The organism is Streptomyces sp. NPDC002463 (genome assembly GCF_042889835.1).
Taxonomy (GTDB): Bacteria; Actinomycetota; Actinomycetes; order Streptomycetales; family Streptomycetaceae; genus Streptomyces; species Streptomyces nymphaeiformis.
Map to the genome: position 1 here is coordinate 1 of NZ_JBIARL010000008.1, position 371,498 is coordinate 371,498.

Annotated in this window: 318 protein-coding genes, 5 tRNA genes, 2 pseudogenes and 2 riboswitches; of the genes and pseudogenes, 109 read left to right on the plus strand and 216 right to left on the minus strand. The window is 72.0% G+C overall.

The window, feature by feature from the left end; all coding sequences use genetic code 11:
* Window positions 1–327: 327 nt before the first annotated feature.
* On the minus strand, window positions 328–2,013 hold the full coding sequence (locus tag ACFYX3_RS17480; protein ID WP_376594992.1) for a ribonuclease J: 1,686 nt from the start codon (window positions 2,011–2,013) through the stop codon (window positions 328–330).
* 100 nt (window positions 2,014–2,113) lie between these two features.
* Window positions 2,114–3,013: a 4-hydroxy-tetrahydrodipicolinate synthase gene (dapA, locus tag ACFYX3_RS17485; protein WP_359518695.1), complete on the minus strand. Its 900-nt coding sequence runs from the start codon at window positions 3,011–3,013 to the stop codon at window positions 2,114–2,116.
* A 336-nt stretch (window positions 3,014–3,349) separates the two neighbouring features.
* Here dapA and ACFYX3_RS17490 point away from each other — a divergent pair, with 336 nt between their 5' ends.
* Both ACFYX3_RS17490 and ACFYX3_RS17495 read left to right on the plus strand, forming a co-directional pair.
* Complete coding sequence (locus tag ACFYX3_RS17490; RefSeq protein WP_116158531.1) at window positions 3,350–3,589, plus strand: hypothetical protein; 240 nt, start codon at window positions 3,350–3,352, stop codon at window positions 3,587–3,589.
* Window positions 3,590–3,643: 54 nt separating this feature from the next.
* On the plus strand, window positions 3,644–4,204 hold the full coding sequence (locus ACFYX3_RS17495) for a hypothetical protein (RefSeq protein WP_389013963.1): 561 nt from the start codon (window positions 3,644–3,646) through the stop codon (window positions 4,202–4,204).
* On the opposite strand, the gene ACFYX3_RS17500 is transcribed toward ACFYX3_RS17495, so the two are convergent.
* The 6 genes from ACFYX3_RS17500 to eccD form a co-directional block, all read right to left on the minus strand.
* Window positions 4,194–4,646, minus strand: a complete 453-nt coding sequence (locus tag ACFYX3_RS17500) for a hypothetical protein (protein WP_389013966.1) — start codon at window positions 4,644–4,646, stop codon at window positions 4,194–4,196. The genes ACFYX3_RS17495 and ACFYX3_RS17500 overlap by 11 nt on opposite strands.
* A gap of 5 nt (window positions 4,647–4,651) precedes the next feature.
* Window positions 4,652–5,404, minus strand: coding sequence for a 4-hydroxy-tetrahydrodipicolinate reductase (gene dapB, locus ACFYX3_RS17505; RefSeq protein WP_116158534.1), 753 nt, complete (start codon window positions 5,402–5,404; stop codon window positions 4,652–4,654).
* A gap of 40 nt (window positions 5,405–5,444) precedes the next feature.
* Window positions 5,445–6,824, minus strand: a complete 1,380-nt coding sequence (locus ACFYX3_RS17510; RefSeq protein ID WP_116158535.1) for a pitrilysin family protein — start codon at window positions 6,822–6,824, stop codon at window positions 5,445–5,447.
* Window positions 6,821–9,037 (minus strand): polyribonucleotide nucleotidyltransferase, encoded by a 2,217-nt coding sequence (locus tag ACFYX3_RS17515; protein WP_376594323.1) that lies wholly within the window; start codon window positions 9,035–9,037, stop codon window positions 6,821–6,823. The genes ACFYX3_RS17510 and ACFYX3_RS17515 overlap by 4 nt, the downstream gene beginning before the upstream one ends.
* 297 nt (window positions 9,038–9,334) lie before the next feature.
* Window positions 9,335–9,625 (minus strand): 30S ribosomal protein S15, encoded by a 291-nt coding sequence (gene rpsO, locus ACFYX3_RS17520; RefSeq protein ID WP_015036567.1) that lies wholly within the window; start codon window positions 9,623–9,625, stop codon window positions 9,335–9,337.
* A gap of 194 nt (window positions 9,626–9,819) precedes the next feature.
* On the minus strand, window positions 9,820–11,292 hold the full coding sequence (gene eccD / locus ACFYX3_RS17525) for a type VII secretion integral membrane protein EccD (RefSeq protein ID WP_184931249.1): 1,473 nt from the start codon (window positions 11,290–11,292) through the stop codon (window positions 9,820–9,822).
* A 225-nt stretch (window positions 11,293–11,517) separates the two neighbouring features.
* Here eccD and eccCa point away from each other — a divergent pair, with 225 nt between their 5' ends.
* Together eccCa and ACFYX3_RS17535 are read left to right on the plus strand one after the other, a co-directional pair.
* The gene (gene eccCa / locus ACFYX3_RS17530) at window positions 11,518–15,471 is read left to right on the plus strand and encodes a type VII secretion protein EccCa (RefSeq protein ID WP_389013973.1); all 3,954 of its coding nucleotides are present in this window, start codon (window positions 11,518–11,520) and stop codon (window positions 15,469–15,471) included.
* A gap of 63 nt (window positions 15,472–15,534) precedes the next feature.
* Window positions 15,535–15,819, plus strand: coding sequence for a DUF397 domain-containing protein (locus ACFYX3_RS17535; RefSeq protein WP_376594326.1), 285 nt, complete (start codon window positions 15,535–15,537; stop codon window positions 15,817–15,819).
* A gap of 63 nt (window positions 15,820–15,882) precedes the next feature.
* On the opposite strand, the gene ACFYX3_RS17540 is transcribed toward ACFYX3_RS17535, so the two are convergent.
* The 4 genes from ACFYX3_RS17540 to eccB all read right to left on the minus strand — a co-directional run bounded on the left by ACFYX3_RS17540 (window position 15,883) and on the right by eccB (window position 19,581).
* A complete protein-coding gene (locus tag ACFYX3_RS17540) occupies window positions 15,883–16,173 on the minus strand; it encodes a WXG100 family type VII secretion target (protein ID WP_376594327.1) in 291 nt (96 codons plus the stop codon).
* Window positions 16,174–16,226: 53 nt separating this feature from the next.
* Window positions 16,227–16,577: a WXG100 family type VII secretion target gene (locus tag ACFYX3_RS17545; RefSeq protein ID WP_389013977.1), complete on the minus strand. Its 351-nt coding sequence runs from the start codon at window positions 16,575–16,577 to the stop codon at window positions 16,227–16,229.
* A 190-nt stretch (window positions 16,578–16,767) separates the two neighbouring features.
* A complete protein-coding gene (mycP, locus tag ACFYX3_RS17550; protein ID WP_389013980.1) occupies window positions 16,768–18,027 on the minus strand; it encodes a type VII secretion-associated serine protease mycosin in 1,260 nt (419 codons plus the stop codon).
* 12 nt (window positions 18,028–18,039) lie between these two features.
* Window positions 18,040–19,581 (minus strand): type VII secretion protein EccB, encoded by a 1,542-nt coding sequence (gene eccB, locus ACFYX3_RS17555; protein WP_389013983.1) that lies wholly within the window; start codon window positions 19,579–19,581, stop codon window positions 18,040–18,042.
* Between the two features lie 190 nt (window positions 19,582–19,771).
* Here eccB and eccE point away from each other — a divergent pair, with 190 nt between their 5' ends.
* The 8 genes from eccE (at window position 19,772) to ACFYX3_RS17595 (ending at window position 31,106) form a co-directional block, all read left to right on the plus strand.
* Window positions 19,772–21,076 carry a type VII secretion protein EccE gene (gene eccE, locus ACFYX3_RS17560; protein ID WP_116158544.1) on the plus strand — a complete coding sequence of 435 codons (1,305 nt, stop codon included), beginning with the start codon at window positions 19,772–19,774 and terminating at the stop codon, window positions 21,074–21,076.
* Complete coding sequence (locus tag ACFYX3_RS17565) at window positions 21,076–21,849, plus strand: hypothetical protein (protein ID WP_389013986.1); 774 nt, start codon at window positions 21,076–21,078, stop codon at window positions 21,847–21,849. Before eccE ends, ACFYX3_RS17565 begins: the two co-directional genes overlap by 1 nt.
* A 218-nt stretch (window positions 21,850–22,067) precedes the next feature.
* On the plus strand, window positions 22,068–25,208 hold the full coding sequence (locus ACFYX3_RS17570) for an SCO5717 family growth-regulating ATPase (RefSeq protein WP_389013989.1): 3,141 nt from the start codon (window positions 22,068–22,070) through the stop codon (window positions 25,206–25,208).
* Between the two features lie 192 nt (window positions 25,209–25,400).
* Window positions 25,401–27,233, plus strand: a complete 1,833-nt coding sequence (locus ACFYX3_RS17575; protein ID WP_389014561.1) for an ABC transporter substrate-binding protein — start codon at window positions 25,401–25,403, stop codon at window positions 27,231–27,233.
* Window positions 27,234–27,236: 3 nt separating this feature from the next.
* Entirely contained in the window at window positions 27,237–28,298 is a 1,062-nt protein-coding gene (locus ACFYX3_RS17580; RefSeq protein ID WP_389013992.1) for an ABC transporter permease, read from the plus strand.
* The gene (locus tag ACFYX3_RS17585) at window positions 28,295–29,179 is read left to right on the plus strand and encodes an ABC transporter permease (RefSeq protein ID WP_382663135.1); all 885 of its coding nucleotides are present in this window, start codon (window positions 28,295–28,297) and stop codon (window positions 29,177–29,179) included. Before ACFYX3_RS17580 ends, ACFYX3_RS17585 begins: the two co-directional genes overlap by 4 nt.
* Window positions 29,176–30,141, plus strand: coding sequence for an ABC transporter ATP-binding protein (locus ACFYX3_RS17590; RefSeq protein ID WP_389013995.1), 966 nt, complete (start codon window positions 29,176–29,178; stop codon window positions 30,139–30,141). The genes ACFYX3_RS17585 and ACFYX3_RS17590 overlap by 4 nt, the downstream gene beginning before the upstream one ends.
* On the plus strand, window positions 30,138–31,106 hold the full coding sequence (locus ACFYX3_RS17595; protein ID WP_389013998.1) for an ABC transporter ATP-binding protein: 969 nt from the start codon (window positions 30,138–30,140) through the stop codon (window positions 31,104–31,106). Before ACFYX3_RS17590 ends, ACFYX3_RS17595 begins: the two co-directional genes overlap by 4 nt.
* A 247-nt stretch (window positions 31,107–31,353) precedes the next feature.
* On the opposite strand, the gene ACFYX3_RS17600 is transcribed toward ACFYX3_RS17595, so the two are convergent.
* From ACFYX3_RS17600 to rimP, 9 genes are all read right to left on the minus strand, one after another.
* Window positions 31,354–32,307 carry a bifunctional riboflavin kinase/FAD synthetase gene (locus tag ACFYX3_RS17600; protein WP_116158553.1) on the minus strand — a complete coding sequence of 318 codons (954 nt, stop codon included), beginning with the start codon at window positions 32,305–32,307 and terminating at the stop codon, window positions 31,354–31,356.
* A gap of 38 nt (window positions 32,308–32,345) precedes the next feature.
* Window positions 32,346–36,071, minus strand: coding sequence for a trypsin-like peptidase domain-containing protein (locus ACFYX3_RS17605; RefSeq protein ID WP_389014003.1), 3,726 nt, complete (start codon window positions 36,069–36,071; stop codon window positions 32,346–32,348).
* 207 nt (window positions 36,072–36,278) lie between these two features.
* Window positions 36,279–37,178: a tRNA pseudouridine(55) synthase TruB gene (gene truB, locus ACFYX3_RS17610; RefSeq protein ID WP_389014006.1), complete on the minus strand. Its 900-nt coding sequence runs from the start codon at window positions 37,176–37,178 to the stop codon at window positions 36,279–36,281.
* Window positions 37,175–37,615, minus strand: a complete 441-nt coding sequence (rbfA, locus tag ACFYX3_RS17615; RefSeq protein ID WP_376594952.1) for a 30S ribosome-binding factor RbfA — start codon at window positions 37,613–37,615, stop codon at window positions 37,175–37,177. The genes truB and rbfA overlap by 4 nt, the downstream gene beginning before the upstream one ends.
* Window positions 37,616–37,645: 30 nt before the next feature.
* The gene (locus tag ACFYX3_RS17620; protein ID WP_116158557.1) at window positions 37,646–37,939 is read right to left on the minus strand and encodes a DUF503 domain-containing protein; all 294 of its coding nucleotides are present in this window, start codon (window positions 37,937–37,939) and stop codon (window positions 37,646–37,648) included.
* A gap of 142 nt (window positions 37,940–38,081) precedes the next feature.
* Entirely contained in the window at window positions 38,082–41,171 is a 3,090-nt protein-coding gene (gene infB, locus ACFYX3_RS17625; protein WP_389014010.1) for a translation initiation factor IF-2, read from the minus strand.
* A gap of 148 nt (window positions 41,172–41,319) precedes the next feature.
* Entirely contained in the window at window positions 41,320–41,601 is a 282-nt protein-coding gene (locus tag ACFYX3_RS17630; protein WP_359515628.1) for a YlxR family protein, read from the minus strand.
* 74 nt (window positions 41,602–41,675) lie between these two features.
* A complete protein-coding gene (nusA, locus tag ACFYX3_RS17635; RefSeq protein WP_376594950.1) occupies window positions 41,676–42,671 on the minus strand; it encodes a transcription termination factor NusA in 996 nt (331 codons plus the stop codon).
* Window positions 42,672–42,673: 2 nt separating this feature from the next.
* Entirely contained in the window at window positions 42,674–43,171 is a 498-nt protein-coding gene (gene rimP, locus ACFYX3_RS17640) for a ribosome maturation factor RimP (RefSeq protein ID WP_389014015.1), read from the minus strand.
* Window positions 43,172–43,339: 168 nt separating this feature from the next.
* Between rimP and ACFYX3_RS17645 the strand changes: the two genes are divergently transcribed.
* Genes ACFYX3_RS17645 through ACFYX3_RS17660 form a run of 4 tightly spaced genes read left to right on the plus strand, consistent with a single transcriptional unit; the run spans window position 43,340 to window position 46,261 of the window.
* Window positions 43,340–43,957, plus strand: a complete 618-nt coding sequence (locus ACFYX3_RS17645; protein WP_389014018.1) for a hypothetical protein — start codon at window positions 43,340–43,342, stop codon at window positions 43,955–43,957.
* The gene (locus ACFYX3_RS17650) at window positions 43,954–44,370 is read left to right on the plus strand and encodes a ferritin-like domain-containing protein (RefSeq protein WP_382663117.1); all 417 of its coding nucleotides are present in this window, start codon (window positions 43,954–43,956) and stop codon (window positions 44,368–44,370) included. The genes ACFYX3_RS17645 and ACFYX3_RS17650 overlap by 4 nt, the downstream gene beginning before the upstream one ends.
* Before the next feature lie 43 nt (window positions 44,371–44,413).
* Window positions 44,414–45,313 carry an aminoglycoside phosphotransferase family protein gene (locus ACFYX3_RS17655; RefSeq protein WP_376594947.1) on the plus strand — a complete coding sequence of 300 codons (900 nt, stop codon included), beginning with the start codon at window positions 44,414–44,416 and terminating at the stop codon, window positions 45,311–45,313.
* Window positions 45,314–45,358: 45 nt separating this feature from the next.
* Window positions 45,359–46,261 (plus strand): slipin family protein, encoded by a 903-nt coding sequence (locus tag ACFYX3_RS17660; RefSeq protein WP_389014022.1) that lies wholly within the window; start codon window positions 45,359–45,361, stop codon window positions 46,259–46,261.
* Window positions 46,262–46,565: 304 nt separating this feature from the next.
* On the opposite strand, the gene ACFYX3_RS17665 is transcribed toward ACFYX3_RS17660, so the two are convergent.
* The 8 genes from ACFYX3_RS17665 to ACFYX3_RS17700 form a co-directional block, all read right to left on the minus strand.
* Window positions 46,566–48,266, minus strand: a complete 1,701-nt coding sequence (locus tag ACFYX3_RS17665) for a proline--tRNA ligase (RefSeq protein ID WP_116158565.1) — start codon at window positions 48,264–48,266, stop codon at window positions 46,566–46,568.
* Between the two features lie 71 nt (window positions 48,267–48,337).
* Window positions 48,338–48,883, minus strand: a complete 546-nt coding sequence (locus ACFYX3_RS17670) for a GNAT family N-acetyltransferase (protein ID WP_376591887.1) — start codon at window positions 48,881–48,883, stop codon at window positions 48,338–48,340.
* Between the two features lie 43 nt (window positions 48,884–48,926).
* A complete protein-coding gene (locus ACFYX3_RS17675; RefSeq protein WP_389014027.1) occupies window positions 48,927–49,772 on the minus strand; it encodes a GNAT family N-acetyltransferase in 846 nt (281 codons plus the stop codon).
* 269 nt (window positions 49,773–50,041) lie between these two features.
* Window positions 50,042–51,199, minus strand: a complete 1,158-nt coding sequence (gene ispG, locus ACFYX3_RS17680) for a flavodoxin-dependent (E)-4-hydroxy-3-methylbut-2-enyl-diphosphate synthase (protein ID WP_352027831.1) — start codon at window positions 51,197–51,199, stop codon at window positions 50,042–50,044.
* Window positions 51,200–51,302: 103 nt separating this feature from the next.
* Complete coding sequence (locus tag ACFYX3_RS17685) at window positions 51,303–52,610, minus strand: M50 family metallopeptidase (RefSeq protein ID WP_389014030.1); 1,308 nt, start codon at window positions 52,608–52,610, stop codon at window positions 51,303–51,305.
* On the minus strand, window positions 52,607–53,857 hold the full coding sequence (gene dxr, locus ACFYX3_RS17690; protein ID WP_389014033.1) for a 1-deoxy-D-xylulose-5-phosphate reductoisomerase: 1,251 nt from the start codon (window positions 53,855–53,857) through the stop codon (window positions 52,607–52,609). Before dxr ends, ACFYX3_RS17685 begins: the two co-directional genes overlap by 4 nt.
* A gap of 34 nt (window positions 53,858–53,891) precedes the next feature.
* The gene (gene aroA, locus ACFYX3_RS17695; RefSeq protein WP_389014036.1) at window positions 53,892–55,127 is read right to left on the minus strand and encodes a 3-phosphoshikimate 1-carboxyvinyltransferase; all 1,236 of its coding nucleotides are present in this window, start codon (window positions 55,125–55,127) and stop codon (window positions 53,892–53,894) included.
* Between the two features lie 158 nt (window positions 55,128–55,285).
* Window positions 55,286–57,208, minus strand: coding sequence for an acyl-CoA dehydrogenase family protein (locus ACFYX3_RS17700; RefSeq protein ID WP_389014039.1), 1,923 nt, complete (start codon window positions 57,206–57,208; stop codon window positions 55,286–55,288).
* A 144-nt stretch (window positions 57,209–57,352) separates the two neighbouring features.
* Here ACFYX3_RS17700 and ACFYX3_RS17705 point away from each other — a divergent pair, with 144 nt between their 5' ends.
* On the plus strand, window positions 57,353–57,658 hold the full coding sequence (locus tag ACFYX3_RS17705; RefSeq protein WP_389014042.1) for a putative quinol monooxygenase: 306 nt from the start codon (window positions 57,353–57,355) through the stop codon (window positions 57,656–57,658).
* A gap of 64 nt (window positions 57,659–57,722) precedes the next feature.
* On the opposite strand, the gene ACFYX3_RS17710 is transcribed toward ACFYX3_RS17705, so the two are convergent.
* The 3 genes from ACFYX3_RS17710 to ACFYX3_RS17720 form a co-directional block, all read right to left on the minus strand.
* A complete protein-coding gene (locus tag ACFYX3_RS17710; protein WP_389014044.1) occupies window positions 57,723–59,168 on the minus strand; it encodes an aldehyde dehydrogenase family protein in 1,446 nt (481 codons plus the stop codon).
* A 152-nt stretch (window positions 59,169–59,320) separates the two neighbouring features.
* A complete protein-coding gene (locus ACFYX3_RS17715; RefSeq protein WP_389014046.1) occupies window positions 59,321–60,565 on the minus strand; it encodes a PQQ-binding-like beta-propeller repeat protein in 1,245 nt (414 codons plus the stop codon).
* Window positions 60,566–60,626: 61 nt separating this feature from the next.
* Window positions 60,627–61,607: an EamA family transporter gene (locus ACFYX3_RS17720; protein WP_389014048.1), complete on the minus strand. Its 981-nt coding sequence runs from the start codon at window positions 61,605–61,607 to the stop codon at window positions 60,627–60,629.
* A gap of 152 nt (window positions 61,608–61,759) precedes the next feature.
* On the opposite strand from ACFYX3_RS17720, the gene ACFYX3_RS17725 reads away from it, so the two are divergent.
* Window positions 61,760–61,972: a hypothetical protein gene (locus ACFYX3_RS17725; RefSeq protein WP_376591869.1), complete on the plus strand. Its 213-nt coding sequence runs from the start codon at window positions 61,760–61,762 to the stop codon at window positions 61,970–61,972.
* A 144-nt stretch (window positions 61,973–62,116) separates the two neighbouring features.
* On the opposite strand, the gene ACFYX3_RS17730 is transcribed toward ACFYX3_RS17725, so the two are convergent.
* Window positions 62,117–63,670 (minus strand): PucR family transcriptional regulator, encoded by a 1,554-nt coding sequence (locus tag ACFYX3_RS17730; protein WP_389014051.1) that lies wholly within the window; start codon window positions 63,668–63,670, stop codon window positions 62,117–62,119.
* 246 nt (window positions 63,671–63,916) lie between these two features.
* Entirely contained in the window at window positions 63,917–66,394 is a 2,478-nt protein-coding gene (locus ACFYX3_RS17735; RefSeq protein WP_389014054.1) for an ATP/GTP-binding protein, read from the minus strand.
* Between the two features lie 278 nt (window positions 66,395–66,672).
* Between ACFYX3_RS17735 and gabT the strand changes: the two genes are divergently transcribed.
* Both gabT and ACFYX3_RS17745 read left to right on the plus strand, forming a co-directional pair.
* Window positions 66,673–68,007: a 4-aminobutyrate--2-oxoglutarate transaminase gene (gene gabT / locus ACFYX3_RS17740; protein ID WP_376591864.1), complete on the plus strand. Its 1,335-nt coding sequence runs from the start codon at window positions 66,673–66,675 to the stop codon at window positions 68,005–68,007.
* 100 nt (window positions 68,008–68,107) lie between these two features.
* Complete coding sequence (locus ACFYX3_RS17745) at window positions 68,108–68,872, plus strand: phosphatase PAP2 family protein (RefSeq protein ID WP_389014057.1); 765 nt, start codon at window positions 68,108–68,110, stop codon at window positions 68,870–68,872.
* Here the strand turns inward: ACFYX3_RS17745 and ACFYX3_RS17750 are convergent.
* The 8 genes from ACFYX3_RS17750 to ACFYX3_RS17785 all read right to left on the minus strand — a co-directional run bounded on the left by ACFYX3_RS17750 (window position 68,808) and on the right by ACFYX3_RS17785 (window position 78,485).
* Window positions 68,808–70,610, minus strand: a complete 1,803-nt coding sequence (locus ACFYX3_RS17750; protein ID WP_389014060.1) for a chitinase — start codon at window positions 70,608–70,610, stop codon at window positions 68,808–68,810. The two genes, ACFYX3_RS17745 and ACFYX3_RS17750, sit on opposite strands and share 65 nt — an antisense overlap.
* A 93-nt stretch (window positions 70,611–70,703) precedes the next feature.
* The gene (locus tag ACFYX3_RS17755) at window positions 70,704–71,177 is read right to left on the minus strand and encodes a hypothetical protein (RefSeq protein ID WP_389014063.1); all 474 of its coding nucleotides are present in this window, start codon (window positions 71,175–71,177) and stop codon (window positions 70,704–70,706) included.
* A 123-nt stretch (window positions 71,178–71,300) separates the two neighbouring features.
* Window positions 71,301–72,719 carry an NAD(P)/FAD-dependent oxidoreductase gene (locus ACFYX3_RS17760; protein WP_376591856.1) on the minus strand — a complete coding sequence of 473 codons (1,419 nt, stop codon included), beginning with the start codon at window positions 72,717–72,719 and terminating at the stop codon, window positions 71,301–71,303.
* Window positions 72,720–72,755: 36 nt separating this feature from the next.
* Window positions 72,756–73,559: an ABC transporter permease gene (locus ACFYX3_RS17765; protein WP_389014067.1), complete on the minus strand. Its 804-nt coding sequence runs from the start codon at window positions 73,557–73,559 to the stop codon at window positions 72,756–72,758.
* Window positions 73,559–74,485, minus strand: a complete 927-nt coding sequence (locus tag ACFYX3_RS17770; RefSeq protein WP_389014070.1) for an ABC transporter permease — start codon at window positions 74,483–74,485, stop codon at window positions 73,559–73,561. Before ACFYX3_RS17770 ends, ACFYX3_RS17765 begins: the two co-directional genes overlap by 1 nt.
* A complete protein-coding gene (locus tag ACFYX3_RS17775) occupies window positions 74,482–75,630 on the minus strand; it encodes an ABC transporter ATP-binding protein (RefSeq protein ID WP_389014073.1) in 1,149 nt (382 codons plus the stop codon). The genes ACFYX3_RS17770 and ACFYX3_RS17775 overlap by 4 nt, the downstream gene beginning before the upstream one ends.
* Before the next feature lie 43 nt (window positions 75,631–75,673).
* Window positions 75,674–76,921, minus strand: a complete 1,248-nt coding sequence (locus ACFYX3_RS17780) for a PotD/PotF family extracellular solute-binding protein (protein ID WP_382663083.1) — start codon at window positions 76,919–76,921, stop codon at window positions 75,674–75,676.
* 49 nt (window positions 76,922–76,970) lie between these two features.
* Window positions 76,971–78,485 (minus strand): gamma-aminobutyraldehyde dehydrogenase, encoded by a 1,515-nt coding sequence (locus ACFYX3_RS17785; RefSeq protein WP_389014077.1) that lies wholly within the window; start codon window positions 78,483–78,485, stop codon window positions 76,971–76,973.
* A gap of 175 nt (window positions 78,486–78,660) precedes the next feature.
* Here ACFYX3_RS17785 and ACFYX3_RS17790 point away from each other — a divergent pair, with 175 nt between their 5' ends.
* Entirely contained in the window at window positions 78,661–79,209 is a 549-nt protein-coding gene (locus ACFYX3_RS17790) for an NADAR family protein (protein WP_389014080.1), read from the plus strand.
* A gap of 53 nt (window positions 79,210–79,262) precedes the next feature.
* Here the strand turns inward: ACFYX3_RS17790 and ACFYX3_RS17795 are convergent, their stop codons facing one another.
* On the minus strand, window positions 79,263–79,934 hold the full coding sequence (locus ACFYX3_RS17795; RefSeq protein ID WP_376591843.1) for a DUF4190 domain-containing protein: 672 nt from the start codon (window positions 79,932–79,934) through the stop codon (window positions 79,263–79,265).
* Between the two features lie 75 nt (window positions 79,935–80,009).
* Here ACFYX3_RS17795 and ACFYX3_RS17800 point away from each other — a divergent pair, with 75 nt between their 5' ends.
* From ACFYX3_RS17800 to ACFYX3_RS17825, 6 genes and pseudogenes are all read left to right on the plus strand, one after another.
* On the plus strand, window positions 80,010–81,041 hold the full coding sequence (locus ACFYX3_RS17800) for an adenosine deaminase (protein WP_382663080.1): 1,032 nt from the start codon (window positions 80,010–80,012) through the stop codon (window positions 81,039–81,041).
* A gap of 36 nt (window positions 81,042–81,077) precedes the next feature.
* Window positions 81,078–81,767 carry a glycerophosphodiester phosphodiesterase gene (locus ACFYX3_RS17805; RefSeq protein WP_389014085.1) on the plus strand — a complete coding sequence of 230 codons (690 nt, stop codon included), beginning with the start codon at window positions 81,078–81,080 and terminating at the stop codon, window positions 81,765–81,767.
* On the plus strand, window positions 81,764–82,549 hold the full coding sequence (locus ACFYX3_RS17810) for an SAM-dependent methyltransferase (RefSeq protein WP_389014088.1): 786 nt from the start codon (window positions 81,764–81,766) through the stop codon (window positions 82,547–82,549). The genes ACFYX3_RS17805 and ACFYX3_RS17810 overlap by 4 nt, the downstream gene beginning before the upstream one ends.
* Window positions 82,549–83,697, plus strand: a complete 1,149-nt coding sequence (locus tag ACFYX3_RS17815) for a sensor histidine kinase (protein WP_389014091.1) — start codon at window positions 82,549–82,551, stop codon at window positions 83,695–83,697. Before ACFYX3_RS17810 ends, ACFYX3_RS17815 begins: the two co-directional genes overlap by 1 nt.
* Window positions 83,694–84,388: pseudogene (locus ACFYX3_RS17820) on the plus strand (response regulator); the annotation flags it as partial. The gene ACFYX3_RS17815 and the pseudogene ACFYX3_RS17820, both read left to right, overlap by 4 nt.
* A 102-nt stretch (window positions 84,389–84,490) precedes the next feature.
* Complete coding sequence (locus ACFYX3_RS17825; RefSeq protein ID WP_389014564.1) at window positions 84,491–85,657, plus strand: serine hydrolase domain-containing protein; 1,167 nt, start codon at window positions 84,491–84,493, stop codon at window positions 85,655–85,657.
* Here the strand turns inward: ACFYX3_RS17825 and ACFYX3_RS17830 are convergent.
* From ACFYX3_RS17830 to ACFYX3_RS17845, 4 genes are all read right to left on the minus strand, one after another.
* On the minus strand, window positions 85,639–86,175 hold the full coding sequence (locus ACFYX3_RS17830) for a hypothetical protein (protein ID WP_389014094.1): 537 nt from the start codon (window positions 86,173–86,175) through the stop codon (window positions 85,639–85,641). The two genes, ACFYX3_RS17825 and ACFYX3_RS17830, sit on opposite strands and share 19 nt — an antisense overlap.
* Window positions 86,176–86,239: 64 nt before the next feature.
* Window positions 86,240–86,770 carry an HXXEE domain-containing protein gene (locus tag ACFYX3_RS17835; RefSeq protein WP_389014567.1) on the minus strand — a complete coding sequence of 177 codons (531 nt, stop codon included), beginning with the start codon at window positions 86,768–86,770 and terminating at the stop codon, window positions 86,240–86,242.
* Between the two features lie 11 nt (window positions 86,771–86,781).
* Window positions 86,782–87,945 carry a PotD/PotF family extracellular solute-binding protein gene (locus tag ACFYX3_RS17840; RefSeq protein WP_389014097.1) on the minus strand — a complete coding sequence of 388 codons (1,164 nt, stop codon included), beginning with the start codon at window positions 87,943–87,945 and terminating at the stop codon, window positions 86,782–86,784.
* A gap of 143 nt (window positions 87,946–88,088) precedes the next feature.
* Window positions 88,089–89,525: a gamma-aminobutyraldehyde dehydrogenase gene (locus ACFYX3_RS17845; RefSeq protein WP_389014100.1), complete on the minus strand. Its 1,437-nt coding sequence runs from the start codon at window positions 89,523–89,525 to the stop codon at window positions 88,089–88,091.
* Between the two features lie 190 nt (window positions 89,526–89,715).
* On the opposite strand from ACFYX3_RS17845, the gene ACFYX3_RS17850 reads away from it, so the two are divergent.
* The 6 genes from ACFYX3_RS17850 to ACFYX3_RS17875 all read left to right on the plus strand — a co-directional run bounded on the left by ACFYX3_RS17850 (window position 89,716) and on the right by ACFYX3_RS17875 (window position 95,945).
* A complete protein-coding gene (locus ACFYX3_RS17850) occupies window positions 89,716–90,222 on the plus strand; it encodes an Lrp/AsnC family transcriptional regulator (RefSeq protein ID WP_389014103.1) in 507 nt (168 codons plus the stop codon).
* Window positions 90,207–91,586, plus strand: coding sequence for an aspartate aminotransferase family protein (locus ACFYX3_RS17855; RefSeq protein ID WP_376591827.1), 1,380 nt, complete (start codon window positions 90,207–90,209; stop codon window positions 91,584–91,586). The genes ACFYX3_RS17850 and ACFYX3_RS17855 overlap by 16 nt, the downstream gene beginning before the upstream one ends.
* A 206-nt stretch (window positions 91,587–91,792) precedes the next feature.
* Entirely contained in the window at window positions 91,793–92,521 is a 729-nt protein-coding gene (locus tag ACFYX3_RS17860) for an ABC transporter ATP-binding protein (RefSeq protein WP_389014107.1), read from the plus strand.
* A complete protein-coding gene (locus ACFYX3_RS17865) occupies window positions 92,503–93,654 on the plus strand; it encodes a hypothetical protein (protein WP_389014110.1) in 1,152 nt (383 codons plus the stop codon). Before ACFYX3_RS17860 ends, ACFYX3_RS17865 begins: the two co-directional genes overlap by 19 nt.
* Before the next feature lie 100 nt (window positions 93,655–93,754).
* Complete coding sequence (locus tag ACFYX3_RS17870; protein WP_389014113.1) at window positions 93,755–94,891, plus strand: LOG family protein; 1,137 nt, start codon at window positions 93,755–93,757, stop codon at window positions 94,889–94,891.
* Between the two features lie 79 nt (window positions 94,892–94,970).
* The gene (locus ACFYX3_RS17875) at window positions 94,971–95,945 is read left to right on the plus strand and encodes a hypothetical protein (RefSeq protein WP_389014116.1); all 975 of its coding nucleotides are present in this window, start codon (window positions 94,971–94,973) and stop codon (window positions 95,943–95,945) included.
* A 4-nt stretch (window positions 95,946–95,949) separates the two neighbouring features.
* Here the strand turns inward: ACFYX3_RS17875 and ACFYX3_RS17880 are convergent, their stop codons facing one another.
* The 10 genes from ACFYX3_RS17880 to rpsB form a co-directional block, all read right to left on the minus strand.
* The gene (locus ACFYX3_RS17880; protein WP_389014570.1) at window positions 95,950–96,597 is read right to left on the minus strand and encodes a dihydrofolate reductase family protein; all 648 of its coding nucleotides are present in this window, start codon (window positions 96,595–96,597) and stop codon (window positions 95,950–95,952) included.
* 110 nt (window positions 96,598–96,707) lie between these two features.
* A complete protein-coding gene (locus ACFYX3_RS17885; RefSeq protein ID WP_389014119.1) occupies window positions 96,708–97,730 on the minus strand; it encodes an ABC transporter ATP-binding protein in 1,023 nt (340 codons plus the stop codon).
* The gene (locus ACFYX3_RS17890) at window positions 97,730–99,343 is read right to left on the minus strand and encodes an ABC transporter permease (RefSeq protein ID WP_389014573.1); all 1,614 of its coding nucleotides are present in this window, start codon (window positions 99,341–99,343) and stop codon (window positions 97,730–97,732) included. The genes ACFYX3_RS17885 and ACFYX3_RS17890 overlap by 1 nt, the downstream gene beginning before the upstream one ends.
* A gap of 50 nt (window positions 99,344–99,393) precedes the next feature.
* On the minus strand, window positions 99,394–100,488 hold the full coding sequence (locus tag ACFYX3_RS17895) for a thiamine ABC transporter substrate binding subunit (RefSeq protein WP_389014122.1): 1,095 nt from the start codon (window positions 100,486–100,488) through the stop codon (window positions 99,394–99,396).
* A gap of 80 nt (window positions 100,489–100,568) precedes the next feature.
* A riboswitch (TPP riboswitch) is annotated at window positions 100,569–100,678 on the minus strand.
* 29 nt (window positions 100,679–100,707) lie between these two features.
* On the minus strand, window positions 100,708–101,820 hold the full coding sequence (rlmN, locus tag ACFYX3_RS17900; RefSeq protein ID WP_181924493.1) for a 23S rRNA (adenine(2503)-C(2))-methyltransferase RlmN: 1,113 nt from the start codon (window positions 101,818–101,820) through the stop codon (window positions 100,708–100,710).
* Window positions 101,821–102,114: 294 nt separating this feature from the next.
* Window positions 102,115–103,221, minus strand: coding sequence for a phosphatidate cytidylyltransferase (locus ACFYX3_RS17905; protein ID WP_382661767.1), 1,107 nt, complete (start codon window positions 103,219–103,221; stop codon window positions 102,115–102,117).
* The gene (frr, locus tag ACFYX3_RS17910) at window positions 103,221–103,778 is read right to left on the minus strand and encodes a ribosome recycling factor (RefSeq protein ID WP_026057589.1); all 558 of its coding nucleotides are present in this window, start codon (window positions 103,776–103,778) and stop codon (window positions 103,221–103,223) included. Before frr ends, ACFYX3_RS17905 begins: the two co-directional genes overlap by 1 nt.
* A gap of 94 nt (window positions 103,779–103,872) precedes the next feature.
* Window positions 103,873–104,637: a UMP kinase gene (gene pyrH, locus ACFYX3_RS17915; RefSeq protein ID WP_150162048.1), complete on the minus strand. Its 765-nt coding sequence runs from the start codon at window positions 104,635–104,637 to the stop codon at window positions 103,873–103,875.
* 163 nt (window positions 104,638–104,800) lie between these two features.
* On the minus strand, window positions 104,801–105,637 hold the full coding sequence (tsf, locus tag ACFYX3_RS17920; RefSeq protein ID WP_389014127.1) for a translation elongation factor Ts: 837 nt from the start codon (window positions 105,635–105,637) through the stop codon (window positions 104,801–104,803).
* Between the two features lie 102 nt (window positions 105,638–105,739).
* A complete protein-coding gene (rpsB, locus tag ACFYX3_RS17925) occupies window positions 105,740–106,621 on the minus strand; it encodes a 30S ribosomal protein S2 (protein WP_352027791.1) in 882 nt (293 codons plus the stop codon).
* A 254-nt stretch (window positions 106,622–106,875) separates the two neighbouring features.
* Here rpsB and ACFYX3_RS17930 point away from each other — a divergent pair, with 254 nt between their 5' ends.
* On the plus strand, window positions 106,876–107,385 hold the full coding sequence (locus ACFYX3_RS17930) for a murein hydrolase activator EnvC family protein (RefSeq protein WP_389014131.1): 510 nt from the start codon (window positions 106,876–106,878) through the stop codon (window positions 107,383–107,385).
* 64 nt (window positions 107,386–107,449) lie between these two features.
* Here the strand turns inward: ACFYX3_RS17930 and ACFYX3_RS17935 are convergent, their stop codons facing one another.
* The 17 genes from ACFYX3_RS17935 to ACFYX3_RS18015 all read right to left on the minus strand — a co-directional run bounded on the left by ACFYX3_RS17935 (window position 107,450) and on the right by ACFYX3_RS18015 (window position 120,414).
* Window positions 107,450–108,016 carry a TetR/AcrR family transcriptional regulator gene (locus ACFYX3_RS17935; protein WP_116158614.1) on the minus strand — a complete coding sequence of 189 codons (567 nt, stop codon included), beginning with the start codon at window positions 108,014–108,016 and terminating at the stop codon, window positions 107,450–107,452.
* Window positions 108,017–108,069: 53 nt separating this feature from the next.
* Window positions 108,070–108,906, minus strand: coding sequence for an RNA polymerase sigma factor WhiG (whiG, locus tag ACFYX3_RS17940; protein WP_116158615.1), 837 nt, complete (start codon window positions 108,904–108,906; stop codon window positions 108,070–108,072).
* A 251-nt stretch (window positions 108,907–109,157) separates the two neighbouring features.
* Entirely contained in the window at window positions 109,158–110,363 is a 1,206-nt protein-coding gene (gene dprA, locus ACFYX3_RS17945; protein WP_389014134.1) for a DNA-processing protein DprA, read from the minus strand.
* The gene (locus ACFYX3_RS17950) at window positions 110,360–111,973 is read right to left on the minus strand and encodes a YifB family Mg chelatase-like AAA ATPase (protein WP_389014137.1); all 1,614 of its coding nucleotides are present in this window, start codon (window positions 111,971–111,973) and stop codon (window positions 110,360–110,362) included. The genes dprA and ACFYX3_RS17950 overlap by 4 nt, the downstream gene beginning before the upstream one ends.
* Window positions 111,973–112,338: a YraN family protein gene (locus tag ACFYX3_RS17955; RefSeq protein ID WP_376592491.1), complete on the minus strand. Its 366-nt coding sequence runs from the start codon at window positions 112,336–112,338 to the stop codon at window positions 111,973–111,975. Before ACFYX3_RS17955 ends, ACFYX3_RS17950 begins: the two co-directional genes overlap by 1 nt.
* 134 nt (window positions 112,339–112,472) lie before the next feature.
* The gene (locus tag ACFYX3_RS17960; RefSeq protein WP_005311352.1) at window positions 112,473–112,781 is read right to left on the minus strand and encodes a DUF2469 domain-containing protein; all 309 of its coding nucleotides are present in this window, start codon (window positions 112,779–112,781) and stop codon (window positions 112,473–112,475) included.
* Between the two features lie 55 nt (window positions 112,782–112,836).
* Window positions 112,837–113,421 carry an NUDIX hydrolase gene (locus tag ACFYX3_RS17965; RefSeq protein WP_382661755.1) on the minus strand — a complete coding sequence of 195 codons (585 nt, stop codon included), beginning with the start codon at window positions 113,419–113,421 and terminating at the stop codon, window positions 112,837–112,839.
* Entirely contained in the window at window positions 113,418–114,185 is a 768-nt protein-coding gene (gene lepB, locus ACFYX3_RS17970; RefSeq protein ID WP_389014143.1) for a signal peptidase I, read from the minus strand. Before lepB (ACFYX3_RS17970) ends, ACFYX3_RS17965 begins: the two co-directional genes overlap by 4 nt.
* Window positions 114,186–114,259: 74 nt before the next feature.
* Entirely contained in the window at window positions 114,260–115,195 is a 936-nt protein-coding gene (lepB, locus tag ACFYX3_RS17975; RefSeq protein ID WP_116158620.1) for a signal peptidase I, read from the minus strand.
* A complete protein-coding gene (lepB, locus tag ACFYX3_RS17980) occupies window positions 115,164–116,141 on the minus strand; it encodes a signal peptidase I (protein WP_389014146.1) in 978 nt (325 codons plus the stop codon). The genes lepB (ACFYX3_RS17975) and lepB (ACFYX3_RS17980) overlap by 32 nt, the downstream gene beginning before the upstream one ends.
* Window positions 116,134–116,925: a signal peptidase I gene (gene lepB / locus ACFYX3_RS17985; protein ID WP_376592499.1), complete on the minus strand. Its 792-nt coding sequence runs from the start codon at window positions 116,923–116,925 to the stop codon at window positions 116,134–116,136. Before lepB (ACFYX3_RS17985) ends, lepB (ACFYX3_RS17980) begins: the two co-directional genes overlap by 8 nt.
* Window positions 116,926–116,994: 69 nt before the next feature.
* Window positions 116,995–117,345, minus strand: a complete 351-nt coding sequence (rplS, locus tag ACFYX3_RS17990; protein WP_317874030.1) for a 50S ribosomal protein L19 — start codon at window positions 117,343–117,345, stop codon at window positions 116,995–116,997.
* Window positions 117,346–117,472: 127 nt separating this feature from the next.
* Entirely contained in the window at window positions 117,473–118,294 is an 822-nt protein-coding gene (gene trmD / locus ACFYX3_RS17995) for a tRNA (guanosine(37)-N1)-methyltransferase TrmD (protein WP_389014151.1), read from the minus strand.
* On the minus strand, window positions 118,291–118,869 hold the full coding sequence (gene rimM, locus ACFYX3_RS18000; RefSeq protein ID WP_376592501.1) for a ribosome maturation factor RimM: 579 nt from the start codon (window positions 118,867–118,869) through the stop codon (window positions 118,291–118,293). Before rimM ends, trmD begins: the two co-directional genes overlap by 4 nt.
* 111 nt (window positions 118,870–118,980) lie before the next feature.
* Window positions 118,981–119,220, minus strand: coding sequence for an RNA-binding protein (locus ACFYX3_RS18005; RefSeq protein ID WP_020868149.1), 240 nt, complete (start codon window positions 119,218–119,220; stop codon window positions 118,981–118,983).
* A 2-nt stretch (window positions 119,221–119,222) separates the two neighbouring features.
* Complete coding sequence (rpsP, locus tag ACFYX3_RS18010; RefSeq protein WP_015036470.1) at window positions 119,223–119,666, minus strand: 30S ribosomal protein S16; 444 nt, start codon at window positions 119,664–119,666, stop codon at window positions 119,223–119,225.
* 154 nt (window positions 119,667–119,820) lie between these two features.
* On the minus strand, window positions 119,821–120,414 hold the full coding sequence (locus tag ACFYX3_RS18015; protein ID WP_376592503.1) for a hypothetical protein: 594 nt from the start codon (window positions 120,412–120,414) through the stop codon (window positions 119,821–119,823).
* Window positions 120,415–120,787: 373 nt separating this feature from the next.
* On the opposite strand from ACFYX3_RS18015, the gene ACFYX3_RS18020 reads away from it, so the two are divergent.
* Window positions 120,788–121,513, plus strand: coding sequence for a methyltransferase domain-containing protein (locus ACFYX3_RS18020; RefSeq protein WP_389014156.1), 726 nt, complete (start codon window positions 120,788–120,790; stop codon window positions 121,511–121,513).
* Window positions 121,514–121,688: 175 nt separating this feature from the next.
* Here ACFYX3_RS18020 and ftsH read toward each other — a convergent pair whose 3' ends face one another.
* From ftsH to ACFYX3_RS18050, 6 genes are all read right to left on the minus strand, one after another.
* Window positions 121,689–123,620, minus strand: coding sequence for an ATP-dependent zinc metalloprotease FtsH (gene ftsH, locus ACFYX3_RS18025; protein ID WP_389014159.1), 1,932 nt, complete (start codon window positions 123,618–123,620; stop codon window positions 121,689–121,691).
* Between the two features lie 132 nt (window positions 123,621–123,752).
* Window positions 123,753–125,306 carry a signal recognition particle protein gene (gene ffh / locus ACFYX3_RS18030; RefSeq protein WP_382661744.1) on the minus strand — a complete coding sequence of 518 codons (1,554 nt, stop codon included), beginning with the start codon at window positions 125,304–125,306 and terminating at the stop codon, window positions 123,753–123,755.
* 133 nt (window positions 125,307–125,439) lie between these two features.
* A complete protein-coding gene (locus ACFYX3_RS18035; protein WP_389014163.1) occupies window positions 125,440–127,884 on the minus strand; it encodes a [protein-PII] uridylyltransferase in 2,445 nt (814 codons plus the stop codon).
* Window positions 127,885–127,904: 20 nt separating this feature from the next.
* On the minus strand, window positions 127,905–128,243 hold the full coding sequence (locus tag ACFYX3_RS18040) for a P-II family nitrogen regulator (RefSeq protein ID WP_116158629.1): 339 nt from the start codon (window positions 128,241–128,243) through the stop codon (window positions 127,905–127,907).
* A complete protein-coding gene (locus ACFYX3_RS18045) occupies window positions 128,240–129,583 on the minus strand; it encodes an ammonium transporter (protein WP_389014168.1) in 1,344 nt (447 codons plus the stop codon). The genes ACFYX3_RS18040 and ACFYX3_RS18045 overlap by 4 nt, the downstream gene beginning before the upstream one ends.
* A gap of 355 nt (window positions 129,584–129,938) precedes the next feature.
* Window positions 129,939–131,414 (minus strand): hypothetical protein, encoded by a 1,476-nt coding sequence (locus tag ACFYX3_RS18050; RefSeq protein WP_382661740.1) that lies wholly within the window; start codon window positions 131,412–131,414, stop codon window positions 129,939–129,941.
* A 428-nt stretch (window positions 131,415–131,842) separates the two neighbouring features.
* Between ACFYX3_RS18050 and ACFYX3_RS18055 the strand changes: the two genes are divergently transcribed.
* The gene (locus ACFYX3_RS18055; protein WP_389014171.1) at window positions 131,843–132,496 is read left to right on the plus strand and encodes a bifunctional DNA primase/polymerase; all 654 of its coding nucleotides are present in this window, start codon (window positions 131,843–131,845) and stop codon (window positions 132,494–132,496) included.
* Window positions 132,497–132,576: 80 nt separating this feature from the next.
* Here the strand turns inward: ACFYX3_RS18055 and ftsY are convergent, their stop codons facing one another.
* Window positions 132,577–133,788, minus strand: a complete 1,212-nt coding sequence (gene ftsY, locus ACFYX3_RS18060) for a signal recognition particle-docking protein FtsY (protein WP_389014174.1) — start codon at window positions 133,786–133,788, stop codon at window positions 132,577–132,579.
* A gap of 87 nt (window positions 133,789–133,875) precedes the next feature.
* Between ftsY and ACFYX3_RS18065 the strand changes: the two genes are divergently transcribed.
* Both ACFYX3_RS18065 and ACFYX3_RS18070 read left to right on the plus strand, forming a co-directional pair.
* On the plus strand, window positions 133,876–135,333 hold the full coding sequence (locus ACFYX3_RS18065; RefSeq protein WP_389014177.1) for a cytosine permease: 1,458 nt from the start codon (window positions 133,876–133,878) through the stop codon (window positions 135,331–135,333).
* Window positions 135,334–135,385: 52 nt separating this feature from the next.
* On the plus strand, window positions 135,386–136,357 hold the full coding sequence (locus ACFYX3_RS18070; RefSeq protein WP_389014180.1) for an LLM class flavin-dependent oxidoreductase: 972 nt from the start codon (window positions 135,386–135,388) through the stop codon (window positions 136,355–136,357).
* Window positions 136,358–136,426: 69 nt separating this feature from the next.
* Here ACFYX3_RS18070 and ACFYX3_RS18075 read toward each other — a convergent pair whose 3' ends face one another.
* The 4 genes from ACFYX3_RS18075 to ACFYX3_RS18090 all read right to left on the minus strand — a co-directional run bounded on the left by ACFYX3_RS18075 (window position 136,427) and on the right by ACFYX3_RS18090 (window position 142,700).
* The gene (locus ACFYX3_RS18075) at window positions 136,427–137,860 is read right to left on the minus strand and encodes a sugar porter family MFS transporter (RefSeq protein WP_389014183.1); all 1,434 of its coding nucleotides are present in this window, start codon (window positions 137,858–137,860) and stop codon (window positions 136,427–136,429) included.
* Between the two features lie 183 nt (window positions 137,861–138,043).
* The gene (smc, locus tag ACFYX3_RS18080) at window positions 138,044–141,577 is read right to left on the minus strand and encodes a chromosome segregation protein SMC (protein WP_389014186.1); all 3,534 of its coding nucleotides are present in this window, start codon (window positions 141,575–141,577) and stop codon (window positions 138,044–138,046) included.
* Between the two features lie 233 nt (window positions 141,578–141,810).
* Window positions 141,811–142,029 (minus strand): hypothetical protein, encoded by a 219-nt coding sequence (locus ACFYX3_RS18085; protein ID WP_030690660.1) that lies wholly within the window; start codon window positions 142,027–142,029, stop codon window positions 141,811–141,813.
* Window positions 142,030–142,418: 389 nt separating this feature from the next.
* Window positions 142,419–142,700, minus strand: coding sequence for an acylphosphatase (locus ACFYX3_RS18090; RefSeq protein WP_116158637.1), 282 nt, complete (start codon window positions 142,698–142,700; stop codon window positions 142,419–142,421).
* 171 nt (window positions 142,701–142,871) lie between these two features.
* On the opposite strand from ACFYX3_RS18090, the gene ACFYX3_RS18095 reads away from it, so the two are divergent.
* Entirely contained in the window at window positions 142,872–143,789 is a 918-nt protein-coding gene (locus ACFYX3_RS18095) for a CAP domain-containing protein (protein WP_389014191.1), read from the plus strand.
* An 89-nt stretch (window positions 143,790–143,878) separates the two neighbouring features.
* Here ACFYX3_RS18095 and ACFYX3_RS18100 read toward each other — a convergent pair whose 3' ends face one another.
* Both ACFYX3_RS18100 and ACFYX3_RS18105 read right to left on the minus strand, forming a co-directional pair.
* Complete coding sequence (locus ACFYX3_RS18100) at window positions 143,879–144,319, minus strand: hypothetical protein (protein ID WP_389014194.1); 441 nt, start codon at window positions 144,317–144,319, stop codon at window positions 143,879–143,881.
* Between the two features lie 299 nt (window positions 144,320–144,618).
* Window positions 144,619–145,203 carry a flavodoxin family protein gene (locus tag ACFYX3_RS18105; RefSeq protein WP_116158639.1) on the minus strand — a complete coding sequence of 195 codons (585 nt, stop codon included), beginning with the start codon at window positions 145,201–145,203 and terminating at the stop codon, window positions 144,619–144,621.
* Window positions 145,204–145,327: 124 nt separating this feature from the next.
* Between ACFYX3_RS18105 and ACFYX3_RS18110 the strand changes: the two genes are divergently transcribed.
* Entirely contained in the window at window positions 145,328–145,705 is a 378-nt protein-coding gene (locus ACFYX3_RS18110) for a winged helix-turn-helix transcriptional regulator (protein ID WP_389014198.1), read from the plus strand.
* A 19-nt stretch (window positions 145,706–145,724) separates the two neighbouring features.
* Here ACFYX3_RS18110 and mutM read toward each other — a convergent pair whose 3' ends face one another.
* The 9 genes from mutM to ACFYX3_RS18155 form a co-directional block, all read right to left on the minus strand.
* Window positions 145,725–146,585, minus strand: a complete 861-nt coding sequence (gene mutM / locus ACFYX3_RS18115) for a bifunctional DNA-formamidopyrimidine glycosylase/DNA-(apurinic or apyrimidinic site) lyase (RefSeq protein WP_389014201.1) — start codon at window positions 146,583–146,585, stop codon at window positions 145,725–145,727.
* A 177-nt stretch (window positions 146,586–146,762) separates the two neighbouring features.
* The gene (gene rnc, locus ACFYX3_RS18120; protein ID WP_376593867.1) at window positions 146,763–147,539 is read right to left on the minus strand and encodes a ribonuclease III; all 777 of its coding nucleotides are present in this window, start codon (window positions 147,537–147,539) and stop codon (window positions 146,763–146,765) included.
* A 19-nt stretch (window positions 147,540–147,558) separates the two neighbouring features.
* A complete protein-coding gene (rpmF, locus tag ACFYX3_RS18125) occupies window positions 147,559–147,732 on the minus strand; it encodes a 50S ribosomal protein L32 (RefSeq protein WP_015036448.1) in 174 nt (57 codons plus the stop codon).
* A gap of 2 nt (window positions 147,733–147,734) precedes the next feature.
* Window positions 147,735–148,397 (minus strand): DUF177 domain-containing protein, encoded by a 663-nt coding sequence (locus tag ACFYX3_RS18130; protein WP_376593881.1) that lies wholly within the window; start codon window positions 148,395–148,397, stop codon window positions 147,735–147,737.
* Window positions 148,398–148,534: 137 nt separating this feature from the next.
* Window positions 148,535–149,578, minus strand: a complete 1,044-nt coding sequence (locus tag ACFYX3_RS18135; protein WP_389014206.1) for a cell division initiation protein — start codon at window positions 149,576–149,578, stop codon at window positions 148,535–148,537.
* A 110-nt stretch (window positions 149,579–149,688) separates the two neighbouring features.
* Window positions 149,689–150,168 carry a pantetheine-phosphate adenylyltransferase gene (gene coaD / locus ACFYX3_RS18140; protein WP_382661778.1) on the minus strand — a complete coding sequence of 160 codons (480 nt, stop codon included), beginning with the start codon at window positions 150,166–150,168 and terminating at the stop codon, window positions 149,689–149,691.
* A 26-nt stretch (window positions 150,169–150,194) separates the two neighbouring features.
* Window positions 150,195–150,776 carry a 16S rRNA (guanine(966)-N(2))-methyltransferase RsmD gene (gene rsmD / locus ACFYX3_RS18145; protein ID WP_389014209.1) on the minus strand — a complete coding sequence of 194 codons (582 nt, stop codon included), beginning with the start codon at window positions 150,774–150,776 and terminating at the stop codon, window positions 150,195–150,197.
* Between the two features lie 146 nt (window positions 150,777–150,922).
* Window positions 150,923–153,130 carry an ATP-dependent DNA helicase RecG gene (gene recG, locus ACFYX3_RS18150; RefSeq protein ID WP_389014212.1) on the minus strand — a complete coding sequence of 736 codons (2,208 nt, stop codon included), beginning with the start codon at window positions 153,128–153,130 and terminating at the stop codon, window positions 150,923–150,925.
* A gap of 59 nt (window positions 153,131–153,189) precedes the next feature.
* Window positions 153,190–154,830 (minus strand): DAK2 domain-containing protein, encoded by a 1,641-nt coding sequence (locus tag ACFYX3_RS18155; RefSeq protein ID WP_389014215.1) that lies wholly within the window; start codon window positions 154,828–154,830, stop codon window positions 153,190–153,192.
* Between the two features lie 237 nt (window positions 154,831–155,067).
* Here ACFYX3_RS18155 and rpmB point away from each other — a divergent pair, with 237 nt between their 5' ends.
* Entirely contained in the window at window positions 155,068–155,253 is a 186-nt protein-coding gene (gene rpmB, locus ACFYX3_RS18160; RefSeq protein WP_003957616.1) for a 50S ribosomal protein L28, read from the plus strand.
* A 113-nt stretch (window positions 155,254–155,366) separates the two neighbouring features.
* Here rpmB and thiD read toward each other — a convergent pair whose 3' ends face one another.
* Both thiD and ACFYX3_RS18170 read right to left on the minus strand, forming a co-directional pair.
* Window positions 155,367–156,161 (minus strand): bifunctional hydroxymethylpyrimidine kinase/phosphomethylpyrimidine kinase, encoded by a 795-nt coding sequence (thiD, locus tag ACFYX3_RS18165; RefSeq protein ID WP_389014218.1) that lies wholly within the window; start codon window positions 156,159–156,161, stop codon window positions 155,367–155,369.
* Window positions 156,158–157,120, minus strand: coding sequence for a thiamine-phosphate kinase (locus ACFYX3_RS18170; RefSeq protein WP_116158650.1), 963 nt, complete (start codon window positions 157,118–157,120; stop codon window positions 156,158–156,160). Before ACFYX3_RS18170 ends, thiD begins: the two co-directional genes overlap by 4 nt.
* 233 nt (window positions 157,121–157,353) lie before the next feature.
* Here ACFYX3_RS18170 and ACFYX3_RS18175 point away from each other — a divergent pair, with 233 nt between their 5' ends.
* Together ACFYX3_RS18175 and ACFYX3_RS18180 are read left to right on the plus strand one after the other, a co-directional pair.
* Window positions 157,354–157,587: an Lrp/AsnC family transcriptional regulator gene (locus tag ACFYX3_RS18175; protein WP_017947604.1), complete on the plus strand. Its 234-nt coding sequence runs from the start codon at window positions 157,354–157,356 to the stop codon at window positions 157,585–157,587.
* A gap of 20 nt (window positions 157,588–157,607) precedes the next feature.
* Complete coding sequence (locus tag ACFYX3_RS18180) at window positions 157,608–158,090, plus strand: DUF3515 domain-containing protein (protein WP_389014223.1); 483 nt, start codon at window positions 157,608–157,610, stop codon at window positions 158,088–158,090.
* Between the two features lie 32 nt (window positions 158,091–158,122).
* On the opposite strand, the gene ACFYX3_RS18185 is transcribed toward ACFYX3_RS18180, so the two are convergent.
* From ACFYX3_RS18185 to ACFYX3_RS18195, 3 genes are all read right to left on the minus strand, one after another.
* Window positions 158,123–159,262 (minus strand): D-alanine--D-alanine ligase family protein, encoded by a 1,140-nt coding sequence (locus ACFYX3_RS18185; RefSeq protein ID WP_116158651.1) that lies wholly within the window; start codon window positions 159,260–159,262, stop codon window positions 158,123–158,125.
* Window positions 159,263–159,329: 67 nt separating this feature from the next.
* On the minus strand, window positions 159,330–160,331 hold the full coding sequence (locus tag ACFYX3_RS18190; protein WP_376593853.1) for an NAD(P)H-dependent glycerol-3-phosphate dehydrogenase: 1,002 nt from the start codon (window positions 160,329–160,331) through the stop codon (window positions 159,330–159,332).
* Window positions 160,328–161,080 carry a lysophospholipid acyltransferase family protein gene (locus tag ACFYX3_RS18195; protein ID WP_385658299.1) on the minus strand — a complete coding sequence of 251 codons (753 nt, stop codon included), beginning with the start codon at window positions 161,078–161,080 and terminating at the stop codon, window positions 160,328–160,330. The genes ACFYX3_RS18190 and ACFYX3_RS18195 overlap by 4 nt, the downstream gene beginning before the upstream one ends.
* A 126-nt stretch (window positions 161,081–161,206) precedes the next feature.
* On the opposite strand from ACFYX3_RS18195, the gene cofC reads away from it, so the two are divergent.
* Together cofC and ACFYX3_RS18205 are read left to right on the plus strand one after the other, a co-directional pair.
* A complete protein-coding gene (gene cofC, locus ACFYX3_RS18200) occupies window positions 161,207–161,872 on the plus strand; it encodes a 2-phospho-L-lactate guanylyltransferase (protein ID WP_389014228.1) in 666 nt (221 codons plus the stop codon).
* Between the two features lie 10 nt (window positions 161,873–161,882).
* A complete protein-coding gene (locus ACFYX3_RS18205) occupies window positions 161,883–162,092 on the plus strand; it encodes a hypothetical protein (RefSeq protein WP_030551092.1) in 210 nt (69 codons plus the stop codon).
* Between the two features lie 72 nt (window positions 162,093–162,164).
* Here ACFYX3_RS18205 and ACFYX3_RS18210 read toward each other — a convergent pair whose 3' ends face one another.
* The 4 genes from ACFYX3_RS18210 to leuC form a co-directional block, all read right to left on the minus strand.
* The gene (locus ACFYX3_RS18210) at window positions 162,165–162,863 is read right to left on the minus strand and encodes an HU family DNA-binding protein (RefSeq protein ID WP_376593847.1); all 699 of its coding nucleotides are present in this window, start codon (window positions 162,861–162,863) and stop codon (window positions 162,165–162,167) included.
* A gap of 143 nt (window positions 162,864–163,006) precedes the next feature.
* Window positions 163,007–163,234 (minus strand): hypothetical protein, encoded by a 228-nt coding sequence (locus ACFYX3_RS18215; RefSeq protein WP_015036430.1) that lies wholly within the window; start codon window positions 163,232–163,234, stop codon window positions 163,007–163,009.
* A 104-nt stretch (window positions 163,235–163,338) separates the two neighbouring features.
* On the minus strand, window positions 163,339–163,932 hold the full coding sequence (gene leuD, locus ACFYX3_RS18220; RefSeq protein WP_352027762.1) for a 3-isopropylmalate dehydratase small subunit: 594 nt from the start codon (window positions 163,930–163,932) through the stop codon (window positions 163,339–163,341).
* Window positions 163,933–163,938: 6 nt separating this feature from the next.
* Entirely contained in the window at window positions 163,939–165,363 is a 1,425-nt protein-coding gene (leuC, locus tag ACFYX3_RS18225) for a 3-isopropylmalate dehydratase large subunit (protein WP_382661703.1), read from the minus strand.
* Window positions 165,364–165,503: 140 nt separating this feature from the next.
* Between leuC and ndgR the strand changes: the two genes are divergently transcribed.
* Window positions 165,504–166,220 (plus strand): IclR family transcriptional regulator NdgR, encoded by a 717-nt coding sequence (ndgR, locus tag ACFYX3_RS18230; protein WP_005311436.1) that lies wholly within the window; start codon window positions 165,504–165,506, stop codon window positions 166,218–166,220.
* Window positions 166,221–166,348: 128 nt separating this feature from the next.
* Here the strand turns inward: ndgR and ACFYX3_RS18235 are convergent.
* The 9 genes from ACFYX3_RS18235 to ACFYX3_RS18275 all read right to left on the minus strand — a co-directional run bounded on the left by ACFYX3_RS18235 (window position 166,349) and on the right by ACFYX3_RS18275 (window position 170,331).
* A tRNA-Glu gene (locus ACFYX3_RS18235) sits at window positions 166,349–166,421 on the minus strand.
* 43 nt (window positions 166,422–166,464) lie between these two features.
* Window positions 166,465–166,536: transfer RNA gene (locus ACFYX3_RS18240), tRNA-Gln, on the minus strand.
* Between the two features lie 20 nt (window positions 166,537–166,556).
* Window positions 166,557–166,629: transfer RNA gene (locus tag ACFYX3_RS18245), tRNA-Glu, on the minus strand.
* A 61-nt stretch (window positions 166,630–166,690) separates the two neighbouring features.
* Window positions 166,691–166,763 (minus strand) — tRNA-Glu (locus ACFYX3_RS18250).
* A 41-nt stretch (window positions 166,764–166,804) separates the two neighbouring features.
* Window positions 166,805–166,876: transfer RNA gene (locus tag ACFYX3_RS18255), tRNA-Gln, on the minus strand.
* Between the two features lie 95 nt (window positions 166,877–166,971).
* Window positions 166,972–167,694, minus strand: a complete 723-nt coding sequence (locus tag ACFYX3_RS18260; RefSeq protein ID WP_389014234.1) for an HAD family hydrolase — start codon at window positions 167,692–167,694, stop codon at window positions 166,972–166,974.
* 60 nt (window positions 167,695–167,754) lie between these two features.
* Window positions 167,755–169,230 carry a glutamate--tRNA ligase gene (gene gltX, locus ACFYX3_RS18265; RefSeq protein ID WP_389014237.1) on the minus strand — a complete coding sequence of 492 codons (1,476 nt, stop codon included), beginning with the start codon at window positions 169,228–169,230 and terminating at the stop codon, window positions 167,755–167,757.
* Complete coding sequence (locus ACFYX3_RS18270; protein ID WP_041131422.1) at window positions 169,223–170,008, minus strand: fumarylacetoacetate hydrolase family protein; 786 nt, start codon at window positions 170,006–170,008, stop codon at window positions 169,223–169,225. Before ACFYX3_RS18270 ends, gltX begins: the two co-directional genes overlap by 8 nt.
* A gap of 119 nt (window positions 170,009–170,127) precedes the next feature.
* Entirely contained in the window at window positions 170,128–170,331 is a 204-nt protein-coding gene (locus ACFYX3_RS18275; RefSeq protein WP_352027758.1) for a hypothetical protein, read from the minus strand.
* Window positions 170,332–170,899: 568 nt separating this feature from the next.
* On the opposite strand from ACFYX3_RS18275, the gene ACFYX3_RS18280 reads away from it, so the two are divergent.
* The 8 genes from ACFYX3_RS18280 (at window position 170,900) to ACFYX3_RS18315 (ending at window position 181,469) form a co-directional block, all read left to right on the plus strand.
* A complete protein-coding gene (locus tag ACFYX3_RS18280) occupies window positions 170,900–174,712 on the plus strand; it encodes a nitrate- and nitrite sensing domain-containing protein (RefSeq protein WP_389014242.1) in 3,813 nt (1,270 codons plus the stop codon).
* A 9-nt stretch (window positions 174,713–174,721) separates the two neighbouring features.
* Entirely contained in the window at window positions 174,722–175,135 is a 414-nt protein-coding gene (locus tag ACFYX3_RS18285; protein WP_015036421.1) for a roadblock/LC7 domain-containing protein, read from the plus strand.
* 161 nt (window positions 175,136–175,296) lie between these two features.
* Window positions 175,297–175,701 (plus strand): DUF742 domain-containing protein, encoded by a 405-nt coding sequence (locus ACFYX3_RS18290; protein ID WP_017235980.1) that lies wholly within the window; start codon window positions 175,297–175,299, stop codon window positions 175,699–175,701.
* Window positions 175,682–176,263: an ATP/GTP-binding protein gene (locus ACFYX3_RS18295; RefSeq protein WP_116158662.1), complete on the plus strand. Its 582-nt coding sequence runs from the start codon at window positions 175,682–175,684 to the stop codon at window positions 176,261–176,263. The genes ACFYX3_RS18290 and ACFYX3_RS18295 overlap by 20 nt, the downstream gene beginning before the upstream one ends.
* 340 nt (window positions 176,264–176,603) lie before the next feature.
* The gene (locus tag ACFYX3_RS18300; protein ID WP_389014246.1) at window positions 176,604–179,846 is read left to right on the plus strand and encodes a nitrate- and nitrite sensing domain-containing protein; all 3,243 of its coding nucleotides are present in this window, start codon (window positions 176,604–176,606) and stop codon (window positions 179,844–179,846) included.
* A gap of 7 nt (window positions 179,847–179,853) precedes the next feature.
* A complete protein-coding gene (locus tag ACFYX3_RS18305; protein WP_053725133.1) occupies window positions 179,854–180,267 on the plus strand; it encodes a roadblock/LC7 domain-containing protein in 414 nt (137 codons plus the stop codon).
* 91 nt (window positions 180,268–180,358) lie between these two features.
* Window positions 180,359–180,907 carry a DUF742 domain-containing protein gene (locus ACFYX3_RS18310; RefSeq protein ID WP_376594859.1) on the plus strand — a complete coding sequence of 183 codons (549 nt, stop codon included), beginning with the start codon at window positions 180,359–180,361 and terminating at the stop codon, window positions 180,905–180,907.
* The gene (locus ACFYX3_RS18315) at window positions 180,888–181,469 is read left to right on the plus strand and encodes an ATP/GTP-binding protein (protein WP_073912790.1); all 582 of its coding nucleotides are present in this window, start codon (window positions 180,888–180,890) and stop codon (window positions 181,467–181,469) included. The genes ACFYX3_RS18310 and ACFYX3_RS18315 overlap by 20 nt, the downstream gene beginning before the upstream one ends.
* A gap of 74 nt (window positions 181,470–181,543) precedes the next feature.
* Here the strand turns inward: ACFYX3_RS18315 and ACFYX3_RS18320 are convergent, their stop codons facing one another.
* The 6 genes from ACFYX3_RS18320 to ACFYX3_RS18345 all read right to left on the minus strand — a co-directional run bounded on the left by ACFYX3_RS18320 (window position 181,544) and on the right by ACFYX3_RS18345 (window position 191,685).
* Window positions 181,544–182,749, minus strand: a complete 1,206-nt coding sequence (locus tag ACFYX3_RS18320; protein WP_389014250.1) for a hypothetical protein — start codon at window positions 182,747–182,749, stop codon at window positions 181,544–181,546.
* Window positions 182,750–182,829: 80 nt separating this feature from the next.
* A complete protein-coding gene (locus ACFYX3_RS18325) occupies window positions 182,830–183,024 on the minus strand; it encodes an acyl-CoA carboxylase subunit epsilon (RefSeq protein WP_116158666.1) in 195 nt (64 codons plus the stop codon).
* 14 nt (window positions 183,025–183,038) lie between these two features.
* Window positions 183,039–184,622: an acyl-CoA carboxylase subunit beta gene (locus ACFYX3_RS18330; RefSeq protein WP_389014254.1), complete on the minus strand. Its 1,584-nt coding sequence runs from the start codon at window positions 184,620–184,622 to the stop codon at window positions 183,039–183,041.
* A gap of 153 nt (window positions 184,623–184,775) precedes the next feature.
* Entirely contained in the window at window positions 184,776–187,118 is a 2,343-nt protein-coding gene (locus ACFYX3_RS18335; protein ID WP_389014580.1) for a polysaccharide lyase 8 family protein, read from the minus strand.
* 111 nt (window positions 187,119–187,229) lie between these two features.
* Window positions 187,230–191,078, minus strand: a complete 3,849-nt coding sequence (locus ACFYX3_RS18340) for an endo-alpha-N-acetylgalactosaminidase family protein (protein WP_389014257.1) — start codon at window positions 191,076–191,078, stop codon at window positions 187,230–187,232.
* A 97-nt stretch (window positions 191,079–191,175) separates the two neighbouring features.
* A complete protein-coding gene (locus ACFYX3_RS18345) occupies window positions 191,176–191,685 on the minus strand; it encodes a hypothetical protein (protein WP_376592533.1) in 510 nt (169 codons plus the stop codon).
* A 315-nt stretch (window positions 191,686–192,000) separates the two neighbouring features.
* Here ACFYX3_RS18345 and ACFYX3_RS18350 point away from each other — a divergent pair, with 315 nt between their 5' ends.
* Entirely contained in the window at window positions 192,001–192,612 is a 612-nt protein-coding gene (locus ACFYX3_RS18350) for a YceI family protein (RefSeq protein WP_352027639.1), read from the plus strand.
* Between the two features lie 80 nt (window positions 192,613–192,692).
* Here ACFYX3_RS18350 and ACFYX3_RS18355 read toward each other — a convergent pair whose 3' ends face one another.
* Both ACFYX3_RS18355 and ACFYX3_RS18360 read right to left on the minus strand, forming a co-directional pair.
* Window positions 192,693–193,847, minus strand: a complete 1,155-nt coding sequence (locus ACFYX3_RS18355) for a serine hydrolase domain-containing protein (protein WP_389014262.1) — start codon at window positions 193,845–193,847, stop codon at window positions 192,693–192,695.
* 32 nt (window positions 193,848–193,879) lie between these two features.
* A complete protein-coding gene (locus tag ACFYX3_RS18360) occupies window positions 193,880–194,332 on the minus strand; it encodes a DUF4267 domain-containing protein (protein WP_389014265.1) in 453 nt (150 codons plus the stop codon).
* 159 nt (window positions 194,333–194,491) lie between these two features.
* On the opposite strand from ACFYX3_RS18360, the gene dnaN reads away from it, so the two are divergent.
* Window positions 194,492–195,595, plus strand: a complete 1,104-nt coding sequence (gene dnaN, locus ACFYX3_RS18365) for a DNA polymerase III subunit beta (protein ID WP_389014268.1) — start codon at window positions 194,492–194,494, stop codon at window positions 195,593–195,595.
* 11 nt (window positions 195,596–195,606) lie between these two features.
* On the opposite strand, the gene ACFYX3_RS18370 is transcribed toward dnaN, so the two are convergent.
* The 8 genes from ACFYX3_RS18370 to ureA form a co-directional block, all read right to left on the minus strand.
* A complete protein-coding gene (locus ACFYX3_RS18370) occupies window positions 195,607–196,959 on the minus strand; it encodes a hypothetical protein (protein ID WP_389014271.1) in 1,353 nt (450 codons plus the stop codon).
* 43 nt (window positions 196,960–197,002) lie between these two features.
* Window positions 197,003–198,619: a citramalate synthase gene (gene cimA, locus ACFYX3_RS18375; protein ID WP_382661676.1), complete on the minus strand. Its 1,617-nt coding sequence runs from the start codon at window positions 198,617–198,619 to the stop codon at window positions 197,003–197,005.
* A 282-nt stretch (window positions 198,620–198,901) separates the two neighbouring features.
* A complete protein-coding gene (locus tag ACFYX3_RS18380; protein ID WP_389014274.1) occupies window positions 198,902–200,215 on the minus strand; it encodes an MFS transporter in 1,314 nt (437 codons plus the stop codon).
* 75 nt (window positions 200,216–200,290) lie between these two features.
* The gene (locus tag ACFYX3_RS18385; protein WP_376592602.1) at window positions 200,291–200,836 is read right to left on the minus strand and encodes a TetR/AcrR family transcriptional regulator; all 546 of its coding nucleotides are present in this window, start codon (window positions 200,834–200,836) and stop codon (window positions 200,291–200,293) included.
* Between the two features lie 102 nt (window positions 200,837–200,938).
* On the minus strand, window positions 200,939–201,370 hold the full coding sequence (locus ACFYX3_RS18390) for a hypothetical protein (protein ID WP_389014277.1): 432 nt from the start codon (window positions 201,368–201,370) through the stop codon (window positions 200,939–200,941).
* 45 nt (window positions 201,371–201,415) lie between these two features.
* Window positions 201,416–202,432 (minus strand): agmatine/peptidylarginine deiminase, encoded by a 1,017-nt coding sequence (locus tag ACFYX3_RS18395; RefSeq protein ID WP_382661671.1) that lies wholly within the window; start codon window positions 202,430–202,432, stop codon window positions 201,416–201,418.
* 10 nt (window positions 202,433–202,442) lie between these two features.
* Window positions 202,443–204,125 carry an urease subunit alpha gene (locus ACFYX3_RS18400; protein ID WP_382661670.1) on the minus strand — a complete coding sequence of 561 codons (1,683 nt, stop codon included), beginning with the start codon at window positions 204,123–204,125 and terminating at the stop codon, window positions 202,443–202,445.
* Window positions 204,125–204,823 (minus strand): urease subunit gamma, encoded by a 699-nt coding sequence (gene ureA / locus ACFYX3_RS18405; RefSeq protein ID WP_376592555.1) that lies wholly within the window; start codon window positions 204,821–204,823, stop codon window positions 204,125–204,127. The genes ACFYX3_RS18400 and ureA overlap by 1 nt, the downstream gene beginning before the upstream one ends.
* Window positions 204,824–204,971: 148 nt before the next feature.
* Here ureA and ACFYX3_RS18410 point away from each other — a divergent pair, with 148 nt between their 5' ends.
* Window positions 204,972–206,393, plus strand: a complete 1,422-nt coding sequence (locus tag ACFYX3_RS18410) for a cytosine permease (protein WP_389014282.1) — start codon at window positions 204,972–204,974, stop codon at window positions 206,391–206,393.
* On the opposite strand, the gene ACFYX3_RS18415 is transcribed toward ACFYX3_RS18410, so the two are convergent.
* The 3 genes from ACFYX3_RS18415 to ACFYX3_RS18425 form a co-directional block, all read right to left on the minus strand.
* A complete protein-coding gene (locus tag ACFYX3_RS18415; protein ID WP_389014285.1) occupies window positions 206,394–207,485 on the minus strand; it encodes a branched-chain amino acid aminotransferase in 1,092 nt (363 codons plus the stop codon).
* A gap of 259 nt (window positions 207,486–207,744) precedes the next feature.
* Complete coding sequence (locus tag ACFYX3_RS18420) at window positions 207,745–208,785, minus strand: 3-isopropylmalate dehydrogenase (protein WP_116158683.1); 1,041 nt, start codon at window positions 208,783–208,785, stop codon at window positions 207,745–207,747.
* A gap of 90 nt (window positions 208,786–208,875) precedes the next feature.
* Entirely contained in the window at window positions 208,876–209,007 is a 132-nt protein-coding gene (locus ACFYX3_RS18425; RefSeq protein ID WP_256341282.1) for a hypothetical protein, read from the minus strand.
* A gap of 285 nt (window positions 209,008–209,292) precedes the next feature.
* On the opposite strand from ACFYX3_RS18425, the gene ACFYX3_RS18430 reads away from it, so the two are divergent.
* Window positions 209,293–209,634, plus strand: a complete 342-nt coding sequence (locus ACFYX3_RS18430; RefSeq protein ID WP_382661667.1) for a PadR family transcriptional regulator — start codon at window positions 209,293–209,295, stop codon at window positions 209,632–209,634.
* Entirely contained in the window at window positions 209,631–210,365 is a 735-nt protein-coding gene (locus ACFYX3_RS18435) for a hypothetical protein (protein WP_376592564.1), read from the plus strand. The genes ACFYX3_RS18430 and ACFYX3_RS18435 overlap by 4 nt, the downstream gene beginning before the upstream one ends.
* A gap of 7 nt (window positions 210,366–210,372) precedes the next feature.
* On the opposite strand, the gene ACFYX3_RS18440 is transcribed toward ACFYX3_RS18435, so the two are convergent.
* On the minus strand, window positions 210,373–210,909 hold the full coding sequence (locus ACFYX3_RS18440) for a GNAT family N-acetyltransferase (RefSeq protein WP_389014290.1): 537 nt from the start codon (window positions 210,907–210,909) through the stop codon (window positions 210,373–210,375).
* A gap of 109 nt (window positions 210,910–211,018) precedes the next feature.
* On the opposite strand from ACFYX3_RS18440, the gene ACFYX3_RS18445 reads away from it, so the two are divergent.
* Window positions 211,019–211,894: an alpha/beta fold hydrolase gene (locus ACFYX3_RS18445; RefSeq protein ID WP_389014293.1), complete on the plus strand. Its 876-nt coding sequence runs from the start codon at window positions 211,019–211,021 to the stop codon at window positions 211,892–211,894.
* 75 nt (window positions 211,895–211,969) lie between these two features.
* Here the strand turns inward: ACFYX3_RS18445 and pruA are convergent, their stop codons facing one another.
* The gene (pruA, locus tag ACFYX3_RS18450; RefSeq protein ID WP_389014296.1) at window positions 211,970–213,610 is read right to left on the minus strand and encodes an L-glutamate gamma-semialdehyde dehydrogenase; all 1,641 of its coding nucleotides are present in this window, start codon (window positions 213,608–213,610) and stop codon (window positions 211,970–211,972) included.
* Between the two features lie 30 nt (window positions 213,611–213,640).
* The gene (locus tag ACFYX3_RS18455; RefSeq protein ID WP_376592570.1) at window positions 213,641–214,567 is read right to left on the minus strand and encodes a proline dehydrogenase family protein; all 927 of its coding nucleotides are present in this window, start codon (window positions 214,565–214,567) and stop codon (window positions 213,641–213,643) included.
* A 193-nt stretch (window positions 214,568–214,760) separates the two neighbouring features.
* Here ACFYX3_RS18455 and ACFYX3_RS18460 point away from each other — a divergent pair, with 193 nt between their 5' ends.
* On the plus strand, window positions 214,761–216,074 hold the full coding sequence (locus tag ACFYX3_RS18460) for a PucR family transcriptional regulator (protein WP_389014301.1): 1,314 nt from the start codon (window positions 214,761–214,763) through the stop codon (window positions 216,072–216,074).
* Window positions 216,075–216,083: 9 nt separating this feature from the next.
* Here ACFYX3_RS18460 and ACFYX3_RS18465 read toward each other — a convergent pair whose 3' ends face one another.
* The 8 genes from ACFYX3_RS18465 to ACFYX3_RS18500 form a co-directional block, all read right to left on the minus strand.
* Window positions 216,084–216,236: a hypothetical protein gene (locus ACFYX3_RS18465; protein WP_389014304.1), complete on the minus strand. Its 153-nt coding sequence runs from the start codon at window positions 216,234–216,236 to the stop codon at window positions 216,084–216,086.
* Between the two features lie 94 nt (window positions 216,237–216,330).
* A complete protein-coding gene (locus ACFYX3_RS18470) occupies window positions 216,331–216,912 on the minus strand; it encodes a TetR/AcrR family transcriptional regulator (RefSeq protein WP_352027655.1) in 582 nt (193 codons plus the stop codon).
* A gap of 73 nt (window positions 216,913–216,985) precedes the next feature.
* Window positions 216,986–218,575: a phosphoglycerate dehydrogenase gene (gene serA / locus ACFYX3_RS18475; RefSeq protein WP_389014307.1), complete on the minus strand. Its 1,590-nt coding sequence runs from the start codon at window positions 218,573–218,575 to the stop codon at window positions 216,986–216,988.
* A gap of 236 nt (window positions 218,576–218,811) precedes the next feature.
* Window positions 218,812–219,813, minus strand: a complete 1,002-nt coding sequence (gene ilvC, locus ACFYX3_RS18480) for a ketol-acid reductoisomerase (RefSeq protein ID WP_086830395.1) — start codon at window positions 219,811–219,813, stop codon at window positions 218,812–218,814.
* A 119-nt stretch (window positions 219,814–219,932) separates the two neighbouring features.
* Window positions 219,933–220,460 (minus strand): acetolactate synthase small subunit, encoded by a 528-nt coding sequence (gene ilvN / locus ACFYX3_RS18485; RefSeq protein WP_046905405.1) that lies wholly within the window; start codon window positions 220,458–220,460, stop codon window positions 219,933–219,935.
* Window positions 220,461–220,491: 31 nt separating this feature from the next.
* Entirely contained in the window at window positions 220,492–222,342 is a 1,851-nt protein-coding gene (locus ACFYX3_RS18490; protein ID WP_352027657.1) for an acetolactate synthase large subunit, read from the minus strand.
* A 227-nt stretch (window positions 222,343–222,569) separates the two neighbouring features.
* Entirely contained in the window at window positions 222,570–225,440 is a 2,871-nt protein-coding gene (locus ACFYX3_RS18495) for a putative bifunctional diguanylate cyclase/phosphodiesterase (RefSeq protein ID WP_389014584.1), read from the minus strand.
* A gap of 575 nt (window positions 225,441–226,015) precedes the next feature.
* The gene (locus ACFYX3_RS18500) at window positions 226,016–226,981 is read right to left on the minus strand and encodes a 2-hydroxyacid dehydrogenase (protein ID WP_389014312.1); all 966 of its coding nucleotides are present in this window, start codon (window positions 226,979–226,981) and stop codon (window positions 226,016–226,018) included.
* Between the two features lie 75 nt (window positions 226,982–227,056).
* On the opposite strand from ACFYX3_RS18500, the gene ACFYX3_RS18505 reads away from it, so the two are divergent.
* From ACFYX3_RS18505 to ACFYX3_RS18515, 3 genes are all read left to right on the plus strand, one after another.
* Complete coding sequence (locus tag ACFYX3_RS18505) at window positions 227,057–228,052, plus strand: aldo/keto reductase (RefSeq protein WP_389014315.1); 996 nt, start codon at window positions 227,057–227,059, stop codon at window positions 228,050–228,052.
* Between the two features lie 74 nt (window positions 228,053–228,126).
* Window positions 228,127–229,251, plus strand: coding sequence for a PQQ-dependent sugar dehydrogenase (locus tag ACFYX3_RS18510; protein ID WP_389014318.1), 1,125 nt, complete (start codon window positions 228,127–228,129; stop codon window positions 229,249–229,251).
* Between the two features lie 14 nt (window positions 229,252–229,265).
* Window positions 229,266–229,562, plus strand: a complete 297-nt coding sequence (locus ACFYX3_RS18515; RefSeq protein ID WP_389014587.1) for a DUF6191 domain-containing protein — start codon at window positions 229,266–229,268, stop codon at window positions 229,560–229,562.
* On the opposite strand, the gene ACFYX3_RS18520 is transcribed toward ACFYX3_RS18515, so the two are convergent.
* From ACFYX3_RS18520 to ACFYX3_RS18545, 6 genes are all read right to left on the minus strand, one after another.
* The gene (locus ACFYX3_RS18520) at window positions 229,446–232,502 is read right to left on the minus strand and encodes an AAA family ATPase (RefSeq protein WP_389014321.1); all 3,057 of its coding nucleotides are present in this window, start codon (window positions 232,500–232,502) and stop codon (window positions 229,446–229,448) included. The two genes, ACFYX3_RS18515 and ACFYX3_RS18520, sit on opposite strands and share 117 nt — an antisense overlap.
* Window positions 232,503–232,509: 7 nt before the next feature.
* Window positions 232,510–232,698, minus strand: a complete 189-nt coding sequence (locus tag ACFYX3_RS18525; protein ID WP_376592587.1) for a hypothetical protein — start codon at window positions 232,696–232,698, stop codon at window positions 232,510–232,512.
* A 161-nt stretch (window positions 232,699–232,859) separates the two neighbouring features.
* A complete protein-coding gene (locus tag ACFYX3_RS18530) occupies window positions 232,860–233,447 on the minus strand; it encodes a hypothetical protein (RefSeq protein ID WP_389014325.1) in 588 nt (195 codons plus the stop codon).
* A gap of 35 nt (window positions 233,448–233,482) precedes the next feature.
* Window positions 233,483–234,040, minus strand: coding sequence for a GNAT family N-acetyltransferase (locus ACFYX3_RS18535; protein ID WP_389014328.1), 558 nt, complete (start codon window positions 234,038–234,040; stop codon window positions 233,483–233,485).
* Window positions 234,018–236,255, minus strand: a complete 2,238-nt coding sequence (locus tag ACFYX3_RS18540; protein ID WP_389014331.1) for an MMPL family transporter — start codon at window positions 236,253–236,255, stop codon at window positions 234,018–234,020. The genes ACFYX3_RS18535 and ACFYX3_RS18540 overlap by 23 nt, the downstream gene beginning before the upstream one ends.
* Before the next feature lie 116 nt (window positions 236,256–236,371).
* The gene (locus ACFYX3_RS18545) at window positions 236,372–237,301 is read right to left on the minus strand and encodes a hypothetical protein (protein WP_389014334.1); all 930 of its coding nucleotides are present in this window, start codon (window positions 237,299–237,301) and stop codon (window positions 236,372–236,374) included.
* Between the two features lie 167 nt (window positions 237,302–237,468).
* On the opposite strand from ACFYX3_RS18545, the gene ACFYX3_RS18550 reads away from it, so the two are divergent.
* Window positions 237,469–238,005, plus strand: a complete 537-nt coding sequence (locus ACFYX3_RS18550) for a DUF6232 family protein (RefSeq protein ID WP_376592596.1) — start codon at window positions 237,469–237,471, stop codon at window positions 238,003–238,005.
* Entirely contained in the window at window positions 237,995–238,339 is a 345-nt protein-coding gene (locus ACFYX3_RS18555; RefSeq protein ID WP_376592597.1) for a hypothetical protein, read from the plus strand. The genes ACFYX3_RS18550 and ACFYX3_RS18555 overlap by 11 nt, the downstream gene beginning before the upstream one ends.
* Before the next feature lie 11 nt (window positions 238,340–238,350).
* Here ACFYX3_RS18555 and ACFYX3_RS18560 read toward each other — a convergent pair whose 3' ends face one another.
* The gene (locus ACFYX3_RS18560; RefSeq protein ID WP_389014338.1) at window positions 238,351–238,737 is read right to left on the minus strand and encodes an ATP-binding protein; all 387 of its coding nucleotides are present in this window, start codon (window positions 238,735–238,737) and stop codon (window positions 238,351–238,353) included.
* Window positions 238,738–238,850: 113 nt separating this feature from the next.
* Here ACFYX3_RS18560 and ACFYX3_RS18565 point away from each other — a divergent pair, with 113 nt between their 5' ends.
* Both ACFYX3_RS18565 and ACFYX3_RS18570 read left to right on the plus strand, forming a co-directional pair.
* A complete protein-coding gene (locus ACFYX3_RS18565; RefSeq protein ID WP_389014341.1) occupies window positions 238,851–239,678 on the plus strand; it encodes a Scr1 family TA system antitoxin-like transcriptional regulator in 828 nt (275 codons plus the stop codon).
* Window positions 239,675–239,917 (plus strand): DUF397 domain-containing protein, encoded by a 243-nt coding sequence (locus ACFYX3_RS18570; protein ID WP_389014344.1) that lies wholly within the window; start codon window positions 239,675–239,677, stop codon window positions 239,915–239,917. The genes ACFYX3_RS18565 and ACFYX3_RS18570 overlap by 4 nt, the downstream gene beginning before the upstream one ends.
* A gap of 64 nt (window positions 239,918–239,981) precedes the next feature.
* Here the strand turns inward: ACFYX3_RS18570 and ACFYX3_RS18575 are convergent, their stop codons facing one another.
* The 10 genes from ACFYX3_RS18575 to ACFYX3_RS18620 all read right to left on the minus strand — a co-directional run bounded on the left by ACFYX3_RS18575 (window position 239,982) and on the right by ACFYX3_RS18620 (window position 252,311).
* On the minus strand, window positions 239,982–241,505 hold the full coding sequence (locus ACFYX3_RS18575) for a pyridoxal phosphate-dependent decarboxylase family protein (protein WP_389014347.1): 1,524 nt from the start codon (window positions 241,503–241,505) through the stop codon (window positions 239,982–239,984).
* 262 nt (window positions 241,506–241,767) lie between these two features.
* Window positions 241,768–243,279, minus strand: coding sequence for an Asp-tRNA(Asn)/Glu-tRNA(Gln) amidotransferase subunit GatB (gene gatB / locus ACFYX3_RS18580; protein WP_376594739.1), 1,512 nt, complete (start codon window positions 243,277–243,279; stop codon window positions 241,768–241,770).
* Window positions 243,280–243,294: 15 nt separating this feature from the next.
* Window positions 243,295–243,543, minus strand: coding sequence for a hypothetical protein (locus tag ACFYX3_RS18585; protein ID WP_078908511.1), 249 nt, complete (start codon window positions 243,541–243,543; stop codon window positions 243,295–243,297).
* Entirely contained in the window at window positions 243,540–245,039 is a 1,500-nt protein-coding gene (gene gatA / locus ACFYX3_RS18590; RefSeq protein WP_376594740.1) for an Asp-tRNA(Asn)/Glu-tRNA(Gln) amidotransferase subunit GatA, read from the minus strand. Before gatA ends, ACFYX3_RS18585 begins: the two co-directional genes overlap by 4 nt.
* Window positions 245,040–245,045: 6 nt before the next feature.
* Window positions 245,046–245,342, minus strand: coding sequence for an Asp-tRNA(Asn)/Glu-tRNA(Gln) amidotransferase subunit GatC (gene gatC / locus ACFYX3_RS18595; protein ID WP_015036350.1), 297 nt, complete (start codon window positions 245,340–245,342; stop codon window positions 245,046–245,048).
* Between the two features lie 93 nt (window positions 245,343–245,435).
* Window positions 245,436–247,697 carry a putative bifunctional diguanylate cyclase/phosphodiesterase gene (locus tag ACFYX3_RS18600; RefSeq protein WP_389014351.1) on the minus strand — a complete coding sequence of 754 codons (2,262 nt, stop codon included), beginning with the start codon at window positions 247,695–247,697 and terminating at the stop codon, window positions 245,436–245,438.
* Window positions 247,698–247,867: 170 nt separating this feature from the next.
* A complete protein-coding gene (gene ligA / locus ACFYX3_RS18605) occupies window positions 247,868–250,048 on the minus strand; it encodes an NAD-dependent DNA ligase LigA (RefSeq protein WP_389014353.1) in 2,181 nt (726 codons plus the stop codon).
* 15 nt (window positions 250,049–250,063) lie between these two features.
* Window positions 250,064–251,062: a methionine synthase gene (locus tag ACFYX3_RS18610; RefSeq protein ID WP_389014356.1), complete on the minus strand. Its 999-nt coding sequence runs from the start codon at window positions 251,060–251,062 to the stop codon at window positions 250,064–250,066.
* 3 nt (window positions 251,063–251,065) lie between these two features.
* Complete coding sequence (locus ACFYX3_RS18615; protein WP_376594743.1) at window positions 251,066–251,764, minus strand: SDR family oxidoreductase; 699 nt, start codon at window positions 251,762–251,764, stop codon at window positions 251,066–251,068.
* Between the two features lie 7 nt (window positions 251,765–251,771).
* Window positions 251,772–252,311 (minus strand): TIGR00730 family Rossman fold protein, encoded by a 540-nt coding sequence (locus ACFYX3_RS18620; RefSeq protein WP_389014361.1) that lies wholly within the window; start codon window positions 252,309–252,311, stop codon window positions 251,772–251,774.
* 79 nt (window positions 252,312–252,390) lie between these two features.
* On the opposite strand from ACFYX3_RS18620, the gene ACFYX3_RS18625 reads away from it, so the two are divergent.
* Window positions 252,391–252,951, plus strand: coding sequence for an alpha/beta fold hydrolase (locus ACFYX3_RS18625; RefSeq protein WP_389014364.1), 561 nt, complete (start codon window positions 252,391–252,393; stop codon window positions 252,949–252,951).
* Here the strand turns inward: ACFYX3_RS18625 and mnmA are convergent.
* Window positions 252,948–254,060, minus strand: coding sequence for a tRNA 2-thiouridine(34) synthase MnmA (gene mnmA, locus ACFYX3_RS18630; RefSeq protein ID WP_389014367.1), 1,113 nt, complete (start codon window positions 254,058–254,060; stop codon window positions 252,948–252,950). The two genes, ACFYX3_RS18625 and mnmA, sit on opposite strands and share 4 nt — an antisense overlap.
* Window positions 254,061–254,121: 61 nt before the next feature.
* Between mnmA and ACFYX3_RS18635 the strand changes: the two genes are divergently transcribed.
* The gene (locus ACFYX3_RS18635; RefSeq protein ID WP_389014370.1) at window positions 254,122–254,796 is read left to right on the plus strand and encodes an N-acetylmuramoyl-L-alanine amidase; all 675 of its coding nucleotides are present in this window, start codon (window positions 254,122–254,124) and stop codon (window positions 254,794–254,796) included.
* A 28-nt stretch (window positions 254,797–254,824) separates the two neighbouring features.
* On the opposite strand, the gene ACFYX3_RS18640 is transcribed toward ACFYX3_RS18635, so the two are convergent.
* The 11 genes from ACFYX3_RS18640 to ACFYX3_RS18690 all read right to left on the minus strand — a co-directional run bounded on the left by ACFYX3_RS18640 (window position 254,825) and on the right by ACFYX3_RS18690 (window position 267,203).
* Window positions 254,825–255,988 carry a cysteine desulfurase family protein gene (locus tag ACFYX3_RS18640; RefSeq protein WP_184931308.1) on the minus strand — a complete coding sequence of 388 codons (1,164 nt, stop codon included), beginning with the start codon at window positions 255,986–255,988 and terminating at the stop codon, window positions 254,825–254,827.
* Between the two features lie 360 nt (window positions 255,989–256,348).
* Complete coding sequence (locus ACFYX3_RS18645; protein ID WP_389014374.1) at window positions 256,349–257,200, minus strand: thioesterase family protein; 852 nt, start codon at window positions 257,198–257,200, stop codon at window positions 256,349–256,351.
* A gap of 23 nt (window positions 257,201–257,223) precedes the next feature.
* Window positions 257,224–257,901 carry a trimeric intracellular cation channel family protein gene (locus tag ACFYX3_RS18650; protein ID WP_389014377.1) on the minus strand — a complete coding sequence of 226 codons (678 nt, stop codon included), beginning with the start codon at window positions 257,899–257,901 and terminating at the stop codon, window positions 257,224–257,226.
* A gap of 100 nt (window positions 257,902–258,001) precedes the next feature.
* Window positions 258,002–259,255 carry a dipeptide ABC transporter ATP-binding protein gene (locus ACFYX3_RS18655; RefSeq protein ID WP_389014590.1) on the minus strand — a complete coding sequence of 418 codons (1,254 nt, stop codon included), beginning with the start codon at window positions 259,253–259,255 and terminating at the stop codon, window positions 258,002–258,004.
* Window positions 259,256–259,263: 8 nt separating this feature from the next.
* The gene (locus tag ACFYX3_RS18660) at window positions 259,264–260,370 is read right to left on the minus strand and encodes an ABC transporter ATP-binding protein (protein ID WP_389014380.1); all 1,107 of its coding nucleotides are present in this window, start codon (window positions 260,368–260,370) and stop codon (window positions 259,264–259,266) included.
* Window positions 260,367–261,365 (minus strand): ABC transporter permease, encoded by a 999-nt coding sequence (locus tag ACFYX3_RS18665; RefSeq protein ID WP_116158721.1) that lies wholly within the window; start codon window positions 261,363–261,365, stop codon window positions 260,367–260,369. The genes ACFYX3_RS18660 and ACFYX3_RS18665 overlap by 4 nt, the downstream gene beginning before the upstream one ends.
* Before the next feature lie 114 nt (window positions 261,366–261,479).
* On the minus strand, window positions 261,480–263,243 hold the full coding sequence (locus ACFYX3_RS18670) for an ABC transporter substrate-binding protein (RefSeq protein ID WP_389014383.1): 1,764 nt from the start codon (window positions 263,241–263,243) through the stop codon (window positions 261,480–261,482).
* A gap of 110 nt (window positions 263,244–263,353) precedes the next feature.
* Window positions 263,354–264,382, minus strand: coding sequence for an ABC transporter permease (locus ACFYX3_RS18675; protein ID WP_376588741.1), 1,029 nt, complete (start codon window positions 264,380–264,382; stop codon window positions 263,354–263,356).
* 362 nt (window positions 264,383–264,744) lie between these two features.
* Window positions 264,745–265,533, minus strand: coding sequence for an enhanced serine sensitivity protein SseB C-terminal domain-containing protein (locus ACFYX3_RS18680; RefSeq protein WP_382663255.1), 789 nt, complete (start codon window positions 265,531–265,533; stop codon window positions 264,745–264,747).
* A 94-nt stretch (window positions 265,534–265,627) separates the two neighbouring features.
* On the minus strand, window positions 265,628–266,368 hold the full coding sequence (locus ACFYX3_RS18685) for an enhanced serine sensitivity protein SseB (protein WP_382663253.1): 741 nt from the start codon (window positions 266,366–266,368) through the stop codon (window positions 265,628–265,630).
* A 181-nt stretch (window positions 266,369–266,549) separates the two neighbouring features.
* Window positions 266,550–267,203, minus strand: coding sequence for an AAA family ATPase (locus ACFYX3_RS18690; RefSeq protein WP_382663252.1), 654 nt, complete (start codon window positions 267,201–267,203; stop codon window positions 266,550–266,552).
* A 163-nt stretch (window positions 267,204–267,366) separates the two neighbouring features.
* A riboswitch (glycine riboswitch) is annotated at window positions 267,367–267,466 on the plus strand.
* Window positions 267,467–267,653: 187 nt separating this feature from the next.
* Between ACFYX3_RS18690 and gcvT the strand changes: the two genes are divergently transcribed.
* From gcvT to ACFYX3_RS18710, 4 genes are all read left to right on the plus strand, one after another.
* Window positions 267,654–268,778 carry a glycine cleavage system aminomethyltransferase GcvT gene (gene gcvT / locus ACFYX3_RS18695; RefSeq protein WP_388774025.1) on the plus strand — a complete coding sequence of 375 codons (1,125 nt, stop codon included), beginning with the start codon at window positions 267,654–267,656 and terminating at the stop codon, window positions 268,776–268,778.
* Window positions 268,779–268,855: 77 nt separating this feature from the next.
* Window positions 268,856–269,239 (plus strand): glycine cleavage system protein GcvH, encoded by a 384-nt coding sequence (gcvH, locus tag ACFYX3_RS18700; protein WP_376588751.1) that lies wholly within the window; start codon window positions 268,856–268,858, stop codon window positions 269,237–269,239.
* Between the two features lie 20 nt (window positions 269,240–269,259).
* Window positions 269,260–270,528 (plus strand): serine hydroxymethyltransferase, encoded by a 1,269-nt coding sequence (gene glyA, locus ACFYX3_RS18705; protein ID WP_359514662.1) that lies wholly within the window; start codon window positions 269,260–269,262, stop codon window positions 270,526–270,528.
* A gap of 148 nt (window positions 270,529–270,676) precedes the next feature.
* Window positions 270,677–272,047 (plus strand): L-serine ammonia-lyase, encoded by a 1,371-nt coding sequence (locus ACFYX3_RS18710; protein WP_116158730.1) that lies wholly within the window; start codon window positions 270,677–270,679, stop codon window positions 272,045–272,047.
* 62 nt (window positions 272,048–272,109) lie between these two features.
* Here the strand turns inward: ACFYX3_RS18710 and ACFYX3_RS18715 are convergent, their stop codons facing one another.
* Window positions 272,110–272,352, minus strand: coding sequence for a hypothetical protein (locus ACFYX3_RS18715; RefSeq protein WP_389014392.1), 243 nt, complete (start codon window positions 272,350–272,352; stop codon window positions 272,110–272,112).
* A gap of 193 nt (window positions 272,353–272,545) precedes the next feature.
* Between ACFYX3_RS18715 and ACFYX3_RS18720 the strand changes: the two genes are divergently transcribed.
* Window positions 272,546–273,100, plus strand: a complete 555-nt coding sequence (locus ACFYX3_RS18720; protein WP_389014395.1) for a DUF7010 family protein — start codon at window positions 272,546–272,548, stop codon at window positions 273,098–273,100.
* 74 nt (window positions 273,101–273,174) lie between these two features.
* Here the strand turns inward: ACFYX3_RS18720 and ACFYX3_RS18725 are convergent, their stop codons facing one another.
* The gene (locus ACFYX3_RS18725) at window positions 273,175–273,390 is read right to left on the minus strand and encodes an EF-hand domain-containing protein (RefSeq protein WP_093873994.1); all 216 of its coding nucleotides are present in this window, start codon (window positions 273,388–273,390) and stop codon (window positions 273,175–273,177) included.
* A gap of 74 nt (window positions 273,391–273,464) precedes the next feature.
* Here ACFYX3_RS18725 and ACFYX3_RS18730 point away from each other — a divergent pair, with 74 nt between their 5' ends.
* Window positions 273,465–274,103, plus strand: coding sequence for a GNAT family N-acetyltransferase (locus ACFYX3_RS18730; RefSeq protein ID WP_389014398.1), 639 nt, complete (start codon window positions 273,465–273,467; stop codon window positions 274,101–274,103).
* Window positions 274,104–274,107: 4 nt separating this feature from the next.
* Here ACFYX3_RS18730 and ACFYX3_RS18735 read toward each other — a convergent pair whose 3' ends face one another.
* The 6 genes from ACFYX3_RS18735 to ACFYX3_RS18760 form a co-directional block, all read right to left on the minus strand.
* Window positions 274,108–275,289 carry a YncE family protein gene (locus ACFYX3_RS18735; RefSeq protein ID WP_389014401.1) on the minus strand — a complete coding sequence of 394 codons (1,182 nt, stop codon included), beginning with the start codon at window positions 275,287–275,289 and terminating at the stop codon, window positions 274,108–274,110.
* The gene (locus ACFYX3_RS18740; protein WP_376588763.1) at window positions 275,289–276,089 is read right to left on the minus strand and encodes a polysaccharide deacetylase family protein; all 801 of its coding nucleotides are present in this window, start codon (window positions 276,087–276,089) and stop codon (window positions 275,289–275,291) included. Before ACFYX3_RS18740 ends, ACFYX3_RS18735 begins: the two co-directional genes overlap by 1 nt.
* A gap of 397 nt (window positions 276,090–276,486) precedes the next feature.
* Window positions 276,487–277,005: an ATP-binding protein gene (locus tag ACFYX3_RS18745; protein WP_376588765.1), complete on the minus strand. Its 519-nt coding sequence runs from the start codon at window positions 277,003–277,005 to the stop codon at window positions 276,487–276,489.
* Window positions 277,006–277,068: 63 nt separating this feature from the next.
* Window positions 277,069–277,836, minus strand: coding sequence for an enoyl-CoA hydratase/isomerase family protein (locus ACFYX3_RS18750; protein ID WP_382663240.1), 768 nt, complete (start codon window positions 277,834–277,836; stop codon window positions 277,069–277,071).
* A 76-nt stretch (window positions 277,837–277,912) separates the two neighbouring features.
* Window positions 277,913–279,169 (minus strand): Ig-like domain-containing protein, encoded by a 1,257-nt coding sequence (locus ACFYX3_RS18755; protein WP_389014406.1) that lies wholly within the window; start codon window positions 279,167–279,169, stop codon window positions 277,913–277,915.
* Window positions 279,170–279,286: 117 nt separating this feature from the next.
* Complete coding sequence (locus ACFYX3_RS18760; protein WP_389014409.1) at window positions 279,287–280,546, minus strand: Ig-like domain-containing protein; 1,260 nt, start codon at window positions 280,544–280,546, stop codon at window positions 279,287–279,289.
* Window positions 280,547–280,710: 164 nt separating this feature from the next.
* Between ACFYX3_RS18760 and glgX the strand changes: the two genes are divergently transcribed.
* Window positions 280,711–282,912: a glycogen debranching protein GlgX gene (gene glgX, locus ACFYX3_RS18765; RefSeq protein WP_389014412.1), complete on the plus strand. Its 2,202-nt coding sequence runs from the start codon at window positions 280,711–280,713 to the stop codon at window positions 282,910–282,912.
* A gap of 7 nt (window positions 282,913–282,919) precedes the next feature.
* Here glgX and ACFYX3_RS18770 read toward each other — a convergent pair whose 3' ends face one another.
* From ACFYX3_RS18770 to ACFYX3_RS18785, 4 genes are read right to left on the minus strand one after another with little or no spacing between them, the layout of a single operon-like run.
* On the minus strand, window positions 282,920–283,561 hold the full coding sequence (locus tag ACFYX3_RS18770; RefSeq protein WP_389014415.1) for a response regulator: 642 nt from the start codon (window positions 283,559–283,561) through the stop codon (window positions 282,920–282,922).
* A complete protein-coding gene (locus ACFYX3_RS18775) occupies window positions 283,558–284,856 on the minus strand; it encodes a sensor histidine kinase (protein WP_389014418.1) in 1,299 nt (432 codons plus the stop codon). The genes ACFYX3_RS18770 and ACFYX3_RS18775 overlap by 4 nt, the downstream gene beginning before the upstream one ends.
* Window positions 284,857–284,871: 15 nt before the next feature.
* On the minus strand, window positions 284,872–285,621 hold the full coding sequence (locus ACFYX3_RS18780; protein WP_389014421.1) for an ABC transporter permease: 750 nt from the start codon (window positions 285,619–285,621) through the stop codon (window positions 284,872–284,874).
* Window positions 285,618–286,520 carry an ABC transporter ATP-binding protein gene (locus tag ACFYX3_RS18785; RefSeq protein WP_389014424.1) on the minus strand — a complete coding sequence of 301 codons (903 nt, stop codon included), beginning with the start codon at window positions 286,518–286,520 and terminating at the stop codon, window positions 285,618–285,620. Before ACFYX3_RS18785 ends, ACFYX3_RS18780 begins: the two co-directional genes overlap by 4 nt.
* 143 nt (window positions 286,521–286,663) lie before the next feature.
* On the opposite strand from ACFYX3_RS18785, the gene ACFYX3_RS18790 reads away from it, so the two are divergent.
* The gene (locus ACFYX3_RS18790) at window positions 286,664–288,439 is read left to right on the plus strand and encodes an ABC transporter ATP-binding protein (protein WP_389014427.1); all 1,776 of its coding nucleotides are present in this window, start codon (window positions 286,664–286,666) and stop codon (window positions 288,437–288,439) included.
* The gene (locus ACFYX3_RS18795) at window positions 288,436–290,280 is read left to right on the plus strand and encodes an ABC transporter ATP-binding protein (protein ID WP_389014430.1); all 1,845 of its coding nucleotides are present in this window, start codon (window positions 288,436–288,438) and stop codon (window positions 290,278–290,280) included. Before ACFYX3_RS18790 ends, ACFYX3_RS18795 begins: the two co-directional genes overlap by 4 nt.
* A 33-nt stretch (window positions 290,281–290,313) precedes the next feature.
* Here the strand turns inward: ACFYX3_RS18795 and ACFYX3_RS18800 are convergent, their stop codons facing one another.
* Window positions 290,314–291,798: an MFS transporter gene (locus ACFYX3_RS18800; protein WP_389014433.1), complete on the minus strand. Its 1,485-nt coding sequence runs from the start codon at window positions 291,796–291,798 to the stop codon at window positions 290,314–290,316.
* Window positions 291,799–291,924: 126 nt separating this feature from the next.
* Between ACFYX3_RS18800 and ACFYX3_RS18805 the strand changes: the two genes are divergently transcribed.
* Both ACFYX3_RS18805 and ACFYX3_RS18810 read left to right on the plus strand, forming a co-directional pair.
* Window positions 291,925–292,830: a TetR/AcrR family transcriptional regulator C-terminal domain-containing protein gene (locus tag ACFYX3_RS18805; protein ID WP_389014436.1), complete on the plus strand. Its 906-nt coding sequence runs from the start codon at window positions 291,925–291,927 to the stop codon at window positions 292,828–292,830.
* 240 nt (window positions 292,831–293,070) lie between these two features.
* A complete protein-coding gene (locus tag ACFYX3_RS18810) occupies window positions 293,071–295,101 on the plus strand; it encodes a M4 family metallopeptidase (protein WP_389014439.1) in 2,031 nt (676 codons plus the stop codon).
* A 108-nt stretch (window positions 295,102–295,209) separates the two neighbouring features.
* Here the strand turns inward: ACFYX3_RS18810 and glgP are convergent, their stop codons facing one another.
* The 3 genes from glgP to ACFYX3_RS18825 all read right to left on the minus strand — a co-directional run bounded on the left by glgP (window position 295,210) and on the right by ACFYX3_RS18825 (window position 301,714).
* Window positions 295,210–297,759, minus strand: a complete 2,550-nt coding sequence (gene glgP / locus ACFYX3_RS18815; protein WP_389014442.1) for an alpha-glucan family phosphorylase — start codon at window positions 297,757–297,759, stop codon at window positions 295,210–295,212.
* Between the two features lie 255 nt (window positions 297,760–298,014).
* The gene (locus ACFYX3_RS18820; RefSeq protein ID WP_389014446.1) at window positions 298,015–300,036 is read right to left on the minus strand and encodes a hypothetical protein; all 2,022 of its coding nucleotides are present in this window, start codon (window positions 300,034–300,036) and stop codon (window positions 298,015–298,017) included.
* Window positions 300,037–300,550: 514 nt separating this feature from the next.
* Entirely contained in the window at window positions 300,551–301,714 is a 1,164-nt protein-coding gene (locus tag ACFYX3_RS18825; protein ID WP_389014449.1) for an RNA-guided endonuclease InsQ/TnpB family protein, read from the minus strand.
* A gap of 155 nt (window positions 301,715–301,869) precedes the next feature.
* Between ACFYX3_RS18825 and ACFYX3_RS18830 the strand changes: the two genes are divergently transcribed.
* The 4 genes from ACFYX3_RS18830 (at window position 301,870) to glgB (ending at window position 309,517) form a co-directional block, all read left to right on the plus strand.
* Window positions 301,870–303,855, plus strand: a complete 1,986-nt coding sequence (locus tag ACFYX3_RS18830) for an alpha-1,4-glucan--maltose-1-phosphate maltosyltransferase (protein ID WP_389014452.1) — start codon at window positions 301,870–301,872, stop codon at window positions 303,853–303,855.
* Window positions 303,852–305,546 (plus strand): maltose alpha-D-glucosyltransferase, encoded by a 1,695-nt coding sequence (treS, locus tag ACFYX3_RS18835; protein ID WP_352027710.1) that lies wholly within the window; start codon window positions 303,852–303,854, stop codon window positions 305,544–305,546. The genes ACFYX3_RS18830 and treS overlap by 4 nt, the downstream gene beginning before the upstream one ends.
* 223 nt (window positions 305,547–305,769) lie before the next feature.
* Window positions 305,770–307,107, plus strand: a complete 1,338-nt coding sequence (locus ACFYX3_RS18840; protein WP_389014455.1) for a maltokinase — start codon at window positions 305,770–305,772, stop codon at window positions 307,105–307,107.
* Between the two features lie 178 nt (window positions 307,108–307,285).
* Entirely contained in the window at window positions 307,286–309,517 is a 2,232-nt protein-coding gene (glgB, locus tag ACFYX3_RS18845; RefSeq protein WP_389014458.1) for a 1,4-alpha-glucan branching enzyme, read from the plus strand.
* Here the strand turns inward: glgB and ACFYX3_RS18850 are convergent.
* The 4 genes from ACFYX3_RS18850 to ACFYX3_RS18865 all read right to left on the minus strand — a co-directional run bounded on the left by ACFYX3_RS18850 (window position 309,504) and on the right by ACFYX3_RS18865 (window position 313,210).
* On the minus strand, window positions 309,504–311,741 hold the full coding sequence (locus ACFYX3_RS18850; protein WP_389014461.1) for a HelD family protein: 2,238 nt from the start codon (window positions 311,739–311,741) through the stop codon (window positions 309,504–309,506). The genes glgB and ACFYX3_RS18850 overlap by 14 nt on opposite strands.
* 147 nt (window positions 311,742–311,888) lie before the next feature.
* A complete protein-coding gene (locus tag ACFYX3_RS18855; protein ID WP_116165302.1) occupies window positions 311,889–312,227 on the minus strand; it encodes a co-chaperone YbbN in 339 nt (112 codons plus the stop codon).
* Between the two features lie 5 nt (window positions 312,228–312,232).
* Window positions 312,233–312,643, minus strand: a complete 411-nt coding sequence (locus tag ACFYX3_RS18860; protein WP_389014464.1) for a MerR family transcriptional regulator — start codon at window positions 312,641–312,643, stop codon at window positions 312,233–312,235.
* 42 nt (window positions 312,644–312,685) lie between these two features.
* A complete protein-coding gene (locus ACFYX3_RS18865; RefSeq protein ID WP_376588804.1) occupies window positions 312,686–313,210 on the minus strand; it encodes an Lrp/AsnC family transcriptional regulator in 525 nt (174 codons plus the stop codon).
* Window positions 313,211–313,286: 76 nt separating this feature from the next.
* Between ACFYX3_RS18865 and ACFYX3_RS18870 the strand changes: the two genes are divergently transcribed.
* Window positions 313,287–314,189 carry an NAD-dependent epimerase/dehydratase family protein gene (locus ACFYX3_RS18870; RefSeq protein WP_389014468.1) on the plus strand — a complete coding sequence of 301 codons (903 nt, stop codon included), beginning with the start codon at window positions 313,287–313,289 and terminating at the stop codon, window positions 314,187–314,189.
* The gene (locus ACFYX3_RS18875; RefSeq protein ID WP_389014471.1) at window positions 314,186–315,073 is read left to right on the plus strand and encodes an aldo/keto reductase; all 888 of its coding nucleotides are present in this window, start codon (window positions 314,186–314,188) and stop codon (window positions 315,071–315,073) included. The genes ACFYX3_RS18870 and ACFYX3_RS18875 overlap by 4 nt, the downstream gene beginning before the upstream one ends.
* A gap of 264 nt (window positions 315,074–315,337) precedes the next feature.
* On the opposite strand, the gene ACFYX3_RS18880 is transcribed toward ACFYX3_RS18875, so the two are convergent.
* Window positions 315,338–316,690 (minus strand): cation:dicarboxylate symporter family transporter, encoded by a 1,353-nt coding sequence (locus ACFYX3_RS18880; RefSeq protein WP_389014474.1) that lies wholly within the window; start codon window positions 316,688–316,690, stop codon window positions 315,338–315,340.
* Between the two features lie 165 nt (window positions 316,691–316,855).
* Between ACFYX3_RS18880 and ACFYX3_RS18885 the strand changes: the two genes are divergently transcribed.
* The 4 genes from ACFYX3_RS18885 (at window position 316,856) to ACFYX3_RS18900 (ending at window position 320,782) form a co-directional block, all read left to right on the plus strand.
* Window positions 316,856–318,562, plus strand: a complete 1,707-nt coding sequence (locus tag ACFYX3_RS18885; protein ID WP_389014477.1) for an ATP-binding protein — start codon at window positions 316,856–316,858, stop codon at window positions 318,560–318,562.
* Entirely contained in the window at window positions 318,559–319,254 is a 696-nt protein-coding gene (locus ACFYX3_RS18890; protein ID WP_376588814.1) for a response regulator, read from the plus strand. Before ACFYX3_RS18885 ends, ACFYX3_RS18890 begins: the two co-directional genes overlap by 4 nt.
* 82 nt (window positions 319,255–319,336) lie before the next feature.
* The gene (locus tag ACFYX3_RS18895) at window positions 319,337–320,008 is read left to right on the plus strand and encodes a helix-turn-helix domain-containing protein (RefSeq protein ID WP_376588816.1); all 672 of its coding nucleotides are present in this window, start codon (window positions 319,337–319,339) and stop codon (window positions 320,006–320,008) included.
* Between the two features lie 33 nt (window positions 320,009–320,041).
* Window positions 320,042–320,782, plus strand: a complete 741-nt coding sequence (locus ACFYX3_RS18900; RefSeq protein ID WP_389014481.1) for a tyrosine-protein phosphatase — start codon at window positions 320,042–320,044, stop codon at window positions 320,780–320,782.
* Between the two features lie 67 nt (window positions 320,783–320,849).
* Here the strand turns inward: ACFYX3_RS18900 and ACFYX3_RS18905 are convergent, their stop codons facing one another.
* Both ACFYX3_RS18905 and ACFYX3_RS18910 read right to left on the minus strand, forming a co-directional pair.
* Window positions 320,850–321,503 carry a hypothetical protein gene (locus ACFYX3_RS18905; RefSeq protein WP_376588820.1) on the minus strand — a complete coding sequence of 218 codons (654 nt, stop codon included), beginning with the start codon at window positions 321,501–321,503 and terminating at the stop codon, window positions 320,850–320,852.
* A 247-nt stretch (window positions 321,504–321,750) separates the two neighbouring features.
* Window positions 321,751–322,776 (minus strand): ATP-dependent 6-phosphofructokinase, encoded by a 1,026-nt coding sequence (locus tag ACFYX3_RS18910; RefSeq protein ID WP_389014484.1) that lies wholly within the window; start codon window positions 322,774–322,776, stop codon window positions 321,751–321,753.
* Window positions 322,777–323,081: 305 nt separating this feature from the next.
* On the opposite strand from ACFYX3_RS18910, the gene pta reads away from it, so the two are divergent.
* The 3 genes from pta (at window position 323,082) to pyk (ending at window position 327,885) form a co-directional block, all read left to right on the plus strand.
* Window positions 323,082–325,163: a phosphate acetyltransferase gene (gene pta / locus ACFYX3_RS18915; RefSeq protein ID WP_389014487.1), complete on the plus strand. Its 2,082-nt coding sequence runs from the start codon at window positions 323,082–323,084 to the stop codon at window positions 325,161–325,163.
* Window positions 325,160–326,380 (plus strand): acetate kinase, encoded by a 1,221-nt coding sequence (locus tag ACFYX3_RS18920; protein ID WP_359514716.1) that lies wholly within the window; start codon window positions 325,160–325,162, stop codon window positions 326,378–326,380. Before pta ends, ACFYX3_RS18920 begins: the two co-directional genes overlap by 4 nt.
* A 74-nt stretch (window positions 326,381–326,454) precedes the next feature.
* Complete coding sequence (pyk, locus tag ACFYX3_RS18925; RefSeq protein ID WP_389014491.1) at window positions 326,455–327,885, plus strand: pyruvate kinase; 1,431 nt, start codon at window positions 326,455–326,457, stop codon at window positions 327,883–327,885.
* Window positions 327,886–327,970: 85 nt separating this feature from the next.
* Here pyk and ACFYX3_RS18930 read toward each other — a convergent pair whose 3' ends face one another.
* The 4 genes from ACFYX3_RS18930 to ACFYX3_RS18945 form a co-directional block, all read right to left on the minus strand.
* A complete protein-coding gene (locus ACFYX3_RS18930) occupies window positions 327,971–329,269 on the minus strand; it encodes a hypothetical protein (RefSeq protein ID WP_389014494.1) in 1,299 nt (432 codons plus the stop codon).
* Entirely contained in the window at window positions 329,259–329,825 is a 567-nt protein-coding gene (locus ACFYX3_RS18935) for a DUF6114 domain-containing protein (RefSeq protein ID WP_382663180.1), read from the minus strand. The genes ACFYX3_RS18930 and ACFYX3_RS18935 overlap by 11 nt, the downstream gene beginning before the upstream one ends.
* Window positions 329,826–329,942: 117 nt before the next feature.
* Window positions 329,943–330,626 (minus strand): DUF6230 family protein, encoded by a 684-nt coding sequence (locus tag ACFYX3_RS18940; protein ID WP_382663178.1) that lies wholly within the window; start codon window positions 330,624–330,626, stop codon window positions 329,943–329,945.
* Window positions 330,627–331,218: 592 nt separating this feature from the next.
* Window positions 331,219–332,184 (minus strand): tetratricopeptide repeat protein, encoded by a 966-nt coding sequence (locus tag ACFYX3_RS18945; protein ID WP_389014498.1) that lies wholly within the window; start codon window positions 332,182–332,184, stop codon window positions 331,219–331,221.
* 328 nt (window positions 332,185–332,512) lie between these two features.
* Between ACFYX3_RS18945 and ACFYX3_RS18950 the strand changes: the two genes are divergently transcribed.
* Together ACFYX3_RS18950 and ACFYX3_RS18955 are read left to right on the plus strand one after the other, a co-directional pair.
* Window positions 332,513–333,145 carry a TetR/AcrR family transcriptional regulator gene (locus ACFYX3_RS18950; RefSeq protein ID WP_389014501.1) on the plus strand — a complete coding sequence of 211 codons (633 nt, stop codon included), beginning with the start codon at window positions 332,513–332,515 and terminating at the stop codon, window positions 333,143–333,145.
* A 44-nt stretch (window positions 333,146–333,189) separates the two neighbouring features.
* On the plus strand, window positions 333,190–333,600 hold the full coding sequence (locus ACFYX3_RS18955; protein ID WP_389014504.1) for a PPOX class F420-dependent oxidoreductase: 411 nt from the start codon (window positions 333,190–333,192) through the stop codon (window positions 333,598–333,600).
* 68 nt (window positions 333,601–333,668) lie between these two features.
* On the opposite strand, the gene ACFYX3_RS18960 is transcribed toward ACFYX3_RS18955, so the two are convergent.
* From ACFYX3_RS18960 to ACFYX3_RS18975, 4 genes are all read right to left on the minus strand, one after another.
* Entirely contained in the window at window positions 333,669–335,369 is a 1,701-nt protein-coding gene (locus ACFYX3_RS18960) for a methylmalonyl-CoA mutase (RefSeq protein WP_389014507.1), read from the minus strand.
* Between the two features lie 72 nt (window positions 335,370–335,441).
* A complete protein-coding gene (locus ACFYX3_RS18965; protein ID WP_116158772.1) occupies window positions 335,442–335,774 on the minus strand; it encodes a DUF3817 domain-containing protein in 333 nt (110 codons plus the stop codon).
* 55 nt (window positions 335,775–335,829) lie between these two features.
* Window positions 335,830–336,339: a MarR family winged helix-turn-helix transcriptional regulator gene (locus ACFYX3_RS18970; protein WP_116158773.1), complete on the minus strand. Its 510-nt coding sequence runs from the start codon at window positions 336,337–336,339 to the stop codon at window positions 335,830–335,832.
* A 31-nt stretch (window positions 336,340–336,370) separates the two neighbouring features.
* Window positions 336,371–337,747, minus strand: a complete 1,377-nt coding sequence (locus ACFYX3_RS18975; protein WP_389014512.1) for an MFS transporter — start codon at window positions 337,745–337,747, stop codon at window positions 336,371–336,373.
* Window positions 337,748–337,897: 150 nt separating this feature from the next.
* Between ACFYX3_RS18975 and ACFYX3_RS18980 the strand changes: the two genes are divergently transcribed.
* The gene (locus ACFYX3_RS18980; protein ID WP_389014515.1) at window positions 337,898–338,890 is read left to right on the plus strand and encodes a DUF5937 family protein; all 993 of its coding nucleotides are present in this window, start codon (window positions 337,898–337,900) and stop codon (window positions 338,888–338,890) included.
* A 3-nt stretch (window positions 338,891–338,893) separates the two neighbouring features.
* Here ACFYX3_RS18980 and ACFYX3_RS18985 read toward each other — a convergent pair whose 3' ends face one another.
* Both ACFYX3_RS18985 and ACFYX3_RS18990 read right to left on the minus strand, forming a co-directional pair.
* Window positions 338,894–339,187 carry an MTH1187 family thiamine-binding protein gene (locus tag ACFYX3_RS18985; RefSeq protein WP_116158775.1) on the minus strand — a complete coding sequence of 98 codons (294 nt, stop codon included), beginning with the start codon at window positions 339,185–339,187 and terminating at the stop codon, window positions 338,894–338,896.
* The gene (locus tag ACFYX3_RS18990; RefSeq protein WP_389014518.1) at window positions 339,184–339,537 is read right to left on the minus strand and encodes a DUF3817 domain-containing protein; all 354 of its coding nucleotides are present in this window, start codon (window positions 339,535–339,537) and stop codon (window positions 339,184–339,186) included. Before ACFYX3_RS18990 ends, ACFYX3_RS18985 begins: the two co-directional genes overlap by 4 nt.
* Window positions 339,538–339,644: 107 nt before the next feature.
* On the opposite strand from ACFYX3_RS18990, the gene ACFYX3_RS18995 reads away from it, so the two are divergent.
* The 4 genes from ACFYX3_RS18995 to ACFYX3_RS19010 all read left to right on the plus strand — a co-directional run bounded on the left by ACFYX3_RS18995 (window position 339,645) and on the right by ACFYX3_RS19010 (window position 342,275).
* Window positions 339,645–340,283, plus strand: coding sequence for an AIM24 family protein (locus ACFYX3_RS18995; RefSeq protein ID WP_184931328.1), 639 nt, complete (start codon window positions 339,645–339,647; stop codon window positions 340,281–340,283).
* Window positions 340,283–340,933 carry an AIM24 family protein gene (locus ACFYX3_RS19000; RefSeq protein ID WP_389014521.1) on the plus strand — a complete coding sequence of 217 codons (651 nt, stop codon included), beginning with the start codon at window positions 340,283–340,285 and terminating at the stop codon, window positions 340,931–340,933. The genes ACFYX3_RS18995 and ACFYX3_RS19000 overlap by 1 nt, the downstream gene beginning before the upstream one ends.
* Entirely contained in the window at window positions 340,930–341,715 is a 786-nt protein-coding gene (locus tag ACFYX3_RS19005) for an AIM24 family protein (RefSeq protein ID WP_382663162.1), read from the plus strand. The genes ACFYX3_RS19000 and ACFYX3_RS19005 overlap by 4 nt, the downstream gene beginning before the upstream one ends.
* 83 nt (window positions 341,716–341,798) lie before the next feature.
* Window positions 341,799–342,275: a MarR family winged helix-turn-helix transcriptional regulator gene (locus tag ACFYX3_RS19010; protein ID WP_376588855.1), complete on the plus strand. Its 477-nt coding sequence runs from the start codon at window positions 341,799–341,801 to the stop codon at window positions 342,273–342,275.
* Window positions 342,276–342,338: 63 nt separating this feature from the next.
* Here the strand turns inward: ACFYX3_RS19010 and meaB are convergent, their stop codons facing one another.
* Both meaB and ACFYX3_RS19020 read right to left on the minus strand, forming a co-directional pair.
* A complete protein-coding gene (gene meaB, locus ACFYX3_RS19015; RefSeq protein ID WP_116158781.1) occupies window positions 342,339–343,295 on the minus strand; it encodes a methylmalonyl Co-A mutase-associated GTPase MeaB in 957 nt (318 codons plus the stop codon).
* 24 nt (window positions 343,296–343,319) lie between these two features.
* On the minus strand, window positions 343,320–344,522 hold the full coding sequence (locus tag ACFYX3_RS19020; RefSeq protein ID WP_389014525.1) for an acetyl-CoA C-acetyltransferase: 1,203 nt from the start codon (window positions 344,520–344,522) through the stop codon (window positions 343,320–343,322).
* A 137-nt stretch (window positions 344,523–344,659) separates the two neighbouring features.
* Here ACFYX3_RS19020 and mce point away from each other — a divergent pair, with 137 nt between their 5' ends.
* The 8 genes from mce (at window position 344,660) to rfbB (ending at window position 356,399) form a co-directional block, all read left to right on the plus strand.
* The gene (gene mce / locus ACFYX3_RS19025) at window positions 344,660–345,112 is read left to right on the plus strand and encodes a methylmalonyl-CoA epimerase (RefSeq protein WP_116158783.1); all 453 of its coding nucleotides are present in this window, start codon (window positions 344,660–344,662) and stop codon (window positions 345,110–345,112) included.
* 213 nt (window positions 345,113–345,325) lie between these two features.
* Window positions 345,326–350,170 carry a polarized growth protein Scy gene (gene scy, locus ACFYX3_RS19030; RefSeq protein WP_389014529.1) on the plus strand — a complete coding sequence of 1,615 codons (4,845 nt, stop codon included), beginning with the start codon at window positions 345,326–345,328 and terminating at the stop codon, window positions 350,168–350,170.
* Between the two features lie 114 nt (window positions 350,171–350,284).
* Entirely contained in the window at window positions 350,285–351,220 is a 936-nt protein-coding gene (locus tag ACFYX3_RS19035; RefSeq protein ID WP_116158785.1) for a cellulose-binding protein, read from the plus strand.
* Window positions 351,221–351,335: 115 nt separating this feature from the next.
* Complete coding sequence (locus ACFYX3_RS19040) at window positions 351,336–352,316, plus strand: ATP-binding cassette domain-containing protein (RefSeq protein ID WP_389014532.1); 981 nt, start codon at window positions 351,336–351,338, stop codon at window positions 352,314–352,316.
* A 3-nt stretch (window positions 352,317–352,319) separates the two neighbouring features.
* Window positions 352,320–353,099, plus strand: a complete 780-nt coding sequence (locus tag ACFYX3_RS19045; protein WP_376588865.1) for an ABC transporter permease — start codon at window positions 352,320–352,322, stop codon at window positions 353,097–353,099.
* 126 nt (window positions 353,100–353,225) lie between these two features.
* On the plus strand, window positions 353,226–354,440 hold the full coding sequence (locus ACFYX3_RS19050) for an ABC transporter ATP-binding protein (protein ID WP_389014535.1): 1,215 nt from the start codon (window positions 353,226–353,228) through the stop codon (window positions 354,438–354,440).
* Complete coding sequence (locus tag ACFYX3_RS19055) at window positions 354,437–355,273, plus strand: ABC transporter permease (protein WP_389014538.1); 837 nt, start codon at window positions 354,437–354,439, stop codon at window positions 355,271–355,273. The genes ACFYX3_RS19050 and ACFYX3_RS19055 overlap by 4 nt, the downstream gene beginning before the upstream one ends.
* Window positions 355,274–355,418: 145 nt before the next feature.
* Window positions 355,419–356,399, plus strand: a complete 981-nt coding sequence (rfbB, locus tag ACFYX3_RS19060) for a dTDP-glucose 4,6-dehydratase (RefSeq protein WP_389014541.1) — start codon at window positions 355,419–355,421, stop codon at window positions 356,397–356,399.
* A gap of 91 nt (window positions 356,400–356,490) precedes the next feature.
* On the opposite strand, the gene ACFYX3_RS19065 is transcribed toward rfbB, so the two are convergent.
* From ACFYX3_RS19065 to ACFYX3_RS19100, 8 genes and pseudogenes are all read right to left on the minus strand, one after another.
* Window positions 356,491–357,921 carry an NDP-hexose 2,3-dehydratase family protein gene (locus ACFYX3_RS19065; protein WP_389014544.1) on the minus strand — a complete coding sequence of 477 codons (1,431 nt, stop codon included), beginning with the start codon at window positions 357,919–357,921 and terminating at the stop codon, window positions 356,491–356,493.
* Window positions 357,918–358,916 (minus strand): NAD-dependent epimerase/dehydratase family protein, encoded by a 999-nt coding sequence (locus tag ACFYX3_RS19070; protein ID WP_389014547.1) that lies wholly within the window; start codon window positions 358,914–358,916, stop codon window positions 357,918–357,920. The genes ACFYX3_RS19065 and ACFYX3_RS19070 overlap by 4 nt, the downstream gene beginning before the upstream one ends.
* The gene (locus tag ACFYX3_RS19075; protein ID WP_116158793.1) at window positions 358,913–359,512 is read right to left on the minus strand and encodes a dTDP-4-dehydrorhamnose 3,5-epimerase family protein; all 600 of its coding nucleotides are present in this window, start codon (window positions 359,510–359,512) and stop codon (window positions 358,913–358,915) included. Before ACFYX3_RS19075 ends, ACFYX3_RS19070 begins: the two co-directional genes overlap by 4 nt.
* 26 nt (window positions 359,513–359,538) lie before the next feature.
* Window positions 359,539–360,660, minus strand: coding sequence for a DegT/DnrJ/EryC1/StrS family aminotransferase (locus ACFYX3_RS19080; protein WP_389014551.1), 1,122 nt, complete (start codon window positions 360,658–360,660; stop codon window positions 359,539–359,541).
* Between the two features lie 87 nt (window positions 360,661–360,747).
* The gene (gene rfbA, locus ACFYX3_RS19085; RefSeq protein WP_359514753.1) at window positions 360,748–361,671 is read right to left on the minus strand and encodes a glucose-1-phosphate thymidylyltransferase RfbA; all 924 of its coding nucleotides are present in this window, start codon (window positions 361,669–361,671) and stop codon (window positions 360,748–360,750) included.
* A gap of 99 nt (window positions 361,672–361,770) precedes the next feature.
* Entirely contained in the window at window positions 361,771–363,048 is a 1,278-nt protein-coding gene (locus ACFYX3_RS19090) for an activator-dependent family glycosyltransferase (RefSeq protein ID WP_389014555.1), read from the minus strand.
* A gap of 60 nt (window positions 363,049–363,108) precedes the next feature.
* Window positions 363,109–368,715, minus strand: a pseudogene (locus ACFYX3_RS19095) (SDR family NAD(P)-dependent oxidoreductase); the annotation flags it as partial.
* A 29-nt stretch (window positions 368,716–368,744) separates the two neighbouring features.
* Window positions 368,745–371,498, minus strand: a 2,754-nt coding sequence (locus ACFYX3_RS19100; RefSeq protein WP_389014558.1) for a type I polyketide synthase, incomplete at its 5' end; no start/stop codon positions are given.

A 371,498-nucleotide genomic window follows, 5' to 3' on the forward strand; every position in this document is an offset into this window, starting at 1 on the left:
CACGCTGTTGAGTTCTCAAGGTGCGGACGCTTCCTTCGTTCCTGTTTCCAGGCCCTCCGGGCGCTTCCTTCGTTTCCGACTCTATCAGATCTTTCTGATCCGATTTCCTCGGTGCTTTCCGGTCCCGAATTTGTTTTCTTCGAGGCCTTCCGGCGTGTTCCGACTTTATCAGATGTTCTGAGTCGGATTTCCCGCCTCCCGGTTCATCCTCCGGGCGCACTGCGGCGCCGGGGACTTCCCGATCTGGCGGAGCCGTAAACGTACTGGAGCGGGGCGCCCCGATGCAAATCGAGGGGCCCCGCTCCAGTGTCGCGCTGGTCAGGCCTGTCAGACCTCGACGACGACCGGGAGGATCATCGGTCGCCGACGGTAGGTGTCGGAGACCCACTTGCCGACGGTGCGGCGGATCAGCTGCTGGAGCTGGTGGGGTTCGACGACGCCGTCCTGGGCCGACTTGTTGAGCGCCTGGTCGATCTTCGGGAGCACCGCGTCGAAGGCGGAGTCGTCGATCCCGGAGCCGCGGGCGTGGACGTGCGGGCCGGCCGTGATCTTGCCGGTCGAGGAGTCCACGACCACGAAGACCGAGATGATGCCCTCCTCGCCGAGGATGCGGCGGTCCTTGAGGGAGGTCTCGGTGACGTCGCCGACCGAGAGGCCGTCCACGTACACGTAGCCCGCCTGGACCTTGCCGGTGATGCGGGCGCGGCCGTCGACCAGGTCGACGACGACGCCGTCCTCGGCGATGACGATGTGGTCCTTGGGGATGCCCGTCATCGCGCCGAGCTCGGCGTTGGCGCGCAGGTGGCGCCATTCGCCGTGGACCGGCATGAGGTTCTTCGGCTTGCAGATGTTGTAGAAGTACAGCAGCTCGCCGGCCGAGGCGTGGCCCGAGACGTGGACCTTGGCGTTGCCCTTGTGGACCACGTTCGCGCCCCAGCGGGTCAGGCCGTTGATCACGCGGTAGACCGCGTTCTCGTTGCCCGGGATGAGCGAGGACGCGAGGATGACCGTGTCGCCGGGGACGATGCGGATCTGGTGGTCGCGGTTGGCCATGCGGGACAGGGCCGCCATGGGCTCGCCCTGGGAACCCGTGCAGACCAGCACGACCTCGTCGTCCGGCAGGTCGTCGAGGGTCTTCACGTCCACGACGAGGCCGGCCGGGACCCGGAGGTAGCCCAGGTCTCGGGCGATGCCCATGTTGCGGACCATCGAGCGGCCGACGAAGGCGACCCGGCGGCCGTACTCGTGGGCGGCGTCGATGATCTGCTGGATGCGGTGCACGTGGCTGGCGAAGCTGGCCACGATGATGCGCTTCGGGGCGTTCGCGAAGACGTTCCGCAGGACGTTCGAGATGTCCCGCTCCGGCGGGACGAAGCCCGGGACCTCGGCGTTCGTCGAGTCGGACAGCAGGAGGTCGATGCCCTCCTCGCTGAGCCGCGCGAAGGCGTGGAGGTCGGTGAGGCGGCCGTCCATCGGGAGCTGGTCCATCTTGAAGTCGCCGGTGGCGACGGCCATGCCCGCGGGGGTGCGGATGGCGACGGCCAGGGCGTCCGGGATGGAGTGGTTGACCGCGACGAACTCGCAGTCGAAGGGGCCGAGGGCCTCGCGGTCGCCTTCCTTCACCTCGAGGGTGTAGGGACGGATGCGGTGCTCCTGGAGCTTCGCCTCGATCAGGGCGAGGGTCAGCTTGGAGCCGATGAGCGGGATGTCCGGCTTCAGCCGGAGCAGGTACGGGACGGCGCCGATGTGGTCCTCGTGGCCGTGCGTGAGGACGATGCCCTCGATGTCGTCGAGGCGGTCCCGGATGATGGTGAAGTCCGGCAGGATCAGGTCGACGCCGGGCTGCTCCTCCTCGGGGAAGAGGACGCCGCAGTCGACGATCAGCAGACGGCCGTCGAACTCGAAGACCGTCATGTTGCGGCCGATCTCGCCGAGACCGCCGAGCGGGATGACGCGCAGGCCGCCCTTGGGCAGCTTCGGCGGGGCGCCGAGTTCAGGATGCGGATGACTCAAAAGACTCTCCTCACCATGCGCGCCACGTACCGGTCGGGCACGTGGCGCGCATGACAATCGTGCACTTGCTGTTGTCAGTGTTCAGTTGTGAAGTCTGTTGTCAGAGTTCTACCCCGCCGGCGGCCAGGTCGACCTTGAGCTGCTCGGTCTCCTGTGCGGAGAGCTCGACGAGCGGCAGGCGCAGCGGGCCGGCCGGGAGGCCCTGGAGGGCGAGGGCGGCCTTGGTGGTCATGACGCCCTGGGTGCGGAACATGCCGGTGTAGACCGGGAGCAGCTTCTGGTGGATCTCGGTGGCCTTCTGGACCTCGCCGCCGAGGTGGGCCTCGAGGAGGGCGCGGAGCTCCGGGGTGACGAGGTGGCCGACGACGGAGACGAAGCCGCAGGCGCCGACGGAGAGCAGCGGCAGGTTGAGCATGTCGTCGCCGGAGTACCAGGCGAGGCCGGAGCGGGCGATGGCCCAGCTGGCGCGGCCGAGGTCGCCCTTGGCGTCCTTGTTGGCGACGATGCGCGGGTGCTCGGCGAGGCGGACGATCGTCTCGGTGTCGATCGGGACGCCGCTGCGGCCGGGGATGTCGTACAGCATGACGGGGAGGCCGGTGGCGTCGGCGATGGCCGAGAAGTGCCGGTACAGGCCCTCCTGCGGGGGCTTGTTGTAGTAGGGCGTCACGGCGAGGAGGCCGTGGGCGCCGTCACGCTCGGCGGTGCGGGCCAGTTCGATGGAGTGGTGGGTGTCGTTGGTGCCGACGCCGGCGACGACGTGGGCGCGGTCGCCGACCGCCTCCAGTACCGCTCGTACGAGGTCCGATTTCTCCGCGTCACTGGTGGTCGGGGACTCGCCGGTGGTGCCGTTGATGACGAGGCCGTCGTTGCCTGCGTCCACCAGGTGGGTGGCGAGTCGCTGGGCACCGTCGAGGTCGAGTGCGCCGTCCGCCGTGAAGGGCGTGACCATGGCGGTGAGGACCCGCCCGAAGGGGGTCTGCGGAGTGGAGATCGGAGCCATGGGTAACACGCTACTCGCTGCTCAGCGCCGGGTGTCCCTGAGGGGGACAGGAGAAAGGGAGCCCGGCGCTGCCTGCTCGGGGGTTCAGGCAGCGCCGGGTCCGTTTGATCAGCCTAGATGAACTTCGCGAAACGTCGCAATACGGACACTTCGCATCGTGTGTTCGGACATGTGTGCTCCACGGGAGCTCCACGGTCCTCCGAACCCGGTCCGCTCGCCGGGACTGCGTCCTACCGGAGGACTATATTCCGCCGCTTTGATGAAAAAGGGCACCAAAACGTCGGTTCCGTCGTCTGTACCTGTGACGCATGACGACGAAGAAGGAGAGTGGCTCTGATGTTCCGCCGGCGAGAGGCCGTACCGTTCGCGTTCGTCGCGGAGGCCGACCACTTCCGCAGTAACGTCACTCCACCGCCCCGGGAGCGCCTCAGCCCCTCGCAGATCGTGGGCCGCACCCTGCTCGGGCTGACCGTCGTGGCCGGCCTCGTCGGCTCCCTCGTCTTCGGGATGCCCTCGCTCCAGTCGGGTGACTCGGCCACTCGTCAGCAGCAGTCCGAGGCGTCCGACAACCGCTGAGGTAGCCTCACCGGGCATCGCCCCTTCGAGCGTGCTTGTGAGTGAGGACCTGTCGTGCCCCTGCCCTTCCTGACGGCCGACCGTGCGTTTGACACGACCGACCATGCCGCCCTGCCGTTCGACGACCACGATCAGTGGCGCCGTCCGTACCGGCCCGGGTCCTGGCGGGTGGGGGCGGCGGCGCTCGCGCTGCTGCTCGCCTCGTTCGTCCTGCTCGCCGCTGTGATCATCGCGTTCGCCGGAGCCTTCGGCGGCGCGTGCGTCACGCTCGGCCTCGCCGTGCTCGTCATCGCGGCCGCCCTGCGGATGCTGCGCATGGGCGCCTGGGTGAGCCGCGCCGGCGTGCGCCGCGTGGGCTTCTTCTCGACCGTCACCGTGCCCTGGTCGAAGGTGACGTCCGTCCGCACCGCCCAGCAGCCGGTGCGCTGGCTGGGATTCCCCCGCACGGTCCAGGGCCAGGCCCTGGTGCTCGACCGGCAGGGTGGTGAACAGCTGCTGCTGCTCACCACCCACAACGCCGACTTCCTGTCCCGTATCGAGGCCTTCGACCGGGCGGCCGACTCGGTCGAGGCCTGGAACGCCGAGTACGGCACGGCCACGGCCGCTACGCGCTGACCGGACGCCCCTCGTGGAGCGCGATGGCCCGCTGCATCGCCTTGCGGGCCCTCGGAGTGTCCCGGGCGTCGTGGTAGGCCACCGCGAGCCGGAACCAGCAGCGCCAGTCCTCGGGTGAGTCCTCCGCCTCGGCCTTGCGCAGGGCGAAGACCTCGTCGGCCGAGTCCCGGTCGATCCGGCCGCCCTGCGTGCGCTTCAGCTCGTCGACGGGCAGACCGCCCTCGGCCTCCAGCTCGGCGGCCAGGCGGTTGGCCCGGCGCGCGAAGCTGGTGTTCTTCCAGAGGAACCAGCCGCCGACGACGGGCAGCAGGAACGCCACCGCGCCCATGCCCATGGCGGCCGGCTCGCCCGTGAGGAGGAGCAGGACTCCCTCCATCCCGACCACGCCGAAGACGAGGACGAGGACGGTGGCCAGGAAGACGTACGTGATCTTTCCGCCCATGGCCGTCAGCCCAGGTCCAGGAAGTGCTCCAGGCCGAAGGTGAGGCCCGGAGTCGTGGTCACGCGGCGGGCACCCAGAAGGATGCCCGGCATGAAGCTGGAGTGGTGCAGGGAGTCGTGCCGGACCGTGAGGGTCTCGCCCTCGCCGCCGAGCAGCACCTCCTGGTGGGCCAGCAGGCCCCGGAGGCGTACCGCGTGCACGGGAACGCCGTCGACGTTCGCCCCGCGCGCCCCGTCGAGGGCGGTGGTCGTGGCGTCGGGCTGCGGGGCGCAGCCTGCCTTCGACCGGGCCTCGGCGATGAGCTGGGCGGTGCGGGTCGCCGTGCCGGAGGGCGCGTCGACCTTGTTGGGGTGGTGCAGTTCGACGACCTCGACCGACTCGAAGTACGGGGCCGCGATCTGCGCGAACTTCATGGTGAGGACGGCGCCGATGGAGAAGTTCGGGGCGATGAGGACGCCGGTCTCCGGGGAGGCGGCGAGCCAGCCGTTCAGCTGCGCGAGACGGTCCTCGGTCCAGCCGGTGGTGCCGACGACCGCGTGGATGCCGTGGCCCACGCAGAAGTCGAGGTTCTCCATGACCGAGTCGGGGGTGGTCAGCTCGACGACGACCTGGGCGCCCGCCTCGGTGAGCGCCTCCAGACGGTCGCCGCGGCCGAGGGCCGCGACCAGTTCCATGTCCTGGGCGGCCTCGACGGCCCTGACGGCCTCGGAGCCGATGCGGCCCTTGGCTCCGAGGACCGCCACGCGCAGCTTGCTCATTGCTCTTCCTTAGGGGGCTAGGGCCTGTCCGGCCCTGGGATCAGGAGACCGCTTGGTGGAGGCGGTCCGCCTGCTTGTCCTTCAGCGGGCCGATCACCGACAGCGAGGGCCGCTGCTCCAGTACATCGCGGGCGACCTCGCGGACCTCGTCCGGGGTGACCGCCGCGATCCGGGTCAGCATGTCGTCGACCGACATCTGGGTGCCCCAGCACAGCTCGCTCTTGCCGATGCGGTTCATCAGCGCGCCGGTGTCCTCCAGGCCGAGCACGGTCGAGCCGGAGAGCTGGCCGACGGCGCGGTTGATCTCCTCGTCCGTGAGGCCGTCGGAGGCGACCTTGTCGAGCTCGTCGCGGCAGATCTTCAGGACGTCGTGGACCTGGCTGGGCCGGCAGCCCGCGTACACCCCGAAGAGGCCGCAGTCGGCGAAGCCCGAGGTGTACGAGTACACGCTGTAGGCCAGGCCGCGCTTCTCGCGGACCTCCTGGAAGAGGCGGGAGGACATGCCGCCGCCGAGGGCGGTGTTCAGCACGCCGAGGGCCCAGCGGCGATCGTCGGTGCGGGCCAGGCCCGGCATGCCGAGGACCACGTGCGCCTGCTCGGTCTTGCGGTTCAGGAGCTCGACCCGGCCCGCCGTACGGAGGGTCCGGGAGCCCTCGCGAGGGGCGACCGGGACGGCGTCGGTACGGGTCAGGGCGCCGGCGCGTTCGAAGGCGCGGCGGACCTGGCGCACCACCGTGGCGTGGTCGACGTTGCCGGCGGCGGCGACGACCAGGTGGGTCGGGTCGTAGTGCTTCTTGTAGAAGCGGGCGATCTGGCCGCGGCTGAGCGCGTTGATCGTGTCGACGGTGCCGAGGACCGGGCGGCCCAGCGGGGTGTCGCCGAACATCGTCTGCGCGAACAGCTCGTGCACGACGTCACCGGGGTCGTCCTCGGTCATCGCGATCTCTTCGAGGATGACGCCACGCTCGGCGTCCACGTCCTCGTCGAGGATCAGCGAGTCGGTGAGCATGTCGCAGACGACGTCGATCGCCAGCGGCAGGTCGGTGTCGAGGACCCGGGCGTAGTAGCAGGTGTACTCCTTCGCCGTGAAGGCGTTCATCTCGCCGCCGACCGCGTCGATCGCGGCGGAGATGTCGAGGGCGGACCGCTTGTGGGTGCCCTTGAAGAGGAGGTGCTCCAGGTAGTGGGTCGCGCCGTTGAGCGTCGGGGTCTCGTCGCGGGAACCGACGTGCGCCCAGATGCCGAAGGTGGCGGAGCGCACGGAGGGGAGGGTCTCGGTGACGATCCGCAGGCCTCCGGGGAGGGTCGTGCGGCGGACCGTGCCGATGCCGTCCTTGCCGGGGAGAAGCGTTTGGGTACGGGCGACGGCCCGCCCCTCCGAAGAGGGGCGGGCCGTCGCGCGGGAACTACGGGACGTCACTTGGCAGCGTCGTCCTTGTCACCCTCGGCGTCCTCGTCCGCGATCACGGGGATCAGGGAGAGCTTGCCGCGCTGGTCGATCTCGGCGATCTCGACCTGGACCTTGGAGCCGATCGCGAGCACGTCCTCGACGTTCTCCACGCGCTTGCCACCGGCGAGCTTGCGGATCTGCGAGATGTGCAGCAGGCCGTCCTTGCCCGGAAGCAGGGAGACGAAGGCGCCGAAGGTGGTGGTCTTGACGACCGTCCCCAGGTAGCGCTCGCCGACCTCCGGCATGGTCGGGTTGGCGATGCCGTTGATCGTGGCGCGGGCGGCCTCGGCCTGCGAGCCCTGCTGGGCACCGATGTAGATGGTGCCGTCGTCCTCGATCGTGATCTCGGCGCCGGTGTCCTCCTGGATCTGGTTGATCATCTTGCCCTTGGGGCCGATGACCTCACCGATCTTGTCCACCGGGATCTTGACGGTGATGATGCGCGGCGCGTTCGGGGACATCTCGTCCGGAACGTCGATCGCCTCGTTCATCACGTCGAGGATGTGCAGACGCGCGTCGCGGGCCTGCTTCAGCGCGGCGGCCAGGACCGAGGCGGGGATGCCGTCGAGCTTGGTGTCGAGCTGGAGCGCGGTCACGAACTGCTTCGTGCCGGCGACCTTGAAGTCCATGTCGCCGAAGGCGTCCTCCGCACCGAGGATGTCGGTGAGGGCGACGTAGTGCGTCTGGCCGTCGATCTCCTCGGAGATCAGACCCATGGCGATACCGGCGACGGCGGCCTTGAGCGGCACACCGGCGTTCAGCAGCGACATGGTGGAGGCGCAGACCGAACCCATCGACGTCGAACCGTTGGAGCCGAGGGCCTCGGACACCTGGCGGATCGCGTAGGGGAACTCCTCGCGCGTCGGCAGCACCGGCACGATGGCGCGCTCGGCGAGCGCGCCGTGGCCGATCTCGCGGCGCTTGGGCGAGCCCACGCGGCCGGTCTCGCCGACGGAGTACGGCGGGAAGTTGTAGTTGTGCATGTAGCGCTTGCGGGTCACCGGGGAGAGGGTGTCCAGCTGCTGCTCCATGCGGAGCATGTTGAGGGTGGTGACGCCCAGGATCTGGGTCTCGCCACGCTCGAACAGCGCCGAGCCGTGCACGCGCGGGATGGCCTCGACCTCGGCCGCGAGCGTACGGATGTCCGTCAGGCCACGGCCGTCGATGCGGACCTTGTCCTTGATGACGCGCTCGCGGACCAGCTTCTTGGTCAGCGCGCGGTAGGCACCACCGATCTCCTTCTCGCGGCCCTCGAAGGCCGGGAGCAGCTTCTCGGCGGCGATCTCCTTGATGCGGTCGAGCTCGGCCTCGCGCTCCTGCTTGCCGGCGATGGTGAGCGCCTTGGTGAGCTCACCCTTGACGGCGGCGGTGAGCGCCTCCAGGACGTCGTCCTGGTAGTCCAGGAAGACCGGGAACTCGCCGGTGGGCTTGGCGGCCTTGGCGGCGAGGTCCGACTGGGCCTTGCAGAGGACCTTGATGAAGGGCTTCGCGGCCTCGAGACCGGCGGCGACGACCTCCTCGGTCGGCGCCTCGGCGCCGCCCTTGACGAGCTCGATCGTCTTCTCGGTGGCCTCGGCCTCGACCATCATGATCGCGACGTCGCCGTCCTCCAGGACGCGACCGGCGACGACCATGTCGAAGACGGCGTCCTCAAGCTCGGTGTGCGTCGGGAAGGCGACCCACTGGCCCTTGATCAGGGCGACGCGGGTGGCGCCGATGGGGCCGGAGAAGGGCAGGCCCGCCAGGATCGTCGAAGCGGAGGCGGCGTTGATCGCGACCACGTCGTACAGGTGGTCGGGGTTGAGCGCCATGATCGTCTCGACGATCTGGATCTCGTTGCGCAGGCCCTTCTTGAAGGAGGGGCGCAGCGGGCGGTCGATCAGGCGGCAGGTGAGGATCGCGTCCTCGGAGGGGCGGCCCTCCCGGCGGAAGAAGGAGCCGGGGATCTTGCCGGCCGCGTACTGCCGCTCCTCGACGTCCACCGTGAGGGGGAAGAAGTCGAGCTGGTCCTTGGGGCGCTTCGAGGCGGTGGTCGCGGAGAGGACCATCGTGTCGTCGTCCAGGTAGGCGACGGCGGAGCCGGCGGCCTGCTTGGCCAGACGGCCGGTCTCGAAGCGGATGGTGCGGGTACCGAAGGTGCCGTTGTCGATGACGGCCTCGGCGTAGTGGGTCTCGTTCTCCACTATGGGTTTCTCCTACGTGTTCGTCTTTGCGTCCTTCGGCCCGTGTGGCCGGGGACGGTGTCCGACGGGGGCGGAGAAGCTCGCCTCGGGTGCGGGCCGGTCTTCGATCGAAGCACCCGGGTGTTCGTTTCCGGGGGCCACTACCGAGGACCGGCGGCTGGCCGGCGGCTTCACGCTCGTCGTATGGGGTTGTGCGACCAGACTAAGTGCCGATGCGCACTTTGTGCACGTACAGCAAAGGGAGCGGCCCCCTGAAAGTGGGAACCGCTCCCTTCGCAGCGCTCACCGTGGAACGGATTACTTGGCGCCGCCGGCCGCACCGCGGCGGATGCCGAGGCGGTCGACCAGCGTACGGAAGCGCTGGATGTCCTTCTTGGCCAGGTACTGCAGCAGGCGGCGGCGCTGGCCGACCAGGATCAGCAGACCACGGCGGGAGTGGTGGTCGTGCTTGTGCTGCTTGAGGTGCTCGGTCAGGTCCGAGATGCGACGGGACAGCATCGCGACCTGGACCTCGGGGGAGCCGGTGTCGCCCTCCTTGGTGCCGAACTCGGCCATGATCTGCTTCTTGACAGCGGCGTCGAGAGCCACGCGGATCTCCTCATTGGTGTTCGTGCGCCCGCGAGTGCCCCTGGTCTAGGTCTCAGGGGAAGCTTCCGTGACTCGACGGGCGAAGGTCCGATGGGCGCAGCTTCCAGAGGCTTCCGAGTGATCTCGGGGGCTTTCCGGGAGCGCGTACACAAACGGCCGTCACACAGCGTACCAGCTCGCCGGAGCGGGGTCCCTCATTTGCTGGTGAGGGAGCGGACCTGGTTGAAGACGTCGAGGACGGCGAGGCACAGCGGGACCAGGGAGAGCAGGACGAAGCCCTCGGCGAGGTCGAGGAGCCGGCCCCAGAAGGGCGAGAGGCCCTTCTTCGGGATGATCAGGCCGATCGCGGTGATGACGGCGGCACCGGCGGCGACGGCCGCGGTGAGCCAGATGGTCCGGATGTCGAGGCCGCCGCGGTCCCCGTACATGAGGAGGTCCTTGACCAGGTCGACCGGCGGGTTGAGGGAGAGGCCGAGGACGAGCAGCGCGATGGCGGCGATGCCGGCGACGAGGACGCAGGCGATCTGCGAGGTGTACCGGAAGAGGCGGGCGCGCAGCAGCATCGCGAGGCCGGCGGCGAGGGCGAGGAGCTGGCCCCAGACGTTGCCGGCGAAGCCGAGGACGGCGGCGGAGCCGACGACGACGGCCGCGCAGCCGCCGACCAGGCCGAGGAGCATCTCGTGGCCGCGGCGGGCCTGGAGCGCGATGCGCTCGGCGTCGACGGGCTGCGCCTCCTCGCCCTGCTGCGGGTCGCCGGAGAACTCGTCGTCGGCGGCGCTGCGCGGGGCGGCGTAGCCGATGGGGAGGCGGGCGAAGCGGGCGGAGAGACCGGGCAGGAAGGCGACGAGGCCGATGGCGATCGGGGCGCAGGCCGCGGCGGCCTCGGTGGCGGTGCCCTCGGTGAGGATCAGCAGGAAGGTGGCGAGGGTGCCGACGCCGGCGAGGAAGGTGGCGGCCACGAAGGGGGCGTCGCCGCTGGGGGTGAGCGCGACGAGGGCCACGGAGGCGACGAGGACGGTGACGGAGCCGAGCAGGAACTGCAGGCGGCCGGGGCCCTGGCCGGGGTCGGCGGCGATGATGCCGGAGCCGGCGATGAGGAGCAGGGGCAGCGCGCCGAGGCCGAGGGCGACGGCGGTGGCCCGGTCCGCGTAGACGCGGGCGCGGACGCCGGCGAAGGCGGTGAGGAGGAAGCCGGCGGCGCCCGCGATGATCCCGGGGAGGCTGTGCATGTCGTGGCGGACCGGGTCGGCGAACCAGAGGACGAAGCCCATGAGGACGAGGAGCAGCACGCCGCCGACGAGTCCGGCGCCGCGGAGCAGTTCGTCGCTCCACAGGTGCCGGTCGCGGGTGACGGCGGAGGCGACGGCGTCGGACACGTCGTCGTAGACGGCCGGCGGGAGGGACTGGGCGAACGGGCGCAGGGAGAGCACCTCGCCGTCGAGGACCTGCTGGGCGGCGAGGGTGCGGGCGCCGTCGAGGACGGATCCGTCGCGGCGGACCAGGTGGTAGCCGGTCGGGGTGCCCGGCGCCTGGGTCTGGCCGGTGAGGCGCAGGATCTCCGGGTAGACGTCGGCGACGGCGATGTCCTCGGGGAGCGCGACGTCGATGCGGCTGTCCGGCGCCACGACGGTGACGCGGCAGAAGCCGGTCGCTGCGGTCGTACTCACGTGTGTGGACCCCCTGGTTCGCGGTTGCGCCCGTCTGGTGCGCGGTCCCGCGCCTTCTGATTCGCGGTTGCGCACGATGCGGCGCCACCCTACCGGGGACGGCCGGTGGGGGCTGCAAGTAGGATCGCCGTCCCATGGGGGAAGTCCGCGCGCTCGGCTGCCGACAGGGGTGGCGTGCGGATGCTCCCGCCACGAGCCCGCCTCCAACGAGGGATTGATGCGCCGGTGAGCCAGATCGTCGTCAAACGCCCGCCGAGGTCCCTTCCTCCGGAAGTGCCCGGTGAGGAACTGGTCCTGGAGTCTCCACCGGAACTTCCGCGGGGACAGCAGGAGTCGGCGTTGATGCAGCTCCTGCCGATGCTCGGCATGGGTTCGTCGGTCGTCTTCTTCTTCATGACGCCCTCGCCGATCATGCGGATCATGGGCACGTTGATGCTGGCGTCGACGGTCGGCATGGCCATCGCGCAGTTCTTCAGATTCCGTCGCGGTACGCAGGGGCAAATGGCCGATGTCCGCCGCGACTACCTCAAATACCTCGCGCAGACCCGGCGTACGGTCCGGCGCACGGCGCGCAGGCAGCGGGACGCGCAGCTGTATCTGCACCCCTCCCCCGAACAGCTGTGGTCGGTGGTGGCCGAGGGTTCGCGGGTGTGGGAACGCCGGGTCGGCGACCACGACTTCGGGCAGGCGCGGATCGGTCTCGGCGCGCAGCAGCTGGCGACCCCGCTGGTGGCGCCGGACACCGCTCCGGTGGACGAGCTGGAGCCGCTGTGTGCGGGTGCGATGCAGCAGTTCCTCGCGGTGCACGGCACGTTGGACGGGCTGCCGATGGCCGTCTCGATGCGGGCGTTCTACCACGTGACGGTGTCGGGCGAGCCCGAGTCGGCGCAGGCCGCGGCGCGGGCGCTCGTGGCGCAGCTGGTGACGCTGCACTCCCCCGACGACCTGATGCTCGCCGTGGTGGCGGCGCGGCCGGCTCAGGAGCGCTGGGACTGGACGAAGTGGCTGCCGCACACCCAGGTGCCGGGGCAGGTCGACGGTGCCGGTACGAAGCGGCTGTTCGGCGACGACCTCGGTGAACTGGAGAACCTGGTCCGTTCGAAGCTGGACGGGCGGCCGCGGTTCTCCCGGGACAACCAGCCGGTGCTCGACCAGCCGCACGTGGTGGTGGTCCTCGACGGCGGCATGGTGCCGCCGGACTCGCTGCTCGCGGCGGCCGAGGGCCTCCAGGGCGTGACGATCGTGGAGGTCGTCAACGGCGAGCTCGACGAGCCGCGCGGCGGCCTTTCGGTGGTGGTACGGCCGGGCCGGCTGCGCCTGGAGTCGGGCGGCGGCTTCGCGTACGAGGGGCTGCCGGACGGCATCTCGCTGCCCGCGGCCGAGGCGCTGGCCCGGCAGCTGGCACCGCTGCGGATGGGCGGCGGGGACGACGACGAGCCGCTGCTCGCCAATCTGGACTTCACGGATCTGCTGAACCTGGGCGACGCGGCCTCGGTGGACGTGACGCGGACCTGGCGGCCCCGGTCGGTGGCCGAGCGGCTCCGGGTGCCGATCGGTGTCGGCGAGGACGGCCAGCCGGTCATGCTGGACCTGAAGGAGGCGGCGCAGGAGGGCATGGGCCCGCACGGTCTGTGCGTCGGCGCGACGGGTTCCGGAAAGTCGGAGCTGCTGCGCACGCTGGTGCTCGGTCTCGCGGTGACGCACTCCTCGGAGACGCTGAACTTCGTCCTCGCGGACTTCAAGGGCGGCGCGACCTTCGCGGGCATGTCGCAGATGCCGCACGTGGCGGCGGTCATCACGAACCTCTCCGACGACCTGACGCTCGTCGACCGCATGGGCGACGCGATCCGCGGCGAGCTCCAGCGGCGGCAGGAGCTGCTGCGCTCGGCGGGCAACTACGCGAACATCCACGACTACGAGAAGGCGCGGGCCGCGGGCGCTCCGCTCGAACCGCTGGCCTCGCTGGTCCTGGTGATCGACGAGTTCTCCGAACTCCTCACCGCCAAGCCCGACTTCATCGACATGTTCATCCAGATCGGCCGCATCGGCCGCTCCCTGGGCGTGCACCTGCTGCTGGCCTCGCAGCGCCTGGAGGAGGGCAAGCTGCGCGGCCTGGACACGTACCTCTCGTACCGGATCGGCCTGCGGACCTTCTCGGCGGCGGAGTCGCGCACGGCGATCGGCGTCCCCGACGCGTACCACCTGCCGTCGGTGCCCGGCTCGGGCTATCTGAAGTTCGGTACGGACGAGATGACCCGCTTCAAGGCGGCGTACGTCTCGGGTACGTACCGGACGGGCGGGCCGCGTCTGGAGATCGGGCACATGCCGGTGGAGCGGCGGCCCGCGCTGTTCACCGCGGCGCCGGTGCCGGTCGTGTACGCGGCGCCCGACCCGGCCTATCTGACGGAGCGGCGCTCCGAGGAGGACGAGGCGCTCGCGGACACCGTGCTCGACGTGATCGTGCGGCGCCTCGAGGGCCAGGGCGTGCCGGCGCACCAGGTGTGGCTGCCGCCGCTCGACCAGGCGCCCTCGCTCGACCAGCTGCTTCCGGGGCTCGCGCAGACGGCGGACCGGGGGCTCACGGCGACGGAGTACACGCGTCAGGGCGCGCTCACGGTGCCGCTCGGCCTCATCGACAAGCCGTTCGAGCAGCGGCGCGAGGTGCTGTACCGGGACTTCTCCGGCGCGGCGGGCCACATGATGGTGGTCGGCGGTCCGCAGTCCGGCAAGTCGACGATCATGCGGACGCTGATCTCCTCGTTCGCGCTCACCCACACCCCGGCCGAGGTGCAGTTCTACTGCCTGGACTTCGGTGGCGGCGGCATGGTCTCGCTGGCCGACCTGCCGCATGTCGGCGGGGTGGCGTCCCGGCTCGACCCGGAGCGGGTGCGCCGGACGGTCGCGGAGGTCATGGGCGTCCTGAACCGGCGGGAGGAGTTCTTCCGCTCGCACTCCATCGACTCGATCGCGACGTACCGGCGCAAGCGGGCCGCGGGCGAACTGCCGGGCGAGGCCTGGGGCGACGTCTTCCTGATCGTGGACGGCTGGGGCAGCTTCCGCAACGACTACGACACGCTGGAGCCGATCGTCGCCGACATCGCGGCGCGCGGTCTGGGCTACGGCATCCACGTGGTGATCACCGCCGCCCGGTACATGGAGGTGCGGGCGGCGCTCAAGGACCAGATGCTGGGCCGGCTCGAACTGCGGCTCGGTGACGTCATGGACTCCGAGTTCGACCGGAAGGTCGCGGCGAACGTGCCGACCGGTGTGCCGGGCCGCGGCCAGGTGCCGGAGAAGCTGCACTTCATGGGGGCGCTGCCGCGGATCGACGGGGCGAGCTCCTCCGCCGACCTGGCGGAGGGCACGTCGGCGTTCGTGCAGGCCGTGAAGGCGAGCTGGACCGGGGCCCCGGCGCCCGCGGTGCGGCTGCTTCCGCGCAGGCTGCCGGCGGAGCAGCTGCCGAAGGGCTTCGAGTACCCGCAGCACGGCATCGCGATCGGCATCGACGAGACGAACCTGGAGCCGGTGTTCGTCGACTTCGAGTCGGATCCGTTCTTCCTCGTCTTCGGTGAGAGCGAGTCCGGCAAGACGGCGCTGCTGCGGCTGATCGCCAAGCAGCTGTGCGAGCGGTACTCGCCGGAGCAGGCGCGGATCGTCGTCGGCGACTACCGGCGGACGATGCTGGAGGCCGTGGCGCCCTCGCACCTCCTGGAGTACGCGCCGATGGCCTCGGCCATGCAGATGCACATGGAGGCCATCAACACGGTGATGACGAAGCGGGCGCCGAAGCCCGACATCACGCCGCAGCAGCTGCGGGACCGCAGCTGGTGGTCGGGTCCGCAGCTGTTCGTCCTGGTCGACGACTTCGAGCTGGTGGCCACCAACTCGGGGAACCCGCTGGCCGTTCTGGTGGAGAACCTGCCGTTCGCGCGGGACGTCGGCATCCGGTTCATCGTGGCGCGCAGCCAGGCGGGCGCCTCGCGTGCCATGTACGAGCCGTTCATGCAGCGGATGCGGGAGCTGGGCGCGCAGGGCGTGCTCCTCTCCGGCGATCCGCAGGAGGGCGACATCCTGGGCGGCGTCCGGGCGCGGCCGATGCCTCCGGGCCGGGGCACGTTCGTGTCGCGGAAGCGCGGGACACCGCTGGTGCAGCTGGGCTGGCTGCCCGAACAGCACTGAGCGGAGCGGTCCCTCCCACTAGTGTGGGAGGGACCGCCGTACCACCGCGAAGGGAATGCGCCGATGACCGACGTCCACGAGACCAGCACCGCGGGCGCGGACGCCGCCCTGGCCGCCGAGAAGAAGCGCCAGAAGGACGAGCTGTACGCGCTCGACATCTCCGGCGTCGAGTGGGAGGGCGCCCCGGGGACGAGCCCGGACGAGGAGCGCGTGGAGATCGCGCGGCTGCCCGAGGGTGCGGTGGCGATGCGTTCGTCCCTCGACAAGGGGACGGTGCTGCGGTACACGAAGGCCGAGTGGGACGCGTTCGTCCTGGGCGCTCGTGACGGCGAGTTCGATCTGCGGTAGCACGTACGCGTGAGGGGGTGGCCCGTCGGAACGGGCCACCCCCTCACGCGTGTCCGGGCTTGCTCACATCATGCGGAAGCGCGCCGCGTTGCCCTTGTCGGTGTCCTGGTAGCCGACGACCGACTCGTCGAGCAGCCGGGCGATCTGCGCCAGGTCCTGGTTCATGCCGGCCATGTCGCGGGTCAGGCGGTCCTGGCTCTCGCGGTAGGCGATCTTCGCTTCACCTTCCCAGTTGGAGGCGACGCGGTTGACCTCGGCCATGAGGTCGTCGAGCTTCTGCGTGAGGGTGCTGGAGGTGAGGCGGGTGTCGGCCGCCGCCTGCGTCACGGTGTCGTAATTGACCGCAGTGGTCATGGTGTTGACTCCTCGGGTGAGAGTGGCGCGGAGGACTGGTCGGGTCGGACGGCTCAGATGCCGAGGATGGCGCTCTGGCCGCCGGAGGCGCCGGCACCGGAGCTGTTGTCCATCTGACGGAAGGACCGCAGACGGTCCTCCTCCTCCTGCGAGAACCCGTCGGCGCTCATGCGCATGATCTCCTCGAGCCGGGAGAGCTCGGCGCGCATGTTGCGCAGACGCTGGTTCAGGTCGTTCTGGACCCGGTCGTACTCCTTGCTCGCAGCGCCCTGCCAGCCGGCCTGGACACGGTCCACCACGCTGTTGAGGGAGGTGATGCGGGCCTGGAGCTCGTCGGAGTAGTCCTGGATCCGGCCGGCGAGCTTGACTTGTTCGGCACTGGTTACGTTCAGGTCTTTCGACATCTTGCCCCTTCTTCCTTCGGTGGCATCGACGGACGGGCCGTCGGGCCTTCCGGTCGTGATGCGGACGGGAATCTTCTGATGCCGCCCCCGTGCTGGGTTCGCACTGCCGTGCCCCCAGCGGTCACTGTAGCCATTGACGGCGACAGTTCCAACTGCAAAGGGACGTCCCGATACTTGACCGGTACGCGGGTCATCGGGCCTCCCTTCCGCGGCGGCTGTCGCGGATCACGGTGGCGGTCCCGACGACGACGGCCACCAGGACACCCCCGATCCCCAACGCATAGGTGGCGAGCCGTTCGGAGCGCTCCTGGGGCGTCTCCGACAGCGCCAGAGCGGCCGGCTCGGGAGCCGGCGGCTTGGGCGGGCCCGGGTCGGGCACGGGCGTGGAGGCCGGCGTCCCGGGCTGGTCGGCGAGGGCCCGCACCGGGTCGATCACGCCCCAACCGACGTGGTCGTCACGGCCGTTGACTGAGCGAACCGCCGTCTGCTCGATCCGGGTGACGATCTGGGCCACGCTCCACTCCGGGTACTTGGCGCGGAGCAGGGCTGCGACGCCGGCGACGTACGGGGCGGAGAAGCTGGTGCCGTTGTCGACGCACTGGCCGCCGCCCGGGACGGTGGAGACGACGTCGACGCCGGGCGCGGCGACACCCACCATGGGGCCGGACTGGGAGAACGCGGCGCGTTCGTTGTTGCGATCCGAGGAGGCGACGGCGAGGACGCCGGGGAAGGCGGCCGGGTAGGTCTTCTTGCGGGCGCCGTCCATGCCGTCGTTGCCGGCGGAGGCGACGACGACGACGCCCTTCTCGATCGCGTGGGCCACGGCCTTGGCCATGGGCGAGTCGAGGCTCAGCGGCTGGGTGGTGTCCTGCGAGATGTTGATGACGTCGGCGCCCGCCTTGTCGACGGCGTAGGTGATCGCCAGCGCCATGGTGTCGGACTTGCCGCTGTTCTTCTCGTCGTTCTGCCGGATCGGGATGATCGTGGCCTCGGGCGCGAGGCCGACGAAGCCGGTGCCCTTGCGGGGGCGGGCGGCGATGATGCCGGCGACCTTGGTTCCGTGGCCTACCTCGTCGACGGTGCCGTCGGTCTTGCCTCGCTTCTCGTCGCCGAAGGAGGGGTTCTTCGGGTCGGGCTTGAGGTAGTCCTTGCCCGCCTTGGCGTCGACGGCTTCGCGCAGCTGCAGGTTGACGTCGTCGACGCCGGTGTCGATGACGGCGACCCGGACGCCCTTGCCCTTGGTGTCCTGCCAGAGCTCGTCGAGGAGGACCCGCTGGAGCGGCCAGGGGATGCCCTCGATCTGCTTCTTCATGGGGAAGGTGCACTCGCCGCTGCCGTCGAGGGCCGGCCCGTCGTGGCGCGGGGGCGCGGCCGCCGCGGCAGGGGCTGCGAGGAGGGCCGTGAGGGTGCCCGCGGCGAGCAGGGCGGCCGTGCGGTACGTCGTCGTCACCGGTGCCACCCCCTAGGAACCCTGCGGCTGACGCGCGCTGTTGGTGTCGAGCCGCGGGCCCTTCGACAGGAACTCCGACCATTCGATCGGGACGAGCGCCGGCACGACCTTCTCGTACCCGAGACGCTTCTGGGCGTCGCTGGGTTCCGGCCTTCCGCCGGTCTGCTTCTGCTCGCCGGCGCCGATCTCGGAGCGGGCGGAGTCACTGTCGCCGTTGGCCTGGACCGCGTACCGCAGGCCGGTGTCGGTGACGAGGAAGAGGGAGCCGTCGGGCGTCTTCTGGCGGCCCTGGAACTGCGTGTAGAGGAGGCCGGTGCCGGGGGTGACGTACGTGCTGCTGCCGCCGGCCGTGACGTCGGCGGGGTACGCGGGGCCGGCCCAGGTGCCGAGCGTGGTGTCGCCCTTCTCGCCGACGTCCTTGAGGACGCTGCAGACGGTGTCGCGGGCGCCCGCCCCGGTGCCCGCGTTGACCTGCTTGGACCTCAGCGTCGGCCAGCGGGCGCCGGCGTGGAAGAAGGTGGGGTCCGGGACGAAGGAGGAGGCGTCGACGGTGGTGGGCTCGCCGTCCATGTCGAGGCTGCCGGTATCAGGGGAGTTGATGAGCAGCCAGGCGGTGAAGGGGGTGACGGGCTGGACCTTGCCGGGAAGCACGACGTAGGACTGCGGTCCTGAGCCGGTCTGGGCGAGGAGGACCATGCCGACCCGGTTCTCGGTTTCGGTGAGGGTGCTGCCGGGGACGTTCGCGGCGGACCCGACCGTGCCCTCGATCTTCGGGAAGTCGATCTCGTCGCCGGTCTTCAGGGTGGCGAGCCAGTCGTCGGTGACGGCCTGCGGCGTGCCGAGACCGACGAGGGCGGTGAGGAGCCCGCGGCTCTCGGCCTTCACCGGGTACTTGGTGCCGGTGTGGTCGACGAGGAACTGGGCGTTCCCCTTCTGTCCCTTGACGTACAGGACCTGGCCGTTCTTCAGCTCGTGGCCGTCCTCGGTCCGCTTCACGTCGCGCTGGGCGAAGAGGAACGTCGCCTTCTGGACGCTGGCGCCCTTGCCGCCGCCGGGCTGCTCGCAGACGGCCCAGCGCTTCTTCGTGCCCGCGTCCTCCGCGGCGGGCAGCCGGTCGGGGGCGTACGGGATGCCGAGGATGGGGCCGCGCGGCGGCTTGCCCTCGTCGAGCGTCTTGTCGTCGACCTGGATGACCTGGAACTGGTCGGGGTCGAGCAGGAGCCGGGCGGAGGCGAGGTTGAGGACGGGGTGGAGCAGGGTCTTCCTGTCCTTGCCCTTGCCGGTCGCCAGGACCACGTACCGGGTGGTCGACTGCTTGCCGACGATGACCCGGGTGCCGGGGGTGTCCCAGCCCTTGGGGGCGTTCGGTTTGAACATGCCCCAGGCGCCGAATCCGGCGACGACGAGCGCGGCGACGATCAGGCCGGGGACGACCGCCTTCAGCGGCTTCGGAGCACCCTCCTCCGTGCCGGAGGGCGAGGGTTGGAGGAATGCCGCCACCGTGCGCTTCTTCGCAAAGGTGTACGCGTTGAGCTCGTCCCGCCGCGATGCCATGAGTCCCCATTCTCGTCAGGCGCGATCTTCGCGCGGGGCCCCCGGGTGGCGACACCCGGGCCCCGGCCTTCGGACCGGCCCCCTACTATGCCTGCTGTCCCGTGGGGTTCGTGGGGCGGGTAGGGTGATCCGGCCGCCAAAGCCCTGGCGGGCCAGGGTCATCGGGATGAATTGAGGGGGATTCTCCATCATGGCTTCCGCGAGGCGGAGGCGGCCCGATGCGGCCGCTGCCTCCACACCCCCGTCCACGGGCCCCGCGCCGGCGGTCTCACCGCGGCTCCAGGCACGCCCCGGACACTTCGGTTCGTTCCGATTGCAACAGCTCGTACTGATCGAGGTGGCGGCGGCTCTGCTGCTCCTCGCCTGGGCCGTCGACAAGATGCTGCTCGTGCCCGCCGGCGTGGTCGCCGTCGTGCTCGTGCTGCTCGCCGTGGTGCGCCGGCACCGGCGCTCGCTGCCCGAATGGCTCGGCACCTTCCTCGCGCTGCGCGCCCGTTCGCGCCGCGCCTCCTCGCTCACCGTGCCGGAGGGCACCGAGCCGGGGTTCGCGCCGCTCGTGGAGTGCGACCCGGCACTGCGGACCTACGCGTACAGCGACCGCGACCGGCGACCGGTCGGGATGGTCGGCGACGGCACCTTCCTGACCGCCGTCCTGCGGGTCGAGTCGGACGGCACGGCGCTGCGCCCGGACCGCGCGGCGAAGCCGCTGCCCGTGGGGATCGTCCGGGACGTGCTGAGCGTGGACGGCATCCGCCTGGAGTCGGCGCAGATCGTGCAGCACACCCAGCCGGCGCCCGCGCCGCACCTGCCCGCGCAGTCGATGGCCGCCCGCAACTACGGGCCGCTGCAGGCGCAGACGGGTTCGCCCGCGGTGCGGATCACCTGGATCGCGCTCAAGCTCGACCCCGAACTCTGCCCCGAGGCGGTCGCCGCGCGCGGCGGCGGCATGACGGGCGCCCAGAAGTGCGTGGTGCGCGCGGCGGACCAGCTGGCGAGCCGGCTCGCCGGCGCCGGGTTCCGGGCGAGCGTCCTGACGGAGCAGGAGCTGACCTCGGCGCTCGCCACGTCGAGCTGCGCCAGCCCGATGGCGATCGCGCAGGCGGGCCGGGGGCAGGCGCAGGGGCGCCGGACCCAGGAGACCGCGCGGACCTGGCGGGTGGACGACCGGCGGCACACGACGTACTGGGTGGGGCGCTGGCCCCAGTTGGGCGGCCGGGGCGGCGGCGCGGGCGCGTCGATGCCGCAGCTGGTGGCCCTGCTGACCTCGCTGCCCGCGCTCGCGACGACGTTCAGCCTGACGCTGAGCGGCGGGGACCGGCAGGAGGTGACGGTGACCGGACACGTGCGGATCACCGGGCGCAGCGACGAGGAACTGGTGGCCGCGCGGCACGAACTGGAGCGTGCGGCGCGCGGAGTGAGGACGGGCCTGGTGCGTCTCGACCGTGAACAGGTGCCGGGCGTCCTGGCGACGCTGCCGCTGGGAGGTGCGCGCTGATGTCCACCACCTCCTTCGGTACGTCACCGGTCCCCGGCTCGCCCTCGGCCCGGCGTACGGGACGGGCCGCGCGGCCCCGGTTCGGTTTCGGGCTCGTCGGGCCGCGCCGCGACCGGCACTCCGTACCCCTGGAACAGCTGGAGGCGCTGGCCCTGCCCGTCGGCGACGACGGCATGGTGATCGGCGTGGACGCCGAGGGCCGTCCGGCGGTGCTCGGCATCAACCGGCCCGTCCCGTACGACGTCACGCTCATCGGCGGTCTGTGGACCGCGCAGGTCCTCGCGCTGCGGGCGGCCGCGACGGGCGCCCGGGTGGCGGTCGAGACCGGCCGCGCACAGGCGTGGACGGCGCTCGCACAGGCCGCGGGCGGCGGGCAGCCGTGCATCACGCTGCACGACGTGGGCCGTGTACCGCCGCAGGGCGCGTCCGCGGGCAGTCCGGTGGTCGTGGTGCGCGACTGCGGCATGCGGCCGCCACGCGGCCGTGTCGTGTCGGCGCCCTGGCAGTCGGTGGTGACGCTGCTGCCCTATCTGAGCCCGGTCGCGCCCCGGCTCCTGGAGAAGTCCTCCCTGGTCGGCGTCCAGCGGGTGTCCCCCGACGAGGCCGCCCAGATCGGCCGCATCATGAGCCTGCCGCAGCACGAGCACGAGGCGCTGTCCACGCTCGCCGACGGGGTCACCCTCTGGTGCACGCCGAACGACCGCCAGTTCGTGATGACTCAGGCGACGGACGCCGAGACCGGATTGTTGGGCGGCGCGCGCCGGATGGACTGACCGGGCGCGGACTCGCTTACGTACGTCCGTTTTTGCATCGTTTTGAACGGTGGGGGTTCTCACTCTGCGGCGCGGCCGGGTCACTTGGGGCCCGGACCGGGTCGCGGAGGCCGGCGCGGAGGGGACGTCGGCCCTGCCCCGGGGCGGCCCGCGGCGTTTAGGGTGGAAGGGCCCCGCCCACAACGGCACAAGGGTGCTCGACCACACCAGGAGGCAAAGTGAACGGCGATCGCGACGAGATCCACGGGGGTTGGAATCCGCCCGCCGACGATCAGTCCGACGCGGATCCCGCCGAGATGACGGGTGAGTTCACCATCGACTACACCCCGCCCGCCTGGTACACGCAGAACGCGTCGGGCGGTACGGGAGCGGGCGGTGTCACTCCCCCGCCGCCGAGCGGAGCACCGGTCGCCGTGCCGGGCCTCCCGGCGGGCAGCGGGTTCGAGCCCGGCTGGAACATCGCACCGCCGGCCGCGCCGGTGACGCCTCCGCCCCCGGCGCCCGTTGCGCCGGTGGCTCCTGCGGCTGTGCCTGGTCAGTCGGTCGAGCCGGCCGGACCGCCGGCCGCTCCGGTTGTCCCTGCGCCTGCGGCGGTGCCTCCGGTTCCGCCGGTGGGTGTTCCGCCGGTCGGTGCTCCCGTGACAGGTGGTTCGGTGCCGGGTGCCGCTGTGCCGGGCGCGCCGGTGCCGGATGCGTCTGCGCCCGCTGCGCCCGTGCCCGGGGGCTCGCTGCCGCCCGCGGCCTCGTTCGGGGGCGGGGACGTCGAGAGCGGTGCCACCATGCGCTTCTCCCCGGCCGCGCTCCGGCGCGAGATCGCCGAGCGCACGGCGGAGAGCACGGACGGCTCCCCCGAGTCCGGCGCCGAAGAGGCGGACACCGCCGAGGACTCCCCCGCGACCCCCGCCGAGCACGCCGCCACGGGGGCGGCGGAGACCGGCACCGCCGCGGAGAGCTCGGACGACGACGCCGTGAAGGACGCCTTGGACGACGCCGCCACGGCCGCGTCGGACGCCGAGCAGCCGGACGGGGCCGAGGCCGACGCGGTCTCCGACGACGCCGCGGGTCCGGAGGACGAGCCGGCCGCGCCCGCCGCGGAGACGGAGCCGGTCGCGGAGCCGGTCGTCGAGGCCGACGCCGAGCCGGAGACCGGGGCCGCTGTCGTCGCCGACGCGGCCGTTCCCGGCGCCGGTCCCCTCCCCGCCGCGCAGCCCGCCCCCGACGCGCCGCAGGGCTTCGGCCCCGGCACGGCTCCCGCGCCTGCTCCTGCTCCCGCTCCCGGTCCGTACGACACCGCCGGGCAGCAGCCCGCCGGCGCTCCCGGGCCCTTCCCCGGCGCCCCGTACTCCGCGCCGCAGCCCGGTGCCGGGCTGCCTCCGCTGCCGCCGTCGTTCCAGCCGGCCGCCCCCGAGCCCGCGCAGCAGTGGCCCGCGCAGCCCGCCCCGGGCGCCCAGCCGGTGCCGCCCGCCGCGCCGCTGCCGCCCACCGCCGCCTGGCCCGCCCCCGAGGTGCCCGCGCCCGGCGCGCCCGGGCCCGTGCCGCCGCAGGCCCAGCCCCCGGCACCCGGTTCCTACGGCTATCCGCAGGAGCCCCAGGCCCCTGCCCCTGCCCCTGCCCCTGCCCCTGCCCCGCAGGGCGGTTACGGCTTCCCGCACCCCGGGACGCCTCCGCAGCAGGCCAGTTACGGCTACCCGCAGCAGCCCGGCGTGCCCGGCGGCGTGCCGCCGCAGGCGCAGGCCGCAGGCGGCTACGGCTACCCGCACCCCGGAGCCGTACCCCCGCAGGCCCCGCAGCCGCCGTACGACGGTCAGCCGCCGGTGGACCCGCGGACCGGTGCCGCCTGGCCCTCGCCGGTGACGCACGACCAGCGGGAGCGGTCCGTTCCGGGCGCCCCGCTCGGGTACAACGCGGCCGTCGAGCTCTCCTCCGACCGGCTGCTCCGCAACAACAAGCAGAAGCCGAAGTCCAGCCGCAACCCCGGCGCCGCCAACCGCTTCAAGATCGGCGGCAAGAAGGAGGAGGCGGAGCGGCAGCGGAAGCTGGACCTGATCCGGACGCCGGTGCTCTCCTGCTACCGGATCGCGGTCATCTCGCTCAAGGGCGGCGTCGGCAAGACCACGACGACGACCGCGCTCGGCGCGACCCTCGCCACCGAGCGGCAGGACAAGATCCTGGCGATCGACGCCAACCCGGACGCCGGCACGCTCGGCCGCCGGGTGCGCCGCGAGACCGGGGCGACCATCCGCGACCTGGTGCAGGCGATCCCGTACCTCAACTCGTACATGGACATCCGCCGGTTCACCTCGCAGGCGCCGTCCGGTCTGGAGATCCTCGCCAACGACGTGGACCCGGCCGTCTCGACGACCTTCAACGACGAGGACTACCGGCGCGCGATCGACGTCCTCGGCAAGCAGTACCCGATCATCCTGACCGACTCGGGTACGGGTCTGCTGTACAGCGCCATGCGCGGGGTCCTCGACCTCGCCGACCAGCTGATCATCATCTCCACGCCCTCCGTGGACGGCGCCTCCAGCGCCTCGACCACGCTGGACTGGCTCTCCGCGCACGGATACGCGGACCTGGTGCAGCGCTCGATCACGGTCATCTCCGGGGTCCGCGAGACCGGCAAGATGATCAAGGTCGAGGACATCGTGCAGCACTTCCAGACCCGCTGCCGCGGTGTCGTGGTCGTGCCCTTCGACGAGCACCTGGCGGCCGGCGCCGAGGTGGACCTCGACATGATGCGGCCGAAGACCCGGGAGGCGTACTTCCACCTCTCGGCGATGGTGGCCGAGGACTTCGTACGGGCGCAGCAGGCGCAGGGGCTGTGGACGGGTGACGGCCAGGGCGCGATGCCGCCGCACATGGCCCCGCCGATGCCCGGCCAGCCCATGCCCGGCCAGCCGGTGCCCGGACAGCCCATGCCGGGGCAGCCAGTGCCGGGGCAGTTCGCGCCCGGCCAGGTGCCCGGACAGCCGATGCCCGGTCAGGTTCCCGGTCAGCCGATGCCCGGTCAGATGCCCGGACAGCCGATGCCCGGGCAGTACGCGCCGGGGCAGCCCGCCCCCGGTCAGCCGTACGCTCCCCAGCCGCCGCAGCCCGGTCAGCCGTACCCGCCGCAGCCGCAGGCCGGCCAGCCCTACCCGCAGCCCGGGTACCCGCAGCCGGGGCAGCCGATGCCCGGGCCGATGCCGGGTCAGTTCGGCCCCGGTCAGCCGTACGCACCCCAGCCCGGTCAGCCGTACCCCGGTCAGCCGGGCGTCCCGCAGAACTGGCAGCAGCAGCCTCCGTCGCAGGACGAGGGCGAGCCCCAGCCGGGTGGGGCGCTGCCTCCGCAGGCGCCGCCAGCCCCTCAGCAGTAGGGCGTCACAGGATTAGACCAATGAGGCTCCGTATCGGCTCACCGATACGGAGCCTCTTGGCGTTCCCGCAGACCACAAGGGGTTTGAGGGATCGTTGACGACGGCAGACCACCGCTGATACACCTTCGCTTCACCCATCGTCAGCCCAAGATCCACGACAGAAACTCCCACGCGAGGTCACGTCCCATGGTCATGGTCACGAAGGTTCCACCCCGCCCCGCCCCCGCCCGCAGAGCCCTCCGACTGCTGCTCGCCGGCGGCCTCGCCGCCGGCTCCCTCGTCGTCGCCCCCGGCACCGTTCAGGCGGAGGACGGGAAGTCCGGCGGCACCACCCTCACGGTCGCCGTCTCGCAGAGCATCGACTCGCTGAGCCCGTTCCTCGCCCAGAAGCTCACCTCGACCAGCATCCACCGACTGGCGTACGAGTACCTCACGAACTACGACCCGAAGGACGCGCACACGATCCCGGGTCTGGCGACCGCGTGGACGTCCTCGGCGGACAAGCTGACGTGGACGTACACGATCCGCAAGGACTCGACCTGGTCCGACGGGCAGCAGGCCACCGCCGAGGACGCGGCCTGGACCTTCAACAAGATGATGACCGACCCGAACGCCGCCACCGCCAACGGCAGCTTCACGGCGAACTTCGCGCAGGTCACCGCGCCCGACCCGCAGACCCTGGTGATCCGGCTGAAGAAGCCGCAGGCGACGATGACGGCCCTCGACGTGCCGATCGTGCCGAAGCACGTCTGGGAGAAGGTCACCGACTTCTCGAAGTTCAACAACGACAAGCAGTTCCCGATCGTCGGGAACGGCCCCTTCGTCATCACCGACTTCAAGGTCGACCAGTACATCAAGCTCAAGCCGAACAAGAAGTTCTGGCGGGGCGCACCCCGGTTCGACGAGCTGGTCTTCAAGTACTACAAGGACGGCGACGCGGCCGTCGCGGCCCTGCAGAAGGGCGAGGTGTCCTTCGTACCGAACCTGACGCCCGCCCAGGCGGCGGCCCTGAGGACCCAGAAGGACATCAAGGTCAACGACGCCCCCGGCCGCCGCTTCTACGCCCTCGCCACCAACCCGGGCGCGAAGGCCCAGGACGGCAAGGCCTTCGGCAACGGCAACAAGGCGCTGCTCGACCCCGAGGTCCGCAAGGCGCTCTTCCTCGCCGTCGACCGCACCACCCTCGTCGACAAGGTCTTCCAGGGCCACGCCGTCGAGGGCGAGGGGTACATCCCGCCGCGCTTCGGCTCGTACTTCTGGAAGCCGGAGACCGCGCAGAAGCGGGCGTACGACCCGGCGCAGGCGGAGAAGGTCCTCGACACCGCCGGATACCGGAAGAACGCCGCCGGCAAGCGGCTCGGCAAGGACGGCAGGCCGCTGGAGTTCCGGATCCTCTGTCACGCCACCGACCCGAACGACAAGGCGGTCGGCAAGTACCTCCAGGAGTGGTGGGGCAAGCTCGGCATCGGCCTGAAGGTCGAGTGCCTGGACAGCGTCTCGGACCCCTGGGTCAAGGGCGACTACGACCTCGCCTTCGACGGCTGGTCGGTCAACCCCGACCCGGACTACGTCCTCTCCATCCACACCTGTGGCACGCTCCCGGCGACCCCGAAGGACTCCGGAGCCACCGACAACTTCATCTGCGACAAGCAGTTCGACGGGCTCTACGCGCAGCAGGCGGTGGAGTACGACGCCGCCAAGCGGGCGGATCTGGTGAAGCGGATGCAGTCCCGGCTGTACGACACGGGGTACATGAACGTCATGGCCTACCCGAACGCCCTGGAGGCGTACCGCACGGACCAGATCAGGTCCATCACGACCATGCCCGAGGCCGCCGGGAACCTGTGGGGCCAGGACGGCTACTGGAGCTGGTGGTCCGCCGTGCCCGCTGCGCAGGCCGAGAACTCCGACGGCGGCTCGTCCACCGGGGTGATCGTCGGCATCGTCGCGGCCGTGGTGGTCGTCGTCGGCGTCGGCGTCTTCCTCGGGATGCGCCGCCGCTCCACCGCCGACGACCGCGAGTAGTACGTGACGACGGCAAGCACCCCCGCCGACGTGGCGCGGGCCGAGAAGGCCCGCGCCACGGACGGCGCACCCCGCACCGGTTCCTCCCTCGGCTATCTCCGCCATGCGGCGGGGAAGGTCGGCGGCGCGCTCGTCTCGCTCCTCGCCGTCCTGGTCACCAGCTTCTTCCTGTTCCGGATCATCCCCGGTGACCCGGTGAAGGCGATGACCCACGGCGTGCCCACCTCGGCCGAGCAACTCGCCACACTGCGCCGCCAGTTCGGTCTCGACCTGCCACTGTGGCAGCAGTTCACCGACTACTGCGCCAAGGCGCTGAGCGGCGACCTCGGCACCTCGTTCCAGTTCCGCGCGCCCGTCGGCGACCTCATCGCGGAGAAGCTCCCCGCGACGCTGCTGCTCACCGGGGTCGCCGTGGTGATCTACTCGGCGCTCGGTCTCTGGCTGGGCACCCGCTCGGCCTGGCGGCACGGCAGGCTCGGCGACAAGCTGAACACGGGGATCGCGCTGACCCTGTGGTCGGTGCCCTCCTTCTGGCTCGGGCTGATCCTCATCATCGTCTTCTCGGTGGGCATGGGGCCGGTCCCCGGGCTCTTCCCGACCGGCGGCATGGAGTCGGGGACGGGTGAGACCGGTTTCGCGTACGTCCTGGACGTCGCCCACCACCTGGTCCTGCCCGTGGTCACGCTCGTCGCCGTCGGCTACGCGCAGACGCTGCTCGTGATGCGCTCCTCGCTCCTCGACGAGATGGGCGGCGACTACCTGACGACGGCGCGGGCGAAGGGGCTGCGGGACGACGTCGTGCGGCGCAAGCACGCCGTGCCGAACGCACTGCTTCCGACCGTCACCATGATCTTCATCAACCTGGGCCATGTGGCGGCCGGTTCGATCCTGGTGGAGACCGTGTTCTCCTGGCCGGGACTCGGCGGGCTGTTCTACCAGGCGCTCAGCGTGCCCGATCTGCCGCTCGTGCAGGGCCTGTTCGTGGTCTTCGCCGGAGCGATGATCCTGATGAACCTGATCGCCGACCTGCTCTATCCGCTGCTCGACCCCCGGGTGGGCCGATGACCTCTCTCGCATGGGAGCGCCGCAAGGGTTCGGTCGCGCGCTTCTGGACGTCGTACCGGACCCATCGCGCCGGGCTCTACGGCCTGGCCGGCCTCGTCCTGATCGCGCTGCTCGCGCTCACCGCCCCGTGGACCGTCGGCTCCGACGTCCAGTCGGTGACGGAGGCGCCGGGCACGGCCCTGGAGCCGCCGAGCGCCGAGTTCCCGCTGGGCACCGACCAGTTCGGGCGCTCGCTGCTCGGCCTGCTGATCTGGGGCGCCCGGATCTCGCTGCTCGTCGGCCTGCTCGCAGCGACCCTGTCGGTCGCCATCGGGACCCTGGTCGGCATCATCGCCGGGCACTACGGCGGCTGGTTCTCGACCGTCGTCATGCGGATCACCGACTGGTTCCTGGTGATGCCGACGCTGGTGCTCGCGATCGTCCTCGCCACCGTCATGTCCCGGTCGATGTGGACGGTGGTACTCGCCATCGGCGTGACGTCCTGGCCGACCACCGCCCGGCTCGTACGGGCGCAGACCATCGCGGTGGAGTCCCGCCCGTACATCGAACGGGCGACCGCGCTCGGCGGCGGCCACCGGCACGTCATGACCCGGCACGTCCTGCCGAACGTGATGCCGCTGGTCCTCGCGCAGACCACCCTCGGCATCTCGACCGCCATCCTCACCGAGGCCACCCTCGCCTTCCTCGGCCTCGGCGACCCGACCGTCGTGTCCTGGGGCGGGATGCTCCAGGACGCCCGGGAGGCGGGCGCCGTCTCCTCCGGGCACTGGTGGTACCTGGCCCCGCCCGGGATCGCGATCGCCCTGGTCGCGCTCGCGTTCACGCTCTGCGGCCGGGCCGTGGAGTCCGTACTGAACCCGAAGCTGGGGGTGGGGCGATGAGCCTCCTGGAGGTACGGGACCTCAAGGTGACGTACGGCTCCGGCGCGGCCGCCGTGCCCGCCGTGCGCGGGGTCGACCTGACCCTGGAGTCGGGGACCAAGCTGGGCGTGGCCGGCGAGTCGGGCTGCGGCAAGTCCACGCTCGCGCTCGCACTCCTCCGGCTCCTTCCGGCCTCGGCGCGGATCGAGGGCGAGATCCTGCTCGACGGCGACGACGTCCTCGCCATGTCGTGGGGACGCCTCCGGGCCGTGCGCTGGGCGGGCGCGTCGATCGTCTTCCAGGGCGCGATGCACTCCCTGAACGCGGTGCACCGGATCGGCGACCAGATCGCCGAGCCGCTGCTCGTGCACGGCCGGGCGACCCCGGCGGCGGCCCGCAAGCGGGTCGGCGAACTGCTCGAACACGTCGGGCTTCCGGCGGCCCGGGCCGCCGCCTATCCGCACGAGCTGTCCGGCGGGCAGCGGCAGCGCGTGATGATCGCGATGGCGCTCGCCTGCGACCCGCGCCTGATCGTCGCGGACGAACCGACGACCGCGCTCGACGTGATGATCCAGGCGCAGATCCTGCGGCTGATCGAGCGGCTCGTCGCCGAGCAGTCCATCAGCCTCCTGATGATCAGCCACGACCTGGCGGTCCTCGCCGACACCTGCGACCGGCTCGCCGTGATGTACGCGGGCCGGATCGTCGAGGAGGGGCCCGCGCGGGCGGTGTACGAGGCGGCCGAGCACCCGTACGGGCGGGCGCTGTCCTCGGCGTTCCCCCGCATCGGGGACCTCGCGTCCCGGCGGGCGCCGCGTGGTCTGCCGGGTGACCCGCCGGACCCGGCCGACCTGCCCGGCGGCTGCACCTTCCATCCGCGCTGCCCGGTGGCGGTGGACGCCTGCGCGGAGCAGGACCAGGAACTGCGGGAGGCGGGCGCGGGGCGCCGGGCCGCCTGCGTACACGTGGGGAGCACGGCATGAGCCTCCTGTCGGCGCGCGGACTGCACGTCACCTTCCCGGGGCGGCGGGGCGCGCCGCCCGCACGCGCGGTGGACGGCGTGGACCTGGACATCGGCGCCGGCGAGATCGTCGCCCTCGTCGGCGAGTCGGGCTGCGGCAAGACGACGCTGGCCCGCTCGCTGCTCGGCCTGGTCCGGCCCACGGCGGGCGCGGTGTCCTTCGACGGCCGGCCGCTCGCGTACTCCTCCGGGGCGCTCAGGGCCTACCGGAAGCGGGCGCAGCTGGTCCTCCAGGACCCGAGCGGTTCGCTGAACCCCCGGCACACCGTGTACGACGCGGTGGCGGAGGGGCTGCGGATCCACGGGGTCCACCGATCGGAACGGGACGAGCGGACGGCGGTCGCCGCGGCCCTGTCCCGGGCGGGACTCCGCCCCCCTGAGCGCTTCTTCCTGCGCTACCCGCACGAGCTGTCCGGCGGGCAGCGGCAGCGCGTGGTCATCGCGGGCGCGCTGGTCCTGGAGCCCGAACTGATCGTCGCCGACGAGCCGGTGGCGTCCCTGGACGCGTCCGTACGGGGCGAGATCCTGGCGCTGCTGCTCCGCCTCCGCGACGAACTGGGCCTGTCCGCGCTCGTGGTGACGCACGACCTGGGGCTCGCGTGGAACATCGCGGACCGGGTGGCGGTGATGTACCTGGGCCGTGTCGTGGAGACGGGTCCGGTGGAGTCCGTCCTGACGAGCCCTCAGCACCCGTACACGCGGGCGCTGTTGTCGGTGCTCCCGGAGTCGGAGGACGCTCCGGTGGTCCTGACGGGCGAACCCCCGGACCCGTCCCGCATCCCCTCCGGCTGCCGCTTCCACGCCCGCTGCCAACTCCTCGCCTCGGGCGAGGCGACGACGGTCGCGGACCGCTGCCGGGGCGAGGACCTGCCGGTCCTGGGCGGCGACGGGGAGTCGGTGGCGTGCCACTGGGTGACGCGGGGCTGAGGCGCGCCCCGCCGTTGTGGGCATGCGTTCCGCCGGGGCGGTGCCCACCCCGTTGTGGGCAGTCGTTCCGCCGGGGCGGAACGGGTGGGCACAACGGACGGCGCCCCTTGCCGGCGCCAGAGGCTCCCGATCCCGGACCCGCACCCCGTGCACAGCGCACTTGTGGTGCGGGCCAGGGCGCGGAACGCGGAGGCGCCGCTAGGGGCACCGTCCCGTGTGCCCACACGAGGCGGGGCGGACGCGCCGGTCAGGCGCGGTCGTACTCCTCCGTCAGCTCCCGGCACCGCTTCACGTCGCCCGCCATCGCCTGCAGCAGATCGTCCAGCGTGTCGAACTTCAGCATCCCCCGCACGTACGCCAGGAAGTCCACCGTCACGTGCAGCCCGTACAGGTCGAGCCCCTCGCGGTCGATCGCGTACGCCTCGACGGTCCGCTCCGTGCCGTCGAACTGCGGGTTCGTGCCGACCGAGATCGCCGCCGGCATCCGCTCCCCCGCGGCCGTCAGCCAGCCCGCGTACACGCCGTCCGCCGGGATCGCCGTGTGCGGCAGGGTCTCGACGTTGGCCGTCGGGAAGCCGAGCTCGCGGCCGCGCTGCGCGCCGCGGACGACGATGCCCTCGACCCGGTGCGGCCGGCCGAGGATCTCGGCCGCGCCGGCCATGTCGCCCTCGGCGACCAGGCGGCGGGTGAGGGTGGAGGAGAAGGGCTGACCGCCGCCGGCGGCCCCGCTGACGTACAGGTCGATGACCTCGACCTCGTAGTCGTACGTGGCGCCCAGCTCGGTCAGGAACGCGACGTTGCCCGCGGCCCGGTGCCCGAAACGGAAGTTGGGGCCCTCGATGACGGCCTTCGCGTGCAGCTTGTCGACGAGCACCTTGACGATGAAGTCGGCCGGGGACAGCTGGGAGAACTCGGCGGTGAACGGCAGCACGAGCACCGCGTCCACCCCCAGCTCCTCGATCAGCTCGGCGCGCCGGTGGTGCGGGGCGAGCAGCGGCGGGTGGCTGCCGGGGCGCACGACCTCGGAGGGGTGCGGGTCGAAGGTGACGACGACGGAGGGGACGCCCAGCTCACGGGCGCGCTCGACGGCACGCCCGATGATCAGCTGGTGCCCGCGGTGCACCCCGTCGTAGGAGCCGATGGTGACGACGCTGCGTCCCCAGTCCTGGGGGATGTCCTCCAAGCCACGCCAGCGCTGCACTGTGACCGCTCCTCGTCCGCCTGTTCGCCCTGTTCGCCTTACGCAGGTCTAAGACTGCCATGTCCACGGCCGTCGGTACGCATCGGCATGGCAGTGCCGGGACTCCGCAGCGCCTGGAGGGTCTCCGGGCCGAGCAGCGGGGCCCAGTCGGCGGGGGCTGAGACGGTCCAGGCGGCGAGGAGCGCGGCGAAGGCGGGCCGCTCGCGGACGGCTCCGGCGAGGGCCCGGTCGAGCCACCAGGCGCCCTCGGGGGTACGGACGCACAGCGCGCCGACCCGGTGGGTCAGCTCCCGGGTGCGCGGGACGGTACGCAGCTCCGCGCCCTCCGCGGCGGCCTGCAGGAGGGCCTCGAGGACGGTGAGCTGCCCGGCCTCGGCCTCGTACCGCTCGTGCTCCAGGAGTACGTCGAGCAGTTCGGCCCGCAGATGGCGGGAGGCGCCGGTGCCGGGGGCTGCGAGGACGGGGGCGAGGGCGCGCCTGAGGGCAGCGGGGCGGCCCCGGATGAGGCCTGTGACCAGCGGGAAGAGGATCGCCCTTGCCGCGGGGCCGTCCTCGAGGCGGCGGTCGACGAAGGCGGCGACGAGCGGGGCGCCTTCGGGGTGGCGGGCGGCGTAGTCGCGGACGAGGGCGGCGATCCGGCGGGCGAGGGCGGGCGTGTCGACCTCCGCGAGGGCCCGCAGGGCGGCGGCCGGGGCCTCGCCGATGCCGATCAGCCGGGCCCGGAAGGCCGTGAGGACCTCCTCGGGGTGGGTCGGGAGGGCCTCGGTGAGCGCGGCGGCGGGCACCCGGAGCTCGGCCACGGCACGGGGCAGGTGGCGGGAGCGGGTGTGCGGGTCGCGGACGAGGAGTCCGAGGGCGGGGCCGTGGAGGCTCTGGTCGCCGGGGCGGGCGAGCAGGGCGAGGGCGGCGTAGCGGAGGAGCTCGCGGTCGGCGGAGGTGGCGGCGTGCCCGGCGACCAGGTGTCCGTACGCGGATGCCGCGACGCGCCGCTCCGGGCGCCCGTCGTCGTGGGCCCAGCGGTCGACGGCCCGGCAGAGCGCGGAGGGCTCGTCCTCGGCGAGCGCGGCGAGGAGGCCGTCGGCGAGGGGGTGGGCGGTGGCGACGAGCGCCTCGCAGAGGTCGTCGACGGCGAGTCGGCGGTGGGTGTGCAGGAGCGCCTGGGCGGCGCGGGCGACGTCGGGCCGGGGGTCGCCGAACCAGCGGCACAGGAGCGGCTGGACGCCCCGGGGATCGGCGGCCAGCTTCGCGGCGACGGCGTCGAGGCTGCGGCCCCCGAGCCGCCGCAGCAGATCGATCCGCTCGTCCTCGCCGACGGGCAGCGCCAGCCAGAAGTCCGTCCCGAAGGGGACGAAGACGGGATGGTGCTCCGGGTGGGCCCCGACCTGGTCCGCGAGCAGCCGCAGGACGGGCAGGTACGGCCGCGGATCCGGCACGCGCCGCACGCTCTCCCCGAGCAATCGCGCGGCCCACCACCCCCCGTCCCCACCGTGCCCCTCCCGAGCGAACCACCCGAGCGCCTCGACGAGCCCGGTCAACCGGGGCTCGAGCCCGGCGACCCCCCGCTCCCGATGGAGCAGCAGCAGAGCCTGCAGCACGGGCCCGATCCGGTGCCGGGGCACGGGCAACGACCCGCCTTCGGCCTGCTCCCCGGCGCCCGGACCGGACCCGCCGGGCCGGTCGGCCGCGCCGGACGCCCAGGGCACACCGGCCTCCACGGCCCCGAGCGCGCCGGTGGCGCCCGGACCGACAGGGACACCCGGCCCGCCAGGCGTCACGGGCTCGGACGGTCCCGCGCTCCCGCCGGTGGCTCCCGGACCCGCAGGGGCGCCCGGTCCGGCGGGCGCCTCGGGGGCGGCGTGCCTGCCCCTGCCCCGTCTCGCGGGACCGCCGAGCGTGCCCGGTGGGGTCGCCTCGGGCACGCGGGGCTGCTCCATGGGCCGGTTTCCGTGGACCAGGGCGTGCAGGGCCGTGTCCAGGTCCAGGTGGGCCGCCTGGACCCAGTCGGCGAGTTCCTCGTGGGCGAAGCGGTAGCCGGAACCCGCCGGGACGAGGAGGCCCTCGGTGAGGACGGCCGAGGCCCAGCCCTCCCGCCAGGGGAACAGCTCCTCGAAGGAGGCCCGGTCGAGGACCCCGTGCCCGGGGCCGAGGCAGCGGCGGGCCGCCTCGTGCAGTCGGCCCGTCACGCGCGCGGCGAGCCGGCGGACGGCCGTCCCCCGGGGCAGGGGGCGCGAGCCCGCGGCGATCCTGACGGCGGTCCGCAGGCACATCAGGTCCAGGTAGGCCGTGAAGATCTCCTCGCGCCCGGGCCGCCCCGGCACCTCCCCCGGCAGCGCCGCCCGCACCTCGGCGAGCAGCCGCAGGGCCAGCGGGTGCCGGGCGTCCGCCGGGGCGAGGTCCGTCTCCCCGATCCCGTAGCCCTCGCGTACGGCACGGGCCTCCGCCTCGGAGTACGGCCCGAGGACGACCGCGGCGGGCATGGCGTCGACGGTGCCGGTCGTGGCCCGGCCCGGGACCCCCGCCGGGCGGTGCAGCGCCCCCGGGCCGTACAGCGCGCCGGCCTGTTCCCAGTGCTCCGGGCGGCAGGCCGTGACGAGCCGGGCCCCGTGGGCGCGGAGCCAGCGCTCCGTGGCCGTCGTCCAGTCGGCGAGGCGGTGGGTGAGGAGCGGAGGCATCTCCTCGGGGCCGTCGACGACGACGAGGAGCGGGCGGCCCGCGTCACGGGCGAGGGCGGCGGCCCGCTCCGGGGTGGCGGTCGTGGTGTCGCCGAGCGCCCCGGACGCGGCGACGATCCGCCCGGCCTGGTGGAGGGCGCGGCCGACGGCGTCGGCGAGCGAGCCGTCCTCGGCGCGCAGGTCGGCGCCGCGCAGCCGGACGGTGGGGGCCGGTGCGGCGCCCCGGGCGCGCCGGGCGCAGAGCGCGGCGAGGGCGGTGGTGCGGCCGGTGCCGGGGGCGCCGACGAGGGCGAGGACCGGGGCGTCGCCGGCCGTGAAGCGGGCGAACTCGCGCACGCAGTCGGGCCGTTCGACCGGCTCGGGCCAGGGGTCGGGCTCGCGTACGGGTCCGGTGGAGGTGGCGGTGAGTTCCAGGATCGCGGCGAGGTTGAGGTCGGGTCCGTAGGCGGGGACGGTGGCCGCGTTGCGCCGCAGCAGGGCGGTGAGCGGGTCGGCGGGCCGTGGCGGCACAGCGGCCGGGCCCTCGTGGTGCGGCCCGGCGGGCCGGACCGGCACGGCGTACCCGGCGGCCCGGCGGTCGCCGCGCAGGGCCGTGCCGAGGACGGCGAGGACGGTGCCGGTGACGGTGTCGAGGACGGGTCCGCCTGCGGCCTGGCCGCCGCGGCGGAGCGCCTCGGCGCCCTCGGTGCCGATGGCGAGTTCGAGGGCGTCGGCGAGGGCGTGGAAGCGGTCGGCGGCGGTGTACGTGACGGAGGCGGGGCCGAGGACGCGGGCCTCGCGCCAGCCCTGGGCGGCGATCCGCACGTATGTGCCGGGTTCGATCTCGGGCCGGGTCGCGAGCGGCAGCGGGCGGCCGCCGAGCCCTTCGGTGCGGACGAGCGCGAGGCCGCTCTCGGGCAGCGGGATGACGGCCTCGGCCTCGGCGAGGCAGCTGCGGTCGCCGGGGGCGTGCAGGACGACACGGCTGAGCCCGTCGACGGCTTCGTGGCTGGTGACGACCGTTCCGTGGTGGTCGGCGAGGAAACCGGTGCCGCGTGGCCGGCCCGCCAGATCGCAGATCCGTACCAGCGTCGCCAGGTCCCCGCGTCCCATGGTGTCGACGGTAGGCGGCCGGTGATCACCCGGAGGCGCCCGCGGGGAAACGCGCCCCCCGACACTCCCCCGTTCACTCCGAGCGCCTCCCCGATGGGGTGAATTTCGGCGGCTCGGCAGGACAGGATCGATCCGGGGGAAACCGAGGGGGGAAAGACGTGGGGGCGGGCACGCGCGCGTGCCCGCCCCCACGACGGGGTCGTCGGCTCAGCCGAAGACCGCCAGGCTCTTCGCCTTGCCCCGCTGGTCCTCGACCAGCGCGAGCAGCTTCCCCTCGGGTCCGAAGACCGCGACGGGCCCCTTCGGGTACTCCGGCATCTCCAGGCGGACGCCGTTGAGCAGCAGCTTGGCGCGCTTCTCGTCGACGTCCCAGCGCGGGAACGCCGCCGCGGCCGCGTCGGCGACCGGCATGACCGTGAGGTCCTCCTGGAGCTGGTCCAGGGTGCGGGCGCTGTCCAGCTTGTACGGGCCGACCCGGGTGCGCCGCAGCGCGGTCAGGTGGCCGCCGACGCCGAGCCCGGAGCCGAGGTCACGGGCGAGCGCCCGGATGTACGTACCGGAGGAGCAGACCACCGAGACGACCAGGTCGACGACGGGCGTGCCGTCCTCGGCCGTGGCCTCGCGGACGTCGTACACCCGGAAGGAGGAGACGGTGACCGGGCGGGCCGGGATCTCGAACTCCTCGCCGCCGCGCACGCGCGCGTACGACCGCTTGCCGTCGATCTTGATGGCGGAGACCTTCGACGGCACCTGCATGATGGCGCCGGTCAGCTCGGCGACGCCCGCGTCGATCTGCTCGCGGGTGACCTTCGAAGCGTCGACCGACGCCGTGATCTCGCCCTCGGCGTCGTCGGTGATCGTCGTCTGGCCCAGGCGGATGGTGCCCAGGTACTCCTTCTCGGTCAGCGCGAGGTGACCGAGGAGCTTGGTCGCCCGCTCCACGCCGAGGACGAGGACGCCCGTGGCCATGGGGTCGAGCGTGCCGGCGTGGCCGACGCGGCGGGTCTTGGCGATCCCCCGCATCTTGGCCACGACGTCGTGCGAAGTGAAGCCCGACGGCTTGTCGACGATGACAAGCCCGTCGGGCGTCTTTCCCGAGGTGCTCATTCGGCGGCTTCGTCCTCGCCCGGCTTCTTGTAGGGGTCGGCGTCGCCCGCGAAGGTGGCGCCCGAGGAGGCCTCCCGCACCTGGGCGTCCGAGGCCCGCGCCTTGTCGAGGAGGTCCTCGATCGTCCTGGCGTTCTCCGGGAGGGCGTCGGCCACGAAGGTCAGGGTCGGGGTGAACTTGGTCCCCGCCGCCCGGCCCACGGCCGAACGGAGGATGCCCTTGGCGCTCTCCAGACCGGCCGCCGCGCTCGCGCGGTCCTCGTCGTCGCCGTAGACCGTGTAGAAGACCGTGGCCTCCCGCAGGTCGCCGGTGACGCGGGTGTCCGTGATGGTCACGTGCGTGCCCAGGCGGGGGTCCTTGATGCCGCGCTGCAGCTTCTCGGCGACCACCTCCCGGATGAGGTCTGCCAGCTTCTTCGCCCGCGCGTTGTCGGCCACTGGTCCTTCTCCTTCTTTGCCTTGCTCAAATCAGTCTTCATCAGTGTGGAGCCTTCGGCGCACCGAAAGGAGTTCCACCTCCGGCCGTGCGGCGACGAGCCGCTCACAGCGGTCGAGCACGTCCGATACGAACCCCGCGTCCCCGGACACCAGCGCGACGCCGAGACGGGCTCTGCGATGGAGGTCCTGGTCGCCCACCTCTGCCGCGCTCACGGAGAACTTGCGCTGGAGCTCGGCGACGATGGGCCGGACGACGGAGCGTTTCTCCTTCAGCGAGTGGACGTCGCCGAGGAGCAGGTCGAAGGACAGAGTCCCCACGTACATGCGGTGCCGGATGTCCCGCCGGTTCGGGTTCGGTGGCCTGCCACGCCGTCGCTTGGCAGGGACACCAGAACCGTACACGCAACGGCCGGGGCCGATCGACGGAAATACTTCCGCCGACCGGCCCCGGACGCAGCCCTACGCGTTACGCGCGCGGCTTCTCGCGCATCTCGTACGTCGCGATGACGTCGTCGATCTTGATGTCGTTGAAGTTTCCGAGGTTGATACCACCCTCGAAGCCCTCGCGGATCTCGGTGACGTCGTCCTTGAAGCGGCGCAGACCCTCGATGTTGAGGTTCTCCGCGATGACCTTGCCGTCGCGGAGGAGGCGCGCCTTGGTGTTGCGCTTGACCTCGCCCGAGCGGATGAGGACACCGGCGATGTTGCCCAGCTTGGACGAGCGGAAGACCTCGCGGATCTCCGCCGTACCGAGCTCGACCTCTTCGTACTCCGGCTTGAGGAGGCCCTTGAGCGCCGCCTCGATCTCCTCGATCGCCTGGTAGATGACCGAGTAGTACCGGACGTCGACGCCCTCGCGCTCCGCCATCTGCGCGGCACGGCCGGCCGCACGGACGTTGTAGCCGATGACGATGGCGTCGGAGCCCATGGCCAGGTCGATGTCCGACTCGGTGACCGCACCCACACCGCGGTGCAGGACGCGGATGTCGACCTCTTCGCCGACGTCGAGCTGGAGCAGCGAGGACTCGAGGGCCTCGACCGCACCGGACGCGTCGCCCTTGATGATGAGGTTGAGTTCCTGGACGAGACCGGCCTTGAGCACCTTGTCGAGGTCCTCGAGGGACACCCGGCGGACGCGCTTGGCGAAAGCGGCGTTGCGCTCACGCGCAGCGCGCTTCTCGGCGATCTGACGGGCCGTACGGTCCTCGTCGACGACCAGGAAGTTGTCGCCGGCACCCGGGACGTTGGTGAGACCCAGGACGAGGACGGGAGTCGACGGGGTCGCCTCCTCGACGTTGTTGCCCTTGTCGTCGAGCATCGCCCGGACGCGGCCGTACGCGTCGCCGACGACCATCGTGTCGCCGATGCGCAGCGTTCCGCGCTGGACCAGGACGGTCGAGACGGCACCGCGACCGCGGTCGAGGTGGGACTCGATCGCAATACCCTGCGCGTCCTGGTTCGGGTTGGCCCGGAGGTCCAGCGAGGCGTCGGCGGTGAGGACGACGGCCTCCAGCAGGGAGTCGATGTGCAGACCCTGCTTGGCGGAGATGTCGACGAACATCGTGTCGCCGCCGTACTCCTCGGCCACCAGACCGAACTCGGTCAGCTGGCCGCGGACCTTGACCGGGTCGGCACCCTCGACGTCGATCTTGTTGACCGCGACGACGATCGGGACGCCGGCGGCCTTGGCGTGGTTGAGCGCCTCGATCGTCTGCGGCATGACGCCGTCGTTGGCCGCGACCACGAGGATCGCGATGTCGGTCGACTTCGCACCACGGGCACGCATGGCGGTGAACGCCTCGTGACCCGGGGTGTCGATGAAGGTGATGCGACGCTCTTCGTCGTTGACCTGGGTGGAGACCTGGTAGGCACCGATGTGCTGGGTGATGCCACCGGCCTCGCCCGCGACCACGTTGGTCTTGCGGATCGCGTCGAGGAGTCGGGTCTTACCGTGGTCGACGTGACCCATGACGGTCACGACCGGCGGACGGGAGACCAGGGCCTCTTCGCCGCCCTCGTCCTCGCCGAACTCGATGTCGAAGGACTCGAGCAGCTCGCGGTCCTCCTCCTCGGGGCTGACGATCTGAACGACGTAGTTCATCTCTTCGGCCAGCATGACGAGCGTGTCGTCGGAGACGGACTGCGTCGCCGTGACCATCTCGCCGAGGTTCATCATGACCGCGACGAGCGACGCCGGGTTGGCGCCGATCTTCTCGGCGAAGTCGGTGAGGGACGCACCGCGCGACAGGCGAATGGTGTCGCCGTTGCCGCGAGGCAGCATCACGCCGCCCACGGACGGGGCCTGCATGGCCTCGTACTCCTGGCGCCTCTGACGCTTCGACTTGCGACCACGACGCGCGGGACCGCCGGGACGACCGAAGGCGCCCTGCGTGCCACCACGGCCACCCGGACCACCGGGACGGCCACCGAAGCCGCCGGGACGACCGCCGAAGCCGCCGCCACCGCCGCCGGGACCACCCGGACGACCGCCGCCGCCACCGGGACCACCGGGACGGCCGGCGAAGCCGCCGCCGCCACCGCCGGGACCGGCCGGACGACCGGCGAAGCCGGGACGACCGCCGCCACCGCCGGGACCGCCCGGACGACCGCCGGGGCCACCGGGGCCACGACCGCCGGGGCCGGGACGCGGGCCGGCAGCGGGACGCTGCGGCATCATGCCCGGGTTCGGACGGTTACCGCCGGGCGCGCCGCCCGGACGGGGAGCCTGCGGACGAGGCATGCCACCGGGGGTGGGACGGGCACCGCCCTGACCCTGCGGACGCGGGGCGCCACCGGGGCCACCCTGCGGACGCGGGGCGCCCGGAGCGGCACCGGGGCCGCCGGGACGGGGAGCGCCGCCACCCGGACGGGGCGCCTGCGGGCGCGCCATTCCGGTGGAGCCACCCGAGGTGAAGGGGTTGTTGCCCGGACGGGGACCGGCCGGACGGGGACCGCCCGGACGGGGGGCCTGCTGGCCGCCGGGGCGCGGAGCGCCCTGGCCCTGCGGGCGGGGGGCACCCTGACCCGGGCGGGCGGGACGCTCGCCGGTGGGACGGGGGCCCGGGGTGGCGCCACCGGGACGCGGACCGGCGGCGGGAGCCGACGGGGGCGCGGTGAACTCCGGGGCGGCCGGAGCCGGTGTGACCGGCTTGGGCGCGGGCTTCGGGCCCGGGCGGGGGCCCGAGGCGGCCGGAGCCGGAGAGGGGGTGCTGCTCGCGGGCGCGGCCGGAGTGACCGGGGCCGGCGCCGCAGGCGCGGCGGGGGCCGGCTTGGGGGCCGGGGCGCCGGGCTTGGGGGCAGCGGGACGAGCCGCGGCGGCCGGAGACGGCGCCGCGGGGGAAGGCGCAGCCTTGCGGGGCGCGCCGGGCTTGGCAGCGGTCTTGCCGGCGTTGCCGCCGGGACCCTGCAAAGCGTCAGTCAACTTGCGCACGACCGGCGCCTCGATCGTCGAGGACGCCGAACGGACGAATTCACCGAGTTCCTGGAGCTTGGCCATGACGACCTTGCTCTCCACACCGAACTCCTTGGCGAGTTCGTATACCCGGACCTTAGCCACTTCGCTCCTTTTAGGTCCGGTTACCGCCGGACCGTTGCTACTTCATGGGCGTACTCATCGCGTACTCATCGAGTGCTCATCGCAATCTCGACCTACTTCCAACTCGCGAGGTACCTGACCGCACGGTGTTCCGTGCCGTACATCTTGTTCACTGCGGTGCCGTCTGCTCGACGTGGTGGCGGAGCGCCTCGGTGTCGAGCGGCCCCTGGACCTTGAAAGCCCTCGGGAAAGCCCGACGGCGGACCGCCAGGTCGAGACAGACCACGGCGGGGTGCAGGTACGCACCCCGGCCGGGCAGCGTACCGCGATGATCAGGAACGCACTCGTCCTTGTTCACCACGATCCGCAGCAGATCGCTCTTGGCCGCTCGCTCCCGGCATCCCACACAGGTTCGCTCAGGGCACGCGCAGGCATGCGTCCGGCCAGACACGATTAAGTCTACCTCCCCGTACCGACCCCACCCGTTTGGGGCAAGAATCGAACAGTTGTTGGCCAAAAACGGTCTCAGCCCTGCGGCTCGGCCGGCTCCGTGTCCGGACGGATGTCGATCCGCCAGCCGGTGAGGCGCGCGGCGAGGCGGGCGTTCTGACCCTCCTTGCCGATCGCCAGCGACAGCTGGTAGTCCGGCACCGTCACGCGCGCGGAGCGGGCGGCGAGGTCGACGATCTCGACCTTGGAGACCCGGGCCGGGGAGAGCGCGTTCGCCACCATCTCGGCCGGGTCGTCCGACCAGTCGACGATGTCGATCTTCTCGCCGAGCAGCTCCGCCATCACGTTGCGGACGCGGCTGCCCATGGGGCCGATGCAGGCGCCCTTGGGGTTCAGGCCCGAACGGGTGGAACGGACGGCGATCTTGGTGCGGTGACCGGCCTCACGGGCGATGGCCGCGATCTCGACCGAGCCGTCGGCGATCTCCGGCACCTCCAGGGCGAAGAGCTTCTTCACCAGGTTGGGGTGCGTGCGCGAGAGGGTGACGGACGGACCGCGGACACCCTTCGCCACGCGGACGACGTACGTGCGCAGCCGCAGACCGTGCGTGTAGTCCTCGCCCGGCACCTGCTCCTGCACCGGAAGGATGGCCTCCAGCTTGTCGTCCAGCTTGACGAGGACGTTCTTCGGGTCCTTGCCCTGCTGCACCACACCGGCGACGACATCGCCCTCGCGGCGCGCGTACTCGCCGAAGGTCACGTCGTTCTCGGCGTCCCGCAGCCGCTGCTGGATGACCTGGCGCGCGGTGCTCGCCGCGATCCGGCCGAAGTCCGACGGGGTGTCGTCGAAGTCCTTGGGCTCCTGGCCCTCCTCCAGGTCGGAGGGGTCCTCCTTCGCCCACACCGTCACGTGGCCGGTGGCCCGGTTCAGCTCCACGCGCGCGTGGCGGCGGGCGTCGGGGGTGCGGTGGTATGCGATGAGGAGGGCCGACTCGATCGCCTCGACCAGCATCTCGAAGGAGATTTCCTTCTCCTGTGCCAAGCCCTTCAGGAGCTTCACGTCGATGTCCACGGCTACGCCTCCTCTTCCTTCTTGTCCTTGCGGTTGAACTCGATCTCGACACGCGCCTTGGCGATGTCGGCGAAAGCGACCCGGCGGGCGGTGGGCTTGCGCCCCTTCACGCCCGGCACCTCCATGTCGAGGCCGTCCTCGTCCACGGCGAGGATGCGCGCGACCAGGTCCCCGCCCTCGGTGAGCTGGAGCTTCGCCAGGCGGCCGGTGGCGCGCACGTAGTGGCGGTGCTCGGTGAGGGGGCGCTCGGCGCCGGGAGAGCTGACTTCGAGGACGTACTCGCCGTCACCCATCGCGTCGGTCTCGTCGAGCTTCTCGGAGATCTCGCGGCTCAGCTCGGCGCAGACGTCCAGCTCCACGCCCTCGTCCGAATCGACGACGATCCGCAGCAGTCCGCGGCGGCCGGCCCGGGACACCTCGATCTCTTCCAGATCCAGGTCCTTCGCGGCGACGAGCGGCTCCACGAGTCCGCGCAGCCTGTCGCTCTGGGTGGTGCTCATCCGGGTGACTCCTCGGCCGCGTGTGCTGTTGTGGGTTCGTCGCGTGTCAGCACAAAGGGTATCCGGTCCGGGAGGGTGTTGCCGTCCATCGCCCCGAGGCCCGCGGGTACGCTCGCCTGCGGTGATCTCGACGATCTTCGACGACGGACGGCAGCCGAGGGAGAAGGCGTGACGACGACGGGCAGGCGTGCGGTCCTGGTGGCGGGCGCCGCGGCGGGGGCGGCCGCCCTCGCGGGCTGCACCTCCGCGCCCGGCGAGCGGCCCCGGCGGCCGAGCGCCGCCGAACGGGAGGCCGAACGGGTGGCGCGCGCCGAGGCCGCCCTGCGGCTGCGCTCGGTGACCGCGGCGCGGAGCCTGCTGGAACGTTACGACGCGACACTCGCCGCCCACCCGGCCCTGGCCTCCCGGCTGACGCCGCTGCGGGGCGCGGTGGCGGCACACGCGAAGGCGCTCGGGGAGGGCGGGACCGCGTCCCCCGCGCCCGGGGGGACGCCGGGCGCGGGCGTCACGGCCGCCAAGCCGGCGGGGGCCACGGGCCCCGCCGCCCCTGCCGCATCCGCATCCGCATCCGGCTCAGCGAATCCCGTCGCCTCCTCCGGAGCCGTACGGGTGGCGGCCGACCCCCGGGCCGCCCTCAGGGAGCTCGCCGCCGCCGAGCGGACCGCCGCCGACGGGCACGCGGCCGCGCTGCTCACCGCCGCGCCCGAATACGCCCGGCTGCTCGCCTCCGTCGCGGCGGCGGGCGCCGCGCACGCCTACCTGCTGACCGAAGGAGCCCGGGCATGAGCGCCCTCGACGCGACCCAGGCCGCGCTGGCGGCCGAGCACGCAGCGGTGTACGGGTACGGGGTCGTCGGCGGCCGGATCGGCACCGAGCGGCGGGCCGAGGCCACGGCCGCGTACGAGGCGCACCGGGCCAGGCGGGACGGGCTGCGCCGGACGATACGGGACCTCGGCGGAACGCCGGTGGCGGCGGAGGCCGCGTACGAACTGCCGTTCGCCGTCGCGGACCGGGCCGGCGCGGTGCGGCTCGCGGCGGTTCTGGAGGACCGGGTGGCCGGTGTGTACTCCGACCTCGTGCGGGCCACCGAGGGCCGCGCGCGGGGCGAGGCGGCCGCCGCGCTCCGGGAGGCGGCGGTACGCGCCGTCCGCTGGCGCGGCAGCGACGTAACCTTTCCTGGGCTCGCCGAGCGGGTGTAGTCCCGCCCTGTAGTCCCGTCCCGACCGAAGGAACAACGTACGCATGGGTTTCGAACCGCCGCAGCGACTGGCCAGGACGCTCGGTGAGACGTACGGGGACGCCGCGGCGGCCGAGTGGCTCGGGAAGCTGCCCGAGCTCGTCGGCACGGTGCTCGACCGCGCGTCGCTGGACACCGAACGGGTGATGGCCCCCGGCGGACGGAGCAGCCTGGTCGTCCTCGTCCGGCGCTCCGACGGCTCCCCCGCCGCGCTCAAGATCGCACCGCCGTTCACCCGCCCCGACCTGGAGCGGGACGCGCTGGCGCACTGGAACGGCTGGGGCGCGGTCCAGCTCCTCGACGAGGCCGGGGAGGGCGCGCTCGTCCTCGAACGGCTGCACCCCGAGGTCTCGCTGCGCTCCCTGCCGGAGGCGAAGTCGCTCCTGGAGGCGGCGGGCACCGTACGGAAGCTGTGGGTCGAACCCCCGGCGGGGCACGGTTTCGAGACGGTGGCGGAGCGGACGGCCCGGCAGGCGCGGGCGATGGAGCCGTACCGCGAGGACGCGGCGACCGCGGAGCTGACGGCGGCGGCGCTCGCCGCCCGCGAGGAGCTGGTGGCGGCCGGCGCGGAGACGGTGCTGCTGCACGGGAACTTCCGGCAGGGCAAGGTGCTCGCCGGCGACCGGACGCCCTGGCTGGCCGTCGGCCCCGAGCCGCTGGTCGGCGAGCGGGCCTACGACCTCGCGCGGCTCGTACGGGACCGGGTCGAGGACCTGGTGGCCGCGTCCTCCGGCGCCTCGGCGGCCCGGCGGCGGGTCAACAAGCTGGCGGACTCCCTGGACCTGGACCGGGAGCGGCTGCGCGGCTGGACGCTGTTCCGCGCGGTCGAGTCGGGGACGCGGGCGCTGACGGCGGGACGGCGGCAGGACGCGGAGCTGCTTCTGGAGTTCGCGAGCTGGCTGTAGGGGAATACCCTTTTTGTACCGTTCGGCTCGATGCAGGGGGCCGTGATGATCCAAGAGCTGCTGATGGCGGCGGCCGGCGCGGCCGCGGCGGCCGCGGTGTACGCGGGCGCGGCGGCGCGGGTGGTCAAGCAGTACGAGCGCGGAGTCGTCTTCCGCTTCGGGCGGCTGCGCGACGACATCCGCTCCCCCGGCTTCACGATGATCGTCCCGATCGTCGACCGCCTGCACAAGGTGAACATGCAGATCGTCACGATGCCCGTGCCCGCGCAGGAGGGCATCACCCGGGACAACGTGACGGTACGGGTCGACGCGGTCGTCTACTTCAAGGTCGTCGACGCGGCGGACGCGCTGGTGCGGGTCGAGGACTACAAGTTCGCGGTCTCCCAGATGGCGCAGACCTCGCTGCGGTCGATCATCGGCAAGAGCGACCTCGACGACCTGCTGTCCAACCGCGAGAAGCTCAACCAGGGGCTCGAGCTGATGCTCGACAGCCCGGCGATGGGCTGGGGCGTCGCGATCGACCGGGTCGAGATCAAGGACGTGTCGCTGCCGGAGACGATGAAGCGCTCCATGGCCCGGCAGGCGGAGGCGGACCGGGAGCGGCGGGCGCGCGTGATCAACGCGGACGCGGAGCTCCAGGCCTCGAAGAAGCTCGCGGAGGCGGCGGGGGTCATGTCGGACCAGCCGGCGGCGCTGCAGCTCCGGCTGCTGCAGACGGTGATGGCGGTGTCCGCGGAGAAGAACTCGACGCTGGTCCTGCCGATTCCGGTGGAACTGCTGCGGTTCCTGGAGCGGGCGACGCCGGGGGCCCCGGAACAACCGGAACCGGAGCCGGCACCGCCGCTGAGCGAGGCGTACCTGAAGGGCCGCGCGGCGGCGGCCGACGCGATCGAAGACCTGACGGGCTCCTCGGTGGACCCGGTCCCCCGGGACACCGACACGGCTTGAGCCCGCGCCCCCGTTGTGGGCATGCGTTCCGCCGGGCGAGGGGGGTCCCCCTGCTCGAGCGAAGCCGAGAGCGAGAGCTTGGGGGAGGGTGGGCACAACGGACCCGCGCCCTTGCCGGCGCCAGAAGCCCCCGCGCCTGAACCCGCACCGCAAGTGACGGCACGCACGTGGTGCGGGTCCGGGCGCGGAACGCGGAGGCCGCCCCTAGGGGCGCCGTCCCGCCCTGCGGGACGATCGCCCACACGGCGGCAGGGGCGCCGGCCCGTCGGGGGCGGGGCCCGGCAAGGGGCCTCGCGCCTTCGGGTTACGCCGTCAGGCGGGCCAGGGCCTCGGCGACCGTCAGTTCCTCGCGGTCGCCCGTACGGCGGTCCTTCAGTTCCACGACGCCCTCGCCGGCGCGGCGGCCCGCGACGAGGATCTTCGGGACGCCCATGAGCTCCGCGTCGGTGAACTTGACGCCCGGGGAGACGCCCGCGCGGTCGTCGACGAGGACGCGCAGGCCGGCCGCGGAGAGCTTCTCCGAGACCTCGAGGGCCAGCTCCGTCTGGAGCGCCTTGCCCGCCGCCACGACGTGGACGTCGGCCGGGGCGACCTCGGCGGGCCAGCACAGGCCCTTCTCGTCCGCCGTCTGCTCGGCGAGCGCCGCGACCGCGCGGGAGACGCCGATGCCGTACGAGCCCATGGTCACGCGGACCGGCTTGCCGTTCTGGCCGAGGACGTCGAGCTTGAGGGCGTCGGCGTACTTGCGGCCGAGCTGGAAGATGTGGCCGATCTCGATGGCGCGGTCCAGCTTGAGGCCGGTGCCGCACTTGGGGCACGGGTCGCCCTCCTGGACGACGACGACGTCGACGTACTCCTCGACCTCGAAGTCACGGCCCGCGACGACGTTCTTCGCGTGCATGCCGTCCTTGTTGGCACCGGTGATCCAGGAGGTGCCGGGGGCGACACGCGGGTCGGCGAGGTACTTCACCTTGCCGAGGCCCTGCGGGCCGACGTAGCCGCGGACCAGGTCGGGGCGCTCGGCGAAGTCGTTCTCGGTGACCATCTCGACGGTCGCCGGGGCGAAGTGGTCCTCGACCTTGCCCATGTCGACCTCGCGGTCGCCGGGCACGCCGACGGCGACGATCTCGCCGTCGACCTTCACCAGGAGGTTCTTGAGGGTGGCGGAGGCCGGGACGCCGAGCGAGGCGGCGAGGGTCTCGATGGTGGGGGTGTCCGGGGTGGGGATCTCCTCGGCGGCCGGGACGGCGGAGCCGTCGACGGGCTGCAGCTCGTAGGAGACGGCCTCGGTGTTCGCCGCGAAGTCGCAGTTCGGGCAGTCGGCGAAGGTGTCCTCGCCGGCCTCGGCGGGGGCGAGGAACTCCTCGGACTTCGAGCCGCCCATCGCGCCGGCCGTGGCGGCGACGATGCGGTAGTCGAGGCCGAGGCGCTCGAAGACGCGCTGGTAGGCCTGGCGGTGCAGGGCGTAGGACTGGGCGAGGCCCTCGTCCTCGGTGTCGAAGGAGTACGAGTCCTTCATGAGGAACTCGCGGCCGCGCAGGATGCCGGCGCGGGGGCGGGCCTCGTCGCGGAACTTGTTCTGGATCTGGTAGAGGATCACCGGCAGGTCCTTGTAGGACGAGCACTGGTCCTTGACCAGGAGGGTGAAGATCTCCTCGTGGGTCGGGCCGAGGAGGTAGTCGCCGCCCTTGCGGTCCTGGAGGCGGAAGAGCTCGGCGCCGTACTCGTCCCAGCGGCCGGTGGCCTCGTAGGGCTCGCGGGGCAGCAGGGCGGGCAGGGTGACCTCCTGCGCGCCGATGGCGTCCATCTCCTCGCGGACGATCCGCTCGACGTTGTTGAGGACCTTCTTGCCCAGCGGCAGCCAGCTCCAGATGCCGGCGGCGGTGCGGCGGACGTAGCCGGCGCGGACGAGGAGCTTGTGGCTGAGGACCTCGGCGTCCGCCGGGTCGTCGCGCAGCGTCTTCGCCATCAACTGGGACATGCGCTGGACCGGTGCGTTGGCCATGGTTCTCGTACTCCTGAAGGGACGGACGGTGATGGCCCCGAGGTTAGCCGGGCCGCCCCTGGCAGGAGAAATCAGTTCCGGCGCTTGAGCGGCAGCGGGGCGCCCATGACGGCGTACGGGCGGGGGGCGCTCGGGAAGTGGACCTGCCGGGCGAGGTCGACGTAGCCGAGGGCCCGGTAGAGGCCGCGGGCGGGGCTCTCGGTGTCGATCGCGGAGAGGATCGAGCGCGGCTCGGCGGCGCCGTCGGTGATGGTGGTGATCAGCTCGCGCCCGACGCCGCGGCCCTGGAAGGCGGGGTGGACGTGGAGCTCGGTGATGACGAAGGAGTCGTCGAGCCAGTCGGCGGTGCCGGTGGCGCGCAGGTACGTCTCGACGACGGTGGACCACCAGTGGCTGCGGTCGTTGGGCATCCCGTACACGAAGCCGACGAGCCGCCCGTCGGGGGTCGTGGCCCCGTAGGCGCGGGCGCCGGGGCTGAGGAGGTGGCGCAGCACGATGTGGCGGCGTACGGCGACCTCGCCGGCGTCCAGGCCGAAGGCGACCGCCTGCACGGCGAGGGCCTCGTCCACCCGGGCGGCGAGATTGACCGGACCGATCACGACCTCAGCGTCATCCATGCGGCGCACCCTACAAGCGACCGCCCGCATCCGGACAGCGCGTTCAGAACAGGACGCTCATGAAGGCGCCGGTCTCGCGGAAGCCGACGCGGCGGTACGCGGCCCTCGCCGGGGTGTTGTAGTCGTTGACGTACAGGCTGACGACGGGGGCGACGTCGGCGAGGGCGTACTGGAGGACGGCGGCCATGCCGGTCTCGGAGAGGCGCTTGCCGCGGTGCTCGGGGGCGACCCAGACGCCCTGGATCTGGCAGGCCTGGCGGGTGGCGGCGCCGATCTCGGCCTTGAAGACGACCTTGCCGTCCTCGATGCGGGCGAAGGAGCGGCCGGAGCCGACGAGTTCGGCGACGCGGGCCTGGTAGAGCAGTCCGCCGTCGTTGGCGAGCGGGGAGACGCCGACCTCCTCGGTGAACATGGCCACGCAGGCGGGCATGATCGCCTCCATCTCGTCCTTGCGGACGCGGCGGACCAGCGGATCGGGCGTGACCGTCGCGGAGGGCTCCTCGGCGACCATGAGCGGCTGATGGGCCCTGACGTCCCTCGCGGGGCCCCAGTACGGCTCCAGGAGCCGCCACAGCTCGCCGGTGGCCTCGGCGGGGCCGACGATCGAGGAGCAGCGGCGGCCGATCCTGCGGGCCCGGTCGGCGAAGGCGCGGACGGCCTCGGGGGTGGCGCAGATGGGGACGAGGTTGGCGCCGGAGTAGCAGAGCGAGCGCAGTCTGCCCTCGGTGTACCAGCCCCACATCTCGCCGCCGAGGCGCCAGGGGTCGAGCCCGGCGACCTGGACGCGGGCGGTCACGAAGGCGTTCTCGACGGGGGCGCTCTCCAGGACGGCGAGTGCGGCGCCGAGGTCGGCGGGTTCGAGGACCCGAGTGGTGGTCTCTGTCAGCACGAGGGGGCCTCACGGGACGGATCTGCTGGTCTCCGCACTGTACCCCCGTGTCCCTTTCTCGGGCTCGGGTTCGCCTCCGGGGCGCTGGAGCCGGGCTCACCGGGCCGACCGTGCTCGCCTCCCCCGTGCCTCGGGGGGCTCCACGCGCCCGGCCCTGTTCCCCCGGCGCTCCCCTCCGGCTCGCCCGCCGGTCCCGGGGGGGGCGGCCTTCGCCGCAAACGAGAAGCCCCTCCACCCGGTGGGGTGGAGGGGCTTCTCGTCGCGCGGGGTCAGCCGGCGATGGCGACCGTCGGCTCGCCGCTGGCGACGCCGTCCTTCTCCATCTGCTCGGCGATCTTGAGGGCTTCCTCGATGAGGGTCTCGACGATCTTCGACTCGGGGACGGTCTTGATGACCTCGCCCTTCACGAAGATCTGGCCCTTGCCGTTGCCGGAGGCGACGCCGAGGTCGGCCTCGCGGGCCTCGCCGGGGCCGTTGACGACGCAGCCCATGACGGCGACGCGCAGCGGGACGGTCATGCCGTCGAGGCCGGCGGTGACCTCCTCGGCGAGCTTGTAGACGTCGACCTGGGCGCGACCGCAGGACGGGCAGGAGACGATCTCCAGGCGGCGCTGGCGCAGGTTCAGCGACTCCAGGATCTGCATGCCGACCTTGATCTCCTCGGCCGGCGGCGCGGAGAGGGAGACGCGGATGGTGTCGCCGATGCCCTGGGAGAGCAGGGCGCCGAAGGCGACGGCCGACTTGATGGTGCCCTGGAAGGCCGGGCCCGCCTCGGTGACGCCGAGGTGCAGCGGGTAGTCGCACTGGGCGGCGAGCTGGCGGTAGGCCTCGACCATGATCACCGGGTCGTTGTGCTTGACCGAGATCTTGATGTCGCGGAAGTCGTGCTCCTCGAAGAGGGACGCCTCCCAGAGGGCGGACTCGACGAGCGCCTCGGGGGTGGCCTTGCCGTACTTCTTCAGGAGGCGGGCGTCGAGCGAGCCGGCGTTGACGCCGATCCGGATCGGGGTGCCGGCGTCGGAGGCCGCCTTGGCGATCTCCTTGACCTTGTCGTCGAACTGCTTGATGTTGCCGGGGTTGACGCGGACGGCCGCGCAGCCGGCGTCGATCGCGGCGAAGACGTACTTCGGCTGGAAGTGGATGTCCGCGATGACCGGGATGGAGGACTTCCGGGCGATCGTGGCGAGCGCGTCGGCGTCGTCCTGGGTCGGGCAGGCCACGCGCACGATCTGGCAGCCGGAGGCGGTCAGCTCGGCGATCTGCTGGAGCGTGGCGCCGATGTCGGAGGTGCGGGTCGTCGTCATCGACTGGACGGAGACGGGCGCGTCACCGCCGACGGCCACGCTGCCGACCTGGATCTGGCGGCTCTTGCGCCGCTCGGCGAGCCGGGTCGGAACGGTCGGGATACCGAGAGAAATCGCGGTCATCTGAAGTGCAACCTCAAGGTTGTGCGTCGGCGGGCTCAGGGTTCCGAGGTTACCGCCCCGGGGGCGGGGGGCCGGACACCACCGGGTGCGGCCCCCCTGGGAGCTACGTGATCTTCACCGGGTTGACGATGTCGGCGGCGAGCACGAGCAGGGTGAAGCAGACGAAGACACCGGCCACCACGTAGGCGGCGGGCATCAGCTTGGCCACGTCGAACGGGCCGGGGTCGGGGCGCTTGAAGATCCGGGCGACGTGACGGCGCAGGGACTCCCACAGGGCGCCCGCGATGTGACCGCCGTCGAGCGGCAGCAGCGGGAGCATGTTGAACAGGAACAGCGAGACGTTGAACATGACCAGCAGGTTCATGAACATCACGAGGATCGTCGTCTTCGGTGCCTCGACGGTCATCAGCTCGCCGGTGATCCTGGCCGCGCCGACGACACCGACCGGCGAGTCCTCGGCGCGCTCGCCGTCGCCGAAGGTGGCGTCCCAGAGGCCGGGGATCTTGCCGGGGAGGGCGATCACCGAGTGGACGCCGTTCTCCATGAGGTCGGTCATGCGCTCGGTGGTCTCGCCGAAGCTGAGGGGCGCGACCTCGGTCTTGGAGGCGAAGCCGAGGTAGCCGGCGTCGACGTACGTCACCGGCTGGACGACCTTGCCGTCCGCGTCCTTCTTCGGGACGCTGTTGGAGACCAGCGTCGGGTGCAGGTCGATGCGCTGTCCGGCCCGCTCGACGGTGACCGTGGCGGGGCCGATGGTGTGGCGGATGCGGTCGGAGAGGGTGTCCCAGTCGGACACCGGCGTGCCGTTGAAGGCGACGATCTTGTCGCCGTCCTTCAGGCCGGCCTTGAACGCCGGGGAGACGGGGTCGCCCGCCTTGCACGTGTCGCGCTTCTCGCTCTGCTTGATGACGCACTTCTGGACGCCGGCGACCTGGGTCGTCTGGCCCTCGATGCCGAGCGTCATCATCGAGCCGAAGAACAGCACCGCCGCCAGGACCAGGTTCATGAACGGTCCGGCGAACATCACGATGACGCGCTTCCACGGCTTGCGCGTGTAGAACAGCCGCGTCTCGTCGCCGGGCAGGAGCTCCTCGTACGAGGCCTCGCGGGCGTCCTCGATCATCGAGCGCCACGGCGAGGTGGAGCGGGCCTCGATCTTGCCGTCCTCGCCGGGCGGGAACATGCCGATCATGCGGATGTAGCCGCCGGCCGGGATGGCCTTGATGCCGTACTCGGTCTCGCCGCGCTTCCGCGACCAGATCGTGGGGCCGAAGCCGACCATGTACTGCGGGACGCGGATGCCGAACAGCTTGGCCGTGGAGAGGTGGCCGAGCTCGTGCCACGCGATGGAGACGAGGAGGCCGAGGGCGAACAGCACGATGCCCAGGGCGTACAGGAGCATTTCGGTCATGCGCGGGCCTCCGCTGTTGCCTTCGCTGCGAGCTCTCGGGCCCGGGCGCGTGCCCAGGTCTCCGCTTCGAGGACGTCCGACACCGTGAGCGAGGTTCCCTTGGCGGGGTTCCCGTGCTCGGTGACGACCGCAGTGACCGTATCCATGATTCCGTTGAACGGCAGGCGTCCGGCGAGAAACGCCTCGACGCACTCCTCGTTCGCGGCGTTGAAGACGGCGGGGGCGGTGCCGCCCAGCTCGCCCACGTGCCGGGCGAGGCCGACGGACGGGAAGGCCTCGGTGTCGAGCGGGAAGAACTCCCAGGTGGAGGCCTTGGTCCAGTCGAAGGCGGGGGCCGCGTCCGGGACCCGCTCGGGCCAGCCGATGCCGATGGCGATCGGGCCGCGCATGTCCGGCGGGGTGGCCTGGGCGAGCGTGGAGCCGTCCGTGAACTCGACCATCGAGTGGACGTACGACTGCGGGTGGACGACGACCTCGATGCGGTCGAACGGGATGTCGTAGAGCAGGTGGGCCTCGATGACCTCAAGGCCCTTGTTCACCAGGGTCGCGCTGTTGACCGTGATCACCGGGCCCATCGCCCAGGTGGGGTGCGCGAGCGCGTCCTCGCGGGTCACGTGGGCCAACTGCTCGCGCGTACGACCGCGGAAGGGGCCGCCGGAGGCCGTCACGACCAGCTTGCGGACGTCGGCGCGGGTGCCGGCGGCGAGTGCCTGGAACAGGGCCGCGTGCTCGGAGTCGACCGGGATGATCTGGCCCGGCTTCGCGAGCGCCTTCACCAGGGGGCCGCCGACGATCAGCGACTCCTTGTTGGCGAGGGCGAGGGTGCGGCCCGCTTCGAGGGCGGCGAGGGTGGGCGCGAGGCCGATGGAGCCGGTGATGCCGTTGAGGACGGTGTGGCACGGGGAGGCCGCCAGCCGGGTCGCGGCGTCCGGCCCCGCCAGGAGCTCGGGCAGCGGCTCGGAGCCGTACAGCGCCTTCAGGGCCGTACGCAACTCCTCGACCGCGTCCTCGCGGGCGACCGCGACCTGCTGGACCTTCAGCCGGTGCGCCTGCTCGGCGAGCAGCCCGATCCGGCTGCCGGAGGCGGCCAGGGCGGTGACCCGGAAGCGGTCGGGGTTGCGCAGCACCAGGTCGATGGCCTGGGTGCCGATGGACCCGGTCGAACCGAGGACGACGATGTCCCGGCGTCCTTCGGACACGTCGAAGGCGATGTGCGGGTCGGCGAGAGGAGAGGGGCGGTCGCTCATGCCCCCCATTCTTGCCGCAAAGACTGTGCGGTCTTCACGGGGTGCGGGTGAACGTGTCGAACACGCGGTGGAAGTCGGGGAAGGTCTTCTTCACGCAGCCGGGGTCGTCGAAGGTGATCCCGGGGGTGCGCAGGCCCGTGACCGCGAAGGACATGACGATCCGGTGGTCGCCGTGCGTGGCGATCTCGACGGGCCCGGTCGGGGTGCCGGGGTGGATCTCGATCCAGTCGGGACCGGTGTACACGGTGATCCCGAGACGGCGCAGGTTCTCGGCGCAGGCGTCGAGCCGGTCGCACTCCTTCACGCGGGTGTTCGCGACGTCCTCGATGCGGACCGGGCCGTCGGCGAAGGGCGCGATCGCGGCGAGGGTCGGCATGGTGTCGGAGATGTCGCGCATGTTGACGGTGAGTCCGCGGAGGGTGCCGGTGGAGCGGACGGTGGTGGCGGTGTCGCCGATCTCGACGTCGGCGCCCATGCGGCGCAGTACGTCGACGAAGGCCAGATCGCCCTGGAGGGCGCCGGTCCCGAGGCCGGGGACGGTGACGGAACGGCCGGGCCGGAGCGCGGCGGCGGCGAAGAAGTAGCTGGCGGTGGAGGCGTCGGGCTCGATGCCGTACGTCCGCGCGGTGTAGCCGGTGGGGGCGACCCGGTACGTACGCCCGTCCAGCCGGACCTCGGCCCCGAAGGCCCGCATCATCGCGAGCGTGATCTCGACGTACGGCTCCGAGACCAGGTCCGTGACGGTGATGTCGAGGCCCTCGGCGGTGAGCGGGCCGAGCATGAGCAGCGCGGTGAGGTACTGGGAGGACTGGCCGGCGTCGAGCGTGAGCGCCCCGCCCTTCACGCCGGTGGCGTGGACGCTGAGCGGGTGGTGGCCGTCCTTCTCCCCGTGCCGCAGATCGACCCCGAGCTCGCGCAGGGCGGTGCTGAGCGGCCCGAGGGGACGGCGGCGCATCTGCGCGGAGGCGTCGAAGCGGTACGTGCCGTGGCCGGCGGCGGCGAGGGTCGGCAGGAAACGGGCGGTGGTGGCGCCGTCCCGGCAGTACACGTCGGCGGTCTCCACGCCCGGCCCGGCGGGGCGGCCCTCGATGTGCCAGGCGTCGGGCTCGCGGCGGACGCCGTAGCCGAGGGCGCCGAGGCCCTCCGCGAACCCCTCGGTGTCGTCGGAGACGAGCGGGCGCAGGAGGGTGGTGGTGCCCTCGGCGGCGGCGGCGAGGAAGAGCGCGCGGGCGGTGACGGACTTGGAACCGGGGATGTCGATGACGGTCACGGGCCCATCCTGCCGCGCGAGGGGGGCGGGCCTCGGGGGCGTCCGGCAGGTGGACGGGGCGGGGGCGGGGCCGCGCGCGGACTGGGCGGTGCCCCGGCCCACCCCCGTGGGGCGTTCCGCCCCAGCGGAACGAATGCCCACGACGGGGGTGTGCGCCGTCAGGCGAGTCTTCGGTGGACGTTCTGGCGCGCCGAGGGGCCCGGGGTGGCGTCCGCGATCCATGGGCCGCCGTCGCTCGGGTCCACGATTCCCGCCTCCAGCCAGACGTAGCGCCCGGCCAGCACCCCGTCGACGATCCGACGGTCGAGGTCGTCGGTGTTGGACCAGAGGCTGCGGAAGAGGTCCTCGGTCCGCAGGCGCGCCTGCCGGCAGAAGGCGTCGGCCAGTTGCCGCGCCTCGGCGCCGTGGTCCGTCGTCGTGCGCAGGAGCTCCGCGCGGACGCACGCCGCGCTCATCGCGAAGAGTTCCGCCCCGATGTCGACGATCCGCCCGAGGAAGGCCTGCTTGAGCTCCATGCGCCCCTGCCAGCGGGACATCGCGTAGAAGGTGGACCGGGCGAGCTTGCGGGAGGTCCGCTCGACGTACCGGAGGTGGACGGCCAGGGCGCCGAACTCGCCGTACGAACCGGGGAGCTGCCCGGGGCCCGTGACGAGTCCCGGGAGCCAGCGGGCGTAGAAGCCGCCCGCCCGGGCGCCCGCCCGCGCCTTGTCGCCGAGGGACTTCTCGGGGTCGATGAGGTCGCCGGCGACGGAGAGGTGGGCGTCGACGGCCTCGCGGGCGATCAGCAGGTGCATGATCTCGGTGGAGCCCTCGAAGATCCGGTTGATGCGCAGGTCTCGGAGCAACTGCTCCGCGGGGACGGCCCGTTCGCCGCGGGCGGCGAGCGAGTCGGCGGTCTCGTAGCCGCGCCCGCCGCGGATCTGGACGAGTTCGTCGGCGATCAGCCAGGCCTTCTCGGAGCCGTACAGCTTGGCGAGGGCGGCCTCGATGCGGATGTCGTTGCGGTCCTCGTCGGCCAGCTGGGAGGCGAGGTCGACGACGGCCTCCAGGGCGAAGGCGGTGGCCGCGATGAAGGAGATCTTGGTGCCGACGGCCTCGTGGCGGGCGATCGGCCTGCCCCACTGCTCCCGCTCCGCCGACCATTCGCGGGCGATCTTCAGGCACCATTTGGCGGCGCCCGCGCACGCGGCGGGGAGGGAGAGCCGCCCGGTGTTGAGGGTGGTGAGGGCGATCTTGAGGCCGGCGCCCTCGGGGCCGATGCGGTGGGCGGCGGGGACCCGGACCCGGTGGAGGCGGGTGACGCCGTTCTCCAGGCCGCGCAGGCCCATGAAGGCGTTGCGGTGCTCGACGGTGATGCCGGGTGCGTCGGCCTCGACGACGAAGGCGGTGATGCCGCCGGGGTGGCCCTCGGAGGCGGGGACGCGGGCCATGACGACGAGCAGGTCGGCGACGACCCCGTTGGTGGTCCAGAGCTTCACGCCGTCGAGGACGTACGCGTCCCCGTCCGGTACGGCGGTGGTGGCCAGTCGCGCCGGGTCCGAGCCCACGTCCGGCTCGGTGAGCAGGAAGGCCGAGAGGTCGGTGCGGGCGAGCCGGGGCAGGAAGGCGTCCTTCTGCTCCTGGGTGCCGAAGAGTTTCAGCGGCTGCGGTACGCCGATCGACTGATGCGCGGAGAGCAGGGCGCCGACGGCGGGGCTGGCGGAGCCGACGAGGGCGAGGGCCCGGTTGTAGTACAGCTGGGTGAGGCCGAGCCCGCCGTACTTCGGGTCGATCTTCATCCCGAGGGCGCCGATCTCCTTGAGTCCGGTGATCGTCTCGTCCGGGATGCGGGCCTCGCGTTCGATGCGGGCGCCGTCGATCCGGGTCTCGCAGAACTCGCGGAGGACGGCGAGGAAGGCCTCGCCGCGGCGGACGTCCTCGGCGGCGGGGAGCGGGTGCGGGTGGACGAGGTCGAGGCGGAAGCGGCCGAGGAACAGCTCCTTGGCGAAGCTCGGTTTGCGCCAGTCCCGCTCGCGCGCGGCCTCGGCGACCTGCCGGGCCTCGCGCTCGGTGACCTTGGGCCGCTGGGTGGGTGCGGACATGGACACCTCCTTGGCTTCCTGTCCGTGGTACCCGATATCGGCGGGTACGGAAAGAGGAGCGGAAGAGGAGGAGAATCCTCCGGGTACGTCCTTCTGGTGAGACGGCCCGACCGCCCGGGACGGGCCGCGCGTAGGGTCCGCGGCATGTCTCAACAGCCGATCAAGCTCATCGTCCTCGTCAGCACCCTGCCCGGCCGCGGCGACGAACAGGTCGCCGCCTTCGAGGCGCTCGCACCCCTCGTACGGGCGGAGGAGGGCTGCCTGCAGTACGACCTGCACCGGGTGGCCGACGATCCCGACCGCTTCGCCCTGATCGAGCGCTGGGCCTCGGCCGAGGCCCTCGCCGCGCACGACGTCGCCCCGCACATGGTCGCGGCCGGCGCCGTGAACAAGGCCTTCCGTGCGGGCCCCGCGGAGGTCGTGCGCCTCGTCGACGCACCCGTCTCGTGAAGAAAGGCGGTCCGAGCCCCCGCACAGTGGGCTCGGACCGCCTGGTCTTGGCGGGGCGTACGCCTTAGAGGGCGAGGCCCGTCAGGACGAGCACGCGCTCGTAGGTGTAGTCGTCCATCGCGAACTTGACGCCCTCGCGGCCGACGCCGGAGCGCTTGGCGCCGCCGTACGGCATCTGGTCGGCGCGGTAGGACGGGACGTCGCCGACGATCACGCCGCCGACCTCGAGCGCGCGGTGGGCGCGGAACGCGGTCTGCAGGTCGTGGGTGAAGACACCGGCCTGGAGGCCGAAGTCCGAGTCGTTGACCGCGGCGAAGGCCTCGGCCTCGCCGTCGACCTTGGCGATGGTCAGGACCGGGCCGAAGACCTCGGCGCGGGCCAGGGTGACGTCGGCCGGGAGGTCGGTGAGGACGGTCGGGGCGTAGGTCGCGCCCTCGCGCTTGCCGCCGGCGAGGAGCTTCGCGCCGGCCGCGACGGCCTCGTCGACCCAGGACTCGACGCGCTTGGCGGCGTTCTCGTCGACGAGCGGGCCGACGTCGGTGGCGTCGTCCGCCGGGTCACCGGTGACCTGCGCCTCGACGGCGGCGACGATCTTCGGCACCAGGCGGTCGTAGACCGAGGCGTCGGCGATCACGCGCTGCACGGAGATGCAGGACTGGCCGCCCTGGTAGTTGGAGAAGGTCGCGATGCGGGTCGCGGCCCAGTCCAGGTCGGCCTCGGAGGACCAGTCCGGGAGGACGACGGCCGCGGCGTTGCCGCCGAGCTCCAGGGTGCAGTGCTTGTGCGGCACCGACTGCTGGATGGCGTAGCCGACCTTGTCGGAGCCCGTGAAGGAGATGACCGGGAGGCGCTCGTCCTGGACGAGGGCGGGCATGCGGTCGTTCGGCACGGTCAGGATCGACCAGGAGCCGGCCGGCAGGTCGGTCTCGGCCAGGATCTCGCCCAGGATCAGGGAGGAGATCGGGGTCGACGGGGCCGGCTTGAGGATGATCGGGGCACCGACGGCGATGGCCGGGGCGACCTTGTGGGCGCTGAGGTTCAGCGGGAAGTTGAACGGCGCGATGCCGAGGACGACGCCCTTGGGGATGCGGCGGGTGAGCGCGAGGCGGCCCGCGCCGCCGGCCTCGGTGTCCAGGCGCTGGGCCTCGCCGGCGTTCCAGCGGCGGGCCTCCTCGGCGGCGAAACGGAAGACGGAGACGGCGCGGCCGACCTCGCCGCGGGCCCACTTGATGGGCTTGCCGTTCTCGGCGGAGATCAGGAGGGCGATCTCCTCGGTGCGCTCGGCGAGCCGCTTCGACACGTGGTCGAGGGCGGCGGCGCGGACGTGCGCCGGGGTCGCGGCGAACTCGTCGACGACGGCGTGCGCGGCGGCGACGGCCTCCTCGACCTGGGCCTCGGTGGGCACGCTGACCTTGCCGACCAGACGTCCGTCGTACGAGTTCGTGACGTCGAAGGTGGCGTCGCCGGTGGCCTCGCGGCCGGCGAGCCAGAAGGCGTGGGTGGTCGTCATTGCGTCCCGGCCCTTTCCGTTTCGGGGGTGCGAGCGATTGCTCTGGTGACACGTTAGGGCCGGGGCGGCGGGCGCGGGCTTGTCCGGTATGGAGTAGTGGGGGTGGCGGCTCTGTCCGCTTCGGCCGAAGCGGACAGCGGGTCATGGAGCGGTCACCAACGTTCGTACGCCGAGAGGGGCCGCTCGCCGCTGCCCCAGCGCACGGCGATGACGCCGTCCTCGTACGTGAACATGTCCCCGACCTCGTCCGCGTAGCCGGCCACGTGGTCGCGGAAGGCGCGGTCGTCCTCCTCGTCGCCGGTGGCGGCGTCGAAGACGTGGAGGCTGTCCCCGTACTTCCGGTCGAAGTCGAGGGTCGTCACCCGGCCGTCCGTCACGTCGATCTCGTCGAGGTCGGCGTTGCCGAGGTCCGTCCGCCACAGCTGGTCGCCCGTGGCCAGGTCGAAAGCGACGAGCCGCTCCCAGGTGCTCTGCGAGCCTTCGTAGGAGGCGATGGCGAAGAGGCGGTCGCCTTCGACCTCGACCTCCTCGACGGAGCCGTAGTCGCCGACGTCGTCGATCCGCCCCCGGGGACGGCCGTCGGGGCCGAAGGCGAGGGTGGCCCGCATGCCGTCGCCGGACTTCTCCTCCGCGACGGACACGACGGCGGGGTCGGCGGACAGCACGGACGCGGTCGCGTCGGCGGCCACGCCCCGCCGGGCGTCGAGCGGCACGGTCCACCGCGCGCGCCCGTCGGCCGGGTCGAGACCGGCGAGCTTCGTCTCCTCGCCGCAGCGGAGGAGGGCGACGACCTGCTTCCGGGCGGTACCCACGTCGCCGGGGGTGCAGCCCTCGGGCACGGCGGTCGTCCAGCGCGGGGCGCCGGTCCGCAGGTCGAGGGCGCGCAGCCCGCCCCGGGCACCGCCGTCGCCGAGCACGACGAGTCCGCCGCCGACGGCGGCGGAGCCGTACCCGGTCTTCGTGGTGGTGTGCCACAGTTCGCGGCCGTCGGTGAGGTCGAGCGCGGCGAGGGTGGCGCAGGGCCCGTCCTTCTCGCCGTAGCCGATGAGGACGAGCGGGCCGTCGGCCCGCGCGGTGGTGGCGCAGACGTCGGCCCGGCGGGGCGGGACGTACTCCCAGCGCTTCTCGCCGGAGCGGACGTCGTAGCCGGTGACGCCGTCGAAGCGGCTGCGGGCGACGGTGTCACCGGCGAGCCAGGCGCCGTTGCCCTGTGTGGAGGCGACCCGGTCGTGGGGGGCCTCCCAGGCGGTCGTCATGGAGAACCACGGCAGGTAGCCCGAGTCCATCAGGAAGACGAACGGAATGCCGAGGACGACGCCGAGGACGACGGCGAGCGCGATCACTCCGTAGAACACCTGCTTGATCGGGTTCGGTCCTGTCCCGTCCCGGTTCGTCATACGGACCCCCCTGGCCCCTGGTGGCGCGGTGCGAAAACGCTTCAGGGTAGGGGACGGATGATCATCCGCGTCGCTCGGTCGAGACGATCAGGCAGACCCCGCCGACGACGATCGCGCCGCCGAGGAGGATCGGCCAGGTCAGGGCCTCGTTCAGGACGAGGGCGCCGAGCAGGACTGCGACGACCGGGTTCACGTACGCGTAGGTGGCCGCGAGGGAGACCGGCGCCGTCTGGAGGAGCCAGGCGTACGCGGTGAAGGCGACGAGCGAGCCGAAGACGACGAGGTACGCGAGGGCGACCCAGGAGCGGCCGGAGACGGCGCCGAGGTCGAGGCCGTGGTGTTCGCCGCGTACGAGGCCGAGGGTGAGCGCGGCGAGGCCGCCGGCCAGCATCTCGTAGACGCTCGCCGTGAACGGGTTGGCGGGCATGGGCAGCCGGGCGGAGGAGACGGAGCCGGCCGACCAGCACAGGGCCGCGACGAGGACGAGCACCACGCCGCCGATCTTCACCTCACCGCTCAGGCCCGGGACGGTGAGGACGCCGAGGCCCGCGAAGCCGAGCAGGACGCCGCCGAAGGCGCCGAGACCGGGGCGGTCGCCGAAGGCCGTACGGAGCAGGACGACCCAGACGGGGACGGCGGCGACGAGGAGCGCGGCGAGGCCGGAGGGTATGGAGGTCTCTGCGAGGACGACGAGGCCGTTGCCGCCGAGGATGAGGAGCAGGCCGACGAGGACGGCGGAGCCGAGCTCCCGGCGCGTGACCTTGAGGGCGGCGGGTCCCTGCCGCCAGGCGACGATCGCCGCGAGGAGCAGGCCGGCGGTGATGAAGCGGGCGCCGCCGGAGAGGAACGGCGGGAGGGTCTCGACGACGATCCGGATCCCGAGGTACGTGGACCCCCACACGACGTACACGATGCCGAGCGCCACCCAGACGGCGCCGGTGATCCGGCGGGCGGGGGCGGCGGGGACGCCGGCGCCTTCGGTACGGGGTTCGGGGGCGGCCGGGTGGGTCTCGGGGGCCGGGTCGACGGCGGGGCTTGTCATGAGCAGGAGAGTAAGGAGTGAAAGCCCCGATGACCAAGAAAACTGCCCGGATTCGGGCAGGAGTAACGGGATTCGGGCGACGGAGAACCTCTCCGGGGCCCTTGCGGAGGGGTGGGAGGATGTCCGGGACCGCACGACCACAGGGGGTAAGCATGATCCTTTACGTACTGATCGGCGTCCTGGTCCTGGCCGTAGCCGGCTGCGCCTCGGTGGTGTGGGCGGCACGCGGCGGACCCCGCTGGGTCCGCGCGGTGGCCACCGTGACGCTGCTGGGCGGCGAGGTGGTCCGCGACGGACAGCGCCGGAGTCGGAAGAGGGGCGGCGGGGGCGACGACGGGATCATGGGCGGCGGCGCGGACGCGTAGGGAGCGGGGCTCGTAGGGAGCCCTGGGGAGCCCTGCAGAGAACCGGTGACCCTGGGACTTTCTGGGAGCCCTGGGGGCCCTGGGGACCTTGTGAGGTCCCTGGGAGCCCGGGAGCCCGGGAGCCCTGGGGCCCTAAGGCTCCCGCTACTCCCCGCCCTCCCCCGTCGCCTTCAGCGCCAGCCACAGCTCCATCCGTACGTCCGGATCGTCCAGCGAGCGACCGAGGATCTCCTCCACCCGACGCATCCGGTAGCGCAGCGTGTGCCGGTGGACGCCGAGGTCCGCCGCGGCCGCGTCCCACTGACCGTGCCGGGAGAGCCAGGCACGCAGGGAGGCCACCAGGTCGCCGCGGCCGGTCGCGTCGTGCTCGCGGAGCGCGCGGAGCATGCCGTCGGCGAAGGCGCGGACGGCGTCGTCGGCGAGGAGCGGAAGCACCGAGCCGGCCGCCAGGTCCTCGTGCTCGACGAGCGCCCTGCCGCGGCGCCGGGCGACCGAGAGGGCCTGCTCGGCCTGCTTGTACGCGGCTGCCGCGGCGTTCGGGCCCGCCGGGGCCGACAGGCCGACGACGACACCGGCGTCCTCCGCCTCCCGCTCCGCGTAACCCTCACAGGCGGCGACGACCGCGCCGCCGTCCCCGGCGAGGACGACGAGCCGCCGGCTGCTCTCGGCGACCGTGAGCACCGACTCGCCCGCGCGGGCGGCGGCGGCCTCCAGGGCCTCGGCGAGCGCCGACAGCGGCGGCTCCCCGGCCGGCTCTCCCCCGGCGGGCTCGGCGACGAGCAGCCGGTAGGGGGCGTCGAGCAGCCCTCCGTACAGGTCGCCGGCCACCGCGCGGGCGGGCTCGGGCCGGCCCTCCAGCATCAGGCGGAGCACCGCAGCGCCGAGCCGCTGCTCGGCGGCCTGGAGCGAGCGGGAACGTTCCGTCGTGAGGGTGAGCAGGGCGATCGCCGAGTGCACGGCGTAGCGCTCGGCCGTGCCGAGGGGCGCGCCCGTGCCGACGGCGAGGGCGCCGCGGACCCGGCGCCCGGTGCCGAGCGACTGGAGCTCGACGCGGTCGTCCGTACCGCCGACGACGGCGCTGGCGGGCGCGGGCCGCTCGCGGAGCCGCTCCACGTCGGAGGTGAGGCGGGCGGCCCGGCGCGCCGCCCACTCGGGCGAGACGGCGACGACGGTGCCGGAGGCGTCGTACAGCGCGGCCCAGCCGTCGACGTGCGCGGCGAGCCGGGCGACGACGGCTTCGGGGCCCTCGGCGAGCGCCGCGCGGGTGAGCTCGCGCTGGGCCTCGAAACCGGCCGTGACGGCGCGGTACTGGTCGGCGGAGATGGCCGCCGAGACGGCCTTGCTGATGGCGAGGAACGGCGTCCGGCGCGGCACTTCGAGCAGCGGCAGATGCTCCTCGCGGGCCGCGTCGAGCAGGGCCGGCGGGATCTCCTCGTAGTTGACGCCGACGGCGAAGCCGAGCCCGACCACTCCGGCGCCGAGCAGCCGCCGCACGTAGCGGCGCATGGCGTCCAGGTCCTCCGCGTCGAGGGTGAGCGCGGTGGTGAGGAGGAGTTCGCCGCCCTCCATGTACGGGACGGGGTCGGCGAGCTCGCTGACGTGGGCCCAGCGGACGGGGGTGTCGAGGCGGTCCTCACCGGCGCGGACGATGAGCTTGAGGGCGGAGTGCTGTACGAGCGAGGCGAGGGTGGGCGGCATTGGGGACCGTCGGACCTTTGAGCGAGGACCGCGCGCGGGGGGAGCCGTGCACGGAGGCGGGGAGGCGCCGCTCAGCTGAGCGGCGCCCCCGATTGTGCCAGGGCACCCGTCGGCCCGCTCGGGCGCCGCGAGGGGTGAGACGGGTCGGCCTCGCAGGTCGACGCGACGGGTGAGGCGGTCGGCCTCGCAGGCAGACGCGACGGAGGCGCGGTCAGCCCCGAAGGCCGACGCGACGGGGTGAAGCGGTCAGCCTCGCAGGTCGACCAGCATGGGCGGCACGTGCTCGCCGCGCACATGGCTCAGGGACAGGACGGCGTGGCCGGGCGGCACGGCGTGCGCGAGGTCCGAGGCGGACCAGCGCTCCCGCTCCACCTCCCGCACGGTGACGGCCTCGGTGGTCACGGCCTTGCCGGTCACCAGTTTGCGCAGGGCGTGGATGGCGCGGGTCATGGGCTGGTCGGCGAAGACGGTGTGGTGGGCGACCTCGGTGGTCTCCACGCGCTCGGTGCCCCATGCCTCGGCGAAGGCGCGGCCGTCCCAGGTCGACAGGCCGGCCATCGCCATCCGGCAGCCGACGGCGGCGAGCAGCGGCCCGTGCAGGGACTCGGGGACCTCCGTGAGGGTACGGAGGGCCAGCACGACGGCCGCGTTCTGCGGGCGCAGCCGCTGGAGGCCCCGTACGGTTCCGGCGGTGAGAGCCCCGACCGCCTCGTCGAGCACGAGGCAGGCGAGGTGCCCGCGCCCGGCACGGTCGCGGGTGACGTGCTGGAACTGGGCGAGCAGCAGCCGGGTGAGGAGCCGCGCCGCCTCCTCGTGGCTTCCCTGCGGCAGGCTGATCCGTACGCGCATCGGGTGCTGGGCGACGGCCCGGAGGGAGAAGGGCCGCACGTCCTGGCCGCCTTCCTGGCCGCCGCCGAAGAACTCGGCGAAGAGGGGCCGGTCGAGGACGGCGAGCCGGTCGGCGAGGACGGGTCCCACGTCCGTCGCGGTGCCGATCTGGCGGATCCGCGAGTCCAGCTCGCGGCGCATGACCGGGGTCTCGTCCTCGGACAGCCGGTCGAGCAGCGCCTGGAGGGTCTCGGGGCGGGCTTCGAGCAGCTCCCGCAGGACCGGGACGGTCGGGAAGCGCCCGTACGCGGTCCGGTAAGGGCCGATGAGCTGCGCGAGGGCGGTGGCGGCGCGCCGGTGTTCCACGCCCGCCATGTCGCCGACGAGCCCCTCGGCGAGGAACGCGGCGGCCTCGTCGGGATCGGTGGACCCCGCGTACAGGTCCAGGTCGTAGGGGGAGGTCGGGTCGCCCAGCCGGACCACGACGTCGTACGCCTCCTCGGGGCCGAGGGGTGCCGCTGCCGCGCCGACGGCGACGACGGCGCACGCGCCGGTGAGCGCCTGGAGGGTGAGCGATTCGACGACGGGCGCGACGAGGGAGCGGGTCTTGCCCGCGCCCGAGGGGCCGACCACGAGGAGGGAGGTGCCGAGGAGTCCGGGGTCCAGTGCGAGGCCGGCACCGTGGTAGGCCTGCGGGGTGCGCTCGGCGGCGGTGTACCGGCCGATGCGGACCTGGCCGACGAGCAGGTCGTGGGTGGCCCGGCGGTTCGGCACGTCGCGGTCGCCGGAGGGGTGCGCGTATGCGGCGGCGCCCTCCCTCAGGACGGTGTCGACGAGGGCGGCGCGGCGGACGGCGTCGCGGTCGGTGTCCTGCCAGACGCGGCGGACGCGGGCCACGTCTACGTCGTTCATGCGTCCGGCGGCCAGTTCGCCGACGAGGACGTCGGCCGCGTGGTGCTCGCCGGCGTCCCTGAGCTCGGGCCATTGCGAGCAGGAGGCACCGGGGGCGGCGCGGACGGGGGCGGGCGTAGCCCCCGGAGCGGATCGGGCACGCAACTTCCTGAAGAGGGCAGCCCATTCACCTACGCGGGCGAACGGCCAGACGACGAGGGCCGTGATCACCGCGTAGACGGGGTAGACGACGAACGGCGAGGTCAGGACGTCGTAACCACCCGTAACCAGGGCAATCAACTGGAGGACGGGGATGGCGACGGGAAGCTTGTCCCAGCCGAGTCCGAACGCCTCGGGCCAGACGAACGCCAGAGCGATCAGGGCTCCGGCGCCCGCAAGCGCAGCACGGGCGGGCGGCCGGAAGCGGTCGAGGTAGTACCGGGCGATCCGGCCCCAGGATCCGAGGACACCGACCGCGACGGTGATCCCGAGGAAGAGCACGCCGCTGAGAACGTCACGGGCCGCCCAGCCCTGCCAGCCGCTCGGCTTGGCGGTGCCACCGATCCACCAGTCGCTGGGCGTGAAGGTCTGGAGCACCAGCCAGACGTACGGGAGAGTCCCGCGCCGATAAGCCGACCAGATGAGCAGGCCGACGGCCATCGGGATCAACATGCCGAGGACGGTCACGGGCGCCAGGCGCACGACGGCGGTCCGCGTCGGCACATGCATGAACCGCCAGACACCGAGCCCGGCCTTCGGCCGAGGGGCGTCCAACCAGTCGGCTGCGCGCCCGACGGGGGCGGCTGCCGGCCATGCCGGGCCCCCCGCGACCGGCGGGACCGACGGGACGGGCGGCACGGTTGGCAACGCCTGCGGCGGTGGGCCCGCCGGCCGCGGGACCGGCGGAATCGACGGGGGCTGCGCGATCGGCGGGACCGCCTTCGCGGGAGGCGGCACCACACCGCCGGACGTGTCGCGTGACTCGTACGTGCCGTCGGTCTCCATGAACCCCTGCCCCCTGACCAGCCAGGTCGCCGCCTCTGTGCCACCGTCAATCTAGTGGCCCCGGCGGCCCCCGGAGGGGATTCGACCACCCGTACGGCCGAAGGCCTCGCCCACTCGTCCGGGACGTGCCCCCGCCCCGGAACCGGAGCCGCCATGTCCATCCCGGACAACGACACACCCGCCACCACTCCCGATCGGCGCATGCCGGAGGCCCTCCGCCGCGCCTAGCCTGCGGAGGAAACCCGCAAGTGCGTCCAGAACCACCCCAGGAGCCCCGCATGAACGCTGTCCCGCAGGAGCGGCGCGTCGTCACCGCCATCCCCGGTCCGAAGTCGCAGGAGCTTCAGGCCCGCCGTCTCGACACGGTCGCCGGTGGCGTCGGCTCGACGCTGCCCGTCTTCACCAAGCGGGCCGGCGGCGGCATCATCGAGGACGTCGACGGCAACCTGCTGATCGACTTCGGTTCCGGCATCGCCGTGACCTCGGTCGGCGCCTCCGCCGAGGCCGTCGTGCGCCGCGCGTCCGCGCAGCTCCAGGACTTCACCCACACCTGCTTCATGGTGACGCCGTACGAGGGTTACGTGGAGGTCTGCGAGGCGCTGGCCGAGCTGACCCCTGGCGACCACGCCAAGAAGTCCGCGCTGTTCAACTCGGGCGCCGAGGCCGTCGAGAACGCGGTGAAGATCGCCCGCTCGTACACCAAGCGCCAGGCCGTCGTCGTCTTCGACCACGGCTACCACGGCCGTACCAACCTGACGATGGCGCTCACCGCCAAGAACATGCCGTACAAGCAGGGCTTCGGGCCGTTCGCGCCCGAGGTGTACCGCGTGCCGGTCGCCTACGGCTACCGCTGGCCCACCGGTGCGGAGAACGCCGGCCCCGAGGCCGCCGCCCAGGCGATCGACCAGATCACCAAGCAGATCGGCGCCGACAACGTCGCCGCGATCATCATCGAGCCGGTCCTCGGCGAGGGCGGCTTCATCGAGCCGGCCAAGGGCTTCCTGCCGGCGATCGTGAAGTTCGCCAACGACAACGGCATCGTCTTCGTCGCGGACGAGATCCAGGCCGGCTTCTGCCGTACCGGCCAGTGGTTCGCCTGCGAGGACGAGGGCATCGTCCCGGACCTCATCACCACCGCCAAGGGCATCGCGGGCGGTCTGCCGCTCGCCGCCGTCACCGGCCGCGCCGAGATCATGGACTCCGTCCACGGCGGCGGTCTGGGCGGCACCTACGGCGGCAACCCGGTGGCCTGCGCCGGTGCGCTCGGTGCCATCGAGACGATGAAGGAGCTCGACCTCAACGGCAAGGCCAAGCGCATCGAGGAGGTCATGAAGGGCCGCCTCACCGCGATGCAGGAGAAGTTCCCGGTCATCGGTGACATCCGTGGCCGCGGCGCCATGATCGCCATCGAGCTGGTGAAGGACCCGGCGACGAAGGAGCCGCACGCCGAGGCCGCCGCCGCGCTCGCCAAGTACTGCCACAACGAGGGCGTCCTGGTCCTCACCTGCGGCACCTACGGCAACGTGCTGCGCTTCCTGCCGCCGCTGGTCATCGGCGAGGACCTGCTCAACGAGGGTCTGGACGTCATCGAGGCCGCGCTCGCGACCGTCTGAGGACCGATCAGGCACACGGTGTGAAGACTCTGTGGGGGGCCGATGGCGGGACGCGTTTCCCGCTGTCGGCCCCCCGCCGCGTGACGTACGGTTTCTGCAGATGAGAGAAACACCCCGGGCGGAGCCTCCCCAGCCCCGTCCACACCGTGCCTTCGAGCACACCGCCGGCGCCTCGTGCTCCGGGACTCCTCACCGATCGGATGGCCGCCCGCCCCACACCCCCCGGGGCGCGCGGCAGCCCGATCCCCTCGGCCGCCCTGGAACCACCCCCCCTGTTCCAGGGCGGCCGGCTCTCTTCTCGGCGCTCGTCGCCCTCGCCGTCGTGACCTGGCAGGTGCTCGTCCACGGCCCCTTGACCAGGCTCGACGAGCGGGTGTCCCGGTCCCTGGTGGACGCGGTCCCCCGGCCCCTGAGCGAACTCGCCTCCGACCTCGGCAACATGACGGTCGCCCTCCCGGTCCTCGGCTGCGCGATGGCGTACGCGGTGTGGCGCGGCCGGCGTGCCGCCGCGCTGTACGCGGGCCTCGCCATGGCCGCCGTACCCCTTCTGGTGATTCCGTTGAAGGAGTGGACCGCACGTCCGGGTCCGCTCGAACCCTGGGCCCACGGTTACTACCCGTCAGGCCATACGGCCACGGCGGCGGTCGCGTACTTCGGCGCCGCCTTCCTCGTCTCGAGACGCCTGGTCCCCGTCGCCGCCGTGCTGACGGCGGTGACGGGGACCGGGCTGATCCTGCGGGGCTTCCACTGGCCGCTGGACGTGTTCGCCAGTCTCTGCCTGTCGCTGCTCGTCCTGGGCGTCAGTTCCAGGTGTACGAATCGAAGTTCTTCGAGAACGCCCACTGGTTGTACCGGTCCCAGTTGACCGACCAGGTCATCAGGCCGCGCAGGGCCGGCCAGGTGCCGTGGGTCTGGTAGGTGCCGCAGCCGGTCTTCCTGGTGAGGCAGTCGAGGGCCTTGTTCACCTCGGCCGGGGCCGTGTGGCCGTTGCCCGCCTGGGTGGAGGCGGGGAGGCCGATGGCGACCTGCTCGGGGCGCAGCGGCGGGAAGAAGCGGTCCGCGTTGCCGGCGACCGGGAAGCCCGTGAGGAGCATGTCGGTCATGGCGATGTGGAAGTCGGCGCCGCCCATCGAGTGGTACTGGTTGTCGAGGCCCATGATGGAGCCCGAGTTGTAGTCCTGGACGTGGAGCAGGGTCAGGTCGTCGCGCAGGGCGTGGATGACCGGCAGGTAGGCGCCGGCGCGCGGGTCCTGGCCGCCCCAGGGGCCGGAGCCGTAGTACTGGTAGCCGAGCTGGACGAAGAAGGTCTCCGGGGCCATGGTGAGGACGAAACCGGAGCCGTACTTGGCCTTGAGGGTCTTGACCGCCTGGATCAGGTTGACGATGACCGGGCTGGTCGGGTTCCGGAAGTCGGTGTCGCCGGTCTGGAGCGAGAGCGAGTGGCCCTCGAAGTCGATGTCGAGGCCGTCGAGGCCGTACTCGTCGATGATCTTCGAGACGGAGGAGACGAAGGTGTCGCGGGCCGCGGTGGTGGCGAGCTGCACCTGGCCGTTCTGGCCGCCGATGGAGATGAGGACCTTCTTGCCGGCGGCCTGCTTGGCCTTGATCGCCGCCTTGAACTCGGCCGGGGATTCGACGTTCGGGCACTCCGTGACCGGGCAGAGGTTGAAGCGGATGTCGCCGGAGGTCACCGAGGTCGGTTCGCCGAAGGCGAGGTCGATGACGTCCCAGGAGTCGGGGACGTCGGCCATGCGGGTGTAGCCGGAGCCGTTGGCGAAGCTGGCGTGGAGGTAGCCGACGAGGGCGTGCGCGGGCAGGCCGCCGCCCCCGCCTCCGCCGCCGGAGGTCGTCGTCGCGGTCACGGCGGCCGACTTCGGGGACTCGCCGGCGCTGTTCACGGCGGTGACCTGGAAGGTGTACGGGGTGGAGGCCGTGAGGCCGGAGGCGGTGGCCGTGGTGCCGGTGACCGTCTGGACCTTGGTGGACCCCTGGTAGACGTTGTACGAGGTGGCTCCCGTGACCGCGGTCCAGCTCAGCGGCACGGAGGTGGAGGTCGGGGAGCCGGCGGTGAGGCCGGTGGGGGCGGTCGGGAGCTGGACCTGGTCGCCGCCGGGGCCGTACAGGGAGAGGTCGTCGGCCTGGTAGGCGGGGGTGCCGTACCAGCCGTGGGTGTAGATCGTGACCGAGGTGGTCGAGGCGCCCGTGGTGAAGGTGGTGCTGAGCTTCTGCCAGTCGGGGGCGGAGGCCGTCCAGGTGGAGACGTCGGTGGTGCCGGTGCCGGAGGCGCCGAGGTAGACGTAGCTGCCGCGCACCCAGCCGCTGAGCGTGTAGCTGGAGTCGGGCTTCACGGTGACGGTCTGGGAGCACTTGGCGTTGTCGCTGCCGGCGGGGGTGGCCTGGAGCGCCTTCGTCCCGCCGTGCACGGGTGACGGGACGACGGCGCCGCTGCCCGCCGTGCAGGTCCAGCCGTCGAGGCCTGCCTCGAAGCCGCCGTTGCGGGCGAGTTCGGTGTCGGCGGCCTGGGCCGCGGGGGTGAGTGCGAGGAGCCCGCCGGCGGCGAGGGAGCCCGCCAACAGCAGGGTGAGGGGTCTGGTGCGGTCCACAACTGCCTCCGGGTGTGGGGGAATCGAGGTGGAGCGCGCCACAGCATGGTCCAGACCAATCAAGTGGTCAAGACCTCTGTTCGCGGAGACGGTCTAGTCGGACCCCTCCTCCCCCCTGGCCGATCGGCCCGCCGCCTCGTGCATCGCCAGCTCCAGGAGCGAGGCGTCGGTGAGGGTCCCGAGACCGTCGGGCGCGATCAGCCAGCGCACCCGGCCGGCGACCCGCCCCGGGTACGGGGCGACGATCCAGGCGCCGGCGCCCGCGCCGCGCACACCGGTGCCCAGCCAGCGCGCGGCCGTTCCCGGGGGGACGAAGAAGCCCATCCGGGCCTCGCCGAAGTCGGCCAGGACCGGGCCCGGCCTGTCCACGAGCCGGGTCAGCACGTCGAGCGTGGGATGACCCAGCTCCCCCGGCAGGATCAGCACGTCCCAGCGCCGGCCGGCGGGCAGCAGTGCGACCCCGTGGGGGTTGCGCTCCCACTCCCACCGGCAGGCGTCGGGATCCGGCGCGACCGAGGCCAGCCACTCCACCGCGGCCTTGGCGCCAGAAGCCCCCGTACCAGTCATCGCGACGTTCTCCTTCCGTGTGGACCGGATGTCCACACGGAGAGAGCGGGTACGGGGGCTCCTCTTACGCGGTTTCGACGACGAGCCGATGGTGACCTGCGTCACACCGAAAGTGCCGAGGGGTCAGCTGTCGAAGCCGAGGCCCAGCTTGTCCATCGTCTTCAGCCACAGGTTGCGCCGGCCGCCGTTCTCGTCGGCGCGGGCGAGCGACCACTTGGTGATGCCGATGCCGGCCCAGGCGACCGGCTCGGGCGGGAAGGGCAGCGGCTTGGAGCGGACCATCTCCAGGTCCGTGCGCTCGGTGCGCTCTCCCGCGAGCAGGTCGAGCATGACGTCCCCGCCGAAGCGGGTCGCGCCGACGCCGAGGCCGGTGAACCCGGCCGCGTACGCCACCTTCCCCTGGTGCGCCGTGCCGAAGAAGGCCGAGAAGCGCGAGCAGGTGTCGATCGCGCCGCCCCAGGCGTGGCTGAAGCGGAGCCCCTCCAGCTGCGGGAAGCAGCGGAAGAAGTGTTCGGCGAGCTTGAGGTACGTCTCCGGGCGGTGGTCCATCTCCGCCTGCACCTTGCCGCCGTAGCGGTAGATCGCGTCGTAGCCGCCCCACAGGATGCGGTGGTCGGCCGTGATCCGGAAGTAGTGGAACTGGTTCGCGGAGTCGCCGAGCCCCTGCCGGTTCTTCCAGCCGACGGAGGCGAGCTGCTCGGGGCTGAGCGGCTCGGTCATCAGGGCGTAGTCGTAGACCGGGACCGTGTACGCGCGGACGCGCCTGACCAGCGACGGGAAGACGTTGGTGCCGAGCGCGACGCGGCGGGCGACGACCTTGCCGTACGGGGTGCGGACGCCCATGCCGGCGCCGAGCGCGACCAGCTGCAGACCGGGGGTGTTCTCGTAGATCCGGACGCCCAGGTCGAGGCAGGCCCGCTTCAGGCCCCAGGCCAGCTTGGCCGGGTGGACCATGGCGACGCCGCGCTTGTCCCACATGCCGCCGAGGAAGGTCGGCGAGTCGACCTCGGCCCGCACGGCGGCCTGGTCCAGGAACTCCAGGCCGTCGGCGAGACCGAGCCGGTTCGCCTCCTCGTACCACTCGTGGAGCTCCTCCACCTGGTACGGCTCGGTGGCGACGTCGATCTCGCCGGTGCGCTCGAACTCGCAGTCGAGCCCGTAGCGGGCGACGGTCTCCTCGATGGCGTCGAGGTTGCGCTCGCCCATCCGCTCCAGCTTGGACAGCTCGCCCGGCCAGCGGGCGAGCCCGTTGCCGAAGCCGTGGGTGAGGGAGGCCGCGCAGAAGCCTCCGTTGCGGCCCGAGGCGGCCCAGCCCACCTCGCGGCCTTCGATGAGTACGACATCCCGGGAGGGGTCGCGCTCCTTGGCGAGGAGCGCGGTCCACAGTCCGCTGTATCCGCCGCCGACCACGAGGAGATCGGTCTTCTCGGTGCCGGTGAGGGCGGGCAGGGCTCCGGGCTTGCCGGGGTCTTCCAGCCAGAAGGGGACGGGCTGGGCGTCGGAGAGAGATTGTGCAGCGAGACGCATGGCGACTGGGGCCATGGTTTCCAACTCCTTCGGTGCCTGACCTCTGAACGGTCAGGCTGTTGCTGTCTTCTTGCGCCGGTTGGTGATGATCTGCCCGGCCATGACCATCAGTACCGCGATGACGAACATCGCCGTACCGATGACGTTGATCTGAACGGGGGTGCCACGCTGCGCCGAGCCCCACACGAACATGGGGAAGGTGACGGTGGAGCCCGCGTTGAAGTTGGTGATGATGAAGTCGTCGAACGAGAGCGCGAAGGCGAGCAGCGCGCCGGCGGCGATGCCGGGCGCGGCGATCGGCAGGGTCACGCGCAGGAAGGTCTGCGTCGGTCCCGCGTAGAGGTCGCGCGCGGCCTCCTCCAGGCGGGGGTCCATGGACATGACCCGGGCCTTGACCGCCGTCACGACGAACGACAGGCAGAACATGATGTGGGCGATCAGGACCGTCCAGAAGCCCAGTTCGACGCCCATGTTGAGGAAGAGCGTGAGCAGGGAGGCGGCCATGACGACCTCGGGCATCGCCATCGGCAGGAAGATCAGCGAGTTGATCGCGCCGCGCGCCCGGAAGCGGTAGCGGACCAGCGCGAAGGCGATCATCGTGCCGAGGACGACCGCTCCGACCGTCGCCCAGGCGGCGAGCTGGAGCGAGAGCGAGAGCGACTCGCACATGTCGGCGACGCCGCAGGGGTCCTTCCAGGCGTCGAGCGAGAACTCCTGCCAGGAGTAGTTGAAGCGTCCCTTCGGCTTGTTGAAGGAGAACGCCATCACGACGAGGTTGGGCAGGATCATGTACGCGAGCGTCAGCAGGCCCGCGATGACGACGAGGTTCTTCCGTATCCAGCGCATCGTCCGCATTAGACCAAGTCCTCCGTTCCGGCACGGCGGATGTACACGGTGACCATGCCGAGCACGATCGCCATGAGGATGAAGGAGAGCGCGGCCGCCGTCGGGTAGTCGAGCACCCGGAGGAACTGCGACTGGATGACGTTTCCGACCATCTTGGTGTCGGTGGAGCCGAGCAGTTCGGCGTTGACGTAGTCGCCGCTCGCCGGGATGAAGGTGAGCAGGGTGCCGGAGACGACGCCGGGCATCGACAGCGGGAAGGTCACCTTGCGGAAGGTGGTCGCCGGGGAGGCGTACAGGTCCTGCGCGGCCTCGTGCAGCCGGCCGTCGATCCGCTCCAGGGAGGTGTAGAGGGGCAGGATCATGAAGGGCAGGAAGTTGTACGTGAGACCGGTGACGACCGCCATCGGGGTGGCGAGGACGCGGTCGCCCTCGGTCCAGCCGAGCCAGTCGGTGACGTCCAGGAAGTGAAGGGCGTTGAGCGCGTGGACCACGACGCTGTCGTCGGCCAGGATCGTCTTCCACGCGAGCGTGCGGATGAGGAAGCTGGTGAAGAACGGCGCGATGACGAGGACGAGGAGCAGGTTCCGCCAGCGGCCGGCCTTGAAGGCGATCAGGTACGCCAGCGGGTAGCCGAGCAGCAGGCAGAGCAGGGTCGCGGTCCCGGCGTACAGCAGGGAGCGGACGAACTGCGGCCAGTACTCCTGGAAGGCGTCCCAGTAGGTCTGGAAGTGCCAGGTGACCTCGAAGCCCTTCTCCAGGGAGCCGGTCTGGACCGAGGTCGAGGCCTGGTAGACCATCGGCAGCGCGAAGAAGACGAGCAGCCAGATGATGCCGGGGATCAGCAGCCAGTACGGGACGAGCCGCTTGCGGGTGGAGGGCTTGCGCAGAACCGGTTCCTCTATGGGAGGGGCGCCCTTCGTGAGGGTGGCGGTCACGAGGCGTCCTCCACCGTCTCCACGCCCGCGTCGATGTCCTGCGCCGCGTCGAGGCCGAAGGTGTGCGCCGGGTTCCAGTGCAGGACGACCTCGGCGCCGGGGACGAGCCGGGTGTCGCGCTCGATGTTCTGCTCGTAGACCTGGAGCTCCGCGCCCGCCGGTGAGTTCACCACGTACTGGGTGGAGACACCGATGAAGGAGGAGTCGACGATCCGGCCGGTCACCCGGTTGCGGCCGTCGGCGATCGTGCCCGCGTCGTCGGCGTGCGCGAGCGAGATCTTCTCGGGGCGGACGCCCACGAGCACCTTGCCGCCCTGGCGGACGGCGGAGGTACAGCGGTCGCCGGGGACGCGGAGCTTGCCGCCGCCGGCCGTGACGAGCACGTCGGTGCCCGTCTCCATGACCTCGGCCTCGATCAGGTTCGAGGTGCCGAGGAAGTTGGCGACGAAGGTGGTCTGCGGGTTCTCGTACAGGTCGGCGGGGGCGCCGAGCTGCTCGACCCGGCCGCCGTTCATCACCGCGACCTGGTCGGCCATCGTCATGGCCTCCTCCTGGTCGTGGGTGACGTGCACGAAGGTGATGCCGACCTCGGTCTGGATCCGCTTGAGCTCCAGCTGCATCTGGCGGCGCAGCTTGAGGTCGAGGGCGCCGAGCGGCTCGTCGAGGAGCAGCACCTGCGGGTGGTTGATGAGCGCGCGGGCCACGGCGACGCGCTGCTGCTGGCCGCCGGAGAGCTGGTGCGGCTTGTGGTGGGCCTTGTCGCCGAGCTGGACGAGCTCCAGCATGTCGTCGACCTGCTTCTTCACGGACTTGATGCCGCGGCGGCGCAGGCCGAAGGCGATGTTCTCGGAGATGTCCATGTGCGGGAAGAGCGCGTAGGACTGGAAGACGGTGTTGACCGGCCGTTTGTAGGGCGGGAGGTCGGTGACGTCCTTGTCGCCGAGGAAGACGGTGCCGGTGCTCGGGTCCTCCAGGCCGGCGATCATGCGCAGCGTGGTGGTCTTGCCGCAGCCGGAGGCGCCGAGCAGGGCGAAGAAGGAGCCCTGCGGGACGGTCAGGTCCAGCGGGTGGACGGCGGTGAACGAGCCGTACGACTTGCTGATCCCGGTGAGACGGACGTCGCCGCCGGTGTTGTTGTCAGTCATGGGTTGCGGTCCCAGGGAGTGAGAGAGGTGGACGAGGCCGGACTCAGGCGCCGATGAGCTTGGCGAACTTCTCCTCGTACGCCGTCTCCTCCGCGCTGGTGAGCGAGCGGAAGGCGTGCGACTTCTTGGCCATGGCCTTGTCCGGGAGGATCAGCGTGTTGTTGGCGAGCTCGGGGTCGATCTTGGTGAGCTCGTCCTTCACCCCGTCGACGGGGCAGACGTAGTTGATGTACGCGGCGAGCTGGGCGGCGGCGGGAAGCTCGTAGTAGTAGTCGATGAGCTTCTCGGCGTTCGTCTTGTGCCTGGCCTGCGCGGGGACGAGCAGGTTGTCGCTGGAGGTGATGTAACCGGCGGACGGGATGGCGTACTTGATGTCCGGGTTGTCCGCCTGGAGCTGGATGATGTCGCCGGCCCAGGCGAGGCAGGCCGCGATGTCGCCCTTGTCCAGGTCGGAGGTGTAGTCGTTGCCGGTGAAGCGGCGGATCTGCTTCTTGTCGACGCCCTTCTGGAGGCGGCCGATCGCCGCGTCGTAGTCGGCGTCCGTGAACTTCCCGGGGTCCTTGCCCATGTCGAGCAGGGTCATGCCGATCGAGTCGCGCATCTCGGTGAGGAAGCCGACCCGGCCCTTGAGCGACGGGTCGTCGAGGAGCTGGGTGACCGAGTCGACCTTCTTGCCGCCGGTCGCCTTGACGTTGTAGGCGATGACGGTCGAGATGCCGGTCCAGGGGTACGAGTAGGAGCGGCCCGGGTCCCAGTCGGGGCGGCGGAACTGGGCGGACAGGTTCGCGTACGCGTTGGGCAGATTGGCCGGGTCGAGTTTCTGCGCCCAGCCGAGCCGGATGATGCGGGCGGCGAGCCAGTCGGTGACGCAGATCAGGTCGCGGCCGGTGTCCTGGCCGGCCGCGAGCTGCGGCTTGATCTTGCCGAAGAACTCGACGTTGTCGTTGATGTCCTCGGTGTACTTGACCTTGATCCCGGTGCGCTTCGTGAACGCCTCCAGGGTCGGGCGGGACTTCTCGTCCTCGCTGACGTCCATGTACTCGGTCCAGTTGGAGAAGGCGACGGTCTTCTCCTTGGCCGACACGTCGATGGACGCGGGCCCCTGGCCCTCCCGCTTGGCCGGCGGGATGCCGCAGGCGCTCAGGCCGGCGAGGCCGCCGACCGTGAGCGCCCCGACGCCGCCCGCGCGCAGCATCGAACGGCGGGTGAGGGCGCCCCGGCCGCTCGTCATGCTGCGCCGTATCGCCGCCAACTGCGCCGCGGACAGGCTGTCGGGCTCGTACTGCTCCATGCGCTGTGCCCTTTCGGGATGGGTGGGCCGCTGGTCGGGCGGCGAGCTGCTATCGGTCCCCGAAGATCGTGCGGTGCCAGTCCTTGGCCGCCACCGCCGTGTTGTCGAACATCACGTGCTTGACCTGCGTGTACTCCTCGAAGGAGTACGCCGACATGTCCTTTCCGTATCCTGACGCCTTCGTGCCGCCGTGGGGCATCTCGCTGATGATCGGGATGTGGTCGTTGACCCACACACATCCCGCCTTGATCTCCCGCGTGGCACGGTTGGCCCGGTAGACGTCACGGCTCCAGGCGGAGGCCGCGAGGCCGTAGGGGGTGTCGTTGGCGAGCCGGATGCCCTCGTCGTCGCCGTCGAAGGGCAGGGCCACCAGGACCGGACCGAAGATCTCCGACTGCACGACCTCGCTGTCCTGAGCGGCGCCGGTGATCAGGGTGGGACGGTAGTATGCGCCGTTCTCGAGCTCTCCACCAGGGGCTTCGCCGCCGGTGACGACGGTGGCGTAGCCACGGGCGCGCTCGACGAAGCCGGCGACGCTGTCGCGGTGGCGGTGGCTGACGAGCGGACCGAGGTCGGTGCCGGGCGCGAAGGGGTCGCCGACGCGGACGGACTCCATGAGCTCGGCGACCCGGGCGACGAAGGCGTCGAAGAGCGGACGCTGGACGTACGCGCGCGTGGCGGCGGTGCAGTCCTGGCCGCTGTTGATGAGGGAGGCGGCGACGGCGCCCTGCGCGGCGGCCTCCAGGTCGGCGTCGTCGAAGACGAGGAACGGGGCCTTGCCGCCGAGTTCGAGGTGGAGCCGCTTCACGGTCGCGGTGGCGACCTCGGCGACCCGCTTGCCGACCGGGGTGGAGCCGGTGAACGAGGTCATGACGACGTCGGGGTGGCCGACGAGGTGCTCGCCGACGACCCGGCCGGAGCCGCTGACGATGTTGACGACACCGTCGGGGATGCCCGCCTCCTTCGCCGCCATCGCGAACATCAGCGAGGTCAGCGGGGTGATCTCGGCCGGCTTCAGGACGATCGTGTTGCCGGCGGCGATCGCCGGGAGGATCTTCCAGGCGGCCATCTGGAGCGGGTAGTTCCAGGGGGCGATGGAGCCGATGACGCCGATCGGCTCGCGGCGGATGTACGAGGTGTGGTCGCCGCTGTACTCCGCGGCCGACTGGCCCTGGAGGTGGCGGGCGGCCCCGGCGAAGAAGGCCGCGTTGTCGATCGTGCCGGGCACGTCGAACTCGGTGGTCAGCTTGAGCGGCTTGCCGCACTGGAGCGACTCGACGCGGGCGATGTCCTCCGCCCAGTCGGCGAGGACGCCGGCGAGGCGGTGCAGCGCGTCGGAGCGCTCGCCCGGGGTGGCGCCGGCCCAGCCAGGGAAGGCCGCCTTGGCGGCGGCGACGGCCTCGTCCACGTCGGCGGTGGAGGCCAGCGTGTACGTGTAGACGCTCTCGCCGGTGGCCGGGTCGATCACGCTGTGTTCCCGATCCGAGGTTCCGGCGCGGAGCCTTCCGCCGATGTACTGCGCGCCGTCCGCGAAGCGGTCCGTCACCTGGAAGCGGTTGGTCATGGCGCTCTCCGTTGTCCCAGCTCGAATTGAGTGCCGATCCTGACAGAGGGAAGGCCACCCAACAAGTGATTCCGTTGTTGCCTTTTGGTTACGCGACGGAATCGGTCGACCATGTGTCGAGGTGGCCGGAAAATCTCCGTACGGAATGTCTGTGGTGGCTGCCAGACTCGCATGTATGACCAAGATCGAAGAGCTGACTCAGCAGGTCACGCGTGGTGACCGAGTGAAGTGGCTGCACTTCTGGGGGCACCGTCCGCACCCCGACGGCCGCCTCTCGGCGAGCTGTCTCAGCCAGTGGTGGCCGGCACCCTTCGTGGTCGACGGCGTGGCCTACGCGACCGCCGAGCACTGGATGATGGCCGCCAAGGCCCGGCTCTTCCGGGACGCGGACGCCGAGCGGGCCGCGCTGACCGCCCCCACCCCCGCGGAGGCCAAGAACGCCGGGCGCCTCGTGCGGGACTTCGACGAGGCCGTCTGGGAGCGCGAGCGCTTCGGGATCGTCGTCGAGGGCAGCGTCCACAAGTTCTCCTCGGACGAGGCCCTGCGGGCGTACCTGGTCGGGACCGGCGAGCGCGTCCTCGTGGAGGCGAGCCCGCTGGACCGCGTCTGGGGCATCGGCCTCGCCGCCGACGACCCCCGCGCCCACGACCCGGCCCGCTGGCGCGGGCTCAACCTGCTGGGCTTCGCGCTCATGGAGGCTCGGGAGCGGCTGCGCGCCGGGTGACGCGCGAGAGGGCCCCGCACCGGTGGGTGCGGGGCCCTCTCTCCGGGAGCCCGTCAGCGGGGAGCGCTGAGCGACGTCTCCGTCGACGACCAGGGGTCCTCGCCGGTCTTGCTCCACTCGTCCGCGTGCGTCGCCAGGAAGACGATGAGCGCGATGCCCGCGAGGCCGAGGGCGATGCCGATGGAGCCGAGCACGATGCCGGTGACGGCCTGCCCCTTGTTGTTCGCCTCGCCCCGCACGTGCCGCTTGCGGCCCGCGATGCCCAGCGGCAGCGCGATCCCGCCCAGGATCAGGCCGAGGATGCCGTACGAGCAGAAGGCGAGTACGACCGCGCAGATGCCCAGCACCATCGCGGCGGTGCCCATCCCGTTGTTCGGCGGCTGCTGCCAGCCGGGCTGGCCGTATCCCGGGTAGCCGTACCCGGTGGCGGCCGGGGGCGTCGGGGCCGGCGGATAGCCGTACGCGCCGGCCGTGTTCGCCGCCGGGTAGCCGTACCCGGGCGTGACCGCCGGGCCGCCGGGGGCGACCGGAGGCGGCGGGACGTCCCCGGCAGGAGCGCCGGGTCCGCCCGGCGCGGCCGGGAAGGACGTCATGGTCGGCTGGTCGTGCACCGGCGAGGGCGACGGCGTCGCCGGCTTGCTGAGTTCCACCCCGTCGCGGTTCGGCGGAGCCCATGGGTCGGTCGGGTCGTACCCGCCCGGCGACTGGTCTCGGTTGTCAGACATGGGCCTCCCCCATCGTGGTCACGTCATGCTAAGGCCTCACCCCTGGGAGGGATGCGCCCGGCCTACGATGACCTGATGACCGATCTGCACTCCTTCATCGCGGGACTCCCCAAGGCCGAGCTGCACGTCCACCACGTCGGCTCCGCCTCGCCCCGGATCGTCTCCGAGCTCTCGGCCCGGCACCCGGACTCCAAGGTCCCCACGGACCCGGAGGCGATCGCCGACTACTTCACGTTCACGGACTTCGCCCACTTCATCGACGTCTACCTGTCCGTCGTCGACCTGGTCCGCACCCCGGAGGACGTCCGGCTGCTGACCTTCGAGATCGCCCGGGACATGGCCCGGCAGAACATCCGCTACGCCGAACTGACCATCACCCCGTACTCCTCCACCCGCCGCGGCATCGACGAGCGCGCCTTCATGGAGGCGATCGAGGACGCCCGCAAGGCCGCCGAGGCCGAGTTCGGGACGATCCTGCGCTGGTGCTTCGACATCCCCGGCGAGGCCGGCCTCGTCTCCGCCGAGGAGACCGCGCGGCTCGCCACCACGGACGGGCTGCGCCCGGAGGGCCTCGTCTCCTTCGGTCTCGGCGGCCCGGAGATCGGCGTGCCGCGCCCGCAGTTCAAGCCGTACTTCGACCTGGCCCGCGCGGCCGGCCTGCACTCCGTCCCGCACGCCGGCGAGACGACCGGCCCCCAGACCGTCTGGGACGCGATCCGCGAGCTGGGCGCCGAGCGCATCGGCCACGGCACCAGCTCCGCCCAGGACCCCGAGCTCCTCGCGTACCTCGCCGAGCACCGGATCGCCCTGGAGGTGTGCCCGACGTCGAACATCGCGACCCGGGCCGTCGCCACCCTGGAGGAGCACCCGATCCGGCAGTTCGTCGACGCCGGGGTCCTCGTCACGATCAACAGCGACGACCCTCCGATGTTCGGCACGGACCTCAACAACGAGTACGCCGTCGCCGCGCGCCTCCTCGGCCTCGACGAGCGCGGTGTCGCCGCCCTCGCGAAGAACGCGGTGGAGGCCTCGTTCCTGGACGCGGCCGGCAAGGCCCGGATCGCGGCCGAGATCGACACGTACACGAACGACTGGCTGGCGCGCTGACGCCGACCGGAAGCCGGCCGTGACGAGAATGGGGCCATGCGCTCCGTCACTGTCGTAGGTCATCGCGGCGACCCGTACCGCGTCCGTGAGAACACGCTCCCCTCGATCGCCTCGGCGATCGAGCGGGGGGCGGACGCCGTCGAGATCGACGTCCGGCTGACGGAGGACGGCGTGCCCGTCCTCCTCCACGACGACACCCTGAAGCGGCTGTGGCGCCACGACCGGCCGCTCGCGGAGCTCTCGTACGAGCAGCTGTGCGAGCTGACCCGCAACGGCGTGCCGACCCTCCGCGAGGCGCTGCTGACCGCCGGGGACCACCGGCTGATGCTGGACCTGCCGGGCGGGAACGAGGACTCGGTCCGCCGGATCGTCGGCACGGTCCGCGAGTGCGGGGCCGGGGAGCGCGTCTACTACTGCGCGGGCGCCGTCGCCATGCTCCAGGTGCGGGCCGCCGACCCGGCCGCGGAGATCGCCCTGACGTGGACCTCGCTCGCCCCGCCCCGGCGGGTGCTGCTCGACGCCGTGCGGCCGCACTGGCTCAACTACCGTTTCGGCCTGGTGAGTCGGGAGCTTGCCGAGCGGGTGCACCGGGACGGGCTGCTCGTCTCGGCCTGGACGGCGGACACCGCGCGGACGATGCGTAAGCTGATCAAGAACGGAGCCGACTCGGTCACCACGAACCGGCCCGACACCCTCGCCGCCCTGCTGCGAAAGGCTCGCGCGTGAACGACCGGATCAGGACCGACATCGCCCACAACGCCCGGGTGTGGAACTACTGGCTGGGCGGCAAGGACAACTATCCGGTGGACCGCGCGGTCGGCGACCAGGTCACCGGCTTCTACCCGAGCATCGGCGAAGTGGCACGCGCGGACCGGGCGTTCCTCGGCCGGGCGGTGACCCATCTGGCCGCCGAGGCGGGCATGCGCCAGTTCCTCGACATCGGTACGGGCCTGCCGACCGCCGACAACACCCACGAGGTGGCGCAGCGGATCGCCCCCGACGCCCGGATCGTCTACGTCGACAACGACCCGATCGTCCTCGCGCACGCGCGTGCGCTCCTGACGAGCGCGCCGGAGGGCGTCACCGAGTACATCGACGCGGACGCCCACGACCCGGAGCGGATCGTCACGGCGGCCGCCAGGACGCTGGACCTCTCCCGGCCGGTGGCGGTGCTGATGCTCGGCATCCTCAACTTCGTGCAGGACACCGACGAGGCCCGGTCGATCGTGCGGACCCTGATGGCCGCCGTCCCCTCCGGCAGCCACCTGGTGCTGACCCACCCGACGCTCGAACCGGATCTCGGCGGCGAGGGCAACAAGGCCGCGATGGCCTTCTGGAACGAGAACGCGACCCCGCCGATCACCGCCCGCAGCCGGGAGGAGTTCACCTCCTTCTTCGACGGCCTCGACCTCCTGGAGCCGGGCATCGTGTCCTGCGCGCGCTGGCGGCCCTCCGACGGGGAGTCGCAGGTGGTGGCGCAGTTCGGCGCGGTGGGCCGCAAGCCGTAATGGGCATACGGGGGGATGTGCGCAGCGGGTGGGAGCGGGCGCGGACCTGGGGCGCGGCGAACCCGTGGGCGGTGGACACCGGGATCGCGCTGCTCGTGCAGGCGGCGATGACGATGCCGTTCGTGGTGCCGCGCGGGCCCGAGCTCGAACCGGCGACCTGGCCGGCGTACGGCCTGACGACGCTGACCGTGGTGCCGCTGGTGTGGCGACGGCGCGCGCCGCTCGCCGTGCTGCTCGCGGTCCTGGCGGCGAGCGCGCTGTACAAGCTGGCCGTGGAGGGTCCCGGGCAGCCGCTGCCGTACACGGGGCTCGTCTGCGTCTACACGATCGCCGCGCTCTCGCCGGCGTGGAAGCGGTTCGCGACGGCGGGGCTCATGGTGGTCGCGGTGCCGGCCTCGGTGTGGCTCAACACCCAGTCGGCGCGCGAACTCACCTTCTCCCTCTTCGTGTTCGGCGCGGCCTATGTCTTCGGGCGGCTCACGGACGCCCGGCAGCGGGCGCAGCGGGTGGAGGCCGAGCGGGTGGCCGCGCGCGAACGGGCCAGGATCGCGCGGGAGATGCACGACATCCTGTCGCACGCGGTGAGCCTGATGGTCGTGCAGGCGGAGGCGGGTCCGGTCGCGGTGCGGGCCGCCCCGGAGCGTGCGGAGGCGGCGTTCGAGGCGATCTCGGAGACGGGCCGGGAGGCGATGGTGCAGCTGCGGCAGATGCTGGGGCTGCTGCGCGAGGGCGGCGAGTCGGCGTCTCCGCGCGAGCCGCAGCCGGATCTCGCGGACCTGCCGGGCCTCCTGGAGCGGGTGCGGACGGGCGGTCTGTCCGTCGGGTACGCGACGGAGGGCGGGGTGCGGGCGCTGCCCGCGGCGACCGGGGCGAGCGTGTACCGGATCGTGCAGGAGGCGCTGACGAACGTGGTGAAGCACGCCCAGGCCCGTACGGTCGACGTGCGGCTCGCGCACGCGGACGGCGTCCTGCGGGTCACGGTGACCGACGACGGGCGCGGCCCGCAGGGCGGTCCGGGCGGACACGGCCTGGTGGGCATCAGGGAGCGGGCCGCCGCGCACGGCGGGACGGCGGAGACGGGCCCGGGGCCGGGCGGCCGGGGGTTCGAGGTGCGGGTGCTGCTGCCCGTGCGGGAGGGGGAGGGATGACGATCCGGGTGGTGGTGGCGGACGACCAGGAACTGGTCCGCAGCGGCTTCGCGATGATCCTGGACGCGCAGCCGGACATCGAGGTGGTCGCGGAGGCCGGGGACGGCACGGAGGCCGTCGAGGCGGTGCGCCGGCTCGCCCCGGACGTGGCGCTGCTCGACATCCGGATGCCCCGGACGGACGGCATCGAGGCCTGCCGGGCGATCAGCGCGGAGTCCGGCTGCCGGACGGTGATGCTGACGACCTTCGACACCGACGCGTACGTGTACGAGGCGCTGCACGCGGGCGCGAGCGGTTTCCTCCTGAAGGACGTGCGGCGGGACGACCTCGTGCACGCGGTACGGGTGGCGGCGGGCGATTCGCTGCTCGCGCCGTCCGTGGCCCGGCGGCTCGTGGAGCAGTACACGACGGGCGGGCCGCGCAGGACCGATCCCCGGCTCGACGTCCTCACCGGGCGTGAGCGCGAGACGCTGCTGCTGCTCGCGCGGGGCCTGTCGAACGCGGAGATCGCGGCGGAGCTGGTGGTCAGCGACCACACGGTGAAGACCCACGTGGGGAACGTGCTCGCCAAGCTGGGGCTGCGGGACCGCATCCAGGCGGTGATCTGCGCGTACGAGACGGGGCTGGTCGCGGCGGGCTCTCCCCCGCCCGGGGGATGAGCCGGCCCGGTCCCTCCCCCGCGCCGGTGAGGAGCCGGTCCGCCGAAGACCGCCGGTGCGGGCGATCCGCGGATCGCCGCTGGTCAGCAGGATGGAGCCATCGAGAACAACGGCTCACACCACCGGAGTTGACCATGAGGAAGTCCACCCGCACCCTGCTCGCCGCCGCCCTGGTCCTGGGCGTCGCCGCCGGCCCCGCGCTCACCCCCGCCTTCGCGGCGGAGCAGCCGTCGGTGTCCGCCACGCAGGCCGCCCCCGCCGATCTGTCGGCGGTCATCGCGGGGCTCCCCCGCGCCGACGCCACGGCCGCCCTCGTCCGGGTCGGCGGCACCGAGGGTTCCTGGCAGGGCAGCGCCGGCGTCCACGACCTGGAGACGAACGCCCCGGCGGACCCGGCCGCCCGCTTCCGGGCCGGTTCGGTGACGAAGGTGTTCACGGCGGCGACCGTCCTCCAGCTGGCCGCCGAGGGGCGGATCGACCTGGACCGGACGGCCCGCTCGTACCTCCCGGACCTGATCCCCGGCCGGTACGCCACGGTGACCGTGCGGCAGCTCCTGAACCACACCCACGGCATCCCGGCCGCCGACATGCCGGGCGAGACGGTCGAGGAGTGGTACGCGAACCGTTTCGACGTCCACACCCCGGAGGAGCTGGTCCGCTCGGCGACGGCGCAGCCGCGCGAGTTCCGGCCGGGCACGAAGCAGCACTACCTGAACATCGGGTACACGATCGCCGGCCTGATCGTGGAGCGGGTCACGGGCGACTCGTACGAGCACCAGGTGGAGCGGCGGATCCTGCAGCCGCTCGGCCTGCGGAACACGTACTTCCCGCGCGGGGCGGCCGAGATCACCGGCCCGTACAACCACGGCTACCAGACGATGAAGCTCGACGACGGCACGACGGGCCTGCGGGACGTCTCGGAGTGGGGGACGTCGGAGGCCTGGGCCGCCGGGGACCTCGTCTCGACCACCGCCGACCTGGAGCGCTTCACCAAGGCCCTGTTCAAGGGCCATGTGGTGCGCGGTCCGCTCCTGGAGGAGATGTTCACGCTCCCGAAGGTCCCCGACTTCCAGTCGGGCGACCCGGCCGCGTTCTCCGTCGGCCTGTCGATGAAGAAGCTCGGCGGCCGCGAGGTCTGGGGCAAGACCGGCGGCCGCTGGGGCTACAACACGGCCATCGCCTCGACCCGCGACGGCGCCCGCACGCTCGTCTACAGCGTCAACGCCAACGACGCCAAGGGTCAGGACATGAACAAGACGGCCCTGCGCCTGATGGTGGCGGCCTACGGCCTGCCGGAGTGAGCGGGCTCGGGCTCGACCGCTTCGAGCCGCTTGATCAGCCGGCGTACGTGGAGCAGCGGCAGGATGCCGATGACGCCGAAGGACATGTCGATGACGGACCACCAGAAGGGGATGTCCCGGATCGGTCCGCAGATCAGGGCCAGTGGGATGATGCCGACGCAGGCGATCATGCCGAACTCGACGACCCAGATGTTGCGGACCGGATCGCGGTACGGGCCGTAGAAGGCGACCGCGATGACGAGGTGGGCGAAGGCCAGCCAGTCGGTGCCGTAGAGCAGGTACGGGGCCTGCGCGTCGGCGGTGGCGACGCCCTCCCGTACCCGGTGGATCCATGCGGCCAGCCCGGGGAAGAGGTCCGCCACGGGCGCGGCCCACCCGGTCGACGCGGAGTCGAGGAGCCTGAGTTCGGTCACGAGCGGGAACGCGGTGGCCCCGCTCAGGACCAGGCAGACGACGAAGACGATCAGCCAGACGCGGATGTGCGTGAGAAGGGCTCTCGGCCCGTTCGTGTCGCTCATGGGGGCCAGCGTACGCCCGTCTTGAACGTGTTCAGAAGCCGGGGGTCGTCTTTTTTGAGCGCGTTCAGAAGCGGGCGGCGACCCTTCGCCCCACGCCGTGCGCCACCACCGTCGCCCCCGCCGCCACCGCGAGCCCCGCCGCCACCCCCCTGGCACTGGTCGGCCGCAGCACCCCGGCCCGCCGCAGCCGGCCGCGGGCCCACAGGGAGAAGGGGATGACGACGAGCGGCGAGGTGGGCGCGCCAGGGGTCGCGTCCCGTACGACGGCGGCCTGCGCGAGGTGGACGAGCCCGTGCAGCCCGAAGCCGGTCACCGCCCCCTGGTAGAAGCCGGACCGGCCGCCGGTGCGCGCGCCCGACACGGCGGCCGCGCCGACGATCACCGCCATCACCCCGACGGCGGCGGCGAATTCACGTTCGTCGACGGACTCCATCGCCTTCCACACCCGCTCCGGCACTCCGGGCCAGCGCTCGCGCAGCGCCGGCAGGTTCTCCCGGACCCAGCGCGGTCCGCGCGCGAGCTCCTCCGCGTCGTGCACGGCCCAGGCGAGGAACAGGCCATAGGTGACAAGGGGGTTGATGCGCGTATCGGTCATGATCGTGGAACTCACAGCCCGACGATCGAGTTCCACCTCTTCGCGAACTCCTGGCGCTCCCCGGTGGTGATGTCCCGGGCGATGGAGAGCCGGCCGCGCATGTCGGCGTCCGGGAAGATCAGCGGGTCCTCGGCGAGCGCCACGAGCTCCTCGTCGCCGGAGTCCGCGAGGACCTTCTGGGCGGCCGGCACCGGGCAGACGTAGTTGACCCAGGCGGCGAGTTCGGCGGCGACCTCGGGCTCGTAGTAGTAGTCGACGAGCTTCTCGGCGTTGGTCCTGTGCCGGGCGAGGTTGGGGATCATGAGGGACTCGGCCCACAGTTCGGCGCCCTCCTCGGGGACGACGAACTCGATGTCGGGGTTGTCGGCCTGGAGCTGGATGACGTCGCCGGAGTACGCCTGGCAGGCCAGGACGTCGCCGGTGGACAGGTCCTTGATGTAGTCGTTCCCGGTGAAGCGCCGGATGTGCTTCTTCCGGACGAGCCCCTCGATCTGCTCGCACAGGGCGTGGAAGTCGTCGCCGGTCCACCTGGTCACGTCGACGCCCCTGCCCAGCATGAGCAGGGCGAAGGACTCGTCGAGCCCGGACAGCAGGGTGACCTTGCCGCGCAGGTCGTCGGCCCAGAGCTCCTTGGTGGAGCGCAGTTCCCGGCCGAGCTTCTTCCGGTTGTACGCGATGCCGGTGATCCCGGACTGCCAGGGCACGCTGTGCAGCCGGCCGGGGTCGAAGGCGGGCGACTCCAGCTGCGGGTCGAGGTGCTTCGCGACGTTCGGCTGGGCGGCGCGGTCCATCTCCTGGACCCAGCCGAGGCGGACGAAGCGGGCGGCCATCCAGTCGCTGACGACGATCAGATCGCGCCCGGTCTCCTGGTGGTTCATCAGGGACGGGCTGATCTTGCCGAAGAACTCGTCGTTGTCGTTGATCTCCTCGGTGTACCGGACGGAGATCCCGGTGCGCTTCCGGAAGGCGTCGAGGGTCGGTCGCTTCGACGTGTCGTCGTCATCGGTGTCGATGTACAGCGGCCAGTTGGCGAAGTCGAGCGTACGGTCGCGGGCCGAGAGGTCGCGGCCGGCCCGGTCGCCCTCCTCCACGTAGGCGGCGGGGACCCCGCACCCGGCGAGCAGGGTCGCGGCCCCGACACCGCCGAAACCGCGCAGCAGGGACCGGCGGGACATGTGTTTCCTGGCAGTCGCTCTCACCCCAGCAGCATCGCCGCCCGCCGCGAGCTGCGGCAATGGACGGTCCGTCGAGCGACGGCGCGCGGCCCCGACACCCTGTCGATCAAGGTGTCGGGGCCGCGCGGTGCGTCCGGGAGCGATCAGCCCAGGGAGGTCATGACGTGCTTGATGCGCGTGTAGTCCTCGAAGCCGTAGGCGGAGAGGTCCTTGCCGTAGCCGGACTTCTTGTAGCCGCCGTGGGGCATCTCGGCGACGAGCGGGATGTGGGTGTTGATCCACACACAGCCGAAGTCGAGGGACTTGGACATGCGCATCGCGCGCGCGTGGTCCTTGGTCCAGACGGAGGAGGCGAGGGCGTACTCGACGCCGTTCGCGAACTCCAGGGCCTGGGCCTCGTCCGTGAAGGACTGGACGGTGATGACCGGGCCGAAGACCTCGTTCTGGACGATCTCGTCGTCCTGCTTGAGGCCGGAGACGACGGTCGGGGCGTAGAAGTAGCCCTTGTCGCCGACGCGGTGACCGCCGGCCTCGACCTTGGCGTGGGCCGGGAGGCGCTCGATGAAGCCGGCGACCTGCTTCAGCTGGTTGGCGTTGTTCAGCGGGCCGTAGAGCACGTCCTCGTCGTCCGGCTGGCCGGTCTTGGTCTCGGACGCGGTCTTGGCGAGCGCGGCGACGAACTCGTCGTGGATGGACTCGTGCACGAGCACGCGGGTGGCGGCGGTGCAGTCCTGGCCGGCGTTGAAGTAGCCGGCGACGGCGATGTCCTCGACGGCCTTCTCGATGTCGGTGTCCTCGAAGACGACGACCGGGGCCTTGCCGCCCAGCTCCAGGTGGACGCGCTTGACGTCCTTGGCCGCCGACTCGGCGACCTGCATGCCGGCGCGGACCGAGCCGGTGATGGAGGCCATCGCCGGGGTCGGGTGCTCGACCATGGCCTTGCCCGTCTCGCGGTCGCCGCAGACGACGTTGAAGACGCCCTTGGGGACGATCTGGCCGATGATCTCGGCCATCAGGACGGTCGACGCGGGGGTCGTGTCCGAGGGCTTGAGGACGACGGTGTTGCCCGCGGCGAGGGCCGGGGCGAACTTCCACACGGCCATCATCATCGGGTAGTTCCACGGCGCGACCTGCGCGCAGACGCCGACCGGCTCGCGGCGGACGATGGAGGTCATGCCCTCCATGTACTCGCCGGCCGAGCGGCCTTCGAGCAGCCGGGCGGCACCGGCGAAGAAGCGGATCTGGTCCACCATCGGCGGGATCTCTTCGCTGGCGACGAGGGCGGTCGGCTTGCCGGTGTTCTCGACCTCGGCGGCGATGAGCTCCTCGGCGCGCTCCTCGAAGGCGTCGGCGATCTTGAGGAGCACCTTCTGGCGCTCGGACGGCGTGCTGTCACGCCAGGCGGGGAAGGCGGCCGCGGCGGCCTCCATGGCGGCGTCCACGTCGGCCTGCCCGGAGAGCGGGGAGGTGGCGTACACCTCACCGACGGCCGGGTTGATCACCTCGATGGTGCGGCCGTCGGCCGCGTCGCGGAACTCCCCGTTGATGTAGTTACGCAGCCGGCGCAGCTCGGTGGTCACTTGCCACCCCTCCTGTCACGTTCTGTCTTCGCACGTCCTTGTGCGGTGTCCCGATGGGCGAGACACCTCAGCCTAGTCGCTCCACTGACGCTTTCAACAGCCCCGACCCCCCGCACCTTCGGATTCAGTGAGATCCAGAGCGCTTCACAACGAATTTCATCAGTCTGGGCTTGCACGACTGACAATCTCGGTGCACAGTGAAGTCGTGGCAAGTCAAAGCAACCACTCAAGAACCGGAACCGGTTCGTCCCCGACGATCGACGCCGTCTCCCTGGCGATCATCGAACAGCTCCAGGAGGACGGCCGCCGTCCCTACGCGGCGATCGGAAAGGCCGTGGGCCTCTCCGAAGCCGCCGTGAGACAGCGCGTCCAGAAGCTGCTCGACCAGGGCGTCATGCAGATCGTCGCCGTCACCGACCCGCTCACCGTGGGTTTCCGACGGCAGGCGATGGTCGGCATCAACGTCGAGGGTGACCTGGATCCGGTCGCGGAGGCACTGACGGCCATGGCCGAGTGCGAGTACGTGGTGATGACCGCGGGCTCCTTCGACCTCATGGTGGAGATCGTCTGCGAGGACGACGACCACCTGCTGGACGTGATCAACAAGCGGATCCGCACCCTCCCCGGCGTGCGCTCCACCGAGAGCTTCGTCTACCTCAAGCTCAAGAAGCAGACCTACATGTGGGGAACTCGATAATCGTGACCCAGGACCTGTCCAAGACCGCGTACGACCACCTGTGGATGCACTTCACCCGCATGTCGTCCTACGAGAACAACCCCGTCCCCACCATCGTCCGCGGTGAGGGCACCTACATCTTCGACGACAAGGGCAAGCGCTACCTCGACGGTCTCGCGGGTCTCTTCGTGGTCAACGCCGGTCACGGCCGCCAGGAGCTGGCCGAGGTCGCGTACAAGCAGGCCCAGGAGCTCGCGTTCTTCCCCGTGTGGTCGTACGCGCACCCCAAGGCCGTCGAGCTCGCCGAGCGTCTCGCCGGCTACGCCCCGGGCGACCTCAACAAGGTCTTCTTCACCACCGGTGGCGGCGAGGCCGTCGAGACCGCCTGGAAGCTCGCCAAGCAGTACTTCAAGCTGCAGGGCAAGCACACCAAGTACAAGGTCATCTCGCGTGCGGTCGCCTACCACGGCACCCCGCAGGGCGCCCTGTCCATCACCGGTCTGCCGGCCCTGAAGGCCCCCTTCGAGCCGCTGGTCCCCGGCGCGCACAAGGTGCCGAACACCAACATCTACCGCGCCCCGATCCACGGCGACGACCCCGAGGCCTTCGGCCGCTGGGCAGCCGACCAGATCGAGCAGCAGATCCTCTTCGAGGGCCCCGACACCGTCGCCGCCGTCTTCCTCGAGCCCGTGCAGAACGCCGGTGGCTGCTTCCCGCCGCCGCCCGGCTACTTCCAGCGCGTCCGCGAGATCTGCGACCAGTACGACGTGCTGCTCGTCTCCGACGAGACGATCTGCGCCTTCGGCCGCCTCGGCACGATGTTCGCCTGTGACAAGTTCGGCTACGTGCCGGACATGATCACCTGCGCCAAGGGCATGACCTCGGGCTACTCCCCGATCGGTGCCTGCATCGTCTCGGACCGCATCGCGGAGCCGTTCTACAAGGGCGACAACACCTTCCTGCACGGCTACACCTTCGGCGGCCACCCGGTCTCCTCGGCCGTGGCCCTGGCGAACCTCGACATCTTCGACAAGGAGGGCCTGAACCAGCACGTGCTGGACCAGGAGGGCAACTTCTTCTCGACGCTGCAGAAGCTGCACGACCTCCCGATCGTCGGCGACGTCCGCGGCAACGGCTTCTTCTACGGCATCGAGCTCGTCAAGGACAAGGCCACCAAGGAGTCCTTCAACGACGAGGAGGTGGAGCGCGTCCTGTACGGCTTCCTCTCCAAGGCGCTGTACGACAACGGCCTGTACTGCCGCGCCGACGACCGTGGCGACCCGGTCATCCAGCTGGCGCCGCCGCTGATCGCGGACCAGTCCACGTTCGACGAGATCGAGCAGATCCTCCGCGCCACCCTCACCGAGGCGTGGGCCAAGCTCTGATCTCCGACGAGCATCACGCCGCCCTCACGGCGTGACCCCCACGGCCCGGGCATGCCGCCATCCGAGTGGATGGCGGCGGCCCGGGCCGTGTGCTGTCCGTACAACCGGATCTGAATCCTTACGGTGCCGAGTGACCGACAGGCCCGTCCCTTCGTTCCCCCGGGCGGGGGAAGGCGAGAATCGGATCCGACATCGAGGTGTACGCGATGGCCCCACCGGACAACGACGTGCTCTGGGCGCGTTCCCTGCACTGCACACTGGGCGGTTCGGAGGCGCTCAGCGGCGTCTCCCTCGGCGTCCGCGAAGGAGAGATCCTCGCCGTCGTCGGCCCCCGCGGCAGCGGCAAGACCACCCTGCTGCGCTGCCTCTCCGGCCAGCTCACCGCCCAGCAGGGCGAAGTCTGGTTCAACAGCGGCCCCGTCCACACCCTGGCCCCCGCCCAGCGCGAGCGGCTCCGGCGCGAGCGCTTCGGCTGGATCGGCCCCGAGCCCGGCCTCGTCCCCGAGCTCACCGGCTGGGAGAACACCGCCCTGCCGCTGCTGCTCCGCGGCACCTCCCACCGGGCCGCGAAGACCGCCGCCCAGGAGTGGCTGGAGCGGCTCGACATCGGCGGGTGCGCCCGCAAGCGGCCGCACGCCCTCACCCAGTCCCAGCGCCAGCGGATCGCGATCGCCCGCGCCCTGGTCACCACGCCGTCGGTCCTCTTCGCCGACGAACCGACGGCCACCCTGCACCGGGCCGACGGCGCGCAGGTCCTGCGCACCCTCGCGGCCGCGGCACGCTCGCACGGCATCACCGTGCTCCTCGCCACCCACGACGGCGAGGTCGCGGCGCTCGCCGACCGCACCGTCGCCCTCCTCGACGGACGCAGGGTCGCCGCCGTACCCCCGGCGTCAGGGGCGGAGGGCGTCGCCGCGTGCTCGCTCTCCGTCTAGCCCGCGGGACCCACCCCCTCGTCCTGACGCGCCGGCTCCTCGTCGCCGCCGCGGCCGCGGGGGTGGGCTTCCTCCTGCTCTGCACCCTCGGATACGCGGTCGGGCACCCGGCGCAGTCCTCGGCCTCCGTGCTGCGGCTGCTCTGGTGCGTCCTGCCGCTCGCCGCGACCGTCCAGTTCGCCGTCGCGGTGGCCCGCACCGACCCCAGCACCCGGCCGCGCCCCGGACTCTCCGCCGTCGGCCTCGGCCCCGCCCGGCTCACGGCGATCGCCGCCGCCTCGACGGCCGTCGCCTGCACGCTCGGCTCCGTGGTCGCGCTCCTGTTCTACCTGCACCTGCGCGGCGACATCACGGGCCTGCCGTTCGACGGCGCCGCCGCCGGGCTCCTCGCCGCCGACCAGCCGATCCCGCTCGCCGCCGCCCTCACCCTGCTCGCCGTCCTGCCGGTCGCCGCCGCCACCGCGGCCGGCCTCGCGCTGCGGCCCCGCACCGCGCCCGCCGCACCCGAGGGCGCCGAGAGGGCGATGCCGTCCGGGCTGCCCTGGGGCGTCGCCCTCGTCGCGGCCGGCCTCGCCGTCGAGACGTACGCGGCCCAGGGCGCCTCCAGGGGCGGCCTCCCGCTGCCGGGCGGCTTCGACGGCAACCCGGCGGGCGTCCTCGCCGGCTGGGTCCTCACCGCCGTGGGCCTCGCCCTCGCGGGCCCGGGCCTCACCCACGGCTGCGGCCGGCTCCTCCAGGCGGTCCGGCCCGGCGCCATCCGGCTGCTCGCCGGCCGCGTCCTGATGGACGAGTCCCGCCGTATCGGCCGCCCGCTCGGGGTGGTCAGCGCGGTGCTCTCCGGCGCCCTCGCGGCGGCGGAACTGTACGGGGCGGACGGAGGCTCCGAGGCCTTCGGCCCGCTCACCGCCCTCGGCGCGGCCCTCGTCCTGGCCTGCACCACCGCGACCCTGCTGACCGCCGCCCTCGAATCGAAGCAGGGCCGCACCCACACCACCGAGGCCCTGCTGCGCATCGGCGCCCCGCCGACCGTCCTGCGCACCGCGGCCCTGCTGCGCGCCGGCGCGCTCCTCGCCGTCTTCCTCCCGCTGACCTGGGCGATCGCAGAACTGGCGGCCGCACCACTGCGCGGCTGAGCGGCCCGGACCGGGGGCGCCCCGCCCGGCGCGAGCGGCGGGCGGCCCCCCGGACGCCCGCCGAGGGGCCGCCCGCGACGGCGGCCCCTATCGTGGGCCCATGGCGACGCTCCCCCCGGCACACCGCCCGCCCGGACCGCGCGGGCACGCACGCGAGATCCACACCCTCGCCGAGTTCGACGCGGCCGTCGCCCGCCCCGGCTCGCTCGCCGGACAGCGCGTCCAGTCGATCGACCTCACCGACCGGACCTTCGCCCTGCTCGCCGCGGTCACCACCGAGGCCGTCTTCCTGGGCTGCCCCATGGAGCCGGAGGCCGCCGCCAAGGTCCGCGCCGACGGCGCGCTCGTCTTCCCGCCCGTCCCCGAGCTGCCCTTCGACCCCTACCGGGCACGGCTCTACACGCCCGGGGAACTCTTCGAGGGGATCACCGAGGGCGGCTACGAGCAGACGCCGGACTTCCGCTCGTACGCGTGGTTCGGCCGGACCAGGGCCGACGGCGACATCCTCTCCTCGATGCTCCGCTCCCTCCACGACGACGCCGTCTCCGACGCCCTCGACGAACTCCTCGACGGGGCCCGGGTCGTCGGCGTCATGGGCGGGCACGCGATGGGCCGGGGCACGGAGGCGTACGCGGGCGCGGCCCGGCTCGGCAGGACGCTGGCCCGCGCCGGTCTCACGGTGGCGACCGGCGGCGGGCCCGGCGCGATGGAGGCCGCGAACCTGGGCGCGTACCTCGCCCCGTACGAGGACGAGGACCTCGCCGCCTCGCTCGACCTGCTCTCCAAGGCCCCGTCGTTCACGCCCTCGGTGACGGACTGGGCCCGCGCCGCCTTCGCGGTACGGGCCCTGTGGCCGCGCGGCGGGGACTCGGTCGGCATCCCCACCTGGTTCTACGGCCACGAGCCGCCGAACCCCTTCGCCGCGCACATCGCCAAGTACTTCGCCAACGCCACCCGGGAGGACGGCCTCCTCGCCCGCTCGACGGCGGGCATCGTCTTCCTGCCGGGCGCGGCGGGCACGGTCCAGGAGATCTTCGACAACGCGACCCCGAACTACTACGCCTCCCGGGGCACCCCGACCCCCATGGTCCTGGTGAACCGCGCCCACTGGACCACCCGCCTCCCGGCCTGGCCCCTCCTGGAGTCCCTCGCCGCCGACCGCCCGATGGCGGCACGGATCGCCCTGGTGGACTCGATCGACGAGGCCCCGGCGGCGCTGGAGCGACTCGGGAGGTAGCCGGCCTCCGCCGCGCGGCGGAGACGGACGCGCCCGGGGGCCGATGCCCCCGGGAGTCCTCCGACGGCAGTCTCGGGCCATGACCCCGAAGACACTCCTGTCCACGTGGCCGTCCTGGGCGGGCCGCGCCGCGTTCGTCTGGTCGCTGCTGTACGCCACGGGCGCGGCCCTCGCCGCGCTCACGGGCCCCGCCTTCGGCTACGCCCTCCTCGCCAAGGGCACGGGCACCGGACCGGAGACGGGCGCGGCGGTGCTGTACGGGGCGGCCGCCGTCCTCGCGTACGCCCTGCTGCGCCGCCCCGGCGTCCGGTGGCTCCCGACGGCGGCGTGGGCGGTCGTCGCGCTCTGCCTGACCTCGGGCTTCCCTGCCCTCCTCAGCCCCGTCCACCTGCTGTTCCTCCTGTCCCGCAACCAGGACCCGGTCGACTGGGCGGCTCTCGTCAACCAGTTCCTCGCCGTCCTGGGCGCGGTGTTGTGGAACTGCGCGGCCCTCGCCCATCGGCGCCGGACGCAGGGCACGTGCCCGTACTGCGGCGGGCGCGGCCACCGCACCGGAACCACGGCCGCCCGGCCCGCCACCCGCGCCGGTCTCGTCGCCGTCGCCGCCCTCGTCCCGTACGCCGTCCTGAAGACGCTCTGGGCCCTGGGCATCACCCCCGGCTACACGGGCACCGGCCGCCCCGGCGTCGACCCGCAGTACACCAGCGACCTGGGCATCTGGCTGTACGACCACGGGATCGACGTCACCGCCGTCCTGGCGCTCCTCGGCATGGCCCTCGCGCTCGCGCTGACCCGCCCGTGGGGCCGGCGGCTGCCCCGGCTTCCGCTGCTCGCGCTCGGGTGGACGGGGGCGGGCGCGCTCGCCCCGTTCGGGGCGTTCCTGGCCGCCTTCGGCCTGCTGGCCTGGACGGGAGTGATCACCGCCGGCGTGGCGGACCACGCCCCGTGGGTGGTCGCCGTCGCGTACGGCGGCTTCTGCGGCTACGGCCTCGCCCTCGGCCGAGCCACCCGCGCCTACCAGCGGGCGACCCGGAGGGCGTGCACCAGGTGCTAGGACCTCACTTCCGCCAGAACAGATAGTGCGTCACCCGACCACCAGGGCTGGGCACGATGTCGCAGTGGAAGCGGTCGTACAGCTCCTCGGGGGACTCCCACAGCCGTGACCCGGATCCGAGCTTCACCGGCGACACGGCGACGTGCAGCGTGTCGACGAGATCCGCGTCCAGGAACTCCCGGATCGTCATGGCCCCGCCGCCGAGGCGGACGTCCTTGCCGCCCGCCGCCTCCTTCGCCATCCCGAGGACGGTCGCGGGGTCGGCGTCGACGAAGTGGAAGGTGGTGTCGGCGAGCGTGAACGAGGGGCGCGGGTGGTGCGTCAGGACGAACACCGGCGTGCGGAACGGCGGCTTCTCGCCCCACCAGCCGCGCCAGTCCTCGTTCTCCCAGGGCCCGCGCAGGGGCGAGAACTTGTTGCGGCCCATGATCTCGGCGCCGATGTTCCGCGCGTAGTCCCGCGTCAGGTAGTCGTCGAGGCCGCGGCTGCCGCCGGGGTCGGTCCGCATGGGCCAGCTCGCCGTGGCGCCGGCCCAGGAGAACATCTCCCCGGGCTCCGCGTGACCGAACGGCCTTTCGAGGCTCTGGCCCTCACCGGCACCGTATCCATCGGACGAGACGTTGAAGTTCTGGACTCTGAGCAGCTGGCCCACGGCTTCCTCCTGCGTGGTCGACGGGAAAACGACGAACACACAGGAGACTCCCCCGGCGACGAGAACTCATCGCACCCCGCGCGCCGGAGTGTCGCCCCCGAGCACCACCCCTAGGGAGCGTCGTCCCCGAGCACCACCACGTCCTCCGCCCGGAACTCCACGCCCACCCGGGCGCCTTCCTCCGGCGCCTCCCGGAGCGGGAGCTCGGCCTCCAGGTCGGGACCCTCGGCCGGCCGGAGCCGTACGACGACCTGGCTGCCCCGGAAGGTCCTGGACTCCACGGTCCAGGCCGGACCCTCCTCCACGAGCCGCACCCCGCCCGGGCGGACGAGGAGCCGCCGCTCGCCCTCCGGCGAGCCGTCCGGGACCGGGACCTTCCCCCACGCGGTCTGCGCGACGGCGCCCGTCACCCGCGCCGCCACCACGTTGTCGAAGCCGAGGAACCGGGCCACGAACTCCGACGCGGGCCGAGCCCACACGTCCGCCGGCGCACCCGACTGGGCGATCCGCCCGTCCCGCATGACCACGAGCCGGTCGGCGAGCGCGAAGGCCTCGCCCTGGTCGTGGGTGACGGCGAGGACCGTCGTCCCGAGCCGCCCGAAGAGCTGCCGCAGCTCCACGACGAGCCGCTCCCGCAGCCCCCGGTCGAGCTGGCCGAGCGGTTCGTCGAGCATCAGGAGCCGGGGCGAGGGGGCGAGGGCGCGGGCGAGCGCGACCCGCTGCTGCTCGCCACCGGAGAGCGCGGCGACGGACCGCCGCTCGGCGCCGGGGAGGCCGACGAGGTCGAGCAGCTCCCGTACCCGCTCGGCCTGTTCGGCCTTCCGGGCGCCCCGCATGCGGAGCCCGAAGGCGACGTTGCCGCCGACGTCCCGCTGCGGGAAGAGCTGGTGGTCCTGGAACATGAGGCCGACGCCCCGCCGGTGCACCGGCACCCCGGCCTGGTCGGCGCCGCCGAGCAGCACCCGGCCCGTGTCGAGCGGCTGGAGCCCGGCGACGGCCCGCAGCAGCGTGGACTTGCCGCTGCCGCTGGGGCCGAGCACGCACACGATCTCGTGCTCGGCGACGTCCAGGTCCACGGCGTCGAGCACGGCCCGCTCCCCGAACCGTACGGTCGCGTCCTCGATCGACAGCATCAGAACTCCCCGGAGGTCCGGTCGGTGCGGAGCCGTTCGAGCAGCAGCAGGGACACCGCGCACACCACCATCAGAATCGTCGAGAGGGCCATGGCCTGGCCGTAGTTGAGCTCGCCGGGCCGGCCGAGCAGCCGGGCCACGGCGACCGGCAGCGTCGGGCTGTCGGGCCGGGCGATGAACACGGTCGCCCCGAACTCGCCGAGCGACACCGCGAAGGCGAACCCGGCCGCGATGAGCAGCGCCCGCCGCACCATCGGCAGGTCCACCTCCCGCCAGGCCCGCCACGGCGAGGCGCCGAGCACGGCCGCCGCCTCCCTCAGCCGCTCGTCCACCGCGCGCAGGACCGGCAGCATCGTCCGTACGACGAAGGGGACGCCGACCAGTGCCTGGGCGAGGGGTACGAGGATCCAGCTGGCCCGCAGGTCGAGCGGAGGCTCGTCGAGCGTGATGAGGAAGCCGAAGCCGACGGTGACGGCGGAGACCCCGAGCGGCAGCATGAGCAGCGCGTCGAAGCCCCGCACCAGCCGCCCGGCCCGCCGGGTGAGGGCCGCCGCCGCGAGTCCGCCGATCAGCACCGCGATGGCGGTGGCGGCCACCGCGTACCGCAGCGAGTTCCCGATCGCCTCCAGGGGCGGGACGAGGAAGGTCCCGGACTCGTCGAGCGAGCCGAGCGCCCGGTAGTAGCCGAGCCCGTACCCGCGCGGCCCGGCGAAGGAGCGCTCCACGAGCACACCGAGCGGCAGCAGGATCAGCAGCGCCACGGAGAACAGCACGCCCGCGAGCAGCGCCCACTGCCCGGCGCCGCGCGGCCGGCGAGCGGTCCGCTCCGGCGCCACGAGCCGCAGGGCGGTCTCCCGCCGCCGTACGGTCCAGGCGTGCACGCCCAGGATCGCGCCGACGGCCGCGAACTGGACGAGGGTCAGGACCGCCGCCGTCGACAGGTCGAGCAGCCGGGCGGTCTGCCGGTAGATCTCGGCCTCGAGGGTGGAGTACGCGTCCCCGCCGAGGATCTGCACGACGCCGAAGGAGGTGAAGGTGAAGAGGAAGACCATCAGGGCGGCGGCCGCCACCGACGGCGCGAGCGCGGGCAGCGTGACCGTCCGCCAGGCCCGCCAGCGGGAGGCGCCGAGGACCCGGGCGGCCTCCTCCTGGCGCGGGTCGAGCTGCGACCAGAGGCCGCCGACGGTCCGGACGACGACCGCGTAGTTGAAGAAGACGTGCGCGAGGAGGATCGCCCACACACTGGTGTCGAGCCGCAGCCCCCACAGCTCGTCGGTGAGCCCGTTCCGGCCGACGAGCGCCAGGAACGCGGTGCCGACGAGAACGGTCGGCAGCACGAACGGCACCGTGACGACGGCCCGCAGCGCGCCCTTGCCGGGGAAGTCGAAGCGGGCGAAGACGTACGCCCCGGGCAGCGCGACCAGCAGGGTGAGCCCGGTGGAGGCGAGCGCCTGCCACACGGTGAAGCCGAGCACGTCGAGGATGTCCGGCCGGCTCAGCGTCTCGCCGATCCGGCCGAACCGCCAGGCGCCGTCGGGCCGGAGCCCCCGGTCCACGATGGACACGACGGGCCAGGCGAAGAAGACCCCGAAGAACGCGACGGGCAGGGCCATCAGCCCGAGCCGCGTCGCGTCCCCCCTGAGGTCCCGTGTCACCTCACGTGTCACTTCAGGACGAGCGACGACCACTGCTGGATCCACGGGTCACGCTTCTCGGCGATCTTCTGGGGCGTCATGGTCTCCGGCTTGTCGATCACCACGCCGTGCTTGGTGAACAACTCCGGCAGGGCCGCGTCCTTCGCCACCGGGTTGACGAACATCTGGAGCGGCATGTCCTCCTGGAACTTCTTGGAGATCAGGAAGTCGATCAGCGCCTTGCCGCCCTCGGGGTTCTTCGCACCGTTCAGCAGGCCCGCGAACTCGACCTGCCGGAAGCAGGTGCCGGTGGAGACGCCGGTGGGCGCCACCTTCGGCTGCGGCTCGCCGTACAGCACCTCGACCGGCGGGCTGGATGCGTACGACACGACCAGCGGCCGGTCGCCCTTGGCCTGCTTGCCGCCGGCCGAGCCGGAGAACTCCTGGTTGTAGGCGAGCTCCCAGCTGTCGACGGTCTTCACACCGTTGGCCTTGAGCTTCTTCCAGTAGTCCTGCCAGCCCTCGTCGCCGTACTTCGCGGCCGTGCCGAGCAGGAAGCCGAGGCCCGGGGAGGACAGCTCGGGGTTCTCCACGACGAGCAGGTTCTTGTACGCCGGCTTCGCGAGGTCGTCGAAGGTGACCGGCGGCGCCAGCTTCTTGTCCGCGAAGTACTTCTTGTCGTAGTTGACGCAGATGTCGCCGGAGTCGATCGGGGTGACCCGGTGCTCCTTGTCGAGCTGGTACGTCGCCGGGACCCGGTCCAGGCCCTTCGCCTCGTACGGCACGAAGATCCCGTTGTCGAGGGCGCGGGACAGCAGCGTGTTGTCGACGCCGAAGAAGACGTCACCCTGCGGGGAGCCCTTGGTCAGGATCTCCTTGTTGACGGCCTCGCCGGCGTCGCCGCTCTTCAGCACCTTGACCGTGAACCCGGTCTGCTTGGTGAAGTCCGCGAGGACTTCCTTGGAGGCGTTGAACGAGTCGTGGCTCACCAGCGTCACCGTCTTCGGTGCGGGCTGGTCGGTCTTGCCGGCCGCGCCCCGGACGTCGTCGGTGCCGCACGCGGCGAGGCTCGTGACGCCGAGCGCCGCGACGAGCGCGACGGCGGCGGCCTTCTTGATGCTCACTGGATTCCTCCTGGGTGTGACCAGGAAGAGACGCGGCCCTGCCCACGACCGGCGGACCGGGCGCGGGCAGGGCGCAACAGCTTGAGTTACGACCGAACTTCCTACCCAGAATGACCTGGGCGAGGTTCAGAGGGTCTGCGGTCTACGGTTACCGCACTCTCAGCGCTGTGGCGCTCCCCTGTCGGAATATGGAGATGTGTTCGAGCTCAGACTACAAGGTCAGCGCTCGGCGGCCGCGAGCTGTCCACAGGCACCGTCGATCTCCTGACCGCGGGTGTCCCGCACGGTCACCGGCACGCCGTGCCGGGCGATCGCCTCGACGAAGGCCTTCTCGTCCTCGGGGCGGGACGCCGTCCACTTGGACCCGGGCGTCGGGTTCAGCGGGATGAGGTTGACGTGCACCCGCTTGCCCTTGAGGAGGCGGCCGAGGAGGTCGCCGCGCCAGGCCTGGTCGTTGATGTCCCGGATGAGGGCGTACTCGATGGAGATCCGGCGCCCGGACTTCTCCGCGTACTCCCAGGCCGCGTCGAGGACCTCGCGGACCTTCCAGCGCGTGTTGACGGGCACGAGGGTGTCGCGGAGCTCGTCGTCGGGCGCGTGCAGCGAGACGGCGAGACGGCACTTGAAGCCCTCGTCGGCGAAGCGCAGCATCGCGGGCACGAGGCCGACGGTGGAGACGGTGATGCCGCGCTGCGACAGCCCGAGGCCGTCCGGCTCGGGGTCGGTGAGCCGCCGGATGGCTCCGACGACCCGCTTGTAGTTGGCGAGCGGCTCGCCCATGCCCATGAAGACGATGTTGGAGAGCCGCGCCGGCCCCCCGGGCACCTCCCCGTCCCGCAGCGACCGCATCCCGTCCACGATCTGGTGCACGATCTCGGCGGTCGACAGGTTCCGGTCGAGGCCCGCCTGCCCGGTCGCGCAGAACGGGCAGTTCATCCCGCAGCCGGCCTGCGAGGAGATGCACATGGTCACCCGGTCCGGGTAGCGCATGAGCACCGACTCCACGAGCGTGCCGTCGTGCAGCTTCCACAGGGTCTTACGGGTGGTGTCGTCGTCGCACGAGATGTGCCGCACCACGGACATCAGGTCGGGCAGCAGCTCCCCGGCCAGCTTCTCCCGCGAGGCGGCCGGGATGTCGGTCCACTCGGCGGGGTCGTGCGCGTACCGCGCGAAGTAGTGCGTGGACAGCTGCTTGGCGCGGAAGGGCTTCTCGCCGATCGCGGCGACGGCCTCCTTCCGCTCGGCGGGCGAGAGGTCGGCGAGGTGCCGCGGCGGCTTCTTGGCTCCGCGGGGGGCGACGAAAGTGAGTTCTCCGGGCACTGGACGGGCCACGATCGGGTGTCTCCTCAGACGGCACGAGGTCTGGTATCCCCGCGGCGACGGGGAGCGTGGCATCACGATGCCGGAGCCAGGAGACCTCACTGGACCGTCCTCGCAGTGGCGAGGACGACGGAAGGGCCCGCGACGCACGCGCCACGAGCCCTTCCAGAGTACCCGCTGTCCGTCAAGCCGTTCCGACGAACAAAGCCAGCAGCAGCCACACCACCGGCGCCGTCGGCAGCAGGGAGTCCAGCCGGTCCATGATGTATCGACGTGCGGCTCCGCCGCATGGCGCCGTGGCCGGTGTCAGCCGGTACCGACGAACAGCGCCAGCAGCAGCCACACCACCGGCGCCGTCGGCAGCAGGGAGTCCAGCCGGTCCATGATGCCGCCGTGGCCCGGCAGCAGCGTGCCCATGTCCTTGATGCCGAGGTCGCGCTTGATCATGGACTCGCCGAGGTCGCCGAGCGTCGCGCTCGCCGCCACCGCGAGGCCGAGGATCAGGCCCTGCCACCAGGCACCGTCGTCGATCATGAACTGCATGCACAGCGCACCCGCCGCCATCGCGAACGTCACCGCGCCGACCAGGCCCTCACGGGTCTTGCCGGGACTGATCCGCGGGGCCAGCTTGTGCTTGCCGAAGCGCCAGCCGACGGCGTACGCCCCGGTGTCGCTGACGACCGTGAGGATCAGGAACGTCAGCACCCGCTGCGCCCCGTCGTCCGCGGTCAGCAGCATCGCCACGAAGGTCGCCAGGAACGGCACGTAGAACGCGGCGAAGACCCCCGCCGTGACGTCCTTCAGGTAGCCCTCGGGCGGCTCCGTCATCCGCCAGACGAGCACCGCGAGCGCCGTGAGGGCCATCGCCACCCAGGCGCCCTCGGCGCCCCGGACGTAGCCGGCGACGACCATCGCCGCGCCGCCGACCGCGAGCGGCACCAGCGGAGCCTTGATCGCCTTGCGCTCCTGGAGGCGGGAGGTGAGCTCCCACAGGCCGACGACCACGGCGACAGCTATCACTCCGACGAACGCCGGCTTCCAGATGAACAGCGACGCGATGATGACGGCGCCGAGCCCGACCCCGACCCCTATGGCCGCGCCCAGGTCACGGCCCGCGCTCTTCTTCTGCCGGGGCGCCGGCGACGGCGCGGACGGCGGAGGCGGGGTGGGGCTGGACATGGGCTCCTGCGGGTGCTCGTGCGGCGTCTCGTCACGGAACAGGGGACCGCTCGGGTGAGCGGCCCCCCGGCCGTGACCGTCCTGGAATCCGCCGGCGGGAACGTCGGGCACGATGGGCATGGGCCGAGTCTGCGCCGCCTGCTGCCGATCGTATGCGGGACCCGCCGGGGCAGGCCCCTGGTCGGGTCCCCCACGGCCGGAACCGGCCGGGGCCCCCCAGGAAGAGTCGTTCATCAGACCTCGAGCAGCTCGGCTTCCTTGTGCTTGAGCAGCTCGTCCACCTGCGCGACGTACTTCGCGGTGGTGTCGTCGAGCTCCTTCTCGGCGCGGCGGCCCTCGTCCTCGCCGACCTCGCCGTCCTTGACGAGCTTGTCGATGGTCTCCTTGGCCTTGCGGCGCACCGAGCGGATCGAGATCTTCGAGTCCTCGGCCTTGCCCTTGGCGACCTTGATGTACTCCCGGCGGCGCTCCTCGGTCAGCTCGGGGAACACCACGCGGATGATGTTGCCGTCGTTGCTCGGGTTGACGCCGAGGTCCGAGTCGCGGATGGCCTGCTCGATGTTGCGCAGCGCGCTCTTGTCGAACGGGGTCACCACGGCCATGCGCGGCTCCGGCACCGAGAACGACGCCAGCTGGTTGATGGGGGTGATGGCACCGTAGTAGTCGGCCACGATCTTGTTGAACATCGCCGGGTGCGCACGGCCGGTGCGGATCGCGGCGAAGTCCTCCTTGGCGACCACGACGGCCTTCTCCATCTTCTCCTCGGCCTCGAGGAGGGTCTCTTCGATCACCACTTGCTCCTGCGTGTCGTCGCGTTGTGTCCTGCACGGTGTACGACCGGCAGGGCTCTGTCCATCCCCTTGCGGGGCGGTTCCCCGGTTCGGGTCAGGCCCGGGTGCCCTGGTCGCTCACGAGCGTGCCGATCTTCTCACCCTTCACCGCGCGAGCGATATTGCCCTCGGTGAGCAGTTCGAAGACGAGGATCGGGAGGTTGTTGTCCCGGCACAGGGTGACGGCGGTGGCGTCGGCGACCTTGAGGTCACGGGAGATCACCTCGCCGTACTCGAGGGCGTCGAACTTGACCGCGTCGGGGTTGGCCTTCGGGTCGGAGTCGTAGACGCCGTCCACGCCGTTCTTGCCCATGAGCAGGGCCTCGGCGTCGATCTCCAGGGCGCGCTGGGCGGCGGTGGTGTCCGTGGAGAAGTACGGCATGCCCATGCCCGCACCGAAGATGACCACGCGGCCCTTCTCCAGGTGGCGCACGGCGCGCAGCGGGATGTACGGCTCCGCGACCTGGCCCATGGTGATGGCGGTCTGGACGCGGGAGTCGATGCCCTCCTTCTCCAGGAAGTCCTGGAGCGCGAGGCAGTTCATCACGGTGCCGAGCATGCCCATGTAGTCGGAGCGGGCCCGGTCCATGCCGCGCTGCTGGAGCTCGGCGCCGCGGAAGAAGTTGCCGCCGCCGATCACGATCGCGATCTCCGCGCCGTCGCGGACGACGGCCGCGATCTCACGCGCGATGGCGTGCACGACGTCGGGGTCGACGCCCAGGCCGGTACCGCCGGAGAAGGCTTCTCCGGACAGCTTCAGCATGTAGCGGCCGGCCTTCTTGCCGTTGTTGTCGTCGCCCTGTACGGCGCCCTGATTCATGGAGATCTCCTCGTGCACATACGAAGGAGGCCATTGCCTTGGGTCCTCTCGGTATCCCGTACGGCAATGGCCTCCTCGTCAGATCTGCGGTCGTCCTGCGCGGGCGCGGACGACTGCCTCAGACCCTACCGGGGTCCGGTGTCCGTCGCGTTCGCGTACGGACTCAGATGCCGACCTTGATGCGCGTGAAGCGCTTCAGGGTGACACCGGCCTCGTCCAGGACCTTCTGGACGGACTTCTTGTTGTCAAGGGCGTACGGCTGGCCGAGCAGCGTGGCGTCCTTGAAGAAGCCGTTGACGCGACCCTCGACGATCTTGGCGATCGCGGCCTCGGGCTTGCCCTCGGCGCGGGTGGTCTCCTCGGCGATGCGACGCTCGGACTCGACGACCTCGGCCGGAATGTCTTCCTTGGTGAGGTACTTCGGCGCGAAGGCGGCGATGTGCTGGGCGACACCCTTGGCGACGTCGGCGTCGGCCTTGTCGAACTCGACGAGGACACCGATCTGCGGCGGCAGGTCGGGCATCGTGCGGTGCATGTACGCGTAGACGAAGCCGTCGGCGTACTGCGCGAAGCGGTCGAGGACGATCTTCTCGCCGAGGTTGGCGTTGGCCTCGTCGACGAACGCCTGCACGGTCTTGCCGGCCTCGATCTCGGAGGCGAGCAGCGCCTCCAGGTCGGCCGGGGCGGTGGCGGCGACGTGCTCGGCCAGCTGGGCGGCGACGGCCTGGAACTTGTCACCCTTGGCGACGAAGTCCGTCTCGCACTTCAGCTCGACGAGGACGCCGGAGGTGTTGTCGTCGGCGATGAGGGAGACCACGGCGCCGTTCTCGGCAGAGCGGCCCTCGCGCTTGGCGACGCCCTTCTGGCCCTTGATACGGAGCGCCTCGACGGCCTTGTCGACGTTGCCGTCGGCCTCGTCCAGGGCCTTCTTGCAGTCCATCATGCCGGCGCCGGTGAGCTCGCGGAGCTTCTTGACGTCAGCGGCGGTGTAGTTCGCCATGAGTCTGTTTCTCTCTCGAAGTCTGAAAGATCGGGCGGGTCCACGGGTGGACGGCGGGAGCCTCGTGAGCCCCCGCCGTCGTCACCCGAAGGTCCTGAAGGGTCAGGCCTGCTCGGCGTCCGCGGCCGGAGCCTCGGCGGCGGGGGCCTCGGCGGCCGGAGCCTCAGCGGCCGGAGCCTCGGCGGCCGGGGCCTCCTCAGCCTTCTTCTCGCCCTCGAGCAGGTCGCGCTCCCACTCGGCGAGCGGCTCGCCGGCGGCCTTCTCGCCCGGCTTCGAGTCGCCGGTCGCGGCGCCGGAGCGGGCGATGAGGCCCTCGGCGACGGCGTCGGCGATCACGCGGGTGAGCAGGGTGACGGAGCGGATCGCGTCGTCGTTGCCCGGGATCTTGTAGTCGACCTCGTCGGGGTCGCAGTTGGTGTCGAGGATCGCGACGACCGGGATGTGGAGCTTGCGCGCCTCACCGACGGCGATGTGCTCCTTCTTGGTGTCGACGATCCAGACGGCGCTCGGCACCTTCTGCATCTCGCGGATACCACCGAGGGTCTTCTCCAGCTTGGCCTTCTCGCGGGAGAGGACCAGGAGCTCCTTCTTGGTGAGACCCGAGGCGGCGACGTCCTCGAAGTCGATCTGCTCGAGCTCCTTGAGGCGCTGCAGACGCTTGTAGACGGTGGAGAAGTTGGTGAGCATGCCACCGAGCCAACGCTGGTTGACGTACGGCATGCCGACACGCGTCGCCTGCTCGGCGATGGCCTCCTGGGCCTGCTTCTTCGTACCGACGAACATGATGGAGCCGCCGTGCGCGACGGTCTCCTTGACGAACTCGTAGGCGCGGTCGATGTACGACAGCGACTGGAGCAGGTCGATGATGTAGATGCCGTTGCGCTCGGTGAAGATGAAGCGCTTCATCTTCGGGTTCCAGCGACGGGTCTGGTGACCGAAGTGGACGCCGCTCTCCAGCAGCTCCCGCATCGTGACGACGGCCATGGCCATCTCCTTGGTTTTCTCGGTTGTGTTCCTGACGCCCCGGCGCGCCGTGCCACGAAGGACCGAAAGGCGCTGCCGCCCGCCTCTGAGAGCAGGTGGCGGGGCGTGCGAAGTCGACCCGGTGACCCGGGTCGCCATAGGAAGTGTACGGGACCCCGGGAGCGCCGGGTGACGGTGCCGTCCACAACCGGCGGGTAATCCACAGATACCGCCCGCGACCCACCCGATCCGGCCGCCCGGGGGAGCCTTCCCCCATGCACCTGGTCCCTCTGCTCCTGACCCTGACCCTCGCGTGGCCGGGCCCGCCGCCGTTCCCCGTGCGGCCGGTGGGCCCACCCCCGGCCCTCGTCTGGCCGGTGGGTCCGCCCCCGCCGGAGATCCTCCGCGGCTGGCAGCCCCCGCCCGGCCCGTACGCGGCCGGTCACCGCGGCGTGGACCTCGCCGCACCCCCGGGCACCCCGGTCCTCGCCCCGGCCGCGGGCACGGTCACGTTCGCGGGCCCGGTGGGCGGCCACGGCGCCGTCACCCTCACCCTCCCGGGCACGGGCACTCCCCCACTCCGCACGACCTTCACCCCGGTGACCCCACTGGTACCGCCCGGCACTGCGGTCACACCGGGCACCCCGATCGCCGAGGTCACGGCCGGCACCCACTGCCCGAGATCCTGCCTCCACTGGGGCCTGCTCAGGGGCGAGGAGTACCTGAACCCGCTCCTCCTGACGAGAAGGTCCCCGTCACGGCTGCTCCCGCTCGACGACGACTGAGGCCAAGGGGAGGGGGCGGGGGAGGGAGGGGCGGGGGGGAGGGGGCGGGGGCCCGTCCTTCGGGTCAGGTCTGGGGGCCGGCCACTCCGTGGAGGGCCATCGTGACCGCCGCCTCGGCGATGGTCGCGGGGTCCTCGGCCGCGCCGAGTTCGATGCGGCGGACCGCGGCGTCGACGACGCCCTGGAGGAGCATGGCGCCCAGGCGGGGCTGGGGCTGGCCGAGGGCGGCGAGGGCTTCGACGATCATGGCGACGAGGCCGCCGTGGGCCGCGCGGATCTTCTCGCGGGCGCCGTCGTCCAGCTCGCTCGCCGAGATGGCGACGACCGCCCGGTGGCGCCGGTCCCCGACGAGGTCCAGCTGTGTGCGGACGTACGCCTCGACCTTGCCGCGCGGCGTCTCGGCGCCGGCCATGGCGGCCTCGACCTCGGCGGCCCAGACGGGGAAGTCGACGGCGCACAGCTCCTCGACGACGGCGGCGCGCGACCGGAAGTACTCGTAGACCGACGAGCGGGCCAGGCCCGTGCGCTCGGCGAGGGCGGGGAAGGTCAGCGCGTCCGTACCCCCCTCGGAGAGCAGGGAACGCGCGGCGTCCAGGAGGGCGCCGCGCTGCATCGTCCGGTGCTCGGCCACCGAGGCCGCTCGAATCCTGGGCACGGCTCCACTCTACGACCGGCCCGCAAGGGTCAGCGGCCGACGTCGGCCAGTTTGGCGCGGAGCTGGAGGACGGATTTGGTGTGGATCTGGCTGACGCGGCTCTCGGTGACCCCGAGGACGTGGCCGATCTCGGCGAGGGTCAGGCCCTCGTAGTAGTAGAGCGTGACGACGGTCTTCTCCCGCTCGGGGAGCGTGTTGATGGCGCGGGCGAGCAGCCGGCGCAGCTCGCGGTCCTCGGCGACCTCGACGGGGTTGTCGGCGGCGGTGTCCTCGAGGGTGTCCATGAGGGAGAGCCGGTCGCCGCCCTCGCCTCCGACGTGCAGCAGCTCCTCCAGGGCGACCACGTTCGCCAGGGACAACTGGCTGAAGACCGCGTGCAGTTCCTCCAGGGTGATGTCCATCTCCGCGGCGACCTCGCTCTCGGAGGGGGTCCGGCGGAGCTGGGCTTCGAGGGTGGCGTAGGCGCGCTCGACGTTGCGGGCCTTCTGGCGGACGGAGCGGGGGATCCAGTCCAGGGCGCGGAGTTCGTCGATCATGGCGCCGCGGATGCGGGTGATGGCGTACGTCTCGAACTTGATCGCGCGCTCGACGTCGAACTTCTCGATGGCGTCGATGAGGCCGAAGACCCCGGAGGAGACGAAGTCGGCCTGCTCCACGTTGGACGGCAGCCCCACGCTGACCCGTCCGGCCACGTACTTGACGAGCGGCGAGTAGTGCAGGATCAGCTGCTCGCGCAGCCGCTCGTCGCCGGTGTCCTTGTACGAGCGCCACAGCTCGTCGAGTGAGGTCGGTGCGGCCGGTCGCACGGTGCCCCGGGCTGCTGGGGGCACCGCAGCGCGGTCAGACCCGGAGGTGTGCTGGGGCATGCGTTGCCTTGAGCCGTTCTGCTGTCGGGTGTGTCGGGGTGGGTGTCCTGATGGGTGTCCTGGAGGGAATCCTGGTGAGCGTAGCGTGAGTGCGCTGTCGCGGTGCGCGAACATCGGTGGATCGCGCCGCTGCGAGTGGACGCCGTCGACCACGTCTTCGAACCGGGGCCGCGGCGCGTGTCGGCCCCTCGGGCGCGGCCGAGGGAACTCGGTTGTTCATCGCCTTCACCCTTTCACCCGAATGCTCCAGGTCAAGTACCGCCTCGCCGCGCGTTCGACGCTTCTGTCGCGGTGTTCGTCAACCTCCAGCCCTCCCCGTGCCGCTCGACGAAGCCGAGCGAGTGGAGTTCGTACAGCTTGGCGAGGGTGTCGTCGGGGGTGGTTCCGGCGCGGCGGGCGATGACGGTGGTGGGGGTGGGGCCGCGTGCGGGGAGCGCTTCGAGGATGTGCGCGGTGGCGGGGGCGAGGAGGTCGCGGGGCAGGACGGGGCCCCGGCGGGCCGGGGCGAGCCGGCCGATCTCACCGATGAGCTCGATGATCTCGTCGGCGTCGGTGACGAGGGTGGCGTCGCCGCGCAGGAGTTCGTGGACGCCGGCGGAGAGTGCGCTGGTCACGGGGCCTGGGACGCCCATGGTGTGGCGGCCGAGCCGGGCGGCGGCGCGGGCGGTGACGAGGGAGCCGCTGCGGTGCTGGGCCTCGACGACGACCGTTCCCCTGGTGAGGGCGGCGATGACGCGGTTGCGGAGGATGAAGCGGCTGGGTGTGGGGTGGCTGTCGGGTGGCAACTCGCCGACGACGAGGCCCTGTTCCGCGACGCGTCGGATGAGCCGGTCGTGGCCGCGGGGGTAGGGGGTGTCGACGCCGCAGGCGAGGACGGCGACCGTGGCGCCGTCGGCGGCGAGGGCGCCCCGGTGGGCGGCGCCGTCGATGCCGTAGGCGGCTCCGGAGACGACGACCCAGCCCTGCCGGCTGAGGTCGGCGGCGAGGTCCGTGGCGGTGTGGGCGCCGTACGGGGTGCAGGCGCGGGCCCCGACGAGGGCGACGGAGCGCAGGGCCCAGGTGCGCAGGTCGGCGGGGCCTCTGACCCAGAGTCCGATCGGACGGGCGTCGCCGAGGTCGTCGAGTTGACGGGGCCATTCGGTGTCGCCGGGGACGAGGAAGCGGCCGCCGAGGCGCTGGACGGTGTCGAGGTCGTCGCCGGGGCGGGCGGCGGCGGCGCGTTGTCGCCAGGAGGCGACGCGTTTGGCGCTCGTGCCGGGGAAGGGAGAGGTATCGTCCCCGGCGTGCCCGGTGCTCCCGGTGCTCCCGGTGCTCCCGGTGTGGAGGAGGCGGTCGAGGAAGCCGGTGGCGCCGTACTGGCGGAGCAAGCGGCCGGCGTGTTCGTCGCCGGGTTCGACGGCGCGGCTGAGGGTGGCGCGGGCCAGGCGCTCGTCGCCGGGGGCGGGTGTGGTGGTCATGCGGGCTCCCCCGCTCCGACGGGCACGCCGCGGGCGACGCCGGTGCGCAGTTCGAGGGCGAGGCCGATGTCCTGGCTGTCGGGCCGGTCGTGTCCGTTCAGGTCGGCCACGGTCCAGGCGACGCGGAGCACGCGGTCGAGGCCTCGGGCGGTGAGCAGTCCGCGCTCGACGTCGCGTTCGGCGTCGGCGAGGGCTCCGGGTGCGGCGAGGTGGCGGGTGCGGAGCTCGTGCCCGGGGATCTCGCTGTTCACCCTCCAGGGGGTGCCGGCGAGACGTGCGGCGGCCCTGGCGCGGGCTTCGTGGACCCGGGCGGCGACGGCGGCGGTGGTCTCGCCCCGGCCGCCCTGCCCGAGGAGGTCGGCGCGGGTGACGGGTTCGACCTCGACGCGGAGGTCGACGCGGTCGAGCAGGGGTCCGGAGAGTCGTGCCTGGTAGCGGCGGATGACGGAGGCGGGGCATTCGCAGCCCGCGCCGTACAGCGTGTGGCGGCCGCAGGGGCAGGGGTTGGCGGCGAGGGCGAGGAGGAAGCGGGCGGGGAGGCGGACGACGCCGGCGGCGCGGGCGATGACGACGTGCCCGGATTCGAGGGGCTGGCGGAGGGCGTCGAGGGCCTTGCCGGAGAACTCCGGCGCCTCGTCGAGGAACAGGACCCCTCGGTGGGACAGGGAGACGGCGCCGGGCCTGGGGAGGCCGTTCCCGCCGCCGACGAGGGACTGCATGGTGGCGGAGTGATGGGGTGCGCAGTAGGGGGCGCGGTGGACGAGGGGTTCGCCGGGCGGGAGGATCCCGGCGACGGAGTGGACGGCGGTGACCTCCAGGGATTCCTGCCGGGTGAGGGGCGGGAGGATGCCGGGCAGGCGCTCGGCCAGCATGGTCTTGCCGGCGCCCGGCGGGCCGGAGAGGAGCAGGTGGTGGCCGCCCGCGGCGGCGACCTCCAGGGCGAGGCGGGCCCGGTGCTGTCCGGCGACGTCGGCGAGGTCGGGTCCTTCGGTGGGGTCGGCGGAGAGCCCGGTGGCGATGCCGGCGCCGGGGACGAGGAGTCCGGCGAGCATGGCGTCGGGCCTGCCCTCCTCGCAGGGTTCCTCGTCGGGGACGGGTTCGTCGGTGAGGACGGCGATCAGCTGGCGGAGCGTGCGGACGCCGAGCACGGAGACGCCGGGGACGAGTGAGGCCTCTCCGGCGGTCTGTTCGGGGACGACGACCTGGCTGTATCCGGCTTCGGCGGCGGCGAGGACGGCGGGCAGGACTCCGCGGACGGGCCGGACGCGCCCGTCGAGGCCGAGTTCTCCGATGAGGACGAGGTCGGCGATGGTGCGGGGGTCGATCCGCTCGGCGGCGCCGAGGACGGCCGCGGCGACGGCCAGGTCGAATCCGCTGCCGCCCTTCGGGACGGAGGCCGGGCTGAGGCCGACGGTCAGCTTCTTCTGGGGCCATTCGGCGCCGGAGTTGACGACGGCGGCGCGGACCCGGTCGCGGCTCTCGCTGAGGCTCTTGTCGGGGAGGCCGACGAGGGTGAAGGCGGCGACGCCCGGTTCGAGGTCGGCCTGGACCTCAACGACGACGCCTTCGACGCCGACGAGGGCGACGGAGCAGGTGCGGGCGAATCCCATCAGGCCACCCCCTGGGCGTGGGTGAGGACGGGGGCGCCCTTGCGCGGCAGGACGATGCCGACGAGGTCGATGCGGACGCCGCCGGCGGGGGCCTGGGTGTCGTTGCGGTCGAGCCAGCAGGCGGCGAGGCGGCGGAGCCGCTCGGCCTTGCGGGGTGTGACGGCGGCCATCGGGTGTTCGTAGGCGCCGTCGCGCCGGGTCTTGACCTCGCAGATGACGAGGGTGTCGCCGTCGCGGGCGACGATGTCGATCTCGCCGGCCCGGCCGCAGCGCCAGTTGCGGGCGAGGATGTGCATGCCGGTCGCGGTGAGCCGGCGGGTCGCCAGCTCCTCCCCGTACCGTCCGAGTGCTTGGGTCCTGTTCATGCGGTACCACCTCCGTCACCGACTGTGACGGAGTGCGACGGACCGCGTGCGGCGCTGTGGACGGCCTGGAGGCTGTGGAGAACGCCGTCGCCCTTGAGGGTGATTTCCGCGGGTGTGGTGCGGGAGCGGCGGCCTCAGCTGCCGGGGAGTTCGAGGTCGCTCTTGTTGAGCTCCTCGATGTTCACGTCCTTGAAGGTCAGGACCCGGACCTGCTTGACGAACCTGGCGGGCCGGTACATGTCCCAGACCCAGGCGTCGGCCATGCTGACCTCGAAGAACACCTCGCCCTGCACCGAGTGCACCTGCATCTCGTAGTCGTTGGTGAGGTAGAAGCGGCGCTCGGTCTCGATCACGTATTTGAACAGCCCGACGACGTCGCGGTACTCCCGGTAGAGCTTCAGCTCCATCTCGGTCTCGTACTTCTCGAGGTCCTCGGCGCTCATGGCATGTTCCCCTTCAGCCGTGCGTCCCCCTATTGTGCGCCAGTCGTACGCGCCCCTAAACGATTTCCGGGGCGAGAACCACCGGTGCACTCGGAGGTCCCTCGTCGAGCAGCGTGCGCAGCAGCTCGGCGAGCCTGGTCGGGTACACCGTCTCATGGGCCGCCGACAGTTCGGCGGAGGTCCACCATCTCAGTCCCGCGAGACTGCGGGTCTCCAGCTCCGTGAGGGCCTGCGGCCCGGGTGCGGCCCCGGTCCCGCGGGTGCGGGCCAGGTAGTACCACTCGTCCTGGTCGTAGCGGCGCCCGTCGAAGGGGAAGGAGCAGTACCGCTTCCAGATCACGGGGCCGAGGTCGACCTCGGTGATGCCGGTCTCCTCCGTGAGCTCGCGGAGCGCCGCCTCCTCCCGGGTCTCGTCGCCCTCCAGGCCGCCGCCGGGGGTGAACCACCAGGTGTCGTCGGGGTCCTCGGGCTCGTAGCCGTGCAGGAGCAGGACACGGTCGTCGGGGTCGAGCAGCACGACCCGCGCGACCCGCCGCCGCACGGTCGCGTCACCCGGCCCGGAACCCGGATCCGGCAACGACCCGGCGCCCGCCGCGGAACCCGGGTCGGACGCGAGCCCCGAAGCCCCTGTGTCCGTCATGCCCCCACCTTCTCCCGCGCCCCCTGCCTCGGCCCCTCGGAGGGGCGGCGGGTCAGGAGGCGTGCCACCGGACCGTACGCGGACCCCAGGAGGATCAGCGCGGTGCCGGCCGCGATCGCCGTGAGGAGCGCCTCGAACGGTCCCGGTCGCGAGCTGCCGCCCGGGAGTCCGGCGAAGCCCGTGGCGGGCTCCAGAAGGCCCTTGGCGGGCCACACGACGGCGTCGACCCTGCCGATGACCATGGAGCGGGGCACGGAGCCCTGTCCGGCGTCCTCCAGGTGCGTACGGGAGTCGAGCGAGACGTTCCGGTCGTCGCCGAGGAGGAAGAGGCTGTCCTCGGGGACGGTCACGGAGAACTCCCGGCCCGAGGCGACGGTCCGGCCGTCGGCGCCGGGCCGCAGGTATGGCTCGACGACGGGCGTGCCGTTCACGGTGAGCCGCCCGTCCCTGTCGCAGCAGGCGACGGTGTCGCCGCCGATGCCGGCGACCCGCTTGACCATGGGCGAGGCGCCCCAGAGGGGGTCCTTGAAGACGACGACGTCGCCGCGCCGCACCTCGTCCCCGTCGATCCGCTCGGCGAGGATCTTGGACCCGACGTCGATGGTCGGGGTCATGGAGTCGGTGGGGACGGTGAACGGCTGGTAGAGCACGGCTCCCCAGACGAAGCCGCCGAGGAAGAGCACACAGCCGACGGCCACGGCCAGCCCCGACAGCACGCTGCCGAGGCGGCCGTGGCCGCCCTTGGTCCGTATGGTTCCGCTCATGTGCGCACCCCGCAGGTCTGTCGGCGGACCGCAGGTCTCTCGACGGCCCGGGACGGCACCCTACCCGCGGGTCGCTACTCGGCGGTATGCCCTGCGGCCTGCCTCTTCCGGCGCCACAGCACCAGCGGGAGCGCTCCGGCGAGACCGGCCGCCCCGAGGGGGGCGGCGCCCATGGCCTTGTTGAGCGCGGGGTTGTCGAAGACGTCGGGCACCGGGAGCGTGGCCCAGCGGGTGACGGGCCAGGCGATCACGACGGCGCGGCCCACGACCTCGTCGTTGGAGACGGTGCCGCCGCCGGGGAGCTGCTGGTGGAAGCGGGAGTCCAGGGAGTTCTGGCGGTTGTCGCCCATGACCCAGATGCGGCCCTTGGGGACCTTGATCGGGCCGAAGGAGTCCTGGCAGGGCACCGCGCCGGGGGCGAGGTACGCGCTCTCGTCGAGCGCCACGCCGTTGAGGACGACCTTGCCGCCCTCCTTGCAGGAGACGGTGTCGCCGCCGACCGCGATGACGCGCTTGATGAGGTCCTTCTCCTCGGCGGACGGCATGAGGCCGATGAAGCTGAGGAACTTCTGCACGACGTTCGGCTTGGGCGTCTCCTGGCCCTCGAGCCAGCCGCCCGGGTCGTGGAAGACGACGACCTCGCCGCGCTCGGGCTCGGAGCCGAACCACGGGGTCAGTTTGTCGACGAGGACCCGGTCGCCCTTCTGGAGGGTGTTCATCATCGATTCCGAGGGGATCGAGAACGCCTGCACCAGGAAGGTCTTGATCAGCAGGGCGAGCACCAGCGCGATGCCGATGAGGAGGGGCAGCTCCTTCCAGAAGGAGCGGGGCTTCTTCGGGCCCCTGGCGGGTCCGCCCGCCGCCTCGTCGCCGCCCTCGCCCGGCGTACCGCCGCCCGGCGGCTGCGCCTGCTCGTCACCCGTCACGTCGTCACCCGTCGTGTCATCGCCGAAGGCCCCGTCGGCCCTCTTGTCGGGCTCATCGTGTCCGGATCGTGCGCCGACGGCCAAATCCCCCACATCCACTCCTCAGTCTGTGCGAACGCCCGCCCCGGGTCAGGGACAGGCCCACCACTCCCATAACGAGCAGAAGTTCCGCAGGGGTCGGGAGCCCGGGCAATCCGTTCAGAATGCGCGGGGACACACTATGCGACAGACCGGATGCGGTCGCGGAACTCGCACCTGCGTTCGGTACGGCTGAGAAGGTGTCCCGCTGCTCCAGGGTGCGCCAGTGCCCGAAGGGCCAGGCGATCACCACGGCCCGCCCGACGATCTGCTCCTCGGAGACGGTGCCGTGGCCCTCCTCGTCGAGGTGGAAGCGGGAGTCGGCCGAGTCGGAGCGGTGGTCGCCCATGACGAAGATGCGGCCCTCGGGGACCTGCACCTCGAAGGGGATCTTCGACGGCGGGTTCCCGGGATGGAGGTACGGCTCGTCGAGCGGCATGCCGTTGACGCTGATCCGCCCGTCCTCGCCGCAGCAGCGGACGGTGTCCCCGCCGACGGCGATCACCCGCTTGATCAGGTCCCGGTCGTCGGCCGAGGGCAGCAGGCCGATGAAGGTCAGGGCCTGCTTGGCCTGCTTGATGCCGATCGGGTCGTCGGCGGGCGGCGTCGTCTCCTGCTGGAGCCAGCTGCCGGGGTCCTTGAAGACGACGACGTCGCCGCGCTCCGGACGGGCGCCGAACCAGGGCGAGAGCTTGTCGACGAGGACCCGGTCGGAGATCTGGATCGTCTGTTCCATGGAGCCGGAGGGGATGACGAACGCCTGGACCAGGAAGGTCTTGAGGACGAGCGCGATGAGCACGGCCACCGTGACCAGGATCGGGATCTCCCGGAGCGCGGAGCGCTGACGGCGCCGCTTGACCTTGCGGGCGAGCCTGCGGCGCTCGGCCCGGCCCGGCGGGGCGGCGGCGGGGCTCTGAGCGGACCCGCCGGGTGCCCGGCCCCGGCTACCCATGGGCTCCCGCTCCGTGTCCGCCGGCCGGCGGTGCCGGTACGGCGTGGAAGGCGTCGGTGCCGGGCACGGTGGACCAGCGGCCGAAGGGCCAGGCGATCCAGTCGGCGCGGCCGACGACCTTGTCGACGGGGACCATGCCGCCGCCGGCGCTGCCCAGGTGGTCGCGGGAGTCGCTGGACTGGCTGCGGTGGTCGCCCATGACCCAGAGCCGGTCCTGCGGGACGACGATGTCGAAGGGCACGCTGGAGGGCTGGTCGCCCAGCATCACGTACCGCTCCTGGACGGGGACGCCGTTCACGGTGAGCCGGCCGTCCTTGTCGCAGCAGACGACCCGGTCGCCGCCGACGCCGACGACCCGCTTCACGAAGTCGGTCTCGTCGGGCTCGGCGAGGCCGAGGGCGGCCGCCCCGTCGTGCAGGAGCCCGGTGACCGGATTGCCCCGGGGCTGTTCGTCCACGAAGGAGCCGGTGCCGTCGAAGACGACGACGTCACCCCGGGCGGGCTCGTTGCCGAAACGGTACGCCAGCTTGTTCACGAGGATCCGGTCGCCGACCTGGAGCGTGGGCTCCATGGAGCCGCTGGGGATCAGGAACGGCTGGATGACGAAGTGGCTCAGGAGCAGCAGGAAGGCCACGCAGGCGCCGCCCACGAGGCCGGTGCGCCGCCAGGAGGGGCCGCGCCCCGAGTCGTCGGAAACGCGCGCGGAGCGCGACCCTTCCTCCGTACCGGACGAATCCGTGTGGGAGGAGGGGTCGCGCTCCGTGTGCTGTGCTTCGGTGTCCATCGCTGGCAGAGCCTATCCGGCCTGTCTGTGCGGGGAGCGGGAAGCGTGGGGCGTGCCGGGAGCCGGGGCTCAGCGGTCGCGCTTCTCCTTGATCTTGGCAGCCTTGCCGCGCAGCTCACGCAGGTAGTAGAGCTTGGCGCGACGGACGTCACCGCGGGTCACGAGCTCGATCTTCTCGAAGATCGGGCTGTTCACCGGGAAGGTGCGCTCGACGCCGACGGAGAACGAGACCTTGCGGACCGTGAAGGTCTCGCTGACGCCCGAGCCCTGGCGGCGGATGACGACACCCTTGAACTGCTGGATACGGGAGCGGTTGCCCTCGATGACGCGCACGTGGACGTTCACGGTGTCGCCGGGACGGAAGGCGGGGAGGTCGGAGCGGAGCGCGGCCGCGTTGACCTGGTCGAGCAGGGAGGCCATGGAGGTCTCTTTCCTCGCTGATGCCACAGGTCATCAGCGGTACGTACGAGTGATGGGAAGCGTCGTCCGTTTCTGGCGGCGTCGTTCCCCCTGTGGCAGGGGCGCGCGCCGGACGGACGACAGCGGCCTATTCTTCCACGCCCTCGACCCTGCGCCAAAATCGGCCGCCGGGCTCGGGCGCCCACCCCATCATCGACAGGACCTCGCGGTCCTTCTTGTCGAAGGCGGACGGGTCGCAGCGCTCGATGAGGTCGGGCCGGTTGGCGGCGGTGCGACGGAAGGCCTCGTCGCGCCGCCAGCGGGCGATCTTGCCGTGGTGCCCGCTGAGGAGGACGTCGGGGATGTCCCGGCCGCGCCACTCGGGGGGCTTGGTGTAGACGGGGCCCTCCAGGAGGTTGGCCATGGCGCCGGGGGCGAAGGAGTCGTCCCGGTGGGACTCGGCGTTGCCGAGGACGCCGGGCAGCAGGCGGGCCACGGCCTCGGTGATGACGAGGACGGCCGCTTCCCCGCCGGCGAGCACGTAGTCGCCGATGGAGACCTCGTACACCGGCATCCGGGTCGCGTACTCGTCCATGACGCGCCGGTCGATGCCCTCGTAGCGGGCCGGCGTGAAGATCAGCCAGGGCCGCTCGGAGAGCTCGACGGCGAGCTCCTGGGTGAAGGGGCGGCCGCTGGGGGTGGGGACGACCATGACCGGGCCGTACGCGCCGGCCTCGTAGCCGTCGGCGAGGGTCTGGTCGAGCGCGTCGCCCCAGGGCTCGGTCTTCATGACCATGCCGGGGCCGCCGCCGTAGGGGGTGTCGTCGACCGTGTTGTGCCGGTCGTACGTCCAGTCGCGCAGGTGGTGCACATGGACGTCGAGCTGTCCGCGCGCGCGTGCCTTGCCGACGAGGGAGACGTTCAGCGGTTCGAGGTACTCGGGGAAGATCGTGACGACGTCGAGCCTCATGCCTGCTCCTCGCCGGCCTCGTCGCCGGACTGCTCGCCGTCGTCCCGGGAGGAGACGATCTCGGCGCGGTCGTCGATCAGGCCGGGCGGCGGGTCGATCACGGCCCGCTGCTCCTCCAGGTCGATCTCGGTGACGATCTCCTCGACGAAGGGGATCATCAGCTCGGTGCCGTCGGGGCGCTCGACGATGAAGAGGTCCTGCGAGGGCAGGTGGGAGATCTCGGTGATCACACCGATCTCGGTGCCGTCGGCGAGGACGACGTCGAGGTCGATCAGCTGGTGGTCGTAGTACTCGTCCTCCTCCTCGGGCATCTCCGTGGGGTCGACCTCGGCGATGAGGAGGATGTTGCGCAGGGCCTCGGCGGCGTTGCGGTCGCGGACGCCCTCGAAGCGCAGCAACAGCCGGCCGCTGTGGACGCGGCCGGTCTCGATGGTCAGCGGCCCGGCGGAGGCCGGGTCGGTGAACAGCACGGCACCGGGGCCGAGCCTGAGCTCGGGCTCGTCCGTCCGCACCTCGACGGTGACCTCGCCCTTGATGCCGTGGGCGCGGCCGATCCGCGCGACTACCAACTGCACTGCTCCACACTCTCCTGTCACACAGCTCGTACGTACGACAACGGGCCGGGGAGGGCTCTTCAGCCCTCCCCGGCCCGTGCCGGCACAACTAAGGTGATGCTGCCGACCTGCTCAGCGGACCTGGTCCACGTCGACGAGGTCGACGCGGATCCCCCGGCCGCCGATGGCACCCACGACGGTGCGCAGCGCACGCGCGGTGCGGCCGTTGCGGCCGATCACCTTGCCGAGGTCGTCGGGGTGGACCCGGACCTCCAGCACGCGGCCCCGGCGCAGGTTGCGCGAGGCGACCTGCACCTCGTCGGGGTTGTCGACGATGCCCTTCACGAGGTGCTCGAGAGCCTCCTCGAGCATGATCAGGCCTCGGTCGACTCGGTGGACGCGGCCTCGGCCTCGTCCGCCTTCTTGTCGGCCTTCTTGGCCTTCGGGGTGATGGCCTCACCCTTGTCGTCGCCGCCCTCGAGGGTCTTCGCGAACTCGTCGAACGAGGCGCGCTTCGCCTCCTTCGTGGCGGGGACGAGCAGAGCCTTCTCGGGGGCCGGCAGACCCTTGTGCTTCTGCCAGTCGCCGGTGAGCTTCAGGATGGCGAGAACCGGCTCGGTCGGCTGGGCGCCGACGGACAGCCAGTACTGCGCACGCTCGGAGTCGACCTCGATACGCGACGGGTTGTACGTCGGGTGGTAGAGGCCGATCTCCTCGATCGCGCGACCGTCACGACGGGTGCGCGAGTCGGCGACGACGATGCGGTAGTGCGGCTGGCGGATCTTGCCGAGGCGCTTGAGCTTGATCTTGACTGCCACTGGAGTGGTGTCTCCTGGTCTTGACGTGGTTGGGCACTTGAGATGCCACGTGGGGTTGCGGTACTCGGGTGCCCGATGGACGCGTCAGCCGGAGGAGAGAGGGGTCCTGTGCGACTGTCGAGTACAGCTAGCCATTGTGCCACACGCCGCCGGGTCAGTTGGCGGCGCCCACCGTCTCCGGGATACGGAAGGGCTTGCCGCAGCCGCCGCAGACGATCGGGGCCTGGGCGAGCACCGACGGGACCACGCGCACGTTGCGCCCGCAGTCACAGACGGCCTTGACGCGCACGCCGCCGCCCGAGGAGCCGTGCCGGGCGGCCGGTCCACGGAAGGAGCGCTTGGTGTCGGCGGCCGTGGCGACCGTGTGCGCCTTGAGTGCGCGCTGGAGCCGCTCGATGGTGGGCCGGTAGCGGCGCCTGGCCTCGGGGTTGAGCGTGACCAGGGAGAAGCCGCTGCTGGCGTGCGGCTCCTCGGGATGGTCGAGGCCCATCTCCTCGGCGATCGCGAGGAATCTGCGGTTGTGGTAGCGGCCGGCGCGGGAGGTGTCGCGGACACCTCGGGCGGCGGCGATGCCGTGGACTGCCTCGTGGAGCAGTCGCTCGAAGGAGAGCTCGGCGCCGCAGGCGGACGAGGACTCTCCGATCAGGGACTCGGGCGCGGCAAGGTCGGGCAGCTCGGGGTGGTGCCGCTGAATGTCGGCCCACGCCTCTGCCAGCTCTGCGGCGAGAACAGGGGGTGTCGTGCTCACGTCGCGTACAACGAGCCGGAGTGCCCCCGGGTTCCATTCCGGGGCATCCCAAATATTTTGCACGTACCCGTCAGTTGCCTTGATGTGTCCCGACGCGGGCCAGTGCCCCGATCTGCGGAGAAGTCACGCAGGGATCGTCAAGCCGGTGCGTAGTGGCGCATACGCCCCGGCGCGTGGCCGCGGTGCGCGCGCCCCCGAGGGGCCGGAGCGGCCCGGGGGATGTTGCGAGGACATTACCGGCTCCGGAGGCAAGGCGGCGCACCGCCCCTCCCCCGGGCGAATCGGTCCGGCCCGAGCACTGGACGCGGCCCGGGAAGCGCAGTTCCCTGACTACGGGGGGCTGTCGTCCGAGCACGGATTGGGGCGCTTTTCCATGACACCTACGCTCGTCCCGCACCACCCCGCGCGCGACTGGGCCGAGATCCAGGAACGCATGCTGGTCCCGCTGTACGAGGCGGTGTACGACCGCCTGGGCGTGGGCGCGGGTACCCGCCTGCTCGGCCTGGGCTGCGGCTCCGGGCTCGCCCTCCTGATGGCGGCGGCACGGGGCGCGCGGGTCGTCGGCGCGGACCGGGACCACGCGCGCGTGGAGCTGGCGAGGGAGCGGCTGCCGGAGGGCGTCACGGTCACGGAGGAGCCGCCGGCGGACCTTCCGTACGAGGTGATCACGGCCTTCCACCCGACGGACGGAACCCTCCCCGAACTGCGGACTCTCACCCGTACGGCCCAATCTGGCACGGCGGTCGTCCTCGCCGGGTGGGGGCCGCCGGAGCGGTGCGCCACGGAGCCGGTGCTGCGGGTCGCGGCCCGCCTCGCGGACCGCGGGCCCGTGCCGGGTCCCGACCTGGACGCGCTGGTGGCCGGGGCGGGGCTGCGACCGGCCGGCTCCGGCCGGGTGGCCTGCCCCTTCGGCTACGCGGACGAGGGCAGCGCGGTGCGCGGGCTGCTCTCGACGGGCGCCTTCGACGAGGCGGTCCGCGCGACGGACCTCTCCCAGGTGGAGAAGGAGATCGAGGAGTCACTCTCCCCGTACGTCCGCCCGGACGGGACGGTATGGATGCCGAACGTCTTCCGGTACGTGGTCGCCCGGGTGGGGTAGTCCGTCAGGTCGTGGATCTGGGATCCGAGATGTTGGATCCAGGACATTGGATCCGGGATCCAGGGCCAGAACGTTGGATACAGGATCCAGAGCCAGGACGTTGGATCCGGGATCCTGAGTCCAGGACATTGGATCCCGAAGGTTGGATCCAGCATCCGGGATCCAACCCTCCGTCTCACCCCCGCTCCTCCCCCTCCCGCCCCTCGCGCGTGATGCCCGCCGCACGGTAGGCCGCGTCCTCCTCCAGGGTCTCGTTGGCCAGGAGGGCCTCGGCGAGGGCGTCCAGTTGGTCGCGGTGTTCGCGGAGTTGGCGTACCGCGCTCTCGTAGCACTCGTCGACGATGCGGCGCATCTCCTCGTCGACGGTGTCGAGGGTCGCGGGGGCGGCGGAGAGCCCGTACGCCTGCTGGGCGTCGCTCGGGATGGCGGTGAGGCGGCCGACGCGTTCGCTCATGCCCCAGCGGCCGGCCATGCCGCGGGCGATGTTGGTGACCTGTTCGAGGTCGCTCTCGGCACCGGTGGTGATGACGCCGAAGACGACCTGCTCGGCCGCCATCCCGCCGAGGGCGCCGATGATCCGCCCGCGCAGGTAGTCCTCGGTGTAGGCGTACTTGTCGGAGTCGGGGGTGGAGAGGGTGACGCCGAGGGCCCGGCCGCGCGGCACGATGGTGATCTTGCGGACCGGGTCGGCTCCGGGCTGGAGCATGCCGAGCAGGGCGTGCCCGCTCTCGTGGTACGCGGTCCGGCGCCGCTCCTCCAGGGGCATCACGAGCGGCCGTTCGGCGCCGAGCTGGACCTTCTCCAGGGCGTCGGACAGATCGGACTGGGTGACGGTCTTCTGCTCGCGCTTGACGGCGAGGAGGGCGGCCTCGTTGGCGAGGTTGGCGAGCTCGGCGCCGGTCATGCCGGGGGTGGTGCGGGCGACGTGCTCCAGGTCGACGTCCTTGGCGAGCGGGATCTCCCGGGTGTGGATCCTGAGGATGGCCGCGCGGCCGCCCCGGTCGGGCGGGTTGACGTGGACGATCCGGTCGAAGCGGCCCGGCCGGGTGAGCGCCGGGTCGAGGACGTCGGCCCGGTTGGTCGCGGCGAGGACGATGACTCCCTCGGAGCCGGTGAAGCCGTCCATCTCGGTGAGGATCTGGTTGAGGGTCTGCTCGCGCTCGTCGTGCCCGCCCATCCCGGACCCGCCGCCCCGGGCCCGGCCGATGGTGTCGATCTCGTCGATGAAGATGATCGCGGGGGCGACCTTGCGGGCCTCGGCGAACAGTTCGCGGACCCGGGAGGCGCCGACGCCCACGATCATCTCGATGAACTCGGACGCGGAGGCCGAGAAGAACGGCACCCCCGCCTCGCCCGCGACGGCCCGCGCGAGCAGCGTCTTGCCGGTGCCGGGAGGGCCCGCGAGGAGCACACCGCGGGGCATCTTGGCGCCCATCTCGCGGTAGGCCTGCGGGTTCTTCAGGAAGTCGACGACGTCGTTGAGCTCGCCCTCGACCTCGTCGATGCCGGCGACGTCCTGGAAGGTGGTGCGCTTGCCGCCCTCCAGCTCGACCGGTTTCGGCGGCTGCTTGCGGCCGAGCATGCCGCCCGCGCCGCCCATGCCCGCGCTCATCCGGCGGGCGATGAACACCCACAGCAGGACGAGCAGCAGCATCGGCGCGAGCGAGATCAGGAGGTTGGCGAGGAAGCTGCGCTCCTGGACGACGGGCTGCGCGGTGACCGTGACGTTCTGCTTGGTCAGCTGCGCCCACAGGTCGTCGTCGGCGAAGGCGGGCCGCTGGGTCTGGAACTTGGTGTAGTCGCCGTCGCCGTCGGGGATGGGCTGCTTGTTCTTCAGCTGCCCCTGGATCGCGTCGCCCTTGGAGTAGATCTTGGTGACGTTCCCGGCGGCGACCTGCTTGTCGAACTCGGTGTACGAGATGGTCGGCCCGTCGCCCTCGTTGAAGAACGACAGCACGATGTTGGCGATCAGGTACACGATCAGGGCCGTGAGGATGAGGCCGCCCCAGCCTCCCGGCATCCTCTTCTTCGGCGACGGGGGTGGCGGGGCCCCTTCCGAGCGCCAGGGCTGGTCGGTCCGGTCGCGCGGGGGTACGGGGTTGGCCACGTGGCTCTCCTCGGGGCGGCAGTGGCCCCAGTATCGAAGAGCGGGAGAAACGGGGCATTGCGGGCGGTCCGGAGGGATGAAGAAGGGCCCGGGGCGGTTTCACACCGCCCCGGGCCCCTCACACCGGACTGATCAGCCCATGAACTTCTTGAACTCCTCCGGGAGCTCGAAGTCCTTCGGGGTCTGCCCCGCCGCCGGCAGACCGAAGGCGCCGCCCGCCTGCGCCTGCTCGCGGCGCTCGGCCGCGGCCTGCTCCTCGGCCTTCCGCTTCATCGGGTTGCCGCTCTTGCGCTTGCCCTTGGCCTGCTTGACCTGCTTCTTCTGCCGACCGGGGCCGCCGCCCATGCCCGGGATGCCCGGCATCCCCGGCATGCCGCCGCCCTGCGCCATGCGGGACATCATCTTGCGGGCCTCGAAGAACCGCTCGACCAGGCTCTTGACCGCGCTGACCTCGACGCCGGAACCCTTGGCGATACGGGCACGCCGGGAGCCGTTGATGATGGTCGGGTCCTGGCGCTCGGCCGGGGTCATCGACTTGATGATGGCGGCCGTACGGTCGACGTCCCGCTCGTCGATGTTGGCGATCTGCTCCTTCATCTGGCCCATGCCGGGCAGCATCCCGAGCAGCTTCGAGATGGAGCCCATCTTGCGGACCTGCTCCATCTGGGCCAGGAAGTCGTCGAGCGTGAAGCCCTCGCCCTTCTTCGAGGCGAGCTTCGAGGCCATCTTGGCGGCCTCTTCCTCGTCGAAGGTCTGCTGCGCCTTCTCGATGAGGGAGAGCATGTCGCCCATGCCGAGGATGCGGGACGCCATGCGGTCCGGGTGGAACGCGTCGAAGTCGTCCAGCTTCTCGCCGTTGGAGGCGAACATGATCTGCTTGCCGGTGACGTGCGCGATGGAGAGCGCGGCACCACCGCGGGCGTCGCCGTCGAGCTTGGAGAGCACGACACCGTCGAAGCCGACGCCGTCGCGGAAGGCCTCGGCGGTGTTGACCGCGTCCTGACCGATCATGGCGTCGACGACGAAGAGGACCTCGTCGGGGCTGACGGCGTCGCGGATGTCCGCGGCCTGCTGCATCAGCTCCTGGTCGATGCCGAGGCGGCCGGCGGTGTCGACGATCACGACGTCGTACAGCTTGGTCCGCGCGTACTCGATGGAGTCCTTCGCGACCTGGACCGGGTCACCGACGCCGTTGCCCGGCTGCGGGCCGTAGAAGGCCACGCCCGCGCGGTCCGCGACGACGGAGAGCTGGTTGACGGCGTTGGGGCGCTGGAGGTCGCAGGCGACGAGCAGCGGGGAGTGGCCCTGGCTCTTCAGCCAGACGCCCAGCTTTCCGGCGAGGGTGGTCTTACCGGCACCCTGGAGACCGGCGAGCATGATCACGGTCGGCGCGGTCTTGGCGAAGCGCAGACGGCGGGTCTCGCCACCGAGGATGCCGATGAGCTCCTCGTTGACGATCTTGATGACCTGCTGGGCGGGGTTGAGGGCCTGGGAGACCTCCGCGCCCAGCGAGCGCTCCTTGACCTGCTTGATGAAGGCACGGACGACCGGCAGGGCGACGTCCGCTTCGAGCAGCGCGATACGGATCTCGCGCGCGGTGGCGTCGATGTCCGCCTCGGACAGACGGCCCTTGCCGCGGAGGTTCTTGAAGGTCGCTGCAAGGCGGTCGGAGAGGGTATCGAACACGGCGGTCGCGGATCCTCGTCGGTGTCGGGGGCGGTCGGATTGCCCTCCAGGGTATCGGGCCGCTCGAAGTGTGTGCCCCCGCCCGCCGAATCCGGCGCGCGGGGGCGGTGGAAGGTCCGGTCGGCTCAGGGTCTCACCGCAGCGCCTCCTCCAGTGCCCGGGCCAGGTCGATCGCCTCCTCGTCGGGGAGGAGGGAGCCGTCCGGGCGGGTCACGTAGAGGGTGTCGACGGCGTTGGCGCCCAGGGTGGAGACGTGGGCGCTGCGGACCCGTACCGCCGCGCCCTCCAGGGCGCGGCCGATGCGGTGGAGGAGGCCGGGGGCGTCCTGGGCGCGGACCTCGATGACGGTGGCGAGGCGGGAGTCGGCGGCGGCGACGGTGACGCGGGGCGGCGGGGCGGCCAGGCCCCGGCGGCGCGGGTAGGCCGCCTCGCGTTCGGCGAGGCGGGCGGGGATGTCGAGGGAGCCGTCGAGGGCCCGGACGAGGTCGGCGCGGAGCCGGGCGGCCTCGGGCAGGGAGCCGTACTCGGCGGCGACGCGCCAGTCGAGGACGAGGACGGAGCCGGAGCCGAGGCCGGTGGGGAGTTCGACGGCGCGGAGGTCGGCGGCGCGGACGGTGAGCCGGTGGAGGGCGAGGACGCCGGCGACGGCCGGCAGGACGCCGGGCTGGTCGGGCAGGGCGATGAGGAGTTCGACGCCGACGGGTTCGGGTCCCTCCGACTCCGCGACGACGGGCTCGGTACGCAGGGTCAGGACGGGTTCGCCCGTGCGCAGCGCCTCGATCGCGAGGCGTTCCTGTTCGGCGCTGGGGGCGGCGGCCTCGGGGTCGGGCAGGGGTGCGCCCGCGAGGACGCCGGCAACGCGTTTGACCAGGTCGGCGACCAACGAGGCGCGCCAGGAGGACCAGGCGGCGGGGCCGGTGGCCAGCGCGTCGGCCTCGGTGAGGGCGTGCAGGAGCTCCAGGGTGCCGAGGGTGCCGACGGCGGTGGCGACGGACTGAACGGTGGCGGGGTCGTCGAGGTCGCGCCGGGTGGCGGTCTCGACGAGGAGCAGGTGGTGGCGGACGGCGGTGGCGATGACGGCGGTGTCGGTGCGGTCGAAGCCGATGCGGGCGGCGAGGTCGCGGGCGATGGTCTCGCCGGCGACGGAGTGGTCGCCGGGCCAGCCCTTGCCGATGTCGTGGAGGAGGGCGGCGACGAGGAGGAGGTCGGGGCGGCCGACGCGGCGGGTGAGGGAGGAGGCGCGGACGGCGGTCTCGACGAGGTGCCGGTCGACGGTCCAGGTGTGGACGGGGTTGCGCTGGGGGCGGCAGCGGACGCGCTCCCAGTCGGGCAGGAGCCGGGTGATGAGCCCTTCGGCCTCCAGGGCCTCCCAGACGGGGACGGTGGCCTCGCCCGCGCCGAGGAGGGTGACGAGCTCCTCGCGGGCCTCTGCGGGCCAGGGCACGGGCAGGGGTCGGGCGGCGGCCGCGAGGCGGCGTACGGCGTGGAGGGAGATCGGGAGGGCGGACTGGGCGGCCGCGGCGGCGGCCCGCAGGGGCAGGACGGGGTCGCGCTCGGGCCGGGCGCTGAGCGCGAGGACGGCCTCGCCGTCCATCTCGACGACGCCCTCGGCGAGCGGGGTGCGCTCGACGGGTGCCTTCGCGCCGCCGCCCCTGCCGAGGAGGGAGCGGAGCCTCGGGCGGGCCGAGCGGGCCTTGAGGACGCGGTTGACCTCGCGCCAGGTGACGTCGGTGGCGTACGAGATGGTCCGGGCGGCCTCGTACACCTCGCGCAGCAGGGTGTCGGCGTCGAGGAGGCCGAGTCCGGTGGCGACGGCGTCCTGTTCCTGGAGGGCGAGCCGGTCGGTGGCGCGGCCGGTGGCGAGGTGGAGGGCGTCGCGGGCGTCGAGGAGGCGGCGGCGGGCGGTGTCGAGGCCTTCGCGGGGGGCGTCGGCGACCCAGGAGGCGGCGACGGCGCGCAGGACCTGGGCGTCGCGGAGGCCGCCCCTGGCCTCCTTGAGGTCGGGTTCGAGGAGGTACTGCAGCTCCCCCACGCGTTCGGCGCGCTCCCGGCAGAGCGCGTCGAGTTCGGGGAGGCGCCGGGGGGCCTGGTTGCGCCAGTCGGCGAGGACGGTGGTGCGGAGGGCGGCGACGAGTCCGGCGTCGCCGGCGACGGTGCGGGCGTCGAGGAGGCCGAGGTGGGCCTTGAGGTCCTCGCCGGCGGTGGCGCGGGCTTCGGCGGGGGTGCGGACGGAGTGGTCGAGGGCGAGGCCGAGGTCCCAGACGGGGTACCAGATCCGGTCGGCGAGGGCGGCGACGGCGGCCTTGTCGGCGGTGCCGTCGTGGAGCAGGAGGAGGTCGAGGTCGCTGCGCGGGGAGAGTTCGGCGCGCCCGTAGCCGCCGACGGCGACGAGGGCGGTCCCGCGGGGCGGTGCGGCGGCGGCGAAGAGGCCGGCCAGCCAGTCGTCGGTGAGCCGGGCGAGGGCGGCACGGCGCGGCGGCCCGGGCCGCTCCTTCTCCTGGAGGAGGAGCAGCCGGGCCGCCGCGTATCCGCCGGGTCCCGATTCTTCGGTCGTGTCGCTCGTGTCGAGGTTCGTCACCCGGCGGCTCCCATCCGTGCTTACAGTGCGTCCGGTCCGCGCTCGCCGGTGCGGACCCGTACGGCGGTCTCGACCGGCACGCTCCACACCTTGCCGTCTCCGATCTTGCCGGTCCGGGCGGCCTTCACGACGACGTCGATGAGCTGTTCGGCGTCCTCGTCCTCGACGAGGACCTCGACGCGGATCTTGGGGACGAGGTCGACGGTGTACTCGGCGCCCCGGTAGACCTCGGTGTGGCCGCGCTGGCGGCCGTATCCGCTGGCCTCGGTGACGGTGAGGCCGTGGACGCCGAAGGCTTGGAGGGCCTCCTTGATCTCGTCGAGCCGGTGCGGCTTCACGACCGCGGTGATGAGCTTCATGCGTCCACCTTCGTGTTCTGCGTGGGGGCGGCGGAGGGGGCGGCGGTGCGGGGGGCGACGCCGCCGCCGGCTCCGCTGAAGTCGTACGCGGTCTCGGCGTGCTCGACCTGGTCGATGCCGGAGACCTCGTCGTCCTCGCTGACGCGCATGCCCATGGTCTTGTCGATGATCAGGGCGAGGATCGCGGAGGCGACGAGGGAGTAGGCGAGGACCGCGAAGACGCCGACGGCCTGCTTGCCGAGCTGTTCCAGGCCGCCGCCGTAGAAGAGGCCCTTGGCGTCGGACTGGACGCCGCCGGTGGCGAAGAGGCCGACGAGGAGGGAGCCCGCGACACCGCCGACGAGGTGGACGCCGACGACGTCGAGGGAGTCGTCGTAGCCGAACTTGTACTTGAGGCCGACGGCCATGGCGCAGAGGAGACCGGCGATGGCGCCGATGGCGATCGCGCCGAGCGGGGAGCAGGAGCCGCCGGACGGGGTGATGGCGACGAGGCCGGCGACCGCGCCGGAGGCGGCGCCGAGGGTGGTGAAGGAGCCGTGGCGGATCTTCTCGTACGCGAGCCAGGCGAGCATGGCGGCGGCGGTGGCGACCTGGGTGTTGACGAACATCACGGCGCCGACGCCGTCGTCGTTCCCGAGCCAGGAGCCGGCGTTGAAGCCGAACCAGCCGAACCAGAGGAGACCGGCGCCGAGCATGACCAGCGGGAGGCTGTGCGGGCGCATCGGGTCCTTCTTGAAGCCGACGCGCTTGCCGATGACGAGGATCACGCCGAGGGCGGCGGCGCCGGCGTTGATGTGGACGGCGGTGCCGCCGGCGAAGTCGATGACGCCCATCTCGAAGAGCCAGCCGCCGGCGCCCCAGACCCAGTGGGCGACGGGGAAGTAGACGAGCGTGACCCAGAGGGTGATGAAGAGGGCCCAGGCGGTGAACTTGACGCGGTCGGCGAGGGCGCCGCTGATGAGGGCGGGCGTGATGATCGCGAACATCAGCTGGAAGACGGCGAAGACGTAGACCGGGATGGTGTAGCCGTCCCAGAGCTCGGTGATGCCGATGCCGCTGAGGCCGACGTAGTCGGAGGACCAGCCGATGATCGAGCCCGAGTCGGTGCCGAAGGCGAGGCTGAAGCCGAAGAGCACCCAGAGGACCGTGACGATCCCGAGGCTGATGAAGCTCATCATCAGCATGTTGAGGGTGGACTTGACGCGGACCATGCCTCCGTAGAAGAAGGCGAGTGCCGGGGTCATCAGCATGACCAGGGCGGAGCAGATGAGCATGAACCCGGTGTTGGCGGCGGACAGCTGGGGGGCGTCTGCGGCCAGGGTCGTGATGGCTGGTGCCATCGGCGTCTCCTCGTCGTCGAAGCGGCCTGTGCGGGGCGGGGCCGGGGAGCGTCCGGCCGTGAGGGGTGGCCGGTTATGCGCCAGAGATTCGCGCGCCGCGGTTTCCACCGATGCCGCTCGATGTTTCGCGGCCGTGACGAAGGGGTGGGGCGTGTTACGCGACCGTGAACGCCCGGATCACGGCGAGGAGACGTCCGTCCACCGTCCGGGGGAACGAAGCCGGCCGCGCCGGGCCGTCCGTGTGACCTTGCGGCGGGGGAGCCGAGTCGGGCTTTACGGGACGGCCGGCGCGGCCGGGGTCTGTGCGGGCCCCGCAGCGGGGCCGGGGCGGGCCGTGGGGCCCTTTCCTGTGGGGTCAGACCGCTTCGGCGGCCTCGGGGAGGAGCTGGGTGAGCCGGTCGGTGAGCTGGACGACCTCGGCGACGTCGCTGTAGTTGCGGGCGGCGTGGTCGACGGTCTTGCGGAGCCGGGTGTTGACCCGCTCGGAGCGGATGCTGCGGGCGACTCCGAGGGCCTTCTCGGCGAGGACCACGGACTGCTCGGGCTCGCGCTTGAGGAGGTGGACGGTGGCCATGCCGATCAGGTTGAGCGCGTACGACCGCTGGTGGTCGGGGTCCTTCTCGAAGAGCTCGACGGCCCGCTCCATGACGGGCTCGGCGAGCGAGGCGTAGGTCGGGGAGCGGCCGGCGACGTAGGCGAGGTCTCGGTAGGAGTGGGAGTTCTCGCCGTTGAGCTCGGCCTCGGAGAAGAAGCCGATCCAGTCGGGCTCGGGCTCGCCGTCGAGGCCGACGTCGGCGAAGGTGTCCTCGGCCATCCGGACGGCCCTCTTGCACTTGGAGGGCTGGCCCATGTTGGCGTAGGCGCGGGCCTCCATCGCATACAGCATGGCCTGGGTGCGCGCGGTGGCGCAGTCCCGACTGCCGTACTGGGCGAGGTGGATGAGTTCGAGGGCGTCGTCGGGCCGGCCGAGGTGGATCATCTGGCGGCTCATCGAGGACAGGATGTACGAGCCGAGGGGCTTGTCGCCGGCCTCCTTGGCGGCGTGCAGGGCGAGCACGAAGTACTTCTGGGCGGTGGGCTGGAGGCCGACGTCGTAGCTCATCCAGCCGGCGAGCTCGGCGAGCTCGGCGGCGCAGGTGAAGAGGCGCTTGGCGGTGGCGGCGGGCTGGGGCTCCTGGAGGAGGTCGGTGACCTCGTGGAGCTGGCCGACGACCGCCTTGCGGCGCAGTCCGCCGCCGCACTGGGCGTCCCACTTGCGGAACATGGCGGTGGTGGACTCCAGGAGGTCGAGCTCGACCTCGGAGAGCCGGTTCGGGCGGCGGGAGTCCACGAGGGGCTCGGGGCGCTCGAAGTCGCCGACGGGCGTCGGGACGAGCCAGCGCTGCATCGGTTCGATGAGGGCGGGTCCCGCGGCGAGCTGGAGCGAGGAGCCGAGGAAGCCCCGGCGGGCGAGCATGAGGTCGCTGCGGGAGAACTCGCTGAGCAGGGCGACGGTCTGCGGGCCGGCCCAGGGCAGGTCGACGCCGGAGACGGAGGGCGACTGGTGGGCGGTGCGCAGCCCGAGGTCCTCGACGGCGACGACCGAGCCGAAGCGCTCGGAGAAGAGCTCGGAGAGGATCCGCGGGATGGGCTCGCGGGGCTGCTCGCCGTCGAGCCAGCGGCGCACGCGCGAGGTGTCGGTGGAGATGTGGTGCGCGCCCATCTGGCGCGCCCGGCGGTTCACTTGGCGTGCCAGTTCGCCCTTCGACCAGCCGCTGCGCACGAACCACGAGCCCAGCTGCTCGTTCGGGCGCTTGCCGGCAGTCGTACCGTCTGCGCCGTTGCCGCTCACTGGAACGCCCCCATCCACCTGAAAAAACTGTCGTCCGAACCCCTATCAGAATGCCGCCTCTCGCGGCACCCGTCCGACGTTCGCACTCCTTCGAACTGGAAACCGGGTTGCCTCCGGCATACCCACGCGTGCTGACGGCCCCGGGGGTTCGAGTACCGAAAGTAATCCTACGATCACCCCTCCACGAGGTCGATTCAAGAAACGCCACCATTCGCCACCCCTTCGAATGAACTCGCCACGCGTGGAACGCGATTCACTTGACATGCGACGAACCGGAGTCGGCGGACGGAAGCACGGAGAGGCGTGTGCCAGGGTCCGCACCACCCCACGCACCACCGTGCGCCATTTTCGGCGGACGGAGCGTGACGAAGGGTGACGATGGTGCTCCGGGTCGTAACCACCGGCGCGCTCGACCCGTTGGAGGGGGCATGGGTTTCACGATCGGCGGCATTCGTGAGATGCGGTCCGGCGCACGCCGCCGCGTACGCACCACGGAGTGCACAGCGGTGGCGGAGTACACGGGACTCTGGGGCTGGGACGTCGTCCCCGGCGTGCGGGCCGTCTCCGGCCGGTGCTCCTGCGGGGATCCGGCCTGCGCGGCCCCCGGCGCGCATCCCCTCGCGTTCGCGGAACCGGTCCCGGCCGGCGCCGGCCTCGACGACGCCACCAAGGCCTGGTCCGAGTACCCGGGCGCGGCGCTGCTCCTCCCGGTCGGCCGGGCCTTCGACGTGATCGAGGTCGCCGAGGCGGCGGGCCGGCGGGCGCTGGTGCGGCTCGAGCGCATGGGGCTTCCCCTGGGCCCGGTGTGCGCGACCCCGACCGGCCGGGCGCGGTTCTTCGTGGCCCCGGGCGCGGCGGCCGAGCTGCCTCAGCTGCTGTACCGGATGGGCTGGGACGACGCCGATCTGGACCTGCACTGCCTGGGCCCCGGTTCCCACATCACCGCTCCCCCGTCGGACCTGGGCGGGCTCGGTCCGGTGCGCTGGCTGCGTCCGCCGACGCTGGACACGGCGGGCGCGCCGCCGCAGGCCCGGCTGCTGCTCGGCACCCTGGCGTACATCTGCCACCGCACGCACTTCTAGGGGCACGTGAGCGCTGGACATGCGTGAGGGCCCCCGCCACCTGGTGGCGGGGGCCCTCACGCGTGCGCGTGGACCGCGGGTCAGTCGCCGATCAGGGCGTCGACGAAGGCGCCCGGCTCGAAGGGCGCCAGGTCGTCCGGACCCTCGCCGAGGCCGACCAGCTTGACCGGGACGCCCAGCTCGCGCTGGACGGCGACGACGATGCCGCCCTTGGCGGTGCCGTCGAGCTTGGTCAGCACGATGCCGGTGATGTCCACGACCTCGGCGAAGACGCGGGCCTGGATCAGGCCGTTCTGGCCGGTGGTGGCGTCGAGGACGAGGAGGATCTCGTCGAGCGGGCCGTGCTTCTCGACGACGCGCTTGACCTTGCCGAGCTCGTCCATGAGGCCGGTCTTGGTGTGGAGCCGGCCGGCGGTGTCGATGAGGACGACGTCGGCGTTCTCGGCGATGCCCTCCTTGACCGCGTCGAAGGCGATCGACGCCGGGTCGCCGCCCTCGGGGCCGCGGACCGTGCGGGCGCCGACGCGCTCGCCCCAGGTCTGGAGCTGGTCGGCGGCGGCGGCGCGGAAGGTGTCGGCGGCGCCGAGGACGACGGACTTGCCGTCGGCGACGAGGACACGGGCCAGCTTGCCGGTGGTGGTGGTCTTGCCGGTGCCGTTGACGCCGACGACCATGACCACGCCCGGGGTGTCCTCGGGGCTCTCGGTCTTCACCGAGCGGTCGAAGTCTCCGAGGAGGGCGACGAGCTCCTCGCGGAGCAGGCCGCGCAGCTCGTCGGGGGTGCGGGTGCCGAGCACCTTGACGCGCTCGCGCAGCCGGTCGACGAGCTCCTGGGTGGGGGCGACGCCGACGTCGGCCGTGAGGAGGGTCTCCTCGATCTCCTCCCAGGTGTCCTCGTCGAGGTGCTCGCGGGACAGGAGCGTGAGCAGCCCCTTGCCCAGCGAGTTCTGGGAGCGGGCGAGCCGGGCCCGGAGCCGTACGAGACGGCCGGCGGTCGGCTCGGGGACCTCGATCTCGGGAGCGACGGGCTCCTCGACGAGCGGCTCCTCGACCGCGGCCGGGGCCTCGGCGGTGGGGAGCTCGACCTCCTCGACGGTGCGGCGTGGTTCCTCCCGCGGCGTCTCCGCCTCCTCGCCGACGTGCGGCTCTGCGGGCGGAGCGGTGATGGTCGGCGTGGTGGACGGCGGCTCGGCCGGCGGCAGCTGCTTCTTCTTGCGACCGCTGATCACGAGCCCGCTCGTCACGGCGACCGCGACGACCAGAGCGATGACTACAGCAAGGATGAGTTCCATAACCCGTCCAGTATCGGCCACGAGGGGGCCGATGGCGGAGCACGTACAGTGGGCGGTTCCCCCACATCTGTACAACGGAGTACCCCTATGCCCCACGCCGCCTCCGAAGCCGCAGGCGCGGCGCACGACGGTGCCATGGAGACCCGCGGTCTCGAGCCCGTCCCCGACGCCGAGCGGACCGGCAAGGTCCGCGAGCTCTTCCCGACCTGGGTCGCGGCCAACATCAGTGTGCTGCTGCTCACGATGGGCGCCGGTCTGATCGTCTTCAACGGCCTGAACTTCTGGCAGGTCCTGACCGTGGCGGTCGTCGCGCCGGTCCTCTCGTACGGGATCGTCGGCCTGATCTCGATCGCGGGGAAGCGCGGCGGGGCGCCGGGCATGGCGCTGTCGCGGGCCGTGTTCGGTCAGCGCGGAAACCTTTTTCCCGGTGCGCTGATCTGGGTGGCCCGCTGGGGCTGGGAGACGATCAACGCGGTCGCGGGCGCGTACGCGGTGCTGACCGTCCTCGATCTGCTCTTCGGCGTGAAGTCGAACACGCTCCTCATCGTGGTGACCCTGCTGCTGTTCGTGACCTGCACGTTCCTGGTCTCGGGTCTCGGGATCAACGCGCTGCGGGTGTGCAGCAAGTGGTCGACGTACCTCTTCGGCGCCTTCTCGGTGCTCGTCCTGGTCCATCTGGTGGCGAACACCGACTGGTCGGCGGTCTTCGACAAGCCGGCCGGCTCGACGGCGATGATGGTCGCGGGCATCGGCACGATCGCGGCCGGCGGCATCAGCTGGGTTCCCTCGGGCCCCGACTTCACCCGCTATCTGCCCCGGACGGCCTCCTCGCGCGCGATGGTCGGCTCGACGATCGGCGGCGCCGGGATCGTGGTGCTCCCGATGGTGCTGATGGGCGCGGTGATGGCGGTGTCCACGCCGGACCTGGCCTCGGCGCAGGACCCGGTCTCCTTCATCGGCGAGCTGCTGCCGATGTGGATCTCGGTGCCGTATCTGGTGATCGCCCTGATCGGGATGCTGCTGATCAACTCGATGTCGATGTACTCGGCCGGGTTCACCGCGCAGACCCTCGGCATCAAGGTGCCGCGCGCGGCGGCGGTGAGCGTGAACGCCGTGATCAGCCTGGTCTTCGGTTTCCTCCTGATGGTGGTGGCGACCAGCTTCATCGGCTCCTTCATCTCTTTCCTGACGCTGCTCGCGGTGGCGTTCTCGGCGTGGATCGGGGTCTTCGGCGTGGACATGCTGCGCCGGAGGTCGTACGACGCGGTGGCGCTGATGGACACGACGAGGACCAGCGCCTACTGGTACCGGGGCGGTTTCGCCTGGCAGGCGATGACGGCGTGGGCCGTGGCGCTGGTCGTGGGCCTGCTGTTCACCAAGGTCGACTGGTTCTCCGGTCCGCTCGCCTCGTCCTGGATCGGTGAGAACGGTCTGGGCTGGGCGGTGACGATCGTGGTCGCGGGGGCGCTGTACGCGGTGCTGCCTCGGACCGCGCAGAAGGCGACGGTCGCGCCCGCCGAAGTGCGCGAGACCGTTTCCATCTGACGCTACGTCAGATACCGTCCCCCTTCCGCGCACCAGCGAAGGGGGACTTCCCATGCCGTTCAGCGTCGTACGGTTCAACCTCGTCGATCCCCGCGCGACCCCGGAGTCCCTCTCCGAGCGCTACCGGGCCGCGCTCGCCATGGCCGCGTACGCCGACGGGCACGGCGTCGACACCGTGCAGACCGAGGAGCACCACGGGGTCGAGAACAACTGGCTCCCCTCCCCCTTCGCCTTCGCCGGTGCGGTCTTCGGCGCGACCCGCAGGATCGCGGTCACCGTCTCGGCGATCATCGGCCCCCTGCACGATCCGCTGCGCCTGGCCGAGGACATCGCGGTCCTGGACCTGCTGAGCGGGGGGCGGCTCGTGACAGTGGCCGGGATCGGGTACCGGCCGGAGGAGTACGAGGAGCGGGGGGTCGACTGGGGGCGGCGCGGCAAGCTCCAGGACCTGCTCCTGGAGACCCTGCTGACGGCCTGGACCGGGGAGCCTTTCACGTATCAGGGCCGTACGGTACGGGTCACCCCGCGGCCCTTCACCCGGCCGCATCCGCTGCTGCTCGTCGGGGGTTCCTCGCGGGCGGCGGCGCGGCGGGCGGCCCGGCTCGGGCTGCCGTTCTTCCCGAGCGCGCACCTGCCGGAGCTCGAGACGTACTACCGGGAGCGGTGCGCGGAGTACGGCACGGAGGGCTGGACGATGATGCCGGCCGAGGAGACCCCGCTGCTGCATCTGTCGGAGGACCCGGACCGGACCTGGGCGGAGTACGGCGAGCACTTCCTGCACGAGGCGCGGACGTACGCCTCCTGGCAGTCGAAGGACATCCGCTCGGCGGTGAAGTCGACGGCGACGACGGTGGCGGAGCTGCGGGCGGAGGGGGTGTACCGGGTGGTCACCCCGGAGGAGTGCCTGGCGCTCGGCCTGGAGAGCCTGGTGCTGCATCCGCTGTGCGGCGGGATGCCGGTCGAGGAGGGGTGGCGGAGCCTGCGGCTGTTCTGCGGGGACGTACTGCCGCGGCTCACGGCGTGAGGAACGGCGTACTGCCCCGGCTCAGCGCGTGAGCCGGGGCAGTCGTCGCGAGGAGAGGGGCAGCGGGGTTTAGCCCATCTCCTCCAACGCCTTGCCCTTCGTCTCCTTGACGTACAGCAGTACGAAGGGGATCGAGAGCACGGCGAAGACCGTGTAGATGATGTAGGTGCCGGAGAGGTTCCAGTCCGCGAGGGACGGGAAGCTGGCGGTGATGGCCCAGTTGGCGATCCACTGGGCGGAGGCGGCGACGCCGAGGGCCGCGGCGCGGATCCGGTTGGGGAACATCTCGCCGAGGAAGACCCAGACCACCACGCCCCACGAGAGGGCGAAGAAGAGCACGAAGACGTGGGCGGCGACGAGGGCCACGACGCCCTGGGTCTGGGGCAGCTTGCCGTCGACGAGGTCGGCGGAGAAGGCCCAGGCCTCGAAGCCGAGGGCGATCGCCATGCCGACGGAGCCGACGAGGGCGAGCGGCTTGCGGCCGACGCGGTCGACCAGGACCATCGCGATCACGGTGCCGATGATGTTGATGATCGACGTGGTGAACGAGTAGAAGAACGAGCCGGACGGGTCGATGCCGACGGACTGCCAGAGGGTCGCGGAGTAGTAGAAGGCGACGTTGATGCCGACGAGCTGCTGGAAGACCGAGAGTCCGATGCCGACCCAGACGATGGGCAGCAGCTTGAACCTGCTGCCGGCGACGAACAGGTCCTTGAAGGTGGACTTGTGCTCGCTGCGCATGGCCGCGTCGATCTCGGCGACGCGGTGGTCGAGGTCGACGCCGTGGCCCTCGACCTCGGCGAGGACCTCCTTGGCCCGGTCGGTCTTCCCGACGGAGATGAGGAAGCGCGGGGACTCGGGGATCGCGAAGGACAGCATGCCGTAGAGGAGTGCGGGGACGACCATCACGCCGAGCATCCACTGCCAGGCCTCCAGGCCGCCGATCTCACCGCGCTGGTCGCCGTCGGCGAGCTGGAGGATGCCGTAGTTGACGAGCTGGGAGATGGCGATGCCGATGACGATCGCGGCCTGCTGGAAGGAGCCGAGGCGGCCGCGGTAGGCGGCGGGGGCGACCTCGGCGATGTACGCGGGGCCGATGACGGAGGCCATGCCGATGGCGAAGCCGCCGATGATCCGCCAGAGGGCGAGGTCCCAGAGGGCGAAGGGCAGCGCGGAGCCGACGGCGCTGACGGCGAAGAGGACCGCGGAGATCTGCATGCAGCGGATGCGGCCGATGCGGTCGGCGATGCGTCCTGCGGTGGCGGCGCCGATGGCGCAGCCGATCAGGGCGATGGCGATGACCTGCGCGAGGGTGCCGGAGCCGATGTCGTAGCGGTCGCGGATCGCCTCGACGGCGCCGTTGATGACGGAGCTGTCGTAGCCGAAGAGGAAGCCGCCCATGGCGGCGGAGGCGGTGATGAAGATGACGTGGCCGAGGTGGTCCGGGTGAGCCGCCCGGCCTTCGGAAGGCGGCGGCGTGGGCGCCTGCGCGGTGCTGGTCACATGGACTCCTCGGTGGGGCGGGCGAGCCCTTCCAGTGGCGCACAACTTCACGCCGCCCACCACGTGAAGGTAAAAGCAACGTTGCAGAGACTATGCCTTCAAGTTTCGAAGTCAATAGTCGATGTCATGTGACTTTATGAGCACAGCGATGGTGCTTGAGTTCAGAACTTGAAGGAATACCGTTCAGCGGAGGCGCTGGCTGATCACCTTCGAGACGCCGTCGCCCTGCATGGACACGCCGTACAGCGCGTCCGCGACCTCCATCGTCCGCTTCTGGTGCGTGATCACGATCAGCTGCGAGGACTCCTGGAGCTCCCGCATGATCGCGATCAGCCGCTGGAGGTTGGTGTCGTCGAGCGCCGCCTCGACCTCGTCCATCACGTAGAACGGGCTGGGCCTGGCCTTGAAGATCGAGACGAGCAGCGCCACGGCGGTGAGCGAGCGCTCGCCGCCGGAGAGCAGCGAGAGCCGCTTGACCTTCTTGCCCGGCGGGCGGGCCTCCACCTCGACGCCGGTGGTGAGCATGTTGTCCGGGTCGGTGAGGACGAGCCGGCCCTCGCCGCCCGGGAAGAGCCGCGAGAAGACGCCCTCGAACTCGCGGGCGGTGTCCCGGTAGGCCTCGGTGAAGACCTGCTCGACGCGCAGGTCGACCTCCTTCACGACCTGAAGCAGGTCGGTACGGGTCTTCTTCAGGTCCTCCAGCTGCTCCGAGAGGAACTTGTGCCGCTCCTCCAGGGCCGCGAACTCCTCCAGGGCCAGCGGATTGACCTTGCCGAGCTGGTGGTACGCCCGTTCGGCGGCCTTCAGCCGCTTCTCCTGCTCCGAACGGACGAACGGGCGCGGCCGGGCCTCGGCCGCGTCCTCCGGGTCGCCCTCGGCGGTCGGCGACGGGGGTACGGGCTGGTCGGGGCCGTACTCGGCGACGAGGTCGCCCGACTCCACGCCGAACTCCTCGAGGGCCTTCGCCTCCAACTGCTCGATCCGCAGCCGCTTCTCGGCGCCGAGCACCTCGCCCCGGTGGACGGAGTCGGTCAGCTTGTCGAGCTCCGCCTTGAGGTCCCGGCCCCTGGCCCGGGCGGCCGCCAGGCCCTGCTCCCGCTCGGCCCGTGCCTCCTCGGCCGCCACCCGCTCGCGCTCGGCGCGCACCAGGGACACCTCGATGTGGGCGAGGAGGCCGCGGGCGCCCGCGGCGACGGCGCCGGCGACCCGCTCCTCGTGGCGCAGCCGGGCCCGGCGCCGCTCGGCACGCGCGCGTGCCTCCCGTTCGGCGCGGGCGGCCCGGTCGAGCGAGTCGGCCCGTCCGGCGAGCCCCTTGACCCGCTCCTCGTGGGTACGGACCTGGAGCCGCGCCTCCATCTCGGTCTGGCGCGCCCGGGTGCCCTCGCTCGCGAGCCGGTCGCGGGTGGCGGTGTCGGGCTCGTCCTCGGTCGGCGTCTCCTCGGCCACGAGGAGCCGTTCGGCCAGCTCCTCGGCTTCGGCGGTGGCCTTCTCCAGGGCTTCCTGGGCGCGGGCGGCGGCCGCCGCGGTGCGCTCGGCCTCCCCCGCCGCTCCCCTGGCCTGCCCGGCGAGCCGCCCGAGGCGCTGGGCCACGTCGGAGCGCTCGCGCTCGCCGGCGCGGCGCCGGGCGTCGAGCTCCTCGACGAGCACGGCGGCGTGGCGCCGCCGCTCGGCGGCCTCCTCCTGCGCGGCCGTCAGTTCCTCGCACCGCACGGCCAGTTCGTCGAGCTCGGCGGCGGCCTCGGCGACGGAGGCCTGGACTTCGAGGAGGCTGGGCGCGCCGGCGGAGCCACCGTGCGCGAAGTGCGCCCCGAGCAGGTCCCCTTCGGCGGTGACGGCGGTCAGCGCGGGCCGGGACCTGACCAGTTCGACGGCCTCGTCGAGGTCCCCGACGACGACGATTCCGGCGAGCAGACGGCGGACGGCGCCGAGGAGTTCGGCGGGTCCGCGGACGAGGTCGGCGGCGTACGGGTGTCGCTGGGCCGCCGCCGCGGGTTCGGGCTCGGGGGCTCCGGCCAGGATCAGGGAGGCGCGGCCCGCGTCCTGCTTGCGCAGCAGGCGCAGGGCCTCGGCGGCGGAGGAGGGCCCGTCGGCGGCGAGTGCGTCGGCGGTCGTGCCGAGGGCGGCGGCGAGGGGGATCTCGTATCCCGGGGCGACGGTGAGGAGTTCGGCCGCCGGGCCGAGGAGTCCGGCGAGGTCCGCGGAGAGCAGCGCGCCGGTGCCGTCCTTGCGGCGCAGTCCGAGGGCGAGGGTGTCGTGCCGGGCGCGGGTGGCGGCGCGGCGGCGTTCGGCGGTGGCGGCGGCTTCGCGGGCGGCGGTCAGCGCGGCCTCGGCGTCGGCGAGTTCGCGGCGGGCGGCCTCGTACCGCTCGCCGTGCTCGGTGTCCTCCGCGTCGAGGCCGTCGACCTCGGCCTTGAGCTGCTCGTACTCCTCCTGGGCCGCGGCCGCGCGTTCGGCGGCCTCGTCGCGGGCGGCGGCGAGCCGGTCGATCTCGGCCTGGGCGGAGGCGGCGCGCGAGCGGGCGGCGTTGACCTGGCCGTGCAGCCGGGCGAGGCCTTCGCGCCGGTCGGCGATGGCGCGGGCCAGGTCCTTGAGGCGGCGCTCCTCGTCGGCGAGCGTCCGCTCCAGGTCGGCGCGGTGGGCGACGCTGTCCTCCAGGGCGCGTTCGGCGACCTCCAGGGCGGCTTCGAGTTCCGCCTCCTGTTCGCGGACGCGGGTCGCCTCGCGCTCCAGGTCCTCCGGGTCGCGGCCGCGGCGTTCCTCGGCGGGGGCCGTGGTGGCGCTCTTCACGCGCGCGTCGGCGAGGGAGACGGTGCCGCGGACGCGTTCGGCGAGCTGGGAGAGGTCGTACCAGTTCTGCTGCGCGCGCTCCAGGCGGGGCACCAGGGTGCGGGCCTCCGCCTCCAGGTCGGCCTCCTTCGCGAGGGCGGCGCGCAGTTCGGTCTCGGTGGCCTCCTTGCGGGCGAGCAGGGCGGCTTCGTCGGCGACCTCGGCGGTCAGCGCCTCCTGGAGGCGGACGAGGTCGTCGGCGAGGATGCGGAGGCGGGCGTCACGCAGGTCGGCCTGGATGACGACGGCGCGGCGGGCGACGGCGGCCTGCCGGCCGAGCGGCTTGAGCTGGCGGCGGAGTTCGTCGGTGAGGTCCTGCACGCGCGCGAGGTTGGCCTGCATCGCGTCCAGCTTCCGCAGCGCCTTCTCTTTGCGTTTGCGGTGCTTGAGGACTCCGGCGGCCTCCTCGATGAAGGCGCGGCGGCCCATCGGGTCGGCGTGCAGCACGGAGTCGAGCTGCCCCTGTCCGACGATGACGTGCATCTCGCGTCCGATGCCGGAGTCGGAGAGCAGGTCCTGGAAGTCGAGCAGCCGGCAGGTGTCGCCGTTGATCTGGTACTCGCTGCTGCCGCCGCGGAACATGATCCGGGTGAGCGTGACCTCGGCGTAGTCGATGGGCAGGGCGCCGTCGGAGTTGTCGATGGTCAGCGAGACCTCGGCGCGGCCGAGCGGCGGGCGCCCGGTCGTGCCGGCGAAGATGACGTCCTCCATCTTGCCGCCGCGCAGCGACTTGGCGCCCTGCTCGCCCATGACCCAGGAGAGCGCGTCCACGACATTGGACTTGCCCGATCCGTTGGGGCCCACGACACAGGTGATTCCGGGTTCGAACCGCAGTGTGGTCGCGGAGGCGAACGATTTGAATCCGCGGAGCGTCAAGGCCTTGAGGTGCACTCCGGGGACTCTACCGGGGCCCGTGCGTTTCACCCGCGATGACGTGGGGCAGATCCTCGGATGAGGAGGGGTGGGACGCGGGGGAAACAGCGGGTGAAAGAGAGAAGGGACGCCGGAGCGCCCCTTGCAGGTCCAGCCGTCGTGCACGTGCGTCGTTCCGCACGATCGGCTGTGGTTGGTGTTCGGCTGCGCCGACGAGAATGCTTTCCACCTGGCCCCTGGGGGCTGGGTTGTCAGGTGAGCGCAGGCTCTGCCTGGGGTACGTCGAGGTCGATGCTGTTCAGCAGCGACTCTCCCTGGTGCTGAGCGGCGGCAGCGGCGAGCGTGTCGTTCTCGGACTGGATCCGTACCAGCTCGGATTCGAGGTCCTGGACACGCTGCTGAAGCCGTCGCATCTCGGCGAGGAGTCGCGGGTCGGAGCCGCCGACGTAACCGAGAAGCGCCTTTGCCATGATGGATGGTCCTCCACAATGAGTGACCGACCGAAGCGGTGTGGGTCGTGAGGGATTCGCACCCGCGGTGCTCGGCAGTACTGCTTGTCGTGCCGGTTCCACTGCCAAACAGCTAAGGTGCGCGGGGCTTCCAGAGTCTCACCAAAAAGTTTGACGGTCAACACGATCACGCCCCGTTTGAAGGGCTACCGAGGAGTCCACGGCCGCTCAGCGGGCGGCGGGGCCTTCGAACTCGGAGCATCGGGGGCGTCGCGATCATCCTTACCGGGCAGCCTTGCACGCCCGGCGTCAGATGGCAACCATCAGGCGCTTCGCTGGTCACGCCCCTGTTACCGCGCGTCCGCCCGGAGCCGCTCTCGGTCACCGGGCGGGGTGTCGGAGCGTGATCGTCAGCGGATGGCGAAGCCGTCGTAGCCGCCCCGCGGCGTGTCCCAGATCTCAGTGACACCGTCCACACGTCCGGGTGTGTCGTCCGACTGGAGCCAGTCGAGCAGACGGTGGCAATTCTCACGCGGCCCCTCGGCCACCACCTGCACCCGGCCGTCGTCGAGGTTCAGGGCGAAGCCCACCAGGCCGCCGATCTCCAAGGCGTTTGCCCTGGTGAACCAGCGGAAGCCCACTCCCTGTACCCGGCCGCGCACCCAGGCGGTCATCCGTACGTCGTCACTCATGGCTGCACGCTAACGGGCGGGTTGCCGGATGAGCACATCGCCCCCGCTTCTCATCGCGTACAGTCCGGACCGAACAGGCCTCACCCGTTCGGGCGCGCGCCGTTCGACTGTCACCCGGAACGATACCGACAGCAAAGATCAGCAAAGACCAGCAAGAGGAAGGCAGAGCAGATGGGACGCCACCGTCGCTCCGGCGCCACACCCGCCGCAGAAGATTACGCGGCCGGTTCGGGCCGCCCGCGCCGGGGTACCGGCCGGCGGCGGCCCGTGCGCACCGGTCTGCTCGGCGCCTCGGCCGCGGTCGCGGTCGGCGCCGTCGCCGTCGCCTCGGGTCTGCTTCCCGGCGGGGACACGTTCACCGTCGGCAACGCCGGTACGAGCGAGCGCCAGGTCCAGACCCGGCAGGCCCCGGAGCTGACGACGCAGGGCGGCGCCACCCAGACCCCCGCCGGGGAGTCGGGGGGCCCGGTGACGGGCGGCGGAAAGATCCACGTCTCCCCGTCGGCGAAGCCGAGCGCGAAGGCCACCCCGAAGCCGAAGCCGACGCCCACCCCGACGAAGTCCAAGGCGCCCACCGCCAAGCCGGTGGTGCCCAAGGTCACCGCCGCGCCCACGACGAAGGCCCCCACGACGAAGGCCCCCGCGCCGAAGTCGGCCCCGACGACGGCGGCGCCGACCGAGAAGGCCACGGTCACCTCCACAGCGGACCGCAGCGAGGCCGCCGAGGCCGAGGTGATCCGCCTGGTGAACGCCGAGCGCGCGAAGGTGGGCTGCACTCCGGTCCGCGCGGACGCGAAGCTCGCGGCGCTGGCCGGCGCGTTCAGCGCGGACATGGCGACCCGCGGCTTCTTCGACCACACGGACCCGGACGGCGACACCCCGTGGGTCCGCGCCGCGCAGGCGGGCATCTCGGCCATGGGCGGCGAGAACATAGCCCGCGGCCAGGTGGACGCGGCGGCGGTGATGGCGTCCTGGATGAACAGCGACGGCCACCGCGCCAACATCCTGAACTGCGACTTCACCACCCTGGGCGTGGGCGTCGCCTTCGGCGACGGCGGCCCGTGGTGGACCCAGGACTTCGGCTACTGAGATTCCCGCAGGTCAGATCCCTGCGCATGCATGCGGGCCGCCCCGGGGCCGTGATCGGCACCCGGGGCGGCCCGCACTGCGTCCACGCCCTACAGATCGGCGTCAGCCTCTCTGTGCATACCGGTGCACAGAGCCCAGACGATGAAGATGTTGACGGCGACCAGAGTCAGGGCCCAGAAGGGGTAGTACGGCACCCACAGGAAGTTGGCGATCGCACCGAGCCCTGCCACGAACACGCCGAAGAAACGTGCCCACAGCGCTCCGCTGAGAACGGCACACCCGGCGAGGACGATGACAATGCCCAGGATGAGGTGCACCCAGCCCCAGCCCGTCAGGCTGAACTCGAACACGTAGTGGCGCGTCGCGATGAACAGATCGTCCTTGGCGAGGGCGGCGATTCCTTCGAAGATCCCCATCGCGCCACCGAAGATCATCAGTGATGCCGCGAGGACTGTCGTACCCGACGTGGCTGCGTGCCACGGCTGTGGGTTCGCATTGGCCGTTCTGGGTGGGACTGCGTCACGGGCCATGTCGGACTCCTTGTGTGGCAGGGTCGTCAACCGAACGCTCGGAGCGGCGCGACCTCTCCCAGCGTGGCACCACCGCGCTCCACCGGCATCCCGAGCTGTGGCGTCAGAGCCCGTCCACCAGGTCGGACCTCGGGCAGTCCCAGGGCCGTACGAGGGTGCACGACGGCGACCGACGCCCCAGGTCGGCGGGGCGCCCGCCCTTTTTTCTTCGGCCGCTGGGCCGGGAGCCCCGCACGACGACGAAGGGCCCCGTCACCGGAAGAGGTGACGGGGCCCTTCCGCGTACGGGCGCGGGGGTGTCAGGCAGCGGCCTTGCCGGCCGCGAAGGTGCGGGCGGTCGCGGCGACGCGGCGGCCGAGGTGCTCGGCGGTCGCGATGTCGGCCTTGTGGACTCCGTCCGGGCCGAGGTCGTTGTGGGTCTGGGCACCGGCGCCGGCGAAGAAGCCGAGGCGGTTGAGGTCGTTCTCGGAGGCCTCGCTGGTGTTCCAGCCGGGCTTCAGGCCGAGGTTGACCCAGGTCATGCCGTGCTGGCCGGCGAGCGTCTGGAAGAACTGCAGGGTGTGCAGCTTGTCGCCGCTCTTGGAGCCGGAGTTGGTGAAGCCGGCGGCGAGCTTGTCCAGCCAGGCGTCGGTGAACCAGCGCTTCGAGGTGGCCTCGGCGAACTGGTGGAAGGCGCCGGAGGCGGTGCCCATGTAGGTCGGGGAGCCGAAGACGATCGCGTCGGAGGCGTCGAGCAGCTCCCACTCGGCGTCGGTGATCTCGTCGACCTTGATCAGGTGGACGGTGGCGCCCGCGTCGGCGGCGCCGTCACGGACGGCCTCGGCCAGGACCGCGGTGTGGCCGAAGCCGGAGTGGTAGGCGATGGAGACGACGGGGGTGGTCACAGAGGACTCCTCGAAAAGGCGTACGGGGTGATGACCAGAAGTAGAGCACTAACTTTTGGATAGCGCAAGCCACTGGTTAGCGCACCCGTGGCAGTAAGCGCTGTGGCCGAGTACGGTGGTGGGCATGACTGACGACCTCGCCTACGACGTGTTCGCGCGCGCCTGCCCCTCGCGCGGCACGCTGGAGCACGTGACGGGCCGCTGGGGCAGCCTGACCCTGGGCGCCCTGCACGAAGGGACGTTCCGCTTCAACGAGTTGCGGCGACGGGTCGACGGCGTGAGCGAGAAGATGCTGTCGCAGACCCTGCACGCACTGGAGCGCGACGGCCTCGTCCACCGCGAGGCCCAGCCCACGAACCCGCCCCGGGTCGACTACCGGCTCACCCCGCTCGGCCGCGAGGTCGCGGAGCGGCTGATCGGTCTGATCGAGCTGGTGGAGGGGCGGATGGACCAGGTCATGACCGCCCGCGAGAGCTACGACGCGGAACGCGCCGGGGCCTGATCCGTCAGGCCGTGACGGCTCAGGCGGTGGCGCGCGGCGGCCGCTGGCAGCGCGGGCAGAAGTAGCTGGACCGGTTCATCCAGGCGCGCCGCCGCATCGGCGTTCCGCAGCGGCGGCAGGGCTCGTCCTCGCGTCCGTACGCGTCGAGGGAGCGGTCGAAGTAGCCGGACTCGCCGTTGACGTTCACGTACAGGCTGTCGAAGCTGGTGCCGCCGGCGTCGAGCGCCGCGTTCATCACGTCCCTGACGTGCCCGAGGAGTTCGGCCGAGCGCGGCCGGGTCAGGGTGGCGGTCGGCCGGTCGTAGTGCAGCTTCGACCGCCAGAGCGCCTCGTCGGCGTAGATGTTCCCGACGCCGCTGATCAGCGACTGGTCGAGCAGCGCCCGCTTGATCGTCGTACGGCGCAGCCGCAGCGCGCCCTGGAAGGCCGCGTCGTCGAACGCCGGGTCCAACGGGTCGCGGGCGATGTGCGCGATGACGTCCGGGAGCCCGTCGGGGGTCTGGTCGTGGAGCGAGAGCCCGCCGAAGGTGCGCTGGTCGACGAAGCGCAGCTCGCTGCCCGCGGAGTCGTCGAAGCGGACCCGGATGCGCAGGTGCTTCTCGTCCGGGGCTTCCTCGGGCTGCACCAGCAGCTGACCGCTCATGCCGAGGTGTCCCAGGACGGCGGTGCCGGTCTCCGCGAGCGGCAGCCAGAGGTACTTCCCGCGCCGCCGCGCCCCCTCGAAACGCTGCCCCTTCAGCCGGGCCGCGAAGTCCTCGCCGCCCGCCGGGTGGCGCCGTACGGCCCTGGGGTGCAGCACCTCGACCTCGGCCACGGTCCGTCCGGCGACCCAGCGCTCCAGACCGCGCCGTACGACCTCGACCTCGGGCAGCTCGGGCACGGGACTCCTCCGGAAGGGGACGGGGCGGCGGCTCCAGGTCCGCCGAAACAGGCCCAGTCAGCCTACCGCCCGGCGCGTGCCCGCCCCGCTCCCCCGGAAACAGCTCCGCCCGCCCCCTGATCGGGGGCGGGCGGGAGAACTCCGCTGAAGGAATGCGGCAGCCGCACGGCGCCGCGGTCAGGCGGTGACCGGGGTGGCCCCGTCCTGCCCGCCGGCGTCGGCCGCGGCCTTCGCCGCCGCCGCGCGCTCGTCCGCGGCCGCGCGGATCGCGCGCCACGCGGACTCCGCCGCCTGCTGTTCCGCTTCCTTCTTGCTGCGGCCGGTGCCGGTGCCGTACGAGACACCACCGACGCGGGCGGCAGCAGTGAAGGTCTTCTCGTGGTCCGGACCCTCTTCGGAGACGAGGTACTCCGGGACGCCAAGACCCTCGGCCGCGGTGAGCTCCTGGAGGCTGGTCTTCCAGTCCAGGCCGGCACCGAGGTTCGAGGACTTCTCGATCAGCGGGTCGAAGAGCCGGTGCACCAGCTCGGACGCCGCGTCGAGGCCCTGGTCGAGATAGACCGCGCCGATCACCGCTTCGAGGGTGTCGGCGAGGATGGACGCCTTGTCCCGGCCGCCCGTGCCCTCTTCGCCCCGGCCGAGCCGGATGAAGGAGCCGAGTTCGAGTCCGCGACCGACCTCCGCCAGCGCACGCGAGTTGACCACCGCGGCCCGCAGTTTGGCCAGCTGGCCTTCCGGCAGATCGGGGTGGGTGCGGTACAGCGTGTCCGTGACCACCAGGCCGAGCACGGAGTCCCCGAGGAACTCCAGACGCTCGTTGGTGGGCAGACCGCCGTTCTCGTACGCGTACGAACGGTGGGTCAGCGCACGCACCAGAAGGGCGGACTCGAGCTGATACCCGAGCCGCCCTTCCAGAAGCGTGTGGGACGAGGCTGCGCTGATGTTCTCAGACATCGTGCCTCTCACCAGCCACTCAGACCGAGAGGACCTGGCGCTTGTTGTAGGTGCCGCAGCTCGGGCACGCGATGTGCTGCAGCTTCGGCTCCTGGCAACGCTCACACGAAACCAGGGTGGGGACCGCAGCCTTCCACTGCGACCGGCGGTGGCGCGTGTTGCTGCGCGACATCTTCCGCTTCGGAACAGCCACGGCTACTTCTCCTGCTTCTCGGCGGCGCTTCGGACGTCCCCGTCAGAGGCTTTGCCGCTCATGTTGTCCTTCTCATCGGTTCCCAGCGAACCGGCGAGTCCCTGCAGTGCCGCCCAACGGATGTCGACGGCGTCATGGTGGTGGTCGGGGTTCTCGTTCAGGTTGACTCCGCAGTCGGAGCACAGACCCGCACAGTCCTCCCGGCACACCGGCTGCATCGGCAGTGCGAGCACCACCGCATCACGCAGCAAGGGTTCGAGGTCGAACATGCCGTCCTCGAGGGGGATCATGTCCTCGTCGTCCTCGGCTTCGTCGTCCGCGGCCGCCTTGGAGCGGCCCCGGTCGTCGGAGTCGGGGTACGAGAACATCTCCTGGAAGTCCACGTCGAGCTCGAGCTCGACGGGCTCCAGACACCTTACGCACTCCCCCTCGGCCGATGCACGGGCGGTGCCTGTGACAAGCACCCCTTCCATGACCGACTCAAGACGGAGATCGATGTCCACCGGAGAGCCCTGGGGCACTCCGATGACTCCTTCGACGCCGAGTGCAGAGGAGCCACCGGGCGCCTCGACCGAACGCGAGAGCCGCTGGAGGGCACCAGGACGCCGCCCCAGCTCGTGTGTGTCGAACACGAGGGGGTTGCGGTGGTCGAGGCGCGTGCTCAGGGCTCTTCCTGCTTTCGGATCGTTCTGCGGCGTAGAGGGGCTGCCAGACGTGGGCAGCAAGGATCGCGGACATAGCGCGACCGAACAGCCAGGATACTGGACGCTTCGCTCAGGGCCCAATCCGGGCCCCGTGCCCCTTACTGTCCCTGTTCGTACCGGCGCAGCTGCTCCAGGTCGATCATGCTCGTGTCGAAGAAGCTGGTCTCGTCGAGCGCGGCGGCCTGCTGCGGCTGGGCGTGCATCTGGCCCTGGGGGGCGTACTGCTGCTGCTCGTAGCCGCCGTACTGCCCCTGGTAGGCATAGGGGTCCTGCTGCTGGTAACCGTAGGCGTCCTGCTGCTGGTACCCATAGGCGGGGTCCTGCTGGGGCTGCTGCGGGTAGCCGTACGGGTCGGGCTGCCGGGCGGGGATCTGCGGGGCCTGGGGCTGGGCCTGCGGCTGGGCCGGCTCGGGGTCGGAGAGCTCCGCGAGCCCGGCCAGGTAGTCGGCGTCGCTGGTGTGGGCCGCGCCGCCGAGGCCGTCCTGTGCGGCCATGTGCTCGCCGAGGTCGTCCGTGGCGATCCGGCCGTGCAGCTTCTGCCGGCCCCGCCCGACGGCTTCCAGGGTCTTGCTGAGGACGGCCTCGAAGGCGCCCAGCTTGGCGTCCACGTACTCGTCGGCGCGCTGGATGAGGGTCTGCGGGTCGGCGCTGTACTCGGGGGCGTCCGCGTCGGCGTAGCCGTCCTGGTCGAGGCCCGGGCCGCGGCCGAGGAGCTTCTCGCGGCCGCGGTCGACGGAGCCGATGGTCTTGTTGAGGACGACCTCGAAGTTGGCGAGCTTGGAGTCGACGTAGTCGTCGGCCTCGGCCCGCACCTCCTCGGCCTCGCGGCGGGCCTCGGAGAGGATCCGGTCGGCCTCTTCCTGCGACTCGCGGGCGACCTGGGTGTCGGAGACGATCGAGCCACGCTCGGCGTGGGCGGCCTCGATGATCCGCTCGGCCTCCTGGCGGGCCCGCTCGACCATCTGCTCGCGGCCCCCGATGAGCTCCTGGGCCTGGGCGAGGGAGCCGGGCAGGGCCTCCCGCACCTCTTCGAGCAGGGCGAGCAGCTCGGCGCGGTTGACCACGCAGGATGCCGACATGGGCATGGAACGGGCGCCCTGCACGGTCGCGACGATCTCGTCGAGCTTCTTCTGCACGTCCACCTGGTGCTCGCCACTCTCTACAGCTGGATGGAGACGGACGGGACGACTGTACGGGCAGTCGGCGCCCGTCCGACACCAGGTGACGGAGCGTCAGCGGCGGTGGCCGCGCGTCACTTCTGCGCGAGCCGCTCGGTGAGTCGCGGCAGGACCGTCGGCGGGACGAGGTGGGAGACGTCGCCGCCCCAGGCGGCCACTTCCTTCACCAGGGAGGAGGAGAGGAAGCTGTACGTCGGGTTGGTGGGGACGAACAGGGTCTCGACGCCCGAGAGGCCGATGTTCATCTGGGCCATCTGCAGCTCGTAGTCGAAGTCGCTGACGGCGCGCAGCCCCTTGACGATCGCGGGGATGTCGCGCTGCTTGCAGAAGTCGACGAGGAGGCCGTGGAAGGACTCCACCTCGACGTTGCCGAAGTCGGCGGTGACCTCGCGGATGAGCTCTATCCGCTCGTCGACCGTGAAGAGGCCCTTCTTCGACTGGTTGATCATCACGGCCACGTGTACGACGTCGTACAGCTTGGAGGCGCGGGCGATGATGTCGAGATGTCCGTTGGTGATGGGGTCGAATGACCCCGGACAGACGGCGCGGCGCAACTTGGGTCCCTCGCTCTCCGGTCCGGTCATCGTGCGTCTTCGCACGTAGAGGCGGCGCGACCGTACCAAAACGTTCCCTCGCCGTAGCGACGGGACCGCAGGGGTTCGAAGCCCTCGGGCCAGCCGAATTCCCCGCCTCGGGTGCTGCGCTCCACCGTGACGAGGGCATCCTCGCTCAGCCAGCCCCCCGAGCGCAGTGTGAGGAGAATCTCGCGGAGATCGTAGTCGGAGACGGCGTAGGGCGGGTCGAGGAAGACCAGGTCGTACGAGTCGGCCGGGGCCGGTCCCGTCACGATCTGCTCGGCCCTGCCGGTGCGGAGTTCGGCTCCGGGCAGGCCGATCGAGCGGACGTTGTCCCGGATCGTCTTCGCCGCGCGGGGGTCGGCCTCGACGAGGAGGGCGTGGGCGGCGCCCCGGGAGAGCGCCTCCAGGCCGACGGCGCCGGAGCCCGCGTACAGGTCGGCGACCCGGGCCCCGGCGAGGCCCTGGAACGACTCCCAGGTGGAGAAAAGGCCTTCCCGTGCCCGGTCGGAGGTGGGGCGGGTGCCGTTGCCGGGGGGCACGGCCAGGCGCCGTCCGCCGGCGCTGCCGGCGATCACGCGGGTCATCGGTGTCCTCGTCCTGCGTCGTCGAATGCGTACGTCCCAGGATATGGCCGCGTTCGGGCGCGCAGCCCGTGTCCCGGTACGCGCCCCGACGCGCGGCGGGGCGCTCGGCCTCCGTCCCGGCACTCGGCCCGCGCGCGGCCGGGTGCTCAGCCCTTCTCCAGGTACTCCTCCCGCTCCTCGCTGAGCAGGGCGTCGAGCGCGGCGCGCAGGCCCGGGTGGGCGGTGAGGTCGGGGTCGGCGAGGACGAGGGCGGTGGCCTCCTCGCGGGCGGCGGCGATGACCTCCTCGTCGTCGATGACGGTGAGCATTCGCAGGGAGGAGCGGACGCCGGACTGGGCCTGGCCGAGGACGTCGCCCTCGCGGCGCTGTTCGAGGTCGATGCGGGAGAGTTCGAAGCCGTCGAGGGTGGTGGCGACGGCGTTGAGCCGCTGGCGGGCGGGGCTCGCCTCGGGCATCTCGCTGACGAGGAGGCAGAGGCCGGGGGCGGAGCCGCGGCCGACGCGGCCGCGGAGCTGGTGGAGCTGGGAGACGCCGAAACGGTCGGCGTCCATGATCACCATCGCGGTGGCGTTGGGCACGTTGACGCCGACCTCGATGACGGTGGTGGCGACGAGGACGTCGAGCTCGCCGGCGGCGAAGCGGCGCATGACGTCGTCCTTGTCGTCCGGGTGCATGCGGCCGTGCAGGACGGCGATGCGCAGGCCGGCGAGGGGGCCGGTGCGGAGCTTCTCGGCGACGTCGAGGACGGCGAGCGGCGGGCGCTTCTCGGCCTCGTCCTCGGGGGACGCCTTGGACTTCTTCTTCTGGTCCTCCTCGTCGCCGATGCGCGGGCAGACGACGTACGCCTGGTGCCCGTTGGCGACCTCCTCGCGGACCCGCTCCCACGCGCGCGTGAGGAAGTGCGGCTTGTCGGCGGCGGGGACGACGTGGCTGGCGATCGGCGAGCGGCCGGCGGGCAGCTGGTCGAGGACGGAGGTCTCCAGGTCGCCGAAGACGGTCATGGCGACCGTGCGCGGGATGGGCGTCGCCGTCATGACGAGGAGGTGCGGGGTCCGCCTTTCCCCCTGGGAGTGCGCTTTGCCCCTGAGCGCGTCGCGCTGCTCGACGCCGAAGCGGTGCTGCTCGTCGACGACGACCAGGCCGAGGTCGTGGAACTGGACCTTGTCCTCGATCAGCGCGTGCGTGCCGATGACGATGCCGGCCTCGCCGGTGACCAGGTCGAGCAGGGCCTGGCGGCGGGCGGCGGCGCCCATGGAGCCGGTGAGGAGCACGACCTTGGTGGCGCGGTCGGCGCCGCCGAGCATCCCTCCCTCGGCGAGCTCGCCCATCATCTCGGTGACGGAGCGGTGGTGCTGCTGGGCGAGGACCTCGGTGGGGGCGAGCATCGCGGCCTGCCCGCCGGAGTCGACGACGGCGAGCATGGCGCGCAGCGCGACCATCGTCTTGCCGCTGCCGACCTCGCCCTGGAGGAGGCGGTGCATGGGGTGCTCGGTGCCGAGGTCGTCGAAGATCTCCTTCGAGACCTTCGTCTGGCCGTCGGTGAGGGTGAAGGGCAGCTTGGCGTCGAAGGCGTCCAGGATGCCGTCGGGGGCCGGTCGCCGGGCGACGGCGGGCAGTTGGGTGTCGGCGTGCCGGCGGCGGGCGAGGGCGACCTGGAGGACGAAGGCCTCGTCCCACTTGAGCCGCTCGCGTGCGTCGGCGATGTCCGCCTTGGTGCGGGGGCGGTGGATCTTCCGCAGGGCGTCGGGGAGGTCGGTGAGGCCGCGGCCCTCGCGCAGGGCGGGCGGCAGCGGGTCGACGGCGTCGCCGGCGCCGGGCAGGACGGCGTCGACGGCCTTGGCGATCTTCCAGGACTCCAGCTTGGCGGCGGCCGGGTAGATCGGGATGAGGGCACCGGCCCAGGTGTCGACAGCCTCCTCGCTGTCGCCGCGGAGGAGTTCGTACGCGGGGTGGGCGAGCTGGAGGCGCCGGTTGAAGAGCGAGACCTTGCCGGCGAACATCGCGCGGGTGCCGGGCAGCAGGTCCTTGTGCGGTTTGTGCACGCCCTTGCCGAAGAAGACCAGCTGCACCCGGCCGCTGCCGTCGGTGATGGTCACTTCGAGGCGCTGGCCGCGCCCCTTGGGTCCGTTGAAGGTCAGCACGCGCGCGTCGGCGACCTGCGCGACCACCGTGACGTGCTCGTCGAGCGGCAGGTCGGAGAGGGTGGTCAGCTCCCCCCGCTCGGCGTACCGGCGGGGGTAGTGGTGGAGGAGGTCCCCGACCGTGTGCAGGTCGAGCGCCTCGGCCATGACCTTGGCGGTGGCGGGGCCGAGGGACTTCTTGAGTGGTTCGTCGAGCGCGGGCACGCCTTCCATTGAAGACCACGGGACCGACAGTCGGGCCGAAGCCTGTGGACGACCGCCGGGTCCGTGCCCTATTCCACCCCGATGAGCAGCGGCGGGGCCCCCGCGCCCGCGTGGTACGTGGTGGTGTCGACGGCCAGGTAGCCGCGCCGGACGTGCAGCTCCAGGTCGGGGGCGAGGCCGGGCGGGGTGTCGTCGGCGACGACGAGGGTGACGAGTTCGCCGCCGGCCGAGAGCATGCGGTCCAGGACGGTGCGGGCGGTCTCGGTGAGGTCCTTGCCGATGACGGCGACGTCGCCCTCGATGAGGCCGAGGACGTCGCCGGCCTGGCAGACGCCGGCGGAGGTGAAGGACCGGCGTTCGGCGACGGCGAGTTCGGCGTAGCGGGTGGCTCCGGCGGCGGCCGTCATGGCGACGACGTCCTCGTCGAAGCGCCGGTCGGGTTCGTGGACGGCGAGGGCGGCGATGCCCTGGACGGCGGCCCGGGTCGGGATGAGGGCGACGCGGATGCCCTCGGCCCTGGCTCGTTCGGCGGCGACGGTCGCCGTCTGGCGCAGTTCGGTGTCGTTGGGCAGGAGGACGACCTCGCGCGCGTGCGCCCGCCGGATGGCCTCCAGGAGTTCGTCGCCGGCGGGCGGTTCGCCGGGCCTGCTGCGGACGGTGGTCGCGCCGGCCTCGGCGCAGAGTCCGGCGAGGCCCTCGCCGGGGACGACGGCGACGACCGCGCGCTGGGCGCGTTCCCCGCGTACGGTCACGGCCGCGGCGTCGGCCGCGAAGTGGGTGATGCGGATGCGGTGGGGCCGGCCGGCCTCGACTCCGGCCTCGACGGCGGCGCCCGCGTCGTCGACGTGGACGTGGACGTTCCACAGTCCGTCGCCGCCGACGACGACCAGGGAGTCGCCGAGGGCGTCGAGCCGGGCCCGCAGCAGCTCCACGGCGGCGTCCTCGGCCTCCAGGAGGTAGATCACCTCGTAGGCGGGTCCGGCCTCGCCGTCGCAGGGCGGGGCGGCGGCCGGCACGGCCCGTACGTCCCCGAGGAGCCGTACCCCGCTCGGCGCGGTCTCCGCGGGCTCCGGCGCCCGGCCGCTCACGGTCTCCACGAGCGCGCCGAGGACGGCGAGCAGGCCGCGTCCGCCGGCGTCCACGACCCCGGCCCGGCCGAGTACGTCCAGTTGGCGCGGGGTCGCCTCCAGGGCGGTCCTGGCCCCCTCGTGGGCCCGTGCGGCCACCTCCACGAGGGCGCCGCCGCCCGCACAGCCGTCCGCGGCCGCGGCGGCCACGGTGAGGACGGTGCCCTCCACGGGGTGGGCGACGGCCTGCCGGGCGGCGGTGGAGGCCTCGGCGAGGGCGCGGGCGAGGTGATCACCGTCACGTCCTTCGGCGAGGACCGCGGCCATGCCGCGCAGGAGCTGGGCGAGGATCGTGCCGGAGTTGCCCCGGGCGCCGAGCAGGGCGCCGTGCGCCATGGCCCGTACGGTCTCGGCGGTGTCGGGCGCGGAGACGGTGAAGACGGCCTCGACGGCCTGGTGGGCGGCCTCGGCCGTCAGGTAGAGGTTGGTGCCGGTGTCCCCGTCCGCGACCGGGTAGACGTTGATCGCGTCGATCTCCTCGCGCTCCCGTCCGAGGGCGTCGAGGGCCCGCGCGCACCAGGTGCGGACCGCTGCGGCGTCGAGCTCGACGAGCTCCTCGTCGGGCTGAAGGGCTCGCGACAACGGGGGGTCCTCCTTCGGCGGTGAGCTCACCGCAGGGTAGACCGGGGGTGGCCCGCTCGTGACCGGGGCCCGGGGCGAGGTCCGCGGAGACCATGGTAGTTTCGTTCCACGGAAGCAGGCGTTGTATGCTGCTTCGGTTGCCCGGTTCAAACCGGGCCGTTCCCCGGCAAGCCACTTCAGACTCCTGATTCCGGTGCGCCGGATTTCACTGTAATTCTGAAGTCTTTGGAGTGACCCGTGGCTGCCAACTGCGACGTCTGCGGCAAGGGGCCGGGCTTCGGCAACAACATTTCGCACTCGCACCGCCGTACGTCCCGTCGCTGGAACCCGAACATCCAGCGCGTGCGTGCCGTGGTCGGTCGGACGCCGAAGCGGCTCAACGTCTGCACCTCGTGCATCAAGGCCGGCAAGGTCTCGCGCTAATCGCGACGTTCTGTCGTAGCGCAGCCCCTGCGGTTGCCTTGAAAGGCCGGTTCACCTCGGTGAACCGGCCTTTTGCCATGCCCGGAAACGTATCCGGAAGCCGGTGGGCTCCCTCAGCGCGTCCGCCAGCCGTGGTCCACCGGGCCGATGCCCGACCCCAGCGCGAATCCGGCCGCGATCGCCCCGGTCACATACGCCTTCGCCTCCCGCACCGCCTCCGGCACGGCCAGTCCCCCGGCGAGTCCCGACGCGACCGCCGAGGCGAGCGTGCAGCCCGTCCCGTGGGTGTGCCGGTTGTCGTACCTGGGGGCGTACAGCCAGTGCTCCTCGGTGCCGTCGGTGAGCAGGTCCACGACCTCGGCGAAGTCTCCGGGGAGGTGGCCGCCCTTGATCAGTGCCCAGCGCGGCCCGTACGCGAGGATCGCCTCGGCCGCCCTTCGCATTCCGGCCTCGTCCTCGACCACCAGGCCCGTGAGCTGCGTCACCTCGTCCAGGTTGGGCGTGGCGACGGTCGCGGCTGGCAGCAGCTTCGTACGGACCGAGTCGAGCGCGGCCTCGGCCAGGAGCGGGTCGCCGTGCTTGGAGACCCCGACCGGGTCGACGACCACGGGGGCCTCCACAGAGGCGAGGAGCTCGGCGACGGTCTCCACGAGCGGGGCCGAGGCGAGCATGCCGGTCTTCACCGCCTGGACGCCGATGTCGTCGACGACGGCCCGGAACTGGGCCCGCACGGCCTCCGCGGGAAGCTCCCAGACGCCCTGGACGCCCCGCGAGTTCTGGGCGGTGACGGCGGTGACGACGCTCATGCCGTGGACGCCGAGCGCGAGCATCGTCTTCAGGTCGGCCTGGATGCCGGCGCCGCCGCCGGAGTCGGATCCGGCGACGGTCAGCACGAGGGGCGGATTCACTCCGTCTCTCCGAAGTGGTCCCAGCCGCCCACGCTGTGCCAGGGCGCGCCGTCCACGGTGACCTGCGGCAGCGCCGAGGGGTGGAGGACCTCGCCGATGACCTTCCAGCGGGCGGGGAGCTTCACGTCCGGCGGGAAGGTGGCCACGATGGCGTGGTCCTCTCCCCCGGTGAGCACCCACTGCATGGGGTCGACGCCGACGGCCTGGCCGATGTCGTTCATCTGGGTGGGGATGTCGATGAGGCCCGAGCGCAGGTCGATGCGGACCTTGCTGGCCTCGGCGATGTGCCCGAGGTCGGCGATGAGGCCGTCGCTGACGTCGCACATGGCGGTGGCGCCGAGCCCCGCGGCGGCCGGGCCCGCGTGGTACGGCGGCTCGGGCCTGCGGTGGGCCTCGACGAAGGCGCGCGGGGAGCGGAAGCCGCGGGAGAGGACCGCGTATCCGGCGGCGGACCAGCCGAGCCAGCCGGTGTAGGCGACGACGTCGCCGGGCTGGGCTCCCCCCCGGGTGACCGGGTCGTGGTTGCGGAGGTCGCCGAGTGCGGTGATGGAGACCATGATCGTGTCGCCGCGTACGACGTCTCCGCCGACCACCGCCGCGCCCGCGACCTGACATTCGTCGCGCAGTCCGTCCATCAATTCCGTGGGCCATGTCACAGGGAGTTCGGCGGGGACGACGAGGCCGAGGAGGAGCGCGGTGGGCACCGCGCCCATGGCCGCGATGTCGGCGAGGTTCTGTGCGGCGGCCTTGCGGCCGACGTCGTACGCCGTCGACCAGTCGCGGCGGAAGTGACGTCCTTCGAGCAGGATGTCCGTGCTGGCCACCACGCGCCGGTCGGGCGCGGAGACGACCGCGGCGTCGTCGCCGGGCCCGATCCGTACCGCCGGGGTGGAGGTGAGCCGGGACGTGAGCTCCCTGATGAGCCCGAACTCGCCCAGCTCTCCGACTGTGCCCTTCACCGCGTCTCACCTCGTGTCTTCGTGCCGGCGAGCGGGCGGGGGCGCGTCTGGGCGCGCCGCGGGTCGCGGGCCGTCACCGTGCTGGGTACCGTCAAGTAGACCGTCAACTTCTGTCCTGCGTACGCCACACCCCGAGCGCCTCCGGACGCGCGGGTCTCCCCGTGGCCCGCGGCGACGCGGTACCGTGGCGTCCCTTTCTCCCACAAGATCCTCGTGGTCGCCCTGGAGGTTCCGTGGTTCAGGCGTACATCCTCATCCAGACCGAGGTGGGCAAGGCGTCGACCGTCGCCGACACCATCTCCAAGATCCCGGGGGTCATCCAGGCCGAAGACGTCACAGGCCCGTACGACGTGATCGTGCGCGCGCAGGCGGACACCGTCGACGAGCTGGGCCGCATGGTGGTCGCCAAGGTCCAGCAAGTGGACGGCATCACGCGCACCCTCACCTGCCCGGTCGTTCATCTGTAGCCCCCGTCTACGCTTGGCCGGTGACGTCTTCCCACCGGCCCTTCGGCCTGCCCGCCGCCGTCGCGGCCGCCGTCCTGCTGTCGGCCGCCGCCGGGTGCTCCTCGCCGGACGCCACGGCGTCCGTCGTGGTCCCGAACCCGCCGGCGGAGGAGGCCGCCTTCTGCCAGGCGCTGGCGAAGGAGCTTCCCGACACCGTGGCGGGTCTGGCGCGGAGTGACCCGGAGCCCGGCTCCGAGTTGACCGCCGGGTGGGGTGACGGTGCGATCGTACTGCGCTGCGGGGTCCCCCGGCCCGAAAAGATGAGCGACCCGAAGGCGCAGGCCGTCGAGGCGAACGGCGTCAACTGGATGCTGGAGCGCCCCGAGGGCAGCGGGCCGCGCTTCACCTCGACGTATCGGAAGGCGTACGTCGAGGTGACGCTCGACGAGCGGTACGCGCACGACGCCACGCCGCTCGCGGATCTCGCCGCCCCGGTGCGCAAGGCGGTGCCGCCGAGCCTCTGAGAGGCGCGGCGGCACGGGGCCGTGCTTCTTGGTCAGCGCAGGCCCGTGGAGCGGGTCAGCGCGGCCTGGATGAGCCGGTCGACGAGCTCGGGGTAGCTGACGCCGCTCTCCTGCCACATGCGCGGGTACATGGAGATGGGCGTGAAGCCCGGCATGGTGTTGATCTCGTTGATGACGAAGTCGCCGTCCTCGGTGAGGAAGAAGTCGGCGCGGACCAGGCCCTCGCAGGACACGGCCTCGTAGGCGAGGACGGCGAGGCGCTGGACCTCGGCGGTGGCCTCGTCCCCGATGGGGGCGGGCACGATGCCGGAGGCCGAGTCGATGTACTTGGCCTCGAAGTCGTAGAAGTCGTGGTTCGTGACCGGCGGGATCTCGGCCGGGACGCTGGCGCGCGGGCCGTCCTCGAACTCCAGGACGCCGCACTCGATCTCGCGGCCGCGCAGCAGCGACTCGACGAGGATCTTGGGGTCGTGGCGGCGGGCCTCCTCGATGGCCTCGTCCAGGCCGGAGAGGTCGTCGACCTTGGTGATGCCCATGGAGGAGCCGCCGCGGGCCGGCTTCACGAAGAGCGGCCAGCCGTGGTCGGCGGCGAACTCGACGATCTTCTTGCGGGCGGCGGCGGGGTTCTGCTCCCACTCGCGCGGCCGGATGACCTCGTACGGGCCGACCGGGAGGCCGAAGGAGGTGAAGACCCGCTTCATGTACTCCTTGTCCTGGCCGACGGCGGAGGCGAGGACGCCCGCGCCGACGTAGGGGACGCCGGAGAGCTCCAGGAGGCCCTGGAGGGTGCCGTCCTCGCCGTAGGGGCCGTGGAGCATCGGGAAGACCACGTCGACCTCGCCGAGGGCCGTGGGGACCTGCCCCGGCTCGGTGAGGACGACCTCGCGGCTGGACGGGTCGACGGGGAGGACGACGCCGCCCTGCTCGGACTCGGCCAGTTCGGCGACGTTGGGCAGCTTCCGGTCGGCGATCGCCATCCGCTCGGGGGCGTCGGCGGTGAGCGCCCAGCGCCCGTCCGTCGTGATGCCGATGGGCAGCACGTCGTACTTGTCCCGGTCGATGGCGCTCAGGACGGCGCCCGCCGTGACGACGGAGATGGCGTGCTCGGAGCTGCGGCCGCCGAAGACGACGGCCACGCGCGGCTTGCGGGGGCTCTGGGTGTTCTCGCTCATATCGCGATGAGCGTACCTTGCGACTCCCGAACTGCTGAGCGCCCCGCTGTCGCCGCGCGCGTACGGCTCAGCGGCGCTCGGGCTTGGCCGAGCGCGACATCAGTTCCTTGAGCGCGACGACGGGCGGCTTGCCGTCGTGGACGATCGAGACGACGGTCTCGGTGATGGGCATGTCGACGCCGTGGCGGCGGCCCAGATCGAGCACGGACTCGCAGGACTTGACGCCCTCGGCGGTCTGCTTGGTGGCCGCGATGGTCTCCTGGAGGGTCATCCCGCGGCCGAGGTTGGTGCCGAAGGTGTTGTTCCGGGAGAGCGGCGAGGAGCAGGTGGCGACGAGGTCGCCGAGGCCCGCGAGGCCGGAGAAGGTCAGCGGGTCGGCGCCCATGGCGAGGCCGAGGCGGGTGGTCTCGGCGAGGCCGCGGGTGATGAGCGTGGCCTTGGAGTTGTCGCCGAGGCCCATGCCGTTGGCGATGCCGACGGCGAGGCCGATGACGTTCTTGACGGCGCCGCCGAGCTCGCAGCCCACCACGTCGGTGTTGGTGTACGGGCGGAAGTACGGGGTCATGCAGGCGGTCTGGAGCCGCTGGGCGACCGTCTCGTCGGAGCAGGCGACGACGGCGGCGGCGGGCTGCCGGGCGGCGATCTCCTTGGCCAGGTTGGGGCCGGTGAGGACGGCGACGCGGTCGGCGGGCACGTCGGCGACCTCGGTGATGACCTCGCTCATCCGCTTGGCGGTGCCGAGTTCGACGCCCTTCATGAGGGAGACGAGGACGGTGTCGGGGGCGAGGAGCGGCTTCCAGGCGGCGAGGTTGCCGCGCAGGGTCTGGGAGGGGACGACGAGGACGGTGAAGTCGGCGTCCGCGGCGGCCTCGGCGGCGTCCGCGGTGGCCGTGATCCCCTTCGGGAGTTCGACGCCCGGCAGGTAGTCGGGGTTGGTCCGGGTGGTGTTGATCTCCTCGGCGAGCTCGGCGCGGCGGCCCCAGAGGCTCACCTCGCAGCCCGCGTCGGCGAGCACCATCGCGAAGGCGGTGCCCCAGGATCCGTTGCCGAAGACGGCGGCCTTGGTCACTTGGTGCCCTCCCCGGCGGCCTTGCGCCGCTGCTCCAGGCGGGCCTTGCGGTGGTCGTACAGCTCGGCGGGGGCCTTCTCGCCGCGGACCTCCTCCAGGAGGGCGGTGATGGCGGCCATGATGACCTCGGTGGCCTCGCGCAGGACCTCCGGCGTCGGCTCCAGGCCGTCGAAGCGGGAGAGGTCGACGGGCGGTCCCGCCTGCACGATCAGCGTCTTGCGGGGGAACAGGCGGAGCTTGTTCTCCTTCGCGTACGGCGGCATCGCGAGGTTCGCGCCCCACTGGGCCACCGGGATGACGGGGACCTTGGTGAGCAGCGCGACGCGGGCGGCACCGGTCTTGCCGGCCATGGGCCACATCTCGGGGTCGCGGGTGAGGGTGCCCTCCGGGTAGAAGGCGACGCACTCGCCGCGCTCGATGGCCTCGACGGCGGCGCGGAAGGCGTCGAGCGCGTTGGTCGTCTCGCGGTAGACGGGGATCTGCCCGGTGTTCCGGAGCATGGTGGCGACGAAGCCGCCCTTGAAGAGGCCCGCCTTGGCGAGGAAGCGCGGGACGCGACCGGTGTTGTACTGGTAGTGCGCGTACGACAGCGGGTCCAGGTAGGAGTTGTGGTTGACCGCGGTGATGAAACCGCCGTCGGCCGGAATGTGCTCCATGCCGCGCCAGTCCCGCTTGAACAGAACCACCAGGGGGGGTTTGGCGATGACCGCCGCGAGGCGGTACCAGAAGCCGATTCTGCGGCGGGGCACTCGGACACCTTTCTCCGGGACTGGCTGGCAGGGGGTCAAGTGTCGCCCCATGCTCCTGCTCTGTCGAGTGACACCGTACGCCCCGAGGCCTGGGGCGTACCGCGTGGGCGGGACAGAATGACTTCGATGAAGACGCTGCCCCCGGTGCGCACCGGCGCCGACGACGGCTGGTCCCTGGTCGTCCCCCTGAAGCCCCTCGCCCTGGCGAAGAGCAGGCTCGCCGCGGCGGCGGGCGCGCGGCTGCGGCCCCGGCTCGCGCTGGCGTTCGCCGAGGACACCGTGGGCGCGGTGCTGAACTGCGCGCGCGTGCGCGATGTGGCGGTCGTCACGGACGATCCGGTGGCCGGCGCGGCGCTCGCGGCGCTCGGCGCGCGGATCGTGCCGGACTCCCCCGCGGCGGGGCTCAACGCGGCGCTCGCGCACGGGGCCCGTGCCGTGCGGGCCGGGCGGCCGCACGCGCGCGTGGCGGCGCTCAACGCGGACCTTCCGGCGCTGCGGCCCGAGGAGCTGGCGCGGGTCCTGGACGCGGCCGGCAATTTTCCGAGGGCTTTTCTCGCGGATGCCGCCGAAATAGGTACGACATTCCTCTCGGCGGCTCCGGGGGTGGAATTGGAACCGGCATTCGGGGGCGCGTCGAGGCTGCGACATTTGTCTTCGGGGGCGGTGGAAATCGGGCTCGCCGGGGTGGATTCCGTACGCCGGGACGTGGACACCGGGGAGGATCTGGCGGCGGCCCTGGCCCTGGGGCTCGGTCCGCGGACGGCCGCACGGTGGCTGACGGCGGCCGGATAGGCTGCGGTCCATGCAGGCGACCGCGTTCACGTACGACCCCGAGACCCGCAGCGGCAGTGTGCTGCTCGACGACGGCACCCCCGTGGAGTTCGGGGCGGAGGCCTTCGAGGCGGGCGGGCTGCGACTGCTGCGGCCGGGGCAGCGGGTGCGGATCGAGGCCGAACCCGGCACCTCGGGCGCGGGGCTGCGGATCACGCTGGTGACGCTGCAGACGTTCTGAGCAGGCCGGAGGACGCGCCGCGGGCCGGGCTCCCCAGGGGGAGCCCGGCCCGGCGGGTCGGTACCGCGCGTCCTACTTCTTGGCGGCGGTCTTCTTGGCGGCGGTGGTCTTGCGCGCCGTCGTCTTCTTGGCGGGCGCCTTCTTCGCCGTGGCCTTCTTGGCCGGAGCGGTCTTCTTGGCGACCGTCTTCTTGGCGGCGGCGGCCGTCGTGGCCTTCTTCGCGGCGGCGGTGGTCTTCTTCGCCGCGGCCGTCGTGGCCTTCTTCGCGGGCGTCGCCTTCTTCGCGGCGGCCGTGGTGGCCTTCTTCGCGGCGGCGGTGGTCTTCTTCGCCGCGGCCGTCGTGGCCTTCTTCGCGGGCATCGCCTTCTTCGCGGCGGCCTTCTTGGCGGTGGTGGCCTTCTTCGCGGCGGCCTTCTTCACGGTCGCGGAGGCGCCACCGGTGAGGCTGCCCTTGGGGGCCTTCTTGACGGAGACCTCGCCGCCCTTGGGGAGCTTCTTCGAGCCGCTGACCAGGTCCTTGAAGCCCTGACCTGCACGGAAGCGCGGGACGGAGGTCTTCTTGACCCGGACGCGCTCACCCGTCTGCGGGTTGCGGGCGTAGCGGGCCGGACGGTCGACCTTCTCGAACGAGCCGAAACCCGTGACCGAGACCCGGTCGCCGGACACCACGGCACGCACGATGGCGTCGAGCACGTGGTCGACGGCATCGGCGGCCTGCTGACGACCGCCCATCTTGTCGGCAATCGCTTCTACGAGCTGCGCCTTGTTCACGTCTTCCCCTTCGGAGACATTGCCAGAACGAAAGTGTTCAAGCTTTTTCGCACGTTAGGCATGTATATACCGCAAATCAAACACGAAACGGTCTAATCACCCTAGTGCCGCAACGCGGAAGTGCCGTTGCGGAGTTCCTGGTGTCAGTCGTCCTCTGGGAATCGGCCCTCATCGAGGTCCTTCATCAACCGGTCGAGACGCGTTGCCGCGTCCTTGAGATCGTGCTTCGCCGCGGCCGTGACGACCAGCAGCTTCCGGGACAGCGCCATCCTTACGCCCTCCGGGACTTGCAGTGAGCGCACCCTTGTGTGCGCTTCCTTCAATCGGGCGGCGACTGCCTCGTAGAGCTCGAGTTGGCTGTCGCGTTCCATGCACCGATTGTGCCATCTAGGGCGAGTTGTCGCCCGACAGGGTCTCAACAAGCGACTGCGCCCCCCACCGGGCGGTGGGGGGCGCAGTCGTGGAAAAGCGCTGCTCAGACCGTAATTGTACGGGGCTTGAAGGCCGGTCGAGCCGCCTCGTAGGCCGCGATGTCGGCTTCGTTCTGAAGGGTGAGGCTGATGTCGTCGAGCCCGTTCAGCAGACGCCAGCGGGCGTTCTCGTCGAGCTCGAAGTCGGCGTCGATCCCTTCGGCCAGGACCTTGCGGGCCTCCAGGTCGACGGTGATCTCGGCGGTCGGGTCGGCCTCGGTCAGCTCCCAGAGAGCGTCCACCGTCTCCTGCGGGAGGACGACGGTCAGCAGGCCGTTCTTCAGCGAGTTGCCGCGGAAGATGTCGGCGAACCGGGAGGAGATGACCGCCTGGAAGCCGTAGTTCTGGAGCGCCCAGACGGCGTGCTCGCGGGAGGAGCCGGTGCCGAAGTCGGGGCCGGCGACCAGGACCGTGGCGCCCTGCCGCTCGGGGCGGTTGAGGACGAACTCGGAGTCCTTGCGCCAGGCCTCGAAGAGACCGTCCTCGAAGCCGTCGCGGGTGACCTTCTTGAGCCAGTGCGCCGGGATGATCTGGTCGGTGTCGACGTTGCTGCGGCGCAGCGGGACGGCCCGGCCGGTGTGCGTGGTGAAAGCTTCCATGGTTCCTCAGACCCCCGCGGTGGTGGCGACGTCGGACAGATCGGCCGGGGAGGCCAGGTGGCCGAGGACGGCGGTGGCGGCGGCGACCTGGGGGGAGACCAGGTGCGTCCGGCCGCCCTTGCCCTGCCGGCCCTCGAAGTTGCGGTTGGAGGTGGACGCGGAGCGCTCACCCGGAGCCAGTTGGTCGGGGTTCATGCCCAGGCACATCGAGCAGCCCGCGTGCCGCCATTCGGCGCCGGCCTCCTTGAAGACCTTGTCCAGGCCCTCCTCGACGGCCTGCAGGGCGACCCGGACCGAACCGGGGACGACCAGCATGCGGACGCCGTCGGCGACCTTGCGGCCCTCCAGCAGGGAGGCCGCGTTCCGCAGGTCCTCGATGCGGCCGTTGGTGCAGGAGCCTACGAAGACGGTGTCGACCTTGATGTCCCGCAGCGGCTGCCCGGCGGTCAACCCCATGTACTCCAGGGCCTTTTCGGCGGCGAGGCGCTCCGAAGCGTCTTCGTACGAAGCCGGGTCGGGGACGTTCGCCGAAAGCGGCGCGCCCTGGCCGGGGTTGGTGCCCCAGGTGACGAACGGCGCCAGGGAGGCGGCGTCGATGACGACCTCGGCGTCGAAGACCGCGTCCTCGTCGGACTTCAGGGTCTTCCAGTACGCGACGGCGGCGTCCCAGTCCTCGCCCTCGGGGGCGTGGGCGCGGCCCTTCAGGTAGTCGAAGGTGGTCGCGTCGGGGGCGATCATGCCCGCGCGGGCGCCGGCCTCGATCGACATGTTGCAGATGGTCATCCGGGCCTCCATCGAGAGCTTCTCGATGGCGGAGCCGCGGTACTCCAGGATGTAGCCCTGGCCGCCGCCGGTGCCGATCTTCGCGATGATCGCCAGGATCAGGTCCTTGGCGGTGACGTCCTCGGGCAGCTCGCCGTCGACGGTGATCGCCATGGTCTTCGGGCGGGCCAGCGGCAGCGTCTGGGTGGCGAGCACGTGCTCGACCTGGCTGGTGCCGATGCCGAACGCCAGCGCGCCGAAGGCGCCGTGCGTGGAGGTGTGCGAGTCGCCGCAGACCACCGTGGTGCCCGGCTGGGTCAGGCCCAGCTGCGGTCCCACGACGTGGACGACGCCCTGCTCGACGTCGCCCAGCGGGTGCAGCCGGACGCCGAACTCGGCACAGTTCTTGCGGAGGGTCTCCAGCTGCGCGCGGGAGACCGGGTCCGCGATCGGCTTGTCGATGTCGAGGGTCGGGGTGTTGTGGTCCTCGGTGGCGATGGTGAGGTCGAGGCGCCGCACCTGCCGGCCGTTCTGCCGGAGGCCGTCGAAGGCCTGGGGGCTGGTCACCTCGTGCAGCAGGTGCAGATCGATGAAGAGGAGGTCGGGCTCGCCCTCGGCGCGCCGGACGACGTGGTCGTCCCAGACCTTCTCCGCGAGTGTCCTACCCATCGCTTTCCCTCCGGCCGGCGGCTGCGCCGGCACAACTAGAGACCCGTTCCGCGGGCCGTTGTGCGGCCGCATCACCAGGGTCACAGGTTCCGAGAAAAATTGAACTTGCGTTTCACAGAGTGAGACGCGAATATCGTTGCATGGACAACTCTAGCGGCGTAGGCGTTCTCGACAAGGCAGCCCTTGTCCTGAGCGCCCTGGAGTCCGGTCCGGCCACCCTCGCAGGACTGGTCGCGGCGACGGGACTCGCACGACCCACGGCCCATCGACTGGCCGTGGCACTGGAACACCACCGGATGGTGGCGCGTGACATGCAGGGCCGGTTCATCCTCGGACCGCGCCTGGCGGAGCTCGCCGCCGCGGCCGGCGAGGACCGCCTGCTCGCGACCGCGGGCCCGGTTCTGACGCATCTGCGCGATGTCACCGGCGAGAGCGCCCAGCTCTACCGGCGCCAGGGCGACATGCGCATCTGCGTGGCGGCGGCCGAGCGGCTCTCGGGCCTGCGGGACACGGTCCCGGTCGGCTCGACGCTGACCATGAAGGCCGGCTCGTCCGCGCAGATCCTGATGGCCTGGGAGGAGCCCGAGCGGCTGCACCGCGGCCTCCAGGGCGCCCGCTTCACGGCGACGGCCCTGTCGGGCGTACGGCGCCGCGGCTGGGCCCAGTCGATCGGCGAGCGGGAGCCGGGCGTCGCGTCCGTCTCCGCGCCCGTACGCGGCCCCTCGAACCGCGTCGTGGCCGCCGTGTCGGTCTCGGGTCCCATCGAGCGTCTGACGCGCCACCCCGGCCGCATGCACGCCCAGGCGGTCATCGACGCCGCCGCCCGTCTCTCCGAGGCGCTCCGCCGCAACGGCTGACGCCTCCCTGTTCACCTGTACGTTCCCGGCCCACCGCTCCAACGCCGCAGCGGTGGGCCGGAGTTGTGTGCGCGGGACCGGGAACAGCGAAGAAGCCCTCCCCCGAAGGGAAGGGCTTCCTCGTCTTGTACCCCCGACCGGATTCGAACCGGCGCTACCGCCTTGAGAGGGCGGCGTGCTAGGCCGCTACACAACGGGGGCGCGGATCTTGCAGGCGTTTAATGTACACCGCCGCAGATCCAAGCTGGTCTACCAGGACTCGAACCTAGACTAACTGAACCAGAATCAGTCGTGCTGCCAATTACACCATAGACCAAAGTGGTTTAGACCAACTCGTACCCCCGACCGGATTCGAACCGGCGCTACCGCCTTGAGAGGGCGGCGTGCTAGGCCGCTACACAACGGGGGCCCTAGCGATCCTGCATCGGGTTCACCGGGAGCTACCCAGGTGATCCCGCGGGAAGGATCTGTACCCCCGACCGGATTCGAACCGGCGCTACCGCCTTGAGAGGGCGGCGTGCTAGGCCGCTACACAACGGGGGCTTTGTGGATGCCAATCCACGGTTGCAGATGAGCTCTGCGAGCTGGCCTACCTGGACTCGAACCAAGACTAACTGAACCAGAATCAGTCGTGCTGCCAATTACACCATAGGCCACCGGGACTCGATCACTTCGAGAAGCGATCTTGTTCGGCTTGCGCTTCCGGGGCTTTCCGGCCTTTCGGCCCGTTCCCCTCGGCGCAGAAAGAACATTACCCGAAGGTGGACGGTGCTCCAAAACGCGTATCCGCACGCAGCAGCGCGGGCAGCTGTCGGAGGTCGGTGATCCGGGTCAGCTCGGGCCTCCCGCCGGTCCCCGCGCGGTCCAGCCAGATGCCCCGCAGGCCCGCCCCCACGGCGCCGCGGGCGTCGATGTCCGGCTGGTCCCCGACGTACGCCACCTGGTCGGGACGCAGGCCCAGGGCGGCACAGGCGGCGTGGAACGCCTCCGGGGCCGGCTTGGCCACCCCGAGCTCGGCGGCGCACACCACGGCCTCGAAGCGGTCCCGTACGCCCAGCGCGCGGAGCTTGTGGTCCTGGTTGTGGATGCTGGAGTTGGACAGCACGCCGTGACGGTAGTCACGGGCGAGCAGGTCGAGGACGGGCACGGTGTCGGGGAAGAGCTCCCAGGCGGCCTCGTAATGGACCACGTACCGGTCGAACCAGTCGTCGGCCTCGGCGGCGGTGAGCCCCGGCCGGCCGAGGAAGTCCCGCACGCGCTCGCGCCGCTGCTCCCGGAAGTCCCCGCCCTCGGCCTCGTACCGGCGCCAGTGCAGCTCCGTGAGCTCCTTCCAGCGCCCCAGGGCCTCCTCGACGGAGCCCCAGGCCTCGAGCAGCCCCTCGGCCGCGAGATGCGCCCGCATCCCGGTCCGGTCGGCGCTCGCGTAGTCGAAGATCGTGTCGTCGATGTCCCAGAGCACCGCGCGGATGGTCATGGAGACGACGGTACCCCCGTCCCGGGCGCGGGACGGGGGTACCGGTGCGTACGGCGCGGATCAGCCGGCGAGCTTCGCCAGGGTCGCGTCGATGCGGGCCAGGGTCTTCTCCTTGCCCAGGATCTCCAGGGACTCGAAGAGCGGCAGGCCGACCGTGCGGCCGGTGACGGCGACGCGGACCGGGGCCTGCGCCTTGCCGAGCTTGAGGCCGTGGGCCTCGCCGGCGGCCAGGACGGCGTTCTTCAGGGACTCCGGGTCGCTCCAGTCGGCCGCGTCGAGCTTCTCGCGGGCGGTGGTGAGCAGGGCCGCGGGCTCGCCCTTCATGGCCTTGTCCCACGAGGGCTGGTCGAAGACCGGCTCGGGCAGGAACAGGAAGTCCACGTTGGCCGTGATGTCCGAGAGGACGGTCAGGCGGGTCTGGGCGTGCGGCGCGATGGCCTCCCAGGCGGCCTTGTCGAAGTCCTCGGGCGCCCAGGGGGCGTGCGGGGCCTGCAGCCAGGGCTCGCAGGCCGCGGCGAAGTCCTCGACCTTGAGCATCCGGATGTGGTCGGCGTTGATCGACTCGGCCTTCTTGAGGTCGAAGCGCGCCGGGTTGGCGTTGACGTCGGCGATGTCGAACTTCGCCACCATCTCGGGGATGGTGAAGAGGTCCTGGTCGGCCGAGAAGGACCAGCCGAGGAGCGACAGGTAGTTGAGCAGGCCCTCGGGGAGGAAGCCGCGCTCCCGGTAGAGGTTGAGGGAGGCCTGCGGGTCGCGCTTGGAGAGCTTCTTGTTGCCCTCGCCCATCACGTACGGCAGGTGGCCGAAGGAGGGGATCTCCTTGGCGATGCCGAGCTCGATCAGCGCCTTGTAGAGCGCGACCTGGCGCGGGGTGGAGGAGAGCAGGTCCTCGCCGCGCAGGACGTGGGTGATCTCCATGAGGGCGTCGTCGACCGGGTTGACGAGGGTGTAGAGCGGGGCGCCGTTGGCCCGGAGGATGCCGTAGTCCGGCACGTTCTCCGGGGTGAAGGTGAGCTCGCCGCGGACCAGGTCGGTGAAGGTGATCGGCTCGTCGGGCATCCGGAAGCGGACGATCGACGCGCGGCCCTCGGCCTCGTACGCGGCCTTCTGCTCGTCGGTGAGGTCGCGGCAGTGGCCGTCGTAGCCGGAGGGGCGGCCGGCGGCGCGGGCGGCCTCGCGGCGCTCGTCGAGCTCCTCGGTGGTGCAGTAGCAGGGGTACGCGTACCCGCCGGCGAGCAGCTTGCCGGCGACGTCCTTGTAGATGTCCATCCGCTGCGACTGGCGGTACGGCTCGTGCGGGCCGCCGACCTCGGGGCCCTCGTCCCAGTCGAGGCCGAGCCACTTCAGCGAGTCGAGGAGCTGGTTGTACGACTCCTCGGAGTCGCGCGCAGCGTCGGTGTCCTCGATGCGGAAGACCATGGTGCCCTGGTTGTGCCGGGCGAAGGCCCAGTTGAAGAGGGCGGTGCGGACCAGGCCCACGTGGGGGTTGCCGGTCGGGGAGGGACAGAAACGGACGCGGATGTTCGCGTTAGCCACGCTTGATCACCTTGTTGGTGAGAGTGCCGATGCCTTCGATGGTGACGGCGACCTCGTCGCCGACGTTGAGGGGGCCGACCCCGGCGGGGGTGCCGGTGAGGATGACGTCGCCGGGGAGCAGCGTCATGGCCTCGGTGATGTGGACGACCAGGTCCTCGATGGAGCGGATCATGTCGCTCGTCCGACCCAGCTGGCGTTGTTCGCCGTTGACCGTGGCCTGGATGGTCAGGTCGCTCGGGTCGAGGTCGGTCTCCACCCAGGGGCCCAGCGGGCAGGAGGTGTCGAAGCCCTTCGCGCGGGCCCACTGCTTCTCGCGCTGCTGCGCGTCGCGGGCGGTGACGTCATTGGCGCAGGTGTAGCCGAAGATGACGTCCTTCACGCGCTCGCGGGGCACCTCGCGGCACATGCGGCCGATGACCACGGCCAGTTCGGCCTCGTGGTGCAGCTCGTTGGAGAAGGAGGGGTACTCGATGGCGTCGCCGGGGCCGATCACCGAGGTGGTGGGCTTGAAGAAGGCGACGGGGACGTCGGGGACCTCGTTGCCGAGTTCGGCGGCGTGCTCGGCGTAGTTGCGGCCGATGGCCACGACCTTGTTGGGGAGCACGGGCGGCAGGAGCCGTACCTTGCTCAGCGGGACCTTGGTGCCGCTGAGCTCGAAGTCGGTGTACGGGATGCCCTTGATGATGTCGAGGACGAGGCCGCCGGACTCGACGGTTCCCTCGCCCTCGACCGCGCCGAAGGCCACATTGCCGTCGATGGAGAATCTGGCGATGCGCACGAGTGCTGTCGCCCCTCACTTGGTGCTGGCTGGAGTCTGACGCTCCAGGCTAACGCGGCGAGAGGGCGGTCGACCGGCGTTATCACCGGTGCCTATGGGTGGGGGCGGGCCCGGGGGGACTAGCGCGTCGCGGAGGCGTACGGCTGGGGCTCGTAGGGGGCCGGGGCCTGCATCAGGATCGTGCGGCGCGGGTTGGCCGTGTTGCCGGGCAGCTCCGCGGCGTACTCCGGCTGGGCACCCCGGCCGAGCTCTGCGGCGTCCGCGAGGTGGACGAGGGTGGAACGGCGGGGGTTGGCCGTGGTGCGGAGCGTCGTCGTCTTCATCGCGCTGATCAGACCTTGTTCCGGGAGGGGCGCCCGTACGGGCGCGAAGCGGTGTAAAGCGCCAGGCTAAACACGCTCTTCCCTTCGAATGCATGGCTGAGACATCGATCCGCGTGTGAGTTTGCTCACCACTCGGGTCTCATTCCGGGCATTACGGACCGTCTCCGGTCGTCACGGAAAGGGACATTCCGCCACTGAATGAGTCATTCCGCTCCTGATCATGGCGACTGGGACACACGGGGACGCCCGACCATTGGGACTGAAAAGTCCGAATCCTCCGCGATCATCTTCTACATGGGGTGACACGTCGTGCACGCTTTGTCATACCCCTCCCGCCACGACACGCGGCCCTTGTTGGAGATCCGGCACTGTGCTGGAATTCCACGCACCGCCGCGGGTTTCAAGCCGGCGCGCAGGGGGCGCAACGCAGCGCCGGCCGAGTGGCGGGAAAGGGGGAACTGCGCCGGTCACCGACGACCACCTAGGGTGCTCCACACACCCCGATCGACGCCGACACCGTCCTCTCCGTTCATCCGGAAGGGCGCCTGGTCCAGAGGTTGCGACGCTAGTGCAGGGACGTTTCAAGAGGGATGGCTCAGGGTCCTCCCAGGCCCGCCAGGGCCGAGCGGATGCTCCGGCGGAGCAGGAACCGCGTGCCGGGACCGACCGCGGTCCCTCGGCCTCGCACACCCCGAACCAGGGTCAGGGACCGTCCGGCGAGGGCGGCGACAAGGGCGGCAGGCGCGCGAGCGCCGCGGCCTCGTCCGCCGAGTCCGCCGCCGCACCCCCCAAGGTCCGGGCCGAGAACGAGGTCGGGCCCCGAATAGCCCTGCGCAACTGGCGCATCTCCACGCGCCTCGTCGCGCTCCTCACCCTCCCCGTGGTCGCGGCGACCACCCTGGGCGGCATCCGCATCAGCGACTCGCTCCAGGACATGGAGCAGCTCGACCACATGCAGCTGCTCACCAAGCTGACCCGTGAGGCGACCGGCCTCGCGCAGGCCCTGCAGGCCGAGCGCGACCTGTCCGCGGGCCCGCTGGCCAACGGCCGCCCGGTCAGCGACTACCAGGTCGCCAACCCGCGCCGGAAGACGGACCGCGAGTACAAGGCCTTCCTCGACGCCACCGAGGACATCCCGGCCACCGAGGGCGACGAGGCGCTGCGCAGCATCCGCCAGAACGTCAGCCAGATCGCCTCGCAGGTCACCGAGCTCCACTCCATCCGGGGCGCCGCCTACGAGAAGGGCGTGTCCCACTCGGTGACGGTCGAGGCGTACAGCCGCCTCATCCGCTCGCTGCTCAGCCTGTCCCAGGACATGGCGCAGGCGACCAGCAACCCCGAGATGATCAAGCGGACCCGCGCGCTCGCCGCGTTCTCGTCCGCCAAGGAGTACGCCTCCATCCAGCAGGCGATCATCGCCGCCGCGCTCCCGCCGAGCGACCGGACCGCCGGACGGATCCAGCAGGGTGACCGCCTCTACGGCGAGGCCGCCCTCAACAGTGAGGCCGTCGAGCTCAAGTCGTTCCAGGCGATCTACGAGTCCACCGGCGGTGACGCCGCCGAGCGGACCGAGTCGCTGAACAGCGGCGACCCGTCGATCAACGCCGCGAACAAGTACGCCGAGCGCGTGCTGAACTCGGACGACGCGATGCCCACCGGCGTCAAGCGCGGTCACCTGAACTTCACCGACGAGTACAGCACCAAGATCTCCGCCATGAACCGCATCGAGGCGGGTCTGCTCGGCGACATGGAGACGATGGCCCGTGAGCTGAAGCAGGAGTCGCAGCGCGACGCCATCATCAACGGTGCGCTGATCCTCCTCGTCCTCGGCGTCTCGCTCATCGGCGCCTTCGTCGTGGCCCGGTCCATGATCCGGTCGCTGCGGCGACTCCAGGACACCGCGACCAAGGTCGCCCAGGACCGCCTGCCGGAGCTCGTCAAGCAGCTCTCCGAGTCCGACCCGCAGGACGTCGACACCTCCGTCGAGTCCGTCGGTGTGCACTCCCGGGACGAGATCGGCCAGGTGGCCGCGGCCTTCGACGACGTGCACCGCGAGGCGGTCCGCCTCGCCGCCGAGCAGGCCCTCCTCCGGGGCAACGTCAACGCGATGTTCACCAACCTCTCGCGGCGTTCCCAGGGCCTCATCCAGCGTCAGCTCTCGCTCATCTCCGAGCTGGAGTCCCGCGAGGCCGACCCGGACCAGCTGTCCTCGCTGTTCAAGCTCGACCACCTCGCGACCCGTATGCGCCGGAACGGCGAGAACCTCCTCGTCCTCGCCGGCGAGGAGCCGGGCCGCCGCTGGACCCGCCCGGTCCCGCTGGTCGACGTCCTCCGTGCCGCCGCCTCCGAGGTGGAGCAGTACGAGCGCATCGAACTGGCCGCGGTCCCGGCGACCGAGGTCGCCGGCCGGGTCGTCAACGACCTCGTGCACCTCCTCGCCGAGCTCCTCGAGAACGCCACCTCGTTCTCCTCCCCGCAGACCAAGGTCCGGGTCACCGGTCACGCCCTGCCCGACGGCCGCGTGCTCGTCGAGATCCACGACACCGGCATCGGCCTCTCCCCCGAGGACCTCGCCGCGATCAACGAGCGGCTCGCCTCGCCGCCCACCGTGGACGTCTCGGTCTCGCGCCGCATGGGTCTGTTCGTGGTCGGCCGCCTGTCCCTGCGACACGGCATCCGGATCCAGCTGCGCCCGTCCGACTCGGGCGGCACCACCGCGCTCGTCATGCTCCCCGTCGACGTCGCCCAGGGCGGCAAGAAGCCCATGCCCAAGCCGGGCGCGGGCGGTCAGGGCCAGATGCCGCAGGGTGCCTCCGCCCCCGGCGGCCGTCTCCCCGGCGGTCCCGGCGCGGCCGGTGGCCCCGGTGGCGGACGTCCCGGCCAGGGCGGTGCCCCGTCCTCGACGGCCGGCCGTCTCGGCGCCGGTGCCGGTGCCGCGCGCGGTCAGGTCGGTGCGGGCGGTCCCCGGGCCGCGCTGCCCGCCCGTGACGGTGCGCCGCTCGCCGGCGGCCCGCAGGGCGCGCCGCAGTCCCGCACCCCGCAGCCGCAGAACGCGGCCCTGGAGCAGACCGGTCAGCTGCCGCAGATCCCGCAGGCTCCCCAGTCGCCCGACGCGCTGCGTCCGGGCCCCGGCGGAGGCGGCCTGATCGGCGGCGCCGCGAGCGCCATCCCGTCCCGTACGGACGTGTGGGGCAACCAGTCGGCCCCGCAGGCACCGCAGCAGCAGGCGCAGCAGCCGCAGGGCAACCAGCAGGCCGGGTACGACTTCCCGCGTGCCGAGCTGCCCGGCGGTGCTCCGCAGCAGCAGCGTCCGCAGGCCGCGAGCTGGGGCAACGACCCGCAGCAGCAGCCGGTCCGGCGCCCGCAGCAGGAGATGTCCCCGCTGGACGCCCCGCGCGGTCACGAGGAGCCGGAGTCGGCGGGCCTGTTCGGCGCGCCGCAGGGCCCCGGTTCCACGGGCCAGTTCCCGCGCCCGGACTTCGGTGCCCCGCAGCAGCAGCAGCCGCAGCCGCAGGTCCCGCAGCAGCAGGCCTACCAGCAGGACCCGGCGTCGACGGCGCAGTTCCCGCGCCCCGACTTCGGTGCCCCGCAGGGTCCCGGCTCCACCGGCCAGTTCCCGCGCCCGGACTTCGGTGCCCCGCAGCAGCAGCCGCAGGCCCCGCAGCCCCAGGCGTACCAGGGCGGCCAGCAGCAGCAGTTCGGCCAGGAGCAGCAGTTCGGCCGGCAGCCCTTCGTGCCGCAGGCGCAGCAGCAGGCCCAGCCGCCGGCGCCGCGGCAGCGGGGCGGCAACGACTTCGGTGCCCCGCGTCCGGCCGAGTCGGCCGTACGGCAGCAGCCGCAGCAGCCGCAGCTCCAGCAGCCGCGCCGTCCGGAGGCCCTGCCGCCGGCCGGTGGCGCGCGTGACGGCCGTACCCCGCAGTACGACGCGCTGGGGTCCGACTGGGCGCAGCAGGGGCAGCCGCAGCCGCAGGGCTACCAGGCGGACCTGACGCAGACGATGCAGACCCCGGTCGTCTCGCAGCCGTCCGCTCCGGCACCCCGCCCGGCCGCCGACCCGGCCGGTGACGGCGGCCGCCAGAACGGGGCCGCCTGGCGGACCTCGCCCAACGACGAGCTGGTGCGCCAGGCGGAGCGGGTGCGCAAGCCCGCGGCCGGCGGCGTCACCACCTCCGGTCTTCCGCGCCGTGTGCCGAAGGCCAACCTCGTACCCGGGACCGCACAGGAGCAGGCCCACACGGCCGGCCCCCAGGTCTCGCGTGCACCCGACGACGTCCGCGGCCGGCTCACCAATCTGCGCCGCGGCATTCAGCAGGGCCGCCAGGCCGGCAACTCGACCACGGGTAGCCACCACCTCGGTCCGAACCATCAGCAGGAGCGTTAGTTGAACGCGATGAGCCAGGCGGCGCAGAATCTGAACTGGTTGATCACCAACTTCGTGGACAACACCCCCGGGGTGTCCCACACGGTGGTGGTCTCCGCCGACGGACTCCTGCTGGCCATGTCCGAAGGATTCCCCCGCGACCGCGCCGACCAGCTGGCGGCGGTCGCATCCGGACTGACCTCGCTGACCGCGGGCGCGTCCCGGATCTTCGAGGGCGGTCCCGTGGCACAGACCGTGGTGGAGATGGAGCGCGGCTTCCTCTTCCTCATGCAGGTCTCCGACGGCTCCTCGCTGGCCGTGCTCGCCCACCCCGAGTGCGACATCGGCCTCGTGGGCTACGAGATGGCGCTGCTGGTCGACCGGGCCGGCAGCGTCCTCACCCCGGATCTCCGTGCGGAGCTCCAGGGCAGCCTGCTCCACTAGGTCACGCACACCGGACACCCCACGTTCGCACGACCGACCGACCGACAGGGCGGTACGCCCCTCCGTACCGCCCTGGCACTGTTCATCGTCCGGCCGCCCCACCCGGCCCCCCACCGGCCCCATCAGACGGCAGAAGTCTTGCTGTCACGCCCGGAGGATTCATGACCCCGCCCCCCGCCTCTCACGATCCGTACGGCGCATCAGTCGACGAGTACGGACATGAGGGCGACCAGCCGCTGGTGCGTCCGTACGCGATGACCGGCGGCCGGACCCGGCCGCGCTACCAGCTCGCCATCGAGGCGCTGGTCAGCACTACGGCCGACCCGGCGCACCTCGCCACGCTCCTTCCGGAGCACCAGCGGATCTGCCACCTCTGCCGCGAGGTCAAGTCGGTGGCCGAGGTGTCGGCCCTCCTGTCGATGCCGCTCGGTGTCGCCCGGATCCTCGTGGCCGACCTGGCGGAGGCCGGCATGGTGGCGATCCACCAGCCGGGCAACGGAGAGACCGGCGGCACGCCGGACGTGACACTGCTCGAAAGGGTGCTCAGTGGACTTCGCAAGCTCTAGCGGCGGCGCGGCCAGATCGACCACCAGCGCGAAGATCGTGGTGGCGGGCGGCTTCGGCGTGGGCAAGACCACGTTCGTCGGCGCCGTCTCGGAGATCAACCCGCTGCGTACCGAAGCCGTCATGACCTCCGCGTCGGCCGGCATCGACGACCTCACGCACACCGGCGGCAAGACGACGACGACCGTCGCCATGGACTTCGGCCGCATCACGCTCGACCAGGACCTGATCCTGTACCTCTTCGGTACGCCCGGTCAGGACCGCTTCTGGTTCATGTGGGACGACCTCGTCCGCGGCGCCATCGGCGCCGTCGTGCTGGTCGACACCCGCCGCCTGGCGGACTGCTTCCCCGCGGTCGACTACTTCGAGAACTCGGGCCTGCCGTTCGTCATCGCCCTCAACGGCTTCGACGGCAACCAGCCCTACCAGCCGGAGGAGGTGCGCGAGGCCCTCCAGATCGGCCCCGACACCCCCATCATCACCACCGACGCCCGCCACCGCGCGGACGCCAAGAGCGCGCTCATCACGCTCGTCGAGCACGCCCTCATGGCCCGCCTCAAGTAACGGGACGGCCCAGGGCAGTTGTCATATGCCTCTGCCAGGGGCGGTCTGTGGCCTTCGACACGGCCGCCCCCGGGTTCATAACATTTCGACAGAGAATTGGGGCGCCTCGGACACCCGACGCATCCGATCGGTGTCACTGCGCTCACCTGAGCCCCGCCTTTTGGCGGGGCTCGCTCTTTATGCCCGTTTTATACGAGGCCTGGACCACTGAAAGCGGTCGCTTCCCACTGTTTGGAACCGACCCCCTTCACGTGCTGCAATTCATGAACTCCCGAGTAGTACGGCCCTGAACGAAACACCGGCACAACGTAGGTGCCGACGCCGAGAGGTTGTTGGTCGAGTGAGGCGAAGCAAGGAAAGCTCCGCGGAGCAGGAGACGCGGGGCAACTTCACGCCGCCGTCGCGTACGGCGATGTCGCCCGCGGACGTGCCCGTGACGCCGCCCCCCGTCGAGCCGGTCAAGGGCAGCTCCAGCAAGCTCTCGCCCCGCAACTGGCGGGTGCCCACGCGCCTGAACGCGATCCTCTGCATACCCGTGCTCACCGGCCTCGTCATGGGCAGCTTCCAGGTGAAGTCGGCGATCGACACCTGGCAGGAGGCGCAGGACGCCGAGAAGACGGCGCTCATCGTGCGCGCCGCCTCGGAGTACAGCACCGCCCTCCTCAACGAGCGCGACCTGACCGCCGGCCCCCTGCTCGCCGCGAAGACCCCCGAGGACCGCAAGGCCGACGAGGTCACGCGGGCGTACGCCGCGACCGACTCCGCCAAGGCGAAGTTCGACGAGGCCGTCAAGAACATGCCGTCGGGCCAGGGCCTGGAGCGCCGTCTGCGGCTGTTCCAGGACGAGGAGCCGAAGCTGGAGACGCTGCGCAAGGCCGCGTACACCCGCTCCCTCGACCCGGTGAACACGCAGCTCGGCTACACGGGCGTGCAGCACTACCTGATGGAGTTCTCGAACGAGCTCGGTCTGGGCACCGGCAACATCACCAGCTACGGCCGCACGGTCTACGCGATCCAGCTGTCGAAGGGCGCGGAGTCCCTCCAGCGCTCCATCGGCACGCAGCTCCTCGTCCGGCCCAGCCGGGACGAGGCGGTCTTCGCCCAGCAGTCCGTGGCGTTCAACTCGTACAACTACCTGGAGCAGATCGCCCTCGGCGAGTTCAGCTCCGGCGGTCTGCCCGAGGACGTCGACCTCCTCAAGAAGGTCATGGCCGGCAAGGCCGCCGAGGGCGAGAAGCGGATGTCCGCGGCCGGCGTCGAGCTGCCCAAGGGCAAGGACGGCTCCGTCTACTCCGGCGTCGCCTCCCGGATCGGCACGGCCAAGAGCCCCGAGGGCATCAAGGAGCTGAAGGGCCAGGGCATCACGCCCGAGACCTGGATGGCCGTCGCCACCGCCAAGTTCGACGGCTACAGCGAGGTCGAGAAGACCCTCGTCGACAAGGCCGTGGCCGAGGCCGCCGACATCTCCGACGAGGCCAAGACGGACGCCTGGGTCAACGGCGGCATCGTCGTCGTCGCCCTGCTCGCCGCCTTCATCCTGGCCGGGATGATGGCCCGCCAGATGAGCCGCTCGATGCGCGAGCTGCGGACCGCCGCGTTCAGCATCGCCGAGCAGCGCCTGCCGATGCTGGTCGACCAGCTCTCCCGTACGGAGCCGGGCCGGGTCGACACCCGCGTCCAGCCCATCCCGATCGACTCGCAGGACGAGATCGGCGAGGTCGCCCGCGCCTTCGACCAGGTCCACCGCGAGGCCGTCCGGCTCGCCGCCGAGCAGGCCATGCTCCGCGGCAACGTCAACGCGATCTTCACGAACCTCTCGCGCCGCAACCAGTCGCTGATCGAGGGCCAGCTGACCCTCATCACCGACCTGGAGAACAACGAGGCCGACCCGGACCAGCTGGAGAACCTCTTCCGCCTGGACCACCTCGCGACCCGTATGCGCCGCAACGGCGAGAACCTCCTCGTCCTCGCCGGCGAGGAGCCGGGCCGCCGCTGGGACCAGCCGGTCCCGCTGGTCGACGTCATGCGCGCCGCCTCCTCCGAGGTGGAGCAGTACGAGCGCATCGAGCTGGCCGGCGTGCCGGAGGCCGAGATCCACGGCCAGGCCGTGACCGACCTCGTGCACCTGCTCGCCGAGCTCCTGGAGAACGCCACCACGTTCTCCTCCCCGCAGACCAAGGTGCGCGTCACCGCGACGCGTCTCCCCGACGGCCGCGTGATGGTCGAGATCCACGACAAGGGCATCGGCCTCACCGCCGAGGACTTCGCGGACATCAACCACAAGCTGGCCAACCCGCCGACCGTGGACGCCGCCGTCTCGCAGCGCATGGGCCTCTTCGTGGTCGGCCGCCTCGCCGACCGGCACGGCATCCGGGTCCAGCTCCGCCCCTCGGGCGAGCAGGCCGGGACGACCTCGCTGGTCATGCTGCCGGACGCGATCACGCACGGCGGTGGCGGCGAGCAGCCGCTCCACGACGACTTCACCGTCTCGCAGATCATCCCGGAGCAGCAGCAGAGCGCCTTCGAGGCCGCCCCGCAGCAGCAGCCGATGCTCACCGCGGCCGACCTCGGCTTCGACGACTCGCGCTACGAGCAGCCGGCCGAGGAGGAGCGTCAGCTCGACCCGGTCAACCGCTCGCTGCAGCGCGAGGAGCGCCGTGCGGCCCTGGAGGCCCAGGCGCAGGGCGGCGACCGTCCGCTCTTCCGCGACGAGGCGGAGCCGGCGGAGCAGTACGGGCAGCAGCAGGCCCAGGAGTACCCCGCCGAGCAGTACCCGGCGGAGCAGTACCAGGGGCAGGAGTACGGCCAGGAGTACGCGGACGGCTACGCCCAGCAGGACGGCTACCCGCAGCCGCAGGACGGTTTCGCTCGGCAGGATGGTTACGCCTACCCGGAGCAGGGCTACGAGGCATACCCGCAGCAGGGCTATGCGGAAGCCTCGTACGGAACTCCGGAAACCGAACACCAGCAGTACGGCAATGCGTTCGATCCCCAGCCCCACCAGGCAGAGTGGCCGGATCAGAACGCTTACCAGGGCGGCTACGGTCAGGATTTCGGAGCGGAACCGGAATCTGCTCCGAGCGCTCCCGAACAGGCCCCCGACCGCGTAGGCTTCGACCGTCCGGGTCCGACTCCGAGTCCTTCCCCGGACGCCAGCCACGCGCTGACCGACGCCGGTCTGCCGCGCCGCGGCAGCGTCGGATCGCAGGCGCAGCAGGTGCCGCAGCAGGCGCCGCAGCAGCCGAAGCCCGCGCAGCCGGTGCAGCAGCAGGCCGAAGCCGACGGCTCCGACGAATGGCGCTCGACCAACGACGAGCGCTGGCAGCGGGCCGGAAAGCTCAAGGACCCCAAGGCGGGCGGGGTCACCTCGTCCGGTCTTCCCCGACGGGTCCCGAAGGCCAACCTGGTCGAGGGCACGGCAGAGCAGACCCCGCAGGGCGGCCCCCAGGTCTCCCGCGCACCCGAGGACGTACGGGGCAGGTTGAGCAACCTGCGCCGGGGCGTCCAGCAGGGACGCAACGCGGGAACGGACACGAACGGATCGGGCTTCGGCCCGGGCAGCACCTACAACCAGGAGCGTTAGTGTGAGCATGAGCCAGGCGGCGCAGAATCTGAACTGGTTGATCACCAACTTCGTGGACAACACCCCCGGGGTGTCGCACACGGTGGTGGTCTCCGCCGACGGACTCCTGCTGGCGATGTCCGAAGGATTCCCCCGCGACCGCGCCGACCAGCTGGCGGCCGTCGCCTCCGGACTGACCTCGCTGACCGCGGGCGCGTCCCGGATCTTCGAGGGCGGTGCGGTGAACCAGACCGTGGTGGAGATGGAGCGCGGCTTCCTCTTCATCATGTCGGTCTCGGACGGCTCCTCGCTGGCCGTCCTCGCGCACCCGGAGGCCGACATCGGTCTCGTGGGCTACGAGATGGCCCTGCTCGTGGACCGCGCGGGCTCCGTCCTGACGCCCGACCTCCGGGCGGAACTTCAGGGAAGTCTGCTCAACTAACAGACGGACAGTGCGTTTCGTGCCACCGCACCGTAAGGTGCGGTGGCGCGGTTCAAGGGACATGGACCGCGAGGCAGTCGGAGGAGGAGACGTGGGTACACCCCCGGGCGCGAGCCCCTACAACGGTTATGGCGCGCACCAGGCGCCGCTGGGCGACGCCGCGCAGAACCGGTTCAACTTTCCCTCCACCCCGAGCAGACAGGGCGTGTCTCAGCCCTACGCGCAGCCTCAGGTCCCGTCGGCCGCGGGTTCGCCGTCCGCCTCGCGCGGGCCGTCCGCCTCGGGCGGTTCCGGCGGGCACAACCCGCTGGTGCGTCCGTACGCGATGACCGGTGGCCGGACCCGGCCGCGTTACCAGCTCGCCATCGAGGCGCTGGTCAGTACGACGGCCGATCCGGCCCGGCTGCAGGGGCAGTTGCCCGAGCACCAGCGGATCTGCCGGCTCTGCTTCGAGATCAAGTCGGTCGCGGAGATCTCGGCACTTCTCTCCATTCCCCTCGGCGTCGCCCGAATCCTCGTCGCCGACCTGGCCGAGGCCGGACTCGTCGCCATCCACCAGCCGGGCGGCGACGAGGCCGCCGGCGGTCAGCCAGACGTGACACTGCTCGAAAGGGTGCTCAGTGGACTTCGCAAGCTCTAGCGGCGGCGCGGCCCGTTCAACCACCAGCGCGAAGATCGTGGTGGCGGGCGGCTTCGGCGTGGGCAAGACCACGTTCGTCGGCGCCGTCTCGGAGATCAACCCGCTGCGTACCGAAGCCGTCATGACCTCCGCGTCCGCGGGCATCGACGACCTCACGCACACCGGCGACAAGAAGACGACGACCGTCGCCATGGACTTCGGCCGCATCACCCTCGACCAGGACCTGATCCTGTACCTCTTCGGTACGCCCGGACAGGACCGCTTCTGGTTCATGTGGGACGACCTCGTCCGCGGCGCCATCGGCGCCGTCGTGCTCGTGGACACCCGCCGCCTGGCGGACTGCTTCCCCGCGGTCGACTACTTCGAGAACTCGGGCCTCCCGTTCGTCATCGCCCTCAACGGCTTCGACGGAGCCCAGCCCTACCAGCCGGAGGAGGTGCGCGAGGCCCTCCAGATCGGCCCCGACACCCCCATCATCACCACCGACGCCCGCCACCGCGCGGACGCCAAGAGCGCGCTCATCACGCTCGTCGAGCACGCCCTCATGGCCCGCCTGCGGTAGTCCCGACGGGACGAGGTACGGAAAGGCCCCGCGCACCGGATCCGGTGCGCGGGGCCTTTCCGTGTCCCGCCCTCTCAGTCCTGCCAGTAGAAGAGCAGGGTGTCGACGTCGAGGGGCTCGCGTCCGCCGAAGTGGTAGACGCACAGGCCGGTGACCTCGATGCCGCCGGTGGCCCGGTCGATCCAGCGGAAGCCGGCCTCCTCCAGGGCCCGCCGAGCGGGGTGCCCGTCGTCGTGACCGGAGGCGAAGCGGCCGAGGACGCTGATGCGGACGTGCTCGTCTCCGCACGGGATCACGTGGTAGCTGCCGTCGCCCTGCTGGTGGTGGTCCCCGGCGGAGACCGGCGGGGCCGGGTCGAGACCGGCGGCGGCCAGCGCGGCCGTCGCACGGGCGAGCCGGGCGTCCACGTCCTGGTGGCCCGGCGGCTCGGTGCACAGGGCTTCCAGGCGCCAGCGGGGGTCGCTCTTCCGCTCGCACCGGGGGGCGTACTCGTGGACGATCGCCCGGCGCAGTTCCTCGTCCAGGCCGTCGACCCCGACCCGGGGAGCTCCGAGCCGCTCGTCGAGCCGGCGGGTCTCCGCGCGGTCGTCGGTGAGTCCGTGGAGGGCGCAGACGGCCCGCACGGCGGCCTCGGGGGTGGGCGCCTCGTCCAGGAAGGCGCGCAGGCGGTCCGGGTCCGCGGCGAGCGACTGGGCGAGGTCCGCGACGCCGCGGTCGGGGTCGGCCAGGTACGGGAGCACGTCGAGACCCACGCGGTGCCGGGTCCGGAGCGCGAAGCGGCGGTCCTCGGGCCGGTCCTCGCCGAGGTCGGCCAGGATCGCGTCGGCGCCGTGGTGCTCCACCAGACCGTCGAGACCGGCCTCCCCGATCTCCCGCCACCGCTGCCAGGGCGAGGCCGCGAGCGTGGACAGGCCGGGGGCGGCCGTGCGGTCGCCGAGCAGGCCGCGGGCCTTGAGGACCGCCTCGGCGACCCCGTACGAACCGTCCCCGTGCCGCTCCTCGTCGCGCAGCCAGGGCAGGAGTTCCGTCCGGCCGGCGAGGAGGTCGAGGAGCGCGATGCGCACCTCGGCCGTCTCGTCCTCGTCCCGGATCCGGTCGAGGAGGCCGCGGACCCTGGCCTCCGGGACCCGGCCGGCGAGCGCGTCCGCGCAGATCCGGCGGCGCCACCAGGCGTTGCCGGGGTCCAGGACGTAGCGGGCGAGGGCGTCGGGGTCGTGGGCGCGCAGGGCGGCGGTGTCGGGCTGCCCCCGGTCCGGCATCAGCGTGTCGATCTTCCGCATCGGGCGATGCTACGTGCAGGGGACGGCGAAGGGCCCCCGGTTTCCCTGTGCGGGAAGCGGGGGCCCTTCGGTGCTGCGGGTCAGCGCCAGCTGTGCGGGGCGCGGAAGCCGTGCTCGCGCTCCAGACGGCGCCAGCCGGCCTGGGTGCGGCGGTGCGCGGCGGTCTCGGCGGGCTGGGAGGCGGCGCGGGCGAGCAGCACGGCCGTGATGGCGGCGAGCTCCTCGGGGTCGGCGGTGCCCTTCTCGACGCGGAGAAGGTTGGCAGGCGTGGTCACGTGGATGACTCCTCTTACTGAGGCGGGTTGCCGTGCTTGCGGGACGGCAGGTCGGCGTGCTTGGTGCGGAGCATCGCGAGGGACCTGATGAGCACCTGGCGGGTATCGGCGGGGTCGATGACGTCGTCGACCAGGCCGCGCTCCGCCGCGTAGTACGGGTGCATCAGCTCGGCCTTGTACTCCTTGACCATGCGGGCCCGCATGGCCTCGGGGTCCTCGGCCTCCGCGATCTGCTTGCGGAAGATGACGTTGGCGGCGCCTTCGGCGCCCATGACCGCGATTTCGTTGGTGGGCCAGGCGTACGTCAGGTCGGCGCCGATGGACTGGGAGTCCATCACGATGTAGGCGCCGCCGTAGGCCTTGCGCAGGATCAGGGAGATCCGGGGCACGGTCGCGTTGCAGTACGCGTACAGCAGCTTCGCGCCGTGCCTGATGATTCCACCGTGCTCCTGGTCTACACCAGGCAGGAAGCCGGGTACGTCCAGAAGGGTGATGATCGGGATGTTGAAGGCGTCGCACATCTGGACGAAGCGCGCGGACTTCTCGGAGGCCTCGATGTCGAGGACGCCGGCGAGCGACTGGGGCTGGTTGGCGACGATGCCGACGACCTGGCCGTCGAGCCGGGCCAGGGCGCAGATGATGTTGCGGGCCCAGCGCTCGTGGATCTCCAGGTAGTCGCCGTCGTCGACGAGCTCCTCGATGACCTTGTGCATGTCGTACGGGCGGTTGCCGTCGGCGGGCACGAGGTCGAGGAGGACGTCGGAGCGGCGGTCGGCCGGGTCCTCGGAGGCGACGGTCGGCGGGTTCTCGCGGTTGTTCTGCGGGAGCATCGACAGGAGGTAGCGGACCTCGGCGATGCAGGTCTCCTCGTCGTCGTACGCGAAGTGCGCGACGCCGGAGGTCTCGGCGTGGACGTCGGCGCCGCCGAGGCCGTTCTGGGTGATCTCCTCGCCGGTGACCGCCTTGACGACGTCCGGGCCGGTGATGAACATCTGCGAGGTCTCACGGACCATGAACACGAAGTCCGTGAGCGCCGGGCTGTAGGCGGCGCCGCCGGCGCACGGGCCGAGCATCACCGAGATCTGCGGGATGACACCCGAGGCCTTCGTGTTGCGCTGGAAGATGCCGCCGTAGCCGGCGAGCGCCGAGACGCCCTCCTGGATACGGGCGCCGGCGCCGTCGTTCAGGGAGACCAGCGGCGCACCGGCCGCGATGGCCATGTCCATGATCTTGTGGATCTTCGTGGCGTGGGCCTCGCCCAGGGCGCCGCCGAAGATCCGGAAGTCGTGCGCGTAGACGAAGACCGTGCGGCCCTCGACCGTGCCCCAGCCGGTGATGACACCGTCGGTGTACGGCTTCCTGGCCTCCAGGCCGAAGCCCTGCGCGCGGTGCCGGCGCAGCTGCTCGACCTCGCTGAAGGAACCAGGGTCGAGCAGCAGCTCGATGCGCTCACGCGCCGTCAGCTTGCCCTTCGCGTGCTGGGCCTCGGTAGCGCGGTCACTCGGGCCACGGAGCGCCTGCTCGCGCAGGACGTGCAGCTCGGCCACTCGGCCACGGGCGTCAGCGGGCTCGCTCGGGATCTGGTCCACAACGGTCATGTTCCGACCCTACGAAGTCACGCAAGAAAACCCCGCCGTCGACTCCGTACAGTCTCGCGTGTCGAATCCTGGTGGGGCTGGACAGAACCCAAACCCGACCAGCCCGAGTCAACAGCCAGACACCCCCCGTGTTTGTGGGGTTCCGACATAGACCTAGACGAGAACCTCACAACCGTGGGTCGCTCCCCCGGTACCCGGAGTGATCCGCAGCCGCAGCTCGGAGCCGGTGGCGAGGACCTCCACCGAGGGATCGCGGCGGACCACCCGGCGGACCGGACGGTTCCACACCAGCTCGAGGGGCTGCCCGGTGCGGAGCGGCTCGGAGACCCTCAGAGAGAGGACGGAGCGGTTCCGCCGGACGAGGACGCCCGCGGGCGCGGTGACCGTGAGCGGACCCACCGTACCGGCCTGCCAGAGGTTCGCCGCGGTCAGTCCGAGGGACGGGACGGCGATCGCCTGCCGCTCGGCGGTGTTGTCGAGAACGTTCAGCCAACCGGGGTCGGCGGCGCGGGCCGCGACCGTACGCGGAGAGGCGCCCGGCATCAGGACGTACGCGTAGGAGGCGGCGACCGGGTCGGTGCCGTGGTCGAGCCAGAGGGTCTGGTAGCGGCGGGTCCGGCGCTCGGTGGAGCTGGTGGTGTTGATGTCGCTCCAGGCGCCGGTGCGGTCCTCGCGCAGGGTGCGGAGGTTCCCGGCCCCCTGCGGGAAGACCCAGCCGCCGTGCCCCTCCAGGTGCGCCCAGCCGTCGCCGGTGGTGAGGGCCTGGGTGCCGGACTCCCCCAGGAGGCGGTTGTCGACGACCGTCTCGACGGGCACGCCGTCGGTCGCGGTGATCCCGGCGCCCAGGCAGACGACCGCGTCCGCCGCGCAGAACCAGGACTTGCGGGCCTCCAGGGTGGAGCCGAGCCCCTTGAGGTGCTGGCCGACGGCCGCGTACTCGCCGTCGGTGGTCCCGCCGACCCAGCGGACGGCCGGCCGGGGCGCGCCCCACTCGCCGCCGGCCCGGTCGGCGAGGCGCTTGGTGGAGACGGTGGTGCCGGGCAGGCGGTACGGGTCGACGGTGGGCCAGAACCAGTCGGTGTACTGGTCGCCGAGGTCCGGGGTCCACCAGGAGAGCATCCCGGCGCCGGTGTGCCAGCCGCGCGGGTTCTCGCCGTTGCCGCACTCGTAGTACGTGATCCGGTTCGAGGCCATCGAGAGGGAGGCGGCCCAGCCGGGGCGGCGGTGCACGGCCCGGTCCATGGCGGGGAACAGCCGGTGGCCGGTGGGTTCGGGGGCGGCGGGGACGGGGGCCGCTGCCACGGCGTGCAGCCGGGCGAGGTCCGCGACGCCGAACTGGCGGGCGGCGAGGATCGGGGAGACGGTGTCGCGCTCGATCCACCCCTTCACGCGCGCGTGCCACCGGTCCCGCTCGGCCGGCGACGCCCCGCCCGCGAGGAGGGCGATGGCCGCGATGACGCCCTGGCCGTGGAAGTGGTCGGACCGCATGATCCGCCGGTCGTCGTTCTTGAGGTAGCCGCGGCTGGTCGCGCGCCCGTTGACGCTGTCCATCATCAGGCCGTCGTGGATGAAGGGGGCGTAGGCCTTCTCGACGCTGTCGAGGACGATCTGCCGGTTCGGGTCGGTGACGGCCCAGCTGGACCCGGCGAGCAGGGAGAAGAGCCGGCCGAGGCCGTCGAGCATGACCTGCCCGTAGGTGCCGGAGTAGGCGACCCAGGTGTGCTGGACGAAGGAGCCGTCGGCGTAGAGGCCGTCCCCCTGGGTGACGTACGGGAAGACGGGCGAGAGGGCGTCACGGGCGAGGGCGATCTTGGCGGGGTTCGCGCCGAGGACCCCGCGCAGGGCGACGGAGCGGCAGAGGTCGACACGGTTGGCGCCGGTGGAGGTGCCGGAGTAGTTCAGGAGGACCGAGTCGGGCACGAAGTGGTCGACGGCGGCGCAGGCGGCGGCGATGCGTTCGGCGCCGAGGCGGGGGTGGAGCGCGGCGACGACGTCCATGAGGAGCCGGGGCGCCCCGATCTGCCATTCCCACCAGTTGCCGTAGCGGGGGGCGCCCGCCCGGTAGACGGTGGCGGAGAGGTGGTCGAGGCCGCGCAGCACGTCGGCGAGCAGGCTCTCGTCGCCGGTGAGGCCGGTGCCGGGCTGGACGTACGCCTGGGTCATGGTCCACAGGCGGCTGTAGCTCTGGGAGATGCCGGCCGGCGGGTCGAAGGGGGCGTCGGGCCAGAGGGAGGCCGTGGCGGGGGCCATGGCCGCGCGGAAGGCACGCGCGAGCGTGCCCGTCTCGGCGAGCCGGCCGGCGTAGGGCTCGGCCCCGGCGTCGAAGCCGGAGCCGAGCTGGAGGTCGAGCCAGCGGAGCCGCAGCGCCTCGAACTCGTCGGCCGAGTCCGCCGAGTCGGCCGAGTCGGCCGCACGGGCGGCGGGGAGCGGGAGCGCGAGGGTCGCGGCGGTGGCGCCGGCCGTGCTCAGGAAGGTGCGGCGGGACCAGAGGGGCAGGGACACGGGAGCCTCCCGGGGGAAGTGGTGGAGACCGGTCGGCGCCCGGTGTAACACCCTGTTTCCGACGCAATCAATGAGCACGGCAAGCGCTTGCTGTGCCGGGGGGTGTCAGCTCCCGCAGTGGAAGCGGGCACTCCCCCAGTCCGCGTGGTCGTTGCCGTTCCCGTCGCCGCCGTCGCCGACGACGAGATCGACGTAGGAGGCGCCGGTGACGTCGGCGGTGAGCTGCCAGGCCGGGTCGGCGGCCCTGAGGACCGGGGACTTCGCCTTCTCCGTACCGTCCGCGAGCACGCTGAACTGGACGCTGCCACGGGTGGCCTGGACGTCGTCCACCCCGACCTCGGCGGTGAGCGAGGTGCACCTTCCGCCGAGGTAGTAACGGACCTTCGCCGGGGCGTGGGTGCCCAGGCCCTTGGCGTAGGACACGCCGCCGATCCGCAGCGGGGAGCCGTCGCCGGTGCCGGTCTCACCGTTGGAGAGGTCCCGCTCGACGGGTCCCCAGCCGTTGGCGGCCGAGGTCCAGTCGAGGTCGCTGGCCCAGCTGTCGGCGGTGGGCGGCGGGGGCAGGGTGCGGACGGTGGTGGCGGCGGTGAGCTTCCGCTGCCCTCCCCCGATGCCGTACGTGACGGAGGCGCCCAGCGGGTACGGCCGGTAGGCCGCGTCCACCGGCGGGGTCACCTGCCAGGTGGCGGTGGCCCGCGCGCCCGGGGCGACCGTGCCGAGGGCGACGGGCGCGGCGGGTTCGGCGGTCCAGCCCTCGGGGAGGGTGAGGACGGCCTGGGCGCCGGTGACGTCGGCGGCCTCGTCGTTGTCGAAGGTGGCCGTGACCCGGTTCGGGCGGCCGGGCTCCAGGGTCTCGGGCGCGGTGACCGTGAGCGTGCCGCAGGCGGCGGGCTCGGCGGCCGGGCCGAGGTCGGTGACGGTGAAGCCGTCGAGGACGAAGTCGGCGCCCTCCGGGGCGTCCCCGCGCTTGCGCAGACCGGTCCAGGTGTCGCCGCAGCCGGCGGTGACGGTCTCGGAGAAGTGCCCGGTGGTCCGCTGCTGTCCGATCGGGGTGCGCCGGGTCTCGACGGCGGCCCCGTCACCGTTCGTACGGTCGTAGCCGGTGACCCACTCGTACGCGCCCGCGTGGCTGGACTGGTAGTCGTACTCCACGCGGTAGTCGTGGCCGTCCTTCATCGGGACGGTCCAGGGCGCGGTCCGGTAGACGAGTCCGCTGTTCTCGTCGTGGGACTTGAGGCTCTCGGCGCCGCCGATGACGTCGTCGATCAGCTTCCCGTTCCAGCCGGCCCGGGTGTACGGGGCGTGCAGCTGCGCGATGTGGGTGCGGGGGTCGGTGGTGCCGCCGGCGTCGCCCTTGAGGAAGGGGCCCCATCCCTGGTCGACGGCCTCGAAGTCCTCGTACGCGACGGTCCCGGCCTTCGTCGCGGGGGCGTTGGCGACGATCCGGACGTCGTCGATCCGGACGGTCGCGGGGCTGCCGCCCGCGGCCTGGATCCGCAGCGGGACGGAGCCGTCGGCGGGTGCGGTGAAGGTGACCTTGGCGCGCTGGAAGCGTGTGCCGTTCCAGTCGGAGGCGGCGACCCGGTCCTCCAGGGCGGAGCGCTCGACGGTGACGGACGCGCCCCCGGCGGAGAGGGTGGTGGGGCGGGTCTTCCCGGGCTCGACCTCGATGAGGGCGGAGGCCGTGTACCGGGCGCCGGGGGTGAGGCCGGTGATCTGCTGGCGGACCGAGGCGGTGGCGGCGCCGCTGAGCTCGGCGCTGTTGCGGCCCTGGTCGTCGGTGTCACGGGCGACGGTGCCGGCCTTGGTCCAGCCGCCGAGCTTGGCGTCGTTGAAGCCGGGGTCCTTCACCGGGGTGCCCTGGCCCCACTGCGGGGCGGTCTGCGCGGGGGCGCTGTCCGGGTAGAGGACGTAGGGCTGTCCGGCGACCGCGTCGAGGGTGATCCGTCCGCCGGAGGGGCGCACGGTGGCGGTCTTCACGCGCCCGTTGTCGGTGAGCCTGTACACGGTGTAAGCGCGCGTGGAGCCGGGGACGGCCCAACTGGTCGTCCCACCGGCCTTGTTGTAGTGGTAGAGCTTCTTGCCGCCGTCCCAGGGGAGCAGGTAGCTCTCGCCGTCGAGGACCTTGCGGCCGTTGTCGTAGAAGGTGCGGCGGCCGTTCTCGACGGTGCCGCGGACGCCGCCGGTGAAGGTGATGTCGTCGCCGTTCCAGCGGGTGATCTTCTGCTGCTGGAGGTACTTGGCGGGCAGGTTGCGCTGCCAGATGTTGGCGGAGAAGGCGTTCCAGTCGGTCTCGCCGGTCCAGCCCTCGAAGTCGACGAGGGCGGTCTGGCCGAGGACCGGGTGGTTGTTCCAGGTGTCCTTCTCGCCGTTGCGGATGAAGCGGATGATCTGCGAGTTGAGGCCCTTGTTGGTGGCGCCGCCGTAGTCGAGGTCGTTGGCCCAGTGGGACCAGAGGGAGGCCCGTTCGAACTTCTCGGACCACTCGGTGGCGACGTTCCAGCCCTGCGCCTGCACGGCCTGCATCGTCTTGTCGGCGATCCAGCCGTGGGTGTAGTAGACGTCGATGTAGAGCATCGACAGGTTGGGGTCGGTCTCGTCGCGGAGCTGCTGGAAGCGGCGGGCGAGGTCGCCGCTGTTCACGTCCCGGCGCTGGTCGATGTAGTAGCTCTGGTTGAGCCAGTTCCAGCCGGGCTTCGTCTTGTCGACGAGGGTCTCGCTGAAGTTGTGCGCCTCGGGGTACGACTCGGTGGCGTTCACGTGGACGCCGAAGCCGGCGCCCCACTTCTTCCCCTCGCGCAGGAGGGTGTTGAGGTCGGCGAGGCCGCCGGCGCGCTTGTTGTAGTTGCCGCCGTAGTCGGGGTGGGCGGAGTCGTGGCCCTCGGAGCCGTACCCCTTCAGCAGCGCGAACTGGCCGAGTCCGTCGGTGGAGAGCGAGATCCGCTTGACGTCGTCGAGGGTGCGGAGGAAGGGGTGGGTGGCCTGGGAGGCGAAGTTGAACGGGATGTGGGCGACGACCCGGTTCGGGGTCTGCTCGCTGCCGGGGGCCTTGATCCCGATCGTGCGGAAGGCGACGGCGCCGTCCTGCCAGTCGACGGCTCCGTCGGCGTTGGCGTCGGGGGTGACGACGACCTTCGCCCAGGGCAGGTTGTCGCCGCTCTCGGGCTGTGGGGCGCCGGCGCCGCGGTAGGTCCACTGTCCCGACCAGACGCCGACGCGGGTCTCGGTGCCGCTCCTGCGGGCCTGGTGCCAGAAGCGGGCGCCGTCGCGGGCGGAGGCTCCGGAGGGCTTGTCGTAGGAGGAGTTCGACTCGACGGCCGCGGCGAGGGTGCCGGTGTTGACGATGGCGTAGCTCGCGCCGACCGGGTTCGCCTCGGCCGCGGTGGTGCCGGTGACCCGGGCGAAGACGTCGGCGGTACGGGTGGAGTCCGGGTCGAGCCGGGTGAAGGCGGTCGCGGCGCCGGTGTCCGAGGAGCCGACGGAGACCAGGTCGTGGCCGGGGATGTCGATCGTGCCGACGCGGAAGGCCTCGGTGTCGCGGACGGCGGTGACCTTGAAGGTGGTGGTGCGGCCGTCGACGCCGAGCCGGGCGTCGATCTCGACGCCGGGCAGGTCGGGGAAGACGAGGGTGTACGCGGCGGAGGCGGCGGTCAGGACGGGCGCGCCCTTGGCCTGGACGGCGTGGGCGGTGCCGTTGAGCACGACCTGCGTCACCGGGGCCGTACTCCCGAGGAGACGGGCGCCGCTCGCGCGGTCGGTGTACGAGAGGACGCGGGGGAAGTCCTCGGCGACGGCGACGGAGAGCTGCTCGGAGCCGATGACGGGGTCCGCGGGGGCTTCCTCCGCGAGGGCGGGTCCGGAGAGGGCGAACACGGTGGCCGACGCGGCGGCCAGCGCACAGGCCGTGCGCAGCCGCCGCGCCGCGGAGGGGGTTGAGGTGTGTGGGTGCGACATGCGCACCAGTTGGCCCGGGGGGACGGATCACCGTCAACGAGATCGTCCGCGGAGGGCCCCGCCAGTCCAACAACCCCTTCCGGTTAGTCCAAGTCGCTCAGCAGCCGCCGCAGTTGTAGAAGGTCACGTCCCAGTGGCTGCCCTCGTCGGCGTAGACGTTGCCGGCGCCGGACTTCCACTGCGGGGCTCCGTCGCCGCGCAGCCCGATGTACGCGAAGGTGTTCTTGATGTAGTTCCCGACGCAGGTGTACTTGCTGAGGTCCAGCTTGTAGCCGTTCCAGTGCGAGTACGTGCCGCTCGCGTGCCCGGTCTCGGTGCCGCCCGTGATGTTGAGGGCGCAGCCGCTGGCGCTCTTCAGGGTCTGGGCGCCCTGGGCGGTGGCGAGGTTGAGCTGCTCGAAGGACGTACAGGTGGAGTTGTTCCGGTCCGAGCAGTTGCCGGACGAGGACCAGGTGATCCCGGAGGACCGGAACATCGAGGTCGCGGTGGCGTGGCTGATCTTGGTGACGGCGTGGGCGTCGGTGGTGGTGGTGAGGGCACCGAAGCCGGGGGCGAAGAGGGCGCCCAGGACGAGGGCGACTGCGGTGAGGACGGAGCGGAGCTTCACGGGGGTTCCTCCTGCGGGTGACCGTGACGGCTGGGGACGGCTGTGCAGGTGGTGCTCGTGGTGCCGGTGGTGCTCATGGTGCTGGTGGTACTCGTGGTGCCGGTGGCGCATGTGGAGCCGGATGGCACGTGTGGAGCCGGTGCATCCGGTCGCGCAGGGAGATGGTGCCGTAGTTCTACGCGCGTCCGCCAGAGGGCGTCGGTGTCGTCGTGACGCCGTTCGGATGAACAGCTTCCCCAGATGTTGAAAGTTGAACGGAATAGGGCTACAGTCGTTCTCGTTGAAGGTTCAACAAACACCGACAAGGAGCACGTCATGGGTCTCTTCAGCCGCAAGAACAACGAGTCCGCCGTCGCCACCGCCACCCTCCCGGTGGACCCGGCCCTCGCCGCCCTCACCGGCGACTACACCATCGACCCGGCGCACAGCAGCATCGGCTTCACCGTCCGTCACGCGATGGTCACCAACGTCCGCGGCACCTTCGCCGAGCACGAGGGCGCGCTGAAGCTCGACGGCTCCGACCCCGGCGCCTCCACCGCCTCGATCGACGTCAAGATCGCCTCCATCGACACCGGCATCGGCGACCGCGACGGCCACCTGCGCAGCGGTGACTTCTTCGACGCCGAGCAGTTCCCGCTGATGAGCTTCCGCTCCACGAGCGCCGAGCAGCTGGGCGGCGACAAGTACCGGATCACCGGCGACCTGACCATCAAGGACGTCACCAAGCCGCTCGCCATCGACCTGGAGTTCAACGGCACCGCGACGGACGTCTACGGCAACGAGCGCGTCGGCTTCGAGGGCTCCGCCGAGATCCTGCGCTCCGCCTGGGGCCTGACCTGGAACGCGGCCCTGGAGACCGGTGGCGTCATGGTCAGCGACAAGGTCAAGCTGAACTTCGACATCTCCGCCATCAAGAACGCCGCCTGACCCCTTCCGGGAACCTCCGGACACACGAGCGCGCCCGCCCTCCGCCGCAGCGGAAGGCGGGCGCTCGGCGTTCGTCGGGCCTACAGGGCTGCCGCAGCCTCGACGACGGCCGGGATCAGCCGGTCGTTCTCCGGCGCGCCGGGACCGCTCATGAAGCCGAAGCGGCGGCGGGCGTAGCTGTAGGCGAGCCCCGTCGCGGCGTCGGCGAAGGACTGGGTGCCGGGGGCGCCGCTGTGCCCGACGGCGAGCGGACTCAGGGACGGGTGGCGGGTGGCGAGCGGGACGAAGCCGAGGCCGAAGGCGTTCTCCCCGCCCGTCACGAGGTCGGTGCCCTTGGAGTGGGCCCGGGCGAACTCGGCCAGGGTCTCGGGGGTGAGCAGCGGGGGCCGGCCGTCGAGCTCGCCCGCGACCGCCGCGTACAGCCGGGAGAGGCCGCGCGCGGTGCCGACGCCGCCGCCGGAGAGCGGCGACTTCGCACGGACGGTCCGGGAGTTGCCGTACGCGACGAGGTCGAACGGCGACTCGGCGTGGGCGTTGAAGGCGATGGCCGTCAGGCTGTCCGGCTCCAACGGGTTCTCGGCGAGGAACGCCTGCTGGGCGGGGGTGGGCTGCATCGGCAGGGCCGTACGGAAGCGGGGTTCGAGCTCCTCCGGCAGGCCCAGGTAGTAGTCGAGGGCGTACGGGGCGCGGACCCGCTCCTCGAACAGCTCCTGGACCGTGCGGCCGGTGGCCCGCAGGACCACCTCGCCGACCAGGGCGCCGAAGGCGAGGCTGTGGTAGCCGTGGCCGGAGTCCGGCTCCCAGTACGGGCGGTGTGCGGCGAGCCTGGCGGCGACCACCCGGTCGTCGGCGAGCTCGTCGAGGGTGAAGCCCCCGTCGACCCCGATCGACCCCGCCCGGTGCGCGAGCAGCGCGCGCAGGGTGACACCGCCCTTGCCCTCGGCGGCGAACTCGGGCCACCAGGAGGCGACTTCGCGGTCGAGTTCGAGCGCCCCCTCCTGCACGAGGAGGGCGACGACGAGGGCGGTGACGCCCTTGGCGGAGGAGTAGAGCGCGAGCAGGGAGTCCCCGTCGACGCCGTCACCGCCCCACAGGTCGACGACGAGCCTGCCGTGGTGGTGGACGGCGAGCTGGGCTCCGCCGTCCCGGGCCTCGTCCGCGGCGATCTCCGCGAACACCTCGCGTACGGATTCGAATCCGGGCTCCACCGTGCCGTGGACGTCGACGTCGGTCATGGCTCCGCTCCCCCCGTGCGTGGCTGTCGCTGTCAGAGAGAAGAACGATCAAGGATGCGATTTCCTTCCCGCTCAACGGAGTTCGACCTCACGGTTCCGCTCTCGGACGAGCTCGCGAAGAGGAGTCCGGCGGTGAGGAGCATCCCGACACAGGTGGAGGCGTGGATGCCGAGCGCGGCGGCGTACGTGCCGCCGTGGGTGAGGACGGCGAAGGCGTCGACGCAGGGGGACATCGCGAAGAGCAGCGTGACCCAGGCGAGCGAGCGGCGCCTGCCGAGCGCGAGGAGGGTGAGGACGATCGCGCCGTCGGCGAGGTCGCGGCCCGCCTTGACCGTGAGGAATCCGACGGCGTCGCCCTGGGGCAGGGAGGGGATGCCGAAGCCGGCGGCGAAGGCCTCGGGGGTGAACAGGCCGCCGTAGGCGAACCAGAGGCAGGCGAGGCCGAGCAGGACGGACAGGACGGTGGCGAGGCGGTGCGTCGTCATGGTTCCCCCAGAGGATTGATCTATCACTGCTAGGACTGATGGCAACGCTAGGCCTAGCGACGCCTCCTTGTCTAGCAATGCTAGAAACCGGCGCCTGGCGGGATCGGCGCCACGACGGGCTCAACGCCGTTGTCGGTGGCGGCCGCTAGCGTCGTCGGCATGGAATTGCGTATCGACAGCGCCGTGTTGACCGACGCCGTGGCCTGGGCCGCGCGTGTCCTGCCCGCCCGCTCCCCCATGCCCGTGCTCGGCGGGCTGCTCCTGGAGGCGGCGGACGGTGGACTGCGCGTCTCGGGCCTCGACCACGAGGCCTCGGCCCGCGTCGAGGTCGAGGCCGACACCGCCGTCGAGGGCCGGGCCCTGGTCCTCGGCCGGCGCCTGCTCGACATCTGCAAGGTGCTCCCCCGGGGCGCCACCGAGCTCGCCGTGGAGGGCGCCCGGCTCTCGGTGACCTCGGGCGACGCCCGCTTCGGCCTCTCCCTGCTGCCGCTCGACGACTACCCCGCCGCGCCCGCGCTGCCCGAGGTGCGCGGGCTCGTCGACGGGGACGCCTTCGCCGCCGCGGTCGGCCAGGTCGCCGTGGCCGCGGGCCGCGACGACTCGCTGCCCGTCCTGACCGGGATACGGCTCGCCCTGGACGGCGCCACGATGACGCTGGCCGCCACCGACCGCTACCGGTACGCGGTCCGCACCCTGGAGTGGAAGCCGGAGGCCGGCGCCCCCGAGGAGGGCGCGGACGTGGTCGTCCCGGCCCGCCGCCTCACCGAGATCGCCCGCTCCCTCGCGGGCACCGGCCCGGCACGCCTCGCCCTCGACTCCGGCTCCCTCGGCTTCGAGAGCGGCGGCACCCGCACCACCACCCGTCTGCTCGACGGCCGGCTCCCCCGCCACGACAAGCTCTTCACGCTCGGCGAGCACGCCCTCGCGGTCACCGAGCGGGCCCCGCTGACCGAGGCCGTCAAGCGGGTCGCGGTCGTCGCGGAGGGCGACAGCCCGGTCCAGCTGGCCTTCTCCCCCACCGGCCTCCACCTCCAGGCGGGCTACGAGGACGACGTGGCCTCCCAGCGCCTCCCCGCCACCCTCACGGGCTCGGAGTCCCTGACGGTCGCCTTCAACCCGGGCTACCTCCTGGACGCGCTGGGCTCCCTGGACGCCCCCGAGGTCCGCTTCCACCTCCTGGGCCCGGGTCAGCGCGCCCTCCTGACCAACGGCCCGGAGGAGACCCACCGCCACCTGCTGATGTCGGTGAAGCCGCTGGTGTGACCTCCGGCGGTCTAGAAGCCGCCTCCCCCGTCGAACCCGCCGCCTCCGCCGAAGTCACCGCCGCCGCCCCCGAAGTCGCTCGATCCGAAGTCGCCGGAGCTGAAGTCGGCGCCGGAGAAATCGCCGCCCTGGAAGTCCTGGAAGTCTGCGCCGCCGTACTCGGCGGCGTAGGCGGGGGTGGCGAGCATGGAGCCGAGCATGGTGCCCACGAGGAGGCCGGGGAGCATGCCGCCGCCGAAGTAGCCGCCGGCCCAGGGGCCGTAGGCGGGGCCCGCCTCCCAGTAGGGGCGGCGGCCGGTGTCGGTGTCGACGGTCCGGGCCACCGGGTCCAGGCCGTCGTCGAGACGGGCGGCGTCGGCGGCGCAGACCGGGACCTGGCGGGGGGCGCCGCCGGGCGGGGTCCAGATCCGGTCGTCGGCGGCGGGGCCGTGCCGGGGGTCGAAGAAGCAGGGGGGCCGGCGCTCGGGCAGCGGGCGGGACTCGCGGCGGGCGGCCAGCACGGCGAGGGAGAAGCGGCCGTCCTCCAGGGCCTGGGTGACGGCGCGGACCTCGTGCGGCCGGGTGACCGCGCCCATCAGGGACTTGGCCCGGTCGTACGAGTCGAGGGCGCGCTCGTAGTCGCCGCGCATGGCGTCGTCGGCGCCGTGCTCGGCGGGGTGGAAGTCGAGGCGTTCGAGTTCCTCGCCGAAGGCGGTGATGTCCTCGTCGACGACGACCCGGAGCCGGTCGAGGGCGGCGCGCTCCTCGGCCTCCTTGCGGAGCCGGTTGCGGCGGACGACGGCGTAGGCGCCCGCGCCGCCCGCGACGACGACACCGCCGAGGACGACGAGCCCGGCGACGGGGACCCCGGAGTCGTTCGTACCGACCGAGCCCCAGGACGCGGGGGCGGAGCCGCGCATCACCGGCAGGGCCTGGTCGACGAAGTTGTTCAGCTCGGTGGCCGCGTCGGCGCCCGGCTGGCGCACCGAGGTGACGAGGTTGTTCACGGCGTCCCGGGACAGCACCGAGCGGTCGGCGCGGGCGTCGAAGCCGTTGCCGAGGCGGATCGCGTACAGGCCGGTGATGCCGGTCTCCGTGCGGAGGTTCTGGAAGAGGTCCTCCGGCGGGAACTGCGCGTTCGCGGGGAGCACCGCCACGAAGAGCGGCTTGTCCGCGTCCTTGATCTTCTGCGCGAGGGCCTTGGCGTCGGCCGTGGAGAGCTGGCCGGCGGCCCCCGGGTCGACGTAGACCGGGCCCTGTTTCAGGGCGGCGGCCGCGTCGGACACGCCGGTGGCCCTGGCGCTCGCGAGGGGCGCCAGGACCAGCAGCAGGAGCAGGAGCAGCCCGCCGAGGGCCGACCCTCTGGAAATCGCCCTGGTCCTCATGGTTCGACGCTACCCGAACCAGACCGAACGAGACATAGCGGGACTATTCGGCGGGGTCGATCCCGGCGCGCAGCAGGCCGTACGTGAAGGCGTCCTCCAGGGCCTGCCAGGAGGCGGCGATGACGTTCTCGCCGACGCCGACCGTGGACCACTCGCCGTTGCCGTCGCTGGTGGTGACCAGGACCCGGGTCGTGGACTCGGTGCCGTGGCGGCCCTCCAGGATGCGGACCTTGTAGTCGATCAGCTCGAACTTGGCGAGCTGCGGGTAGATCCGCTCCAGGCCGACCCGGATCGCCCGGTCGAGGGCGTTGACCGGGCCGTTGCCCTCGGCGGTGGCGACGATCCGCTCGCCCTTGGCCCAGAGCTTCACGGTCGCCTCGTTGGCGTGGGTGCCGTCGGGCCGGTCCTCGACGATCGCGCGCCAGGACTCCGTACGGAAGTAGCGGCGGGCCCGGCCCTCGGCCTCCTCGCGGAGCAGCAGCTCGAAGGAGGCGTCGGCGGCCTCGTACGTGTAGCCCTTGAGCTCGCGCTCCTTGACCCGCTCGACGACCCGGCCGACGAGCTCGCGGTCGCCGCCCAGGTCGACGCCGAGCTCCTTGCCCTTGAGCTCGATGGAGGCGCGGCCGGCCATGTCGGAGACGAGCATCCGCATGGTGTTGCCGACCAGCTCGGGGTCGATGTGCTGGTAGAGGTCGGGGTCCACCTTGATCGCCGAGGCGTGCAGTCCGGCCTTGTGGGCGAAGGCGGAGACGCCGACGTACGGCTGGTGGGTGGAGGGCGTGAGGTTGACGACCTCGGCGATGGCGTGCGAGATCCTCGTCATCTCGGCGAGGGCGCCGTCGGGGAGGACCTTCTTGCCGTACTTGAGCTCCAGGGCCGCCACGACGGGGAAGAGGTTGGCGTTGCCGACCCGCTCGCCGTAGCCGTTGGCGGTGCACTGGACGTGGGTGGCGCCCGCGTCGACGGCGGCGAGGGTGTTGGCGACGGCGCAGCCGGTGTCGTCCTGGGCGTGGATGCCGAGGCGGGCGCCGGTGTCGGCGATGACGGTGGCGACGACGGCCTGGATCTGGGCGGGGAGCATGCCGCCGTTGGTGTCGCAGAGGATGACGACGTCGGCGCCGGCCTCGTGCGCGGCGCGGACGACGGCCTTGGCGTAGTCCGGGTTCGCCTTGTAGCCGTCGAAGAAGTGCTCGCAGTCGACGAAGACGCGGCGCCCCTGGGAGGTCAGGTAGGAGACGGTGTCGCGGACCATCTCCAGGTTCTCGTCGAGGGTGGTGCGCAGGGCGAGTTCGACGTGCCGGTCGTGCGACTTGGCGACCAGGGTGATCACCGGGGCGCCGGAGTCGAGGAGCGCCTTGACCTGCGGGTCCTCGGCGGCGCTGCCGCCGGCCCTGCGGGTGGCGCCGAAGGCGACGAGCTGCGCGTTCTTGAACGCGATCTCCTGCCGGGCGCGGGCGAAGAACTCCGTGTCGCGCGGGTTGGCGCCGGGCCAGCCGCCCTCGATGAAGCCCACGCCGAACTCGTCGAGGTGCCGGGCGATGGTCAGCTTGTCCGCGACGGTGAGGTTGATGCCTTCACGCTGCGCCCCGTCGCGCAGGGTCGTGTCGAAGACATGGAAGCTGTCGTCGAGGCGCGAGCCCTCGGCGTTCTCCGTGGTCATGGCTGTGATGGCTCCTGTCGGATGTGGCTCCGGAAGGTATGGATCCACTTGCCCCCATTCTCACGCGTCGTCCGCTTCCGGCGTGGGTGGGGCCGGAAAACGAAAAAACCCCTCGCGGGTGCGAGAGGTCTGCGCGCGGGTCTGGGGCACGGTGTCCACTGCCGCGGGGGTCGTTCCGCGATTCAGTGGCCACTGCGGACCGGCGCGCTGCTGCCGATAATCATCGTGGTAGCAAGCACGCCGGAAGTCTGGCACAAGTCCGGGATCAGGCGGACGCCGGTCTCACGATACGGGCAGTTGATCTCGTTTCGATTCGGACGCGGCGGCACCCACCCGCCCCAGATCGATGTCCCGGGTCTCCCGCATCGCGAGGTAGACGACCAGGGAGACGGCCGCGCAGCCCGCCACGTACCAGGAGAAGCCCGACTCGATGCCGGCGTCCTTGAACCAGAGCGCCACGTACTCGGCGGTGCCGCCGAAGAGGGCGTTGGCGATCGCGTACGGCAGGGCGACGCCGAGGGCGCGGACGCCGGTCGGGAAGAGCTCGGCCTTCACGCAGGCGTTGATGGAGGTGTAGCCGGTGACGACGACGAGCGCGAGGAGGGAGAGGCCGAGGGCCGGCCAGAAGGAGCCCGCGTGCTTGAGCATCGTCAGGATCGGGACGGTGAGGAGGGTGGAGCCGAGCGCGAAGGTGATGAGGAGCGGGCGGCGCCCGATCCGGTCGGACAGCCGGCCGGCGAGCGGCTGGAGGCTGGCGAAGACGATCAGGGCGCAGAAGGAGACCAGGGTGGCGGTCTGCTTGGGCAGCCCGGCGGAGTTGGACAGGTACTTGGTGAGGTAGGTGGTGTACGTGTAGTACGCCACGGTCCCGCCCATGGTGAGCGCGATGACGAGGAAGGCCTCGCGCTTGTGCGCCCACAGGGCCTTGAGGGTGCCCCGGTCGCCGCTGTCGGCGCCCGAGCTCTCCTCGTACACCTCGGTCTCCAGCATGGTCCGCCGCAGGTAGAAGACGACGGCCGCGCCGAGGGCGCCGACGACGAACGGGATGCGCCAGCCCCAGGCGTGCAGGGCGTCGGCGGACAGGGTGTGCTGGAGGACGAGCAGCAGGCCGAGGCCGAGGATCTGGCCGGCGGTCATCGACACGTACTGGAAGCTGGAGGCGAAGCCGCGGTGGCGCGGGGCGGAGGCCTCGGTGAGGTAGGTGGCGCTGGCGGCGTACTCGCCGCCGACGGAGAGGCCCTGGAGGAGGCGGGCGACGAGGAGGACGACGGCGCCGCCGTACCCGGCGACGGCGTACGTCGGCGCGATCGCGATCAGGACGGCGGAGGCGGACATCAGGGTCACGGTGAGGGTGAGCGCCGCCTTGCGACCCCTGCGGTCGCCGACCCGGCCGAGGAGCCAGCCGCCGACGGGGCGCATGAAGAAGCCGACGGCGAAGATGCCGGCGGTGTTCATGAGCTTGGCGGTGTCGTCGCCCTCGGGGAAGAAGGCCCCCGCGAAGTAGGTGGCGAAGCTCGCGTACACGAACCAGTCGAACCACTCGACCATGTTGCCGGCGGAGCCGACCCAGATCTTCTTCCAGTGCTCTCGTCCCATGGGCAGGAACCGTGCCGGAGATCACGCGGGGGCAACAAGGGTGCAACGCGCAACGATCGGGAGTACTTACGTGCGTTACGGTCGCGAGATCAGCGTTTCGTCCACGAACTCCCGTACATGGGAGAGGACTTGCTCCCTCCCCGTGCCCGGGATGCCGACGGCGACGTGCACGCTGAAGCCGTCGAGGAGGGCCCTCATCCGGGTGGCGAAGCGGTCCGGGTCGACCGCGCGGAACTCGCCCCGGGAGACTCCCTCGGCGAGGATCGCGACCAGGTCCCGGTGCCAGGCCCCCTCGATGGCGGCCTGCCGGGCGCGGGCGTCGTCGTCGGCGTTCTGCGACCGGTTCCAGACCTCCAGCCAGAGGGTCCAGTGCGGATCGCGGGGCCCGTCGGGCACGTACACGTCGACGTACCCGTCGAGCCGGTCGCGCGCGGTCCCCGGCCGGGAGAGCAGCGCACTCCGCTCGGCGCCGAGCCGCCCCTCGCTCCACTCCAGGGTCTGCAGCAGCAGCTCGTCCTTGGTGCGGAAGTAGTACAACAGGTGCCCGCTGCTCATCCCCACCTGCCGCCCGAGCCCGGCCATGGTGAGCCCGTCGAGCCCCCGCTCGGCGATCGTGTCCATCGCCGCGGCGAGCACGTCCTCCCGCGGAGGGGCGGCCTGGTTGCGCCGACGGGGGTGGGAGGGGGAAGGGGTGGGGTTGCTGCTCTGACTCACTCGTACGTTCTACAGGATCCGGCCGTCGGGCCCGCGCCCGAAGGCGTGCAGCATCACGTCGGCGAGGTCGGCGGCCGGCACGGTGGCCCGCAGTTCCGCGAGGACGGGCGCCAGGTCCTCGTCGCCGATCACGCCCAGGTGCTCCTGGCGCAGGCCGTGGATCACCTCGACGAGGTCGGGGCGGAGCGCCATCCAGGCGCGGGAGGTACGGATCTCCTCGGCCATCGCTTCCATGAACCACCGCATGACGTCGTACGGGATCTGCCGCTCGCTCCGCGGGTGGAACGAGACGGTCGGCTCGCGCGCCGGATCCTCGTCCGGCACGACCCCCACCGCCAGCTGCCGCTGCCCGGACACCTCGTCCAGCTCCACGTACCAGGCGTCGTCGGGGACGGAGTACAGGAAGGTGAGGCCGTACCGGCCGGAGGGGTGCGTGGTCATGGCCGCACGCTGTCACACGGCGTGCGGCCACGACGAGCCGGTTTCTCAGACCTTCGGCTGCTGCTGCGTGATGCAGTGGATGCCGCCGCCGCCCGCGAAGATCGTGCGGGCGTCGACCAGGACGACCTCGCGGTCCGGGAAGAGGCGGCGGAAGATCTCGGCCGCGACCTCGTCGTGCGGGTCGTCGAAGGCGCAGAGGACGACGCCGCCGTTGCACAGGTAGTGGTTGATGTACGAGTAGTCGACCCAGTCGCCCTCCTCGTCCTTCAGGACGGTGGGCGCCGGGACCTCGATGACCTCCAGCGGGCGGCCCTTCGCGTCGGTCTGGCCGCGCAGGATCTCCACGTACATCTTCGAGCGCACGTAGTCCGGGTGGGCCGGGTCCTGCTGGCTGTGGACGAGGACCGTGCCGGGGCGGGCGAAGGCGGCGACGATGTCGACGTGGCCCTGGGTGCCGTAGAGGCCGTAGTCGCCGGAGAGGCCGTGCGGCAGCCAGATCGCCTTCGTGGTGCCGAGCTTGGCGTGGATCTCCTGCTCGACCTGCTCGCGGGTCCATTCGGGGTTGCGGCCGGAGCCGAGCTGGACGGTGTCGGTGAGGAGGACGGTGCCCTCGCCGTCGACGTGGATCGCGCCGCCCTCGTTGACCAGCGGGGACGACTGTACGGGGACTCCCGCGACGTCCGCGACATGGCGGGCGATCTTGGAGTCGTGCTCCCAGCGGGCCCAGTCCTGGGCGCCCCAGCCGTTGAACACCCAGTCCACGGCGGCGAGTTCGGTGCCGTTCGTGACGAACGTCGGGCCGATGTCCCGCATCCAGGCGTCGTCGAGCTCGCGCTCGACCAGGTCGATCTCCGGGCCGAGGAGCGCCGCGGCCGACTCGGCGTCGCCGGGCGCGACGACCATCGTCACGGGCTCGAAGCGGCGGACGGCGCGGGCCACCGACGCCCAGGCCTCGCGGGCCTCGCCGAGCTCCTCCTCGTTCGTGAAGGTGGGGTTGGGGCTGGGCCAGGCCATCCAGGTGCGCTCGTGCGGCATCCACTCGGCGGGCATGCGGAAGGTCATGAGTCAGGTCCTAGAGGAAGTAGAGGCGGTTGAGGGAGACGGACTCGGCCGCCTCGGAGCGGATCGGGGACCCGTCGAGCGAGACGAGGCCCGTGCGGCCGTCGACCTGGACGTCGCCGACGCGGGAGTTGAACCGCAGGTCGGCGGGGCCGATGCCACGGGTGCCGCGCACGGCGACGCGCCGGCGCCGGGTGGGCATGGCGTCGGAGCCGAGGTCGACGGCCGCCTGCGCGACGAACGCGACGGAGAGGTCGGCGGGCGCGGCCCCGTGCGCACCGAACAGCGGCCCGAGGACGAGCGGCTCGCAGGTGTCGGTGGCGGCGTTCGGATCGCCCACGACCCCCCACGCGGGGAAGCCGTTCTTGATGACCATCTGCGGCTTGGCGCCGAAGTACTCCGGTCGCCAGAGCACGATGTCGGCCATCTTCCCGACCTCGATCGAACCGATCTCGTGGGCGAGGCCGTGGGCGATCGCCGGGTTGATGGTGAGCTTGGCCATGTAGCGCAGCACGCGCGCGTTGTCGTCGTGCGCGCCGTCGCCCTCCAGCGGGCCCAGCTCGGCCTTCATCTTCCCGGCCATGGCGAAGGTCCGGCGTACGGTCTCGCCGGCCCTTCCCATCCCCTGCGCGTCGGAGGAGGTGATCCCGATCGCGCCGAGGTCGTGCAGGACGTCCTCCGCGCCCATCGTCCCGGCCCGGATCCGGTCGCGCGCCATCGCCGCGTCGCCGGGCAGGTCGGTCTTCAGGTCGTGGACGGAGACGATCATCCCGTAGTGCTCGGCGACCGCGTCGCGGCCGAAGGGCAGCGTGGGGTTGGTGGAGGAGCCGATGACGTTCGGCACGCCCGCCATCTTCAGGACGTTGGGCACGTGCCCGCCGCCGCAGCCCTCGATGTGGAAGGCGTGGATCGTACGGCCCTCCAGCACCTTCAGGGTGTCCTCCACCGAGAGGCACTCGTTCAGGCCGTCCGAGTGCAGCGCCACCTGCACGTCGTGCTCCTCGGCCACCCGCAGCGCGGTGTCCAGGGCCCGGGTGTGGGCGCCCATGTCCTCGTGGACCTTGAACCCCGAGGCACCGCCCTCGGCGAGCGCCTCCACCAGCGGCGCCGGGTCCGAGGACGAACCCCGCGCCAGGAACCCGATGTTCACCGGCCACGCGTCGAACGCGCTGAACGCGTGCTTGAGCGCCCAGGGCGAGTTGACGCCGACGCCCCAGACGGGGCCGAACTCCTGGCCGATGACCGTGGTGACGCCGCTCGCGAGCGAGGCCTCCATGATCCGGGGCGACAGGAGGTGGACGTGGGTGTCGACGGCTCCGGCGGTGGCGATGAGGCCCTCGCCGGAGACGATCGAGGTGCCGGTGCCGACGACGACGTCGACGCCGTCGAGGGTGTCGGGGTTGCCGGCCCGCCCGATCGCGTGGATCCGGCCCTCACGGATGCCGATCGACGTCTTCCTGATGCCCTGCACGGCGTCGATGACCAGGACGTTGCTGATCACGACGTCACAGGTCTCCCGGACGGCCGCGGCCTTGAGGTGCAGGCCGTCGCGGGCGGTCTTGCCGAACCCGGCCAGGAACTCGTCCCCCGGCTTCTGCGAGTCCGACTCGACGCGGACGACGAGCCCGGAGTCACCCAGGACGACCCGGTCGCCGGCGCGCGGGCCGTGGACGGATGCGTACTCGTACGGGTCCATCAGTTCCCCTCCTTCGGGGCGTCGGCACCGAGATATCCGCAGGCCGCCGCACGCCGCAGGGCCTCTTCCCTGGCGCCGGGCGCGTCCAGCGGGCCGTCGACCAGGCCCGCGAAGCCGATGGCGACGCGGGCGCCGCCGATCGGGACGAGCCCGACCTCGGCCTCGCCGCCCGGGTCGAAGCGGAACGACGCTCCGGCCGGAATGGCGAGGCGCATGCCGTAGGCGGCGGCGCGGTCGAAGTCCAGGCGCGGATTGGCCTCGAAGAAGTGAAAGTGGGAGGTCACGCTCACGGGGACCGTCGCCGTGTTCCGTACGGGGAGGGTGAGCGCCGGTTCGAGCTCCGGGTGTCCGGGCCCGGGCAGCAGCGCGCCCGGCGCCTCGGCGCCCAGGCGGCCTCCGCCGATGGGGGCGGAGACGACCGCGAGCCGCGAGCCGTCATCGAAGACGGCCTCGACGTGGACCTCGGTGACGACGTCGGCGACGCCGGGCAGGACGTCGTCGGGTCCGAGGACGGAGCGGGCCGCCTCGATCGCCTCGGCGAGTCGCTTGCCGTCGCGGGCCGCCTCGCAGACGGTGTCCGCGATGAGCGCGGTCGCCTCGGGCACGTTGAGCCGCAGGCCCCGGGCCCGGCGGGCGCGGGCGAGCTCGGCGGCGCCGAAGAGCAGCAACCGATCGCGTTCCGTGGGGGTCAGTCGCACGCCCCAAACACCTCCTGCAGTTCCGACACGTTTGAGCGACACTCTAAATGTTGAGACGCGAGTCTCCAAGCATTGACGTCATCGACAGGCGTGGGTCACATTGAGCGCCGCTCTAAAATTGTCCCACTCGCCCCCGCAGGGAGTCCTCATGCCGATAGAAACGCGCGGAGTCGACACCATCCCCGAGGCCGAACGCACCAGCGGCCCCCGCGACCTCGTCTCGATCCTGCTCGGTTCCAACCTCTGCCTGGGGGTGATCGTCTTCGGCTGGCTGCCGGTCTCCTTCGGCCTCGGCTTCTGGGCCTCGGTGACGTCCGTGATCACCGGCACCCTCGTCGGCGTCGCCGTCACCGCCCCGCTCGCACTCGTGTCCCTGCGCACCGCGACCAACCTCTCCACGTCCTCCGGCGCCTTCTTCGGCGTCCGCGGCCGGCTCGTCGGCTCCGTGGTCGGGCTGCTGCTCTCGCTCGGCTACACCGCGCTGACCCTCTGGATCGGCGGCGACGTGATGGTGGGCACACTCGCCCGCCTCGTCGGCCTGCCGACCGGAGGCGCCGCCCACGCCGCCGTCTACGCGTTCCTCGCCGCCTGTACGGTGGTCGGCGCGGTGTACGGCTACCGGCTGCTGCTCCGGCTGAGCAAGGCGCTCGCGATCGGCATGACCGTGCTCCTCGCCATCGGCCTGGCCGCCTACGCCGGGGACTTCACCACGACAGCGGTCCCGGACACCCCGTACCTGCTCGGCTCCTTCTGGCCGACCTGGCTGCTCTCCGCCGTCGCGGCGGGCCTCAGCGGCCCCGTGGCCTTCATCACCCTGCTCGGCGACTACACCCGGTACGTCTCCCCCGAGCGGTACAGCGCGAAGACCGTGTGGCGCGCCACCTGCCTGGGCCTGACCGTCGGCCTGCTCGTCCCGCAGCTCTTCGGCACGTTCACCGCACTGGCAGCGCGCGGCGGCCTGGACTACGCGGGCCCGCTCGTCGCCGCGTCCCCCGTCTGGTACCTCGTACCGCTCCTGATCGCCGCCACCGCCGGCTCCGTCGGCAACGCGGGGCTGATGCTGTACTCGATGGGCCTCGACCTCGACGCCATCCTGCCGAAGGCCACGCGCGCGCGTGCCACCCTCGTCGTCGCGGCCGTGGCGACGTCCTTCGTCTTCCTCGGCCACTTCGCCTCGGACGCCCAGACGGCGATGACCTCGTTCGTGCTGCTGCTCACCGCGATCGGGACCCCGTGGGCGGTGATCACCCTGATCGGGCACGCGCGCTGCGGCGGCACGTACGACCCGGAGGCGCTCCAGGTCTTCAACAACCGCTCGCGCGGCGGGATCTACTGGTTCTCGGCGGGCTGGCACCCGCGCGCCACCTTCTCCTGGGCGGTCGGCGCGGCGGTCGGCCTGGCCGCGATGTCGACGCCCCTCTACGAGGGGCCGCTGCTCGCCCTGACGGGCGGGATCGACTGCAGCTTCGTGTTCTCGGGGATCGTGGGCGGCGCGCTGTACGCCGTCCTGACGCCGAACAGGGCTCCCGCGACCGTGACGGCCCCGGAAGCCCTGGCGGCGACGGAGTAGTTACTTGCCGAGCTCGTGCATCCAGCCGTGCTTGTCCTCGGCCTTGCCGGTCTGGACGGCGAGCAGCGCCTCGCGCAGCTTCAGCGTGACCTCGCCGGGCTCGCCGCCCGACTGCTGCCACTCGCCCCGGGCGGACTTGACCGTGCCGACCGGGGTGATGACGGCGGCGGTGCCGCAGGCGAAGACCTCGGTGAGGGTGCCGTTCTCGGTGTCGGCCTGCCACTGGTCGATGGAGACGCGGGCCTCCTCGGACTCGTAGCCCAGGTCCTTGGCGACCTGGAGGAGCGAGTCGCGGGTGACGCCCGCGAGCAGCGAACCGGTGAGGGTCGGGGTGACGAGCTTGTTGCCGTACACGAAGTACAGGTTCATGCCGCCGAGTTCCTCGACCCACTTGTGCTCGACCGCGTCGAGGTAGCAGACCTGGTCGCAGCCCTTGGCCGCCGCCTCGGCCTGCGCGAGCAGGGAGGCCGCGTAGTTGCCGCCGGTCTTGGCGTCGCCGACGCCGCCGGGGACGGCGCGGACGCGGTCCTCGGAGGCCCAGATGGAGACGGGCTTGACGCCGCCGGGGAAGTAGGCGCCGGCCGGGGAGGCGATGACGACGAAGAGGTACTCGTTGGCCGGGCGGACGCCCAGGCCGACCTCGGTGGCGATCATGAACGGACGCAGGTAGAGCGAGGACTCGCCGCCGTGCTCCGGAACCCAGGCCTCGTCCTGCCGGACGAGGACGTCGCAGGCCTCGATGAAGGTCTCCACCGGCAGCTCGGGCATGCCGAGGCGGTGCGCGGAGCGCTGGAAGCGGCGGGCGTTGGCGTCGGGACGGAAGGTGGCGACCGAGCCGTCGGGGCGGCGGTAGGCCTTCAGGCCCTCGAAGATCTCCTGCGCGTAGTGCAGGACGTTCGTGGCCGGGTCCAGGGAGAGCGGGCCGTACGGCACGAGCTGGGCGTCGTGCCAGCCGCGGCCCTCGGTCCACCGGATGGTGACCATGTGGTCGGTGAAGTAGCGGCCGAATCCCGGGTTGGCCAGGATCGCCTCGCGCTCCGCGGCGGACAGCGGGCTGGAGGAGGGCTTGAGCTCGATCGTGGGCGTCGTCATGAGTGCGTGTCCTTCACCGGTTGTGATGGGGAGGACCGCGCGCGCACGCCGTCGACGGGGACTGTCGTCCCTGACGAGCCAGGCGTACGGGCGTGCCCGTATGCCGCGGCCCCACGTTCGATTATCGCCCGTGGGGACCTGTGCGGAAAACGGGTGGCGCGGTCCGGCGTTCGGGGGGGGCGCCCCGCGGCCGCGCATGGGACAGCCGCCGGGCGCTGGTGCGACCCGGCGGCTGCTGTCTGCTGTCAGTCGGCGCGGGTCAGCTCGCTACTCGCGCGGCGAGCGCGTCGCCGATCTCGTCCGTCGTGCGGACGCTGTCACCGCGCTCGGTGAGGTCGGCCGCGACGGCCTCCTCGACCCGGGCGGCCTCGGCCTCGTAGCCGAGGTGGCGGAGCAGGAGGGCGACGGAGAGGACGGTGGCCGTGGGGTCGGCCTTGCCCTGGCCCGCGATGTCCGGCGCGGAGCCGTGGACCGGCTCGAACATGGACGGGAACTCGCCGCTCGGGTTGATGTTGCCCGAGGCGGCGACGCCGATGCCGCCGGAGACGGCCGCGGCGAGGTCGGTGATGATGTCGCCGAAGAGGTTGTCGGTGACGATGACGTCGAAGCGGGCCGGGTCGGTGACGAGGAAGATCGTCGCGGCGTCGACGTGCAGGTAGTCGGTGGTGACCTCGGGGAACTCCGCCGCCACCTTGGTGAAGATGTTCGTCCAGAGGTGGCCGGCGAAGGTCAGCACGTTGTTCTTGTGGACCAGCGTCAGCTTCTTGCGCGGACGGGCCTGGGCGCGGGCGAAGGCGTCGCGGACCACGCGCTCGACACCGAAGGCGGTGTTGACCGAGACCTCGGTGGCGACCTCGTGCTCGGTGCCCTTGCGGATGGTGCCGCCGTTGCCCGTGTACGGACCCTCGGTGCCCTCGCGGACCACGACGAAGTCGATCTCGGGCTGGCCGGCGAGCGGGGTCGCGACGCCGGGGAGCAGCTTCGAGGGACGCAGGTTCACGTGGTGGTCGAAGGCGAAGCGGAGCTTCAGCAGGAAGCCGCGCTCCAGGACGCCGGACGGCACCGACGGGTCGCCGATGGCGCCGAGCAGGATGGCGTCGTGCTTCTTGAGGGAGTCGAGGTCGGCGTCGGTGAGGGTCTCACCGGTGGCGTGGTAGCGCTTGGCGCCGAAGTCGTACTCCTCGGTCTCCAGCTTCACGTCCTGGGGAAGGACGGCCGCGAGGATCTTGAGGCCCTGGGCCACGACCTCCTGGCCGATGCCGTCGCCGGGAATGACTGCGAGATTGATGCTGTGAGACATGTCGGCACCCTACTCTTCGTCCCATCGTCTGACACGTGACGTCCACCATGTGGACGAAGCGCCATGTCGCGGAACGGATGCGGAACAGGATCAGTGGCCGGTGGAGCCGCCGTTGTCACGGCGGTCGAGCGCGCGCTGGAGGGCGGCGGCGGCGTTCTGGCGGGCCTCGTCGCTGGGACGGTTGGCGGAGTGGCGGACGCGGCGGGCGGTCTGAGCGGCCATGAGGGATCGACTCCTTGAGATCAGTGGTGATCCGGATGTGCGGAGATCAGTGGTGATCGAAGGCGCCGGAAGGGGCGGGGAGCGCCGCCGCAGGGGTTGCCTGCACAGGGCATCGCGCTCTCGACCGCCCTTCGCTTGATGAAGCGAGACGTTCGGCTCCTACAAAGCTAGGGCAGTGCTCCGCATCTGTCTCCACAATTACTCGGACTTCCTACTATCTGAGACGGCACACTCAGCCACGGCATCTAGATTGCATTCCTACCTAGGTAGTGATCAGATGTGCCCATGGCCGCAGACCGCAGACCCAGCTGGCTCAAGGGAGTCCTCGACCTGCTCGTCCTCTCCTGCCTGACCGACGGCGAGAGTTACGGGTACGAGATCGCCAAGGCGCTCGACGGAGCCGGCCTGGGCGAGATCAAGGGCGGGACGCTCTATCCCGTACTGAACCGCCTGGAGCAGGCCGGTCTGGTGGAGGCCGAGTTCCGCGCCGCCGAGCGCGGGCCCGGGCGCCGCTACTACCGGCTCACCGGCGAGGGCCGGACGTATCTCGCGGCCGAGAGCGAGGCCTGGTCGGAGTTCCACCGGGCCGTACGGACGCAACTGCACACAGGGGGAACCGCACCATGACCACCGACGCCCATGTCGCCTACTTCGCCGAACTCGCCGACGCGCTGCGCGCCGCGGGCGTGCCCGAGGAGCAGGCCGCGCGGACGGCCGAGGAACTGCGCGGCCATCTCGCGGAGACGGGGAGCGCCCCGGAGGAGGAGTTCGGGCCGGCCGAGGCCTTCGCGGCGAGCCTCGGCGGTCTCGCCCCGGCCCCCGGGGAGCCGGACGAGGCGGCGGAGCACTGGACGTGGACCGCCGACCTCTTCAACGACCGCCGGATGCTGGCCGTCCACGGCGCGCAGGGCTGGGAGGTGGAGGGCCTGGACGGCCTCGGCCGCTTCGTCTGCCGCCGGGCACCCGGGGTCGCGCTCACCTGGGAGTACCGCCGCGAGGTGACCGCGGGACGCAGGCGGACCCGCGTCCTCGACGAGCTCACGCCGGAGGGCTGGGAGCTGTGCGGCGAGTGGCTGGTGTACGGCTACTTCAAGCGGCCGCGCGCGGCGACGGCGGGACCGGAGGGCGCCGTCGACAGGCCTCCGGCCGCCCCGCACCGGTGGCTGTTCCTGAGCCGCCGGGGCAAGGCGGTGCTCGCGGTCTGGTGCCTCCTGGTCGGCGGCGCGCTGACGGCGTTCTTCGTCGGGGCGCTCGGTTCGGCCGGGCTCGCGATCGCGATCGCCCTCACGTCGGCGCTCTCCGCCGCGTACACCTCGCACCTGGAGACGGCCGCGGGCCGCGCCCGCAACCGGGTCTGACCCACCCTCACATCACGTCGCCGTCCCGCCAGTCGAAGACCAGCGGGGCGGCGGGGTCCGGCAGGGCCCGGCCGCCGGCGGGACGCAGGAAGACGAAGCCCTCCTCCTCGGCGAGGTGGACGATCCCCCCGGGCCCGAGCGCTTCGAGGCGCCCCGCCCAGACCTGCCAGCCGCGCGCCCGGTAGAGCGCGGCCCCCTCGTCGGAGGCGCCGAGCGCCCCGAAGGCGTACGCGCCGTCGATCGCCCGCTCCAGCTCTGCCATCACGGCCCCGCCGAGCCCCCGCCGCCTGAGGCCGTCCCGGACGGCGACCCCTTCGACGTATCCGACGCGGTGCGAGCGGCCCCGGTGGAGCGCCCGGCGCTGCACGACGGCGCCGTGGGCGGCGATGCCCCGCTCGTCCTCGATCCAGGCGTGGAGGCCGCCGAGGGTGTGGTCCCAGTCGTCGTCGGAGAAGTCGCCCTCGAAGGCGGCGTCGAGCATCTCGCGTACGGAGCGGAGCCGGGCGGCTCCGAGTTCATGGGTGGGCGCGATCCTCACGGTCATGCCTCACCCTCCCACATTCGCCTAACCCTTAAAAAGTTATTGACAGGTTAGCCCGATCCCTGCTTGAGTCGTCCCGTAACCAGTGAATAACGAGTAAGGGGTTAGAACGATGTCCGTGCTGCCGACCCACCACCGCACCGTCACCGTCCGGGGCCATGAGATCGCCTACCGCGAGGCCGGCCCGGCCGACGCCCCCGTCCTGCTCCTGCTGCACGGCTTCCCCACCAGCTCGCACATGTTCCGCGACCTGATCCCCCTGCTCGCCGACGACTACCGGCTCATCGCCCCCGACCACCTGGGCTTCGGCCGCAGCGCGGCGCCGCAGGACTTCGACTACACCTTCGCCGCGCTCGCCGAGCTCACCTCCGAGTTCACCGAGGCCCTCGGCCTGGACCGGTTCGCGCTCTACATCCAGGACTACGGCTCCCCCATCGGCCTGCGCCTCGCGCTCGCCCACCCCGAGCGGATCACCGCGATCGTCACCCAGAACGGCAACGCCTACGAGGAGGGCCTCGGCGCCGAGGCCTGGGCGCCCGTCCTCGCCCTGATCGAGAAGCGCACGCCCGAGACCGAGGGGCCGGTCCGCGCCATCCGCTCCCTGGACGGCATCAGGTGGCAGTACGAGACGGGCGTCCCCGCCGAGTACCGGGACCTGCTCAGCCCCGACGCCTGGCACCACGACGCCATCCTGATGGCCCGCGAGGGCCAGGACGCCATCCAGCTGGGCCTGATCGCCGACTACGGCTCCAACTTCGCCCTCTACCCGGCCTTCCAGGAGTACTTCCGCACCTCGCGGGTCCCCCTCCTCGCCGTCTGGGGCGAGGGCGACCAGGTCTTCGTCCCCGCCGGCGCCGAGGCCTTCCGCCGCGACCTCCCGGACGCCGAGATCCACCTCCTTCCCACGGGCCACTTCGCCCTGGAGACCCACGCGCCGGCGATCGCGGAGCTGATCGGCGACTTCCTGAAGCGGCACGCGGGGGAATGAGAACCGCCCCCGTCCTCGGTTGGGGGACCGGGGAGGGGGGCGGTGATCAGGGACCGCTCGCGCGGCGGGTGGGCATCAGCCCATGTGCGGGTAGCCGTACTCGGTCGGCGGGACCAGCGTCTCCTTGATGGCGCGGGTCAGCGTCCAGCGCATCAGGTTCTGCGGGGCACCGGCCTTGTCGTTGGTGCCGGAGGCGCGGCCGCCGCCGAAGGGCTGCTGGCCGACGACGGCGCCGGTCGACTTGTCGTTGATGTAGAAGTTGCCCGCGGCGAAGCGGAGCTTCTCCATCGTGTACGCGGCGGCCGCGCGGTCGCCGGAGATGACCGAGCCGGTGAGGGCGTAGTCCGAGACCGACTCCATCTGGGTCAGCATCTCGTCGTACTTTTCGGCAGAGCTGTCGTCGTACACGTGGATCGCGAGGATCGGGCCGAAGTACTCGGCCTTGAAGACCTCGTTCTCCGGGTCGTCGCAGACGATGACGGTCGGGCGGACGAAGTAGCCCACCGAGTCGTCGTAGGTGCCGCCGGCGATGATCGTGCAGCTCGGGTCGGCCGCGGCACGGTCGATCGCCGCCTTGTTCTTGGCGAACGAACGCTCGTCGATGACGGCGCCGATGTAGTTCGACAGGTCGGTGACGTCACCCATCTGGATGCCGTCGATCTCGGCCGCGAACTCCTCCTTGAAGCCGTCGTTCCAGATGGACGCCGGGATGTACGCGCGGGAGGACGCGGAGCACTTCTGGCCCTGGAACTCGAAGGAGCCGCGGTTCAGCGCGGTCTTCAGGACGGCGCGGTCGGCGCTGGGGTGGGCGACGACGAAGTCCTTGCCGCCGGTCTCGCCGACGATCCGCGGGTACGAGCGGTACTTCTCGATGTTGTTGCCGACCGTCTTCCACAGGTGCTGGAAGGTCTTGGTCGAGCCGGTGAAGTGGATGCCGGCCAGGTCGCGGTGGTTCAGGGCCACCTCGGAGACGGCGATGCCGTCGCCGGTCACCAGGTTGATGACGCCCTTCGGCAGGCCGGCCTCCTCCAGGAGCTCCATGAGGAGCACGGCGGAGTGGGTCTGCGTCGGGGACGGCTTCCAGACCACCACGTTGCCCATGAGGGCGGGGGCGGTGGGCAGGTTGCCCGCGATGGCCGTGAAGTTGAACGGCGTGATCGCGTAGACGAAGCCCTCGAGCGGACGGTGGTCCAGGCGGTTCCACACGCCCGGGGAGTTCGCCGGCGGCTGCTCGGCGAGGATCTGGCGGGCGTACGCCACGTTGAAGCGCCAGAAGTCGACGAGCTCGCACGGGGTGTCGATCTCGGCCTGCTGCGCGGTCTTCGACTGGCCGAGCATCGTGGACGCGGCCAGCGTCTCGCGCCACGGGCCGGCGAGCAGCTCGGCGGCGCGCAGGATGATCGCGGCGCGGTCGTCGAAGGACATCGCGCGCCAGGCCGGGGCGGCGGCCAGGGCGGCGTCGATGGCGTCCTGGGCGTCCTGCTGGGTGGCACCGCGGAAGGTGCCGATGACGGCCTTGTGGTTGTGCGGCTGGACGACCTTGAACTCCTCGCCGCCGCCGAGGCGCTTCACGCCGCCGATGGTCATCGGCAGCTCGCGCGGGTTCTCGGCCAGCTCCTTGAGCTTGGTCTCCAGACGGGCACGCTCGGGGGAACCGGGGGCGTAGCTGTGCACCGGCTCGTTGACCGGAGCGGGGACCTGGGTGACAGCGTCCATGAGTCTCGTAACTCCTTGTGAGAGGTGGGCTCAGCCCTTGGTGAGGATGGAGCGGACGAAGAAGAGGAGGTTGGCCGGCTTCTCCGCGAGGCGGCGCATGAAGTAGCCGTACCAGTCGGTGCCGTACGCGGTGTAGACGCGCATGCGGTGGCCCTCGGCGGCGAGACGGTTCTGCTCCTCGCTGCGGATGCCGTACAGCATCTGGAACTCGTACTCGTCCAGCTTGCGTCCGGCACGCCGGGCCAGCTCCTGGGCGATGGAGATCAGGCGCGGGTCGTGCGAGCCGATCATCGGGTAGCCCTCGCCGTCCATCAGGATCTTCATGATCCGGACGTACGCCTTGTCGATCTCGGGCTTGTCCTGGATGGCGACGGACTCGGGCTCCTTGTAGGCGCCCTTCACGATCCGGACGCGGGAGCCGTTCGCGGCGAGGCGGCGGGCGTCGTCCTCGGTGCGGAAGAGGTAGGCCTGGATGACGCAGCCGGTCTGCGGGAAGTCCTTCCGCAGCTCCTCGTGGATGGCGAACATCGAGTCGAGGGTGGTGTGGTCCTCGGCGTCCAGGGTGACGGTGGTGCCGATCTCGGCGGCGGCCGCGACGACCGGGCGGACGTTCGCGAGGGCCAGCTCGTGGCCGTTCTCGAGCGACTGACCGAACATCGACAGCTTCACGGACATCTCGGCGCGGGCGCCGAGGCCCAGCTCCTTGAGGCGGCCGATGAGCTCCAGGTAGGCGTCCCGGGCGGCGTACGACTGCTCGACGGTGGTGATGTCCTCACCGACGACGTCGAGGGTGACCTCCAGGCCGCGGTCGCTCAGCTCGGAGACGATCGGGACGACGTCGTCGACCGTCTCGCCGGCGATGAAGCGGGCGACGACCTGCTTGGTCCCGGGGGCGGCCGAAACGATACGGCGCATCTTGTCGCTGCGCGACGCGGCGAGGATCACGGGACCCAGCACGGGGCACCTCCAGAGGGCAAAGGTAGGACGGGGCCGTAACCGGATGAAAGGAACGAACCGGGAACAGCACGGAGAACCACCGTGAAACCTATGGATCGCTCCGATCGTCCGCCATCTACAGCTGTCACGCATCCGTGGCCCGCGCCTCATACATCTGTCTGACGGGCGCGGCGCCGAGTGCGAGAATGTGGCCGTGAAGGGCGATTACCAGGAGCTGGTGGACGAGATCTCGGCGCTGCTCGGCGAGCCGGCGACGCTGGAGAACCGCGACTTCGGACTGATCGCCTTCGGGGCCCACGACAGCGACGACGACAGCGCGATGGACCCGGTCAGGACCCGCTCGATCCTGACCCGGAAGTCCTCCCCCGCGGTCCGCGCCTGGTTCGAGGGCTTCGGCATCACCCGGGCGACCGGCCCGGTCCGCATCCCGGCCGCCCCCGACGCGGGCGTCTTCCGGGACCGCATCTGCCTTCCCGTACGCCATCGGGGTGTCGTCCTCGGATACGTATGGCTGCTCGACGCCGAGCCGGGCCCCTCGCACGCGCAGCTCACCGCCGCGATGGAGGTCGCCGCCCGCATCGGCGAGCTGCTCGCCGACGAGGAACGGGCGGGCGCGGACCTCTCCCGGGAACTCCGGGCCGCCCTGACGGCGGAGCGCGGCTGGCAGTACGACATGGCCCTCACCGCCCTGCGAACCGCCCTCGGCCCGGACGCGGAGGGCCTCCACGCGCTGGTCTGCCTGGCCCCCTGGCCGGCGGAGGACACCCCGTCCCCCCGCACGATCCCAGGGGCGGCGGCCCTGTGCACACTGCCGTGGCGCCCGGCGGCGGGCCCGGCGTCCGGCGCCGGCGCGGGTGCGGCCTCCGGCGCCGCCTCCGCCCCGGGCCGGCAGGCCCCGGGCCCCGCGTCCCGAACCGGCCCGGGTCCGGCCGCCGCCTCCGCCTCAGGGCGCCCGGGCGTCGACGTCGCCCCCAGCCCCTACGTCCCGGGCACCACCCCCGCCGACGGCGCCGCCGCCCGCGCGCTCGCCGTGCTCGTGCGGCTGCGGTCGGCCGACAACCTCTCCCCCGCCACCGGCGCGGCGAACCGGCTGCGGGGGGCCGCCGTCGCGGGGGTGGCCACACCCCGGCGGGGGCTCGCGGAGCTCGACACCGCCTGGCGGGAGGCCTGCTCCGGGGCGCGGGCCGCGCTCGTGCAGCCGGCGCTCGGGCCGGTCGCCGAGTGGGCGGCCATCGGCCCGTACCGGCTGCTCACCGCGCTGCCCCCGGCCGAGCCGGACCCGGCGGTCCGCGCGCTGCTCACCCCGGCGCACACGGAACTGGCCCGCACGGCCGAGGCGTTCCTCGACCACGCGGGCCAGGCGGGCCGCACGGCGGCGGCCCTGGGCATCCACCGGCAGACGCTCTACTACCGCCTCTCCCGGGTCGAACAGCTCACCGGCCTCGACCTGGACGCCGGCGAGGACCGCCTGCTGCTGCACATGGCGCTCAAGGCGACCCGGCTGTAGCGGTCCGCGTCAGGCGCCGACGGGTTCCGCCCCGTCCACGGCGACCGTCCGCGTCGCCGACGCGTCCGCGGAGATCTTCGCCAGCTGGGCGGCGGCCCCGATCAGCAGGCCCGCGGCGAAGAAGCCGGCGAGGATCGCGGTGGTGCGGCGGCGCGTGCGCATGGATGCCTCCCGGCGTGGACTCCGGACTCCCGTGGTCCCGGCCATCACAGCAGCCCGGCGTCGACGGAGGCGACGACTCCGACCGGATCCGCCCCTACTGACCCTCCATCAGGACCTTGAGCCCTTCGGTGAGGTCGTCCGCGCTCGGCGCCGTCTCCGGGTCGACCATCCACTGGATCATGACGCCGGTCGCCAGGGCCTGGAGCAGCAGTCCGGCCACCCGGGCCTTCTCCGGCTCCGCCTCCGGGTCGATGCCGAGCATGCCCTCGGCGATGCCGAGCCGGCCCTCCCGCTGCGGCTCCTTGATCGCCTCGCGGAGCTTCTCGTCGTCGTCGAGCCGGGTGACGACCTCGGTCTGGAGCTTCCAGACGGGGCGGCTGGCCTCGGCGGCGCCGATGAGCTGCGCCCAGGTCGCGCGGAAGCGCTCGTACGGATCGGCCGGGAGGGTGACGGCGCCCTCCTCCTCCCCGTCCGGGAGGCTGACCCGCTCCCCCCACTCCTCGGTGACGGCGAGGAAGGCCTGCTGGAGCAGGGCGTCCTTGGAGCCGTAGTGGTAGCCGATGGAGGCGAGGTTGGTGCCCGAGGCGGCGACGATGTCGCGTGCAGTGGTGCGCCCGTACCCCTTCTCCAGGAGGCAGCGCTTGGCGCCTTCGAGGAGGTCTTCCTTGTGTCCCATGACAGCACTGTACCCGGTCTCTAGACACTTGTGTAAGACGAGCGTCTAGAGACCGGGTACGAGGTGGCGTGCGTCAGATCAGGTTGACCGAGCGGGCCGAGGCCGCGCCGATCTCCTCCGCGATCTCCGCGATCACGGAGGCCGGGACGGTGTCGTCCACGGTGAGCACGACGAGCGCCTCGCCGCCCTCCTCCGCGCGGGAGACCTGCATGCCGGCGATGTTCAGACCGGCCTCGCCGAGGATCCGGCCGACGGTGCCGACGATGCCCGGGCGGTCCTCGTAGCGCAGCACGACCATGTGGTCGGCGAGCGCCAGGTCCACGTCGTAGTCGCCGACCGCGACGATCTTCTGCAGGTGCTTGGGGCCGGCCAGCGTGCCGGAGACCGAGACCTCCTGGCCGTCCGACAGGGTGCCGCGCACGGTGACCATGTTGCGGTGGTCGGGCGACTCGGAGCTCGTCGTCAGGCGCACCTCGACACCGCGCTCCTGCGCGAACAGCGGGGCGTTGACGTACGACACGGTCTCGTCGACCACGTCCTCGAACACGCCCTTGAGCGCGGAGAGTTCGAGCACCTTCACGTCGTGCTGGGTGATCTCGCCGTACACCTCGACGTCGAGCCGGGCCGCGACCTCGCCCGCGAGGGCGGTGAAGATCCGGCCGAGCTTCTCGGCGAGCGGCAGGCCCGGCTTCACGTCCTCCGCGATGACACCGCCCTGGACGTTGACCGCGTCCGGGACCAGCTCGCCCGCGAGCGCCAGGCGCACCGACCTGGCGACGGCGATGCCGGCCTTCTCCTGGGCCTCGTCCGTGGAGGCGCCGAGGTGCGGGGTGCAGACGACCTGGTCGAGCTCGAAGAGCGGGGAGTCCGTGCAGGGCTCCTTCGCGTACACGTCGAGGCCGGCGCCGGCGACCCGGCCCTCCTTGAGGGCCGAGTACAGCGCGGCCTCGTCCACGATCCCGCCGCGCGCGGCGTTGACGATGCGGACCGACGGCTTGACCTTGTGCAGCGCCTCGTCGCCGATGAGACCGATGGTCTCCGGGGTCTTGGGCAGGTGGACGGTGATGAAGTCGGCGACCTCCAGGAGCTCGTCCAGGGCCAGCAGCTTCACCCCCATCTGGGCGGCGCGGGCCGGCTGCACGTAGGGGTCGTACGCGACGATCTTCATGCCGAAGGCGGACATGCGCTGGGCGACCAGGACGCCGATGCGGCCGAGGCCGACGACGCCGAGGGTCTTCTCGCTGAGCTCGACGCCCGTGTACTTCGAGCGCTTCCACTCGCCGTTCTTCAGCGCGGTGTTGGCCTGCGGGATGTTGCGCGCGGTGGCGACGAGCAGGCCGCAGGCGAGCTCGGCCGCGGTCACGATGTTGGACGTCGGGGCGTTCACGACCATCACGCCGGCCTTGGTGGCGGCGGAGACGTCGACGTTGTCCAGACCGACACCGGCGCGGGCCACGACCCGGAGCTTGTTCGCGGCGGCGATGGCCTCGGCGTCGACCTTGGTCGCGGAGCGGACCAGGATCGCGTCCACATCGGCGATGGCGGGGATCAGCTCGGCCCGGTCGGCGCCGTTGCAGTGCCGGATCTCGAAGTCCGGTCCCAGGGCGTCGACAGTGGCGGGCGACAGCTCTTCAGCGATGAGTACGACAGGTTTCGAGCTCACGTGAGTCCTCACAGAGGCAGTGCGGACGGCCGTCCCGACGGCCGCAGGCGGTGGAGGGGGCTTGCCGCGTGAAAGCGCACGACGCTGTGGGCCAGACGCGATGTTGTTGAGCAGTGTAGTGGTGCATCGGCGCTGTTCATGCGCCTCGTTGGAAGGATCACCCGTCCGTGGTTGGACGGGGTGTCCAACGATGCGGCCGGGGGCCGGACACGGTGTCCGGCCCCCGGCCCGAAGGCTTACGCCTCCTCGTCGTTCACCCAGCTCATGAGCTTGCGCAGCTCCTTGCCGGTGGTCTCCAGGAGGTGGTTGGCGTCCTGGGTCTTGTACTCGTTGTACTTCTTCAGACCGCCGTGGTACTCGGCCATCCACTCCTTGGCGAAGGTGCCGTCCTGGATCTCCGCGAGGACCTTCTTCATCTCGGCCTTGGTGGCGTCGGTGATGATCCGCGGGCCCGTGACGTAGTCGCCCCACTCGGCGGTCTCGGAGACCGACCAGCGCATCTTCTCCAGGCCGCCCTCGTACATGAGGTCGACGATGAGCTTCAGCTCGTGCAGGCACTCGAAGTAGGCGATCTCCGGCTGGTAGCCGGCCTCGGTCAGGGTCTCGAAGCCCGCCTTGACCAGAGCCGCGGTGCCACCGCAGAGGACGGCCTGCTCACCGAACAGGTCGGTCTCCGTCTCCTCCTTGAAGGTGGTCTTGATGACGCCGGCGCGGGTGCCGCCGATGCCCTTGGCGTACGAGAGCGCCAGGTCGAAGGCCTTGCCCGTGGCGTCCTGCTCGACGGCCGCGATGCACGGAACGCCGCGGCCCTCCTCGTACTGACGGCGGACCAGGTGGCCCGGGCCCTTCGGGGCGACCAGGGCGACGTCGATGCCCTCGGGCACCTTGATGAAGCCGTAGCGGACGTTCAGGCCGTGACCGAAGAAGAGCGCGTCGCCCTCCTTCAGGTGGTCCTTGATGGACTCCTCGTAGACCTGGGCCTGGATCGGGTCCGGGGTCAGGATCATGATGAGGTCGGCCTCTTCGGCCGCCTGGGCGACGGAGACGACGCGCAGACCCTGCTCCTCGGCCTTGGCCTTGGACTTCGAGCCCTCCTGGAGACCGACGCGGACGTCGACACCGGAGTCACGGAGCGACAGCGCGTGGGCGTGGCCCTGGCTGCCGTAGCCGATCACCGCGACCTTGCGGCCCTGGATGATGGACAGGTCGGCGTCGTCGTCGTAGAACAGCTCGGCCACTGGGATTCTCCTTGAGGTGCTGGTGTTGCGTCCCACCGTACGGCGGGGTGCGGGAGGAAAGTTTTCGGGTCTCGTCAGTCGGACCGCCGGACGGACCGGCGGTTGACCGTCGACGACTCTCAGGCGCTGCGGTCGAGGGCCCGCAGGGACCGGTCCGTGATGGACCGGGCGCCACGCCCTATGGCGATCGTGCCGGACTGCACGAGCTCCTTGATGCCGAACTGTTCCAGCATCTTGAGCATCGCTTCGAGCTTGTCACTCGAACCGGTGGCCTCGATGGTGACCGCCTCGGGCGAGACGTCCACCGTCTTGGCGCGGAACAGCTGCACGATCTCGACGATCTGGGAGCGGGTCTCGTTGTCGGCGCGGACCTTCACCAGGACGAGCTCGCGCTGGATCGCAGCGCTGGGCTCGAGTTCGACGATCTTCAGGACGTTGACCAGCTTGTTGAGCTGCTTGGTCACCTGCTCCAGGGGCAGGTCCTCGACATTGACCACGATGGTGATGCGGGAGATGTCGGGGTGTTCGGTGACGCCCACGGCGAGCGAGTCGATGTTGAAGCCGCGGCGGGAGAACAGGGCGGCGATCCGGGCGAGGATGCCGGGCGTGTTCTCGACGAGAACGGAGAGCGTGTGCTTGGTGGACATGTCTGGGTCTCTTCCTTTTCGCTCTGCGCGCTCAGTCGTCTTCGCCGTCGCCGAAGTCGGGGCGGACGCCCCGCGCGGCCATGACCTCGTCGTTCGAGGTGCCGGCGGCGACCATCGGCCAGACCTGGGCGTCCTCGTGGACGATGAAGTCGATCACGACCGGGCGGTCGTTGATGGCGTTGGCCTCGGCGATGACCTTGTCCAGGTCGGCCGGGTCCTCACAGCGCAGGGCGACACAGCCCATGGCCTCGGAGAGCTTGACGAAGTCGGGGACGCGGGTGCCCTTGTTCGCCTGGATGTCGTCCGGTCCGGAGTGCAGGACCGTGTTGGAGTAGCGCTGGTTGTAGAAGAGCGTCTGCCACTGCCGGACCATGCCCAGGGCGCCGTTGTTGATGATGGCGACCTTGATCGGGATGTTGTTCAGGGCGCAGGTGGTGAGCTCCTGGTTGGTCATCTGGAAGCAGCCGTCGCCGTCCACCGCCCAGACCGTGCGGTCCGGCATGCCGGCCTTGGCGCCCATCGCGGCGGGGACCGCGTAGCCCATCGTCCCGGCGCCGCCGGAGTTCAGCCAGGTGGCCGGCTGCTCGTAGTCGATGAAGTGGGCGGCCCACATCTGGTGCTGGCCGACGCCCGCGGCGAAGATCGTGCCCTCGGGGGCGAGCTGGCCGATGCGCTGGATGACCTGCTGCGGCGAGAGGCTGCCGTCCTCCGGCAGGTCGTAGCCGAGCGGGTAGGTCTCGCGCCAGCGGTTCAGGTCGCTCCACCAGGCGGTGTAGTCGCCCTTGTTGCCCTCGCTGTGCTCGGCCTGGACGGCCTGGACCAGGTCGGCGATGACCTCGCGGGCGTCACCGACGATCGGGACGTCGGCGGCGCGGTTCTTGCCGATCTCGGCCGGGTCGATGTCCGCGTGGACGATCTTGGCGTACGGGGCGAAGCTGTCGAGCTTGCCGGTGACGCGGTCGTCGAAGCGGGCGCCGAGGGCGACGATCAGGTCGGCCTTCTGCAGCGCGGTGACGGCGGTGACCGCGCCGTGCATGCCGGGCATGCCGACGTGCAGCGGGTGGCTGTCGGGGAACGCGCCGAGCGCCATCAGGGTGGTGGTGACCGGGGCGCCGGTGAGCTCGGCGAGGATCCTCAGCTCGGCGGTGGCGCCGGACTTGATGACACCGCCGCCGACGTAGAGCACGGGCCGCTTGGCGGCGCTGATCAGCTTGGCGGCCTCGCGGATCTGCTTGGCGTGCGGCTTGGTCACCGGGCGGTAGCCGGGCAGGTCGGTCTGCGGCGGCCAGCTGAAGGTGGTCTTCGCCTGGAGGGCGTCCTTGGCGATGTCGACCAGGACCGGGCCGGGGCGGCCGGTGGAGGCGATGTGGAAGGCCTCGGCGATCGTCCGCGGGATGTCCTCGGCCTTGGTGACGAGGAAGTTGTGCTTGGTGATCGGCATCGTGATGCCGCAGATGTCCGCCTCCTGGAAGGCGTCCGTGCCGATCGCCTTCGAGGCGACCTGGCCGGTGATCGCGACCAGCGGGACCGAGTCCATGTGCGCGTCGGCGATCGGGGTGACCAGGTTGGTCGCGCCGGGGCCGGAGGTCGCCATGCAGACGCCGACCTTGCCGGTGGCCTGGGCGTAACCGGTGGCGGCGTGGCCAGCCCCCTGCTCGTGGCGGACGAGGATGTGACGCACCCGCTGCGAGTCCATCATCGGGTCGTAGGCGGGGAGGATCGCGCCGCCGGGAATGCCGAAGACGGTGTCGGCGCCCACTTCCTCGAGAGAACGGATGAGGGACTGCGCACCCGTGACGTGCTCGACGGTGGTGGCGGGCTGCGCGCCGTTACGGGGCCGCGGCTGCGGATGGTGCCCGGTGGCCTGCTCGGTCATCAGCATCTCTTCTCGAAGCAGAGGGTTTTTGCGAGGTGTTTTGCAGGGGTTTGCGTCGTTTTTGGGGTGAGCCGGTGCAACAAAAAACCCCTCGTGCCGTGAGGCAAGCGAGGGGAGCGCGTCGGGTGCGTATCTGCGGGGCGTTGAGGGGCCCAGCTTCAGCCGACGCGCTTTCCAAGTACGAGAATTCGGGTGCGCATGGCACTGACCCTCCCTCTCCGGCCTCACCACTGTCAAGTGGGTGGGACGGGCGTCTCACCATGTGAGCCGATCGGGGGACGGTTTCCGACACGGACCGGAACCGCTCCGGGCAGCGGATATTCGTCCCGTACGAGGGCCCTGCGCAGGCGGTACTCGTCGAGCGGGCCCGAGAAGGCCATGCCCTGGGCGTGTGTGCAGCCCATCGCGCGCAGGGCGATGACCTGCTCCGGGACGTCGACTCCCTCGGCGACGGTCTGCATGCCGAGCTCGCCGGCGATGCGCAGCACCCCACGGGTGATCTTGCGGAGCCTGGCCGACTCGACGACGCCTTCGACGAGCCCCCGGTCCAGCTTCAGTATGTCGACGGGAAGCCTCCGCAGGGCGTTGATCGCCATGTGTCCGCTGCCGAAGCCGTCGAGCGCGATCCGCACCCCGAGCCTGCGCAGCGTGACCAGACGCTGCTCCAGCTCGTCGAGGGAGGTCCGGGGGTCGCTGTCGGCGAGTTCGACGATCAGCGAGCCGGACGGCAGCCCGTGCCGGGTGAGGAGCGACTCGACCGAGCCGAGCGGCAGCGAGCGGTCCAGGAGGCGCCGGGCGGAGAGCCGGATGGACACGGGTGCGCGGTGTCCGATTCCCGCCCGCTCGGCGGCCTGCTCCACGGCCTCCTCCAGGAGCCAGCGGCCGAGCTCGGCGGTGCGCTCGCCGTCGTCGGTGACGCGGAGGTACTCGGCCGGGGTGAAGAGGATGCCCTGGCTGGAGCGCCAGCGCGCCTGGGCGCTGACGGCGGAGATCCGGCCGGTGGTGAGGTCGACGACCGGCTGGTGGAGCAGGGCGAACTCGCCGTCGTGCAGCGCGGTGCGCAGCCGGGCGGCCAGCTCGGTGCGCCGGACGACCTCGGCCTGCATCTGCGGGGCGTAGAGCTCGACGCGGTCCTTGCCGGCGGCCTTGGCCCGGTACATGGCCAGGTCGGCGTTGCGCAGCAGGTCGCCGGCCTCGATTCCGGGCTCGGCGAAGGCGACGCCGATGGAGGCGGCGACCCGCACCTCGTTGCCCCCGTCGACGCGGTAGGGCTGGGAGAGGGTGAGCCGGAGCCGGTCGGCGATCTCCTGGACCTGGTTGCGGCGGGCCGCCCGGTCGCGGCCGCCGTCGCCGAGGATGAGCGCGGCGAACTCGTCGCCGCCGAGCCGGGCGGCGGTGTCCCCGGCCCGTACGGAGTCGTGGAGGCGGCGGGCGGCCTGGACGAGGAGGTCGTCGCCCGCCTGGTGGCCGAGGCGGTCGTTGACCCCCTTGAAGCCGTCGAGGTCGATGAAGAGCACGGCGGTGCCGGGGTCGGAGGAGCGGCGGCCGCCGAGCGCCTGCTGGACCCGCCGGGTGAAGAGCGCCCGGTTGGGCAGGTCGGTGAGCGGGTCGTGCTCGGCGTTGTGCTGCAACTGGGCCTGGAGACGGACGCGTTCGGTGACGTCGCGGCTGTTGAAGATCAGGCCGCCCTGGTGCCGGTTGACGGTCGACTCGACGTTGAGCCACTCTCCCCCGTTCTCGGCTTCGCCCGAGCGGGAGGTGCCCCCATGACCCGAGCGGAAGCGGCACTCGATCCGGGTGGTGGGCTCCTCGGCGGGCGAGGCGGCGAGGAAGCGCCGCACCTCGTGGACGACGGCGCCGAGGTCCTCGGGGTGGATCAGGGAGGAGAGCTCGGAGCCGATGAGCTCCTCGGCGTCCCGTCCGTACACGCCGGAGGCGGCCGGGCTGACGTAGCGGAGCGTCCCGGTGGGCGCGGCGATCATGATGACGTCGCTGGATCCCTGCACGAGTGACCTGAAGTGGTTCTCCTTCTGGGCCAGTTCGTGGGTGAGGGCGATGTTGTCGAGGAGCATGATGCCCTGCCGTACGACGAGGGCGAGGACCACCGTGCAGCCGGTGAGGACGACGACGCGGTCGGGCCGGCGCCCCTCGACGACGTTGTACAGGATGCCGAGGGTGCAGACCGCGGCGGCGAGGTACGGGGTGAGGGCGGCGAGCGAGCCGGCGACCGGGCGGCTGTGCAGCCGGGGACCGCGCGCGGCGGCCGCGCCGTCCGGCGGGCGGCGCACGCCCCAGGGCGCGTAGGCCAGCAGCAGGGAGCCGGCGAACCAGCCGGCGTCGAGGAGCTGTCCCGAGGCGTAGCTCTCGCGGAGCAGCGGCGAGGTGAACAGGGCGTCGCACAGCACGGTCAGGGCGAGTGCGGCGATCGCGGTGTTGGTCGCCGAGCGGTTCGCCTGGGAGCGGCGGAAGTGCAGGACGAGGACCATGCTGACGAGCACGATGTCGAGGAGTGGGTACGCGAGCGACAGCGCGGCCTGGGAGACGGACTCGCCCTCGACGTGCGCGGTGCGGGCGAGGGCGAGGCTCCAGGAGAGCGTGAGCAGGGAGCCGCCGATGAGCCAGGCGTCGAGCCCCAGGCACACCCAGCCGGCCCGGGTGACGGGCTTCTTGGCGAGGACGAGGAGGCCGACGATGGCGGGCGGCGCGAAGAGCAGGAAGCAGAGGTCGGCGACGGAGAAGTCCGGCACGTCGGTGCGGAGCACGACCTCGTACCAGCCCCAGACGGCGTTCCCCGCGGCCGCCATGAAGGAGGAGAAGGCGAAGAGCAGCCAGGCCGGGCGGGCGCTGTCGCGGTGGGCCCGGCCGTAGAGGAAGCAGGAGACGGCGGCGGTGAGCGCGGCGGCGCTGAGCCCGAAGTCGCCCATGAAGAGCGCCAGTCGGGGGGAGCCCCAGCCGAGTGATGCTCCGGTGGTGTAGCCCGCGCAGAGGAGTCCGAGGGCGACCTGGGAGGCGGCACCGCCGAGGCGGGGGCGCCCGGGGTCCGGGTGGCCGGAGCCGCCGCCGACGGCGGGGCGGCGCGTGAGGACCGCCCCGGGCGCGCTCACCGGCCCCTCCGGCACCGGCCCGCCACAGCCGACCGCGTCGTGCGGCCGCGCCGCCGGTTCGTCGCCGCCCGCGGGCGCGTGCCCGTCACGGTCGCAGCCGTCGCGGTCGTGCCCGTCGCGGTCGAGCGGGTGCCCGGGGTCCCGTACGGGGCGGCCGTCCACGCAGCCCTCGCGCCCCGGCAGCCCGGCACAGGCGTCGGCGCGGTGCGTCGGCGCGGCGCCGTCGGTTCCGGTCGCGGCGTCCTGCTCCGGGGCCCGATGCGCGGCGGCGCGCGGTGTCCGGTGCGGTGCCGCCTGGTCCGGCACCGAGGGTGCGAGGCGCGGCGGCGGTGTCGCCGCGCCGGATCGTCGGTCCTCCGGCCGTGCTCCACCCGTCGCCCCCCTCGGAATCTGATGTCCCGTCACTTCGCTCCCCAGCGTCAGCCCGTACTCGACGCAGTCCCCCGCCACGGGACGATACACCAGGACCGTCACTCAGGGACAGGGTCGCAGTACTCTCCGTGACGACCAGGGGGCTTGTGTGCGGCGCGTGTCGGGGGCGCGCTTCACCCGCCCGGCCGAACGCGATCCTCCGGTCAGCCGGTGGTGAGCAGGACGTTGGCCAGTTCCTCGCCCGCCGCGAACCGCCGCAGCTGTCCCGCGATCAGCCGCTTCGCCCTCGGCATGAAGGCCGAAGTGGAACCACCCACATGGGGACTGATCAGGACACCGGGAGCGTGCCACAAAGGGTGGCCGGCCGGCAGCGGTTCCGGGTCGGTGACATCGAGCGCCGCCCTGATCCTGCCGCCCTCGACCTCCTTGAGCAGCGCGTTCGTGTCGACGACCGGCCCCCGGGCGACGTTCACGAGGAGCGCCCCGTCCTTCATCCGCCCGAGGAACCCGGCGTCGGCGAGATGCGTGGTCTCGGGCGTGAGCGGAGTGGACAGCACGACCACGTCCGCCTCCGGGAGCAGCTCCGGAAGGTCCGCCAGGGCGTGCACCGGGCCGCGCTCTGTGGTGCGCGCGGAGCGTGCGACGCGCGCCACCCGCGCGCACTCGAAGGGCGCGAGCCGGTCCTCGATGGCGGCGCCGATCGATCCGTACCCGACGATGAGGACGGACCTGTCGGCGAGGGCCGGGTAGAAGCCGGCCCGCCACTCCTCGGCGTCCTGGCCGCGCACGAATCCCGGGATGCCGCGCAGCGAGGCGAGGATCAGGGCGAGCGTCAGCTCGGCGGTGCTGGCCTCGTGGACGCCCTTCGCGTTGCAGAGGGCGACCCCCGGCCGCAGCGATCCGATGCCCGGCGTGACGTGGTCGATGCCGGCGGACAGGGTCTGCACCACCCGGAGGGAGGTCATCCCGGCCAGCGGCCGTACGGCGATCTCCGAGCCCTTCATGTACGGGACGACGTAGAACGCGCAGCGCGCCGGGTCGGCGGGGAACTCGGGACCGCCGTCCCAGAAGCGGTAGTTCAGGCCCGACCCGCCCGGCGCCGGAAGCCCCTCGATCTCGTCCGCCGGGATGGGAAGCCACACGTCAGCGGTCGTGTCTTCGAATCTCATGACCGGGAGGCTATGCGAAGAATCCCGTGCGTCATTGGTTACTTTGGGAGACGGCACAGGGAGGGGTACCGGCAGGTGGAGCGCAGGACTATCGGGGCGACGGCGCTCGACGTGGGTGCGATCGGCCTGGGGTGCATGCCGATGAGCTGGGCGTACAGCCGTTCGGAACAGCGGGGGGACCGCTCGCTGCGGACCGTGCACGCGGCGCTCGACGCCGGGGTGAACCTGCTCGACACCGCCGACATGTACGGACCGTTCACCAACGAGCTGCTCGTCGGGCGGGCGTTGAAGGAGCGGCGGTCCGAGGCGTTCGTCTCGACGAAGTGCGGACTGCTCGTCGGCGACCAGCACGTCGTCGCCAACGGCAGGCCGGGATACGTGCGTCGGGCCTGCGACGCCTCGCTCCGCCGGCTCCAGACCGATGTGATCGACCTCTACCAGCTGCACCGGGCGGACCCCGAGGTGCCGGTCGAGGAGACCTGGGGCGCCATGGCCGAGCTGGTGTCGGCGGGCAAGGTGCGGGCCCTCGGCCTGTGCGCCGTGGGCGCGCGGGCGGTGCGGCGCGGAGCCGATCTGCACGAGGGAACGATCCGCCAACTCGACCGCGTCCAGCAGGTGTTCCCGGTCGCGGCGGTGGAGGCCGAGCTGTCGGTGTGGTCGCGGGAGGCCCTCGCGCGGCTGCTGCCCTGGTGCGCGGCGCGCGGGGTCGGCTTCCTGGCGGCGATGCCGCTGGGCAGCGGCTATCTGACCGGCACGCTGACCCCGGGCGGCGGCTTCGAGCCGGACGACCCGCGGGCCAGGCACCCCCGGTTCACGGCCGAGATGATGGCGGCGAACCAGCCGATCGTGGCGGGCCTCCGCCGGGTCGCCGCGCGGCACGGCGCGGACGTCACCCCGGCGCAGGTGGCGCTCGCGTGGGTGCTCGGCCTCGGGCGGCACGTCGTGCCGGTGCCGGGCGCGAAGCGGGAGCAGTGGGTCGCGGAGAACGCCCGGGCGGCCGCGCTGCGGCTCACGGCCGAGGACCTGACGGAGATCGCGGCGCTTCCGGCGCCGCGCGGGTCCTGGGACTGAGGCCCCCGCGACGACAGCGGGCGGGGTATGAAGGGACCGGGACACCGCTCGCCTCGTCGAAGGGGGACCGGCCCATGCGCCGTCCTGTCGTGCAGAAGGCCCTGTGGGCCGCCGCCGCGCTGGTGCTCGTGGCCGGCTGTTCCTCGGGATCGGGAGGCGGCGGGGAGCGGCCCTCGGAGCACCCCCGTACGACTGCCCCGGCATCGGCGTCCCCGACGGCGTCCGCCGTCGGGCGGGTGTCCGTGGCGGGGACGCTCACCGAGGGCCTGAAGTCCCCCTGGGGGCTCGCGGAGCTGTCCGGCGGGGATCTGCTCGTCTCCTCGCGGGACGAGCGGACGATCACCCGGGTCGACGGGCGGACCGGCGCGAAGACCCTCGTCGGCACGGTGCCGGGGGTGGTGCCGGGGGGTGAGGGCGGGCTCCTGGGGCTCGCCGTCCGGGACGGCTGGGTGTACGCGTACGTGACGGCCGCCTCCGACAACCGGATCGTGCGCATGCGGTACGGCGGCGGGAAGGGCGACCGGCTCGGCCCGCCGGAACCGGTGCTCACCGGCATCCCGAAGGGGTTCGTGCACAACGGCGGACGGATCGCGTTCGGCCCGGACGGCATGCTGTACGCGGGGACCGGCGAGACGGGCCGGACCGGTCTGGCCCAGGACCGGTCGTCGCTGGGCGGGAAGATCCTGCGGATGACACCGGAGGGCGGGCCGGCGCCGGGCAATCCCTTTCCCGGCTCGGTGGTCTATTCGTACGGTCACCGCAATGTGCAGGGCCTCGCCTGGGACCCGCAGGGCCGGCTGTGGGCGTCGGAGTTCGGACAGGACACCTGGGACGAGCTGAACCTGATCGAGCCGGGGCGGAACTACGGCTGGCCGGTGGTGGAGGGCCGGGCCGGGCGCGCCGGGTTCGTGGACCCGGTGGCGCAGTGGCCGACCTCGGAGGCCTCCCCGAGCGGCATCGCGTACGCCCGGGGCGCGATCTGGATGGCCGCGCTCAGGGGCGAGCGGCTGTGGCGCGTGCCGCTCTCCGGCCCGGAACGATCCGGGGAGCCCGAGGCGTTCCTGAAGGGTGGGTACGGACGCCTGCGCACGGTTCTCGCGGCGGGCGGCGACCGGCTCTGGCTGGTGACGAGCGAGACCGACACCCGGGGCACGCCCGGCCCCGGTGACGACCGGATCCTCCGGCTGGAGGTGAGGTGAAGGAGGCGGTGACCGTGTTCGGTGGCCTGGACGAGTTCTTCGCGCCGTCGCGCAGGCACATCGAGGAGGAGCGCCGCAGGGAGGCCCTGACCAGGGAGGACCCCGGGGACGCCGACCCGGCCCGCGGTCCGGTGGACCTGTCCTCGGGCCGGGTGACGATACGACTCCCCCGGGCACGGCCCGAGGGCGCCGGCTCAGAGGGGCGTGTCGAGGAGGTGGAGGCGGTGGGCCAGGGCGGCGGCCTCGCCCCGGCCGGCGACGCCGAGCTTGGCGAGGATGTTGGAGACGTGGACGCTGGCCGTCTTCGGTGAGATGAACAGCTCCTCGGCGATCTGGCGGTTGGTGCGGCCGGCCGCGACCAGGCGCAGCACGTCCTGCTCCCGGGGCGTCAGGCCGAAGCTGTCGTCCCCGGGCTCCGCCGCGGAAGGGGCCTGCTTCTCCTGGACGAGGGAGAGGCGGGCCCGGGCCGCGAGGAGCTCCACGTCCTCGCGGAGCGGGCGGGCGCCGAGGCGGACGGCGGTGGCGTGGGCCTCGCGGAGCAGCACCGCGGCCTCCTCGCGCCGACCCCCCTCGACGAGCAGGGAGTCGGCGAGCCGGTGCCGGGCGCGGGCCAGCTGGTACGGGCGTTCGAGCGGCTCCCAGGCGGCGACGACGTCGGCCCAGCGGACGGCGGTCTCGCGGCCCTCGGCGCGGGCGAGCTCCTCGGACACCTGCTTCGAGTAGGCCTCCCAGACCGGCGCCGGGGTGGCGAGGCCGCGGACGCAGCGGCGGACCAGGTCGAGCGCCGCGGCGCGCCCCTCGTCGGCGGCGGGCAGCCCGCGGCTGTCGGCCTCGGCGGTGACGGCGGTGAGGACGAGCGGCCAGCCGTACCGGTGGGTGCCGGGCGGGAAGCCGGTCTCCGCCGTGGCGGCGAGCTGCTCCCGTACGTCCGCGAGCCGGCCCTCGGCGGCGGCGATGGCGATCGCGGCCTGTTCCATGGGCAGGGTGTACTGCGGGATCGGGTCGCGGGTGCCGTAGCGCGCGCGGGCCTCGGCGAGGTGCTCGGCGGCCCTGGCCGGCTCGCCGCGGAAGGTGGCGAGGTGGGCGAGCTGGAGCAGGGCGGTGCCGCCCGGCTTGGTGCTGCTCGCCCCGGAGCGGAGCAGCCGCTCGGCCTCCTCCTTGCCGCGCTCCCACTCGCCGAGCGCGAGCAGCGACTCGGCGAGGTTGGCGCGGATCCAGCCGGCGCTGTCGACGAGGCCGCGGGAGCCGGCCAGTTCGATGCCGGCGGTGGCGGTGTCCACGGCCTCGCGGGAGCGGCCGAGGGCCTCCATGGAGGAGGAGAGGTTCACATGGGCGCGGGCGGCCTCGTGGAACTGGCCGAGGGCGACGGTCCGTTCGCCGGCCTCGCGGATCGCGGCGAGCCCGCCCTCGGTGTCCCCGGCCGACACCAGGATGGTGCCGAGGGTGATCCGGGCGTTCAGCTCGATCGGCTCGGCCTTGACGAACCGCGCGTACTCGACGGCGCGTTCGGCGGCGGCGATCGCCTCGGGGCCGGGGTTGCGGAGCATGCCCCAGCCGGCCGCGCCGACGAGGACGGTGGCGTGGACGGCGGACGGCGGGAGGCCCTTGACGAGTTCCTGGGCGCGGGCGATCTCCGGCCAGCCGTCGCCCTTGCCGAGGTTGGACTGGAGCCGGGCCATCTCGGTCCAGAACCAGGCGGCGCGCAGGGGGTCGTTCTCGACGCTGTCGAGGATCCGGAGCGCCGTGCGGCAGATCTTCGCGGCCCGCTCCCGCTCTCCGGCGAGCCGGGCGGCGACGGCGGCCTCGGCGAGCAGGTCGAGGTAGCGCAGCGAGTCGGCCTCGGGGTCGAGGGCGCAGGCGGGGTAGGCGTCGGCGTAGTCGATGGGCCGCAGGGAGTGGCGGGCCTCGGCCGGGACCTTGTCCCACAGCTCCAGGGCCCGTTCGAGCAGGCTGAGCTGCTCGGCGTACGCATGCCGCTTGCGGGTCTCGACGGAGGCCTGGAGGACGGTGGGGAGGGCCTTCTCCGGGGCGTGCGCGTGGTACCAGTACGTGGCGAGCCGGGTGGTCCGCTCGTGGGGGCGGACGAGTCCGGGGTCGGCCTCCAGGGCCTCGGCGTAGCGCCGGTTGAGGCGGGAGCGTTCGCCGGGCAGCAGGTCGTCGCTGACGGCCTCGCGGACGAGGGAGTGGCGGAAGCGGTAGCCGTCGCCGTCGGGGACGGCGAGCAGGATGTTCTTGCCGACGCAGGCCCGCAGCGCCTCGATCAGTTCGTCCTCGGGGAGCCCGGCGACGGCGGCGAGCAGCCCGTACTCGACGGTGGAGCCGCCCTCGGCGACGATCCTGGCGACCCGCTGGGCGCCTTCGGGGAGCATCTCGACCCGGACGAGCAGGAGGTCGCGCAGGGAGTCGCTGAGCTGGCCGGGGGCGCAGCCGGCCTCGTGGGAGACGACGAGCTCCTCGACGAAGAAGGCGTTGCCGTCGGAGCGTTCGAAGACCTCTTCGACGAGTCCGGGGTCGGGTTCGGCGGCGAGGATGCCGGTGAGCTGGCGGTGCACCTCGGTCCGGGTGAAGCGGGAGAGTTCGATGCGGCGGATGGTGCGGAGCCGGTCGAGTTCGGCGAGGAGCGGGCGCAGCGGGTGGCGGCGGTGGATGTCGTCGGCGCGGTAGCTGGCGACGACCGTGATCCGGCCGCGGCGCAGGGTGCGCAGGAGGTAGGTGAGCAGGTGCCGGGTGGAGGCGTCGGCCCAGTGCAGGTCCTCCAGGACGAGCACGATCGTGCGGTCGGCGGCGAGCCGTTCCAGGAGGCGTACGGTCAGTTCGAAGAGCCGGGCGGTGGAGTCCTCGGCGGCGGGCTCGTGACTGCCGGGGTCGCCCAACTCGGGCAGCAGGCGGGCGAGTTCGCCCTCGTGGCCCTCGGCGGCGGCGGCGAGTTCGCCGGGCAGGTGGCGGTGGAGCGCGCGCAGAGCGGCGGCGAAGGGTGCGAACGGCAGGCCGTCGGCGCCGAGTTCGACGCAGCCGCCGAGCGCCACGACGGCGCCCTGGTCGCAGGCCGTGTCGAGGAACTCCTCGATGAGCCGGGTCTTGCCGACGCCCGCCTCCCCGCCGACGAGCAGGGCCTGGGGCTCTCCCGCGGCCGCGCGGGAGAGCGCCTCGGTGAGGGCGGTGAGTTCGCCGGCGCGGCCGACGAACACGGGGCTGACTGACCTGGTCTCCACGGCGCCGAGCATCGCACAGACTTCCATGCCGTCGCTCATACGGGGGTCACGCGGCCTTGGTGAAGCGACCGCGACCGCCGTCGGCGGCCTGGGCCTCGGCGTGGTGACCCCCGATCCGGACGCCGAAGACGCGCAGGCCCTTGTGGGTTCCCGCGGCCTCGTGGGCCAGGCGGTGGGCGGCGGCCTCGGCGACGAGCTCGGCGTGGTGCATGGTGTGGAGTTCGTACTCGAACATCGTGTGCTCCCTGGGTTTCTTCGGTTTCGGTATCGCTCTCTTGCGATGCCTCTACTTTCGTTTCCCAGGGGGTGCCGTCACATCGGGCGAGTGCCGCATGTTCGGGGTACGGGGGTCCTTAGGGGGGTCCTAGGGAGGCCTTAGGCGGGGTCCCCGGGTGCTCAGGACCCGGTGGTCGGGAGGCTCAGGAACAGGTCGAAGTAGGTACCGACCGACAGGAGCAGCCCGAGCCCGCCGAGGACGGCGCCGGCGACGGCAACCGCGCGGACCCAGACGGGGCGCCGGGGCAGGGTCAGCACGAGGACGCCGACGATCACGGCGAGGAGTGCGAAGACGCCGTTGACGAGGGCGGTGCTGTGCCAGGCGTCGCCGTAGATCTCGTTGATCTGCTGGGCCGGGGTGCCGCCTGCGGAGGTCTTGATCTGCCCGATGAGCGTCTCGCGCTCGGCGACGACCTTGCCGGTCCAGGTGCCGGTGAGGGCGACGGCGGAGAGGGCCGCGGAGACGACGGCAGCGGCGGCGGCGCCGATGCCGGTGGCCTCCGGCGAGGGGGCCTCCTCGCCGTCGAGCTCGTCGTCGTCCGGCTCGTCGTCCGGCTCGTCGAGCAGCTCGGCGGCCGTGTCCTCGACGGCCCCCGCGTCCGCGGCGGTCTCGGCGTCCCGGGTGGTCCCGGCGGCCTCGGCGCTCGTGCCCGCCGCCACCTCGTCGGTCTTCGAGGCGGCGGTCTTCTCGGTCGTCTTGGTGTCCATGCGGCGCACGCTAGGCGGCCCACATGAGAGGCGGATTAAGACGCCTTCGCCGCGCGCCACTCGGGGGCGAGGACGGACCAGATCTCCGTGTCCGAGCGGCTGCCGCGGTACAGGTAGTTCTCCCGCAGCACGCCCTCCTTCGTCATGCCGAGGCGGCGGGCGACGGCGATGCTCGGCAGGTTCTTCGTGGAGGCGTACCAGTCGACGCGGTGGAGGCCGCGCTCCTCGATCGCCCAGTCGATGATGACCCGGCAGGCCCGGGTGATCAGGCCCTTCCCGGCGGCGGAGGGCTCCAGCCAGCAGCCGGCCTCGGCGGTGCCGTTCGCGGCGTCGAAGGTCCGGAAGAGGACGCCGCCGACGAGGGTGCCCTCGGACCAGATGCCGTAGAGCCGGCCGGTGTCGCTCGCGGCCTTCTCGGCGTACGAGGTGAGGTAGGCGCGGGCGGAGTCGAGGTCCGCGACGACGTCGGGAAGGCCGATGTGCTGCCCGACGAACTCCCTGCCCCGGTGCATGTGGGTCAGGAATTCCTCGGCCTGCCAGGGCTCCAGGGGCCTGAGCTCGGCGCCGTCGTCACCCAGCGATATCGCGAACATCGTCGTTCTCCTCCGCAGTCGGAACCGTCACGCGCTGTACGGGGATCTTCGCACGCGCGTCCGCCGCCTCGCGGCACTCGGGCGGTTCGATGCTGATCCGGGGCAGGACCCGGTCGAGCCACTTCGGCAGCCACCAGTTCGCGCCGCCGAGCAGGTGCATCAGGGCCGGGACGAGGAGGGTCCGCAGGATGAAGGCGTCGAGGGCGACGGCCGCCGCGAGCGCGATGCCGAACATCGCGATGACCCGGTCGCCGCTGAGGACGAAGGCGAGGAAGACGGAGATCATGATGACCGCGGCGGAGTTGATCACGCGGCTGGTCTCGGCGAGGCCGACCCGGACCGCCCGCCGGTTGTCGCCGGTCTCCAGCCACTCCTCGTACATGCGGCTGACCAGGAAGACCTGGTAGTCCATGGAGAGTCCGAAGAGGACGGAGACCATGATCACGGGGAGGAAGGGTTCGATCGGTCCGGCGCTGCCGAGGCCGAGCAGCTCGCTCCCCCAGCCCCACTGGAAGATCGCGACGACGATGCCGAAGGCGCCGGCGACGGCGGCGACGTTCATGGCGGCGGCCTTGAGCGGGATGCCGAGGGACCGGAAGGCGAGCAGGAGCAGCAGACAGCCGAGGGCGATGACGACGCCGACGAAGAGCGGCAGCTTGCCGACGATGATCCCGGCGAAGTCGTCGTACGAGGCGGTGACGCCGCCCACGAGCACGTCCAGGGAGGTGCCCGCCTCGGCCCTCGGGATGACGTCGTCGCGGAGCCGGTCGACGAGCTCGCTGGTCGCCGTGGACTGCGGCGAGGAGTCGGGCACGACGGTGAGGACGGCGGTGTCGCCCGCGCTGTTGTACGTGACCGGGGAGACGGACGCGACGCCCTTGGTGGCGCCCAGCGCGGCCGGCAGCTGGTCGAGGGCGACCCGGTCGTCGGCGCCGTCGAGGCCGGCGACGAGGGTGAGGGGGCCGTTGACGCCGGGCCCGAAGCCGTCGGCGAGCAGGTCGTACGCCTTGCGGGTGGTCGCGGTGGCCGGGTTGTTGCCCTGGTCGGAGGTGCCGAGGTGGAGCGACAGGGTCGGCAGCGCGAGGACGGCCATGACGAGGACGGCGACCCCGCCGAGGAGCTTGGGGTGCCGCTCGACGAAGGCGGACCAGCGGGCGGCGAAGCCGGTGGGCAGCTCGGGCTGCGGGCCGCGCTCGGCGAGCACCCGGCGTTCGCGCCGGGACAGCGCCTTCGTACCGATGAACGACAGCAGCGCGGGGAGCAGGGTGACGGAGGCGGCGACCGTGAGGAGCACGGTGAGCGAGGCGGCGATGGCGACGCCGTTGAGGAAGCTGAGCCGCAGGATGAGCATGCCGAGGAGGGCGATGCAGACGGTGGCGCCGGCGAAGACGACGGCGCGGCCCGTGGTGGCGACGGCGGTCTCGGCGGCCTCCGCGACGGAGCGGCCGCGTTTGAGGCCTCTGCGGTGCCTGGTCACGATGAAGAGGGCGTAGTCGATGCCGACGCCGAGGCCGACGAGCATGCCGAGCATGGGGGCGAAGTCGGCGACGGTCATCAGATGACCGAGGAGCACGATCCCGGAGTACGCGATGCCGACGCTGACGAGCGCGGTCGCGATCGGGAGCGCGGAGGCGGCGAGCGAGCCGAAGGCGAGGAAGAGGACGACGGCCGCGACGGCGACGCCGACGATCTCGGCGATGTGTCCGCCGGGGGCCTCGGTGAGGGCGACGGCGCTGCCGCCGAGCTCGACCTGGAGGTCGTCCGTGGCGGCGGCCTTGGCGGTGTCGACGAGGGCCTTGGCCTGGGCCTCGGGGATGTCGTCGGACTGCGCGTCGAAGGTGACGGTGGCGTAGGCGGTGTGGCCGTCCTCGCTGATCTGGCCCCTGGCGTCGTCGTACGGCGAGGTGACGGCGGCGATGCCGGGCAGCTCGGCGACCTCGTCGAGCATGCCGCCGATGCGTTCCTCGACGGCGTCGGCACGGACGCTGCCCCGGTCGGTGTGCCAGACGATGGTGTCGCTGTCACCGCCGAGGCCGTGGAAGCCCCGGTCGAGGAGGGCGGTGGCCCGGCCGGACTCGGTGCCCGGGGCCTCGTAGTCGTTGGAGTACGCGCTGCCGGCGAGGGTCGCGCCGGCGGCGGTCCCGCCGAGCGCGAGGAGCCAGAGGAGAACGACGACGAGACGGTGACGGACACACCACCGTGCGATTGCGGCCAAGGACGTACTCCTGACTGGATCTGTACTCGCGCCCCACTGTTACAGCCAAACGTGATCGTTTGCCCGTTTCGTGGCGATCCTCACAGAGTGCGCCGTGGGGCCGAGGCCCTGGATCATCAGGTCCCGCTCGGGGTGACGCAGTGGCCGGGGCCGGCCGGGAGGACCCGCGTCTCGGCGTACAGGTCGGCCATGGCGACCTTGGTACCCGTGGCCGCCCGGCCCGCCTTCCACCGGCCCTCGGCGAAGAGCGGGTGGAGGTGGCCGTCCTTCGGGGCCGAGCAGTCGTGGTTGGCGACCTCGCTCGCGTAGGCGCCCAGGACGAGCTTCCCGCCCCTCGACGTGACCGTGAACTGGCGCCGTACGGCGATCCGCGCCACCTCGGGGACGCCCGGGACGACCTCGTGGCCCGCCTCGGCCCGCACCAGCGCGTAGACGAAGGAGTAGTCGACGTGCACCACCAGCTCCCCCGCCGCCGAGACCTCGTAGTTCATCGTGCCCCGCGTCCGGATGCCGTTCTCGTCCAGGTACACCTCCTGGGGGTCGAAGCGGGTGACCATGTCCTTCCGTACGGCGTCGTCGACACCGCGCGGATCGAGCAGGGCGAGCGCCGCCGCGGGCTCGGCGCCGGCCAGGGTGTCCTCCGAGGCGTTGGTCTCGGCGAGCAGGGTCTTCACGTCGTCCAGTACGGCGGTCATCTCCTTCGCGGTGAGCCCGCCGGACTCGAGGGGCACGGGGGTGTAGATCCCGTCGGCCCCGTCCGCCCAGCCGGAGGCGGGCGAGTTCCGGAACGGCATGTCGGGCGTGTACGGCCATTCCAGGGGCCAGACCTCCTCGTGGAGCGTCTGCGCGCCGAACGGCTCGTACGGCGGCCGCTCCCCCGTCACATCGCTCAGCCAGTACCCGAACCCGCCGAGCAGCAGCACACCGGCGCCGGCCGCGAGCCCGATCTTGAGCCGCCGCACCCTCCTGTCCCGTCGCAGCGCCTCCTCGCGACCGGGATCGTTCGCCTGCGTGCGCAGCCGGGCGACGTAATCCCTGGGTTCCACCGACATTCCCTGTTCCCTCCCCTGCTCCGTCAGGGGTCGACGGAGCGGAGCGGAGCCTCTCATATGCGGCGCGCGCCGTCATCGCGGTTTTCCCTTGTTCGGCGGGTGGGGTTCGCGAGCATCCTGAGCGCGACGCACGGCCACGGCGCGGCATGAGGGGAAGTCGTATGGCCAGACGCAAGGTCATCACGGTCAGGGTCAGCAAGCGGGTGCTCTGGATCGGCGGCGAGGCGTATCCCCTGCAGAACATCGCCCGGGCGACGACGGTCAGGATCAAGCCCCAGCGGGCGAAGGCCGTGGGGCGTTTCCTGAAATCACTCCTGGTCACGGGCATCCTGGCGGTCGCCGGGCTCGCCGTCGCCCAGTCCGGCGAGGTGTCGGGCGGCGACCAGGAGCTGATCACGAACGGGGTGGAGATCACCGCGGCCGTGCTCGTGGCCGCCTTCCTCGTCCAGCTGATCGTCGTCCTGGTCACGAAGACGTACTACGCGCTGGTCATCGAGACCTCGGGAAACCCGCGCGCGGTGCTGGTCAGCACGGACCGGAACGAGGTGCACGAGCTCGTGCGCGACATCATGCGGGCCATCGACGACCCCGCGTTCCCCGGCTTCGTCAAGCAGATGGTCACCAACAACATCAGCATGCGGGACGTCTACAACGCGTCCGGTGCGGGCAGCGTGGGGAGGATGGGCAGTGACCGGTGACGGTGAGTTCCACATCAGCATGCGCGACGTCTACAACGCCTCCGGGGACGGGGCCGTCGGCCGCATCGAGTTCCACCAGCACGGCGCGCAGGACCCGCAGGCCGTCTACGAGGCCGTGATCCGCGCGATCGAGACCCTCAGGGGCCAGGTGTCCGCCGAGGACCGCGAGGTCCTCGACACGTCCCTGGAGACCCTCCGCCAGGGCGACGAGGCACCGCCCGGCGCCTTCCGCCGGGCCCTCGGCACCGTCTCCGGCGTCGCCGCCCTCGTCGGCGAGGTCGGCGTCCCGCTGGCGGAGGCGGTCCGCCGGCTCCTTCCGTTGATCACGGGCTGACGTCGTACGGTTCACCGGAACTCGCACCAAACGATCTTGCCGGGGTTGCGCGTCCCCACGCCCCAGCGGTCTGCGAGCCTGTCGACGAGGAGAAGACCCCTGCCCGACTCCCCCGAGGGCTCACGGACGGCCGGCGTGCCGCCCCCGCTGTCGTGGACCTCGATACGGAGGGGGCCGGGGCGCTCCAGGTAGAGGTGGAGGCGGTAACCGCGGCCGGGCGGGACGCCGTGCAGGAGGGCGTTGGTCGCGAGCTCGCTCACGCACACCAGTACGTCGTCCGCACGTGCGTCCATTCCCCAGTCGGCCAGAGCCTTGCGGGTGAAGTCGCGAGCCTGGGGGACGGAACGGCGTTCGCGACGGTAGAAGGCCTCGCGGAACAGGGGGAGTTGGTCGCTCATGACGATCACGGTGGCGCCTCGCGCCCCACGCGCCCCAGGGCATCGAGCCGTACAAATTCTTTGTACGGGTCCGGAACGCGTCGCGTACGTACGGAGCGGGGAAGGCACCGCTCATGCAACGCGGCACGAACTCCAGGAAGAAGGTCCCGTCATGGGAAGTGGTCGGCGCCCTGGTGGCGCTTTACCGGAAGCAAGCGGGCCTGACCCAGCCCCAGTTGGCCACCCAGGCGTGCGTGGCGCTGGAGACGCTGGGCTCGATCGAGCAGGGGCGGCGGGCGCTGCGGCTTGGGCTTGCGGGTGAGCTGGACGGCATCCTGAACACCAGAGGCGCGCTCGCGGTGGCGGTCGGGAAGGCGCCGAAGAAGGAGCGGTACCCGGCGTTCGCGCAGGAGTTCATCGACCTGGAGGCGCAGGCGCTCAGCATCTGCTCGTACGAGAACGCGGTGGTCCCGGGTCTGCTCCAGACCCCCGAGTACGCCCGCGCGGTCTTCGACTGCCTGTACCCGCCGATCACTCCCCAGGAGGCGGAGGACCGGATGCTCGACCGGCTCGACCGCCAGCGGCTCTTCGAGCAGAAGCCGTGGCCGCCGATGATGTCCTTCCTCCTGGACGAATCCATCCTGGAGAAGACGATCGGCGGCCGGGAGGTACTGCGCGGACAGATCCTCCGTCTGCGCGAGATGGCCGAACTCCCCTTCCTCGCCCTCCAGATCATCCCGAAGTCGCGGACGACGCACGCGGGACTCGACGGGCCCATGGTGCTCATCGAAACACCCGACCACGAGCACGTCGCCTACATCGAGGGGCAGCGGGTGAGCTTCCTCGTCGACGACCCCGACGAGGTCGGCCTCCTCCAGGCCAAATATGGAATGCTGCGCTCACAGGCCCTGACGCCCGAGGACACCATGGGCCTGCTGGAACGTCTGGCAGGAGTGACATGAGCGCAGCAGCACTTTCGTGGTTCAAGTCCAGCTACAGCGGCAGCGAGGGTGGGAACTGCCTCGAAGTCGCCTATGACTGGCGCAAGTCCAGCTACAGCGGCAGCGAGGGCGGCGCCTGCGTCGAGGTGGCCGCCCACCCCGCCGCCGTACACGTCCGGGACTCCAAGCTCGGCGAGACCAGCCCCGTCTTCACCGTCTCCCCGGCCGCCTGGGACTCCTTCGTCGGCGCGACGGCCTGAGTCCGAGCGGCGCACCGGCCGATGTCCCGGGTGTGGTCATCGAGCCGGCGGCCGGCGGTGCCGGTCAGCGACGCTGCGGCTGCTGACCGGTCCCGGCGCCGGAGCGCTCGGCGTCGGCGGCGTGGAGGACCTCGCGGATCAGCAGGTCGAGGTCGTCCGTGGTGGTGCGGTAGTTGCAGAGACACGCGCGCAGGACGGTGCGGCCGTGGACGGCGACGGTGGCGAGGTAGGCGCGTCCGTCGTCCTGGACTCGGCGGGCGATCCGGGCGTGCAGGGCATCCGGCTCGCCCCCGCTCGGATCGGTGATCCGGAAGCAGGCGACCGGCCACGGGCCGCCTGCCAGCAGTTCCAGCCGGGGTTCAGCGGTGATCCGCTCGCGTAGCCCGTCGGCGAGGGCCAGGTAGTGCTCGACCAGGCCGGTGACGCCGTCGCGGCCCAGGTGGTGCAGCGTGGCCCACAGGCCGAGGGCGCGGGTGCCGGGACGGGTCAGTTCGATCGTGGCGTGGGACAGCCAGGGCAGCGCGTCCGGTTCACCGGCGGTGAGGTAGGAAGCCTGGTGGGCGAAGGCCGTGTGCAGGTGCTCGGGGTCCGGGACGAGCAGCGCCCCGCACCCCACCGGAACGCTGAGGGTCTTGTGCGGGTCCACGGTCAGCGAATCGACGCCGCCGATGCCCACGTATCGGGGTGCCAGGGCCGGGACGCAGGCACCGAGTCCGCCCCAGGCCCCGTCCGCGTGGTGCCACATCCCCGTACTCCTGCACACCTCCGCGACCGGTTCGAGCGGATCGACGGCGCCGGTGGCGGTGGTGCCCAGCGTGGTGACGGTGCAGAAGGGCAGCAGACCCGCGTCCAGGTCGGCGGTGACCGCGGCGCGCAGCGCGGCGGGGTCCAGCCGGTCGTGCGCATCGGTGGCGACGGGACGCAGCCGGTGGGCCGGCAGACCGATGCAGGCGGCCGCCTTGGCGACGGACATGTGCGCCTGGGCGCTGTAGTAGAGGGTCAGGCGGGCCTGGTCGCGGTCGAAGGCGGGGCCGTCGCCGGAGCCGCGCCGGGTGAGGAACCAGGTGCGCGCCGTGGCCAGGGCGAGCAGGTTGGCCATGGAGCCGCCGCTGGTCAGCACCCCGCCCGCGCCGTCGGGCAGACCGGCCAGGTCGGCGAGCATGCGCACGGTGCCGCGTTCCAGGTCCATGAGGGCGCTCTCGCCCATGCCGCAGGTCGCGTTGATGGCGCAAGCCAGCAGTTCGGCGACGACCCCGGCCGGCGCGGGCGGCGAGTTGATCCAGGCGAAGAACGCGGGATGCCCGTTCCCGGTCGGGTACGGCGCGATCTCGTCGCGCACGAAGTCCAGCACCCCGCCGAACTCTCCGCCCCGTCGCCGGAGCCGTCCCTCACGCAGCAGGGATCTCGTCCGCTCGGGCAGCGGACGACTCACCGGGCCCTGCGGCAGTTCGCTCACGTACCGTGCCGCCCACTCCGCCGCCGTGACGAGTTCGTCCCGCAGCACCTTGGCGTGGACGGAGGGCGGCTCCGGGGACAGACCGGATTCACGGAACCGGGGCGGAACGGGGTGATGCAGACGGTGAGCCATGGTGGTGCGTCGAACCTTTCGTCGTCACAAGGCCCCTGGTCAGCGAAGCGAGGGCCGTGATCGTAACGAGCCACTCGCATCGGCCGACACGCATACCGGCACATCTCGACGCGGCCGCCTGAAGAGATCCGCGCCCGTCGGCCACACCGCCAGGCGGGTCTACCCCCTTCGTACGAGAACGGCCCCGCACCGGAAGTCCGGTGCGGGGCCGCCCCCTTGAGCCGTACGAAAGCCCGTACGAGAAGCCCGTACGAGAACGGGATCAGCCCTCGCTGACGCCCAGCTTCTCCAGGATCAGGTCCTTGACCTTCGCCGCGTCCGCCTGGCCACGGGTGGCCTTCATGACCGCGCCGACCAGGGCGCCGACCGCCGCGACCTTGCCGCCGCGGATCTTGTCGGCGATGCCCGCGTTGCCCGCGATGGCCTCGTCGACGGCCGCGCCGAGCGCGCTGTCGTCGGAGACGACCTTCAGGCCGCGCTTCTCGACGACCTCGTCCGGGGTGCCCTCGCCGGCGAGGACGCCCTCGATGACCTGACGGGCCAGCTTGTCGTTGAGGTCGCCGCCGGCGACCAGGGCCGACACGCGGGCCACGTCCGCCGGCGTGATGGGCAGCTCCTCCAGGGAGACGCCCTTCTCGTTGGCGTTACGGGCGAGCTCGCCCATCCACCACTTGCGGGCCGACGCCGCGTCGGCGCCCGCCTCGGTGGTGGCGACGATCGCGTCGACCGCGCCCGCGTTGAGGATGGACTGCATCTCCTGCTCGGAGACGGCCCACTCCTCGCGGAGCCGGTTGCGGCGCACGCGCGGCAGCTCGGGCAGGCCGGCGCGCAGCTCCTCGACCCACTCGCGGGCCGGGGCGACGGGGACGAGGTCGGGCTCCGGGAAGTACCGGTAGTCCTCGGCGTTGTCCTTGATGCGGCCGGAGGTGGTGGTGCCGTCGTCCTCGTGGAAGTGACGGGTCTCCTGCACGATCGTCCCGCCCGAGGAGAGGACGGCCGCGTGCCGCTGGATCTCGAAGCGCGCTGCGCGCTCCACGGAGCGGAGCGAGTTGACGTTCTTCGTCTCCGAGCGGGTGCCGAAGGTCTTCGTGCCGTTGCGGCGCAGCGACAGGTTCACGTCGCAGCGCATCTGGCCCTTGTCCATGCGCGCCTCGGAGACGCCCAGGGCACGGATCAGCTCGCGCAGCTCGGCGACGTACGCCTTGGCGACCTCGGGGGCCCGCTCGCCCGCGCCCTCGATCGGCTTGGTGACGATCTCGATGAGCGGGATGCCGGCCCGGTTGTAGTCGAGCAGCGAGTGCGAGGCGCCGTGGATGCGGCCGGTCGCGCCACCGATGTGGGTGGACTTGCCGGTGTCCTCCTCCATGTGGGCGCGCTCGATCTCCACGCGGAAGACCTCGCCGTCCTCCAGCTGGACGTCCAGGTAGCCGTTGAAGGCGATCGGCTCGTCGTACTGGGAGGTCTGGAAGTTCTTCGGCATGTCCGGATAGAAGTAGTTCTTCCGGGCGAAGCGGCACCACTCGGCGATCTCGCAGTTCAGCGCGAGGCCGATCTTGATCGCGGACTCGACGCCGATCGCGTTGACCACCGGCAGGGAGCCGGGCAGGCCGAGGCAGGTCGGGCAGGTCTGCGAGTTGGGCTCGGCGCCCAGCTCGGTCGAGCAGCCGCAGAACATCTTCGTCTTGGTGCCGAGCTCGACATGGACCTCGAGGCCCATGACGGGGTCGTACTCGGCGAGCGCCGCTTCGTACGACAGCAGTTCAGTGACAGTCACGGTGGAACTTCCCTCTCAGCCCAGCAGGACGTCGTCGTCGCCGAGCCGCTTCAGCTCGCGGTACAGGATGGCGAGGCCGGTGACGATGGCGGCGGCGGACACGACGGCGTCGACGAGCTTGAGCGTGTCGTGCTCGGCGCGGGCCTTCTTGATCTGCTTCGTCACAGCGATGGCGCCGAACGCGGTGGTACCCATGGAGAGGTACGTACCGGTCTTGGACTTCTTGAAGCCCTTGGCCTTCTGCAGTGCACTGGTGGAACTCACAGCGACGGAGCCTCCTCGAGCAGCGGGTGACCCCACTTTTCCACGAAGGCGGCCTCGACGGCGGCGCCGACCTTGTACAGCCGGTCGTCCTTCATGGCGGGGGCGATGATCTGCAGACCGACCGGCAGACCGTCCTCGGGCGCCAGGCCGCAGGGCAGCGACATGGCGGCGTTGCCGGCCAGGTTGGTCGGGATGGTGCACAGGTCCGCGAGGTACATCGCCATCGGGTCGTCGGCGCGCTCACCGATCGCGAAGGCGGTGGTGGGGGTCGTCGGGGAGACGATGACGTCCACCTCCTCGAAGGCCTTCTCGAACTCGCGGGTGATGAGGGTGCGGACCTTCTGCGCCGAGCCGTAGTACGCGTCGTAGTAGCCGGAGCTCAGCGCGTACGTACCGAGGATGATGCGGCGCTTGACCTCGTCGCCGAAGCCGGCCTCACGGGTGAGGGCGGTGACGTCCTCGGCGGACCGCGTGCCGTCGTCGCCGACCCGCAGGCCGTAGCGCATGGCGTCGAAGCGGGCCAGGTTGGAGGAGCACTCCGACGGCGCGATCAGGTAGTACGCCGACAGGGCCAGGTCGAAGGTCGGGCAGTCCAGCTCGACGATCTCGGCGCCCAGCTCCTTGAGCAGCTCGACGGACTCGTCGAAGCGCTGCACGACGCCGGCCTGGTAGCCCTCGCCGCGGAACTGCTTGACGACGCCGACGCGCATGCCGGCCACCGAGCCGTTGCGCGCGGCCTCGACGACCGGCGGGACCGGGGCGTCGATGGACGTCGAGTCGAGCGGGTCGTGCCCGGCGATCGCCTCGTGCAGGAGGGCCGCGTCCAGGACCGTGCGGGCGCAGGGGCCGCCCTGGTCGAGGGAGGAGGAGAAGGCGACCATGCCGAAGCGGGAGACGCCGCCGTAGGTCGGCTTGACGCCGACGGTGCCGGTGACGGCGGCGGGCTGGCGGATGGAGCCGCCGGTGTCCGTGCCGATGGCGAGCGGGGCCTCGTACGCGGCGAGGGCGGCCGAGGAGCCGCCGCCGGAGCCGCCGGGGATCCGGGTGAGGTCCCAGGGGTTGCCGGTGGGGCCGTAGGCGCTGTTCTCCGTGGAGGAGCCCATCGCGAACTCGTCCATGTTGGTCTTGCCGAGGATGACGACGTCGGCGGCCTTCAGGTTCTTGACCAGGGTCGCGTCGTACGGCGGGATCCAGCCCTCGAGGATCTTCGAACCCACGGTGGTCGGCATGCCGGCGGTGGTGAAGATGTCCTTGAGCGCGAGCGGCACACCGGCGAGCGGGCCGAGCTTCTCGCCGCGGGCGCGCTTCTCGTCGACGGCACGGGCCTGCGCGAGGGCGCCCTCGCGGTCGACGTGCAGGAAGGCGTGGACCTTCTCGTCGACGGCCTCGATGCGGGCGAGGTGGGCCTCGGTGACCTCGACGGCGGTCAGCTCGCCGGCGGCGATCTTCCCGGCGATCTCGGCCGCGGTGAGCTTGATGATCATGTTGTCCGTCATGACTTCTTAGTCCTCCCCCAGGATCTGCGGCACCTTGAAACGCTGCTGCTCCTGGGCCGGGGCGCCGGAGAGCGCCTGCTCGGGGGTGAGCGACGGACGGACCTCGTCCGCGCGCATGACATTGGTCAGCGGCAGCGGGTGGGAGGTCGGCGGTACGTCTTGGTCGGCGACCTCGGAGACGCGGGCGACCGCGCCGATGATGTCGTCGAGCTGGCCGGCGAAGTGATCGAGTTCTTCGCCCTTCAGCTCCAGACGCGCCAGCCGTGCGAGGTGGGCGACCTCCTCGCGCGTGATGCCAGGCATGCGGATCCTCACGGGGTGAGCTTGATGGTGTCGGACCATCCTATGGCGCCGGTGCCGCTGCCCGTTAAACGGTTTGCCCCAGGAGGGGGTGGGTCACTGCACGACCTGGCCCGAAGGGTGGTCCAGGTCGACCTCGGCGGCGATGTCGGCGGGGCGGCGCCAGCCGTGCTCGCCGCGGGCCAGGAGCCAGGCGGTGGCCTCGCCGGGCGGCATCGCGGCGGCGACCAGCCAGCCCTGGACGGCGTCGCAGCCCAGGTCCTGCAGGCGCTCCCAGGTCTCGTCGTCCTCGACGCCCTCGGCGACGACGAGGAGGCCGAGGGAGTGGGCGAGGTCGACGGTGCAGCGGACGATCTCGGCGTCCTCGGTGTCGACGGCGAGCCGCGCCACGAACGAGCGGTCGATCTTCAGTTCGCTGACGGGCAGCCGGCGCAGATGGACGAGGGAGGAGTAGCCGGTGCCGAAGTCGTCGAGGGACATCTTCACGCCGTGGCCGGTGAGGCCGTTCAGCGTGTCGGCGGCCCGCTGGGGGTCCTCCAGGAGCACGTGCTCCGTTATCTCCAGCTGGAGGGCGCCGGCCGGGACGCCGTGGCGGGCGAGCCGGGCGGCGACGGCGCCGGCGAAGCCGGGGGTGTGGACGTCGCGCGGCGAGACGTTGACGGCGACCGGGACGTTGAGGCCCTGGGCGCGCCAGCGGGCGACCTGGGCGAGCGCGGTCTCCAGGACGTACTCGGTGAGGTGCGGCATCAGGCCGGAGGACTCGGCGATGGCGATGAACTCGTCCGGCGGGACCTTGCCGCGCTCGGGGTGGACCCAGCGGACGAGCGCCTCCAGGCCGGCGACCTGGCCGTCGAAGCGGACCTTGGGCTGGTAGTGGAGTTCGACCTCGCCGGCGTCGAGGGCGCGGCGGAGGTCGCCGAGGAGGCCGAGCCGGTCGGGGGTGTTGGAGTCGCGCTTGGACTCGTAGACCTCGACGCCGGTGCGGTCGCGCTTGGCCTGGTACATGGCGACGTCGGCGCGGCGCAGCAGCCCCTCGGCGTCGAGGGCGTGGTCGGGGAAGACGGCGACGCCGGCGCTGGCCTCCAGGACGAGGGTGAGCCCGTCGAGGTCGAGCGGGGAGGACAGCTCGGCGACGAGGTGGCGGGCGACGCGCTGGGCGCTGGTGGTGGAGTCGGCGGTGGGCAGCAGGACGGCGAACTCGTCGCCGCCGAGCCGGGCGGCCTCGGCGCCGCGGGGCAGGGCGAGGCGGAGCCGTTCGGCGATCTGGAGGAGCAGCCGGTCGCCGGCGAGGTGCCCGAGGGTGTCGTTGACCGAGCGGAAGCGGTCGAGGTCGATCAGGACGAGGGCGGCGCGGACCCCTTCGCCCTCGGCCTCCTCCAGGGCGGTCCAGGCCCGCTCCAGGAGCCACTGGCGGTTGGGGAGCCCGGTGAGCGGGTCGCGGAGCTGCTCCTCGGCGCGGGCGCGGGCGATCCAGAGGGTGGAGTCGAGGGCGATGAGGGGGACGGCGAAGAGCGGCAGGACGATCGGCCGGGTGGCGGCGACGACGCAGATGAGGGGGGCGATGCCGAGCAGGGCGACGGCGACGAGCCCCTGCCTGAGGAGGGCGGTGCGGGCCATGGTGGGCAGTCCGCGGCCCTGGGGGGCCAGCGTGTACCACAGGAGGAGGCGGGTGACCGCGAGGTAGAGGCCCGCGGCGAGGACGACTTCCGGGACGTCCCCGATGGTCCAGTCGAGCGGTTGCCAGGGCTGGTCGACGGTCGGCACGTCCCCGAAGGCGGCGAGGACGAGGGCGGCGGCGCCGACCCCGAGGATGTCGGCGGCGCCGTGCAGGAGGCTCTGGCGCCAGCGGTGCCTGCGGGCGGCGCCGACGAGGGCGACGACGGTCAGCGAGACGAGCCCGGCGGGCACCCAGCCGTACAGCAGGAGGACGGCGAGGGTGAGGGCGGCGCCGGAGCCGGTGCCGCCCCACCAGCGGTCCCGGCCGAGGGCGACCAGGTGGCCGACGATGAGGCCGGTGAGGACGGCGAGGGACCAGCCGGCGACGCCGCCGGGGAAGAGTCCGTGGCCGGCGCTCAGGGCTCGCTGGAGCCCGGCGACGAGCACGACGGCGGCGATGCCCACCACGGCTGCGGGCAGCCGGGAGGGGAAGCCCAGGGGGACCACACGGCCGTGCGGCCGTGGGACCGGGGCGGCGCTCTCGGTCGGTTCCATTCCCGTCCCTCTCACAGGCGGCGGTGCCGTCGGTCTGCGATGGGCCGCGGTGACGCGGCCGTCCGTCGTCCGGCCGTACGTCGTCCGTCGTACGGCCGCTGTCGGGCGGCCGCTCCTGGTACCACGGGGCCGATGTCCTGACGCCATGACCGGCAGAGCCCTCGCGCGGGCGTGCAGGACTGGACGCACGGTCACCACACTAGGCCGCCGAGGGCTTCGACGGGCAGCGCTCTCCCTCTCTTGCCCGAATGCGACCAGCCCACCCCTAACGATCTGGTATGCGCCGAACGGGTGAGCTTCCGCGCGCTTCCGGGTGGCTACTCGGCGACGGGCACCGCAGCCTCCCGAGCTGCGTCGGGCCCCTGTTCGAGCAGGACGGAGAAGCCTTCCTCGTCCAGAACCGGAACCTTCAGCTGCATCGCCTTGTCGTACTTCGAACCAGGGTTTTCGCCGACCACCACGAAGCCGGTCTTCTTCGAAACGGAACCGGTCACCTTCGCTCCGAGCGCCTGGAGCGATTCTTTTGCGCCATCCCTGGTGAACTTCTCCAGGGTGCCGGTCACCACGACCGTCAGACCCTCCAGCGGACGCGGCCCCTCGTCCTCCCCGGCGCCCTCGTCCTCCAGGGTGACCCCGGCGGCGCGCCACTTGCGCACGATCTCGCGGTGCCACTCCTCGGAGAACCACTGCTTCACGGCGGCCGCGATGATCCCGCCGACGCCGTCGACGGCCGCCAGCTCCTCCTCGCTCGCCTGCTCGATCCGCTCCAGGGAGCGGAACTCACGGGCCAGCGCCTCGGCCGCGACCGGCCCCACGTGCCGGATGGAGAGCCCGTTGATGAAGCGGGCCAGCGGGCGGGTCTTCGCCGCCGCGATGTTCTCCAGCATCGCGAGCGCGTTCTTCTTCGGCTCGCCCTTCTGGTTGGCGAAGACCGTGACGATCTTCTCCTCGCCGGTCTTCGGGTCGCGCTTGGGCAGCCCGCTGTCCGCGTCGAGGACGTACGCCTTGATCGGCAGCAGCTGCTCGATGGTGAGGTCGAAGAGGCCGCCCTCGTCGGTGAGCGGCGGCTCGGCCGGCTCCAGGGGGCGGGTCAGCGCCGCCGCGGCCACCTTGCCGAAGTTCTCGATGTCGAGGCACTGCCGTCCGGCGAGGAAGAAGAGGCGTTCACGCAGCTGCGCCGGGCACGTCCGGGCGTTCGGGCAGCGGAGGTCGATGTCGCCCTCCTTCATCGCCTTCAGCGGCGTCCCGCACTCCGGGCACTCGGCGGGCATCACGAACTCCCGCTCGGTGCCGTCCCGAAGGTCGGCGACGGGCCCGAGGATCTCGGGGATGACGTCGCCGGCCTTGCGCAGCACGACCGTGTCGCCGATCAGCACGCCCTTGGCCTTCACGACCTCCTGGTTGTGGAGGGTCGCGAACTCGACCTCGGAACCGGCCACCGTCACCGGCTCGACCTGGGCGTACGGGGTGACACGGCCGGTCCGGCCGACGCCGACCTTGATGTCGATCAGCTTGGTGTTGACCTCCTCCGGCGCGTACTTCCAGGCGATCGCCCAGCGCGGGGCGCGCGCCGTGGAGCCGAGCCGGCCCTGGAGCGGGATCTCGTCGAGCTTGACGACGACCCCGTCGATCTCGTGCTCGACGGAGTGCCGGTTCTCCCCGAAGTACGCGATGAACTCCCTTACACCGGCGAGCGAGTCCACGACCTTGTTGTGCCGGGCGGTGGGCAGGCCCCACTCGTGCAGCAGCTCGTACGTCTCCGAGAGCCGGGAGATCCCGAAGCCCTCGCGGGCGCCGATGCCGTGGACGACCATGTGGAGCGGGCGGGAGGCGGTGACCTTCGGGTCCTTCTGCCGGAGCGAACCGGCGGCCGCGTTGCGCGGGTTGGCGAAGGGCTTGTCCCCCGCCTCGACCAGGCGGGCGTTGAGCGCCTCGAAGCCCTCCATCGGGAAGTAGACCTCGCCGCGGATCTCCACGAGCTCCGGGATGCGCTCGCCGCGCAACCGCTCGGGGATGTCGGCGATCGTCCGGACGTTGGGCGTGATGTCCTCGCCGGTGCGGCCGTCGCCGCGGGTGGCGGCGCGGGTCAGCCGCCCGTGCTCGTAGGTGAGGTTGACCGCGAGGCCGTCGACCTTCAGCTCGCACAGGTAGTGGTAGTCGGGGGTGCCGACGTCCCGCGCGACCCGCTCGGCCCAGGTGGCGAGCTCCTCGTCGTCGAAGGCGTTGTCCAGGGAGAGCATGCGCTCCCGGTGCTCGACGGCCGTGAACTCGGTCTCGTACTGCCCGGCGACCTTCTGGGTCGGCGAGTCCGGAGTCCGCAGCTCCGGATACTCCTCCTCCAGCGCTTCGAGCGCGCGCAGGAGCGTGTCGAACTCGCCGTCGCTGATGACCGGCTGGTCCTTCACGTAGTACCGGAAGCGGTGCTCCTCGACCTGCTCGGCCAGCTCGGCGTGCTTCTCCCGTGCCTCGGCGGGCAGGGCCCCCTGTTCGACTGCCACCGTTTCGTCCTCCCGTTACTCAGGGTTGTCCGCGAGCGACCGTGCCGCTCTGACGCAGTGGGCGAGCGCCGCCCGGGCATAGGCGGGCGAAGCACCCGCGAGACCGCACGAGGGCGTGACCACGACGGACTCCGCGAGAGTCCCCGGATTCAGCCCCAGCCTGCGCCACAGCGTCCTGACACCCATGACGCTACCGCCCGGGTCCGACAATGCGGTGTCGGTGGACGGCACCACACCGGCGAAGAGCTTCGTCCCGGCCTCCACGGCCTCGCCGATCGCCTCCTCGTCACGTTCGGTGAGGAGCGAGAAATCGAACGAGATGCCCGCGGCCCCGGCGCGGCGCAGCAGCGCGAACGGCACGTCGGGCGCGCAGGAGTGGACGATCACCGGCCCGTCGTGGACGGCCATGACGTCCCGCAGGGCGCTCTCCACGACCTGCCGGTCGACGGCCCGGTGGGTGCGGTAGCCGCTGGCGGTACGGATCTGCCCGCGCAGCACGGCGATGAGCGAGGGCTCGTCGAGCTGGAGGACCGGCCGGGCCCCCGGGACGCGCTTCTTCAGCTCTGCGAGGTGCGTGTGGAGGCCCTCGGCGAGCGAGCCGGCCAGGTCCCGGCACGCGCCCGCGTCGCCGAGTGCGGCCTCGCCGCCGCGCAGCTCCAGGGCCGCGGCGAGCGTCCACGGGCCGACGGCCTGGACCTTGAGCGGACCCTCGTACCCCTGGGTGAACTCCTCCAGGGCGTCCAGGTCCTCGCCGAGCCAGGAGCGGGCCCGCTTGGTGTCGCGGCCGGGCCGGTCGCTGATCCGCCAGCCGCTCGGCTCCACGTGCGCGTACAGGTCGACGAGCATGCCGATCGTCCGGCCGATCATGTCGGCGCCGGGTCCGCGCGCGGGCAGCTCGGGAAGGAACGGGAAGTCCTCGAAGGACCCGGTGGCCGTCTTCGCCGCCTCGCGCGCGTCGCCGCCGGGCAGGGAGCCGACGCCGGTGGCCGGCCCCCAGAGCTTGATCTCGTCCATGTCCTATCGCCCCGGGCGCACGGTCAGATCGTTGATCTCCGCGTCACGCGGCAGGTCGATCGCGGTGATGATCGCCGTCGCGACGGACTCGGGGTCGATCCACCTCGACGGGTCGTACTCCTTGCCCTCCTGCTGGTGGACCTTCGCCTGCATGGGGCTGGCGGTGCGGCCCGGGTAGACCGAGGTCACCCGCACCCCGTTGGCGTGCTCCTCGTGCCGCAGGGAGTCCGCGAGGGCCTTGAGGCCGTGCTTGGACGCGGCGTACGCGCCCCACTCGGCGTGCGCGTTGAGCCCGGCGCCCGAGTTCACGAAGACGACGTGGCCCTGGGAGACCCGCAGCTGCGGCAGGAAGTGGCGGGTCAGCTCGGCCGGGGCGACCAGGTTGACGTTCAGCTGGTGGTGCCAGGTCTTCGGGGTCAGCTCCCCGATCGGCCCGAGGTCGACGACACCCGCGATGTGCAGCAGGGAGTCCACCCGGTCGGGCAGGCTCTGGTGCGAGAACGCCCAGGACAGCCGGTCCGGGTCGGCGAGGTCCCCGACGAGCGTCCGCGCCCCGGGGAACCGCGCGGCGAGTTCCTTGGCCCGCCCCGCGTCGCGCGCGTGGAGCACGAGCTCGTCCCCGCGCGCGTGCAGACGGCGCGCGACGGCCGCGCCGATGCCGGAACCCGCTCCGGTGATCACATGTGTAGCCATGCGCACCATGCTCGCATCAGCGGGAGGCGATCTCCGCCTCCAGGTGGGCGAGGGCCGTCGGGCCGTCGTCCGCGAAGAGGACGAGGTCGGCGAGGGGGAGCGGGAGGAAGCCCTCCGACTCCATGCGCTGGAACTGGGCCTTGAGGCCGTCGTAGAAGCCGGCGGTGTTGAGGAGGACGACCGGCTTGGAGTGCTTTCCGTGCTTCTTCAGCTCCAGGATCTCGGTGGCCTCGTCGAGGGTGCCCGTGCCGCCGACCATGACCACGATCGCGTCGGACTTGGCGAGGAGCAGCGCCTTGCGCTCGGCGAGGTCGCCGGCGACGACCATCTCGTCGGCGTTCGGGCGGGCCTTGTGCGCGAGGAAGTCGACGGAGACGCCGACGAGCCGGCCGCCCGCCTCCTGGACGCCGTCCGCGACGACCTTCATCAGCCCGGTGTCGGAGCCGCCCCAGACGAGGGTGTGGCCGGCCTTGCCGAGGAGCGTGGCGAAGTCGCGGGCGGGGGCCGTGTACCCCTCGTCGAGGTCGGCGGCGGAGAGGAAGACGCAGATGTTCATGGGCTCCACCGTAGGGGGTCGCGGAAGAAAGTCCGGCGGGCGGCGATGAGTTCCGGCGGGGGCTCCGGTCTGCACTGCCATGGACGAGGTAAGCACCACGATGAGCGGGGTCCGGGGCCGGGTCGTGTCGCGGGACGGTACGGAGATCCCGTACGAGCGGTACGGGGACGGGCGGGCCGTCGTCCTGGTCGGCGGCGCCGGCGGGAGCGGGCGGGCGCTCGCCGGGCTGCTCGCCCGGCGCTTCTCCGTCGTGACGTACGAGCGGCGCGGGCCGGCCTCGGTGGAGCGGGAGATCGAGGACCTGGCGGCCGTCCTGGGGGCGGCGGGGCCGGGGGCGGCGGTGCACGGCACGGAGACGGGCGGTGCCCTCGCGCTCGCGGGGGCCGCGGCCGGACTGCCGGTGGACACGGTGTCGGTGTACGAGCCCGAACCCCTCGCGGACGGGCTCGTGGCGGCGGTCCACGCGCGCGTGCTCGTCGTCGACGGGGGCGCGAGCCCGGTGGAGACCCGGCACGCGGCCCGCGCCCTGACGGCGGCACTCCCCCGGGCCCGGCACCGCACCCTGACGGGCCAGACGCACGAGGTGGCCCCGCACGTCCTGGCGCCGGTCCTGGAGGAGTTCCTCGACGAGACGGTCTAGGCGGTCGCGGCCGTACGGCGCGTGGTCGTCGCGATCGTCGCCGAGCCCACCACGCGCGTGTCGTCGTACAGGACGATCGCCTGGCCGGGGGCGACGCCGCGGACCGGCTCGTCGAAGACGACCTTCAGCTCGCCGTCCTCCATCGCCGCGCTCACCGGCGTCTCGCCGCCGTGGGCGCGGAGCTGGGCCGTGTAGCGGCCGGGGCCCTCGGGGGCGGTGCCGCACCAGCGGGGCTTGATCGCGGTGAGGGCGGTGACGTCGAGGGCCTCGGCGGGGCCGACGGTCACCGTGTTGTTCACGGGCGAGATGTCGAGGACGTAGCGGGGCTTGCCGTCCGCGGCCGGGTGCCCGATCCGCAGGCCCTTGCGCTGGCCGATGGTGAAGCCGTACGCACCCTCGTGGGTGCCGAGCTTGGTTCCGGCCTCGTCGACGATGTCGCCCTCGGCCTTCCCCAGGCGGGTCGCCAGGAAGCCCTGGGTGTCGCCGTCGGCGATGAAGCAGATGTCGTGGCTGTCGGGCTTCTTCGCGACCGCGAGCCCGCGCCGCTCGGCCTCCGCCCGGATCTCGTCCTTGGTGGTGAGGGTGTCGCCGAGCGGGAACATCGCGTGCGCGAGCTGCTTCTCGTCGAGGACACCGAGGACGTACGACTGGTCCTTGGCCATGTCGGAGGCCCGGTGCAGCTCGCGGGTGCCGTCCTCGTTCAGGACGACGGTGGCGTAGTGGCCGGTGCAGACCGCGTCGAAGCCGAGGGCGAGCGCCTTGTCGAGGAGCGCCGCGAACTTGATCTTCTCGTTGCAGCGCAGGCACGGGTTGGGGGTGCGGCCCGCCTCGTACTCCGCGACGAAGTCGTCGACGACGTCCTCGCGGAACCGCTCGGCGAGGTCCCACACGTAGAAGGGGATGCCGATGACGTCGGCCGCCCTGCGCGCGTCGCGCGAGTCCTCGATCGTGCAGCAGCCGCGCGCTCCCGTACGGAACGACTGCGGGTTCGCGGAGAGGGCCAGGTGCACGCCGGTGACGTCGTGACCGGCTTCGGCGGCTCGGGCGGCGGCGACGGCGGAGTCCACGCCGCCCGACATGGCGGCGAGAACACGGAGAGTCTTAGTCATAGCCCCCCCAGGGTACGGGGCGCCGGGAACCGCGGTCGCGGTCGTCGGCGTTCTCCGTGACATGGGGAGTGAGTCGAAGGGCGCGGGGACCGGTGCGGGCAGTCGTCGGATGGGGCGGCGGGCCGTGCTGATCGGCGGTGCGGCCGCCGCGGTGGGCACGGTCGCGCTGGCCAGGGACGAGCTGGGGCGCCTGTACTGGCGGCTGCCGGGGATGGAGAAGAAGCGGGTCGAGGGAGAGCTCGACCACAAGGGCGCCGAGTGGACGTCGGCGTCGCGCGCGAACTGGCGGCGGGCCGACCGGCCGGACGACTACGTGATCGACCGGGTCGTGATCCATGTCGTCCAGGGGAGCTACGCGTCCGCCCTGAAGGTCTTCAAGGACCCGGCGCACGGGGCCGCCGCGCACTACGTGGTCCGCAAGGACGGTCATGTGGCGCAGATGATCCGCGAGCTCGACGTCGCCTTCCACGCCGGGAACCGCGACATGAACGAGCGGAGCATCGGCATCGAGCACGAGGGCTTCGTCGACCGGCCGCAGGACTTCACGGCGGCGATGTACGAGGGCTCGGCGCGGCTCACGGCCGACATATGCGCGCGGTACGGGATACCCGTGGACCGGGAGCACGTCATCGGCCACGTGGAGGTACCCGGCACGGACCACACCGATCCCGGCCCCCACTGGGACTGGGACCGGTACATGGGGCTCGTACGGAGGGCGCGGGCGGCGATCGGCTGAGCCCAGGGGGGCGAGGCCCGGCGCTCGGTCAGCTGAGGCCGGCGGTCCTCGCCCGTTCCACGGCCGGGCCGATCGCCTGCGCGACCGCCGCCACGTCCTCCTTCGTGGAGGTGTGGCCGAGCGAGAAGCGCAGGGTGCCCCGGGCCAGGTCCGGGTCGGTGCCGGTGGCGAGCAGGACGTGGCTGGGCTGGGCGATGCCGGCGGTGCAGGCGGAGCCGGTGGAGCAGGCGATGCCGGCCGCGTCGAGCAGCAGGAGCAGCGAGTCGCCCTCGCAGCCGGGGAAGGTGAAGTGGGCGTTGGCGGGGAGCCGCTCGACGGGGTCGCCGCCGAGGATCGCGTCGGGGACGAGCGCCCGCACGGCGGTGACGAGCTCGTCTCGCAGGGCGCCGACCTCGCGGGCGAACTCCTCCTGCCGCTCGGCGGCGAGCCGCGCGGCGACGGCGAAGGCGGCGACGGCGGGCACGTCGAGGGTGCCGGAGCGGACGTGCCGCTCCTGGCCGCCGCCGTGCAGGACCGGGACGGGGGTGTGCTCGCGGCCCAGGAGCAGGGCGCCGATGCCGTACGGGCCACCGATCTTGTGGCCGGAGACGGTCATCGCGGCGAGCCCGGAGGCGGCGAAGTCGACCGGGACCTGGCCGACGGCCTGGACGGCGTCCGCGTGCAGGGGGACGCCGAACTCGGCGGCGGCGTCGGCGAGTTCACGGACCGGCATGATCGTGCCGATCTCGTTGTTCGCCCACATGACGGTGGCCAGGGCCACGGACTCCGGGTCGCGGGCGATCGCCTCGCGGAGCGCGTCCGGGTGGACGCGGCCGTGGCGGTCGACGGGCAGGTACTCGACCTGGGCGCCCTCGTGCGTGGCCAGCCAGTCGACGGCGTCCAGGACGGCGTGGTGCTCGACCGGGCTGGCCAGGACGCGGGTACGGCGGGGGTCGGCGTCGCGGCGGGCCCAGTACAGGCCCTTCACGGCGAGGTTGTCCGCCTCCGTGCCGCCGGAGGTGAAGACGACCTCGCTCGGCCGCGCGCCGAGCGCGGCGGCGAGCGTCTCGCGCCCCTCCTCGACGGTCCGCCGGGCACGGCGGCCGGCGGCGTGCAGGGAGGAGGCGTTGCCCGTGACGGCGAGCTGGGCGGTCATCGCCTCGATCGCCTCGGGCAGCATGGGCGTGGTCGCGGCGTGGTCGAGGTAAGCCATGGTGGGTCGATTCTACGAGCCCGGCCTGCGGCGCCCGGCGCCCGGCCTGTTTCCGCCGCGCCCCGGGGTCGGTTCTCAGCCGCGCCCGGTTGTGGGCAATCGTTCCGCCGGGGCGGAACGGGTGGGCACAACGGACCCGCGCCTGCCGGCGCCGGAGGCCTCCGCGCCCTGACCCGCACCCCGTGCACAGCGCGCTCGTGGTGCGGGTCCAGGCGCGGAACGCGGAGGCGCCGCTGAAGGGCGCCGTCCCGTGTGCCCACCCTCCCCCGAGCTCTCGGCTTCGCTCGAGCAGGGGGGACCCCCTCGCCCCGGCGGAACGATTGCCCACAACGGGCGGGCCGGGGGCGCCGTCCCGGTGGGTCAGGTGCGCGGGGCTCGGGCCAGTTGGCGGGACTGGGCCACCAGGCGGTTCGCCGTGTCCCAGACCTCCGCGTCCTCCTCCAGGAAGCCGCCCGCCAGGTTGCGGGTCGTGATGGAGACCCGGAGCGGGCCGGGGGCCGGGCGGCAGCGGACGTGGGTGGTCAGTTCGACCGTCGGCGTCCAGCCCTGCAGGCCCAGCTCGAACGACGTCGGCGGCAGCGCGTCCACCGCGAGCAGCAGCGACAGGGCGTCCGGCTCGCGCCCGTCCGCCAGGCCGAACCAGGCCCGCATCTCGCCCTTCCCGGACGGCGCTCCGAGCGCCCAGCCCACGCAGGACGGGTCGAGCCGGAGGTCGAGCCGGTCCGCGATCGCCGAGGAGCCGGGGATCCTCGGGGCCGGGTTGTCCGCCGCGCTGAAGCAGTTCTCGACGGCCGCCATCGCCGGCGGCGTCGCCGTGGTGCGGACGTCGTCCGGGAGCGCGTCGAGGTCTCCGTACGAGGCGAGGACGCGGATGCGCTCCACCTCGGTGCCGTCCTCGGCGTACTGGAAGAGCGACGCCGTGCCCGTGGAGAGCGTCCGGCCGGTTCGGACGGTCTCCGTCCGGATCACCGCCGGGCCCGGCACGGACGGCGTCAGGTAGTGCGCCGAGATCGTGAACGGGTCCGGGTGCGGCAGGTGGTCGCCGAGGGCGCGGCCGAGCAGGGCGAGGAGGTAGCCGCCGTTGACGGCGTGGATGATCGTCCAGCCGGCGGAGAGGTCGGCGTCGTAGACGCCGGGTTCCCGGAGGATGACGGCGGTGTCGCGGTCGAACTCGTACGCAGCGGTGGTCGCCGTCTCGGTGCTCGTGCTCATGTTTTCGACGGTACCGCAGCTAGCTACTGAGCGGTAGCTTTTTCCGGCTCCTCGCGTGCGGAGGAACGGCGGTTCCAGGCGCGGGGCGCCCGCCAGTGGAAGCGCATCGCGAGCAGGCGGAGCACGAAGGCGGTCAGGACGGCGGCGCCGCTCGTGAACGCGTTGAGCGCGTCGAACCGGATGCACAGCACGACCATCGTCGCGCCCACGATCGCCGGGACGGCGTACAGGTCCCGGTCCCAGCGCAGCAGCGACGGCACCTCGTTCGCGAGCACGTCCCGCAGCACACCGCCGCCGACGGCCGTCGCGAGGCCCAGCACGGCGGAGGAGGTGAGGCCGAGGCCGTAGTCGTACGCCTTCGTCGTCCCCGTCACGCAGAACAGGCCGAGACCGGCCGCGTCGAACACGTTCACCGCGGTCTGGGTGCGCTCGACCTCCGGGTGCAGGAAGAAGACGAGGCCCGCCGCGACCAGCGGCATCAGGAAGTAGCCGAGATCGGTGAACGCGGCGGGGGGTACTGCGCCGATGACCAGGTCGCGGAAGAGACCGCCGCCGAGCGCGGTGACCTCGGCGAGGACGGCGATGCCGAAGACGTCGAAGTTCTTGCGGACGGCGAGGAGGGCGCCGGAGATGGCGAAGACGAAGATGCCGACGAGGTCGAGGGCGTGTTGGACGGAGGGGGTGAACAATTCGTGGAGCACGCCCCCATTGTTCCGGTTGTTCCGGTGGGGGAAGACCCGGGGAGACCGGAGGCCCCCGCCGTCGCATGACGGCGGGGGCCTCCGGTCTGGTGCCCGGGGGTCACTCCCCTGCGGCGTCGTCCTTCGCAGCCGGCTTGGAGACCGGCTCGGCCCCTTCCGGGGCCTCCGTCGACTCCGCGGCCTCGGCCGACTCCCCCGACTCCGGGGCGTCAGCCTGCTCCGGGGCCTTCGCCGGCTCCGTGGACTCCGGGGCCTCGGCCGAGGCCGGGGCCTCCGACTCGGGCTCCGGAGTCGACTCGGGCGCCTCCGGCGTCTCCGGGGCCTTCGTGATCGTGACCTCCACCGACTCGCGCGCCGACGGGATCGTCACCGCCTCCGCGTTCTCCGGGTGGTGGCACGCCACGCGCTGGCCCGGGCGGAGTTCCAGGAGCGGGGGCTCCTGGGTCTTGCAGACCTCCGTGGCCTTCCAGCAGCGGGTGTGGAAGCGGCAGCCCGCCGGCGGGGCGATCGGGGACGGGACGTCGCCCTTGAGCAGGATGCGCTCGCCCTTGACGCCCTTGCGGCGCGGGTCCGGGATCGGGACCGCGGACATCAGGGCCCTGGTGTACGGGTGCATCGGGGACTCGTACAGGGACTTGCGGTCGGCGAGCTCGACGATCTTGCCGAGGTACATCACCGCGATGCGGTCCGAGACGTGCCGGACGACCGAGAGGTCGTGCGCGATGAACACGTAGGTGAGGCCCAGCTCCTCCTGGAGGTCGTCCAGGAGGTTGACCACCTGCGCCTGGATGGAGACGTCCAGGGCGGAGACCGGCTCGTCCGCGACGACGAGCTTCGGCTTGAGGGCCAGGGCACGGGCGATGCCGATGCGCTGGCGCTGGCCGCCGGAGAACTCGTGCGGGTAGCGGTTGTAGTGCTCGGGGTTCAGGCCGACCAGGCCGAGCAGGCGCTGGACCTCCTTCTTCACGCCGCCCTCGGGCTCGACGCCCTGGAGCTTGAAGGGGGCCGAGACGATCGAGCCGACCGTGTGGCGCGGGTTCAGCGAGCCGTACGGGTCCTGGAAGATCATCTGGACGTCCCGGCGCAGCGGACGCATGCCCGACACCCCGAGGTGCGAGATGTCCGTGCCCTGGAACTCGATCTTCCCGCCGGTGGGTTCGAGCAGACGCGTGATCAGCCGGCCCATCGTGGACTTGCCGCAGCCGGACTCGCCGACGACGCCGAGGGTCTCACCGGGGTAGACCTCGAAGTCGAGGCCGTCGACCGCCTTGACCGCACCGGTCTGGCGCTGGAGCAGGCCCTTCCGGATGGGGAAGTGCTTCTGCAGGCCGGTGACCTTGAGGAGGGGTTCCATAGTCTCGCTCACAGCTTCGGCGCAATCTCTTCGGTCCAGATGCGGGTGCGCTCCTCCTGCGGCATGTGGCAGGCGGAGTGATGGCGCTCTCCGACGAGCGTCAGCTCCGGGCGCTGGGTGCGCGTGATACCGCCCTTGGGGACGTCCGCGTACGGGCAGCGCGGGTTGAAGGCGCAGCCGCTGGGGACGTTGATGAGGCTGGGCGGGTTGCCCTTGACCGGGATGAGCCGCTCGGTCTGCTCGCGGTCGATCCGCGGCATCGAGCCGAGCAGGCCCCAGGTGTAGGGGTGCTGCGGCTCGTAGAAGACGGACTCGGCCGGTCCGCGCTCGACGCAGCGCCCGCCGTACATCACGAGGATGTCGTCGGCGAGCTCGGCGACGACGCCGAGGTCGTGCGTGATGATGATGACCGCGGAGCCGAACTCCTTCTGGAGGTCGCGCATCAGGTCGAGGATCTGGGCCTGGACCGTCACGTCGAGCGCCGTGGTGGGCTCGTCGGCGATGAGGAGCTCGGGGTTGTTGACGAGCGCCATGGCGATCATCGCGCGCTGGCGCATACCGCCGGAGAACTCGTGCGGGTAGTTGTCGAACCGCTTGGCGGGCTCGGGGATGCCGACCCGGTCGAGGAGTTCGACGGCCCGCTTCTTCGCCGCCTTCTTGTCCACGTCGTGGTGGACGCGGTACGCCTCCACGATCTGGTGGCCGACCGTGTAGTACGGGTGCATCGCGGACAGCGGGTCCTGGAAGATCATCGCCATCTCGCGGCCGCGCATCTTGCGGACCTCTTCCGGGTCGCCGGAGAGGAGCTCGCGCCCGTTCAGCCAGATCTCGCCGGAGATCTTCGCCTTCTGCCGGCCGTACTGGCCGACGGTGTGCAGGCCCATGATGCCGAGCGAGGTGACCGACTTGCCGGAGCCGGACTCGCCCACGATGCCGAGGGTCTTGCCCTTCTCCAGCTGGAAGCTGAGGCCGTCGACCGACTTGACCAGACCGTCGTCGGTCGGGAAGTGGATCTTCAGGTCGCGGACGTCGAGGAAGGCGTCGCCGGGGGCGGACTTCCCGGTGTCGACGGGCTCGCCGACCGCCGCACCGGTCTTCGTCAGGTTGTCCGTCATGCGAGCCTCACTCGGGGGTCGATCACCGCGTACAGAAGGTCCACCACGAGGTTGGCGATGACCACGGCGGCAGCCGTGATGAGCGTGACCGCCAGGATCAGCGGCAGGTCCCGCTCGCTGACGGCCCGGTAGGCCGCCTGCCCGAGGCCCGGAAGGCTGAACGCGGTCTCGGTCAGGATCGCGCCGCCGACGAGGGCGCCGAGGTCCATGCCGAAGATGGTCAGGATGGGGGTCATGGTGGAGCGCATGGCGTGCTTGCCGAGCACGACCGACTCCGGCAGGCCCTTGGCCCGCGCGGTGCGGATGTAGTCCTCACCGAGGACCTCCAGCATGGTGGCGCGGGTGAGGCGCGCGTACATCGCCGCGTACAGGAAGGCGAGGGTGACCCAGGGAAGGAGCAGGCCGCCGAACCAGCCGCCGAAGGACTCGGTGATCGGGGTGTACGAGGACTTGAGCCAGCCCAGCTGCGTGCGGAAGACGAGCATGGAGAGCATGGCGGTGAAGAAGATGGGGAGCGAGACGCCGGCGAGCGCGGTGATCATCGCCGCGCGGTCGACGATCGTGCCCCGCTTGAGCGCGGAGACCACGCCCGTGGTGACGCCGAGCACCAGCCACAGCACGGCGGCGCCGAGGACCATGGACAGGGTGACCGGGAAGGCGTCGGTCAGCATCGTCCAGACGTCCTGCTCGGTGCGGAACGAGTAGCCGAAGCAGGGCGCGGCGCAGTGGATCGTGTCGCCGCCGCCGGTGTAGTCGCGGCCGACGAAGATGCCCGAGACGAAGTGCCAGAACTGCACCAGGATCGGATCGCCCAGGCCCAGCTTCTGCCGGATGGCCTCGATGGAAGCCGGATCCGCCTGCTTGCCGACGAACATCGCGGCAGGATCACTGCCGGTCATCTTGGGGATGAGGAAGAAGATGCTGAGCGTCACCAGTGTGACGACGAGCAGCATCACGACGACTGAGAAGAGCCGTCGGATTATGTATGCAAGCATGCGGTCGGCCGGGCGGCGGCCGGGGATCCCGATCGGGTTCCCCGGCCGCCGCCGTCGGCCATCACCTGCCCTTCGGACCTGGCGGCGGGTGGTGCGCCGGTGAAGCGGGTCGGATTACTTGACGACGCCGAGCGACGCGTAGTCGTAGCGGCCGTTGTAGGCGTCCGCCGTGTAGACGTTGGTCAGCCGGGAGCTGCGCCAGATGATGTTCTTCTCGTGGGTGAAGGGCAGGTAGACCGCGGCCTCCGACACCTTCGTGTTGATCTGCTTGTAGAGCTCGCCGGCCTTGGTCGGGTCGGTCTCCTTCAGCGCCTGGTCGAACAGGCCGTTGATGGCCTTGTCGTTCAGCTCGGAGAAGTTGTTGTTACCGCTCTGCAGGATGAAGCGGCCGTCGACCAGCGGCTGGAGGAAGCCCTGGCCGGTCGGGAAGTCGGCGCCCCAGCCCATGATGATGATGCCGTAGCCCTTCTCCTTGACCACCTTCGGCGAACCGATGATGCCGGAGGTCTGGGCGCCGTCGAACTGGTCGATCTGGGCGTCGATGCCGACGGCCTTCAGCGACTGCTGGAGGGACTCGGCGGTCGCGATCTCGATCTTCTTGTTGTTGCGGACCGCGATCGTGGTCTTGAAGCCGTTCGGCTTACCGCACTTCTTCAGCGCCTCCTTGGCCTTGGCCAGGTCGGGGGCGCCCGCGAGCTTGCCGTACGGGTCGGCCTTCGGGTCGGCACCCTTGATCGCCGGCGGCAGCATGTTGGTGGCGATGTCGCCACCGGCCTGCGGGCCACCACGGGCGGTCTGCAGGGACTTGGAGTCGGCCGCGTAGATGATGGCCTTGCGGCACTCGACGTTGGAGATCACCGTCTGCGGGAAGACCGCGTAGCGGATGAAGCCCGTCTGCGGGTTGTCGACGTTGCCCTTGTGCTGCTGGAGCACCTTCTGGCGGGCGGCGGCGCCGACACCCGTCGCGTTGAGGTCGAGGTCGTACTCGCCCTCGACCAGACGGTTGTCCATGTCGTCGGCGTTCGTGGTGAACGTGACGCTGATGGTGTCCGGGAGCGCCTTGCGGATCGTGTCGCTCTTCGCGTCCCACTTGTCGTTGCGGACGAGCTTCATCGACTTGTTCGGCGTGTACGACTGCCACTTGTACGGGCCGGAGGAGAAGGGCTTCAGGCCGTACTTGGCCTTGGTGTCCTTGTCCTGGCGGACCGGGGAGGCGGCGGGCATGGCCAGCATCTGCAGGAAGTCACCGTTGGCGACCGGCAGCTTGAAGATGATGGTCTTGTCGTCCGGGGTCTCGATCGCCTTCAGGCCGAGCTTGTCCGCGGAGGTGTCCTTGTACGGACCCTTGTACTCGCCCTTGGGGTCGAGGACCTGCTGCAGGTAGATCGGGCCGCCGGAGATGACGTCCTGGGCCCAGATGCGCTCGATGCCGTACTTGATGTCCTTGGAGGTGATCGGCTTGCCGTCCTCCCACGTCACGCCGTCCTTCAGCGTGAACGTGTAGGTGAGGCCGTCGGCCGAGACCTTGCCGGCGTCGGTGGCGAGGTCCGGGACCAGCTCCGTGGACTCGGCACCCGGCACGGCCTTGAAGGAGACGAGCTGGCGGGTGTAGTAGCGGGCGAAGTCCCACACGAAGCCGTAGTAGCCGCGCTGCGGGTCCCACGAGTCGGCCTCCTGCGAGCCGATGAACTTCAGCTCGCCGCCCTTCTTGTCGGAGGCGTTGGCTACCTTGTTCACCGCGGCGTTGAAGCCGGCCGCGCCGGCCGCGCCCTTGCTGCCACCGTCGCCGTCGCCGCCGCCACACGCGGTCGTGACGACCATCGTGGCCGCGGCAAGCAGCGCGCCCGCGGCGATTCTGCGCTGAGAGCTCTTCAGCATGGGTCCAGCAACCTCCGGGATAGTGGCGGCCGTTACGGCGGTCCGCCGATTGGGGATGGGCCTCCTGTCGCCAGCGGCAGGGGCGGGTCTTGCGTGTCGTCGGCGAACGGTCAGCGGGAGCCCTTCGGGTCGAGCGCGTCACGCACGCCGTCGCCGAAGAGGTTGAACGCCAGAACGGTGATGAAGATCGCGAGGCCGGGGATCACCATGAACAGGGGGTCCGACTCGTAGGTGGTGATGGCCGTCGACAGCATCTGGCCCCAGGAAGCGGTGGGAGGCTTCACACCCGCGCCGAGGAAGCTGAGCGCCGCTTCGGTGAGGATGTTGGTGGGGATCATCAGGGTCGCGTAGACCATGATCGGGGCGATCAGGTTGGGCAGCAGCTCGCGGCGCAGGATGTAGAAGCGGCCGGCGCCCAGGCTCTGGGCGGCCTCGACGTACTCGCGGTTGCGCAGCGAGAGGGTCTGCCCCCGGACGATGCGGCCGACGTACGGCCAGCCGAAGAAGCCGATCACCACGACGAGCGCGGCGATGCGGACGCCCGATCCGTCCAGACCGAGGAACTCGTTGGGCAGCACCGAGACCAGGGCGATCGTGAAGAGCAGCTGCGGGAACGCGAGCATCACGTCCATGATCCGGCTGAGGGCCGCGTCGACCCAGCCGCCGAAGTAGCCCGCGATGACGCCGAGGACGGTGCCGAGGAAGACCGCGAAGACCGCCGCCAGGAAGGCGACGAGCAGCGAGATCCGGGCGCCGTAGACGATCCGGCTGAAGACGTCGCGGCCGTTGACCGGCTCGACGCCGAAGAGGAAGTCGCCGTTGACGCCGCCCCAGGAGCCGATCGGCGTGCCGAACAGCGGGTCGATCTGGTCCTCGTGGAACTCGTCCGGCGGGTGGCCCAGGAGACTCACGATGACCGGCGCGAAGATCGCGACGAGGATCAGGAAGAGGACGACGAACGCGCCCGCGAGGGCCAGCTTGTCGCGCTTGAGGCGGGTCCAGGCGATCTTCCAGGGCGAGCGCCCCTCGATCGCCTTGCCGCCCGTGCCGGAATTGCCCGGAGTGCCGGATGCGTCGGGCGCGCCGTCGACGGTGGCGGTCGCCTCGCCCGCACTCGCCTCGTGCAGTGGTGCCGTCATCGTGGTGAGGACCCCTCTCGGCCGCCGGTAGCCGGCCCTTGCCCGCCGCGGGTAGCGGCTCGGTGGAACAACCTGCTGGACACCGGCTCGAAAGGAGCCGAACGTCCTGTGTTCCGGGGAGTCTTCAACGCGCTTGCGATCACCCGCCAGACCTGACGGGCAATGTTTGCTCAAACGTGATGCGGTGCTGCGACTTCCGTTATCCGGACGCCGTGATCACGTGAGCGGACCAACCGGGGCCCTCTCCCCCTCAATCGGACATGTCGCTCAACTGGTGTCGCGAGCTGTCGAATTGGGGTGAACGAAGGCCTCCGGAGCGGACTCCGGAGGCCTTTGCCGACAAGTGGGACACGAGGGACGTCTCAGTATCCGGACGGGGCCGGCGGCGGGTATCCGTACCCCGGTACGGCGGCCGAGCCGCGCCCGGCGTGCGCCTCGCGGTCGTAGAACGGGCGCGCGTTCGCCCGCAGCCACAGCGCCACCGGGTCGTACGCGTCGGAGAGCGCGACCGTCGAGACGGGCAGTCCGTCGGGGACGGCGCCGATCGACTGGCGCATCATCGAGCGGACGTGGTCGACGGCCGCCGGGGACGTGTCGTACAGGTCGAGACCGATGGCGAGGTACGGGGAGCCGATCGCCGGCTGCACCCAACCGCGGCGCAGCGCGCGGACGGCCGGGGTGCGGTGGGCGTTCTGCGTGAGCAGGGCGTAGAACTGCGGGATCTCCAGGGCGGGCTCGGTGACGCGCAGCGGCCCGGCGGGCATCCGGTCCAGACCGGTGGCGATCCGGCGCAGGTCGGCCCACGGGATGCCGACGCCGCCGCCGGGGGCGTGCGGGTTGAGCCAGACGCCCCAGCGGTCGGGATAGAGGGCGCGGGCGATGTCGCGGCCGGTGACGAGCTCGTGGGCGCGGTTCCAGCCGGAGGCGGCGAGCTCCTGGGCGGAGGTCACACAGGGTGCGTAGCCGAAGCCGTCGACCTCCATGTTCCCGTACTGGGCGTCGGGGGAGCCCGGGGCGCCCTGCCACAGCAGCATCCAGAGCTCGCCGTCGGCGAGGGCGTGCAGCAACTGTTCGTACGCGTCGTAGCGTCCGGGTGCCACCTGGCGCAGCGTGTGCTCGACCTGTCCCCCGGCCGCAGCGGTCGTGCTCACCCTGGGTCCCGCCCCTCTTCCGTCCACCACGTACGTCTTCCAGCGACGCGGTCAGTTCAGCGACTCGGTCAGTTCAGCTTAAACAGGGGGCCGGTCACACGGCGGCGCGCTGGTAGAAGGGGCGCACCCGCTCCAGCATCCAGTCGCCGACCGGGTCCTGCGCCATGTCGAGCAGGATGAGGTTGACCGGCCAGGCGACCTCGACCTTGCCGAGGGCGCGGCCGAGGGCGTCCAGGGGCGCGGTGCGGTCGGCGCCCTCCCAGTGGGAGAGCTGGACGCCGATGAAGAGGGCCGGTTCGGTGCCCTCGACGCTGGCGAGGGCGCGGCGGGCGGAGGCGACGGTGCCGATGGCCTCGAACTCGGCGGAGGCGGCGGCGAGGAAGTCGACCGGGTCGTCCTGCCAGTCGGGCTCGAAGAGCCGGACGCGGCCGCCGCTGGCGGGGCCGTCGAGCGGGGTGCGGCCGACGCGGCAGAGCTCGGCGACGGCGGGCGGGGGCAGCGGGACGCCGACGGTGCCGCCGGGGTTCACGACGATGCCGAGCTGCGGGGGCAGGCCGCGGGCGAAGTCACGGGCGGGGGCGACGGTGTACGACATGTGGTCGCCGACGCAGGCGAGGAACTGCTGCTCGGAGCTGAAGACGGGGACGAAGGCCGCGCCCTCGATCTCCATGGTGGCGAGGTCGAGGCCCTGGCTGTCGGGGCCGCCGCCGTTGGGCAGGGGCACCCAGACCTGGCTGCGGCCCAGCACCTCGACGAGGCGTCCCCCGGCCTCGGGGTTGCCCAGGGAGGCGGCAAGGACCTCTTCCAGCTCGTTGCCCGGCCACGTCACGTCCACGGTCGCGTTTCCCCTTCTCGCACGGCCTGCCGCACCGGCCGCCCGGCAGCACCCTAACGCCGCCGTGGCACCGCCGTGGCCAGAAGGGAAGGGTACGGGCGTCCCGGGACACCCGCGGGACGCTCCGGGGCCTCTCGGACCGCCCGCCGGAAGGCCTCTCGGGCCCCCGCCGGAAGGCCTCTCAGGCCGCCTGCCGGAAGCCGATCCTGCGGAGGGCGTCGGCGGCGTCCCGGTCGAGGAGGGTCGCCGAGGCACAGCCGTGCGGCAGGGTGCCGGACTCGGCGGCCCGCAGGAGCCGGCCGACGGCCCGCCGGTGCCGCGCGAAGGCGTACACGGAGACGCCCCGGCCCCGGGCGTGCTGGCCGGCCTTCGCGGTGTCCGGGGTGACGTCGAGGAGGACCAGGTGGAGCGCGCGGCCGCGCCGCCGCGCCTCGCGGGCGAGCCAGCCCCGCACCCAGGACTGGGTGCCGCAGTCGTGGACGATCAGGCTCGCGCCGGAGCGCAGGGCGCGGCGCAGTCCGGCGTAGTGGGCGATCCGCACGAGGGGGCGGTAGACGGCGTACGGGAGGAGGCGCGGCATGCGGGCCTCCCAGCGCTCGCGGGCGTCCTGGGAGTCGATGCCGCTGCCCTGGGCGGCGCGCTTCATCAGGGTGGACTTGCCGCTGCCGGGCAGCCCGGAGACGACGACGAGGTCGCCGGCGGCGAAGGTGAGGGTGCGGGGGCCGCGGCCGCCGCGCTCGCGCAGGTCCCGCAGAAGGCGGCCGCGGCTCCGGGCGCGGGCCCGCTGGGACGGTATGCCGGTACTCGCCGCATATGCGCCGGTGTGCTGGATCATCGTCGCTCTCCCCCTGTCGGGCCTCAGGAGACTTGAGGAGACCCTTGCCCAAGAAGTGTAAAGAAACGGTAATGCGGCACAAGCGATTTGCCCCGCCGACACCGCGTGCGATGATGTGCGCGCCAGGCGCGCACAGTCGCCGCACAACCGCATACCGGCCGCTCGAATCCGCGCGGGAGAGTTCCGGACCGCCGAGCGCGTCCGGGCGCCGAAGGAGCAAGACCCTCCCTTGAATCTCTCAGGCCCCGTACCGCGTGGATGAGGCAGATCTGAAAAGCGGGACACCCCGTGTGTCCCCACCCAAGGTGCAAGCCGACCACTCGGCGCCGATCGCTCGGCGCCGAGATGCCCTCGGTGAACCTCTCAGGTTCCATGACAGATGGGGAGGACGTCCTCGCCCGTCATGTGTTTTCGTCACCGATCACGCCCTTGGGACCCGGGAGCCACCCCATGAGCACTGCCCCCCGTCTGACCGCCCTCGATGCCCTGCATCGTTCGCTGGGCGCGACCATGACCGACTTCGCCGGCTGGGACATGCCGCTGCGCTACGGCAGCGAGCGCGACGAGCACAACGCCGTCCGCACCAAGGCCGGCCTCTTCGACCTCTCCCACATGGGCGAGATCACCGTCACGGGCCCGCAGGCCGTGGAGCTCCTCGACCACGCCCTCGTCGGCAACATCTCGACCGTGGGCAACGGCCGCGCCCGCTACACGATGATCTGCCAGGAGGACGGCGGCATCCTCGACGACCTGATCGTCTACCGCCTCGGCGAGACGGAGTACATGGTCGTCGCCAACGCCTCCAACGCCCAGGTCGTCCTCGACGCCCTGATCGCCCGCTCCGAAGGCTTCGACGCCGAGGTCCGCGACGACCGTGACGCGTACGCCCTGATCGCGGTCCAGGGCCCGGAGTCCCCCGGCATCCTGAAGTCGCTCACCGACGCCGACCTGGACGGTCTGAAGTACTACGCCGGCCTGCCCGGCACGGTCGCCGGCGTCCCCGCGCTGATCGCCCGCACCGGCTACACCGGCGAGGACGGCTTCGAGCTGTTCCTGAAGCCCGAGCACGCCGAGGGCGTCTGGAAGGCGCTGACCGAGGCGGGCGAGGGCGTCGGCCTGATCCCCTGCGGCCTGTCCTGCCGTGACACGCTCCGCCTGGAGGCGGGCATGCCGCTGTACGGCCACGAGCTGACCACCGCCCTCACCCCCTTCGACGCCGGCCTGGGCCGCGTCGTGAAGTTCGAGAAGACGACCAACGAGGGCCGCTTCGTCGGCCGCGAGGCGCTGGAGAAGGCCGCCGAGCGCGCCGAGACCGCCCCGCCGCGCAAGCTCGTCGGCCTGATCGCCGAGGGCCGCCGCGTCCCCCGCGCCGGCTTCTCCGTCGTCAAGGACGGCGTGGTCATCGGCGAGGTCACCTCCGGCGCCCCGTCCCCGACCCTCGGAAAGCCGATCGCCATGGCGTACGTGGACGCGGCCCACGCCACGCCCGGGACCGAGGGCGTCGGTGTGGACATTCGGGGCACCCACGAGCCCTACGAGGTCGTGGCGCTGCCGTTCTACAAGCGCCAGAAGTGACGAAGTCGTCTCACTCCTCGTCTCACCCCGCAAGACCCACGTTCATCAGCACTCCCCCGATCCAGGAGAATCAGGTCATGAGCAACCCCCAGCAGCTGAGCTACACCAAGGAGCACGAGTGGCTGTCGGAGGCCGTCGACGGCGTCGCGACGGTCGGCATCACGGAGTTCGCGGCCAACGCGCTCGGTGACGTCGTCTACGCCCAGCTCCCCGAGGTCGGCGAGACCGTCACCGAGGGCGAGACCTGTGGCGAGCTGGAGTCGACCAAGTCCGTCAGCGACCTGTACTCCCCCGTCTCCGGTGAGGTCGTCGAGGCCAACCAGGACGTCGTGGACGACCCGTCCCTGGTGAACACCGCTCCGTTCGAGGGTGGCTGGCTGTTCAAGGTCCGGATCTCCGAGGAGCCGAAGGACCTGCTCTCCATCGACCAGTACACCGAGCTCACCACCGCCGGGAACTGAGACCCCCTAGGGATCGATTCATGTCGCTTCTGAACACTCCCCTCCACGAGCTGGACCCCGACGTCGCCGCCGCCGTCGACGCCGAGCTCCACCGTCAGCAGTCCACCCTCGAGATGATCGCCTCGGAGAACTTCGCTCCGGTCGCGGTCATGGAGGCCCAGGGCTCCGTCCTCACCAACAAGTACGCCGAGGGCTACCCGGGCCGCCGTTACTACGGCGGCTGCGAGTACGTCGACGTGGCCGAGCAGATCGCGATCGACCGGATCAAGGACCTGTTCGGCGCCGAGTACGCCAACGTGCAGCCGCACTCCGGCGCCTCGGCGAACCAGGCCGCCCTCTTCGCGATCGCCCAGCCCGGCGACACGATCCTGGGTCTCGACCTGGCGCACGGCGGCCACCTCACCCACGGCATGCGCCTGAACTTCTCCGGCAAGCAGTTCAACGTGGTCCCGTACCACGTGGACGAGGCCGGTCTGGTCGACATGGCCGAGGTCGAGCGCCTCGCCAAGGAGCACCGCCCCAAGGTGATCATCGCGGGCTGGTCCGCCTACCCGCGCCAGCTGGACTTCGCCGAGTTCCGCCGGATCGCCGACGAGGTCGAGGCCTACCTGTGGGTCGACATGGCCCACTTCGCGGGCCTGGTCGCCGCCGGTCTGCACCCGAACCCGGTCGAGTACGCGGACGTGGTGACCTCCACCACGCACAAGACGCTCGGCGGCCCGCGCGGCGGCATCATCCTGGCGAAGAAGGAGTTCGCGAAGAAGCTGAACTCCGCGGTCTTCCCCGGTTTCCAGGGCGGCCCGCTGGAGCACGTGATCGCGGCCAAGGCCGTCTCCTTCAAGGTCGCGGCCTCGGAGGAGTTCAAGGAGCGCCAGCAGCGCACCCTGGACGGCGCCCGCGCGCTGGCCGAGCGCCTGGTCCAGGACGACGTCACCGCCCACGGTGTCTCCGTCCTGTCCGGCGGCACGGACGTGCACCTGGTCCTGGTGGACCTGCGCAACTCCGAGCTCGACGGCCAGCAGGCCGAGGACCGTCTCCACGAGGTCGGCATCACGGTCAACCGGAACGCCATTCCGAACGACCCGCGCCCGCCGATGGTCACCTCCGGTCTGCGCATCGGCACGCCGGCCCTCGCGACCCGCGGCTTCCAGGCCGAGGACTTCGCCGAGGTCGCCGACGTCATCGCCGAGACCCTGAAGCCGGGCTTCGACGCCGACAAGGCCGCTGCCCTCAAGGCCCGGGTGACCGCTCTGGCGGAGAAGCACCCGCTGTACCCCGGCCTGAAGTAATTTCGTACGCTTTAGTTCCGGTTTCGTTCGGACGAAGCTCCGGGGCACCACGCACACTGGACAGTGAGCGTGGTGCCCCGATCCATGCTCAGCCTTTCTGCTCCACCCCGGCAGACAACGGCGTCTAGCCCCCACAAGGAGTCCTTCCGTGGCCATCTCGGTCTTCGACCTGTTCTCGATCGGCATCGGCCCGTCGAGCTCCCACACGGTGGGCCCGATGCGGGCTGCCCGGATGTTCGCCCGCCGCCTGAAGAACGAGGGCCTGCTCGCCCACACGGCGGCGATACGAGCGGAGCTGTACGGCTCGCTCGGCGCGACCGGCCACGGTCACGGCACCCCGAAGGCGGTCCTGCTCGGCCTGGAGGGCAACTCGCCGCGCACCGTCGACGTGGAGACCGCCGACGACGAGTTCGAGCGGATCAAGGCGAGCGGGAGGATCAACCTGCTCGGCGCCCACGAGATCCCGTTCTCCTTCGACGACGACCTGATCCTGCACCGCCGCAAGGCGCTCCCGTACCACGCCAACGGCATGACGTGCTTCGCGTACGACGCCGAGGGCGGGCTCGTCCTGGAGAAGACGTACTACTCGGTCGGCGGCGGCTTCGTCGTCGACGGGGACGCGGTGGCCGGCGAGAACCCGATCATCCCGGACGACACCGTCCTGAAGTACCCCTTCCGCACCGGCGACGAGCTGCTCCGCCTCGCCAAGGAGACCGGCCTCTCGATCTCCTCCCTGATGCTGGAGAACGAGAAGGCCTGGCGCACCGAGGACGAGATCCGCGCGGGCCTCCTGGAGATCTGGCGGGTCATGCAGGCCTGCGTCGCGCGCGGCATGTCCCGCGAGGGCATCCTGCCGGGCGGCCTGAAGGTCCGCCGCCGCGCCGCCACCCTGGCCCGCAAGCTGCGCTCCGAGGGCGACCCGACGGCGCACGCGATGGAGTGGATCACTCTGTACGCGATGGCCGTGAACGAGGAGAACGCGGCGGGCGGGCGGGTGGTCACCGCCCCGACGAACGGCGCGGCCGGCATCATCCCGGCGGTCCTGCACTACTACATGAACTTCGTGCCCGGCGCCGACGAGGACGGCATCGTCCGCTTCCTGCTCGCGGCGGGCGCGGTCGGCATGCTCTTCAAGGAGAACGCCTCGATCTCCGGCGCCGAGGTCGGCTGCCAGGGCGAGGTCGGCTCGGCCTGCTCGATGGCGGCGGGCGCGCTCGCCGAGGTCCTCGGCGGCACCCCGGAGCAGGTGGAGAACGCGGCCGAGATCGGCATGGAGCACAACCTGGGCCTGACCTGCGACCCGGTCGGCGGGCTCGTCCAGATCCCGTGCATCGAGCGGAACGGCATGGCGTCGGTCAAGGCGGTCACGGCGGCGAAGATGTCGATGCGCGGCGACGGCAGCCACCTGGTCTCCCTCGACAAGGTCATCAAGACCATGAAGGAGACGGGCGCCGACATGAGCGTGAAGTACAAGGAGACCGCCCGCGGCGGTCTCGCGGTGAACATCATCGAGTGCTGAGACCCCGCACGGCAGCGGCCCGCCCCGGAGTCCCGGGGCGGGCCGCTGCCGTGCTCGGACGCTCAGGCGCGGACCCAGAGGACGATGACGTCCTGGCGGTCGGCGCTGAAGGGCTCGCAGGAGAAGATCGGGCCCCAGATCTTGTAGCCGGCCCGGCCCGCGGCCTGGCAGTCGGCGTACGAGGAGTAGGAGCTGTTCGCGTAGTAGCCCGGGCCGGGGCCGGCCTGGGCGGCGCCGGCGGCGCCGAGCGCGAGGGCTCCGGCGGACACGGCGGTGGCGAGAACGGCTGCGGTGCGGCGGTACATGGCATTGCCTCCTGAAAACGCCGGGATGCCCCGGCGGAGTGCGTGACGATGCGATGTGGTGCGGAAAGTCCGGCTGCGCAGCCGTGGATGACCGTACCGTCACGGACAGTGGCACACAATAGGTCTAGGCCAATCCGTCGGAGGTCGCCGGAAACCGGCTCCGCCGTCGGGTTTCCGCTGTAGTGTCCGCGCCATGACCGTCGAACACATGGACGCCGCGTGCGTCGATCTGACCCGGACCCTGCGGCGCCGGGGCGGGCTCGTCCTCGCCGTCTTCGGCCTGGTCTGGGCGCTCGCGGGCGGCTCGGGAACGTCCGTCGCGACGCCGGTCACCGTCGTGGCGCTCGCGGTGACGATCGCCGCGGCGGAGCGGGCGTTCCGGGGCACCGCCGGGCCGGTGGCGCGCACCGTACGGCTGCCGGAGAAATGGAACCGCGGGGTCGGTCTGGTCAACGCGGCCGAACTGATCGCGGTCTTCGCCGTGATCGCCGCGTCGAACGCCTCGGGACGGCCGGAGCTCGTCCCGGTCGGGATCTGCCTCGTCGTGGGGCTGCACTTCTTCCCCCTGGCCCGCCTCTTCGACCAGCGGCAGTACCGGTGGGCCGCGATCCTCCTCACGGCGGTCGCCCTGGCCGGGCTCGCCGTCCTCGCGGCCGGCGCCGGCGCGGAGACCGTACGCGCGGTGGTGGGCCTGGGCGCGGCGCTCGTGCTCTGGGGCACGTCCTTCCACGTCACCCTGCGGGGCTGACGCGGGCGACCCACCGAGGTCCGGGCGGGCGGCGACTCAGGTCGCTCCGCCCGCCCGGACCCGCGGGGTCAGGCTCAGGCCTTGCTGTAGTGCGCCCAGAACTCGTCCCAGGACAGCACACCGTCGCCGTTGTCGTCGCGCTGCTTGATGAGCGCCTCGGCGACCGACTCCGTGACGTGGAAGTCGCCCAGCTGCGCCATGACGTGCTTGTACTCGGCGGCGGTGATGAAACCGTCGCCGTCCACGTCGAACTTGTTGAATGCCGTGCGTGCCGAGTCGATGTCCGCCACTGCGTCCGCCCCTTCTTGGTGCTTTTCTGACGGGGGTCAGATTAGCTGGCCGCGCGCTGCAGGATGATGGGGGCATGAGCGACGAGGTGGCACGGATCCTGGCGGCGGCGGCACGCGGGGCGTTCCCGCCCCCGGACGGTTCGACGACGGTGGTGCCGCAGCCGGGCCCCCGGGACGCGGGGGTGCTCGCCTTCACCGCCCACTCGGTGGTCTTCACGGACGCCGACCCGGAGTGGGTACGGGACCGGCTGGCGGCCACGTCGAGCGATCCGCTCGCCGCGAGCATGAACCCGGCCTTCCTCCTCGCCCTGATGGCCCGCACCGGCCGCCACATGAACACGATCGACCTGCTCACGGTGGCGGACGCGCTGCCGGGCCCTCCCCCGCTGGAGCTCCGCGCGATCGACGACCCGGAGCACCCCCGGGTGGCGCGGGCGCTGAAGTTCCGTGACGACGTCCGGGTGTGGGCGGCCGACGGCGGGGTCCTCGCCCTGGGACGGGGCGTCGCGGGCCGCTGGGAGGCGGCGATCGAGGTGGACGAGGAGGTGCGCCACCGGGGCCTGGGCCGGGCCCTGGCGACGGCGGCGCGCCACCTCACCCCGGGCGAGGTGGTGTGGGCCCAGCAGTCGCCGGGCAACGCCCGCAGCGTCCGGGTCTTCCAGGCGGCGGGCTACCGCCCGGTGGCCTCCGAGGCGCTCCTGATCGCCGGCTGAACCGCTACCGGAAGATGCCCGTGTGGCCGAGGGAGTAGCGGCCCGGCTGGGGGTAGACGGCGAGTCCGTGGGGGCCGCTGCCGACGGGGATGCGGGCGAGCTGCTTGCCGGTCGTGGTGTCGATCGCGTACACCTCGGCGTCGTACCGCCCGGACAGCCACAGGACCTTGCCGTCGGCGGAGACCCCGCCCATGTCGGGGGAGCCGCCGTTCGGGAGCTTCCACTTCTTGGTGAGCCTGTTCTGCTGGAAGTCGAAGACGGAGACGGTGCCCTCGCCGCGGTTGGAGACGTACATCTCGCGCGAGTCGCGGCTGATGTAGAGGCCGTGGCAGCCCTTGCCGGTGGGGAGCAGGGTGGGGGTGGTGAACTTCTCGCCGTCCAGGACCCACATGCCGTGGGCCATCATGTCGGCGACGTAGAAGGTCTTGCCGTCCGGGGAGATCTTCACGTCCTGCGGCATGGCGCCCTCGAGGGGCAGCTTCTGCTGGCCGATCACCTCCATCTTCTCGGTGTCGACCTTGAGGAGTTCGCCGGAGAACTCGCAGGAGACGATGAAGTACCGCCCGTCGGCGGAGAAGTCGGCGTGGTTGACGCCGTAGCAGCTGACGGGGACGGACTTCTTCCGTTCCATGGTGTGCGGGTCGCGGAAGACGAGCTCGCGGTCGAGCGAGGCCATGACGACGGCGTACTTGCCGTTCGGCGTGAAGTAGAGGTTGTACGGGTCGTGGACCTCGACGGGCTTGCCGGCGACGCCGGTGGCCGGGTCGATGGGGGTGAGCGTGTGGCCCCGGTCGTTGTTGACCCAGAGGGTCTTCATGTCCCAGGAGGGGACGACGTGCTGGGGCTGGAGGCCGACCGGGATGGTCTCGACGACCTGGTAGGTGGCGGGGTCGATGACGGAGACGGTGTTGGAGTTGGTGTTGGGGACGTAGACCCGGGAGGGGAAGTCCTTCACCACCGGGGAGAGCCGGTTCGGCCGGTCGGCGGCGTAGACGTCGTGCGGGTCGAGCAGGGGCGGCATGCCGGGGAGCCCGGCGGGGGCGGTGGCCGGCTTGCGCACGGCGGGGGCGGCGGCCTTCTTCACCGGGGCGGCGCCCTCGGGGTGGTTCGCGCTGCCGCAGCCGGCGAGGCCGACGAGGAGGGCGGCGGCGAGGAGGATCCGGGATCTCTTGTCGAGGTGTGCCATCAGCTCAGCAGCTCCGTGGTGGTGACCGCGCTCAGGCCGCGGCGGTCGAGTTCGGCGAGGAGGAGGGGCAGCGCGACGGCGGTGTCGGGGTAGCCGAAGTGCAGGCTGACCACGGATCCGGCGCGGACCGTCCCGGTGACGTTGCGGACGACGGCCGCGGCGCCGGGCGAGGTGTAGTCGAGCGAGTCGACGTCGTACGAGAGGACGTGCGGGTATCCGGCGCGCCGGGCGGCGCGCAGGACGGCGGGGCCGGCGTGCGGGGTGCGGGAGGGGCGGAACCAGGTGCCGACGGAGCCGGTGAGCCGGCGCAGCCGGGTGGCGCAGGCCTCGATCTCGGCGAGGGCGGCGTCCTCGGTCATGGCGTTGACGTCGATGTGGTGCTGGGTGTGGTTGCCGAGGTCGTGGCCGCCGTCGAGGACGCGCCGGGCCATGTCGGGGTGCTCGTCGAGCCAGCTGCCGACGGCGAGGACGGTGACGCGGGCGCCGGCCTTCTCGGCCTGGGCGAGGAGCCTGCCGGCGAGGGCGGGGTCGCCCTGGCCGTGGAAGGTGAGGGCGACCCGGGGACGGTCGCGGGGGCCGTGGGTGATCTCGTCCGGCTGCCCGGGGAAGCGGCGGGGCGCCGGGGCGGCGACGGGCGCGGGGGCGGGGTGGTGCCCGGCGGCGGAGGCAGGCGCGGAGGCGGGGTGGTGCCCGGCGGCGGGGGCGGGGCGGGGTTCCGTGCCGCAGGCGGTGGCGAGGGCTCCCGCGAGGGCTGCGGCCGCGCCCGCGCGGAGGGCTCCTCGGCGGTCGGTCGGCTTCACGCGACCATTTAAGAGGGATGTCGCCCGATTGGTCACGATTAGGCCAATTCAGGACGTTTGTGGCGCCACTCCAGGCGTCCAACATGCGGACGATCCCGGGAAACACCCGATGAACCGCATAGCCATTCACTGTTTACAAGGTGAGTGCTGCACGTCACCAACGATTCATCATTGAACTGTCCGTTTTTGACCCACCTTGCCCCACTAGGGACTTTTGGCGGCAAGGCCCCCCGTCTGCCATAGTCGGAGACACGACCCCCATTGACCCGGGCCAGGTCGACATAGCAGCCGTGGATACACCCCCCCGTCCACGGCGCACCACACGAAAGCCCCCAAGCGCCTCACCACAGGCGCACGGGGGCTTCCGTGCATCAGGGGGCAGTCCGGGGCGGCGGCGTCAGGACCGGTCCACGACCCGCATCTCGAACCAGGTCGTCTTGCCGCGCGGCGCCAGGTCCACGCCCCAGCGGTCGGCGAGCTTGTCGACGAGGAAGAGGCCGCGGCCGCTGATGTCGAGCTCGTGCACCGGCATCAGACAGGGCAGCCCCCGCGAGGGGTCGCGCACCTCGATCCGGATCCAGCCGCGGCGCCGCTGTAACCGCAGCGCGAAGACACGGGCCCCCGTGTGCCGGACGGCGTTCCCGACGAGCTCCGAGACGAGGAGCACCGCGTGCTCGGCGAGCTGCGGGCCGAGACCCCACTGCCGCAGCACGACGTCCCTGGCAAGCCTGCGGGCCACCCACGCGGACTCGGGGCGGGACGGCAGCCGGACGTCCTCCTCGGCCGGGTTGCCGTACAACTCCACTGCCTCGGCGGCCTGTTCGTCGTCCACGGCCGGTGACCACCGCGGCGCGGCGGCGCTCGCGCGCTGCCGCGGTTGTTCCCTACCCTCCAGGCCCGCCATGCCCCCCATCATGGAGGCAACGAGCCTTCCGCGGGGGCCGTTCCGATGGAATCGGCCCCCGCCCGTGAAGGATCGTCAGGCGAACTTCGCCTTCCCGGGGCCCTCCTCGACGAAGCTGCGCATCCCGGTCTCGCGGTCCTCGGTGGCGAACAGGGCCGAGAACCAGGTCCGCTCGATGGCGAGACCGGTGTCGATGTCGGCCTCCAGGCCCTGGTCGATCGCCTCCTTCGCGGCCCGCAGGGCGACGGCCGGGCCCTGCGCCAGCTTGGCGGCCCAGGCGTGCGCCTGCTCGTACACCTCGGCGGCGGGGACGACCCGGTCGACCAGACCGAGCGTCAGGGCCTCGTCGGCCTTCACCATCCGGCCGGTGAAGATGAGGTCCTTGGCCTTGGAGGGGCCGATCAGCCGGGACAGGCGCTGGGTGCCGCCCGCGCCGGGGATGAGGCCGAGCAGGATCTCCGGCTGGCCCAGCTTGGCGTTGTCGGCGGCGATCCGGTAGTCGGCGCAGAGCGTGAGCTCGCAGCCGCCGCCGAGCGCGTACCCGGTGATCGCGGCGACGACCGGCTTGGGGATGCGGGCGACGGCCGTGAAGGAGTCCTGGAGCGCGCGCGAGCGCTTGACCATGGCCACGTGGTCCATGACCTGCATCTCCTTGATGTCCGCGCCGGCCGCGAACACCTTCTCGCCGCCGTAGAGGACCACGGCCCGCACGTCGTCGCGGTCCGTCACCTCCTGGGCCAGCTCGCGCAGCCGGTCCTGGGTGGCGATGTCCAGGGCGTTCATCGGGGGGCGGTCGAGACGGATCGTGCCGACGCCATCGGCGACTTCGAGGTTCACAGTCATGGGGAAAGGTTAGTGGCCGTTAACGCGAAGGGGCCCGGTGCTGTTGCTCACAGCACCGGGCCCCTTCAGGAGGGATCTAGGCGATCCACTCCGACCAGTCCATGTTCCAGCCGTTCAGGCCGTTCTCCGGAGTGATCTGCTTGTCCTTCGAGTTCTTCACGATCACGACGTCGCCGATGATCGAGCGGTCGTAGAACCAGGCGGCCGGCGTCGAGCTGTCGCCCGCGCCCCGCGCGTCCTCCAGGCCGACGCAGCCGTGGCTGACGTTGCTGGAGCCGAAGGTGGAGGACGGCGCCCAGTAGTTGCCGTGGACGAAGGTGCCCGAGTTGGACAGGCGCATCGCGTGCGGCACGTCCTTGATGTCGTACTCGCCGCCGAAACCGACCGTGGCCCCGTTCATGCGGGTCACCTTGTACTTCTCGCTGATGACCATCTGACCGTTGTACGTGGTCGTGGACGGCGCGCCCGCGGTGATCGGCAGCGTCTTGATGATCGCGCCGTCCCGCTCGACCTTCATCGTCTTGGCGCTCGCGTCGACGGTGGAGACCTGACGGCGGCCGATGGTGAAGGAGATCGTCTTCTTCTGCTTGCCGTAGACGCCGGGGCGGCCCTCGACGCCGTCCAGGTTCAGCGCGACCGTCACCTTGGTGCCGGCGGCCCAGTAGTCCTTGGGCCGGAAGTCCAGGCGGTCGTTGCCGAACCAGTGGCCCTCGATCTGGACGGCCGGGACGGCCGTCACCTTGATGGCCTTCTCGACGGCGTCGGGGTCGGTGATGCCCCGGCTAAAGTTGATGGACACCGGCATGCCGACGCCGACGGTCGAACCGTCCTCGGGCGTGTACTGGCCGATGAAGGTGTTCTTCGGGACCAGCGTGGTGAAGGTGGTGTCCTTCGCCGACTCGCGGCCGTCGGCGTCCTTCGCGATCGCGTGGACCTTGTACTGGGTGGCCGCGGCCAGGTGCGCGGTCGGCGACCAGCTGGCACCGTCCGCGGCGATCTTGCCCTCGATCTCGGAGCCCTTGGAGTCGGCGACCGTGACCGTGGTCAGCTTGCCCTGCGCCGCGGTGATCTTCAGCGCCCCGCTGGTGGCGACCGAGTCGGCGCCGTCCTTCGGAAGGATCGTCACGACGGCCTGGGAGGCCGCGTTCTCCTGCTTGCCGCCGCCCTGCGCCGCCGGCCCCTGTCCCCCCGCACCGCCGCCGGTGGCGGTCTCACCGCCGCCGCACGCGGTCAGGACCAGGAGCATCGCCCCCGCCGCCAGGGCCTGCAGCCTGACGCCCCCGCGTCGCCGCCTGCTCTTGACCGATGCCCCCGATATCGGCTGCCCGTTCACTGTGGTCGTCTCCCCTCGCACGGCCTGGCAACGCCACGGCCCCACCCCCGTGCGCATCCACTCGCGCACACAGCGCTAGATAATCACACCGCAGGACACGAAAGTTCCTCGTGAATGTCACCGTTCGGCACCAGTCGACTGGTACGGGGCGGCCCGGATCCCCTGGATCGCGGAGCCGGACTTCCACTCGTCCCACTCCAGGTTCCAGCCGCCGAGACCGTTGTCGGGGGCGACCTCCTTGTCCTGCGAGTTGACCACCTCCACCACGTCGCCGACCAGCGTCCGGTCGAAGAACCAGCCCGCGGGCGAGTCCGCGCTGCCGCCCTTCTCGTCCCGCAGCCCCACACAGCCGTGACTGACGTTCGCCGAGCCGAAGGTGGAGGCATCGGCCCAGTAGTTGCCGTGCAGGAACGTCCCCGAGTCGGTCAGCCGGATCGCGTGCGGCACGTCCTTGATGTCGTACTCGCCGCCGAAACCGACCGTCCTGCCGTCCATCCGGGTCACGTCGTACAGCTCGGTCGCGACCATCTTCCCGTTGTACGTGGTCGTCTTCGGCGCGCCCGCGGTGATCGGCACCGTGGCGAGGAGCTCGCCGTCCCTGCGGACCTCCATCGTGTGCGCGGCGGCGTCGACCAGGGAGACCTGGGAGCGGCCGACGGTGAAGCCGACCGTCTTGCGCTGGATGCCGTACACCCCGGGCGCCCCCTCGACGTCGCGCAGCCCGAGCTCGACGGTGACCTTCGTGCCGGGCCGCCAGTACGCGGCGGGGCGGAAGTCGAGCCGCTCCTTGCCGAACCAGTGGCCGACGACCTCCACCGGAGGCTCCGAGGTGATCCGGATGGCACGCTCCACCTCGGCGCGGTTCTCGATCGGCCGGTTGAAGCCGAAGGAGACGATCATGCCGGTGCCGACCGTGGAACGGTTCTCCGGCTTGAAGTAGCCGATGAAGCGGGACTCGGGGACGGCGGTGGTGAAGGTGGTGTGCCGGGCCGAGCGGCGCCCGTGCGCGTCGAGCGCGACCGCGTCCACGCTGTACTTGGCGGCCAGCGCGAGCCGGGTGCCGGGCCGGGGCCGCCAGCGCAGCCCGTCCGCCGAGACCGCCCCGGCGACCTCGGCACGCCGGCCGTCCTCGACCTGGACGACGGTCACCCGTTCGAGGCGCCCGCTGTCCACCTTCACCTCGACGGGCCCACCGGCCGGCACCGCCCGGCTGCCGTCCTCCGGGCTCACCCGGATGACGTCACCCGGGGCCCGCGCCTTGCCCGGCAGGCTGATGTCGATGCCGCCACCGCCGTCCGCCACCGTGCAGCCCACGAGGCCCGCCAACAGTCCCGCCACCGCGAGGGCGCGCCCCGCCCGCTTCCATACGCATGTCACGCCCGGCCCAACGACGGCCACCCTCCAGGGGAAACGTGCGTGCGGGTCATGTTGGGAGGACGGCCGTGCGGGCAGAACAGGGGGAGGACCACACGCGGGAGCTGCGGCCGGGACGCCGCCGCTCCCCCGGGTGCGGGCCCGACGAGCCGCGGGAGGCCGGGACGGTGACGAGCGCAGCCGAGCAGGAGGCGGTGTCCGAGCGTGCCCCGGAGCGGGCCGGCCCACCGGTGTGGCCGGGGGCGCCGACGCCGCTCGGGGCCCGTTGCCGGGTCGGGCCCGGTGGGGTGACGGGGACCAACTTCGCCCTGTGGGCGGGCGGGGCGGAGGCCGTGGAGCTGTGCCTCTTCGACGCCGGCGGGACGGAGACACGGCTCCCGCTGACGGAGCTGACGCACGAGATCTGGCACGGCTTCGTGCCGGGCGTGGGGCCGGGGCAGCGGTACGGCTACCGGGTGCACGGCCGCTGGGACCCGTGGACGGGCGCCCGCTGGAACCCGGCGAAGCTCCTCCTCGACCCGTACGCCCGAGCGGTCGACGGCGACTTCGCGCTCCCCGCCGAGGTGTACGGACACGTCCGGGACTGGCCGCAGCAGCACGTGGCCGACACCGTCCGCGACGAGCGGGACTCCGCCCCGTACGTCCCGAAGGGGGTCGTCGTCCATGACGACGACGACTGGTCCGACGACCGCAGGCCCAAGACGCCCTGGCAGGACTCGGTCATCTACGAGCTGCACGTGAAGGGCTTCACGAAGCTGCACCCCGGCGTCCCGGAGCAGCTGCGGGGCACGTACGCGGGGCTGGCCCACCCGGCCGCGATCGACCATCTCGTACGCCTCGGGGTGACGGCGGTCGAGCTGCTCCCGGTCCACCAGTTCGCCCACGAGGACCACCTCCTCCGCCGCGGCCTGCGCAACTACTGGGGCTACAACTCGATCGGCTACTTCGCCCCGCACGCCGGCTACTCGTCCTCGGGGACGGCCGGGCAGCAGGTCGGCGAGTTCAAACGGATGGTGCGGGCGCTGCACGCGGCCGGGATCGAGGTCATCCTCGACGTCGTCTACAACCACACGGCGGAAGCGGGCGAGCTGGGCCCCACCCTGTCCCTGAAGGGCATCGACAACCGCGGCTACTACCGCCTGCAGTCCGACGCCCGCCGGTACGCCGACTACACGGGCTGCGGCAACACCCTGCACGTGGTGCAGCCGCAGGTCCTCCGCCTCATCACCGACTCCCTGCGGTACTGGGTGACGGAGATGGGCGTCGACGGCTTCCGCTTCGACCTGGCGGCGGCCCTGGCCCGCTCCTTCCACGACGTCGACATGCTCTCCCCCTTCCTCGCGGTCATCGCCCAGGACCCGGTCCTGAGGAGGGTGAAGCTCATCGCGGAGCCCTGGGACGTGGGGAACGGCGGCTACCAGGTCGGCGCGTTCCCGCCCCTCTGGACCGAGTGGAACGACCGCTACCGGGACGCCGTGCGGGACTTCTGGCGCGGGGCGCTGCCCGACGTGCGGGACCTCGGCTACCGGCTCTCCGGCTCCAGCGACCTGTACGCCTGGGGCGGGCGGCGGCCGTACGCCTCGGTCAACTTCGTCACCGCGCACGACGGCTTCACCCTCCGCGACCTCGTCACGTACGAGCGCAAGCACAACGAGGCCAACGGCGAGGGCAACCGGGACGGCACCCACGACAACCGCTCCTGGAACTGCGGGACGGAAGGCGAGACGGACGACGTCGCCGTCAACGCCCTCCGCCTCCGGCAGCAGCGCAACCTCCTCACCACCCTCCTCCTGTCCACCGGGGTCCCGATGCTCGTCGCCGGCGACGAGACGGGCCGCACGCAGGGCGGCAACAACAACGCGTACTGCCAGGACAACGAGCTCGGCTGGCTGGACTGGTCGCTCCCCGACGACCCCGGCCGGGCGGGCCTCCTGGCCCTCACCCGCCGCCTCCTCGCCCTGCGCCACCGCCACCCCGTCCTGCGCCGCCGCGCCTTCTTCTCCGGCCGGCCGCAGGGCGCGGACGGGCTGCGGGACCTCGCGTGGTTCACCGCCGAGGGCACGGAGATGACGGAACGGGACTGGTACGCGCCGACGGCCACGCTCGGGCTCTACCTGTCGGGCCGCGACATCCCGGGCCGGGACGCGCGGGGCGAGCAGATCACCGACGACAGCTTCCTCGCCGTCCTGCACGCCGGCGCCCGGCCCCTCGGCTTCCGCCTCCCGGGGGCGCCGTGGGCGACGACGTACGAACTCCTCGTGGACACGACACGAGAGGACCAGTCGACGCCCCCGGACACCCACCACGCGGGCGGCACCACGCTCACGGTGGGCGCCCGCTCGGTGGTGCTGCTGCGGGTCCGCGAGTGACGCGCTGTCAGGCGCCGCCCAGGATGCCCCGGTCGTAGCCCGTCGCGACCGCCGCCGCGCGGTCCTTCACGCCCAGTTTCGCGTAGATGTGCGTCAGGTGGGTCTTCACCGTCGCCTCGCTGATGAACAGCTCCGCCGCGATCGCCCGGTTCGCCGTGCCCTTCGCGACGAGCGCGAGGATCTCGCCCTCGCGGGCGGAGAGCGCGGTGTCGGCCGCGGCCGGCGCGCGGACGGCGGTGACGAGGCGGGAGGCGACGGTCGGCGAGAGGACCGTACGGCCCGACGCGGCGGCCCGTACGGCCGCGAACAGCTCCTCGCGGGGCGCGTCCTTGAGGAGGTAGCCGGTGGCGCCGGCCTCGATCGCCGGGAGGGTGTCGGTGTCCGTGTCGTACGTGGTGAGGACCAGGACCCGGGAGCGGGCCCCGCGCCGGGTGAGCTCGGCGATGGCGTCCACGCCGCCGCCACCGGGCATGCGCAGGTCCATGAGGACGACGTCGGGGTCGAGTTCCAGGGCGAGTTCGACGCCCCGGACGCCGTCGGGGGCCTCGCCGAGGACGCGGAAGCCGGAGCCCTCGGCGGCGAACATGCCGCGCAGACCGTCCCGTACGACGGGGTGGTCGTCGACGATCAGAAGCGTGATGTCAGTCATGGCGCGCCCAACGGTACGCGAGCGGAGATCGCCGTGCCCTCGCCCGGCGCCGTCTCCACGGTGACCGTACCGGCGAGGCGCTCCGCGCGGGCCCGCATGCCGTCGAGCCCGAACCCGCCTCCGTCGCCGCTCCGTTCGGGCCGGACGAGCGGGTCGAAGCCGTGGCCGTCGTCCCGTACGTCCAGGGTGATCTCGTCGCCCATGTAGGAGAGCGTGACGCCCGCCCGGCCGGCCCCGGAGTGGCGGGCGGCGTTCGACAGGGCCTCCTGGGCGATCCGCAGCAGCGTGGCGGCGACCTCGTCGTGGAGCGGCGCCTCGGTGCCGGTCACGGTGAACCGGGTGTCGACACCGGTCCGTTCGGCCCATTCGGCGACCGTCTTGCGGAGGGCCTCCGGGAGGTCGTCGTGCTCCAGGGCCACCGGCCCGAGGTTCCGCACGGAGCGCCGGGCCTCCCCGAGGCTGTGCCGTGCGAGGTCCGCGGCCCGCCGCAGGTGCGCCTCGGCGTGCTCCTGGTCGGGCGAGGCGGACGCGGCCTGGAGCTGGGTGACGATCCCGGTGAGGCCCTGGGCGATGGTGTCGTGGATCTCGGCGGCGAGCCGGCGCCGCTCGTCGGCGACCCCGGCCTCCCGGGCCTGGAGGAGGAGCTGGGCCTGGAGGGCGGAGTTCTCGGCGAGGGCCTGTTCGAGGCGGCTGTTGGTGCGGCCGAGTTCGGCGATGGTCTCGGCCCGCTCGGCGGCCTTCTCCGCGTCCTTCTCGGCGAGGTGGGAGAAGCCGAGGGAGAGGACGCCGTTGAGGACGAGGAGGCCGACGAAGGCGAGCCACTGCACGAGGGAGGTGGGCGGCAGGCCGCCGGACTGGGAGCCGGCCATGGTGACGGCGGTGACGAGGATCCCGGCGTGGGAGAGGCGGCGGGGCAGCAGCTGGACGGCGTCGAAGTAGCCGACGCAGGCGTAGATCGCGAAGAACGGGTTGATCCAGGTGAGGACGGCGGCGATCGCGGTGCGGACGGCGAAGTGGGCGACGGAGGCGGGCCCCGGAGCCCCCGGCACGAGCACGAGCGCGGCCCCCGGGGTGTCGTCGCCCCACCCGGAGGCCGCCACGATCCGCGCGCACCGCACGTTCCACGCCACCTGGAGGAGGAGCGCCGCCCCGACCAGCGCGGCGGCCGTCACCCGCTCCGTACCGTCCATGAACAGGTCCGCCGACCCCACGGCGATCACGGTGGCGACGCCGAGCAGTCCGTACGGTCCCCAGCGGAAGAACTGCCGCCAGCGCTCCTCGACGGTGGTGGGCACCCCGCAGCCCCCTCTCTACTCCCAGCGGAACCAGCGCACCGCGGCACCGGTCAGCACGGCCGTCCACAGGGCCATCACCCCGAGCGCGACCCCGGCGGGCCAGCCGCCCGAGGCGGCCGCGTCGAGGGCCTCGGACGCGGCGCCGAGCGGGGTGAACCCGACGATCCGCTGCAGCGTATCGGGCATGGACTGGACGGGCACCCAGACGCCGGCCGTGAACATGGAGGGGAAGAAGACGGCCGAGCCGACGGCGGTGGCGATCTTCTGGTTCCGGGACACCGCGCACACGGCCGCGCCGAGGGCCAGGGCGCCGGCGACGGCGAGCAGCAGGGCGAGCGCGTATCCCGCGAGGTTCTCCGGGAGGGCGACGCCGAAGGCGAGCCGCCCCACCGTGATCGCGAGGAGCGAGGAGACGAGCGCGGCGGCGCCGTGCAGCACGAGCTGGGCGGTGAGCAGCGTCGCGGGCCGGACGGGTGTGGTGGACATCCGGCGGAGGATGCCGCGTTCGCGGTAGGCGGCGAGGACCGGGGGCATGGCCTGGAGCCCGGACATGATCAGGGCGAAGAGCACGGACACGGGGACGTACACGTCGATGACGCGGCGCCCGCCGAGGTCGGGGGACGCCTCCCGGAAGGAGGGAATCAGGCCGAGGATCACGAGCAGCACCGTGGGCGAGATGATCACCCAGAACAGGGCTGCGGGTTCACGGCTGAAGAGACGGACCTCGGTGCGCAGGACGGTCACGGCGGGGCTGGAGGTACTCATCGGTCGGTTCCCGTCAGGTCGAGGTAGGCGTCGTCGAGGGTGGCGTCGGCGACCCGGAGCTGGCCGGCCGTGACGCCCTCGCGGGCGAGGAGGGAGATGAAGGCGGTGATGGTCTCCTCCGTGCCGGCGACGACCGTCCGGCCGTCGGCCGTCGCGACGGACACCGCGCCGGGCAGGGCGCACAGTGCCTCAGGGGCGATCGGGGTGTCCGCGTCGAAGGAGATCTCCTTGGCGGCGGAGGCCCGTCCGATCAGCCCCTCCGGGGTGTCGAGCGCGGCGATCCGCCCCCGGTCGAGGACGGCGATCCGGTCGCAGAGCCGCTGCGCCTCCTCCATGAAGTGCGTGACGAGCAGCACGGTCACGCCGGAGTCCCGGAGGGACTCCACGAGCGACCACACCTCGCGGCGGGCCCGCGGGTCGAGACCGGTGGTGAGTTCGTCGAGGACGACGACCCGGGGGCCGCCGAGGAGCGCGAGGGCGATGAACAGCCGCTGCTTCTGTCCTCCGGACAGCTTCCCGAACCGGGTCCGCAGGTGCGGGAGCAGCCCGAGCCGCCCGGCGAGCTCCTTCCGGTCGGCGGGCCGCTCGTAGAAGGAGGCGTACAGGTCGAGCGCCTCGCGGACGGTGAGCTTGGCCTGGAGGTCGCTCTCCTGGAGCTGTACCCCGAGCACCCGGGTGAGCTCGTCCCGCTGCGCGGCGGGGTCGTACCCACACACACGCACCCACCCCTCGTCGGAGGTCCGCAGCCCCTCGACACACTCCACGGTGGTCGTCTTGCCGGCGCCGTTGGGGCCGAGGATCCCGAAGATCTCCCCCTCGCCGACCTCGAACGACACCCCGTCGACGACCTTCCGGCCGCCGTACGTCTTGTGCAGTCCCCGCACCTCGATCGCTGTCATGCCCTCAGCCTGCCGAGGACGCGGAACACCGACCATCGGCCATCGCGCTCGACCCGGCATCAACCGATCGGCTGATGCCGCGATACGACCCGGCCGGAAAACCGGATGAGACGTGTCAGTGGTGAACCGTATGGTCGGACCTGATGCCCGAGAACCCAGACACCCTGCCCTCCGACCGCTCGACGGTCCGCGTCCTGCTCCGTCTCTGGCCGTACGTACGGCCCGTGCGGGCCCGGCTGTTCACGGCCGCGATCGTCGCGATCGTCGCCTCCTGCCTGTCTCTGGTGATCCCCCTCGTCCTCAAATGGCTGGTGGACGGCCCCGTCGCGAACGGCGACCCCGGGGGCGTCTGGCTGGGGGCGCTGTACCTCCTGCTCCTCGGCATCACCGAGGCCGTCCTGTTCGGCTTCCGCCGCTGGCTGGTGGCGCGCCCGCTGGCCGCCGTGGAGGCCCGGATGCGCGCCGACCTGTACGGCAGACTCCAGCGGCTCCCGATCGCCTTCCACGACCGGTGGCCGTCCGGGCAGCTGCTCTCGCGCGGGACGACGGACCTGATGCTGGTCCGGATGTTCCTGGCCTTCCCGCTGACCTTCCTCCTGGTCAACGGCGTGACGATCCTCGCCGGTTACGTCCTCCTGCTGGCCCAGGACTGGTCGCTCGGCCTGGTGCTCCTCACGCCGGTGATCCCCCTCGTGATCGTCAGCAACCTCTTCGAGCGCCGGTACGGGGTCGTGACCCGGAAGTCCCAGGACCAGGTGGGCGACCTCACCACGGTGGTCGAGGAGAGCGTCCTGGGCATCCGGATCGTGAAGGGCTTCGGCCGGCACCGCAGCCAGGCGAAGGCGTTCCACGAACTCGCCGGACACCTCCGCGGCACGGAACTGGCCAAGGCGCGGCTGCTCGCCGCCATCTGGGCGGTCATCACCGCCGTACCGGAACTGGCCATCGGAACCGCACTCGTGCTCGGCACGGTGCAGGTCGCCGACGGGAACCTGTCGGCGGGCACCCTCGTCGCCTTCCTGTCGACGGCCCTGGCACTGCGCTGGCCGGTGGAGTCGATCGGTTTCATGCTCGCGATGAGCAAGGACGCGGCGACCGCGACGGAACGGTACTTCGAGGCGATGGACGCCGAGGAAGAACCGGACACGGCTGCCGGCACCACCACCCACGACACCTCCGAGGGGGTCCGCTTCGAAGGCGTCACGTTCCGCTACCCGGACGCCCCGGAGGAGGCACCCCCCGTCCTGGACGGCATCGACCTCCACATCCGCCCCGGCGAGACCCTGGCCCTGGTCGGCGGCACGGGCTCGGGCAAGACGACCCTCACGGCCCTCGTACCGCGCCTGCACGAGGCGACGACGGGCCGCATCCTCCTGGACGGCGAGGACATCGCCCTCATGGATCGGGAGAAGCTCCGCTCCCTCGTCTCCATGGCGTTCGAGGAGCCGACGCTGTTCTCGGCGAGCGTCGGCGAGAACGTCCTGATGGGCGCGGAGGAAGCAGGCGACCCCGAACTGCGCCGCGCGCTGGGCGTCGCCCAGGCGGACGGCTTCGTCGACCGCCTGCCCGAGGGGACGGCGACACAGGTCGGCGAGCAGGGCCTCAGCCTCTCCGGCGGCCAGCGACAACGCCTGGCCCTCGCCCGCGCGGTGGTCGGCAGGCCCAGGTTCCTGGTCCTGGACGACCCGCTCTCGGCACTCGACGTCCACACGGAGGCCCGGGTCGAGGCGGCCCTGCGGGAGGTCCTCCGGGAGACGACGGCCCTGGTGGTGGCGCACCGCCCGTCGACGGTGATGCTCGCCGACCGCGTCGCGCTGCTCTCCCGGGGCCGGATCGCGGCCGTCGGCACCCATCAGGAACTGCTGCGCAGCAGCGCCGAGTACGCCTGGCTGATGACGGGCGAGGGGAAGAACCGATGACGGACACGACACTCGAGAAGAAGAAGAAGAAGACGGCCCCGGCGGAACCGTCGGACCCCTTCGACCGCGACGACCTGCCCGCGTCCCCGGGAGCGACGGGGGCCCTGCTCCGCTCCCTCCTGGCCCCGCACCGGACGCGGGTGGTGATCGCGGCCCTGATCCTCCTCGTCAGGGAGGCGGCGCTGCAGGCGGGCCCGCTGCTCGTCGCGTACGCCATCGACCGGGCGGTCCCGGCGTTCCGCGCGGGAGACCACGGCCCGGTCATCGCCGTGGCCCTCGGCTACCTCCTCTGCGCCGCGCTGTCGGGCGTCCTCCAGTACGCGTTCGTCCGCGGAGCGGCCCGGATCAACCAGGACGCGCTGCTCGACCTGCGGGGCCGGATCTTCCGCCACGCACAGGTACTGAGCGTCGACTTCCACGAGCGGTACACCTCGGGCCGCCTGATCTCCCGCTCGACCACCGACGTCGAATCGCTCCGCGAACTGCTGCAGGAGGGCCTGCAGGAACTGATCGGCGTGGTCCTCTCCTTCGTCTCCATCTCCCTGGTCCTCCTCTACCTGGACTGGGGCATCGGAGCAGTGGCGGTGGCCTCCTTCGTCCCCCTCTACTGGCTGATCCGCCTCTACCAGCGCCGAGCGGGCGAGGTGTACGCGGAACGCAGCACAGCCATCGCAGGCGTCATCGTGAAGTTCGCGGAGACGATGAACGGCATCCGCCCGGTCCGCGCGTTCCGCCGGGAACGGGCCAACGACACCGAGTTCGCGGCGCTCAACCACCGCCACGAACGCAGCAACGGCGACGCCCTCCTGGAGATGGCCCGCTACGTGGTGGGCTCCCGCCTGGTGGCGAACACCGCAGTGGCGGGCATGTGCCTCTGGGGCGCGTACCGGGTCGCCGCCGGAACGCTCGAACTGGGCGTACTGGCGGCAGCGGTCCTCTACATGCGCCGCCTGTACGACCCGATCGACCGCCTGGGCATGTTCCTGAACTCGTACGAGTCGGCAGCGGCGTCCCTCACCAAGATCGCCGGCCTCCTGGCCCAGGAACCGGGCGTCCCGGAGACGACAGCCCCCCGAGAACTCCCCACGCGCACCGGCAAACCCGGCAGGGAGATCACCTTCGAAGGCGTCGGATTCGCCTACCGAACAGGAGGCGAAGTCCTCCCGGGCTTCGACCTGAAGATCCCCGCAGGCCAGACGGTGGCCGTAGTGGGCGCGACAGGCGCGGGCAAATCCACCCTCGCGAAACTCCTGGCCCGCTTCTACGACCCGACGGACGGCCGAGTCCTCCTGGACGGGGTGGACCTCCGCGACCTGACGACACCGGACCTCCGCCGCGGAGTGGTCATGGTCACCCAGGAGGCCTTCCTCTTCTCCGGCACAGTCGCGGAGAACATCGCGATCGGCCGTCCGGACGCAACCCGCGACGAGATCGAGCAGGCGGCCAAGGCGATCGGAGCGCACGAGTTCATCACCGGACTCCCCGACGGCTACGACACGGACGTCCGCAAACGAGGCGGTCGCATCTCGGCCGGCCAGCGCCAACTGGTGGCCTTCGCCCGCGCCCTCCTCGCCGACCCGGCAGTCCTGATCCTGGACGAGGCGACGAGCTCGCTGGACGTACCGGGCGAACGGGCGGTGCAACGGGCGATGGACACGGTCCTCACCGGCCGTACGGCAGTGATCATCGCCCACCGCCTCTCCACGGTCGAAGTGGCGGACCGCGTCCTGGTCATGGAACAGGGCCGCATCATCGAAGACGGCCACCCGTCGACGCTCATCAAGGCCGAGGGCCACTACGCGAGCCTGCACCAGGCATGGCGCGACAGCCTGGTGGGGTGAGGGAGAAGCGGCCCCCGTCCCCGGCGCCCCCCGTCAGACCCGCCGCCGCAGCACCACGAGCGACAGCAAGGCCGCGAGGAGCATCAGGGCGGAGGCCCCCACAGCGGCCCCGGACATGGCCGACACGAACGCGTTCCGCGCGGCGTCGACAACACCAGGAGTGCCCCCCAAGGCACCCCCCAGCGTCTCCCGGGCGGCGGCCGGCGCGGACGAGGGCATCGCCGCGGTGTACACGGCCGCGCCGATGGACCCGAGGACGGCCATCCCCAGCGCACCGCCCAGCTCCGACCCCGCTTCGAGCACCGCGGCAGCGGCCCCCGCGCGCTCGGGCGGCGCGGCGCCGAGGGCGAGTTCGTTGGCGAGGGTCAACGCGGAGACGAGCCCGGCGGCGTAGACGGCGCTGCCGACGAGGACCACCCAGAGGGGCGTGGCGCGGTCGACGGCGGCCAGCCACGCGAAGCCACCGGCGGAGACGAGGAACCCGCCCCCCATGACGTACGCCCGGTCCACCCGCTGGGCGACCGCCGCGGCGAGGGGCGCGGCGACCATGACGCCACCGGCGGGGACGAGGCTCCAGAGGGCCGCTTCGAGGGGGCTCTGCCCGAGGACGGACTGCAGGTACTGCGTGAGGAAGACGGCGAAGCCGACGGTGGCGGCCATGGCGAGCAGGCTGACGAGGACGGAACCGCCGTACGCCGGGGTACGGACGAGCCGCAGGTCGACCATGGGATGGGAGAGCCGCGCCTGCCGCCGCACGAAGACAAGCCCGAGCACAACCCCGACGGCGATTCCCGAGGCGGGCACAGGAGCCCACCCGCTCTTGGCAAGCTCCTTGACCCCGTAGATCACAGGCAGCAGAGCAGCGAGGGAAAGCCCGGCACTGAGCACATCGAACCGGGCACCCCCGGCATCGCCCCTGGACTCACCGAGGAGAACGGGCGCGAGCACCAACAGCAGCACCATCGCGGGCAGGTTGATGAGGAACACGGACCCCCACCAGAAGTGTTCGAGCAGCGCGCCGCTGACGACGGGCCCGAGGGAGATGCCGCTCGCCATGACGGTGGTCCACAGGGTGACGGCCTTGGCGCGCTGGGCCGGGTCCTGGAAGAGGGTGCGGATCAGGGCGAGGGTGGACGGCATGAGGCAGGCGCCGGCGACGCCGAGGAGCGCGCGGGCGCCGATGAGGGTGCCGGGAGTGTTGGCGTAGGCGGCCGCGAGCGACGCGGCGCCGAAGAGGCCGGCGCCGAGGAGGAGGAGCTTGCGGCGCCCGACGCGATCGCCGAGGGAGCCCATGGTGACGAGGAGTCCGGCGAGCACGAAGCCGTACATGTCGAGGATCCACAGCTGCTGGGTCGCGCCGGGCCGGAGGTCGGCGGCGATGGAGGGGATCGCGAAGTAGAGGACGGAGACGTCCATGGAGACGAGGAGCAGGGGAAGCATGAGGACGCCGAGGGCGGTCCATTCACGCCGCCCGGCCCGGACGGCGGAGAGCTCCTGAGGAGATGCGGTGAGTGTCATGGGGGCAGCGAAGCAACACCCGGGCGTACACCACCACGCACGTCCTAGTGCACCCTCCGACTCGCCACCGGAACCCCTGTTCAAGGCCGCGTACGGCGCAACAGTGCACTAGTACACTCCCGGCCCATGACGACGGAACCGCCCTACCTGGCCATCGCCGCCGAGATCCGGCGCCGCATTCTCGCCGGGAAGCCGGCGCCGGGCGACCGGGTGCCGTCGACGCGGGCGATCACGCGCGAGTGGGGCGTGGCGATGGCGACGGCGACGAAGGCGCTGGCGGCACTGCGCCAGGAGGGCCTGGTACGGGTGGAGCCGGGCGTCGGCACCGTGGTGGTGGACCCGAAGCAGACGCGCCACTCGACGACGAGCACCCTCACGAGGACCCGCATCGTCCGCACGGCGCTGGACCTCGCGGACGCGGAGGGCCTGAACGCGGTGACGATGCGCCGACTGGCGACCCTGCTCGACACGTCGGCGATGGCGCTGTACCGGCACGTTCCGGGCAAGGGCGAGCTGGTGCGCCTGATGACGGACGAGGCGTGCGGGGAGGTGCCGTTGGGGCCGGCGCCGGCGGATTGGCGGCAGGGCCTGGAGCAGGCGGCGCGCTGGCTGCGCGCGGTGTACGCGCGGCACCGGTGGATGGCCCAGGTGATGGCCTCGCTCTCGCGGCCGGTGCTTTCGACGAACGCGATGGCGTACACGGAGTGGGTGCTGGGGGTGCTGTGGAAGACGCCGCTGTCGCCGTCGCAGAAGCTGCACGCGCATCTGACGCTGTTCGCGTTCGTCCAGGGCCTGGCGATGGCGGACGATCTGGAGGAGCAGGCGCGGCTCGACACGGGCCTGTCGGACGACGAGTGGATGGAACAGAACGAGCCACGGTTCGACGCGATGCAGTCGGGTGGCCCGTACCCCCTGCTCGACGCGATCGCCCATGACGGGGGGTTCGAACTGAGCCTGGAGTCTCTCTTCGAATTCGGCCTCCGCAGAACGTTGGACGGCATCGCGACCCTGATCGACGAAACGTCCGGTTAACGAACACGGACATTCGGGCAGCGGACGGTTTCCGGCCAACTTCCCGATGCACTCCTGACAGGTACCCGTCAGTTCTGTCACTCTCTCCCCGGTTCTTCGCACCAGAGTTCACCGCGTCACCCGATCGGGTTCCTACCCACACGGGTCCCGCGTCACAAGTACATGCTCCACAGCTCTCCTTGCTCCGCCCGGACGGACTCACCCAAGCCCGCCGGTACCCCCCTCGCATAAGGAGTCTGCGTGAGATCCACGCCCAGCCGTCGCGCCACCGCGACCGGCGCTCTGATCGCCGCCGCCGCCATGCTCACCCTCGGCGTCCAGGCCGGCACCGCCTCGGCCGGCACCTTCGGTGCCGCCCCCGCCGCGGCCTCGCCCCTCGGCAAGGTCAACCCGGGCAAGCTCCCGGCCGACCTCTCCCCCGCCCAGCGCGCCGCGCTGATCAAGGCGGCGGACGCCGACAAGGCCGCCACGGCCAAGTCCCTCGGCCTCGGCGCCCAGGAGAAGCTGGTCGTCCGTGACGTGGTCCAGGACCGCGACGGCACGACCCACACGCGCTACGAGCGCACCTACGCCGGACTGCCCGTCCTCGGCGGCGACCTGATCGTCGACGAGTCCAAGGCCGGCGCCACGACCGGGGTCATCAAGTCGAACCGCGCCGAGCTCAAGAACGTCGACCTCGCCGCCTCCGTCGCCCCGGCCGCCGCCGAGAAGCAGGCCCTCGGCCTCGCCGCCGCGGACGGCTCGAAGAAGACCGCCGCCGACCGCGCCCCGCGCAAGGTCGTGTGGATGGCCCAGGGCGCGCCCGTCCTCGCGTACGAGACCGTCGTCGGCGGCCTCCAGCACGACGGCACCCCGAACCAGCTGCACGTCATCACGGACGCCAAGTCCGGCGCGAAGCTGTTCGAGTGGCAGGGCATCGAGACCGGCATCGGCAACACGATGTACAGCGGCCAGGTCACCCTCGGCACCGCGCCCTCGTACTCGCTGACGGACACCACCCGCGGCAACCACAAGACGTACAACCTCAACGGCGGTACGTCGGGCACCGGGACGCTGTTCACCAACACCACGGACACGTGGGGCAACGGCCTGGCCTCCAACAAGGAGACCGCGGGCGCGGACGCGCACTACGGTGCCGCGCTCACGTGGGACTACTACAAGAACGTCCACGGCCGCTCCGGCATCCGCGGTGACGGCGTCGGCGCGTACTCCCGCGTCCACTACGGCAACGCCTACGTGAACGCGTTCTGGGACGACTCCTGCTTCTGCATGACGTACGGAGACGGCACCAACAACACCAAGCCGCTGACGTCGATCGACGTGGCCGCGCACGAGATGACGCACGGCGTCACCTCCAACACGGCCGGCCTGATCTACAGCGGCGAGTCCGGCGGCCTCAACGAGGCCACCTCGGACATCTTCGCGGCGGCCGTCGAGTTCTACGCCAACAACGCCAACGACAAGGGCGACTACCTCGTCGGCGAGAAGATCGACATCCGCGGCAACGGCACCCCGCTGCGCTACATGGACAAGCCGAGCAAGGACGGCTCGTCCAAGGACTCGTGGTACTCGGGCATCGGCAACATCGACGTCCACTACTCCTCGGGCCCGGCGAACCACTTCTTCTACCTGCTCTCCGAGGGCAGCGGCACCAAGACCATCAACGGCGTGAACTACGACTCGCCGACCTCCGACGGCCTGCCGGTCACGGGCATAGGCATCGACAAGGCCCGCCTGATCTGGTTCAAGGCGCTGACGACCAAGTTCAGCTCCTCGACCAACTACGCGGGCGCCCGCACGGGTGCCATCGCCGCGGCCACCGACCTGTACGGCGCGAGCAGCCCCGAGGTCGCGGCCGTCCAGGACGCCTTCGCCGCGATCAACGTGGGTGCGCGCTCCGGCGGCGGCAACCCCGGCGGCGGCACGGTCTTCACCAACGACACCGACGTCGCCATCCCGGACTCCCCGGGAGCCGCGGTCACCTCGACGATCAACGTCACCGGCATCACCGGCAACGCTCCGAGCAACCTCCAGGTCGGCGTGGACATCATCCACACCTGGAGCGGTGACCTGGTCGTCGACCTGATCGCCCCCGACGGCTCGGTCTACAACCTGAGCAACCGGGCCGGCGGCAGCGCCGACAACATCCAGCAGACCTTCACCGTGAACGCCTCCTCGGAGGTCGCGAACGGCGCCTGGAAGCTCCGCGCCCAGGACAAGGCCGGCGCGGACACCGGTTACATCAACAGCTTCAAGCTGACCTTCCCGTAAGCGCGTGAGCGCGTGAGCGCTCACGCCGCACCGCACGGGAGCGGGAGCCCGGAGGGATTCTTCCCTCCGGGCTCCCGCGCGTCCGGAGCACCGGTCACACCCCGGGAGCTACCGCAGCAGCACCCCCGCCCCCTCCCCCGTCGTCCCGGACGGCAGGGCCGCGAGGCCGAGCTCGGCCGGGTGGGCGAGCAGCGGGTGGGCGGGCAGGACGCGGACGGTGCAGCCGAAGGAGCCGGTGCGGTCGAGCTCCAGGGTGCCGGCGTAGGGCTGCCGTCCGTCCAGGTCGGGGCCGCCCGCCGGCTTGAGGGCGACCGTCCGGGTGGCGGTGAGCGTGTCGTCGGCGTCGACGCGGCCGGTGACGGCCTGCACCTCGACGTCGTCGGGCTCCAGGCCGCCGAGCGCGACCCGGACCCGGACGACGGGCGTCGCGCCGAGTTCGGCGTCGGCCTCCGCGAGGTCGTCGCCGATCTCCACGTGGTCGACGGCCACCGCCGGCCAGGCCGCCCGTACCCGGGCCTTCCAGGCGGCGAGGTCCCGCGCCCGGTCCGGGGTGAGGGCGCGGCGGGAGCCGGCGGCGGGTACGTACAGCTGCTCGACGTACGCGCGGACCATCCGGTCGGCGAGCACCTTCGGGCCGAGGTCGGCGAGGGTCCGCCGGACCATGGCCGTCCAGCCGGCCGGCACCCCGTCGGGGCCGCGGTCGTAGAAGCGGGGGGCGACCCGGCGCTCGATGAGCTCGTAGAGGGCGGCGGCCTCCAGGTCGTCGCGGCGGTCCTCGTCGGCGGCGGCCGCGCCGTCGGCGGTGGGGATGGCCCAGCCGAAGTCGGGCTCGTACCACTCGTCCCACCAGCCGTCGAGGACGGACAGGTTGAGGCAGCCGTTGAGCGCGGCCTTCATCCCGCTCGTGCCGCAGGCCTCCAGGGGGCGCAGGGGATTGTTGAGCCAGACGTCGCAGCCGGGGTAGAGGCCGCGGGCCATCTCCATGCCGTAGTCGGGCAGGAAGACGATCCGGTGCCGGACCCGGGGGTCGTCGGCGAACCGGACGAGTTCCTGCACGAGCCGCTTGCCGCCGTCGTCGGCGGGGTGGGCCTTGCCCGCGACGACGAGCTGCACGGGCCGCTCGGGGTGGAGGAGGAGGGATCGCAGCCGGTCCTTGTCGCGCAGCATGAGGGTGAGCCGCTTGTACGAGGGGACGCGGCGGGCGAAGCCGATGGTGAGGACGTCGGGGTCGAGGACGGTCTCGGTCCAGCCGAGTTCGGCGGCGGCCGCGCCGCGCTGCCGCCAGGAGGCCCGCAGCCGTTCCCGTACGTCGGTCACGAGCCGTTCGCGCAGGGTGCGGCGCAGCTCCCACAGCTCCCGGTCGCTCGCGTCCGGGGAGAGCCGGCCGACCTCGGGGGCGACCCAGGTGGGGGCGTGGACGCCGTTGGTGATGGAGGTGATGGGCACCTCGCCGGCGTCGAAGTCCGGCCAGAGTCCGGCGAACATGGAGCGGCTGACGGCGCCGTGGAGGGTGGAGACGCCGTTGGCGCGCTGGGCGAGGCGCAGGCCCATGGCGGCCATGTTGAAGACGCCGGGTTCGCCACCCAGCGGGGTCTCGTCGCCGAGGGCGAGGATCCGGCCGAGGTCGACGCCGGGGAGGGCGCCGTCCTCGCCGAGGTGGCGGGCGACGAGGGCCCGGTCGAAGCGGTCGATGCCGGCGGGGACGGGGGTGTGGGTGGTGAACACGGTGCCGGCCCGGACGACCTCCAGGGCGGCGTCGAAGTCGAGCCCCTCGCCGCCGAGTTCACGGACGCGTTCGAGACCGAGGAAGCCGGCGTGGCCCTCGTTGGTGTGGAAGACCTCGGGGGCGGGGTGGCCGGTGAGCCGGGTGTACGTGCGGACGGCGCGGACGCCGCCGATGCCGAGGAGCATCTCCTGGAGGAGCCGGTGCTCGCTGCCGCCGCCGTACAGGCGGTCGGTGACGCTCCGTTCGCCGGGGGCGTTCTCCTCGACGTCGGAGTCGAGCATGAGGAGCGGGACGCGGCCGGCGCGGGCGATCCACAGATGGGCGTGGAGGCTGCGGCCTCCGGGCAGCGCGAGGGTGATGCGCGCGGGGGTGCCGTCGGCCTCGCGGAGCAGGGTGACGGGCAGCTCGCCGGGGTCGAGGACGGGGTACTGCTCCTGCTGCCAGCCGTCCCGGCCGAGGGACTGCCGGAAGTAGCCGTGCCGGTAGAGCAGGCCGACGCCGATCAGCGGGACGCCGAGGTCGCTGGCGGACTTGAGGTGGTCGCCGGCGAGGATGCCGAGGCCGCCGGAGTACTGGGGCAGGGCGGCGGCGACGCCGAACTCGGGCGAGAAGTAGGCGACGGCGGCGGGCGCGTCGCCGGGCCGGCCCTGGTACCAGCGGGGGGCGTGCAGGTACTGGTCGAGGTCGTCGGCGGCAGCGCGCAGCCGGGCCAGGAACTCCTGGTCGTCGGCGAGCGCGGCGAGCCGGGGCGCTTCGAGGGCGCCGAGTACCCGCACGGGGTCGGCGCCGCTCAGGCCCTCGGGCGCGAGGGACGCGAAGAGCGCCCGGGTGGGCTCGTGCCAGGACCAGCGCAGGTTGTGCGCGAGGTCGGCGAGGGGTCGAAGGGTGTCGGGGAGGACGGGACGCACGGTGAATCGACGGATTGCCTTCACGCTGTCCACCTTCGCAGGCAGTGACGGACCGGAGCGAAAGCACCACGCTGTGCGTCCGCGGCTGTCGTCCCGGAAGGCTAGGCCACCCCGCCGGTCCCCACCAGGGCGCGCGGGGGCCCTGCGGGCCCACCCTGGCCGACGGGCGGCGGGGCCCACCGCTGGAGACGAGGGCCTCGCGCCCACCGCCGGACGCGAGCTCCAGCGGGCCCGCCAGTGGCGGCGAGCACCATCGCGCCCACCGCCGGAGGCCCTACGTCACACCCCCACCGGTTCGACCGGCCTGCGCCGTTCGTGCTCGGCGAGCCGGTCGCGCGTCCGGTCGGTGACGTCGGGCCGCTCTCCGCGGGCCCTCGCAAGCGCCACGTCGATCACGACCTGGATCCTCTCGGCGTCGGCGCCCGGGTAGGCCACGCCCGAGGTCTTCTTCCGGTTGGTGACCGTGATCAGGGTCTGGCCCGTGGCGTCGTGCTGGTGGTGCAGCCACTTGCCGTACTCCCATTCACGCCGCTTGACAGCCCCCTGGAACACCACGCGGAGGTCGGTGACGGCGATCTCACCCGTCTCGGTGCGCTCGGTGTAGCCGGCTCCCTGACGGGTTCGCACCTCCACCAGCGCGCCGGTGGCCACCCAGAGCACCTTCTCTCCGGGCTTGCGCCGGCCCCAGCGGAAGTCCGGGCCGGTGAACTCCCTGACGGGCGGGTTTTCGGCCAGGTCGAGCAGCTCGGCGAGCCGGTCGTGTTCGCGCTGCCACTGGGCGATGTCGCGCGCGTACGTCTCCCTGGCTCGGATCCGGGCCTGTTCACGTGCGCGTGCGGCACGTTCCTCGGCGGCCACCCGTGCGTCCTCGCGCCACTGGGCGTACCGGACGATGACGCGGCGGCGGCCGCGCCACAGCAGCACGCCGCCGACGACCAGGAGGACGAGGGCTCCGAGCCACCAGAGGACGGCGCGCAGGGTCTCTCCGGTCGTCCACTCGTCGGACAGGCGGACGTCGAGGGTCCTGCGGGTGGTGTTGCCGACGGCGTCGGCGACCGTGACGATGATCGTGTACGTACCCGGCGGCAGGTTCAGGGTCTCGGTCTGACGGGCGCCGGTGAGCAGAAGCTGCCGGGTCGTTCCGTCGGGCAGGCGGATGGCGGCCCGGCGGCCCTTCTCGCCGGTGACATCGACGACGGCGTCGCCGTAGCGGGCCCGTTCCGCGTCGTAGGCGACGGTGAGTGCCGGGGGCGTCGTGTCGACGGTGAAGGCGGTCGAACGCGCGGTGCCGCGGCGGCCGAAGGGGTCGGTCAGGGTGACCTCCGCCGTGTACGCCCCGTCGGACAGCGTGATCGGCACGGTGGCCCGTCCGGACGGGTCGAGGAGGACGTCGGCCCGGGTGTCGGCGACCGTGAGGGTGCCCTTGCCGCCGCGCGGTCCGGTGATCCGCAGGGCGGGGGTCCGGGTCGAGTAGGCCTCCTCGTGGGCGATCTGGGGCCGGAGGCCGGCGAGGTCGACGACGGCCTGCTCGGTGCGGACCGTCGTGTTCCCGGCGGCGTCGCGGACGGAGGCCGTGATGCGATGCCTGCCGTTCGGCAGCCACAGCTCCTGGCGCACCGTTCCGGTCGGCCCGAAGGTGCCGGTCGCCTTCTCCTCGCGTCCTTCGACACGTATCTCGTACGTGTCGTCGAGCTCGCCGCCGAGCGTCACGGCGACGGCCGCGGAAGTCGGGTCGGCGGAGGCGGCGGCAAGCGTGGCGTCGGGCTTGGTGGCGTCCGCGGTGAGCGTGAACTCGGCTGTGGCGTCACTGCTGTTGCCCGCCGGGTCGACCGCCACGACCGTGTAGGTGTGGTCGCCGTCCTCCGCGGTGAAGCCGATCCGCTGGGCGGATCCGGTCGCGTCGGCCTTGGTCACCGTGACGCCGTCCGCGTCGTGCACCTCGATGGTCGAGCCGCGCTCGGCGGTGACGGTGAGCGTGACCCTGCCGCCCGCGCCCGCCGCGGGGCTCGTGACGGTCGGGATGTCGGGCGGCACGATGTCGTACGGCTCGGAGTTCCCGACACCCGAGCCGGCGCCGCTCCCCGTGTCACCGTCCGAGCCGGGCAGCGAGCCGCCGCACTCGCTGGTGTAGCCCAGGTCGCCGCAGACGTACGAGCCGGAGTCGGACGGGCAGGAGTGCCAGCGGTGGCACCCGTCCCGGTGCGCGGCGGCCGGGGCCGTGCTCCCCCAGGTCATCGCCAGGGCGAGGGCGGCGGTCACGGCGAAGGCCGGGACGCGTCTCGGACGGGCAGGTCTCTTCACGTGATGCGATCCCCCCGGATCGGCGGTGGCTCGTGCGCACCGAAGGTGGGGATGGTGTCAGACGGGACACCAGTGCCTCAACTCGCAAATGTTTTCCCCTGCGAGGGGAACCGGGTCGCCCCACAAAGACGGGGCTTCTTTCTTGTCCGGGTCGTGTGCTTGCCGGTGTCGCTACGTCCGAGTAGTTAACAAGGCGCCGGATTGCCCACCCGAGAACCGTGGGAAGGCTCCTGCGGTACGACCCCCGAACCCGTCTCCCCGAGCCCTCTGTTCCTCTCTGTTCATCCCTGTGGACCCGCCATTCGAGTGAACGCGGACAGGAGCCGTCATGCCCGCAACCCGCCGGCCGTCGACGGAGCTAAAAAGAGCGCACCACCATCCGCACCCCCGACAACCGTCAGGTGATGCTGTCGACTTCTCGGCCTCGAAGGACCGAGTTCGTCACCCGATCCGCGAAAGGCCGTGATTGCAAGTGGAGCGCGACCGGCTGCCGCGTGGTCCCCTGCGTCCGGAATCAGCGTGGGCTGGTTCTGGGGCGGTTGACCGCGCCCCGCTTCCGCACGGCCTCGCCCCGGTGGGCGATGTTGCGGGAGCCGTTGTGGTCCGCGTGCAGAACGGCCCCGCAGGACCGGCAGACGAACCGTGCCTGGGTCACCCTGTTCGTGCGGTGGGTGTGCTTGCACTCCGAGCACTGGCGGGAGGTGTCGCGCGGGTCCACGAAGACCACGGGCACCCCCGCCCGGCGTGCCTTGTACTCGACGAAACCGCCGAGTTGAGCGAACGCCCAGGAGTGCAGTCGTGCCCGCTGGTCCTTCTTGGCCGTAACCCTCTGCCGGATGCCCGAGAGGTCTTCCAGGGCGATCCCGCGCGAGGTGCGTTCAGCGGTGGCGACGATCTTCTTGGCGATGATGTGGTTGGTGTTGGCGGCGTGCCTCGCCTCACGGCGACGGACACGCTTCAATACCCGCTTCGCGGACTTGGTGCGCTTCCTCTGCAGCTTCTGCCGCAGGTCACGGTGCCGCTGCCGGTACCGGTTGAGCCTCCGTCCGGCCATGATCTCGCCGTCCGAGGTGGTGGCGATGTTGACGATGCCCAGGTCCACGCCGAGGAAGCCTTCCGGCTCGAACGCCTCGGGCTCGGGCAGGTCGACGGTGGCGATCAGGAAGAACATGCCGTCCCGCAGCACCAGGTCCGACTCCCCTTTACGGGAAGCCAGGAGATCGAATGCCTGATCCGAGCAGGCGAACGGGATGTGCTCGATCCGACCGGCCACCGTCCAGATCGACACCGTGCGGGCGTCGAGGTTCCACGTCAGGATGCGGTCGTCGAACGGCTGGGCCGCGTCCTCACGGAAGACGATCGGCTTCGACTCCGCCCGGAGACGGCGCTTCGAACCCTCCCGGCCGAGGTTCCCGGCCTTGGCGTCCGCCTTCAGGGTGGCGTAGGCGTCGCAGACCTTCTTCACCACCCGCACAGCGGGCTGGGCCCCGAGGTCATAGTCCGCCTTGAGAGCGAAGTACACCTCCCGCTGCAACACGTTCCGCCGCTTGAGGTCTTCGGCGAACGCCACCTCGGAAGCATGGTTCGCGGCCCGGTTGCAGGCACGCAGGGTCGCTGCCAGCGCGTCCGCGTCATGCGTGGACGCAGGCGACAACTTCACCTGCGCTGCGAACTTCACGCAAATCACGCTAGTAAGATCGACCATCGGAGAGCAAATTGCCCTCAGAGCACGCCGGAGAGAGCACCGCGACCATGCGGCTCCGCTCCAAGGACGCCTCCCCTTCCGTCCACGAAGGACCCGGCTCCCAGACGGGAAGCCCTGTGAATCCGCTCATGGGACGCATTCCCGTACTGGACGTCCGCCCACTGGTCGACTGCGGCCGGCGCCCCGCGAAGGCGGTGGCCGGAGAGTCCTTCGAGGTGACGGCGACCGTCTTCCGCGAGGGCCACGACGCGGTCGCCGCCAATGTCGTGCTGCGCGGGCCGTCGGGCCGGCCAGGACCCTGGACCCCGATGCGCGAACTCGCCCCGGGCACCGACCGGTGGGGTGCCGAGGTCACCCCCGACGCCGAGGGCCTGTGGACGTACACCGTGGAGGCGTGGAGCGACCCGGTGGCCACCTGGCGCCACACGGCGAGGATCAAGATCCCGGCCGGGATCGACTCCGAACTGGTCCTCGCCGAGGGCGCGGAGCTGCACGAGCGGGCCGCGAAGGGCGTCCCGAAGAAGGGCGGCGGCCGGGAGGCCGTGCTCGCGGCGGCGGACGTGCTGCGCGACGTGTCGCGCCCCGCGGCGGTGCGGCTCGCGGCGGCGCTCGCCCCGCAGGTCGTCGACGCCCTGGACCGCCACCCGCTGCGCGAACTCCTCTCCGCCTCCCCCGCGTTGCCGCTCCAGGTGGAGCGCGAGCGGGCCCTGTTCGGCTCCTGGTACGAGTTCTTCCCGCGCTCGGAGGGCGTGCGGAAGGTCAAGGGTCGTACGGTCCCGGGGAACTTCCGCACCGCGGCCGAACGGCTCCCGGCGGTCGCCGCGATGGGCTTCGACGTCGTCTACCTGCCGCCGGTGCACCCGATCGGCGAGACCCACCGCAAGGGACCGAACAACTCCCTGTCGGCGTCGCCGAGCGACGTCGGCGTGCCGTGGGCGATCGGTTCGCCGGAGGGCGGGCACGACGCGCTCCACCCGGACCTGGGGACCTTCGAGGACTTCGACGCGTTCGTCGCGCGGGCTCGGGAGCTGCGCCTGGAGATCGCGCTGGACTTCGCGCTCCAGTGCTCCCCGGACCATCCGTGGGTGGAGAAGCACCCGGAGTGGTTCCACCACCGTCCGGACGGTTCGATCGCGTACGCGGAGAACCCGCCGAAGAAGTACCAGGACATCTATCCGATCGCGTTCGACAAGGACATGGACGGGATCGTCGCGGAGACCGTGCGGGTGCTGCGGTTCTGGATGGACCACGGCATCCGGATCTTCCGCGTCGACAACCCGCACACCAAGCCGGTGGTGTTCTGGGAGCGGGTGATCGGCGAGATCAACGGCGCGGACCCGGACGTGATCTTCCTGGCGGAGGCGTTCACCCGCCCGGCGATGATGCGGACGCTCGGCGCGATCGGTTTCCAGCAGTCGTACACGTACTTCACCTGGCGCAACACCAAGGAGGAGCTGACGGAGTACCTCACCGAGCTGTCCGGGGAGACGGCCGCGCTGATGCGGCCGAACCTCTTCGTGAACACCCCCGACATCCTGCACGCCTACCTCCAGGAGGGCGGCCGGCCCGCGTTCGAGGCGCGGGCGGTGCTCGCGGCGACGCTGTCGCCGTCCTGGGGCATGTACGCCGGGTACGAGCTGTGCGAGAACACCCCGCTGCGGGACGGCAGCGAGGAGTACCTCGACTCGGAGAAGTACGAACTCAGGCCCCGCGACTGGGAGTCGGCGGAGCGGTCCGGGGCGACGATCACCCCGCTGATCACCGCCCTGAACCGGATCAGGCGCCGCCACCCGGCCCTCCGCCGGCTGCGGAACCTGACCTTCCACGACACCGACAACCCGCAGGTGATCGCGTACTCGAAGCGCTCGGGTTCGAACATCGTTCTGGTGGTCGTCAACCTCGACCCGCACCACACCCATGAGGCTTCACTCTCGTTGAACATGCCGGAACTCGGCCTCGACTGGCACGAGACCGTGCCGGTGCGCGACGAGCTCACCGGCGAGACCTATCACTGGGGCAGGGCCAGCTACGTGCGTCTGGAACCGGGTGTCACGCCCGCGCACGTCCTCGTCCTGCGACCGTCCCCGCAGACCGGAGGGTCACCCACATCATGACTGTCAACGAGCCCGTCCCCGACACCTTCGAGGACACCCCCGCCAAGGACCGCGATCCCGACTGGTTCAAGCGGGCGGTGTTCTACGAGGTCCTCGTCCGCTCCTTCCAGGACAGCAACGGCGACGGCGTCGGCGACCTGAAGGGCATCACGTCCAAGCTGGACTACCTCCAGTGGCTGGGCGTGGACTGCCTCTGGCTTCCGCCGTTCTTCAAGTCCCCGCTGCGGGACGGGGGCTACGACGTCGCCGACTACACGTCGGTGCTCCCCGAGTTCGGCGACCTCGCCGACTTCGTGGAGTTCGTCGACGCGGCCCACCAGCGCGGCATGCGCGTGGTCATCGACTTCGTCATGAACCACACCAGCGACCAGCACCCGTGGTTCCAGGAGTCGCGGCGCGATCCGGAAGGCCCGTACGGCGACTACTACGTCTGGGCGGACGACGACAAGCAGTACGCGGACGCCCGGATCATCTTCGTCGACACCGAGACCTCCAACTGGACCTTCGACCCGGTCCGCAAGCAGTACTACTGGCACCGGTTCTTCTCGCACCAGCCGGACCTCAACTACGAGAACCCGGCGGTGCAGGAGGAGATCCTGTCCGCGCTGAAGTTCTGGCTGGACCTGGGGATCGACGGCTTCCGGCTCGACGCGGTGCCGTACCTGTACCAGCAGGAGGGCACCAACTGCGAGAACCTCCCGGCCACCCACGCCTTCCTCAAGCGGGTCCGCAAGGAGATCGACGACCACTACCCGGACACGGTGCTGCTCGCCGAGGCCAACCAGTGGCCGGAGGACGTCGTCGACTACTTCGGCGACTTCCGCTCCGGCGGCGACGAGTGCCACATGGCCTTCCACTTCCCGGTCATGCCGCGGATCTTCATGGCCGTGCGGCGCGAGTCCCGCTACCCGGTCTCCGAGATCCTGGCGAAGACCCCGGAGATCCCCTCCGGCTGCCAGTGGGGCATCTTCCTGCGCAACCACGACGAGCTCACGCTCGAGATGGTCACGGACGAAGAGCGCGACTACATGTACGCCGAGTACGCCAAGGACCCGCGCATGCGGGCCAACATCGGCATCCGGCGGCGGCTCGCCCCGCTCCTCGACAACGACCGCAAGCAGATGGAGCTGTTCACCGCCCTGCTCTTCTCGCTGCCCGGCTCGCCGGTGCTGTACTACGGCGACGAGATCGGCATGGGCGACAACATCTGGCTCGGCGACCGGGACGGGGTGCGGACCCCGATGCAGTGGACCCCCGACCGGAACGCGGGCTTCTCCTCCTGCGACCCGGGACGGCTCTACCTGCCGGCCATCATGGACCCGGTCCACGGCTACCAGGTGACCAACGTCGAGGCGGGCATGGCCTCGCCGTCCTCGCTGCTCCACTGGACGAAGCGGATGATCGAGATCCGTAAGCAGAACCGCGCCTTCGGGACGGGGACGTACACGGAACTCCCGGCGTCCAACCCGGCGGTGCTCGCCTTCCTGAGGGAGGACGGCGACGATCTGGTCCTCTGCGTGAACAACTTCTCGCGGCACGCCCAGCCCACCGAGCTCGACCTGCGGCGCTTCGACGGCACGCGACCCGTGGAGCTCATCGGCGGGGTGCAGTTCCCGGCCATCGGACAGCTGCCCTACCTCCTGACCCTTGCGGGACACGGCTTCTACTGGTTCCGTCTCAAGAAGGCCTGAGCCGAAGCCAGTTCCGGGTGGGGCGGTTTCCCCCGTCCCACCCTGGGCACTGTGAACGACACACGATTCGGGTCCATACGGGCCTTCTCGCCAGGCCCATACGGATCTTCCCTTTCCGACACGTCCCGCACATCCGGACAGCCACAGCCGCAATCCGGGACAATCTGCGCATTTGAATGCCTACGAACTCCACTTGCGCACCCCGGGGAAAGGACGCGATGCCATGCCGGAGACCGCATCCACCACCCGGGCCCCGGACGCCCTCCTCCCGTCCCTCGCCCCCCTGCTCCACGAATGGCTGCCACGGCAGCGCTGGTTCGCGGGCAAGGGCCGCCGGGTCACCGGATTCACGCTGGACGCGGCGACCGAGCTGCTGCCCCTGGACGGCACCGGGCCCGGACTCCTCCACCTCCTCGTACGAGTCGAACAGCCCGGCCGCCCGGCCGACACCCCCGCCGACTGCTACCAACTGCTCCTGGGCGTACGGACCCAGCTCCCGCCCCGCCTCGGCCCCGCCCTGATCGGGCGGATCAGGCAGGGGCCGCTCGCCGGACGCGCCGTGTACGAAGGGCTGCGCGACCCGCGGCTCGCCGGCCTCCTCTACGAGCGGCTGCGCACCCCGGGCCGCACGGGCCCCCTCCGCTTCCACGCCACCACGGCGCTGCCGCCCGCCCTGGCCCCGCGCATGCTGGACGCCGAGCAGTCCAACTCGTCTCTGGTCTTTGGAGATTCGTTCATCCTGAAGATCTTCCGGCGCGTCAGCCCCGGCGCGAATCCGGACCTGGAACTCCCCCTGGCGCTGAGCCGGGCCGGCTGCGCCCGGGTCCCGGCGCCCGTCGCCTGGTTCGAGTCCGGGGCCTCCACCCTCGGCGTCCTCCAGCCCTACCTCCGGGACTCCCGGGACGGCTGGCGGCTCGCCCTCGACTCGCTCGCCGACGGACGGGAGTTCACGATCGAGGCCAGGGCCCTCGGCCGCGCCACCGCCGAGGTCCATCTGGCCCTCGCCGAGGCGCTCCCCACCCGGCGCCTGGCCCGCGCGGAGACCGAGCAGCTCGCCGCCGCGATGGACCGGCGCCTCCACGCGGCGGCGCAGGCCGTGCCGGCCCTGCTGCCGTACGTGCCGGGCCTGCGGGCCGTGTTCGCCGCGGCGAGCGGCGGGGCCGCGGTGCAGCGCATCCACGGGGACCTGCACCTGGGGCAGACCCTGCGCGGCTCCGACGGCGGCTGGGCCGTCATCGACTTCGAGGGCGAGCCCGCGAAGCCGCTGGACGAACGGCGCAGCCCCCAGCCCACCGTCCGCGACGTCGCCGGAATGCTCCGCTCCTTCGACTACGCGGCCCGCACGCACCGGCCCTGGAACGCGGACTGGGCCTCCCGCTGCCGGGCGGCGTACTGCACGGGCTACGCGGAGGCGTCGGGCACCGACCCCCGGGCCGACCCGGCGCTCCTGCGGGCCTACGAGACGGACAAGGCGGTGTACGAGGTGGTCTACGAGGCCCGCCACCGTCCGGACTGGCTCCCGGTCCCGATGTCCGCGATCGAACGCCTCGCGGCCCGATGAACCGCGACGTGTCGGGCCCACGACGGGCGGGCCCGACACGTTCGGCGCAGTCCGGCCGCCCGCCGCACCGCCCCCCGCCTGCGAAAGCCCGACACGCCCCGTTCGGCCGAGTGTCCCGGCCCCTCGCATCACCGTTCCGTTCCCGTAGCCCCTTCCCCTGCCCCCAGGAGGCACCCCCGTGACCGGCCGTTCCTCAGGCAAGAAGTCCAGCACCGTACGGAAGGCGCCCGCGCTCGACCCGGGTGACCGGGCCCGGCTGCTCGCCGGGGAGCATCACGATCCGCACGGTCTGCTCGGCGCGCATCCGGTGAAGGGCGGGGTCGTCATCAGGGCGCTGCGCCCGTGGGCGAAGGAGGTCGCCGTCCTCACCAAGGGCAAGCGGCTCCTGATGGACGACGACGGCGACGGACTGTTCTCGGTGTTCGTCCCGCTGCTGCGGAAGGTCCCGGCGTACGAGCTGCGGGTGCGGTACGACGGGGACGAGATGCCCGTGCACGACCCGTACCGCTTCCTGCCGGCCCTCGGCGATCTCGACCTGCATCTGATCGGCGAGGGCCGGCACGAGGAGCTGTGGACGGCGCTCGGCTCGCACCCCATGACCCACGAGGGCGTGGCCGGCACCCGCTTCGCCGTGTGGGCGCCGAACGCGCGCGGGGTGCGGGTCACGGGTGACTTCACGCACTGGGACGGCACGGCGCTGCCGATGCGTTCGCTGGGGTCGACGGGCGTGTGGGAGCTGTTCGTGCCGGGGGTCGGCGAGGGCGCGGTCTACAAGTACGACATCACGCGGCCCGACGGTTCGCACACCGTCCGCGCGGACCCGATGGCGCGTCGTACGGAGTGCCCGCCGAACACCGCGTCGATCGTCACCGCGTCGCACTACACGTGGGAGGACGCGGAGTGGATGGAGCGGCGCGGGGCGCGCCCGCCGCACGAGGCGCCGATCTCCGTCTACGAGGTACACCTGCCGTCCTGGCGGCCGGGGCTGACGTATCGGCAGCTCGCCGAGCAGCTGCCCGCGTACGTCCGCGATCTCGGGTTCACGCATGTCGAGCTGATGCCGGTCACCGAGCACCCCTTCGGCGGGTCCTGGGGCTACCAGGTCACCGGGTTCTACGCGCCGACGGCCCGCATGGGCACCCCGGACGACTTCCGGTTCCTGGTCGACGCGCTGCACCGGGCGGGGATCGGGGTGCTCATGGACTGGGTGCCGGCGCACTTCCCGAAGGACGACTGGGCGCTCGCGGAGTTCGACGGGCGTCCGCTGTACGAGCACGAGGACCCACGCCGTTCGCACCATCCCGACTGGGGGACCCTGGAGTTCGACTACGGCCGCAAGGAGGTGCGGAACTTCCTCGTCGCCAACGCCGTGTACTGGTGCCAGGAGTTCCACGTGGACGGGCTGCGGGTGGACGCGGTCGCGTCGATGCTCTACCTGGACTACTCGCGGGAGCACGGCGAGTGGGTGCCGAACGAGTTCGGGGGCCGGGAGAACCTGGACGCGGTCCGCTTCCTCCAGGAGATGAACGCCACGGTGTACCGCCGCTGCCCCGGCGTCGTCACGTTCGCCGAGGAGTCGACGGCCTGGGACGGGGTGACGCGGGCGACGGACCAGGTGGGTCCCGGCGGCTTCGGCGGTCTGGGCTTCGGCATGAAGTGGAACATGGGCTGGATGCACGACTCGCTCCAGTACGTGGAGAAGGAGCCGGTGCACCGCAAGTACCACCACCACGAGATGACGTTCTCGATGGTGTACGCGTACAGCGAGAACTACATCCTGCCGATCTCGCACGACGAGGTGGTGCACGGCAAGCGGTCGCTGGTGTCGAAGATGCCGGGCGACTGGTGGCAGCAGCGCGCCAACCACCGCGCGTACCTGGGCTTCATGTGGGCGCACCCGGGCAAGCAGCTGCTCTACATGGGGCAGGAGTTCGCGCAGGGCGCGGAGTGGTCGGCGGACCACGGGCCCGACTGGTGGCTGCTCGATCCGGCGTACGGGGCGGAGGCGGACCACCGGGGGGTGCGGGACCTCGTCCGGGACCTGAACACGGTGTACACGGCGACGCCGTCGCTGTGGGAGCGGGACACCGTCCCGGACGGTTTCCAGTGGGTGGCGGGGGACGCGGCGGAGGACAACGTCTTCGCGTTCCTGCGGTTCGACGGCTTCGGCTCGCCGCTGCTCGCGGTGTGCAACTTCTCGCCGGTGGTGCGGCACGACTACCGGCTCGGGGTGCCGGACGCGTTCGCGGCCTGGGCGGAGGTCCTGAACACGGACGCGGCGCGGTACGGCGGCTCGGACGTGGTGGGCACCGACCCGGTGAAGACCGAGTCGGTGCCGTGGCACGGCCGCGAGGCGAGCGTGCGGATGACGCTGCCGCCGCTCGCGACGGTCTGGCTCAGGCCGGCCTGATCACACCGAGCCGCTGGGTGGCCCTGGTCAGCGCCACGTACAGGTCGTTGACGCCGTGCGTGGCGCCGGTCCGGATGCCGTCCGGATCGACGACGAGGACCGTGTCGAATTCGAGGCCCTTCGCCTGCCGGGGGTCGAGGAGGACGACGGGCCGGGTGAGGTCGGGCTTCGGGCCGTACGAGGCGTCGGGGAGCGCCGCGATCAGACCGGGGTGGAACTCCGCCGGGGCGATCACGGCGGTCCGGCCCTCCTCCCGGAGTTCGGCGGCGACCGCGTCGGCGGCCTCCTTCACCGGGTCGTCCACGGTCCGGTCCCAGGGCTCGACGCCGGTGGAGCGCACCGAGCGGGGCGGTTCGAAGCCGGGGTCGTCCTCCCTGCGGACCTCGGCGGCGACCGCCATGATCTCGGCGGGCGTGCGGTAGTTGACGCCGAGCCGGACGTGGTCCCAGCGGTCCTCGACGTACGGGCCGAGGATGGACTCCCAGGCGCCGACGCCGGCCGGGTCGCCGGTCTGGGCGGGGTCGCCGACGAGGGTCATGGAGCGGCTGGGGCTGCGGCGCATGAGGAGCCGCCAGGCCATGGCGGAGAGCTCCTGGGCCTCGTCGACGATGATGTGGCCGAAGGCCCAGGTGCGGTCGGCGGCGGCCCGCTCGGCGGCGGTGCGGTGGTCGGCCTCCTCGTGCCGCTCGGCGAAGCGCTCGGCGTCGATGATGTCGTGGGCGGAGAGGACCTCGGAGGCGTCCTTGTCGAGCTCCTCCTTGTCCTCGAACTCGTAGGTGCGGGAGGCGAAGGAGACGTCGAGGACGCCCTGCGCGTACTGGATCTGCTTCTGCCGCTCGGCCTCCTCGGCGGCGCGGGCGGCGGAGTCGTCCTGGCCGAGGAGTTCGGCGGCCTCGTCGAGGAGGGGTACGTCGGCGGGTGTCCAGGCCCCGCCGTCGCGGCGGATCGCCTCGGCGTCGGCCTCGGATCCGAGGTGCGTGGGCTCGGCGAGGTAGTCGGCGAGGAACTCCTGCGGGGTGAGCGGCGGCCACAGGGTGTCGATGGCGGCGTGGACGTCGGGGTTGGCGGCGATGCCCTTGGCGAGCAGGGCGATGTCGTCGGGGCCGAGGAAGTTGGGGCCGCCGTAGGGGTCGGCGCCGATGCGGTCGGCGAGCTGCTCGGCGAGCGCGTCGAGGATCCGGAAGGCGAAGTAGGGGCGGGCGAGGTTGTGCGGGAGGAAGGTCTCGCGGGCCTTGTGGCGGGCTTCGAGGGCCATGTCCCAGTCGATGACCAGGTCGCCGTCCTCGTGGGGCACGATCAGCGGTTCGCCGCGCTCGGGGACCTGCTGGCGGTCCCGTACGGCTTCGGCGAGCGCGTCGGCCATGGCGGCGGCGCCCTTCACGGCGGCGGCGCGCGGGGTGTCCGTACCGGTGGCGCGGACGCCGGGGAACAGCTCGGCGGGGGTGGCGAGGAGGACGCCGGTCTCGCCGAGGGAGGGCAGCACGTTGCCGATGTAGCCGAGGAAGGCGGGGTTGGGGCCGACGATGAGGACGGCCCGCTTGGCGAGCTGCTCGCGGTGCGCGTAGAGGAGGTACGCGGCGCGGTGCAGGGCGACGGCGGTCTTGCCGGTGCCGGGGCCGCCCTCGACGACGAGGACCCCTCGGTGCGGGGAGCGGATGATGGCGTCCTGCTCGGCCTGGATGGTCTGCACGATGTCGTGCATGCGGCCGGTGCGGGCGGCGTCGAGCGCGGCGAGCAGCACCTCGTCGGCGTCCCGGCTCTCGTGGCCGGTGCGGGTGGCGTCGGCGAGGTCGAGGACCTCGTCGTGGAGGGAGACGACCTCGCGCCCCTGGGTGGTGATGTGCCGGCGGCGGGAGAGCCCCATCGGCTCGTACCCGGTGGCGAGGTAGAAGGGGCGGGCGATCTCGGCGCGCCAGTCGACGACGAGCGGGGTGCGGTTCGGGTCGTCCTCGCGGATGCCGAGCCGGCCGATGTGGTGGTCGCGGCCGTCCTTGAAGACGAGCCGGCCGAAGCAGAGCCCGCTCTCCCCGGCGTTGAGCGCGGAGAGCAGCCCGGACTGCTCGGCGACCATCACGTCCCGTTCGAGCCGTCCCTGGCTGCTGCCGACCCCGGGGGTGCGCAGCGCCCGCTCGACGGCGGCTTCGGCCTGGTCCCTCAGGTCGTCGAGTCGTGCGTAGAGATCGGTGATGAATCGCTGCTCATTCCGAAATTCCTCGGTTGACAATTCGACTCCCGGCGCGATACAGTGCGTTTATTGAACTTCTCCGCGTTTCCGGTGTGCCCGGACACGGAATCAATGAATATACGCGATGCAATACCCCGACTGTCAATTCTAGTCGGGGTATTTCTGTATGCCTCGGTGTCGGACCGCTCAGGCCAGCACGTCCTCCAGTTCCGCCAGGAGGCGGCGCTTCGGGCGGGCGCCGACGATCGACTTCACGGGCTCGCCCCCGCGGAACACCACGAAGGTCGGCGTCCCGAGGATCCCGTACCTCAGCGCGGTCTCCGGGCTGTGGTCCACATCGACCTCCACGATGCGCAGCCGCTCCGCCTCCTCGGCGGCGAGCGCGCCGAGCACCGGCTTCATCTGCCGGCAGGGCCCGCACCACTCCGCCGTGAACTTCACCAGGACCGGCAGCCCGGCGCCCAGCACCTCCGTGCCGAAGTCCGCGTCCGTGACCCGGGCCACGCCCTCCGCGTACGTCGTCATGTCCGTCACCCCTTCGTCTCCGTCTCCGCCGCGAGTTCGCACCGGGGCTCCGGGCCGTGCGGCAGTTCCGCCTCGGCCCGGAGCAGCTGGGCGCCCACCTGGGCGCGTACCGCCTGGAGCTGTTCGATGAGCCCGTCCAGCTCGGCGACCTTCCGCCGGTACACGGCGATCGACGCGGGACAGGAGTCCCCCGCCGGATGCCCCGCGCGCAGGCAGTCGACGAACGGCCGCGTCTCCTCCAGCTCGAACCCGAAGTCCTGCAGGGTCCTGATCTGCTGGAGCAGCCGCAGGTCGTCCTCGTCGTAGGTGCGGTACCCCTGCTCCGTACGCCGGGCGGTCAGCAGACCGCGGGACTCGTAGTACCGCAGGGTCCGCGTGGTCGTCCCGGCCCGCTCGGCCAGCTCTCCGATGCGCATGTCCCCGACGGTAGGCCTTGACGCCGACGTCAAGGCAAGGGCTCAGCGCGTGGACGACGGCAGGAGGGGTTTGCGGACCACCGGGGAGGACAGCACGATCGAGGTCGTGGTCCGGCCGAGGGCCGAGGTCTGCTCCAGGATGTCTTCCAGGTGGATGGTGTCGGTGACGGCGACCTTCAGGATCCAGCAGTCCTCGCCGACCACGTGGTGGACCTCCAGGACCTCGGGGCGCGCGGTCAGCTCCAGGGTGCGGGGGTGCTTCAGGTTGTAGCCGCCGTGCGGGTTCACGCGGATGAAGGCCTGGATGCCGTAGCCGAGCACGGCCGGCGAGACGTGCGCGCCGTAGCCGGTGACCGCCCCGCTCGCCTCCAGACGGCGGACCCGTTCGGTGACGGCCGCGGGGCTGAGCCGGACGCGGCGGCCGAGCTCGCTCAGCTTGATGCGGCCGTCGGTCTGCAGGAGGTCCAGGATCTGCCGGTCGATGGGGTCGAAAGCGGCCGCCGATGTTTCGTCGGTGGCGGCTCGCGAATGCCGTGGTTCCTTCGGCGGGACGGCCTGCACTCCCATGTTTCCCCCTTCAATCGGCAAGCGCACAACGTAACACTTGTGTGCAGAGACAAGGGAGTTGGGGGAGTTGGGATTCATGGACATCCTGGTGATCGGCGGGAACCGCTATTTCGGAAAGCGGCTCATCGCACTGCTGCGGGAATCCGGGCACCGGATCACGGTGCTCAACCGGGGTTCCTCCGCGGCCCCGGAGGGAATCGAGCAGCTGGTCGCCGACCGTGATGACGAGAGCGCTCTCGAATCCGTCCTCGCGGGCCGTTCCTTCGACGTCGTCGTCGACCAGGTCTGCTACACGCCGCGCCAGGCCGAGATCGCCCGTCGGGTGTTCGCGACGCGCACCCGGCGCTATGTGATGACGTCGACGGTCGAGGTGTACGAGTACGAGGACTCGGCCGTCCCCGTCGCCGAGTCCGCCGTGGACCCGGCCACGGTGACCGTCGACACGGGACTGCCCTGGGAGGACCCGGAGTTCCTCGACGCGCACTACGGGGAGGGGAAGCGGCAGGCCGAGGCGGTCTTCGCGGCGGACGGCGCGCCGTTCGCCTGGGCCTCGGTGCGGGTGGCGCACGTCCTCGGCGGCGCGGACGACTTCACGGGCCGGCTCGACCACTACGCGCGGCGCATCAGGGCGGGCGAACCGATCGCCGTGCCGGTGGTGAACCACCCGGCGACCTATGTGTACGTGGAGGAGATCGCGGCGTTCCTCGCGTGGGCGGTCGGGGCGGACTTCACCGGGCCGGTGAACGCGCACTCCCACTCCCCGCTCACGACCGCCGACATCTGCGCGGAGATCGAGAAGCTGGTGGGCGGCCGGACGGTGTTCCAGGAGGTGGAGGTCGGGGAGGTCTCGCCGTTCTCCTTCACCCGCTCGTACGCCATGTCCAACTCCCGTGCGGTGTCGCTCGGTTACACCTTCACGGACTCCGGCGAGTGGCTCGCCGAGGCCGTCTCGGAGACGATCGGGGCGGTGCGCCGATGACGCGGTACCGGATGCTGGGGGACGTACGCGTCGGGGCCGTCGGACTCGGCACGATGCCGCTGTCCATCGAGGGCCGCCCGGACGAGGCGCGGGCCGTCGCCACGGTGCACGCCGCGCTCGACGCGGGCGTGACGCTTCTCGACACCGCCGACTCGTACCACCCGCCGGGCGGCACACCGGGCGAGGGCGAGCTCCTCGTGCGGCGCGCCCTCGCCTCGTACGGCGGCGGTACGGACGGCGTGCTCGTCGCGACGAAGGGCGGCCGGGGGCGCACGGCGGACGGCGGCTGGACCGTGGACGGCCGGCCCGAGCACCTGCGGCGCGCGGCGGAGGACTCGGCGCGGCGGCTCGGCGGCGACGCGATCGGCCTGTACCAGCTGCACAAGCCGGACCCGGCGGTCCCGTACGCCGAATCGCTCGGTGCGGTCAGGGAGTTGCTGGACGCGGGCACGGTACGACTTGCGGGCGTCTCGAACGTGAGTACCGAGCAGATCGTTCAGGCCCGCGAGATCCTGGGCGACCGGCTGGTCTCCGTACAGAACCGCTACTCGCCGGCGGTGCGGGACAGCGAGGCGGAGCTGCGGCTGTGCGCGTCGCTGGGTCTGGCGTTCCTGCCGTGGAGCCCGCTGGGCGGGATCTCGCGGAGCTCCCTGGACGGGGCGTCGGCCCTCGAGGAGGACCCGGAGTTCGGCGCCTTCCACCGCGTGGCTCGCGCGCACGGCGTCAGCCCCCAGCAGGTGGCCCTGGCCTGGCTCCTCACCCGCTCGGAAACGGTCCTCCCGATCCCGGGCGCGAGCCGGCCGTCTTCGGCGCGGGACTCGGCGAACGCCGCAACCCTACGGCTCGCGCCGGAGGATCTGACGGCCCTGAACGCGGGCCGGTAGGCCCCGTTGTGGGCATGCGTTCCGCCGGGGCGGAACGGGTGGGCACAACGGAACGGCGCCCGTGCCGGCGCCAGAGGCTCCCGAGCCTGGACCCGCACCGCGAATGACGGCACCCAGGTGGTGCGGGTCCGGGCGCGGAACGCGGAGGCGCCGCTGAAGGGCGCCGTCCCGTGTGCCCACCCTCCCCCGAGCTCTCGGCTTCGCTCGAGCAGGGGGGACCCCCTCGCCCCGGCGGGACGATTGCCCGCACGGGGCGGGGGTGCGTCAGACGCCCGCTCGGGCCTTCTCCTCGCCTTCCGTGCGCTGGTCCGGCACCGCCGTCGCGCCGTGCCCGTCGTCCACCAGCGTCGTCTCGTCGAACGGGACCCGGCCCGCCAGGACCTCCGCCGCGCGTGCCTTGTCGATCTCCTTCGTCCACGTGCCGACGAGCACCGTCGCGACCGCGTTGCCCGCGAAGTTGGTGAGGGCGCGGGCCTCGCTCATGAAGCGGTCGATGCCGACGATGAGGCCGACTCCGTCGACGAGTTCGGGGCGGTGCGACTGGAGGCCGCCCGCGAGCGTGGCGAGGCCCGCGCCCGTCACCCCCGCCGCGCCCTTCGACGCGATGATCATGAAGGCGAGAAGGGAGACCTGCTCGCCGAGCGACAGCGGGTCGCCCATCGCCTCGGCCGTGAACAGCGAGGCCATCGTCAGGTAGATCGCGGTGCCGTCGAGGTTGAAGGAGTACCCCGTCGGCACGGTGATGCCGACGACCGGCTTGCTGACGCCCAGGTGCTCCATCTTCGCGATGAGCCGCGGCAGCGCGGACTCGGACGACGAGGTGGAGAGGATCAGCAGGAACTCGCGCCCCAGGTACTTCAGGAGCGACCAGATGTTGATCCCGGCGATCAGGCGGAGCAGCGTACCGAGGACCACGAAGACGAAGAGCCCGCAGGTGACGTAGAAGCCGATCATGATCACGGCCAGCGACTTCAGCGCCGCGGCACCGGTCGCGCCGACCACGGCCGCGATCGCGCCGAACGCGCCGACCGGCGCGGCCCACATGATCATGCCGAGGATGCGGAAGACGAGCCGCTGGATGTGTCCGATCCCGCGCAGGACGGGCTCCCCGGCGGAGCCCATAGCCTGGAGCGCGAAGCCGGCGAGGAGGGCGACCAGGAGGGTCTGGAGGACCTCGCCCTCGGTGAAGGCGGAGACGAGGGTCTTCGGGATCATCCCGAGCAGGAAGTCCGGCGTCGACTCGCTCGCGCCCTCGGCCTGCTTGGCTCCCGCCTCGGCGATCTCCTTGGTGAGGTGGAGCCCGGAGCCGGGCTCCAGGAGGTTGCCGACGAGCAGACCGATCGCGAGTGCGACGGTGGACATCACGAGGAAGTACCCGAGGGCGAGGCCGCCGACGGCGCCGACCTTCGCGGCCTTCCGTACCGAGCCGACGCCGAGCACGATCGTGCAGAAGATGATCGGCGAGATCATCATCTTGATCAGGTTGACGAAGCCGGTGCCGAGCGGCTTGAGCTCGACGGCGACGCCCGGCGCCAGGAAGCCGACCGTGATGCCGAGCAGTACGGCGCCGATGACGGCCAGATAGAGATAGTGGGTACGGTCCCGGCGTGCGGCCACGGGGTCCTCCTCGTGCTGATGGGTGTCCACGTCCCGGTGGACCTCCGCGACTATCCATCAGCCTGTGACCCGGGTCACGGTTACGTGCGTTTCGTTCACGGCGGGACGAGAACGATTCGGGAACGCGGTGCCGCCCCGCGCGTTCCCACGTGCACACTTACCCGCATGCGTCTCCGCCTCCCCCGCCCCCGCAGCCTCGCCGGCCAGCTCTTCGCGATGCAGGTCGTGCTCGTGGCCGTCGTCGTGGCGGGGTGCGCGGTCTTCGCGTACGTCACGGACCTCGCACAGGCCGAGGAGACCGCGCGGCGCCAGGCCACGGCGACCGCCGCGGCCGTCGCCGACTCGCCGTCCGTGGTCGCCGCCGCGCACTCGGCCGATCCGACGGCCGCCCTCCAGCCGTACGCGGAGTCGTTGCGCCGCCACGCGGGTGTCGCCTTCGTGGTGGTCATGGCCCCGGACGGCACCCGCTGGACGCATCCGGAGCCGGAGCAGATAGGCCGCACGTACCTCGGCCACATCGAGCAGGCGCGGCAGGGCCGGATCTACTCCGAGACGCACCTGGGGGTCCTCGGCCCGTCCGTGCGGACGGTGGCGCCGGTCCTCGACCACGGCCGGGTCGTCGCCCTGGTCAGCGCGGGCATCACGATCGACGAGATCAGCGAGCAGGTGCGGAAGCAGGTGACCGCGCTGCTCGGGATGGCGGGCGCGGCGCTCGCGCTCGGCGGCGCGGGGACGTACGTCGTGAACGCCCGTCTGCGCCGCCACACGCACGGCATGAACGCCACCGAGCTGAGCCGTGTGCACGACTACCACGAGGCCGCGCTGCACGCGGTGCGGGAGGGGCTCGTGATGCTCGACGGGCGGCGGCGGATCGCCCTCATCAACGACGGCGCGCGGGAACTCCTGGGCCTGGACGAGGCGGTCGTCGGCCGGCCGGCCGCGGACCTCGGCCTGCCGGCGTCGCTGACCGGCGCGCTGCTCTCCTCGGAGCCGCGCGTCGACGAGACGCACCTGACGGCGGACCGGGTCCTGGTCGTCAACACCCGTCCGGTGGTGGGCGGGGAGCGCCGCGGCACCGTCGTCACGCTCCGGGACCGCACCGAACTCCAGGCGCTCTCCGGCGAGCTGGACTCCGAGCGGGGCTTCACGGAGGCGCTCCGCTCCCAGGCCCACGAGGCGGCGAACCGGCTGCACACGGTCGTGTCGCTCATCGAACTGGGCCGGGTGGCCGAGGCGGTGGAGTTCGCGACGGCGGAACTGGAACTCGCCCAGGCGCTCACCGACCGGGTCGTCGACGCGGTGGGCGAACCGGTCCTCGCGGCGCTGCTCCTGGGCAAGGCGGCGCAGGCGAACGAGCGGGGCGTGGAACTGGTCCTCACCGAGGACAGCCGCATCGACGACGGCCGGGTGCCGGCGGCCCTGCCCGCCCGGGACCTGGTGACGATCCTGGGCAACCTCATCGACAACGCGGTGGAGGCGGCCGGCGGGACCCCGCACGCGCGCGTGACGGTCACGGTCGCGGCCCGCGCGGGCGACGGCGAGCTGCTGCTCCGGGTCGCCGACAGCGGCCCGGGCGTCCGCCCCGCCGACCGCGAGGCGGTCCTCGGCCGCGGCTGGTCCACCCGGGGCCCGGGCCGGGGCCTCGGCCTCGCCCTGGTGCGCCAGGCGGTCACCCGAGCCTCGGGCACGCTGCACCTCACGGACGCGGAGGAGGGCGGCGCACGGTTCACGGTACGGCTGCCGCTGGCCGCTGCCGCCGGGACGGACGGAACGAGCGCGCGGGTCCCCGCGGGCGCGACGATCCCCGCGGGTGGACCGGGTGCTGCCGCCGGGAAGATCCCCGCTGCCCCCACCCCGGAGGTCACCCCGTGAGCCCGCACCCCCTTCGCGTTCTCGTCGTCGAGGACGACCCCGTCGCCGCCGACGCTCACGCGCTCTACGCCGGGCGAGTCGAGGGGTTCACCGTCGTCGGGGTCGCGCACTCGCGGGCCGCCGCCGTGCGGGTGCTCGACCGGACCCCCGTCGACCTGATCCTGCTCGACCTCTACCTGCCCGACGGCCACGGCCTCCAGCTGCTGCGGGCCCTGCGCGCCGCCGGGCACTCCGCCGACGTCATCGCCGTGACCTCCGCCCGCGACCTGGCGGTCGTCCGCGAGGGGGTGTCCCTCGGCGTCGTCCAGTACGTCCTGAAGCCGTTCGCCTTCGCCACCCTCCGGGACCGGCTCGCCCGGTACGCCGAGTTCCGGGCGGCCGCCGGCGAGGCCTCCGGCCAGGACGAGGTGGACCGGGCCCTGGCCGCGCTCCGGGCCCCGCACCCCGCCGCGCTGCCCAAGGGCCTCAGCGCCCCGACGCTCGAAGCCGTCACCCGTACCCTCCGGGCCGACCCCGCCGGGCTCACCGCGGCCGAGGCCGGTACGGCGGTCGGGATCTCCCGGATCACCGCCCGCCGCTACCTGGAGCACCTGGTCACGGAGGGCCGGGCCGTGCGCGCCCCGCAGTACGGGCAGATCGGGCGGCCCGAGCTCCAGTACCGCTGGGTCGACGGGCCGGGACGCGGTTACTGACCGGTTCCCACGTTCCTACGACGCCGCACGTTGGGGGAACGCACCGTAGCCAGCCGTCACCCTTTGTACCTACCGTGGCCGGGTGCACCAACCCTCCCCTCCCTTCGACGCCCAGGCCGCGCGCCGCCTCCGCGAGGGCCTCGGCATGGCCTTCGGCCACGTCGCCTACGGCCTGCGCGCGCAGTACGGCCTCTTCGTCGACCCCGAGACCGTCGTCGCCTGGGAGCGCGGCCGGGCGGTCCCGAACGAGCAGGAGCTCACCGCCCTCGCGGGCGTCCTGTGGTGCTCCCCCGCCGAGCTGATCGCCGCCGCCTCCACGCTGCGCGAGCACCGGGTGGCGCGCGGGCTCTCCACCGAGGAGCTCGCCCGCCGGGTGGGCGTGGCACCGCACGCGTACCAGCGGATGGAGGACGAGGGCAGCTGGCGCGGCACCGAACGCCAGACGGCCGCCCTCGCCGAGGTGCTCGGTCTCGGCCCGCGCGCCCTGATCACCGCGACCGGCGGCGACGAGGCCCTCGCCGAGCTGCTGCGGGACGCGGCGACGACGCGCTGGCAGGCGTACGTGAAGCCGATGGTGAAGAGGGTGCCGCTGCCCAAGCGGATCGTGGAGTCCGCGCTCCGGCAGCTCCACACGGAGTACCACGCGCGGGTGGTCGCGACCAGCAGCTGGGGCGCCATCGGGACGACCGGCGACGAGGGCCGCGCCTACCTGGACGAGATCACGGCCCGCTTCTGGGCCGCGGTGGGCCCTTAGACCGTCGTCGGCCGTCGCCGTAGATTGGCCGCCGTGAGACGACACATACCCTTCGACCGACTCCACAACTTCCGTGATCTGGGCGGCTATCGGACCGCCGACGGCGGGACCGTGCGGTGGGAGATCCTCTACCGCTCCGACTCCCTCGGCAAGCTCGCGGACGCCGGCCCCACCGACCTGGAGCGCTTCCGCGCGCTGGGCGTGGGCACGGTGATCGACCTGCGCTATCCGTGGGAGATCGCCGGCAAGGGCCGCCTGCCCGAGACCGAGGAGGTCTCCTGGCACAACCTCTCCATCGAGCACCGCCCCTACGACCAGGAGGCGATCGACCCGGCCCTCGATCCCTGGCGCTACCTCGCCGACCGCTTCGCCGAGGTCGCCGAGGACGGGGCGGAGGAGCTCCGTACGGCCCTGGAACTGATCGCCGCCGCCGACGAACCGCTCGTCTTCCACTGCGCCTCCGGGAAGGACCGTACGGGTCTGCTCGCGGCCGTCGTCCTCGGCCTCCTGGAGGTCCCGGACGAGGAGATCCTCGCGGACTTCGCGCTCACCGAGCTGGCCACGGAGCGGCTGATCGACGACTGGCGGGCCGGGCACCCGGGCCGGGAGCCGCGCTGGCCGGGCTACGGCCGGGCGCCCGCCGACGTCATCCGGCTGTTCCTGGCGGACCTGCGCGAGCGTTACGGCTCGGTGTACGGGTACGTCACCGGCCACGTCGGACTCGACCCGGAGGTGGTGACGGCGCTCAGGTCCCGCCTGGTGGAAGCCTCCTGAGGCCCCTGCGGTCCTGAAGGCCCTGGGGTCCCCGGGGCCTGAAGGGCCCCCGGGCCCCCAGGGCCTTTCAGTCCCTCCGGTCGAAGTCGAACAGCTGGCCCGCCCCGTCCGGTGCGCACGGCGCCTGGGCGAGGCGGGCCCAGGCGGCCGCGCGGTCGCCGACGACGGTGACGCAGCTGCCGGGGGTCGCGGAGCCGACCGGGACGATCCGGTAGCCCTCGACCGGATCGCCGTACGCCTCCAGGGCGAAGGTCTCGATCCGGGTCGGGTCGTCGCACGCGGCGTCCTCGTACGCGGCGTCGGGTGTCCGGCCGCCGGAGGGTATGCCGGAGCAGCCGGGGCCGGAGTCGGGGTGGTCCGAAACGATCCGCCACCGGCCGCCGCCCGCCTCGGCCAGCGAGTAGCGCGGCAGGCCCGCGGCGGCGCACGGCACCTGGAGGACCTGGCCGGTTCGGGTACCGCGCCGCTCGCCGAGGCAGAACTCGGTGCCGGCCACCCGGATGCGGACGTCTCCGGCGGCGGGTGCGGTGGGGGTGCGGGGCGGGTGCCCGGTGTGCCCGTCCCGCAGGAAGGCGACGACGCTGAGGCCGGCGAGCACGAGCCCGGCGAGGGCGACGGCGGCGACGAGGCCGCGACGTATCCGGGAGCCGGTCGCGGGCGGGGCCTCGCCGGTGGCGCCGCACGGGTCGTCGGCGGCACCGGGCCAGACGGGACCGGCCACGGGGTCCTCGTCCTCCCGTGGATCAGGAGCGTGCTCCCCCGGCGTCATCCGCGCCTCCCACCGTCCGCCGTCCGCCATCCACCGGACAGCGTCGGGACGTGTCCGGGACGGTCCCAGCCTTGTTGATCTCGCGCCGGGGCTCAAGAGTGGAATCCGGCATTTCCGGGGGCGGTGCCGCGCATGGCGAAGTGGCCCCGACCGTCCACGGGGGGATGGTCGGGGCCACCGGGCCGCAGGAGCGGGTCTCCTAGAACACCGACTCCGCCTCGCGCATGCGGTCCGCCGGGACCGTCTTCAGCTGGGTCACGGCCTCCGCCAGCGGCACCATCTCGACGTTCGTGCCGCGCAGTGCCGTCATCCGGCCGAAGTCGCCGCGGTGCACGGCCTCCACGGCGTGCCAGCCGAAGCGGGTGGCGAGCACCCGGTCGTACGCGGTGGGCGTGCCGCCGCGCTGGACGTGGCCGAGGATGACGGGCCGGGCCTCCTTGCCGAGGCGGCGCTCCAGTTCGTACGCGAGGGCGGTGCCGATGCCCTGGAAGCGCTCGTGGCCGAACTGGTCGATCTCGCCCTTGCCGTAGTCCATCGTGCCCTCGGCGGGGTGCGCGCCCTCGGCGACGCAGATGACGGCGAACTTCTTGCCGCGGGAGAAGCGCTCCTCGACCATCTTGACCAGGTCGGCCGGGTCGAAGGGGCGCTCGGGCAGGCAGATGCCGTGGGCGCCGCTGGCCATGCCGGACTCCAGGGCGATCCAGCCGGCGTGCCGGCCCATCACCTCGACGACCATGACGCGCTGGTGGGACTCGGCGGTGGTCTTGAGCCGGTCCATGGCCTCGGTGGCGACGCCGACGGCGGTGTCGAAGCCGAAGGTGCGGTCCGTGGAGGAGATGTCGTTGTCGATGGTCTTGGGGACGCCGACGACGGGCACGCCGGCCTCGTGGAGCATCCGGGCGGCGGTGAGGGTGCCCTCGCCGCCGATCGGGACGAGCGCGTCGAAGCCGCTCTTCTCGATGAGCTCCTTGGCGTTGTCGCAGGCGGCGCGGAAGCGGTCGCGCTCCAGGCGGGAGGAGCCGAGGATGGTGCCGCCGCGGGCGAGGATGCCGCTGACGGCGTTGAGGTCGAGGGCGCGGTAGCGGCCGTCGAGGAGGCCCGCGTAGCCGTCCTCGAAGCCGATGACCTCGTCGCCGTAGTGGGTGACGGCCCGGTGCACGACCGACCGGATCACTGCGTTCAGGCCGGGGCAGTCGCCGCCTGCGGTGAGAACTCCGATGCGCATCGTGCTTGGTCTCCTGCTCGGTCGCGGTCCGTTATGAGCCACCGCAATTCTCACACGCGTCGCCCGAGGGGCGCGCTCGTCGTCGGTCCGCGCGTCCCCGGGGGCGGGCTCGCGGGGGCCTTTCGTCCCGGGTTTCCGGGCCCTTCGTCCGGCGGGCGACGTATCCATCGGCGGGGGTATTGTCAAGGGGGTAATGCCGCCCTATCGGGGCTTTCTGAGCACTGTCGATTGACGTACGGGCCGTTGACCGGTGCCGCGAGGGCACCGGTCGGCCCCTTCCGCAGGACTGGACAGGAGACCACGGCGTGACGCGCAGCGTGTACGTGACCGGGATCGACCGCGGTGACGGCCGCCAGGTCGTCGAGCTGGGAGTCATGGAGCTCCTCACCCGCCAGGTGGACCGGGTGGGGGTGTTCCGGCCACTCGTGCACCACCGCCCCGACCGGCTCTTCGACCTGCTGCGCTCCCGCTACCGGCTCGCCCAGGACCCGTCGACGGTCTACGGCATGGACTACCAGGAGGCCTCCGCGCTCCAGGCCGAGCAGGGCACCGACGAGCTGGTCTCCCGGCTCGTCGACCGCTTCCACGCCGTCGCCCGCGACTACGAGGTCGTCCTGGTCCTCGGCACCGACTTCGCCGCGACCCAGCTCCCCGACGAGCTCGCGCTCAACGCGCGCCTCGCCAACGAGTTCGGCGCCTCCGTCATCCCGGTGGTCGGCGGCAAGGGCCAGCCCGCCGAGTCCGTACGGGCCGAGGCGCGCAACGCCTTCCGCGCGTACGACGGGCTCGGCTGCGACGTGCTCGCGATGGTCGTCAACCGGGTGGCCGGCGAGGACCGCGAGGCCATCGCCGAGCGGCTCACGACCCGGCTCCCCGTCCCCTGCTACGTCCTGCCCGACGAGCCGGCGCTCGCCGCGCCCACGGTCGCCCAGATCACCCACGCGCTGGGCGCCTCCGTCGTCCTCGGCGACGACGCGGGGCTCGCGCGGGACGCCCTCGACTTCGTCTTCGGCGGCGCGATGCTGCCGAACCTCCTCAAGGCGCTGACCCCGGGCTGTCTCGTCGTCACCCCCGGGGACCGGGCCGACGTGGTCGTCGGCGCGCTCGCCGCGCACTCGGCCGGCACCCCGCCGATCGCCGGCGTGCTGCTCACCCTGAACGAGCGGCCCGGCGAGGAGATCCTCACCCTCGCGGCCCGGCTCGCGCCCGGCACGCCGGTCATCTCCGTGGCCGGCAACAGCTTCCCGACGGCGGCCGAGCTGTTCGCCCTGGAGGGCAAGCTGAGCGCGGCGACCCCGCGCAAGGCGGAGACCGCCCTCGGTCTCTTCGAGCGGCACGTGGACACCGCCGACCTCCTCAAGCGGGTCTCGGTGGCGCGCAGCGGCCGGGTCACCCCGATGATGTTCGAGCACGAACTCCTCGAACAGGCGCGGGCCGACCGGCGCAGGGTGGTGCTGCCCGAGGGTACGGAGGAGCGGGTGCTGCGCGCGGCGGACGTGCTCGTCCGCCGCGACGTCTGCGATCTGACGCTGCTCGGCGACGTCGAGGCCATCCGCAAGAAGGCCGCGGACCTGAGCGTGAAGCTGGGCGACACGCAGCTGATCGACCCGCAGACCTCGGAGCTGCGCGACGCGTTCGCCGAGAAGTACGCGGCGCTGCGGGCCCACAAGGGCGTCACCGTCGAGCTGGCGTACGACGTGGTCTCGGACGTGAACTACTTCGGCACGCTGATGGTGCAGGAGGGGCTGGCCGACGGCATGGTGTCGGGGTCGGTGCACTCCACGGCGGCGACGATCCGGCCGGCCTTCGAGATCATCAAGACGAAGCCGGGCGCCTCGATCGTCTCCTCGGTGTTCTTCATGCTGCTGGCCGACAAGGTCCTCGTGTACGGCGACTGCGCGGTCAACCCGGATCCGAACGCCGAGCAGCTCGCGGACATCGCCGTCCAGTCGGCGGCGACCGCGGCCCGCTTCGGGGTGGATCCGCGTATCGCGATGCTGTCGTACTCGACGGGCACCTCGGGCTCCGGCGCGGACGTCGACAAGGTGCGGGAGGCGACGAAGCTGGTCCGCGAGGCGCATCCGGAGCTGCGGATCGAGGGCCCGATCCAGTACGACGCGGCCGTCGAGCCGTCCGTGGCGGCGACGAAGCTGCCGGGTTCGGAGGTGGCGGGTCAGGCGACCGTGCTGGTCTTCCCGGACCTGAACACCGGCAACAACACCTACAAGGCCGTGCAGCGTTCGGCCGGCGCCGTGGCCGTCGGCCCGGTGCTCCAGGGTCTGCGCAAGCCCGTGAACGACCTCTCGCGCGGCGCGCTCGTCAGCGACATCGTCAACACGGTCGCCATCACGGCGATCCAGTCCCAGGCCCAGGAGCTCCCGGCATGACCTCCACCCCCACGCGCGTCCTCGTCCTCAACTCCGGCTCCTCGTCGGTGAAGTACCAGCTGCTCGACATGCGTGACGACAGCCGCCTGGCGCAGGGGCTCGTGGAGCGGATCGGCGAGGAGACCTCGCGGATCGTGCACACCCCCCTCCAGGGCGGCGAGAAGCGGGAGAAGAACGGGCCGATCGCCGACCACGCGGCCGCGCTGAAGGCGGTCGCCGAGGAACTGTCGGCGGACGGCCTGGGGATGGACTCCCCCGAGCTGGCGGCGATCGGCCACCGGGTGGTGCACGGCGGGCTGCGGTTCACCGAGCCGACGGTCATCGACGACGAGGTGCTCGCGGAGATCGAGCGGCTCGTTCCGGTGGCGCCGCTGCACAACCCGGCGAACCTCATGGGCATCCGTACGGCGATGGCGATGCGTCCCGACCTGCCGCAGGTGGCGGTCTTCGACACGGCCTTCCACACGACGATGCCGGAGTCGGCGGCGCGGTACGCGATCGACGTGGAGACCGCCGACGCGCACCGGATCCGGCGGTACGGCTTCCACGGCACCTCGCACGCGTACGTCTCGCGGGAGACGGCGCGGCTGCTCGGCAAGGAGCCGGAGGAGGTGAACGTGATCGTGCTGCACCTGGGGAACGGCGCGTCCGCCTCGGCGGTGCGGGGCGGCCGGTGCGTGGACACCTCGATGGGCCTGACGCCCCTGGAGGGCCTGGTCATGGGCACCCGCTCGGGCGACATCGACCCGGCGGTCACCTTCCACCTGAAGCGGGTGGCGGGCATGTCGACGGACGAGATCGACGTGCTCCTCAACAAGAAGTCGGGTCTCGTGGGGCTGTGCGGCGACAACGACATGCGGGAGATCCGCCGGCGGATCGACGAAGGCGACGAGCGGGCGGCGCTGGCCTTCGACATCTACGTGCACCGGCTGAAGAAGTACATCGGCGCGTACTACGCGGTGCTCGGCCGGGTGGACGCGGTGGCGTTCACGGCGGGCGTCGGCGAGAACGCGGCGCCGGTGCGGGCGGCCGCGATCGCGGGCCTGGAGGAGCTGGGGCTCGCGGTGGACGCGGACCTGAACGCCGTGCGGTCCGACGAGGCCCGCATCATCTCGCCGGTGTACGCGCGGGTCGCGGTCGCGGTGGTGCCGACCGACGAGGAGCTGGAGATCGCGCGGCAGAGCTACGCACTGGTGACCGGAGAAGTGAACGCCTGAGCGGACCCGCGCCCATTTGTATTTTCCACCAGACGGAATATTCCGCAGCGAAACAAACCGATAGGATCCGCCTCATGCGCCGTTCCAAAATCGTCTGCACGCTGGGCCCCGCCGTCGACTCGTATGAGCAGCTGAAGGCTCTCATCGAGGCCGGTATGAACGTGGCCCGATTCAACTTCAGCCACGGGTCCCAGGCAGAGCACCAGGAGCGGTACGACCGCCTCCGGCAGGTCTCCGCGGACATCGGCCGCGCCGTCGGCGTCCTCGCCGACCTCCAGGGCCCGAAGATCCGTCTGGAGACCTTCGCCGAGGGACCGGTCGAGCTGGTGCGCGGTGACGAGTTCACCATCACCACCGAGGACGTCCCGGGCGACAAGTCGATCTGCGGCACCACGTACAAGGGTCTGCCCGGCGACGTGTCCAAGGGCGACCAGGTCCTGATCAACGACGGCAACGTCGAGCTGCGCGTCGTCGAGGTCGACGGCCCCCGGGTCAAGACCATCGTCGTCGAGGGCGGCGTGATCTCCGACCACAAGGGCATCAACCTGCCCGGCGCGGCGGTCAACGTGCCCGCGCTTTCGGAGAAGGACGTCGACGACCTCCGCTTCGCCCTGCGGATGGGCTGCGACATGGTCGCCCTGTCCTTCGTCCGCGACGCCGACGACGTCAAGGACGTCCACAAGGTGATGGACGAGGAGGGCCGCCGGGTCCCCGTCATCGCCAAGGTCGAGAAGCCGCAGGCCGTGGAGAACATGGCCGACGTCGTCGCCGCCTTCGACGCGGTCATGGTGGCCCGTGGCGACCTCGCGGTGGAGTACCCGCTCGAGAAGGTCCCGATGGTGCAGAAGCGCCTCGTGGAGATGTGCCGCCGCAACGCCAAGCCCGTCATCGTCGCCACCCAGATGATGGAGTCGATGATCACCAACTCGCGGCCGACCCGCGCCGAGGCGAGCGACGTCGCCAACGCGATCCTGGACGGCGCGGACGCGGTCATGCTCTCGGCGGAGTCCTCGGTCGGCGCGTACCCGATCGAGACCGTGAAGACGATGTCGAAGATCGTCGCCGCGGCCGAGGAGGAGCTGCTCTCCAAGGGCCTCCAGCCCCTGGTCCCGGGCAAGAAGCCGCGCACGCAGGGCGGCTCCGTCGCCCGCGCGGCCTGCGAGATCGCCGACTTCCTCGACGGCAAGGCGCTGATCGCCTTCACGCAGTCCGGCGACACCGCGCGCCGCCTGTCGCGCTACCGCACGCAGCAGCCGATCCTCGCCTTCACGACGGACGAGGGCACCCGCAACCAGCTCACCCTGAGCTGGGGCGTGGAGTCCTTCCTGGTCCCGTTCGTCGACAACACGGACGCCATGGTCGACCTCGTGGACGCCGAGCTCCTCAAGCTCCAGCGCTACAACGCCGGCGACACCATGGTCATCACGGCCGGCTCGCCCCCCGGCGTCCCGGGCACGACCAACATGGTCCGCGTCCACCACCTGGGCGGCGCCGAGAGCGCGTGACACCGCGCTGACGCCATGACGGGGGCCCCCGTCCGGATCGGACGGGGGCCCTCGTCGTATTGCGGCTCCCGGAGTGGTACGGGGATCAGCTGGGCTCGATCGTGTTGCGGAGGCCCTTGATCTGGAGGTTGCCGCCGAACTGGCCCGCCTGCTTGATCTTCACGTTGCTGAACCAGACGAGCGAGATGTCCAGCGGCGGCGGGGACTCCGGGCTGAAGGTGATCGGGATGATGCCGAGGAGGTTGCCCTTCAGCTCCTCCGTGTACATCGTCACCGTGCCGCCGGTGATGGTCGACGTCGAGCCCGGCGTGGAGCGGATGTGCGCCGTGCGGCCGTCGGAGTGCTCCGTCATCTGGTGCAGGTCCTTGATGTCCACCTCGGACGCGGTGAACTTGAGGACCTTCTTGATCTTGCCGCTGCCGGTCTTCACCTCGACGATGCCGTGGTACTTGAGGCCCTTCAGGGTGAGCCAGGAGCTCTCCAGGCGCCAGGGCGCGTCCGGGAGCAGCGGGATGCCCGGCTCCAGTTCCGCGTCGGCGAGCGCCTGGGCGTCGTACTCGGGGCACGGGAAGCGGGGCTTGGCCCCGTCGGGTATGTCCGTGTCCTTCGTGACGTCGAGGCCCTTGACGCTGTCGGGCAGCTCCTCGACCTTCACGCCCGCCTCGTCGGCGGCCTTCTCGATCGCCGACTTCGTCCTCTGCGTGGCCTCGTCCGCCGCCTTCGGCTTCGGGGTCGCGGTGGTGGCGGTCGGGGCCGGAGCGTCGGTCGCCGGCGCCTTGTCGGCGGGGGGCTGCGTCTGCGTGGGCGCGGCCGTGGTCGGCGCCGTGGTGGGCGTGGGCGTGGCCGTCGGCGTCTTGTCGGGGCCGTCGAAGAGGTCCTTCAGGGCGTCGCCCAGGCCCAGCGGGTCCAGCGGGTTCTTGGACTTCGTCGGGGAGGGCGTGGCCGTGGGCGCAGGGGCGGTCGTCGCCTGAGCCTGCTGCTGCGTCTGCGGCGCGGCGGTCTGTCCGCCCTGCGTGGCGGTGGGCGTCGGGGTCGCGTCCGGCGTCGCGGTGGCGGAGGGCGTGGCGGTCGCCGTGGGGGTGTCCGTCGGCGAGGCGGTGGCGGTGGGCTTCGCGCTCTCCGTCGGCGTCGCCGTCTCCGTCGCGTCCGGCGTCGGCTCGTCCGAGCGCGTCACGCAGGGGCCGGGGGCGAAGGGGATGTCCTTGCTGTCCGCGAGGGCGAGCTTGGGCGTGAGGCCCATGCCCACGAACACCGCGGTCGGCATGGCCGCCAGGGCCATCGCCCTCCCCGCGGGTCCCTGGATCCTGTTCAGCAGCGACTTGCGCGGGGCCGCGTGCCGCGGGCCCTCCTTCGCGAGCGCCGACTGAGTCTCGTCACCCCGCACTGTTCCTCCCGCCGTTGGCGTCGATCGTCGTTTCGGTCGCCTGGTGCTCCGCCTCGCGCTGCTCCGGGAACGCGGGCACGACCTCGGTCTCGTACTCCGCACCGGCCTCGTCCGAGGCCTCCGGCCGGCCGTCGTGCTCTGCTGCGTCCTCGATCTCCTCGACCGGCCGTGCGGGCGCCCACGAAGCGGACATGGCTCCGCCGATGAGGGCGAACAGGTATCCGACGACGAGGCCGCCGAAGTTCGACACCGGGATGGAGACGAGTGCCAGGACGATCGACGCGACGCCCGCGAACACCCGCACGATGGGCTGGAACCACATCGTCAGTCCGAGCGTGATGAGCAGGACGCCGATGATCAGCGCGGCCGACCCGGCGGTCGTCTGCATGGCGATCGTCATGTTGCCGAGCCGCATGTCCCCGTACGGGAGATAGGCGATCGGTACGCCGCCGATCATGGTGAACAGTCCCGCCCAGAAGGGCCGGGTCTGCCGCCAGACCTTGAACCGGTTCTCCTTTACGGGGACTTCGCGGGAGGCGGGGATCTCGGCGCTCATGGAACAGCTCCCTGGAAGCGGTGTTGCTGAGAAAGATGAAGAAGGAACCTGGCGGGTGGGACCGCACGCGGCGGCCCCACCCTCCGGAACGGATCAGCCCTCAGGGGCCGGCCGGTCCTAGTAGCACTCGGCGTCGGTGCCCTTGTGCAGCGACAGGTGCAGGCCGGGAAGCGTGAAGGTCGCGGCCGTGGTGGCCCAGGCCTTCTGCCTCACGTTGCTCAGCGTCGCCGTCTCGGCGCGCTGGCCGAAGCCGTACGGGCTGGCCGCGGTGTTCGGCTGGATGCCCGGCTTGCCGTCGACCACCTTGCCGCCGAACTCGTTGAGCTTGCCGGCGGCGACGCCGATGTCGATGTTCTCGAACTTGGCGTCGGTCTGGAGGTCGGAGACATCGAGGTAGATGTCCTTCGCCTGGACCTTGTCCTTGTCATCGCCGGTCTCGGCGGCCTTGGTGCCGGCCTCCAGGCGGAGGGTGACCGAGTCGTTGATGAACGGCACCTTCGGCGTGACGACCGACTGGCACATCTTGGTGATCTTGGCGGTGGAGAAGCCGGACACCGCGACGGGGGCGGCGAGGTTCGAACCGTCGAGGTTCTTGCCCGTGTCCACGCTGCCGTACTGGACGAAGTTCGTACCCTCAAGGCTCTGGGCCGAGACCTTGAACTCCTGGCCGGAGATGCTGAAGGACGCGGCGAGCGCGCCCTGGGCCAGGCCGACACCGATCGCGGCCGTCGCGGCCACGCTCGGGACCATGACGACGGCGAACCGCTTCCATCTGGTTCCGCCACGAACCTGGGACTTCATGAGAATTCCTCCTTCTCGGACGTACATCTCCGGAGGGACCCCGGGGGGCCACCCTGGGATGGGAGAAGAGCTACGTCCTCGGGAAGGAGAGCGCCGAGGCATCAGGCGGCGCGATGCGCGTCCGAATCACCGGCGATCACCCCCGAGCGACAACCTTGGGCCACGCCTTCGAGCGCGACCTGATTGGACAGGCCCCGTTCGGTGAGAGCGGGAACCCCCCTGTCCACGACCGGTGCCGGAACACCGGTCCACTCGGTGGGGACCCTCGCCGCTCTCCCGGTTGGTTGCCGGGGTGGTGCGGTTCGGACCGAGCGTGGCCGATCGTGGTCCATTCCGGGCCCCCGCACAAGGGGGTTCGTTACTGGCTAGTAACGGGTGGATAACCGCGTCATGGCGGGACGGGACCGAACGGGCACGCTGGGTACGTTCGAACGACGGGGAATGTCAGGAGATCGTCGGATGAATCGGGACGGAACGCCGGGTTCGATTTACTGCAAGTAACAGCGGCCGCGATTACCAAGTTTTGGTAAAGCGCGGCCGCGTTTTGTCACCCTGCTGCCAAATCGTCAGACGATCCGGCACACGCGGAGACCTAGAACAGCACCCGGGCGAGGGCCTGCCGGGCCGCCGTCACGCGGGGGTCGTCGGCGCCGATCACCTCGAACAGCTCCAGGAGGCGGAGCCGCGCCGCGTTCCGGTCCTCGCCCGCCGTGCGGCGCACGGTCTCGACGAGGCGCCCGAAGGCGTCCTGCACATGACCGCCCACCAGGTCCAGGTCGGCGGCGGCGATCTGCGCGGCGACGTCGGCCGGGTTGTCCGCCGCGTTCCTGCGGACGGCGCCGGGGTCCAGATCCTGCACCCGGGTGAGCAGTTCGGCCTGCGCGAGGCCGAGCTTGGCCTCCGGGTGGGCCGGGTCGTCGGCGAGCACGTTCTTGTACGCCTGGACGGCACCCGCCAGGTCGCCGGCGTCGAGCGCGGACATGGCCGCTTCGAGGAGGGCGTCGTACGGGCCGGCCTGCCGCGCGGCGGGCGCCGAGCCGTCGGCGTCCGCGTCCACGGCGATGCCGGTGAGACCGAAGCGCTCCTCGCCGACCTGGATCAGCTGGTCGAGGGTCTCCCGGATCTGGGCCTCGGGCACCGCGCCCTGGAACAGCGGCAGCGCCTGACCGGCGACCACCGCGAAAACGGCCGGAATTCCCTGGATGCCGAACTGCTGCATCAGCATCTGGTTGGCGTCGACGTCGATCTTCGCGAGCAGGAAGCGGCCGTTGTACTCGACGGCCAGACGCTCCAGGAGGGGGCCGAGCTGCTTGCAGGGCTCGCACCACTCGGCCCAGAAGTCGAGGACGACAGGAACCTCGGCCGAGCGCTGGAGCACATCGCGCTCGAAGCCGGCCTCGTCGACGTCGATCACCAGGGCCGACGGGGGCACGGCGGCGGAACCGCCCTGCCGGGCGGATTCGGCGCGCACCTGCTCCGCCTTCGCCTTGGCCTCTCCGGCCGCCTTCACCGCGGCGAGGTCGACGACGCCGCTCATGGACATGTTTCGGGGCTGCATGGATACATCCTCCCCCTTCCGCGCGCGTAACCGGTAAGTCATGGCTGAACCGTGCCGTCCACGCATCTCCCGCCGGTGTGCGAGACGCGTGGACGCCACGGTTCTTCGTCTTCGGTGGCACCGGGTCCCCACCCGGTACCTTCTGTCGCACCGGATCCCCATCCGGTGCTGCGGTTGTCGCTCAGGCCGCTCAATGCCTTTCGCTACAGGTCGTAGCGTAACTCCAGGGACGGAGCCCGCGGGAGGGTGCGGACTCGATCCGTACGGTGAACTGCCTCACATCACCGGCCTCTGGCGGTATACCTACCGGCGGGTATGGTCGCTTGTCATGTGTAGCCGCACCAACCCCCGCAGCAGTCGTACCGGGCGCCCCCGCTCCACCGAGGCCGACGCGGCCATCCTGGAGGCGACCCGCGCGGCCCTGGTCGAGCTGGGCTGGTCCAAGCTCACGATGGGGGACGTGGCCGGCCGCGCCGGGGTGGCGAAGACGACCCTGTACCGCCGCTGGCCCAGCAAGAACGAGCTCGTGGTGGACGCCGTGGCCGTCCTCTTCGACGAACTCGAGATGCCGGACCTCGGTTCCCTCCAGGCCGACATCGAGCACGTGGTACTGCAGTTCGCGGCCCTCCTGGAGCGGCCCGAGACGAAGACGGCCCTGATGGCCGTGGTCGCCGAGTCGACCCGGGACGAGCCGCTGCGCGAGCGCATCCGCGCCTCGATAGTCGACCGCCAGAAGCGGCTGGTCCTGGCCGGCCGCGAGCGGGCGCAGCAGCGCGGCGAACTCCCGCCGGACCGCGACCCGCTGGCCGTGGACGCCACCGACGACCTGATCTTCGACGTCATCGCCGGCGCGGTCGTGCACCGCGCGCTGGTCAGCGCGGAGCCGGTGGACGGCCCCTGGGTGGCCCGCCTCTCCGCGCTCCTGGTGGGCGGCCTGGGCGCGGCGGCGGCCACGGGCTGAAAACGGCGGGCGCGGTCCACCCGCCGCCTCCTACCGTGGCAGCCGTGACGACTCACCTCACGGACTCCGTCCGCGCACTGCTCGACGACGTCAACCCGGCCGTACTGGCCACCATCCAGCCCGACGGCTCTCCCCAGACCTCGGTGGTGTGGGTGGGCCGCGACGGCGACGACCTCCTGATCTCCAGCCAGGACGGCCGCCGGAAGATCAGGAACATCCGGTCCGACGCCCGGGTCAGCCTGACCGTCCACGACCGCCACGACCCGCTCCGCTATGCCGAGATACGGGGTACGGCCACGGTCGCCGAGGACACCGGACGGGCGCTCGCGGTGGCGCTCGCCGAGCAGTACGAGGGCGAGGGCGCCGGGCAGGAGTACCGGGAGCTGCCGCCGGAGGAGGTTCGGGTGGTCGTCCGGATCACCCCGACGAAGGTCCTCGGCACGGCCGCGAAATAAGTCACCTCATACGGCAGGGGCGGTACGGGAGTTCCCGTACCGCCCCTGCCGTGTCTCCGTGCGGGGGATCAGAAGCCCGGGGGCTCCGTGTAGACGCCCCACTCGTCGCGCAGGGCGTCGCAGATCTCGCCGAGGGTGGCCTCGGCGCGGACGGCCTCCAGCATCGGGGCGATCATGTTCGAGCCGTCCCGGGCCGCCTTGAGCATCGCGTCGAGGGAGGCGCGGACCTTGGCGTCGTCACGGCGCTCCTTGCGCTCGCCGAGGACGCGGACCTGCTCCCACTCGACCTCGTGGCTGACCCGCAGGATCTCCAGGTCGCCGGTGACGGAGCCGTGGTGGACGTTGACGCCGACGACGCGCTTGTCGCCCTTCTCCAGGGAGCGCTGGTACTGGAAGGCGGACTCGGCGATCTCGCCGGTGAACCAGCCGTCCTCGATGCCGCGCAGGATGCCGGAGGTGATCGGGCCGATGGGGTGCTGCCCGTCCGGGTGGGCGCGGCGGCCGCGCTCCTTGATCTGGTCGAAGATCTTCTCGGCGTCGGCCTCGATGCGGTCGGTGAGCTGCTCGACGTACCAGGAACCGCCCAGCGGGTCGGCGACGTTGGCGACGCCGGTCTCCTCCATGAGGACCTGCTGGGTGCGCAGCGCGATCTCGGCGGCCTGCTCGCTGGGGAGCGCGAGGGTCTCGTCGAGGGCGTTGGTGTGGAGGGAGTTGGTGCCGCCGAGGACGGCGGAGAGTGCCTCGACCGCGGTGCGCACGACGTTGTTGTACGGCTGCTGGGCGGTGAGGGAGACACCGGCGGTCTGGGTGTGGAAGCGGAGCCACTGCGCCTTGTCGGTCTTGGCGCCGTAGACCTCCTTCATCCAGCGGGCCCAGATCCGGCGGGCGGCGCGGAACTTGGCGATCTCCTCGAAGAAGTCGAGGTGCGCGTCGAAGAAGAAGGAGAGGCCGGGGGCGAAGACGTCGACGTCGAGGCCGCGGGAGAGGCCGAGCTCCACGTAGCCGAAGCCGTCGGCGAGGGTGTACGCGAGCTCCTGCGCGGCCGTCGCGCCGGCCTCGCGGATGTGGTAGCCGGAGACGGAGAGCGGCTTGTACGCGGGGATGCTCGCCGCGCAGTGCTCCATCAGGTCGCCGATGAGGCGCAGGTGGGGCTCGGGCTCGAAGAGCCACTCCTTCTGCGCGATGTACTCCTTGAAGATGTCGGTCTGGAGCGTGCCGTTGAGCACGGCCGGGTCGACGCCCTGGCGCTCGGCGGCGACGAGGTACATGCAGAAGACGGGCACGGCGGGGCCGCTGATCGTCATCGACGTCGTGACGTCGCCGAGCGGGATGTCCTTGAAGAGGACCTCCATGTCGGCGGCGGAGTCGATGGCGACGCCGCAGTGGCCGACCTCGCCGAGGGAGCGGGGGTCGTCGGAGTCGCGGCCCATGAGGGTCGGCATGTCGAAGGCGACGGAGAGCCCGCCGCCGCCGGCGGCCAGGATCATCTTGTACCGCTCGTTGGTCTGCTCGGCGTTGCCGAAGCCGGCGAACTGGCGGATGGTCCAGGTCCGGCCGCGGTAGCCGGTCGGGTGCAGGCCCCGGGTGAAGGGGTACTCACCGGGCCAGCCGATGCGCTCGAACCCCTCGTAGGTGTCGCCGGGCCGGGGCCCGTAGACGGGCTCCACATCGTCCCCGGAGAGCGTGGTGAAGTCGGCGTCCCGCTTGCGGGCCTTGTCGTAACGGGCCTGCCAGCGACGGCGGCCTTCCTCGATGGCGTCAGCGTCCATGCTTCGAATTTACTAGGACGTCCTAGTAAATGTCGATGGCAAACCCCCGCACATCAGTGCGGGGGTGCATGCTCAGGCGTTGACCGGTGCCGGCTGCGCGCCGCTGACCAGCGGAAGCGTCTCGGCGACGACCTTGCGCTCGACGAAGAACGCGGCGGTCGGGATGGTGCCGGAGACCAGCACCCAGATGAGCTTGCCGAACGGCCACTTGGCCTTGGAGCCCAGGTCGAAGGCGAAGACGAGGTAGATGATGTAGAGGACGCCGTGGATCTGGGAGACCACGAGGGTCAGGCCCTCGCCGACGCCGAAGCCGTACTTGGCGACCATGCACGCGCAGAGGATGAGCAGCATGACGGCGGTCACGTAGGCCATGACGCGGTAGCGGGTCAGCACGCTGGATTTCATGCCGTCGAGCGTAACGGCACGATCCGGGCGATCTTCGCGGGGGTCGGGGTGCCCGTCAGCCCTCGTCGAAGTCGTGCGCCGCGACGCGCAGCGGGCGCAGCATCGCGAAGATCTCCGCACACTCCTCGGCGTCGTACGCGCCCAGGCCGAACTCCATCTCCATCAGGTCGCGGGTCGCGGCCTCGACCACCTCGCGGCCCTTCTCCGTGATGGAGGCGAGGGTGCCGCGGCCGTCGTTGGGGTTGGGCCGCTTCGCGACGAGACCCGACTTCACCAGGCGGTCCACCGTGTTCGTCACGGAGGTCGGGTGGACCTGCAGCCGCTCGCCGATCTTGGACATCGGCAGCTCGCCGGCCTTCGAGAAGGTCAGCAGCACCAGCGCCTCGTACCGGGCGAAGGTCAGCCCGTACGGCTTGACCACGGCGTCCACCTCGGCCAGCAGGATCTGGTGGGCTCGCATGATCGAGGTGATCGCGGCCATCGAGGGGACCGGGCCCCAGCGCTTCTGCCAGAGTTCGTCGGCTCGGGCGATGGGGTCGAAGGGGAGACTGAGCGGCTTGGACACCCGTCGACCATACCGACTGGTCATATGCCGGTCAGCCCCGTCTCGCCTTTCGGTCGCCGCCCCCGGTCGCCCGCAGCTCGGCGGCGGCGGCGAGCAGGCAGAGCGTGCCGAGGACGCCCGTGCCCGCGACGACCGTGTGCACGGGGGCGAACTCGGCCGCGACCCCGGCGCCGGCCATGCCGACGCCCTGGACGGTCATCATGCCCGCGGTCATCAGGGTCATCGCCCTCCCCCGCTGCTCCTCGGGGACGGCGGCGACGAACCAGGCGTCGAGGCCGAGGGTGTACGCACCGGTGGCGCCGGCCAGGAAGAGGGCGACGGCCGCGAGGGCGACGCCCGGCCGGGGGCCGTAGAGGAGATACGGCACCACGCTTGCGACGGCGAGCGGGAGCACGATCCGGGAGCGGGTCGCGGCGGACAGGAACGATCCGGCGAACAGCTCGCCCGCGATGGTGCCGACGGGCAGCGCGCACATGAGGAGGCCGAGGGCGGCGGTGGAGACGCCGATCTCGTCGGCGTAGGGGGCCGCGAGGGCCTCGGGGACGACGGCGAAGAGCGGCGGCACCCAGAACATCAGCATCAGGGCCCGCACGCGCCGGTTGCGCAGCACGGCGAAGGTGCCGGAGAGCCCTGGCGAGTCGGTCCCGCGGGCGGGGCGGCGTGCGGTGCCGAGGCGCAGCAGCAGGGCGGAGGCGAGGAAGGTGACGGTGGTGACGACGAGGGCGCCGCGGGGCGGGACGAGGGTGAGGAGGACGCCGCCGGCGGCGAAGCCGGTGAGGAGGGCGCTCTGCGACACGATCCGCAGCAGCGACCGCCCGAGGACGAAGAGGTCGCCCTCGCCGAGGACGTCGGCGAGGGTCGCCATGCGGGTGCCGTTGAAGACGGGCGAGACGACGGCGATGGCGCAGCGCAGCGCGAGCAGGCCGGCGACGGGGGTGGCGGGCACGGTCATCGCTGCGACGCACCCGGCGCAGACGAGGTCGCAGACGACGAGGATCCGCCGCGGCGGAAGCCGGTCGGTGAGCCCGGCGAGGAGGGTGCCGCCGAGGAGGTACGGCAGGAACCCGAGCGCGAAGGTGAGGGAGGAGAGGAGCGGCGACTTCGTCAGGTCGTAGACGAGCACGGTGAGCGCGAGCTCACTGACGACGACCCCGAGCAACGAGAACAGGTGCGCCACGAACACGAACCGGAACTCGCGGACGGCGAAGACGGCCCGGTAGCCGGGACGGGGGGCGGGGGCGGCGCCCGGCACGGGGGCAGGCGCCGCCTCGGGGACGCCGGCGGGGGCAAGTGCGGCCCCCGAGCCGCCCACCAGGGCGGGGGCGGTGCCGGGATCGGCGACCCGCGTGGCCTCGGGGGCCCGGGCCGGGGTCGCAGGTGCGGGCGCGGCGGCAGTCGTGACAGGCACCGGAAGTGCGGGGGCAGGGGTGTTCGCGGGCGCCGGTTCAGGCGTCCGGGTGTGGTTCTCGGGCATGGGCGCAGCGTGCCCCGGCAGGGACGACGGGTCCTAGACTTTCGGCTCCAGGCGAATGTTCAGCCACGTCCCCCGGAGGGTCCCGTGCCGTATCACCTGCGTTTCGGCGAGGCCGACCCGTTGCGGATCCGGTTCGCCGTCTCGCCGCTCTGGGAGACGCACTCCGCCGTGCGGGTGCTCGCGCGGCCCGAGAAGCAGGGGTACCACCTGCCGTGGATGCGGCGGATCGCGGGCGCCGCGCGGGAGCTCGACCTCCGGCCGCTGCACCTGCTCATGCCGCTGCGCGGGCACAACCCGGACTTCCTCTATCCCCCGCCCCTGGGCCCCGCCGCCGCCTTCGAGGACGAGATCGCCGCCGTACGGGAGATCGATCCGGCTCTCGCGCTCGACGACTTCGAGCGGGCGCTCGCCGAGACGCCGGGGGCCGCGGACACCGCGGAGGGGCGGCGGCTGCTCGCGGATCCCGCCGGGGCGGTGGAGCGGCTCGCCGAGCTGCTCCGGGGCGCCTGGGAGGCGCTGATCGCGCCCGAGTGGCCCCGGCTGCGGGCACTGCTCGAGGCGGACGTGGCGTACCACTCGCGGCGGCTCGCCGAGGGCGGGCTCGAACGGCTGCTCGGCGAGCTCCATCCGGCCTTCGACTGGGCTTCGGAGACGGCCACGCTGCGGGTGGACTATCCCGGGGAGCACGACCGGCCGCTGGACGGGCAGGGTCTCGTGCTCATGCCGTCGGTGTTCACCTGGCCGGACGTGGTGAGCGGGTTCGATCCGCCGTGGCAGCCGACGGTGGTCTATCCGGCGCGCGGGATCGGCGGCCTGTGGTCGGAGCCCCGGGACCGTACCCCCGAGGCGCTCGCCCGGCTGCTCGGCCCGGTGCGGGCGGACGTCCTGTGCGCGCTGGCGGAGCCGATGGGGACGACGGCGCTGGCCCATCTCCTGGGCCGGGCGCCGTCGTCCGTGTCCTCGCACCTGTCGGTGCTGCGGGACGCGGGGCTGCTGACCTCGCGGCGGTACGGCCACCAGGTGCTGTACGAGCGGACCCCGCTGGGCATCGCGCTGTCGCAGCCGGAGACGGACTGACCGTCAGGCGCCGAGGTGGCGCTCCACCGTCTCGACCTTCGCCGTGAGGCCGTCCGTCACGCCCGGGCGGATGTCGGCCTTCATGACCACCGAGACGCGCGGCGCGCGGGCCTCGACGGCGGCGACGGCGCGCTTCACGACGTCCATCACCTCGTCCCACTCGCCCTCGATCGAGGTGAACATCGCGTCCGTGCGGTTCGGCAGGCCCGACTCCCGGACGACCCGGACGGCGTCGGCGACGTACTCGCCGACCTCCTCCCCCACGCCGAGGGGGGTCACGGAGAACGCGACGATCATGCCTTCACCGCGCCCTGGGCCGCCTCGGCCCGCGCGCGGGAGGCGATGACCGCGTCCTCGGCCTCACGCTTCAGCTTCCGCTCGGCGTAGAAGCCGCCCAGGGGCAGCACCGAGAGGACGAAGTAGAGCGCGGCGGTGCCGAAGCTCCACTTGGTGCGGTTCCAGGCGTCCAGCCAGAAGAGGACGTACAGGATGAACAACACGCCGTGGATCGCGCCCATCACCGGCACCGCGTTGAAGTCCGTCGTCCGCTTGAGCACCGAGCAGACCAGCAGGAGCAGGAACGAGACGGCCTCCGGCGCGGAGACGAGCCGGAGCCGGTGGAGGGAGGAAGCGGTCTTGATGTCCACGGAGGGGGTCACCTTCGTTCGATCTTGTGAACGGATGCACAAGGGCCCGTCCATTGTGCACGGCGACTTTGCTGTCTCTTTAGCCGGGGGCCCAGTACCTTCCTCGGGTGGCAACGTTCCGACTCCAGGGCAGCAAAGTGCTCGCCGTCTCCATGACCGGTGACGCCGTCAAGGCGAAGAACGGCTCGATGGTCGCCTACGACGGCCAGATGGCGTTCAAGAAGATGAGCGGCGGCGGTGAGGGCCTGCGCGGCATGGTGACCCGCCGGCTCACGGGTGAGCAGATGGAGGTGATGGAGGTGCGCGGCCAGGGGACCTGCTGGTTCGCGGACCGGGCCTCCGAGATCAATCTCGTCTCGCTGCACGGCGACAAGCTGTGGGTGGAGGCGAGCAATCTGCTCGCGACCGACGCGGGGCTGCGCACCGGCACCACCTTCACGGGGCTGCGCGGCGGCGCCACCGGCAACGGCCTCTTCACCACGACCGTCGAGGGCACGGGCCAGGCGGCGATCATGTCGGACGGTCCGGCGGTGGTGCTCCGGGTGACCCCGCAGTACCCGCTCCAGGTCGACCCCGGCGCGTACATCGCCCACCAGGGCAACCTCCAGCAGCACTTCCAGTCCGGGGTGACCTTCCGCACCCTCATGGGCGAGGGCGGCGGCGAGGCCTTCCAGATCCGCTTCGAGGGCGACGGGCTCGTGTACGTGCAGCCGAGCGAGCGGAACACGATCGGGGGTGACGTCTGATGCCGTTCCGCGAGATCAACTCGAAGATGGTCGAGGCGACCGTCGTCCCCGGGCAGCGGATGTTCAGTCAGCGCGGCGCGATGCTCGCGTACCGCGGCGACGTCACTTTCACGCCGAACATCGCGGGCGGCCAGGGCGGCCTGATGTCGATGATCGGCCGCCGGGTGGCCGGCGAGGCGACCCCGCTGATGACGGTCGAGGGCAACGGCACGGTGATGTTCGGGCACGGCGGCCACCACATCCAGGTGATCGCACTGACGGGCGACACCCTGTACGTGGAGGCCGACCGGCTGCTCGCCTTCGACGGGACCCTGGAGCAGGGCACGATGTTCATGGGCTCGCAGGGCGGGGTCATGGGCATGGTCCGCGGTCAGGTGACCGGGCAGGGCCTCTTCACGACGACCCTGAAGGGCCACGGCTCGGTGGCCGTCATGGCGCACGGCGGCGTCATCGAGCTGCCGATCTCCCCGGGCCGCCCGGTGCACGTGGACCCGCAGGCGTACGTGGCGCACCACGGCGACGTGCGGAACAAGCTGTCCACGGCGCTCGGCTGGCGCGACATGGTGGGGCGCGGCTCGGGCGAGGCGTTCCAGCTGGAGCTGAGCGGCAGCGGCGCGGTGTACGTCCAGGCCTCGGAGGAGAAGCTGTGAGCACCCCTGTCATCCACGACCCGCACTCCCTGCCGTCGGACGACAACGTCAATCCGTACACCTTCTGCGTGGAGCTCAAGGGCTCCCAGTGGTTCCTGCAGAAGGGGAAGATGATCGCCTACTACGGGCGGATCGAGTTCAACGGCATCGGGCACGGCCGTCTCGACCGGCTGGTGCGGACGTCGTTCCACTCGCCGCTGCACGCGAGCGACTGGGTGGTGGCCGAGGGCAGCGGGAAGATGCTGCTCGCGGACCGGGCCTTCGACGTGAACTCGTACGATCTGGACGAGGGCAACCTGACGATCCGGTCGGGGAACCTGCTGGCCTACCAGCCGACGCTCGCGCTGAAGCAGTCGATCGTGCCGGGCTTCGTGACGCTGATCGGCACGGGCAAGTTCGTGGCCGCGTCGAACGGTCCGGTGGTGTTCATGGAGCCGCCGATGCGGGTGGACCCGCAGGCGCTGGTGGGCTGGGCGGACTGCCCTTCGCCCTGTCACCATTACGACCACGGGTACATGACCGGCGTGATGGGCGGGGTCCGCGCGCTGACGGGGATCGGCGGGACCTCGGGCGAGGAGCACCAGTTCGAGTTCGTCGGTGCGGGTACGGTGCTGCTGCAGTCGACGGAGCTGCTGATGCCGGAGCGGGCGGTCGGCGCGCCGCCGGCGCAGGCGGGTGTTCCGGGCGGGCACGGGGCGTCTGGTTCCGGCCAGGGGCCGCTCGGCGCGGTACCGCGTCTTCCCGGCCAGCTCGGTGACCTCCAGCGTCGCTTCGGTCTGTGAGCGGTAGTCTGCGGAGTGTGACGTGATCGAACGCGCGCTCCCAGACTTCGTCAAGTATTCAACTTCTTAGGTAGAATCCATATATGGAGACCGAGACCGCCACCCCCTGGCTCACCGACGGCGAGCAATGCGCCTGGCGCACGTTCCTGGACGTCCAGAGAATGCTGACGTACCAGCTGGAGCGGGACCTCCAGCCCTTCGGCCTGACGATGAACGACTACGAGATCCTGGTGAACCTCTCGGAGTCGGCGGAGCGGCGGCTGCGCATGAGCGACCTCGCCGCCGCCACCCTCCAGTCGAAGAGCCGGCTCTCCCACCAGATCACCCGCATGGAGAACGCCGGACTCGTCCGCCGCGAGAACTGCGAGTCCGACCGCCGCGGGCTCTACGCCGTCCTCACCGACGACGGCATGGAGACCATGCGCAAGGTCGCCCCGCACCACGTCGAGTCCGTGCGCAAGCACTTCATCGACCAGCTCACCGGCGAGGCCCTCGGCGACCTCCACGAGTCCCTCAAGCCGGTCGCCGAGCAGCTCCGCGGCCGCCGCGGAAAACCGTGACCTGACAGAGTACGAAGAGGGCCTCTCCGGTGACCGGAGAGGCCCTCTTCGTACGTACCGGCGTCAGTTTCCGGTCAGGCTCGCGACCAGCTCGTCGGAGGCCGCGTACGGGTCGAGGTCGCCCGCGACGATCCGCTCCGCCAGCGCGTCCAGGCGCCGGTCGCCGTGCAGGTCGCCGATCCGCTCGCGCAGGGCGGTGACCGCGATGGTCTCCACCTCGCGCGCCGCACGGGCCCGGCGGCGCTCCGCCAGGACCCCGTGCTCCTCCATCCAGGCGCGGTGCTTCTCCAGGGCCTCCACGACCTCGTCGACGCCCTCGCCGCGCGCCGCGACCGTCTTCACGATCGGCGGCCGCCAGTCGCCGGCGGCCCGCGCCTCGCCCAGGCCCAGCATGTGGTTGAGCTCGCGGGCGGTGGCGTCCGCGCCGTCCCGGTCGGCCTTGTTCACCACGTACACGTCGCCGATCTCCAGGATGCCCGCCTTCGCGGCCTGGATGCCGTCGCCCATGCCCGGCGCGAGCAGCACGACGGAGGTGTCGGCCTGGGAGGCGATCTCCACCTCCGACTGCCCGACGCCGACGGTCTCCACGAGGATCACCTCGCAGCCGGCCGCGTCCAGGACGCGGATGGCCTGCGGGGCGGACCAGGCGAGCCCGCCGAGGTGGCCGCGGGTCGCCATGGAGCGGATGTAGACGCCCGGGTCGGAGGCGTGCTCCGACATCCGGACCCGGTCACCGAGCAGCGCTCCCCCGCTGAACGGCGAGGACGGGTCGACGGCGAGCACGCCGACCCGCTTGCCCGCCCGGCGGTACGCGGAGACCAGCGCGGACGTCGACGTGGACTTGCCCACGCCCGGCGAGCCGGTCAGGCCCACCACGTACGCGCCGCCGGTGAGCGGCGCGAGCGCCGCCATCACCTCGCGCAGCTGCGGGGACGCCCCCTCCACGAGCGAGATCAGCCGGGCCACTGCGCGCGGCCTGCCCTCCCGTGCCTGGGCGACGAGTTCGGGGACGTCCACCATCTGCGCTGCTCCTCGATTGCCGGATTACTTGCCGGAGACCTTGACGATCAGGGCGTCGCCCTGGCCGCCGCCGCCGCAGAGGGCGGCCGCGCCGATGCCGCCGCCGCGCCGCTTGAGCTCCAGGGCCAGGTGGAGCACGAGACGGGCACCGGACATGCCGATGGGGTGACCGAGGGCGATCGCGCCGCCGTTGACGTTCACCTTCTCGGAGGTAACGCCGAGGTCCTTCATTGACTGGACGGCGACGGCGGCGAAGGCCTCGTTGATCTCGATCAGGTCGAGGTCGGAGACGTCCAGGCCCTCCTTCTTGAGGGCGTGCAGGATCGCGTTGGACGGCTGCGACTGCAGCGAGTTGTCCGGGCCCGCGACGTTGCCGTGGGCGCCGATCTCGGCGATCCACTCCAGGCCCAGCTCCTCGGCCTTGGCCTTGCTCATCACGACGACGGCGGCGGCGCCGTCCGAGATCTGCGAGGAGGTGCCGGCGGTGATGGTGCCGTCCTTGGTGAAGGCCGGACGGAGCTTGCCGAGGGACTCGACCGTGGTCTCCGCGCGGATGCCCTCGTCCTTGGAGAAGACGACGGGCTCGCCCTTGCGCTGCGGGATCTCGACCGGGGTGATCTCGGCCTCGAAGATGCCGTTCTTCTGGGCGGCGGCGGCGCGCTGGTGCGAGAGGGCGGCGATCTCGTCCTGCTCGGGGCGCTGGATGCCCAGGCGGGTGTTGTGCTTCTCCGTGGACTCGCCCATGGCGATGCCCTCGAAGGAGTCGGTGAGACCGTCGTACGCCATGGCGTCGAGCATCTCGATCGCGCCGTACTTGAAGCCCTCGCGGGACTTCGGGAGCAGGTGCGGGGCGTTGGTCATGGACTCCTGGCCGCCGGCGACGACGATGTCGAACTCGCCGGCGCGGATCAGCTGGTCGGCGAGCGCGATGGCGTCCAGGCCGGACAGACACACCTTGTTGATGGTGAGCGCCGGGACGTTCATCGGGATGCCGCCCTTGACGGCCGCCTGGCGGGCGGGGATCTGGCCGGCGCCCGCCTGGAGCACCTGGCCCATGATCACGTACTGCACCTGGTCGCCGCCGATGCCGGCCCGGTCGAGGGCCGCCTTGATGGCGAAGCCGCCGAGATCGGCGCCCGAGAAGGACTTGAGCGAGCCGAGGAGGCGACCCATGGGCGTGCGGGCGCCCGCGACGATCACTGAGGTGGTACCGGTCGTTCCAGACATGAGGCACGGCCCCTTGGGATGAGGAGTGAACGAGGGTTTACCGCCAATGTACTGAGCGGTGCGGCGCGCGGTCACCGGCCGAAAGGTGTGATCGCGCGCACGTTGCGTAACCACCCTTCCAGCGGTGCACTGGAGGCATGCTGACGCGTATCGACCACATCGGGATCGCCTGCTTCGACCTGGACAAGACCGTCGAGTTCTACCGTGCCACGTACGGTTTCGAGGTCTACCACTCCGAGGTCAACGAGGAGCAGGGCGTCCGCGAGGCCATGCTCAAGATCAACGCCACCGACGACGGCGGGGCCTCGTACCTCCAGCTCCTCGAGCCCACCCGGGAGGACTCCGCGGTGGGCAAGTGGCTCGCCAAGAACGGCGAGGGCGTGCACCACATCGCCTTCGGCACCGCGGACGTCGACGGGGACGCCGAGGCCATCCGCGGCAAGGGCGTCCGCGTCCTCTACGACGAGCCCCGGATCGGCTCCATGGGCTCCCGGATCACCTTCCTCCACCCCAAGGACTGCCACGGCGTCCTGACGGAACTGGTCACCTCGGCCGAACCGTCGGCTGACCACTCCTCAGCGGAGCACTGACCTCCGGATTCCCGGCCCGGTAGAGTGGGCGGCTCCGGGCCGGGGCCGGTCGGGGCCGCTCCGTGCGGCACCGAAGTCGGGATGTCGGGGTCGTCCGATCTGCCACGATTCCCCGGGGGTCCGTCCTCGGCCGTGAGGGCGTGCTCGTAGGAGTTGCGACCAGGGTTGGGGTCTCCCCTGCTCGAAGAGCTCGGGGAAGGATGGGACCGCGCAGTGCGGGGCTACGAACGCCAGGAGAGCCACCGAGCTGAAGACGACCATCTCGCCAGGTTCGAAGCCGAGATGGACCGGCTGAAGACCGAGCGCGAGAAGGCCGTCCAGCATGCCGAGGACCTGGGCTACCAGGTCGAGGTCTTGCGCGCCAAACTCCACGAGGCGCGCCGCACCATCGCGTCCCGGCCCGCGTACGACAGCGCCGACATCGGCTACCAGGCCGAGCAGCTGCTGAGGAACGCGCAGGCGCAGGCCGAACAGCTCCGCCAGGACGCCGAGCGCGAGCTGCGCGAGGCCCGCGCCCAGACGCAGCGGATCCTCCAGGAGCACGCCGAGCACCAGGCCCGGCTCCAGGCCGAGCTGCACAACGAGGCCGTCCAGCGCCGCCAGCAGCTCGACCAGGAGCTCAACGAGCGCCGCCAGACCGTCGAGGCGCACGTCAACGAGAACGTCGCCTGGGCGGAACAGCTGCGCGCCCGCACGGAGTCCCAGGCCCGCCGCCTGATGGAGGAGTCCCGCGCGGAGGCCGAGCAGTCGCTCGCCACCGCCCGCGCCGAGGCCACCCGGCTCGCCGAGGAGACCAGCCGCCGGGTCGGCGCCGAGGCCGAGTCCGCCCGTGCCGAGGCCGAAGCGATTCTGCTGCGCGCCCGCAAGGACGCCGAACGGCTCCTCGCCACCGCCTCCAGCCAGGCGCAGGAGGCCACCAGCCACGCCGAGCAGCTCCGCTCGACCACCGCAGCCGAGACCGACCAGGCCCGCCGCCAGGCCACCGAGCTCTCCCGCGCCGCCGAGCAGCGCGTACAGGAGGCCGAGGAGAAGCTCCGGCTCGCCCGTGCCGAGGCCGAGAAGGCCCTCACCGAGGCCAAGGAGTCCGCCGCCAAGCAGCTGGCCTCCGCCGAGCAGGTCAACGAGCAGCGCACCCGCACCGCCAAGACGGAGATCGCCCGTCTCGTCGGCGAGGCCACCAAGGAGGCCGAGGCCCTCAAGGCCGAGGCCGAGGAGAAGCTCCGCGAGGCGACCGCCCAGGCGGAGAAGCTCGTCTCGGAGGCCTCCGAGAAGGCCGTCACGGCCGCCGCCGAGGACTCCGCCGCCGCGCTCGCGAAGGCCGCCCGCAGCGCCGAGGAGATCCTCACCAAGGCCTCCGAGGACGCCCGGGAGACCACCCGCAAGGCCGCCGAGGAGGCCGAGCGGGTCCGCCGCGAGGCCGAGACCGAGGCGGACCGGCTGCGCGCCGAGGCCGGCGAGCAGGCCGACGAGCTGCTCGGCTCGGCGAAGGACGACACCAAGGAGTACCGCGCCAAGACGGTCGAGCTCCAGGAGGAGGCCCGCCGGCTGCGCGGCGAGGCCGAGCAGCTGCGCGCCGAGGCCATCGACGAGGGCGAGCGGATCCGCTCCGAGGCCCGCCGCGAGGCCCTCCAGCAGATCGAGGAGGCGGCCAGGACCGCCGAGGAGCTCCTCACCAAGGCCCGTACGGACGCCGAGGAGCAGCGCACCAAGGCCGGCGCCGAGAGCGAGCGGGTCAAGTCGGAGGCGATGGAGCGCGCCCAGACGCTGCGCACCCAGGCCGAGGAGACCCTGGAGCGCACCCGTGCCGAGGCCGAGCGGCTGCGCGCCGAGGCCGAGGAGCAGGCCGAGTCGGTGACGGCCGCGGCCGAGGAGGCCGCCGCCGGGCTGCGCGCGGACGCCGAGCGGGCCGCCGAGGCGCGCCGCGCGGAGGCCGCCGAGGAGCTGACCCGGCTGCACACCGACGCCGAGGCGAAGCTCGCGGCCGCCGGCGAGGAGCTCACCGACGCGCGGGCCGAGGGCGAGCGGATCCGGCGCGAGGCCGCCGAGGAGACGGAGCGGCTGCGGACCGAGGCCGCCGAGCGGATCCGTACGCTGCGTGAGCAGGCCGAACAGGAGGCCGAGCGGCTGCGCGCCGAGGCCTCTGCGGACGCGTCGACCGCGCGTACCGAGGCGGAGTCCGCGGCCGTACGGCTGCGCACGGAGGCGTCCGAGGAGGCCGAGCGGCTGCGCTCGGAGGCCCAGGAGACCGCCGACCGGGTGCGGGCCGAGGCCGCCGCGGCCGCCGAGCGGGTGGCCGCCGAGGCCGCCGAGGCGCTGGCCGCCGCGCAGGACGAGGCCGTCCGGCGCCGCCGGGAGGCCGAGGAGACCCTGGAGTCGGCCCGTTCCCAGGCCGGCCGGGAGCGCGAGCACGCCCGGGAGCAGTCCGAGGACCTCCTCGCCGCCGCCCGCAAGCGGGTGGAGGAGGCGCAGGCCGAGGCGCAGCGCCTGGTCGAGGAGGCGGACACGCGGACGACCGAGATGGTCGCCGCCGCCGAGCGGGCCGCGCAGGAGGTGCGGGACTCGGTGGCCGGTCTGCGCGAGCAGGCCGAGGAGGAGATCGCCGGGCTGCGCAGCGCCGCCGAGCACGCGGCCGAGCGGACCCGCACCGAGGCGCAGGAGGAGGCGGACCGGGTCCGCTCCGACGCGTACGAGGAGCGGGAGCGGGCGTCCGAGGACGCCGCCGCCACGCGGGCGCGTGCCCAGGAGGAGTCGGAGGCCGCGAAGGCGCTGGCGGAGCGGACGGTCACGGACGCGCTCGCCGAGGCGGAGAAGCTGCGGGCGGACACCGCGGAGTACGCGCAGCGGGTACGGACGGAGGTCACGGACTCGCTGGCCTCGGCCGAGCAGGACGCGGCCCGCACCCGGGCGGACGCCCGCGACGACGCGAACAGGATCCGTTCGGAGGCGGCCGACCGCGCCGAGACGGCGCTCGGCGAGGCCCGCGCGGAGGCGGAGCGGATCGGGGCCGAGGCGGAGCAGGTGCTCGACGAGGCCCGGCAGGCCGCGGACAAGCGCCGTGCGGACGCCGCCGAACAGGCCGACACGCTGATCGGCGAGGCCACCGCGGAGGCCGAGCGGATCGCGGCCGAGGCCGCCGAGCTGCGGGCGGAGGCCGAGCGGCTCAAGGTCGACGGCGAGGCGCACGCGGAGGCGCTGCGCGACGCGGCGATCGCCGAGGGCGAGCAGGTGCTCGACGAGGCCCGCAAGGCCGCCGACAAGCGTCGTGCGGACGCCGCCGAGCAGGCCGACACGCTCGTCGGCGAGGCGCGGGCCGAGGCCGCGCGGATCGCCGAGGAGGCCGCCCGTCTGCGGGCCGAGGCCGAGCAGGTCAAGGCCGACGGCGAGGCACAGGCCGAAGCCCTGCGGGCCGAGGCCCGTGCCGAGGGCGAGCAGGTGCTCGACGAGGCCCGCAAGGCCGCCGACAAGCGCCGTACGGACGCCGCCGAGCAGGCGGACACGCTCGTCGGCGAGGCGGCGGCCGAGGCGGAGCGGCTCACCGCCGAGGCGGTCGAGCTCATGGAGACCACCGAGCAGGACGCCGCCCGTCTGCGGGCCGAGGCCGAGCAGGTCAAGGCCGACGGCGAGGCACAGGCCGAAGCCCTGCGGGCCGAGGCCCGTGCCGAGGGCGAGCAGGTGCTCGACGAGGCCCGCAAGGCCGCCGACAAGCGCCGTGCCGACGCCGCCGAACAGGCCGACACGCTGATCGGCGAGGCCACCACGGAGGCCGAGCGGATCGCGGCCGAGGCCGCCGAGCTGCGCGAGACGACCGAGCGGGACGCCGAGCGGCTGCGCACCGAGGCCGAGCAGGCCAAGGCCGACGGCGAGGCGCACGCGCAGGCCCTGCGCAACGCCGCGCTCGCCGATGCCGACCAGATCCTGGACGAGGCCCGCAAGGCCGCCGACAAGCGTCGTGCGGACGCCGCCGAGCAGGCCGACACCCTCGTCGGCGAGGCGACGGCCGAGGCGGAGCGGATCGTGAACGAGGCGGCCGAGCTGGCCGATTCGGTGGGCGCGGACGCCCGTGCCGAGGCGGCCCGGACCGTCGCCGCCGCCGCGGAGGAGGCCGAGCGGCTGCGCGCCGAGGGCGCCGAGGCGATCGCCGAGGCCCTGCGGGACGCCGAGCGGATCCGTACCGAGTCGGAGCGGGTGAAGGAGGACGCCGCCGCCGCGGGCGAGCAGATGCGTGCGGAGGCCCGCGAGGAGGCGGACCGTACGCTCGACGAGGCCCGGGAGGCCGGGGCCCGGAAGCGTTCCGACGCGGCCGAGCAGGCCGACCAGCTGATGGCCAAGGCCCAGGAGGAGGCGCTGCGCGCCACCACGGAGGCCGAGTCGCAGGCGGACACGATGGTCGGCGCGGCCCGCAAGGAGGCCGAGCGGATCGTCGCCGAGGCGACCGTCGAGGGCAACACGCTGGTGGAGCAGGCCCGTACGGACGCGGACGAGCTCCTGATCGGGGCGCGCAGCGACGCGACGGCGATAAGGGAGCGGGCCGAGGAGCTGCGGAGCCGCGTCGAGGGCGAGATCGAGGAGCTGCACGAGCGGGCGCGGCGCGAGTCGGCCGAGCAGATGAAGACGGCCGGCGAGCGCGTCGACAAGCTGGTGAAGGCCGCCGAGGAGCAGCGCGCCGAGGCCGACGAGAAGGCCAAGGAGATGGTCTCGGAGGCGAGTTCGGAGGCGAGCAAGGTCCGGATCGCCGCGGTCCGCAAGGCGGACGCGCTCCTGAAGGAGGCCGCGCAGAAGAAGGCCTCGATCATCGCGGAGGCGGAGGCCCTCAAGGAGGAGGCCGAGCGGATCCGCGCGGAGGCCGCGGCCGAGGCGGAGAAGACCGTCGCGGACGGACAGCGCGAGCTGGAGGTGCTGACCCGCCGTCGCAAGGACATCAACGCCGAGATCTCCCGTGTCCAGGACGTCCTGGAGGCGTTGGAGTCATTCGAGACTCCGTCCGCCGGAAAGGACGGGGTCAAGGCGGGTGCATCTGCGGGGTCCACTCGTTCGAGTGGCAAGTCCCAGGACGGCTAGCCACTCAAAAGGCTGGACATTCTCCAGATCAAACGGGCATACGCTCGATGACACGCCGCTTCGGCCCCTAGGATTCCCTCTAACACCTCACCGGTCTCATTCGACAGGAACCCCATGAGCGACACTTCCTCCCCCTTCGGCTTCGAGCTCGTGCGGCGCGGTTACGACCGCGGTCAGGTGGACGACCGCATTACCAAGCTCGTGGCCGACCGCGACAGCGCCCTGTCCCGTATCACCTCGCTGGAGAAGCGCATCGAGGAGCTCCACCTCGAGACGCAGAACGCCCAGGCGCAGGTGACCGACGCCGAGCCGTCGTACGCGGGTCTGGGTGCCCGGGTCGAGAAGATCCTCCGGCTCGCCGAGGAGGAGGCGAAGGACCTGCGTGAGGAGGCCCGTCGCGCCGCCGAGCAGCACCGCGAGCTGGCCGAGTCGGCCGCCCAGCAGGTGCGCAACGACGCGGAGTCGTTCGCGGCCGAGCGCAAGGCGAAGGCCGAGGACGAGGGTGTCCGGATCGTCGAGAAGGCGCAGGGCGAGGCCAACTCGCTGCGCGCCGAGGCCCAGAAGGACGCGCAGTCGAAGCGCGAGGAGGCGGACGCCCTCTTCGAGGAGACCCGCGCCAAGGCCGCCCAGGCCGCCGCGGACTTCGAGACGAACCTGGCGAAGCGCCGCGAGCAGTCGGAGCGGGACCTGGCCTCGCGTCAGGCGAAGGCCGAGAAGCGCCTCGCGGAGATCGAGCACCGCGCCGAGCAGCTCCGCCTGGAGGCCGAGAAGCTGCGCACGGACGCGGAGCGCCGGGCCCGTCAGACGGTGGAGACCGCGCAGCGCCAGGCCGAGGACATCGTGGCCGACGCGAACGCCAAGGCCGACCGGATCCGGTCGGAATCGGAGCGCGAGCTGGCGGCGCTCACGAACCGCCGCGACTCGATCAACGCACAGCTGACCAACGTCCGCGAGATGCTGGCGACGCTGACCGGTGCCGCGGTGGCGGCCGCCGGCTCCCCGATCGACGACGAGCGCACGGCCGGCGTCCCGGCCCAGCAGTCGCGGTAAGCGGACCCCGCGCGTAGAGAGATCCGCGCCGCGAGACCCGCGTGGAGAACCCTGCGTGGAGAACCCCCCGTCATTCCGGTGGCGGGGGGTTTTGCGCGCCCGTAGGTTGGGTCGCATGATCGAGCTTGAGGGCCTGACCAAGCGCTACGGGACGAAGATCGCGGTCGACCACCTCTCCTTCCAGGTCCGCCCTGGCGTGGTCACCGGCTTCCTCGGGCCGAACGGGGCGGGCAAGTCGACGACGATGCGGATGATGCTCGACCTGGACAACCCGACGAGCGGGACGGTCCGGATCGACGGCAAGCACTACCGGGACCTGGCCGAGCCGCTGAAGTACATCGGAGCGCTGCTCGACGCCAAGGCGATGCACGGCGGCCGCTCCGCGTACAACAACCTGCTGTGTCTGGCGCAGTCCAACCGCATCCCGGCGAGCCGGGTGGGCGAGGTGCTCGACCTGGTGGGTCTGACGGCGGTCGCGAAGAAGAAGTCGAAGGGATTCTCCCTCGGCATGGGGCAGCGGCTGGGGATCGCGTCGGCGCTCCTGGGCGATCCCGAGATCCTGATGTTCGACGAGCCCGTCAACGGTCTGGACCCCGAGGGAATTCACTGGATCCGCAATCTGATGAAGGCGTTGGCGGCCGAGGGCCGGACGATCTTCGTCTCCAGCCATCTGATGAGCGAAATGGCGCTGACGGCCGATCATCTGATCGTGATCGGGCAGGGAAAGCTGCTGGCCGACACGTCGATGGCGGATTTCATCCAGCAGAATTCCCGGAGTTTCGTACGGATGCGCTCCCCCCAGCAGGAACGGCTGCGGGACGTGCTCCACACGAACGGATTCATCGTGGTCGAGGCGGGCCACGGGGCCCTCGAGGTGGACGGGGCGACGACGGAGAAGCTCGGCGAGCTGGCCGCGGAGAACGGGCTCGTGCTGCACGAGCTGAGCGCGCAGCGCGCCTCCCTCGAAGAAGCGTTCATGCAGATGACGGCCGCCGCGGTCGAGTACCACGCGCACGGCACCGACGTACACGGCGGCGGCGCGGCGCCCGGCCCCCAGTGGGGCCCGACCTCCGGCTCGACCTCCAAGGGAGTCTGAACGATGGCAGCGGCAACGGCGGTCCTGCAGTCCGAGTGGACCAAGATCCGGACGGTGTCGTCGACCGTCTGGACGCTGGCGAGCGCCCTCTTCGTCACGGTGGCGATGGGCGCGGCGCTGTGCGCCCTGATGAACGCCACCTTCGACGACCTGAGGGACGTCGAGAAGGCCACCTTCGACCCGACCCTGATCAGCTTCTCCGGGATGATCCTGGGGCAGTTGGCGATGGTGGTCTTCGGGGTCCTGGTGGTGGGGACCGAGTACTCCTCGGGCATGATCCGCACCTCGCTGGCCGCCGTGCCGCAGCGCGCGACCTTCCTCTTCTCGAAGATCGCGGTGGCGGGCGGGCTCGCCCTCGTGGTGGGTCTCGTGACGAGCTTCCTCTCCTTCTTCCTGGGGCAGGCGCTGCTCGGCGAGCACCGGGCGTCCATCGGTGACGACAACGTGCTGCGGGCGGTCGTCGGCGGCGGGCTCTACATGGGCCTGATCGCGCTGTTCTCCATGGGCGTGGCGGCGATGCTGCGCTCGTCGATGCTCTCCCTCGGCATCCTCGTGCCGTTCTTCTTCCTGGTCTCGCAGATCCTCTCGGCCGTGCCGAAGGCCAAGGAGGTGGCCCTCTACTTCCCGGACCAGGCCGGCGCGAAGATCATGAAGGTCATCCCCGACGCGATGAACTCGGAGAAGGCGCCGTACGGACCGTGGGGCGGGCTCGGGATCATGGCGCTCTGGGTGGTGGCCTCGCTGCTCGGCGGCTACCTGGTGCTGAAGAAGCGCGACGCCTGATCCCTTGCACTTCGCCGGAACCGTCAACGGCTGGATAAGCTCCTAGCTCATACGGGGGGCTCCGGCCGAACGGCCGCCACGCCCCGACATGGATGCACGCGACCGACCTGTCGATGGGGCTGGAGAATGATCGAGGCAGTCGGCCTGACGAAGCGCTACGGCGCCAAGACGGCCGTGTACAACCTTTCCTTCCAGGTGAGGCCCGGTGTGGTCACCGGGTTCCTGGGGCCCAACGGGTCCGGCAAGTCGACGACGATGCGCATGATCCTGGGCCTCGACCGGCCCACCGCGGGTCACGTCACGATCGGCGGCCACCCCTTCCGGCAGCTGCCGAACGCGCCCCGGCAGGTCGGCGCGCTCCTGGACGCCAAGGCGGTGCACGGCGGCCGCAGCGCCCGCAGCCACCTCCTCTCGCTCGCGCAGCTGGCCGGCATCCCGGCCCAGCGCGTCGACGAGGTCCTCGGCGTCGTCGGCCTCCAGGACGTGGCCAAGCGACGCTCGAAGGGCTTCTCGCTCGGCATGGGCCAGCGGCTCGGCATCGCGGCGGCGCTCCTCGGCGACCCGCAGGTGCTGCTCTTCGACGAGCCCGTCAACGGCCTGGACCCCGAGGGCATCCTCTGGGTGCGGAACCTGATGAAGAAGCTGGCCGCCGAGGGCCGCACGGTCTTCGTCTCCAGCCACCTCATGAGCGAGATGGCGCTGACCGCCGACCACCTGATCGTGATCGGCCGGGGGCAGCTGCTCGCGGACATGCCGGTGAAGGACTTCATCTCGGCGAACTCCGCCGACTTCGCCCGGGTGCGGACCCCGGGCACCGAGCCGGCGCAGCGCGAGAAGCTGACGTCGGTCCTGGTGGAGGCCGGCGGCCAGGTGCTGCCGGAGCCGGACGGCGCGCTGCGCGTGACGGGCCTGCAGCTGCCGCGCATCAGCGACCTCGCGCACGGCGCGGACGTACGGCTCTGGGAGCTGTCCCCGCACCAGGCCTCGCTGGAGGAGGCGTACATGCGGCTGACGCAGGGCGCCGTCGACTACCGCTCCACCGACGACCGGCTCGCCCACCTCCAGCCGCCGCTCCAGCCCGGACAGCCGGGGTACGGGATGCCGCCGCAGCCGCAGGTCCAGGAGGTGCCGCAGCAGGGCTGGTACGCCCCGCCGCCGCCCGGACAGAACCCGTACGGCGCGGCCCCTCAGGCCCCCGCGCCCGGACCGAACCCGTACGCAGGCGGTCCGCAGGCCCCCGCACCCGGTCCGCAGGCCCCCGCGCCCGGTCCGTACGCCCCTCCGGCCGCCCCGCAGCCGGGCCTCCCGCAGCCGAGCGACACCCCGAAGGACGCCCGATGACCGCCCCCGCCCACCACCACGCCCCGGCGCCGCACGCCTACGTCTCCCCCATCCCGGTCCGCGCCGCGCACCTCGGTGACGCGCTCGCCTCCGAGTGGACGAAGATCCGCTCGGTGCGTTCGACGATGTGGACGCTCGGGGCCATGATCCTGCTGATGCTCGCCATCGGCCTGGGCGTCGCGGCGATCGCCGCGACGTCCGAGGCCCAGATGGGCGAGGAGTCCGCGCTCAGCTTCGGCTTCTTCGGGATGCTGCCGGCGTCGATCTGCGTGATCACCCTCGGCGTCCTGACGATCGCCTCCGAGTACGGCACGGGCATGATCCGTACGACCCTGACGGCCTGCCCGAGCCGGGCCCGGGTGCTCACGGCGAAGGCGATCGTCTTCTTCCTGCTCGTCTTCTCGGTCACCACCGTCCTCGCGACGCTCGTGGCGATGGCGCAGGTCGCCCTCGTCGACACGGCGGCGACGCCGACGACGGCCGAGTGGCTGCGGGCGACGGTCGGCGCGGGCGGCTACCTGGCCCTGCTCGGCCTGCTGTCGCTGGCCGTCGGCACGATCATCCGGCACTCGGCCGGCGCGATCACGGTGATGATCGGTCTGCTGCTGATGCCGCTGGTGGCGGCCCTGTTCATGTTCAACCAGACCCTGCAGTCGATGCAGAAGTTCCTGTTCACCTACGCGATCCCGTCGCAGATGATCTCGCTCTACAGCGAGAAGCCGCCGTTCGGCGACTCGGGCCCGGCGGGCTGGGAGCCGCTGCTGATCATGGCGGCGATCGCGGCGGCGGCCATGGGCGGCGCGTACGCGCTGCTGAACAGCCGGGACGTGTAGGACCCGGAAGGGCGTTCTTCGGAGCGGCCCCCGGCGGCGATCGCCGCCGGGGGCCGCTTTCCTCGTTCTCGTCGCATGATCCACGAGAACAACTGCCGGTCATTACTCCTAGGGGCGCACGAGAACCTGCCCTAAAATCTGGGCAATGCGCATTCTCGTCACCGGCGGAGCCGGTTTCATCGGGTCCGAGTTCGCCCGTCAATTACTGCGCGGTTCGCTCGCGGTCACCGCCGACCACGTCACCGTACTCGACAAGCTGACATATTCCGGGGTCCTCGCCAACCTGGATCCCGTGGCCGGTCTTCCCGGATATTCCTTCGTACGGGCGGACATCTGCGACCCGGCCGCGGTGGACGAGGTCATGGCGGGTCAGGACGCCGTCGTGCACTTCGCCGCCGAGTCCCATGTCGACCGCTCGATATCGGACGCCGGCCCCTTCGTGACCACCAACGTGATCGGCACCCAGGTCCTGCTCGACGCCGCCCGGCGCCATGGCGTGGGCCGCTTCCTGCACGTCTCGACCGACGAGGTGTACGGGTCGATCAGCGAGGGGGTGTGGCGGGTCGGGCAGCCGCTCGCGCCGAACTCCCCCTACGCCGCGTCGAAGGCCGCCTCGGATCTGATGGCCCTCGCCCAGCACCGTACGCACGGCATGGACGTCGTCCTCACCCGCTGCTCCAACAACTACGGCCCCTACCAATTCCCGGAAAAGGTGATTCCGCTCTTCATCACGCGACTCCTCGCGGGAAATCCCGTGCCGCTTTACGGGGACGGTTCGAATGTCCGCGACTGGCTGCACGTGAGCGATCACTGCCGAGGAATCGCACTGGCGCTTTCCCGGGGCAGGGCCGGCCAGGTGTACCACCTGGGCGGCGGGCAGGAAATGAGCAATCGGGAACTCGTCGGAGAACTCCTGAAGGCGACCGGCCGGAGCTGGGATCTGGTGGAGCAGGTGGCCGACCGCAAGGGCCACGACCTCCGTTATGCGCTGGACATCGAGGAGAGCCGGGAGCAGCTGGGCTACGAGCCGCTGGTCTCCTTCACCGACGGCCTCGCCGACACGATCTCCTGGTACCGGGACAACCGTTCCTGGTGGGAGCCGCTGCTCCCGGCGGCCCGCGCCTAGGAAGCCCGTCCGGTCCCGAGGCCGCCCGTACGGCCTCGGGACCGGACGGCTGAGCGCCGCCTGCCGGAAGGGCAGGCGGCGCTCACGCGTCTCAGAGGCGCACGGCCCCCGCGTTGACACAGGCGAGCAGGGTGCGCGCCTGGACGTTCAGGTAGCGGCCGTGCATCGACAGGGTGTTCAGCTGCTCGGGGGTCGCCCACTGGTAGCCCGGTCCCGGGTCGAGCGGTGCCGTCTCCTCGTCGGCCTCGATGAACAGGTACCGGATCTCCGCGTTCAGGAACCGGCCCCCCTCCTCCGAGTGGACGGCCTCGTACCTGACCCGGCCCTCCGCCACGGCGTCGAGGACCGTGTCGAGGAACCGCGGCCGCAGCTCCGGGGCGAGGGGCTCCCAGTTGCCGGGGGTGGCCTGGACGGTGGGGGCCAGCTCGGCCGTGTCGAGGAAGCCGGCCTCGACCTTGGCGTTGACGAGCAGGTGGGGCACGCCGCCGATCCTTCGGTACAGGAACGCGGCGATCCCGGTGCCCGTCGGCTCGATCAGCGGCTGCGACCAGCCCGAGACCTCGCGGCTGCCCGCCTCGACCGTGACGCCGGTGACCCGGAAGTACCGGCCGTCGGGGCGGGCGAGCCCCTGCTCGTCGTGCTCCCAGCCGCCGACCTCGGCGAGCGGGACGGTGTGGACGTCCACGTCGTGGCGGGCCCGCTCCGCGGTGAACCAGGAGAGCAGTTCCGTGTCGGAGTGGAGCGCGGACGTGCCGGGCGCCGCGACGGGGAAGCAGGAGATGATCGTGCGGGCGTCCATGTTGACGATGTTGTCGTCGCGCAGCAGCTCGCCGATCTGCCCCAGGGTGAGCCAGCAGAAGTCCGGGTCGACCTCCACCTCGTCCTCGGTCTCCACCAGCATGTTCCGGTTGACCTTGTGGTAGAACCACGAGCCGTGTTCGGACTGGAGCGAGTCGCTGAGCACCCGGCTGCGGCCCCGCTCGGTGAAGTACTCCAGGTAGCGCACGGCCGAACCCCTGTGCACCTTCTGGTAGTTGCTGCGGGTGGCCTGGACCGTCGGCGAGATCTGGAGCAGGTTGCGGTTGCCCGGCTCCATCTTGGCCTGCATGAGGAAGTGCAGGACGCCGTCGAACTCCTTGGTGAGGAGCCCCAGGATGCCGACCTCCGGCTGGTGGATGATCGGCTGCCGCCACTCGGTGATCGGGCCCTCCGACTTCTTCACCGACAGGCCGACGACGGAGAAGAACCGGCCGCTGCGGTGGCGGAGGTCGCCGGTGCCCTCCTGGAAGGACCAGCCGTCCAGGCCGGTGAGCGGGACCCGCTCCACTTTGAAGTGGTGGGCGCGGGCCCGGTCGGCGAGCCAGTCGCCGACCTCGTCGGTACGGAGCCGGCAGCCGCTGTCCCTGACCGCGGCCGAGTGGGCGAGGCGGACGGCGAGCGACGGGTCCGTGCGGGGGCCGAGGAGGAGGGACGCGGCCGCTCCCCCGCCGCCGGCGGTCGCCGTGTCCGTGCCCCCGCTCATGACGCGGCCCGTTCCCGTTCGTCCGCCAGGTGCGCGACCGTGCTCCGCAGCGCCTCGTCGAGGGGCGTGCGGGCGGTCCAGCCGGTGGCGGTGCGGAACGCCGAGGCGTCGATCTCGATGTCGGCGAAGTCGCCGGGGTCGGCGTGCGCCGGCGGCTCCACCGACACGACCGGGATCGGAGGCTTGCCGGTGCGCTCCGCCACCAGGTCGGCGACGGTCCGGAACACGTCGCCGAGCGGTTGGGCGCGGTCGGCACCGACCAACCAGTGGCGGCCCGCGAGGGGTTCGGTGTCGAGGGCCGCGTCGGCGAAGGCGCGGGCGGTGTCCGCCACGTACAGGAGATTGCGGCGGACCGTGCCGTCGTGCCACATGGTGATCGGCTCGCCGGCCAGGGCGCGTCGGGTCATCGCGGAGACGACGCCGCGGTCGTGGGCGGTGGAGCCGGGCCCCGAGCCGAAGACCGTGGGCAGCCGCAGCGAGGTGCCGAGCAGGAGGCCCCGCTCGTGCGCGGCGAAGAGGGTGCGCTCGGCGGCCTGCTTCTGCCGGTCGTACTCGCCGTGCGGCCGGTCCTCCTCGGTGCCGTCGAGGATCCGCCCGCCGGTCGGGCCGGCCTGGCCGACCGTGCCGGCGAGGACGACCCGCGGCAGCGGGCCGCCCGGGGCGCGGGCGGCGAGGGCGTCGACGATGTCGCGGACGAGACCGACGTTGACCCGCTCGGCCTCGGTGTCGCCCTCCTCGACGCGCCACGTGGAGGTGGCCGCGCTGTACAGGACGGTGTGGAGGACGACGTCGGCGCCGTCGAGGGCGGCGGCCGTCTCGCCGGGCCGGGTGAGGTCCGCGGTGCGGACCTCGATCTCGGCCCGGGCCCCGGCCGGGACGGGGACGGGCCGCCGTGCGACGGCCCGGATCCGCACGTCACGGCCGGCCAGCTCCCGCAGCACGGCCGAACCGATGAAGCCGGTGGCGCCCAGCACCGTGATCAGGGGGCGGGTCATCCCCACAGCCCGTCCTCGATCTTCTTGCAGTCCTCGTAGGTCGGGAGCATGCCGAGCTCCCGGGCCTCGGCGAGGGTGGGGGCGATGCTGTCCCGCTCGGACTGGGGGTAGTCGCCCTGCGGGAACGGCAGGCCGAGCTCGGGGTCGAACGGGGTGATCGCGTACTCGTTCTCGGGTACGTAGCCGCCGGCCATGACGTAGACGATCATCGAGTCGTCCTTGAGCGACAGGAAGGCGTGGCCCACGCCGTCCGGCACGTACAGGGCGCGGCAGACGTCGCCGCTCAGCTCGTTGCTGACCCAGCGGCCGAAGGTCGGGGAGCCGATGCGCAGGTCCACCAGGACGTCCTGAACCGCGCCGTAGGGGCAGTAGACGTACTTGGCGCGGCCGGGCGGGGTCTTGGTGAAGTGCACGCCGCGGAGGACGCCGCGCGCGGAGATGTTGTGGCTGATGTCGCGGACGGGGAAGATCGTGTGCCCGACGTTCTCGGAGAACGGGGTGTCCTGGTACGGGGAGGAGAACAGGCCCCGGTGGTCCTTGTAGACGGGCGGCGTGAAGGCGAAGACGCCCTCGATGTCCAGGCTCTGCACCTGCATGGTGGTCGTTCCTTTCGGTGGGGCGGTCAGAGGGAGGCCAGGACGTCGCGCAGGGCGGCGATGGTCTTGTCCTGCACGGACTCGGGCAGCGACGGGTACATCGGGAGGGAGAAGATCTCCTTCGCGAGCCTCTCGGTGACGGGCAGCGACTGCTCGCCCCAGCCGAGGTGCGCGAAGCCCGACATGGTGTGGACCGGCCACGGGTAGCTGATGTTGAGGTTGATGTCGTACGCCTTGAGCGCCTCGATGATCCGGTCCCGCTCGGGGTGGCGGACGACGTAGACGTAGTAGACGTGCGTGTTCCCGGCGTTGGTGGCGGGCAGCTGCAGGCGCCCGGGGCCGGTCAGGTCGCCGAGGCCCTCCTCGTAGCGGCGGGCGATCGCGTTGCGGCCCTCGATGTAGTCGTCCAGGCGGGCCAGCTTGGTGCGCAGGATCTCGGCCTGCACCTCGTCCAGACGGGAGTTGTGTCCCGGCGTGCGGACGACGTAGTAGACCTTCTCCATGCCGTAGTAGCGCAGTGCGCGCAGGGCCCGGTCGGTCTCGTCGTCGGCGGTGACGACGGCGCCGCCGTCGCCGTACGCGCCGAGCACCTTGGTCGGGTAGAAGGAGAACGCGGCCGCGTCGCCCATCGTGCCGGCGATCCGGCCGTGGTGGCGGGCGCCGTGCGCCTGCGCGCAGTCCTCGAGGATCTTCAGGCCGTGCTTCTCGGCGATCCGCTTCAGCGGGGCCATGTCGACGCACTGCCCGTACAGGTGGACCGGCAGGATCACCTTGGTGCGGGGCGTGATGGCGGCCTCGACCTGGTCGGTGTCCATGAGGAAGTCCTCTTCGCGGACGTCCACGAAGACGGGGGTGGCGCCGGCGCCCACGATGGCGATGACGGTCGGCGCCGCCGTGTTGGACACGGTGATGACCTCGTCGCCGGGGCCGACGCCGAGGGCCTCCAGGGCGAGCTTGAGGGCGTTGGTGCCGTTGTCGACACCGGTGCAGTGGGCGAGGCCGTGGTAGTCGGCGAACTCGCGCTCGAAGCCCTGGACGCTCTCGCCGAGCACCAGACGACCGGAGGAGAAGACCTTCTCGACGGCGGCGAGGATGTCGTCCTTCTCGTTCTCGTACTCCGGCAGGTAGTCCCAGACATGGGTGGTCACGGTCGCTCCTCGTGATACGTCGATCGAATGCACGGCCGGGTAACCGTCGGCCGGAACGGAAATGCGCAAAGAAAGGGGGGAAGAAGGTCAGCGGAGTGCTGCGGCGGCGGTTCGTACGCGCCGACCGGTCTCCTCGAACGGGCCGTTCGGCCGGGCGAGGAGATCCATCAGATAGGCGCCGTACCCGCTCTTGAGCAAATCCTCCGCGAGGACTCGCAATTGGGTTTCGTCGATGAGGCCCATGCGCCAGGCGACCTCTTCCACGCACCCTATCTTGAGACCCTGGCGCTGTTCCACCACCCTTACGTATTCGGATGCCTGGACCAGCGATTCGAAGGTTCCGGTGTCGAGCCAGGCCGCGCCGCGGTCGAGCACGGTCACCTGGAGGTCGCCGCGCCGCAGATAGGTCTCGTTGACGTCGGTGATCTCCAGCTCGCCGCGCGCGCTGGGGCGCAGGCCGCGGGCGATGTCCACGACGTCCGGGGCGTAGAAGTACAACCCCGGTACGGCGTAACGGGACTTGGGGCGCAGCGGCTTCTCCTCCAGGGAGATCGCCTTGCCGTACTCGTCGAACTCGACGACCCCGAGCTGGGAGGGGTCGGCGACCGGGTAGGCGAAGATGCGGGCGCCGGTGAGCCCCTTGTTCTCGGACAGCCTCGTGCCGAGCCCGTTGCCGTGGAAGATGTTGTCGCCGAGGATCAGCGCCACCGGCTGGTCGCCGATGAAACGGGCCCCCAGCACCAATGCCTCGGCTATTCCGCCGGGGCGGTCCTGCACCGCGTAACTGAGTTCCATTCCCCACTGGCTCCCGTCGCCGAGGAGCCGCTGGAACTGCTCCTGGTCGCGGTGGCTGGTGACGATGAGGACCTCGGTGATGCCCGCCATCATCAATGTGGACAGCGGGTAGTACACCATGGGTTTGTCGTAGATGGGAATGAGTTGTTTCGACACCGTCAAGGTGAGTGGCCAGAGCCGTGATCCGGTTCCGCCCGCCAGAAGAATTCCACGCATGACACCAAGCCCCCGTTTCCGATGTTCCCGGCCGATGTTCCGGTCATTTCCTGAGGTAAGGGCGGGGGGCCGCGGCCGGCGACCCCTCGTCCCGGGGGGTCACCACGCCGATTCCTGGTGCTCCCCCGCGAGTTTCTCCAGCGTCGCCACCACGTCCCCCGGGGCGGGATCGGCGAGCATGTCCCGCCGCAGGCGCTCGGCGCCGTCGGCGAAGGACGGCTCGTCCAGGAGCCTCCGCAGCCCGGTCCGCAGCCCCTCCGAGGTGAGCGCGTCGGGCTGGATGACGAGGCCGGCGCCGAGCTCGGCGGTGCGCCGCGCCCGGTAGAAGTCGTCCCACACGGACGGGAAGACGAGCTGCGGCACGCCGCACGCCGCGGCGGTCGACCAGGTCCCCGCCCCGCCGTGGTGGGCGACGGCCGAACAGGTCGGCAGCAGCGCGTGCAGGGGCACGAAGTCGACGGCCCTGACGTTGTCCGGCAGTTCCGGGACGAGTTCGCGCTGGGAGGCGCTGAGGGTGGCGACGATCTCCACGTCGCCGAGCTCGGCCAGCGCCTCGAAGATCCGCGGCAGCGGCACGCCCAGGAACTCGCCCCCGTCCCGGCCGGTGATGCCCAGGGTGAGGCAGATCCGGGGCCGGGCCGGCGGCTCGCGCAGCCAGTCCGGGACGACGGCCGTGCCGTTGTACGGGATGTAGCGCATCGGGACGGTGTCCCCTTCGAGCGGCAGGCGTACCGCCGAGGGCATCTGGTCGACGGTCCACTGACCGCGCAGCAGCCGCTCCTCGAAGACGAGGCCGTACCGGTCGAGCAGGCCGTCCAGCCACTCGGCGGCCGGGTCCCGCCGCCCGGCGGCGGGCCGGTGCTCCAGCTCGCGCAGGAACGCCTGCCGCTGGTCGAGGAAGAGGTCCGCGCCCCACAGCAGGCGGGCGTGCGCCGCGCCGGCCGCCTCGGCGGCGATCGCCCCCGCGGGCGTGAACGGCTCCCACAGCACCAGGTCAGGACGCCAGTGGCGGGCGAAGGCGACCAGGTCGTCGACCATCGAGGGGTTGTTGGCCGGGGCCAGGAACTTCTCGGTGAGCTGCTCCTGGACGGCCTTCAGGACCTCCCAGTGGTGGACGTGCGGGCCGGCGGGGTCCAGGTCGAGCATGGCGTCCCAGCCCTGCTCGGTGCCGTCGCCCCCCTCGCCGGCCATCGCGTCGTGCCAGTGGTGGTCGGAGCCGACGGGTACGGCGGTGAGGCCGGCGGCGGTGATGGTGCGGGTCAGCGCCGGCTGGCTGGCGATCCGTACCTCGTGCCCGGCCGAGCGCAGGGCCCAGGCGAGCGGGACCTGGCCCAGGAAATGGGCGTCCAGGGCGAACGATGTGAAGAGGACACGCACGTCGGTCCTCCTCCTCTCTGTGCTGCGGTCGTACGGCGGTGTGCTGGGCGTGTCGGCCGGTCAGGCCGCTCCGATCTCCGTGTCGATCAGCGCGAACATCTCGTCGTCGCTGGCCGTCTCGATCGCGTCGCGGTCCGCGGCGGCGTCGGCGGGGGCTCCGCCCGTCTCCCGCCAGCGGGCGAGGAGCGTCTGGAGCCGCGCGGTCAGCGCGCGGCGCTCGGTGCCCGCACCCAGGGCGGCGAACGCCTCGTCGATCCGGTCGAGTTCGTCGAGCAGGGCCTTCTCCGGGGAGACCGGCTCGCCCAGCAGGCGGGAGCGGAGCGAGGCGAGCAGCGCCGTGGGGGTCGGGTGGTCGAAGACCAGGGTCGTCGGCAGGCGGAGACCCGTCGCCGTGTTGAGCCGGTTGCGCAGCTCCACGGCGGTCAGGGAGTCGAAGCCGAGGTCCTTGAACGGGCGGGCCGGGTCGTCGAGACCGGAGCCGTGGCCGAGGACGCCGGCGATCTCCCCGTACACGAGGTCGGCGAGCGCCTGCTCCCGGCCGGTGGGCGGCAGGTCGAGGAGGCGTTCGGCGAGGCCGCGCGCGTCGGTCGGGGCGGACGCCGCCGTGCGGCGGGACCGGCCGGTGGCCTGGGCACGCAGGACCGAGGGCAGGGCCTCCGGTTCGCGCAGCGCCCGGGGGTCGAGGCGGACCGTGACCTGGACGGGCGCGGGGTCGAGGAGGGCGGCGTCGAACAGGGCGAGTCCCTGCTCGTCGGTGAGCGGCCGCAGACCGCCGCGCGCGAGCCGGCTGCGGTTGTCGGTGCCGAGGTGGGCGGTCATGTCGCTCTCGCGCTCCCACAGGCCCCAGGCGAGGGAGGTGGCCGGGAGCCCGGCGCTCCTGCGGACGGTGGCGAGGGCGTCCAGGAAGGTGTTGGCGGCGCTGTAGTTGCCCTGCCCGAGTCCGCCCAGGACGCCGGCCGCAGAGGAGAAGAGGACGAAGGCCCGCAGGTCGCTGTCCCGGGTCAGCTCGTCCAGGTGGGCGGCGGCGTCCAGCTTGGGCCGGAAGACGGTGTCGACGCGGTCCGGGGTCAGCGTGTCGATCAGTCCGTCGTCGAGGACGGCCGCGGCGTGCACGACCGTGTGCAGCGGACGGTCGAGCGCGGCCAGGGCGTCGGCGAGGGCGTCCCGGTCGGAGACGTCGCAGGCGCGGAAGGCGATCTCCGCACCGGCGGCGGCGAGTTCGTCGGCGAGCTCGCGGGTGCCGGGCGCGTCCTCGCCGCGGCGCGAGAGGACCGTGAAGTGCCGGGCGCCGTGCCGGACCGCCAGGTGCTTGACGAGCAGCCGGCCGAGGCCGCCGCTGCCGCCGGTGACGAGGACCGTGCCGTCGGGGCCGGCGAGCGGGCGCGGTTCGGCCTCGGGGGCCGCGGGGGCCGCCGGGCGCAGCCGCAGGACGTGCGGGGTCCCGTTCCTGAGCAGCAGCTGCGGCTCGCCGGCGGCGACGGCGTGGCCGACCGCGGCGCGGAGGAGCTCGTCGTCGGGTGCGGTGGCCGGGTCCTCGTCGACGAGGACGTACTGGTCCGGCTGTTCGGACTGGGCGGAGCGGACGAGCCCCCACACGGCGGCCTGGCCCGGGTCCGTCGCGTCGTCGCCGGCCGCGCCGCGCGTGACGATCACGAGACGGGCGTCGGCGGGGTGGGGCTCGGCCGACCAGCGGTGGAGCAGGCCGAGGACCCGGCGGGTGTGCGCACGGGCGGCGGCCGCGGCCGTGCCGGGCACAGTGGTGAGCCGGACGGCGACGAGCGGCGGAAGGGCGGCCCCGGCGAGACCGGCGGACTCCTGGAGGGCGTCGAACTCGTCGGCCCCGTCGAGGAGATGGGGCTCCACCGGGAGCGGGCGGTCCGTCACCGGCCGCCAGTCCGGCAGGTACGGCAGCACGGTGGCGGCCGCCGAGCGGTCGAGGCGCGCCGCGTCCAGCGGCCGGACGGCCAGGGAGGCCACCGAGGCGACCGGGGCGCCCTCGGCGTCGCAGACGTCCAGGGCCAGGGTGTTCTCGCCGGTCCCGACAAGGCGGACCCGCAGGCTGCGGGCACCGGCCGTGCGCAGCACGACCCCCGCCCAGGTGAACGGGATGAGCGGCACGCCGGTCTCCGGTCCGTCCGGCCCGCCCTCGGGCCGGGCGGCGGCGGCGTGCAGCGCCGCGTCGAGGAGCGCGGGGTGGAGGACGAAGCCGTCGGTGGCGACCTCGTCGGGCAGCGTCACCTCGGCGAAGGTCTCGGCGCCGTCCCGCCAGACCCGGCGCAGGCCGCGGAAGGCGGGGCCGTAGTCGAGGCCCTTGTCGTGGAGGGAGTCGTACAGCCCGGTGAGGTCGGCCTCGGGGGCGGCGGGCGGCCAGACGGTCAGGCCGCGCGGTGCGCCGGCGCCTTCGCGCACCAGCGTGCCGGTGGCGTGCAGGGTCCACGCCGTGTCCTCGGGCTCGTCCTCGCGGCGGGCGTGGACGTGGACCGTGCGGGCGGAGCCCGTACCGTCACCGTCCTCGGTCCCGGCGCCGTCGACGGTGACGCGGAGCAGGACACCGCCCGTCGCGGGCACGGTGAGGGGCGCGAGGACGGTCAGCTCCTCCACCACCGGGTGACCCACCTGATCGCCCGCGCGCACGGCGAGTTCGACCAGGGCCGTGCCCGGCAGGACGGCCGTGTCGTGCACGAGGTGCTCCGCCAGCCAGGTGTGCGTGTCGAGCGCGAGGCGGGAGGTGAAGAGGTAGCCGCCCGTGCCGGGCAGGGCCGTGCCCGCGCCCAGGAGGGCGTGGCCGGGCACGTCGAGGCCGAGCGAGCCGGGGTCGCCGCCCGTCGTGTCGGGGGCGGCGAGCCAGTACCGCTGCCGTTGGAAGGCGTACGTGGGCAGGTCGACCCGCGGGAGCCCCGCGCCCAGGACGGTCGCCCAGTCGAGCGCGGCGCCGTGGACGTGGGCGGTGGCCAGGGAGAGGGCGAACCGGTCCGGGCCGCCCTCGTCGCGGCGGAGCGAGCCGATGACGGCCGCGTCGGAGCCCGCCCGTTCGGCCGTGGCCTGCACCGGGGTCGTCAGGACGGGGTGGGCGCTGCACTCGACGAACAGCTCGTGGCCGTCGGCGAGCAGGGCCTCGGTGGCCCGCGTGAACGCGACGGGCCGGCGGAGGTTCTCGTACCAGTACTCGGCGTTCAGGTCGGTCTCGTCGAGGAGTCCCCCGGTGAGGCTGGAGTAGTACGGGACGAGGGCCTGCCGCGGCCGTATCGCGGCGAGGTCGTCGAGCAGCCGCTCGCGGAGCGAGGCCACGTGGTGGCTGTGCGACGCGTAGTCCACGGGGACCCGCCGGGCCCGGATGTCCGCGGTCTCGCAGTGGGCGAGAAGCTCCTCGACGGCGCGGGCGTCACCGGCCACGGTGGTGCTGTCGGGGCCGTTGTGGGCGGCGACGGTGAGCTGTTCGCCCCAGGGCGCGAGGAGCGCGGCGGCGTCCTCGGCGGAGCAGGGCAGCGAGACCATGCCGCCGAGCCCGGCCAGGGTCTCCGCGATGGCCCGGCTGCGCAGGGCCACCACCCGCACGGCGTCCTCCAGGGAGAGCACGCCCGCGACGTGGGCCGCCGCGATCTCGCCCTGCGAGTGGCCGACGACCGCGGCGGGCTCGACGCCGTGGGAGCGCCAGAGCGCGGCGAGGGAGACCATCACGGAGAACAGCGCGGGCTGGACCACGTCGCAGCGGCGCAGCTGCTCCTCGTCGTCCAGGACCTCGACGAGGTCCCAGTCGACGTGGGCGGAGAGCGCTTCGGCGCAGGCGCGCATCGACTCCGCGAACACGGGCGAGGCGGCCATGAGGGCGCGGCCCATGCCGGTCCACTGGCTGCCCTGCCCGGGGAAGACGAAGGCGACGCCGCCCTCGGTGGCACGGCCGGTCACACCGCCGGCGGTGCCCTCGGCGATCGCCGTGAGCGAGGCGAGGAGCTCGGCCCGGTCGGCACCGAGCGCGACGGCGCGGTGCTCCAGGGCGGCACGGGTGGTGGCGAGGGACCAGCCGATGGCGGCGTCGTCGGGGCGGGAGGCGGTGGCGGGCTCGGCCGCGGAGTCGGTGTCGAGCCCGGCTGCGGCCACGGCCGCGAGGGCGTCGTCGAGTTCGGCCGCGGGCTCGGTCGCGCCGAGGTGCGCCGCCGCGCGGGCCGCCTGGGCTCGGAGTGCGGGGGCGTCCGAGGCGGAGAGCGGCCACAGGACGGGGAGGGCCGGGCGGGCGGACGCCGGCGCGCCCGACTCCGGCTCCTCGGCCACGGGGGCCTCCGGGGCCTGTTCCAGGATCAGGTGGGCGTTGGTGCCGCTGACGCCGAACGCGGAGACGCCGGCCCGCCTCGGGCGGTCCGCCTCCGGCCACGGCGTGGCCTCGGTGAGGAGACGGACGTCCCCCTCGGACCAGTCGACCTGCGGGGTGGGCTCCGCCACGTGCAGGGTGCGGGGCAGCACGCCGTTCCGCATCGCCTGGACCATCTTGATGACGCCGCCGACACCCGCCGCGGCCTGCGTGTGGCCGATGTTGGACTTCAGGGAGCCGAGCCACAGCGGCCGTTCCCGGTCCTGGCCGTAGGTGGCGAGGAGGGCCTGCGCCTCGATGGGGTCGCCGAGCCGGGTGCCGGTCCCGTGGGCCTCGACGGCGTCCACGTCCGCGGGCCCGAGGCCCGCGTCGGCGAGCGCCGCGCGGATGACCCGCTGCTGGGCGGGACCGTTGGGCGCGGTGAGGCCGTTCGACGCGCCGTCCTGGTTGACGGCGGAGCCGCGGACGACCGCGAGGACCGGGTGCCCGTTGCGTACGGCGTCGGAGAGCCGCTCCAGGAGCACGACGCCGACGCCCTCGGACCAGCCGGTGCCGTCGGCCGTCGACGAGAAGGACCGGCAGCGGCCGTCGGTGGACATCGCGCGCTGCCGGCTGAACTCGATGAACAGCGACGGGGTGGCCATCACGGTGGCGCCGCCGGCGAGGGCCAGGGTGCTCTCCCCGCGGCGCAGCGACTGCGCGGCCAGGTGGATCGCCACGAGCGAGGACGAGCAGGCGGTGTCCACGGTGACGGCCGGCCCTTCGAGGCCGAGCGTGTACGAGACGCGGCCCGAGGTCACGCTGCCGAGGCTGCCGTTGCCGAGGTAGCCCTCGTGTTCGCCCGCCCCGCCCGGCGCCATCAGCTGGCGCATGCCGTACGTGCTGCCCATGATCCCGGCGAAGACGCCGGTGCGGCTGCCGCGCAGCGAGACCGGGTCGATCCGGGCCCGCTCGACGGCCTCCCAGGCCACTTCGAGGAGGAGCCGCTGCTGCGGGTCCATGGTGACGGCCTCGCGCGGCGAGATCCCGAAGAAGGCCGGGTCGAAGTCGGCCACGTCGGAGAGGAAGCCGGCACCGGTGGCGTAGGTGCGGCCCTTGCTGTCCGGGTCCTCGTCGAAGAGGTTCGCCAGGTCCCAGCCCCGGTCCGTGGGGAACGGGCCGATGAGGTCGTCGCCGGCGGCGGCGACGTCCCAGAGGTCCTCGGGGGAGGCGACGCCGCCCGGGTAGCGGCAGGCCGCGCCGATGATCGCGATCGGTTCGTGGGCGGCCGCGGCGAGTTCGCGGTTCTGCTCGCGGAGCCGTTCGGTCTCCTTGAGCGACGCACGCAGCGCTTCCACGATCCGGCTGTCGGAGTTCGTCAATGTTCCAGTCCTTTCCAGCGCTGGGGGTTTCAGGCGTCGTGCCCGAGAACCATGGCCACCAGGTCGTCGGCGTCCATCGCGTCGATGTCTTCGGTACGGCGGGGGGCGGGGCGGTCCGCGGCGTCGGGAGCGCCGCCCCGGGCGTCCCCGGGGCTCCCTTCCGGCGCGGCGGGCTCCAGGAGTCCGAGCAGGTACTCGGCGACGGCGCGCGGGGTCGGGTGGTCGAACACGATGCTGGCGGGCAGCCGGAGCCCGGTCGCCGCGGTCAGCCGGTTGCGGAGCTCGACCGCCGTGAGCGAGTCGAAGCCCAGCTCCTTGAAGTCCCGGCCTGCCTTCACCGTCCCCGTGCCGCTGTGGCCGAGAACGGCCGCGGTCTCCGCGACGACGGCCGCGACGGCCGCCTGGGAGCGCTGGGCCGGGGGCAGTCCGCGCAGCCGGCGCAGGAGCGCGGGCTCGGCGGCCGCGCCCGCCGTCCGGGCTGCGGCGGCCCGGCGGTTGCGCGCCGGGACGAGTCCGTGGAGCGGGGCCGGAAGCGTACCGGCCTCCGCGCGGGCCCTCAGCGCCTCCCGGTCGAACCGCAGCGCCGCCAGGACCGGGGAGTCGGAGGCGCCGGCCGCGTCGAGGAGCGTGAGCCCCTGCCCGCTGGGGATCGGCAGGACGCCGTCCGCGGACATGCGGCGGCGGTCCTGCTCGGCGAGGCCGGCGGTCATTCCGCTGGACTCCTCCCACAGGCCCCAGGCGATCGACACCGCCGGGAAGCCCTCGGCCCGGCGCCGTGCCGCGAGCGCGTCCAGGAAGGAGTTGGCGGCGGCGTAGTTGGCCTGGCCGGGCGTGCCGAGGACACCCGCGATCGAGGAGAACAGCACGAACGCCGTCACCCCTCCGTCCCGGGTGAGTTCGTCCAGGTGGACGGCGGCGTCGGCCTTGGGACGGAACACGGTCGTGAAGTCCTCGGGGCTCAGCGACTCCACGGTCCCGTCCGCGAGGACGCCCGCGGCGTGCACGACGGCCGTCACCGGGTGGTCGGCGAGCAGGGCCGCGACCGCCGCCCGGTCCGACAGGTCGGCCGCGACGGCCACGGCCTCGGCGCCCGCTTCCCGGAGGTCGGCCAGGAGCTCGCCGGCGCCCGGGGCGTCGGCGCCCCGGCGGCTGACGAGGACGAGCCGCCGGACGCCGTGCCCGGCGACGAGGTGCCGCGCGACGAGCCCGCCCAGGGTGCCGGTGCCGCCGGTGACGAGCACGCTGTCGCCCCACTCGGGCGCCGGGGCCGCGGGGGCCGGGGCCCGCAGCAGCCGCGGGGCCAGGACGGCGTCCGCGTGCAGGGCGAGCTGCGGCTCGTCGAGCGCGAGGACGGCGGCGAGCCGCGGGGCGTCCGGCTTCTCGGCCGGATCGAGGTCGAGGAGCAGGAAGCGCCCCGGGTGTTCGGTCTGCGCCGACCGGACGAGACCGCGTACGGCGGCCTCGGCGAGGGCGATGTCGTTGACCGGGGCGTCGGTGCCGTCCGGCGCCCCGAGGTCCGTGGCCCGGCCGAGGAAGACGAGCCGGGTGTCCGCGTACCGGTCGTCGGCCAGCCATGCCTGGACCGTGCCGAGCGTCCGTACGGCCTCCTCCTGTGCCGTCCCCGTCACCGCGAGCGGTACGAAGACGGCGGCGGGGGCCTTCCGGCCGCCGTCCACCGCCGCGCCGAGAGCGGCCAGGTCGGCGAACCGCTCCGCCTCGGACGGCAGGGCCTCGGTGACACCGGAGGAGGTGCCGCCGACGACGGCCCAGGCCTCCGGGGCGGGGGCGTCCGCGCGGCCGACGGCGACCTCGACCCGCTCGGGGCGGTACAGGTGGTCCGGCGTACGGGCCGGAGCCTCGGCCGGCGGGCGGACGAGCAGGGTCTCGACCCCGAGGACCGGCCGCCCGTCCGGATCCGCGGCATGCACGGCGTACGTGTCCGTGGCACCGGCGGCGCCGGTTCCCTTGCCGGTGATCCGTACGCGCAGCTCGGACGCGCCCCCCGCGTACAGGGTGACGCCGGTCCACGAGAACGGCAGCATGGGCCGCGCCTCGTCACCCGCCAGGGCCGCCGCGTGGACGGCCGCGTCGAACAGGGCGGGATGCAGGGTGAACCCGGTCGTGCCGGGCGCCTGCTCCGGCCGCACCTCGGCGAAGAGCTCGCCGTCCACGCCTCGCCAGGCCGCGCGGATGCCGCGGAACACCGGACCGTACGCGAGACCGGCCTCGGCCAGCCCCTCGTACAGCCCCGTGACGTCGACGGGTTCGGCGCCCGCCGGCGGCCACTCACGCGGCCAGTCGTCGGGCTCGTCCCCCGGCAGCGCGCCGAGGAATCCGGTCGCGTGCGTGGTCCACTCGGCGAAAGCGTCGACCCTGCCGTACAGGACGACCTCGCGCCGGCCGTCCTCGGCCTCCGGGCCCACCGAGAGCTGGAGCTGGAGCTCGCCGCCCTCCGGGAGGACCGCCGGGGACACGATCACCAGCTCGTCGAGGCAGCCGGAACCGACCTCGTCACCGGCCCGCAGCAGGGCCTCGACGAGGGCCGCGCCGGGCACGGGGAGGACGCCGCCGACGCGGTGCTCCGCGAGCCACGGATGGGTACGGGCGGAGAGGAGCGCCGTGAAGACGTGACCGCCGGAACCGGCGAGCGGGACGCCCGCGCCGAGGAGTGCGTGTCCGGTGTTGTCCAGACCGGCCGAACGCAGGTCGGTCACCCGACCCGCCGGGGCCTCCAGCCAGTACCGCTCACGCTGGAACGGATACGTCGGCACGTCGACCCGGTT

Coding starts and splice junctions, on each gene's coding strand:
- ACFYX3_RS18655 (WP_389014590.1), bottom strand. CDS start 259,255: ATGGAACCCCTCCTCAAGGTCACCGGCCTGCAGAAGCACTTCCCCATC.
- ACFYX3_RS17950 (WP_389014137.1), bottom strand. CDS start 111,973: ATGGGATTCGCCCGCACCTGCTCCGTCGCCCTCGTCGGCGTCGAAGGC.
- dnaN (WP_389014268.1), top strand. CDS start 194,492: ATGGAATTGCGTATCGACAGCGCCGTGTTGACCGACGCCGTGGCCTGG.
- ACFYX3_RS19020 (WP_389014525.1), bottom strand. CDS start 344,522: ATGTCTGGAACGACCGGTACCACCTCAGTGATCGTCGCGGGCGCCCGC.
- ACFYX3_RS17965 (WP_382661755.1), bottom strand. CDS start 113,421: ATGACGGACACAGGGGCTTCGGGGCTCGCGTCCGACCCGGGTTCCGCG.
- truB (WP_389014006.1), bottom strand. CDS start 37,178: ATGAGCACCTCGGGAAAGACGCCCGACGGGCTTGTCATCGTCGACAAG.
- ACFYX3_RS17660 (WP_389014022.1), top strand. CDS start 45,359: ATGATCCAAGAGCTGCTGATGGCGGCGGCCGGCGCGGCCGCGGCGGCC.
- ACFYX3_RS18770 (WP_389014415.1), bottom strand. CDS start 283,561: ATGACTGACATCACGCTTCTGATCGTCGACGACCACCCCGTCGTACGG.
- ACFYX3_RS18735 (WP_389014401.1), bottom strand. CDS start 275,289: ATGGCACACCTCGACAAGAGATCCCGGATCCTCCTCGCCGCCGCCCTC.
- gabT (WP_376591864.1), top strand. CDS start 66,673: ATGAACGCTGTCCCGCAGGAGCGGCGCGTCGTCACCGCCATCCCCGGT.
- ACFYX3_RS18920 (WP_359514716.1), top strand. CDS start 325,160: ATGACCTCCACCCCCACGCGCGTCCTCGTCCTCAACTCCGGCTCCTCG.
- ACFYX3_RS17650 (WP_382663117.1), top strand. CDS start 43,954: ATGAGCGCCCTCGACGCGACCCAGGCCGCGCTGGCGGCCGAGCACGCA.
- ACFYX3_RS18560 (WP_389014338.1), bottom strand. CDS start 238,737: ATGAGCGACCAACTCCCCCTGTTCCGCGAGGCCTTCTACCGTCGCGAA.
- ACFYX3_RS17775 (WP_389014073.1), bottom strand. CDS start 75,630: ATGACTGACAACAACACCGGCGGCGACGTCCGTCTCACCGGGATCAGC.
- ACFYX3_RS17665 (WP_116158565.1), bottom strand. CDS start 48,266: ATGGCCAACGCACCGGTCCAGCGCATGTCCCAGTTGATGGCGAAGACG.
- ACFYX3_RS17730 (WP_389014051.1), bottom strand. CDS start 63,670: ATGCCGCCCACCCTCGCCTCGCTCGTACAGCACTCCGCCCTCAAGCTC.
- ACFYX3_RS18100 (WP_389014194.1), bottom strand. CDS start 144,319: ATGGCCCGTGACGCAGTCCCACCCAGAACGGCCAATGCGAACCCACAG.
- ACFYX3_RS17590 (WP_389013995.1), top strand. CDS start 29,176: ATGAGCCTCCTGGAGGTACGGGACCTCAAGGTGACGTACGGCTCCGGC.
- ACFYX3_RS18840 (WP_389014455.1), top strand. CDS start 305,770: ATGCCGGAGACCGCATCCACCACCCGGGCCCCGGACGCCCTCCTCCCG.
- ACFYX3_RS18070 (WP_389014180.1), top strand. CDS start 135,386: ATGCCGTTCAGCGTCGTACGGTTCAACCTCGTCGATCCCCGCGCGACC.
- dapA (WP_359518695.1), bottom strand. CDS start 3,013: ATGGCTCCGATCTCCACTCCGCAGACCCCCTTCGGGCGGGTCCTCACC.
- ACFYX3_RS17780 (WP_382663083.1), bottom strand. CDS start 76,921: ATGGAGCAGTACGAGCCCGACAGCCTGTCCGCGGCGCAGTTGGCGGCG.
- ACFYX3_RS18260 (WP_389014234.1), bottom strand. CDS start 167,694: ATGACCATCCGCGCGGTGCTCTGGGACATCGACGACACGATCTTCGAC.
- lepB (WP_389014143.1), bottom strand. CDS start 114,185: ATGAGCGGAACCATACGGACCAAGGGCGGCCACGGCCGCCTCGGCAGC.
- ACFYX3_RS17905 (WP_382661767.1), bottom strand. CDS start 103,221: ATGAACGACTCTTCCTGGGGGGCCCCGGCCGGTTCCGGCCGTGGGGGA.
- ACFYX3_RS18885 (WP_389014477.1), top strand. CDS start 316,856: ATGCGTCTCCGCCTCCCCCGCCCCCGCAGCCTCGCCGGCCAGCTCTTC.
- ACFYX3_RS17715 (WP_389014046.1), bottom strand. CDS start 60,565: ATGACGAACCGGGACGGGACAGGACCGAACCCGATCAAGCAGGTGTTC.
- ACFYX3_RS18370 (WP_389014271.1), bottom strand. CDS start 196,959: ATGAGGACCAGGGCGATTTCCAGAGGGTCGGCCCTCGGCGGGCTGCTC.
- ACFYX3_RS18510 (WP_389014318.1), top strand. CDS start 228,127: ATGCGCCGTCCTGTCGTGCAGAAGGCCCTGTGGGCCGCCGCCGCGCTG.
- ACFYX3_RS18490 (WP_352027657.1), bottom strand. CDS start 222,342: ATGCTGATGACCGAGCAGGCCACCGGGCACCATCCGCAGCCGCGGCCC.
- ACFYX3_RS18290 (WP_017235980.1), top strand. CDS start 175,297: ATGACCCCGCCCCCCGCCTCTCACGATCCGTACGGCGCATCAGTCGAC.
- ACFYX3_RS17585 (WP_382663135.1), top strand. CDS start 28,295: ATGACCTCTCTCGCATGGGAGCGCCGCAAGGGTTCGGTCGCGCGCTTC.
- ACFYX3_RS19010 (WP_376588855.1), top strand. CDS start 341,799: ATGGAGACCGAGACCGCCACCCCCTGGCTCACCGACGGCGAGCAATGC.
- ACFYX3_RS17700 (WP_389014039.1), bottom strand. CDS start 57,208: ATGTCCGCACCCACCCAGCGGCCCAAGGTCACCGAGCGCGAGGCCCGG.
- pruA (WP_389014296.1), bottom strand. CDS start 213,610: ATGGACGCTGTCACCCAGGTCCCCGCTCCGGTCAACGAGCCGGTGCAC.
- ACFYX3_RS17655 (WP_376594947.1), top strand. CDS start 44,414: ATGGGTTTCGAACCGCCGCAGCGACTGGCCAGGACGCTCGGTGAGACG.
- ACFYX3_RS18470 (WP_352027655.1), bottom strand. CDS start 216,912: ATGGGACACAAGGAAGACCTCCTCGAAGGCGCCAAGCGCTGCCTCCTG.
- ACFYX3_RS18720 (WP_389014395.1), top strand. CDS start 272,546: ATGACCGTCGAACACATGGACGCCGCGTGCGTCGATCTGACCCGGACC.
- ACFYX3_RS18945 (WP_389014498.1), bottom strand. CDS start 332,184: ATGCAGCCCCGAAACATGTCCATGAGCGGCGTCGTCGACCTCGCCGCG.
- ACFYX3_RS18065 (WP_389014177.1), top strand. CDS start 133,876: ATGCCCCACGCCGCCTCCGAAGCCGCAGGCGCGGCGCACGACGGTGCC.
- ACFYX3_RS18045 (WP_389014168.1), bottom strand. CDS start 129,583: ATGGCACCAGCCATCACGACCCTGGCCGCAGACGCCCCCCAGCTGTCC.
- ACFYX3_RS17670 (WP_376591887.1), bottom strand. CDS start 48,883: ATGGATGACGCTGAGGTCGTGATCGGTCCGGTCAATCTCGCCGCCCGG.
- ACFYX3_RS17490 (WP_116158531.1), top strand. CDS start 3,350: ATGTTCCGCCGGCGAGAGGCCGTACCGTTCGCGTTCGTCGCGGAGGCC.
- ACFYX3_RS18565 (WP_389014341.1), top strand. CDS start 238,851: ATGCAACGCGGCACGAACTCCAGGAAGAAGGTCCCGTCATGGGAAGTG.
- ACFYX3_RS18185 (WP_116158651.1), bottom strand. CDS start 159,262: ATGAGCGAGAACACCCAGAGCCCCCGCAAGCCGCGCGTGGCCGTCGTC.
- ACFYX3_RS18430 (WP_382661667.1), top strand. CDS start 209,293: ATGGCCGCAGACCGCAGACCCAGCTGGCTCAAGGGAGTCCTCGACCTG.
- ACFYX3_RS18390 (WP_389014277.1), bottom strand. CDS start 201,370: ATGACCACGCACCCCTCCGGCCGGTACGGCCTCACCTTCCTGTACTCC.
- ACFYX3_RS19070 (WP_389014547.1), bottom strand. CDS start 358,916: ATGACCCGCCCCCTGATCACGGTGCTGGGCGCCACCGGCTTCATCGGT.
- ACFYX3_RS17760 (WP_376591856.1), bottom strand. CDS start 72,719: ATGGCCCCAGTCGCCATGCGTCTCGCTGCACAATCTCTCTCCGACGCC.
- ACFYX3_RS18615 (WP_376594743.1), bottom strand. CDS start 251,764: ATGGTGCGCATGGCTACACATGTGATCACCGGAGCGGGTTCCGGCATC.
- mce (WP_116158783.1), top strand. CDS start 344,660: ATGCTGACGCGTATCGACCACATCGGGATCGCCTGCTTCGACCTGGAC.
- ACFYX3_RS18550 (WP_376592596.1), top strand. CDS start 237,469: ATGGCCAGACGCAAGGTCATCACGGTCAGGGTCAGCAAGCGGGTGCTC.
- ACFYX3_RS18425 (WP_256341282.1), bottom strand. CDS start 209,007: ATGGCCGCTCAGACCGCCCGCCGCGTCCGCCACTCCGCCAACCGTCCC.
- whiG (WP_116158615.1), bottom strand. CDS start 108,906: ATGCCCCAGCACACCTCCGGGTCTGACCGCGCTGCGGTGCCCCCAGCA.
- treS (WP_352027710.1), top strand. CDS start 303,852: ATGACTGTCAACGAGCCCGTCCCCGACACCTTCGAGGACACCCCCGCC.
- ACFYX3_RS17790 (WP_389014080.1), top strand. CDS start 78,661: ATGACCAAGATCGAAGAGCTGACTCAGCAGGTCACGCGTGGTGACCGA.
- ACFYX3_RS18005 (WP_020868149.1), bottom strand. CDS start 119,220: ATGCTCGAGGAGGCTCTCGAGCACCTCGTGAAGGGCATCGTCGACAAC.
- ACFYX3_RS18095 (WP_389014191.1), top strand. CDS start 142,872: ATGGGACGCCACCGTCGCTCCGGCGCCACACCCGCCGCAGAAGATTAC.
- ACFYX3_RS18465 (WP_389014304.1), bottom strand. CDS start 216,236: ATGCGCACGCGCCGCCGCACCACCGCGATCCTCGCCGGCTTCTTCGCC.
- tsf (WP_389014127.1), bottom strand. CDS start 105,637: ATGGCGAACTACACCGCCGCTGACGTCAAGAAGCTCCGCGAGCTCACC.
- ACFYX3_RS18090 (WP_116158637.1), bottom strand. CDS start 142,700: ATGAGTGACGACGTACGGATGACCGCCTGGGTGCGCGGCCGGGTACAG.
- ACFYX3_RS18795 (WP_389014430.1), top strand. CDS start 288,436: ATGACGGACACGACACTCGAGAAGAAGAAGAAGAAGACGGCCCCGGCG.
- ACFYX3_RS18690 (WP_382663252.1), bottom strand. CDS start 267,203: ATGATCCAGCACACCGGCGCATATGCGGCGAGTACCGGCATACCGTCC.
- ACFYX3_RS18575 (WP_389014347.1), bottom strand. CDS start 241,505: ATGGCTCACCGTCTGCATCACCCCGTTCCGCCCCGGTTCCGTGAATCC.
- ACFYX3_RS19065 (WP_389014544.1), bottom strand. CDS start 357,921: ATGAGCGGGGGCACGGACACGGCGACCGCCGGCGGCGGGGGAGCGGCC.
- ACFYX3_RS18875 (WP_389014471.1), top strand. CDS start 314,186: ATGACGCGGTACCGGATGCTGGGGGACGTACGCGTCGGGGCCGTCGGA.
- ACFYX3_RS18620 (WP_389014361.1), bottom strand. CDS start 252,311: ATGAACATCTGCGTCTTCCTCTCCGCCGCCGACCTCGACGAGGGGTAC.
- ACFYX3_RS17840 (WP_389014097.1), bottom strand. CDS start 87,945: ATGTCCCGCCGGTCCCTGCTGCGCGGTTTCGGCGGTGTCGGGGCCGCG.
- dapB (WP_116158534.1), bottom strand. CDS start 5,404: ATGAGCAAGCTGCGCGTGGCGGTCCTCGGAGCCAAGGGCCGCATCGGC.
- mnmA (WP_389014367.1), bottom strand. CDS start 254,060: ATGACTAAGACTCTCCGTGTTCTCGCCGCCATGTCGGGCGGCGTGGAC.
- ftsY (WP_389014174.1), bottom strand. CDS start 133,788: ATGGAACTCATCCTTGCTGTAGTCATCGCTCTGGTCGTCGCGGTCGCC.
- ACFYX3_RS18215 (WP_015036430.1), bottom strand. CDS start 163,234: ATGGAACGCGACAGCCAACTCGAGCTCTACGAGGCAGTCGCCGCCCGA.
- rplS (WP_317874030.1), bottom strand. CDS start 117,345: ATGGCCTCCCTGCTCGACCAGGTCAACGCGGCCGCGCTCCGCTCCGAC.
- ACFYX3_RS17795 (WP_376591843.1), bottom strand. CDS start 79,934: ATGTCTGACAACCGAGACCAGTCGCCGGGCGGGTACGACCCGACCGAC.
- ACFYX3_RS18305 (WP_053725133.1), top strand. CDS start 179,854: ATGAGCCAGGCGGCGCAGAATCTGAACTGGTTGATCACCAACTTCGTG.
- ACFYX3_RS19040 (WP_389014532.1), top strand. CDS start 351,336: ATGATCGAGCTTGAGGGCCTGACCAAGCGCTACGGGACGAAGATCGCG.
- rnc (WP_376593867.1), bottom strand. CDS start 147,539: ATGTCTGAGAACATCAGCGCAGCCTCGTCCCACACGCTTCTGGAAGGG.
- ACFYX3_RS17835 (WP_389014567.1), bottom strand. CDS start 86,770: ATGACCGATACGCGCATCAACCCCCTTGTCACCTATGGCCTGTTCCTC.
- ACFYX3_RS17885 (WP_389014119.1), bottom strand. CDS start 97,730: ATGCTGTCGATCGAGGACGCGACCGTACGGTTCGGGGAGCGGGCCGTG.
- ACFYX3_RS18645 (WP_389014374.1), bottom strand. CDS start 257,200: ATGAGCACGAGCACCGAGACGGCGACCACCGCTGCGTACGAGTTCGAC.
- ACFYX3_RS18855 (WP_116165302.1), bottom strand. CDS start 312,227: ATGACGACGTACGCGGAGGGCGTGGCCCGGGTCACGGACGCGGACTTC.
- ACFYX3_RS18785 (WP_389014424.1), bottom strand. CDS start 286,520: ATGACAGCGATCGAGGTGCGGGGACTGCACAAGACGTACGGCGGCCGG.
- cofC (WP_389014228.1), top strand. CDS start 161,207: ATGAAGACGCTGCCCCCGGTGCGCACCGGCGCCGACGACGGCTGGTCC.
- ACFYX3_RS17830 (WP_389014094.1), bottom strand. CDS start 86,175: ATGAGCGACACGAACGGGCCGAGAGCCCTTCTCACGCACATCCGCGTC.
- ACFYX3_RS18275 (WP_352027758.1), bottom strand. CDS start 170,331: ATGAAGACGACGACGCTCCGCACCACGGCCAACCCCCGCCGTTCCACC.
- ACFYX3_RS18410 (WP_389014282.1), top strand. CDS start 204,972: ATGCCGATAGAAACGCGCGGAGTCGACACCATCCCCGAGGCCGAACGC.
- ACFYX3_RS17710 (WP_389014044.1), bottom strand. CDS start 59,168: ATGACGACCACCCACGCCTTCTGGCTCGCCGGCCGCGAGGCCACCGGC.
- ACFYX3_RS18020 (WP_389014156.1), top strand. CDS start 120,788: ATGACACCTACGCTCGTCCCGCACCACCCCGCGCGCGACTGGGCCGAG.
- rimP (WP_389014015.1), bottom strand. CDS start 43,171: ATGAGCACCACCCAGAGCGACAGGCTGCGCGGACTCGTGGAGCCGCTC.
- ACFYX3_RS18665 (WP_116158721.1), bottom strand. CDS start 261,365: ATGCTTGCATACATAATCCGACGGCTCTTCTCAGTCGTCGTGATGCTG.
- ACFYX3_RS17735 (WP_389014054.1), bottom strand. CDS start 66,394: ATGGAGACCGACGGCACGTACGAGTCACGCGACACGTCCGGCGGTGTG.
- ndgR (WP_005311436.1), top strand. CDS start 165,504: ATGGACAACTCTAGCGGCGTAGGCGTTCTCGACAAGGCAGCCCTTGTC.
- ACFYX3_RS18355 (WP_389014262.1), bottom strand. CDS start 193,847: ATGACCGACGTCGACGTCCACGGCACGGTGGAGCCCGGATTCGAATCC.
- ACFYX3_RS18110 (WP_389014198.1), top strand. CDS start 145,328: ATGACTGACGACCTCGCCTACGACGTGTTCGCGCGCGCCTGCCCCTCG.
- ACFYX3_RS17500 (WP_389013966.1), bottom strand. CDS start 4,646: ATGGGCGGAAAGATCACGTACGTCTTCCTGGCCACCGTCCTCGTCCTC.
- rsmD (WP_389014209.1), bottom strand. CDS start 150,776: ATGACCCGCGTGATCGCCGGCAGCGCCGGCGGACGGCGCCTGGCCGTG.
- ACFYX3_RS18870 (WP_389014468.1), top strand. CDS start 313,287: ATGGACATCCTGGTGATCGGCGGGAACCGCTATTTCGGAAAGCGGCTC.
- ACFYX3_RS17930 (WP_389014131.1), top strand. CDS start 106,876: ATGCACCTGGTCCCTCTGCTCCTGACCCTGACCCTCGCGTGGCCGGGC.
- rfbA (WP_359514753.1), bottom strand. CDS start 361,671: ATGCGTGGAATTCTTCTGGCGGGCGGAACCGGATCACGGCTCTGGCCA.
- ACFYX3_RS17890 (WP_389014573.1), bottom strand. CDS start 99,343: ATGGCCCTGCCCGTCGCGTTCTTCGGGGTCTTCTTCGCCTGGCCCGTC.
- gatC (WP_015036350.1), bottom strand. CDS start 245,342: ATGCCTGGCATCACGCGCGAGGAGGTCGCCCACCTCGCACGGCTGGCG.
- ACFYX3_RS17720 (WP_389014048.1), bottom strand. CDS start 61,607: ATGACAAGCCCCGCCGTCGACCCGGCCCCCGAGACCCACCCGGCCGCC.
- ACFYX3_RS18675 (WP_376588741.1), bottom strand. CDS start 264,382: ATGACGGCACCACTGCACGAGGCGAGTGCGGGCGAGGCGACCGCCACC.
- leuC (WP_382661703.1), bottom strand. CDS start 165,363: ATGGGTAGGACACTCGCGGAGAAGGTCTGGGACGACCACGTCGTCCGG.
- ACFYX3_RS17620 (WP_116158557.1), bottom strand. CDS start 37,939: ATGTACGTGGGGACTCTGTCCTTCGACCTGCTCCTCGGCGACGTCCAC.
- ACFYX3_RS18910 (WP_389014484.1), bottom strand. CDS start 322,776: ATGCGCATCGGAGTTCTCACCGCAGGCGGCGACTGCCCCGGCCTGAAC.
- ACFYX3_RS18940 (WP_382663178.1), bottom strand. CDS start 330,626: ATGAAGTCCCAGGTTCGTGGCGGAACCAGATGGAAGCGGTTCGCCGTC.
- ACFYX3_RS19050 (WP_389014535.1), top strand. CDS start 353,226: ATGATCGAGGCAGTCGGCCTGACGAAGCGCTACGGCGCCAAGACGGCC.
- lepB (WP_389014146.1), bottom strand. CDS start 116,141: ATGGGTAGCCGGGGCCGGGCACCCGGCGGGTCCGCTCAGAGCCCCGCC.
- ACFYX3_RS18935 (WP_382663180.1), bottom strand. CDS start 329,825: ATGAGCGCCGAGATCCCCGCCTCCCGCGAAGTCCCCGTAAAGGAGAAC.
- ACFYX3_RS18730 (WP_389014398.1), top strand. CDS start 273,465: ATGAGCGACGAGGTGGCACGGATCCTGGCGGCGGCGGCACGCGGGGCG.
- ACFYX3_RS17595 (WP_389013998.1), top strand. CDS start 30,138: ATGAGCCTCCTGTCGGCGCGCGGACTGCACGTCACCTTCCCGGGGCGG.
- ACFYX3_RS18610 (WP_389014356.1), bottom strand. CDS start 251,062: ATGGACGAGATCAAGCTCTGGGGGCCGGCCACCGGCGTCGGCTCCCTG.
- ACFYX3_RS18830 (WP_389014452.1), top strand. CDS start 301,870: ATGGGACGCATTCCCGTACTGGACGTCCGCCCACTGGTCGACTGCGGC.
- ACFYX3_RS18435 (WP_376592564.1), top strand. CDS start 209,631: ATGACCACCGACGCCCATGTCGCCTACTTCGCCGAACTCGCCGACGCG.
- ACFYX3_RS18780 (WP_389014421.1), bottom strand. CDS start 285,621: ATGAGTACCTCCAGCCCCGCCGTGACCGTCCTGCGCACCGAGGTCCGT.
- leuD (WP_352027762.1), bottom strand. CDS start 163,932: ATGGAAGCTTTCACCACGCACACCGGCCGGGCCGTCCCGCTGCGCCGC.
- ACFYX3_RS17825 (WP_389014564.1), top strand. CDS start 84,491: ATGAGGAAGTCCACCCGCACCCTGCTCGCCGCCGCCCTGGTCCTGGGC.
- ACFYX3_RS18440 (WP_389014290.1), bottom strand. CDS start 210,909: ATGACCGTGAGGATCGCGCCCACCCATGAACTCGGAGCCGCCCGGCTC.
- ACFYX3_RS17955 (WP_376592491.1), bottom strand. CDS start 112,338: ATGAACAGGACCCAAGCACTCGGACGGTACGGGGAGGAGCTGGCGACC.
- dprA (WP_389014134.1), bottom strand. CDS start 110,363: ATGACCACCACACCCGCCCCCGGCGACGAGCGCCTGGCCCGCGCCACC.
- ACFYX3_RS17545 (WP_389013977.1), bottom strand. CDS start 16,577: ATGTCGAAAGACCTGAACGTAACCAGTGCCGAACAAGTCAAGCTCGCC.
- ACFYX3_RS17575 (WP_389014561.1), top strand. CDS start 25,401: ATGGTCACGAAGGTTCCACCCCGCCCCGCCCCCGCCCGCAGAGCCCTC.
- ACFYX3_RS18085 (WP_030690660.1), bottom strand. CDS start 142,029: ATGGCAAAGGCGCTTCTCGGTTACGTCGGCGGCTCCGACCCGCGACTC.
- pyrH (WP_150162048.1), bottom strand. CDS start 104,637: ATGAATCAGGGCGCCGTACAGGGCGACGACAACAACGGCAAGAAGGCC.
- ACFYX3_RS17815 (WP_389014091.1), top strand. CDS start 82,549: ATGGGCATACGGGGGGATGTGCGCAGCGGGTGGGAGCGGGCGCGGACC.
- ACFYX3_RS18385 (WP_376592602.1), bottom strand. CDS start 200,836: ATGGACACGATCGCCGAGCGGGGGCTCGACGGGCTCACCATGGCCGGG.
- ACFYX3_RS17755 (WP_389014063.1), bottom strand. CDS start 71,177: ATGACTGGTACGGGGGCTTCTGGCGCCAAGGCCGCGGTGGAGTGGCTG.
- ACFYX3_RS17805 (WP_389014085.1), top strand. CDS start 81,078: ATGCGCTCCGTCACTGTCGTAGGTCATCGCGGCGACCCGTACCGCGTC.
- ACFYX3_RS18950 (WP_389014501.1), top strand. CDS start 332,513: ATGTGTAGCCGCACCAACCCCCGCAGCAGTCGTACCGGGCGCCCCCGC.
- ACFYX3_RS18350 (WP_352027639.1), top strand. CDS start 192,001: ATGGGTCTCTTCAGCCGCAAGAACAACGAGTCCGCCGTCGCCACCGCC.
- ACFYX3_RS19075 (WP_116158793.1), bottom strand. CDS start 359,512: ATGCAGGTGCAGAGCCTGGACATCGAGGGCGTCTTCGCCTTCACGCCG.
- eccE (WP_116158544.1), top strand. CDS start 19,772: ATGGCTTCCGCGAGGCGGAGGCGGCCCGATGCGGCCGCTGCCTCCACA.
- ACFYX3_RS18965 (WP_116158772.1), bottom strand. CDS start 335,774: ATGAAATCCAGCGTGCTGACCCGCTACCGCGTCATGGCCTACGTGACC.
- ACFYX3_RS18055 (WP_389014171.1), top strand. CDS start 131,843: ATGGGTTTCACGATCGGCGGCATTCGTGAGATGCGGTCCGGCGCACGC.
- ACFYX3_RS19055 (WP_389014538.1), top strand. CDS start 354,437: ATGACCGCCCCCGCCCACCACCACGCCCCGGCGCCGCACGCCTACGTC.
- ACFYX3_RS18865 (WP_376588804.1), bottom strand. CDS start 313,210: ATGGGAGTGCAGGCCGTCCCGCCGAAGGAACCACGGCATTCGCGAGCC.
- ACFYX3_RS18640 (WP_184931308.1), bottom strand. CDS start 255,988: ATGGCTTACCTCGACCACGCCGCGACCACGCCCATGCTGCCCGAGGCG.
- ACFYX3_RS17535 (WP_376594326.1), top strand. CDS start 15,535: ATGACCGACGTCCACGAGACCAGCACCGCGGGCGCGGACGCCGCCCTG.
- ACFYX3_RS18525 (WP_376592587.1), bottom strand. CDS start 232,698: ATGTTCGAGTACGAACTCCACACCATGCACCACGCCGAGCTCGTCGCC.
- ACFYX3_RS17705 (WP_389014042.1), top strand. CDS start 57,353: ATGTCTCAACAGCCGATCAAGCTCATCGTCCTCGTCAGCACCCTGCCC.
- gatA (WP_376594740.1), bottom strand. CDS start 245,039: ATGACGGACAACATGATCATCAAGCTCACCGCGGCCGAGATCGCCGGG.
- meaB (WP_116158781.1), bottom strand. CDS start 343,295: ATGGTGGACGTCCCCGAACTCGTCGCCCAGGCACGGGAGGGCAGGCCG.
- gcvT (WP_388774025.1), top strand. CDS start 267,654: ATGAGCACTGCCCCCCGTCTGACCGCCCTCGATGCCCTGCATCGTTCG.
- ACFYX3_RS17685 (WP_389014030.1), bottom strand. CDS start 52,610: ATGACCGAAATGCTCCTGTACGCCCTGGGCATCGTGCTGTTCGCCCTC.
- ACFYX3_RS18670 (WP_389014383.1), bottom strand. CDS start 263,243: ATGCTGAAGAGCTCTCAGCGCAGAATCGCCGCGGGCGCGCTGCTTGCC.
- ACFYX3_RS18330 (WP_389014254.1), bottom strand. CDS start 184,622: ATGACCGTTGTGGACCAGATCCCGAGCGAGCCCGCTGACGCCCGTGGC.
- ACFYX3_RS18805 (WP_389014436.1), top strand. CDS start 291,925: ATGACGACGGAACCGCCCTACCTGGCCATCGCCGCCGAGATCCGGCGC.
- ACFYX3_RS17765 (WP_389014067.1), bottom strand. CDS start 73,559: ATGCGGACGATGCGCTGGATACGGAAGAACCTCGTCGTCATCGCGGGC.
- ACFYX3_RS18790 (WP_389014427.1), top strand. CDS start 286,664: ATGCCCGAGAACCCAGACACCCTGCCCTCCGACCGCTCGACGGTCCGC.
- ACFYX3_RS17565 (WP_389013986.1), top strand. CDS start 21,076: ATGTCCACCACCTCCTTCGGTACGTCACCGGTCCCCGGCTCGCCCTCG.
- ACFYX3_RS19000 (WP_389014521.1), top strand. CDS start 340,283: ATGCCGTTCCGCGAGATCAACTCGAAGATGGTCGAGGCGACCGTCGTC.
- ACFYX3_RS18205 (WP_030551092.1), top strand. CDS start 161,883: ATGCAGGCGACCGCGTTCACGTACGACCCCGAGACCCGCAGCGGCAGT.
- cimA (WP_382661676.1), bottom strand. CDS start 198,619: ATGACCACGGAGAACGCCGAGGGCTCGCGCCTCGACGACAGCTTCCAT.
- ACFYX3_RS18570 (WP_389014344.1), top strand. CDS start 239,675: ATGAGCGCAGCAGCACTTTCGTGGTTCAAGTCCAGCTACAGCGGCAGC.
- ACFYX3_RS18985 (WP_116158775.1), bottom strand. CDS start 339,187: ATGATCGTCGCGTTCTCCGTGACCCCCCTCGGCGTGGGGGAGGAGGTC.
- ACFYX3_RS18320 (WP_389014250.1), bottom strand. CDS start 182,749: ATGCGGAAGATCGACACGCTGATGCCGGACCGGGGGCAGCCCGACACC.
- pyk (WP_389014491.1), top strand. CDS start 326,455: ATGCGCCGTTCCAAAATCGTCTGCACGCTGGGCCCCGCCGTCGACTCG.
- ACFYX3_RS18750 (WP_382663240.1), bottom strand. CDS start 277,836: ATGACTGTGAACCTCGAAGTCGCCGATGGCGTCGGCACGATCCGTCTC.
- dxr (WP_389014033.1), bottom strand. CDS start 53,857: ATGAGCGACCGCCCCTCTCCTCTCGCCGACCCGCACATCGCCTTCGAC.
- ACFYX3_RS18530 (WP_389014325.1), bottom strand. CDS start 233,447: ATGGACACCAAGACGACCGAGAAGACCGCCGCCTCGAAGACCGACGAG.
- ACFYX3_RS18285 (WP_015036421.1), top strand. CDS start 174,722: ATGAGCCAGGCGGCGCAGAATCTGAACTGGTTGATCACCAACTTCGTG.
- ACFYX3_RS17960 (WP_005311352.1), bottom strand. CDS start 112,781: ATGAGCGCCGAGGACCTCGAGAAGTACGAGACCGAGATGGAGCTGAAG.
- ACFYX3_RS17875 (WP_389014116.1), top strand. CDS start 94,971: ATGACCCCGAAGACACTCCTGTCCACGTGGCCGTCCTGGGCGGGCCGC.
- lepB (WP_376592499.1), bottom strand. CDS start 116,925: ATGGACACCGAAGCACAGCACACGGAGCGCGACCCCTCCTCCCACACG.
- ACFYX3_RS18400 (WP_382661670.1), bottom strand. CDS start 204,125: ATGGACCCGTACGAGTACGCATCCGTCCACGGCCCGCGCGCCGGCGAC.
- rfbB (WP_389014541.1), top strand. CDS start 355,419: ATGCGCATTCTCGTCACCGGCGGAGCCGGTTTCATCGGGTCCGAGTTC.
- ACFYX3_RS17605 (WP_389014003.1), bottom strand. CDS start 36,071: ATGGGACGCGGGGACCTGGCGACGCTGGTACGGATCTGCGATCTGGCG.
- ispG (WP_352027831.1), bottom strand. CDS start 51,199: ATGACCGCGATTTCTCTCGGTATCCCGACCGTTCCGACCCGGCTCGCC.
- ACFYX3_RS18535 (WP_389014328.1), bottom strand. CDS start 234,040: ATGTTCGCGATATCGCTGGGTGACGACGGCGCCGAGCTCAGGCCCCTG.
- ACFYX3_RS18600 (WP_389014351.1), bottom strand. CDS start 247,697: ATGGCGTCAGGACATCGGCCCCGTGGTACCAGGAGCGGCCGCCCGACA.
- ACFYX3_RS17870 (WP_389014113.1), top strand. CDS start 93,755: ATGGCGACGCTCCCCCCGGCACACCGCCCGCCCGGACCGCGCGGGCAC.
- ACFYX3_RS18860 (WP_389014464.1), bottom strand. CDS start 312,643: ATGCGCATCGGAGAGCTGGCCGAGCGGGCCGGGACGACCACGCGGACC.
- ACFYX3_RS18340 (WP_389014257.1), bottom strand. CDS start 191,078: ATGTCGCACCCACACACCTCAACCCCCTCCGCGGCGCGGCGGCTGCGC.
- ACFYX3_RS18445 (WP_389014293.1), top strand. CDS start 211,019: ATGTCCGTGCTGCCGACCCACCACCGCACCGTCACCGTCCGGGGCCAT.
- ACFYX3_RS17745 (WP_389014057.1), top strand. CDS start 68,108: ATGAGAGAAACACCCCGGGCGGAGCCTCCCCAGCCCCGTCCACACCGT.
- ACFYX3_RS18415 (WP_389014285.1), bottom strand. CDS start 207,485: ATGACGACGCCCACGATCGAGCTCAAGCCCTCCTCCAGCCCGCTGTCC.
- ACFYX3_RS18800 (WP_389014433.1), bottom strand. CDS start 291,798: ATGACACTCACCGCATCTCCTCAGGAGCTCTCCGCCGTCCGGGCCGGG.
- ACFYX3_RS18625 (WP_389014364.1), top strand. CDS start 252,391: ATGGACGAGGTAAGCACCACGATGAGCGGGGTCCGGGGCCGGGTCGTG.
- ACFYX3_RS17785 (WP_389014077.1), bottom strand. CDS start 78,485: ATGACCAACCGCTTCCAGGTGACGGACCGCTTCGCGGACGGCGCGCAG.
- ACFYX3_RS18520 (WP_389014321.1), bottom strand. CDS start 232,502: ATGAGCGACGGCATGGAAGTCTGTGCGATGCTCGGCGCCGTGGAGACC.
- ilvN (WP_046905405.1), bottom strand. CDS start 220,460: ATGTCCACCAAGCACACGCTCTCCGTTCTCGTCGAGAACACGCCCGGC.
- ACFYX3_RS18745 (WP_376588765.1), bottom strand. CDS start 277,005: ATGATGGGGGGCATGGCGGGCCTGGAGGGTAGGGAACAACCGCGGCAG.
- ACFYX3_RS18420 (WP_116158683.1), bottom strand. CDS start 208,785: ATGTCTCACAGCATCAATCTCGCAGTCATTCCCGGCGACGGCATCGGC.
- ACFYX3_RS18960 (WP_389014507.1), bottom strand. CDS start 335,369: ATGGACGCTGACGCCATCGAGGAAGGCCGCCGTCGCTGGCAGGCCCGT.
- ACFYX3_RS19035 (WP_116158785.1), top strand. CDS start 350,285: ATGAGCGACACTTCCTCCCCCTTCGGCTTCGAGCTCGTGCGGCGCGGT.
- trmD (WP_389014151.1), bottom strand. CDS start 118,294: ATGAGGCTCGACGTCGTCACGATCTTCCCCGAGTACCTCGAACCGCTG.
- ACFYX3_RS18040 (WP_116158629.1), bottom strand. CDS start 128,243: ATGAAGCTCATCACCGCGGTCGTGAAGCCGCACCGGCTCGACGAGATC.
- ACFYX3_RS17540 (WP_376594327.1), bottom strand. CDS start 16,173: ATGACCACTGCGGTCAATTACGACACCGTGACGCAGGCGGCGGCCGAC.
- ACFYX3_RS17725 (WP_376591869.1), top strand. CDS start 61,760: ATGATCCTTTACGTACTGATCGGCGTCCTGGTCCTGGCCGTAGCCGGC.
- ACFYX3_RS18500 (WP_389014312.1), bottom strand. CDS start 226,981: ATGAGATTCGAAGACACGACCGCTGACGTGTGGCTTCCCATCCCGGCG.
- eccB (WP_389013983.1), bottom strand. CDS start 19,581: ATGGCATCGCGGCGGGACGAGCTCAACGCGTACACCTTTGCGAAGAAG.
- ACFYX3_RS17860 (WP_389014107.1), top strand. CDS start 91,793: ATGGCCCCACCGGACAACGACGTGCTCTGGGCGCGTTCCCTGCACTGC.
- rpsB (WP_352027791.1), bottom strand. CDS start 106,621: ATGGCCGTCGTCACGATGCGGGAGCTGCTGGAGAGCGGCGTCCACTTC.
- ACFYX3_RS18380 (WP_389014274.1), bottom strand. CDS start 200,215: ATGGGACGAGAGCACTGGAAGAAGATCTGGGTCGGCTCCGCCGGCAAC.
- ACFYX3_RS17800 (WP_382663080.1), top strand. CDS start 80,010: ATGACCGATCTGCACTCCTTCATCGCGGGACTCCCCAAGGCCGAGCTG.
- recG (WP_389014212.1), bottom strand. CDS start 153,130: ATGGAAGGCGTGCCCGCGCTCGACGAACCACTCAAGAAGTCCCTCGGC.
- ACFYX3_RS18715 (WP_389014392.1), bottom strand. CDS start 272,352: ATGTACCGCCGCACCGCAGCCGTTCTCGCCACCGCCGTGTCCGCCGGA.
- ACFYX3_RS19045 (WP_376588865.1), top strand. CDS start 352,320: ATGGCAGCGGCAACGGCGGTCCTGCAGTCCGAGTGGACCAAGATCCGG.
- ACFYX3_RS18635 (WP_389014370.1), top strand. CDS start 254,122: ATGGGGAGTGAGTCGAAGGGCGCGGGGACCGGTGCGGGCAGTCGTCGG.
- ACFYX3_RS18660 (WP_389014380.1), bottom strand. CDS start 260,370: ATGACGGACAACCTGACGAAGACCGGTGCGGCGGTCGGCGAGCCCGTC.
- glyA (WP_359514662.1), top strand. CDS start 269,260: ATGTCGCTTCTGAACACTCCCCTCCACGAGCTGGACCCCGACGTCGCC.
- ACFYX3_RS18360 (WP_389014265.1), bottom strand. CDS start 194,332: ATGACGACGCACCGCCTCGCCACCGTCCTGTCCGTCCTGCTCGGCCTC.
- gcvH (WP_376588751.1), top strand. CDS start 268,856: ATGAGCAACCCCCAGCAGCTGAGCTACACCAAGGAGCACGAGTGGCTG.
- ACFYX3_RS18395 (WP_382661671.1), bottom strand. CDS start 202,432: ATGACCTTCCGCATGCCCGCCGAGTGGATGCCGCACGAGCGCACCTGG.